Annotated in this window: 374 protein-coding genes, 4 tRNA genes, 1 other RNA gene and 3 riboswitches (1 of these 382 cut by a window edge); of the genes, 163 read left to right on the top strand and 216 right to left on the bottom strand. The window is 39.7% G+C overall.

From position 1 onward, the window contains the following. Window positions 1–74 precede the first annotated feature (74 nt). Both ACS5PU_RS06210 and ACS5PU_RS06205 read right to left on the bottom strand, forming a co-directional pair. Complete coding sequence (locus ACS5PU_RS06210; RefSeq protein ID WP_439458408.1) at window positions 75–446, bottom strand: hypothetical protein; 372 nt, start codon at window positions 444–446, stop codon at window positions 75–77. 328 nt (window positions 447–774) lie between these two features. Further along, window positions 775–2,511 carry a phospho-sugar mutase gene (locus ACS5PU_RS06205; protein WP_439458407.1) on the bottom strand — a complete coding sequence of 579 codons (1,737 nt, stop codon included), beginning with the start codon at window positions 2,509–2,511 and terminating at the stop codon, window positions 775–777. Between the two features lie 344 nt (window positions 2,512–2,855). On the opposite strand from ACS5PU_RS06205, the gene ACS5PU_RS06200 reads away from it, so the two are divergent. Together ACS5PU_RS06200 and lysA are read left to right on the top strand one after the other, a co-directional pair. Further along, entirely contained in the window at window positions 2,856–4,169 is a 1,314-nt protein-coding gene (locus ACS5PU_RS06200) for an aspartate kinase (RefSeq protein WP_439458406.1), read from the top strand. A gap of 318 nt (window positions 4,170–4,487) precedes the next feature. Then, window positions 4,488–5,660 carry a diaminopimelate decarboxylase gene (gene lysA, locus ACS5PU_RS06195; protein ID WP_439458405.1) on the top strand — a complete coding sequence of 391 codons (1,173 nt, stop codon included), beginning with the start codon at window positions 4,488–4,490 and terminating at the stop codon, window positions 5,658–5,660. A 65-nt stretch (window positions 5,661–5,725) separates the two neighbouring features. On the opposite strand, the gene ACS5PU_RS06190 is transcribed toward lysA, so the two are convergent. From ACS5PU_RS06190 to ACS5PU_RS06175, 4 genes are all read right to left on the bottom strand, one after another. Beyond that, a complete protein-coding gene (locus ACS5PU_RS06190; protein ID WP_439458404.1) occupies window positions 5,726–5,938 on the bottom strand; it encodes a hypothetical protein in 213 nt (70 codons plus the stop codon). A gap of 43 nt (window positions 5,939–5,981) precedes the next feature. After that, window positions 5,982–6,800: a hypothetical protein gene (locus ACS5PU_RS06185; protein WP_439458403.1), complete on the bottom strand. Its 819-nt coding sequence runs from the start codon at window positions 6,798–6,800 to the stop codon at window positions 5,982–5,984. A gap of 18 nt (window positions 6,801–6,818) precedes the next feature. After that, complete coding sequence (locus ACS5PU_RS06180) at window positions 6,819–7,196, bottom strand: SRPBCC domain-containing protein (RefSeq protein WP_439458402.1); 378 nt, start codon at window positions 7,194–7,196, stop codon at window positions 6,819–6,821. An 82-nt stretch (window positions 7,197–7,278) separates the two neighbouring features. After that, complete coding sequence (locus ACS5PU_RS06175) at window positions 7,279–8,469, bottom strand: acyl-CoA dehydrogenase family protein (RefSeq protein WP_439458401.1); 1,191 nt, start codon at window positions 8,467–8,469, stop codon at window positions 7,279–7,281. Between the two features lie 112 nt (window positions 8,470–8,581). Between ACS5PU_RS06175 and folB the strand changes: the two genes are divergently transcribed. Together folB and ACS5PU_RS06165 are read left to right on the top strand one after the other, a co-directional pair. Further along, on the top strand, window positions 8,582–8,950 hold the full coding sequence (gene folB, locus ACS5PU_RS06170; RefSeq protein ID WP_439458400.1) for a dihydroneopterin aldolase: 369 nt from the start codon (window positions 8,582–8,584) through the stop codon (window positions 8,948–8,950). A 1-nt stretch (window position 8,951) separates the two neighbouring features. Continuing rightward, complete coding sequence (locus ACS5PU_RS06165) at window positions 8,952–10,376, top strand: FAD-binding oxidoreductase (RefSeq protein ID WP_439458399.1); 1,425 nt, start codon at window positions 8,952–8,954, stop codon at window positions 10,374–10,376. A 28-nt stretch (window positions 10,377–10,404) separates the two neighbouring features. Here ACS5PU_RS06165 and ACS5PU_RS06160 read toward each other — a convergent pair whose 3' ends face one another. Next, a complete protein-coding gene (locus tag ACS5PU_RS06160) occupies window positions 10,405–10,893 on the bottom strand; it encodes an acyl-CoA thioesterase (RefSeq protein ID WP_439458398.1) in 489 nt (162 codons plus the stop codon). Between the two features lie 68 nt (window positions 10,894–10,961). On the opposite strand from ACS5PU_RS06160, the gene ACS5PU_RS06155 reads away from it, so the two are divergent. Further along, window positions 10,962–11,396 carry an Hsp20/alpha crystallin family protein gene (locus ACS5PU_RS06155; protein ID WP_439458397.1) on the top strand — a complete coding sequence of 145 codons (435 nt, stop codon included), beginning with the start codon at window positions 10,962–10,964 and terminating at the stop codon, window positions 11,394–11,396. Window positions 11,397–11,694: 298 nt separating this feature from the next. Continuing rightward, window positions 11,695–13,011, top strand: coding sequence for a nicotinamide mononucleotide adenylyltransferase (locus ACS5PU_RS06150; RefSeq protein ID WP_439458396.1), 1,317 nt, complete (start codon window positions 11,695–11,697; stop codon window positions 13,009–13,011). 192 nt (window positions 13,012–13,203) lie between these two features. Here the strand turns inward: ACS5PU_RS06150 and ACS5PU_RS06145 are convergent, their stop codons facing one another. The 3 genes from ACS5PU_RS06145 to ACS5PU_RS06135 form a co-directional block, all read right to left on the bottom strand. Further along, window positions 13,204–14,226: a S66 peptidase family protein gene (locus ACS5PU_RS06145; protein WP_439458395.1), complete on the bottom strand. Its 1,023-nt coding sequence runs from the start codon at window positions 14,224–14,226 to the stop codon at window positions 13,204–13,206. 531 nt (window positions 14,227–14,757) lie between these two features. Continuing rightward, window positions 14,758–14,828: transfer RNA gene (locus tag ACS5PU_RS06140), tRNA-Met, on the bottom strand. Between the two features lie 6 nt (window positions 14,829–14,834). After that, window positions 14,835–14,996: a hypothetical protein gene (locus ACS5PU_RS06135; RefSeq protein ID WP_439458394.1), complete on the bottom strand. Its 162-nt coding sequence runs from the start codon at window positions 14,994–14,996 to the stop codon at window positions 14,835–14,837. Window positions 14,997–15,334: 338 nt separating this feature from the next. Here ACS5PU_RS06135 and ACS5PU_RS06130 point away from each other — a divergent pair, with 338 nt between their 5' ends. Then, window positions 15,335–16,630 (top strand): DEAD/DEAH box helicase, encoded by a 1,296-nt coding sequence (locus ACS5PU_RS06130; RefSeq protein ID WP_439458393.1) that lies wholly within the window; start codon window positions 15,335–15,337, stop codon window positions 16,628–16,630. A gap of 134 nt (window positions 16,631–16,764) precedes the next feature. On the opposite strand, the gene ACS5PU_RS06125 is transcribed toward ACS5PU_RS06130, so the two are convergent. From ACS5PU_RS06125 to ACS5PU_RS06110, 4 genes are all read right to left on the bottom strand, one after another. Further along, on the bottom strand, window positions 16,765–18,045 hold the full coding sequence (locus tag ACS5PU_RS06125; RefSeq protein ID WP_439458392.1) for an OmpA family protein: 1,281 nt from the start codon (window positions 18,043–18,045) through the stop codon (window positions 16,765–16,767). A 235-nt stretch (window positions 18,046–18,280) separates the two neighbouring features. Next, the gene (locus ACS5PU_RS06120; protein ID WP_439458391.1) at window positions 18,281–18,943 is read right to left on the bottom strand and encodes a YdeI/OmpD-associated family protein; all 663 of its coding nucleotides are present in this window, start codon (window positions 18,941–18,943) and stop codon (window positions 18,281–18,283) included. A gap of 535 nt (window positions 18,944–19,478) precedes the next feature. Further along, window positions 19,479–20,009 (bottom strand): RNA methyltransferase, encoded by a 531-nt coding sequence (locus ACS5PU_RS06115; protein WP_439458390.1) that lies wholly within the window; start codon window positions 20,007–20,009, stop codon window positions 19,479–19,481. Between the two features lie 48 nt (window positions 20,010–20,057). Continuing rightward, window positions 20,058–21,224, bottom strand: a complete 1,167-nt coding sequence (locus ACS5PU_RS06110; protein ID WP_439458389.1) for a galactokinase — start codon at window positions 21,222–21,224, stop codon at window positions 20,058–20,060. Window positions 21,225–21,300: 76 nt separating this feature from the next. Here ACS5PU_RS06110 and ACS5PU_RS06105 point away from each other — a divergent pair, with 76 nt between their 5' ends. Beyond that, window positions 21,301–22,350, top strand: coding sequence for an aldose epimerase family protein (locus ACS5PU_RS06105; RefSeq protein ID WP_439458388.1), 1,050 nt, complete (start codon window positions 21,301–21,303; stop codon window positions 22,348–22,350). 3 nt (window positions 22,351–22,353) lie between these two features. Beyond that, a complete protein-coding gene (locus ACS5PU_RS06100) occupies window positions 22,354–22,749 on the top strand; it encodes a DUF1398 domain-containing protein (RefSeq protein ID WP_439458387.1) in 396 nt (131 codons plus the stop codon). A 104-nt stretch (window positions 22,750–22,853) separates the two neighbouring features. On the opposite strand, the gene ACS5PU_RS06095 is transcribed toward ACS5PU_RS06100, so the two are convergent. The 4 genes from ACS5PU_RS06095 to ribD form a co-directional block, all read right to left on the bottom strand. Further along, the gene (locus ACS5PU_RS06095; RefSeq protein ID WP_439458386.1) at window positions 22,854–23,714 is read right to left on the bottom strand and encodes a nucleoside phosphorylase; all 861 of its coding nucleotides are present in this window, start codon (window positions 23,712–23,714) and stop codon (window positions 22,854–22,856) included. Window positions 23,715–23,791: 77 nt separating this feature from the next. After that, window positions 23,792–24,406, bottom strand: a complete 615-nt coding sequence (locus ACS5PU_RS06090) for an IMPACT family protein (RefSeq protein WP_439458385.1) — start codon at window positions 24,404–24,406, stop codon at window positions 23,792–23,794. Next, window positions 24,393–25,259, bottom strand: a complete 867-nt coding sequence (locus tag ACS5PU_RS06085) for an EamA family transporter (RefSeq protein ID WP_439458384.1) — start codon at window positions 25,257–25,259, stop codon at window positions 24,393–24,395. The genes ACS5PU_RS06090 and ACS5PU_RS06085 overlap by 14 nt, the downstream gene beginning before the upstream one ends. Further along, complete coding sequence (gene ribD, locus ACS5PU_RS06080) at window positions 25,256–26,311, bottom strand: bifunctional diaminohydroxyphosphoribosylaminopyrimidine deaminase/5-amino-6-(5-phosphoribosylamino)uracil reductase RibD (RefSeq protein ID WP_439458383.1); 1,056 nt, start codon at window positions 26,309–26,311, stop codon at window positions 25,256–25,258. Before ribD ends, ACS5PU_RS06085 begins: the two co-directional genes overlap by 4 nt. Before the next feature lie 80 nt (window positions 26,312–26,391). Here ribD and prmC point away from each other — a divergent pair, with 80 nt between their 5' ends. Further along, window positions 26,392–27,252, top strand: a complete 861-nt coding sequence (gene prmC, locus ACS5PU_RS06075; RefSeq protein WP_439458382.1) for a peptide chain release factor N(5)-glutamine methyltransferase — start codon at window positions 26,392–26,394, stop codon at window positions 27,250–27,252. Between the two features lie 12 nt (window positions 27,253–27,264). On the opposite strand, the gene xerD is transcribed toward prmC, so the two are convergent. Beyond that, the gene (xerD, locus tag ACS5PU_RS06070; RefSeq protein WP_439458381.1) at window positions 27,265–28,164 is read right to left on the bottom strand and encodes a site-specific tyrosine recombinase XerD; all 900 of its coding nucleotides are present in this window, start codon (window positions 28,162–28,164) and stop codon (window positions 27,265–27,267) included. Window positions 28,165–28,224: 60 nt separating this feature from the next. Between xerD and aroQ the strand changes: the two genes are divergently transcribed. Both aroQ and ACS5PU_RS06060 read left to right on the top strand, forming a co-directional pair. Beyond that, the gene (aroQ, locus tag ACS5PU_RS06065; RefSeq protein WP_439458380.1) at window positions 28,225–28,641 is read left to right on the top strand and encodes a type II 3-dehydroquinate dehydratase; all 417 of its coding nucleotides are present in this window, start codon (window positions 28,225–28,227) and stop codon (window positions 28,639–28,641) included. 9 nt (window positions 28,642–28,650) lie between these two features. Continuing rightward, a complete protein-coding gene (locus ACS5PU_RS06060; protein ID WP_439458379.1) occupies window positions 28,651–29,364 on the top strand; it encodes a TlpA family protein disulfide reductase in 714 nt (237 codons plus the stop codon). A gap of 115 nt (window positions 29,365–29,479) precedes the next feature. Here ACS5PU_RS06060 and ACS5PU_RS06055 read toward each other — a convergent pair whose 3' ends face one another. Together ACS5PU_RS06055 and ACS5PU_RS06050 are read right to left on the bottom strand one after the other, a co-directional pair. Beyond that, complete coding sequence (locus tag ACS5PU_RS06055) at window positions 29,480–30,493, bottom strand: glycosyltransferase family 2 protein (RefSeq protein WP_439458378.1); 1,014 nt, start codon at window positions 30,491–30,493, stop codon at window positions 29,480–29,482. A 5-nt stretch (window positions 30,494–30,498) separates the two neighbouring features. Then, window positions 30,499–31,371, bottom strand: coding sequence for a lysophospholipid acyltransferase family protein (locus ACS5PU_RS06050; RefSeq protein ID WP_439458377.1), 873 nt, complete (start codon window positions 31,369–31,371; stop codon window positions 30,499–30,501). 39 nt (window positions 31,372–31,410) lie between these two features. Here ACS5PU_RS06050 and ACS5PU_RS06045 point away from each other — a divergent pair, with 39 nt between their 5' ends. From ACS5PU_RS06045 to bioB, 4 genes are all read left to right on the top strand, one after another. Beyond that, entirely contained in the window at window positions 31,411–32,022 is a 612-nt protein-coding gene (locus ACS5PU_RS06045) for a WbqC family protein (protein WP_439458376.1), read from the top strand. 3 nt (window positions 32,023–32,025) lie between these two features. Further along, window positions 32,026–33,147, top strand: coding sequence for a magnesium/cobalt transporter CorA (corA, locus tag ACS5PU_RS06040; RefSeq protein ID WP_439458375.1), 1,122 nt, complete (start codon window positions 32,026–32,028; stop codon window positions 33,145–33,147). A 63-nt stretch (window positions 33,148–33,210) separates the two neighbouring features. Next, window positions 33,211–34,560 (top strand): magnesium transporter, encoded by a 1,350-nt coding sequence (gene mgtE / locus ACS5PU_RS06035; RefSeq protein ID WP_439458374.1) that lies wholly within the window; start codon window positions 33,211–33,213, stop codon window positions 34,558–34,560. Window positions 34,561–34,671: 111 nt separating this feature from the next. Then, window positions 34,672–35,673: a biotin synthase BioB gene (gene bioB, locus ACS5PU_RS06030; protein WP_439458373.1), complete on the top strand. Its 1,002-nt coding sequence runs from the start codon at window positions 34,672–34,674 to the stop codon at window positions 35,671–35,673. A gap of 189 nt (window positions 35,674–35,862) precedes the next feature. Here bioB and ACS5PU_RS06025 read toward each other — a convergent pair whose 3' ends face one another. Beyond that, window positions 35,863–36,273, bottom strand: a complete 411-nt coding sequence (locus ACS5PU_RS06025) for an organic hydroperoxide resistance protein (protein WP_293742268.1) — start codon at window positions 36,271–36,273, stop codon at window positions 35,863–35,865. Window positions 36,274–36,691: 418 nt separating this feature from the next. On the opposite strand from ACS5PU_RS06025, the gene ACS5PU_RS06020 reads away from it, so the two are divergent. Genes ACS5PU_RS06020 through ACS5PU_RS06010 form a run of 3 tightly spaced genes read left to right on the top strand, consistent with a single transcriptional unit; the run spans window position 36,692 to window position 40,507 of the window. Continuing rightward, window positions 36,692–39,091, top strand: a complete 2,400-nt coding sequence (locus ACS5PU_RS06020) for a hypothetical protein (protein ID WP_439458372.1) — start codon at window positions 36,692–36,694, stop codon at window positions 39,089–39,091. Further along, window positions 39,091–40,086, top strand: a complete 996-nt coding sequence (locus tag ACS5PU_RS06015) for a PorP/SprF family type IX secretion system membrane protein (RefSeq protein ID WP_439458371.1) — start codon at window positions 39,091–39,093, stop codon at window positions 40,084–40,086. The genes ACS5PU_RS06020 and ACS5PU_RS06015 overlap by 1 nt, the downstream gene beginning before the upstream one ends. Window positions 40,087–40,090: 4 nt before the next feature. Beyond that, window positions 40,091–40,507: a hypothetical protein gene (locus tag ACS5PU_RS06010; RefSeq protein ID WP_439458370.1), complete on the top strand. Its 417-nt coding sequence runs from the start codon at window positions 40,091–40,093 to the stop codon at window positions 40,505–40,507. A gap of 3 nt (window positions 40,508–40,510) precedes the next feature. Here ACS5PU_RS06010 and ACS5PU_RS06005 read toward each other — a convergent pair whose 3' ends face one another. The 3 genes from ACS5PU_RS06005 to ACS5PU_RS05995 form a co-directional block, all read right to left on the bottom strand. Further along, window positions 40,511–42,670: an FUSC family membrane protein gene (locus ACS5PU_RS06005; protein WP_439458369.1), complete on the bottom strand. Its 2,160-nt coding sequence runs from the start codon at window positions 42,668–42,670 to the stop codon at window positions 40,511–40,513. A gap of 700 nt (window positions 42,671–43,370) precedes the next feature. Beyond that, window positions 43,371–45,545, bottom strand: a complete 2,175-nt coding sequence (locus ACS5PU_RS06000; protein WP_439458368.1) for a histidine kinase dimerization/phosphoacceptor domain -containing protein — start codon at window positions 45,543–45,545, stop codon at window positions 43,371–43,373. 321 nt (window positions 45,546–45,866) lie between these two features. Continuing rightward, the gene (locus ACS5PU_RS05995; protein WP_439458367.1) at window positions 45,867–46,595 is read right to left on the bottom strand and encodes a GntR family transcriptional regulator; all 729 of its coding nucleotides are present in this window, start codon (window positions 46,593–46,595) and stop codon (window positions 45,867–45,869) included. A 148-nt stretch (window positions 46,596–46,743) separates the two neighbouring features. Here ACS5PU_RS05995 and ACS5PU_RS05990 point away from each other — a divergent pair, with 148 nt between their 5' ends. The 3 genes from ACS5PU_RS05990 to ACS5PU_RS05980 are packed head-to-tail and all read left to right on the top strand — an operon-like array spanning window position 46,744 to window position 53,085. After that, a complete protein-coding gene (locus ACS5PU_RS05990) occupies window positions 46,744–48,594 on the top strand; it encodes a class I mannose-6-phosphate isomerase (protein WP_439458366.1) in 1,851 nt (616 codons plus the stop codon). 19 nt (window positions 48,595–48,613) lie between these two features. Beyond that, the gene (locus ACS5PU_RS05985) at window positions 48,614–49,891 is read left to right on the top strand and encodes an MFS transporter (RefSeq protein WP_439458365.1); all 1,278 of its coding nucleotides are present in this window, start codon (window positions 48,614–48,616) and stop codon (window positions 49,889–49,891) included. A gap of 38 nt (window positions 49,892–49,929) precedes the next feature. Next, window positions 49,930–53,085, top strand: coding sequence for a GH92 family glycosyl hydrolase (locus ACS5PU_RS05980; RefSeq protein WP_439458364.1), 3,156 nt, complete (start codon window positions 49,930–49,932; stop codon window positions 53,083–53,085). Between the two features lie 243 nt (window positions 53,086–53,328). Here the strand turns inward: ACS5PU_RS05980 and ACS5PU_RS05975 are convergent, their stop codons facing one another. Beyond that, window positions 53,329–53,835: a VOC family protein gene (locus tag ACS5PU_RS05975; protein ID WP_439458363.1), complete on the bottom strand. Its 507-nt coding sequence runs from the start codon at window positions 53,833–53,835 to the stop codon at window positions 53,329–53,331. A 413-nt stretch (window positions 53,836–54,248) separates the two neighbouring features. Here ACS5PU_RS05975 and ACS5PU_RS05970 point away from each other — a divergent pair, with 413 nt between their 5' ends. Next, window positions 54,249–56,189 (top strand): sigma 54-interacting transcriptional regulator, encoded by a 1,941-nt coding sequence (locus ACS5PU_RS05970; RefSeq protein ID WP_439458362.1) that lies wholly within the window; start codon window positions 54,249–54,251, stop codon window positions 56,187–56,189. Between the two features lie 214 nt (window positions 56,190–56,403). Here the strand turns inward: ACS5PU_RS05970 and ACS5PU_RS05965 are convergent, their stop codons facing one another. Then, window positions 56,404–58,317 carry a sigma 54-interacting transcriptional regulator gene (locus tag ACS5PU_RS05965; RefSeq protein WP_439458361.1) on the bottom strand — a complete coding sequence of 638 codons (1,914 nt, stop codon included), beginning with the start codon at window positions 58,315–58,317 and terminating at the stop codon, window positions 56,404–56,406. A 369-nt stretch (window positions 58,318–58,686) separates the two neighbouring features. Here ACS5PU_RS05965 and ACS5PU_RS05960 point away from each other — a divergent pair, with 369 nt between their 5' ends. The 5 genes from ACS5PU_RS05960 to ACS5PU_RS05940 all read left to right on the top strand — a co-directional run bounded on the left by ACS5PU_RS05960 (window position 58,687) and on the right by ACS5PU_RS05940 (window position 64,849). Continuing rightward, entirely contained in the window at window positions 58,687–59,469 is a 783-nt protein-coding gene (locus ACS5PU_RS05960; protein ID WP_439458360.1) for an alpha/beta hydrolase, read from the top strand. 24 nt (window positions 59,470–59,493) lie between these two features. Beyond that, on the top strand, window positions 59,494–61,326 hold the full coding sequence (locus ACS5PU_RS05955) for an amidohydrolase (RefSeq protein ID WP_439458359.1): 1,833 nt from the start codon (window positions 59,494–59,496) through the stop codon (window positions 61,324–61,326). A 28-nt stretch (window positions 61,327–61,354) separates the two neighbouring features. Next, a complete protein-coding gene (locus ACS5PU_RS05950) occupies window positions 61,355–62,359 on the top strand; it encodes a hypothetical protein (RefSeq protein ID WP_439458358.1) in 1,005 nt (334 codons plus the stop codon). Between the two features lie 18 nt (window positions 62,360–62,377). Beyond that, window positions 62,378–63,343 carry an alpha/beta fold hydrolase gene (locus ACS5PU_RS05945; protein ID WP_439458357.1) on the top strand — a complete coding sequence of 322 codons (966 nt, stop codon included), beginning with the start codon at window positions 62,378–62,380 and terminating at the stop codon, window positions 63,341–63,343. A 135-nt stretch (window positions 63,344–63,478) separates the two neighbouring features. After that, on the top strand, window positions 63,479–64,849 hold the full coding sequence (locus ACS5PU_RS05940; RefSeq protein ID WP_439458356.1) for an alginate export family protein: 1,371 nt from the start codon (window positions 63,479–63,481) through the stop codon (window positions 64,847–64,849). Between the two features lie 267 nt (window positions 64,850–65,116). On the opposite strand, the gene ACS5PU_RS05935 is transcribed toward ACS5PU_RS05940, so the two are convergent. After that, window positions 65,117–65,189: transfer RNA gene (locus tag ACS5PU_RS05935), tRNA-Lys, on the bottom strand. A gap of 183 nt (window positions 65,190–65,372) precedes the next feature. Between ACS5PU_RS05935 and ACS5PU_RS05930 the strand changes: the two genes are divergently transcribed. The 3 genes from ACS5PU_RS05930 (at window position 65,373) to ACS5PU_RS05920 (ending at window position 68,543) form a co-directional block, all read left to right on the top strand. Next, a complete protein-coding gene (locus tag ACS5PU_RS05930) occupies window positions 65,373–66,485 on the top strand; it encodes a formylglycine-generating enzyme family protein (protein ID WP_439458355.1) in 1,113 nt (370 codons plus the stop codon). Between the two features lie 103 nt (window positions 66,486–66,588). After that, window positions 66,589–67,875: a sugar MFS transporter gene (locus ACS5PU_RS05925; protein ID WP_439458354.1), complete on the top strand. Its 1,287-nt coding sequence runs from the start codon at window positions 66,589–66,591 to the stop codon at window positions 67,873–67,875. Between the two features lie 161 nt (window positions 67,876–68,036). Beyond that, window positions 68,037–68,543, top strand: coding sequence for a D-glycero-alpha-D-manno-heptose-1,7-bisphosphate 7-phosphatase (locus ACS5PU_RS05920; protein ID WP_439458353.1), 507 nt, complete (start codon window positions 68,037–68,039; stop codon window positions 68,541–68,543). Between the two features lie 244 nt (window positions 68,544–68,787). On the opposite strand, the gene fsa is transcribed toward ACS5PU_RS05920, so the two are convergent. Together fsa and ffs are read right to left on the bottom strand one after the other, a co-directional pair. Then, a complete protein-coding gene (fsa, locus tag ACS5PU_RS05915; RefSeq protein ID WP_439458352.1) occupies window positions 68,788–69,447 on the bottom strand; it encodes a fructose-6-phosphate aldolase in 660 nt (219 codons plus the stop codon). A gap of 90 nt (window positions 69,448–69,537) precedes the next feature. Beyond that, window positions 69,538–69,637, bottom strand: an RNA gene (gene ffs / locus ACS5PU_RS05910) — signal recognition particle sRNA small type. A gap of 420 nt (window positions 69,638–70,057) precedes the next feature. Between ffs and gltB the strand changes: the two genes are divergently transcribed. Both gltB and ACS5PU_RS05900 read left to right on the top strand, forming a co-directional pair. After that, window positions 70,058–74,557 carry a glutamate synthase large subunit gene (gene gltB / locus ACS5PU_RS05905; protein ID WP_439458351.1) on the top strand — a complete coding sequence of 1,500 codons (4,500 nt, stop codon included), beginning with the start codon at window positions 70,058–70,060 and terminating at the stop codon, window positions 74,555–74,557. 3 nt (window positions 74,558–74,560) lie between these two features. Then, entirely contained in the window at window positions 74,561–76,027 is a 1,467-nt protein-coding gene (locus tag ACS5PU_RS05900) for a glutamate synthase subunit beta (protein ID WP_439458350.1), read from the top strand. A 266-nt stretch (window positions 76,028–76,293) separates the two neighbouring features. Here ACS5PU_RS05900 and ACS5PU_RS05895 read toward each other — a convergent pair whose 3' ends face one another. Then, window positions 76,294–77,496, bottom strand: coding sequence for a DUF763 domain-containing protein (locus tag ACS5PU_RS05895; RefSeq protein WP_439458349.1), 1,203 nt, complete (start codon window positions 77,494–77,496; stop codon window positions 76,294–76,296). 162 nt (window positions 77,497–77,658) lie between these two features. On the opposite strand from ACS5PU_RS05895, the gene ACS5PU_RS05890 reads away from it, so the two are divergent. Next, window positions 77,659–78,762, top strand: coding sequence for a metallophosphoesterase (locus ACS5PU_RS05890; RefSeq protein WP_439458348.1), 1,104 nt, complete (start codon window positions 77,659–77,661; stop codon window positions 78,760–78,762). Here the strand turns inward: ACS5PU_RS05890 and ACS5PU_RS05885 are convergent. Then, window positions 78,748–79,881 (bottom strand): GAF domain-containing sensor histidine kinase, encoded by a 1,134-nt coding sequence (locus tag ACS5PU_RS05885; RefSeq protein ID WP_439458347.1) that lies wholly within the window; start codon window positions 79,879–79,881, stop codon window positions 78,748–78,750. The two genes, ACS5PU_RS05890 and ACS5PU_RS05885, sit on opposite strands and share 15 nt — an antisense overlap. Window positions 79,882–80,038: 157 nt before the next feature. On the opposite strand from ACS5PU_RS05885, the gene ACS5PU_RS05880 reads away from it, so the two are divergent. Continuing rightward, window positions 80,039–81,508 (top strand): glycoside hydrolase family 130 protein, encoded by a 1,470-nt coding sequence (locus ACS5PU_RS05880; protein WP_439458346.1) that lies wholly within the window; start codon window positions 80,039–80,041, stop codon window positions 81,506–81,508. 154 nt (window positions 81,509–81,662) lie between these two features. On the opposite strand, the gene ACS5PU_RS05875 is transcribed toward ACS5PU_RS05880, so the two are convergent. Further along, window positions 81,663–83,933: a glycosyltransferase gene (locus ACS5PU_RS05875; protein ID WP_439458345.1), complete on the bottom strand. Its 2,271-nt coding sequence runs from the start codon at window positions 83,931–83,933 to the stop codon at window positions 81,663–81,665. A gap of 130 nt (window positions 83,934–84,063) precedes the next feature. Here ACS5PU_RS05875 and ACS5PU_RS05870 point away from each other — a divergent pair, with 130 nt between their 5' ends. Continuing rightward, complete coding sequence (locus ACS5PU_RS05870) at window positions 84,064–84,834, top strand: Ku protein (protein ID WP_439458344.1); 771 nt, start codon at window positions 84,064–84,066, stop codon at window positions 84,832–84,834. Between the two features lie 95 nt (window positions 84,835–84,929). Here the strand turns inward: ACS5PU_RS05870 and ACS5PU_RS05865 are convergent, their stop codons facing one another. After that, a complete protein-coding gene (locus ACS5PU_RS05865; RefSeq protein WP_439458343.1) occupies window positions 84,930–86,048 on the bottom strand; it encodes an alpha/beta hydrolase in 1,119 nt (372 codons plus the stop codon). A 138-nt stretch (window positions 86,049–86,186) separates the two neighbouring features. Here ACS5PU_RS05865 and ACS5PU_RS05860 point away from each other — a divergent pair, with 138 nt between their 5' ends. From ACS5PU_RS05860 to ACS5PU_RS05850, 3 genes are read left to right on the top strand one after another with little or no spacing between them, the layout of a single operon-like run. Beyond that, complete coding sequence (locus tag ACS5PU_RS05860) at window positions 86,187–86,555, top strand: STAS/SEC14 domain-containing protein (RefSeq protein WP_439458342.1); 369 nt, start codon at window positions 86,187–86,189, stop codon at window positions 86,553–86,555. A gap of 17 nt (window positions 86,556–86,572) precedes the next feature. Continuing rightward, window positions 86,573–86,725 carry a hypothetical protein gene (locus tag ACS5PU_RS05855; RefSeq protein WP_439458341.1) on the top strand — a complete coding sequence of 51 codons (153 nt, stop codon included), beginning with the start codon at window positions 86,573–86,575 and terminating at the stop codon, window positions 86,723–86,725. A gap of 21 nt (window positions 86,726–86,746) precedes the next feature. Then, window positions 86,747–87,553: a mechanosensitive ion channel family protein gene (locus ACS5PU_RS05850; RefSeq protein WP_439458340.1), complete on the top strand. Its 807-nt coding sequence runs from the start codon at window positions 86,747–86,749 to the stop codon at window positions 87,551–87,553. Between the two features lie 3 nt (window positions 87,554–87,556). On the opposite strand, the gene ACS5PU_RS05845 is transcribed toward ACS5PU_RS05850, so the two are convergent. After that, window positions 87,557–87,925, bottom strand: a complete 369-nt coding sequence (locus ACS5PU_RS05845) for a response regulator transcription factor (protein ID WP_439458339.1) — start codon at window positions 87,923–87,925, stop codon at window positions 87,557–87,559. Between the two features lie 149 nt (window positions 87,926–88,074). On the opposite strand from ACS5PU_RS05845, the gene ACS5PU_RS05840 reads away from it, so the two are divergent. The 4 genes from ACS5PU_RS05840 to ACS5PU_RS05825 all read left to right on the top strand — a co-directional run bounded on the left by ACS5PU_RS05840 (window position 88,075) and on the right by ACS5PU_RS05825 (window position 91,737). Then, window positions 88,075–90,288 (top strand): ATP-binding protein, encoded by a 2,214-nt coding sequence (locus ACS5PU_RS05840; RefSeq protein ID WP_439458338.1) that lies wholly within the window; start codon window positions 88,075–88,077, stop codon window positions 90,286–90,288. A gap of 1 nt (window position 90,289) precedes the next feature. Continuing rightward, complete coding sequence (locus tag ACS5PU_RS05835) at window positions 90,290–90,709, top strand: response regulator (protein WP_439458337.1); 420 nt, start codon at window positions 90,290–90,292, stop codon at window positions 90,707–90,709. 80 nt (window positions 90,710–90,789) lie between these two features. Continuing rightward, window positions 90,790–91,374 (top strand): biliverdin-producing heme oxygenase, encoded by a 585-nt coding sequence (locus ACS5PU_RS05830; RefSeq protein ID WP_439458336.1) that lies wholly within the window; start codon window positions 90,790–90,792, stop codon window positions 91,372–91,374. Between the two features lie 183 nt (window positions 91,375–91,557). Continuing rightward, a complete protein-coding gene (locus tag ACS5PU_RS05825) occupies window positions 91,558–91,737 on the top strand; it encodes a hypothetical protein (protein ID WP_010602585.1) in 180 nt (59 codons plus the stop codon). Window positions 91,738–92,084: 347 nt separating this feature from the next. Here the strand turns inward: ACS5PU_RS05825 and ACS5PU_RS05820 are convergent, their stop codons facing one another. Both ACS5PU_RS05820 and ACS5PU_RS05815 read right to left on the bottom strand, forming a co-directional pair. Continuing rightward, complete coding sequence (locus tag ACS5PU_RS05820; RefSeq protein ID WP_439458335.1) at window positions 92,085–93,179, bottom strand: HmuY family protein; 1,095 nt, start codon at window positions 93,177–93,179, stop codon at window positions 92,085–92,087. 27 nt (window positions 93,180–93,206) lie between these two features. Continuing rightward, entirely contained in the window at window positions 93,207–95,276 is a 2,070-nt protein-coding gene (locus ACS5PU_RS05815) for a TonB-dependent receptor plug domain-containing protein (protein WP_439458334.1), read from the bottom strand. Window positions 95,277–95,378: 102 nt separating this feature from the next. Between ACS5PU_RS05815 and ACS5PU_RS05810 the strand changes: the two genes are divergently transcribed. Beyond that, window positions 95,379–96,308: a helix-turn-helix transcriptional regulator gene (locus ACS5PU_RS05810; protein WP_439458333.1), complete on the top strand. Its 930-nt coding sequence runs from the start codon at window positions 95,379–95,381 to the stop codon at window positions 96,306–96,308. A gap of 27 nt (window positions 96,309–96,335) precedes the next feature. Here ACS5PU_RS05810 and ACS5PU_RS05805 read toward each other — a convergent pair whose 3' ends face one another. Beyond that, window positions 96,336–97,352 (bottom strand): LacI family DNA-binding transcriptional regulator, encoded by a 1,017-nt coding sequence (locus ACS5PU_RS05805; RefSeq protein WP_439458332.1) that lies wholly within the window; start codon window positions 97,350–97,352, stop codon window positions 96,336–96,338. 631 nt (window positions 97,353–97,983) lie between these two features. On the opposite strand from ACS5PU_RS05805, the gene ACS5PU_RS05800 reads away from it, so the two are divergent. The 8 genes from ACS5PU_RS05800 to ACS5PU_RS05765 all read left to right on the top strand — a co-directional run bounded on the left by ACS5PU_RS05800 (window position 97,984) and on the right by ACS5PU_RS05765 (window position 104,641). After that, window positions 97,984–99,078 carry an MBL fold metallo-hydrolase gene (locus tag ACS5PU_RS05800; protein WP_439458331.1) on the top strand — a complete coding sequence of 365 codons (1,095 nt, stop codon included), beginning with the start codon at window positions 97,984–97,986 and terminating at the stop codon, window positions 99,076–99,078. 52 nt (window positions 99,079–99,130) lie between these two features. Continuing rightward, window positions 99,131–99,493, top strand: a complete 363-nt coding sequence (locus ACS5PU_RS05795) for a hypothetical protein (RefSeq protein WP_439458330.1) — start codon at window positions 99,131–99,133, stop codon at window positions 99,491–99,493. 51 nt (window positions 99,494–99,544) lie between these two features. Continuing rightward, window positions 99,545–100,333: a hypothetical protein gene (locus ACS5PU_RS05790; protein ID WP_439458329.1), complete on the top strand. Its 789-nt coding sequence runs from the start codon at window positions 99,545–99,547 to the stop codon at window positions 100,331–100,333. Beyond that, window positions 100,326–101,258, top strand: a complete 933-nt coding sequence (gene miaA, locus ACS5PU_RS05785; RefSeq protein ID WP_439458328.1) for a tRNA (adenosine(37)-N6)-dimethylallyltransferase MiaA — start codon at window positions 100,326–100,328, stop codon at window positions 101,256–101,258. Before ACS5PU_RS05790 ends, miaA begins: the two co-directional genes overlap by 8 nt. 115 nt (window positions 101,259–101,373) lie before the next feature. Then, the gene (locus ACS5PU_RS05780; protein ID WP_439458327.1) at window positions 101,374–101,892 is read left to right on the top strand and encodes an outer membrane beta-barrel protein; all 519 of its coding nucleotides are present in this window, start codon (window positions 101,374–101,376) and stop codon (window positions 101,890–101,892) included. Window positions 101,893–102,038: 146 nt separating this feature from the next. Further along, window positions 102,039–102,593, top strand: a complete 555-nt coding sequence (locus ACS5PU_RS05775) for a hypothetical protein (protein WP_439458326.1) — start codon at window positions 102,039–102,041, stop codon at window positions 102,591–102,593. Between the two features lie 97 nt (window positions 102,594–102,690). Continuing rightward, a complete protein-coding gene (locus ACS5PU_RS05770) occupies window positions 102,691–103,218 on the top strand; it encodes a DUF3347 domain-containing protein (RefSeq protein ID WP_439458325.1) in 528 nt (175 codons plus the stop codon). Window positions 103,219–103,351: 133 nt separating this feature from the next. Continuing rightward, window positions 103,352–104,641, top strand: coding sequence for a citrate synthase (locus ACS5PU_RS05765; RefSeq protein WP_439458324.1), 1,290 nt, complete (start codon window positions 103,352–103,354; stop codon window positions 104,639–104,641). A gap of 167 nt (window positions 104,642–104,808) precedes the next feature. Here ACS5PU_RS05765 and ACS5PU_RS05760 read toward each other — a convergent pair whose 3' ends face one another. The 5 genes from ACS5PU_RS05760 to ACS5PU_RS05740 form a co-directional block, all read right to left on the bottom strand. Next, window positions 104,809–105,939: a DUF3667 domain-containing protein gene (locus ACS5PU_RS05760; RefSeq protein ID WP_439458323.1), complete on the bottom strand. Its 1,131-nt coding sequence runs from the start codon at window positions 105,937–105,939 to the stop codon at window positions 104,809–104,811. A 17-nt stretch (window positions 105,940–105,956) separates the two neighbouring features. Further along, a complete protein-coding gene (locus ACS5PU_RS05755) occupies window positions 105,957–107,336 on the bottom strand; it encodes a nucleoside permease (RefSeq protein ID WP_439458322.1) in 1,380 nt (459 codons plus the stop codon). 183 nt (window positions 107,337–107,519) lie between these two features. Next, window positions 107,520–108,134, bottom strand: a complete 615-nt coding sequence (locus ACS5PU_RS05750) for a bifunctional nuclease domain-containing protein (RefSeq protein WP_439458321.1) — start codon at window positions 108,132–108,134, stop codon at window positions 107,520–107,522. A 73-nt stretch (window positions 108,135–108,207) separates the two neighbouring features. After that, on the bottom strand, window positions 108,208–109,176 hold the full coding sequence (locus ACS5PU_RS05745; RefSeq protein WP_439458320.1) for an electron transfer flavoprotein subunit alpha/FixB family protein: 969 nt from the start codon (window positions 109,174–109,176) through the stop codon (window positions 108,208–108,210). 101 nt (window positions 109,177–109,277) lie between these two features. After that, a complete protein-coding gene (locus tag ACS5PU_RS05740) occupies window positions 109,278–110,015 on the bottom strand; it encodes an electron transfer flavoprotein subunit beta/FixA family protein (RefSeq protein WP_439458319.1) in 738 nt (245 codons plus the stop codon). Window positions 110,016–110,077: 62 nt separating this feature from the next. Here ACS5PU_RS05740 and ACS5PU_RS05735 point away from each other — a divergent pair, with 62 nt between their 5' ends. Continuing rightward, on the top strand, window positions 110,078–110,413 hold the full coding sequence (locus tag ACS5PU_RS05735) for a tetratricopeptide repeat protein (protein WP_439458318.1): 336 nt from the start codon (window positions 110,078–110,080) through the stop codon (window positions 110,411–110,413). Window positions 110,414–110,463: 50 nt separating this feature from the next. Further along, window positions 110,464–111,681 (top strand): chromate efflux transporter, encoded by a 1,218-nt coding sequence (gene chrA / locus ACS5PU_RS05730; RefSeq protein WP_439458317.1) that lies wholly within the window; start codon window positions 110,464–110,466, stop codon window positions 111,679–111,681. 575 nt (window positions 111,682–112,256) lie between these two features. Here chrA and dnaB read toward each other — a convergent pair. After that, complete coding sequence (gene dnaB / locus ACS5PU_RS05725; RefSeq protein WP_439458316.1) at window positions 112,257–113,819, bottom strand: replicative DNA helicase; 1,563 nt, start codon at window positions 113,817–113,819, stop codon at window positions 112,257–112,259. A gap of 199 nt (window positions 113,820–114,018) precedes the next feature. Here dnaB and rlmB point away from each other — a divergent pair, with 199 nt between their 5' ends. Further along, entirely contained in the window at window positions 114,019–114,786 is a 768-nt protein-coding gene (rlmB, locus tag ACS5PU_RS05720) for a 23S rRNA (guanosine(2251)-2'-O)-methyltransferase RlmB (RefSeq protein ID WP_439458315.1), read from the top strand. A 114-nt stretch (window positions 114,787–114,900) separates the two neighbouring features. On the opposite strand, the gene ACS5PU_RS05715 is transcribed toward rlmB, so the two are convergent. After that, entirely contained in the window at window positions 114,901–115,992 is a 1,092-nt protein-coding gene (locus ACS5PU_RS05715; RefSeq protein WP_439458314.1) for a mannose-1-phosphate guanylyltransferase, read from the bottom strand. A 16-nt stretch (window positions 115,993–116,008) separates the two neighbouring features. Further along, window positions 116,009–116,977 (bottom strand): KpsF/GutQ family sugar-phosphate isomerase, encoded by a 969-nt coding sequence (locus tag ACS5PU_RS05710; RefSeq protein ID WP_439458313.1) that lies wholly within the window; start codon window positions 116,975–116,977, stop codon window positions 116,009–116,011. Between the two features lie 91 nt (window positions 116,978–117,068). Here ACS5PU_RS05710 and recQ point away from each other — a divergent pair, with 91 nt between their 5' ends. The 3 genes from recQ (at window position 117,069) to ACS5PU_RS05695 (ending at window position 120,887) form a co-directional block, all read left to right on the top strand. Then, complete coding sequence (recQ, locus tag ACS5PU_RS05705; RefSeq protein ID WP_439458602.1) at window positions 117,069–119,258, top strand: DNA helicase RecQ; 2,190 nt, start codon at window positions 117,069–117,071, stop codon at window positions 119,256–119,258. 97 nt (window positions 119,259–119,355) lie between these two features. Further along, complete coding sequence (gene kdsA / locus ACS5PU_RS05700; RefSeq protein WP_439458312.1) at window positions 119,356–120,168, top strand: 3-deoxy-8-phosphooctulonate synthase; 813 nt, start codon at window positions 119,356–119,358, stop codon at window positions 120,166–120,168. Further along, window positions 120,168–120,887, top strand: a complete 720-nt coding sequence (locus ACS5PU_RS05695) for a YqjF family protein (RefSeq protein ID WP_439458311.1) — start codon at window positions 120,168–120,170, stop codon at window positions 120,885–120,887. Before kdsA ends, ACS5PU_RS05695 begins: the two co-directional genes overlap by 1 nt. A gap of 88 nt (window positions 120,888–120,975) precedes the next feature. Here the strand turns inward: ACS5PU_RS05695 and ACS5PU_RS05690 are convergent, their stop codons facing one another. Together ACS5PU_RS05690 and ACS5PU_RS05685 are read right to left on the bottom strand one after the other, a co-directional pair. Further along, on the bottom strand, window positions 120,976–122,862 hold the full coding sequence (locus tag ACS5PU_RS05690) for an OmpA family protein (protein WP_439458310.1): 1,887 nt from the start codon (window positions 122,860–122,862) through the stop codon (window positions 120,976–120,978). Between the two features lie 37 nt (window positions 122,863–122,899). Continuing rightward, the gene (locus tag ACS5PU_RS05685) at window positions 122,900–123,523 is read right to left on the bottom strand and encodes a 7-carboxy-7-deazaguanine synthase QueE (RefSeq protein ID WP_439458309.1); all 624 of its coding nucleotides are present in this window, start codon (window positions 123,521–123,523) and stop codon (window positions 122,900–122,902) included. A gap of 107 nt (window positions 123,524–123,630) precedes the next feature. Here ACS5PU_RS05685 and ACS5PU_RS05680 point away from each other — a divergent pair, with 107 nt between their 5' ends. Further along, window positions 123,631–123,966, top strand: coding sequence for a Rieske (2Fe-2S) protein (locus tag ACS5PU_RS05680; protein ID WP_439458308.1), 336 nt, complete (start codon window positions 123,631–123,633; stop codon window positions 123,964–123,966). 452 nt (window positions 123,967–124,418) lie between these two features. Here ACS5PU_RS05680 and ACS5PU_RS05675 read toward each other — a convergent pair whose 3' ends face one another. The 4 genes from ACS5PU_RS05675 to ACS5PU_RS05660 form a co-directional block, all read right to left on the bottom strand. Further along, window positions 124,419–125,339 (bottom strand): bifunctional 5,10-methylenetetrahydrofolate dehydrogenase/5,10-methenyltetrahydrofolate cyclohydrolase, encoded by a 921-nt coding sequence (locus ACS5PU_RS05675; RefSeq protein WP_439458307.1) that lies wholly within the window; start codon window positions 125,337–125,339, stop codon window positions 124,419–124,421. An 80-nt stretch (window positions 125,340–125,419) separates the two neighbouring features. Continuing rightward, window positions 125,420–127,207 carry a translation elongation factor 4 gene (gene lepA, locus ACS5PU_RS05670; protein ID WP_439458306.1) on the bottom strand — a complete coding sequence of 596 codons (1,788 nt, stop codon included), beginning with the start codon at window positions 127,205–127,207 and terminating at the stop codon, window positions 125,420–125,422. Window positions 127,208–127,395: 188 nt separating this feature from the next. Then, window positions 127,396–128,820: an MATE family efflux transporter gene (locus tag ACS5PU_RS05665; RefSeq protein ID WP_439458305.1), complete on the bottom strand. Its 1,425-nt coding sequence runs from the start codon at window positions 128,818–128,820 to the stop codon at window positions 127,396–127,398. Between the two features lie 227 nt (window positions 128,821–129,047). Then, window positions 129,048–129,467 carry an acyl-CoA thioesterase gene (locus ACS5PU_RS05660; protein WP_439458304.1) on the bottom strand — a complete coding sequence of 140 codons (420 nt, stop codon included), beginning with the start codon at window positions 129,465–129,467 and terminating at the stop codon, window positions 129,048–129,050. Window positions 129,468–129,571: 104 nt separating this feature from the next. Between ACS5PU_RS05660 and ACS5PU_RS05655 the strand changes: the two genes are divergently transcribed. Beyond that, window positions 129,572–129,775: a hypothetical protein gene (locus ACS5PU_RS05655; protein ID WP_439458303.1), complete on the top strand. Its 204-nt coding sequence runs from the start codon at window positions 129,572–129,574 to the stop codon at window positions 129,773–129,775. A gap of 137 nt (window positions 129,776–129,912) precedes the next feature. Further along, on the top strand, window positions 129,913–130,260 hold the full coding sequence (locus ACS5PU_RS05650) for a hypothetical protein (RefSeq protein WP_439458302.1): 348 nt from the start codon (window positions 129,913–129,915) through the stop codon (window positions 130,258–130,260). A gap of 108 nt (window positions 130,261–130,368) precedes the next feature. On the opposite strand, the gene ACS5PU_RS05645 is transcribed toward ACS5PU_RS05650, so the two are convergent. Beyond that, the gene (locus ACS5PU_RS05645; RefSeq protein WP_439458301.1) at window positions 130,369–130,920 is read right to left on the bottom strand and encodes a hypothetical protein; all 552 of its coding nucleotides are present in this window, start codon (window positions 130,918–130,920) and stop codon (window positions 130,369–130,371) included. Window positions 130,921–131,101: 181 nt separating this feature from the next. Between ACS5PU_RS05645 and rpsO the strand changes: the two genes are divergently transcribed. The 7 genes from rpsO to ACS5PU_RS05610 all read left to right on the top strand — a co-directional run bounded on the left by rpsO (window position 131,102) and on the right by ACS5PU_RS05610 (window position 140,913). After that, window positions 131,102–131,386: a 30S ribosomal protein S15 gene (gene rpsO, locus ACS5PU_RS05640; RefSeq protein WP_047797868.1), complete on the top strand. Its 285-nt coding sequence runs from the start codon at window positions 131,102–131,104 to the stop codon at window positions 131,384–131,386. Window positions 131,387–131,562: 176 nt separating this feature from the next. Next, on the top strand, window positions 131,563–133,698 hold the full coding sequence (gene pnp, locus ACS5PU_RS05635) for a polyribonucleotide nucleotidyltransferase (protein ID WP_439458300.1): 2,136 nt from the start codon (window positions 131,563–131,565) through the stop codon (window positions 133,696–133,698). Between the two features lie 223 nt (window positions 133,699–133,921). Then, window positions 133,922–134,593 carry a ribulose-phosphate 3-epimerase gene (gene rpe / locus ACS5PU_RS05630; RefSeq protein ID WP_439458299.1) on the top strand — a complete coding sequence of 224 codons (672 nt, stop codon included), beginning with the start codon at window positions 133,922–133,924 and terminating at the stop codon, window positions 134,591–134,593. 130 nt (window positions 134,594–134,723) lie between these two features. Beyond that, window positions 134,724–137,150, top strand: coding sequence for a TonB-dependent receptor (locus ACS5PU_RS05625; RefSeq protein WP_439458298.1), 2,427 nt, complete (start codon window positions 134,724–134,726; stop codon window positions 137,148–137,150). Between the two features lie 249 nt (window positions 137,151–137,399). Further along, on the top strand, window positions 137,400–138,473 hold the full coding sequence (gene serC / locus ACS5PU_RS05620) for a 3-phosphoserine/phosphohydroxythreonine transaminase (protein ID WP_439458297.1): 1,074 nt from the start codon (window positions 137,400–137,402) through the stop codon (window positions 138,471–138,473). Between the two features lie 67 nt (window positions 138,474–138,540). Further along, on the top strand, window positions 138,541–139,491 hold the full coding sequence (locus ACS5PU_RS05615; protein ID WP_439458296.1) for a D-2-hydroxyacid dehydrogenase: 951 nt from the start codon (window positions 138,541–138,543) through the stop codon (window positions 139,489–139,491). A 186-nt stretch (window positions 139,492–139,677) separates the two neighbouring features. Beyond that, a complete protein-coding gene (locus ACS5PU_RS05610; RefSeq protein WP_439458295.1) occupies window positions 139,678–140,913 on the top strand; it encodes a DUF1015 domain-containing protein in 1,236 nt (411 codons plus the stop codon). Between the two features lies 1 nt (window position 140,914). Here ACS5PU_RS05610 and ACS5PU_RS05605 read toward each other — a convergent pair whose 3' ends face one another. The 3 genes from ACS5PU_RS05605 to ACS5PU_RS05595 form a co-directional block, all read right to left on the bottom strand. Then, window positions 140,915–141,061 carry a hypothetical protein gene (locus tag ACS5PU_RS05605; protein WP_439458294.1) on the bottom strand — a complete coding sequence of 49 codons (147 nt, stop codon included), beginning with the start codon at window positions 141,059–141,061 and terminating at the stop codon, window positions 140,915–140,917. 21 nt (window positions 141,062–141,082) lie between these two features. Then, entirely contained in the window at window positions 141,083–141,607 is a 525-nt protein-coding gene (locus tag ACS5PU_RS05600; RefSeq protein WP_439458293.1) for a hypothetical protein, read from the bottom strand. A gap of 122 nt (window positions 141,608–141,729) precedes the next feature. Next, entirely contained in the window at window positions 141,730–142,509 is a 780-nt protein-coding gene (locus tag ACS5PU_RS05595; RefSeq protein ID WP_439458292.1) for an SAM hydrolase/SAM-dependent halogenase family protein, read from the bottom strand. A 103-nt stretch (window positions 142,510–142,612) separates the two neighbouring features. Between ACS5PU_RS05595 and ACS5PU_RS05590 the strand changes: the two genes are divergently transcribed. The 4 genes from ACS5PU_RS05590 to ACS5PU_RS05575 all read left to right on the top strand — a co-directional run bounded on the left by ACS5PU_RS05590 (window position 142,613) and on the right by ACS5PU_RS05575 (window position 146,054). Beyond that, window positions 142,613–143,572 carry a PhoH family protein gene (locus ACS5PU_RS05590; RefSeq protein ID WP_439458291.1) on the top strand — a complete coding sequence of 320 codons (960 nt, stop codon included), beginning with the start codon at window positions 142,613–142,615 and terminating at the stop codon, window positions 143,570–143,572. A 136-nt stretch (window positions 143,573–143,708) separates the two neighbouring features. Next, window positions 143,709–144,653 (top strand): phosphoribosylaminoimidazolesuccinocarboxamide synthase, encoded by a 945-nt coding sequence (locus tag ACS5PU_RS05585; protein ID WP_439458290.1) that lies wholly within the window; start codon window positions 143,709–143,711, stop codon window positions 144,651–144,653. A 43-nt stretch (window positions 144,654–144,696) separates the two neighbouring features. After that, the gene (locus ACS5PU_RS05580; RefSeq protein WP_439458289.1) at window positions 144,697–145,074 is read left to right on the top strand and encodes an STAS domain-containing protein; all 378 of its coding nucleotides are present in this window, start codon (window positions 144,697–144,699) and stop codon (window positions 145,072–145,074) included. A gap of 74 nt (window positions 145,075–145,148) precedes the next feature. Beyond that, complete coding sequence (locus ACS5PU_RS05575) at window positions 145,149–146,054, top strand: ribonuclease Z (RefSeq protein WP_439458601.1); 906 nt, start codon at window positions 145,149–145,151, stop codon at window positions 146,052–146,054. 278 nt (window positions 146,055–146,332) lie between these two features. On the opposite strand, the gene ACS5PU_RS05570 is transcribed toward ACS5PU_RS05575, so the two are convergent. The 3 genes from ACS5PU_RS05570 to ACS5PU_RS05560 form a co-directional block, all read right to left on the bottom strand. Then, a complete protein-coding gene (locus ACS5PU_RS05570; protein WP_439458288.1) occupies window positions 146,333–147,286 on the bottom strand; it encodes an MlaD family protein in 954 nt (317 codons plus the stop codon). 172 nt (window positions 147,287–147,458) lie between these two features. Beyond that, window positions 147,459–148,235, bottom strand: coding sequence for an N-acetylmuramoyl-L-alanine amidase family protein (locus ACS5PU_RS05565; protein ID WP_439458287.1), 777 nt, complete (start codon window positions 148,233–148,235; stop codon window positions 147,459–147,461). Between the two features lie 10 nt (window positions 148,236–148,245). After that, entirely contained in the window at window positions 148,246–149,109 is an 864-nt protein-coding gene (locus ACS5PU_RS05560) for an N-acetylmuramoyl-L-alanine amidase family protein (protein WP_439458286.1), read from the bottom strand. Window positions 149,110–149,273: 164 nt separating this feature from the next. Between ACS5PU_RS05560 and ACS5PU_RS05555 the strand changes: the two genes are divergently transcribed. The 6 genes from ACS5PU_RS05555 (at window position 149,274) to trxA (ending at window position 156,089) form a co-directional block, all read left to right on the top strand. Beyond that, window positions 149,274–151,844 carry a putative LPS assembly protein LptD gene (locus ACS5PU_RS05555; RefSeq protein WP_439458285.1) on the top strand — a complete coding sequence of 857 codons (2,571 nt, stop codon included), beginning with the start codon at window positions 149,274–149,276 and terminating at the stop codon, window positions 151,842–151,844. 4 nt (window positions 151,845–151,848) lie between these two features. Next, the gene (locus tag ACS5PU_RS05550; protein WP_439458284.1) at window positions 151,849–153,093 is read left to right on the top strand and encodes a competence/damage-inducible protein A; all 1,245 of its coding nucleotides are present in this window, start codon (window positions 151,849–151,851) and stop codon (window positions 153,091–153,093) included. A gap of 56 nt (window positions 153,094–153,149) precedes the next feature. Then, window positions 153,150–154,502, top strand: coding sequence for a dihydrolipoamide acetyltransferase family protein (locus ACS5PU_RS05545; protein ID WP_439458283.1), 1,353 nt, complete (start codon window positions 153,150–153,152; stop codon window positions 154,500–154,502). 72 nt (window positions 154,503–154,574) lie between these two features. After that, the gene (locus ACS5PU_RS05540; protein WP_439458282.1) at window positions 154,575–155,189 is read left to right on the top strand and encodes a hypothetical protein; all 615 of its coding nucleotides are present in this window, start codon (window positions 154,575–154,577) and stop codon (window positions 155,187–155,189) included. Between the two features lie 21 nt (window positions 155,190–155,210). Continuing rightward, entirely contained in the window at window positions 155,211–155,750 is a 540-nt protein-coding gene (locus ACS5PU_RS05535; protein WP_439458281.1) for a hypothetical protein, read from the top strand. A 42-nt stretch (window positions 155,751–155,792) separates the two neighbouring features. Further along, on the top strand, window positions 155,793–156,089 hold the full coding sequence (trxA, locus tag ACS5PU_RS05530) for a thioredoxin (protein ID WP_439458280.1): 297 nt from the start codon (window positions 155,793–155,795) through the stop codon (window positions 156,087–156,089). Window position 156,090: 1 nt separating this feature from the next. Here trxA and pdeM read toward each other — a convergent pair whose 3' ends face one another. The 4 genes from pdeM to ACS5PU_RS05510 form a co-directional block, all read right to left on the bottom strand. Next, window positions 156,091–156,729: a ligase-associated DNA damage response endonuclease PdeM gene (gene pdeM, locus ACS5PU_RS05525; RefSeq protein WP_439458279.1), complete on the bottom strand. Its 639-nt coding sequence runs from the start codon at window positions 156,727–156,729 to the stop codon at window positions 156,091–156,093. A 68-nt stretch (window positions 156,730–156,797) separates the two neighbouring features. Further along, the gene (locus ACS5PU_RS05520) at window positions 156,798–159,275 is read right to left on the bottom strand and encodes a ligase-associated DNA damage response DEXH box helicase (protein ID WP_439458278.1); all 2,478 of its coding nucleotides are present in this window, start codon (window positions 159,273–159,275) and stop codon (window positions 156,798–156,800) included. Between the two features lie 122 nt (window positions 159,276–159,397). After that, window positions 159,398–160,987 (bottom strand): ATP-dependent DNA ligase, encoded by a 1,590-nt coding sequence (locus ACS5PU_RS05515; protein WP_439458277.1) that lies wholly within the window; start codon window positions 160,985–160,987, stop codon window positions 159,398–159,400. Beyond that, entirely contained in the window at window positions 160,984–162,018 is a 1,035-nt protein-coding gene (locus tag ACS5PU_RS05510; RefSeq protein ID WP_439458276.1) for a ligase-associated DNA damage response exonuclease, read from the bottom strand. Before ACS5PU_RS05510 ends, ACS5PU_RS05515 begins: the two co-directional genes overlap by 4 nt. Before the next feature lie 155 nt (window positions 162,019–162,173). Here ACS5PU_RS05510 and ACS5PU_RS05505 point away from each other — a divergent pair, with 155 nt between their 5' ends. Next, window positions 162,174–162,779, top strand: coding sequence for a SatD family protein (locus tag ACS5PU_RS05505; protein WP_439458275.1), 606 nt, complete (start codon window positions 162,174–162,176; stop codon window positions 162,777–162,779). 4 nt (window positions 162,780–162,783) lie between these two features. Beyond that, window positions 162,784–163,494 carry a DUF3307 domain-containing protein gene (locus ACS5PU_RS05500; RefSeq protein WP_439458274.1) on the top strand — a complete coding sequence of 237 codons (711 nt, stop codon included), beginning with the start codon at window positions 162,784–162,786 and terminating at the stop codon, window positions 163,492–163,494. A gap of 33 nt (window positions 163,495–163,527) precedes the next feature. On the opposite strand, the gene ACS5PU_RS05495 is transcribed toward ACS5PU_RS05500, so the two are convergent. From ACS5PU_RS05495 to ACS5PU_RS05465, 7 genes are all read right to left on the bottom strand, one after another. Then, window positions 163,528–165,696, bottom strand: coding sequence for a S9 family peptidase (locus tag ACS5PU_RS05495; protein ID WP_439458273.1), 2,169 nt, complete (start codon window positions 165,694–165,696; stop codon window positions 163,528–163,530). 96 nt (window positions 165,697–165,792) lie between these two features. After that, window positions 165,793–166,476, bottom strand: a complete 684-nt coding sequence (locus ACS5PU_RS05490; protein WP_439458272.1) for a hypothetical protein — start codon at window positions 166,474–166,476, stop codon at window positions 165,793–165,795. A gap of 22 nt (window positions 166,477–166,498) precedes the next feature. Further along, window positions 166,499–167,275, bottom strand: coding sequence for an enoyl-CoA hydratase/isomerase family protein (locus ACS5PU_RS05485; protein ID WP_439458271.1), 777 nt, complete (start codon window positions 167,273–167,275; stop codon window positions 166,499–166,501). Window position 167,276: 1 nt separating this feature from the next. Continuing rightward, complete coding sequence (locus tag ACS5PU_RS05480) at window positions 167,277–169,364, bottom strand: ComEC/Rec2 family competence protein (protein WP_439458270.1); 2,088 nt, start codon at window positions 169,362–169,364, stop codon at window positions 167,277–167,279. Between the two features lie 2 nt (window positions 169,365–169,366). Continuing rightward, window positions 169,367–171,364 (bottom strand): helix-hairpin-helix domain-containing protein, encoded by a 1,998-nt coding sequence (locus ACS5PU_RS05475; protein ID WP_439458269.1) that lies wholly within the window; start codon window positions 171,362–171,364, stop codon window positions 169,367–169,369. Between the two features lie 22 nt (window positions 171,365–171,386). Further along, entirely contained in the window at window positions 171,387–172,187 is an 801-nt protein-coding gene (locus tag ACS5PU_RS05470; protein WP_439458268.1) for a hypothetical protein, read from the bottom strand. A 160-nt stretch (window positions 172,188–172,347) separates the two neighbouring features. Beyond that, window positions 172,348–172,683, bottom strand: coding sequence for a MerR family transcriptional regulator (locus tag ACS5PU_RS05465; RefSeq protein ID WP_439458267.1), 336 nt, complete (start codon window positions 172,681–172,683; stop codon window positions 172,348–172,350). 116 nt (window positions 172,684–172,799) lie between these two features. On the opposite strand from ACS5PU_RS05465, the gene alaS reads away from it, so the two are divergent. Further along, window positions 172,800–175,466, top strand: coding sequence for an alanine--tRNA ligase (gene alaS / locus ACS5PU_RS05460; RefSeq protein ID WP_439458266.1), 2,667 nt, complete (start codon window positions 172,800–172,802; stop codon window positions 175,464–175,466). 93 nt (window positions 175,467–175,559) lie between these two features. On the opposite strand, the gene ACS5PU_RS05455 is transcribed toward alaS, so the two are convergent. The 3 genes from ACS5PU_RS05455 to ACS5PU_RS05445 all read right to left on the bottom strand — a co-directional run bounded on the left by ACS5PU_RS05455 (window position 175,560) and on the right by ACS5PU_RS05445 (window position 177,376). Continuing rightward, a complete protein-coding gene (locus tag ACS5PU_RS05455) occupies window positions 175,560–176,063 on the bottom strand; it encodes a hypothetical protein (RefSeq protein ID WP_439458265.1) in 504 nt (167 codons plus the stop codon). Between the two features lie 120 nt (window positions 176,064–176,183). After that, entirely contained in the window at window positions 176,184–176,681 is a 498-nt protein-coding gene (locus tag ACS5PU_RS05450; RefSeq protein WP_439458264.1) for a hypothetical protein, read from the bottom strand. 110 nt (window positions 176,682–176,791) lie between these two features. Further along, entirely contained in the window at window positions 176,792–177,376 is a 585-nt protein-coding gene (locus ACS5PU_RS05445) for a hypothetical protein (protein WP_439458263.1), read from the bottom strand. 166 nt (window positions 177,377–177,542) lie between these two features. Here ACS5PU_RS05445 and ACS5PU_RS05440 point away from each other — a divergent pair, with 166 nt between their 5' ends. From ACS5PU_RS05440 to ACS5PU_RS05415, 6 genes are all read left to right on the top strand, one after another. Continuing rightward, window positions 177,543–178,730, top strand: a complete 1,188-nt coding sequence (locus ACS5PU_RS05440; RefSeq protein WP_439458262.1) for an ATP-binding protein — start codon at window positions 177,543–177,545, stop codon at window positions 178,728–178,730. A gap of 55 nt (window positions 178,731–178,785) precedes the next feature. After that, window positions 178,786–180,249 (top strand): Asp-tRNA(Asn)/Glu-tRNA(Gln) amidotransferase subunit GatB, encoded by a 1,464-nt coding sequence (gatB, locus tag ACS5PU_RS05435; RefSeq protein WP_439458261.1) that lies wholly within the window; start codon window positions 178,786–178,788, stop codon window positions 180,247–180,249. Then, window positions 180,249–181,361, top strand: coding sequence for a redoxin domain-containing protein (locus ACS5PU_RS05430; RefSeq protein ID WP_439458260.1), 1,113 nt, complete (start codon window positions 180,249–180,251; stop codon window positions 181,359–181,361). Before gatB ends, ACS5PU_RS05430 begins: the two co-directional genes overlap by 1 nt. 103 nt (window positions 181,362–181,464) lie before the next feature. Then, window positions 181,465–182,154, top strand: coding sequence for a response regulator transcription factor (locus ACS5PU_RS05425; protein ID WP_439458259.1), 690 nt, complete (start codon window positions 181,465–181,467; stop codon window positions 182,152–182,154). 379 nt (window positions 182,155–182,533) lie between these two features. Further along, on the top strand, window positions 182,534–183,256 hold the full coding sequence (locus tag ACS5PU_RS05420; protein WP_439458258.1) for an RluA family pseudouridine synthase: 723 nt from the start codon (window positions 182,534–182,536) through the stop codon (window positions 183,254–183,256). A 74-nt stretch (window positions 183,257–183,330) separates the two neighbouring features. Further along, entirely contained in the window at window positions 183,331–185,121 is a 1,791-nt protein-coding gene (locus ACS5PU_RS05415; protein ID WP_439458257.1) for a chloride channel protein, read from the top strand. Window positions 185,122–185,255: 134 nt separating this feature from the next. On the opposite strand, the gene ACS5PU_RS05410 is transcribed toward ACS5PU_RS05415, so the two are convergent. Together ACS5PU_RS05410 and ACS5PU_RS05405 are read right to left on the bottom strand one after the other, a co-directional pair. After that, window positions 185,256–186,659, bottom strand: coding sequence for a sigma-54-dependent transcriptional regulator (locus tag ACS5PU_RS05410; RefSeq protein ID WP_439458256.1), 1,404 nt, complete (start codon window positions 186,657–186,659; stop codon window positions 185,256–185,258). 114 nt (window positions 186,660–186,773) lie between these two features. Next, window positions 186,774–188,021, bottom strand: coding sequence for a serine hydrolase (locus ACS5PU_RS05405; protein WP_439458255.1), 1,248 nt, complete (start codon window positions 188,019–188,021; stop codon window positions 186,774–186,776). An 82-nt stretch (window positions 188,022–188,103) separates the two neighbouring features. Further along, window positions 188,104–188,296, top strand: a riboswitch (cobalamin riboswitch). 92 nt (window positions 188,297–188,388) lie between these two features. Between ACS5PU_RS05405 and ACS5PU_RS05400 the strand changes: the two genes are divergently transcribed. The 13 genes from ACS5PU_RS05400 (at window position 188,389) to ACS5PU_RS05340 (ending at window position 202,828) form a co-directional block, all read left to right on the top strand. Beyond that, window positions 188,389–190,425, top strand: coding sequence for a TonB-dependent receptor plug domain-containing protein (locus tag ACS5PU_RS05400; RefSeq protein ID WP_439458254.1), 2,037 nt, complete (start codon window positions 188,389–188,391; stop codon window positions 190,423–190,425). After that, window positions 190,422–191,552, top strand: a complete 1,131-nt coding sequence (locus ACS5PU_RS05395) for a YncE family protein (RefSeq protein ID WP_439458253.1) — start codon at window positions 190,422–190,424, stop codon at window positions 191,550–191,552. The genes ACS5PU_RS05400 and ACS5PU_RS05395 overlap by 4 nt, the downstream gene beginning before the upstream one ends. Window positions 191,553–191,561: 9 nt before the next feature. Then, a complete protein-coding gene (locus ACS5PU_RS05390; RefSeq protein ID WP_439458252.1) occupies window positions 191,562–192,677 on the top strand; it encodes a YncE family protein in 1,116 nt (371 codons plus the stop codon). Between the two features lie 60 nt (window positions 192,678–192,737). After that, window positions 192,738–193,871 (top strand): PKD domain-containing protein, encoded by a 1,134-nt coding sequence (locus ACS5PU_RS05385; RefSeq protein WP_439458251.1) that lies wholly within the window; start codon window positions 192,738–192,740, stop codon window positions 193,869–193,871. Window positions 193,872–193,895: 24 nt separating this feature from the next. Continuing rightward, the gene (locus ACS5PU_RS05380) at window positions 193,896–194,828 is read left to right on the top strand and encodes a PKD domain-containing protein (RefSeq protein ID WP_439458250.1); all 933 of its coding nucleotides are present in this window, start codon (window positions 193,896–193,898) and stop codon (window positions 194,826–194,828) included. Between the two features lie 10 nt (window positions 194,829–194,838). After that, window positions 194,839–195,942, top strand: a complete 1,104-nt coding sequence (locus ACS5PU_RS05375) for a DUF5074 domain-containing protein (protein ID WP_439458249.1) — start codon at window positions 194,839–194,841, stop codon at window positions 195,940–195,942. A 377-nt stretch (window positions 195,943–196,319) separates the two neighbouring features. Next, a riboswitch (cobalamin riboswitch) is annotated at window positions 196,320–196,510 on the top strand. Window positions 196,511–196,608: 98 nt separating this feature from the next. Beyond that, on the top strand, window positions 196,609–198,474 hold the full coding sequence (locus ACS5PU_RS05370) for a TonB-dependent receptor plug domain-containing protein (protein WP_439458248.1): 1,866 nt from the start codon (window positions 196,609–196,611) through the stop codon (window positions 198,472–198,474). A gap of 38 nt (window positions 198,475–198,512) precedes the next feature. After that, a complete protein-coding gene (locus ACS5PU_RS05365; RefSeq protein WP_439458247.1) occupies window positions 198,513–199,103 on the top strand; it encodes a DUF6580 family putative transport protein in 591 nt (196 codons plus the stop codon). A 282-nt stretch (window positions 199,104–199,385) separates the two neighbouring features. Further along, entirely contained in the window at window positions 199,386–200,333 is a 948-nt protein-coding gene (locus tag ACS5PU_RS05360; protein WP_439458246.1) for an ABC transporter substrate-binding protein, read from the top strand. A 29-nt stretch (window positions 200,334–200,362) separates the two neighbouring features. Beyond that, the gene (locus ACS5PU_RS05355) at window positions 200,363–201,046 is read left to right on the top strand and encodes an SIR2 family NAD-dependent protein deacylase (protein WP_439458245.1); all 684 of its coding nucleotides are present in this window, start codon (window positions 200,363–200,365) and stop codon (window positions 201,044–201,046) included. Continuing rightward, window positions 201,039–201,764 carry a diphthine--ammonia ligase gene (locus ACS5PU_RS05350; protein ID WP_439458244.1) on the top strand — a complete coding sequence of 242 codons (726 nt, stop codon included), beginning with the start codon at window positions 201,039–201,041 and terminating at the stop codon, window positions 201,762–201,764. Before ACS5PU_RS05355 ends, ACS5PU_RS05350 begins: the two co-directional genes overlap by 8 nt. A 130-nt stretch (window positions 201,765–201,894) precedes the next feature. Next, window positions 201,895–202,392: a YMGG-like glycine zipper-containing protein gene (locus ACS5PU_RS05345; RefSeq protein WP_439458243.1), complete on the top strand. Its 498-nt coding sequence runs from the start codon at window positions 201,895–201,897 to the stop codon at window positions 202,390–202,392. 97 nt (window positions 202,393–202,489) lie between these two features. Beyond that, window positions 202,490–202,828 (top strand): Dabb family protein, encoded by a 339-nt coding sequence (locus ACS5PU_RS05340; protein WP_439458242.1) that lies wholly within the window; start codon window positions 202,490–202,492, stop codon window positions 202,826–202,828. Between the two features lie 475 nt (window positions 202,829–203,303). On the opposite strand, the gene ACS5PU_RS05335 is transcribed toward ACS5PU_RS05340, so the two are convergent. Together ACS5PU_RS05335 and ACS5PU_RS05330 are read right to left on the bottom strand one after the other, a co-directional pair. Then, complete coding sequence (locus tag ACS5PU_RS05335; protein WP_439458241.1) at window positions 203,304–203,555, bottom strand: hypothetical protein; 252 nt, start codon at window positions 203,553–203,555, stop codon at window positions 203,304–203,306. A gap of 25 nt (window positions 203,556–203,580) precedes the next feature. Further along, entirely contained in the window at window positions 203,581–204,285 is a 705-nt protein-coding gene (locus ACS5PU_RS05330; protein WP_439458240.1) for a DUF3291 domain-containing protein, read from the bottom strand. A gap of 129 nt (window positions 204,286–204,414) precedes the next feature. On the opposite strand from ACS5PU_RS05330, the gene ACS5PU_RS05325 reads away from it, so the two are divergent. The 8 genes from ACS5PU_RS05325 to ACS5PU_RS05290 all read left to right on the top strand — a co-directional run bounded on the left by ACS5PU_RS05325 (window position 204,415) and on the right by ACS5PU_RS05290 (window position 210,701). After that, window positions 204,415–204,903, top strand: a complete 489-nt coding sequence (locus ACS5PU_RS05325) for a GAF domain-containing protein (protein ID WP_439458239.1) — start codon at window positions 204,415–204,417, stop codon at window positions 204,901–204,903. Window positions 204,904–204,906: 3 nt separating this feature from the next. Next, complete coding sequence (locus ACS5PU_RS05320) at window positions 204,907–205,512, top strand: DNA-3-methyladenine glycosylase (RefSeq protein ID WP_439458238.1); 606 nt, start codon at window positions 204,907–204,909, stop codon at window positions 205,510–205,512. A gap of 51 nt (window positions 205,513–205,563) precedes the next feature. Continuing rightward, complete coding sequence (locus tag ACS5PU_RS05315) at window positions 205,564–206,052, top strand: pyridoxamine 5'-phosphate oxidase family protein (protein ID WP_439458237.1); 489 nt, start codon at window positions 205,564–205,566, stop codon at window positions 206,050–206,052. A 65-nt stretch (window positions 206,053–206,117) separates the two neighbouring features. Beyond that, window positions 206,118–207,404 carry a kynureninase gene (gene kynU, locus ACS5PU_RS05310; RefSeq protein ID WP_439458236.1) on the top strand — a complete coding sequence of 429 codons (1,287 nt, stop codon included), beginning with the start codon at window positions 206,118–206,120 and terminating at the stop codon, window positions 207,402–207,404. A gap of 35 nt (window positions 207,405–207,439) precedes the next feature. Then, a complete protein-coding gene (locus tag ACS5PU_RS05305; RefSeq protein WP_439458235.1) occupies window positions 207,440–208,300 on the top strand; it encodes a bestrophin family protein in 861 nt (286 codons plus the stop codon). Then, the gene (locus ACS5PU_RS05300; RefSeq protein WP_439458234.1) at window positions 208,300–209,202 is read left to right on the top strand and encodes a histone deacetylase family protein; all 903 of its coding nucleotides are present in this window, start codon (window positions 208,300–208,302) and stop codon (window positions 209,200–209,202) included. The genes ACS5PU_RS05305 and ACS5PU_RS05300 overlap by 1 nt, the downstream gene beginning before the upstream one ends. A gap of 42 nt (window positions 209,203–209,244) precedes the next feature. Beyond that, window positions 209,245–209,928 carry a pseudouridine synthase gene (locus ACS5PU_RS05295; protein ID WP_439458233.1) on the top strand — a complete coding sequence of 228 codons (684 nt, stop codon included), beginning with the start codon at window positions 209,245–209,247 and terminating at the stop codon, window positions 209,926–209,928. A 38-nt stretch (window positions 209,929–209,966) separates the two neighbouring features. Next, window positions 209,967–210,701 carry a hypothetical protein gene (locus ACS5PU_RS05290; RefSeq protein WP_439458232.1) on the top strand — a complete coding sequence of 245 codons (735 nt, stop codon included), beginning with the start codon at window positions 209,967–209,969 and terminating at the stop codon, window positions 210,699–210,701. Between the two features lie 130 nt (window positions 210,702–210,831). Here the strand turns inward: ACS5PU_RS05290 and ACS5PU_RS05285 are convergent, their stop codons facing one another. The 3 genes from ACS5PU_RS05285 to ACS5PU_RS05275 form a co-directional block, all read right to left on the bottom strand. After that, window positions 210,832–212,190, bottom strand: a complete 1,359-nt coding sequence (locus tag ACS5PU_RS05285) for an MATE family efflux transporter (protein WP_439458231.1) — start codon at window positions 212,188–212,190, stop codon at window positions 210,832–210,834. 199 nt (window positions 212,191–212,389) lie between these two features. Further along, a complete protein-coding gene (locus tag ACS5PU_RS05280; protein ID WP_439458230.1) occupies window positions 212,390–213,019 on the bottom strand; it encodes an AlbA family DNA-binding domain-containing protein in 630 nt (209 codons plus the stop codon). A gap of 10 nt (window positions 213,020–213,029) precedes the next feature. After that, on the bottom strand, window positions 213,030–213,515 hold the full coding sequence (locus ACS5PU_RS05275; RefSeq protein WP_439458229.1) for a PaaI family thioesterase: 486 nt from the start codon (window positions 213,513–213,515) through the stop codon (window positions 213,030–213,032). Between the two features lie 80 nt (window positions 213,516–213,595). On the opposite strand from ACS5PU_RS05275, the gene ACS5PU_RS05270 reads away from it, so the two are divergent. The 4 genes from ACS5PU_RS05270 to hemF all read left to right on the top strand — a co-directional run bounded on the left by ACS5PU_RS05270 (window position 213,596) and on the right by hemF (window position 216,605). Further along, on the top strand, window positions 213,596–213,904 hold the full coding sequence (locus ACS5PU_RS05270) for a phosphoribosylpyrophosphate synthetase (RefSeq protein WP_439458228.1): 309 nt from the start codon (window positions 213,596–213,598) through the stop codon (window positions 213,902–213,904). Between the two features lie 123 nt (window positions 213,905–214,027). After that, complete coding sequence (locus tag ACS5PU_RS05265; RefSeq protein ID WP_439458227.1) at window positions 214,028–214,249, top strand: coproporphyrinogen III oxidase; 222 nt, start codon at window positions 214,028–214,030, stop codon at window positions 214,247–214,249. A 102-nt stretch (window positions 214,250–214,351) separates the two neighbouring features. Continuing rightward, entirely contained in the window at window positions 214,352–215,584 is a 1,233-nt protein-coding gene (locus tag ACS5PU_RS05260; protein ID WP_439458226.1) for an MFS transporter, read from the top strand. 106 nt (window positions 215,585–215,690) lie between these two features. Then, the gene (gene hemF / locus ACS5PU_RS05255; protein WP_439458225.1) at window positions 215,691–216,605 is read left to right on the top strand and encodes an oxygen-dependent coproporphyrinogen oxidase; all 915 of its coding nucleotides are present in this window, start codon (window positions 215,691–215,693) and stop codon (window positions 216,603–216,605) included. A 149-nt stretch (window positions 216,606–216,754) separates the two neighbouring features. Here hemF and ACS5PU_RS05250 read toward each other — a convergent pair whose 3' ends face one another. From ACS5PU_RS05250 to gyrA, 4 genes are all read right to left on the bottom strand, one after another. After that, entirely contained in the window at window positions 216,755–217,456 is a 702-nt protein-coding gene (locus tag ACS5PU_RS05250; RefSeq protein WP_439458224.1) for an endonuclease V, read from the bottom strand. A gap of 157 nt (window positions 217,457–217,613) precedes the next feature. Next, a complete protein-coding gene (locus ACS5PU_RS05245; RefSeq protein ID WP_439458223.1) occupies window positions 217,614–218,759 on the bottom strand; it encodes a tetratricopeptide repeat protein in 1,146 nt (381 codons plus the stop codon). A gap of 98 nt (window positions 218,760–218,857) precedes the next feature. Beyond that, window positions 218,858–219,946 carry a tetratricopeptide repeat protein gene (locus ACS5PU_RS05240; RefSeq protein ID WP_439458222.1) on the bottom strand — a complete coding sequence of 363 codons (1,089 nt, stop codon included), beginning with the start codon at window positions 219,944–219,946 and terminating at the stop codon, window positions 218,858–218,860. A gap of 26 nt (window positions 219,947–219,972) precedes the next feature. After that, window positions 219,973–222,564 (bottom strand): DNA gyrase subunit A, encoded by a 2,592-nt coding sequence (gene gyrA / locus ACS5PU_RS05235; RefSeq protein WP_439458221.1) that lies wholly within the window; start codon window positions 222,562–222,564, stop codon window positions 219,973–219,975. A 343-nt stretch (window positions 222,565–222,907) separates the two neighbouring features. Between gyrA and ACS5PU_RS05230 the strand changes: the two genes are divergently transcribed. Further along, a complete protein-coding gene (locus tag ACS5PU_RS05230; protein ID WP_439458600.1) occupies window positions 222,908–224,134 on the top strand; it encodes a TCR/Tet family MFS transporter in 1,227 nt (408 codons plus the stop codon). Window positions 224,135–224,299: 165 nt separating this feature from the next. On the opposite strand, the gene ACS5PU_RS05225 is transcribed toward ACS5PU_RS05230, so the two are convergent. Continuing rightward, window positions 224,300–225,652, bottom strand: coding sequence for a PhoH family protein (locus ACS5PU_RS05225; RefSeq protein ID WP_439458220.1), 1,353 nt, complete (start codon window positions 225,650–225,652; stop codon window positions 224,300–224,302). A gap of 218 nt (window positions 225,653–225,870) precedes the next feature. Here ACS5PU_RS05225 and ACS5PU_RS05220 point away from each other — a divergent pair, with 218 nt between their 5' ends. From ACS5PU_RS05220 to araA, 3 genes are all read left to right on the top strand, one after another. Further along, window positions 225,871–227,571 carry a ribulokinase gene (locus tag ACS5PU_RS05220; protein ID WP_439458219.1) on the top strand — a complete coding sequence of 567 codons (1,701 nt, stop codon included), beginning with the start codon at window positions 225,871–225,873 and terminating at the stop codon, window positions 227,569–227,571. Further along, window positions 227,568–228,269 (top strand): L-ribulose-5-phosphate 4-epimerase, encoded by a 702-nt coding sequence (locus ACS5PU_RS05215; RefSeq protein ID WP_439458218.1) that lies wholly within the window; start codon window positions 227,568–227,570, stop codon window positions 228,267–228,269. Before ACS5PU_RS05220 ends, ACS5PU_RS05215 begins: the two co-directional genes overlap by 4 nt. A gap of 141 nt (window positions 228,270–228,410) precedes the next feature. Next, window positions 228,411–229,901: an L-arabinose isomerase gene (araA, locus tag ACS5PU_RS05210; protein WP_439458217.1), complete on the top strand. Its 1,491-nt coding sequence runs from the start codon at window positions 228,411–228,413 to the stop codon at window positions 229,899–229,901. A gap of 404 nt (window positions 229,902–230,305) precedes the next feature. On the opposite strand, the gene ACS5PU_RS05205 is transcribed toward araA, so the two are convergent. From ACS5PU_RS05205 to ACS5PU_RS05125, 17 genes are all read right to left on the bottom strand, one after another. After that, window positions 230,306–230,500, bottom strand: a complete 195-nt coding sequence (locus ACS5PU_RS05205; RefSeq protein ID WP_439458216.1) for a hypothetical protein — start codon at window positions 230,498–230,500, stop codon at window positions 230,306–230,308. Window positions 230,501–230,573: 73 nt separating this feature from the next. Continuing rightward, window positions 230,574–231,593, bottom strand: coding sequence for a zinc-binding alcohol dehydrogenase family protein (locus ACS5PU_RS05200; protein ID WP_439458215.1), 1,020 nt, complete (start codon window positions 231,591–231,593; stop codon window positions 230,574–230,576). 203 nt (window positions 231,594–231,796) lie between these two features. Further along, on the bottom strand, window positions 231,797–232,585 hold the full coding sequence (locus ACS5PU_RS05195; protein ID WP_439458214.1) for an SDR family oxidoreductase: 789 nt from the start codon (window positions 232,583–232,585) through the stop codon (window positions 231,797–231,799). A gap of 245 nt (window positions 232,586–232,830) precedes the next feature. Then, entirely contained in the window at window positions 232,831–235,125 is a 2,295-nt protein-coding gene (locus ACS5PU_RS05190; protein ID WP_439458213.1) for a DUF5703 domain-containing protein, read from the bottom strand. Window positions 235,126–235,253: 128 nt separating this feature from the next. After that, window positions 235,254–236,678 (bottom strand): sialate O-acetylesterase, encoded by a 1,425-nt coding sequence (locus ACS5PU_RS05185; protein ID WP_439458212.1) that lies wholly within the window; start codon window positions 236,676–236,678, stop codon window positions 235,254–235,256. Between the two features lie 141 nt (window positions 236,679–236,819). Further along, window positions 236,820–238,904 (bottom strand): aceric acid hydrolase, encoded by a 2,085-nt coding sequence (locus ACS5PU_RS05180; protein ID WP_439458211.1) that lies wholly within the window; start codon window positions 238,902–238,904, stop codon window positions 236,820–236,822. Continuing rightward, window positions 238,901–242,347 carry a glycosyl hydrolase gene (locus tag ACS5PU_RS05175; protein ID WP_439458210.1) on the bottom strand — a complete coding sequence of 1,149 codons (3,447 nt, stop codon included), beginning with the start codon at window positions 242,345–242,347 and terminating at the stop codon, window positions 238,901–238,903. Before ACS5PU_RS05175 ends, ACS5PU_RS05180 begins: the two co-directional genes overlap by 4 nt. Before the next feature lie 111 nt (window positions 242,348–242,458). After that, window positions 242,459–243,739: an L-fucose:H+ symporter permease gene (gene fucP / locus ACS5PU_RS05170; RefSeq protein ID WP_439458209.1), complete on the bottom strand. Its 1,281-nt coding sequence runs from the start codon at window positions 243,737–243,739 to the stop codon at window positions 242,459–242,461. A gap of 142 nt (window positions 243,740–243,881) precedes the next feature. Continuing rightward, complete coding sequence (locus ACS5PU_RS05165; protein ID WP_439458208.1) at window positions 243,882–244,325, bottom strand: MaoC/PaaZ C-terminal domain-containing protein; 444 nt, start codon at window positions 244,323–244,325, stop codon at window positions 243,882–243,884. Window positions 244,326–244,593: 268 nt separating this feature from the next. Then, on the bottom strand, window positions 244,594–245,676 hold the full coding sequence (locus ACS5PU_RS05160; protein ID WP_439458207.1) for a Gfo/Idh/MocA family protein: 1,083 nt from the start codon (window positions 245,674–245,676) through the stop codon (window positions 244,594–244,596). Then, window positions 245,677–246,912: an extracellular solute-binding protein gene (locus ACS5PU_RS05155; RefSeq protein WP_439458206.1), complete on the bottom strand. Its 1,236-nt coding sequence runs from the start codon at window positions 246,910–246,912 to the stop codon at window positions 245,677–245,679. Beyond that, window positions 246,905–248,068, bottom strand: coding sequence for a CaiB/BaiF CoA transferase family protein (locus ACS5PU_RS05150; RefSeq protein WP_439458205.1), 1,164 nt, complete (start codon window positions 248,066–248,068; stop codon window positions 246,905–246,907). Before ACS5PU_RS05150 ends, ACS5PU_RS05155 begins: the two co-directional genes overlap by 8 nt. A 645-nt stretch (window positions 248,069–248,713) precedes the next feature. Then, window positions 248,714–249,865 (bottom strand): CaiB/BaiF CoA transferase family protein, encoded by a 1,152-nt coding sequence (locus ACS5PU_RS05145; protein WP_439458204.1) that lies wholly within the window; start codon window positions 249,863–249,865, stop codon window positions 248,714–248,716. After that, complete coding sequence (locus ACS5PU_RS05140; protein ID WP_439458203.1) at window positions 249,862–251,022, bottom strand: ABC transporter substrate-binding protein; 1,161 nt, start codon at window positions 251,020–251,022, stop codon at window positions 249,862–249,864. Before ACS5PU_RS05140 ends, ACS5PU_RS05145 begins: the two co-directional genes overlap by 4 nt. Window positions 251,023–251,438: 416 nt before the next feature. After that, window positions 251,439–254,057 carry a beta-galactosidase GalB gene (gene galB / locus ACS5PU_RS05135; RefSeq protein ID WP_439458202.1) on the bottom strand — a complete coding sequence of 873 codons (2,619 nt, stop codon included), beginning with the start codon at window positions 254,055–254,057 and terminating at the stop codon, window positions 251,439–251,441. 12 nt (window positions 254,058–254,069) lie between these two features. Next, a complete protein-coding gene (locus tag ACS5PU_RS05130) occupies window positions 254,070–255,170 on the bottom strand; it encodes a glycosylase (RefSeq protein WP_439458201.1) in 1,101 nt (366 codons plus the stop codon). Continuing rightward, window positions 255,167–257,926: a family 78 glycoside hydrolase catalytic domain gene (locus tag ACS5PU_RS05125; RefSeq protein WP_439458200.1), complete on the bottom strand. Its 2,760-nt coding sequence runs from the start codon at window positions 257,924–257,926 to the stop codon at window positions 255,167–255,169. The genes ACS5PU_RS05130 and ACS5PU_RS05125 overlap by 4 nt, the downstream gene beginning before the upstream one ends. Before the next feature lie 276 nt (window positions 257,927–258,202). Here ACS5PU_RS05125 and ACS5PU_RS05120 point away from each other — a divergent pair, with 276 nt between their 5' ends. Beyond that, complete coding sequence (locus tag ACS5PU_RS05120) at window positions 258,203–258,976, top strand: IclR family transcriptional regulator (RefSeq protein ID WP_439458199.1); 774 nt, start codon at window positions 258,203–258,205, stop codon at window positions 258,974–258,976. Between the two features lie 48 nt (window positions 258,977–259,024). Here the strand turns inward: ACS5PU_RS05120 and ACS5PU_RS05115 are convergent, their stop codons facing one another. The 24 genes from ACS5PU_RS05115 to ACS5PU_RS05000 all read right to left on the bottom strand — a co-directional run bounded on the left by ACS5PU_RS05115 (window position 259,025) and on the right by ACS5PU_RS05000 (window position 305,103). Beyond that, a complete protein-coding gene (locus ACS5PU_RS05115; RefSeq protein WP_439458198.1) occupies window positions 259,025–261,193 on the bottom strand; it encodes an alpha-L-rhamnosidase-related protein in 2,169 nt (722 codons plus the stop codon). 119 nt (window positions 261,194–261,312) lie between these two features. After that, window positions 261,313–262,902 carry a sodium:solute symporter family transporter gene (locus ACS5PU_RS05110; RefSeq protein ID WP_439458197.1) on the bottom strand — a complete coding sequence of 530 codons (1,590 nt, stop codon included), beginning with the start codon at window positions 262,900–262,902 and terminating at the stop codon, window positions 261,313–261,315. A gap of 194 nt (window positions 262,903–263,096) precedes the next feature. Further along, the gene (locus tag ACS5PU_RS05105; protein ID WP_439458196.1) at window positions 263,097–264,182 is read right to left on the bottom strand and encodes a Gfo/Idh/MocA family protein; all 1,086 of its coding nucleotides are present in this window, start codon (window positions 264,180–264,182) and stop codon (window positions 263,097–263,099) included. Window positions 264,183–264,373: 191 nt separating this feature from the next. Further along, entirely contained in the window at window positions 264,374–266,857 is a 2,484-nt protein-coding gene (locus ACS5PU_RS05100; RefSeq protein WP_439458195.1) for an L-rhamnose mutarotase, read from the bottom strand. A 265-nt stretch (window positions 266,858–267,122) separates the two neighbouring features. Further along, a complete protein-coding gene (locus ACS5PU_RS05095) occupies window positions 267,123–268,022 on the bottom strand; it encodes a sugar phosphate isomerase/epimerase family protein (protein WP_439458194.1) in 900 nt (299 codons plus the stop codon). Window position 268,023: 1 nt separating this feature from the next. Next, entirely contained in the window at window positions 268,024–269,460 is a 1,437-nt protein-coding gene (locus ACS5PU_RS05090; RefSeq protein ID WP_439458193.1) for an acetylxylan esterase, read from the bottom strand. A 209-nt stretch (window positions 269,461–269,669) separates the two neighbouring features. Next, window positions 269,670–270,806: a sialidase family protein gene (locus ACS5PU_RS05085; protein ID WP_439458192.1), complete on the bottom strand. Its 1,137-nt coding sequence runs from the start codon at window positions 270,804–270,806 to the stop codon at window positions 269,670–269,672. Between the two features lie 136 nt (window positions 270,807–270,942). Then, the gene (locus ACS5PU_RS05080) at window positions 270,943–271,611 is read right to left on the bottom strand and encodes a DUF3826 domain-containing protein (RefSeq protein ID WP_439458191.1); all 669 of its coding nucleotides are present in this window, start codon (window positions 271,609–271,611) and stop codon (window positions 270,943–270,945) included. A 181-nt stretch (window positions 271,612–271,792) separates the two neighbouring features. Beyond that, complete coding sequence (locus ACS5PU_RS05075; RefSeq protein ID WP_439458190.1) at window positions 271,793–274,531, bottom strand: family 78 glycoside hydrolase catalytic domain; 2,739 nt, start codon at window positions 274,529–274,531, stop codon at window positions 271,793–271,795. A gap of 110 nt (window positions 274,532–274,641) precedes the next feature. Continuing rightward, entirely contained in the window at window positions 274,642–277,419 is a 2,778-nt protein-coding gene (locus tag ACS5PU_RS05070) for a glycoside hydrolase family 2 TIM barrel-domain containing protein (RefSeq protein ID WP_439458189.1), read from the bottom strand. Next, entirely contained in the window at window positions 277,419–278,849 is a 1,431-nt protein-coding gene (locus ACS5PU_RS05065) for a sialate O-acetylesterase (protein WP_439458188.1), read from the bottom strand. Before ACS5PU_RS05065 ends, ACS5PU_RS05070 begins: the two co-directional genes overlap by 1 nt. A 137-nt stretch (window positions 278,850–278,986) precedes the next feature. After that, window positions 278,987–280,819 carry a six-hairpin glycosidase gene (locus tag ACS5PU_RS05060; protein ID WP_439458187.1) on the bottom strand — a complete coding sequence of 611 codons (1,833 nt, stop codon included), beginning with the start codon at window positions 280,817–280,819 and terminating at the stop codon, window positions 278,987–278,989. Between the two features lie 100 nt (window positions 280,820–280,919). After that, a complete protein-coding gene (locus ACS5PU_RS05055; RefSeq protein ID WP_439458186.1) occupies window positions 280,920–281,852 on the bottom strand; it encodes a glycoside hydrolase family 43 protein in 933 nt (310 codons plus the stop codon). Window positions 281,853–281,959: 107 nt separating this feature from the next. After that, window positions 281,960–283,360, bottom strand: coding sequence for a glycoside hydrolase family 140 protein (locus ACS5PU_RS05050; RefSeq protein WP_439458185.1), 1,401 nt, complete (start codon window positions 283,358–283,360; stop codon window positions 281,960–281,962). 3 nt (window positions 283,361–283,363) lie between these two features. Next, complete coding sequence (locus ACS5PU_RS05045; protein WP_439458184.1) at window positions 283,364–286,525, bottom strand: DUF6298 domain-containing protein; 3,162 nt, start codon at window positions 286,523–286,525, stop codon at window positions 283,364–283,366. Between the two features lie 166 nt (window positions 286,526–286,691). Further along, window positions 286,692–288,332, bottom strand: coding sequence for a polysaccharide lyase (locus ACS5PU_RS05040; RefSeq protein ID WP_439458183.1), 1,641 nt, complete (start codon window positions 288,330–288,332; stop codon window positions 286,692–286,694). Window position 288,333: 1 nt separating this feature from the next. Next, window positions 288,334–289,989: a pectate lyase family protein gene (locus ACS5PU_RS05035; RefSeq protein WP_439458182.1), complete on the bottom strand. Its 1,656-nt coding sequence runs from the start codon at window positions 289,987–289,989 to the stop codon at window positions 288,334–288,336. 396 nt (window positions 289,990–290,385) lie between these two features. Next, window positions 290,386–292,212 (bottom strand): RagB/SusD family nutrient uptake outer membrane protein, encoded by a 1,827-nt coding sequence (locus ACS5PU_RS05030; protein ID WP_439458181.1) that lies wholly within the window; start codon window positions 292,210–292,212, stop codon window positions 290,386–290,388. Window positions 292,213–292,224: 12 nt separating this feature from the next. Further along, window positions 292,225–295,434: a SusC/RagA family TonB-linked outer membrane protein gene (locus tag ACS5PU_RS05025; protein WP_439458180.1), complete on the bottom strand. Its 3,210-nt coding sequence runs from the start codon at window positions 295,432–295,434 to the stop codon at window positions 292,225–292,227. 743 nt (window positions 295,435–296,177) lie between these two features. After that, window positions 296,178–297,164 carry a hypothetical protein gene (locus tag ACS5PU_RS05020; protein WP_439458179.1) on the bottom strand — a complete coding sequence of 329 codons (987 nt, stop codon included), beginning with the start codon at window positions 297,162–297,164 and terminating at the stop codon, window positions 296,178–296,180. Between the two features lie 48 nt (window positions 297,165–297,212). Then, entirely contained in the window at window positions 297,213–299,108 is a 1,896-nt protein-coding gene (locus tag ACS5PU_RS05015; protein ID WP_439458178.1) for a RagB/SusD family nutrient uptake outer membrane protein, read from the bottom strand. 10 nt (window positions 299,109–299,118) lie between these two features. Continuing rightward, entirely contained in the window at window positions 299,119–302,280 is a 3,162-nt protein-coding gene (locus tag ACS5PU_RS05010; protein WP_439458177.1) for a SusC/RagA family TonB-linked outer membrane protein, read from the bottom strand. A gap of 502 nt (window positions 302,281–302,782) precedes the next feature. Further along, window positions 302,783–303,454 carry a DUF3826 domain-containing protein gene (locus tag ACS5PU_RS05005; RefSeq protein ID WP_439458176.1) on the bottom strand — a complete coding sequence of 224 codons (672 nt, stop codon included), beginning with the start codon at window positions 303,452–303,454 and terminating at the stop codon, window positions 302,783–302,785. Window positions 303,455–303,465: 11 nt separating this feature from the next. Continuing rightward, window positions 303,466–305,103: a fucose isomerase gene (locus ACS5PU_RS05000; protein WP_439458175.1), complete on the bottom strand. Its 1,638-nt coding sequence runs from the start codon at window positions 305,101–305,103 to the stop codon at window positions 303,466–303,468. A 226-nt stretch (window positions 305,104–305,329) separates the two neighbouring features. On the opposite strand from ACS5PU_RS05000, the gene ACS5PU_RS04995 reads away from it, so the two are divergent. Continuing rightward, complete coding sequence (locus ACS5PU_RS04995) at window positions 305,330–306,199, top strand: AraC family transcriptional regulator (protein ID WP_439458174.1); 870 nt, start codon at window positions 305,330–305,332, stop codon at window positions 306,197–306,199. Between the two features lie 43 nt (window positions 306,200–306,242). Here the strand turns inward: ACS5PU_RS04995 and ACS5PU_RS04990 are convergent, their stop codons facing one another. From ACS5PU_RS04990 to ACS5PU_RS04960, 7 genes are all read right to left on the bottom strand, one after another. Then, window positions 306,243–307,175, bottom strand: coding sequence for a dihydrodipicolinate synthase family protein (locus ACS5PU_RS04990; RefSeq protein WP_439458173.1), 933 nt, complete (start codon window positions 307,173–307,175; stop codon window positions 306,243–306,245). Between the two features lie 58 nt (window positions 307,176–307,233). Next, window positions 307,234–308,802 carry a sodium:solute symporter gene (locus ACS5PU_RS04985; protein WP_439458172.1) on the bottom strand — a complete coding sequence of 523 codons (1,569 nt, stop codon included), beginning with the start codon at window positions 308,800–308,802 and terminating at the stop codon, window positions 307,234–307,236. 98 nt (window positions 308,803–308,900) lie between these two features. Next, window positions 308,901–312,476 carry a malectin domain-containing carbohydrate-binding protein gene (locus ACS5PU_RS04980; protein WP_439458171.1) on the bottom strand — a complete coding sequence of 1,192 codons (3,576 nt, stop codon included), beginning with the start codon at window positions 312,474–312,476 and terminating at the stop codon, window positions 308,901–308,903. Window positions 312,477–312,478: 2 nt separating this feature from the next. Continuing rightward, window positions 312,479–315,295, bottom strand: coding sequence for a glycosyl hydrolase family 95 catalytic domain-containing protein (locus tag ACS5PU_RS04975; protein WP_439458170.1), 2,817 nt, complete (start codon window positions 315,293–315,295; stop codon window positions 312,479–312,481). A gap of 1 nt (window position 315,296) precedes the next feature. Continuing rightward, complete coding sequence (locus ACS5PU_RS04970) at window positions 315,297–316,874, bottom strand: glycoside hydrolase family 28 protein (RefSeq protein ID WP_439458169.1); 1,578 nt, start codon at window positions 316,872–316,874, stop codon at window positions 315,297–315,299. Between the two features lie 562 nt (window positions 316,875–317,436). After that, window positions 317,437–318,990, bottom strand: coding sequence for an MGH1-like glycoside hydrolase domain-containing protein (locus tag ACS5PU_RS04965; RefSeq protein WP_439458168.1), 1,554 nt, complete (start codon window positions 318,988–318,990; stop codon window positions 317,437–317,439). Continuing rightward, window positions 318,990–321,725: an alpha-d-galacturonidase gene (locus ACS5PU_RS04960; protein ID WP_439458167.1), complete on the bottom strand. Its 2,736-nt coding sequence runs from the start codon at window positions 321,723–321,725 to the stop codon at window positions 318,990–318,992. The genes ACS5PU_RS04965 and ACS5PU_RS04960 overlap by 1 nt, the downstream gene beginning before the upstream one ends. Window positions 321,726–321,998: 273 nt before the next feature. Here ACS5PU_RS04960 and ACS5PU_RS04955 point away from each other — a divergent pair, with 273 nt between their 5' ends. From ACS5PU_RS04955 to ACS5PU_RS04935, 5 genes are all read left to right on the top strand, one after another. Next, window positions 321,999–322,763, top strand: coding sequence for an SDR family NAD(P)-dependent oxidoreductase (locus ACS5PU_RS04955; protein ID WP_439458166.1), 765 nt, complete (start codon window positions 321,999–322,001; stop codon window positions 322,761–322,763). A gap of 33 nt (window positions 322,764–322,796) precedes the next feature. Continuing rightward, complete coding sequence (locus tag ACS5PU_RS04950; protein ID WP_439458165.1) at window positions 322,797–323,651, top strand: fumarylacetoacetate hydrolase family protein; 855 nt, start codon at window positions 322,797–322,799, stop codon at window positions 323,649–323,651. A gap of 1 nt (window position 323,652) precedes the next feature. After that, window positions 323,653–323,982: an L-rhamnose mutarotase gene (locus tag ACS5PU_RS04945; protein ID WP_439458164.1), complete on the top strand. Its 330-nt coding sequence runs from the start codon at window positions 323,653–323,655 to the stop codon at window positions 323,980–323,982. A gap of 10 nt (window positions 323,983–323,992) precedes the next feature. After that, window positions 323,993–324,814: an amidohydrolase family protein gene (locus tag ACS5PU_RS04940; RefSeq protein WP_439458163.1), complete on the top strand. Its 822-nt coding sequence runs from the start codon at window positions 323,993–323,995 to the stop codon at window positions 324,812–324,814. Window positions 324,815–324,962: 148 nt separating this feature from the next. Next, window positions 324,963–326,132, top strand: a complete 1,170-nt coding sequence (locus tag ACS5PU_RS04935) for an alpha-hydroxy acid oxidase (RefSeq protein WP_439458162.1) — start codon at window positions 324,963–324,965, stop codon at window positions 326,130–326,132. Window positions 326,133–326,290: 158 nt separating this feature from the next. Here ACS5PU_RS04935 and ACS5PU_RS04930 read toward each other — a convergent pair whose 3' ends face one another. Further along, the gene (locus ACS5PU_RS04930) at window positions 326,291–327,442 is read right to left on the bottom strand and encodes an aldose epimerase family protein (protein ID WP_439458161.1); all 1,152 of its coding nucleotides are present in this window, start codon (window positions 327,440–327,442) and stop codon (window positions 326,291–326,293) included. 189 nt (window positions 327,443–327,631) lie between these two features. Between ACS5PU_RS04930 and ACS5PU_RS04925 the strand changes: the two genes are divergently transcribed. The 3 genes from ACS5PU_RS04925 (at window position 327,632) to ACS5PU_RS04915 (ending at window position 329,288) form a co-directional block, all read left to right on the top strand. Next, the gene (locus ACS5PU_RS04925) at window positions 327,632–328,303 is read left to right on the top strand and encodes an HAD family hydrolase (protein WP_439458160.1); all 672 of its coding nucleotides are present in this window, start codon (window positions 327,632–327,634) and stop codon (window positions 328,301–328,303) included. Window position 328,304: 1 nt separating this feature from the next. Then, window positions 328,305–329,003 (top strand): NUDIX hydrolase, encoded by a 699-nt coding sequence (locus ACS5PU_RS04920; protein WP_439458159.1) that lies wholly within the window; start codon window positions 328,305–328,307, stop codon window positions 329,001–329,003. 212 nt (window positions 329,004–329,215) lie between these two features. Further along, window positions 329,216–329,288: transfer RNA gene (locus ACS5PU_RS04915), tRNA-Lys, on the top strand. Between the two features lie 109 nt (window positions 329,289–329,397). Here the strand turns inward: ACS5PU_RS04915 and ACS5PU_RS04910 are convergent. Then, a complete protein-coding gene (locus ACS5PU_RS04910; RefSeq protein WP_439458158.1) occupies window positions 329,398–329,748 on the bottom strand; it encodes a nuclear transport factor 2 family protein in 351 nt (116 codons plus the stop codon). 234 nt (window positions 329,749–329,982) lie between these two features. Between ACS5PU_RS04910 and ACS5PU_RS04905 the strand changes: the two genes are divergently transcribed. Further along, window positions 329,983–331,206 (top strand): exo-beta-N-acetylmuramidase NamZ family protein, encoded by a 1,224-nt coding sequence (locus ACS5PU_RS04905; protein ID WP_439458157.1) that lies wholly within the window; start codon window positions 329,983–329,985, stop codon window positions 331,204–331,206. Between the two features lie 98 nt (window positions 331,207–331,304). Here ACS5PU_RS04905 and ACS5PU_RS04900 read toward each other — a convergent pair whose 3' ends face one another. After that, window positions 331,305–331,994, bottom strand: a complete 690-nt coding sequence (locus ACS5PU_RS04900) for a DUF92 domain-containing protein (protein ID WP_439458156.1) — start codon at window positions 331,992–331,994, stop codon at window positions 331,305–331,307. Between the two features lie 435 nt (window positions 331,995–332,429). Here ACS5PU_RS04900 and ACS5PU_RS04895 point away from each other — a divergent pair, with 435 nt between their 5' ends. Next, complete coding sequence (locus ACS5PU_RS04895) at window positions 332,430–334,250, top strand: M60 family metallopeptidase (protein WP_439458155.1); 1,821 nt, start codon at window positions 332,430–332,432, stop codon at window positions 334,248–334,250. A gap of 82 nt (window positions 334,251–334,332) precedes the next feature. Here ACS5PU_RS04895 and ACS5PU_RS04890 read toward each other — a convergent pair whose 3' ends face one another. From ACS5PU_RS04890 to ACS5PU_RS04855, 8 genes are all read right to left on the bottom strand, one after another. Further along, complete coding sequence (locus tag ACS5PU_RS04890; protein ID WP_439458154.1) at window positions 334,333–334,830, bottom strand: hypothetical protein; 498 nt, start codon at window positions 334,828–334,830, stop codon at window positions 334,333–334,335. 284 nt (window positions 334,831–335,114) lie between these two features. Continuing rightward, window positions 335,115–335,651, bottom strand: coding sequence for a DUF3347 domain-containing protein (locus ACS5PU_RS04885; RefSeq protein WP_439458153.1), 537 nt, complete (start codon window positions 335,649–335,651; stop codon window positions 335,115–335,117). Window positions 335,652–335,655: 4 nt separating this feature from the next. Continuing rightward, window positions 335,656–338,106: a zinc-dependent metalloprotease gene (locus tag ACS5PU_RS04880; RefSeq protein WP_439458152.1), complete on the bottom strand. Its 2,451-nt coding sequence runs from the start codon at window positions 338,104–338,106 to the stop codon at window positions 335,656–335,658. Between the two features lies 1 nt (window position 338,107). After that, window positions 338,108–339,535, bottom strand: coding sequence for a RagB/SusD family nutrient uptake outer membrane protein (locus ACS5PU_RS04875; RefSeq protein ID WP_439458151.1), 1,428 nt, complete (start codon window positions 339,533–339,535; stop codon window positions 338,108–338,110). A gap of 4 nt (window positions 339,536–339,539) precedes the next feature. After that, window positions 339,540–343,157 (bottom strand): SusC/RagA family TonB-linked outer membrane protein, encoded by a 3,618-nt coding sequence (locus ACS5PU_RS04870; protein WP_439458150.1) that lies wholly within the window; start codon window positions 343,155–343,157, stop codon window positions 339,540–339,542. A gap of 45 nt (window positions 343,158–343,202) precedes the next feature. After that, on the bottom strand, window positions 343,203–344,348 hold the full coding sequence (locus ACS5PU_RS04865; protein ID WP_439458149.1) for a FecR family protein: 1,146 nt from the start codon (window positions 344,346–344,348) through the stop codon (window positions 343,203–343,205). A gap of 74 nt (window positions 344,349–344,422) precedes the next feature. Then, on the bottom strand, window positions 344,423–345,025 hold the full coding sequence (locus tag ACS5PU_RS04860; RefSeq protein WP_439458148.1) for an RNA polymerase sigma factor: 603 nt from the start codon (window positions 345,023–345,025) through the stop codon (window positions 344,423–344,425). Between the two features lie 171 nt (window positions 345,026–345,196). Then, window positions 345,197–347,350, bottom strand: a complete 2,154-nt coding sequence (locus ACS5PU_RS04855) for a GH92 family glycosyl hydrolase (RefSeq protein ID WP_439458147.1) — start codon at window positions 347,348–347,350, stop codon at window positions 345,197–345,199. A gap of 330 nt (window positions 347,351–347,680) precedes the next feature. Between ACS5PU_RS04855 and ACS5PU_RS04850 the strand changes: the two genes are divergently transcribed. Beyond that, on the top strand, window positions 347,681–349,837 hold the full coding sequence (locus ACS5PU_RS04850; RefSeq protein ID WP_439458146.1) for a glycosyl hydrolase family 95 catalytic domain-containing protein: 2,157 nt from the start codon (window positions 347,681–347,683) through the stop codon (window positions 349,835–349,837). 247 nt (window positions 349,838–350,084) lie between these two features. Beyond that, window positions 350,085–350,438 carry a nuclear transport factor 2 family protein gene (locus tag ACS5PU_RS04845; RefSeq protein ID WP_439458145.1) on the top strand — a complete coding sequence of 118 codons (354 nt, stop codon included), beginning with the start codon at window positions 350,085–350,087 and terminating at the stop codon, window positions 350,436–350,438. Here ACS5PU_RS04845 and ACS5PU_RS04840 read toward each other — a convergent pair whose 3' ends face one another. The 3 genes from ACS5PU_RS04840 to ACS5PU_RS04830 form a co-directional block, all read right to left on the bottom strand. Continuing rightward, window positions 350,439–350,633, bottom strand: coding sequence for a hypothetical protein (locus ACS5PU_RS04840; protein WP_439458144.1), 195 nt, complete (start codon window positions 350,631–350,633; stop codon window positions 350,439–350,441). Then, window positions 350,630–351,817 (bottom strand): GAF domain-containing sensor histidine kinase, encoded by a 1,188-nt coding sequence (locus ACS5PU_RS04835; protein ID WP_439458143.1) that lies wholly within the window; start codon window positions 351,815–351,817, stop codon window positions 350,630–350,632. The genes ACS5PU_RS04840 and ACS5PU_RS04835 overlap by 4 nt, the downstream gene beginning before the upstream one ends. A gap of 235 nt (window positions 351,818–352,052) precedes the next feature. After that, on the bottom strand, window positions 352,053–353,477 hold the full coding sequence (locus tag ACS5PU_RS04830; RefSeq protein WP_439458142.1) for a glycoside hydrolase family 125 protein: 1,425 nt from the start codon (window positions 353,475–353,477) through the stop codon (window positions 352,053–352,055). 271 nt (window positions 353,478–353,748) lie between these two features. On the opposite strand from ACS5PU_RS04830, the gene ACS5PU_RS04825 reads away from it, so the two are divergent. Then, window positions 353,749–354,939, top strand: a complete 1,191-nt coding sequence (locus ACS5PU_RS04825) for a DUF1624 domain-containing protein (RefSeq protein ID WP_439458141.1) — start codon at window positions 353,749–353,751, stop codon at window positions 354,937–354,939. Window positions 354,940–355,056: 117 nt separating this feature from the next. Here the strand turns inward: ACS5PU_RS04825 and ACS5PU_RS04820 are convergent, their stop codons facing one another. The 4 genes from ACS5PU_RS04820 to mutS all read right to left on the bottom strand — a co-directional run bounded on the left by ACS5PU_RS04820 (window position 355,057) and on the right by mutS (window position 359,399). Next, entirely contained in the window at window positions 355,057–355,665 is a 609-nt protein-coding gene (locus tag ACS5PU_RS04820) for a thioredoxin family protein (RefSeq protein WP_439458140.1), read from the bottom strand. Window positions 355,666–355,668: 3 nt separating this feature from the next. Beyond that, entirely contained in the window at window positions 355,669–356,136 is a 468-nt protein-coding gene (locus ACS5PU_RS04815) for a TlpA disulfide reductase family protein (protein WP_439458139.1), read from the bottom strand. An 80-nt stretch (window positions 356,137–356,216) separates the two neighbouring features. Further along, window positions 356,217–356,744, bottom strand: a complete 528-nt coding sequence (locus ACS5PU_RS04810) for a C40 family peptidase (RefSeq protein WP_439458138.1) — start codon at window positions 356,742–356,744, stop codon at window positions 356,217–356,219. 75 nt (window positions 356,745–356,819) lie between these two features. Then, entirely contained in the window at window positions 356,820–359,399 is a 2,580-nt protein-coding gene (mutS, locus tag ACS5PU_RS04805) for a DNA mismatch repair protein MutS (protein WP_439458137.1), read from the bottom strand. A gap of 455 nt (window positions 359,400–359,854) precedes the next feature. Here mutS and ACS5PU_RS04800 point away from each other — a divergent pair, with 455 nt between their 5' ends. Beyond that, complete coding sequence (locus ACS5PU_RS04800) at window positions 359,855–360,172, top strand: HPF/RaiA family ribosome-associated protein (RefSeq protein ID WP_439458136.1); 318 nt, start codon at window positions 359,855–359,857, stop codon at window positions 360,170–360,172. 96 nt (window positions 360,173–360,268) lie between these two features. On the opposite strand, the gene ACS5PU_RS04795 is transcribed toward ACS5PU_RS04800, so the two are convergent. The 5 genes from ACS5PU_RS04795 to ACS5PU_RS04775 form a co-directional block, all read right to left on the bottom strand. Continuing rightward, window positions 360,269–360,874 (bottom strand): hypothetical protein, encoded by a 606-nt coding sequence (locus ACS5PU_RS04795; protein WP_439458135.1) that lies wholly within the window; start codon window positions 360,872–360,874, stop codon window positions 360,269–360,271. Between the two features lie 12 nt (window positions 360,875–360,886). Then, window positions 360,887–361,615, bottom strand: a complete 729-nt coding sequence (locus ACS5PU_RS04790; RefSeq protein WP_439458134.1) for a menaquinone biosynthetic enzyme MqnA/MqnD family protein — start codon at window positions 361,613–361,615, stop codon at window positions 360,887–360,889. Between the two features lie 93 nt (window positions 361,616–361,708). Continuing rightward, window positions 361,709–362,332 carry a histidine phosphatase family protein gene (locus ACS5PU_RS04785; protein ID WP_439458133.1) on the bottom strand — a complete coding sequence of 208 codons (624 nt, stop codon included), beginning with the start codon at window positions 362,330–362,332 and terminating at the stop codon, window positions 361,709–361,711. 126 nt (window positions 362,333–362,458) lie between these two features. Next, window positions 362,459–363,652, bottom strand: coding sequence for an aminofutalosine synthase MqnE (mqnE, locus tag ACS5PU_RS04780; protein ID WP_439458132.1), 1,194 nt, complete (start codon window positions 363,650–363,652; stop codon window positions 362,459–362,461). A gap of 323 nt (window positions 363,653–363,975) precedes the next feature. Then, complete coding sequence (locus ACS5PU_RS04775) at window positions 363,976–364,470, bottom strand: hypothetical protein (protein ID WP_439458131.1); 495 nt, start codon at window positions 364,468–364,470, stop codon at window positions 363,976–363,978. Between the two features lie 123 nt (window positions 364,471–364,593). Between ACS5PU_RS04775 and ACS5PU_RS04770 the strand changes: the two genes are divergently transcribed. Beyond that, window positions 364,594–365,709 carry a trans-sulfuration enzyme family protein gene (locus tag ACS5PU_RS04770; protein ID WP_439458130.1) on the top strand — a complete coding sequence of 372 codons (1,116 nt, stop codon included), beginning with the start codon at window positions 364,594–364,596 and terminating at the stop codon, window positions 365,707–365,709. Between the two features lie 188 nt (window positions 365,710–365,897). Here the strand turns inward: ACS5PU_RS04770 and ACS5PU_RS04765 are convergent, their stop codons facing one another. Next, window positions 365,898–366,911: a hypothetical protein gene (locus ACS5PU_RS04765; protein ID WP_439458129.1), complete on the bottom strand. Its 1,014-nt coding sequence runs from the start codon at window positions 366,909–366,911 to the stop codon at window positions 365,898–365,900. Window positions 366,912–367,123: 212 nt separating this feature from the next. Next, window positions 367,124–367,234, top strand: a riboswitch (SAM riboswitch). Between the two features lie 265 nt (window positions 367,235–367,499). Between ACS5PU_RS04765 and ACS5PU_RS04760 the strand changes: the two genes are divergently transcribed. The 3 genes from ACS5PU_RS04760 to ACS5PU_RS04750 all read left to right on the top strand — a co-directional run bounded on the left by ACS5PU_RS04760 (window position 367,500) and on the right by ACS5PU_RS04750 (window position 371,313). Next, the gene (locus ACS5PU_RS04760) at window positions 367,500–368,831 is read left to right on the top strand and encodes an O-acetylhomoserine aminocarboxypropyltransferase/cysteine synthase family protein (protein WP_439458128.1); all 1,332 of its coding nucleotides are present in this window, start codon (window positions 367,500–367,502) and stop codon (window positions 368,829–368,831) included. A 45-nt stretch (window positions 368,832–368,876) separates the two neighbouring features. Continuing rightward, entirely contained in the window at window positions 368,877–369,977 is a 1,101-nt protein-coding gene (locus tag ACS5PU_RS04755) for a homoserine O-acetyltransferase family protein (protein WP_439458127.1), read from the top strand. 91 nt (window positions 369,978–370,068) lie between these two features. Then, entirely contained in the window at window positions 370,069–371,313 is a 1,245-nt protein-coding gene (locus ACS5PU_RS04750) for a homoserine dehydrogenase (protein WP_439458126.1), read from the top strand. Between the two features lie 76 nt (window positions 371,314–371,389). Here the strand turns inward: ACS5PU_RS04750 and ACS5PU_RS04745 are convergent, their stop codons facing one another. The 4 genes from ACS5PU_RS04745 to ACS5PU_RS04730 all read right to left on the bottom strand — a co-directional run bounded on the left by ACS5PU_RS04745 (window position 371,390) and on the right by ACS5PU_RS04730 (window position 373,859). Then, window positions 371,390–371,698 (bottom strand): hypothetical protein, encoded by a 309-nt coding sequence (locus ACS5PU_RS04745; protein ID WP_439458125.1) that lies wholly within the window; start codon window positions 371,696–371,698, stop codon window positions 371,390–371,392. A gap of 39 nt (window positions 371,699–371,737) precedes the next feature. After that, window positions 371,738–372,535 carry a type II toxin-antitoxin system antitoxin SocA domain-containing protein gene (locus ACS5PU_RS04740; protein ID WP_439458124.1) on the bottom strand — a complete coding sequence of 266 codons (798 nt, stop codon included), beginning with the start codon at window positions 372,533–372,535 and terminating at the stop codon, window positions 371,738–371,740. Between the two features lie 87 nt (window positions 372,536–372,622). Continuing rightward, window positions 372,623–373,072 (bottom strand): hypothetical protein, encoded by a 450-nt coding sequence (locus ACS5PU_RS04735; protein WP_439458123.1) that lies wholly within the window; start codon window positions 373,070–373,072, stop codon window positions 372,623–372,625. Window positions 373,073–373,088: 16 nt separating this feature from the next. After that, window positions 373,089–373,859, bottom strand: coding sequence for a queuosine precursor transporter (locus ACS5PU_RS04730; protein ID WP_439458122.1), 771 nt, complete (start codon window positions 373,857–373,859; stop codon window positions 373,089–373,091). A 159-nt stretch (window positions 373,860–374,018) separates the two neighbouring features. Here ACS5PU_RS04730 and ACS5PU_RS04725 point away from each other — a divergent pair, with 159 nt between their 5' ends. Further along, entirely contained in the window at window positions 374,019–375,245 is a 1,227-nt protein-coding gene (locus tag ACS5PU_RS04725; RefSeq protein ID WP_439458121.1) for a multidrug effflux MFS transporter, read from the top strand. A 71-nt stretch (window positions 375,246–375,316) separates the two neighbouring features. On the opposite strand, the gene ACS5PU_RS04720 is transcribed toward ACS5PU_RS04725, so the two are convergent. Both ACS5PU_RS04720 and ACS5PU_RS04715 read right to left on the bottom strand, forming a co-directional pair. Continuing rightward, window positions 375,317–376,006 carry a PepSY-associated TM helix domain-containing protein gene (locus tag ACS5PU_RS04720; RefSeq protein ID WP_439458120.1) on the bottom strand — a complete coding sequence of 230 codons (690 nt, stop codon included), beginning with the start codon at window positions 376,004–376,006 and terminating at the stop codon, window positions 375,317–375,319. Next, window positions 375,972–377,504, bottom strand: coding sequence for a DUF2271 domain-containing protein (locus ACS5PU_RS04715; RefSeq protein WP_439458119.1), 1,533 nt, complete (start codon window positions 377,502–377,504; stop codon window positions 375,972–375,974). The genes ACS5PU_RS04720 and ACS5PU_RS04715 overlap by 35 nt, the downstream gene beginning before the upstream one ends. A gap of 290 nt (window positions 377,505–377,794) precedes the next feature. Here ACS5PU_RS04715 and ACS5PU_RS04710 point away from each other — a divergent pair, with 290 nt between their 5' ends. The 6 genes from ACS5PU_RS04710 to ACS5PU_RS04685 all read left to right on the top strand — a co-directional run bounded on the left by ACS5PU_RS04710 (window position 377,795) and on the right by ACS5PU_RS04685 (window position 383,270). After that, window positions 377,795–378,940, top strand: coding sequence for a methionine aminotransferase (locus ACS5PU_RS04710; RefSeq protein ID WP_439458118.1), 1,146 nt, complete (start codon window positions 377,795–377,797; stop codon window positions 378,938–378,940). Between the two features lie 21 nt (window positions 378,941–378,961). Next, a complete protein-coding gene (locus tag ACS5PU_RS04705) occupies window positions 378,962–379,768 on the top strand; it encodes a nitrilase family protein (RefSeq protein WP_439458117.1) in 807 nt (268 codons plus the stop codon). Window positions 379,769–379,907: 139 nt separating this feature from the next. Then, complete coding sequence (locus tag ACS5PU_RS04700) at window positions 379,908–380,942, top strand: N(4)-(beta-N-acetylglucosaminyl)-L-asparaginase (RefSeq protein ID WP_439458116.1); 1,035 nt, start codon at window positions 379,908–379,910, stop codon at window positions 380,940–380,942. Window positions 380,943–380,985: 43 nt separating this feature from the next. Beyond that, window positions 380,986–381,867, top strand: coding sequence for a YegJ family protein (locus ACS5PU_RS04695; RefSeq protein ID WP_439458115.1), 882 nt, complete (start codon window positions 380,986–380,988; stop codon window positions 381,865–381,867). A gap of 24 nt (window positions 381,868–381,891) precedes the next feature. Then, window positions 381,892–382,662 (top strand): copper homeostasis protein CutC, encoded by a 771-nt coding sequence (locus tag ACS5PU_RS04690; protein ID WP_439458114.1) that lies wholly within the window; start codon window positions 381,892–381,894, stop codon window positions 382,660–382,662. A gap of 77 nt (window positions 382,663–382,739) precedes the next feature. Then, window positions 382,740–383,270, top strand: coding sequence for a hypothetical protein (locus ACS5PU_RS04685; protein ID WP_439458113.1), 531 nt, complete (start codon window positions 382,740–382,742; stop codon window positions 383,268–383,270). 134 nt (window positions 383,271–383,404) lie between these two features. Here ACS5PU_RS04685 and ACS5PU_RS04680 read toward each other — a convergent pair whose 3' ends face one another. From ACS5PU_RS04680 to ACS5PU_RS04670, 3 genes are all read right to left on the bottom strand, one after another. Continuing rightward, entirely contained in the window at window positions 383,405–383,797 is a 393-nt protein-coding gene (locus ACS5PU_RS04680) for a DUF983 domain-containing protein (RefSeq protein WP_439458112.1), read from the bottom strand. 93 nt (window positions 383,798–383,890) lie between these two features. Further along, window positions 383,891–384,472: a Crp/Fnr family transcriptional regulator gene (locus tag ACS5PU_RS04675; RefSeq protein WP_439458111.1), complete on the bottom strand. Its 582-nt coding sequence runs from the start codon at window positions 384,470–384,472 to the stop codon at window positions 383,891–383,893. Between the two features lie 32 nt (window positions 384,473–384,504). After that, window positions 384,505–385,491 (bottom strand): D-alanine--D-alanine ligase, encoded by a 987-nt coding sequence (locus ACS5PU_RS04670; protein WP_439458110.1) that lies wholly within the window; start codon window positions 385,489–385,491, stop codon window positions 384,505–384,507. Window positions 385,492–385,750: 259 nt separating this feature from the next. On the opposite strand from ACS5PU_RS04670, the gene ACS5PU_RS04665 reads away from it, so the two are divergent. The 6 genes from ACS5PU_RS04665 (at window position 385,751) to ACS5PU_RS04640 (ending at window position 390,488) form a co-directional block, all read left to right on the top strand. Further along, a complete protein-coding gene (locus tag ACS5PU_RS04665) occupies window positions 385,751–386,521 on the top strand; it encodes a PASTA domain-containing protein (RefSeq protein ID WP_439458109.1) in 771 nt (256 codons plus the stop codon). Window positions 386,522–386,539: 18 nt separating this feature from the next. Beyond that, window positions 386,540–387,595, top strand: a complete 1,056-nt coding sequence (mltG, locus tag ACS5PU_RS04660) for an endolytic transglycosylase MltG (RefSeq protein ID WP_439458108.1) — start codon at window positions 386,540–386,542, stop codon at window positions 387,593–387,595. After that, window positions 387,595–388,002: an acyl-CoA thioesterase gene (locus ACS5PU_RS04655; protein ID WP_439458107.1), complete on the top strand. Its 408-nt coding sequence runs from the start codon at window positions 387,595–387,597 to the stop codon at window positions 388,000–388,002. The genes mltG and ACS5PU_RS04655 overlap by 1 nt, the downstream gene beginning before the upstream one ends. 8 nt (window positions 388,003–388,010) lie before the next feature. Further along, window positions 388,011–389,000, top strand: a complete 990-nt coding sequence (locus ACS5PU_RS04650; protein ID WP_439458106.1) for a YihY/virulence factor BrkB family protein — start codon at window positions 388,011–388,013, stop codon at window positions 388,998–389,000. 95 nt (window positions 389,001–389,095) lie between these two features. Continuing rightward, a tRNA-Ser gene (locus tag ACS5PU_RS04645) sits at window positions 389,096–389,183 on the top strand. A 291-nt stretch (window positions 389,184–389,474) separates the two neighbouring features. Continuing rightward, window positions 389,475–390,488 (top strand): zinc-binding alcohol dehydrogenase family protein, encoded by a 1,014-nt coding sequence (locus ACS5PU_RS04640; protein WP_439458105.1) that lies wholly within the window; start codon window positions 389,475–389,477, stop codon window positions 390,486–390,488. A 126-nt stretch (window positions 390,489–390,614) separates the two neighbouring features. On the opposite strand, the gene glmS is transcribed toward ACS5PU_RS04640, so the two are convergent. From glmS to ACS5PU_RS04500, 28 genes are all read right to left on the bottom strand, one after another. Next, window positions 390,615–392,453, bottom strand: coding sequence for a glutamine--fructose-6-phosphate transaminase (isomerizing) (gene glmS / locus ACS5PU_RS04635; RefSeq protein ID WP_439458104.1), 1,839 nt, complete (start codon window positions 392,451–392,453; stop codon window positions 390,615–390,617). Window positions 392,454–392,520: 67 nt separating this feature from the next. Beyond that, the gene (locus ACS5PU_RS04630) at window positions 392,521–392,820 is read right to left on the bottom strand and encodes a hypothetical protein (protein WP_439458103.1); all 300 of its coding nucleotides are present in this window, start codon (window positions 392,818–392,820) and stop codon (window positions 392,521–392,523) included. Between the two features lie 47 nt (window positions 392,821–392,867). Further along, on the bottom strand, window positions 392,868–393,425 hold the full coding sequence (locus ACS5PU_RS04625; RefSeq protein WP_439458102.1) for a hypothetical protein: 558 nt from the start codon (window positions 393,423–393,425) through the stop codon (window positions 392,868–392,870). Window positions 393,426–393,591: 166 nt separating this feature from the next. Beyond that, the gene (locus ACS5PU_RS04620) at window positions 393,592–394,005 is read right to left on the bottom strand and encodes a helix-turn-helix domain-containing protein (RefSeq protein ID WP_439458101.1); all 414 of its coding nucleotides are present in this window, start codon (window positions 394,003–394,005) and stop codon (window positions 393,592–393,594) included. A gap of 131 nt (window positions 394,006–394,136) precedes the next feature. Then, a complete protein-coding gene (locus ACS5PU_RS04615; RefSeq protein ID WP_439458100.1) occupies window positions 394,137–396,065 on the bottom strand; it encodes a polysaccharide biosynthesis protein in 1,929 nt (642 codons plus the stop codon). Between the two features lie 34 nt (window positions 396,066–396,099). Beyond that, window positions 396,100–397,155: a GNAT family N-acetyltransferase gene (locus ACS5PU_RS04610; protein WP_439458099.1), complete on the bottom strand. Its 1,056-nt coding sequence runs from the start codon at window positions 397,153–397,155 to the stop codon at window positions 396,100–396,102. Between the two features lie 31 nt (window positions 397,156–397,186). Continuing rightward, the gene (locus tag ACS5PU_RS04605; protein WP_439458098.1) at window positions 397,187–398,224 is read right to left on the bottom strand and encodes a GNAT family N-acetyltransferase; all 1,038 of its coding nucleotides are present in this window, start codon (window positions 398,222–398,224) and stop codon (window positions 397,187–397,189) included. 37 nt (window positions 398,225–398,261) lie between these two features. After that, window positions 398,262–398,756 carry a GNAT family N-acetyltransferase gene (locus ACS5PU_RS04600; RefSeq protein WP_439458097.1) on the bottom strand — a complete coding sequence of 165 codons (495 nt, stop codon included), beginning with the start codon at window positions 398,754–398,756 and terminating at the stop codon, window positions 398,262–398,264. Further along, on the bottom strand, window positions 398,753–399,724 hold the full coding sequence (locus ACS5PU_RS04595) for a hypothetical protein (RefSeq protein WP_439458096.1): 972 nt from the start codon (window positions 399,722–399,724) through the stop codon (window positions 398,753–398,755). Before ACS5PU_RS04595 ends, ACS5PU_RS04600 begins: the two co-directional genes overlap by 4 nt. A gap of 11 nt (window positions 399,725–399,735) precedes the next feature. Beyond that, window positions 399,736–400,539 (bottom strand): phytanoyl-CoA dioxygenase family protein, encoded by an 804-nt coding sequence (locus ACS5PU_RS04590; protein ID WP_439458095.1) that lies wholly within the window; start codon window positions 400,537–400,539, stop codon window positions 399,736–399,738. Between the two features lie 53 nt (window positions 400,540–400,592). Beyond that, complete coding sequence (locus tag ACS5PU_RS04585) at window positions 400,593–401,747, bottom strand: glycosyltransferase family 4 protein (protein WP_439458094.1); 1,155 nt, start codon at window positions 401,745–401,747, stop codon at window positions 400,593–400,595. 77 nt (window positions 401,748–401,824) lie between these two features. Beyond that, window positions 401,825–403,234, bottom strand: a complete 1,410-nt coding sequence (locus ACS5PU_RS04580; RefSeq protein WP_439458093.1) for a pectate lyase family protein — start codon at window positions 403,232–403,234, stop codon at window positions 401,825–401,827. A 212-nt stretch (window positions 403,235–403,446) separates the two neighbouring features. Further along, on the bottom strand, window positions 403,447–404,538 hold the full coding sequence (locus ACS5PU_RS04575; RefSeq protein ID WP_439458092.1) for an NAD-dependent epimerase: 1,092 nt from the start codon (window positions 404,536–404,538) through the stop codon (window positions 403,447–403,449). A 130-nt stretch (window positions 404,539–404,668) separates the two neighbouring features. Then, entirely contained in the window at window positions 404,669–405,742 is a 1,074-nt protein-coding gene (locus ACS5PU_RS04570; RefSeq protein ID WP_439458091.1) for a glycosyltransferase, read from the bottom strand. A 9-nt stretch (window positions 405,743–405,751) separates the two neighbouring features. Beyond that, window positions 405,752–406,645: a glucosamine inositolphosphorylceramide transferase family protein gene (locus ACS5PU_RS04565; RefSeq protein ID WP_439458090.1), complete on the bottom strand. Its 894-nt coding sequence runs from the start codon at window positions 406,643–406,645 to the stop codon at window positions 405,752–405,754. Window positions 406,646–406,649: 4 nt separating this feature from the next. Further along, on the bottom strand, window positions 406,650–408,491 hold the full coding sequence (gene asnB / locus ACS5PU_RS04560; protein WP_439458089.1) for an asparagine synthase (glutamine-hydrolyzing): 1,842 nt from the start codon (window positions 408,489–408,491) through the stop codon (window positions 406,650–406,652). 20 nt (window positions 408,492–408,511) lie between these two features. Further along, complete coding sequence (locus ACS5PU_RS04555) at window positions 408,512–409,612, bottom strand: glycosyltransferase (protein ID WP_439458088.1); 1,101 nt, start codon at window positions 409,610–409,612, stop codon at window positions 408,512–408,514. A gap of 6 nt (window positions 409,613–409,618) precedes the next feature. After that, window positions 409,619–410,221, bottom strand: a complete 603-nt coding sequence (locus ACS5PU_RS04550; RefSeq protein ID WP_439458087.1) for a sugar transferase — start codon at window positions 410,219–410,221, stop codon at window positions 409,619–409,621. Continuing rightward, a complete protein-coding gene (locus ACS5PU_RS04545) occupies window positions 410,218–411,489 on the bottom strand; it encodes a DegT/DnrJ/EryC1/StrS family aminotransferase (RefSeq protein ID WP_439458086.1) in 1,272 nt (423 codons plus the stop codon). The genes ACS5PU_RS04550 and ACS5PU_RS04545 overlap by 4 nt, the downstream gene beginning before the upstream one ends. 57 nt (window positions 411,490–411,546) lie before the next feature. Continuing rightward, window positions 411,547–412,764 (bottom strand): O-antigen ligase family protein, encoded by a 1,218-nt coding sequence (locus tag ACS5PU_RS04540; protein ID WP_439458085.1) that lies wholly within the window; start codon window positions 412,762–412,764, stop codon window positions 411,547–411,549. After that, window positions 412,761–413,855 (bottom strand): glycosyltransferase family 4 protein, encoded by a 1,095-nt coding sequence (locus ACS5PU_RS04535; RefSeq protein ID WP_439458084.1) that lies wholly within the window; start codon window positions 413,853–413,855, stop codon window positions 412,761–412,763. The genes ACS5PU_RS04540 and ACS5PU_RS04535 overlap by 4 nt, the downstream gene beginning before the upstream one ends. 6 nt (window positions 413,856–413,861) lie before the next feature. Then, a complete protein-coding gene (locus ACS5PU_RS04530) occupies window positions 413,862–414,731 on the bottom strand; it encodes a glycosyltransferase (RefSeq protein ID WP_439458083.1) in 870 nt (289 codons plus the stop codon). A 14-nt stretch (window positions 414,732–414,745) separates the two neighbouring features. Then, window positions 414,746–415,906, bottom strand: a complete 1,161-nt coding sequence (locus ACS5PU_RS04525) for a DegT/DnrJ/EryC1/StrS family aminotransferase (RefSeq protein ID WP_439458082.1) — start codon at window positions 415,904–415,906, stop codon at window positions 414,746–414,748. Next, window positions 415,903–417,345, bottom strand: coding sequence for a lipopolysaccharide biosynthesis protein (locus ACS5PU_RS04520; protein WP_439458081.1), 1,443 nt, complete (start codon window positions 417,343–417,345; stop codon window positions 415,903–415,905). The genes ACS5PU_RS04525 and ACS5PU_RS04520 overlap by 4 nt, the downstream gene beginning before the upstream one ends. A gap of 4 nt (window positions 417,346–417,349) precedes the next feature. Next, the gene (locus ACS5PU_RS04515) at window positions 417,350–418,648 is read right to left on the bottom strand and encodes a nucleotide sugar dehydrogenase (RefSeq protein ID WP_439458080.1); all 1,299 of its coding nucleotides are present in this window, start codon (window positions 418,646–418,648) and stop codon (window positions 417,350–417,352) included. Continuing rightward, on the bottom strand, window positions 418,641–419,189 hold the full coding sequence (locus ACS5PU_RS04510; protein WP_439458079.1) for a UpxY family transcription antiterminator: 549 nt from the start codon (window positions 419,187–419,189) through the stop codon (window positions 418,641–418,643). Before ACS5PU_RS04510 ends, ACS5PU_RS04515 begins: the two co-directional genes overlap by 8 nt. A 375-nt stretch (window positions 419,190–419,564) precedes the next feature. Further along, on the bottom strand, window positions 419,565–421,856 hold the full coding sequence (locus ACS5PU_RS04505) for a GumC family protein (protein ID WP_439458078.1): 2,292 nt from the start codon (window positions 421,854–421,856) through the stop codon (window positions 419,565–419,567). 20 nt (window positions 421,857–421,876) lie between these two features. Beyond that, window positions 421,877–422,638: a polysaccharide biosynthesis/export family protein gene (locus tag ACS5PU_RS04500; protein WP_439458077.1), complete on the bottom strand. Its 762-nt coding sequence runs from the start codon at window positions 422,636–422,638 to the stop codon at window positions 421,877–421,879. A 723-nt stretch (window positions 422,639–423,361) separates the two neighbouring features. Here ACS5PU_RS04500 and ACS5PU_RS04495 point away from each other — a divergent pair. Then, complete coding sequence (locus ACS5PU_RS04495; protein ID WP_439458076.1) at window positions 423,362–424,039, top strand: acetyltransferase; 678 nt, start codon at window positions 423,362–423,364, stop codon at window positions 424,037–424,039. 58 nt (window positions 424,040–424,097) lie between these two features. Here ACS5PU_RS04495 and ACS5PU_RS04490 read toward each other — a convergent pair whose 3' ends face one another. Beyond that, the gene (locus tag ACS5PU_RS04490) at window positions 424,098–424,487 is read right to left on the bottom strand and encodes a response regulator transcription factor (protein WP_439458075.1); all 390 of its coding nucleotides are present in this window, start codon (window positions 424,485–424,487) and stop codon (window positions 424,098–424,100) included. A gap of 44 nt (window positions 424,488–424,531) precedes the next feature. Continuing rightward, window positions 424,532–425,296, bottom strand: coding sequence for a DeoR/GlpR family DNA-binding transcription regulator (locus tag ACS5PU_RS04485; RefSeq protein ID WP_439458074.1), 765 nt, complete (start codon window positions 425,294–425,296; stop codon window positions 424,532–424,534). Window positions 425,297–425,458: 162 nt separating this feature from the next. Between ACS5PU_RS04485 and ACS5PU_RS04480 the strand changes: the two genes are divergently transcribed. From ACS5PU_RS04480 to ACS5PU_RS04470, 3 genes are read left to right on the top strand one after another with little or no spacing between them, the layout of a single operon-like run. Beyond that, window positions 425,459–427,054: a glycerol-3-phosphate dehydrogenase/oxidase gene (locus ACS5PU_RS04480; RefSeq protein ID WP_439458073.1), complete on the top strand. Its 1,596-nt coding sequence runs from the start codon at window positions 425,459–425,461 to the stop codon at window positions 427,052–427,054. Between the two features lie 14 nt (window positions 427,055–427,068). Continuing rightward, on the top strand, window positions 427,069–428,559 hold the full coding sequence (gene glpK / locus ACS5PU_RS04475; protein WP_439458072.1) for a glycerol kinase GlpK: 1,491 nt from the start codon (window positions 427,069–427,071) through the stop codon (window positions 428,557–428,559). Between the two features lie 35 nt (window positions 428,560–428,594). Beyond that, window positions 428,595–429,332, top strand: coding sequence for an MIP/aquaporin family protein (locus ACS5PU_RS04470; RefSeq protein ID WP_439458071.1), 738 nt, complete (start codon window positions 428,595–428,597; stop codon window positions 429,330–429,332). A 43-nt stretch (window positions 429,333–429,375) separates the two neighbouring features. Here the strand turns inward: ACS5PU_RS04470 and ACS5PU_RS04465 are convergent, their stop codons facing one another. Together ACS5PU_RS04465 and ACS5PU_RS04460 are read right to left on the bottom strand one after the other, a co-directional pair. Beyond that, window positions 429,376–430,662, bottom strand: a complete 1,287-nt coding sequence (locus ACS5PU_RS04465; RefSeq protein ID WP_439458070.1) for a M16 family metallopeptidase — start codon at window positions 430,660–430,662, stop codon at window positions 429,376–429,378. A 9-nt stretch (window positions 430,663–430,671) separates the two neighbouring features. Beyond that, window positions 430,672–432,042: a M16 family metallopeptidase gene (locus ACS5PU_RS04460; protein ID WP_439458069.1), complete on the bottom strand. Its 1,371-nt coding sequence runs from the start codon at window positions 432,040–432,042 to the stop codon at window positions 430,672–430,674. 185 nt (window positions 432,043–432,227) lie between these two features. On the opposite strand from ACS5PU_RS04460, the gene ACS5PU_RS04455 reads away from it, so the two are divergent. The 3 genes from ACS5PU_RS04455 to ACS5PU_RS04445 all read left to right on the top strand — a co-directional run bounded on the left by ACS5PU_RS04455 (window position 432,228) and on the right by ACS5PU_RS04445 (window position 434,852). Continuing rightward, window positions 432,228–432,902: a 3'-5' exonuclease gene (locus ACS5PU_RS04455; protein WP_439458068.1), complete on the top strand. Its 675-nt coding sequence runs from the start codon at window positions 432,228–432,230 to the stop codon at window positions 432,900–432,902. Continuing rightward, window positions 432,892–434,343 carry a DUF294 nucleotidyltransferase-like domain-containing protein gene (locus ACS5PU_RS04450; protein ID WP_439458067.1) on the top strand — a complete coding sequence of 484 codons (1,452 nt, stop codon included), beginning with the start codon at window positions 432,892–432,894 and terminating at the stop codon, window positions 434,341–434,343. The genes ACS5PU_RS04455 and ACS5PU_RS04450 overlap by 11 nt, the downstream gene beginning before the upstream one ends. A gap of 179 nt (window positions 434,344–434,522) precedes the next feature. Beyond that, the gene (locus tag ACS5PU_RS04445; RefSeq protein ID WP_439458066.1) at window positions 434,523–434,852 is read left to right on the top strand and encodes a YegP family protein; all 330 of its coding nucleotides are present in this window, start codon (window positions 434,523–434,525) and stop codon (window positions 434,850–434,852) included. A 69-nt stretch (window positions 434,853–434,921) separates the two neighbouring features. Here ACS5PU_RS04445 and rplT read toward each other — a convergent pair whose 3' ends face one another. The 9 genes from rplT to ACS5PU_RS04400 all read right to left on the bottom strand — a co-directional run bounded on the left by rplT (window position 434,922) and on the right by ACS5PU_RS04400 (window position 445,091). Further along, window positions 434,922–435,266: a 50S ribosomal protein L20 gene (gene rplT, locus ACS5PU_RS04440; RefSeq protein ID WP_025144714.1), complete on the bottom strand. Its 345-nt coding sequence runs from the start codon at window positions 435,264–435,266 to the stop codon at window positions 434,922–434,924. A gap of 74 nt (window positions 435,267–435,340) precedes the next feature. Beyond that, window positions 435,341–435,541 carry a 50S ribosomal protein L35 gene (gene rpmI / locus ACS5PU_RS04435; RefSeq protein WP_010600880.1) on the bottom strand — a complete coding sequence of 67 codons (201 nt, stop codon included), beginning with the start codon at window positions 435,539–435,541 and terminating at the stop codon, window positions 435,341–435,343. Window positions 435,542–435,570: 29 nt separating this feature from the next. Continuing rightward, on the bottom strand, window positions 435,571–436,140 hold the full coding sequence (gene infC / locus ACS5PU_RS04430) for a translation initiation factor IF-3 (RefSeq protein ID WP_056848841.1): 570 nt from the start codon (window positions 436,138–436,140) through the stop codon (window positions 435,571–435,573). A 17-nt stretch (window positions 436,141–436,157) separates the two neighbouring features. After that, window positions 436,158–438,083 (bottom strand): threonine--tRNA ligase, encoded by a 1,926-nt coding sequence (thrS, locus tag ACS5PU_RS04425; protein ID WP_439458065.1) that lies wholly within the window; start codon window positions 438,081–438,083, stop codon window positions 436,158–436,160. A gap of 260 nt (window positions 438,084–438,343) precedes the next feature. After that, window positions 438,344–439,429 (bottom strand): acyltransferase family protein, encoded by a 1,086-nt coding sequence (locus ACS5PU_RS04420; protein ID WP_439458064.1) that lies wholly within the window; start codon window positions 439,427–439,429, stop codon window positions 438,344–438,346. Window positions 439,430–439,877: 448 nt separating this feature from the next. Next, on the bottom strand, window positions 439,878–440,777 hold the full coding sequence (locus ACS5PU_RS04415; protein ID WP_439458063.1) for a hypothetical protein: 900 nt from the start codon (window positions 440,775–440,777) through the stop codon (window positions 439,878–439,880). 201 nt (window positions 440,778–440,978) lie between these two features. Further along, window positions 440,979–441,716, bottom strand: a complete 738-nt coding sequence (locus tag ACS5PU_RS04410) for a (Fe-S)-binding protein (RefSeq protein ID WP_439458599.1) — start codon at window positions 441,714–441,716, stop codon at window positions 440,979–440,981. A gap of 22 nt (window positions 441,717–441,738) precedes the next feature. After that, on the bottom strand, window positions 441,739–443,046 hold the full coding sequence (locus ACS5PU_RS04405; protein ID WP_439458062.1) for an MFS transporter: 1,308 nt from the start codon (window positions 443,044–443,046) through the stop codon (window positions 441,739–441,741). Window positions 443,047–443,198: 152 nt separating this feature from the next. Then, window positions 443,199–445,091 carry a RecQ family ATP-dependent DNA helicase gene (locus ACS5PU_RS04400; protein ID WP_439458061.1) on the bottom strand — a complete coding sequence of 631 codons (1,893 nt, stop codon included), beginning with the start codon at window positions 445,089–445,091 and terminating at the stop codon, window positions 443,199–443,201. A gap of 72 nt (window positions 445,092–445,163) precedes the next feature. On the opposite strand from ACS5PU_RS04400, the gene ACS5PU_RS04395 reads away from it, so the two are divergent. Beyond that, entirely contained in the window at window positions 445,164–448,391 is a 3,228-nt protein-coding gene (locus ACS5PU_RS04395) for an amidohydrolase family protein (protein WP_439458060.1), read from the top strand. A 212-nt stretch (window positions 448,392–448,603) separates the two neighbouring features. Here the strand turns inward: ACS5PU_RS04395 and ACS5PU_RS04390 are convergent, their stop codons facing one another. Next, window positions 448,604–448,762: a hypothetical protein gene (locus ACS5PU_RS04390; RefSeq protein ID WP_439458059.1), complete on the bottom strand. Its 159-nt coding sequence runs from the start codon at window positions 448,760–448,762 to the stop codon at window positions 448,604–448,606. Between the two features lie 55 nt (window positions 448,763–448,817). Then, window positions 448,818–451,022, bottom strand: a complete 2,205-nt coding sequence (locus tag ACS5PU_RS04385; RefSeq protein WP_439458058.1) for a B12-binding domain-containing radical SAM protein — start codon at window positions 451,020–451,022, stop codon at window positions 448,818–448,820. 210 nt (window positions 451,023–451,232) lie between these two features. Here ACS5PU_RS04385 and ACS5PU_RS04380 point away from each other — a divergent pair, with 210 nt between their 5' ends. Next, window positions 451,233–451,949, top strand: a complete 717-nt coding sequence (locus ACS5PU_RS04380) for a hypothetical protein (protein WP_439458057.1) — start codon at window positions 451,233–451,235, stop codon at window positions 451,947–451,949. On the opposite strand, the gene ACS5PU_RS04375 is transcribed toward ACS5PU_RS04380, so the two are convergent. From ACS5PU_RS04375 to ACS5PU_RS04365, 3 genes are read right to left on the bottom strand one after another with little or no spacing between them, the layout of a single operon-like run. Further along, on the bottom strand, window positions 451,940–452,266 hold the full coding sequence (locus ACS5PU_RS04375) for a DUF5615 family PIN-like protein (RefSeq protein WP_439458056.1): 327 nt from the start codon (window positions 452,264–452,266) through the stop codon (window positions 451,940–451,942). The genes ACS5PU_RS04380 and ACS5PU_RS04375 overlap by 10 nt on opposite strands. Next, window positions 452,250–452,492, bottom strand: a complete 243-nt coding sequence (locus ACS5PU_RS04370; protein WP_439458055.1) for a DUF433 domain-containing protein — start codon at window positions 452,490–452,492, stop codon at window positions 452,250–452,252. The genes ACS5PU_RS04375 and ACS5PU_RS04370 overlap by 17 nt, the downstream gene beginning before the upstream one ends. A 26-nt stretch (window positions 452,493–452,518) precedes the next feature. Then, the gene (locus tag ACS5PU_RS04365; RefSeq protein ID WP_439458054.1) at window positions 452,519–453,709 is read right to left on the bottom strand and encodes an NAD(P)/FAD-dependent oxidoreductase; all 1,191 of its coding nucleotides are present in this window, start codon (window positions 453,707–453,709) and stop codon (window positions 452,519–452,521) included. 56 nt (window positions 453,710–453,765) lie between these two features. On the opposite strand from ACS5PU_RS04365, the gene ACS5PU_RS04360 reads away from it, so the two are divergent. The 4 genes from ACS5PU_RS04360 (at window position 453,766) to ACS5PU_RS04345 (ending at window position 456,172) form a co-directional block, all read left to right on the top strand. Further along, window positions 453,766–454,905: a 5-(carboxyamino)imidazole ribonucleotide synthase gene (locus ACS5PU_RS04360; RefSeq protein WP_439458053.1), complete on the top strand. Its 1,140-nt coding sequence runs from the start codon at window positions 453,766–453,768 to the stop codon at window positions 454,903–454,905. 45 nt (window positions 454,906–454,950) lie between these two features. Beyond that, window positions 454,951–455,451 carry a 5-(carboxyamino)imidazole ribonucleotide mutase gene (gene purE / locus ACS5PU_RS04355; protein ID WP_439458052.1) on the top strand — a complete coding sequence of 167 codons (501 nt, stop codon included), beginning with the start codon at window positions 454,951–454,953 and terminating at the stop codon, window positions 455,449–455,451. A gap of 78 nt (window positions 455,452–455,529) precedes the next feature. After that, window positions 455,530–455,844, top strand: coding sequence for a nucleotidyltransferase family protein (locus tag ACS5PU_RS04350; protein ID WP_439458051.1), 315 nt, complete (start codon window positions 455,530–455,532; stop codon window positions 455,842–455,844). Beyond that, window positions 455,825–456,172, top strand: coding sequence for a HepT-like ribonuclease domain-containing protein (locus ACS5PU_RS04345; protein WP_439458050.1), 348 nt, complete (start codon window positions 455,825–455,827; stop codon window positions 456,170–456,172). Before ACS5PU_RS04350 ends, ACS5PU_RS04345 begins: the two co-directional genes overlap by 20 nt. A gap of 19 nt (window positions 456,173–456,191) precedes the next feature. Here the strand turns inward: ACS5PU_RS04345 and ACS5PU_RS04340 are convergent, their stop codons facing one another. Further along, on the bottom strand, window positions 456,192–456,755 hold the full coding sequence (locus tag ACS5PU_RS04340) for a YqgE/AlgH family protein (RefSeq protein WP_439458049.1): 564 nt from the start codon (window positions 456,753–456,755) through the stop codon (window positions 456,192–456,194). 46 nt (window positions 456,756–456,801) lie between these two features. Here ACS5PU_RS04340 and pdxH point away from each other — a divergent pair, with 46 nt between their 5' ends. Further along, on the top strand, window positions 456,802–457,452 hold the full coding sequence (gene pdxH / locus ACS5PU_RS04335) for a pyridoxamine 5'-phosphate oxidase (protein ID WP_439458048.1): 651 nt from the start codon (window positions 456,802–456,804) through the stop codon (window positions 457,450–457,452). Window positions 457,453–457,929: 477 nt separating this feature from the next. Here the strand turns inward: pdxH and ACS5PU_RS04330 are convergent, their stop codons facing one another. The 3 genes in view from ACS5PU_RS04330 to ACS5PU_RS04320 are tightly spaced (at most 22 nt apart) and all read right to left on the bottom strand, a layout consistent with a single transcriptional unit that may run on beyond the window. Beyond that, on the bottom strand, window positions 457,930–458,871 hold the full coding sequence (locus ACS5PU_RS04330; RefSeq protein ID WP_439458047.1) for a DUF1735 domain-containing protein: 942 nt from the start codon (window positions 458,869–458,871) through the stop codon (window positions 457,930–457,932). A gap of 22 nt (window positions 458,872–458,893) precedes the next feature. After that, entirely contained in the window at window positions 458,894–460,495 is a 1,602-nt protein-coding gene (locus ACS5PU_RS04325; RefSeq protein ID WP_439458046.1) for a SusD/RagB family nutrient-binding outer membrane lipoprotein, read from the bottom strand. A gap of 11 nt (window positions 460,496–460,506) precedes the next feature. After that, on the bottom strand, window positions 460,507–461,373 hold the end of the coding sequence (locus tag ACS5PU_RS04320; protein ID WP_439458045.1) for a SusC/RagA family TonB-linked outer membrane protein. 2,244 nt of this gene lie beyond the right edge of the window; the window shows 867 of its 3,111 coding nt (coding positions 2,245–3,111); the start codon falls outside the window, past its right edge — the gene reads right to left on this strand; it ends in the stop codon at window positions 460,507–460,509.

Below are 461,373 nucleotides of genomic sequence, written 5' to 3'. Positions count from 1 at the left end.
TCAGCATCTTTTGATGAAATACATAATAGACCCTGAAATAAATTCAGGGTGACGATCGCAAAGAAAAGATTTACTTAAACCGTTTTCGGTGGATGAAAAATAGAAATGGAAAGATCTTTAACCGGTTTTTCGATGTAAAGATTTTCGGAGGTGATAATAAAGTAAGGAAGATGGTGGTTAATGGCTACAGTCTGAAATCTGGGTTCAGCCTCTGTAACTCTTTTCAGGTTTTCTTGTGCCTGTTTGTTTTTACCATCCAGATCTTTAAGTTTTTTAGCCAAAAAGCACTGGCCATCACAATGCAGTTCTGGATGTTCTTTATTGATACAAAATACACTGGTAATGTATTCTTTGTTCATTTTATAGCCCGAATATATAACCAATTGCATTGCGCCATTAGAAACGGTACAAGTAATTAGCAGGTATATTAAGATTTTTTTGAACATGGTATTGCGCTGCAAAAGTATCAAAGAAATTGGTTGCAGCAAAGAAAAAACGGATTGAATTATTCTGTCGAAGATACACATTCTTTTTTTTGCCACAGATTCACAGAAAATCCTTCTGTCATTTTATCATTAATCCCTCCGTGTTAATCGGAGCTTCCCGGGGTAATAGGTGATTAACTAAAAGAGTTGTCAACTTTAATAGCCAATATGCTAGTAAAGTTGACAACTCTGAAATTTCCTTCCACAACTTGTCCCGAATGTCGGGAGGCTCAGGATGAAAATTATATGTTTATGAAACAGTCTCTTGTTTTTTAGCTGTGCTAAAAAACTATGCCTGCAAATCAGCCATTACTGCTTTTATTTTCTCGCCAAGCTGTTCGTTAACCGATTCAAAATCTTTTCTATCCGCTAAAGGTGCGTTTACACTGCAATAGAATTTAATTTTTGGCTCTGTACCACTCGGACGTGCAGAAACAATGCTTCCATCTGCTGTAATAAATTGTAGTACATCAGAAGTTGGATAATCCAATTTGGTTACTTTTCCTGTGGCTAAATCAGTTTCTTGGCTCAATTCGTAATCTTTCAATACCGAAACTTTCGATCCGCCCAACGTTGCAGGTGGATTTTCCCTGAACTTAACCATCATGGCTTTAATTTCTTCGGCACCTGATTTACCTTTCTTGGTAAGTGAAACCAGGTCTTCTTTATACAATCCGTACTCAACATACATATCTAACAGGGCATTGTATAAACTTGCGCCTTTATCTTTGTAGTAAGCTGTCATTTCTGATATAAAGGCAGCAGAAACCACTGCATCTTTATCGCGTACCAAATCACCGATCAGGTAGCCATAACTTTCTTCACCACCACCGATAAAATATTTTTTACCTTCTAACTCAGTCATTAACTGGCCAATATATTTAAAGCCCGTTAAGGTATTGTAGTAGGTTACATTTTTCTTTTTGGCAATTTCTTCGATTAAGTTCGAGGTTACGATGGTTTTAACAATAAACTGGTTGCCATCTAATTTTCCACTTTCTTCCCAAGCTGATAAAAGGTAATTGATTAATAAACTACCGGTTTGGTTACCATTTAACAATACCCACTCTCCATCATTATCTTTTACCGCAATACCTACACGGTCAGCATCAGGGTCGGTTGCCAGTACTAAATCTGCATCAATTTCTTTCGCCTTGTTCATGGCCAGGGTTAATGCATCCTTTTCTTCTGGGTTCGGATAAACTACTGTCGGGAAATTTCCGTCCGGTTTACTTTGTTCTTCTACAACAGTTACGTTGGTAAAACCAAATTGCTCAAGGGCCTTCGGTACCAAAGTAATTCCTGTACCGTGGATAGGCGAGTATACAATTTTTAAATCGTGCTGTCTTTTAATTGCCTCTGGAGAGATAGAAAGTGCTGTAATGCCATCTAAATAAAGTTTATCTACATTTTCGCCGATCAATTCGATGTTGGCATCAACGCGGTCAAATTTAACCTCATCAATGCTTTTGATTTTATTTACTTCATCAATTACCAGTTTATCATCCGGAGAAGTAAATTGGCCACCATCAGCTCCATAAGCTTTATAACCGTTATATTCTTTTGGATTGTGCGATGCAGTTAGCATTACACCACTTTTGCAACCAAAATGGCGCACAGCGAAAGATAATTCGGGTGTTGGCCTTAAAGCCTCGAAGAAATAAACATGAATCCCGTTGGCGGAGAAAACATCAGCTGTAATTTTAGCAAAATAATCAGAGTTGTTGCGGCTATCGTGCGCAATGGCCACTTTTATTTTTTCATTAGGGTATTTATTGTTCAGGTAATTCGCTAATCCCTGTGTAGCAGTTCCGATAGTGTATTTGTTGATCCGGTTAGAACCCGCACCCATAATTCCGCGTAAACCACCTGTTCCAAATTCTAAACTTTTATAAAATGCATCCGTTAATTCGGTGGTTGCATCTTTATCAACCAGGGCCTGGATTTCTGCCTTGGTATTTTCATCATAATTTCCACTTAGCCACTGATTGATTGTAGCTTGTGTTGATTGGTCAATTGCCTGCATTGAGCTGTTTTTTAAATTTAATATCTGGTGTTGAACAAAATTTAAGGAATGAAGTTTGGTAAAAACATAATTATTTCCATTCATCCAAATTTTATTTTGTTGAGGTTGTTGCTTTTAAGCTGCTTTTGCTTATTTTCACGCCCCGATACAATAATAAAGAAAATCCAGTATTAAAGTGGGGCGAATGTAACTTTTTTAAAATAGTTTTAAACCGAAAAAGTTATCCCTGCATTATCACAGGTAAAAAAACAATTAATTAAATGATGGAACCATCATGATTTTCTAAAACATAATGGATAAAAAATCTGGTAGCTTCATTGCAATTAAAAACAATAGGTAAAAAAATGAAAATATTAAAATTTGGGGGTACTTCTGTAGGTAGTCCTGAGCGCATGACGAAGTTATTGGATATCATTAATCCAAATGAAGAGCAGATTGTAGTATTATCAGCTGTGTCTGGTACTACAAACAGTTTAGTAGAAATTGCAAATCATTTTTTAGCTGGAGATAAGAAGAAGGGAAGCGACTGTGTTGAAAACCTTTACCAAAAATATAAAGCTTTTGTTATTGAATTATTGCCTGCTGCCGAATTTCAGGAACAGGGAAATGAAGTAATCGATTATCACTTCGGCTTTTTGGCTGGACTGGCAAACGATATTTTTACCCCGATTGAAGAAAAAGTAGTATTGGCTCAGGGCGAATTATTGTCTACAACCCTATATCATATTTATTTAAAATCTATCGGCGTACCATCGGTATTGTTGCCAGCTTTGGATTTTATGAAAACAGATGAAGACAATGAGCCGGATATTCCTTTTACCACAAAGCATTTAACACCTTTGTTGGAGCAGCATAAAGACAATAAATTATTTATTACACAAGGTTATATCTGCCGCAACAGCTTTGGTGAGGTAGATAACCTGCGCCGTGGTGGAAGCGATTATACAGCTTCTTTGCTGGGTGCCGCTATTTTGGCCGAGGAAGTTCAGATCTGGACGGATATTGATGGTATGCACAACAACGATCCGCGTATTGTTAAAGGCACCAAACCTATTGCCCAGTTATCTTTTGATGAAGCAGCCGAGCTGGCCTATTTTGGCGCGAAGATATTACACCCGCAATCGGTTTTCCCTGCACAGAAATATAAAATACCGGTTCGTTTGTTAAATACTATGGAGCCTACTGCGGCCGGTACCTTAATTACCCACGACAGCGAAAAAGGTAAAATTAAATCAATAGCAGCTAAAGATGGTATCACGGCAATCCGCATCCAGTCTAGCCGCATGTTGTTGGCTTATGGTTTTTTACGGAGGGTTTTCGAAGTTTTTGAACGTTATAAAACACCAATTGATATGATTACCACATCAGAGGTTGCGGTATCGTTAACCATTGATGAAACAGCTCATTTACCTCAGATTATTGAAGAACTGGAAAGTTTTGGAACTGTTGAAGTAGATACCGATCACAGTATTGTTTGTGTAGTGGGCGATTTCGGTTCAGAGAAACACGGTTTTGCAAGTAGGGTTTTAGAAGGCTTAAAACACATTCCTATCCGCATGATTTCTTACGGTGGAAGTAATTACAATGTTTCGCTTTTAATTTTAAGCGAATATAAGACTGAAGCACTAAGAAGCCTGCACAACAGGTTATTCGAATAAAAGGAAAAAAGCACCGGTTATTACCAGTAATCCGATCAGGAAGTGAAAAGCCAAAAAGCTTGCTGGTAATAATCCGTTTTTATATTTCCTGTAAGAATTAAATAATCCTGCAGAAAGAATAAGGACAATAAATATGGCTGCTGCTATCTTCATTTTTTGATAAATAAGAGAAACAGTACAATAAAAAGTAGCACGATAAAAAAGCGGACTTTCCCGTTGTATTGTTTTTGGGTAATTCTTCCATGCTTTAAATCCAGGTAGTTACCCAAATAAATTAGCCCAAAGAATAAAATTAAAATTATAATAAGGAATTTGAACATGTTCGCCGATAAAGATATATCAAAGTTTAACAATATAGAAACACCTTTTTACTATTATGATACGGAGCTATTGCAGAAAACTTTGCGCACCTGCGCAGATGCTGCTGCTCCATACCAGTTTCATATCCATTACGCGTTGAAGGCTAACTTCAATGCTGTTTTGCTTGAGCAGATTAAAGGTATTGGTTTCGGCGCCGATTGTGTGAGTGCAGGCGAAGTGAGAAGGGCTGTTGAAGTAGGCTTTGAAGCCGGTAAAATTGTTTTTGCCGGAGTGGGTAAATCAGATAAAGAAATAAATGAAGCACTTGATCTTGATATTTTTTGCTTCAATGTAGAGTCGATCCAGGAACTGGAAGTGTTAAATGAACTGGCGGCTAAAAAAGGTAAAACGGCTCAGGTAGCTATCCGGATTAATCCTAACGTAGATGCACATACGCACCACAACATTACAACCGGTTTGGATGAAAATAAATTTGGTATCAACTCTTGGGATTTACCAGAGTGTGCCGATACTTTAAAAGCTTCTGCTAACTTAAAATTCATTGGAATCCACTTCCATATTGGTTCGCAAATTACCAATTTAGATGTTTATAAAAACCTTTGCGTACGTGTAAACGAATTTGCGACCTGGTTTGAGGATAAAGGTTTTACTTTAAAAGTTTTAAACGTTGGTGGTGGTTTAGGTATTGATTATCACAATCCTAATAACCAGATTCCTGATTTTGAAGCTTACTTTAAAATTTTTAATGAATTTTTAGAAGTTAAAGCCGGTCAGGAAGTACATTTCGAACTGGGCAGGGCATTGGTTGGCCAATCGGCTTCGTTAATTACACGGGCGTTATACATTAAAAAAGGTAAGAAAAAGAACTTTGTGGTTTTGGATGCTGGTATGACCGAATTGATGCGCCCAGCTTTATATCAGGCTTATCACAAAATAGAGAACTTATCTCAAACTCCAAGCGCCAAGCCCCAAACTCCAGGCTTATTTAAATACGATATCGTTGGGCCTATCTGCGAAAGCACAGATTGTTTTGGTAAAGAGGTAGAACAACCAGAATCGTTCAGGGGAGATATTTTTGCTATCCGTAGTGCGGGCGCTTATGGCGAAGTGATGGCTTCAAAATACAACTTAAGAGATGCGATAAGATCAGTTTATAGCACTGAAATATAAAAAAAACATGTCAGTTTGAGCTTGTCGGAATACCTTAATATTATCGACAAGCTCAGTAAGACAAATTATTTTTTTCTGGAAGCCACCACCACAAATACCCCGGCTACCAAAATAATTCCGCCAACATATGGAGGCCAGTTAACAGATTTTTCTTTATCAGCAGAGATCTGAATTGGGCCAGCATCTACCAGTTTTTCTTTTTTGGTATAGGTAAAGCCTGTCCAAATGAGCATGGCAATACCAACAACAATTAATACAAGTCCTACGGTTCTGTTCATAACGATTAAGTTTATATCAGAACAGCATCAAATCAATTATGTTTTATTGGAATGCATAGCCTAAGCTGATTTTATTGCCGAAATTTACGTTATTGGCCAATTCGTAAGAAAGAGAAAAGCGCTTTACCGATAAGAAATAATTAAAAACCCAGCCTATAGAATTTTTTCCTTTAATATCTTCTGCTGCGCTGGTACCGTATCTAAAGCTATTTACAAAATTAGGCGTACCACCGATAAAAAGCCGAAATGCGTGTCTAATGTCATGAGCGCGCCTAGCCCTCCAAATTACCTCTGTCGATAATCCGGTAGTCCAAAGCACCTTTCTATTGGTAACGGCTACGTAATCAGGTATCTTGCTGCTGTAAACTTCTTGTCTAAATTTAGTGTAATCGCCTCCTTCAAAACTTAAAGCATTTTCAAGGTTAATAAACCTAAAATCGGTGTTCCCATTAATTGAAGTACTATGTAGGCCGGTAGAGAACCTTAAGCCAACACCACGTATAGATTTTCTAAAATAGGGAAGATCATCGCTTGAGTTTTCTAAAGCATTCTTATTGATATCTCCATAAGAAGAAGTACCGGTATAGGCGAAAACACCGTAGGATACATTAGATTTTTCGAAGGTTTTTGCACGGCTTATATTTACCATTCCCAGTTCGAAATCAATTCCGCCATCTGGCGACACAGAACCGGCATAACTTGCAGAAACATGGGTTAAGGTTTTAATACTATCTGCACCCATGGCCCGGGGTAGATAGCCCATATTGTTACCCATAATTGCTGGAGTAAGAAAAGTAGAGCAAGAACTGAATGATAATAAGAGGAGTAAGGAGTAAGCGAGAGCGGTAATTTTAGTTTTCATTTTTTTGGTTTATCTGATCTATTCGTCAAAGAAATCTACCAGTCCACCCAAAAAATATTCCTGGATCCCTTCGGTAAAATCTTTATAATCTTCATCTGGAATATTGGTTTGCTTAAATTCCAATGAAGTGCCTTTTTTATCTTCGTGAAGTTTTATGGTTACAATAGAAGGCTCGTTATCTTCGCCAAAATACCATTGCTGTACAATCTGCTTGCCGTAAATAAATTCAATATTTTTTCCTGTAATATCTCCATCCCAAAAAGAAAATTCAGTTTCTGGTACTTCTTCAAACTCAACTTCGGCACCAGTCCATAATTTAATACTGGTTTCTTTGGTAAGTGCTAAATAAACTTCTTCTGGTGGTGCGGATATATAGGTGTATTTTTTAAAATCCATAAAATATTTTAGACTATAAATTGTAAATTAAGGTGATTAATGTAAAGCTAAGATGTTGTAATTGTTATGATAAAAGTTTGTTTTATTTAAAGGCGTTTAATCCGGTTACATCCATTCCGGTAATCAGTAAGTGAATATCGTGTGTGCCTTCGTAGGTTACAACAGATTCTAAATTCATCATGTGGCGCATAATGGAGTACTCTCCGGTAATGCCCATTCCGCCAAGCATTTGGCGGGCGTTACGCGCAATATCCAGGGCAATTTCTACACTGTTTCTTTTGGCCATCGATATCTGTTCCGCAGTTGCACGGTTTTCGCTTTTTAAAGTTCCCAGGCGCCAAACCAAAAGCTGTCCTTTGGTAATTTCTGTGACCATTTCGGCCAGTTTTTTTTGCTGAAGCTGGAAACCGCCAATCGGCTTACCAAACTGCACACGCTCCTTCGAATAACGCAGCGCCGTATCATAACAATCCATGGCTGCGCCTAAAGCACCCCAGGCAATGCCGTAACGCGCTTGGTTTAAGCAGCCCAATGGTCCCTTTAAACCACTTATTTCGGGGAAAACATTTTCTTTTGGAATTTTCACGTGATCAAAAACCAATTCGCCTGTGGCCGAAGCACGTAGGCTCCATTTATTGTGTGTTTCGGGGGTAGAAAAACCTTCCATTCCACGCTCAACCACCAAGCCCCTTATTTTTCCCGATTCGTCTTTTGCCCAAACAACTGCAATATCTGCAAAAGGGGCATTGCTGATCCACATTTTCGCACCATTTAAAATATAATGGCTACCGGCATCTTTAATATTGGTAACCATTCCGCCCGGATTCGAACCATGATCGGGTTCGGTTAAGCCAAAACAGCCCATCATTTCGCCACTGGCCAGTTTAGGCAGGTATTTTTTACGCTGTTCTTCTGTGCCGTAAGCATAAATCGGGTACATAACTAAAGAGCCCTGAACAGATGCGGTAGAGCGGATACCCGAATCGCCACGCTCTATTTCCTGCATTAAAATGCCGTAGGCGGTATAATCTAAACCTGCGCCCCCATATTCAACCGGAATAGTCGGACCAAAAGCACCTATATCAGCCAATCCTTTTATTAAATGTTTTGGAAATTCGGCTCTTTGGGCATAATCTTCAATAATAGGGCTTACTTCTTTTTTTACCCATTCGCGCGCTGTTGCACGGATCAGTTTATGCTCATCGGTTAACAATTCGTCCAATAAATAATAGTCTGGCGCTTCGTATAAGTCTTTTTTTGCTGATTTGCTCATGGTTGTTTACTAATCTGGTTAAGCAATTGGGTTCATTTCAAAGGTAACAATTTACGGCAAGGGGCATTATATTCATGAATAAAAATTTAATTTTGCAGCTTACAAAACATAAATGAGCCACTTTAAACAAACCGTAGCTTTAAAAGATGTAAAATGCTTTGCACTGCACGGTTATTATCCGGAAGAACAGTTAACCGGAAACCATTTTGTTATAGATCTGGTAACCGAATTTACACCTGCAGGTTTTGATGATGAACTTGCCCAAACGGTAAATTATGAAGACCTGAACGCCATTATCCTCGAGGAGATGAAACACACACAAAAACTACTGGAAACCGTTTTGAATAACATCATCTCTAAAGTGATCGAAATTTATCCTTTTGTAGAAAAGATAGAGGTAAGCATGAAAAAGCTCAATCCGCCAATGCCTGGGCAAATAGGGCATTCTTTTGTTAAACTAACTTACTCATCCGCTAAATAAAATGAACTTTACGAAGATAAATCCTGAAATTTTAGAAGAAATCAGATCTGTGTTAGGCGCAGATAAAGTTTTTACCGATGATGAAAGTTTGCATAATTACAGTCACGATGAAACCGAGGATCTCCGTTACCAGCCAGAAGTGGTGGTTAAGCCAACTACGCCTGAGGAAGTTTCTGCTTTGTTGAAAATCTGTAACACACACCACGTTCCGGTAACCCCTAGGGGCGGCGGTACTGGTTTAAGCGGTGCAGCACTGCCTATTTACGGTGGTGTTTCTTTATCGATGGAAAAATTTAAAGCCATTTTAGATATTGATACCGAAAACCTGCAGGCTACGGTTGAGCCAGGTGTAATTACCGAAGAATTTATCAATGCTGTTGCCGAAAAAGGCTTGCTGTATCCGGTTGATCCGAGCAGTAAAGGATCTTGTTTTATTGGTGGTAACGTAGCGCATGGTTCGGGCGGACCGCGTGTAGTAAAATACGGTACCATTCGCGAATATATTTTAAACCTGGAGGTTGTTTTGCCAAATGGCGATATTATCTGGACTGGGGCCAATACGTTAAAATATGCTTCAGGTTATAATTTAACGCAATTAATGATCGGATCGGAAGGGACTTTGGCCGTGGTAACTAAAATTGTGACCAAGCTATTGCCCAAACCTAGCCAATCGGTGTTAATGATGGGCTCGTTCAGTACCAATGAAGATGCCTGTGCCGCAGTTTCTGCTATTTTTAGGGCAGGGGTTACGCCATCGGCCCTTGAGTTTATGGAACGAAAAGGCGTAGAGTGGGTAATTAAATTTGATGATATTAAATTTGATTTAAAGGATGATGTTGCATCCTTATTGATGATTGAATTTGATGGCGATGATTTAGATGATATTTTTAAAAACTGCGAAAAAACCAACATCGTTTTAGAAGAACATCACTGTACCGAAGTTTTATTTGCAGATACAGCTGCTCAAAAAGAAGAGCTTTGGCGTATGCGCAGAACCATGGCCGAGTCGGTAAAATCGAATTCGGTTTATAAAGAAGAAGATACCGTTGTGCCACGAGCAGCTTTGCCTAAACTGGTAAACGGTATTAAAGAAATTGGCGCCAAATATGGTTTCGAAAGCGTTTGTTATGGCCATGCCGGAGATGGAAATCTGCACGTAAACATTATAAAAGCGGGGATGAGCGATGAAGACTGGAAAAATAGGCTCAAATTTGGTATTGCCGAAATATTCGAACTCACCACTGCCTTGGGCGGAACCTTATCGGGCGAACATGGCATCGGTTTGGTACAAAAAGAATTTATGCCCATTAAGTATTCCAATATCCATTTAAATTTAATGCGGGGGATTAAACAGGTTTTCGATCCTACTGGTATTCTCAATCCAGGAAAAATTATGCCTGAACCCTTAAGCCCTAAAGGGGAGTAGCATGGTATGCAATTCCCCCTTCAGGGGGTTAGGGGGCTAGTTGCTCAAATCCTAGCATCTTTTGTTTTTCGGCTTCTGGTATAGCTGTAGGTTTTCCTGTTGCATAATCTACAGCTATGCAAACCGTTTTTCCCTTGCTGCAGATGATTTCTTCAGTACCTTTTATTTTTACAATCTGATACTCCAGGTCAAAACTCGTATTGCCTATTCTTGCTGTTTTTACGTGAATTGCAATTTTATCGTGCATTACAATTGGTAAGATATAATCAAGCTCTGCATGGGCAATCACAATTCCTGTTTTTTTCCAGTCCCACTTTATAATTTCTTCCCAATACTTGGTGCGGGCTATTTCCAGATAGGTAAAATAAATGGAATTGTTAACATGGCCCATCATATCGAAATCGATAAAGCGTAAATGGATATTGGTTTTATAGTTGAATTTGTCGGAAAAAGACTTCTCGACTGTCAATTTGTCTTTTGTTTTAAAGGTTTTTTGCCAAAATGTCTTAAATATCATAAATATTTGGTTTGGTATGTAAGTTGAATAAGCTGTAGTATCAATTAAAAAAATAAAAAATTAGAGATATGACACTTGTAAATTTTAACAACAGAACCCGCAACACAGCACCTTACTTTAACAATGTTTTTGATTCATTGTTTAGCGATGCAGTAACTAAAAACAAAATGGTTGATAAATCGCCAAATGTGAACATTTACGAAAATGAAACAGCTTATGTTATAGAATTGGCTGCACCAGGTTTAAAGAAAGAAGATTTTCAGATCAATTTAAAAAAAGATACCCTTTCTGTTTGGGCAGAAGTTAAAAAAGACGAAACCCAGGTAGCTAAAGATTTTACCCGTAAAGAGTTTGATTACAGCTCGTTTGCAAGATCATTCAATTTACCAGATACTGCTGATGGAGATAAAATTACCGCCGAATATAAAGATGGTATTTTGACTATCAATATCAGTAAAAAAGACGATGCTAAATTACAGCACAAAGAAATTGTAGTATCGTAATAAAAATATTCTCGAAAGAGGATTTTTCATAATAGTTTAGGTTTTTCAAAGGTTATGAATCTTGCATCATCTGATTGGGAAGTAGATGGGAGTGATAATGATGCAGGTTTCATAGTAGTTTAAGTTTAGGTTTTATAAGGTTAATGCTGGATGGCATTAACCTTATTTTTTTACGGTATCCGTCATGCTGATCCGATGGCTATCGGATCAGCATGACGAATTCAATTGAGCGTATTTAGATTGATTTTAAGTTGCATTCTTAAAATTGCCTTAATTTCATTTTTAGTATTTTTGCGCTATGGAGAGAGAAATTCTGGATACGAAACGCAAAGCACTTAAAATAAACCTAGATCCGCGCATTTACGGCACTTTTGCCGAGATTGGTGCAGGACAGGAAGTTTCGCGGAATTTTTTTAATGCTGGTGCGGCATCTGGAACAGTAGCCAAAACCATGTCGGCCTATGATATGACCTTTAGCGATGCCATTTATGGAGCTGAAGCGAATGGCCGATACGTAAGTCAGAATAGGCTTTTGCAAATGCTCAACCATGAGTTTGGCTTGCTTACCGAACGTTTATCAGGAGAAAAGTATGAAAGCCGTACTTTTTTTGCCTTTGCCGATACCGTAACTACTTTAAATTACAAACGTACTAACGAACCGCATGGTTGGGTTGGCATCTGTTTTCAAAATGAACCAGGTGGCCTGCCGAACGAAATATTTTTCCATGTTCGCTTACTGGATACTGATGTAAACATGCAACAGCGTGTTTTGGGTATTATTGGTGTTAACCTGGTTTATGCTGCCTTTTATCATTGCCAGGATCCAAAGCTGATGGTAGAATCGCTGGCGGATAATTTAACCATCGATTCGGTAGAAATTGATCTGATTTCAGTTAAAGGACCGGCATTTGAAGGTGTTGATAATATTCTGCTTAATCTGTATATGATTATGAAGGATTTTTCTGCTGCCGCCATTTTTGATGCTGAAGCCCATCCACGTCAGGCCAAAGATCTGTTGTACAAAAAAGACATCATGATCTTAAGGACCAAGTACGGCCAGAAATCATTGCCCAATTTTAGTTTGTTCAACAAGGCTACCGATCAGTTTAAACGTACCAATAAGGTAGAAGAGGGAAACCTAGCCGTAATGATTGAGGTTTTGTTGACCAATGTTTTAACCGGTGGAGACGAAACACCTGATGATATTGATTTAGAATCGGTAGCTAAACGGACCCAGGAAATGTGCGATACCGGCAATATTGTAATCGTTTCTAACTTTACACGCCACAACCGCCTTGCAAAATACCTGGCCAGGTGCAAACCCAAAAGTGTTGGTTTGGCCACAAACATCAATAACTTAAAATTCGTATTCAACTCATCAAACTTTAATGGCGAAAACTATGCTGGGCAGTTGTTGAGTTATGTAAATGATATGTTTAATACCAACGTGCGTTTATTTGCTTACCCATTTTTAGATAAGAAGACAAATCAGGTAATTACCACAGCAAATATGCCGGTAACAGCTGAGGCCAAACCACTCTTTGATTTCCTTTTAATAAACGGTTATATTACGGATATTGAGGATTATGCAGAGGATGAGGTGAAAACAGTTTAGGAGATCAAAAGAAGTTTTTATATAAAATTCTATCATAGTTAACGTCATTTCGAGCGAAGTGAAACGAAGTCGAGAACCACGAAGTGCTCAGCGAAGCTAAATCTATTTCCAGGTAGATCTCTCCACTCCGCAATGCTCCGGTCGAGATGACGTTTTTTGATTTAGTTCTTCTATGATGAAGTAATAAAAAAACTAAAACGATTGTAATACCGAACCTGTTTCGCTTACGGTAAGCGTGTGATTTGCACCGCATTTTAAGGCAAAATTATTTCGCTGGTGGCCTACGGGGAAATCAAAAGCAACAGGGTAGTTATACTCTTTTACTTTTTCTGATACAATATCGTAAATGGTTTTGCCAAATTCCTCGCCGGCATCATCAGGTTTAACCTTAAAACCACCAATAATTAATCCTTTCAGGTTTTTGAGCTTGCCACTGCGTTTTAAGTTCCACAGCATTCTATCTACACTATAAAGGTATTCGCCAGTATCTTCAATAAACAAAATTTTATTTTTGGTCGTTAAATCAGAATCACTTCCGGCCAGGGTTTCTATAATGCTGAGGTTTCCGCCAACCAAAATACCATCTGCCTTACCTTGCCGGTTATTCGGGTGGGCAGGCGCGGTGTAGCCCATCCGTTCGCCTATCAGCGCATTTTTTATCGATAAAATGGTTTCAATCTGTACCAGTTCTGCTTTGCTCCAGTCATCGGGGAAACTGTTGCACATTTTGGAATGGATAGATGCAATACCGTAATTTTTAGCCAAATGACAGTGCAGCACTGTAATATCGCTAAAACCGATAATCCATTTTGGGTTTTTCTGAAATGTAGAGAAATCCAGTCGATCGATAATGCGCACAAAGCCATAACCTCCGCGGGCACACATAATGGCCTTGATATTTGGATCATCAAGCATTTTTTGGAAATCAGTCAACCGCTCTTCATCCGTTCCGCCGTAGGTAAAATCGCGTTTGCCTATGGTATCGCCAATTTTTATGGCAAATCCCCAGCTCTGCATCTGCAAAACAGCCGGTTGGATCTGCTCCAGGGTAATGTATCCCGCCGGACTTGTAATTCCAATGGTATCGCCCTGCTTTAAATATGGAGGTATTTTAAAAGAAGAACTTTCGCTTTCTACAGTATTGGCTAAAGTTTTAAAGGTGGGCAATACCGTTGCTGCGGCAATAAATGAAGAAAGGAAATGTTTTCTGTTCATCTAAACTATAGAATGTTATTGGATGGGGACTAATATATGATTTAAAAATTTAGGCTTAAAAGAAAAGGGATTTATATCCATAAATCCCTTTTTAAACCAAACAAATTAATCTGTAAAAGATTAGTATAATGTGAATTATATAAATAACCATGTTTGAAATAAAATGTTTTTGAATTATGAAAAAAAATAGTTCTATTGCTTTAAACCAATTAAATAATAGGATGTTTTTATAAAAACCGTCACCCTGTCCAGATTATCCCATCGGGATCAGGGTCTATTTTGGAGGGAAGATGCTGAAATAAATCCGATAGTTATCGGATCAGCACCACAATATAGGAAGATATGAAACTTCAAAAGTTAAAGCTGCAAATAAATATCGTATAGTTCGAAGATTTGCATCACAGTGAGTCAGGATAAAAGTTAAAGGCTACCCATCCGGATAGCCTTTGCTAACAACAAAACAAATATAAGATAACCAAATCTTGCCTGATTTGAGCAGAATCAGGATAAAGTGCTATGAACTACACTTTGAGGCCTAGTAATGGATTCGAACCATCGTAAAAAGTTTATGAAACTCCTACCTTCCAATCGGTCAACTGGCCAGGTTGTTAAACAGGTTTTAACGCCAAGAAATCTTTCAATTCTATAATCTGTTCAGGGTTAATGCTATCTTCGTTTTTATTTTCCTGCAAACGCTGCTGTTTTTCCTGTAGGGGGTAAACCACATTGGGATATTCATCAATGGCCGGAAATTGAAAATAGATTGACATAATTTCTGCGTTTTAATTGTTTAACATGTTATTCTTGTTGATTAATGTTGAGCAAATATATAAATAAGTATATAATATCTATAGATTTAGTAGTATTTAATTTAGAATATTTTTTAACTTATTAATTATCAGTAAATTATTTTTTGTGCCCGGCTTAAAATAAGCACAGAAACTACCCTCAGGAATCATTTATAACGCTATTTTAATTTGTTAATGCCTGATCAGCGTAGAGATAACCAACTGTTTACGGTATCCATTTTTAAAGCTTTAAGATCCAATTCCTCAAAAAGCTAATTATTTTAAGGATATTTGCAGTTCGAAACATTAAAATAGTAATTGTGTCTTTAGATAAATTAAAACTTAGCAAACCACTTGTAGCGGCGATGACTGATGCCGGATTTTTGACCCCAAAGGAAATCCAAACCAGAACCATGTCGCGGATACTGGGTGGCCAGGATGTTATAGCGGTAGGGCCAGAAGGCTCGGGAAAAACCACAACCTACGTTTTAGCTACTTTGATGAAGTTGAAATATGCTTTCGAAGAAGCACCTAGGGCCTTAATTTTGGTGCCAGATGCCGAACATGTAGATCATGTATTGGAAAAATTTAAACTGTTAAACCGCAACAGTACTTTTAGGATTTTAGGCATTGATAGCCGAGGCGTTGTTGAAACCCAGATGAACGAGATTACGGATGGCTGCGATATTATTGTGGCAGTGCCCGACCGCGCCCGCGCTTTATATTTGAAATTGGCCTTAAATACCAATAAAATACAATTGTTTATTGTAGATAATGCCGAACTTATTGTTAAAAAAGGTTTACAGCTGCCTGTGGTAGAATTGGCCAACAGTGCATACAAATCTCAGCATGTGGTGTTTACCGAGGTACTGCACGAGAAATTAAACCACATGATTTCGCCTTTCATGAAAGATTCTACGGCTACGGTAGAAGTGGATGAGATTGGAGAACAACATGCTGAAGTTTATCAGCAGATGCTTTATCAGGTACCTAATTTCCGGACAAAGCTTAATCTTTTAACCTTATTGTTAAACGATGCCGAAGTTTTTGATAAAGTGGTGGTTTTTGTAAATACCCGCTTAACGGCGCAAACTGTGTATAAAAACTTTAATCATGCCAAGGAGGGAGAAATATCCATTTACCGCTCGTTGTTTTTTGATGATAAAGGTTATGATGACATCGAAGATTTTAAAGCGAACGCGGATGCACGGGTTTTAATTGTTGCAAATGAAAACCTTGGCGATTTAGATATTACCGGAATTCCATTCATTCTGCATTTAGAATTACCTGAGCAAAAGGAAACGCTAATACAGCGTATTGTTAAACATGGCGATGATGATGTGGTGGCGATCACTTTTTCTACGGATATTGAATTGATTGAAGTTAAAAAAATTGAGCAGGCCATTGGTCAGAAACTGGAGTTAATGGAACTGCCTGAAGATTTAAAGATTGCAGATACTGCACCGAAAGCTAAGAAAAAGAAAGATGCAGCAGATGAAGAGCCTGAACGGGGCGCTGCTTTTCACGAAAAGAAAGCCAGTAACCTGAAAAATTATAATTATAGTGCCGGCACAAAAGCCAAAATGACTTATAAAAACAAAAAAGGATTGTCGTAAACATCGTTTTCGTCATGCTGAACTTGTTTCAGCAGCTCCTGAATCAAGATATGATTCAAATGTTAATATTTAAAACAAAAAGCTCCCCGGAAAACTAATCCGGGGAGCTTTTTTGTTGCCATTATCATTAATGACTAGTATAAAGTAAACTCTACACGACGGTTTTGCTGACGGCCTGTTGCAGTTTTGTTGGTTGCAATTGGTTGGTCAGGTCCGTAACCTGTAGCTTCAACTCTTGATGCATTTACACCTTGAGATACTAAATAAGCTTTAACAGATTCTGCTCTATCTTTAGATAAACGCAAGTTTAATTCTCTACCACCAGTGTTATCAGTATGGCCAGCTAATTTTAAACTGAAATTTTTCTCGATTAATAATGAAGCCACACGGTTTAAAGTAGCGAATGATTTAGAACGGATGGTTGATTTACCTAAATCGAATTCTAAGTTAGAAATGGCATCTTTAACCACTTTACGGTCAGCTTCAGTAATTACTGTTGTTTCTTTGATAATTGTTTTAGGAGCGGCTAAAGGACAACCTGAACCATCTACAACAGTTCCTGTAGGCGTTCCTGGGCATTTATCAAATTTGTTTGCTACACCGTCACTGTCATCATCACCCAAATCTTTGGCATATTGCTCTCTATCACGTTGTGCATTTTGTTCTGCTGTAGATAATGCTCTTCTCAGTTCAGCACTTTCTTCTGCACTTTGTTTACGTAAATCAGCTATTGCACTATAGTTTTGCAATTGTGAATTTTCTTTGTTTCCTAAAGCAAACTCTAAACCTACGTGCGAATAAGAGAATCTACTTTCATTATAGGCATTTTTAACTGTTGGAGATGATTTGATAAAGTTAATGTCGTAACCAAAATCAATATTGATACCCTTTGATACGCCCAACTTAAATCCAACACCTGTTGGGATAAACCAACCTTCTCTACCAGAAAAAGTTTCTACTGCTCCTAGTTGCGAATCTGAAGACATGTAACCAGCACCTGCTTTTACGTAAGGAATTAAAACTGCATTCTCTGTATTTAAGCTGAAGTTAGCAATATTTAATACCGCAGTTAATGATCCAGACCATTGGATGCTGTTTTTTTGTTCAACATTTGCGACGTAATTTGCAGTTTTGATATCACCTCTTAAAAAGTCGGCCTGTAAGCCCAAAGCAGGTAAAATTTGCTTTTTAATAAATCCACCGTAACCAATGCTTTTAAATTCGCGGGCATCAACACTTCCACCTCCTAAAAATGTATTTTGACTTAAAATACCTCCATGTGCACCAACACTCCATGTTCTTAGTGATTGTTTACCAAATCTACCCGAAGTAGTTGGTGTTTCTTGTGCAAATAATTGTGATGATAATCCTAATAAGGCAATCAACATTGTTGATTTAGTAATTTTCGTATTCATGTTTTTCTATTTTGTAATATTAGTCACTTAACAGTTTTTATATCATACTGTTTTGCATCGACTAAGAAAAAATCCTGCCAAAAACAAAATTTTATACACAAATAGCCTATTATCAGAAACTTAGCAATAGAAAATTATTCCACAAAAAAGTTACTCAAGGATTGAAATCTTCACTTTTTTTGTATATTTTACTATACAAAGTGGATTTTTGATTTTAAGGTTCGGCTGGATTTTTTTATTTATCGGCTGGATTTTTCTTTCGATTTAACAACATTTCTACTGTTTTTTCAATCCTGCTTGCACGTGTTTTCTCTTGTTTAGCAGATAGCACCCAAAGTACATATTCCTTTTTATGTGAGTAGGCGAGCTGATGAAAGTAAGCATGTGCCTGTGGATGATCTTTCATTGCTAAGCTTAAATCATCGGGAAGTTTAACGGTTTTATTAACAGGATCTACATATTCACCAAATTGATTGGTTTTAATGTGGTCGTTTCTCAAGCCAGACGGTTTTACTTCGCTGATAAATTTTAACCTGAGGGCAGTCCAAGTTTCGTTAACAGCGGCCGAAGCGCAAGGAGTCAAGCCAAATGTGCTAAGCTCCTCCCAGCTTTTCATCATATCGAGGTCAGAATTGATTTTAGCTGATTTTTTTGGATAAAATACCCAGAATATCGTTTTTTGATCTATTCTTTTCAGATAACTTTCTATTTGCTTTTTAAGCTGATCTTTAGTTGTTGTAAAGGTTAGGAGTATGTTGAAATTGCTGTTGTTGTCATATTGAACAGAAACACCATCTGGAATGTTGCCCAAAATCGAAGCGGCATGCTCGGGTGCATCAACAACCTGTATGGTATGGCCTGGTTTTACCTGAAGTTTCTTTAGTAATACGTTTTCCATTTTATGTTTATCGTTGTTTGGAGTTTTTCTTTGTGTTCTTTGCTATTCATATTAACTATAAGCCACGGATTCACCGAAAGCACGGATAATTTTCAACATAATTATTTCTATTTACGATCGTTTTCTTTGTGGTTAAAAACCGCCACAGGCTAAGTTGATAATATAAAAAGATTGCTTCGCTCCACCACAATACCCTGTGCTTCAGTTCGCAATTACGCTAGGGTTGGGTGTAAAATGGCAACTTATTAAATCTGCGTAATTAGCGTAATCTGTGGGAAAATGAAGTCCCGCCGATAACACAGATTACCGCAGACTTGCTTATGCGACTCCGTGCCTTTTCTTTGTGTTATCAGCGGTTAAACATAAGCCGCAGATTCACTGAAAACACAGATAATTTTCTTGATCATTAAAATTTCCATTTACGCCGCGTGCGCTGTGTCTGTTTCTTTGTGCCCTCCGTGGTTAAAAAATGAAGATAGTTTATTAAGAGAATTCTGAAACAAAGCTCGGCGGTTGTCGGCTCGAAATGACGAATTTATAACCTTAATTTGGCAAAAAAATCCCAAAACACAATGCCGGCAGAAATTACAATGTTGAATGAATGTTTAGTGCCGAACTGGGGAATTTCAATACATTCGTCGATTTTAGCCATTACTTCATCACTTACACCATCTACCTCGTTACCAAAAATCAGTGCATATTTTTTACTCGGATCAGGTTGAAAGGTATTTAGCATGGTGCTGTTTTCAGCCTGTTCAATAGCGATTATTTCATAGCCTAAAGCCCTTAAGGCCTCAACGGCTTCGACGGTTTCGGTATAGTGTATCCAATCTACCGATTGCGTGGCGCCCAAAGCTGTTTTTTCAATTTCGCGGTGTGGTGGCTGGGCCGTAATACCGCAAAGAATAACTTTTTCCAGTGCAAATCCATCAGCGGTACGGAATATCGAACCTACATTGTGCATACTGCGCACATTATCCAAAACCACAACAACAGGTAATTTTTCCTGTTCCTTAAACGTTTCAATATCCGGACGGTTTAACTCGTCTAACTTTAATTTTCTCATTATTTTGTATTGATCACACTGATTGGTAATTAAACCCAAAATCTGTGTTTATCTATGTTCATCCGTGACTAAATACGGTCCACTGCCAATTTCACTGATATATATTGCGGCGGGGTAGCCAATTTTATCTACGTAATAGGTTGTTAAATGCGTTGCAAAATCTTCCTCAAAACCCTTTTCCAATAAAGCGATGGCGCAACCACCAAAGCCAGCACCCGTCATACGGGCGCCAATTACGTGTTCGTAATCAGAACAGAAATCTACCACGGCATCCAGCTCTTTTCCACTTACTTCGTAAAGTGTGCGTAAGGATTGATGCGAAGCGTACATCAAACGGCCAAACTCTTCAAGGTTTCCTGAATTTAATGCTTTTGCCGCTAAATGTACACGGTCGTTTTCTTTAACCACATGTGTTGCACGGTTTAAAATGGTTTCATCTTCAATCAAATGACTGTGTAAGGCCAGTTTTTCGGCAGTAAGTTCGCAAAGGTATTGAAGGGTGATTTCGCCATTCAGCAGTTTTAATGCGGTTTGACATTCTGCTACGCGTTCATTGTATTTCGAATCGGCAAGCTCGCGCGGTTTATTCGTATTGATAATAGCGAGCACATAGTTTTTGAGCTCTACGTCAACCATTTTGTATTTTAAGGTTTCGCAGTCTAAAACTATGGCTTTGTTTTTCTCACCAAAAGCTACAGCAAATTGATCCATAATGCCTGAGTTTAAACCGATAAAATCGTTTTCAACCCGCTTGGCTATTTTAACCATTTCGAGTTTATCGTAGCCCAGTTTAAAATGATCATTTAAAGCAAAAGCAGTCGCAATTTCTATAGAAGCTGATGAAGAAAGGCCAGATCCGATAGGGATGTTTCCGAAAAACAGAAAATCCAGTCCGGTAATTTCTTTGCCGTCCTGTATAAATTCATTAATTACACCGATAGGGTAGTTCGACCATGCATTACCATCCTTTTGGTTCAGCGTATTGGCTTCGAGTACGGTAGTTGCATCAAAATTTAAACTTTTAAACCTGAATTTATTGTCGCTGTTAGGCGCAATGGCCACCCAAGTTCCCAGTGTAATGGCGCAGGGCATAACCAAACCCCCATTATAATCGATATGCTCGCCAATTAGGTTAACCCTGCCCGGTGTAAAATAAACGGCGTGTGCTTTTTGATGGTAATGTGAGGCGAATTTTTCCTCCAGGTTAATGTTCATTTGGCCAAAATATATTTATAAAAAGCATTAATAATAGTATGTTTGTTTACGAAACAAAAGTACTAAGTTACAATTTATGAGCGTTAAGCAAATACCTACCGGAAAAAATATTGATGGCGAAGAAGTTATCGCAATCGAACTCACCAACAGCAAAGGCACTTATGTTAAAATATTCAATTATGGTGCTATTATCAACAAGTTTGTAGTTAAAAATGCCAAGGGCGAAATGCAGGATATTGTGCTGGGCTTCGATACCTTTGAAGAATATCTTGATCCAGCTTACTTAACTGCTTACCCTTACTTAGGTACCATTGTTGGCCGTTATGCCAACCGGATAAAAAACGGCAGTTTTACTATTGATGACGAAACCTATCAGCTTGCACAAAATGCAGGCACGGATACGCTACATGGTGGAATCGTAGGATTTGACAAAAAAGTTTGGGATGTAATTGAGCTTGGCGACGATTCGCAATCGTTTGTTACCCTACAGTATGAAAGTGTAGATGGAGAAGAAAATTTTCCGGGCAATCTGATTATCGACCTCAGTTTTGAACTTACTGAGAACGACGAGCTGATTTTAAGCTATGAAGCCGAAACAGACCAGGCCACAGCAATTAATTTAACACACCATGGTTATTTTAACCTGGCGCCTAATGGAGGGAGCATTAAAGACCATAAACAACAGATTTTTGCCTCAAATTATTTAGAACAGGATGATAATTATTCGGTAACTGGTAAACTGATCCCAGTAGCTGGTACGCCACTTGATTTTACAAAACCTAAAGCAATAGGTCACGATTGGAATGAGGATGAAGGTTACGACCAGACTTTTGTGCTGGATAAAATCTACGGAGATTTATCGCTGGCCACTAAAACAATTGAAGAGGAAAGCGGTTTAACGTTAAGCGTTTATACTACAGAGCCAGTAGCACACCTATATACTGCAAAGTATTTAAGTGTAAAAAATGGTAAGGGAGGAAAAGATTATAGTAGTTATGGTGCTTTTTGCGTTGAAACCCAGCACCATCCAAATGCGGTTAATGTCCCAGCATTTCCAAGCACCATACTAAGGCCTGAAGATTTATACACGCAAACCACAATTTACAAAGTTTCATTAAACAAATAATATATGTTCACGATAGAAGACATCCAGGCAGCAGGAGCAAAAGTTAAAACTGGTGCAGATTTTCCGCAGTTTATTAAAGAAATTAAGGAATTGGGTGTTAAGCGGAACGATGTATATGTAAGCAATGGTTTGTCTATTTATTTTGATGATGAAGACAATGCCCAACAGGTGGGTTTAGATGGTTATCCGGCTTTGATTATCAATGAAGAATCTTCTGCCGGAAAACTGGAACATGCTTTAAGTATACATCAGAAAGGTGAAACAGATTATTTTACTTTTTGTAAGCAGGCAGCCGATGCCGGTGTAGAAAAATGGGTAACAGACCTTGAAGAAATGACCTGTACCTATTTAGATACTGAAGGCAATGAACTCGTTAAAGAAAAAATACCGGCCGTTTAAGCAGCTAAGCTATCATTAATTGCATAAATTAAGCCAGTACTCCAAGTCCCGATGTCTGTGTTATAAAACTAGATATCGGGATTTTTTATTCTGCATGGTGGCGATTAAATCCGCTCCAAAACCATGGTTATGGCCTGCTCAACAATTTTATTGGGCTCATGGCTAAATTCGAACTTTACCCTGCTCGCTAAAATTGCATTAACAGACAGGGCTTTATGGCCAAGTACTTTTGCCAATGCATAAATACCAGCGGTTTCCATTTCTAAATTGGTTATGCGGTGCTGGTTGCTGTTAAAGCTATTTATTAAACTGATAAAATCGGGAACTGAATTTTTGGCCCTCACCAATCTTCCCTGTGGTGCGTAAAAGCCTGGTGCAGTAATGGTTATACCTTTAGGCATATCTTTACCAATGGTGTTCAATAAATCGCTGCTTGCGGCGGTTAAGTACGGATTTATGTTTTTTAAATGTCCAAAATGGCTTTTCAGGTCATCCATTAAGCTCCGTTCATCACCTGTAAGTTCGTGTACATAGTAATTCATCAGTGCATCCATACCCAAACCATAAGATGAAGCCAGTATGGTGCCCATCGGGATATCGGGCTGAACCGCGCCTGATGTGCCGATACGGATAATATTTAAAGATGTAAGGTGTTTTTTAACCTCCCGGGCTTCAAAATCGATGTTAACGAGGGCATCGAGTTCATTAAAAACAATGTCGATATTATCTGTTCCAATACCTGTTGAAAGTACGGTAACCCGTTTTTTGCCCACATATCCGGTATGGGTAATAAACTCACGTTTACCTTTCTTCAATTCAATCCTGTCGAAAAATTTACTTACTTCGCCTACGCGGTCGGGGTCGCCAACTGTGATTACCGTTTCGGCCACATCGCCGGGTAAAAGATTTAAATGATAAATGCTACCATCTGGATTGATGATTAAATCGCTTTCAGCTATTTTCATACTTGTTTTTTTTGTTCCGCAGATTTCTCTGATCACCGCAGACCAGGTTTTTGCCCAATCTTGTTAATCTGATTAATCTAAATGGTGTTTAGGTATTTAAGTTTAACCCCTTCAATTTTATCAAATTTACTCAAAACCTGATTGAGTTGCGCTTTTCTGACTTCAAATTTTAATATACAACTGGTGTCGAACTGTTGTGCGAGGATTTGCAGATTCTCCTCTTTGCTCAATTTCATAACATCGTTCATCTGCAGGTAATCGAAATATGCTTCATAAATGTCGTTAACGGTTTTGCTTACAACTGTTGAGGCTTTAATGGCTTCCATACTAGCACTTTTGTAGGCATTAATTAAACCAGGTACGCCCAATAATGTTCCTCCAAAATAACGCACAACTACCATTAATACATTGGTAATATCTTCTGAGAGCAAGCAGTTTAAAATTGGCCGGCCGGCTGTGCCTGATGGTTCTCCATCATCGTTTACCCTAAATACCGAACGGTTTGGTGTTAATCGGTAAGCATAACAAAAGTGCCTTGCTTTAGCATGTTCTGCTCTTAAGCCAGCAATAATGGGCTTAACTTCTTCTTCTGAACGGATGGGGTAGGCATAGGCTATAAATTTGCTTCCTTTATCCCGAAACATGCCTTCTGAGGCACTTTCTATGGTTTTATAAGTATCATCGAACAGCATTTTGCGATAGGGTAATGAAAATAACTGCTGCGATTGCAAAAATTATTCCTGCGTAATTGAGTCTGGTAAGCTTCTCTTTAAATATAATGATGCCTATTAGGCTCCCTACAATAATTACCCCCAAATTCATTGCAGCAAAAACAGTAGATGGGTTTTCTGCCAATGCCTTGTGCGCTTTAAGGTAGAAAAGGATATTTCCGAAATTGAAAAAGCCTAAAATAATTCCACATGCTACATTTACGAGCTGCACTTTTGTTTTTCCCGAAATGATCATCGTAATTACAATGATCAACGAAACGATAAATGCCAGGCAAAAAACGGTAAAGAGTGAAGTGGTATAAGGCAGTTCTTTGTATAGGGCAATCTGTTTAAAAAGTACATCGATAAGTCCGAAGCCAACAAAAACCATTATTGGGTAAAGTAAATTGCCTTTGCTGTCATCAGGTGCCGATTTACGTAAAAAAGTTAAAAAAATAGCTAAAAAGCCAATGCATAAACCGGCTATTTTTAAAATGTTAAAATCTTCTTTAAATACAAAATAGGCTGCTAGCACCGGGATGAATAACGATAAACGCTGCGCAATGTCGGTTTTAACGATGCCTAAATTTTTAACAGATGCGGCTAAAAACAAAAAGATAGTGGGTAGCAATATAGCCAGACCAATATAAATGGGCCAGGGTGCAGTGTGGGTGACCAGCTTAATATCTGGCTTGAAGAAGAAAAAGCATAAGGTTAAAGCGGCAAAATAATTTACGGTAACGGCTTGGATAATGCTGATCTGGTAACGTTTGGCCAATTTTAATAAAATGGCAACGGTAACCGAACAGCAGATGCTTAATATAATGTATATCATTTGTTTATGTTGTTTATATAGATAGAGAGTTTATCTTTTTCAATCTCGATCTGCTCTTTTAAACTGCCATTAATATTTGGCGAGGCAATTCCATCTGTCCAGCTATTGGCCGATGTAAAAATACGGGCTTCATCCCATAGGCCGGCATCTAAAAACTGTTTCAATAGGTTAGCGCCACCTTCGATAATTACCGATTGTATATCCATTAAATAAAGTTGGAATGCAATTTTTTGGGGCAGATAGAAGTGCATATCTTCCATCTGGATGTAATGGATATTGCCCTCCACATCGGTTTTTATCTCATTAAAAATAATGGTTTTTGCCTCTGCGTTATAAATGTGGTTGGATTGTGGCACCTGAAGATGTTTATCAATAACCAAGCGTATGGGGTTTTTGCCAGGCCAGTTTCTGGCCGTTAACTCAGGATTGTCGATGATGGCGGTCTGCTTGCCGATCAGGATAGCATCTTCTTCAGTTCGCCATTGGTGTGCAAGCCTTTTGGCCAAGGCCCCGCTGATCCATTTTTGATGCCCGTCATTCGTAGCAAAATAGCCGTTTGCAGTTTCGGCCCATTTCAATATAATATACGGCCTCTGCTGCTTAATCCTGGTGAAAAATCTTCTATTAAAGTGCCTGCATTCTTCGTCTAAAATACCGCTTTCAACTCCAATTCCTGCGGCTTTCAGCTTTTCAATGCCTTTTCCATCTACGCCACTAAATGGATCACGATTACCAATAACCACCTTTTTCAATTGATGTTTTACCAATAAATCGGCACATGGCGGTGTTTTGCCAAAATGGGCACAAGGCTCTAGGTTAACATATGCAGTAGCCTGTTTTAAAAGGTTTTCTGCTTCATCGCCATATTTATCCAGCACCGCTTTAACCGCATTTGGTTCTGCGTGCGCCTGGCCATATTGCTGATGGTAGCCTTCGCCAATAATTTCGCCATTGGCCACAATTACACAGCCAACCATAGGGTTCGGACTTACATTTCCAATACCCAGGGCAGCTAATTCTAAACAGCGTTTTATGTAAAATTCATCGCTCATTAGCGCAAAAGTAGTAAAAAATGAGTCACGGAATATGTAAAAGCCAATTCATATCATCGCAAATAAGTAATTTTGCTGTAATGAAAATCGGAGCGTTAGAGGAACATTATGAACTAGAGCTGGAGCAGCTGTATGATAGGGATGAAGCACGTGCTTTATTTAGTATTGCAGCAGAACAGGTTTTGGGCTTAACGGCAAATAAACTGAGGATGGCAAAGGAAGAAGAGGTTTCTTTCATCAATATGCAGAAGCTTTTGAGTATCCTCAATGATCTGCAGATAGGAAAACCGATTCAGCACATTTTAGGCGAAGCCCATTTTTATGGGATGGTGTTTCATGTAAATCCGCATGTACTTATCCCCAGGCCCGAAACGGAAGAACTGGTTGATTGGATTATTTCCGAACACCAGGCCGGTCAGGGTGAAGGGTTGAAAATTTTGGATATTGGCACTGGCTCCGGCTGTATCCCGGTTTCATTAAAAAAGCATTTGCCCAAGGCAACAGTTTTTTCTCTTGATGTTTCTGCCGAAGCCATAGCGGTAGCCCGGCAAAATGCAGATAAGATGGGTGTACAGGTTAATTTTATTGAGGCTGATGTACTAACGTTTTCCAGCGATCTAAAATTTGATGTAATCGTTAGTAATCCACCTTACATCAGGGATCTGGAAAAAGTAGATATGCACGAAAATGTATTGGTGCACGAGCCGCATTTAGCCCTCTTTGTAAGTGATGAAAACCCATTGGTGTTTTATAATGCAGTAGCCGATTTTGCCAAAACGAACATGCACAGTATGGGAAAATTGTATTTCGAGATTAACGAGTATTTAGGTGAAGAAACCATTGATATACTAAGAGATAAATATTTTATAGATATTGAGTTAAGAAAAGATATGCAGGGTAAAGATAGGATGATACAGTGTGGACCTCCGGCGTACCATTAACATCAAATACCACTAAGATCTTGGATGGAACTGCGTAATCACTTCCCGCAAATAATCTCTGTCTATATGGGTGTAAATTTCTGTTGTGGTAATGCTGGAATGCCCTAACATTTCCTGCACCGCCCTCAAATCTGCACCGCCTTCAATTAAATGGGTGGCAAAAGAATGCCGTAGCGTATGCGGACTGATCGTTTTCTGTAACCCGGTAGAAACAGCTAAACTTTTAATTAAATTGAATATTGAAATGCGGGAGAGCTTAGCGCCAAAACGGTTCAAAAAGATAAAATCTTCATTTCCTTTCTTGATATTAGCTTGTACACGAACTTCATTGATGTAAATTTCGATCAGCTTTAAGGCTACTGTACCAATGGGTACCAAACGCTCTTTATTTCCTTTCCCAATTACTTTGATAAATTCAATCTGGGGGAATATGTTCGATATTTTTAAATCAGTTAACTCACTAACGCGCAGTCCACAACCATATAATACTTCAATTATTGCTTTATTCCTCATGCCTTCAGGTTTAGAAGCATCTATTGCTGCAATTAAATCATTAATTTCGTGGATATTTAAAGTGTCGGGAAGTTTTCTGTTAATTTTCGGTGCCTCAATTAGTGCTGTTGGATCGTGAGTAATCAGGTCTTCTATCATGAGGTAGGCAAAAAATGCTTTTAAGCCCGATATTACCCTGGCCTGTGTGCTGGCCAGCATACCAAGCGCATTGAGCCATGATATAAATGACCTTAAATCGGCTATCTTAATGTCGGCAAGCTGTGGTGTTTCGTTAAGCGATTGGTAATATTGGCCCAGCTTCTCAATGTCGCTCAGGTAAGCAGTTATGGAATGTGCAGATAAAGAGCGCTCCAGTTTTAAATAAGCTTTAAATCCTTTAATATATGATTGCCAAAGCATGATTTTATTTAAGATTTTTTATAACATTGCAACGTTACACATTTAGCGTTACAACATATCATGAAAATACAAATTATTAACGGTCCAAATTTAAATCTCTTAGGCGTTCGCGAGCCATCTATTTATGGCAATACCAGTATTGAAGATTACATAAAAGAACTCAAAACAGTTTATCCAGCCATTGAAATCCATTATTTTCAAAGCAATGTTGAAGGAGAGCTGATCAATAAGCTGCACGAAATCGGATTTACTTATGATGGGATTATTTTAAATGCAGGCGGTTATACCCACACTTCAGTTGCTTTGGCTGATGCAATTGCGGCCATTAAAACCCCAGTTGTGGAAGTGCACATTTCTAATATTTATGCACGTGAAGAGTATCGCCATGTTTCATTAACCGGTAAAAATTGTCAGGGCGTTTTAACTGGTTTTGGTATGAAAGGTTACCGTTTGGCCATAGAAAGTTTAATTATTTAACACAATATCATGCTTAAAAATCTAATATTAATCTCGCTGTTATTTGCTTTTTTAATGGGTAAAGCCCAGGAAAGCACAGTCAAAAAAAATGTACTGAACGAACAATCTGTTGTGCGTGGTGAAGATGGGATGGTTTATCCTTACAACACCTGGAAAAAACTGATGCTTTCGGGCAAGTACGGTTTGAAAAACAGAAAAACCTTCACGGATAGTGGACAACCCGAATACCTGATTTATGAGTTGTCGGCCGAGCAGAAAGCGGCAAATATGAGCAAAATGCCAAGGCCTATGGCAAGTGAATCTTTTAAGGAGGGCGAGCTGTTTAATGGCTTTAAAGTTAGCGATATAAACGGGAATAAATACAATTTAAAAGACAGTATTGGCAAGGTTTATGTGCTTAACTTTTGGTTTATCAACTGTCCGCCATGTAAAAGCGAAATTCCCCACCTTAACGATATTGTAGCCAAATACAAAGATAAAAAAGAGGTTGTTTTTCTGGCCATTGCCTTGGATGAAAAATTTGACCTGAAACCTTTTCTAAAAACAATTCCTTTTGACTATAATATTGTAGCTGCCGGCCGTTCAATAGCCAACAGATATGGGGTAAAAGGCTATCCTACACATGTGGTGATTGACAAGAAAGGTTATATCAAATTTAGTGCACTAGGTTTGGGATCGAGTACAATTAGCTGGCTTGAAAAATCGATTGAAGAATCTTTGTAATACGTTTAATGTGGCCTAGAAGATGGCATCTAGGCTACCTATCTACGCGTTAATGACGATTGGTTTTAAAACCTGTCAATCTTCAGCGATTTTACTGATCACCGTGCTGGAATATTTATTTCAGTTCAGAAAAATGCCTGATTTTTTTGATGAAAAACGCCCAAACCACACTTTTGTTAAATACACCTGAGTGTTTGGTGTATGGCTTCTGAACCTGCTGACGCTTTTTGTTGGTTTTTGATAATGATTTAAGAAAATGCCAATGGCCCTTGCTTACCGCCATGGTAAATTTAGGCTTCCCACTGAGCAAGAAATGCCACCAGGCAATAAAATCAATGCACATCCTGATTAAAATCCTGAAAACGGCATCACCAGCAGGAAGGTTTTTCTGCATGATAATGAGGTTATTCCTAAAGTTCAGGTATGTTTTAAAAGGATTTTCGGTTTGTAAAGTGCCGCCGCCAACATGATACACTTCTGCATCAGGGCAATACACAACCTTGTAATTTAAGTTTTTTAAGCGCCAGCATAGGTCTATTTCTTCCATATGGGCAAAAAGATCGGCGTCAAGACCGCCAGCTTCTTTCCAGCATTTGCTTTTGATGAAAAATGCGGCACCACTGGCCCAAAAAATTTCTTTTGTGGTATTGTATTGGCCGTTGTCGAACTCATAAACGTTAAATATCCGTCCGCGGCAGAAGGGGTAGGCGTAAATATCCAGGAAACCTCCGGCAGCTCCGGCATATTCAAACTGTTTTTTATCGTGCTGCCATTTAATTTTCGGTTGTGCTGCAGCAATCTGTGCATCACTTTCCATTAAATCAATTACCGGTTTAATCCAGTTTGGAACAACTTCTACATCAGAGTTGAGCAAGATAAAGTAATCGGCTTCAACACGTTCTAGAACTTTGTTGTATCCTCCCGCAAAACCATAATTAATATCGTTCTGGATAATTTTTACCGTAGGATAATTTTCTTCTAAAAAGGCAACCGAATCATCTGTAGATGCATTATCGCCTACAACAATTTGCAGGTTATCGTATTCAGAAAGCAAAATTCCGGGCAAAAACTGCTGTAAAAATGCTTTTCCATTCCAGTTTAAAATTACAACGGCTACTGATGGGTTCATTCTTTTTATTCGGGTTTAAATTTCCAGCGTTTATGGCTCCAGAGCCAATATTGAGGCTGTTCTTTAATAATATCTTCTAAAAACTTAAAATGCAGGTTGGTGATTTCAAATTCACCCATTATTGCAGGATCGATGCACATGGGCAGAACTTCAACATGGTAGTAACCTGGTTTAAGCACATTAACCTTAAAATAATAAATGGGCCTGTTTGTCGATTTTGCAATCTTTTCTACACCCAATAATGCTGCGGTTGGCTGTTCCAGAAAATCAACAAAGTATTTGCTTTCTTCCCTGGTAGGCGATTGGTCGCTGGCAAAGCACAATAAAGTAGCCTCCTTTTTGTAAGCGGCAATTCCACGCAGTGTTTGCCGCATGGCAATAAAAATGTTGCCATACCTGGTACGGGCGCAATCAAACCAACTTTCGAAAATCTTGTTTTTAATGGGTTTATAAATGACCATTGTTTTGGCCGAAATACTTAAGCCCAGGGCTAAAGTGCCCAGTTCCCAGTTGCCGTAATGACCGGTGCAGGCCAAAACACTTGCGCCCGTTTTAAAATGTTTTTCCAGTTGCTCTAAGCCGGTAAAGCTTACCCTTTTCAATATTTCTTTTTCCGAAAGACTGGTCATTTTTATGATTTCGAAAATAAGCTGTGCCAGGTAAACAAAGAATTTTTTCTCTATTTTTCTAAGCTCAGCAGTTGATTTCTCGGGAAAGGAACACTTTAAATTTTGCCTGACAACTTTTTTTCTATAGCCTATTACGTAATAAAGCAGATAATATAGTAATCTTGCAAAAAAAAACAGCAATGGCAGGGGAAGCAGCGACAGTAGGTATAAAAAAAATACGCCTAGGTGCGCAATCCCTCTTTTAATCATTATTTTTAAAACGTTTCAGCTACAAACATAAATTTTCAAATGCAGAATACAGCTATACTTCCATTATTTTATCTACCACCAGTTGGTTATTTCAGTTTATTGCAAAAACTGGGTGCAGATTTTTTAATCGAAAAACACGAGCATCTGGCTAAGCAGACCTACCGTAACAGGGCCAGTATTTATTCGCCAAACGGTAAACTGGATATTACTGTTCCGGTGGTTAAGGGGGCTAAAACGCATACTAAAATGAAAGATGTACGCATTAGCTATGATTTTAAATGGCAGCGCTTACACTGGCTGAGTTTAGAAAGCTGCTACAGAAGTTCGGCTTATTTCGAATTTTATGAAGATGAACTTTCACGTTTTTACAACCAAAAATTTGAATTTCTGTTTGATTATAACCTCGAACTATTATCGTGGTTAAACAAAAAGTTGAAATTAAATGCACCCATTAATGTAACTGCCGATTATGTGGATGAAATAGTGCCTGAACTTGATTTTAGGGGCATGATGAACCCTAAAAAGGAGGGTGATATTGTAAAAAATAAACCATATTATCAGGTTTTTGAAGATCGGCATCAATTTTTGCCCAACTTAAGTGTAGTTGATTTGTTATTTAATCAAGGCCCACAGGCCCGGTTATATTTATAAGTTATGGCTAAAAACAAACCACGTAACAGGCATAAGCACTATAAGGTGCCGGCCCCGGGTACCAGTCCGGGTTTATACGCAATTGATGAAGATGCACTAAAGCCGGTTATCGTTTTGCATACCTATAACGATAAAACCTATAAAAAGGAAGAGCTGAAAAATATCAACGACATTGCTAAACTCGTTGAAAATAAGAGCTTTAATTACTGGTTTGATATCAAGGGATTGGGTGATCCGAACATTTTTGAAACACTATATGCTAAATTCGATATCAGCCGGTTGGTATTAGAAGATATTACCAGTTCTTACCAAAGGCCCAAACTCGATGAATACGATAACGACAAGTATATTTTTTCAGTTAGCCGCCATCTTTATCTTGGTGATGATGGTATTTTAAATAACGATCAGATTTCATTTATCCTTTCAGAGCGTACCTTAATTACCTTTCAGGAAACCTATGCCGATTGTTTTGAGCCTGTTAGAAAGCGTTTAGAGCTGGGTAAAGGCAATATCAGGATAGGCGGGAGCAGTTACCTGATGTACGCCATCATGGATGTGATCGTAGATAATTACTTTGCGCTTTTAAATTTTTGGGGCGAGGAACTGGATGCCATTGAAGACCGTTTGTTTGATAATCCGGATAGAAGGATTATGTATGATACGCAGGGAATCAAAAGGTCATTGATTACCATCCGAAAAGTGACCTGGCCGGAAAGAGATAAATTGAATGATATAATCCGTACAGATAGCCCTTTGATATCTGATTTGACCAAAACCTATATGAAAGATGCTTACGATCACTGCATCCAGATTATAGATTTTATCGAATCGTTAAAGGAAATTGCCTCGGCCAATATTGATATGAATCTATCCATCATTAGCAACAGGATGAATGAAATTATGAAAGTGTTGACCATCATTTCTTCTATTTTTATTCCGTTAACCTTTATTGCCGGTATTTATGGCATGAATTTTAGCCGCGAAGATCCCGTTACTGGAAAGGTGATGCCCGATAATATGCCCGAGCTGTATAGTCCACATGGATACTTCTGGACCTGGATTGTGATGGGTGTAATTGCGGTGCTTCAGGTCATTTATTTTTGGCGTAAAGGCTGGTTTAAATAGGTGATCACTTGCTTTTCATAAGTTAATATTAGTAGCTTTATACGTTTTTTGGTTAGGTTATAGATGCAGTCATTCGAAATAGATAAAAGCGACGTACTCAAAGTTAAAAATGCAATTTTAGCTGGCGATGAAACTTTAAAAGAAGTTTTAGGGGAATATCATGCCTCAGAAATTGCGATTTTGTTTGAACGTTTGGATAAATCCGAACAGCAGCACATTATCAACCTGCTTCCTGCAGAAACCGCTTCCGAAATTATTTCGGAAATGGACGAAGAGTCCCATCCCGAGGACTTACTGTTTCAGTTACATCCTGATAAACGGACCGAAATTGTTGAAGAGCTGGATTATGATGATGCAACGGACATTATTTCTCAACTGGAAGATCACGAGCAAAAAGAGATTCTAGAAGATTTACAGGATGAACATGCCTCTGAAATCCGTAACCTTTTAACTTACGACGAAAAAACAGCAGGGGGACTGATGAACACAGAGTTGATCTGTGTAAACATTAACCTTACAAAAAAAGATGCCATTGATGAAATTATCCGTCAGAGCGAAGAAATGGAAGAGTTTTATACCATTTACGTTGTGGATGATGAGGAGATTTTTAAAGGGATCGTTTCACTAAAAGATATCATTAAAGCCAGGCACAATGCCAAAATAACCGAGCTGGTTAAAGTAGATGCCGTTTATGTGCACCCTGATACCGACCAGGAAGAGGTGGCCAATTTAATTTCGCAGTATAATTTAACCAGTATACCTGTAATTGATGATCACCAGAAATTGCTTGGGCGGGTAACATTTGATGATGTGATCGATGTAATGGAGGCCGAAAGTACTGAAGATATCCTTAAAATTTCAGGGGTATCAGAAGATGAGGAACTGAGCGGTAACTGGGTAGAAGCGGTAAAATCGCGTTTACCTTGGTTAATTATCAATTTGGGCACGGCGTTTTTGGCTTCTTCGGTAGTGCGTTATTTTGATCCGACCATTAAATTAATTCCTTCTTTGGCAGCCTATATGACCATTATTGCCGGTATGGGTGGTAATGCTGCCACACAAGCACTTGCTGTAACCGTAAGGCGTATTTCACTTTACGATTTAACAGATAAACAGGCCTACAGAACGGTTTTAAAGGAATTTACCGTTGGTTTGATCAATGGCGCTTCGAACGGGTTAATCGTATTTATTTTTGCTTTCTTTTTTGATGGAAATCCTATGCTCGGTTTGGTTATCTTCCTGGCTATGACGGGTAATCTGGTTATTGCAGGCATTACCGGAGCAGGCATTCCGCTTATTTTGAAAAGGGTAGGTATCGATCCTGCCATTGCATCATCTATAATTATTACTACTTTTACCGACGTTTTTGGTTTCCTATTAATTTTAGGACTGGCCAGTAAACTTTTACTATAATCAGGATTGATCTGATTTAAGCTTTCGGGATTCGATGCCTGAAATTTTAAATCGGGATTCTGTTAATTAACTAATACGACATAAAAATTAAATCTGTAAAATCTGATCCACATGCAAACGACAAGACACGATTGGACAAAAGAAGAAATATACGAAATTTATAATAGGCCATTTTTGGATCTGGTTTATGAAGCTGCAACCATACACAGGGAGAATAAAGATTACAATGAAGTTCAGGTAAGTTCATTAATTTCGATTAAAACCGGAGGCTGTAAAGAAGATTGTTCATATTGCCCACAGGCTGCCCGTTACCATACCGATGTAGAAGTACAGCCGATGATGCAGGTAAGCCAAGTGGTAAGTGCGGCCGTTAAAGCCAAAGAAGGTGGCGCATCGCGCTTATGTATGGGTGCTGCCTGGCGCGAAGTTCGCGATAATAGAGATTTTGACCGTGTAATTGACATGGTTAAAGCCGTAAACGATATGGATATGGAGGTTTGCTGTACCTTAGGTATGCTTACTGAAGATCAGGCGCAACGTTTAGCTGATGCGGGTTTATATGCGTATAACCACAATATTGATACTTCAGAAGATGATTATAAGCGTATCATTTCTACCAGAACTTACGATGACCGTTTAAATACCATTAAAAACGTTCGTAAAGCTAAGTTAACCGTTTGTAGCGGGGGTATTATTGGATTAGGTGAAACTGTTGAAGACCGCGTTTCGATGTTGCAAACACTTTCTAATATGGAAAAACATCCTGAATCTGTGCCTGTGAATGCTTTGGTTCCGGTAAAAGGTACACCGCTCGAAAACCAGCCACGCGTTCCAATCTGGGATATGGTAAGGATGATTGCCACGGCGCGCATCGTGATGCCAAATTCGGTTGTACGTTTATCTGCCGGAAGAAATGAAATGAGCACTTTAGAACAAGCTTTCTGCTTTATGGCAGGTGCCAGCTCTATTTTTGCTGGTGATAAATTGTTAACAACTCCAAACCCGGCTTTTATTGATGATATGGCCATGTTTGAATTATTGGGCTTAAAAACACGCGATGCTTTTAAAAACGGTAGACCGGCAAATACTTTAGTTAACGAAGAAGCAATATAATTTAAGCTAGCAAGTGGCTGACTTTGATATAAATGAGGAAGGTCCTGGTTTTTAACCGGGACCTTTCTCATTTAAAGTAAATTTTTCTCGAAGAAATACATGCTTAATGTTGATCGTCATTTCGCTGCGCTCCATCCGATAGCTATCGGATCTAGATGACGGACAGTCATATAAGTTTGTATAAAAAACCTAAACCGCAGTTACCCTAACTTCTATATTGCCTTTGGTTGCTTTAGAGTAAGGGCAGGCCCTGTGCGCTTTATCTGCTAATGATTGTGCTTCCTCATGCGAAATGCCTGGAATATGCACATCCAGATCGGCAGAGAGTGCAAATGCATTCCCATCCTTGTTAAACGAAACCAGCACTTTTACATTGGCTTCACTTACATCAACACCCTCGCGTTCGGCTATAGAACCTAAAGCACCCAAATAACATGGACCCCATGCTGCGGCAAATAATTCTTCGGGGTTGGTTGCGCCGCCCTGTCCGCCCAGTTCTTTTGGCTTTCTTAAATCCAGATCTAAAATACCATCGCCCGATTTAATGTGACCGTCTCTTCCTCCAGTAGCTGTAACCTCAGCTGTATATAGCTTTTCCATAATAATTTCTTAATTGATATAGTTTAACAAATTATAGTTGTCTTTGTTTTTAGCTGATTTAAGACTGCTTAAACATACTGTAAAGCGCATAAATGACGATAGTATGAATAATTTAAAGGCATTTCATGTAAAAAAACTAAAGGTTTATCTGCTTAATTAATCTCAAAAATCGAAACGAAAATGATTTCTAAAGTTATGGAATTATTAAGCATAGTTTTAATCTGCTTAAAAATCAAGCGATTATAAGGGCAGTTCTTCCAGATTTGAAGAATGTAATATTTACCTATACTCATTTATCAGTATCCGGTTTCGTGTAAAAAACCATGACTTTATCTTGACACAAAATCGCTGAATATACTAAAACGATATTTTTATATCATAACTATATAAATCGTCCCCGTTGATTAATAGATTGTTTTTGATGTTGCTTATAGCATGTTTTGCTACGCCATCTAAATTGTATGCGCAATCCTGCCCGGAAAATATCGGTTTTGAGAATGGAAATTTTCAGAACTGGAAGATATTTACCGGTGCAATCAGCATTGAAAACAATCAGAATACAATTACAATGAACGAAGTTGCCAAACCCATCCCGGGCAGGCATAGCATTATCAGCAACAAAAAATTGGTTGATGCTTACGGAGGTTTTAGCCTGATACCGCCAACAGGTGGTAATTTTTCGGTAAAGCTTGGCGATAATGGTACCGGAGGGCAGGTTGATGGAATATCTTATCTGCTAACCGTTCCCGCCGACCGACCTGAATTTGCCTTAACCTACCAATATGCGGTGGTTTTGGAAGATCCAGATCATCAGCCATTTGAACAGCCACGTTTTATTGCCAGGGTAAAAGATGTTGCTAAAAATGAATACATATCCTGTGCATCTTTCGAATATGTGGCTACTTCATCGCTGCCCGGCTTTAAAAAATCAGAATTATATGAAACCGTGATCTATAAAGACTGGTCGCCTGTTACGATTAATTTATCGGGCTACCAGGGCAAGCAGGTAGAGATCGAATTTATCAGTACCGATTGTTCAAGAGGTGGGCATTTTGGCTATGCTTATGTGGATGTAAATAATGTATGTAGCGATTTAATTGCCGGAACCACCTATTGCAAAAGTGCCGAGGCCATTACTATGTCGGGACCAAGTGGTTATCAGAGTTACAATTGGTATAATGAAGACCGTTCTGTAAACTATGGCTCTGGGCAATCTATTACCATAAAACCAAAGCCTGCAGAGGGCTCGAAAGTGGTTTTAGATCTCATTCCTTACGCGGGCTTCGGTTGTCCGAGTTCTATTAGCACCGTTATAAAAGGGGTAGATTATCAATTACAGGTTTTGCCTGAGGATGTGGTGTGTGAAAACACAGAGGTTGATTTATTAAGTGCCAAATACATCCTTAACCGCACTGATGATTTTACTTATCTTGTATACGAGGATAAAGATTTAACAAAGCTTATTGGCAGCACGGTTAAGATTACGGCCGATAAAACTTTTTATATAAAGGCTACCAATTACAAAGGCTGCGAAAGTGTTGTGCCCATTGCTATTTCGGTTTATCAAGTAGCCAGCATTACGATAAATAATCCAACGGCAGTGTGTTATTCCGAAAGTGTAGATATTACCAAAAAAGAATGGTGCACCGGAGCGCTGGATGGGGTAACCAAAACCTATTACAGCGATGAAGCCGCAAGCCAGGTATTAACCCATCCGGAGCAAATTAAACTATCGGGCACTTATTTTATTAAATTTTCGAATGCCTTTGGCTGCAGTAAAGTGCTTCCAATCCTGGTGAGCATTAAAGATAAGCCTGTGCTTAAAATCAATAATCCTAAGCGAGTTTGTTATCCAGAGCAGGTAGACCTTACAGCCATTAAAAACTATTTGGGAAGCGATGACAGTTTTAAATATAATTTTTATCAGGACGAGGCGCTTACAAAACCTGTAGAAAATCCATCTCAGGTTAATCTATCTGGCACTTATTACGTATCGGCTACTAATGCAGAAGGCTGTACGGTGAGCGATAAAATAGAAGTAGTGATCTATAATCTCCCGGTGTTAAACATTATCCAGCCGGCAGCATCCTGCTATCCTGATAAGGTTGATTTAACTAATCCGGCACTGTACAGCTCGAACAGCAGCGATTTAACCTATAGCTATTTTTACGATGAAGCATTAAGTAATCCTATTGCATATCCAAAAGCTATCGCCAAGGCCGGAACGTATTATGTTAAAGCCACCAACAATGGGGGCTGTTTTACTTCGGCAAAAATAAATGTAACCTATAATACATTGCCTAAACTAGTGTTAAACAGGCCAAAAGCCATTTTCGATAACAGTTTTGTTGATTTAACGGCTGCCGAAATTACCAAAGGCAGCAGCGGCTTTGTAAAAACAAGCTATTTTGAAGATGCTGACCTGAAAAGGCCGGTATCTAACCCTACACAAGTAAACAGGGCTGGCATTTATTACGTGGCTATACAGAACGAACAGGGGTGTAGGGTAAGCGGGCCGGTTGAACTGACCGTTTTGCCACAGCCTAAAATTATTGTGCCAACCGCATTTACCCCACAAAAAGAAACCAACAACAGGCTTTATCCATTTTTGGTAAGTGTACAAAAGCTAACCAGTTTTAGGGTTTACAACAAATGGGGCATTTTGGTTTACGAAAGCGAAGCATTGGTTAATGGCGGCTGGGACGGACAGTTTAAAAGCAAAATGCAGCCGTTAGAAACATTTTCGTGGTTCGCCGAAGGGGTAGATACTTTTGGCGGCAAAATTCAATCAAAAGGAAAAACTATTTTAATATTATAATGTACAGAACGCTACTCGTATCATTTTTGTGCCTCGCTTCGGTATGTTGTTCGGCACAGGACCCAAGGTTTTCGCAATACTTTGCGGCTCCTTTATCGCTTAATCCGGCATTTACAGGTTTTTTTGATGGCGAATATAGAATTGCCGCAAACACCCGGCAACAATGGGGCAACCTCGGCGATCCGTACAATACCTACAGTGTTTCGGGCGATGTGAAGCTGGTTGAAGACGAAAATTTTACCAATAATTATTTTAGCGTCGGATTGAGTGGCTTATTCGACGAATCGTTAAACAAAGCTTTAAAATCGCAGTACATCAGTGCAAGTGTTTCCTATTACCAGTATTTTGATGAAGAGCACCGCTTTAAATTTGGTCTGGCGCCGCAGGTTACTTATGTTTCTAAATATCTGGATTACAATAAACTAACCTTTGCATCGCAGTATAATGATGGTGGCTTCGACAATTCTATGCCCAATTACCTCGATTTAAAGAATGATAAAACTTCTTATTTTGATTTAAATATAGGTGTAAACTTTGCCGCCAGTTTCGATTACCTGAGTTTCGCAGTCGGTTATGCCCAATACCATTTAACCAAACCACAGGAAGCCCTGCTCAACAGCAGCAAAGACATTGTATCCAGCCGCAAAACAATCAACTTTGGCATGTTGTACCTGTTAAACAATTATGTTGATTTAAACCTAACAGGGGTTTATAACGCACAAAAAAACAATAAAGACACCATATTTGGCACTGTGCTTGGGCTAAAACCGAGCGATGAGACCCGGATGAAGCTTAATTTTGGTGTTTGGTATAAATTTAACGAGTCTTCATTTTATCCCTATGTTGGCGTTTCTATGGGTAACATAAGTGCTGGCATGAACTATACAGTTTACGGGAGCAAATTGCTGAGCGCTACACCGCGTACCTACGAGCTCTCTTTTATTTACAGGCATAACAATTTTAAAGGATTTAAGGTGCCTTGTCCTAAATTTTAATCAAATGAAAACCTTTGTAACTTTATTTGCGCTTGTTGTTTTAGCTAACCTGGCATACGGGCAGAAAAAAAATATTGATTACCAGTTCTTCAGAGATACAAAACAGTATTATGCTTTTGAGCTGTTTAAAAATGCCGACAGTGAAAAAACAGGAGAACTGATGTTGAATTTTACGACAAATGATAGCTTTACTAAAATAGAAAAAATTTTGATCAAAGCTGGCGCGGTAGAGGTTAAACTGAAATTCAAACAAAGGGCTGAAGCCGTTAAGTCTGATAACCCAGAGCAAAAGTTTTATCCCGTCATTTTTAGCGAAAAAGAAATTACCGATAAAAACCTGGGTTGCGAAGCGCAGATTGTGTTTAAATTGGATAACGGACTATCGTATACTTTGCCTTTTAATGCCTGTTTACTTAAATAGGCGCTAAATTTTAATCTTCACCGAAAGTTTATAAATATCGTAAGCCACTTTTTGGATCAGATCGAACTGTTCTGGGATCAAATCTTCCCCTTTTGTAATAAGTAGCCCATTATCATTCAGCCTGATCAGCGGTACATTATCGATGGTGCTTGTACCTTTTACCAAATTATCAATAGAGGTATCGAGCAGATAGTTGGTATTGTTGGCGATGGGTTTCAGGCCATCAAAACTTTCAAAAATAAACTCGTGTTCCTTATTATAAAGCGAAAGGGTAGCTACATAAGAAGACAAAAGGTGGTTCAGTGCCGTAAACTGGTGTACTTCTTTAATAAAAAGCTGCTTACTCTTAGGTTCAGAGAACATTCTTTGAAACAGCGAAGCCAGGTTGGCCGTACTTACATAAACTTCTTTTCGGGCTAATTTATATTCTGTCCGGTTATAACTTTTATCAAAATACAATTTAATAACCTGCTCGTAATACGCTTTATTTGCCTTTAAAATATCCAGCATGGCCTCTTTAAGCTTTTCGTGCTCCCAAGTAGGAAATAGCGAATAGCTGGCCAGCAGTGCAATGCCCGAACCTATAAAAGTATCGTAAATCCTTTCGCGTGCCAGGGCGATAGAACCCATGCCCAAAAAATCGAATAGGATGAGAATGTAAGGGGTCATAAAAAGCACGCTTACTACATAATTTTTCCGCTGAAAACTGTAACAGCCTACCATGCAGATGAGCAGGATGACAAATAGGGTATCTCTATCGTGGATATAGGTAAGCACAGCCATCCCCACAAAAGCACCGATGGTAGTACCAATTAAACGCTGATAATTGCGTTCTTTGGTTAAACTAAAACCAGGTTTGGATATTACCAGTATCGTTAACAAAATCCAGTAGCTATGCGAGAAATTAAGCAGTTGCGCAACCACAAAACCTAAAAGCATAACCACGGTAACCCTAAGCGAGTGCCTAAAAGTAGAAGAAGTATAGGTTAGGTTTTCGGTAAACAATTTAAAATCGAATTTTTGCCTTGTGATAAATTTCTCTGTATCTACCTCGGCCTGTCTGATATCTTTGCTGTTTCTGACCTTAAAATAGCTGAATATGGTTTTAACCCTCGACAGTATATTTTCGATGTTCACTTCGATATTCTTCAAGGCAATAATGCCCAGTGTATTGTATTCCTGATTCTGGTTCTTGCTTTCTAGATGGTTGATTTTGATTTTCAGCCGTTCAACCTCAATTAAGAGGCGTTTAGATAGGACAGGTTTGCCGCCACTTTTTAATGCAAAAGCAATATCATCCAAAGCATACGAAATCCTTTTAATGGCCATTTCATAATCCGACAGTATCCCTGCTTTATCAAACTGATCGTGAAGCTGCTGGTAATTGTAATAGGTAGACATTACCTGCTCGAACAGATCAACCATATCTACAAATACCAGTAACAGAAAGCGGCCTTCTGGACTAGAATCCCTTATAATTTCGCGTGTTTTAAAAAGCAGTTCCCTAACCGCATCCTGCTTTTCGTGTACAGATACCTGGAGTTGCAATAAATCTGAATAGGTTTTATCGTAATTGTTGTTTTGGTGATAAAACTTGGCTTTTTCCCTTAAAAATTCGGCTACTTCTAAAATAGAATCGCTTAGCGATTGCTGAACCAGCCTGAAAGGGCGCAAGCGGTACACAAAATAGCTTAAGCCGGTATACCAAAGGCTACCAGCCAAAACCATTGCCGAATGCGCCAGTACCTCTTGCCATGGGCGAACATCATCAATGCTCAGTACCATAATTAGCAGAACTGCTGTACCAACCGATGCGGCCCTTAAGCCATATATATAAAACATGGAAAAGATAAAACTCGATACAGCCAGCAAAAAGGCAATAAAATAGTGGTTCTTATTGGTTAATCCGGTAATGATAGAAAAGGTAAAAATAAGTGCTGTGGTAATCAGCATGGCATTACGGCGGTGAACCATTGGCCCTGGGCTATCTACTACGCTTACGCACAAGGCGCCTAATGATAAAGTCATGCCGTATTTTAGCATACCGAACTGGGCAAATATTAAAGAGGGAAGGAGTACGCCAATGGTAATGCGCAGGCCGTCGGCAAAATACGTACTCAATAAAAAATCTTGTATGTTTCTGATGGGTTGCCTAATCTGCATGTACAAAAATAACATAATAGCGAATGTTTTTAATGTGTTTTGAGTTAAGTTTTTTTGTTTTTTATGCGTATTGGGCAGAAATTGGCTAACGTGCTGACCTTTAATTTGATAAGCTTTGTTTATAAGCAGCGAAAGGCTTATTGTTGATAACATCAGCAAAAATGGGATTAGATAGCTAAAAAAGCTGTTTTTAAATATTTAAGATGTTGGTAACCAGTGTTTTTAGGTTGATAACTTTGTTTAAAAAAACAACCACTTTTTTCTTGACAAATAAGCGTTTTGATGCTAAATTAGATCATATCAAATACGAAGTACTTTGAATTCTGATAAAACAATCCAAAAGAAATAAGGAACCGAAAGGGGAAAAATTTCGGAGAGTTTACAGGGAAAACGATTAGTTTCAGAAAGGGTTAAACCGAGTAAGAATATACATAACCATCGAGAGATTGGATCATAAGAAAATCGAACAGGCCCAAACAGAGATTATTGAAAACTTGGAAGTCTAAGGACGGAGGAGTTGGAAATAAATTTTCACGGATCGCAAAAGTTGCAAAACCTAACGAGAACGGAAAAATCAAAGTAACAAGAATTAGATGCTTTAAAAACCAACTAAGGTTGTTTTTAAGGTTAAAACGGGGAACTGAATCGAAAGAAGAAGAACCCCGTTTTTGTTTATACCACTATTTCCCATTCAAATACCTTAGTGCGAAGTGTACGTTTTTTTGAAGTGCAATAAATTCACCTCAACACCATGGGCTGATTGGATGGAGAAACTGGCACCAATCTGTTTGCTCAGCCCTTTCATCAGATTTAAACCCAGTGAATTGATTTTATCAAGATCAATACCGCTTGAAAAACCTTTCCCATCATCTTTAATCATTAATGAAAGGTGCTTATCGTCCTCTTTTTTTAGTGCAATGTACACATCCCCGCATTGCCCTTCATCAAAGGCATATTTGAAGGTATTGGTGATCGCCTCGTTCAATATCAGGCCCAGGGGAACGGCAAGCGAAACATCAAGCTCACAGTTATCAATATCCTTATTAAAATTAATCTGAGGACCGATATCGTAACTATCCTTTAAATAAGAAATCAGCTCGTTGATGTAATCAGACATGTTAATCTGCGATATGTTATCGTTCTGATACAGTTTTTGATGTATCAAAGCAATCGAATGCATCCGGTGTTCGCTGTTTTTTATAGCCGTGTAAGCCTTCTCATTATCAATGTACGATGATTGTGATTGTAGTAGCCCCATCACAATCTGCAGGTTGTTTTTAACACGATGGTGTACTTCTTTGATGAGCCACTCTTTTTCGTTTAAAAGTTCGTTAAGGTGGATGTTCTTGGATTGGATTTTAACATTATTGATCTGTTTTTGCCTGTAATTGTAATACAGTAGCACCAGGAACAGAATGAGTACAATAATTCCCAAAAACGTAATGTTGCGGATAAACGTAGCCTCCTTAACTTTGGAAAGCTGTATAATGTTGGCCTGCTTTAACAAACGGATGGCCTGGCTGCTCTGCTGCATTTCATATTTAACCTGAAGCTCCTGGATTTGCTTACTCTTAGACTGGTTGAAAATAGAATCTTTTAAAGCGATATAGTTATTCAGCTTCTGTATGGCCGAGTTATACTGGCCTTTGGCCGAATCTATTTTAAACTGCATAAAATAAATATCTTTTTTTCTGCCAAGTGTATAATCGCTTGTTAGCTGCTTCAGTATAGGCTCTGCTTTTGCGAACTGTTTGGTTGCCACATAGAACTTCATAAAATCATATTTTGCATTGCTAACCGCTTCGGGTTCATCCTGCTCAGTAAAAAGGCCAAGCATTTTTAAAAAATACCTTTCTGCCATTGCGCTGTTACCCAATGCAACATAGCAGTTTGCTTTAATCTGGGCAATGGTGGCATTATCAGAGGCAGTGCGGTCGGGGTGGCGTTTCTCCAGCCTGATAATTTCCTTTAATGCTTCTTTCGGTTTTTGAAGCTCGATAAGCTGCTGTACTATGAAACCCGCTGTAACGAAAATATGTTTTAAGGGTATGTTCAGGTGCTCGCGTAACTGGATTGTTTCGCGGTAATAGGCAATGCTTTTTTCCCTTTGTCCAAGTTCCTGATAAATCTGTCCCATTTCTCCGAGGTATTTACTTCGGTGCAGGGTATCAGTAGCCGGTTGTATGGCCTTTATGCTTTCCAGTCCGTAATAGAGCGATTTGTTAAGGTTGCCCCAATAACGGTGTGTCTTAGCGATTAAATAATAACAATCGGCGAGGAAAAGGGCTTTAGTGTTACCGAATTTTTGTACCACCTCCTGGCAGTCGGCCTCACCATCACTTAAATAGCTAAGATAATGATTGGTTTCGGCAATAAGGTAGCGGTAGCGGATCTGTGCTTCTAAAGGGCGCAGCTGTTTGGCAATTTTGAGGGCACGAATTATAAATGGCTGGGCTTCACCTCTATGCTGAGGGAAATTTTGCTTTAATGTGCCTGCAAAGGCAATGATGCTGTTGATTTCACCTTCGCTATTATTGGCTGCCCGTTGGAGTGCAATAGCCTGTTTAAAATATTCAACACCAAGCTGTTTTTGTCCGTGGGTGAGATCCCATCGTCCTGCATTTTCCAGTGCTGCGATTTTTTCTTTTAAAGCAAGATCTGATGGAGTAGAAAAAAGCTTATCGAATGCCGAATAATATCTGGGGCTAATGGCTAAGCCAACGCCTGTTCCTATCTCCGGTGCGTATAACATGGCCCTGTTTTTGGTCCTGGTTTCCGTATTAGCCTTTGCTGCCGCATCTGGGGCTGTTTTTTGTTGAGCGCACAAGCCCAAAGAGAACAGTAGACCGGTAACAGTGTATAAAAGCCTTAACATTGACCATATGCATTAAAGCGGAATAGCATGCCAAAAAGGGATTTTAAATTACTAGATTTCCTATTCCGGATAGCTTCGGTATTCATGCATAAATATACAAATAATAAATTATTCCTCTCAGTGGTTTTCTTTGCCCAGAGGCGCAAAAGGTTTTGGTTAAATAGGATTTATCTTTATAGTTAATTACTGCCCAGACTGAGTTTCTAAGCTAAAATTAGGCTTAGCCTATAGTTGAAACACTCATCGCCAAGCAAAAGGATTAAGCGGATTAACGATGAAAAAAAATGTGAGTTTGATTTTAACAGGTTGTAGAAAGCAAATTTACCTCTTGCTTTCTACTATGTATTTAAATTTATCAGAACGGTAATAGCCCACATTGTATTCCATAGGCCGGTCGCCCTGATCGAAAACAAATCTTTTACGGAGCAGGACAGGCTCACTAATACCAATTTCCAATTTCTTAGAAATAAATTTATCTGCAGCCTGGGCCGTTATTTCTTCCTTTGATAGGGTAGCAACCGCCGAGTAATCCTGCTCAAGTATTTCGTACAGCGGCCGCATAAAATCTTCTTCACCCGAAAGGCCTATACGGGGGTGGAAATAAGAAACAAAGTATACAATTGGTCCTTGCTCACTGCCTCTAACACGTTCCAGTTTAAGTATTTTTCTATCTGTTTTAATTTCGAAAAAATTGGCTATAATTTCGCTCGGCAGCTCCCACGATATATGCAGCTCAAAATTTTTGATCGGAATGCCCCGCGCTTTCATTTCCTGCGAAAAACTCAGCCAGTTCATCGATTTGGAATCTATTATCTGCTCTGCAACCTTAGTGCCAACGCCTTTTTTACGCACTAAAAGGCCTTCGTAAACCAGTTTATTCAGCGATTGGCGAAGGGTAGACCTAGAAATGGCAAGCTGATTGGCCAGATCTACTTCTTTTGGTAGAAACTTTCCATTAATGTATTCCTCTTTTGAAATAAGGCTGCGCAAGAGCTGCTCTGCCTGAACATGGAGTGGTACAGCACTTTTATGATCTATTTTAAGTTTCATTGTCGGCTTTAGCTTGATTACAATAATGCGCAAGATAATATATATTGAACACATATGTAGCTACAAAATATGGCCTGACTAAAAAATATTATGAAATATGATGTTATGTAAGTATGTTTGTACATATACTTTAAATCTTTGTTTTTTAATGAATATTATTACCCATTCAGATACCGATCAATCCATCAGGCACTCGCAACAAAAGGTTTTGCCTATTCATATGTGCAGCACCCATTCAGATAAATACGATCAGTACCCTTTGCAGGAAATACATTCGGGCGGGATTTTTACGGGCTATGAAAGTTTTTGCAACTACATCTCTGGATACAATTCGGTTAGGATAGATGGTTTTTCGGGCGTATTGTGGAACGAAATCATTGTGGATCTGGATAAATACCTGAAAACAAGAGGGCGCCAGGTAAGGTGGACCTTTACCGAAGATTTTTATAAAGAGCACTTAACATTGGAGCAATTAAGGGCTCCCTTTTTAGGTGAAGCGGAAGATGTTTGGGGGCGTCAGGCCGATATAAGCCTTGCTGATTTTTTTAAGCTGGACGAAGTGGACAACTGCCAGCCGCTGGCCGACGGTGCACTGGATATCTGTATTGGCTGCGGAGCGGCCTTATTTGACTGGGATGGACCACTTATCTTTTTGGAAGTGCCCAAAAATGAAATACAGTACAGAATGCGGGCAGGGGCAGTACAAAACCTGGGTTCGAAAGCTAAAGTACCCTATCAACAGATGTATAAGAGCCTTTATTTTATAGATTGGGTTGTACTTAAAAAGCACCGTGAACATTACTTCAACGCCATTTCGGTAATTGCCGATACCCAATGGCTGGGAGATATTTCTTGGATGTATACCGCAGATCTTAAACAGGCAGCCCACGATCTCACCGGCGCACCTTTGCGTGCAAGGCCATGGTTTGAAAAAGGCGTTTGGGGAGGACAGTTTTTGAAAGAATTTGTTCCCGGAATCAGTCAGGACGAAAGCAATTATGCCTGGTCTTTTGAACTTATTGTACCTGAAAACGGCATCGTTTTGCATAAAGATGGTAACAATTTCGAAATCCCCTTCGATCTGTTGATGCATTTGGAAAGCGAAAGGATTTTGGGCAGCCATCAAAAAATATTCGGCACTGAGTTTCCGATTCGATTCGATTTTTTGGATACCATACAAGGGGGGGACCTTTCTGTGCAAGTGCATCCTGAGCCAGCATACATTAGGACAAATTTTGGTGAAAACTTTACCCAAGATGAAACGTATTATATTTTGGAAGCGGAAGCTGATGCTTCGGTTTATCTCGGACTTCAAGATGGCGTGGAGAAAGATGATTTTAAAAAGGCTGCACAGCAAAGCTACAGCAATAATAGCCCATTGGATGTTGAAGCTTATGTACAGCGCTTTCCGGCTAAAAAACACGATCTTTTCTTAATTCCCCATGGTACGGTGCATAGCGCAGGACAGGGCAACCTGGTTTTGGAAATCAGCGCTACACCTTACATTTTTACCTTTAAAATTTATGATTGGCTACGTCCGGACCTAGATGGAAAACCAAGGCCTATATCGATCGATCATGCATTCGAGAATATCGACTTTTCTGCAGCTGGGGATCGGGTGGAGCAAGAATATATTGCTAAACCGAAGGTTAGCCGATCAGGGCAGGATTGGGAAATTGTTAATTTCCCTACACACGATAAACATTTTTATGAGATAAACCAGCTTAGCATTGCTTCTGAACTGGCATTTGCTGCAACCAATGTATGCAAGATTATGATGGTGGTAGAGGGGAATGGCGTTACTGTTGTTAGTGAAGATGGTTTATGCCGCGAATTTAGCTACGCAGAAACTTTCATACTGCCATCGGCTATGGGCAGTTATAAATTGATTGCAACAGATAAAAAACCGATCAAAGTAATCGAAGCCTATTTAAAGGCCGAACATATTGTATTTGATTTATTGCTAACCGATAAGAAAAAACAATATGGAGACCAATAGCAGAAAAATTAATTTATTTATGGTCACACTGATCGCATCTTTGGGAGGGGTACTCTTCGGATTCGATATGGCTGTTGTATCAGGCGTACTTCCGCTGCTGCATAAGCAATACAGTTTTAACTCTGCAATGGAAGGATGGATTGTTTCCTGCGCTTTAATTGGCTGTATTTCTGGTGTATTGTTTTCGGGCATATTAAGCGATAGGCTTGGCAGAAAAAAAATGCTGACCATTTCGGCAGCTTTATTTTTGGTTTCGGCAATAGGCTGTTCAATTGCCATCGATCTTAAAATGCTCATCATCTTCCGAATTATTGGAGGGATGGGCGTTGGCATTGCATCCAACATAGTGCCTTTGTATATCTCAGAAATTGCGCCTATTAATAAGCGTGGAAAACTGGTAAGTGCTTATCAGCTAGCCATAACCATGGGTATTTTGTTGGCTTATTGCTGCAATGCTGCCCTTCTTAAACTGGTGCCCCTAAACACAAGCAATGGAACAAGTGGCTGGTTGGGCCTTATTTTTAGCAAGGAGGTTTGGCGTGGTATGTTTTTTATTGGCAGCATACCGGCAGCGCTTTACCTGCTGGGTTCGCTCATAATACCAGAAAGCCTTAGATGGACGGCCAATACCGGTGGAGACAAGTACAATACCACAAGCAACATGTCAAAAAGCCTGTTCTGGGCAAAAGAAATGAGAAAACCGCTTCTTTTAGGTGTTTTACTGCCCTTATTTTCTCAGCTGAGCGGCATCAATGCCATCATTTACTATGGTCCGAGCATATTATCAAGTGCAGGTATCGATCTCAATAATGCATTGCATGCCCAGATTTTTTTCGGTCTGGCAAATGTTTTATTTACATTTATTGCCATATGGAAAGTAGATAGCCTGGGGCGTAGGCCATTGTATCTAATTGGTTCAGCAGGTGCAGCACTGAGCCTGTTTATTATTGCCATACTATTTTCAACCGGTCATCAAACAGGGCTATTTTTAGGCATTATGGTAATTTTCTTCCTGTTGTGCTTTGCCTGTTCTATGGGGCCGCTCAAGTTTGTAATCGTGTCTGAAATATTTCCTGATGCCATTCGCGGAAAGGCGGTTGCCATTAGTATTATGGTGATGTGGGTTAGCGATGCACTGATAGGCCAGTTAACACCCATACTTTTGGCAAAGGGCACAGCTTTAACTTTCGGAATTTTCGCTTTTTGCTGCCTATGTGCTTTTTATGTGGTATATAAAATATATCCCGAAACCAAGGGGAAAACCTTTGATCAGATCCAGTCCCTTTGGAAAAAATAAAATGAACTCAACTTATTAAACCTAATGATTATTCTCAAATGAAACTAAAAACACCTGTCTTATTAGTCGCCTTTATCTCGCTGTTACTGTTTCCGGCAATTTCCCGGTCGCAGCAATCAGCCATATGGGAGATTGGCAAAAAAGACAATTCAGCTTTTGATATGGCACTGGCACCTGGAGATTATAAAAGATTTCTGGAAAAGGATTTTGGTTGGGAAGACCGGTATTTTATTGTGGGTGGCTCTGATATCAAAACGGAGTGGCCTTACGTTCTTCCGGGGCCCGACGATAGCTGGGGAGGTACTGGGCCAACTTCAGGCCTGCGTTCTCATCAAATCAATGCGCTTTTCACTCTTAAAGCACTGGATAAAAAACAGCCTTTTAAACTTACGCTCAACATCCTCGACCACAACAGCGGCAAACCAGCCTTGTTAAAAATTTCAGTCAATGGAAAAGCATTTAAATACAGGCTTACAGGAAAGGGCAATAATAAGGGAATTGAAGGTGATTTATCAAATACATCGGCCATGCAGATCGCTATCCCCTTAACTGGCAACGACTTTGTAAGTGGTGGCAATACCATTCAGTTTACCATTTTGGAAGGCTCTTGGTTGGTATTTGATAATGTTAAGCTAGAGGGCAAGGCTATTCTTGAAGAGCAGCATGGCAGAAACGTCTACATCCGGGGTATTAAATCGGCCACTTATACCTTGAAGGAAGAAACTAAAAAAATACAGCCACTGCTTATTGATATTGAAAGGCTAAAAGGTCATTCAAAACTTTCAGTTGAGCTTGATGGCAAAGCTATTTTTAATACCCAAATTGATACTGGCAGATACAATCTTGAAGTGCCCATGCCTTCGGTAAATAAGCCACGCAACAGTATGTATAAGGTATTTGCAGATGGTAAACTCATTAGCAGTGGAAATGTAGCCAGAAACGCTTACCCCTTAAAAACACCAGCCGATTATGTTGACACCAGCATAGGTACTGCCCATTCTCGGTGGATGATTGCCCCAGGACCATGGATGCCTTTTAGTATGGTTAAATTGAGTCCTGATAACCAGAATCCAGGATGGATGGCGGGCTACGATCCTACGATTGAGAGTATTGGTACGTTTAGCCATATCCACGAATGGACCATGGCTGGCCTGGGCATGATGCCAGTAAATGGTCCACTGAAACTAAAAATTGGCGATGAATACAATGGCAGTGATGGTTACCGTTCTAAAATTGATAAAAATTCAGTCGAATCGCCGGCAGGTTATTACAAAGTGGTGCTAAAGGATTATGGCATTAAAGCCGAGCTGACAGCGAATACCAGAACTGGTTTTCAACGTTACAGTTTTCCAAAAAACAAACTGGGCCGCGTAATGGTCGACCTTAGGGTGCCTGCAGAATATGACTATGATATTTTAGGCTTCGAGATTAAAAAAGTAAGCGCTACCCGTTTAGAAGGATTTAGCAAACAGCATACCCCCGATGCCTGGTCTGGTGGGGTTGATCAGGATTATACCCTTCATTTTGTAATCGAATTCGACAGGCCGATAGCGAAATTCGGTAGCTGGATAAATGGTAAAGAACAAGCTGCCTCAAACCTGGTTAAGGGAAATAAAGTTAAGGATGCCGGGGTTTATGTAGAATTTAATATCGATAAAGAAAATGTGGTACAGGCACGTTCTGCAATTTCTCTGGTAAGTATACAGGCCGCATCAAATAACCTTGATAAGGAAATTGCTGCACCTTTTGGCTGGGACTTTGAAAAAGTAAGGAAAAACCAAAGCGATACCTGGAACAAACTGTTTAGCAGGCTTGCCGTGAGCAGCGACGATGCCCGCGAAAAAACCAGGTTTTACAACAACATGTACAGGGGGCTGGCCAGTAGGAATATTTGGAGCGATGCCGATGGTGGCTGGATAGATGCCAGCGAAAAGCTACAGCATTTTGCCAACCCCAACGATGTTGCACTGGGCTGCGATGCCTTTTGGAACACCTTCTGGAACCTTAACCAATACTGGAATCTGGTTACGCCAGAGTGGTCTTCAAAATGGGTAAAATCGCAATTGGCCATGTACGATTCCAACGGATGGCTTGCTAAGGGGCCAGCGGGAATGGAATATATCCCGGTTATGGTTGCAGAACACGAAATTCCTTTAATTGTGGGCGCTTACCAGATGGGTATCAGGGATTACGATGTGCAAAAAGCCTTTGCGGCAACCTACAAAATGCAAACTACACTGCCCGATACGGTAGGCAAAGGTATGGCAGGTAACGATGATCTGGCCACTTACCTGCAACATAAGTTTGTACCTTATGATAAGGGGAGGTTTAGCAATAGCCTTGAATATTCGTATGATGATTGGACCGTTGGTCAGTTCGCCAAAGCATTGGGAAAAGAAAAAGAATATAAAGAATTTAATGATAGGGGAAGCTGGTGGAAGAATTCGATTGATCCAGAAATTGGGTATGCCAGGATGAGAAAATCAGACGGCAGCTGGCAGAAAAACTTCGATCCCTTCAAATCAGGCGCAAATAAACACTACGTTGAGGGCAATGCCTGGCAGCTAACCTTTTTTGTACCTCAGGATGTGCGTGGCCTTGCCGGACTTATTGGCGAGAAAAAATTTACCGAAAGGTTGGAGTGGGGATTTAACGAAAGTTACAAATGGCGCTTCAACGCACCAAATGATGCGTATTGGGATTACCCGATTATGCAGGGAAATCAACAATCTATGCATTTTGCCTTTCTTTTTAACTGGGTTGGAAAACCTTGGCTTACACAAAATTGGAGCCGATCAATTATCGACCGGTATTATGGTTATGAAGAAGCCAATGCCTACCTGGGTGATGAAGATCAGGGACAGATGAGTGCCTGGTTTATCATGGCATCATTAGGCCTGTTTCAAACCGATGGCGGTACAGCAGCAGAACCTATTTATGAACTGGGCAGTCCTATTTTTCCAAAAGTGGTCATCAATCTGGGCAAACAGTACGGCCGTGGCGAAAAGTTCGTGATCGAAGCCCGCAATACTTCGCGCACTAACCGTTATATCCAATCGGCAGTACTCAACGGCAAAAAACTCGATCAATTTTGGTTTAAGAGTGCTGAGCTATTAAAAGGTGGAACATTGGTGCTAGAAATGGGCGACAAGCCAAACACAGCTTGGGGCACAGCCGGATATCCATCCAAATAATTTTAAATGATCAAATGGCCGGTAAAGTAACCCCGGCCACTCATCATTCAGTTTTTCAATACCTAAAATCCTCTTCCGGATTTAAACTGGTTGAGCCGGCCAAGTATTGCTATTGATTCTTAAAATTAAGTATTTTGGATATGAATATTGTTTTGGCTGCTGATATTGGGGGTACATCCTTGCATTTCGCAAAAAGGGCAGCTCCATGTTAATGGATCAGCAACCGGTTTGGACCAACTCAAATTATCTCTCCTTTATTTTTATCATGCCCTGTTTGCCAAAAATGCTGATGAAATTTCCATCAGGATCGCGTATAATTGTGCTTTTAAGTCCTTTATCATTTAAGATGATCTCTTTAAATGCAAAAACTACTTTCTTTTTTTCGAGCGATCTGGTAACTGCTGGCAAATCATCTACATATAAAATGAGCGCCTTGTTGCCTATCGGTTTCATGTGGTTTGGCGGATCAGCAAAAAGCTCGCCCAAACGGATAGGATTTTCAACCTGTAACAGTTCCAAGCGGATACCAGCCCCCTCAATAAAGGCCGTTTTGGCATGTATTACCGGAAACTCAGAACGCTGTAGCACCTTAAAACCTAAAATATCGCCGTACCATTTAATAGTGGTATCGAGGTTCGATACGCTCATGGCCATTCCAAAGAGTTTGTATTTGCTGTTTTCTTGGGCAGTAATTGTACTGCTATAGCTAATCATTAGCAGCAGAAATAAGAAAGATCTTGTTTTCATCATTTTTTGAGTTAAAAGCTGAATTTTAATTTAAGATTGATCATCTGCTACATGCCAATTTTAATGCCTTTTAATTAACTTGCTGTTTTTTAGTTGATTATCTTTTTGAATGCTTTTTGTTTTACGTTATATCGCTGAAAACCAATTTTTAGGATGCAGTATATGGTTCCTTGACACGTTGGATTAATATGGCTGCACGGAAAAATAATGACAACTTTATTTCGAGGTGCCGTTCAAAAAATACCGAAATAAAGTTGTTTCCGTTTTAAGGATAGATTTTCAAATTGCCAATGGAAAAAAAATTTTAGCTAAAACAGAGATGGGAAGACACTCATCGTACAAAATTGCTTCGAAATAAGCCACCAGTGAATAGCTTGGCAGGTTTTTGGCAATTATCGGTGTTCATCATTTAATATATGGCCGAAAAAATACTTATTGTAGAAGATGAGTTTATCGTAGCGAATAACTTATCCATTACGCTTGAAAAAGCTGGTTACAAAGTATGCGGTGTAGCAGGTACCGTAGAAGAAGCCAGAGAGATTATCAAGCAGAATAAACCCCATTTGGTAATATTGGATATATACCTGAACGGCGAACTTACCGGAATTGACCTAGCGGGTGAGCTGAGTGAAGAGAATATTGCATTTGTTTATCTTTCGGCCAACTCCAACCAATCTATACTGGAACAGGCTAAAACAACAAATCCTTACGGTTTTATGGTTAAACCATTCCGCGAAAAGGATGTTATTGTTAGCTTGCAGATTGCGCATTACCTGCACCAACAGCAAACTGAGGTCCGTAGGCAGAGCTATATTGCACTAGAAATGACCATGAAAGATGCCATTTCGCAGGATATTTCGTGGGAGGAGAAATTTCTTAGGATTGCCAAAACCATACAACCGCACATTCCATTTGATTTTTTGGCCATAGGCATGAAAAACCTCGAAAAACTGCCCTACGAAGGTATGAGCTTTTTGCGGCTGAGTTTTAACGAATACCAGAAAATTGGCAGGCAGGAATTAATGAATATTACCGGGCTAAAACCTGCCGATCTGCCTCGTTTTCAGGTGCCCGGAGCAGAAGATTTTGTCTCGCAGATTTACAACGGGAAAGATTTTGAGGCGATCTGTAAAATAAACCCATCCAAAAAACTGGTGGCCAAAACCTTTAGCATGGGGTCTAACCTGGTAATGTATGTTCCCATTGCGGGTAAGGCCGGTTTTACCTTTTCATTTTATAGCCGCAATACAGATATTTACAATAAGAAGCACCTTGGTTTGGTAAAACAGCTCGAAAAGGCTTTGGCCATGACTTTTGAGGGCATTATTGCTACCGCAGAAAAATCTAAGGCCCAGCGCATTCATCCTGTTCCGCCTTTGCCAGTGCGCATGGTAGCAGCAAAGCCAGAATATAATGGCATTGTAGGGAGCAGCCATCTGCTGTTAACAGCGCTCGATCACCTTACCATGGTTGCACCTTCCGAAACCTCGGTACTGATTTTAGGGGAGAGCGGAACCGGGAAGGAAAGATTTGCCAAATGCCTGCACGACCATTCCTTGCGGAAAAACAAGCAGATTGTAGTGGTAAACTGTGCTGCATTGCCATCCAATCTGATCGAATCAGAACTGTTCGGACATGAAAAAGGTGCTTTTACCGGGGCAGCCGAGCGGCGGATCGGTAAGTTTGAGCAGGCCAATGGGGGAACAATTTTTCTCGATGAGATGGGGGAGCTGCCCCTCGAATCGCAGGCAAAACTATTAAGAGTGCTTCAGGAAAAGGAAATTGAAAGACTTGGTGGGCGCGAAACACTAAAAGTTGATGTAAGAATAATAGCAGCAACCAATAACAACCTCGAAAAAGCAGTAGCGGCGGGAAAGTTTAGGCTCGATTTATACTACCGCTTAAATGTTTTCCCAATTTTGCTGCCACCGCTGCGTGATAGGATTGGCGATCTGCCCATATTGACAGCACATTTTTTGAAAAAATACAGTGAAATGGCTGGAAAACCAGATATAAGCATAGCTGATGATGCCATGGAAGATTTAACCGCTTACCACTGGCCCGGAAATATCCGCGAACTCGAACACATTATTGAAAGGCATGTGCTTTTATGCCGTGGCGCTGTAATAGAAAGGTTTACTTTACCAAATAGGACAGAAGAAACGAAAGCTGTAGAAGATATCAAAAGAATCAAATCCATCGAAGAAAATGAACGCGATTATATCCTCACCGTACTTAAAAAATGTGGTGGCCGAATATCGGGAAAAGGTGGTGCTGCAGAGCTGCTCGAAGTACCGGCCACTACACTCAATTCTAAAATGAAAAGATTGGGTATTGTGAGGAAACATGCCAGTTAAACCTTAAGGCGTATAAATAATGGCAATTGATGGCTTTTATCAGGCAACGACTTGTAAATTTCCAGATCGAAAAACTCGCTGCTGCGGTCAGCATTTTTATTTGATTATAGAAATGATTTTTGTCGTATTTCCTTCTATTTTCATGATACTTTTCCTTTTCCTGCATATCATTGTTAAAATATTCAATACTGTATGCAAACTTTTAGCTTATAGTTCAGTAAAAACCCGAATCTTTGCTGATACCGAGCTTTTTCATCTTTGAGTTTAGCGTAGTCGGTGGAAGCTGTAAAAGCTCGGCAGCCCCACCAATGCCCCAAATTTTACCCTTGCATTTCTTTAGGGCTGCAATAATATGTTTTTTTTCTCCTTCCGACATGGAACTTACCTCATTAAAGGCAGGCTGCTCCTGTTTTTTGGTTTGGCTGAAAGGAAATTCAATATCGTGTATATAGCCGTCTTTGCTTAACAGCACATTTCTTTCCATCAAATTTTCCAGCTCGCGGATATTGCCAGGCCACTCATATTGTTTCATCTGGTTAATAACCCCTTGCGAAACAGCCTTTACCTCGCGTCCGGTCCGTTTATTCGAAACCTGCAAAAAGTAATCTACCAAAGCTGGTATATCTTCGTTTCTGTCGCGCAGTGGCGGCATTATTATCGGAAAAACATTTAATCGGTAATAAAGGTCAAGCCTGAATCTTCCTTCTGCAACTTCCGTTTCGAGGTTGCGGTTGGTAGCGGCTACAATCCTAACATCGGTTTTAATAGTTGTTCGGCCGCCAACCCTTTCAATTTCTTTCTCTTGGAGCACCCTGAGCAGCTTAACCTGAATATCTACCGGTATTTCACCTATTTCATCCAAAAATATGGTTCCGGTATGGGCCCGTTCAAACTTGCCAATAGCACGTTCGAAAGCGCCGGTAAAAGCGCCTTTTTCATGCCCAAAAAGCTCCGATTCCACTAAACTCGAAGAAAGTGCCGCGCAATTTACCTTCACAAAGGGCTTATCCCTACGCGAAGACAGCTCGTGTATTTTATAGGCAATTTTTTCTTTCCCTGTTCCACTTTCACCAAGTATCAGTACCGAAGAATCTGCAGGGGCAACCTGGCTTACCTCGTCAAAAACTTTTAAAAGCAGGTGCGAACTTCCGATAATGTCGTTAAACGGATTTGGCCTGTGAACATTTGCTAATTCTACCTTGCCTGGGTTAAACGAAGTATTCGTGTAAACGGCCTCGTGGGGCAGAACTTTTAAAATAAAGTCGGTGAGTAGTGCCTGATGTGTTTCGAAAACAGCAACATGGTGTTGGCTGTAAGCATTTTTTAATTTACTAAAAAAACTGAAGTGAAATGCCCCTTTGCCTGGAACTTCCAAAGCAAAATCCAGATCTGACTGCATGTTAAAAATATCACTGATCATTTTTTTGTTCCGAGTACCAAAAAGCCTTAGAGCCGTTGTATCCAAATTTTCAGGTTCTGTTGCCTGTTTCGAAAAAGCAAGAGGCGTATTGCCACCAATTGTAGCCAGTTCTTCGCCACCGATAATTTGGTATTCATTGAAAGCAATCCTCAAAAAACCGAGATCCACATCTGGGTTTCCTTTTGATTCAAAGCATACCGACATCAGTTCGAAAGGTATAAAAGGCTGTAGTGCCTGTCCCAGATCGCAGATTTTTTGCTTCCAGTCTTTTTTGGAGCCGATAATCTGATCCGTTTTTTTGAGCAAAGCCGTATTTTGCCGCTGTCCGCTTTCTATGTTCTTCTGATGGCGGTAAAGGGCAATTTCGAGTGCAACAAGCACATCTTTTTCACGGAAAGGCTTAATTACAAAACCGTATGGATTCGTTTTTTTTGCTGCGGTAAGTACTTTGTGATTGGAGTTGGCAGAAATATAAATAAATGGGATGTTGAGCTCAGAAAGCCTATTGGCCAAATCTATGCCCGAAAGTTCCCCGATAAGAAAGATATCGACAAGAACAAAATCGGGATGATGGGTTTGAACTGCTTCCATGGCCTCGGCTACCGTATCAGCTATTCCACATACTTGGTAGCCAGCACGTTTAAGAATGCCCCTCAATGTATCGGCAATGATGAATTCGTCTTCTACGATTAAAATTTTCTTTGGCATTGGTTTGTTTCGCTTCTGCGTTTGGATGGTGCGGATGGTAGCCAGCAGTTACAGCCCGTTTTCGGTAATTATAAAGAAGTGGGATGAACGGCTCACAGCTTTTAAACTTAAGAAAAATTAGCCAATTGTTCAAATAGGCAGGATTCACAATTTTACTGCCTGCTCCAAATTAAGCCCTTTGTTTTTGGCAATATGGTAAGGTGCACTTTCATTTTCTGGGTATTGCCCACTTTATTTCGTGCTAAATAGTATGCAATTGACGAGATAACGTGATTATAATAAGGTGATGTTTTTTAAAGTATTGATTAACAGTTAATTGTATTAAAGGAGTCGATCTTGCTATGAAGTTGGCATAACAAATCATTCATCATGGAACAAACATCATCGAAAACAATCTTATTCATCACTGGGGCATTTGTAAGCAGCGATTGCTGGGATGAATGGCAATCTTTTTTTCAGCAAAAGGGATATACTACGCTCGCGCCAGGTTGGCCCAGTAAAAACGATACCGCTGATGCGTTACGGCGGAGACAGCCCGATGCTAAAATAGCAAGCCAGCGTTTGGCAGACCTTACTGAACATTACGCCAATATTGCTGCAGCATTGCCCGAAAAACCCATTATAATTGGGCACTCCATGGGCGGTTTAATTGCGCAGTTGTTGGTTCAGCGCGATTTGGCCGCTGCAGCAGTACAGGTGCATTCGCTTCAACCTAAAGGTGTAATAACATTTAAGTTTTCTTTTTACAAAGCAGGCTGGGGGCCACTGGGCTTTTTTACCTCTACCAAATTATCCTATTTAATGTCTTTCCGCGAGTGGCAGTACGCTTTTACCAATGATATGCCTTTTGATGAGCAAAAAGAAGCTTACTATAAGTTTCTCACGCCAGAATCTAAACTGGTGGTTAGAGATGCCATTACCGATGCCGCGAAGATAGATTTTAAACGGCCACATGTGCCGCTACTGTTTATAGCCGGCAGTATAGATCATTTTATTCCCGCATCGCTTAACCTGAGCAACTATAATAAATATTCAGATAGGTTCTCCAAAAAATCTTTTAAGGAATTTGAGGGCAGGAACCACTTTGTACTTGGCCAGCCCAATTGGGAAGAAATTGCAACCTACATCTTAAACTGGGTGGAGAAACTGTAAACACATAGCTTAAAAATTAAAAAGATGAAACATTTTAACCAATATTTTGCCATTGTAGCCACTGTAATCATGCTGGCCGGATGCAAAGGCGGAGGAAACGACAAGGCAGATATAATCTTATTCAATGCCAAAATCGCAACAATGACCAAGCCTGGAAATTTTGCAGCCGCCGTGGCCATTAAGGATGGGATTATCCAAGATACAGGAAATTCAGAAGCGATTATCAAAGCATATGGTGGCGATAAAACCACGGTGGTTGATGGTGGCGGCAGAACAGTTGTTCCTGGATTGAACGATAGCCATATCCACATCATTAGAGAAGGCCTTAACTACAATAGCGAGCTGCGCTGGGATGGCGTTAAAACCTTAAAAAGAGCCATGGAAATGCTGAAAGAGCAGGCACAGCGCACACCAGAAGGCGTATGGGTAAAAGTGGTGGGCGGGTGGAACGAGTTTCAGTTTGATGAAAAAAGGCAGCCAACCCTGGCTGAAATTAATGCAGCTGTTCCCGATAGACCAGTTTTTATCAGCTATTTGTATGGCAAGGCCTTCCTTAATAAAAAGGGAATCGAAGTGCTGAAATACGACAAGAATACCCAATACGAAGGTAGCTTGGTAGAACTTGATCAAAATGGAGTGCCCACAGGGATGCTTTTCGCCAAAGAAACACCAAAGGCCATTTACACCACTCTGGGGCTTACCACAAAATTATCGCACGAAGAAAGACTGAATAGCACCCAGCAGTTTTACCGCGAACTGAACAGGTTTGGACTTACCAGTGCTGTAGATGCAGCAGGGGGAGGGCAGAATTACGACAGTGATTATGCTGTTGCCCTCGAACTGGCCAAGAACGGGAAGCTTAACCTGAGAACTTCCTATTATCTATTTGCCCAACAAAAGGGAAGAGAGCTACAGGATTACGAAAAATGGGTAGCAAGTGCCAAACCGGGTAAAAATGACAATATGCTTGTGCCCAATGGATATTCGCTTGAGGGTGCAGGAGAAAACCTTGTGGCTACAGCGGCAGATTTTGAGAATTTCCTGGAACCCAGAACCATCCTCTCCGACAAAATGGAAGCCGATCTTGAGCCTGTGATCCGCCTATTGGTCAAAAACAGATGGCCGTTCCGCTTGCACGCTACCTACGGCGAATCTATAGAAAGGATGCTCAATGTATTTGAAAGGGTTAACAACGAAACACCTTTTAACGGCTTGAGGTGGTGCTTTGACCATGCAGAAACCATAACGCCGACACAATTGGCAAGGGTTAAGCAATTGGGAGGGGGCATTGCCGTACAGTTTAGAATGTATTTTCAGGGGGAGCTCTACAATAAAATGTACGGCGCTCCTCGCACGCAGCTTCCGCCAATTAAAGAAATGCTTAAGCAGGGTATTCCGGTAGGTATGGGTACCGATGCCACCAGGATATCAACCTACAATCCATGGATGGCTTTGCACTGGTTAATTACCGGGCAAACCATTGGAGGCATGCAGTTTTGGCCTAAAGATCAGGTATTGGACCGTTTTACCGCCTTGACATTGTACACCACAGGCAGCGCATGGTTTTCGGGAGAAGAAAAGCTGAAAGGACAGATCAAAAAAGGACAATACGCCGATATGGCCATACTATCCAAAGATTTTTTCAGCATCGGTACACAGGAAGTGAAGAACATCGAATCGTTACTGACTATCGTTAATGGCAAAGTGGTGTATGCAGCTGGTCCATATGCCAAAAATGATCCTGGCGCCTTGCCGGTCATCCCTATTTGGTCGCCTATTAAATATTATGGCGGCTATCAACGGCAGTTCGGTAATCCTATCACATCGGTAGCTAAAAATGCCGATACGGCCAAATAATCGGATATCAACATATAAAACAAAGAAAATGAAAATCTCAATCACCAATATCGCAATTATGGTGCTTTGTTGCATCAACCTATCGGTCATGGCACAAATGCCCGCACATGTTCCCATCTGGGATGGAAATAAGGTTCAGCTCAAACTGCACAAGCTTGCTGATGATATTTATGCCATTACACCTACAACAGTGGAGGAGGAAACCGCAAAAGGGATTCCACAAGCTACTACCGGAGGATTTATCGTCGGCGAAAAAGGTATTTTAATGATTGAAGTCATGCTCAATAAGCGCTTGTACGATCAGCAGATTAAACTGATCCGCTCCGTGTCTGATAAACCTATCCTGTATGCCGTTAATACTTCCGATCACGGAGACCACTGTTTTTCCAATTACCTTTTGCCCAAGAATACGCTGATTATCCAGAATGAATTTGCCAAAGAGAACCTGGCCAAGAATTTCGAAAATATTAAACAGTTTATGGTGGCACTTTTTGGGAAAGATAGAGGTATTGAAGATGCCGTTTACAGGCCTGCCGAAATTACAATCCCGCTAAACAGCAACCTGAAAATAGATCTTGGCGGCGGTAAGCTCATCGAACTGATGAACATCGGTACAGCGCAATCCAAGGCTGATCTTTTTGTTTGGATGCCCTCGCAGAAAATTTTCTGGGCCGGAAATCCTTTCATAGCAGAAAGTCCGGCAATTCCATGGTTGTTTGATGGTTTCTTCCTTGAACCGGCGGCAAACCTGAAAAAACTATACGATTTCCTTCCTGAAGATGCTGTGGTAATTCCAGGCCATGGAAGGATTACCAATAAAGCCGGTATCAAATATACAATCGACTATGTAGAAGCACTCCGCTCAAATGTAGAAAGTGCGGTGAAAGACAACCTTACACTGGAGCAAACAGTGGCCAAACTAAAAATGCCCGAATTTAATAAAGGATATGTGCTTTTTGATTGGCTGCATTACAACTTTAATATCCCCAATGCTTACAAGGATATCAGTTCGAAAAGAAAAAACAACAATTAATCTTAAAAAACCATAATCATGAAAAAAACAGTAAAATTACTACTCGCAGTCTTATTCGTCTATTGTCTGATGATGCTGTCTTCAAAAATCACATTTGGAGCGGAAACAGCCAACACGTCTTCTCCAGCGGTAAAAGCAGCAAATCCACCGGCTGGGTTTAGCCATCACTATGCAACCGTTAATGGTGTAAAAATACATTATGTAACTGGTGGTAAAGGTGCGCCTTTATTGCTTGTACATGGCTTTGGGCAAAATTGGTACATGTGGAACAGGTTATTGCCCGAGTTATCCAAACACTTTACCGTTATCGCACCTGATCTTCGAGGAGTAGGCGAATCGGGTAAACCTAAAGGCGGTTACGATAAAAAAACAATGGCAGTTGATCTGCACGAGCTGATGAAAAAGCTTGGTTACAGCAATATTAACCTCGCCGGGCACGATATAGGCCTTATGGTGGCTTATGCTTATGCCGCACAGTTTCCAAATGATGTAAAAAAATTGGCTTTAATGGATGCCTTACTTCCGGGTGTTGAGCCGGTTTGGTCGAGCGTAAAAGCAGGTGCCTGGTGGTTCGGCTTTTTTGGCATGCCTCAATCTGGCGAAATCGTATCAGGTAAAGCAGGTCTTTTCCTTACCAACTTTTGGCCGCTAGTGGGCTACGTTAAAAATCCCTTTACCGATGCAGAGAAAAAAGAGTTTATCAGGGCTTACTCAGTTCCGGGTGGCACAACAGGTGCTTTTGCTTGGTTCGGTGCCTTTCCGAAAGATGCTGAAGATAACGTTAAACTGATGCAGACCAAATTAACCATGCCGCTCCTTGCCATGGGATCGCAACATTTTGCAGCCCCATTCCTTGCAGACCATTCTAAATTGGTAGCTACTAATGTTACCGAATCCGTTATTAAAAATTCAGGTCACTGGATAGTGCAGGAAAATACAGCTCAGGTGCAAAAGGATCTGCTCGATTTCTTTTTAAATAAGTAACCCAAAAAACCAGTTGATTGCGCCCAATCTGAATGGCAGCTACCGTGCAACGGCATTTCGTTGTGCGGTTTGCTTGTAACAAGATAGCGTAAAATAAAATCCATTATTGACAAATGATTACCCGATAACTTGGTCATGAAAAAGATTATACCCATATGCTTAATTCTTTTATCCCATTTTGCTTTTGGTCAAACCGTTGCGTTTAAATCGCTCAGGTTTGATGAGGATTATAGCCTATATGCAAAAGATACCACGAAGAATGCATATCGAGCATTAAAATTTACTCCTTTATCAAAAGATGGAGCACAGTTTATCAGCTTTGGTGGCGAGTTAAGGAGCCAATACTTTAAATATCAAAATCCCGACTGGGGGGATGGTACCAAAGATCCCGATGGATTTGTGCTTTCTAGGTATCTGTTGCACGCCGATCTGCACCTGGGTAAATATTTTAGAACTTTTGCACAATTGCAGAGCAGCTTAAGCAGTGGAGAAGCCGATCAGGCCTCGCCGGTGAACGAAAACCCGCTTGAATTGCACCAGGTATTTGCCGATGGTTTACTGCCATTGCGTGCCGGTAGCAGTATTGCATTAAGGGTGGGCAGGCAAGAGCTTTCTTACGGTTCTCAAAGACTGGTATCTGTAAGGGATGCGCCAAACAACCGCCAATCGTTTGATGGTGTTAAAATACTGTTGCGGACAAAAAAGATCAAAACAGACCTCTTTTATAGCCATTACGTACAGGCTAAAACCGGCATTTTCGATGATAGATATTCGAGCGGAACAAAATTTTGGGGTGCATATTTCTCTACCGCAAAAATTCCGTTGCTCGATCAGCTAGATGTATATTACTTGGGATTTGAACGGGCCGAATCCAAATTTGATGATGTAAAAGGAAAAGAAAAACGCCATTCGGTAGGTGTAAGGATTTCTGGTATCAAATCGATGTTTGAATACGATATAGAAAGCCTTTATCAATTTGGAGATGTTGCAGCTCTAAACATCAGTGCCTGGACGCTTTCTGCCCACCTTTCCTTAAAGTTATCTGAACACGGGCTTCAACCTAAAGTGGGTATAAAAAGCGAAATGATCAGCGGAGATAAACAATATGGCGATGGAAGACTGAATTCTTTTAACCCGCTTTTCCCAAGGGGAGGATATTTTGGTCTTGCTGCGCTTATTGGCCCATCCAACTTATTTGATGTGCATCCTTACATAGAAATTTTGCTGGCCAAAAACCTAGTATTAACACAGGATTACGATATTTTTAGGCGCATGGAAACAACAGACGGGATATATGCGGTTAATGGCAGGTTACTTTATTCCGGAAAAACCAGTGATAGTAAAGATATTGGAACCCAGCTTGGAACAGCTTTAGAATACAATCCATCACGGTTTTTGTATCTGAGGGGAGAGTTTACCTGGTTTAATACAGGTAACTACCTTAAGCAGGTGAGTGGCGGTAAAGATATTTTAATGTACGGACTTACCGCAACTTTCAAGTTCTGATTTTCAAAAGAACAATTGAAGTTTACATCTTGGTACAGCGCTAAGTTTCGTTTTATCATTTCATTAGTTAAGGGGGCATGCGTTCGCGTAAAGCAATTGATAATTTTACGATTAGCTATAAAGGTCATCTGTAAACAGCTGTATCCTTTTATTGATCAATTAGTTGTGTGTAATACTGGTTGTTGAATTAAAAGAGCTGTCAACTTTAATAGCTAGTCAACTCTGAAAAAAAAACAAAAAAGCCTCAGATTTCTCTGAGGCTTTCTGTGATCCCGCTGGGATTCGAACCCAGGACCACTACATTAAAAGTGTAATGCTCTACCAGCTGAGCTACGGAATCTACTTTGCTTAAAACGTTATCCGTTTCCTTTAAAGTGGTGCAAATATAGGGTTCTAATGTGTTTCCTGCAAATAAAAAATCATCAATTGAGCTAGTGTATTGATTTATAGGTAAATTAATTATTTACCTTCTCTTTTTTAAATAGATTTGATATTTTTATCGCTCATCATTTAATATCAGCCCATGTGCAAGTCTTTTTCCTTATTGCTTCTTTTGCCGCTTCTCTTTTTATTTTCATGTCAGTCCAATAACGTTAAGAACGAAGAAAAGGCCAAAAAGGATTCTCTGGCTTCTTGCGAGAAAAATATGCCCAGCCGTTTTGGTGCGGTAAAAGATACCTCAAGTTTTGCGGGCAATAAGGTAAGTCATGAGGGGATGGTTTTAATCCCAGCTGGCCAGTTTGCCATGGGGGCATCAGATAAAGAGGGGCGTGATGACGAATATCCGCAACACCAGGTTAAACTAGCTTCCTTCTGGATTGATGTAACCGAGGTAACCAATGCCAGTTTTAAAAAGTTTGTAGACGCTACTGGTTATGTTACCACTGCCGAGCGTAAGCCCGATTGGGAAGAAATGAAAAAACAGCTTCCTCCCGGAACGCCAAAACCGCCCGATAGTGTTTTTGTAGCTGCATCATTGGTTTTTTACCAGCCCAAAAGCATTACCACTTTAAACGATGCATCGCAATGGTGGAGGTGGGTTAAAGGTGCCGATTGGAAGCATCCGAACGGACCAAAAAGCAGTATCAAAGGCAAAGAAAACTATCCTGTAGTTCACGTATCCTGGGATGATGCCATGGCTTATTGCAAGTGGGCCGGAAAAAGGTTGCCTACCGAAGCTGAATGGGAGTACGCTGCCCGTGGCGCATTAAAAAATGAAAAATACCCCTGGGGAAATGAAGATATTGAAAAAGGCAAGGTAAAGGCCAATACCTGGCAGGGCAATTTCCCGATTAAAAACACCAATTGGGATGGCTTTAATGGCCTGGCAGCCGTAAAACAGTTTAAAGCCAATGGTTATGGCCTTTATGATATGGCGGGTAATGTTTGGGAATGGTGCAGCGATTGGTACCGGCCAGATTATTATGCAACACTTTCTGGTGTGGCAAACAGCCCAAAAGGACCATCTGATAGTTACGATCCGATGGAGCCTACCGTGCCGAAACACGTGGTTAGGGGAGGTTCTTTTATGTGCAACGCATCATATTGCAAAGGTTACCGGGTAACTTCGCGGATGAAAACCTCATCCGATACAGGCTTGGAACATACAGGTTTTAGATGCGTAAGTTCCAATTAGGCCGGCAAAAATAAAATTTAAAATCACGCAAACGTTTGATCCAAAATTTCTTGAAATAATTGTTTAGTTTGGCCTTAACAAATTAAACCGAACCAAACTTTATATGCAACAATCAGCAAAACAGGGCCAAACGCAAGGGCCAAAACCACTTATTATTATTTGTGCCCTATTCTTTATTTTTGGCTTTGTAACCTGGGCAAACGGCACTTTAATCCCGTTTTTTAAATTGTCTTTTGGCCTCTCCAACCTACAGGCCTTCTTTGTAACCTTTGCCTCTTACATGGCTTATTTCTTTTTAGCGCTGCCATCATCGTGGATACTTAAAAAAGTAGGCTTTAAAAATGGAATTGTTTTAGGACTTGTGATTTTAGGCTTAGGCTCTTTAATATTTATACCAGCTGCCCAAACCAGAACCTTTGGTTTGTTCTTAACCGGTATTTTTGTTCAGGGTGCTGCACTGGCTTTGTTGCAAACAGCTTCAAACCCATACTTAACTATTATTGGCCCGATAGAAAGTGCGGCAAAAAGGATCAGTATTGCCGGGATCTGTAATAAATTTGCCGGAATGATTGTGCCTTTGATTATGGGCAGCCTGTTCCTTAAAAATGCTTCAGAAGTTGAAAAACAGATTCAAGCCGCCACTGGTGCAGTACACGAGCAATTGTTGAACGATGTTTTAGGCCGTGTAAACATGCCGTATATTGTACTGGCAATTGTTTTCTGTCTTTTTGCCGTTTTTATTAAATTCACCGATTTGCCCGAAGTAGAAGTTGAAGAAGATATTGTAGACGAAAGCAAAGGCGGGGTGGTAAAACACAACAGCATATTCCAGTTTCCGCATTTATTTTTGGGTGCACTTTGTATTTTTGTATATGTAGGTGCCGAGGTTATGGCCGGAGATATTATCGGTATTTATGGCCGCGAATTGGGTATTAGTCCTGAGATTAGCGGTAAATTAACCTCCATTACATTGTTTAGTATGTTAATAGGTTATATTATTGGCATTGTAACCATTCCAAAATACATTTCGCAGCAAAAGGCCCTACGGATCTGTGCTATTTTAGGCATCATATTTACTGTACTGTCGTTCGCCATTTCTAGCTGGTTTGCCGTAATCTTTGTAGCCCTATTGGGTTTAGCCAATTCATTGATGTGGCCGGCTATTTTCCCACTGGGTATAAGCCATTTAGGTAAATTCACAAAAATAGGTTCAGCCATTATGATTATGGGTATTGCAGGTGGTGCTTTAATGCCATTGTTGTACGCTTTCTTAAACGAAAAATTACATGTTAATTTCCAATTGGCTTATTTGTTAACCGTATTGCCATGTTACCTGTATATCCTATATTTTGCTATAAAAGGGCATAAAGTTGGCTTAAAATTGAAATAACCAAAACCAAATAAATTTTATGATTAAGCCCGGTCTTATAAAAGATTGGGCTTTCTTTTGTCCTTAATTTTCAGTTAATTTGCCCAAATTAAAACAATGATAGATCTCAGGTCTTGATTCTCAAATCTTGATTCTAACATCTCAATACTCATATCTCAAAAATGAACAAAGCTATTTTTCTCGACCGCGATGGTGTACTTAATCACGAAATACACGATTACATCTGCCGTGTAGAAGATTTCAAAATATTAGATTACCAGATTCCGGTATTAAAAAAACTGTTTGATGAAGGCTATCTGCTGATTGTAATTACCAATCAGGGCGGTATTGCCCTAAAGCGTTATTCCGAGCAGGAATTAGCTATAATGCACCAGATGTTGCGGAATGCTTTTGTTGCTAAAGGAGCTGATATTGCCGGTTTTTACTATTGTCCGCACCACCCAACCGTTGGCGGCGAGTGTAAATGCAGAAAGCCTGCTTCTGGAATGATTTTAGATGCCATTGATATGTACGATATTGACCCGGCACAGTCTGTTATGATCGGCGATAAACCGAGAGATGTAGAAGCTGCAAATGGGGCAGGGGTAAAAGGAATCTTGATTGAACCCGATGAGCAGATCAGCTATGAGTTGGTTAAAGAAGTACTAAAAAGAGAATCTTTAGTTTAGTTGGGAGTTTGGAGTCACCCAATTGCCTAAAACAAACAGAGCGGTTAATATCCTTGAACATACTGTTTGTAATTTGGGCGTTTTAACACGCTGTACACTGAAGCTTTACAATTATGGAAAATGTAAGATGGAAGGTATAATCTGCAATTTGCCCGTCATCCATGTTCCATCTCACACATACATGAAATAAAAAAGACTTAAGTTATCTCAACTTAAGTCTTTTTTATTTCATGTGGACTCCAAACTATTTACCTGCTGCTTTAGCGTGGTCTGCCAAGAAAGTAGCTAAACCGCTATCAGTTAGTGGGTGTTTTAACAGTCCAACAATTGCCGCCAAAGGAGCAGTAATTACATCAGCGCCTAATTTTGCACAGTTTACAATGTGTAATGGTCCGCGGATTGATGCTGCTAAAATTTGAGTTTCGTAACCGTAGTTGTCAAAAATGGTTCTGATATCTTCGATTAAAACTAAACCATCGCTAGAAATATCATCTAAACGGCCTAAGAATGGAGATACATAAGTTGCCCCAGCTTTTGCAGCCAATAAAGCTTGTCCGGCAGAGAAAATTAAAGTACAGTTGGTTTTGATTCCTTTTGATGAGAAATATTTAATGGCTTTCACACCATCTTTAATCATCGGTACCTTAACCACAATTTTAGGGTTTAATGCAGCCAAAGCTTCACCTTCCTTAATAATTTCTTCAAAGGTTGTAGAAATTACCTCAGCACTTACGTTATCATCAACGATATCGCAGATAGCTTTGTAATGGTTGATTACATTTTGTTCGCCAGTAATACCTTCTTTAGCCATTAAGCTAGGGTTGGTGGTTACGCCATCTAAAATGCCAAGATCTTGCGCTTCTTTGATTTGATCAAGATTTGCGGTGTCAATAAAAAATTTCATGCTTATAAATTCTTAAAATGATTATTAGGTTCTGCTGTTAGAACCCCTGAAGAATTTAATATCCCCCCTTCAGGGGGTTGGGGGTAAAAAAAAGGGCAAGCACCTTCTATCGCACCGCTACAACCTTCTACCCTTGCTATGTTCCCATCCTGGGGGAGTTCAAAGGGAGCTGGTCGTAAAAGACTTGCCCGCCACAAAGGTAGAAAAAGAAGTTGTTTCACAAAATTGATTTTTCTAATTTTTTAGTCATTAACGCTATGTAGCTGATTAGTAAATTAATAAAGTTTAATTGTGTATTTTTAAAATAGGAAAAGAATGGTCAGATGACCTGTAATCCACCATTTTATTTATTTGTGAATATATAATTTATATATAAATTGTTAAATAAATCGTTTTAGGGTGCGTTTTAGCGAAAAAACCGAAATTATTGTACAATATTACCATTACGAATTTTGTAAATAATTGTCTTAATATTTAAAAAATTTCTAAAATAGAAGCTTTAAATTATGTAAGGGCTAAAATTTTTCTAAAAAGCATGTCAACTCTGTAATTTAAAAAATCTTTTTCGTATCTTAGTGTTTCCTATACACTAACAACTAACGAGCAAAGAATGGAACCAAACAGTGGATTGTACGATGCGCAATTTGAACACGATGCCTGCGGTATTGGGTTCGTTGCGCATGTGAAAGGGCGAAAATCGCATCAAATCATCTCCGATGCACTTACTATTTTAGAGAATCTAGACCATAGAGGGGCAAGTGGAGCAGAACCGAATACAGGCGATGGTGCCGGTATCATGATTCAGATTCCTCACGAATTTTTTTATGATGAATGTTTAAAAGCTGGCTTTAGCCTACCGGAAACCAATAACTATGGTGTAGGTATGCTTTTTATGCCAAAAGATATTAGATCAAGAGAAGAGTGCCGCGAGCTGATTTACCGTGCCGCAGAAAAACTTGGTCTTGAAATTTTAGGTTTCAGAAAAGTTGATGTAAATACTACAGATATAGGTAGCATGGCACTTTCGGTTGAGCCGGAAATTGAGCAGGTGTTTATCGCCCGTCCATATGCTGTTGCACCTGGTGCTGATTTTGAGCGCAAGCTTTATATTTTTAAAAATTACCTGATTAAGCTTATCGTTAATACCGTACATGGCGGTAAAGATTTTTATATTGTTTCGCTTTCTGCGCAAACCATTATATATAAAGGTCAGTTAACTTCTTTACAGGTTCGTACCTATTTTACCGATCTAAGCGATAAACGACTGGTTTCTGCCTTAGGTTTGGTTCACTCACGTTTTGCTACCAATACCTTTCCGTCATGGAGATTGGCCCAGCCTTTCCGCTTTATTGCACACAATGGAGAGATTAATACCCTTCAGGGAAATTTAAACTGGTTCAGGGCCGGTGTTAAATCTTTTGCCTCGGCTTATTTTACACCCGAAGAATTGGATATGCTACTGCCTGTGATCGATGAGACCAACTCTGATTCGGGCTGTTTGGATAATGTGATCGAATTATTGCTGCACTCAGGAAGAACTTTGCCACATGTACTGATGATGTTGGTGCCTGAAGCCTGGGATGGCAATGAAGATATGGATCCGGTTAAAAAAGCATTTTACGAGTTCCATGCTACTTTAATGGAGCCTTGGGATGGACCGGCAGCCATTGCATTTACCGATGGTAAATTAATTGGCGCTACCTTAGACCGTAATGGTTTACGTCCTTCGCGCTATGCCATCACTTCTGATGACCGCGTAATTATGGGTTCTGAGGCCGGTGCTTTAGCTATCGATCAGAGTACAATTATCGAAAAAGGCCGTTTAACACCTGGTAAAATGTTCGTTGTGGACATGGAGCAGGGCAGGATCATCAGTGATGATGAAATTAAAACACACATTTGCGGTAAAAGCCCCTATGGCGATTGGATTAACCAATATCAGATCCGTTTAGAGGAGCTTCCAGAGCCGCGTGTAATGTTTACGGGCCTATCTACCGAATCTATTTTTAAATATCAGCAGGTTTTTGGCTATAGCAGAGAAGATATCGATCTTTTGTTAAAACCAATGGCCATCGAAGCCAAAGAACCAATCGGTTCAATGGGTACCGATACGCCACTGGCCATTTTATCTCAGCGTCCTCAACACCTGTCTTCATATTTTAAACAGTTGTTTGCACAGGTTACTAACCCGCCTATCGATCCAATCCGCGAGAAAGTGGTAATGAGTTTGGCCAGTTTTATGGGCAGCATGGGTAACCTGCTTGAAGAAACCCCTAAACAGGCACACTGTGTAGCCATTAAACATCCTATTTTAACTAATCAAGAGTTAGAAAAACTAAGAAGTATCGATACTGGCGTTTTCCAGGCTAAAACCTTACAAACTTATTTTAGGGCCGATGGCAAACCCGGCGCTATGGCCAAAGCTTTAGACCGTCTTTGCCGTTATGCTGTTGATGCTGTAGAAGATGGTTTCCAGGTAATTGTACTTACCGATAGGGCTATCGATTCAGAGCACGCGGCTATGCCATCTTTATTGGCGGTTTCTGCAGTACACCACCACTTAATCCGCAAAGGCTACCGTGGTGCGGTAGGTATTGTTATAGAAGCGGGCGATATTTGGGAAGTACATCATTTTGCTACTTTATTGGGCTTTGGTGTTACGGCGATTAACCCTTATCTGGCTTTAGAAACCATTAACGGTTTCCAGGAAGAGTCTGGTTTATCAGCAGAGCAGCTGACCAAAAACTATATTTATGCGGTAAACAGCGGTTTGCTTAAAATATTCTCTAAAATGGGTATCTCTACCTTGCAATCATACCAAGGTGCACAGATTTTCGAAATTTTAGGTTTAAACAAGCAAGTGGTAAATACGTACTTTACCGGTGCAGTTTCGCGTATCGGTGGTTTAGGTTTAGATGAAATTGCGAAAGAAACCTTGATTAAACATCACCGCAGTTTTGGTCCGCTAACCGAAACAGAAAACCTATTGCCTGCAGGTGGAACCTATAAATTCCGCCGCAAAGGTGAAGCGCATTTGTTTAACCCGCAAACCATCCACTTATTGCAGAATGCAACCCGTAAAAACGATTACAATATTTTCAAACAATATTCTAAATTGGTTAATGAGCAAACACAACAGGCTTATACCATCCGTGGATTGTTCGAATTTAACTATAGTCGTCCTTCTGTTCCGTTAAACGAAGTAGAATCTACTGAGGCAATTTTAAAAAGATTTGCTACAGGTGCTATGTCTTTCGGTTCAATTTCGCACGAGGCACACTCTACATTGGCCATTGCCATGAACCGCATTGGCGGGAAAAGCAATACCGGAGAGGGTGGTGAAGATGAAATGCGCTATACTAAATTGCCAAATGGCGATAGTATGCGTTCGGCTATTAAACAAGTGGCATCAGCACGTTTTGGGGTAACCAGTTATTATTTAACCAATGCCGATGAGCTGCAGATTAAAATGGCCCAAGGTGCTAAACCTGGAGAGGGTGGACAGTTACCTGGACATAAGGTAGATGATTGGATTGCAAAAGTTCGTCACTCTACACCGGGGGTTGGTTTAATTTCGCCACCACCACACCACGATATTTATTCAATTGAAGATTTGGCCCAGCTGATCTTTGACCTGAAAAATGCCAACCGTGCTTCTAGGATCAATGTTAAATTGGTTTCGAAGGCTGGTGTTGGAACCATTGCGGCGGGTGTAGCTAAAGCGCATGCCGATGTAATTTTGGTATCGGGTTTTGATGGAGGTACAGGTGCTTCGCCTTTAACTTCTATTCAGCATGCGGGTTTACCTTGGGAGCTTGGCTTAGCAGAGGCGCACCAAACCTTGGTAAAAAACAAGCTGCGTAACCGTATCGTATTACAAACAGATGGTCAGTTAAAAACAGGTAGGGATATTGCTATTGCAGCATTATTGGGTGCCGAAGAATGGGGTGTAGCAACTGCTGCCCTGGTTACTTCGGGCTGTATCATGATGCGTAAATGCCACTTAAATACCTGCCCGGTTGGTGTGGCCACACAAGATCCTGAACTAAGAAAATTGTTTACAGGTGATGCTGATCACGTAGTAAACCTGTTTTATTTCTTGGCAGAAGAGTTGCGTGAAATTATGGCTGAACTTGGTTTCAGAACCATCCACGAAATGATCGGTCAGGCAGATATATTAAAAGTACGCGAACTACCTGCACAGGATTGGAAACTGAAACACCTTGATTTATCGGCAATTTTATATAAAGCCGAAGATAATGGCTTGCCTTTATTCAATACCGAGAGTCAGGATCATGGTTTAGATCACGTTTTAGATCATAAATTAATTGCTGCAGCACAATCTGCAATTGATAATAATGAGCCTGTTTTTGCAAGTTTCGAGGTTAAAAATACCGATCGTGCAATTGGTACCATGTTATCAAACGAAATTTCTAAAGTTCACCTGAGCGCAGGCTTACCTCCAGATACCATTAACTTTAAGTTTGTGGGTTCTGCCGGACAAAGTTTCGGAGCTTTTAATACCCGCGGGGTAACCTTATCGTTAGAAGGTGAAGCAAATGATTATGTAGGTAAAGGATTATCTGGTGCAAGATTGGCGATCTATCCTTTTGCAAATTCGACTTTTGTACCTGAGCAGAACATCATTATCGGAAACGTTGCACTTTATGGTGCTACTTCTGGCGAGTTGTTTGCACGTGGTAAAGCTGGCGAGCGTTTTGCGGTTCGTAACTCAGGCGCAACAGCAGTTGTTGAAGGTGTGGGCGATCACGGTTGCGAGTACATGACTGGTGGTGAAGTGCTGATCCTAGGCGATACCGGAAGCAATTTTGCAGCAGGTATGAGCGGTGGTGTAGCATGGATTTATGATGCAAATGGAACTTTTGCCCGTAAGTGTAATAAAGAAATGGTTGATTTAGATCCATTACAAGCTGAAGATGAAGAGCGTATTTTAGCTTTACTTAAAACCCATATCCGTTTAACAGACAGTAGGGTAGCAGAGTTTATCTTAAGCGATTGGAAAACACAATCTGCTCATTTTGTAAAAGTATTCCCTAAAGAGTACAAAGCAGTATTAGCAAAACGTAATCAACAAGTAAAAACACACTAAGCCATGGGAAAAGTAACAGGATTTCAAGAATATGATAGAGTTGCGCCCACAAGAGAAGAGGCTGCAACACGTGTAAAACACTACGGTGAATTTTTAAATGATTTACCCGCAAAAGAATTAAATAACCAAGCTGCCCGCTGTATGGATTGCGGTGTACCTTTCTGCCAATCAGGATGCCCATTGGGTAATGTGATTCCAGAATTTAACGATGCCGTTTATCAGGGTAAATGGGAGCAGGCAGCCAATATTTTATTAAGTACAAACAATTTCCCTGAATTTACAGGTAGGATTTGTCCTGCGCCTTGCGAATCAGCTTGCGTACTGGGTATTAACCGCCCACCTGTTTCTATCGAAGAAATTGAGAAACACATTATCGAAATTGCTTTCGAAAAAGGATTTATCAAAGCAAAAGCACCTTTAATCAGAACAGGTAAAAAAGTGGCTGTTATTGGTTCAGGTCCGGCAGGTTTAGCCGCTGCTGCTCAGTTAAATAAAGTAGGACATGAAGTTACCGTTTTCGAACGTGACGATGCGCCAGGTGGTTTGTTGAGATATGGTATTCCTGATTTTAAGCTGCAAAAAAATGTAGTAGACCGCCGCATCGATTTGATGAAAGAAGAAGGTATTATTTTTAAATGTAATGCCAATGTGGGCGAGAATGTGGAGATTGGAACTTTGTTGAGAGATTTCAATGCCATTGTACTGGCTGGTGGTTCTACCATTCCGCGCGATTTGCCAATTGATGGCCGTTCGGCTAAAGGTGTTCATTATGCAATGGATTTCTTAAAGCAACAGAACAAACGTGTTGCAAACAGAGCTGTTGAGGTGGAAGACATTATGGCTACCGGAAAAAATGTAATTGTTATTGGCGGTGGGGATACGGGTTCTGATTGTATTGGTACCTCAAACCGTCATGGTGCAAAATCGGTTACACAGTTCGAAATTATGCCGATGCCGCCTCAGGCACGTAACGAACACATGCCTTGGCCAAACTACCCAATGCTGTTGAAAAACACTTCATCTCACGAAGAAGGTGCACAACGCGCATGGTCGGTAAATACAAAAAAGTTTATTGCTGATGACAAGGGTAATTTAAAGGCATTACAAGTGGTAGATGTAGAGTGGGAAATTGATGCCAATGGCCGTCCGGTTACTTTTAAAGAGGTTGCGGGCAGCGAAAGAGATCTTCCTTGCGAGTTAGTGTTACTGGCCATGGGTTTCTTACATCCTCAAAAAGAAGGATTGATTGAGAAATTAGGTGTAGAGCTTGATAACCGCGGTAATGTGAAGGCTTCTGAGCACAGTTATCAAACCAATATTACCAAGATTTTTGCAGCTGGCGACGTTCGCCGTGGTCAATCTCTAGTAGTTTGGGCCATCTCTGAAGGTAGAGAAGCAGCCCGTAAAGTAGATGAATATTTAATGGGATCTACTAAATTGGCATCTAAGGATGCTATTGCATATGCCTAATTAAAGGTTTGAATTTATATTTTTAGGGCCGCGGTGTAAACCGTGGCCTTTTTTTTAGGTTGTTATTAAGCTAATCTATCAAGACTGTCACTCTGAGCCTGTCGAAGACCTTTGGTTAAGTTTTTGTACAATTACATTGGAATGCCTTATCAGAGCTTAAATAGCATTAAAATTCCCGCATGCGCGAGAATAACGGTTTTTCTAAGACTGTCAGTCTGAGCCTGTCGAAGACCTTTGAAATAAATGACAGGAAGATTTTTGCTTCCTCAAAACAATTTTAATTGCTCATTTACCGGCGGTTTCTCCTTTCCAAATACCGTTCGGCCACCATATCTCCAGCTTTCTGCTCTTTCTTTCTCGATTACTTTTTCGAAATCCATATTGGGAATAAAATCTGCTTCAGCATGCCGTGCAATCTGATGCAACGATTTGATCGCTTGTTGCTTATCCGTATTTCCAATCTTAGCTTTTTCAATTGATTTTTGCAGAACGCTTATCGTTTCATCAAAAACATTTACCGGAACAGGAAAAGGGTGCCCATCTTTGCCGCCATGTGCAAAAGAGTAGCGCGCCGGATCGCTAAACCTGGATGGCGTTCCATAAATTACCTCGCTTACCAAAGCCATTGATTGTAGCGTTCTTGGCCCCATACCTTCCAGCAATAAAAGTGCTTCAAAATCTTGAGGGTTTTTCTCCTGTGCGAGCCATAAAATACTTCCTAATCTTTTTAAATCCACATCTTTTGCCCTAACATCATGGTGATTGGGCAAAACCAGTTTCTGTACTTCCGCAATCATCCTTATGGGCGATTCAGCAGTCATATCCATCATTATTTTTCTGGTCATATCGGCCTCTTTCGAGGTGAGGTTTAATATTTTGCCCTGGTTAATGCCGCATATGCCCGAATGTGGCTCTTCTACAAAAGATGTTAAGTTTTCCGAATGCCAGTGGTAACGGCGCGCAGTTGAACTGGCATCGCTCATGCCTTGTTGAACCACAGCCCAATCGCCTTCGTTACTCAAAATAAAACTGTGCAGGTAGAGTTGAAAACCATCTTGAATGGCGGTATTATCTACTTTAGCACTCAATTTACTTGCCCTAATCAGTTCAGTGCCATTTAGCCCTGTCTGATCGGCTATTTTTAAAAGTTCGTTTGGGGTTTCGCGGCTAAATTTTCCTTTACCACCACAAATATAAATCCCCAGTTCTTTTGATAGTGGGTTGATGGCCTTTTTTAGCGCACCCATTACAGAAGTGGTAATGCCTGATGAATGCCAGTCCATGCCCATAACCGCACCCAAGCTTTGAAACCAGAATGGACTGCTCAACCTACGGATCACTTCTGCTTTTCCATACTCAATTAAAATGGCTTCGGTTATGGCCAGGCCCAATTTGGCCATGCGCTGGGCCAGCCATGGCGGTACTTGGCCATAATGTAAAGGTAAATCTGCGCTTCCTGATCTTTTCAATACTAACAAATTTAGTAAAAAATAAACTTAAAAATTATAAACTGCTAATAAAATGCATCATTTTTCGAGTTATCGGAAGGCGTGTTTCCTCAAATAAAAAACGATTAATGAATATTTTTGTTATTTTGAGTAAAGATTCTGGCTCCGAAGCTTGTTCAATATATGCGAAAATTCTTACAACGTTTACTCAATGCCTGGATCATCAAAATGTCGAACAAATTTGGTTCAAGGCCTAAGTTAAAACGTGTACACGATGCTTTAAGTAAACTGTTTAAAACCATCATCAACGAACCTGGTAAACGCGGACTGATTTTTGAAATTTCGGAAAACGATAAATTTATCATTCTTTCCGATCAGCATAAGGGCGCCCGCGATTATGCCGACGATTTTAGCCTGGCTGAGAAAAACTACCTAAAAGCACTTGAATTTTACCATCTGGAGGGATTTCATTATATCAATTTGGGCGATAGTGAAGAGCTTTGGGAAAACCTGATGGAAAGTGTAATTAAGCACAATAAACAGACTTTCGAAGCGGAAAAGGCATTTGTAGATAGCAATAGGTTTACCAAAATATTTGGCAACCACGATTTGTACTGGGACAACGATCCACTGGCTGGATTTAACCTCAATCGAATTTATGGAAAAAAAGTACCTATTTATGAAGGCGCCATACTCCGCATGCCTTTTGGAGCCCATAAACTGGATATTTTTTTAACGCATGGCCATCAGGGCGATATGCAAAGCGATGGCAACTGGTTTAGTAAATGGTTTGTGAGCACCATTTGGGCACCTTTGCAGGCCTATCTTCAAATTAACCCGAATACGCCTGCATACGATAACCAACTTAAAACAGTGCACAATGCGATGATGTATGGTTGGGTAGCCAAACAGGTTAACAAGGTATTGATTACTGGACATACCCATCAACCGGTTTTTGCTTCTTTAACCCATTTGGAGCGGATATATGTGAAACTAAAACAGGCCAGAAAAGATAATAATCAAGCAGAAATCGATTTGTTGGAGGCAGAATTAAGTAAACGTATAAAGGAAGGGGATAAAGGCCCGCGTTTTCGAAAATACAAACCCGGTTATTTTAACAGCGGCTGCTGTTGTTTTAATGATGGGGATATGACGGGTATAGAGCTCGAAAATGGGCTAATCCGTTTAATTAAATGGTCGTACCATAAAAATGCCGTACCCGAAAGGATTATCCTCGAAGAAATGAAACTCGCAGATTTGGTAGAGATGAATTTACTTAATAGGTAATGTTACGTAGAAGCTTGTACCTTGATTTTTTCCTTTACTTTCTGCCCATAATTTTCCCTTGTGCATCTCTACAAATGCATTTGCCGTAATTAAACCCAGTCCATTTCCACTTTCTTGATGGGTGGGCTGTGCGCTTAAATTGGCAAATTTCAAAAACAACCTGTCCAGATCTTCAGCAGTTAAGCCTACGCCGTTATCGGTTATAATTATGGTTATTTCATGGTCGGTTGCCTGTTGCGTAATATTAATCTCTTGATTTAAGTGCGAAAATTTGATGGCGTTGCCGATCAGTTCGTTAAAAACCACTTGGAGCTTTTCAGCATCTCCAAAAACAGCAGCTGTAGGATCAATATTTAGCTGTATAGTTTGATTTTTACGTGTGCTTACTAAATTTAAGCTGTTTTTTACCTCCTCTAACAACACTTTGAGCTCAACCCTTGCTTTTTGGGGTTTAAAAGATCTGGATTCTTTTTTGGCTGAGCTTAAAATGTTATTTAGGTTATCCACCATTCTTTTCGATTGCGCATTGATTTTACCCGCAATTAATACCGCTTTCTCATCAATTCCCTGTATTCTGCCCACCAGTTCCGATTGTAATGAAATGGTGGTCATCGGATTTTTAAGGTCGTGTACCAGCACATGCAGGCGGTCATCGTATGCTTTAAAGGTTCTTCTTAAAGCCGCTCTCACTTCCAGTTTGTCCATTACCATCTCTGCAAGCAGGTTTAGCATATTTATTTCCTTATGGCTAGCTTGATGCGGCACGGTATCGTAAACATAAATTAGGCCTATGTTGTATCCTTCTGGCGTACAAATTGGGGCAGAAGCAAAAAAAGCAATATGCTGTCCAATAATCGGCTGAATATCATTTACAGTTACTGTATTTGGTAAAGGCAATTTAAAGTCGGCCACTTTACCCACAACAGCTTTGTGAAATATGTTACTGTTACCCTCAAAAATTATCCCTGCATGAGGCAAATCGAAAATGTTGGCTGCCAGCTGTGCAATATTGTCAAAAGCCTGCTCTGCCGGGGTATCTAAAATATCATACTGCATCAATTTATGTAAACGTAATGTTCCATCGGGCAAAAGGGTATTTCCTACTTTTTCATTGTGCATCCTTGGATATGATTTAGGTATTAAAAGATCGATAAATAAAGGAAAAGATTATCAATTATCCATAAATAATGTAAACAATTATGTGGTAAATTTAGTTAATATAAAGTTGTAGCTGCTGGAGGGCAAAGAGTTTAATTACCACCAAATAACTTTAATAATGAGATTATATATTGAACGTAAACCTGTTAAGGTTAATCCTGATACGAAGAGAGTTATTGCCCGGTTTTTTTTTAATGGCGAAGAGCGCGCCTTGGAAGTAATTAGAAAAGTTTTAGAGTTTTCTGATGAAAGAGTATTCTCCCTGGTATCGCCGATATTACAGGAATACTCTAAAAGACACAGGAACATTACCAAAATTTTAATGCGCCACTGTAAAAAACTGAAGAAACAGTTTACTGCACTCGGTACCACTTTCGAAGATATAGATGAGTATACCCGGTTATTGATCGGTGCTTATTTTACGCATGAATATTCTATTGAGTCTGCCGCTTTTTTTAACCCGAGTATTGTCGATGATCCTGATCAGACCGATTTGGTTGAGGGAGAGAAAAGGGTAATTATCAGCTTCAGGGCAGTTGGCGAAGGGCATATTTCATCCATTGTTTTCAGAAGGGCGCTCATTGATAAAAACAACAACATACAGGTTTTACCGGTTGGCAATTATGTAGATGAAGCTGAGGTGGTTAAAAATGCCATTTATGTTAAAAAACTGTTTTTGAAAAAGGCTGCTTATGCGCAGATCGATCCTTCGGTATTGGAAGAAATAGAATCTAAGCTGGATGATAAGTTTGAATATACGAGCCTGAGCAATATCATTAAAGATTCTAAAAGCCTGCACAAAGAAAACCCCGACCGTTTAATTGAATATGATAAAGTTCTTTGGCTTTCGGATACATACCACACCATCAGTTTTTCTAAAGATACCGATATATCCGACCGGGTAATTTTTCCGATCTCTGAATTTGAACGGAAGGGAATTGAAGATGCCCGCTTTGTTAAATTTATCAAAGATGATGGAAAAGTGCTCTATTATGCCACATACACCGCTTTTGATGGCTCGTTGATAATACCTAAACTGGTGCAGACGGAAGATTTTTATGAATTTAAGGTTATTCCGCTTTATGGCGATGGCGCACAGAACAAAAACCTGGCTTTATTTCCACGGAAAATTAAGGGTAAATATGTAATGATGAGTAGGATAGATGGCTGGAACAATTACCTGATGTTTTCGGATAAGGTTAATGTTTGGGAAAATCCGATTTTATTAAAACAGCCCCGTTACGATTGGGAACTGGTACAGATCGGCAATTGCGGTTCGCCCATTGAAACCGATAAAGGCTGGTTGGTCATTACACACGGCGTAGGCCCGATGCGGAGATATTGTATTGGGGTGAGCTTGCTCGATCTGGATGATCCCAGCAAGGAAATTGGCCATTTAAAAGAACCATTAATTATTCCCAACAATGATGAACGCGAAGGTTATGTACCCAATGTGGTTTACTCTTGTGGATCGATTATCAGCAATGGCGAACTGATTATTCCATATGGCTTATCCGATTACAGTTCATCATTTGCAACGGTAAATTTAGAATTACTGCTAAATAAGTTGTTGGAGAATCAGGATTAACGTTACAGGCATTGATAATTAGGCAAGCCATAAACGCGAATGTGGTTGTTTATGTGTTGTAAAAATCCGCATTAATTCTTTGAGTTTTATATTAGAAAAAAAAAGGCCCGTTCAGAAATGAACGGGCCTTAATATTTCCAAGACAATTAAATCATCAAATGCACTTATCGGCCTCTACCAATGGCGAAGCCAAGGTTTCGTATTCTGCTTCTGCAGCTTTTAAGATGGCCAAATGCGAAATAAAGTAAGCTAAAGTACTCTCTGCACCCTGATTTCTATTTACGCTGTTAAACTGTAAGCCATCGGCGCAACCATGTGTTTCAAAATCGTACAGCGGGATGTGAAGGCTATTTTTACCTAAAAACCATTCGTAACTGGTATGCATTAAACTGAGGTACTGCGTATCTTTGGTTATCTCGAAAGTTTTGGCATAAAGTAAAACCATGGCCATGGTTTCTATCGCCTGTTGATCATAAATTGGGTTTTTGCCATGTTTTTTCATCCAGCCCGCATTACCCACAGGGTTTAAATATCCATTTTCGAAAGAAAAGCTGTTTAAAAAGCTGATGCTTTCCATGGCAATTTTGTAAGAAGTCAAATTTCCGGTAGCTTCGTAATGATGCAACAGTGCCAATGGCAGTATCGCATTGTCGTAGGTTAAAATATCTTCGAACCAATGCCATTCTCCATCTTTATTTTCCTGATAGGCTGTTGTTAACGCTTTAGCCAGTAGGTTAATTTCTGTGGTAATTACTTCATCACCGGGATGTGCACACAGATAATAAGATAAACCGATTATGGTATTGGCTTTTCCACGGATATATTTCAGTTCCTTAAAATGAGTTATGGCATGCGAGAAAAGCTCGCGGCCAAATTCGCGGTAAGAATTGTTCGGCGCACTACTGATTAAATAACCCAAAGACCAAATGGTTCGGCCAAATGAATCTTCAGAACCTACTTCATCCAGGTAATTCCGGTTGAAACTTAAAAAATTTCTAAAATTACCATTATCGGCCTGCATGTATTGGATAAAACTAAGGTAAACCGGCATAAATTTTAAGGCCTTGGGGTTTTTATCCTGTTCGCTGGCCATTAAGGTCATAATCAAAGCCCTTGCATTGTCATCAATGCAATAACCTTCTTTCAGATTCGGGATTCCGAAACGTGCATGCTGGATTATTCCAGTATCATCCGTTAATAAGGAAATATGGTCGAGGTTTAGCGCCGGCATGCTTTCTACATCAATAATTGGAGGGGTAATTCTTTCCGGTTTTTTACCTGCAGCCAGTGCATCTTCCAATACCTGTAAATAAACGCCTCCAATGGCTGGCCAACGTAAATTTAATCCATATTGGTAAGCGTTTTCCCTAAGCTTTTGATATTTACGGTCATCGCCTAAAAGTTCGTTCACAATAATGGCCAACTGCTTATCATCTTTAAAATCAAAGAGTTTACCTCGGTTGTCGGCCAACAGTTCTTGCGCATGCCAATATGGGGTAGAAACCACGGCTGCACCTGCACCAATTGCATACGATAATGTGCCGCTGGTAATCTGCGCTTCGTTTAAATATGGGGTAATGTAAATGCTGCTGGCAGTTAAGTACTGGTGCAGTTCGTTTTCGGATACAAACTTATTAACGAAGGCAATGTTGTTTTCTACACCCAACTCTTTTGCCAGTGCTTTCAAGCTATCGCGGTATTCCTCGCCGTTGTGTTTCACTACTCCTGGATGGGTATTTCCTAAAATCACATACAGTACATCAGGGTTTTGGGCCACAATTTCGGGCAAAGCCTTGATTACAGTTTCCAAACCCTTATTGCGGCTAATTAAACCGAAGGTGAAAAGTACCTTCCTGCCTTTAAACAGGCTGCTCTGCGAAATTTCATTATTGATAATCGGTTCCAGATCGGGTACACCATGCTCTATCAATTGTATAGAGGATTTAGGGATCTGATAAATGCTGGTTAAAAACAGAACAGCTTTTTTGCTCATCACCACTATTTTGGCAGATTTGAGCGCTATTTCTTTGATAATGGTCTGCTGCATAAAATTCGGTTCTTTTAAAACCGTATGTAGAATGCTGATAAATGGTTTTTTTAACCTATTAATCAATGATAACAGAAACACACCGCTATTACCGCCGTAGATGCCAAACTCATGTTCAATAATGCAGGTATCTACATCACTGTTATTGATAAAATCTGCCGCTTCAATATAATCTTGTTGGTTTTGCTGGCGGATTACAAACTTAACCTCCTTTGGATAATCGTGTTCGTTGAGGTCATCAGATTCGTTCAAAGCTACAACAAAGCTCTTTTGCGGTTGATAAGCTTTATTTAAGCTCAAAGCGTTTACCAAATTTTGATTAAAGGTAGCTAAACCGCATTCGCGTGGTGGGTAGGTTGAAATATAAGCTATTTTCATAAGTATTTCAATAGGGGTTGATACTTATACAACATTATATAAGTTAAATAGTTTGTTGCGCAGCACATTTAGGCCAATTAATCGCAAAACAATCTTGTTTAAGAACTTGTTAGTAGGTAAATATTTCGCTATGAGATCAATATGGAAGGGTTCAATCGGATTTGGTTTGGTAAACATCCCTGTTAAACTGTTTTCCGGTGTCCAAAACAGTAACCTCGATCTGGATATGCTTGATGAGCGTGACCATGCAAAAATTAAGTTTTTGAGGGTAAACGAAAATACCCACAAAGAAGTGCATTTCGAAAAGATTGTAAAAGGCTATTTCTTAAAAGATAAATATGTGGTGTTGGATAAGCATGATTTTGAAGAGGCTGCTCCCGAAAAAACAAAAATTATAGAGCTCGAAAATTTTGTTGATATCAAAGAAATCAACCCAGTTTATTATGAAACCTCTTATTATACCGAGCCTGAGAAACAGGGAAAAAAAGCCTATGCTTTATTGCTCAAAGCCTTAGAAAAATCAGGAAAAGCGGGCGTGGCCAGGTTCGTGCTACGCAATACCGAAAACCTGTGTGTAATACATCCCATGCAACATGTAATCGTAATTACCAAGATCAGGTTCGAACAGGAAATCAGAAGTTTATCCGAAATTACCAAAGCCGATGATATTACCATTACCAAGAAAGAAATGGATGTGGGCCTGGCACTGATTAAACAATACAGCTCTAAATTTGATTTAAGCGCTTTTAAAGATGACTATAGCAATGAGCTGTTAAAAATTATTAAAGCCAAAGCCAAGGGAAAACGGGCTACCGTTAAAAAGATGAAACCTCAAAAAGCCACGAGTGATGATCTTTACGATCAACTGATGCAGAGTTTAGGATCTAAGAAAGGGGCTTAGCTTATTTTTGGTTGCTTATCTATACAAAATAAGATCACATCTAAGTGAATTTCCCTGGGGCGGATTTTTAAGCGCTCACCCCAGGGAAATTTATGTTATTTAAATGCTGCTTTTAACTGTTCAGCAGCATATGCCTGTGCGGCTTTGGCTTCGGGTACCAAAATGGCCATACCAAAGAATTCGTGTGTTACGCCTTCATAATTTTTGCTATCTACCTTTACACCGGCTGCTTTAAGTTTATCGGCCAGCATAACACCATCATCGTGCAGCGGGTCAATTTCTGCTGTGATTATTGTTGTAGATGGCAATCCTTTCAAATTGGCATTCACCAATGATATTTTCGGATCTTGTGCTTCAATCATGGTATTTAAATACTTTTCTGTAAACCAGCCCATCATCGCTTTGTTCAAGGGTTTTGCTTTTTCGTAGTTTTTGTACGATTCGGTATCCATATTCGCTTGTGCTATCGGATAAACCAACACTTGGTGTACCGGTACCATAATGTGCTTATCGCGCGCCATGATGGATACATTTGCCGCTAAATTTCCACCAGCACTTTCGCCCACTACAGCAATTTTCGCCGGATCGGCTTTTAAGTCGACAGCATTTTTAATGGCCCATTCGTAGGCTGCAAAAGCATCGTTATGTGCTGTAGGAAATTTGTTTTCGGGTGCCAGGCGGTAAGCTACCGAGATTACAATTGCACCAACCTGCTCGGCCAGCGCCTGCGCAGAAGCATTGTATACATCAAGGTTAGCAATAACAAAACCTCCACCATGGTAATAAACAATAAGCGGTAAAGCACCATTGCTTGCCTTTGGGGTATAAATCCGAAGGTGTATATTGCCGCCTTTTACAGCTATATCTTTACCCATGGTATCCACTTTTGCTGCTGGTACAGTAATGTTGTTCTGTTTAACCAGATCCATAACTGCGTCAGTTGGTGTATGGTTTTTTCGTGCATCAACTGCACTGAGTGTTTCTAAAGGTTTATCCCCATAACTGCTTAATTTCTCAATAACGGTCTGCATTTCGGGCTTAATTGTTTTGCCCCATTCAGGTGCCGGACCGGTAGGTTTTAAGCCTGCATTAATGGTAGAATCTTTTACAGTAGAATCGGTTGTGGTTGTGGTTTTTGTACCGCTAGTGCAGGAATATAGCGAAACTGCAACGGTTAGCAACAATGCCGATGTTTTTAACGGATTGATTTTCATAAGTTTAATTTTATTAATGTTTTTTTTCTATTAACATGAGCAATCGATAAGAGTTTTTATTCGTTCACAACTTTTTAGAATCTGATCAAATTCCAAACATCTTTATCCTTTTGGCTGTTCTAATCTTAAACTAAATTTATGTTAACAGAAATAACCGGATTACCAGATCAAGTTTTTGGCGTAAGGGCCACTGGCGAAGTAACCAGCGAAGATTTGAAAAATGTTTTGCTGCCTGGCCTAAAAAGAACAGCCGAAAGGTTTGATGAGATCAGATATTTGTTGGTATTGGAAACCAGCGTTAAAAACTTTACCGCAGGTGCCTGGGTACAGGATGCGAAAGCCGGCCTTCAGAATTTTACCAAATGGAAAAAAATTGCAGTGGTAAGTCCTGAAAAGGAAGTAGAGTGGTTTACCGATATTTTTACCGTGCTTACACCGGGCTCCTCAAAAGGTTTTAAACCAGATGAAATTGAAGCTGCCAAAACCTGGTTGCTTACTGATGACTAATTTTAATTTAACAAGGTATGAAAAATACAAAAACATCGGCAGAAAGTAGCAAGGCTACAGCCCCGAAAAATGCAAAAGCAAAAGGAGCCGAAGAAAAAGTGACTTCGGCTAAAGATGCAAAAAAAGTAAGCGTAACCAAAGATTCTTCTGTTAAACATAAGAAGCCCTAAGTATAACATCATTCCGTTTTTATGAAGCTAGATGCCCCAGATACAGACCGTTTTTATAATAAAGCATACGATTGGATAATTGATAAAGGACCTTCATTTCTTTTCGGTATTATATTGCTCTTTGTTGGGCTTTGGCTCATTAAGCTTCTGGGCAGGTGGATACAGAACGGCATGCACAGGAAAGATATCAATCCATCATTAAGGCCATTTTTAACCAGCTTGCTCTTAATTACACTGCGTATTTTGCTGGTGCTCTCGGTAATGCAGATTATCGGTATCGAGCTTACATTTTTAACGGTATTAATTGGAGGTATTGGTGTTGCAGCAGGTTTGGCGCTTTCCGGAACGCTGCAGAACTTTGCCAGCGGCGTACTTATTTTATTGCTAAAGCCATTTGTTGTGGGCGATAATATTATTGCTCAGAGTCAGGAAGGAACAGTAACCTCTATACAGATATTTTATACCATTGTTAAAACTTTTGATAACCGTACAGTTGTAATCCCCAATGGGAAGTTATCCAACGAGGTAATTATTAATATTAGCCGGGAGGGAAGCAGGCGCCTGGATATAGAAATGAAATTTAGTTATGGCATAGATTACGAGCAGGTGGTAACCATTTTTAATAAAACCGTTGATGAGTTTAAAGACTGTTTAAAAACACCTGAAAGACGGATAGGAGTGTCTGCTTTAGAAGATAGTGGTTTCAAGGTGCTGCTCAATCTTTGGGTAAAAGCACACGGTTTTACCGATACTAAGCTATCTTTTCAGGAAGTTTTGATGAAAAACCTAAAACTTGGCGGAATAAAATTACCTGGAATGACCGACTAAAAATTACTTTCTTAGCAGCGCATAGATCTTGTCCATTAAATCATCTATGTTAAAAGGCTTGGCCATAAAATCATCCGCTTCAAAACCATCGAGTGTATAATTGGCTGCATTGTAACGGGCAGAAATCATTAAAACCGGAATATGCTTGGTGGTTTGCGTATGCTTTAATTCTTTCAAAAGTTCCCTTCCATCTGCATCTGGAAGCATGATATCCATAATAATTACATCTGGACTAAACTGATGCACGTGTTGAATAAAATCAGCTCCTTTGTTTAACCCATCAACATTAAAAGCTTCGCTTTCTAAAATAAGTGTAATAACATCTAGGATTGCATGGTTATCTTCTATAACCAAAATATTCTTCTTTGCCAAAATTAGGGACTGTTGTTTAAAGTTTGAACAAATATATAATAAAAATCAAAGTGTAAAACTGATTGTACTAAATTAGAATTAATTTAAAAATAGGCTTAATATTTGTTAATTCGTAAAATCTAACGATTTTGCGTGACCTAAAAACTTATATGAATAAATTTTCTGTAGACTTAACCAATTGTGACAAAGAACCCATTCATATTCCGGGTAAAATCCAGTCGCATGGCTTCTTGATAGCTGTTAGTAAAATCGACTTTTCAATTACCTATATCAGTGAAAACATCAGCGATTTTCTTAAGGAGGACGGCAAGAACTTACTAGACAAACAGCTCGCTGTAATCAATGATTATATTACACGGCAAGATACTGGTTTTAATATTGAAGATCTGCTGAAACTGGGTATAATCAGGAAAAACTTTGATGGTATTATTCCGCACCCTATAGAAATAAATGCCAGTCTTTTCTATTTGATCATATCTGCCTCAGAAAACGATTGGTTGTTAGAATTCGAGCCTGTTACTTTACAATATGATATCCAGAGTTCAATTGGTCGTTCTGCTTCATCTATGCTTCAGGGTAAAAGTGTTGCCGCCTTATTGAGCAGTGCCGCACAGGAAGTTAAAAAGTTGATTGATTATGATCGGGTAATGATTTATAAATTCTTGGACGATGGCCATGGAGAAGTTGTGGCCGAAGAAAAGAACGAGAATCTTGAGGCATTTTTCGGGCTGCATTACCCAGCCTCCGATATTCCGAAGCAGGCACGTGAGCTATACAAGCTTAACCTCACACGGCTAATTGCAGATGTTAACAAAGCAGATTCGCCAATAATTACCTTTAAAGAAGACGTACCACTTAATTTAACCAATGGGGGTTTAAGGGCGGTATCACCAATACACATCCAATATTTAAAAAATATGGGTGTACAATCGAGTTTCAGTATTTCTTTAATCGCACACGGCGAGTTATGGGGCTTAATTGCCTGCCATAACTACAGCCCTAAGTTTATTGATTACAGGGCGCGCGAGGGATCTAAATTAATTGGGCAGATTCTTTCTTCGGCTCTAGAGTACCGCGAAGAAGAAGAAGATGCAGAGGTTGTAAAGAAGTTTAAAGATACTGCTACTATACTTACCGATTACCTGGCCCGAGATAAATACCTGATTGAAGCCATTACAGGCCACCAAGAAACAATTTTAGACATTACCAAAGCATCTGGCGTAGCCATTATTTTCGAAAATGAGCTTAAAACAATAGGTGATGTACCCACTGATGATCAGATTTGGGAACTTGCCGGTTGGTTAAAGAAAACAAGTGATGAATCTATTTATTACACCCATAGGCTATCCGAAATCCATTCGCCTGCCAAAAAGTATAAATCCAACGCCTCTGGTATTCTAGCCTGTACATTAAATAAAGAGCTGGGCGAAATGATTATCTGGTTTAAGCCCGAAATGATTACTACGGTAAATTGGGCCGGTAATCCGGAGAAACCCGCAACCCCTTCTGAAAATGGATTGTTGAACCTATCGCCAAGAACTTCTTTCGAAACCTGGTCGCAGGTGGTAAACAATACTTCAGAGAAATGGCTTGCCGAAGAAATTTCTTCAGTGCTGCGCATCCGCGAGATTATCATTACTGATATCAATAAAAAGGCCAATGAAATTAGGTTGTTAAACGAGAAACTCCAGGCTGCGTACGAAGAGCTCGACACCTTTAGTTATACCATATCACACGATTTAAGAACGCCTCTAACATCGATTAAAACCTATGCAGAGCTGATGCTCAAAAACAAGAGCTTGGATGATAACGGTAGGCGGATGCTGGACAGGATATTGCACGGTGCCGAAAAAATGAATTTCCTGATCAAAGAAATCTTAAATTTGGCAAGAGTAGGCCGTTCAGATATAATTTTTGAAACAGTTGACATGCAATTGTTGTTAAGTGAGATAAGAAATGAAGTTTGGGCTGCCTTTAAAGCAGACCAATCTGAATTAATTTTAGGTCAATTAACTGATTTAAAAGGAGATAAGACGATGATTGCCCAGGTATTTACCAACCTGATCGGTAATGCTGTAAAATACTCTTCAACAGCAGAAAAACCGAAGATCGAGGTTTGGTCGTACATAGATGGTGGAGAAACAGTTTATGCCATTAAAGATAATGGTATAGGAATTGATAACCGTTATTATGACAGGGTTTTTGAACTGTTTAAACGAATGGATAACGTTAAGGACATAGAAGGTACAGGTGTAGGACTGGCCATTGTTAAAAGGATTGTAGAGCGGCACAATGGAAGGGTTTGGTTTGATAGTAAGTTAAATATGGGTTCGACCTTTTATGTAGCATTTAAGAATAGATAAGATGAAAATACCAGATATATTTTACGTAGAAGATGATGTAGATTATGCATTTTTCATGCAAAGTGCAATACAGGAGGTTAGGGAGACTTTAAACCTGACCATAGTAGAGGATGGGAGCGAAGCTTTAACCAGATTGCAGAGTTTTGCAGATAGCAAGGTTAAGCCAAAACTGATTTTGCTTGATTTAAATCTCCCTGGTTTATCAGGTCTGGATTTATTGAAATTTATTAGGGATATCCCTTATCTGAAATCTATACCGGTAATCTTATTTTCAACCTCTGATAATCCTGAAGATGTAAAAGCATCGATTGAGTTTGGGGCCAATGCATATTTAACAAAGCCTGATGGCTATGATAACCTTGTGAAATGCGTACACTCGTTGCACGATTTCTGGTTTAACCAGCATCTTAGATTAAACTAAGCGCTACAGTTATAAAGATTCGGATTGCTAATCCGGATCTTTTCTTTTTAATTACCTTTTATAAAAACTAATCCACTGATATGATTGCCAATTTATTGAGAACAGAAACGGCCGAAAACCACAAAGCGCTAGAATCATTAATGTTCGTAAATGAAATTATGAACAATTCTTTAAGCGTAGATCAATATAAAAAGTTATTGACCATAAACTACATCATCCACCAGAAACTGGAAAACCAGCTGGCCAATATGCTCGATGCCGATATTGCAGATGAGCTCGAAATGAACAGCAGGCTTAAATTGGCAGCGTTGGAAAAAGATTTAGCTTACTGGCAAATAGATAGCTTAACGTTGCCGGGCTTAAACTTTGAACTGTTTGTGCCCCAGAAAAATACTGCTGAGGTTTTAGGCGCATTGTATGTATTGGAAGGGGCTACATTGGGCGGAAACGTGATTAAAAGGCATATTTTGGCCAATCCTGAGTTTAAAGGTCATGAAGAAGGATTAAATTACTACGGCGTTTACGGCGAAGAACTCAGTTCAAAATGGAAAACTTTTGTTTCTGTAATAAATGAGCGGGTAGGAGAAGCCGATTACGAACGCTGTGTAAATAGTGCTAACCAAACCTTTAACAACCTGATTAATTTGGCCAGGCAACTAAACTAAGTTGTTGTATTTTAATTGCAAAAATCGAAAAAATAGGTCTGTTATAGTGCTAGGGCATTTTTTTGATTGTGTAAATGTGCAAAACTTATTTCAAATTAATATTTGCTTTCTGTTGTTAATTCAGTGTAAATATGTATTATTGAAAAAAATAAATTTTTTAAACCTTAAAAACATCAATTAGCGATGGAAAAATTCTCAAAAGTTAAAGCTGCTGTTGCTGCTATTGAAGCAGATGTAGAAAAATTTTATAATGCTGGCAATGCAGCTGCTGGTACTCGTGTGCGTAAAGCAATGCAAGATCTTAAAGTTTTAGCACAAGAAATCCGTGCAGAAGTAACTGACAAGAAAAACTCTGGCAAATAATATTTCGCGAGTAAGAAACAAAAAGGGTTCTGGTATGCCAGGGCCCTTTTTGCGTTTAAGGCAGGTTTGTCATTGTCATCCTGAACGCCAGTGAAGGATCTACAGCAAATGAAATACTGGTTTTGTACTACTTATGGCTAGGGTTATTGTCTTATTGTTGTGCAGTGCTAGTAGGTTAAGGATGCTTCATCGCATTCAGCATGACAACTGCGCAACCCAAACCCCTCTAAAAAGATAAAGCTCCCCATCGCGGAGAGCCTATATCCAACTAACAAAACATATTTTTTAATCTAGGTTTCAAATTGTACTAGGTCCTGCCATTTCACAATTTGATGCCTTTTGAGAAATTATCCTTTTTTAACCAATTTATATTCGATTACCGGTTTACCACGGGTACCGCCATCATTAGAAATGAAGCTGTTAAATTTAAGTTTGTAAATGTTACCTGATGCATCTTTAACCAAAAAGAAAGTATCTGCCTTAACACCAATTGGAGTAGTAACACCATTAGTGGTAACAGGTTGTGTAAGTCTCCAGTTTGAACCGATTACATCCCGTGCAGAAGAGAAGGTAATGGTTGATAAATCGGCTTCGGCAAATGCCGCGTAAGATTTGGTACTTGTAGAAACTGTAGCTGCGGTAACACCAGCAAGTTTGTTAACGAATACCAAATCAGAAAAATTATACGGAACAAGATCGCTGCCAAAAGTTGTCTGATAAACAGAATATGTCCATACCAAATCCCAGTTTGCTTTTTCTGGCTCCACACTTACCACAGCACCATTATTAAGTGATACAAATTTGAAGTTAAAGTTGCCGTCTTTTGGAATATCAACCGTTGTGAAATTGGTCGTTTCTTTAATTTTACCGTATTGTAAAGTATAACCTCCAGAAGCATTTCTGGTTACTTTCAGTTTGATCCATGATTTTGCAGCAATACCGCCACCTGTACCGCGGTTTAAAATAATTACTTTATTATCTGCAGCTGTAGCTGAAACTGCCGGAATTACGGTGTTAGAAAGATTGCCATCAATTGCATCAAAAAATGCAAAGTGTGCAGGTATTGGATTTGCCTGACTAACAGCAAGGGTTAAGCCTAATGTATCCGCTTCGCCAACCGTTGCAAGACTCGCATTTGCCGTAGTAATTACTTTTGCACCAGCACTTGTAGTGTTGTTTAAAATTACCCTAAAATCAGCTCCGCTGTAAAAGCCTAAATCCCATGCCGCTCTTGCAACAGCTGTTTGTTTATCTTTGCTAAAATCCACATAAACGCTATTACCAGCTGCACTTCCAAGTTCAGCGCCGATTAAACCATTGAGGGTTAAAGTGCTGCCATCTGATGGCGGAACAACCACAATAGGTTCATCCGAATCTTTTTTACAGGCTGTAAAGGTTATTGCTACAAGGGCAATAGCGATCATTGAGTTAAATTTGTTCATGTTTATTGTAATTATGTTGTTTTAATACTATAGTTTATCCCAGTTATAAGTTAGGCCCAGTACATAAGAACGGCCGTAACTGTATGGCACGGTTGCACCACCAGTGCTATGTGCACCGCCCGAAGCTGTTGAGCTGTTGGTTAATTGTGTAACATTAAACAGGTTTTTAACACCTGCGTTGATGGTTAGAGAACGGAACAGGATCTTATTGAGCATTAGATCTGCAAAACTGAAACCTGAAATGGTGGTCGCTTTATATTGTTCCTGGGTAACAACCTTTTGAAAGCCTGGTTTTTCGCCCGTATATTTAAAGAAAAAACTGATGTTTGCAGCTATTTTTGGAAATCCATAAATTAAATTCGCAGTGATTTCTGGCGACCATAATATTTTTTTACCTGCAAAATCCTGGCTCTCCGAGTAATCGTGGTAGGTTCCGATGTAGGAAATGCCAATATTAGTCTGTAAATCTTTGAAATTGAATGTATTGTCTAAGGTTCCTCCAACTGTTTTGAAATTCTCAATATTTAGAAGCGTGGTAACGGTCTGATCGGTAGGATCAATGCCGAAAATTATCCTGTTCTTAAATTTATTATAAAATCCCGCCAGTGTTGATTTAAAGCGTATATCTTGTGATGATATTCCTGCCCATGCAATAGAGGCATTGAAACTGTCGGATTTTTCGGCTTTTAAATTGGGGTTCCCAAAAATGGTATGGCTTGCATCAACAAAATCATAGTATAATTCTCTGAGTGCAGGCGATCTAAAACCTCTTGCATAAGCCAATCTAAGATCGAACTGATCTGTTAATTTAAACTTTGTATTTAGCGATGGAATTACAGGAGGTGCATCGTAAACGGAGTTTTTGATAAATCTTAAGCCCGGTCGGATATTCACCCCATCTCCAAACTTAATTTCTGATGAAATAAAGGCCGCATAATCGATAATTACCGGCGAACCGTTTATCCTTTGCCCACTAGCTGCATCTCGGTTATACTCGAAACCTGGCTGAAAAGATACTGTTTTATCCAGCACATAAACAGCCGTAGCCCTAAAAATAGCCGAATTAAACTTAGCTACATCCTGTTCACCGGCACCAGTTGATAATACTTCTGTATTATTGGTGAAATCGTGGATAACCGTTTTTGTTGCACGCTCAAGGTTGGTAAATCCGGCAATGGCCGATAATTGCAGGTTATTGTTGATTTTATATTCTGATTGAAGCTGTTGGGTGTACCTGTGGGTGGTATAGGTTTGCAGAAGACCTTTGTAGGTATTCGGATTTAAACCATAACGTACGTCGATATCCTCCTTTAATCCATCTAAACGGTACCAGATGTTGAAATTATTATTGTGGTAGCCTATTTTGGTATTACCAAGATATTGTTCTTTGGGCTTCCAGCGGTTAGTTACAGCGCTAACTTGGGTGGTTGAAGCCGTTTTCGAAGCCAGGTTCCAGCCACCAAAACCGGTGTGTGTAAAACCTGCCAATACGCTCCAGTTATCGTTTCTCCAGTTGCCACTGATATTCTGGATGTGGTTACCCTTGCCCGATAAAGCTTCGTATTCGTTACCGGCGGTTTCTTCCTGTACTCTGGCCGATAAGTTTAACAGCGATTTACCGGTACCACGCCTGGTAATGATGTTAATTACACCTGCCAAGGCATCGGTACCATATACTACCGACATAGGCCCTTCAACAATTTCAATCCGGTCGATGGTATTGATATCGATCTGATTTAAACTTTCCCTGGCATCCGAGCGATCAACAAGGGGCACACCATCAAGCAAAATCTTGATATTTCTGCCCGTCATACCCATTAAGGAAACATCGGTTGTACCCAAAGTTAAATCATTACTAAAACGGAAACCCAGCTCGGTATTTAAAACCTGTTGCACACTAGTTGCTGCACGCAGCTTAATCCGCTCAGCGCTGATGGTTCTGACATTGTAAACAGAATTGCGTAACGATTGCGGCCCGTACTGCCCGGTTACGACCACATCTTTCAAATCATTTGCCTTTGTAGTATCAACTTTAATTTCTTGAGCCACAGTAACAAATCCACAAAGCGATAAAGCAATTGATAAATATATTCTCATTTATTTAGACTAATTATAAATAATTGTGCAAATTTGTACATAATCACAAAAAGGAGATAACGTTAAACGGATAATTAATGCCGTTAAACGGATTAAATCAATATGGAAATTAAGCTCTCAGTATACGCCGAAGAAGAAAATATTTATAGAAACCGTTATGCAGCCAACTTTGAAACCCTTGGCGATGTACAGGAAGCTGAAGTCGAAATCAACACAGCATACTTTAGGCTGCACTTCATAGAAAAATGGTTTAATGGGGTACACATCAGTATCGTTGAGGTTGAACCGGATGGGCCTGCAGCATTTGTTTTTGAGTTTTCGCAACAGCATATTGCTTTCCTGTTTTGTCTTAGTGGTGGTTTAAGCTATCAATGTAACGCCAATGGTGAAGATTTTTTGTCGCTTGCTAAAAACGAACAGCACCTTAACTTAGGCAAGGTTAATCGGTTTGCATGGAATGTTAATGAAAAAACCAGGTACGTTTATGTTCAGCTTACGGAAGCTTATTTCCATCAGGTGATGAACCAGGATTTTAGCACTAGTGTTAAACCTGCAAAAGAATCGATCAGTGCCGAGGTTGCTTTAACTTTGCAGCACATGATTAACCATAAGTATGAGGGGCGGGTAAAACGCCTATTTTTAGCGGCCAGGGTTTTCGATCTTATTGTACATATCATCCAGAAAGCGGATAAACCCGCGGTTATTTTAAAAGAAGATGATGTAAATAAGATTATTTTGGCCAGACAATTGGTTGAGCGCGATCTGCAAAAGCCAAATTCGCTTATAGAGTTGTCGCGCAAGGCCGGAATTAACGATTATAAACTTAAAAAGGGCTTTAAAGAATTAACCGGGCATACTGTATTCGGCTATTTGTATAAAATCAGGATGGAAAAAGCCCATTACTTTCTTTCCAAAGAAAAGAAATCGGTTAACGAAGTTGCTTTTTTGGTGGGTTACAAAAATGCACAGCATTTTATTGCGGCATTTAAAAAACAGTACCAGATTTTGCCCGGCAGCTTAAACAAAAGCTAAAAAACTCTACGCAAACGTTTGAGTTTTCTACTCTTTAACTTCGTTAACAATTAAATCAGACTCTACAATGGTGTTGTAATAGGCTTGGTTTTCGGGATTAGGGCTGTGAATAAGATCCAATAATATATTTGCTGCTTTTTGTCCCTGTAGGTAAGGATATTGCTCCACTGATGCTACAGGAGAGTTGTCCAAATAACTGATAATAGGCAGGTTGGCATAACTTACCACATCAAAATCGTTGATTACATTCAGCTTTTTGAAATATTTGATCAGAAACAGGGCTACATAATCGTTAAAAGCAACAATTGCAGTCGGCTTCCTTTTATGGTTCAAAAACTGATCGGCAGCTTCTATGGTTCCCTGTTCTGTTAAATCGCAATTCACTACCAAAGATGGATCGAACTTTAACCGGTTAAAGGTAATGGCCTGCATGTAGCCATCTTTACGCTCTTCACTCGCATATAAGGTATTGGGGCCATTAATCATCCCAATGCTTCTGTGCCCTTTCTTTAGCAGGTAATTTACGGCCTTAATAGTGGCACTTTCAAGACTGCAGGCTACGTAATGTACGTTTTTAAAAGGCGGTATCCTGTCGAAAAATACTACGGGGATATTAAATGAGTTTAGTTTTTCGAAATGGTCGAACTTGGAAGTATCCTTACTGATAGATACCAATAAGCCATCCACGCGCTGGTTTTTCATTTTTTCTACCAGTTTTACCTCTTGCTCATAATTATCGTGCGACTGCGCAAAGATTACCGTGTAGTTTTTCTTTATCGCTTCATCTTCAATAGCAGAGATGGCGATAGAGAAGAAGTGTTCTGACAGCTCTGGTAAAATTACGCCAATAGTGTAGGTTTTACCTTTCTGAAAAAGAATGGCTGCATTATTTGGCTCATAGTTTAGAGACTTTGCCAACTGTTTAATCTTTTCCCTTGTAACTGCTCCAATGCTCGGATGATCGTGTAATCCCCTGGAAACACTAGAAGGAGAAATATTTAAAATTCTGGCTATTTCTTTTATTGTTGTTGGTTTCGATTGCATTCTAACTGCTAAACTACATTAAATTTCTTCAATATATAATAATACAAAATTAATCAAACGTTTGCGCTATTTTTTTATGCTATTTCTTTTCTCTGCTCTGTAAATATCAATACATTCGGGTTGACTAAACGACTGAGCGTTATAAAAATTAATAATATAAAATTTATCGGTACAAAGCAATTTTGAAAAGCTAAAAAATGATTTTAACACATTTTATCCCATAAAACTGAAAAGAACAAGCCCCATGATTAACATTAATGCCCCTTGTAATGAGGGGTATTTAAAAAGAAACGAGAAGTGTTCGTACCACTCCTCGTTAAATTGGGTTCATTCCTGCATGCAGGAAAACAATAAGTTATCTAAGCTATATGTTAACCCTTTTCAAAGATATAAAATTTACGCCTTTATTTTTAACGTAATTTGTTAATCAAATTGTTCCAATCATTGTAAAAACGCCTCGGTTAAGAGGCGTTTTTAGTTTTTTGAAGATTAGGCGAATATTAAAATCAAGTCCTAGTTCTTCGGCTTTTCGATGATTATCCCTTCAAAGAAGTAATCCATACGTCATTTATCTCAACAGTAAAGCATTTATAAAAGCATATTCATACTTTGGTTTTATTTTATGAGCAGTATGATCACTTTATATATTTTACTTGTATTGGTTGCAGTGTTTTTTATTATCACCAATCTTCCTGTTTTCGGCCGTTTACCCAAAGGTGAACGACTGGCAAAAATCCGTCAATTGGCCAATTACCGTGATGGTGCATTGCAAAATTTATCGGTAACCTTAATGCAGCCAGAAGGGGTAAGTTTTTTTAAGGTTTTAAAAGCATTTCTTTTCGAAAAACAGCCCAACAAAATACCAGCTAAAGCATTGCCTTTCAATGTTCCCAATTTATCAGCAGCTGCCAACAGTAACCTGCCCGAAATTATCTGGTTTGGTCATTCATCTTATCTGATAAAAGTAGATGGGTTCAGGATTTTGGTTGATCCCGTTTTTAGTCAAACGCCATCACCGTTTTCGTTTATTGGCAGCAAGGCTTTTCCCGGTACCGATTTAATCAATGCGGCCGATTTTAAAGATATCGACCTGCTGGTAATTACGCACGACCATTACGATCATCTCGATTACAATAGTATTTTAACCATTGTACCGCATACCAAAGCTATTGTCACCTCATTGGGCGTGGGGTCACACCTAGAAAAATGGGGTATTCCTTCTGAAAAGATAAATGAGTTGTGCTGGAACCAATCAGTTACCCTATTTAATAAACTGCAGTTCTGTGCTGTTCCGGCAAGGCATTTTACAGGCCGGAAGTTTAAAAGAAATCAAACCCTTTGGTCGGCCTTTGTATTGCAAACAACCAATTACAAGCTGTTTCTGGGTGGCGATTCTGGCTACGATACACATTTTGCCCAGATAGGCGAAGAACACGGACCGTTTGATCTGGCAATTTTAGAATGTGGACAGTACAATGCCTATTGGCCGTATATACACATGTTCCCTGAACAAACCGTTCAGGCCGCGGTCGATTTAAAAGCAAAGGTTTTAATGCCCGTACATTGGGGCAAATTTAGTTTGGCCATGCACCCTTGGAACGAGCCCATTAAAAGGGTAGTGCAGGCAGCAGCAGAAAAGGAATTTCCTTTGGTTACCCCAAGAATGGGAGAAACCGTAGTTTTAGGCGGATATATGCCTACTGAAAATTGGTGGACGGCAGAATAAAAATTAAACAATAACGGTAATACAGTGTTTATTCCTAAACTTAAATACCATTATGAAAACGGATCTTGTAGAAATTTTTCAAACCATTAGGGCCGGAATGCAGCCTTATGCCACCCGTGGTTATACCGTGCACGAAAATTCTGAAACAGGTTATGATCTGTACAGCGAGAAAAATATTGTTTCGGATGGAGAAAAGACAACCGAACGCTTTTTTTCTGGCGTATATATCAACGGTACTGAGGTAGAAGTAAAACTAAATACCGAAGAATTTTCAATTTCCAACCAGCAGTTAAGCAACTTTGGTAAAAATGTGGCAGGCTTGAAAATTACCGAGCTTGATGATGCCAAATTAAAGGAAATAGAAAATCTTATAGAAATTATCCATACCAACTTTAAAGAAAAAGAGTGGATTTAATTATTTGATGTTAAATTTGCCCAGATTTTTTTCTCAACTAAATTCTGGTGATTGAATATTTTAACTTCCGATAACGATTGGCATAACCAATTGATTTTAGCCTTAACCAAGGCTGAAATAACACATGTATTTTTTCGCGGAGGTCAGTTTCAGCTTTTAAAGGTAGATAACCGTTTAATCATTAACCTGTTGAGTTTAAAAAATGGCTATCTGCCCGAAGATCTGATCCAGCTTCAAGAGCAATATGCTGACCAACAGTTAAAGCTTATTCAGCTTTGGGAAGATGTTTGGCTTTTAAAACCCGATCAGGTGATGGCCAGGTTAGCCTCTATATTGGGCAAAAATGTCCGTATTCATGGTAGAAAAACGAAAGCCCACAAAATTACCAAACCTGTTTCAGATTCTTTTTTAAGCGAAAATCATTTGCAGGGTTCAGTAAGCAGCAGGTATAAAATTGGTTTGTTCGAAAAAGACCAGCTGGTAGCAGTAGCTACTTTTTCTGCCTTACGTAAAATGAACCATACCGAAAATTATAAATCGGCAGAATTGATCAGGTTTGCTGTTAAAGCAGGTTATTCTATAACCGGTGGGCTGAGTAAGCTGATTGCCTATTTTGCAGATCTTTATCAGCCAAACGATATTATGACCTATGCCGATAGGGATTGGTCGGCAGGAGAGGCCTATATTAAACTGGGTTTCATCCAAACTGCAATTGTTGCACCTCAAACCTACATCCTCGACGAAAACCTGAACCGCCAGCTGAAAAAAAATAGTGATACGGCCGGAACGAAAGTATTTAACACCGGAAGTATAAAGTTCATTCTTAAATTTAATGGATAAGCATAATCTCTTGATCATTTTAGGCGCCACGGCATCTGGTAAAACCAAACTCGCAGTGCAGTTGGCCAATGCTTTAAACGGAGAAATTATTAGTGCCGATAGCCGCCAGGTGTTTAAACGGATGGATATAGGTACCGGTAAAGATTTAAATGAATATGCTATAGATGGTAAAGCCATCCCTTATCACTTAATCGATATTTTAGAACCTGGCGAACGTTACCATGTAGATGCCTTTAAAAATGATTTTTATGAGGCTTTTGATTTAATAAGGCATAGAAATAAGGTTCCGATTCTTTGCGGAGGTACAGGCATGTACATACATAGTCTTTTACAGAACCAATCTTTTACCGCCGTACCTGTAAATACCGAACTGCGCAGCCAACTGGAGAATTTATCAAAAGAGGAACTGATTGCACAATTACAGCATCAACAGTACCAATATGTAGATCATGTTGATTTTTCATCAAAAAAAAGGCTGATCAGGGCGTTGGAGATTTGTGCGTTTTTAGCTGGTAATAAACTTGATGTTGTTGAACGGACTGAAATCAGACCTATCATTTTTGGATTAAAAAATGAAGTAGCAGTAACAAGGGCCAAAATCTTAAACCGCCTGAATGAAAGATTGGAAGCCGGCTTAATTGAAGAAGTAGCGCAATTGCTTAAAGATGGGGTAAGTAAAGAAATATTGATATTTTATGGATTGGAATATAAATTTATCTGTAGCTATCTGGATAGCGAGCTTACTTACGAAGAATTAAAATTAAAACTGGGCATAGCCATATGTCAATATGCCAAGCGCCAAAATACATTTTTTAGAAAGATGGAAAAGGATGGGGTGGAAATCAACTGGATCGATGCTTCAGTAGATGCCGATCTGATAAAACAGCATATTCTTCAAAAAGTTTCAGCTATATCCAAATATTAGTAATTAGACAATTTGGGCTTGCTTTATCGCTTAAAATTGCCCAAAAAAGCCCTTTTGGCACAACCTTTGTATTCGTAGAAGCATATTAGTTTAACTCAAAAACAATATCTTAAAAATGAAAACAATTACTAAAATCATTGCTACATCAGCAGCTGTTGTGGCTTTATTCTTTACCACAAATGCCAATGCACAATCAAGTCAAAAATTAGGAGTAGGAATTACTGCAGGTATACCAACCAGTGATGCCTATAGTGTTGCACTTGGTGCTGATTTACGCTATCAATTCGACATCGATAAACAATTATCTATTCCAGTAACTGCTGGTTATACCCGTTTATTAGGTAAAGAGATTGGTAATACAGGTGTAGATTTTGCCGATTATGGATATATTCCTGTTAAAGCCGGTGTTAAATATTTCTTTAATACAACTGGTTCAGGAATTTATGGTTTAGCAGAACTTGGTGCAGGTTTTGGAACTGCTAGTGGTAGCGGAACATCTTTCGTGTATTCACCTGCTGTAGGTTATGCATGGAGCAATGGCTTGGATTTAGGTGTTAAATATGAAGGTTTAGCACAAAATGGAACAAGTACCGGATTTTTCGGTCTTCGTTTAGCTTACGGATTCAGTTTGTAAGTTAAACAGCTTAAATATTGGAAGCCTCCATTTATGGGGGCTTTTTTTTTTCATAATATTCTGAAAAAAATGAAAATTAAAAATCCATGTTAGTCATTTTAACGTAAGTATCGCTAAACCTTAATTATTAAATTAAAATATCTAACATGAAAACAATTACCAAACTTTTTGCAACATCGTTAACCGCTCTTGCAATTTTAACCACAAGCAACTTAAAAGCACAAACAATGGGAACTACCGAAAGTTCTATGACTACTGGTAGCGGTATGGCCTTTAAAATAGGGGTTGGTGTAAATGGTGGCTTATTTCCTGATCGTTCTGAAATGGATTATGGATACGGTGCAGACGTAAAACTTCAATATGATTTAACGCCTTTTGTTGCTGTTACGGCTTCGGGTGGTTATACCAGATTAAAATGGAAAGGCAGTCCGCTAAAGTTCGAATTTATCCCGGTAATGGGTGGAGTAAGGGTTTTCCCGATAGAGCGCATGTACCTGGCTACAGAACTTGGTAGCGGTTTGGCCATAAAAGATGGCGCCAATATGAACTTCATTTACTCTGGCGGTTTGGGTTACGAATGGAAAAACGGATTGGACCTTGGTGTAAAGTATGAAGGTTATGTAAACAATAGCGCTTCCGATCTTTACTTTATGAAAACAGGTCAGTTTAACCTGAGATTGGGTTATAATTTTAAATTATAATTAAAACATCATAATATTTTAAAAGCCTTCGAAATTTCGAGGGCTTTTTTATTTATTTAATATTTAAATTGCTATTTTGAGCCGAAAACCAAATACAATGAAAAGAATATTCGGATTAGCCATTTTAACCGCTTTAATGGCCTGTAACCAAACAGAGAAAAAATCTACAGAAGTTGCAGATTCGGCAAAAACAGCAGCCATTACTAAAAACGAGGTAAATATAAAGGATGCAAAGAAATCTGAAATATTTGCCCAGTACGTTAATTTAAAAAATGCGCTGGTAAAATCGGATGCTACCCAAGCTCAAAAATCTGCAGGTGCGTTAAAAAGCAGTTTGGCTGCTTACGAGGGATGTGAACCTACAGCTCAGGTTGCAGCAAAAATTGCGGCAAGTAATAACCTTTCTTCGCAAAGAAAAGATTTTACCGTGCTCAGTGCAGATGTAATTGCCCTGCTTAAAAATGCGGAGATACAAAAAGGCACCATTTATGTGCAGCATTGTCCAATGGCAAATAAAGGCGATGGAGGTGACTGGTTATCAACAGAAAAGGAAATCAGAAACCCTTATTACGGAAATGAAATGCTGGAGTGCGGTAGGATAGCGGAGGAGATTAAAGCCAAATAAGATTTAAAAACTTGTTTTATTAAGCATGATTGTTACGTCGTTCTGACTAATATTTCATATTAATTTAACAGATTTGTTATGCATGTATATTAATTTTATATAATTTAGAAAGCTATAAACACAATACAATAATATGTCAGATATTGCAGAGATTAAAGTTGATGGTAAGACAATAGAATTGCCAGTAATTACAGGAACAGAAGAGGAGAAGGCCATTGATATTTCAAAATTAAGAGATCTTACAGGTTTTGTAACTTTAGATACTGGTTTTAAAAATACAGGTTCTACAAAAAGTAAAATCACTTTTTTAGATGGAGAAAAAGGCATCTTAAAATACAGGGGTTATTCAATTGAACAACTTGCCGAAAAATCAAGCTTTTTAGAAGTTTCTTATCTGATTATTTACGGCGAACTGCCAACTCAAGCGCAATTGGATAGTTTTCAGGCTGAAATCAGCAAACATACCTTGATCCACGAGGATATGAAGAAGTTTTTTGATGGCTATCCGTCTAGATCTCATCCAATGGGTCAGTTAGGTTCTTTAATATTCTCATTATCTACATTTTATCCAGAGTGTTTAAAGCCAAATCAAACGGCTGAAGAGCAAAACCTAACAATTATTAAGTTATTGGCTAAGCTGCCAACCATCGTTTCTTTTATTTATAAAAAATCGTTGGGCCATCCACTTATTTATCCAAAAAATAAATATGATTATGTAACCAATTTCCTTTGGATGACATTTGGTCAACGTACTGAAGATTATGATGTAAACCCGATTGTGGTAAATGCCATGAATAAGTTGCTTATTTTACACGCAGACCATGAGCAAAACTGCTCGGCATCTACCGTTCGTATTGTAGGCTCTTCTGATTGTAACCTTTACGCTTCTATTTCGGCAGGTATTGCTGCTCTATGGGGCCCACTGCATGGTGGTGCCAACCAGGCTGTAATTGATATGTTGGAACTGATTAAAGCTGATGGTGGGGATACAGAGAAATGGATTAACAAGGCTAAAGATAAAAACGATCCTTTCCGCATGATGGGCTTTGGACACAGGGTTTATAAAAACTTCGATCCAAGAGCTAAAATAATTAAAAAGGCTTGTGATGATATTTTAGAGAATTTAGGTATTGATGATCCGATTTTAGCAATTGCCAAAAAACTGGAAGAAGCCGCTTTAACAGATCAGTACTTCATTGATCGTAAATTATATCCAAACGTAGATTTTTATTCAGGTATTATTTACCGTGCATTAGGTTTCCCATCAGAAATGTTTACTGTTCTTTTTGCTTTAGGACGTTTACCGGGATGGATTGCCCAATGGAAAGAAATGCACGAAAACAAAGAACCGATCGGTCGTCCACGTCAGATTTATGTTGGCGAAACTGATAGGGAATTTGTAGAGATTAAAAACAGAAAATAGTTTAATTGAACATAAAAAAACCACTCGAAAATCCGGGTGGTTTTTTTGTGGGGTTAATTTTAACGGGCGTCAGCCTGATGAACTTATTGTAAGATCGTCATCCTGAGTTTAGCTCAGGATCTTCCCTCCATGATAGATGCTGAAACAAGTTCAGCATGACGATCTAGTTATGTAGCTACGTAATAAATTAAATTAATCATAATAAATTCTGATACCTTAAAAGCAATCCAGAAGAGTACAAAGATCCAGAACATTTTAAAGATAATGCTTCCGGTTTTACGCTGGTAAAATACTTTTAAAGCATTAAACATATACCAACAGATCCAAACCAGCACGGCCAATTCGATGATTTTGGTTAAAACCCCGCTGCCTCCCAATACGTGTTTAATGATTGGTTTGGTGAAAATTTCAACAATAAAATAGGCTGTCATGCCATGGATGGTAAAAATCAGGTGATTTAAATAGTAAATGTGATTTTTCCTGAAATTCCACATGATAAAGAGCGCCAGTAAGGGCATCAATAAAAAGTATTGTTTTGGCCTGTTATGCTCCAGGGTTTCATTAATCACTTCCGATTTTTCACCCAGGCTGATCGCCCTTTTTTTGATGAGCTTTTCGTACCAGCTATCCTGATCGGCTGAAGGAAGTTTTTGCTGGCGTGCCAAATATGCCGAATAGGTACTGTCGTTCCTTTCGATATGGATATCACTGTACTCATCAATAATTTCTTCAATCGAATCCGATTTAAGCGTAACGTTTTCAGCTTTTATGCGGTTCAGCTCAGTTTCCTGAGCTTTAAAGCCCAGCTTTTTAAATTCTTTAATCTTTATCGCATTGTCTAAAGATTTTACGGTCTTTTTAATAATGGCATTATCCGCAGGCATTCCTGCAAGTTTAAGCGCTTTGCTTACACTATCGGTTACCCGCTCGTTTTTTTTCTTTTCGATAGTAATGCCATCCTCGCCATGCTTCTCCTTTGCTACATGCTTGGGCGAATAGACCACAAGGAAATATACAATTGAAACGAAAATATACATGCTCACCGGATTGATATATCTTGCCCTTTTACCGGCGAGATAATCGAGCGTAACCTGCCCAGGCTTTGTTAAGAGCGGAACAAGGGTTTGGAAAAATTTATTGTCAAAATGAAAATAGTGGGCAATGCTATGGCTTATAAAAGCCCAAAAGCTTTCTTTTAATTCTAAATTGGGTTGACCACAATCGCTACAATAGTGTTTCTCAACATGAGCGCCGCAGTTTAAGCAGTTGTGTTCTTTTCTATATTTACCAGCTGACATAAGAGGTTAATCGGAAATTATAAATGGTTAATGGCTTCTACTTCTGCACGGGTATGTTTGTGTTTGAAAATAAAGACAAATACAATGGCAATTACTAAAACATAAATGGTAAAGGCAAGCCAGATATTGTGCCAGTCTTTAACATCCAAAGCCCTGCTTAAATCACCATTCTGTAAAACACTGATGCCTTTGTTCTGTAAGAATTTAAGTAAGTGTGTGTTATCGGCTTCACTTTTTACATATTTTGCTAATGGGCCAATGTTGGTATAATAGGTTGTAAAATACTGGTTAATCATCCAGCCCGATATCAAACTTCCAAATACTGCACCAAAACCATTGGTCATCATCATAAACAGACCCTGTGCCGAAGAGCGTGTTTTTGGCGTAGTGGAAGTTTCTACAAACAATGATCCCGAAATATTGAAGAAATCGAAAGCCATGCCGTATACGATACATGAAGTAATGATCATCCATAAATTGGTTGCCGGATCGCCAAAGGCAAATAAACCGAAGCGCAATACCCAGGCAAACATGGCAATTGCAATTACCCATTTAATACCAAACCTTTTTAAAAAGAATGGAATGGCAAGGATGAAAAGTGTTTCTGATATCTGTGATATGGATAAAATAATGGTTGAATAACGGATAACAAACGATTCTGCAAAAACGGGGAATAGTTTAAATTCATCCAAGAAAACATCACCGTATGCATTGGTCAACTGTAAAGCAGCACCCAAAAACATTGAAAAAATAAAGAACAGTGCCATTTTATAATCGGCAAAAAGTTTAAATGATTCTAAACCAAGTTTCTGTACAAAAGTTTTCTTCTCGCTGATTAAGTTTAAAGGTTTACAGGCCGGCAGGGTAAATGAGTAAACGCCCAAGAACAATGCACTGATGCCCGCAATATAAAATTGGTTTGCGCTGGCTTTATTTCCTGTTAAATTGGTGATCCACATGGCCACAATAAAACCAACAGTTCCCCAAACGCGTATGGGAGGGAAGTTTTTAACGACATCAAAATTGCCGTTTTTTAAGGTGGTATAACTGATGGAGTTGCTTAAGGCAATGGTTGGCATATAAAAACTCATGGCCACCAATATTACCCAAAAGAACGTATGCGGATCTTGTACCTGCGGCAGGTAAAACATGGTAGCGGCGTAAAGGATGTGTAAAATGGCATATAGCTTTTCTGCATTGATCCATTTATCGGCAAGGATACCTGTAATGGTTGGCATAAAAAGAGATGCAATACCCATGGTTGAGAAAATAACCCCAAAATTTGCACCGTCCCACTGTTTGGTACCGAACCAATAATTTGCAATCGTAATTAACCAGGCAGCCCATACAAAGAATTGCATGAAACTCATTACAGTTAAGCGAAACTTAACGTTCATAATAATAGTTTAGTTTGATTATTGAAAGTAAAGGCTGAATATAGAACTATTTTAAATGATAATCCAAAATGAGCACGAATTATTTTACACAATATGGCCCATTTTGGTATTTAGCTTTTTATATGCCGATTTTTTAGAAAAATCTGATAGAATTTGTTTTGTTTGATGTTTTTTAAGTTATAATTAAGAGGTTCCGCGTTTATTTAGCTCATCTCTTAATCTAGCAGCCTTTTCATAAGCTTCTTCAGCTATGGCTTCTTGCAGTTTTTGCTGGAGTTCTTCTAAGGTAAGATCGCCAAAACCCTGTTGTTTTGTTGATGTTGGCAAGCTATCTGCCTCTGGCTCTTTGGCAATGGAATCCATGTTTTCGAGAAAAAGGAAATCATTTCCTTCTATCACAATTCCTGCTGAAGCCAATATAAACTCGTAGGTGTAAATCATGGCATTAAAACGGACAGCCAATGCAATGGCATCCGAAGTACGCGCATCAACTTCGTGTGTGTTTTTACCGTCGCTACAGATCAGTTTTGCATAAAAAACACCATCAACCAAGTTATAAATAATGATTTCCTGGATATTGATATGAAAAGTATCAGCCATCGATTTAAATAAATCGTGCGTTAATGGCCTACTAGGAGTCATTTTCTCAATTTCAATGGCGATGGCCTGCGCTTCAAATGCACCAATAATAATCGGCAAGCGCCTCCGGCCATTTACTTCTCCTAAAACCAGGGCGTAAGCACCAGATTGGGTTTGGCTGTAAGATAAACCTACAATATCTAATTTTACTTTTTTCATATTTGCTGATGTCATGTTGAGCTTGTCGAAACATTATAATTTAATCCTTCGACAGGCTCAGGATGACAAAAAATTATCCTTTATGCGCTTTTAAAGCTTCAATTAATTTTGGAACCACTTCAAAAGCATCGCCAACTATACCATAATCAGCCACTTTAAAGAATGGAGCTTCTGGATCTTTGTTAATTACAACAATTACCTTCGACGAGCTTACACCAGCTAAATGCTGAATAGCACCAGAAATACCGATGGCAATATATAAGTTGGGACTGATGGCAATACCTGTTTGGCCAACGTGTTCTGAATGCGGCCTCCAATCGGCATCAGATACGGGTTTAGAGCAGGCCGTAGCAGCGCCCAATAAACCTGCCAGTTCTTCAATCATGCCCCAGTTTTCGGGTCCTTTAAGCCCTCTGCCGGCAGAAACAACCAGTTCAGCATCAGGTAAAGAAACTTTATCAGTAGCCCTTACAATATCTTTAATAACAGTACCTAAGTCTGATTGTTTAACGTCAGCAGTAAAGTTTTCGATAACAGCATCTACAGCATTTTCTTTAACACCAAATGCGTTGGGATTTAATGCAATTACCTTGTTGGCAGAAGTGAGTTCGGTAATGGCAAATGCTTTACCAGAAAAAGCAGTTTTCTTTACAGCAAACTTTCCATCGGTACTTGGCAATTCAACCGCACCATCGGCCAAACCTGCCTTTAACTTAACTGCAATACGGGGAGCTAAACCTTTTCCTGAGAAAGAGTTCGACAATACCACGATTGATGCGCCTTCTTGCTCAGCAGCGGCTGCAATAACGCTGGCATAAGCCTGGTTAACAAAAGTTTTTAACTGATCGGTACTTACATTTAAAACTTTCGATGCACCGTATTTTCCAAGCTCTTTTAATTCGCTTTCGGCAACATCGCCAATAGAAATTGCGGTTAAATTAGTGGATTGTTGATCGGCAATGGCTTTGGCATAAGAAACGGCTTCGAATACCGATTTCTTAAATTTACCCTCAGCTTGTTCTACATAAACTAATACTGACATTTATCTTTACCTCTAAATTCCCCAGAGGGGATTTTAATTTTATATTGAATTTATTCTATTAATTATCTCTTGGTTTAACAACTGAAACTTTTGGTTGCCAACTAAATTACTTTAGCTTCGCTGTGTAACAAGCTGATCAGCTGCTCTGTTTGATCGGCAGGGATTAACTTAACCGTTCCGCGTGGGGCAGGGGTTTCATATTTGGTTACTTTGGTTACTTCTTCGATGGCAACCGCTTCTACAACATTTAATGGCTTGGTACGCGCACTCATGATGCCGCGCATGTTCGGGATTTTCGGCTCAGCCACACCTTCGGCACAGCTTGCTACAAATTTGCCCGAAACTGTTAATACTTCTTTACCACCTTCAATTTCTCTTTCAATGGTAGCTGTATCACCATCAACATCTAATTTTTTTATGATGGATATAGACGGGATATCTAAAAACTCGCCCACCATTGCAGCAACCTGGTTACCATTGTAATCGATCGATTCGCGACCTGTTAAAATAATATTAAAATCTTTGTCTTTTGCGTATTCTGCTATTTGTTTAGCCACAAAATAAGCATCTCTCGGAGCGGCATTAACCCGAACGGCATCATCGGCACCAATTGCAAGGGCTTTTCTGATGGTTGGATCGTTACCTGCTTCGCCAACATTGATTACCGTTACCGTACCTTTACCGCCTTCGGTTAATTCAATCGCTCTTGCTAATGCAATCTCGTCGTAAGGATTAACAATATATTGTACTCCTGCAGTATTGAATTCGGTATTATCGTTAGTAAAAGTTATTTTTGTGGTTGTGTCTGGCACGTTACTGATACAAACTAATATTTTCATATGTTATATGTTTATTATATAAGGTCTTTCTGCAAATTTAATTAAAAAAGCAAGGAAATAAAATGTCATCTACCCGTTTAAGCAAGTTATTAGAATTTTTAGAAAGTGATCCGAACGATCCGTTTATACTATATGCCTTAGCCACAGAGTATAACGCGCAAAATGATAAAGAAAAGGCCTATTCTTTTTACCTCCAGTTAACGGATAAACATCCGGATTATGTGGGTACGTATTACCATTTGGGTAAATTACTCGAAAAAGATGATCAGAAGGAAAAAGCTATTGAAGTTTATCAAAAAGGAATGCTCGTTGCCCGTAATAAAAGAGATATGCATGCTTTTTCTGAACTGCAGGGCGCATACAATACTGCGGCAGGCCTTGATTATGAAGATGATTAGGTCAGTTTACAATTGTCAGTTATCAGTTAACACTTATCAGTTTTGAATTAATGCAACCCAAACCCATCGCTGCAAAAAGGCAGTGGCTGTTTATCCGTAATGTTATTTTCTTTACGTTCACCTCTTTTGGGGGGGCTCAGGCACATTTGGCCCTACTGCTCAAATATTTTGTTCAAAGCACCAAGTTTATTTCGGAGGAAGAATTATTAGAGTTAAATGCATTGGCGCAGGTACTGCCCGGCCCGGCTTCTACGCAAACATTAGTAGGTATAGCCTGGAAAGTTGGGAAACTGAAACTGGCTATCATTACTTTTTTAATCTGGATTATGCCCACTGCAGCTGTAATGACCTTTGCAGCCATAAGTTATGCACTGCTCGATCAGAAACAGAAGTTTAACGACATTCTGGAATACATTCAGCCAATTGCACTCGGTATTGTGGCTTATGGTGCATGGAAATTGGGGAAGAAAGTGCTATCCTCGCAGGTTTCTGTATTTTTGGCCATTGCTTCAGTTATTGCTACCTTGGTTTTAAGAAATGCTTACGTTTTCCCTTTGTCTATTTTGGTAGGAGGTATTATTTCATCAGCCATAGAAACACCAAAGGAAGAAACAGAGCTCCGGGTTAAGCTTTTCTCCAATATCAATCCCCGAAAAATGATTTACTTTTTGGGCGCATTATTGGTGTTTGCCTTGGTTGGTGCCATCATTAACAGAACATCGCCCTTTAGTTTACCCATCCGTTTACTCGAAAATTTTTACCGTAACGGAATTCTGGTATTTGGCGGCGGACAGGTATTGGTGCCGCTCATGTTTACTGAGTTTGTAGAAATGAAACACTACCTGCCATCATCTGGTTTCTTATCTGGCTTTGCACTGCAACAGGCTTTACCAGGACCTACATTTTCTTTTACCAGTTACCTGGGGGCTCTGAGCATGAAAAATTTTGGTTATGGCCTATGGGGGCAGATTTTAGGTGGATTGATTGGTGTAATTGGTATTAATCTGCCCGGATTAATTTTGGTGTTGTTTATCGTTCCCTTTTGGGATGACCTAAAAAAAATCTCGAGGATTAGGCACAGTCTATCCGGGATTAATGCCGTAAGTGTGGGGTTTATCATCGCCGCTTTTATATTGCTGTTAATTCCAATGGGCTTTAACTGGCTATTTTTGGGTATTATGGTTGCCACCTTTTTACTACTTAATTTTACGAAGGTAAGTCCACCGGTTATTGTATTGGCGGGGATTCTGTTGGCTTATATTTTTTAAGATGTTTCGGGATGGAAAATGTAAGTTGGATAATGGAATTTAATCAACTAATATGTTTTTACCATTAAGGAATTAAGGAATTAAGGACATTAAGTGCTATTATAAAAGTTATTTCTTAATCAGCTTAGCTTCTTAATGGTGATATTTTTGACCATTAAGGCAGTAAGGACATTAAGTTTGGAGGTTATTTCTTAATCAACTTAACTTCTTAATGGTGATATTTTTGACCATTAAGGGTATTAAGGGCATTAAGTTTGGAGGTTATTTCTTAATCATCTTAACTTCTTAATAGTGATATTTTTGACCATTAAGGGTATTAAGGGCATTAAGTTTGGAGGTTATTTCTTAATCATCTTAACTTCTTAATAGTGATATTTTTGACCATTAAGGCATTAAGAACATTAAGTTTGGAGGTTTTCTTAATCAACTTAACTTCTTAATGGTGATATTTTTGACCATTAAGGCATTAATGACATTAAGTTGGATCTTATTTCTTAATTATCTTAACTTCTTAATGGTGAATTAATACATAGTTTTGATTATCAAGTGTTAAATTTTGGAGGATGAAGTTATATTTAAAACGGTGGATCGTCGTCGTTATAATCATCCATTTTTGATGGGCGGATAATTACATTACTTTGTTTCTCAAAATCCTGCGATGGATACATTCCCGCTGATGGATCAGCTGCAAATGAATTTGGAGGTGCATTGAAATCATCTTCCAGATCCTGGAATTTAACAAATTTACCAACGAATTTAAGTGGTACAATACCGGTTTCACCATTACGGTGTTTTGCAATAATTACCTCACCAATACCCGCTTGCGATCTTCCTTGCTCATCTTCGGTTATACCATAGTATTCAGGACGGTATAAGAACAGTACCATATCCGCATCCTGCTCAATAGATCCAGATTCACGTAAATCGGATAGCATTGGCCTCTTTCCCTGTAAACCTGGTCTGCTCTCTACAGCACGACTTAACTGCGATAGGGCCAATACAGGAACATCAAGTTCTTTCGCAACGGATTTTAGTGCCCTCGAAATACTACCAATTTCCTGCTCACGGTTACCTCCGCCTTTTCCTTCGCCTTTACCATGCATTAACTGCAAGTAATCGACAATTACCAGTTGGATATCGTACTGCGATTTTAACCTTCGACATTTCGCCCTAAATTCAAAAATATTTAGTGCTGGGGTATCATCAATTAATAGGGGAGCTTCGGTTAAACGGCCAATTTTACTGTGGAGCTGTTGCCATTCCCATTCCTGTAAATTCCCTTTTCTGATTTTCTCCTGTTCAATTTCTGCCTCTCCTGAAATTAAACGATTAACCAACTGAACAGATGACATCTCTAGTGAGAATACTACGGTTGGTTTGGCAAAATCGACAGTGGCATTCCTTGCGCAGGTAAGTACGAAGGCCGTTTTACCCATCGCCGGACGTGCTGCAATAATAACCAAATCCTGTTTCTGCCATCCACCAGTAATTCGGTCCAGACCGGTAAATCCTGTTGGTACTCCCGTTAAACCATCAGTTTTGGTGCGCAATTCTTCCAGGGTAGCTAAAGATTGTTTAATGATATCGTCCATTTTCTGTGTATCTCTACGCAAGTTGTTCTGGGCAATTTCAAAAAGTCCTTTTTCTGCCTGATCCAATAAATCGAAAATATCGGTTGTATCTTCGTAAGCATTGGTAATAATTTCTGTCGATATCCTGATCAGTTCGCGCTGAATATATTTCTGGGAAATGATACGGGCGTGAAATTCGATATTTGCCGCAGAAGCAACCCTATTGGTAAGGCTGGTTATGTAATAAGCTCCACCCACAATCTCTAGCGAACCCAGTGTACGAAGTTCGGAGGTAACGGTTAAAATATCAACAGGTTTTGATTTTTGGAATAAAATATGAATCGCTTCAAAGATTTTTTGGTGAGCGATATGGTAAAAAACTTCGGGTTTTAAAACATCGATTACGGCAGAAAGCGCGTCTTTTTCAAGCATTAATGCACCTAATACCGCTTCCTCTAAATCCAGTGCCTGAGGAGGGATTTTTCCCTGTGAACTAATTGTATTACTCAGCTTGCTTTTTCTTGCAGCGAAGCTATTCTTTCCGCCTTGTTCGTTATCGATACTCATTCAACAAAAGTAGTTAAATTTTAACGCGATTGTTTTAATAAGTTACTAGCTCTTTGTTAACAAATTGAAGCATAATCAAATTAATTTTTTGAGTATTTTATGGATGATAAAAATTTTTAAACAATTAAATGTTAATAAGGAGGAGATAGATTAGGGCTAAAACATTTATTTGAATACTTTTGCCTAACAATTTCAAAACATGGATAATTTTAGAAAACTGCAACGTGCAAAAGAAAATAATGAGTTTGTATTTGGTATAAGGGCCGTAATAGAAGCTGTAAAGGCTGGCAGGGATATCGAAACCATTTATCAGCAGCGGGGTTTGGGCGGCGAATTGTTCTTGGAACTTAAAGCACTTTTAAAAGATACCTTAATTCCCTTAAACTCGGTGCCTGTAGAGAAATTGAACAGGATGTCGCAAAAGAACCACCAAGGTGTTATTGCTGTAATATCGCCAATAACCTATCAAAATATTGAGGATATTATACCTGCGGTTTTTGAAAAAGGAGAGGTGCCTTTAATTTTGGTTTTAGATAGCGTAACCGATGTGCGCAATATGGGTGCAATAGCGCGTACAGCCGCTTGTGTTGGCGTTCATGCCATTGTAGTGCCGTTAAAAAATGCAGCCCAGATTAATGCTGATGCGATTAAAACTTCGGCTGGTGCTTTGTTCAGTATTCCGATATGCAGGCATGCCAATCTTCATAAAACCTGTTTGTTTTTACAGGAAAGTGGCCTTCAGGTAGTAGCTTGTACCGAAAAAACCAACGATTTTATTTACGCTCCTGATTATACAATGCCCACTGCTATTGTAATGGGATCGGAAGATGAAGGAATTTCTAACGAGCTTTTGCGTGTAGCCGATCACCTGGCTAAAATCCCAATGGCCGGTAAAATCGAATCTTTGAATGTTTCGGTGGCTGCCGGTGTAATTTTATACGAAGCGATTAGACAGAGAAGTGTGTAAGGGGTAAGATGTAAAATGTAAAATGGATGATGGGAAATGTAAATAGAAAAATGTAAGATGGATCATTTAGTATAGCTACACATCACCCATCTTACATCTCACATTATCCATCTGTTATATAAATTTGTTGCCGAAACGTGATTTAACTTCCGCAACGAACTCTTTTACTCTTTGTTCTTCGTTTCTAGGGCATACCATAAGCATGTTGTTGTTTTCTACCACAATATAATCATGCAGTCCCTGTAGAATAACCAATTTATCTTTTGGAACATTTACCATGCAGTTCGACGAATCGAACATCAATACCTGTTCTGATGGGATTACGGCATTACCAACATAATCTTTCTCTGCCATTTCATAAATAGAGGCCCAGGTACCTAAATCCGACCAGCCAAATTCAGAAGGAAGTACATAAACATTTTCTGCTTTTTCCATGATACCAAAATCAATTGAGATATTGGTGCACTGGAAATAGGCATTATTTATAAATTCCTTTTCGCTCGAAGTGTTAAGATCGGTACGTCCTGTATTGAATATTTCGTACATATCTGGCAAGTGCTTTTCAAAGGCGCTTAAAATAGCCTTGGCCGACCAGATAAAGATACCGGCATTCCAAAGAAAATCGCCGCTCTGTAAAAAGGACTTGGCCAGTTCAAGATTTGGTTTTTCTGTAAAGGTTTTAACCTTGTGCAAATCTGTATCGGTATTGAGCACGTAATCAGTATGCTGGATATACCCATAGCCTGTATCCGGGCGGTTTGGTTTAATACCCAAAGTAATCAAGCAATCATTTTTTGATGCTGCATCTAATGATTGTTCAATAGATTTTACAAAACCATCAATATTGGCAATCGTATGATCGGATGGCGCAACTACAATTGTAGCATTTGGGTTTAATTCTGCAATTTTTAAACTTCCATAAGCAATACAGGGTGCTGTATTTCTCATTAAAGGTTCGGCCAGAATCTGGTTGTCCGTTAATTGCGGTAATTGTTCCTTAATAAGATCTGAATAGATCTCATTGGTAACAATAAAAATATTTTCTGGAGGGCAGATATTTAGAAACCTTTCATATGTACTTTGGATCAGCGTTTTTCCAACGCCAAAAAAATCAATAAACTGTTTAGGATATTCGGTTCTGCTTACCGGCCAAAAGCGGCTTCCAACGCCACCGGCCATAATTAATGCATAATAATCTTTGTTCATTTTGTAGTTTAAAAATTTACACAATGCCTTCGTTCAGCAAATCGTGCAAATGGATGATGCCAAAGTAAGTATTTTGTTCTAGAACTAACAACTGTGTGATGTTATTTTGTTTAATAATTGCCAGGGCATCTACAGCCAAAGCGTCCGATTGTATGGTTTTTGGCGTTTTGCCCATGATATCTTCAGCTTTTAAATGTTCAATTGTGCTGTTATTTTCCAGCATCCTCCTGATATCGCCATCTGTAATTATTCCGAGTACATTATTGTTTTCATCAACAACAGCAACTGCACCCAAACGGTTTTTACTAATTTCGATCAGTACATCTTTAACTGAAGCCGATGGGGATATGGCAGGTTTTTCGTTGGATAAAGCTATGTCTCTTGATTTCAGATATAACTTTTTACCCAATGATCCACCTGGATGGTATTTAGCGAAATCAGCTTCATTAAAATCCCTGCACTCCAATAAACAGATGGCCAGCGCATCTCCCAGTGCCAATTGAGCAGTTGTACTGGTAGTTGGTGCTAAATTGTGCGGACAAGCTTCTTTTTCGAAAGAGGTATTCAAGATCAGATCTGCCTGTTCGGCAAGGTACGAATCCAATTCGCCCACCATTCCAATCAATAAATTTCCTGAAGTTTTGAGCAGGGGCGTCAGCACTTTAATTTCGGGGGTATTTCCGCTTTTTGATAGGCAAATAATAATATCATCAACCTGGATCATGCCTAAATCACCATGAATGGCGTCTGCAGCATGCATGAAAATGGCGGGTGTACCGGTAGAATTAAATGTAGCCACAATTTTTTGCGCGATAATGGCACTTTTACCTATCCCAGTTACAATTACCCTTCCCTGGCAGTGCAAAATGCTGGTTACAGCTTTTTCAAAATCGCCATTAATATGTTGTGCAACATTTAATATTGCCGCTGCCTCAAGCTCTAATGTGCTTACAGCCGATTGTATAATTGATTTTTTACTTTTCAAAGAGAAAATAATTGTATGTTAATACTTGAAATTCTTGTAAAATTATGTTATTTTGGATACAAAAATAGCATCGCATATTTTATTACACAAAATGGACGTGAAAAAGTCGTTATTTGATAACCTACAAAATTTCTTCGGGTTTGATAATTTCAAAGGTGATCAGGAGTCGATCATTACAAATATTTTAGAAGGCAACAATACTTTTGTTATTATGCCAACGGGCGGAGGGAAGTCTATTTGCTACCAGTTGCCTGCTTTAATGAGCGAGGGAACAGCAATTGTTATTTCTCCACTTATTGCATTGATGAAAAACCAAGTAGACCAATTAAGGGCATTTGGTGGGAATGACAGTATTGCTCATTTTCTTAACTCATCGCTAAACAAATCTGAAATTACTCAAGTTAAATCTGATCTTTTAAGTGGTCAGACCAAATTATTGTATGTTGCGCCCGAATCGCTGGCGAAACAGGATAATATTGAATTTTTAAATCTGATTAAAATCTCTTTCGTTGCGGTGGATGAAGCTCACTGTATTTCTGAATGGGGACATGATTTTAGACCGGAATACCGTAAAATAAAACAGGTAATTGCAGGTTTGGGGAATAATATCCCAATTATTGCGCTTACTGCAACTGCTACGCCAAAGGTGCAGCAGGATATTATGAAGAATTTGGGCATGACAGAAGCCACCCTGTTCAAATCTTCGTTTAACAGGCCAAACCTGTTTTATGAAATCCGCCCCAAGCGTGATATTACCAAAGAAATTATTAAATACATCAAATCTAACCCCGGTAAATCGGGTATTATCTATTGCCTCAGCCGTAAAAAGGTAGAAGAGGTTGCAGAAGCCTTAAACCTGAACGGGATTAGTGCATTGCCTTACCATGCTGGCTTAGATCCGAAGGTGAGGGCAGAAACGCAGGATAAATTTTTGATGGAAGATGCCGAGGTTATTGTTGCCACCATTGCTTTTGGTATGGGTATCGATAAACCTGATGTGCGTTTTGTGATTCACCACGATGTGCCAAAAAGTATGGAAGGTTACTACCAGGAAACCGGTAGGGCTGGCCGCGATGGGGGAGAAGGGGTTTGTATTGCTTTCTACTCTCAAAAAGATGTGGATAAGCTGGCCAAGTTTATGAAAGATAAACCGGTTTCTGAAAGGGAAATTGGTACACAGATACTTAAAGAAGTAATTGATTATGCAGAATCTGGCGTTTGCCGCAGAAAGCAGATTCTACATTACTTTGGCGAAAACTTTAATGAAACCGGCTGTAACTGCATGTGCGACAATTGTAAAAAACCTAAAAAACAATTTGATGCCGAAAACCAGTTATCTACGCTATTAAAGTTTATTGAAAAATCGGGCGAGAAATTTGATGATGCCCATTTACTAAACGTTTTCTTGGGCCTTGAAACCGCTCAAACCATTGCCTACGAGCACAGTAAGGTTCCTGAATTCGGAATTGGTAAAGAAGATGGCGAACTGATGTGGAAGTCTATTGTACGCCAGGCCGTTTTAAATAATTTCCTGTTTAAGGATATTGATAATTATGGCCTCTTAAAATTGACTAAGCAGGGAAAAGATTTTATCATCAATCCTTACAGCCTTAAGTTTCTTTTAAACGAACCGATAGAAAGCGGTGCCGATGATGACGATGATGATGTAAAGCAGGGCACAGGAGCGTTGGATACGCATCTTTTATCTTTACTTAAAGATTTGCGGAAAAAGATTGCCAAACAGAAAAGTGTTCCGCCATTTGTTGTTTTTCAAGATCCATCATTGGAAGAAATGTGCACGCATTACCCGATTACGATGGAAGAACTCCGTCAGATTTCGGGTGTGGGTTCGGGCAAGGCCATGAAATTCGGAACGCCGTTTATCGAACTGATCAAAAAATATGTAGAGGATAATGATATTGAGCGGCCAATTGACCTGATTATCAAGACACAGGCCAATAAATCGCAGATGAAGGTATCTATTATCCAAAATATCGACAGGCAGATCGGTTTAGAAGATATTGCAGACTCAAAGGGGATTACTTACGAAGAAATTCTGAAAGAAGTAGAATCTATTGTAAACTCCGGCACCAAGCTAAATCTGAATTACTTTATCGATGAGGTAATTGATGACGATAGGCAGGATGAAGTTTTTGATTACTTCAGGGCAGCAGAAAGCGATTCTATTGACGAGGCACTAAATGAGCTCGGCGAAACTGATTACACCCGGGACGAAATCCAATTGATGCGGATTAAATTCATGTCAGAACTAGGGAATTAATGTAGGATGGGAGAGGTAATATGGATGACGTATCCAGTTATTTTTCCCGTTTTCTTTCTTCTATTATCCATCATACATCTTCCATAATACATTTTACATGCTTAACTACTTAGATAAATTAAAAAATACAGATTCAGGTAATTTCTTTTTAATGGCTGGCCCATGCGCTATAGAAGGTGAAGATATTGCCTTGCGCATTGCAGAAAAAATTATTGGGATTACTGATAAACTTCAAATTCCTTACATTTTTAAGGGCTCTTACCGCAAAGCCAACAGAAGCAAAGGAAGTTCTTTTACCGGCATTGGTGATGAAAAGGCCTTACGCATTTTAGAACGTGTAGGCAGGGAGTTTGGGGTGCCAACGGTAACCGATATTCACGAAAGTGATGAAGCCGCTATGGCTGCTGCTTATGTAGATGTACTGCAGATTCCTGCATTTTTATGCCGTCAAACCGATCTGTTAATTGCTGCAGCGCAGACAGGTAAAGTGGTTAATGTTAAAAAAGGGCAGTTTCTATCGGCTGGTTCAATGAAATTTGCTGTTGAGAAAATTAAGGAAGCTGGTAACGATAAGGTGATTTTAACCGATAGGGGAAATACCTTCGGTTATCAGGATCTGATTGTTGATTATCGCGGATTACCAGAAATGCAAGGTTTTGGTGTACCGGTTGTGATGGATTGTACACACAGTTTGCAACAACCTAATCAGAGTAGCGGTGTAACTGGTGGTAAACCCGAATTAATTTCGACCATTGCCAAAGCGGCGATTGCTGTTGGTGCAGATGGACTATTTATAGAAACCCATCCCGATCCGGCTAACGCTAAATCAGATGGTGCTAACATGTTGCATTTAGATTTATTGGAAGAAACATTAACCAAGCTGATCCGCATTAGACAGGCAATTTTATAATGGCATTAAATAAAGGCGTTTTCTTAACTGCAGCCTGGCGCAAACTTGCGCTGGCCCAATACGCTGTAGATAAGGAAATTCTTTTAAAATATCTTCCACCGCATACCGAACTCGATAGCTGGCAGGGTAAGTACTATGTAAGTTTGGTTGGTTTCCTTTTTCAAGATGTGAAGCTGCTCGGGTTTAACATTCCTTATCATACCACTTTTGAAGAAGTAAACCTCAGGTTTTATGTTAGGTTTAACGATGCCGGTACCTGGAAAAGGGGCGTAGTGTTTATTAAGGAAATTGTGCCTAAGCCGGCAATTACCTTGGTTGCCAATACCATTTATAAAGAAAACTATCAAACTTTGCCCATGAACCATGTTTGGATCGAGCAGGAACATCAGCTGGAAGTAGCCTATTTCTGGAAGAATAATGGCTGGAATAAGTTTTCAGTTTCTGCGGCTCCAAAAACCACAGAAATTTTAGCTGGCAGCGAAGAAGAGTTTATTACTGAACATTACTGGGGCTATACTAAAATAGACGATAACCGAACCTCTGAGTATGGTGTAGAACATCCGCGCTGGGAGGTGTATCCCGTTAAAGATTATCAAATCGAAGTTGATTTCGGGCTTAATTATGGGCAAGAGTTCGCTTTTTTAAGTAATGCCAAGCCAGATTCTGTAATGTTGGCCGAGGGTTCACCAATTAGGGTATTAAAAGGGAAGAGGTTTTAAGTAGTTATTATTTCAAAACGATTATTATAGCATGTAGGATCCTGAGACAAGTTCAGGATGACGGATTGCATTAATGATTGGTGCACAACTAAACCTTCGTAATCACAAAAGAAGTTCTTCTGTTGTTTTTTCTGCCCAGTTCAGTTTTATTATCTGCAATAGGCCTGCTCGCCCCAAAACCTTTAAATGTTAACCTTTTAGCATCGATTTCATTCTTGATCAGATAATTGTAAACCGCATTCGCTCGGTTAAACGATAGCTTTTCATTCAGTTTATCATCTCCAACATTATCGGTATGGCCCTGAATTTCGATATTTACAGATTCGTTCTGGTGCAGGAAATCGATTAACAGATCCAGCTCACGTATAGAGGCAGGCAAAAGATTATACTTATTCGTATCAAAAAAGATATTTTTTAAGGTTACGTTACCACCCTGTTTTATTTTTTCGATATACACTTCAATTTGATAAGGTTTATTGATATCAGCCTGTTTTAATTCAAAGTTCTCCGAATAAAATAAGTAGCCTTCGGCATTTACATTAAATAAATAATCACTGCCAATGGGCATAACGGCTAAAAATTGCCCTGTTTCTGGGTCGGTAAAATCATCAAAAACAGTTCGGTTTGTTTTTAAATCAACTACCTGAACATTGCTTTCTATTGTTTTTTTAGTGTCTTTATCCCTTACAATTCCCTTAACGTAGGTTATTTTTAATGGCTTAGCCTGCTCTGGAATACCAAAGCTGTAAATATCCTGTGCGCCAAAACCATTTTTTAAGTTGGAAGAAAATAGGCCAAAATTACCGTCCGCACTCACTACCAAGCCACTCTCATCGTCGAAAGAATTAATTGGATAACCAATGTTTACTGGTTTTTGCCATTTGCCGGCATCATCCATCCTGCTGTAATAGATATCTTTGTTGCCAAACCCTGGCCAGCCATCAGAAGAAAAATAGAGGGTTTTGCCGTCTGCATGTAAAAAGGGGGTGTTTTCATCATAGGCCGTGTTAATATCCGGACCAAGGTTAACCGCAGGTCCCCATTTGGCATCATCGGTAATGGTGCTTTTCCAAATGTCATAGCCACCAGAACCACCTGGACGGTTGCTTATAAAATAAAGTGTTCTGCCATCCGGACTAATTGCGGGCTGCGATTCCCAATATTCAGAATTTACCGGTTGCCCTACATTGTAAGGTTCGCCCCAATCTTTTCCTTCACGGTGCGAAACATAGATATCACATCTTCCCAATCCATCGGGGCGGTTACAGCCTGTAAAAAACAGGTATTTTCCATCCGGCGAAATGGTTTGCGCACCTTCATTATATTTTGCCGTATTGATCTTGCTTGATAGCGGTGTTGCCTCGGTCCATGAATTGTTTTTGAACTGCGAGGTCCAGAAATCTTCGTTCCCATTAATCTGCCTGGTGAATATCAATGTTTCGCCATCAGCGGTAAGTGCAGGAAAGTATTCTGCATTGCTTGTGTTTACACCCGCGCCTAAGTTTGCCGGCGTATATTTTACAGGTTTTTTAATGGCTAAATTGGCAAAATCACAATCTATAAGATATTTTTTTGCTTTTTTCGTCCGATCTGATGATGGATCGAGCATTAAAAATGCTTCGAAATCCTGTTTCGCTTTGATATAATCTTGTGTTGCAAATTCGGTTTCTGCCAATCCAAAAATAACTTCTGGCTGTACGCTTTTATTAATCAGGATCGCTTTTTGGTATGCACCCTTCGCTTCGGGATATTTCCGCTGAATTTTATACACACCAGCTAAAACGATATACGCATTCTGAAATAGGGGATCGCTCTCTATAGCATTTTTCAGTAATTGCTCAGCACCTGCAAAATCCTGCTTTTGAATGGAAGCTCCGGCATTTTCGAATGAATTTTGCGCTTTTTTATTGCCCGAGCTTTGCGCTAATGCACAAGAGCACAAAAAAGTAAATAATAGGGATAAACGAAACCTCATTACATTAACATTTGGTTATTAAGCTAATGTATTGTTTTTAAGGAATATTTAAAAATTTATGCGTTTGTAAAGAAATTTCCCATTTTGGATTGGCCATAACATAATCTATAATCAAAGGTGTAATTTCTTTTGATTTAGACCATTCGGGCTGTAAATACAATTTGCAGGTAGGCGAAACCATTGCAGCATATTCTTCGGCCCATTTAAAATCGCTTTTGTTAAAAACAATTACCTTAAGCTCGTTAGCGAAGGGTGTAATATCAGGCCGTGGTGCTTTAAATTTCTTTGGAGATAAACAGATCCAGTCCCAGTTACCCGATAGCGGATAAGCACCAGACGTTTCAATAAAAGTAAGGATACCCCGTTCTTTTAACTTATTGGTTAAATAATCCAGGTTATAGATCAGCGGTTCACCTCCGGTAATGACTACAGCTTTACCTGGAAATTGATCAGCGTTTTCTACAATTACATCGGCCGGGGTTAGGGGGTGCATTTCTGCATCCCAGCTCTCTTTCACGTCGCACCAGTGGCAACCTACATCACAACCACCCAAGCGGATAAAATATGCTGCTTTACCGGTATTAAATCCTTCGCCCTGTATGGTGTAAAATTCTTCCATTAAAGGAAGTAATGTGCCGTCTTCTGGTATGTCTTGTTTCATTTTTGAGGATGCAAATATCCTAAAAAAATATGGTGATGCTGTTCCTCTTTTAAAATTTAATGCAAAGATGAAATAATACTGATATTTATTTGCTGTATTTTAGCTTTATGAAGTGGTTTAAGGCGCTAAATAATAATCAGGTTCCTCGAAAAGACAATATCATAACGGTTACGGTGGCCGGAAAACAGTTGTGCATTATTAATAATGACGATAAAATTATAGCTACCCAATCTCATTGCCCGCATGCTGGAGGCCATTTTAGTGGTGGCTGGTGTAAAAACGGCAACCTGGTTTGCCCATTACACCGTTACGAATACAGCTTGACCACAGGGAGAGGCGCAGAAGGCCAGGGAGATTATATCGATATCTATCCAACAGAATTGCGTGAGGATGGCTTATATATCGGTTTTGAGGAAAGCTGGTGGAGCAAATTATGGGGGTGATTTAGTTCATTGGTTCACTTGTCATTTGTTCATTGGTTACTGCAAATTGCCTACTGTAAAGTGGTTATTTTGGTTAACTGTTTTGATCGGTTAATTGTATTTTTTAATTGTTGTAATCCGTACCCTAAACTGTGAATTGGAAACTGCAAAATGGTTAACTGTTTTCAAACGCTCAACAGAAACGTTATCTCGACCGGAGCACCGCGGAGTGGAGAGATCTATTTATTTATCTTCCATAATCCATTTTACATCTTCCATCATTAAAGATCCTTCACTGCATTTAGGATGACAGACGAGAAGCTAAGCTATTCTTTGTGTCTTCGTGCCTTTGTGGTTTAAAATAGAAACTTGGTCTTCACCAAAGAAAAAAGCGATCCAATAATGAACCGCTTTGTAATTATTTTCAGGCTTTGGGTTTTACCTTCAACCTTCCACCTTTTCACCTTCTACCTTTAAGAATATATTTCTTTTCGGGCCGATGCCAATGTATTTTTCAATAAACCAACAATGGTCATCAAGCCAACACCGCCCGGAACAGGAGTAATGTAAGATGCTTTTGGCGCTACGTTTTCGAAATCTACGTCGCCATATAATTTAAAGCCCGATTTGGTTTCGGTAGAATTTTCGCGGTTAATGCCCACATCGATAATAATCGCACCTGGTTTAACCATATCTGCTGTAACAAAGTTCTTTTTACCAATTGCTGCTATTACGATATCAGCCTGAAGAACCTGCTCTTTTAAATCTTTTGTTTTAGAGTGCGTAAGTGTTACCGTACAGTTGCCTGGATTGGCGTTGCGGGCCATTAAAATACTCATCGGACTACCCACAATATTACTGCGGCCAACCACAACACAATGCATGCCAGTGGTATCAATACCATATTCTTGCAGCATCAATAAAATGCCATATGGTGTAGCTGGGATAAAACAAGGCAGATTGCGCATCATCCTACCTAGGTTTACGGGATGGAATCCATCTACATCTTTGCGGTGATCGATTTTTTCCGTAACTTTTTCTGGATCAATGTGTTTTGGTAAAGGCAATTGAACAATTAAGCCATCTACATCATCATCCTGATTAATTTCTTCTATTTTTGCCAGTAATTCTGCTTCAGTTACCGAGTTATCGTAGCGGTGAAGCGAAGATTTAAAACCTACTTTTTCACAGTTTTTCATCTTGCTGGCTACATAAGTTTCGCTACCACCATCGTTACCTACCAAAATGGCAACTAAATGTGGCTTGCGCCCTGTTTTATTCAAAAACTCAGCTGCTTCTTCAGCAATTTGAACTTTAACTTTTTCTGATACGTATTTACCGTCTAATAATATCCCCAAATCCCCTGAAGGGGACTTTGAATTTCCTTCGCTCATATAACTGCTCTGTTATAATTATATAATTTAAGATTTAATCTAATAAACCGCCAGTATTCCCCCTTCAGGAGGCTAGGGGGTTAGTCTAATTTCAAAACTGCCATAAATGCCGTCTGCGGAATCTCTACGTTACCTACCTGACGCATACGTTTTTTACCTTTTTTCTGTTTTTCCAATAGCTTACGCTTACGTGAAATATCACCGCCGTAACATTTAGCGGTTACATCTTTACGCAAGGCACTAAGCGTTTCGCGGGCAATAACTTTAGCACCGATAGAAGCCTGTATTTTAATTTCAAACTGTTGGCGAGGGATCAGTTCCCTTAATTTCTCGCAGATTTTCTTTCCGAAATCGTACGCATTGCTACGGTGGATCAATGATGATAAAGCATCAACTGGTTCATCGTTAATTAACATATCTAAACGAACCAAATCCGATTTGCGGTAACCAACCTGATGATAATCGAAGGATGCATAACCTTTAGAAATTGTTTTCAGTTTATCATAAAAATCGAATACAATTTCGCCCATAGGCATTTCGAAAACCAATTCTACACGATCGGACGTTAAGTAGGATTGATTTACAATTGTTCCTCTTTTCTGAATACAAAGTGACATTACCGGGCCAACAAAATCAGATTTAGTGATGATGTTCGCTTTGATATAAGGTTCTTCAACTGAATCCAATTTACTTGGATCGGGCAGATCGGATGGGTTATTTACAAAAATTTCGGCGCCTTTGGTCGTGTGCGCAACGTAAGATACGTTGGGAACGGTTGTAATTACCGTCATGTCGAATTCACGTTCCAATCGCTCCTGGATAATCTCCATATGCAACATACCCAAGAAACCGCAACGGAAACCAAAGCCCAAAGCTGCTGAACTTTCTGGTTCGAAAACGATTGAAGCATCGTTAAGCTGCAATTTGTGCATGGCCTCACGAAGTTCTTCAAATTCATCGGTATCAACTGGATAAATACCAGCAAAAACCATTGGTTTTACCTCTTCAAATCCTTGAATGGCATCTAATGATGGTCTTGCGGTAGTCGTAATCGTATCACCAACCTTTACCTCTCTGGCTTCTTTAATTCCAGAAATAATGTAGCCTACATCACCGGTTTTAACCACATTACGTGGCGCCATATCCAGTTTCAGGATACCAACCTCATCAGCTAGGTATTCTTTGCCAGTATTGATAAACTTTACTTTATCGCCTTTTTTAATTTCTCCGTTTACAACTTTGTAGTAAGCAATAATTCCCCTGAATGAGTTGAAAACAGAGTCGAAGATCAAAGCCTGTAAAGGTGCTTCCGGATCGCCAACTGGCGCTGGAACACGATCAACAATGGCTTGGATAATGTCAGGAATCCCCATTCCGGTTTTACCCGATGCAGGAATAATATCTTCACGTTTACAGCCAATCAGATCAATAATCTGATCCTTAACTTCCTCAGGCATGGCGCCCGGTAAGTCCATTTTATTTAAAATCGGAATAATTTCCAGATCATGCTCTAAAGCAAGATATAAGTTAGATATAGTTTGGGCCTGTATACCTTGCGATGCATCTACAATCAGTAGGGCGCCTTCGCAGGCAGCAATAGAACGCGAAACTTCGTACGAAAAATCTACGTGTCCAGGTGTATCGATAAGGTTGAAATTGTATTCAATATCACCAACTTTATAGTTCATTTGTATGGCATGACTTTTAATGGTGATGCCTCTCTCACGCTCTAAATCCATATTATCGAGCAATTGCGCCTGCGCTTCACGCTGCGAAATCGTCGCGGTATATTCTAATAACCTATCAGCCAATGTACTCTTACCATGGTCGATATGTGCAATAATGCAAAAATTACGTATATGCTTCATCTTTGCGCAAAGATATGCTTTTTAATGGAAATTGTAAGTGGGAAAATGGAAGATAGGGGAGCTTATAAAATGAGCACTAAATTGAATCCTATTATGTGATATTGAGCCTGTTGAAACGCTTTAAAGTTTATTCAACAGGCTCATTAATAAAGATATATCAAATTGTAATTTAGTTACTCAATAGCTGTTTAAACCACTGTTTTCTTCCACTTTCCTTTTTTGAATAATATAAATGCTGCTATGGCAATACCTACTTCGGCAGTTGGGATGGCAATAAATACGCCTTTTGGACCCATTTCGAAATGTTTGGCCAGTAAATATGCAAATGGGATCTGGAAAAGCCAGAAAGCAACCACATTGATTTTTGTGGGTGTCCAGGTGTCGCCCGCACCATTAAAGGCGCTGGTTAATACCATTCCCATTCCGTAAATAATAAAGCCTACGCTTAAAATTTTCAATGCCTCGCTTGCTATCTCGATCACCTTTTTATCAGAAGTGAAAAATGCAGCAAAAAAATGACCGCAGGTTAAAAACAAAACACAAACTATTGCCATAAATACAATGGTATATTTCATGGTCTGGAATACCGATTTTTCCGCGCGATCGATATGCCCTGCGCCTAAATTTTGGCCAACCAGTGTTGCGGCAGCATTGCTTAAGCCCCATGCAGGAAGCAGAAAAAACATCATTAGCCTTAATGCCGTTTGGTAACCTGCTGATCCTTTGTCGCCACCAGTTGTCGCCACCAATTCAGATAGGAATACCCAGCTACAACTCGCAATTACAAATTGAAAAATGGCCGGAGCAGCAATTTTGATAATGGCTTTTATCTGTTCAAAATCTGGAATAAAATAACTGACCCGGATTTTTAATGCATTTTTTCCATTAAACAGGTTGTATATCTGATAGCTAACGCCTAAACCACGGCCAATAGTTGTGGCAATGGCAGCGCCTGTTAAACCGAAGGCCGGGATAGGGCCAAGGCCATTAATAAATATTGGGCAAAAAATGATGTTGGCAATATTGGCGATCCATAAACTGCGCATCGCAATTGCAGCATTACCAGCTCCCCTAAAAATACCGTTTATTAAAAAAAGCAATACGATAATTATGCTTCCGCCCATCATTATGCGTACGAAATTTGTTCCATGGTCGGCTGTTTCGGTAGTTGCGCCCATTAACAACAGGATGTCTCTTGCATACACTAATCCTAAAATACTAATAATTAGGTTAATGCTTACTGCTATTACAATGGTTTGCATGCCCGCTTTCGATGCAGCTTCGGGATTCTTTTCACCAATCCTCCTGGCTACAACGGCTGTGGCAGCCATACTTAAGCCAATGGCAAGGGAATAAATAATTGTTAAGACCGATTCGGTTAAGCCAACGGTTTGAATGGCGTTGCTGCTGTTTTCGAGGTGGCCAACAAAATATAAATCAACCAGTGCAAAAACAGATTCCATAGCCATTTCCAGCATCATGGGGATAGCCAATAAAATAATTGCCCTTTTTATTGTGATTGAGGTTAAGTCGACCTCGTGACCTTTTAAAGATTGTAGCAATACATCAAAAAAAGAAGATAGTTTGCCCTGTGCCTTTGTGGACTGTGACATATATAAAAGATAAAAATGTGTAAATAACCAAATGATACGCTTTGCAGCGTAAAAACCTAAAATTTAAAAACGGAGGGAATCCTCGGTTTGTTTAGAACCTCAAACGGATTGCAGATACTATCATGGCTCTGGTCTTTTTGATAAATCAAAGATAAAGAAAAATTCTAGACGTCAAATTTTGAGGGCGATTATTTTAGTTGATTGTTAATTTTGCCACGGAGGCGCTCTTAAATACTATAAGCTTCAATCATCTCTTCGGTAACTTTTGTTCCCCGGTTGGTTGTTAAATCGATCAGTACGTAGTCAAAAATCCCATCCGAAGCTACCTTGCCGGTTTTTTTGTTAATGATTTCGAACTGAACAGAACAACCTTTTTCGTGCATGGTTAAAATTCCGGTCCTGATCAACATAAGATCATTCATCAATAAAGGGCGTTTGAAATTGATATCAACACGGCTTACTACCCAGCCTAAACCCAGCTTGGTGAAATGTTCCCAGGGCATGCCGTAAAACTTCTCCATTTGTTCGTAACGCGCAGCCAATACATAATCCAGGTATTTGCTGTTGTGTACGTGGTTAAACATATCGATATCATCCGGACGGACACGTAACTCGCTTTCGAAAATGCTATATTGATTCTTTTCCAAGGATAAATGTTTTGTGCAAAAGTATAAATAAGGTTTTGATATCTTGACATAATGATGTATTGATGTAATGATGTCTCATCTATTTTTCGTATTTTTGATATGAAATGGGAAGACTTAAATTATACGACATTACAATTCCGCGCGAAACCATAGTTGAGGAGCGTGAAATTGTTTATTTGAGCCGTACTCCCGAGCAGCGCTTCTTCGGCGTGCTACAACTTAATTATATTTCGGTTACCATGAACGGCGGCAGGCCTTTAAAATCCCCTCAGGGTAAGGGGCTCATTATCCGTAAACCGGTCATATAATCTTCTTTTATGTCTTTTGATAAAGAAAACCCTGAAATGCTTTTGTTATTGGAAACATTTGAGCAGTTTATGTTGATTATCTGATTGTTGGTGGTTTTGCTGTTAATCGGTATGGCTATAACCGCACTACTGGCGATTTGGATATTTATCTGAAAGATACCCGCAATAACAGGCAAAATCTGATTTATGCCTTAGATAAAATGGGCTATGGCAGGTATGATATGTTATTGGATGTTCCAATTATTGCCGGTTATTGTGAAGTTTTAATGGATGATGGCATGTATGCTGATTTAATGACTGATATTCCTGGGCTTGATAAACAAAAGTTTGACGAATATTTTGAAGTAGCTACTGTAGATATAATTAATGGGATTAAAGCCAGATTTTTGCATTATAACCATCTTTTGGATAATAAACGGGCTACCAATAGACCGAAGGATCAGCTTGATGTTTTGGAATTAGAGCGAATTAACAAGAAAGATTAGGCTGTTACAGCGATCAATTTTCCTCAAGTTAAACTAAGTACTCTACAAAAGCCTGTTGCTAAGACATGGTTGAAGCAATCAGCAAAAGAAGATTTATGAATCAAAATATTAATCAATCTCCCGGGGTTCCGATTTGTCGCTGGTAAATCGCCATTCTTGCCCGTATAAAGATTTATACCGAACCATAATCTTAATATCAGACTTTTCGACCAATGGACCTAGGCGTACATCATCTATTTTAATTAAGCTTAATTTTTCGCCAACCGGCAGTACCTCATTTATCCATAAATTGGTAAGCATTACCGCTTTGGTTGAATCTAATTTATTGTCGGTTTTGATGAGTTTAAGAATTTCGGATATGTTTTTATAAGGCTTTGATTTATAATAAAAGGAATAATCAGATACAATTGCTGGGCCTAAGCCTTGATTTGCAATCAGAAGTTCGTAGTGGTAAGATTGGTCGTTAACGCTTGTTTTATCAGAAAAACTATTTGAATAACTTATCAACAGCGGTTTTACGGATGCATATTGCTGGATTCTTTGTAATCTGGTTTGATATAGTGTTATAATGATTGCGCAAATACTGGTTACTATAGCGCATACGCCAACAATGGCGTTCAATGATAATTTTGGTTCTTTGCTAATTTTCGGTTTCTGCATCGCTTTGCATTAATGGTATTTAAGTTCTAAAAATAAAAAAAACTTCAGGTAACTAGCTACGCTAATAATCAAGATCTTAAGCGCTTAAGATTGTATGTGAGATCATTTGCTTTTAATCAAAAATAGCCTTATCTTTGCGGCACAATTAATTAATTTTTATTGCTTTAATATTATTCAAGAAATGTATTTAAGTCCAGAAAAGAAAGCCGAAATCTTTAAACAACACGGCGAAGTAGAAACCAATACTGGTTCTGCAGAAGGTCAAGTAGCGTTATTTACATACCGTATTGCGCACTTAACAGAACACTTAAAGAAAAACCGTAAAGATTTTTCTACACAGTTGTCACTTCAAAAATTGGTAGGTAAACGCCGCGGTATTTTGGCTTACCTATACAAAAAAGATATTGAGCGCTACCGTGCTATCATCAAAACTCTTCAGTTGCGTGATATCATTAAACAAAAATAAGCGTAAGTTTATCAGAAAAGCCATTCTTTAGGGAATGGCTTTTTACTTTCCAGCGAAAAAATTTAACGGTGGATTATCATAGATAGATTTTTTAATTCTATCTTCGTTTGCAAAAACAAAAACATATATAAACAACGGTGTGTAGAAAGAGGAAAACACATCATAATTCTATTTAAATGAATGTAATAAAAAAATCGTTCGATTTGGGCGATGGCAGAACAATCGAAATTGAAACTGGTAAATTGGCTAAACAAGCTGATGGTTCGGTTGTAGTAAAAATGGGCGATACTATGTTGTTGGCAACAGTTGTATCAACAGTAGGTGCTAAACCAGGTACCGATTTTTTACCTTTATCGGTTGATTATCAAGAAAAATACGCGGCTACTGGCCGTATACCGGGTGGATTTTTACGTCGTGAAGCAAGATTATCTGATTACGAGGTTTTAATTTCGCGTTTAGTAGATAGAGCTTTACGCCCAATGTTCCCTTCAGATTATCACTCTGATACGCAGGTGATGATTTCATTAATTTCTGCTGATAAAAATATCATGCCTGATTGTTTAGCTGGTTTAGCTGCATCGGCTGCATTATCAGTTTCTGATATTCCTTTCAACGGTCCGATTTCTGAAGTACGTGTAGCTAAAATTGATGGTAAATTGGTAATCAATCCATATGCCAGCGATTTAGAGCGTGCTACTTTGGAGTTTATGGTTGCTGGTTCGGCTAATGATATTGGCATGGTTGAGGGTGAGTGCGATGAGATTCAGGAAGACGAAATGGTTGAGGCTTTAAAATTTGCACACGATGCAATTAAAGTTCAATGTGCTATTCAGGTTGAATTAACAGAAGCTACAGGTAAAACGGTAAAACGCGAATACAGCCACGAAGACCACGATGCTGATTTAAAAGCAAAGGTTTATGCTGATACTTACGATAAAGTTTATGCAGTAGCAAAATCTGGATCGAACAAAGACGAGCGTAAAGTTGGTTTCACTAACATCATCAACGAATTTTTCGAAGCAATGCCAGAAGATACAGCAGATTTAACTAAGGCAATGGCTAAACATTATTACCATGATGTTCAGTATGATGCCATTAGAAATCTGTTGTTGGATGAAGGTATCCGTTTAGATGGCCGTAAAACTACCGAAATCCGTCCGATATGGAGCGAAGTTGGTTATTTACCTGCTGCTCACGGTTCGGCTGTATTTACACGTGGCGAAACCCAATCTTTAACTTCGGTTACTTTGGGTAGCAAAGACGATGAGCAGATGATTGATGGTGCTTTCTTTAATGGTTACCAAAAATTCTTATTGCACTATAACTTCCCTGGTTTTTCAACTGGTGAGGTAAGACCGAACAGAGGTGCTGGCCGCCGCGAAATTGGTCACGGTGCATTGGCACAGCGTTCATTGAAAAAAGTATTGCCACAAGGTGAAGCAAATCCTTACACCATCCGTGTTGTTTCTGATATTTTAGAATCTAACGGTTCATCATCAATGGCAACAGTTTGTGCTGGTACATTGGCATTAATGGATGCCGGTATTAAAATTAAATCTCCGGTTTCAGGTATCGCAATGGGTTTAATTACCGACGAGAAAACTGGTAAATATGCTATCCTTTCTGATATCTTAGGTGATGAAGATCACTTAGGTGATATGGACTTTAAAGTAACTGGTACCGAAAATGGTATTGTTGCTTGTCAAATGGACTTAAAAATCAATGGTTTATCGTACGAAGTTTTAACTAAAGCTTTATTGCAGGCTAAAGAAGGTCGTTTACACATCTTAAACGAGATGAAGAAAACCATCAGCCAGCCGAATGAGGATTACAAACCACATGCTCCACGTATTGTTTCTTTAACTATTGATAAAGAATTTATTGGTGCAATTATCGGCCCTGGTGGTAAAATCATTCAGGAAATGCAACGCGAAACCGGTGCATCGATCTCTATCGAAGAAGTTGATGGTAAAGGTATTGTTGAAGTATTTGCAGATAATAAAGCATCAATTGATGCAGCAGTTACCCGTATCCGTAACATTGTAGCTAAGCCAGAAATTGGCGAAATTTACCAGGGTAAAGTAAAATCAATTATGCCTTTCGGAGCATTTGTTGAAGTAATGCCAGGTAAAGATGGTTTATTACACATCTCTGAAATTTCGTGGGAGCGTTTAGAAACCATGGATGGTGTGTTAAAAGAAGGTGATAAAATCGAGGTTAAATTGTTAGACATCGATAAACAAGGTAAAATGAAACTTTCACGTAAAGTTTTATTACCAAGACCTGAAAAACCAGCTGCACCAAAAGCTTAATTAGGTAAATGTCATGCTGAACTTGTTTCAGCATCTCAATAACGAAAACCCTTTCAGTTAGCTGAAAGGGTTTTTTGTTGTTGACTATTTTGTTTAACAATGATTTTGTAACTTGCCCTTGATAGAAATATCATCATTGCAGGGGAACAAAGCATTATTAGTGATAATATTGCTCTTATATTAGGTTTAATTCCTGTCTTGCAATGATGAAACACATAAAAATATGAAATACATTATTGCCCCATCCATACTTTCGGCCGATTTTGGCAACCTACAGCGCGATATAGAAATGATTAACCAAAGTGAAGCCGATTGGTTTCATGTGGATGTAATGGATGGCGTTTTTGTTCCGAATATTTCTTTTGGTTTCCCGGTAATGGCTGTAGTTAAAAAACATGCTACAAAACTTTTAGATGTACATTTGATGATTGTTGAGCCCGATAAATATATTGAGGATTTTGCCAAGGCAGGGGCCGATCGCATCACGGTTCATTACGAAGCCTGTACGCACTTGCACCGCACCATTCAGCTGATCAAATCTTTTGGCTGTAAAGCTGGGGTGGCTTTAAATCCGCATACACCGGTAACATTACTGCAGGATGTAATTGAAGACCTGGATCTGGTACTGATCATGTCTGTTAATCCGGGGTTTGGCGGTCAGGCTTTTATTCACAACACCTATAAAAAAATACAGGATCTGAAGGCATTGATTAAAGGCATTAATGACGATTTAATAATTGAGGTAGATGGTGGCGTTGGTTTGCAAAATATTGCTACATTAGTATCAGCAGGTGCCAACGCTTTTGTGGCCGGAAATGCAATTTTTGCAACAGAAAGCCCGACTGAAACCATTGCTAAAATGAAGCAACTAACCAATAAAAGCGTAAATGTTTAAATTGTTTTTATTGCTAAATTGTTTTGTTGAAACCAAGTGGGAGTTAAGATAGCTTGTACTTGTTATTAACGTCTTGATGCTAGTATTTTGATACTCAACCTTGATACCCAATTTATCTTGCTACTAAAAAATGCTCAAATTTCGGCTAATCCTATTTCTTTTAATTGCTGGCTGTAGTTTAGCTGTTGCCCAGCCATTAGTTAGGGTTTCGGGGATAGTTTATAGCCAAGAAAAATTACCCTTGGCGCAGGTTACCGTAATTGTTTTAGGACAGGCACAATCTACCGTTACAGATGAATTTGGGATGTATACGATCTATTCAAAATCGAAAGCATTTAGCATTAAATATACACTATTGGGTTATCAGCCTCAAACCATCAAATTTAACGAACGTTCGGGTGCAAGAATAACCCAACAGGTAAATTTGGTGGCCAATATTAATGAACTGGAGCAGGTAAATATCACCAATAAGCAGAACCAACTGAGCAATACCACAACCATTAATATTGCCGATGTTTCATTTATGCCCTTGGTATCAGGCAATTTTGAAACCATGCTCAAAACCCTGCCCGGCGTATCTACAAATAACGAATTAAGTGCGCAGTATAGCGTTAGAGGAGGTAATTTTGATGAAAATTTAATTTACATCAACGATGTGGAAATAAACCGGCCCGTACTGATCCGCAACGGGCAGCAGGAGGGCTTAAGCTTTATCAATTCTGATCTGGTAAGTAAGGCAAAATTCTCTGCCGGTGGCTTCGAAGCTAAATATGGTGATAAGTTATCCTCTATTTTGGATATTAAATACGATAAGCCTGACAGTAACCAGACCATTCTAAGCACAAGTTTGCTGAATACTTCGTTAACAGCAAAGCGGATATTTAAAAAGAGCTTTTTGCTTAGCGGTTTGCGTTACAAAAACAATTCGAATATTTTAATCAAACAGGATGAAAAAGGGAGCTACAGCCCCAATTATGCCGATGGTCAGATCCTGTACCAATACGATTTTTCCCCTAAATTTAACCTCAGCTTTTTGGGTAATTTTAATATTGGCCAGTTTAAACTGATCCCTACCAACAGGGAAACCCAGTTTGGCACGTTAAGTACTACACTAAGGCTAAATGTAGATTACACCGGACAGGAAATAGATGATTATCAAACCTTTGGAAGTGCCGTAACAGCAACTTATTCGCCAAGGGCAAACCTTGTGGTTAAATTTATTAACAGCTATTTTAATACCATTGAAAGAGAACGTTTCGATATCAACGGAAGCTATATTTTTGATGAAGTGGATAACAGCTTCGCAGCTGAAAATTTTGGGCCAATTGTTAAAAATAGGGGTATAGGCAGTTACTATAACTACGGAAGAAACAGCTTAAATACACAGGTTTTCGCTTCAGAAATTAAGGTAGATCAGAACTTTAACAACCACGTTTTTTCTTGGGGGCTTAAGTTCGATAAATCTAAATACGACGATCAGTTAAATGAATATAACTATACTGATTCTGCGGGGTTTATCTTGCCAAATCGCAATAAAAATATTGTGCTGCAAAATGTAATCAACGTTAATAATAATATTGATATTAAAAATTACAGCGCTTATATCCAGGACAGTTATTCGCTTTCCAATTCTGCCGAGCTGCAATTGGGAGCCCGCACAACTTACAGTTCTTTAAGTAGGCAGCTGCTCATTAGTCCGAGGATGTTGATTGCCTACCGGCCTAATTCCAATAACAAAATTTTAAGGTTTACCGCAGGGGTTTACAAACAGCCACCATCGTATAGAACAATCCGCGATTTTTCTGGTGTTTTAAATATCAATCAGAAAGCCCAAAGTTCTTATAATACCTCTTTAGGTTACGAATATGCCTTTGATGCTTTTGGAACGCGTTTGAAATTTACTTCAGAAGCTTATTTTAAATACTCAGACCGGTTAATCCCGTACAAGATTGATAATCTGCGGATTAAATATCTCGCAAATGAGGTTTCGCATGGCTACGCCTACGGTGCTGATTTTAGTATTGGCGGTGAGTTTGTTAAAGATCTGGTTTCGTATTTCAGGATGTCGGTAATGCATGCAAATGAGGATATTGTTGGCGATAGTTATGTGCAAAATGGCGTAGTTATTTATCCTGGATACTTAAAACGGCCTACTGATCAACGTTTAAATTTTTCAATTTTTTTTCAAGATAGATTGTTGAACAGTCCAACCTATAAAGTGCACTTAAACGCCTTATATGGCGCTAGATTGCCGATTGGTCCTTCAGAAAGCCCAAGGTACCTGGATAAGTTTTTTATCCCCTCATATAAACGGGTAGACATCGGTTTCTCTAAGGATTTTCTGGATGATGCTGCACTGCATAAGCCTAAATTTTTAGATCAGAATTTCAGTGCAGTGATCTTGTTTTTCGAGGTTTTCAATATGCTCAACATCAATAATACCGTTTCCTATCTCTGGCTAAAGGATGTAGACAATGTACAGTATGCCATTCCGAACTATTTAACCGGGAGGCAGTTTAATTTAAAGCTCATTGTTAGGCTTAAAAACAAACCCTAACGCGTTAATCCGCAAATATACCATTCCAACGAACCAAACTGTATACTGGGTTCGGCTTGGCCCAAGTGTGGGGCAAATGAGGTACAGAAAACCGTCAATTCCAGTTAAACGTTTTAATTGTAAAAACTGCAATAAACCAACGTATTTTAGGCTTTTTTTTAACAAAATTTAATTTTTTATGATACGATTTTATAGGCATAACTGCTTTAAAAATTTTACATTTACGGCCATAAAACATTATATAATAAGATGAAGCATAATTTTGGCGCAGGCCCTTGTATTTTACCTCAAGAAGTGTTTAAACAAGCAGCTCAGGCTGTTTTAGATTTTAACGATGGATTATCAATTTTAGAAATTTCGCACAGAACAACCGAATTTGAGGCAGTTGTTGCTGAAGCTGATAAGTTGGTAAAAGAATTATTAAATGTGCCATCGGGTTATTCCGTTTTATTTTTACAGGGCGGTGCAAGTTTGCAGTTTGCAATGGTGCCAATGAACTTATTGGGCGATGGACAAACAGCTAGCTATTTAGATTCAGGCGTTTGGGCTACCAAAGCTTTAAAAGAAGCTAAATTTGTAGGCAACGTAAATGTAGTGGCTTCTTCAAAAGATGCCAACTATACTTTTATACCTAAGGGTTTTGAAATTCCTGCAGATAGTGCTTATTTCCACTATACCTCGAACAATACCATTTACGGTACAGAGCTTTTCGATGCGCCTAAAACAAGCGTTCCTGTAGTTTGCGATATGTCTTCTGATATTATGAGCCGTGTGATTGATGTTTCTCAGTTCGACCTGATTTATGCGGGTGCACAGAAAAACGTTGGTCCTGCAGGTTTAACCATCGTAATTGTTAAAGATGAAATTTTAGGTAAAATAGACCGTAAAATTCCTTCGATGTTAAATTATCAATCGCACATCGATAATGGTTCAATGTACAATACGCCACCGGTTTTCTCTATTTATGTGGCCTTATTAAACCTCCGTTGGTTAAAATCAAAAGGTGGTGTGGCCGAAATTGAAAAAGAAAACAAACAAAAGGCTGAGGCAATTTACAGAGAGATTGACCGTAATCCTTTATTTAAAGGTACCTGCGCATTAGAAGACCGTTCAAGAATGAATGTTTGTTTCGTAATGGAAAATGCTGAACTGGAAAAACCTTTCCTGAAATATGCAGAAGAACAAGGTATTGTAGGTATTAAAGGCCACAGAAGTGTTGGCGGTTTCCGTGCATCAATGTATAATGCACTACCGATTACAAGTGTTCATGCTTTAATTGATGCCATGCAGTCATTTGAAGAAAAACAGGCAAAAGCAAATTAATATCAAATTATAACCACGGCTTAATCGGTTCATCAGTAACCGTTAAGCTGTGCAATCATATGTAACAATGTTTAAAATATTAGCGAACGACGGGATTGATCCTATCGGAAAAGAATTATTGGAAAAAGCAGGTTTTCAGGTTGATACAGAAACTGTAGCACAGGATAAACTGGCAGAAGCTTTAAAAAACTATGATGCAATTACCGTTCGTAGTGCAACAAAAGTTAGAAAAGAATTAATCGATGCTGTACCAAACATTAAATTAATTGGTAGAGGCGGTGTAGGTATGGATAATATTGATGTGGAATATGCCCGTAGCCAGGGTATTGCTGTGGTAAATACACCAGCTGCATCTTCATTATCAGTAGCCGAACTGGTATTTTCACATTTGTTTACTGGTATAAGGTTTTTACAGGATGCCAACCGTAAAATGCCTATAGAAGGTGCCAGCCAGTTTAACAACCTAAAGAAAGCTTATGCTAAAGGAACCGAATTAAGCGGCAAAACCATTGGTATTATTGGTTTCGGCCGTATTGGTCGTGCAACAGCAAAAGTAGCACTGGGCTTGGGCATGAATGTTTTAGCTTATGATTTATATCCTTCAGAAACTGAAATTACTTTAGAATTTCAAGGCGGACAATCGGTAAGCATTCCGATCAAAACCGTTTCTTTAGACGAGGTAATTAAGGGAAGTGATTTCTTCAGTTTGCACACACCATTTGCGGATAAGCCTATTTTAGGAGCCGAAGAATTTGCTAAAATGAAAAACGGCGTAGGTATTGTTAACTGCTCGCGCGGAGGAACAATAGATGAACCGGCTTTAATCGAAGCATTAAACTCGGGCAAAGTAGCTTTTGCAGGTTTAGACGTTTTTGATAATGAGCCTACACCATTGGCAGAAATTTTAACCCACCCAAAAATTTCTTTAACACCGCATATCGGCGCATCAACCAATGAAGCTCAAGAACGTATCGGAACAGAATTGGCTACTTTGATTATTGAACACTTTAAGAAATAAGAAGTTTACATATTCTTTTAAAACCTTCGGCATTGCGCTGAAGGTTTTTTTTTGCTAAAATGTGGCTAAAATTGTATAACTATTTGAGCATTTTTGGTCAATCTATTGCGGAGAACTTGTAGTATATTGTGACAAGCTTATGATTAACTATTTTAAGTGCTAACCTATTGATTAAAAGTATTTTAAATGCCATTAATTAAACCTTTTTGTGCCTTAAAAGCTGATGCTGCCTTGCTTAGCCACGTTGTAACCAGGCCTATAGAAAATTATGCACAAGAAGAAGCCAAACAAATGGTGGCAGAAAACGATATTAGCTTTTTACACCTAACCAATCCCGAGCTCAGTAACCCCAATTTAACTGTTTGCAAACCTGAACTACTTTATAAAACCATTAGCGATAACCTAGATAGTTTTTTGGACAATAAAGTGCTCATTACCGAAGAAAAAGCGGCAATTTATATATACCAGCTTATAGATGGGGGTGTGGTGCAAACAGGTATATGGACCTTAACGCACATTAGCGATTATTTAAACGGGAACATCAAGCGGCATGAGTTAACACTGCCTTCGAGGGAAAAACTACTGGCCGATTATTTACAGGAAACAGGTTTAGATGCAAATCCTGTGCTTATCACTTACCCGCCCAACGTAACCATTAAGTCGGTTATAGCTAAATATTTGGAGGATAAACCCATCATTGATTTCACCTATGCCGATCATACCCAGCATAAAGTTTGGGCAATTGATCAAGATGAAGATTTGGAAATTCTGGTGAGCGCTTTTGCCGAAATCGGCACGGTTTACATTGCCGATGGGCATCACCGGCTGGCTTCAATGGCGAAAATGAGTTCGAACCGGAAAAAGGAGGGAGACGACAAAAAATTATCCTCAGACTTTTTTACAACGGTTTATATGGATAATGAGCAGTTACAGATATTGGAATACAACCGGGTAATTAACGATTTGGCAGGTTTAACCGACCAAGCTTTCCTCGAAAAAATAAAAGCTGATTTTGATATCAGAGAAACTGAAAAAATGGAGCGGCCTAAGCAACTCCATCAGTTTGCCTTGTACCTTAAATCGGGATGGTACAGTTTAACGGCTAAAAAACATACCTACCATAACAATCCGGTAAGTGTATTGGATGTGAAAATTCTGCAGGATTTTATATTGGTACCTGTTTTAAACATTCAAGATCCAAGAACAGACCCAAGAATAAGATTTGAAGGCGGAAAAGCATGCGTAAAAGCCATGCAAGAACGTGTTGACCAAGAGTTGGATGCAGCTGTTTTCATCCTCAATCCGATTTCGATAAACCAATTAATCGATGTTGCAGATGCAGGAGAGGTGATGCCGCCCAAATCGACATGGGTTGAACCGAAGTTTTTGGTCGGGCTTCTAACACACCGTTTTGGTAAATAATTTAGGGTAAAGATTGCGTTAATACCCAATATCGGTAACCTAAAATAGCCTTTTGAATGGTGCTGAGTTTATTGGGGTCTTTTTTATACAGACTTGGTAAAATCGCATTATTAATTTTAAGCAGTACTTTAAACAACGCTTTTTTCATGGTGTTTTTTAAATGGTTTCATTAAATTTTTGCTCTGGCAGCTTCATACTTCTTTAATTTTTTACTGAAGAAATAAAAACCACCTGCCATAATCAATAGCAAAAAGACAATAATGTAGGTTGATAAATTCCCTTCGTTTCTTTTATCCGATTCCGCTTTGAGCTGTTCATTCTGATCTTGCAACCGTTTAATTGTCTGCATGTACTTTTCTATCCGTTCTTGCGAATGATCGGCCACAGCTACCTTTTGTTGGTTCTGTAGATCTTTATAATCCATTAATACCTTTAATTCCTTAAAAATATTATTGTCTGTTAACACCACCTGCCGTAGAATTTCATTGGAATTTTTAATATCTCGCTTCGTTTGCCAGCCAAAAATTCCGGTACGTTGGTTTAAACTTTCATCATATTGGCCAAACTTTGCGCTTCGTTCTGCCAGTAAGGTGTTTATTTTAGCCCGTTGTGCAGTATATGCGCTGGTATCTTGTTGCGAAAAAGCCTGATAACTGAATAGTAGGATTGAAAATAGATAGAAATATTTCTTCATGTGCAATAAACATCAATCAGGTAGAAGTTGTTTGCCATACTTCCAATAAATACTTGGTGCTGAATTAAACTATGAACTTCAGTCTTTCAGCTTTCAGCCTTGGTCTTTCAGCTTTTAGTTCCCTATGGATGAAACTCAACCCGCACGATATCGCCGAGGTGCAGGCCCAATAAGCCACTGGCCTTACCTTTGTTAATGGCAATTTCGAGGTGGTTACTGATGCCGAATAAACACAGTTTTTCTCCTTCCTGCACTTCGTTATAATGCCAGCTCAGTTGGGTAATGGTTTCGCTTTTTCTAAAGTATAAAGTAAAATCCCTGTTCTTTTGGATTCGGGTAAATAAATCTTTGGTAATATTGGTAATTACGTTGCAAAAAGTATCAATGTAAACTACGCTGCCGCGGATCACGTCTTTTTCTATAACCGGGTGCAAAAGCATTTTCTGCTCAATCTCGGCAACCGGCAAACCTATTTCTTTGAGTTTTCCGCCTTTAGCCAAATGTGTTGCTGCTTTAACAAAAATATCGACCAACGGGAAGTGGAGGTATTTTAAATCCTGCATAATATTTAACTCCACCACATCTTCCGGGGTATCATCAAAAAGAAGCGAGAAAATACCATTATCAGCTCCTACAAAATAGTGGTCGCGGTGTTTTACGGCAATATATTTCGTGTTTTCGCTATATACAGAATCAATACCGATTAAGTGTACCGTGTTTTTAGGAAAATAAGGATAGGCATTCTTTAAAACAAAGGCTGCATACGAAATATTAAAAGATGGAACCTCATGGGTAATATCAACTAAATTAACATTAGGCATAAGGCTCAGCAGACTACCTTTGAGCGCGCTCTGGTAAAAATCTTTTGAACCTAAATCTGTTGTTAAAGTAATTATCCCCATTAAAAATTCATTATTATTGCTTATTCTTGTGTACAGGCCTAAGCGTCTGCAAATATTCAAATTTTAATTAATATACCCCGATAACTTTTTAAAATACTACAGTTTGAACGAATTAAAATTAACTCTGGATACCGTAAATCCTGCTCACTTTTGGGGGCCGAATAACGAGAATTACGAAATGATTAAAGGTGCTTTCGCGAAGTTGAAACTGGTAGCGAGAGGAAGTGATGTTAAGGTTCTCGGTGATGAACAGGAACTTAAAGCTTTTGAAGAGAAGTTTAACCAGCTGATTGCCCATCTCGAAAAGTATAGCTCACTAACCAATAACGATGTCGAATCTATACTGGGCGCAAAGGCTGCTGGTGTGGCAAAAAAAGATGTAGAACAACCAACCGGGGGCGGTGGCGAGGTGATTGTTTTCGGTACAAACGGCTTATTGGTTAAAGCAAGAACGGCAAATCAGCGTAAAATGGTGAGCAGTATTGCCAAAAATGATATATTATTTGCCATCGGTCCGGCCGGAACAGGTAAAACATATACAGCTGTAGCCTTAGCGGTAAGGGCATTGAAGAATAAAGAAATTAAGCGGATTATTTTAACCCGTCCGGCTGTTGAGGCAGGGGAGAACCTTGGCTTTTTACCTGGCGATTTAAAAGAGAAAATCGATCCGTATCTACGCCCGCTTTACGATGCGCTGGATGATATGATCCCTGCAGAGAAATTAAAGTTTTACATCGAAAACCGCACCATAGAGATTGCTCCTTTGGCATTTATGCGTGGACGTACGCTGGATAACTGCTTTGTGATTTTAGATGAGGCACAAAATGCGACGGACATGCAGTTAAAAATGTTTTTGACCCGTATGGGCCCAACCGCAAAATTTATCGTTACCGGTGATGTAACACAGGTAGATTTACCTAAGAAACAAATGTCGGGCCTGTTTAATGGACTAAGGATTTTAGAAGACATTAAAGGCATTGATATTATTTACCTGAGTGGAGAAGATGTTGTTCGTCATAAACTGGTGAAAGATATCTTGAAAGCTTACGGGGATATCCAATAAGACGGAAGTCAGAGAGCCAGAGGTCCGAAGTTTAAGTCTTTACAACAGAACTACTTCGGACTTTTGCTTTTTATAACTTTTATCATCCGACTCCGGTCTTCGGACTTTCGGACTTTTTCCCTATTTTTACGGCCTCATGAAAGCACTAAAAGAAACCCACTTTAATTTTCCAAACCAGAGCAATTTTTACAAAGGTAAAGTTCGCGATGTGTATACCGTAGCCGATCAATTTATGGTAATGGTCGTATCAGATCGTATTTCTGCATTTGACGTTGTATTACCAGAGGCCATTCCATTTAAGGGCCAGGTATTGAATCAGATTGCAGCAAAATTTTTATCTGCTACACAGGATATCGTCCCTAACTGGGTTTTAGATGTGCCAGATCCAATGGTTACCATTGGCCGTATCTGCGAGCCGTTTAAAGTAGAAATGGTAATTAGGGGCTACTTGGCTGGCCATGCATGGCGCGAGTACAGTGCCGGTAAACGTTCAGTTTGCGGCGTGGCTTTACCTGAGGGTTTAAAAGAAAATGATAAACTTCTCCAGCCGATTATTACGCCAACAACCAAAGCTTCAGTTGGGCACGATGAAGATATTTCGAGAGAAGATATATTGGCTAAAGGAATTGTTTCTTTAACAGATTACGAGAAACTGGAACAATATACTTATGCCCTATATCAACGTGGAACTGAAATCGCGGCAAAAAGCGGATTAATTTTAGTAGATACCAAATACGAATTTGGTGCTGCCGATGGCGTAATTTACCTGATTGATGAAATCCACACGCCAGATTCTTCACGTTATTTTTATGCAGAAGGATACCAGGAACGCCAAGACAACAATGAGGCGCAAAAACAGCTATCAAAAGAATTTGTTCGAAAATGGCTAATTGAAAATGGTTTTCAGGGTAAAGATGGACAGGTTGTACCAGAAATGACCCCTGAAATTGTAAATTCAATATCAGAGCGTTACATCGAACTTTATGAGCAGATTGTTGGCGAAACATTTGTAAAAGCCGATGCAGATGCCATTTCGAGCCGCATTGAGGCTAATGTTTTAAACGCTTTAGAAAAACTTTAAATTCGAAAGAAATTTATACATTAGTAGAATAAAGATTAGAGAGATGAAATTTTCAGTAGATAAACACGATAAATATGTAACCTTAAAGTTAAAGGAACCTAAGTTTACAAACGATAATGCTCCAGGTTTAAAATCAGAATTGTATTTACTTAATGCAGAAGGATTTAAGAATATTATTGTTGATTTGAGCTATGTGAAAGAATGCAATGATGCACAGGATTTAAGCTGCCTTTTGGTTGGCGACAGGCTTTGTAAATCGGCAGGTGGATTGTTTATCGTTACTGGAATCAATGATGAATTGGCACCAATTATCGAATTGTCAAACATATTTCAATCTGTAACGTTTGTTAATACATTGGAAGAAGCAACCGATTTCATCTTCATGGATGAATTGGAAAAAGAATTCAGAGGCGCTAAATAAAAAAAATATTATAAATCGTATTTCGGCCTCGTAGTTTCTAAAAAATCTACGAGGCTTTTTATATCTTAATCATGATGAAATTTGAAGTTACAATTTTAGGAAGCAGTTCTGCAACTCCCGTTTTTAACAGGAATCCATCAGCACAGCTTTTAAATTGTAATGAAAAATACTATTTAATCGATTGCGGTGAGGGCACACAACAACAGTTAATCAAATACAACCTTAAAGCCGCAAGGATCGATTATATTTTTATCAGTCACTTACATGGCGACCATTATTTTGGCTTAATCGGATTATTGTCCAGCCTGCATTTAAACGGCCGGATAAAACCCATGCAGATTTTCGGCCCTGCACCCTTGTTGGAAATTCTCGAAATCCAGTTTAAATATTCGGATACGGTGTTGAGATACCCGATTGTTTTTGTGCCCATTGAGGCCGACGAATCCTGTCAGATTTTCGAAAACAGCGACTTGGTGGTTAAAACCATAATTTTAAATCACCGCATTCCTACAACAGGATTTATTTTTCAGCAGAAAAAAAGACAGCGTAAATTGATCAAAGAAAAGACAGACGATGTTCCGATGGCTTATTACACGGTTTTAAAAAAGGGAATGGATGTAGAATTGCCGAATGGTGATATTTTACGGAGCGAAGATTATACTGTTGAAGCGGATCCACCAAGATCGTATGCTTATTGTTCGGATACGCTCTTTGATGAAAGGTATTTTGCTACTATAAAAGGCTGTAATACACTTTACCATGAAGCTACTTTTATGCACGACCTGTTAGATCGGGCCAAAGAAACCCATCATACTACTGCATTACAGGCTGCTGAAGTGGCCAAAATAAACGGGGCAAATAAGTTATTGATTGGACATTTTTCTTCGCGTTACAAAACACTCCAAATGCTTTTTGAAGAAGCACAGTCCGTTTTCGAAAATACTGAACTGGCAGTAGAGGGAAGAACTTTTCAGCTTTAAACTTTTAAAAAAAATAGTCCAGTAAGACCCTTCGACTACGCTCAGGATGACAATCCTGAAGGAGTTTTGCCATTTAAGTTTGTGGTTTCCGTGCAAATCTGTGTTTCCGCGGCAAATAATGAATCATCGAAAGAAAGATCCTTTGACTGCGCTCAGGATGACAATTTTGGAAGGAGTTTTGCCATTTTGCTTCATAGATCCCATTGCTAGCTAACAATCCACCAATAAAAAAAGCCTTACAGTAAACTGCAAGGCTTTCAAATTATAAAAAAAATTAATTACTTGTCTTTTTTGCTTCCGCCGCCAAATACCGAGAAGTGTACATAACGTTTAGGATTAGCTTTTAAATCGATCATCAGCTCATCCAGGTTTTTAGAAGCATTGTTTAAGTTCTGATACATTTTATCATCATTCAACAATAAACCTAAACTGCCTTTTCCGTCTTTAATTCCCGAAATTACACTTTGTAAATCAGCAATGGCGTTATTCGCATTATCCAAGGTTTGCTTAAAGTTAGCTGCTGCAAACTTATCGGTAACGGTATTGATGTTGGTTAAAATGTCGCTAATTTTCTGGTTGTTGTTGTTCAGGTTTGCGGTAATCCCTTCAACATTTCTAAAAATAGCTTCAATCCTGGCGCTTTCAGATCCTACCAATCCATCAACTTTTTTAGAGGTTGTTTCTAAAGAAGCCAATGTTCCAGCAATACTGTTAAAACTACGGTCAACATTTTTTTGGAAGTTTGGATTCAAAATAGAATTTACACTACTTAAAATAGAATCCATTTTGCCGATAATCAGTTCAGCTTTTTTCTGTACCGGTTGCACCTGCTCCATTAAACCTTTTTCTACATTGGCATTTAGGGTATAACCATCTTCAGCCATTTTTTTTGAGTTACCCAACGACATGACGATGGCTTTGCTGCCCAATAAATCTGTTCCTTCTAAACGTGCAATACTGTTTTCAGGAATCTCGTATTTACTGTTAATGCTTAACGTGGCAATAATGGTACCATCTGTTTGGAGTTCCAGTTTAGCCACACGGCCAATCTGATAACCGTTAATCAGGATGGGTTTTGATACCGTTAAACCATCAACATGGGTATATTTTGCAAATAGTGTGGTTTCGTTGGAGAAAATTGAATTTCCTTTCAAAAAATTATATCCAATTATTAATAAAGCAATGGCAAACGCAGCTAAAATACCTACTTTGGTTTCGTTCTTAATCTTCATGAGTGTTTTCTTTAATGGCTACAGGCGCTGATTCTTACATCTTAACCCGTTAGAGCGTAATTTATTTTTTATGCTAAACTTTATAAATACACAAAGCCCGCATCAATTGTTTTGTTTGGAACCTGTTTTATATTTTTTGTAAAGTTAAAATAACTATCATTTATAATGCCACTTATTTAACTTCAATATTCTTTTTATACGTTTTTATTGCATCAAAAATAGAATTGGCGATTTCACTTTGGCCTTTTTGCGAATTAATATATTTTTCTTCATCAGTATTGGAAATAAAACCAACCTCTGTTAACACTGCAGGCATGCCACAACGTTGCAGTACGAGCACGCCCTGTTCTTTCACACCTCTGCTGAACCGCTCATCTCTGTTGATATAGCTGTTCTGTATCAATTTTGCAAATTTAATGCTTTTATCACGAAAGGTGTTTTTGAGCAATGATAACAGTATAAAACTACTGGGATTGTTCGGATCGTAACCATCATATTTGGTTTTGTAGTTTTTCTCTAGCTTAATATCGGCATTTTCACGGATAGCGGCATCCTGTTCTTTCAATCTGTGTGAGCCTGCAACCAATGTTTCGACGCCTTTAATGTGTTTATTGCCCGGGGGCATAGAGTTACAGTGAACTGAGATAAAAAGATCGGCATTGGCTTCGTTTGCAATTTCTGCACGCCTATACAGGTCCACATCGATATCGGTTCTGCGCGTAAAGATTATTTTTATATCTGGCAGTTCTTCCTTTAAGATTTCGCCCAGCTTAAGTGCAATTTTTAAAGAAACGTCTTTCTCTTTGGAAAAGCTCCCTGATGCGCCTGGTTTTCTACCGCCATGGCCCGGATCAATAACAATTGTTTTGATTTTATACCCCTGGGCAAATGCAAATTGAGTAGTTAGTGTTAAAATAAAAAGTAACGTTACCAGAAGTTTAATCTTCATTTAATTGCTGTTAAAATGATGTTTCAGCTATACGCCTGTAATTTTTGATTGCTTTGATGATACCGTTCACAATTTCACTTTGCCCTTCGGGCGAGTTCATGTAATCTTCTTCTTCCGGATTGCTCACAAAACCAATCTCTGTTAAAACTGCCGGCATAGCTGCGCGGGCCAATACGGCCAGGCTTTTTTCCTGCACACCACGGTTAATGCGCCCTGCGTTAACATATTCCTGTTGAAGCATGGAAGCAAACTTTAAACTCCTATCTCTATTGGTTTGTTTCATTAAAGATAACATAATGTCGCTTTCAGGTGTATTGGCAATAAAACCCTCGTAGTTTTTCTGGTAGTTATCTTCTAAGAACATCGAAGCATTTTCACGTTTAATTACCTCGTCCTGTTCACCCAAACGGCCAGTTCCCGATACAAACGTTTCGGTTCCTCTTGTCGAAGTACTTTTAGACGTTACCGTTCTGTACACCGGCACTTTTTTGCCCCTAACTTTTTTGTAATAATCAACCACCCGCGAAACGCGAACAGGCATATCGTTTAAGTGGATAGAGATAAATAAATCTGCTTTCGCATTGTTTGCTATATTTATCCTTTCGTAAAGCGGAATAAATACATCCGATTCTCTGGTGTAAATTACTTTAATGTCTTTCAGGCTATCTTGAAGTGCACGGCCAAGGTTCAGTGCTGTTTTAAGTGCAACATCTTTTTCTTTGGAATATACCCCATGCGTGGCGCCGTCTTTACCACCATGACCGGCATCGATCACAATTGTTTTTATTTTATATTCTTGTGCAATAGCTTGATTATCAATTGCATTCGACAATGCAAAACAAATAATAAATGTTAAAATGGATTTAAGATACATCAATGGTATATTTTTCACTAATTTTGAACGTTTTTGATTAAACATTTGTGCAAAAATAACATTCAAATACGAATTTGAAACTTCTTAAGAGCTCTATTTTACTAATTTCTGTCATTTTATTAACACTTGTTGTTAGTAAAGCTAACGCATTTTCTCATTTTTCATTGCAGCAAATCATTAAGCAAGACACAACCAAAAAGGATACGACCAAGGCCAAGGGCAAAAATAACAGTAGTATCGATCAAAAAGTTGAGTACAAAGCCAAAGACTCGGTAAAAATGAGTGCCGACAAAAGTATTGTTTATTTATATGGCAATGCAAGGGTTATCTATGGTGATTTTGAGCTAGATGCAAGTTATATCAAATATGATAAAAAGCAGAACACCATTTTTGCAAGCGGTTTAAAGGACCCCAAAACGGGCAGGTATACCGGCCGTCCGATTTTTAAATCGGGAGCAGATGGAACAGCCATTGCCGATTCTATTTTTTACAATTCGGAAACAACCCGCGCCAAGGTTTATGGAGTTTTCTCTGAACAGGAGGGCGGTTATTTCTCCGGCGGACAAAGTAAAAAGCAGATTGATGACGAGCTCCACATTAAAAATGTAATGTACAGTACCTGTAATCTGCCGCACCCACACTTTGGTTTAATGATTTCTAAAGGAGTGGTAACCGAGAAGCAGATTATTACGGGGCCGGTTTATATGATTATTGAAGATGTACCAACCATATTAGGTTTGCCCTTCGCATTTTTCCCGAAGCCGAACAAACGAACGTCTGGCGTAATTTTACCTACACCGGGAGAGGACGCTACGCGTGGGTTTTTCTTACAGAATGGTGGTTATTATTTGGGGCTGAATGATTATTGGGATGCCAAATTAATGGGATCTATTTACACCAACGGTTCTTACGAAACCAGTTTATTAAGTAATTATACCAAACGTTACAAATATAACGGTAATATTAATTTAGCCTATTCTAGTTTTAAAGATGGTTTGGAAGGTACCGAAGCCTTTAAAAACCCAACCAAAAACTTTAGCATTAACTGGAGCCATAGTCAAAATGCCAATGCCAAACCCGGAACTACTTTTAGCGCCAGTGTAAGGTTGGTATCAACAGGGAAAAGGGGTTATTATAAAAATACAGCCGCAGGTACTACTTACGATATTAATGCCATTGCAACCAATTCTACCAGTAGTAGTGTGAGTTATGCGAAAACATTTTCAAACAACATGAACTTGTCTTTAGCGGCTTCAAGTGACCAGACTTTAAGTACAAGGGCCATTTCACTCCGTTTACCTGAGCTTACCTTTAACGTGCCTACATTTAACCCTTTTAGTCCTAAAAATGCGGTTGGCGAGCAAAAATGGTATCAAAAATTAACGGTGGGCTACAGTTTACAAGGAACCAACAGGATTGATACTTTCGATAGTTTATTGTTTCAAAACGATGGTTTAAAACGGTTGAGAAGTGGTTTTTCGCACAGCATTCCAGTAAATATGTCTTTTTCTGCCTTTAAATCATATTTAAATATCAGTTTGGGCGGTACCTACAACGAGGTTTGGAATTTCCAGAGTGTGAATAGAAGATATACGGAGTTTGCCGATAATACTTATTCTTTCAGAGAGGATACCGTTAGCGGATTTAAAAGGGCAGGAAGCTATAGCTTTTCTACCAGTATGTCGACCAAAATATATGGTAGGAGAGATTTTAACCCGGCCGGTAAAATACAGGCCCTGAGGCACGTAATGACCCCGAATGTTTCTTTCTCATACTCCCCTGATTTTACCAAAGCCGGTTCAGGACCTTACAGGTCAGCTCAAACTGCTGCAGGAGATACAATTTATGTTAGTGGACAGCCTTTAAAGTATTCAATTTTTGATGGGATGGCACAACCGGGATCTTTTGGTGGGCCAAATGCCTCGATCGGCTTCGGTATAGACAATACGGTAGAACTGAAGGTTAGGAATAAAAATGATACAACAGGGACCGGATCAAAAAAAATCCCGATTATTCAGGGTTTAAGCTTTAGTGGTTCGTATAACTTTTTGGCAAAATCTTACAAACTATCTACCATCGGTTTCAGTGGCCGCTCGCAGTTTACCGATAAATTAGGTATTAACTATAACGGAACTTTGGATCCTTATGCGCTAGGACCAGATACTTTGGGTACAGGCTTGTTAATCAGACGCGACCGGTATTTTTTCCAAGAAGGTAAAATACTTCCCCGTTTAACCAACTTTGGTTTCTCTTTTGATTATAGCTTAAATCCAGATGCTTTAAAGCGTAAAAACGAGGCAAATGATAAGATGGGTGATGCGGCCAATAAAAAAGGCTTAAACGATATCCAATCCGCGCAGTTAGCAGCCATAAGCCGCGATCCTAATGCTTTTGTGGATTTTAACATTCCATGGAATTTTTCATTCTCATATAGTTTCCAATATTCCAATGATGGAAACGTCAGTACAATTTCAAATACCTTAAATTTTAACGGAGACCTTAACTTAACACCGAAATGGAAGGTTACTTTTAACTCTGGTTACGATTTTAAGAACAATGGTTTAACGCCAATGAACCTGGCCATTTACCGCGATTTACATTGTTGGGACATGAGTGTAAACTGGGTACCTTATGGCGCTTATAAGAGTTATTCGGTAACCATTAAGGTAAAAGCATCGATATTGCAGGATTTGAAGTTGAGCAAAAGACAAGGTTTTTACAGCACATACCAATAAATTTATGTTAGCCGAAATTATTACCATTGGCGATGAGATACTGATCGGTCAGATCGTTGATACCAATTCAGCCTGGATGGCTAAACAGCTAAATCTGACTGGCGTTTCTGTTAAACAGATTACTTCAGTGTCTGATGATGAGCAACATATCCTGGGAGCTTTGGCGCAGGCAGAGAAACGCGCTGATATTATCCTGATTACGGGCGGTTTAGGGCCAACTAAAGATGATATTACCAAAAAAACGCTGGCCAAATACTTTAACATGGGTTTTAGGAGGGATGAAGGCGCTTTGGAAATGGTCCGTCAGATCTTCGAAAAATACAATCGCCCCTTACTCGATATCAATATCCAACAGGCCGATGTGCCCGATGGCTGCGAGGTAATTGTAAACAAAAATGGAACTGCACCGTGTATGTGGTTTGAGCAGCACGATAAAATTTTTGTTTCCATGCCGGGTGTGCCTTTCGAAATGATGTATTTAATGGATGATGAAATTCTTCCAAGGATAAAAAGCCGCTTCGAACTACCAGCTATTGTTCATAAAACCATTCTTACCGCAAATATTGGCGAATCTTTTTTGGCTAAAGAAATTGAAGAGATAGAAGATGCCTTACCTGCACACATTAAACTGGCCTATCTGCCCAAACTAGGGCAGGTACGTTTGCGTTTATCGGCTACGGGGAATGATGAATCCAGCTTAAAATCAGAGGTTGAAACTTATGCCAGGCAGATCATTTCGAAAGTTGAAAAATTTGTGGTAATTGATGAAGATATTCCATTGGAACAGGCCGTTCTGAATATCATGAAGGTGCGTGGACTCACATTATCTACTGCAGAGAGCTGCACCGGCGGGTATATTGCACATTTAATTACACAGCACCCAGGCTGTTCGTCGGTTTACTGGGGCGGAGCGGTAGCTTATGCCTATTCGCTCAAAGAATCGGTACTTGGTGTAAAAGAGAATACTTTAACTACATTTGGTGCGGTTAGCGAGCAAACGGTTACCGAAATGGCCGAAGGAGCCATTAAACACTTTAAAACAGATTACGCTATAGCCGTAAGTGGCATTGCAGGTCCTGATGGCGGAACAGCAGATAAGCCTGTTGGCACAGTATGGATTGCAATTTCTTCGAAGAACAAAACTGTAGCTAAGGTGTTTAATTTCAGTAACAAACGCATTCAAAACATAGAACGTTCGGCTGCCTCGGCCTTAACCATGTTATTAAATCTACTTAAAGAAACAGTTTAGAAACAATAAAAACTGTATTTTTGTGGCGTTACCAATATAAAATACTGTAATTTAATATGGCTCAATACGAACTATTGTTACCAAAAATGGGTGAAAGTGTTGCAGAAGCAACGGTGATTAAATGGGTAAAGCAACCGGGTGATGTTATCGAATTAGACGATACCATTTTGGAAATCGCTACAGATAAGGTAGACTCAGAAGTTCCTTCGCCTGTTGCCGGAAAATTGGTAAAGCAATTATTTGCAGAAGATGAAGTGGCCCAGGTTGGCGATATAATTGCCATTATCGAAACGGAAGGCGGAGCTGCCGCTCCAGTTGAAGAAACAGTTGCCCCGGCAGCGCCAGTTGTACAAGAAAAAGAGGAAGCAATTCCGGGGATTGAACAATTGCCAACAGAAAATGCAGCACCCCAGACTGATTTTAATACTTCTGACCGTTTCTATTCTCCTCTGGTAAAAAGTATTGCCGCACAAGAAAATATCTCACTTGCAGAATTAGATGCTATTAAAGGATCTGGTGCTGATGGACGTTTAAATAAAGATGATTTATTAAACTACATTTCAAGTAAAAATGGTGGACAGTTATTGAAAACACAAACAGTGATCATGACTCCGCCGCCTCCTGTTGAAAATAAAAGTCAGGCTGTAGCTGAGAAACCGGCTGTTGCAGTAAATAAAACTTCTACAACATCGGTTAGCGGTGGTGATGAGATTATTGAAATGGACAGAATGCGTAAGCTGATTGCCGATCATATGGTGATGAGTAAAAGCACTTCGCCCCATGTAACTTCTTTTGTTGAGGCCGATGTAACCAATATGGTTTTATGGCGCAATAAAGTGAAAAATAGCTTCGAGAAAAGGGAAAATGAAAAAATAACCTTTACCCCAATATTTGTAGAAGCTGTTGCGAAGGCTATCAAAGATTTTCCGATGATCAATGTTTCTGTAAACGGAACACAGATTATAAAGAAACGCGATATCAATATCGGTATGGCAGCTGCCTTGCCTAGTGGTAACTTGATTGTTCCTGTAATCAGAAATGCCGATCAGCTTAATCTGGTTGGTTTAACAAAAGCTGTTAACGATTTGGCCATAAGGGCAAGAAACTCAAAATTAAAACCCGATGAAACACAGGGCGGAACTTTTACCTTAACCAACGTAGGTAGTTTTGGCAATGTAATGGGAACACCAATTATTAATCAGCCACAGGTAGCTATTTTAGCTGTTGGGGCCATTAAAAAGAAACCAGCAGTGCTAGAAACCGAACATGGCGATGTAATTGCCATTCGCCACATGATGTTCCTTTCTTTATCCTACGATCATAGGGTAGTAGATGGTTCTTTAGGCGGTATGTTTGTACGCAGGGTGGCCGATTATTTGGAAAGCTGGGACTTGAACAGGGAAATCTAATCAGCTTTCAGTTAACAGTTTTTAGTTGGTAAAATGCCAATAATTAAACAATTTACCGTTTAACAATCAAAAATGTTAGATTCAAATTTAAAAAAGATAGTTGCTGATAACGTGCTGCATGCCAAATGGTTAAATACGTTATCGTATATGGAAAATGCAGGTGCAAAGAAGATTTCGGCTTCAGAGCATAAAGAAAACGTAAACCTGATTATCCTTAAGCATGCTGCAGAAGAGCACCGCCATGCTTATTATTTAAAAAAGCAGATTTCGAAAATTGACGATGCCCTGTGTAAAACCTATACAAACGCAGAGCTGCTATCGCCAAACCATACCAAATATTATTTACATGCTTTGGATATTGCGGTTTGCCGTTATCTTAAAGCTGTTTTTAACCTTTCTGGTTACGAACTGAAGTTTGCCGCTTATTTATTTGTTACCTACGCCATTGAGGTACGCGCCGATGAACTTTATCCTATTTACCAATCGGCATTGGATGAAGCGAAAAGTAAGGTAAACGTAAAATCGATTATTTTAGAAGAAGAAGGTCATCTGGAAGAAATGATGAACCAATTGGTGGGTTTTTCTGATGATTGGGAAAATCATGCTGCAGAAGTAATCAAGATAGAAAAATCACTGTTCGAAGATTGGACTGCTGCCTTAAGCGCAGAGTTGCCGGTAAGTGCTTAGTTGGTTTAAACTAAGAAGCCAATGCAAAGGATCAGATTTGTTGAGGATAACGATAGAAAAGTTATTGTAATCCCATCGACTAAAAACTGGTTCTTTATTATCTTTTTTTTTCCGTTTTTATTGGTTTGGTTGGCAGTTGAGCTCTTTATTCCTGTCTTGATTATTATCAATTTAAAAGCTATACTGTCATTTGGTGCTTGGATTGTAGGTTGGACGGGAATAGGATTGCTGATCACCAAAATATGGATTTGGGAAGCATTTGGTAAGACTGTTTTATACCTCAAAGAAGATGAACTCATTATTAAAAAGAGGTTCGATTTAATTTCATCAACTAAATATTTTAAGTTAATTGGTATAACTGATTTATCAATATTAAATAAGGACATAGAGACTACCAGATATTTTACGCGTCCGAATTACCTGTTTTCGTCTAAAACAAAATCCATTATTTTTAATTATGGTTTTTTAAAAGTTAATGTTGTTGATTGGATTAATCAGGAAGAAGCTGAGTTAATTATAGATGTGTTGAATAAATCAATAGCAAGTTTTAAATCCCGTTAAAACTAAAATAAGTAACACTTGTTTCTAAACAAAAATACGATCATGGCTAAATTTTCAGAATTAATTAATGGCGACAAACCTGTTTTGGTTGATTTTTTTGCCGAGTGGTGCGGTCCATGTAAAATGATGAAGCCGATTTTGGAGCAGTTAAAATCGCAGGTTGGAGATACTGCATCTATCATTAAAGTAGATATTGATAAAAACCAACAGGCAGCAGCAGCTTTTAGCGTACAAAGTGTACCCACATTAATCCTGTTTAAAAAAGGAACAGCAGTTTGGCGGCAAAGTGGTGTGGTACAGGCCGCCCAACTAAAGCAGATTATAGATACACACGCATAAATTATACTTCTACCACACTTTTAGGGGTTACGGCGAAGATACGCTCACTCACTTTGGGGTAAATGTTATAAAGCCCGGTAAAGAGGCTAAAAGCTGGTAAAACAGCGTATTTGCTTCCAAAATAAAAGCAGGGAAATTTTAAGCGCTGTTTGGCTTTGCCTACAATCGTTACGCCAGGATGGATGTGCCCACTGATTGGATATAACTCTTCATCGGTATAATTGGGTGCATCATGGATAAAGCAAAACGGACCTAAACAAAAACTGGGCTCATGTATTTCAATGCCCAATTCTGCATAATTTGCTTCCGAAAGCTGATCGTGGTTGCCTTTAACCAATAAAAAACTCAGCTGTTCATACTGTTTTTTCCACTGCGAAAACTCGTCAATATCAGTATTTAAGCCATGATGAAACATATCGCCGTTAATCAATAGTGTTTTAGGATTGTATTGTTTAATCAATAAGCTTAAACGCTGTAAATCGGTTTGGGCAATGGTTGATGGCACTTGCAGGCCTGCCTTTCGGAAATGGGCAGATTTACCTAAATGCAGATCGCTTATGGCTAAAAGTTGATGCTTGGGTAGAAATAAAGCCCGCTCTTTGTCTAAAATCAGTTCTTCACCCTGGCTTGTAATGGTCATTTGTTCGCTTTATTTTCACTTTGGACCAGTCGGGAGATTTTTTTACCTCCCTGACATGATCCAATCATTTATTTAATTTTTTCTGATTCGGCTTTCATTCTGGCAATGCGTTGTTCGAGTTCTTCCGAGCTCATGTTTTCCCTCAGGCTATCCACTTTAATTGGGAAAGACAGCGGCGTAAAACTTTTCGGATTGGTAATTACAATTGCTGCATGCTGAATCCGCTCTAATGCTGCTGCCAATCGGGGTTCTTCCAATTGCTGGTAAAACACCTCATCGTAAGCCTGTCGCAAAAGTAAATTATGTTTGTCATAATCACTAAAAACATTAAAAAACAAACCTGCAGATGATTGTAAATGTTTATTTGCCACATATTTTCCTGGGTATCCCTGAAAAACCAATCCTGAAATACAGGCAATATCCCTAAATTTTCTGCGCGCCATTTCGGTTGAATTAATGCTTAACGTAATATGTTCGGTTAAGTTTTTGGGCGAAAAAACCTCATATGCAATAGATTCATCCATCGGTATTTCAGTTTCACTCAACAGCTCAAAACCATAATCATTCATGGCAATAGAAAAACTGATAGGCAATAATTTGCTCAAGCGGTAAGCCACGAGCGCTGCTAAAACCTCGTGCACCAATCTTCCCTCAAAAGGATAGGCGAAAAGATGAAACCCTTCCTTATTGTTGATCAGTTCGATGAGTAATTCGTCGTTGCGCGGTACATGAGAACGCTTTTCCTGCAGCAAGAACAAGGGATAAACAGAATCAAGCTCTTCATCCTGATGTGTTTTATCAAGTGCCTCATTGTATTTTTTGCGCAATACGGATCCCAGATTGGATGATAGCGGGAGCCGTCCGCCATTCCAGCTGGGCGATATGGCATTTTTCTGTTTGCTGTTGCGTACGATAACGGTCATATCTTTTACATGGACGAATTCTAGAACCCTTCCGGCCAAACGGAAATTATCGCCCGCTTTTAAACGGGTAACAAAATATTCCTCCACCATACCGAGATAACCGCCTGAAAGAAATTTAACCTTCAACATGGCATCGCTTACAATGGTGCCAATGTGCAAACGATGGCGCATGGCGAGTTGCCTGCTTTTTACTTTCCAAAGGCCGTCCTCATCTTTTGTAACCTTTTTAAATTCGTTATAGGCACTTAAACTGTCACCACCTGAGGTGATAAACTGCATTACCCAGCTCCATTCTTCGGGAAGGATGAGTTTAAAGGCATGTGTGTTCTTAATTTCATTGTAGATCACCTTATCATCAAAGCCATCACCAATAGCAAGTGTAACCAGGTACTGGATCAGCGTATCAAAAACCATGATAAAAGGCTCTCTGCTTTCAATATTGTTTGTTTTGGCAGCCTCTTTAATTGCAGCGGCTTCAACCAGTTCCAGTGCATGGGTGGGAAGAAAATATATTTTGGAGGTTTCGTGTGGCGAGTGCCCCGAGCGTCCGGCACGCTGTAAAAAACGGGCCACACCCTTTGGCGAACCCACCTGTACAACGGTATCTACAGGTTTAAAATCTACGCCCAAATCTAATGATGAAGTGGCAATAACGGCTTTTAACTGCCCAGTGTGCAACGCATCTTCAATCCAATTGCGGAGCTCAAAATCTATCGATCCATGGTGTATGGCAATCCGCCCGGCCAGTTCAGGTTCGATATTGAGCAGGTGCTGATACCACATTTCTGATTGACCGCGCGTGTTGATGAAGATTAGCGTAGTTTTACTCTTTTCGATGATGGGCAGCAGTTTGTAGGCTAGCTTTAAACCCAAATGACCAGCCCAGGGAAGTGTTTCAATATCATCAGGCAAAATTGATTTGATCAGAATTTTCTTTTCAAGATCTGCCTTTACAATAATGCGTTTATCTGTTAAATCGGGAGCTAAAACATCAAGTGCTTCTTCAATATTACCTATGGTGGCAGAAATTCCCCATATCCTTAAAAACTGGTTTTTTTCCAGCTTCTGCAGTCCCTTGATCCGTGATACCGCCAGTTCTACCAGTACACCGCGCTTGCTGCCCAACAGCTCGTGCCATTCGTCGGCAACGATACATTTGAGGTTTTTAAACAGTGTTGATGATCCTTTTTGTGCCAATAATAGATGCAGGCTCTCGGGGGTGATCAATAAAATTTCGGGCATCGATTTTTTTTGCTGCAGTTTTTCTGCCTGGGAAGTGTCTCCATTGCGTACGCCAACATGCCAATCGAGCTCCAGCTCCAATAAAGTTTCGCGCATGGCCCTGGCAATATCTTTGGCCAGAGAGCGGAGTGGTGTGATCCAGATTAACTGTAAGCGGTCTTTCGCTTTTTTATTGCTTAATGCAGATGCATTTAGTGCTTCAATAACAACGGCTAAAAATAGCGAAAAGGTTTTTCCAAAGCCCGTAGGTGCATTAACCAAACCACTATAGCCATTAAGATAGTACTGCCAGGCATCTTCCTGAAACTGAAAAGGCTTGCGTTTATTCGTTTTTAGCCAAGCTTTTATCTTTTTATAACCTTTGGTTTTGGTTTGATCCATTGTTTAGTTTCTTAATTATAAACCTTACAGGTTTGCAGCAAAATCTATTTCTCGTTCTGTGTACTCATAGCCCGAATTTTTAAATCATTAATGGTCTGTGGAGACACATACCATGGACTACATTATAAAGTAGATTGCAGCAGCTGTCTCAGATCTTCTAAAGTATTAATTTCATCGGCTTTTTTATCTTTTCGCCACCGCAATATACGTGGAAAACGCAAGGCTAATCCTGCTTTGTGCCGTTTACTTTCCGCAATCCCTTCAAATGCGATTTCGAAAACCAGTTCGGGTTTTACTGTACGTACCGGCCCAAATTTCTCTATTGCATTTCGGGTTACAAACGAATTTACTTCTTTAATTTCTTTATCTGTTAAGCCCGAATAGGCTTTGGCAATGGTTACCAAGTTTTCTCCATCACGTACGGCAAAGGTATAATCGGTAAAAAAGTTTGCTCTTCTGCCGCTTCCTTTTTGTGCGTAAATCATCACTGCATCAACCGTATATGGATTAATTTTCCATTTCCACCAATCGCCGCGTTTTCTTTCGCTATGGTACTGCGAGCTTAGTTTTTTAAGCATAATCCCCTCACTGTTGATCGATCGTGAGGTTTGCCTCAATTCGGCGAGCTCTTCCCATGAGGCGCAATTGATTACCGGCGAAATGATTACGTTGCTTTCATCCAGGCCACCAATCAACTCCTCCAGTATTTTCCGCCTTATGCTTAAGGGTTCCGTTCTAAAATCTTTGGCCTCATACTCTAATATATCGTATACAAAAAAGCCGATAGGAGCATCTTCAAGCTGTTTTTTACTTATAGTTTTACGGTTTAACCGCTGTTGTAAAGTGCTAAAAGATAAAACCTGTTTATCCTGCACAGCCAGTATTTCTCCATCCAGAACAACGCCATCAGGCAAAATATCCATTAAAAAATGTAATTCTGGAAACTGTTCTGTAACCAGTTCTTCCCCGCGGCTCCAGATAAAAAGTTCGCCATTTCGTTTTACAATCTGTCCGCGTATACCATCCCATTTCCATTCTGCCTGCCACTCCGAAATGTCGCCAAGGTTTTCGGGCTCCTGTTCAAGTGCATAAGCCAAGCAAAAAGGGTAGGGCCAAGAGTTATCGGTATTTACGTGAATCCCGTTAATCAGTTCGTTAAAGGTAATCTCGTAAGGGTTCCACTTGCCCATCATGCTGTGCATAATCTGTGCACTATCCAAACTGCTCTGCTTGGCTAAGGCATTAACGAGTATCTTGTTTGATACACCAATTCTGAAATTACCGGAAATAAGCTTATTGAAAATAAAACGTTCCTGGGTTTCCAAATGGTTCCAGGCATTTAAAATAAAGCTTTTCTTCGTTTCGTCGTCTTTTCCCTCTAGGTCATGCAGATCTTCAATCCACTTATGCAGTTGAAAATCGGAAGTGTTTTCTGCAGGCGGCAGGAGCAGGGCAATGGTTTCGCTTAAATCGCCCACATTCGAATAACTTTCAGAAAACAGCCATTCGGGCGTTTGGGTAATTTCGATAGCCCAATATTTAAGCAAGGCCGATTTTATGGGGCGCTTAGGCTTCTTGCCTGTAAACAGTGCAATCACCCAAACCTTGTCTTTATCATCGGCATAGTTAAAATAATTAACCAGTGCCGCAATTTTGTCGTTGGTTTTGTTGCTGAGTTCGAGCTGTTGTATAAGTTGGGCAAAACGTTTCATGATGGGTTGTTTTCAATTTGTTCGGCCAAATCAACTTTATTTTCTTCCTCGTCTTCCTGTCCAAATTTGGTAAGTACTTCACTGGCTTCAATACCTTCATCGTTTAAAAAACGGGTAAATGCAGCTGTAAAACCATGGGTTACATATACTTTTTCGGCGCCGGTTGCGGTAATGGCTTCCATTAGGCCGGTCCAATCGGCATGATCGCTCAGTGCAAAACCTGCGTCGACACTTTGCCAGCGGCGGTGCGCCCTAACCTGCATCCAGCCAGAACAAACACCTGTAACAGGGTGTGATAAGTTCTTGATCCAACGGCTATCGCGCATGGCGGGGGGGACAATAACAATCCCCTTTTGCAGTTCATCTTTGGATATTTCGGGCGTAATGCGGATGGTTTTGGGCAGGTTTACGCCAGCATGTACAATTACCTCATTTAAATTTGCAATGCTGTTATGTACATATATTGGAATATCTCCCGCAAGGTTTTTAATTAAGCGCTGTGCTTTGCCGAGGCTGTAAGCAATCAATATGCTGGTTTTTTGCTGATCAATGTTGTCGCCTATCCAGTTTTTAATTCCGTTAAAAACAACTTCCTGTTTTTGCCATTTGTAAACGGGCAACCCAAAGGTGCTTTCAGAAACAAATGAATGGCATTTTACAGGTTCGAATGGGGTGGTTAGGCCATCATCTTCAATTTTATAATCGCCAGATACAACACATATTTCGCCTTTATATTCCAATCTAACCTGCGCAGAACCAATAATATGGCCTGCCGGAAAAAATGAAATGCTTACACCGTTCCGCACTAAACGCTCGCCATATTCCAACGTTTCTACATTTAAATCTTCGCTTATCCTGCGTTTAATTATCGGTTTGGTTAAGGTATGGCACAAATAATACTTATTGCCAAACCTTACATGGTCGCTATGTCCGTGTGTGGTTACGGCATAATCTACAGGCCACCAAGGGTCTATATAGAAATCGCCCTGTTTGCAGTAAATGCCTCTTGTGGTAAATTCGATTAATGCCATGCTTTATTAACAATAAATGTACCGATTGGTTTTGGCATGATATCGGGTAAATAGCCGATAAATTAAAATATCGGGTAATTAGCCGATAAATCGAAATATCGGGTAATTAGCCGATATTATTTTTGAAATATGAATAATAAGTTCGATATTGTAATATGATTTGCATTATAACAGGTGATATTGTAGGCTCAAGGAAGATTAAGGATAGCTGGTTATTAAGCTTAAAAAATGCTTTGAAAACAGTTTCAGGGCAAAGTAATAAGTGGGAAATATACCGTGGAGATAGTTTTCAGGTAGAGGTTGAACCGGAAAATGCAATCAGGGCAGCGGCCTATTTAAAGGCCTGTATCAGGATAAACAAGCCTGCAGATGTAAGAATGGGAATTGGTATTGGAGATATCAAAACCAAAAGGAAAAAACTTTCAGAATCAAGCGGAGATGCTTTTATAAACTCAGGCGCTGCATTTGACGGACTGAAACAGGCCAAACTGAACCTCGCCATTAAAACCGGTTCTGCAGATTTCGACGAGGAAATTAATGTACTGATTAAGCTTGCCCTTATTACCATGGACAGTTGGGGGGTAGTAGCTGCCGAAATGGTAAAATACACCTTAGAAAACGAAAACGTACTGCAAAGTGAGCTGGCCGCTATTTCTGGCAGAACACAGTCTTCGGTAAGCGAAGCCCTCAAACGGGCGCATTTTACCGAAATCATGGAAATGGATAAGCTATACCGTAAAAAATTGAATCAAACGTTTTAAAATAATGGATATCTACCTAATCAAGCTAATTGTTGCCCATTTAATTGGAGATTTCTTTTTGCAGCCCAATGCCTGGGTTAAAGAGAAAGAAGCAAAAAAACTCAGCTCGCCAAAGCTTTACCTTCATGTGGCGATACATATTGTGCTGATATTTGTTATTTTTTTAAGCTTCGATGTTTGGAAAACGGCTTTATTGATAGGGGTATTTCATTTGATAATTGATGCGTTAAAGCTGTTGTTCCAGAACAGAAAGAATGCGCGATTATTGTTTTTTATAGATCAGGGGCTTCATTTTATATCCATAGTGGGGGTGTGGCATCTTTTTTATAAAGGAAATTTAGATATCAGTTTTTTAAGTGAAACGAAAACCTGGTTTTTAATTTCGGGAGTACTTTTTTTAACCATGCCCACCTCAATTACCATGCGCGTAATTATAGCTAAATGGCTTCCGGATAACCAGCCAGATAGTCCTAAATCTTTGCAGAATGCTGGAAAATACATTGGCATATTAGAACGGGTATTGATTTTTGTATTTATACTAACCAACCATTTTGAAGCCGTTGGGTTTTTACTCGCAGCTAAATCGATATTCAGGTTTGGCGATTTAAAGGAGGCCCACGACCTTAAACTCACAGAATATGTATTGATAGGAACCCTGTTAAGTTTTGGGATAGCCATTGTAACGGCTATGCTCGTGCAAATGTTTATCGTATAAAAAAAGCAGCCCTAGAGCTGCTTTTCAAATTTTCTATCTTGCTCCCGGAGGGCAGTTTTCTTTTAAGAATTTGGTATAAGTTAAGGATAGGTGCTCGCTGGTTCCTTCACCTTCAGATATACTGTGTGTACGGTTTGGATAGCTCATTAACTGGAAAACCTTTTTGTTCTTGATTAATTCGTTAATCAGCATTTCAGCATTCTGGTAATGCACATTATCATCGCCGGTGCCATGAATGTACAACAGGTTACCTTTTAAGTTTTTGGCATGGGTAACAGGCGATCCTTTAACGTAAGCCTCTTTGCTTGGAAATGGGGTGCCCATATAACGTTCCTGATAAATGTTATCGTAGGTTAATTGATTGCCAACCGCTGCAATGGCAATGCCGGTTTTATAAATTTCAGGGTATTGGAACATTAAATTCAGGGTAGATGAACCACCACCGCTCCAGCCCCAAACAGCAACACGGTCTTTATCCATAAAAGCGTTGGTAGCCAATAGTTTTTTGGCCGCCATGGCCTGATCGCGGATATTGAGTACACCAATATTTTTATAAATGCTTTTGCGCCAGGCACTTCCTTTTGGTACTGGTGCACCTCTGTTATCCATCGAAATGTAGATATAGCCATCTTTAGCCATATCGCCGGCATATAAGAAGTTTCTCCCGGCACCATAGGTATCCGAAGCGGTAGGAGAGGCAGGCTCGCCGTAAACATAAAAAACAACAGGATATTTTTTAGAAGGATTGAAGTTATCCGGTTTTTTCATCCAGCCATCCATTTCAATACCATCTTCGGTAGTTACCTTAAAAAATTCTACCTTATTTTTCTGTGCTTCCTGCTTAGAAAGCTGTGTGGTGATACTGCCGTCCATCGTAAACGGGTTACCGGTTGTGAAGTTCATCCACTCAGAAATTGGCCTAACAATAGAACTGTTGTAAGAATGGCGTGCAAAAGCCGCGTTTGGAGAAATATCGTAGCTATGCGTGCCCGGCAGTACAGATGGCGTTACCTGCTCTAATTTGCCCTTACCATCTAACTTGGTTTTAAAAAGATATTTCTGGGTAGCATTGGTAGGTGAAGCGAGAAAGTAAACTACGTTGTTTTTCACATCGATCAACTTCACATCAATCACATCATAATTGCCTTTGGTAACCAAGGTTTCTTTTTTTCCATCTCTGCTGATCCTGTAAATATGGTTCCAGCCATCTTTATCAGATACAATGGTGAATTCTTTGTTGTCATTTAACCATTTCCACTCATCCTGAGCATCAATCCAGGCCTTTGCTTTTTCGGTATAAATTGCTTTTGCAGTGCCTGTGCTAGCGTCGCAGATAAATACGATACTTTCGTTTTGCTCGCGGTTAAGCTGCTGCAAAATAATTTCGTTGCTGTTTGGTACCCATTGCATACGTGGAATATAGTGCTGTATGTTATCTCCAGGTACATTTAACCAGTTTGTTTTTGCAGTATTTACATCAACAACCCCAACTTTGCAGGCCGATGGATTTTCGCCAACTTTAGGATATTCAACAGGGATAGTATAAGGGTAAATCGAATCGGTATTGTTGATCATTAAAAAGTTTTTGATCTTAGTGGCATCAATTTGCCAGTAAGCGATAGATTTTCCATCAGGACTCCATCTAAAACCGTCGCGGCAATCGAATTCTTCTTCATATACCCAGTCAAAAGTACCATTAATCATCCTGTCAGTACCATCGGTAGTTAATGCTTTACTGCCGGTTCCGTCGATGTTTTCTACATACAGGTTGTGTTTGCTTACATAAGCTACTTTACTGCCATCGGGCGAAAGTTTGGCAAACATTAAAGAGGAAACAGGTTTGTCTTTCCCGATCTGGGTGATCTTGTTGGCCGTTAAATCTGCCAACCAATAATCGCCACGGGTATCGTAGCGCCAAACTTTTTTGCTATTGGTATAAATCAGTGCCTTGGTACCATCATCTGATAACTGGAAGCTTCTTACGGCTATGGCATCGCTTTGCCCAGCAGGGGTTAAAAGCGCTCTTGAAATAATGGTTTTGCGTTCGTTTTTAGGAAGTGTTATCGAAACAATTTCGCCGCTAGCATTCTGGTAATAGGAGTTTCCATCCTTTGCCCAGTTGATCCCTTGGGCATTTGCATCAATTAATGCACATAAGGTAAGGCATGTAACTGATAATCTTAGTAATAGTTTTTTAATCATATAAAGTTAGGTCATAAAAAAAGCTTTTTAACTTTCGGGCTAATTTAAATAAAAAGCCGGCAGTTAAAAAGCCATTAATTATCAGAAATAGGTTAATTATTCACCACCGCCCTGCATCTTGGCTAAATCTTCCATAGTAACCACTTCATATCCAGTTGGTACTTCTTTAGAAATTACACCCACTTTGCCTTCAACAACTGATTTTAATGTTGTAGTAGTTTCAATACCTCTTTGAACCAAGGTATATTTTACAGGGAAAGCAGTTAAGCCTGGGAAATAATTTTGCGAACCTACGTTAGGCAGCTCTACATCTTTTGTAGCCCAAAGCTCGTGTGCTGCACCTTTATCATCTTTAAAAGTATATTTCTCAGCGCTAAATCCACCAATGGTCTGTTTTTCGCCGCTTGCTTTGAAATCAGAATATTTAGGAATAGCACCCATTGCTTTTTCGATGTCTTCTTTTGATTGTTTTACGGCAAACTGTTTTTGGGCAATTGGCACATCAATTAAAAGTAAACCGGTTTTTTCATTGTTGTCAGATACAATCCCGATTAAAGCAGGGCCTTGTTCAATTTCAATTTTGGTTAAACCATTGTTAAATTTAACTTTCAGCTCTGCAGGTGGTTCTTGTCCGGCCATTGCAGATTTTTGCTCTTCAGTTAATTTGTACTCCAAGCCATAGGTAAGTGTACCTTCGGCAATTTTCTTTTGTGCATGAGCAATTACAGCACTACTTACTAAGATTAAAGCTACAACGCTTGTTTTGATTGATTTGAACATGTTTTTATTTCAGTTTAGTTTATTACCATTTAATTTTTTCTTTTTTCAAAAATGAAGCAATCCCCTTTTTAAAGTCTTCGCTTTCCCTAACCCTTGCATTGATCTGTACAGCAGTTTCCAGGCTTTTCTCTAATAGGGGGTTATTTGTTTGGGTAATGAGCTGCTTGGTAATCATTAATGAATTTCCTGAACTGCCGTTACACAAACTTAATGCAAATTCTTGTACTTTTTGATGGATATCTGATGAATTTGTTACAAAATTTATCAAATTATATTTCAGTGCCTGCTCTGCCGGAAAGGTTTTACCGGTCAATAAAATTTCTTTGGCAACGGTTTCACTAACCTTCTGTTTTAAAAAGCAGGAAACAATGGCCGGAACGAAGCCTATTTTAACCTCGGTATAGCCAAAACTGCTTTCAGGTGTAGCAAAAACGATATCGCATATGGTAGCCAAACCACAGCCGCCTGCAATGGCGTGTCCTTCTACCTGCGCAATAACAACTTTAGGCAGGTAATAAATGGTAGTAAAAAGCTTTTTAAGGTTATTGGAGTCAGCAATATTTTCTTCAAAACTATTATATTGTAGCTGTTGGAGATAGGCTAAATCCGCACCGGCACTAAATGAACTGCCGTTGGCCTTTAATACAACTACTTTAACCAGGTCATCTTCAGATGCTTTTATGAACGTAGCAGTTAACTCAGCAATGAGATCGGGGTTTAAGGCATTGCTTTTTTCAGGTCGGTTGATGGTTATCGTTGCAATTCTTTCGGCAACATCATATAAAACCAGATTTTCCATATTACGGGCTTAGTTGTACCAAATATGCTTTATTTTTCTTTAAAACATATACAGCTTTACCATTATTATGTGCAGTTTCTTTTAAAATCTTGGTCTTATAAGCTTTATTGGTCGCGTCTATCAATACAGTTTTATATTTAATTGTTGGCTGTATATGATTTAAATCAAATCTGGTATGGCCTGTAATCCAAATCGTTTCAAAATCTCCTTTTCCTTTCAGCCTTTTATAATTTAGAGAACTGTCGATCAGAAAAATATTATAACCGCAAAAAACGATCTGATGGTCCTTTTGAATGAAATTTCCGATCAAGGTATCATTTCTTAGGGCTATAATGTGGGTTTTATCAATCTGCATTTGCATCAGCGCCGGTTTGATAAAGAAACCGTAACTTTTATCAGTAACATTTAAATCGGTAACAAGAATGGCTTCTTTACCATCGATAAAAGCTGTTGCATAATTCTTTCTCAACGAAAAAAAAATAATACGGCGTTGGTGGTGTGCAGAAAGGTCATCGCAAAGCACAAAAATCTGGTACACAATAAAAAGTAAGATAGATGAAAATATAAATCGTTTACTCCAATTGGCCAATCCATAAATACATGTGGCCAGTGCCAAACTTAGCAGTATAAATTCGGGCAGATTGATCCAAATGGCCGAAAAAGTTGCATATGGAAGATGGGCAATCCATTTTAAAACAGCATTGGTGAAATTGATTACCCATTCGAAAATTGATGCTAAAAAATAGAACGGCGGAAACAGTACCGCAATCCCCAAATACATCATCAATATTAAGGGTATCGAAATAAACAGGTTGGCCAGCAAGAAATAAAGGGGAAATTGATGAAAATAATAAATACTTAAAGGAAAAGTAACTACCTGTGCGGCTAAAGACATGGCGATGAAATTCCACAGTTTGTCCAACCATTTGTGCTCCATGTAGAGCAGGTTGTAAATTTTTGGCTGAAGATAAATTAAGCCAAAAACAGCAAGATAGGAGAGTTGGAACCCCACATCCCAGATCATAAATGGATTATAAATCAGCTGACAAAAAGCCGAGAAGGCGAGGATATTGTAATTATTGGTGTTTTTGGATAAGGTTTTGGCAATAATAAAAACGCTGATCATGATCACTGCACGTACCACCGATGGCGATAAGCCGGTTATCAGTGCATAGCCCCAAACTAAGGTGCAGATCAGAACCAGTTTAATCACCTTTAGCCTCAGTCTTCTGTTTAGAAAAATGAATAGAAAATCTAAAACTACGTATACAATGGCTACGTGCGCTCCCGAAACAGATAGCGCATGCAATGTTCCTGTATCGGCATATGCAGATAAAGTTTCTGTACTTAAATCGGCCCTGTAACCCAATATCAATGTTGCAGCCACTGCAAAGGCTTCATCATTTTTAATCAGTTTTCTAAACTTTTTTACCTGCTTTTCCCTTTGCAGTAATGCCTGTTTAACTAGCCAGTTGCCATTGTTGGTGTGGGTTGCAATAATATGCTGCTGATCTGTAAAGGCTTGCTGATAAATATTCTGGTTGGACAGCCATGACTTAAAATTAAATTCGCCCGGATTATACGGTGGTTCTATTTCATTGTATTGAGCTGGTATAATAAGCTCGTCGCCATATTTCAGCTTTATTGGATTTAAGCTGTCCAGCACTAAGGAAATTAACAATTGCCCTGATGACTTAAACTGAAGCTGTTTTTTATATCCTGAAATTACTTTTGCCTTGAAACGTAATATTTTGTGTGTTTGCTGGGGTTCGTCGTTTATCGAAACTTTTAAATGCGTATACTGGCTGTTGCAAAAATAGCTTTGGTTTATATTTTCGAAATTTAATAGGCATATAAAGGCCCCGAAATTGAAAAAAAGGAATATGAGTAATGCACCAGTGCAGCCTTTGTAGCGGTATAGGTTAAATTTTTTATAGCTGATGTTGATCAATATCACCAGTAGAACCGTTAAAATCAAGATTGATCCAACCAGCTGCCTGCATCCTGTTGAAGGAAAGAAATAAGCGAGCCCAATACCTGTCAAGAACGGAAACAAAATCCTTACAAAAACATATTCTGCCTTAAACATGCTTAAAATTGATAGCGGATCTGGATTTTAGCATCCGATTTTTTATTACCCTTAATTTCATCCAGATAGGTTCCAACAGTTTCTGTATCCCGGTAAACAAACATGGCATACCTTAGCCAGATATTCAACTTTTTGGCCAGGTTATATTTTAGATTCAAGTAGGTTCTAAAGCCTTTTCCGCTGTACATACCAAAGGCAAAACTGTATAGAACGTCATCCTCATAGGCGTAAATCCGGCTGTTATAACTGGCGGTATTAAAATAGGCTAAACGTACATTACCCGTAATTTTAGAGAACATTGGCGAATAATTGATATCCTGATAAACCAGATAACCAAATTCTTGGTTGGCATTACCTTTTTGATAACGTGATATTTCTGCCCGGTTTTGGAAGTCCCAATTTTTGTTTAACTGCCAGCGGAGCTCCACCCGAAAACCATCTTTTTGTACATCTTCTAAAAAGTTAATGGGAACATCAAGATCTGTATTCTGTTGTTTGTTTTCAGTTTTAAAACGGGCTAAGATTTTGAAGGTTTTGGTTGGAGAATATACTGCCTGACCTAAAATTTCATAGCCCTTTGATGGCGCATCTACACGGAACTTTAACCATGGAAAACGAAAATAGTCGCCATAAAAAGAAAAGGACCAGGTTTTGTTGGGGTTGATATTTAAACCAGCATACAATCCTTTTTCATTTACAGCCTCGGTAGATTCTGCTATTGATTGGTTAAAAAAATTATGGTAGTTTTTACTGTAGTTTCGATAGGTAATGGCGGCAGAAACTGTGGGCAATAAACTAATCAACATGCCATTAATGAAAGCCGAACCACTATTTATGCTTTTGCCTGCCTCTCCATAAAAATAGGTGTTTTTAAAGGTATAATTATAAAACAGTCCTAAGTTGGTCAGTTTGCGGCCAGCAAAACTGAATTGATCGTAAGCGGGTGCCTGGGGGACAAAATCACGACCATAATTACTTTGATAGGCAATAGCGCCTACTCCCAGTTCGTTTTTGGAATATTGAATGGTTGCGCCATAAACCCTTTGGCTCAATGCATTTTTATTCCTAATTTCTGAGGGCGTTCTGTGCAAGCCGGTTTGATTGATGGTGCTTTGAACCAAATCACCCGCTGCATTTAGTTCTTGACTGGCATCGAGTTTCCTAAAAGATATAAATGGGGTAATATCGATGTGTTTGTAAATATTGATTGTAGCCGATGCACCCCTAAAAAAAGAGTACTCATTGGTTGAGGTATAAGGCCTTAAGCCGAGATCTTTTTTGGCAACACTGGTTACATCAGGACCTTTGCCAAATGAAAATCCGGACCATAAGGTTAAGCCCTGTCCAAATTGTAAGGTATAATCGCCAACAACCAGTTTTTTAACCCTGCCTAATTTTAAAAGGGCAATGTTGCCAGAATAGAAATCGAATGGTTTGCCTATAAATTTTTCCCCTGCATCTTTATCAAATGTTATGGCTGCCGACAAAATCTGATCATACTGATACCTATAACGCATCTGAAACCGTTCTGGTGAGCCTAAATAACGGTTGCCTGGCAAATCTGTAAAGCCTTTCTGCTTTTCTATGGTTTGGCCATAGCGCATTAATAAATCATTTTCGCCCAGTTTGAAGGTGTTGCGAAGCTTAAATTTTTGATAAGCAGTTGTTGTATTTACGGCAACAAAATACATTAGGTTTTGAATAGTCTTCGCATCAAACCCGTCAATACTTTGCAACTCGAGTACATCAATCAGCTCGCCATTTTCTTTGGTATAGGCAAAAAAATTGCTGATCTGCAATGGCGATAGAAAGACCAGGCTCTTCAGTTCTTCTACGGTGGTATTGTTCAAATTAATCGGATGTTTGCGGTAACGGACCAGTACATCAATTAATTCGGTTACATCATAATCGTCAGGAAGGTTTTCGGCCACACTTTCCAAAATATCCCTGATATCTGGCTCTTGCTCGGTTGACTGTGCATTTGCAATGAATCCCATCATTACAAAAAGCAATATTAAAGCACTAAAACGCATAACCAATTGCAATTTGTGGTGCATAACCCAGATTGGCATCGAAGCTGGTGGCCATATCTAGTATAAATTTTTTATAATTCAACCCAAAACCAGCATATTGTTTAAAGGGTACAGCACTTAAACCACCTCTTATGCTCAATAAATTGACTATTTTATAATCGACACCCAAGCTAACATCAAAGGCTTGATGTAGTGTTTTTCTAACCGATGTAGCCAGCAGCAGTTTATTTGATGGCTGGTAACTTAGTCCTGCGTTAAAAGACGTAGCAATTTGCACCAGTGCGGCTGTATGATCGAATTTTTGTTTGGATGGATTGCCAACAAAAGCCCCACATGTAAACTGATCGTTTAAACGGTACATTAAACCTACATCAATAGAAAAACCTGTAGAAGCCCCGTAATCGGAAATTTTTAGCTGGTGGTAATTCGCATTAATGGCTGCAGAAAGCTTGTTTCCGAACTTTTTGGCATAGGCGAATCCTATTTTACTTTCGCTGTATTCGCTAAACCCATAACGTTGAAAACTTGCGCCTAAATAATTCCTGCTCAACGGTACAACTGCTGCAAATGCCTGCGTACTAAGCTCATTGCTAAATAGATGTTTAATGTAATTTAACGAAAATGTTGGCCGTTCAATGCCAGTTATCCCTGATGGATTTGCCTGTAAAGCCCAGAGATCGGGTACAGCTGCACCATTGTTTCCAATAGCACTTAAACGAGGCCCCAAGCTGTTTTGGGCCAATGCGTAATAAGGAAAAAACACAATCAATAATAAATACCATATTTTCATAAGCAAGCGTTAACCAGTTAAAAAAAATAGGGTGATTGTATTTGTTGAGACGAATATATAAATATTTCCCGATAAAACTACTTATAATGTAATTTTAATTCTACTCGAAGGTAGTTTGCCTGAAGAGGTATTGTATTTTGACTATAAAAATTAGAATGAACTACAGTTCCTGGGCGAGATTTACCAAAAAACCTTTTAACTTTTCTAAAGAATCGATAATCTTTTGATTCTCTTTAACACCTGTTTTATTGTTCTTTAGGTAATCTTTGGCACCTTTTAAAGTAAAGCCTTTCTCATCTACCAGGTTGAAAATAATTTTTAGGTTTTCTATATCTTCTGGCGTGAAAAGACGGTTGCCTTTTTTGTTTTTCTTAGGTTGAAGGATATCGAATTCTTTTTCGTAAAAACGGATCTGTGATGCGTTTACATTAAACATTTCAGTCACTTCGCCCATAGTATAATACATTTTATTAATGTCTCTTTCTTTATACGGCATATTTTGTGCTTGATTATGAGTGTATTATATCGATTAATTAAAGTCTTCAAATGTAGGGCGATTTTTCCTTAATAACGCAATAAAATTTTAATTTTGTTCCCTCCAATAATATTGAAATGACAGCAAAAGAGATTAGACAGGCATTCCTTAGTTTTTTTGAATCGAAACAACATCATGTTGTTCCTTCCGCACCGATCGTAGTTAAAAACGACCCAACTTTAATGTTTACCAATGCGGGTATGAACCAATTTAAAGATCTGTTTTTAGGAGAGGCCGCAATCAAATATACCCGTGTTGCGGATACGCAGCGCTGTTTGCGCGTTTCTGGAAAACACAACGATCTGGAAGAGGTTGGTATCGATACTTATCACCATACCATGTTCGAAATGCTGGGCAATTGGAGTTTTGGTGATTATTTTAAAAAAGAAGCTATTGCCTGGAGCTGGGAGCTGCTAACCGAGGTGTATAAAATCCCTAAAGAGAAATTATATGTTACCTATTTTGAAGGTGATGAAAAAGAAGGTTTAGAGAAAGACCAGGAAGCTTACGACCTTTGGAAGCAATATGTAGACGAAAGCCATATTTTACCAGGAAATAAAAAAGATAATTTTTGGGAAATGGGCGATACCGGACCGTGTGGACCCTGTTCCGAAATACATGTAGATTGCCGTACCGACGAAGAAAAAGCATTAGTTGACGGGGCTACACTGGTAAACGCCGATCATCCGCAGGTTATTGAAATCTGGAACAATGTATTTATGCAGTTTAACCGCTTAAAAGATGGTTCATTGCAAAGTTTACCTGCCAAACATGTGGATACCGGAATGGGATTTGAGCGTTTGGTACGTGTTTTACAAGAAAAAACTTCAAACTACGATACAGATGTTTTTCAGCCGATGATTCAGTTTATAGCTGAAAAAGCAGGAGTTGAATACGGTACAGATGAAAAAACAGATATCGCCATGCGCGTAATGGCCGATCATATCCGTGCCATTTCTTTTGTAATTGCCGATGGTCAGTTGCCATCAAACAATAAAGCAGGTTATGTGATCCGTAGAATCTTACGCCGCGCAGTCCGTTATGCTTATACCTTCTTAAACTTTAAAGAACCGTTTTTAAATCAGCTGGTTCCTTTATTGGCCGAGCAGTTTAAAGGTGTTTTCGATGAACTGATTTCGCAGCAGGATTTTGTTCAGAAAGTAGTTTTAGAAGAGGAAGTTTCGTTTTTGAGAACGTTAGCTAATGGAATTCAAAAATTAGACAAATATATTTTCGATTTAAAAACAGATATTGAAGGCGCTAAAGATGAGGATGGTTTTTACAAAACGAAACTACCTGGCTATTTTGCTTTTTTATTACATGATACTGATGGTTTTCCAATCGATTTAACTGAACTAATTGTTCGAGAAAATAAACTTCAAGGTGTTGAAATTGAAGGTTTCAATAAAGCTCTCGAAGAACAAAAAAATCGTTCACGTGCTGCAACTGCCATTGATACAGGAGATTGGATCGTGGTAAATGCTGATGATCAAAGTGAATTTGTAGGCTATGATGATTTAGAAGTTGAAACTGAAATTTTAAAATACCGTAAAGTTAAGGCCAAAGGCAAGGAGCAATACCAAATTGTGCTGCGTCAAACCCCATTTTATGCAGAAAGTGGTGGTCAGGTAGGAGATACGGGGCGTTTAGAAGACCATAGCCGCCAGTTTTGGGTTGATATTACCGATACTAAAAAAGAAAACGGCCTCACGGTTCATTTTACCGATATATTGCCAGATAATCTGGAAGGTAAATTTTGGGCTGTTGTAGATGAAGATAAACGTATTTTAACCGAAGATAACCACTCGGCAACGCATTTATTGCACGCTGCGCTTAAACAGGTGTTGGGTCAGCATGTAAACCAAAAAGGCTCTTTGGTAAATGCTGATTATTTACGTTTTGATTTTTCGCATTTTGCCAAAGTAACCGACGACGAACTGGCGCAGATTGAAGTGATTGTGAATCAAAAAATCCGTCAGAATATTAAATTAAAAGAACAGAGAAATGTTCCTTATCAAGATGCTATTGAAAGTGGTGTAACTGCTTTATTTGGCGAAAAATATGGCGATTTTGTACGCATGATTACCTTTGATGATCATTTTTCTAAAGAGCTTTGTGGCGGTACGCACGTAAAAGCTACAGGCCAGATCGGTTCTTTTAAAATTGTTTCGGAAAGCGCTGTTGCAGCAGGTGTTAGGCGTATTGAAGCCATAACGGCAGATAAAGCTGAGCAGTATTTTTTAGATCAAAGAAAAGAACTTGGCCATTTAAAAACATTATTAAATGGAAGCAAAGATCTTTCTGCTGCTGTACAGGCCTTGCTGGATGAAAATGCTAAGTTGAAAAAAGAAATCGAAAAATCGACTCTAGAACGCGTAAGCACTTTAAAACATGAGATCGTTCATCACGTTAGGGGCATAAACGGCATTAATTTAATTGCTAAACATATCGACCTGCCAAGTGCAGAAGCGGTTAAAAACCTGGCTTTCTCGTTGAAGGACATGATAGATAACCTATTTTTGGTTTTCACTACAGAAATTGATGGCAAACCTGGAATTACGGTAATGCTTGCCGATCACCTGGTTAAAAAAGGATTAAATGCATCGAACATTGTTCGCGAACTAGGTAAAGAAATCCAGGGTGGCGGAGGTGGTCAGCCTTTTTATGCTACAGCAGGAGGTAAAAATCCGGCAGGCTTAAAGGTTGTGTTAGAAAAAGCAGAAAGCTTTATTCCGCATCACTAAATCATTTCTAAAATGGAATCCGCTCCAATATGAAAAAGGAGAGGATAAAAATTATATAAATAAAAAAGAGGCCCTAAAGCCTCTTTTTTATTTTTAATGTCTACCATGTTTTTCTCTGTGACCGCGAGAAAATAAACTCGCATTTACATTTCTATCATGGTGCCTGCTATCTCCTCTATAAACCCTATAGTTGTTTCTTGGTGCATTGTATCTTATTCTGTTTCCGCCTCCATATGAGGTGCGGTAATAATTGCTGTGATTTGAATATCTTACCCTGTGTGTATTGTAACTGCGGTATGGGCTGTTTCCATAAACTACAACTTTTCGGCCGTGGTGTAAATTATAGCCTCTATATCTTGCGGGTAAATACCTCGATCTGGTCCATCTGTTTCCACTTAGATAAACAAATTGCCTTTGCGGAACATAATAATACGATTGAACTTCTGGTAGGTAGTAGTAATTAACGTTTTGATATCCTACCGGAACCCAAGCTGGCTGCGCGCCAATGTTTACATTAATACTTACTTGAGCGTTAGATTGATTAGAGGTTAAAGCCACGATACCTAAAATCGCGGAAATGATAAATAACTTTTTCATAATAATCTATTTATTTGTGTGTACTTCGCTAATTCAAACGCTGTGCCAAAAAAACTATTGTAACAGAGATATAAAAAAAGGAGCTCCTTCCGAAACTCCTTTTTTAAATTACCGTATAAATTAGTGCTTTCCTTTACCATTTCCATGGCCTTTTCCGTTATTTCCCTTTCCGTAAATCTTCTTGGCCTGTCCTGGAGGCATACCATGTGGATGTCCTTTCACTACATAATATTTGCTGTCGCGGCTATCCCTAATAATTACCTGGCCTTTGTTGCCTTTAAATTTTGCATATTTTACTTTATCGTTCTTGAAATTCAAATAGGGCTTGGGCGAATTGATCACAACTTTATAACCGTTGTATAAATCATAATTGCCATATCGGCTGGGTAAGTTATTGGCAAACACCCAATCATTTCCGTTTAGGTAAACAAATTGCCTTTGAGGTACGTAATAGTAGCTTTCTACATCCGGGAGGTAATAATAATCTACATGGTCGTAACCTACCGGGCCCCACAGTGGCTGCGAACCGATATTCACATTTACATTTAACTGTGCCTTGGCCGGCATGCTTAGCAATGAAACCATCATTACTGCAGCAATTAAAAATAATCTTTTCATAGTTGTTAATTTGTATGTTTACGGCCTAGTTTCAAACCACGTGCCAAAAGGTATTTAAAACAAAAAGGAGTACTTTTCAGCACTCCCTCTTTCACTAAAAAATATTCGTTTTAATGACGGCCATTGCCTCGGTTTTGTCCGTTATCTCTTTCTGGGCGGTTATTTCCTCCTTTATTATTTTGAACCTGTCTATTTGTATTCACTTGTATTCTTGTTGGTCTATTGTTGGTTTGATTATGCACCACTACCACTTTTTTTGTACTTTTTTGGTTATAATTGGGATGCCCTTTTACTACATAATATTTAGTGTCGCGGCTATCCCTAATAATGGTTTGACGGCCATTGTAGTTTTTGTACCTGCTGTATTTGGTAACATAGATGTTGTTTCTCAAATAAGGTCTTGGCTCGTTTATCACAACTTTATATGCGCTGTATAAATCAAAATTGCGATACTGGGCTGGCAGGCTACTAACCCAAACCCAACGGCCACCATTGGCGTAAATATATTGGCCAGTTGGAACATAATAGTACGCGTCAATGTCGGGGAAATAATAATAATCTACATGGTCATAGCCTGTAGGACCCCAAACCGGTTGAGATCCGATATTGATATTTAGGTTAACCTGGGCTTTCGCATGGTCGATGCTGAATAATGAAACCATCAGAACTGCAGCAAATAAAACTAACTTTTTCATAATGTTTTTAATTAAAGGTTTCTTGTGTGTGTGTAATTACTGAGATAGACCATGGCCTGCATACAGCGTTTAATTTGAATTACTGCATTTAACATTCTTTAACTAAAATTTCTATTACTCATTTTATTGAGTAAATTTACTCAGATAATTGAGTAAATTGTAAATTATGTATGAAAGATCTGAATTACAGAAGGTTATATCTGTTATAAATGAGCCAAAAAGGTTTATTCAGGTACTTGTTGGGCCGAGGCAGATTGGTAAGACTACGTTAATTGGCCAGCTGGTACAAAAAGTTACCATACCTTATGTATTCGAATCAGCTGATGCTGTAGCTGCATCGGATAGGGTTTGGATTGAACAGGTTTGGAACAATACCCGATGGCTGCTGAACGAAATGAAGGTAGATGAATACCTTTTGGTGATAGATGAAATTCAGAAAATTGATAATTGGAGTGAAATCGTTAAACGTTTGTGGGATGAAGACAATCGTAATGGTGTAAACATAAAGGTTATCTTATTGGGTTCCTACAGGTTATTAATCCAACAGGGTTTAACCGAATCGTTAGCTGGCCGTTTTGAATTAACCTATTTAGGGCATTGGAGTTTTACAGAGATGGAAGATGCTTTCGGCCTTACCGCAGAGCAATATGTGTGGTTTGGTGGTTATCCCGGTTCAGCAAGTTTAATTAATGATGAAGAACGCTGGAAAAACTATGTTTCGAATGCTTTGATAGAAACCAGTATTTCAAAAGATATTTTAATGCTTACCCGTGTAGATAAGCCTGCACTGATGAAACGTTTATTCGAGTTAGGCTGTTTGTATTCGGGGCAGATCCTCTCTTTTAACAAGATATTAGGTCAGCTCTCTGATGCCGGTAACACTACGACATTATCTCATTACCTAGAACTTTTGAATACAGCAGGATTATTGGGAGGAATAGAAAAATTTGCTGCAGATGTGATCCGTAAACGTTCATCCAGTCCAAAATTCCAGGTACACAACAATGCGCTGGTAAGTGCTCAGCGAAATGAGTTTTTTGAAGAGATAAAAAGGCAACCGGCAGAATGGGGCAGAATGGTCGAATCTTCAATTGGCGCACATCTGTTAAATTCATCTTTTGTAGAGGGCTACAAAGTATTTTACTGGCGACATAGAAATGATGAGGTCGATTTTATTTTAGAAAAAAGGGGCAAAATAATCGGTTTGGAAGTTAAAAGCACAGGCTCGGTTAGCAGAACATCGGGCATGGCTGCTTTTAGCAAGATGTACAAGCCAGACAAGGTACTTTTGGTAGGCGCAGGAGGATTGCCATGGCAGGAATTTTTAAAAATTTCTCCATCAAGCCTTTTTTAACGAAAGACTAAATAATAACTATATTTGCGTACAATTTTAACACACAAAGTTTTAAATGCCTTTACAAGAAAAAAGCCCCCAATCATCGTTCGAACTCGTTTCAGGACTGGAAATACACGTTCAGTTAAATACAAACACTAAAATATTTTCAGCTGATAGTGCATCTTTCGGGGCTTTGCCTAATCAAAATATATCTGCCGTTTCGTTGGCTTTACCGGGTGCTTTGCCCAAGTTAAACAAAGAAGTGGTAGCAAAAGCAATCCGCATAGGGCTTGCTTTAAACTGTAGCATCAACCAGATTAACCATTTTGATCGCAAAAATTATTTTTATGCCGATCTACCCAAAGGATATCAGATTACGCAGGATAATCAGCCTATCTGTGTAAATGGATATTTGGAAATTCAGCTTAGTAACGGTTCTACAAAGAAAATCGGCATCAACCGCATCCATTTAGAGGAAGACGCAGGTAAAAGTATCCACGATCAGGATGATAACTATTCGCTGGTTGATTTAAACCGGGCGGGTGTTCCTTTGATTGAAATTGTAACCGAACCAGATATCCGTAGTTCAGAAGAAGCATCAGTTTTATTGAGCGAAATCAGAAAGCTGGTTAGGCATTTAAATGTAAGCGACGGGAACATGGAAGAGGGGAGTTTGCGTTGTGATGCGAACATATCTATCCGCCCGCAGGGTACATCCGAGTTTGGAACAAGGTGCGAGGTTAAAAATCTAAACTCTATGCGCAATGTGCGCAGGGCAATGGACTTTGAATTTGGTCGACAAGTTGAGGTAATTACAGGCGGAGGAAAAATTATTCAGAGCACCCTTAATTTCGATGCAGATAAAGGTACCACATCACCAATGCGTACCAAAGAAGAAGCAAACGATTACCGTTATTTTGCAGATCCTGATCTGCAGCCTATACAGATTTCTGATAGCTGGCTGGCCAAGATAAAATCAGCAATGCCTGCCTTGCCGAATGAAATCTCTAAACAAATGATCACTGAATTTGGGATCAGCAAAGCTGACGCTGCGCTATTTGCCGAAGATCTGGACCTGTTGGCTTATTTTAATCAGGCACTGCCAGTCGTAAATACGAAAAAGAGTTTAATCAATTGGCTAATTGGTCCGGTGAGGGCTATTTTAAACGAAAAGGGAATTGCGATAGCCGATTATAAGATTACTCCAGCCCACCTGGCTGAGGCCATTAATCTGGTAGATGATAAAAAAATTACCCAGCAAATTGCCACACAGCAATTGTTGCCGGCTGCCGAAACCGAAAAAAGCAAAAGTATTGCTGAGCTTGCCCAAGCTTTAAATCTTTTAATTACCGATAATGGAGCAGAGTTGGGTGGTTTTATTGATGAAGTGTTAAATAAATACCCTCAACAGGTAGATGCATATAAAAAAGGTAAAAAAGGCGTTTTAGGCTTATTTGTTGGCGATGTAATGAAACTGGCCAAAGGTAAAGCCGATGCAAAAAAATTAAATGAATTAATCCTTGAAAAACTGAAATAATGAGAATAAAACAACTGAGCATAATCGTGCTGATTGCAATGGCTTTCACCGCATGTAAACCAAAAGATAGCTTTACGATAGACGGAACTTTCAAAAACCCTGGAACAGAGAAGAAAGTGTTTTTGTATGGCATGCAGAGCAGCAATATGGTGGCTATCGATTCTACCAATCTATCAGAAAAAGGTGAATTTAAATTTGTGCGTAAAACACCATCGGTTGATTTCTTTAGGGTTTCTGTTGGAAACCATGAATTTATGCTGATTGCAAAAAATGGTGATGAAATAAAACTGGAGGCAGATTTGGCCGATAAAACCATGGCTTATAAAATTTCTGGTGCAAACGAGGTTGATAAGTTATCGGAGTTAAATGCCATCAGGAATAATTTTGCCAAACAGGCAGAAAAACTACAGGCTGAGCTAGAAGCCAAGGTAGAAAAACAGCCTCAGGATAGATCGGCTATTTTAGAATCACTTAGGCCACAGTACGAATCGTACATTAACCAGTTAAACAGCCAGATTATAAAATTTGCAAAGGATAATAAAGGAACGCTTGCCAGTTTCTATGCAATGAATACGTTAAGTCCGCAGGAATTTGAATCAGAACTGGTAAAGTTTGCGGATGAAGTTAAAGAAGAAATTAAAGGTAATGCCACTGTCGATACCTTTGTAAAGCAGATGGCACTTTTAAAAGCTGTACAGGTTGGCCAGATAGCACCAGAATTTACAATTAATACTTCCGATGGAAAACCTGTAAGTTTAGCCAGTTATAAAGGAAAATATGTACTGGTTGATTTTTGGGCCTCATGGTGTCAGCCCTGCCGTCAGGAAAACCCAAATGTAGTTAAGGTATATAACAAGTATAAAACTAAGAACTTTGATATTATCGGCATTTCTTTAGACACGGATAAAGCGGCATGGCTGGGCGCAGTTAAAGCGGATGGATTAATGTGGACACATGTTTCTGAATTGAAAGATTTTAATGGCGAAACGGTCAGAAAATATCAGGTGCAGGCTATTCCAACATCGTACCTGATCGATCCAACGGGTAAAATTGCAGCTAAAAACCTGCGTGGCGACGAGCTTGACGCCTTTTTAGCTAAAACGTTACGTTAAAACAAATTCCATGTTAAACTAATTTAAGTAATTAACAATTTCTTAACTTAGGCTTAACTAAATATTGCATCATAGACAGTACTTTCGTAACAAATATTTAACTATGAACAACGCAGGTCAGAAAATATTAATTGTTGATGATGAACCAGATATTCTGGAACTGATTGAATATAACTTAAAAAAAGAAGGCTATCAGGTTTTTACAGCCAACAATGGCCAGGAAGGAATTACTGTTGCAAAAAAGGTTCATCCAGATTTAATTATCCTGGATATTATGATGCCTAAAATGGATGGAATTGAGGCGTGCCGTTTAATGCGTGCCATACCTGAATTTAAAAATACTTTTATGGTATTCTTAACCGCTAGAAGTGAAGAATATTCAGAAATTGCAGGTTTTAATGTTGGTGCTGATGATTATATCGCCAAACCGATCAAACCTAGGGCACTTGTAAGCCGTATTAATGCCATTTTAAGAAGAAATGCAGGTACTGAAGAAGTATCAGAGAACAAATTAGAAATTGGAGATTTAGTAATAGACCGCGAAGCTTATCTGGTTTTTCAGGCCGGTAGCAAAGTGGTGCTGGCTAAAAAAGAATTCGAGCTGTTGTATTTATTGGCTTCAAAACCGGGAAAGGTTTATACCCGCGAATCAATTCTTAAAAATATCTGGGAAGATTCGGTAGTGGTAACCAATAGAACTATTGACGTTCACATCCGTAAACTGCGCGAAAAATTAGGCGAAACTTATGTTTCTACCGTAAAAGGAGTGGGCTATAAATTCGAGCTTTCTTAAATTAATTAAAATAAAATAGTAGCCGTCCAAATGTAAATTTGGGCGGCTTTTTTTATACCCGTCATCTCGAGCGAAACGCAACTTGTACCGATTTTATATCGGTAGTGCAGCGGAGAGATCTATCTTGAGACAGATTTCTCGACTTCGCTGCGCTCTGCTCGAAATGACGTTAAATTAGGAGAGTTTGAGAGGGAAACCTTTTTGTCAATAATATTTTTTATATCATAAATAACCGCTCATGATGACAAAATGCGTGGAATACTTTAGTTTAAAGTAGGCTTACTCGAACTGTTCATTAGACCCCTGAAATAAATTTAGGGTGACGACTGCCTTAAAAAAATAAAATCGTATTTTTGCACTTCATTAATTACAGCGCAGTTTGAAGTTTCCAAATTTTAAAGACCTTATTCTTTTCGAAGACAACGATTTTATCGTAATCAACAAACCACCATTTCTGGCCTCACTCGATGAACGTGGCGGATCTGGTGAAACCAATGTGTTACGCCTTGCTAAACAGTATAGCGATGATGCGCAGGTTTGTCACCGTTTAGATAAGGAAACTTCGGGTGCTTTAATTATTGCGAAAAACCCTGAGGGTTACCGTCATGCTTCAATGCAGTTTGAGAGGCGTAAAGTAAATAAAACTTACCATGCGGTGGTGGATGGGCATGTTATTTTCGATCAGCTGATGGTCGATTTACCGATCCTGAACGATGGCAATAAAAATGTAACCATTGATAGGGCCGAGGGCAAAAGAGCTGAAACGATTTTCGATTCCTTAAAATACTACAAACATTATACTTTGGTAGAGTGTAAACCGATAACGGGGCGCATGCACCAAATCCGTATCCACCTGGCTACACAAAGAGCAGCCATTGTTGGCGATGAAATGTACAAAGGAAAACCCGTTTTTCTTTCTTCAATTAAGAGAGGTTATAAATTAACCAAAGGAGAAGAAGAACAGCCTATTATGAAACGTTTTGCACTCCACGCCAGACACTTGGTTTTTAAGGGTTTAGATGATAAAGACATTGTGATTGATGCGCCATATCCGAAAGATTTTGCAACACTGATTAAGTTATTGGATAAATTTGATGCTTAATTAAGTCATTTGGTTGGCTGCTACTGTTGTTTTTACTACTTTTGGCTTAACGCCCTCTATTAAAAAACAATAGAATGTACATCAGATTTGTAAATTACCTTGATCAAATTAACCAATACCGAAAATCTAAAATATCAAACCGTAATTTCTTAATTATCCTTGCCGTTATAGTAGGGGTTTTGGCCGGGCTGGCTGCAGCAGCTTTAAAAAGTTTAACCCACCACATCGAAGAATTTCTTCAATCAGACTGGCACTGGAAATATAAATACTACCTGTATTTTGTTTTTCCGATGATCGGGATCTTTTTAACGGTTTTGTACATCAAATACTTTATCCGAAAAACTAAGTTCGAAACCGGCCTAACACCATTGCTTTATGCCATTTCTAAAAAATCGAGCAAGGTAGAAGCACATAATATTTATTCGCAGATAATTACCGCAGCCATTACGGTAGGCTTTGGCGGATCTACGGGATTAGAAGCGCCAATTGTAACCAGCGGTTCATCAATCGGTTCTAACCTGGGGCGCATTTTAGGTTTATCATACCGAGAAATTACCATGCTGGTGGCCTGTGGTGCCGCAGCAGGTATTGCCGGTGCATTTAATAGCCCGGTAGCGGGTATTGTTTTCGCTATCGAAATCCTGTTGCCCGAGTTTACCATACCGGCATTTATTCCACTTTTGCTATCAGCAGCAACCGCAGCTGTAGTGGCCAGGTTGTTCTATACACAACAGCTTTTCTTTCTGGTTACAGAAGGATGGAAGGTAAATGCGCTTTTTTACTATGTAATTTTAGCCTGTTTTATTGGCTTATTCTCCATATACTTCACCAAAGCCAATTATGCAATTAAAGGCTTATTTTATAAAATAAAACACCCTTACACTAAAGTTGTTATTGGTGGTTTAATGCTTGGTTTACTGGTTTTTCTGTTTCCAACATTGTACGGAGAAGGTTACATAACCATAAAAGGCTTATTAAAAGGCAATTATAATGCCGTAATCAATAACAGTATTTTCGCCGACTACAATAGCATCCCCGCGTTGGTGGTTTTATTTACTGTGGTTACCATTTTTATGAAATCAATAGCCACGTTGGTTACCTTGGGGGCGGGCGGAAATGGCGGAACTTTTGCACCCAGTTTAATTATGGGTGGATTAATTGGATTTATTTTTGCCTATGTGGTCAATCTATCCGGCATTGCACAATTAAATGTATCTAATTTTATTGTGGCCGGCATGGCTGCTGCGCTAGGCGCAATTATGCACGCACCACTCACGGGAATTTTCCTGATTGCTGAAATTACAGGTGGATATATTTTGATGGTTCCGCTGATGATTACCACTGCAATTTCTTATGCGATTAACCGAAACTCTCAAAAACATTCTATTTACACCAAAGCACTGGCCGATAAAGGGGAGTTACTATCTCATGAGGATAAGGATACGACGGTGCTGAACCAGATGAAGCTAAAATACCTCATCGAAAAAAGCTATCCGCAATTGAATATGGATGACCTGATTTCAGTTAAAATGGCTGAAATTGTGAAATCGCAAAAGAATATATGCGCCGTAATTGATGAAACTGGCGATTTTAAGGGGATTATTTATATTGAGGAGCTGTTTAGCGAAATGATGAACAGTCCTGATAAAGAAAACCTGCGGGCTGCACATTTGGTTAAACCTGCACCCAATACCATTACCGAAAAAGACGATTTAAAAACAGTTTTAGCCAAAATGGAGCAGGATAATGTTTGGGTTTTACCAGTTTTAAATGCGCAGAACCAATATTTAGGCTTTGTTTCTAAAACGGCAATTTTTAATAAATACCGCGCATTGCTGATGCGGCAAAATGATTACATGGGATAATCTATTCATCATTTCGACCGTAGTGGAGAAATCTATGAAATTATCTGTCCATAGATCTCTCCATTTCGCTGCACTTCATCCGATAGCTATCGGACCGAGATGACGATTTGTTATTAAAACTGTCAGATGTAGTTTTATTCGGCTCTCTTTAAGCCAAATTTCTCAATTTTACTGTATAAATGGCTTCTTTGGATATCAATTTCATCAGCTGTTTTTGAAACATTCCAATTGTTTTTTTCCAGTTTGAACTTAATAAACTCGCGTTCTGCATGGTCTTTGTAATCCTGGAAATTATTAAACGAGTCAAATGAAGAGCTTAAGCCTGAACCGCCCGAACCGGCAATCTGCGCGCTGGTTGCTGCGCCAATGTTTGTACCACCACCTGGATTTGCAAAGGCGCGCACATCATTTTCGGTAATAATCTTATCGCTCAGAATAATTAAACGTTCAATCATATTGTGCAGTTCGCGTACATTACCTGTCCAAGGTAAAGCCTGCAGTGCAGACATGCCACCATCGTTTATTTTCTTAACCGGCATGCCGTAATCGCTACAGATACTTTCTAAAAAGTTTTGTGCAATTACAGGAATATCATCAGTACGCTCAGTTAAATGGGGCACATGGATATTGATTACGTTTAAACGGTGGTACAAATCCATACGGAAGTTGCCATCTTCAATTTCCTTTAACAAATCTTTATTGGTTGCTGCCAAAACCCGCACGTTCACTTCAATTTCCTTCTCTCCACCCACACGCGAAATTTTATGCTCTTGTAATGCACGCAACACTTTTGCCTGTGCAGACAAGCTCATATCGCCAATTTCATCCAAAAATAAAGTTCCGCCGTTGGCCAATTCAAATTTACCAATACGCTGTTTAACGGCTGAAGTAAATGAACCTTTTTCGTGGCCAAACAATTCACTTTCAATTAGTTCGGATGGGATAGCGGCGCAGTTTACTTCAATTAGCGGACTATCGGCACGGTTCGATTTTTCGTGTAACCAGCGGGCTACCAATTCTTTACCACTACCATTTGCACCGGTAATCAATACACGGGCTTCTGTAGGGGCTACACGTTCTATGGTTTCTTTAATTTTAGAAATACTTTCTGATTCGCCTAAAATTTCGCGCGTTTTACTGGCTTTGCGTTTTAAAACTTTGGTTTCGGTAACAAGGTTGCCTCGGTCTAAACCATTTCTAACGGTAATTAATAAACGGTTTAAATCTGGTGGTTTAGAAATAAAATCGAATGCGCCTTTTTTGCTGGCTTCGATAGCTGTTTCAACCGTACCATGACCGGATATCATAATAAAAGGTAAGTCGGGTTTGATGAGCTGTGCCTGTTCAAGCACTTCCATACCATCCATCTTATTCATCTTGATATCGCACAGCACTAGATCGTAGTTGCCTTTTTTAATCATTTCGAGGCCATCAATACCATTATCGATATCTTCAACATCGTAATTTTCGTATTCCAGAATTTCGCGTAGAGTACTTCTTATCGCTCGTTCATCGTCAATTATTAATAGTTTAGCCATTAGCGCTTTATTCTTATGATTTGAAATGCGAATATATTATTTTTTAATTAATGTATAGTTTTTTGTACAATTAATACCCTATAAACTATTAAACAGCATAAAGGTTTTAACTAATTAATAAGTATAATCCAGTTTAAACTTACTCAAATCAGGCTTGTGCTTTTTGTTGCGGTTTAGCTCCAGTTCGTAAATGGTTTTGCCTAAATTTTTCATAAATGGGAAACACACCGTATCATACTCGTATTTATTGTCGTTAAAAATTCCATCTTCATTGCTCTGTACAACAGCAGTTAAGAAATACTCAATGCCGTTCTTAAAATCCACAAAATAACTGTTATCAATGATGTATCCATAGCTGTCGCCATATTTATTAAAGATTCTGATATTGGCCTCGGGCGTAATATTTTCCCTTCCGTAATACAGCATTTTAGCATAGGTTGGCCAAAATTCTTTAGCGTCGTAATGGGGGAAACTGCATTCTGTAGGGTATTTGCTCATGTAGGTATAAATCAATTTATAATCATCCGCGCTAAGGTTAAACCTTTCTGTAGCCGGAAAAGCTTCAGGGAATATGAGTTTCTGCATCAGCTTCTGCTGATCATTTATGGCAAATGCATTTTTATCTGCTAGGCTAAAAGGTTTGTTTACCAGTTTATCGGTACTATCCATATAACCTCTGCCCATGCTTAGGTTGGTTAAACTTAGGGGGTAATCTTTTGGATCATATTGGGCTGGCTGACTGTAAACCAAGCTTTGGTCATTATAAAATTTAACCGGGTTGGTATACCTTGCCGATTCTCCTGCATCGCCAATGGCCAAACGGTTTAAAATCCGGCTATCGTTTAATCCATTTGCTTTTAGCTTTTCGTTTATTTCTGCCCGGCCAATAAATTCGAACAAGCGGTTAAAGGCATCGTTATCGCTAGTAAGCAAAATCTTTTTAATGTAATGCGCTATAGATGGTAGCCCGTTTTGGGCAGTGGGGTCTTTTAAAACTTTAGTCTGTCCTTTAAACGCACTATCCGTAACCATGGTACTGTTAACAGTTAAACCGGTACTTTTTAACTGGTTTACTTTTTCTAAAGCAAAAATTACCGCGGCAAGTTTAACCGTGCTGGCGGGATAAAAATAGTGGTGCGGATCTAAGTTGTAACTGAAAGTTTTAAAAGAAGGCCTGTTCTTGGCATCGCGGTTAACTTGGGTATAAAGAATCTGTACCTGGTTTTTATCGGGATGGTTTAATATGGATGAAAACAGCCCGGGTTTAGCTTCCAATAATTTTTTCAGAAAAACGGTATCGGTTTTTTGGGCCATAGCGGATAAGCTGACTAAGGGTAACGCAAAAAATAGAATTCTTCTCATGTGTGAAATTTGATCCCTAATTTAGCTTTTTCTGGTATATGCAGCCTTTTCAATCATCCATTTTACATATTGCTTAATTTTACTACTTTTGCATCGCTTTTGGTTCCCGGTGAAAATCGGGATTAAAAGGGAATACAGTGTAAATCTGTAACTGTCCCGCAGCTGTAAGCTCCTTAACGGATTTCCAATCAATCTGCCACTGTTCCGATTAGTCGGGATGGGAAGGCCGGAAACCGGGAGTAAGTCAGAAGACCTGCCTCAGCATTATATTTCATAGCTTTCGTGGATTGAAGCTAGGGGTGATTTATTGCGTATTTGTATTTCATTTCTTTTCCATCTGTTGGCTGTGGGTTAAACTCACAATCAAATGACTCAAAAACATTCTGCCTATGCGGGCACAATGCAGTTTTTTCTATTTTTATCCATTTTGTGGACTGGGTTTATATTGCCCTTAAATGCAGGTGCACAAACCGATAGCACCAAGAAAAGTACGCAGCTTAAAGAGGTTCAAATTAGGGAGTACCGATTAACCGAACAGAGCAAATCGCCAACGCCACTCCAAATCCTGACTGCTGATGACCTCAAAAGGATCAACAGCTTATCTGTTGCTGATGCCATCCGTTATTTTTCGGGGGTGCAGTTAAAAGATTATGGTGGAATTGGTGGATTAAAAACAGTAAATGTGCGCAGTTTGGGCACCAACCATACCGCAGTATTTTTAGATGGCATTCAAGTTGGAAATGCGCAGAACGGTCAGGTAGATTTAGGTAAATTCTCATTAAATAACCTTGAAGAAATTGCTTTATACAGCGGTCAGAAACCCGAATTGCTTGTTCCGGCAAGGGCTTTTGCCTCTGCCAGTAGCATTTACTTAAAAACCAAAGCGCCCGACTTTGAAAAAGATCAGCATCAGCAGTTTGCGTTGGGCTTAAAGAGTGGATCGTTCGGTTTAATCAATCCTTCTTTGGTTTATCAATATAAGATTAACGAAAACCTGCAGGCCAGTATCAATACCGAATATATACGTGCCGATGGTAAATATAAATTCAGGTATACCAATGGCGTTTTTGATACCACAGCCGTAAGAAATAATGGCGATGTGGAGCGTTTCCGTTTGCAGGCGGCACTGTTTGGGAAAATTAAAAATGGAAAGTGGCATGCCCAGGCTTATTCTTTTTTATCAGATAGGGGATTGCCCGGTGCCATTGTAGCCAACAGGTTTGATTTTACACAAAGAATCTGGGACCGTGATTTCTTTGTTCAGGGAAGTTTAGAAAAGCAATTGTCGAATAAATTAACGGTTTTGATCAACGGAAAATACGGTTACGCCTATCAGCGTTACCTTGATCCCGATTACGTAACCACCACCGGGCTTTTGGATAACCGTTTTAAAGAGCAGGAAGCCTATCTATCCGTCTCTGCAAAATATAAAATCAATACTGCTTGGGAAGCCGCCTATGCATCCGATTATAGCTACCAAACTTTGGCTGCCAATATTTACATGTTCCCTTACCCCGATAGGAATACAATATTAAATGTTTTAAGCTCTTCTTTAACCTTTAAACAGTTCAATATACAGGTAAATCTATTGAGCACTACGGTGGTCGATCAGGTAAAATTGTATACTTCTTCTGGCAACAAACAGGTTTTTAGCCCAACAGTAATGTTATCGTGGAAACTGTTCAAAGCGCAGGATTTAAGGCTGCGTGCATTTTATAAGGATATATTCAGGATGCCTACGTTTAACGATCTGTATTACACGTTTATCGGTAATACGCTGTTAAATCCGGAGTATACCAAACAGTACAATGTTGGGCTAACCTATTTCAAAAACTTTAAAAACAGCAAACTCAAATTTATCGATATCCAATCTGATGTGTATTACAACCGCGTTAAAGATAAGATTGTGGCCCAGCCTGGTGCAAACTTGTTCAGGTGGATTATGTACAATGTGGGTTTGGTTGATATACGGGGCTTAGAGCTTAACGCAAAAACAGCATTTGAACCACTTACCGATTTTGTAATGAATATCGGCATCAATTATACCTTTCAAAAAGCTGTAGATGTTACCTCGACAGCGGACGAAACCTATAAGGACCAGATTCCCTACATTCCTAAAAACAGTGGCTCTTTTCTAACGCGCCTTGATTATCACAACTGGCATGCAAATTACAGTTTCATTTACACTGGGTTCCGCTATAACCAAAAGGCAAACAACATTTACAACTACATGGAACCATGGTATACGCACGATGCTGCCATTGGATATGAATTTAAACTTAAAAAAGGGAGTATAAACCTAAACGGGGAAGTAAATAACCTGCTTAACCAATATTACGACCTGATTCCAAATTTCCCAATGCCCGGTAGAAACTACAGGCTAACCCTAAATTATAAGCTATGAGGCCTTTAAAGTATATATCCATTTTGGCTGTAGTGGTGATAATCTTTAGCGCCTGCAGAAAAGACCCACAGCCTTTACCTTCTGAAATTACCAAAGTTGAGCCAGAGCCTACCTCAGCCATAAAGGGGTTTTATCTGATTAACGAAGGCAACATGAATATGAATAAGGCCTCATTGGATTATATGGACCTGGTAAACGGAATTTATACCCGCAATTTATATAACCAGGTAAACCCCGAAGTAACCAAAGGCTTGGGCGATGTAGCCAATGATATTGGACGGTACGGGAGCAAACTTTATGTGGTGGTAAACGTATCGAACAAGGTTGAGGTACTCAACATCAAAACGGGCAAAAAAATAGGGCAAATCAATATTATCAATTGCCGCTACATTACATTTAATAATGGAAAAGCTTACGTAAGTGCCTATTTAGGCAAAGTTGGCGATCCAAAATCACCAAATGGTGCCGTTGCCGAAATTGATACTACAACTTTAACCATAAACCGCAGTATTGAAGTTGGCAGGCAGCCAGAAGAAATGGCCGTAGTTGGCCATAAACTTTATGTAGCCAATTCTGGAGGTTATAGTCCGCCAGATTACGAGCACACCGTTTCTGTAATCGACCTGCGAAGTTTTAAAGAAATTAAACGCATCGAGGTGGCCATTAATCTCCACCGCATCAAAGCCGACCGTTATGGCGACCTGTATGTTACCTCCCGTGGCGATTACTATACCATTGCCTCAAAGCTTTTCGTAATTGATACACAAACTGATCAGATCAAAAAGGTATTCAACATAGCCGCAAGTAACCTCGCTATCGACGATGATTACGCTTATATCTATGCTACAGCATGGAATTACATCGCAGGTAAAAATGAGATTACCTATCATATGATCAACACCAAAGATGAAACATTGATGGACCGTAAGTTTATAAATGATGGCACCGAAAAGAACATTAAAATCCCTTATGGCATTGCCATTAATCCAGCCAGTAAAGATGTTTACGTAACTGATGCAAAAGATTACGTTACACCTGGTAAGCTGCACTGCTACAGCGCCGAAGGCCGGTTAAAATGGTCGGTTACCACTGGCGATATCCCTGCCCATGTTGCATTCACAAACTAAATATATATCATGATAAATTTCTACAAAAAACACACCTTACTTATTCTGGCAACAGCGCTTGTAGCCGTTTCATCTTGTAAAAAAGACAAGATAGAAGAAGCAGAGAAGAAACAGGTTATTACTGGTACACAAGGCGTTTATATGCTTTGCGAAGGGCTAATGGGCAGTAACAACAGTGCTCTTTCCTATTACGATATTTCTACCAAAGTTACCGTTGCCGATTACTACAAACAGGTAAACGGAGCATCAGTTGGAGAAACAGCAAACGACCTGCAGCAGTATGGCAGCAAAATGTATTGCGTTGTAGCCGGTATTCAGGGTACTAAACAATCATTTTTGGATATCATCGATATTAAAACATGCAAATCGTTAAAAAGGATTTCATTTAACTCAGCAAGCGATGGTTATATACCAAGGTTTGTAGCTTTTTATAAAAACAAGGCTTATGTATCGCGCTATGATGGAAAAGTAAGCCGTATCGATACCGCAACAATGGCCATTGACGGTGAAATTATGCTATCAGAAGGGCTTGAGCAGCTGGCTGTAGCAAATGGAAAATTGTATGTGTGTAATTCATCACATCCTTTTTATCAAAACGGAGCAAAAAACAAAGTTTCGGTAATCGACCTGGCCACCTTTACCAAAACCAAAGATATTGCGGTAAACAATAATCCCGTTAGAATCCAGGCAGCCGATAATGGCGACTTGTTTGTAGTAACCTGGAATGATTATATCGTTAATAACAATCCTTCGCTTGATCGGATCAGTAGTGTTAGCGATACCAAAATCGCTTCTTATGATTATGATCTGGGCGCTTTGGCAGTAAATGGTTCAACTGCCTATGTAGCTAAAGATATTTACAAAAGCCCTGAAATTAAAGCCCTAAATACAACCAGTGGAGCACTTGGTGCCAATTTAATTACCGATAAACAAACGATAAATACCATTTATGGACTTACCATCAACCCATTCAATAAAGAAGTTATGGTTGCCGATGCCAATAACTACAGCAGCAGCAAGGGCTTTGCTTATTGCGTTGGAACAGATGGAAAGATAAAATTCAGTTTCGAAACCGCTGGCCTTCCTCAGCATGCTGTATTTAACTACACTTATAAATATGAATAAACAAATATTAGCTCTGTATACATTTTCAAATACCCAAATCATAATAAAGAACAGTCATACATGAAAAAAACTTACCTATTGTTAATGCTCGGCCTTGCCACACTGATTTATAGCTGCAAAAAAGATAACGAAGCTGCCCCAGATGTTAATCTGAGCATCAAAGGCGAAACAATGACCTCGAAGGTAAATACCAAAATTGCTTTTGCCGTAGGAACAAATAATGGAAAAGGATTTAATCACCAATGGAAATTGGACGGTACCGTAGTCAGCAGCGTTTACAATTACGATTTTACGCCTTTAAAGGCCGGTACTTATGTTATAGAATATACAGCAAGCAATAATGTAGGCTCATTTTCGCACAAATACACGATAACGGTGCCTGTGCCAGTTGTAGAAATTACGCCCGCCAGTAGCAAATTTATTACCACCGTTTTTGAATACTTATCGGCTCCGGGCCAGTTTATAAACGAAAGCTTAGGAAGCCCTGCCGGTGCACAGAAAATTATTGGAGATGTGAGCAAAACCAGTATGGTTACCCTGGGTGGTTTTGGTGGTTATATTGTTTTTGGGTTCGATTACTCGGTGTTAAACAATACCGGTGCCGATCTGGCCATTTATGGTAATCCTATTGGTGGCACAACGCCATTTGCCGAACCTGGAATTGTAATGGTTAGTCAGGATGTGAACGGAAATGGTAAACCGGACGATGAGTGGTATGAGCTTGCAGGTAGCGAATACAACAACCCACTTACCATTAAAAATTACGAAATAACCTATACCAACCCAAAAGGTTTCGCCAATGTAAGCTGGACAGACAATCAGGGCGGCAGCGGAACATATGATGTAAACAGTTTCCATAAGCATAATTTCTATCCTGAATTTGCTCCAAACCAAGAAAAACTAACACTTAAAGGAACATTGCTTCCATCTACCTGGGGTAAAAACGGAAGTATTTTTATCAATAATGCATTTCCTTGGGGCTATACCGATAGCTGGTCGTTAGATGATGATTATGCCACTAAAAGGTATAACAGCTTCGATATTGATTGGGCTGTAGATCAGAATGGGAAAAAAGTTGCTTTAAAAACCATCGATTTTGTAAAGGTTTACACCGGGCAAAGAGAAAAAGGAAATACGCTTTTGGGAGAAGTATCTACCGAAGTAAAAGGCGCAGCCGATCTGGGGATTAAATAGGTAAGACAAGAAAACTTTTTAAACATGAAAATTAAATCAATAGCACTGGCCCTTCTTTCATCCGCTGTACTGCTTTCCTGTAAGAAAGAAAATGCGGGCGAAAAAGAAGGAGCGGGTGAAAAACCGGTGGCGGGCACATCGCCGTATGTAAATAAAATTTACGAGTTTAAGCAGGCGCCCGGACAATTTGCCAACGATCTGGTTAAAACAGATGTGCTGCTTGGTAACGCCGGAAACGGTCTGGTATCGTTAGGCGGCTATGGCGGTTACATAGTTTTTGGCTTTGATCACAGCATCAGCAATTCTGCTGGGGCCGACCTCGGCATTTATGGCAATCCGCTTATTGGTGTAGGGATGGAATTCTCCGAACCGGGCATTGTAAGCGTAATGCAGGATGCGAATAAAAACGGCCTGCCCGATGATGTTTGGTATGAACTTGCCGGAAGTGATTACAATGATGCAGCTACGCTTAAAAATTATAAAATAACGTATTACAGGCCAGCCAAATTGAGTGATGATATCCGCTGGACCGACAATCAGGGAAGAGAAGGGCTGATACTCCGAAACCAGTTCCATGCGCAGGATTATTTCCCAGCATGGGCAACAGCAAACGAAATTTCCTTTACCGGCACTTTGTTGAAAAACACTTTAATGCCCGGTGAAATCATAAGCAACAAGCCATTCAGTTTTGGGTATGCCGACAATGGATCGGGCGAGTATGTTAGCGTGCAAGAGCAACTGGGCAGGGGATACAACACCTTCGATATCGATTGGGCTGTAGATGCCACCGGGAAAAAGGTAAGCTTGGCAGCCATCGATTTTGTAAAGGTTTACACTGGCCAGAACAGCAATGGAAACCCTTTCCACCCTGATAACAATAACGACCGTTCACGCTACATTGGCGAAATCTCGACCGAATTTGGTGGAGCAGTAGATCTTAAACTTTTAAAAAAATAAACAGTACAAAATGAACAAAAACAACTTTAAGCCATTATTAATAAGTGCAATACTTTTAACAACAGCGCTTTATTCATGCAAAAAAGATAATGTAGAATCATTGCAGGTTGATCCCGTTGCTGGTAAATATGAAAATGGCTTCTTTGTAATAGGTGAAGGCTCTTACGGACAGAATGCGGGTAGTGTGAGCTTTTACCGTTATGGTGATGATACTCTTAATACCAGGGCTTACGAGAAAGAAAATCCGGGCAGAATATTATCAAATACAGCAAAAACCAGTACACTACAGTTTGCTTCTATTATTAACGGCAGTATTTATTTATTGAGTAAGATTAATGGCCCGATTGTTAAAATAAATGAATATACACTAAAAGAAGAGGCGAGGTATGTGCAGGAAACCAGTAACTGGAGAAGTATTGTACAGGTAGAAGGAAACCGAGGTCTTTTAAGTGCCAACGATGGTGTTTACCAGATCGACCTTAATACCCTTACCGTTCAAAACAAATTAACCACTGTAGGCGCTGTGAATACGGGCGATATGTGGAAAAAAGGCGATTACGTTTATTTGCTGCAGAGCAATGGCGCAAAGATCATTTCGGCAAGCAATTACTCTTTGGCAAAAACCTTCTCGAACATTAACCGTGGCTTTGCACAAACACCAAATGGAAAAGTTTGGGCTTCAACGGGCAGCCGGTTAATTGCAATCGACAATAATTTGGATACAGCAGGTGTAGCTTTAAATGTGGCCATTGGAACTTTCGGGCTCGATGCGCCAACGCGTATCACGGCTTCAACAAAAGAGAATGCTATTTTTTATCATTCAGGTAAAGCAATTTACAAATATGTTGATGGTAATGCCGCATCAATATTGCAGCCATTTATAACCATTACCGAAGATCCTTTTATGGTTTATGGAGCAATCCGTTACGATAGGAACAAAGATTACCTGGTGGTAAACGGAATTCAAGGTTACGGTGCAGCTTCTACAGTGAATTACTTATTGATCTATAATGCATCTACCGGGGTATTAGTGAAAAAAATCAAATACGGTGGCGATGGTGTAACGACAGATTTTTCGAAGATCTTTTTTAATGATTTAGCCATTTTCCATTAAAATATAATAAATAACCTCTCTTATGTTTAGGGCCTGCATTTTGCGGGCCTTTTTCTTTGTGGTTTCCTACTGCAAAATCTTTTACAGTATTAATAAAGACCAAATCATACAACGGAAGCTTCAAGACCTATCGGATTAGATACCATTCCTATTTAGAGACATTCAAAACATATCTAATTAAATATATTTTGAGTCAATTAAGACTGAAATCATATCTAATTAGACACTAATTATATCCCGAAAGACTGAATGGGTATCTAAATATAATGAAATAGTATCTCGCAAGGCTCAAATCGTATCTAATTATACAAAAATCATATTTTACAGTGCTTAATTAATGTAATGCAACGATACTTTCGGCTATTCACTCTTTTTGTTACATTTGCGCTGCTTTTGGTTTCCGGTGTAATAATCGGAATTAAAAGGGAATACAGTGTAAATCTGTAACTGTCCCGCAGCTGTAAGCTCTATAACGGTTTTCTACAAACGTCACTGTTCCATTATACCGGAGCGGGAAGGCAGAAAACCGGGAGCAAGTCAGAAGACCTGCCTTAAGCATTTAATTTCATAGCTTTCGAGGATTGAAGCTAGGATTGAGGTACTTAACGTTTTTCGTATTTTCATTTCCGTTCCAATCTGTTGGCTGTGGGCAAAACTCACAATCAAATGAACAAAACAAGAATTTTAGCTGTAGCCGGCCTGGGCCTTGCACAGTTATTGCTTAGCCACTTGGCTAATGCACAAAATCAAGACAGCTTACAGCTTAAAGATGTGGTTATTTCTGCCACCAAAAACAATCAGAAACAATCGCAAACCGGTAAAGTAGTTACCATCATCAGTCGCGAAGTATTGGAGCGCAGTAATGGCAAATCGTTGCCCGATCTGCTTACCGAACAGGCGGGCATTGTAATCAGCGGGGGCAATAGCAGTCAGGGGAAAGATAAAAGTATCTTTTTTAGGGGCGCTTTAGGCGGTTATACCTTGGTGCTTATTGATGGTATTGTACAGAACGATCCGGCCAGTATTAGCGGAACCTTCGATCTACGTTTGTTCTCTATCGATCAGATAGACCATATTGAAATTTTAAAGGGCGGTCAGTCTACCATTTATGGATCAGATGCCGTTGCGGGTGTAATCAATATTGTAACCAAAAAAGGCGGACCTAAAGGTAATACCATTTATGGCGTAGCGAGTGCAGGTAGTTTCGAAACCTATAAAGGCACAATTGGCTTAAATGGCGGTGTAGAAGGCTTTACTTACAACATTAACTACACACATTTTAAAACTGATGGGATTTCTGAAGCAGCTACCCCGGTAGGAAGCACAGCTGTATTTGATAAAGATGGTTTTAAAACCGATGGTGTAAACGCCAATTTCGGTATTAAACTGGATAAAAATTTCTCCGTTAATCCGTTTTTACGCTATTTCTATGGTAATTATAAAATAGATGAAGATGGTTTTAAAGATGGTTTACCAACCAATAATTCAGTTTTAAAACAGTTTAGCGCAGGTTTTAATGCCGAGTACAAGTTAAACAGCGGAAAAATCACTTTAAACTATAGCCATCAAAGTAACTCAAACGATGTTAATTCGAGCTTTATGGGTTTTGCCAGTAATTTCTTGAACTATGGTAAACTCAATACAGTTGATTTATTCTACAACCAAAAGCTTAGCAACAAACTGGATTTATTGGTAGGTATCGACAACAGAAAGATGAAACTGATTACCGATACGCAAAATCCAACCACTAATATCTTTGCGGCTTACGGATCATTGTTCCTGCATGATTTAAGTGTGTTTAATCTGGAAGTAGGTGGCCGTTACAATAAACATGATCAATATGGCGAAAATTATACCTATTCAGTTACCCCAAGTATCAACATCATCAAAGAAATAAAATTATTCGGAACAGTATCTACTGCGTTCAAAATCCCTACGTTGAATATGTTGTTTGGACAGTATGGAGCTAATTTGGATTTAAAACCGGAAAAATCTCAAAATTATGAAGCCGGTGTGAATTTTAGCCTTGCCGATGAGCTGTTTACCTTGCGTGTTGCAGGTTTTAAACGCGATTTAACCGATGCCATTGTATATACCACCGGTTATTTTAATCAGGGCAACCAAAAATATAAAGGTTTTGAAGTAGAGCCAGCAGTAAAGTTCAGTATTTTTAATGTAAACGGCTATTATGCATATGTAGAAGGAAATACCGGAACAGTAGATTATTTGATCCGCAGGCCCAAACATACCTTTGGCATTAATGCAGGCGCGCAGGCCACAAGCAATTTATATGTAAGTGCCAATTTCCGTTATTTTGGTAAGCGTTACGATACCAATTTTATCTCTTATACTACTGAGGAACTGCCATCGTATAAATTGTTAAATGCATATGTAGAATATGCATTGGCTAAAAAACGGGTAAAATTATTTTTTGATGCAAAAAATATCCTGAACCAGAAATACAACGAAATTATCGGATACAATACACCTGGCTTTAACTTTAATGCAGGGGTAAGTTTTAATATCCGCTAATAAACTTTAACTTTGCAGTAAATAATAACCAAAATAAAATGTCTCATTTAAAATTCAATCCACGCACTTTAATTTTGTTGTTGATGATCTTGGCCATTACGGCTTTCCGTTTGTTAGTCACTTTCAACTCAGATGAATTAAAATTTGCCAACTTCTCATCAATAGGAGCAGTAGCTTTATTCGGTGGGGCATACTTTAAAGATCACCTTAAAGCCTTTGCTTTTCCATTATTGAGTTTGTTTTTAAGCGACTTTATTTTGGCAACTACCATATTTAGCAAATACAGTAGCGGTTTTCTTTACGAAGGCTGGTATTATACCTACCTTGCGTTTGCTTTGATGGTTTTGGTAGGCAGGGTATTGCTTAAAAAGGTAAACGTGGTAAACCTATTGGCCTCAACACTGGTAATTGTATTTATCCACTGGATTGTTACCGATTTTGGTGTTTGGTTTCAAAACCCATCGTACACACAAGATTTAGCTGGTTTTTGGTTGTGTTTAGAAAGAGCTATTCCTTTCGAGATTAGATTTTTAGAAGGAACGGTAATTTATGGTGCACTATTGTTTGGCGCTTTCGAGATTTTAAAGGCAAAATATCCGGTATTAAAATTGCAAACACAAGAGTTGTAATCCATACTCACTTAGATATTAAATCCTCTTTTGATTCGGTTCAAAAGAGGATTTTTTTTAACTTAGTACTCCGCGTCATACTATCCAAAGTTATCGGGATCAGTATCTGATAAGGGGAGTTAGAGGAGCCGTTGTAGAAGTAGAATTGTCATCCTGACCCTGTAAAAGGACATGACCGAAGACCTTTTAAAGCATTTCGACTACTTGTCCCGAAAATCCGGAAGCTCAATGTGACAAATCATATGTGTATGATAGGCCATTAACACAAAACTAGATATTATAATGAAAGTCGTTTCCTTTTTGCCTGCTGCAACCAAAATGATCTACGATATGGGCCTACAAGAATATTTGTACGGTGTAACCTTCGAATGCCCTGTAGAAGCAGCCGCGCAACCAAAAGTTGTCCGCTGCATACTGGAAGGTAAAAATTATACCAGTATCGAGATCGACCGCATTTTTTCAGCATCAAAAGCACAGGGCAAAAGTTTGTATTGGGTGGATGATGAATTATTGGAAAGCATTGCACCTGATATTGTTTTTACACAGGATATCTGCGAAGTGTGCAACATTGATACCGTTTGTACAGAAACCGCGGTAATGAAATTGAGCAAGCAGCCTACTTTGGTGCCATTATCGCCAAATAACCTGCAAGATGTTTTTGAGTGCGCCATTACCATTGCCAAAGCTTTAGGTAAGGAAGAAGTGGCACTAAATTATTTAGCCGGACTGCAAAAGCGGACCGATTATATCTTAGATCAGCTTAGGCTAAACCGTGCGCCATTAAAAAGGATTATGCTAATGGAATGGATTGAACCGATCTACAATTGTGGCCATTGGATTCCCTTTCAGATTGCAGCGGCCGGTGGGGTAGATATGCTTTCTAATCCTGCCGGAGATTCTATTGTTACCCCTTGGGATAAAATATTGAGGTACAATCCAGAGGTGCTGGTTATTGCGCCCTGTGGTTTTGACAAAACCAGAACCACAACAGAAATGGATTTACTCACCGCAAAAACAGGTTGGAATAACCTCGAGGCTGTAAAAAACAACCAGGTTTACATAGCCGATTTCGATATGTTTACCCAACCCAGTATAGGTACGCTTGTAGCAGGTATTGAGGCGTTGGCCTGTATGTTCCATCCCAATATCTTTAAGGCAGAAGAGAAAATCGCTAAAAAGTTTATTCATTACAATCAAGCTATTGAATCACATCAACCTGTGAAATCATAATATCTTTAAAATCAGTGTAATCATACTATATGAAAGTAGTCATTTTAACAGGGGCAGGGATCAGTGCCGAAAGTGGGTTAAAAACATTTAGAGATTCTGATGGATTATGGGAAGGCTACAATGTATATGATGTGGCCACGCCCGAAGCCTGGGAAAGAAACCCCGAATTGGTTCAGGAATTTTATAACGAAAGAAGAAGACAGGTTTTAGCCGCTCAGCCCAATCTGGCGCATCAGATACTGGCCGAACTCGAAAGCCACTTTGATGTTGAAATTATTACCCAAAACATTGACGATCTGCATGAGCGGGCCGGTTCTACAAAAGTAACCCATCTTCATGGCATCATTACCCGGTCGCAATCAGATAAAAGATCGGGCTTAACCTACCCAATTGTTGGCAGTGAAATTAAAATGGGTGAGTGCTGCGAGCTGGGTTCTCAGCTAAGGCCGCATGTGGTTTGGTTTGGCGAAGCGGTGCCGATGATCGAAGTGGCGGCCAAAATCTGTAAACAGGCCGATCTATTTGTGCTAATCGGTACATCATTAGCCGTTTACCCTGCTGCCGGATTAATCGATTTTGTGCCATCAGCAATAACAAAATACATTATCGATCCACGTACACCCAACGTAAAACGCTATAAAAACGTTGTCAATATTGAGCAAAATGCCGTTGAAGGTGTAGCCGAACTGAAAAAAATATTGGTCAATGCCTGAAAAGAAATCCTGTATATTTAACTGGAGCGGCGGTAAAGACAGTACACTTGCCCTGCATTATGCGCTACAAGACCCTACAATTGAAATCCGTTATCTCGTAACAACCCTTACCGATAAATATAACCGCGTTTCTATGCACGGCGTAAGAGAGGCTTTGCTCATTAAACAGGCAGAAAGTATTGGTATTCCGCTTTATCAGATCAGGTTGGGCGAAATGCCCGATATGGAGACCTATGATGAGGCAATGAAGATGCATCTTTCTAAATTTAAAGCTGAAGGCATCACGCATTCTATTTTTGGCGATATCTTTTTAGAAGACCTGCGGGCCTATCGCGAAAATAAACTAGCAGAAATTGGTATGGAAGCTATTTTCCCCTTATGGAAGAAAGATACCAAGCTTTTGATTGATGAATTTTTAAACCTGAACTATAAAACCATCATTGTTTGCACCCAGCAAAATTTGGAAAGTATTTGTGGAGAACTAATTACACGCAGTTTAATAGATAAACTACCTGTTGAAATAGATCCCTGTGGTGAAAATGGGGAGTTCCACACTTTCGCTTTTGAAGGACCAGTTTTTAAGCAAAATATAGACTTTACGCCCGGTGAAAAGGTCTTTCGCACGTATAATGCGCCTGCCAAAACAACATCAGATAGTGATTCGCCCTGTTCACATTCAACGCTTTCTGGCTTTTGGTATTGTGATCTGATAGAATAAATTTTAATCGGTTAAAACATTTTGGCATCATTTTTTCTTTAGTATCTGTAATTAACTAAAATCGCACATTGTAATGAAACCTGTTTGGTGAGTTAGGTTGCCAAACAAGCATCATTTAAAATCAAAAGTTATGAAAAAGATATTCATGGTAATCGCACTTAGTTCTGTAATGTTTGCCTGTAACAATAAGGCCAAAGAAGAAGCGGCATTAAAACAACAACAGGCAGAAAAACAGTTGGCCCTTAAAGCTGTAAAAGACAGTTTAAGGTTAGATAGCTTTAAAAAGGCAGAAGTTGCTAAAGTAGAACAAGAGAAAGAAGCCCAGCGCCAGGCCGAATTAGCGGCAGCTAGAAGGGCAGGAGCCAATTCTTCAAGATCATATGCAAGCTCTGGCGGTAGTTCAAGTGGAGCGTATGGTGGTACGCAACCAACAGCTAAGAAAAAAGGCTGGAGTGATGCAGCTAAAGGTGCCGTAATTGGTGGTGCAGCAGGTGCAGTTGGTGGAGCCTTAATCGATAAGAAAAAAGGTAGAGGTGCCATTATTGGTGGTTTGGTTGGAGCCGGTGGCGGTTATTTGATCGGTAGAGGTGAAGACAGAAAATCAGGCAGGGTACAGCCTAAAAACTAAAAAAGATTTTTAAATTATATTAAAATCCCGATTTACGTCGGGATTTTTTTTTGCCCTCAAAATGATTTATATCTTTAAAAAAAAATAAAATAAAACAATGATTGAAACCCAAACTGCAGATAAAGGCCAGATTCAACATTTTGTAATGTTCTGGTTAAAGCCACAATTAACCAAAAATGAAATTGCAGAATTCGCTAATTTCTTCGAAAGTTTAAAGCCAATTAAATATATTAAAACCCTGAGTTATGGTTTGGCGGCCAATACACCAGTGCGTCCGGTTACGGATAATTCTTTTACTTATTCACTCACCATTACCTTTGCCAATATCGCCGATCATAATGCTTATCAAGAAGATAAAACGCATTTAGATGCAGTAGAAAAATTTTCTAAAAACTGGTATAGGGTAGTGGTTCACGATACTGTTATTTCAGTTTAGAAACGGAGCCTTTACTGTTAGGTCTTTTCTTTGAGTAAGCTCCTAAATTATGTAGGCATATAATTGATAATATTGAGTTCGGCTGCTTTGTCATTCCGAATGCAATGAAGAATCTTATTGTATTAAATTATCATATTTCAGTATAAATCCGTGCTTCCGTGGCTAAAAATATAATTGTTTGACAGTGATCTTTCTTAATGTCCAGGATGACACTGAAAGTGAAATTTCCTTTTATAAAACGTCACTTATCGGCCAAATCAGCCAAACTTCCGATTTATTTGGTAAAATATAAAATCAAAATTATATTTTGTTAATGTGTTTAATTATCAATATATCAATAAGTTACGTTTTTATACTTAAATAATCTGTTTTATTGCAGCTCATTTATAAGTCTTAAAAAGAGCTTAAATACAGAATATAATTCCGTTATGGTATTTATGTAGTTGTAAATCAATTAGTTAATTGATTTGTTTGCCTAGTATTGATGCCTGCTGTATGCTGCAGAAAAATCTGATCTCATCAGCTTAAATCTCTCGATAACGGTTTGGATAAATTCTTCATCAAGTATTTCGAATACATCATTCACTCCACCTCCACTGAGGTCCAGTTCAGCCAATTTGTAACTTTGTTCAAAAGTTCCCTGCTCAAATTTTACAATGTATTTCTGGTTCATTGAAAAAATGGTGATCTTACATGCTGGGTGTGGAAGTTCTGCTATTACTCTCATTTTAATTTATTGAATGGTTTGTTGCTTAAATCAATGGTTTTGGATATTCTACTTTTAGGCCGTTTAATGATCCATGGCTTTCAATTATTTCGAAGCGTGCAAACAGCTCTTCGCTGTACCACTTCCGTTCTCTGGTGAGTTTAATTACATCGGCATGGTCAAAGGTTTTGTAGGCATAGTTTTTCATGCTTTCCGCATCAGTCCAGATGGAAAATGTAGCCTGATCAAAAAATGGGTTTTCTCCAATACCTGCCGAAAGGATAAATCCCGGAGCGGTTCGCATAGCTTCTGCAGCTCTTTTAATATTGCTCTTAAATTCCTTTTGTTTGCCAAACCTGATGGCTGCCCGGGTAATAACTGCAATTGGCCCAGTAGGATTTTCATAATTTTTATCAGCCTTAAATGGTTCTTTTTTAGACCATTGCCCATGACTGCTTAAAGGGTTTAATAAAATGGTAAACTGCTCTGTTCCGAAAAATTTAAACCATTTAATTACTGTTGAATCCGAATAGAACATATCGCAATCCGCTCTATTTTCCCAAGTGGTGAGTACTGCCCAGTGCTTAAAATCCGGCGCCAAGTCTACCTGTGCATTTTTGCCGCTCCCCATCAGTTTCCAAAAGTTACATTTTTTGTTTAACCATAAGGGAAGCCGTAAAACAGCCATCCCAACAAAAGCAAAAGGAACAGTGTACCAACGGAATTTAGTAATGGTTAAAGCTGTGATCATGCAAATCAAGGTTAATTGCCAAAACTAAGGAATTTAAGGATAGGTTATCGTTCAAAATTTCGTCATTAAATGGATCGCCATCTCTGCATCTGGTAAATCATGATTAACTTTGGCTAAATAGAAATTAATATGGCAGAAGATTTAACCATAACCAGAAACGCTTCAAAAGAAGAACAATATCAGTCTATCATTCCTCAAATTGACGCTTTGCTTAGTGGCGAAACAGACTTTGTTGCTAATCTGGCCAATGTAGCTGCCGCCTTAAAAGAGCAGTTTAACTGGTTTTGGGTTGGTTTTTACCTGGTTAAAAACGATGAACTGGTTTTAGGTCCATTCCAAGGACCAGTAGCTTGTACCCGTATTAAAAAAGGGAAGGGCGTTTGCGGTACATCTTGGGCACAGGCCGAAACCATTATTGTTCCGGATGTTGATGCGTTTCCCGGTCATATTGCCTGTGCATCTGCTTCAAGGTCAGAAATTGTTTTGCCTTTGATTGTGAATGATCAAGTGATTGGTGTTTTAGATGTAGATAGTGAAGTGTTGAATAAATTTGATGATACAGATCAACTTTATTTAGAGAAGGTTATCTCAGTTATATTAAACAATTCATCGATATAAGTATTGAAGTTACGACCGGAATATTACCGAAATGAGGATGTGGTTTCGCTTGCCAAAGATCTGCTCGGCAAGGTTTTGTACACCAAAATCAATAACCAAATAACCGCAGGTATCATTGTAGAAACCGAAGCGTATTTTGGTGTGAAAGATAAAGCCTCTCATGCCTATGGTGGTCGCAGGACCAGTCGAACCGAAACCATGTACTCACCCGGAGGAATTGCCTACGTGTATTTGTGCTATGGTATGCATCATTTGTTCAACATCGTGAGTTCGCTTGAGGATGATCCGCATGCTGTGCTGATTAGGGGTGTGCAGCCTTTAGTGGGCATTGATATTATAGAAAGCCGTAGGAATATGCCTTATACCAAAGGCGCCATTGCTGCCGGACCAGGCTCTGCTGCCAAAGCATTGGGCATTGACAAGAGCTTTAATGCTAAAGATTTGAATGGCGATGAGATTTGGATAGAAGATCATCAGATCAGCTATAAAGAAGATGAAATTGCCGCTTCGCCAAGGGTGGGCATTGCGTATGCCAAAGAACACGCGCTATTGCCATGGCGGTTCTTCGTAAAAGGCAACAAATACGTAAGTAAGCCCAATAAGGTGTAAATAACGCAAACTTTTTAAGGTGTTTCCTGTTTTTCTTTTATATATCTGATTATGAAAAACGAGAAAAATATAGCAATCCTTAAAGAAATGGCCGAAAGTGTGCGGACCTGTATGTTTACCACATTTTCCTCTGGCGATGAGTTCGGAAGCAGACCAATGGGTACTGCGAAAATTGAAGACGATGGCAGTTTGTGGTTTTTTACCAATGAATATTCGCTAAAATCAAAAGAAATTTCGAAAGAAAATAATGTGCTGCTGGCCTACAGCGATCCTGCTCATAACACTTATTTAACAGTAAAGGGCAAAGCTGAGCTTGTTGATGATAAAGTACGTAAAAAAGCCTATTTCTCTCCCTTTATCAAAGCTTGGTTTCCGGACGGCATTGAAGATCCGAGGTTGATATTGATAAAAGTTACACCCAACGAAGCTGAATATTGGGATGCATCAGCATCAAAAATTGTGGTACTGTTCAGTATGTTAAAGGCAGTGGTAACCGGAGATACACCTGATTTGGGTAAGCACGATACAATGAAATTTTAACAAAATAATACAAATTGAAAAGCAGGATTGGGAACAATACCTGCTTTTTTTGTAATATTGGCGCAATGAATTTCGAAAATACCCTATCCTTTGCCAAAACGCAAGATGAGGCAGATCAGCTGCATCATTTCAGAGACCAATTTTTATTTCCAAACCACAACGGGAAAGAGTTTATCTATCTCTGTGGTAATTCATTAGGTTTGCAGCCTAAAGTTGCACATGAAGTATTAAAAGGTCAACTCGATAACTGGGCAAACTACGCGGTTGAAGGCTGGTTTGATGGGGATGAACCTTGGATGTTTTACCATAAGGCCTTAAAAAAACTGATGGCACCTATTGTTGGTGCTTTACCAAGTGAGGTTTGTCCGATGAATACTTTAACGGTTAACCTGCACTTGCTGATGGTTAGCTTTTATCAGCCCAAGGGCAAACGCTTTAAGATTATTATGGAAGGCGGTGCATTTCCTTCCGATCAATATGCGATAGAGAGCCAGGTGCGCTTCCATGGTTTCGAGCCAAATGAGGCGATTATAGAGGTTTTCCCAAGGGAAGGTGAAGAAATACTCCGCACAGAGGATATTGTCGCTAAAATCAAAGAAAATGCAGACGAGATTGCTTTGGTGCTTTTCGGTGGGATTAACTATTATACCGGGCAATGGTATGATATGGAAACGGTTACCAGGGTCGGCCACGAAATTGGCGCCATTGTAGGCTGGGATTTAGCCCATGCAGCAGGTAATGTGCCGGTAAAGCTGCACGATTGGGATGTAGATTTTGCTTGTTGGTGTTCGTACAAATATCAAAACGCTGGTCCCGGAGGTATAAGCGGAATTTTTGTGCACGAAAAACATTTCAACAATACTGCTTTAAACCGTTTTTCAGGCTGGTGGGGTTATCAGGAAAACCAACGTTTTAAAATGGAGAAGGGTTTTGTGCCCGAAGCTGGAGCCGATGGCTGGCAGGTAAGCTGTACCCAGGTAATGCCTATGGCTTTGTATTATGCTTCTCTTCAGATTTTTGAGCAGGCAGGTTTTATTGAACCTTTAAGGAATAAAAGTATTACTTTAACTAATTATCTTCAATTTATTATAAATGAAGTAAATAAAGAATTAGGTTTTGAACAGTATAAAATCATAACGCCTACTGAGGCTAAAGATAGAGGCGCGCAACTATCTATCATTGCAAAAAGTAAAGGAAAGCAGATTTTTGATGGCTTGATGGCAAATTATGTACTGGGCGATTGGCGCGAGCCCGATGTAATCCGTTTGAGTGCCGTACCACTGTACAATTCTCTCGAAGATGTTTATTTGGCCGGACAGGCCTTGCTAAAAGTTAGCCAGAGCATATTGTAGCTTAAATTTGATTGACCGGTTAAAGAAGTTTAAATATGATTAATTACAACCCTAAAGATTGGAGTACTTTTATTTTTCATATCCATAAAAGCGATACTTTTAGGAAACTCTGGCCATTAATGCTCGGGGTGGCTGCTTTCTCAGGTTCGGTGGCTTATGCTGAATTAAACTTCTTTCAATTATCCAAAAGCAGTTATGTGACCAATATCGGCATGATGCACAGCTTGTTGGGCTTTGTATTGTCGTTATTGTTGGTATTCAGGACTAATACTGCATACGACAGGTGGTGGGAAGGCCGGAAATTACTAGGTGCATTAACCAATGTGAGCCGTAACCTGGCAATAAAGATAAAAGCACTTAAATTACCAGATGAAGAAATGCGTTTCTTTGAATACGGAATTCCAAAATATGCATTTGCATTAAAAGAACATCTGCGCGAAAGGATGTATTTCGGCAAAAACAGCTTGTTAATCGAGGTTGAAGAAGGTAAGCACATTCCCAATCAGATTGCCGGCAGCATGATAAACAGGTTTTACGATCTTTTGGATAAAGGTTTAATTTCGCAGGAGCAGTTTATTGTGCTTTCGGGCGACTTTAACCAATTTACCGATATTTGCGGTGCCTGCGAGCGCATCAAAAATACACCCATTCCTTTTTCTTACAGTGCTTTTATTAAAAAATTCATATTCATTTACGTCATTACGCTTCCGGTAGGCTGGGTATTCAGTTTAGGTTATTTTGTGGTTCCTGTAGTTCCCTTTATCCTCTATGTATTAGCGAGTTTGGAGCTGATAGCTGAAGAGATAGAGAACCCATTTGGCGAAGATGCTAACGACCTTCCGGTAGATCAGATCTGTATTAATATAGAAAAACATGTAGAGGAGATTTTAGGCTGATGATCAAAATTGCCTGGCACCCTCTATACGCACATCCTTTGCCAGAAGGCCACCGTTTTCCGATGTTGAAATACGAGCTGATACCCGAACAGCTTTTGCACGAAGGGACTATTGAGGAGGTAAATCTATTTAACCCTGCGCCTGTTAGCGAAGCTATTGTACTGCTCAGCCATCAAAAGGAATATTGGGAACAGTTAAGGGATTTAACCCTTTCAGGTAAGGATCAACGGCGTATTGGCTTTCCTTTAAATGCCCAACTTTTGGAACGCGAATTAAGGATAGCGCAGGGGACAATAGATGGGGCACATTACGCGATTGATAATGGCATTGCCTTTAATGTAGCTGGCGGTACACATCACGCAGGCAGTACCTGGGGCGAGGGATTTTGCCTACTTAATGATCAGGCAATTGCAGCTAACTATCTGTTAAAAAATAATTTAGCTAATCGTATCTTAATTATTGATTTAGATGTGCACCAAGGTAATGGTACCGCCGAAATTTTTAAGAACGAGCCAAGGGTGTTTACTTTTTCAATGCATGGCGACAAAAATTTTCCCTTTAGAAAAGAACAGTCTGATTTAGATGTTCCTCTTGAAGATGGGCTGGAAGATGAAGCATATTTGTCGCTGTTAAATACAAACCTTAAAAAGGCTTTCGAGCTGCGCAAACCAGATTTTGTTTTTTATCTTTCAGGGGTTGATGTGCTGGCTACCGATAAACTGGGTAAACTATCTCTAAGTAAATCGGCCTGTAAAGAACGCGACCGGATGGTTTTACAAGCTTGCAAGGAAAGAAACCTGCCTATACAGGTGAGCATGGGCGGGGGTTACTCTGCCGATATTAAAGATATTGTAGATGCACATTGCAATACTTACCGCCTGGCTTTTGATTTATTTACCTAAGCCATTACGCCCAAACCATAATATCCTTATCTTCGCGGCCATATGTTGGAAATTATTTACCAGGATGAAAACCTAATTGCCATCAATAAACCGCATGGGCTGTTGGTGCATCAATCATCGATTGCGCGCGATGCCACTGAATTTGCCTTACAGCTGCTTAGAGACCAGGTGGGTAAGCATGTAAGCCCTGTACACCGCCTGGATCGGAAAACAAGCGGAATATTACTTTTTGCTTTTGATAAGGAATCTGAAATTGCTATGCATCAGCAGTTTATGAATGGTGAAACGGATAAAAAATATTTGGCTATTCTTCGTGGTTTTACTCCTGATGCGATGGATATCGATTATCCATTAGCTAAAGAAAACGGTACCATGCAAGAGGCTTTTACTTCATTTAAAACACTTCAACGGGCTGAGGTTGACGTGGCCTTTGGCAAGCATCCAACTTCAAGATACTCTTTGGTAGAGGCTACCCCTAAAACAGGGCGGATGCATCAGTTAAGAAGGCATTTCAGCCATATTCTGCATCCCATTATTGGTGACCGTACGCATGGCTGTAATAAACAGAATAAATTTTTCAAAGCACAATGGGAAATGACTACCATGTTGCTCCATGCCTCTGAACTGGGCTTTGTTCATCCGGTTACAAAAGAGCAGATCCATTTGACGGCCAATTTGCACGATGAATTTAAAAGGGTGATGGATTTCATGAAAATGGAAGGTTAGCACAATTTTTGCATTTAAAATCTGTTTATATAGCATCTATGATTAAATACTTACGTTTTACACTCCCGATTTTAGCACTTTTTGCGGCCAGCTGTTCTTCTGTTTATATGCCAAATGTTCCCAATACGCCTATGTTGAGCAAACAGGGAGAATTTAGCGGAGGTGGCCACATTTCTTTAAAAGGCAACGCCAGTATCAATGGCGCTTATGCCGTTTCTGATCATATTGGTGTACTTTTTAGCGGTTCGAGCATGAACAGCGAGCGGAGAAGCAAGGATTTCGGACATAAGCTGATTGAAATTGACGGTGGTTATTTCGATACATTTGGTCCTGATAATAACCGGATTATTGAAATTTATGGAGGAGTGGGGAAAGGCTGGAGCGATATTACCTTCAGGGATTATAAAGATGATGTGCTGGTGGGCAGTGAACTGCAGGAGGTTGATTACCGCAAGGCGTTTTTGCAGGTAAACTACAGTTCGAAAAAGAAAAACAACCTGCGTTTATTCGGAACCGATTTCCCGATCAATTACGGGACTGCTTTGAGGATTAGCCATGTAAAAATGGATCGATTCTTTTTAAACGGTGTTGTACAGCCCAAAGAAGATAATATTTTCTTTGAACCTATTTTCTTTACGCGTATGGCGCTCAGCAAAACTTTTCAGTTACAGTATACCACCAGTAGCAATATTGGATTAAAAAACCGTAAATACATGTCTGCAGGCAATTCAATATTTACCATCGGTGTGGTGGTAAATGTGGGTGGGAAATAATAGCTCCAATTATGGATATGCTAATCAATAATTTATCTTAAAAACTAAGGCATCATTCCCGCGCCTTGTGGAACCATAATGCAATGCGCTTTAACGCCGTAAAGGGTCTGCATTGACTTTGATAATCCAATTAACCAGCCTTAAGTGCCTTGGTTTTGTTTTGAAAACGCAAAAACAATAGGATAGAGGCCGTTAACAGACCAAGCGTTAAGCCATACCAGATGCCGTTAACGCCCAAGCCGAAATGAAAGCCCAATAAATAACCTACAGGTATGCCAACCACCCAATAAGCTAAAAAGGTAATTAATGTTGGGAGGTTAACATCGCCCAGGCCTCTTAAAACCCCTAATCCAACTACCTGCGTTCCATCAAAAAGCTGAAAAAATCCGGCAATGATTAACAGTTGCGCTGCGATGCCCACTACCGATAAATCTTCGGTATAAATAAATGGCATAATGTTGTTGGCCAGCACAAAAATTACCGCTGTACAGCACATAAACAATAAGATAACGTGGTAGCTGGCAATGGCCGATTTACGGAGATCGTCGAAATTGTTTTTACCAAAATTTGTTCCGGTCTTGATGGTAGCGGCCGATGCTACGCCACTGGCAATCATATAGGTCATGGCTGCCAAACTGATGGCAATTTGGTGCGCCGCCTGCTCTACAGCGCCAATTGTACCAATTAATACTGCTGCACCACTAAATGCGCTGATTTCAAAAGAATACTGCATGGCCACCGGAGCACCAATTTTGATAATTTTTAAAGCACGTACTTTATCTATAAACGTAGCCTTAAAGCTTACCAGGTATTTTTTAAAATGTTGCGAGCGCAAAACATAAAAACACATTACCGATGCCATTAAAAGCCTATCAATCAAAGTACTTAAGCCTACGCCGCTAACACCCATCGCTTTAATGCCAAACATCCCTTTCACAAAAATAATCCCCAGAATAATGTTTAAGGCATTGCCCCAAATGGATACAAACATGGCCTGCTTGGTAAAGCCCAATCCCTCGGCAAACTGCTTAAAAGTTTGAAAAATAAGCAGTGGAATAATGGAAATTGATAGCAAGTTGAGATATGGTTTGGCATAATAAACCACTTCTGGCGTCTGTTCAAGATGATCGATAATAAAAAGGATACCCAATTGTACAAAACCGTATAAAAATATGCCTATAAATGCATTGATAATCAAGCTGTTCGATAAAAGCTTGCCGCACTCTTCGAAATTCTGCCGACCGTTTTCTTGTGCAATTAATGGTGTTAAGCCATACGAAATACCCAATCCAATTACCAGGATAAGCATAAAAATGCTGTTAACCAATGATACAGCCGCGAGCTGAATGGTATCGGTAAAGTGGCCAACAATAATACTATCGGCCATATGTACCAAGGTATGTCCCACCTGCGAGCCCACAATTGGTAAGGCCAAATGTAGATTTTCTTTATAGTACGGCTTATATTTGGTGTAGATTTTAGAAAACATAGGTTTACAAAGGTCGGATTTTTAAACCTCAAAAAATAGGGATGTAGAAAAGTTAATGTTAGGTTTTAATAAATGCAATCTTCAGGCTGATCCAATAGCTATCGGATTTATTTCAGTACCTATTACGTAAAAAATCGGTTTGTTAGGCCCTGAAACAAGTTCAGGGTGACGGCTTCCAAGAAAAGGGTTGCAAGAATAACTACCTTACCGCAGTAAAATATTCTTCCTTTTCTGAGGTATGCGATTTAATCACGTTCGTTAAAATCAGATTGACCAATACCTTTTGAGCCTTGCGATAAGAGCTGCGCAATAATTTGCTAAACTCTTTTAGGGTTATCTTTTCGTTCTGGTCGAGGTATTCAAGCAGTTTTTTCTCATTTTCAGAATAAGAAATCAGAACACCTTTGTCTTTATGGTCGTTTTTTAATACTTCAACAATAATTTTACTGGCCAAAACACTTTTATCATCTATACGGATGTAGGCCCACCATTTTTTCTGGTCATCCAGTGCATAATGCGGTTTAGTGTCACTTTCGGGAATATTGACCACCAGAACCAACTTGTCATCCACATAAATTTCTTCGAAATAAGGTTCAATGGCCGGTTTACAGCACTGGTGCGCCGAAGTAAGGATCATATATTTTTCTTCTTCTTCCGATTTAACACCTTTTATTGAGCCATCATCGGCCACACCAACCAATAATTTGCCACCCTTATTATTGGCAAAGGCAACCAGACTTTTGGCTATTTTCTCTGTATTGTTGATGGTTTTTTTAAAATCGAGCATCACACCTTCGCCCTGCAAAATTAAACTCTTAATACTCGGCATAAGCTAAAAATTAGTACGCAACTCTAGGCGTTTCGCCCTGATGCAGGTTTCGGATATACACTTCATTCATTACTGTAGCACATAGTTCGCCATTTTTATTGGTAATTTCCATAGGGTAGGCCTTTACAAACTTTCCAACGGTTTTGAGTGCATGTACAGCTTCCGCAAGCATTTCATCGGTTATGGTAATGGTAAAATATAAAGTAGAACGTCCGGGTTTCAAATATTGTATAGAGGCGCTTTTAAGCCAAACGCGCACCTTAAAACCTTGGCGTTGCATTAACTGGTCAAACAATAAGGCATAAAATGGATCTGTTGCTGCATAAATGGTTCCTCCAAAAATAGAGCCATTGTAATTTTTATTCAGAAAGCTTTTACTCAGCTTAACCGTGCAGCTCCTAAATTCATTTTCAAATTTCTGGACCCAAATGCGCTGAAAAAATAAGGGTGGGTACAAGCGCATCACCCATTTAAGGGTATTTTGAGAAATTATCATAATGACTAATATCGAAAAGTTTTGCCACCTTTTAAAGTTTTATGAATGATGTTTTGGTAATATTTCCGTAAATTAGGTTTATGCATGTTTACGATACCATTACTTCGGCTTTAGCAGATCTGGATAGCCGTGGTTACAACCTTGATTTTAATTTAACTGCCGATGGATTGGAATGTAAATCCATTGATCTTTTTCTGATGCCAGAAGAATTTGAAATTGAAGAAGTTTACCGTTTTGAAGGTATGACCGATCCTGCCGATAGCGCTGTGGTGTATGCTATATCCTCTAGCCTTGGCAGCTTAAAAGGGGTTTTGGTTGATGGTTATGGTGTTTATGCCGAAAACGTATCTCCAGAACTATTGGATAAACTCAAAATCCATCACGAATAAGATTTACCGCTACTTATAGGTTGATAATGAACATGGTAGAGTGCATTCGCTCTTGCGAAACGTAAAAAAAATAAAACCAAATGATTATAAGGTTGTTAGGATTATAGATAACAATAAAAAACTATGAAAAAAATAATCTTAAGTCTTGCTTTTGCAGGCTCTCTTATGATAGCCACATCAGCATGCAATTCGTCTAAAAACATGGCTGGTTCTTCAGATAGTACCGCGACGGATTCTACCACAATTACTGATACCACTAAAAAAATGCCGGATACAATGTCGAAAAAAGTACCCGACACTACCAAAATGCCACCTGATACGACTAGAAAAGGAATTCAAATGTAGTATTAAAAGCCGCTCTAAACCTAGGGCGGCTTTTATTTTTAAAAATCTATTTTATTTATTTGTGTTATTGCGTACTTTCAGCGTTCAAACCCAAATATTTTAATGGACCAGCAAACCCAAACCAACAAACGTAATGTAGTTTTCTTAGTTATAGTAGCCGCTTTGGGCTATTTCGTAGATATTTACGATCTTGTTCTATTCTCTGTTGTACGTATTAAAAGTTTCACCGATATCGGTATTTCTGCCGAGCATATGCGCACGGAAGGCGAGTATGTAATCAATATGCAGATGTTTGGTTTATTGCTTGGTGGCTTGCTATGGGGTATCATCGGCGATAAATTTGGCCGGATCAAAGTGTTGTTCGGTTCCATTTTAATGTATTCTTTGGCCAATATTGCTAATGGCTTCGCCAGCGACGTACATACTTATGCCATTATCCGTTTTATAGCGGGCATCGGTTTAGCAGGAGAGCTTGGCGCAGGTATTACCCTGGTTACCGAAACCATGGACAAAGAAAAACGTGGCTATGGAACGATGGTTGTGGCCGGTATAGGCTTATTGGGCGCAGCAGCGGCAGCTACCATTGGCAAGCATTTTACCTGGCAAACCTCTTATTTCGTTGGCGGTGGAATGGGCCTTTTACTTCTGCTTTTGCGCGTGGGCACATTTGAATCTGGCATGTTTAAACAGGCCGAACAGAGCAAAGATGTTTCAAAAGGTAATTTCTTTATGCTTTTTTCGGATAGGAAACGCTTCTTAAAATATCTGGCCTGCATTTGCTTAGGATTACCACTTTGGTTTATTGTTGGCATTTTGGTAACGCAATCGCCCGAAATCGGTAAAGCATTAGGAGCCAAGGACCTGTTAAACCCGGGAACCGGCATTATGTATACCTATTTTGGTATTGCCATTGGCGATGTGGTGTGCGGTATTTTGGCTCAGGTTTTAAAATCGCGTAAAAAAACTGTACTGATATTTCAGGGCTTATCCGTTATCACAGTAATTATCTATCTAACCAGTAGCGGTTTAACTGAAAGCAATTTTATTTTAATCTGTTTGTTTATGGGCTTTGCAGTGGGCTATTGGGCTACTTTTGTCACCATTGCTGCCGAGCAGTTTGGTACCAATATCCGTTCTACTGTAACCACCACGGCACCCAACTTTGTACGTGGCGCGTTAATTCCAATTACATTTGTTTTTGAAATTTTTGTACACCGCTACAATATCGTTTCGGCGGCATTCATTGTAATGGGAATTTTAACGGTAATTGCCATGGTTTCAGTAGCTTCACTAAAAGAAAGCTTCAATAAAGACCTTAATTACTTAGAAGAGTAGTTTTGCACCTAGGTAAATGCCAAATAAGCGGTATTTAGGGCAATGTCAATAAAATGTACTATCTAAACATAAATCAGTTTGGCTATTTTATTAGCCCTAAATTTGTATGGAAATAGAAAAAGCCATCATGTTCAAAGAAGAAGTAGCAGCGCGTTATAAACAGATTCAGGATGAAATTTGTAGGGGATTGGAAATTGCCGATGGCAAAGGAAAATTTGAAGAGGAACTTTGGGAAAGAAACGGTGGGGGAGGCGGACGCACCAGGATTATGCAAAACGGTGCAATTATCGAAAAAGGCGGTGTAAATTTTTCGGCAGTACATGGTAAACTACCAGAAGCGGTAAAAAAAGCATTTAACGTAACCGAAGATGATTTTTTTGCAACCGGCGTTTCAATTGTTATCCACCCAAATCATCCATTGGTTCCAATTATCCACATGAATATCCGCTATTTTGAGCTGAACGAAGAAACACGTTGGTTTGGTGGCGGTATTGATTTAACCCCGCATTACGTATTTGAAAACGATGCGCGTTTTTTTCACCACAAGCTGAAACAGACCTGCGATGATTTTAGCGCAGAATTTTATCCGAAATTTAAAACACATGCGGATGATTATTTCTTTATCAAACACCGTGAAGAAACCCGGGGTGTTGGCGGTATTTTTTACGACCGCTTAAAGCCAGAAAACACCAATTTATCGTGGGATGAAATCTTAAACTTTTCTGCGCATGTTGGTGAAACATTTTTACCCATTTACACTGAGCTGATTGATAGAAACCGCGATAAAGAGTTTACCGAAGCTCAAAAGCAATGGCAGTTTCAGCGCCGTAGCCGTTATGTAGAATTTAACCTGGTTTACGATTCGGGAACAAAATTCGGATTGGAAACTAACGGTAGAATTGAATCTATTTTGATGAGCTTACCACCACAGGCCAACTGGGGTTATAATGTTCAGCCTGAAGTGGATTCGGAGGAATATAAAACCCTGCAGCTGCTTAAAAAGGGAATTAACTGGATTTAGTTTTAAGCGATATAATCACTTTTCTCAGCCATCCACGTTACAAACGTGGACATATCAGCCGTCATTCTCGCGTAAGCGGGAATCTTAATGCGATAGGTTTAATATTCTCTGTATTGCATATATGGTTTTGGTAATGAGTGTTTTATAGTTTAAAACAAAGTTAGTGGTGCGGCTACCTCATGAAAACCAGCTTTTAATTTGCCAATCCTAAAATCGTTTACAACATGATGGGCTATGCGTGTAGGTTCAGGAATGCGGTAATTTCCTATGCATTTTTTCATGATTTCAAGCGTCTGATCCTGGGTAATTAAATGTCCAGCAGAAATGTACACAGATTCGCAGTTTATTTTTGTTTTTAAGGCAAAGCCGAGCATATCACCAGCGTTATTTTTGATTTCTGCACTGCTGTATTTTGTATTTTCTGGCTGATGGTTTTTTCCGTGAAGCAAGCTCTTAGCGCAGCCAATGGTAGCTTGATTGGCGAGAATCCCAAAATGTGAAGCAACACCCATGCGTCTGGGATGCAAGATTCCATTTCCGTCCAGCACCACAATATCTGGTTTAATTTTAATCAGATCCCAAACTTTTAGCAAAGCTGGCACTTCTTTAAAACCCAAAAATCCAGCTTCGTAAGGAAAATTTGTTTCAAAAGTTTCTAGAGCGTAAGCCTGCAAAATCATTTCCGGATAACTTAATATTACAATTCCGGCATACATTGTAGAGCTGTTTTTATTGAAAGAAATATCTGCACCGGCAATGGTATGGATTTTATCAACCGTACTGAATTTTAATTGCTTGGCCAGTTCAATTTGATAGGCGGCCGCTTCGTCGAGATTATAATGATCGTACATGATATTGATACAAAATGAGTCGAATAATTGTTTTAAAGTATTTGTCTTATAATTAATATTATGTTAAGTTGAGTATTTCGAAAACTCTCCCATTTTCTCTTATTGAGCTTAGAAATTATTAAAATATATGGATGTATGTGAACGCTGTGATAAACAATTACAGCTCCTGAAGTTTACGGTTTAATTCCTGAACTTTATCGGTAGCATTTTTACGCGTGTAGATATCGATCAGCAACTGCACAGTTTTTTTATCGTTCGGATTAATTTCATTTGCACGCTGTAAAGCAAATTGTGCGCGGTTTATCAATCCATTATATTTGGCTGCTTTATCAGCCTCGTTTTTCTTCAAGGTTTCGTTAGCTGTATTCAGATAAGCCAAACTGAGCTGGTACAAAGCGTCAAAATAATTCTGATCTGTGGCTAAAGCTCTGTCGTAAGCTAAAATTGCTGTAGCGTTGTTTCCGCCAACCTGTTGTAGATAACCGTAAAGAAAATACAATAGTTTACTGCCTTTTTCTACTTTGAGGTTGTTTTCTATCAAGCCCTGTGCCTTTGAATAATTTTCGGTATCCAGCAAAAGATTAATGTAATCGTTTGTTAAAAAACGGTTAAACGGATTTAAAGCTAGCCCATCCTCTAAAGTTTTAATGGCGGTTTCGTTTTCTGACTTGACCACGTACATTTGCGCCATTTTTTGAAAAACCGATGGATTTTTGATCCCGTTTTCCTTTGCACGTTTAAAATAAGTTAAAGATTCATCGTACGATTGAATATTCAGTGCGCAAATAGCTGTGTTTAAAGCTAATGTGGTATCTGCCGGGAAATTGTCTGAAACTTCCTTTAAATCAGTAAAAGCTTCTTTAAAATCATTGTTGAAATAAGCTTCGTTGCCTTTATCCTGCTTTTTGATCAGGATATTGTGGTTTGAAGCCTTAATCAAGCCTGCGTTATCGTTATACCGATCTAATGATTTTGCTTTTGCTACAGCCTCAACAGCGGTATCATAAAATTTATTGGCGTTATTCGGGTCGGTATCAATGATGGAAGCAAAAGAAGTTAAGTATGATTTGATTGACCAGGTTTCGGTCCAGTTTTTGGTTTTGTTGTCCTTCTCTGCCGATTCGATTGATTTTAAGCCATCATTAATTATGCTAAGCTGTTTCTTCTCATCTTCTTTATTGGCTATAGAGGCCTGTAGCTTACCAACAGCATTTCTGGCAATAAGAATTTGGCTTTTTTGGGCTACAGCATTAAAAGAGACGAAAATTAAAGCGGTTAATGATAATTTAAAGCAATTCTGCATAGGATAAATAATGTGGTAAAACCATATAAACCATAAAAATAAACATAAAAAAAAGAGCCCCGAAATTTCAGGGCTCTTTTTTTTAGCTTGCGCATGAATTATTGTTTAGGCAAAGCATCTAAACGTTTCTTAATTTCATCGTAGTTTTTAGTGTCGTTTCTGAAAGCATAGATGGTTTTCAATGTTTCTAAAGCACCTTGGTTTTTAGCATCAACCTCTAAAGCTTTTTTGTAGAAAGGAAGCGATTTATCTAATAAAGCATTCATTTTACCGGTTACTTCGTTAAATTCTTTCACTTTTTTTGGATCGATTTTATTTCTATCGTTCTGCAATTTTAAAGCCTGACTGAAATAAATGTTACCCAATAAAACCTGATAGTTAGGGTTGTTTGGCTCTTTCGCTGCTAAAGCCACCAACATCTGCTCAGATTTTGCAGCATCACCCCTATCAATATAAATCTGGGTTTCAGTTTTGATCCAATCTGTATTTTCCGGGAATTTTGCAGTAGCTTCTTTAATTGATGCCAAGGCTGCTGTAGTATCCTTTTGTTTAGTTAATTGGGTAGAAATAATTTCTCCATACAAATCTTTCGCTTGCGGAGAATTCATCGAGATTACTTTTCTAAACTGTGTAATCATGTTTGGATAATCCTCTGTAAGTCTGGCCGCAATACCAGCATTTAAGTACATGGCTGTATCGTTAGGATTGATTACAGTTGCTGCAACAAATTTTTGATAAGCAGTTTTGTAATCTTTTTTGTTGTAAGCAATTACACCGCCGTTTCTTACAGCATTGCTAATGTTGGTTTCAGCTAAATTGATATTGTCTTTTTCACTGCCTTTGGTATCAAGTTTTTTAGCTTCCACAACAGCATCTTGAGCAATTTTTAAGTTTGCATCGGCATTAGCTGTGCTTGTAGAATCAAGAATAGCTACAGATGATGCAAATAGAGCGCGGTAAGACCATGCTTCTGGCAAAACTTTAGATTTTTCATCAGCGATGGCTTTATCGGTATGAGCCAATCCTTTTGCAAGCGACTCAAGCTTTTTTGCCAATGGTGTTGATGCATTTGAAGAAGTTAGCTGGAATAAACCCCAGTCATTTCTTGCTGCAGTTACTTCACTTTTCTGAGCAAATGCAGAGCTTACTGCACCTGCTAGGAATATACTTAGAAATACTCTTTTCATAATTTTTATTCTAATCTTAATTTTAGTTAATTTTCTTCTTCCGTTTCGTTATCTGATTCGCCTTCTTCATCTGGTTCATCTGCTTCAGGAGTTGTATCGGCTTCTACTTCTTCCCCATCAACTACAAGAACATCATCCAGGTTAACTGTTTCTTCTTCATCCTCCTCGTGATCGATTTTGGTTACCGAAGCAATCTCATCATCACCTTTTAACGATATTAAACGTACACCCTGTGTTGCACGCCCCATTACCCTTAATGCCGATACCGGAATCCTGATTACAATCCCCGAACGGTTAATGATCATCAAATCTTCGCTATCAGTAACGTCTTTAATTGAAACTAATTGTCCGGTTTTCTCCGTAACGTTAATTGTTTTTACACCTTTACCGCCACGGTTGGTTACGCGGTAATCTTCAATATCGGTGCGTTTTCCGTAACCTTTTTCTGATACTACTAACACCGTAACTTCAGGATTGTTTACAGCAATCATGCCAACAACTTCATCCTGATCGTGCGCAAGCCTAACACCACGTACACCTGTAGCAGTTCTACCCATCGGACGAACAGTTTTTTCGTTGAAACGGATTGCCCTGCCTGAACGTAAAGCCATTACCACTTCGCTTTCGCCGTTGGTTAAACATGCTTCTAACAATACATCGCCTTCGTTAATGTTGATGGCATTGATACCATTTACACGTGGACGTGAGTAAGCCTCAAGAGAAGTTTTCTTAATGGTACCTTTTTTAGTACACATGATGATGAAGTTGTTCTCTAAATATTCCTGGTCTTTCAGGTTTTTAACCTTGATATAGGCTTTGATTTTTTCTTCTTTCGGAATATTGATGATATTCTGTATGGCCCTTCCCTTACTTGTTCTTGAACCTTCAGGAATTTCGTAAACCCTCAGCCAGAAACATCTTCCCGCTTCGGTAAAGAACAGCATATAGTTGTGAGCGGTAGCCACCAGCATGTGCTCAATAAAATCTTCATTTCTTGAGGTACTGCCTTTCGAACCTTTACCACCTCTACCCTGTGCCTTAAATTCGGTTGCCGGCGTACGTTTTACATAGCCTTCGTGCGAAATTGTGATTACTACTTCTTCATCATCGATGAAATCTTCCATGCTCATATCTTCGGCCGAGTGAACAATAGTTGTTCTGCGCTCATCGCCAAATTTCTGCTTAATTTCCTCTAGCTCATCTTTAATAATCTGCATACGCAAACCTTCATCAGCCAAGATAGATTTTAAGTATTCTATGGTTTTCATCAATTCTGCATATTCTTCTTTAATCTTATCACGTTCTAGTCCTGTTAAACGGCGCAGCGTCATATCCAGGATTGCACGTGCCTGAAGATCGCTCAAGCCGAATTTTTCCATCAAGCCTACACGGGCTTCTTCTGGGGTTTCGGAAGCACGGATCAATTTAATTACTTCATCTAAATGATCTAAAGCAATTAAATAACCCTCTAAAATGTGTGCACGTTTTTCGGCTTCTGCCAACTCATATTTGGTACGGCGAACAATTACATCATGGCGGTGATCTACAAAATGTACAATCAAATCTTTCAGATTTAACATTTGTGGACGTCCTTTAACCAAGGCAATGTTGTTTACACTGAAAGAAGTTTGTAGTGCAGTGTACTTATATAAATTGTTTAAAACGATAGAGGCATTGGCGTCGCGTTTAATTTCGTAAACGATACGGATACCATCTTTGTTAGATTCGTCTTTGATGTTCGAAATACCTTCTAGTTTTTTCTCGCCAACCAATTCAGCAGTACGCTCAATCATCTGTGCTTTGTTAACCTGGTAAGGAATTTCGGTAACAATAATTACCTCGCGGTCTTTAATGTTTTCGATTTCGGCTTTTGCGCGCATTACAATACGGCCACGGCCGGTTTCGAAAGCTTCTTTAACACCGGTATAACCATAAATGATACCACCTGTAGGAAAATCAGGAGCTTTTACAAACTTCATCAGTTCTTCTATGGTAATATCGCGGTTATCAATATAGTTAACTACACCGTCAATAACTTCGGTTAAGTTGTGTGGAGCCATGTTGGTGGCCATACCTACCGCAATACCTGAAGATCCGTTAACCAATAAGTTAGGGATTTTAGCCGGTAAAACCGTTGGCTCCTGTAAGGTATCATCAAAGTTTAACTGGAAATCGACCGTATCTTTGTTGATATCTGCAAGCATTTCTTCGGCAATTTTCGAAAAACGTGCCTCAGTATAACGCATCGCAGCTGGAGAGTCACCATCTATGTGACCAAAGTTTCCCTGTCCATCTACCATTGGATAACGTAAACTCCAATCCTGAGCCATACGTACCATGGTAAAATACACAGATGCATCACCATGCGGGTGATACTTACCTAAAACCTCACCCACAATACGGGCAGATTTTTTATGTGGTTTATTACTGGTTACACCGAGATCGAGCATACCATATAAAACACGGCGGTGTACCGGTTTTAATCCATCGCGTACGTCAGGCAAAGCCCTTGATACAATTACCGACATTGAATAATCAATGTAGGCCGATTTCATCTGCTCTTCTATGTTAATTTGAATGATTTTGTCGTTCTGCTGATTTTCTAAATCTTCTGCCATAAATTATTATTCTCGTTACTTAAAACGATATTTAAAAAAGGTATTATTATAACCTTGCGAATTTAGCAAAATTATGCCGAAATAAGGCATTGTGGAAAAGTTTTAGCCTATTATAAGGCATTTTAGATGTCACATTTTTTTTATGTTCTTACAGTGGTGTTTAAAAGGTTTTTTACTGATCGGTCATTCGCTCGTTAATTGGTTGGTTATCATGCTCCAGCTTGGTTATCAGGCACTAGGGAATTTGATCTGAACTCTTAAAATAATAAATCTTTTCCGAAATAGTGGTTATCATATATTAAATAGGCAGAGCGAATTAAACGATTAATTATATTTTTGCAGCATAACCCAATATAATATGGCTAAGGAAAAGAAATCGGCAATGATATTTATCATGGTAACGCTCTTGATAGATTTTACTGGATTTGGAATTATTATTCCGGTACTTCCCAAATTGATTCAGGAGTTTACCGGCGGGAGCGTAAGTGTTGCTGCAGATTACGGCGGGTATTTAATGGTGGCTTTTGCCTTGGCGCAATTTATTTTCTCGCCCATTATGGGAGGATTGAGCGACCAATACGGTAGAAGGCCTATCCTATTATTCTCCTTGTTCGGTCTCGGTATTGATTATATTTTTCTATCCTTCGCCCCTTCTATATTCTGGCTGTTTATCGGGCGGATAATTGCTGGGATAACCGGGGCCAGCTTTACAACGGCTATGGCTTACATTGCCGACATTTCTACACCTGAAAAGAAAGCACAGAATTTTGGTATGGTAGGCGCCGCTTTTGGTATCGGTTTTATCCTTGGTCCTGTAATTGGTGGGCTGTTCAGTAATTTTGGATTAAGGGTACCTTTTATGATTTCGGCTGGATTGGCCTTGGTAAACTGGTTGTATGGTTACTTTATATTGCCCGAATCGCTATCCAAAGAGAAACGCAGAAGTTTTTCGTGGAAACGCGCTAACCCGGTTGGCTCGTTCATTAACGCATCTAAATATCCTGCTATTTTAGGCTTGTTGGCTACTTTGCTACTGCTGTATATTGCCAGCCATTCGGTACAGTCTAACTGGTCTTATTATGTAATAGAAAAATTTAACTGGGATTCGACCATGATCGGTTATTCGCTGGGGGTTGTAGGTTTGGTAATTGCCATTGTGCAGGGAGGGTTAATCCGGTACATTATCCCTAAAATCGGTAACCGCAAGGCCATTTACTTTGGTTTAATGTTGTATGTAGTCGGTTTTGTGTGCTTTGCTTTTGCAACTACGGGGTTAATGATGATGTTGTTTATTGTTCCTTATTGCCTGGCTGGAATTGGCGGACCTGCCATGCAGAGTATTATTTCTAATCAGGTACCAGAAAATGCCCAGGGCGAGATACAGGGAATAACCACCAGCTTGCAGAGCTTAGCTGCCATTATTGGTCCTTGGGTAGCTAGCCATATTTTTGTTTATTTTATACAAGATGGTACGCCGCTGTACTTTCCAGGCGCACCTTTTATTTTCAGTGCTTTTTTAACGCTTATCGGTTTGTTTATTGCGATTAGGGCTCTGCGGAAGTATCATTAATTTGTGATGATGTTTTATCTTTTTCCCGCAGATTTAAACGGATAAAAGCCGCAGATGGCGCTGATTTATAGTGATTACATGTTTATTCTTTTAAATCTGCGTGTAGATCAGCGGAAATCAGCGGAAATCAGCGGAAAACTAAAGAAAAAGAAACAAAACAGCCGCTTACAACAGTTCGTTAGCTAAATTGGCCAGCTCACTTCTCTCTCCCTTGTGCAATGTAATATGCGCATACAGCGGATGGTTTTTCGCGTTCTCTATCAGGTAGGATAAGCCATTACTTTCCGAATCGAGGTAAGGTGTATCAATCTGGTAAATATCTCCGGTGAAAACAATTTTGGTGTGTTCGCCGGCTCTCGAAATGATGGTTTTTACTTCGTGTGGTGTTAAATTCTGCGCTTCATCTATAATAAAGAAAATTTTGGTCAGTGTTCTACCCCTAATGAATGCCAGTGGTGCAATGGCTATTTTCTCTGTCGAAATCAGTTCGTCTATTTTCTCGAGCATTTTATGGTCGCCAATAAACTGCTCCTTAATAAATCGTAAATTATCCCAAATGGGTGCCATAAAAGGATCGGTTTTGGATTTAGCATCGCCCGGAAGAAAACCAATATCCTTATTGCTTAATGAAACGATGGGCCGGGTTACATAAATCTGCCTAAAGTTTTTACGCTGCTCTAACGCACTGGCCAGAGCCAATAACGTTTTGCCTGTACCCGCGTTCCCTTGTATGCTTACCAATTTAATGTTGGGATCTAGTAAGGCGTGGATGGCGAAGGCCTGTTCTATATTTTTTGGTTTAATTTTAAATATGGCGTCGGTAGACACCGTCGAGATTGTTTTTAAACTGTTGTTGTAAAATACATTGGCAGTTTTTCTTTTATTCTTTAACACATAAAAGTGGTTGCCGTTTTTAGGCGGCAGTTCAATTTCAGCAGCATCAATAAAAGGTTGTTTTTTGAGTTCATCGATTAAGGCGACGGGGAAATCGTGGATTTCGGTTTTACCGGCATATAGCTCATCTACATTTTTGATCTTTCCGGTTTCGTAATCTTCGGCATTTAAATTTAACGCTTTGGCTTTTAGGCGCAGGCAGATATCTTTCGATACCAGTACCACCCTTTTATCCGGATATTCTTCTTTTAAACTGAGTGCGGCATTTAAAATTTTATGGTCGGTTTTGCCCTTTCCATAAACTTCTTCGGCATTTGTACTCAGCGGGTTTTCGTTTAAAACCACTTTAAATTTACCTGCATTCGTTTTTTTTAAGGCTATCCAGTCGCTGATGAGTTTTTGTTTGGAAGTTTCGTCTATCAAACGGATAAAGCTCCTCGCTTCAAAGTTACGGGTATCGTTACCGCTTTTAAAATTATCCAATTCTTCGAGCACCTGGATGGGAATGGCTACATCATGCTCATGAAAGTTGTTTATCGCATCATGATCGTAAAGGATAACCGATGTATCTAAAACGAAAATTTTCTTTGTTAAACTGGGATCTGCTTTACCTTTTTTGGCCATAAAGTAAATTTAACATTTCTTGGGCTAATCTGCACTAAATTTTTCTGTTAGCTGTTGGATAAATATTCTGAAATTTAAGGTAATGACCGGGGTCTTTATTGCTTAAAGGTTGTGTTGAACCTTTTGTTGGTTCCCCCAATCATTAAAAAACAGATAAAAATTTTTATAAATTTTTTAATTCAGAAAAATAAACGTTAATTAGACGATTATTTATTGTTATGAGCACAGCAAACTATGTAATTGGTGTTGATTACGGGACGGATTCTGTTCGGTCTGTTTTAGTCGATACCGCAAATGGAAAAGAACTTTCATCTTCCGTTTTTCTTTATCCAAGATGGCAGAAAGGTTTATATTGTAAGCCTTCCATCAATCAATTCAGACAGCATCCTTTAGATTACATTGAGGGTTTAACCTTTACCATTAAACAGTGCATTGAAAAGGCAGGTGGCCCGGAAATAGCAAAATTGGTGAAGGGGATTTCGGTGGATACTACAGGATCTAGCCCAGTGGCCGTTGATGCGAGTGGTACTCCCCTTGCTTTAACCCCTGGTTTTGAGGAAAACCCGAATGCCATGTTTGTACTTTGGAAAGACCATACCGCGGTTAAGGAAGCAGCTGAAATTAATGAGCACGCCACTAAATTTAAAATCAATTATCTGAAATATGTAGGCGGAATTTATTCGTCAGAATGGTTTTGGTCTAAGTTGCTGCGCATTTTTAGGGTGGATGAGACTATAAAGAACAGCGCACAATCGTGGGTTGAACATTGCGACTGGGTACCGTTTTTACTTTGCGGTGGCAAAGATGTAGCTACCATGAAACGTAGCCGTTGCGCTGCCGGACATAAAGCGTTATGGGCCGAAGAATTTAATGGATTGCCCCCTGAAGATTTCTTTAGCAGCCTTGATCCGCTGTTAGCAGGATTTAAGGATAAATTATTTCAGGATACTTATACATCTGATGTTGCTGCTGGTACTTTAAGCGAAGAATGGGCAGATAAACTGGGTTTAACTACCGATGTGGTGGTAGGTGTTGGTGCATTTGATGCACATATGGGTGCCGTTGGAGGTCAGATAGAACCTTATTACCTCAGTAAAGTAATGGGAACAAGTACCTGCGATATTTTGGTAGCACCTAATGAAGACTTGCACGGTAAACTGATTAACGGTATCTGCGGACAGGTAAATGGATCGGTAATACCGGGTATGGCAGGTTTAGAAGCCGGTCAATCGGCTTTTGGCGATGTATATGCCTGGTTTAAGAACCTGATCAGCTGGCCATTGAATACTCTTTTAACTACATCGGCCTTAATTGATGAAGCAACAGCAATTGCCTTAAAAGAAGAGCTGGAAAGTAAAATAATTGCTAATTTGAGTAAACAGGCTGAAGATTTGGAGGATGATGATTATGCAGAATTGGCGATAGATTGGTTAAATGGCCGTAGAACACCAGATGCCAATCAGGAACTGAAAGGTGCCATTACCGGATTAGGTTTAGGTACTGATGCACCAAGGTTTTTCCGTGCACTGGCTGCTGCAACCTGTTTTGGGGCTAAGGCTATTGTAGATAGATTTATAGAACAAGGTGTTCCGGTTAAAGGTATTATTGGCATTGGTGGAGTGGCGAAAAAATCGCCTTATATTATGCAGATGATGGCTGATGTACTGGAAATGCCAATCAGGATTCACCGTTTTGAGCATACCTGTGCTTTAGGTGCGGCCATGTTTGCTGCTGTAGCGGCAGGCGTTTATCCAAATATCGAAGCGGCAATGGCTGCAATGGGAACAGGTTTTGAAAAAGAATACAAGCCCAATGCAAAAAAACAAAAACTTTACCGTCAGCACTACCAGCAATACCTGGGCTTAGGCAGGTATTTAGAAAAATACAATAAGAAAGACGTAAAACCTTACTTATCATGAGCAACTATCAGGATATAAAAGAACAGGCTTACCAAGCCAATATGCAGCTGCCGAAACTGGGCCTGGTGCTCTTTACTTTCGGTAATGTGAGTGCTGCAGATCGATCGAAAGGTGTTTTTGCCATCAAACCAAGCGGTGTTCCTTACGAGGAGCTAACGGTTGATAAAATGGTAATTGTAGATTTTGACGGCAATACTGTGGAAGGCGATTTAAGACCATCATCTGATACCAAAACACATGCTGTTTTATATAAGCACTGGGAAAATATTGGTGGCATTGTACATACACACTCTACCTACGGTACGGCTTGGGCACAGGCACAAAGGGCCATTCCAATTTACGGCACTACCCATGCAGACCATTTAACGGTTGATATCCCTTGCGCTCCCCCGATGGATGATGCCATGATAAAGGGAAATTATGAGTATGAAACTGGATTTCAGATCATGAACCATTTTGAAAGTTTGGGTTTAAGCTACAAAGAAGTTGAAATGATTTTAGTAGGTAACCACGCTCCTTTTACCTGGGGAAAAACAGCGGAAAAAGCCGTTTATAACAGTGCGGTTTTAGAAACCGTAGCACAAATGGCCCAGTTAACACAACAGATTAATCCGCAGGCACCGAAATTAAAAGACTCCTTGATTGAGAAGCATTACGAGCGTAAGCATGGAGCGGGTGCTTATTACGGACAGAAATAGTTGGTTGGGGGTTCTGAGTCATTAAAGGAATGATTTTGGCTGTGAATACACAGACCGAGGAAATAAATAAGTAAAAAAACCTCGCAGGTTTTTAAAACCTGCGAGGTTTAACCGAATAAATTAAAAATAACATAAACAGTAATGATTGATTTAAAAAAATTACAGGTTTGGTTTATCACCGGTACGCAGCATTTGTACGGAGAAGAAACCTTAAAACAAGTGGCAGATCATGCACAGCAGGTAGCAGATTCGTTAAACCAGAATGGAAATATTTCGGTTTCGGTGGTGTACAAGCCAATTGTGAAAACCACAGAAGAGATTTTCGAAACCTTGCAACAGGCCAATATTGACGAGAACTGTATTGGTGTAATTACCTGGATGCACACCTTCTCTCCTGCTAAAATGTGGATTAGGGGCTTAAATGTTTTGCAGAAACCTTTATTGCACTTACACACGCAGTTTAACCGCGATATTCCATGGAATACCATTGATATGGATTTTATGAACCTAAACCAGAGCGCCCATGGCGACCGTGAATTTGGTTTTATGGTTACGCGTATGCGCAAAGACCGCAAAGTAGTTGTTGGCCATTGGCAAGACGAAGAAGTGGCCAAACAGATAGATACCTGGTGCAGGGCCGCTGCAGGCTGGCACGATTGGCAAGGTGCTAAATTTGCCCGTTTTGGCGATAACATGCGTTATGTAGCAGTAACCGACGGCGATAAAGTAGAAGCCGAAATGAAGTTTGGTTTCGCTGTAAATACTTATGGTATAGGTGATTTAGTTGCTGTAATTAACGGCATAAGTGAAGAGTCGATCCAAGCTTTATTGAAAGAATACGAAGAAACATATGAAATGGCTGCCGATTTAAAAGCTGGTGGTGCCCGTCATTCTTCTGTTTACGAGGCTGCTAAGATTGAGTTAGGTTTAAGAAAATTCTTAACCGATGGTGGTTTTAAAGGTTTCTCAGATACTTTTGAAGATCTGCATGGCATGATACAATTGCCGGGAATTGCTGCGCAACGTTTAATGGCCGATGGTTATGGCTTTGCTGGCGAAGGCGATTGGAAAACTGCAGCTTTGGTTCGTGCCTGTAAGGTAATGGGCGCTGGCTTAGCTGGTGGTAATGCTTTTATGGAAGATTATACTTACCACTTTGATCCGGCAAATTCGATGGTTTTAGGTTCGCATATGCTGGAAGTTGATGCAAGTTTGGCTTCTGGAAAAGCTAGCCTTGAAGTTCATCCTTTGGGTATTGGCGGAAAAGCAGATCCGGCACGTTTGGTATTTAACGTTGCTGGAGGCGATGCGTTAAATGCTTCGTTAATTGATATGGGTAACCGTTTCCGTTTGCTGGTAAATGAAGTAAAAGCTGTTGAAGCCGAACATGATTTGCCAAACCTACCAGTGGCCCGTGTACTTTGGAAACCGCTGCCTGATATGAAAACAGGTTGTGCAGCATGGATTTACGCAGGTGGTGCACACCATACTGCTTATAGCCAAAATTTAACCACCGAACATTTATCTGATTTTGCAAATATTGCAGGTTTGGAATATGTAAATATTGGTGCTGATACCAAAATCAATCAGTTCAGAAGCGAACTGCATTGGAACGAGGTCTTTTATAAATAGTAAGAGATACAACCTCTCAATTATATTAAAGCCGATAATTTTCTAAGTTATCGGCTTTTTAATGCTTATGGTTCGGCAGCGATACAATCGCTGTTCTCCTGCATCCGCGTTTGTATCGCGGATAGTATATTGTAAATAAATCAAGACTTAACAATGGACGTAAAATCTGAGAAATCTTCAACTTTAAATGCTCTGATATCCCTTACTGATTTACTGAACCACTCTATTTTGGAGAGGATATTAATCGCTTGATAAACTGCTGTCAGATTACCTTCTGTTACGTAGGTACTTCCCTGAATCCAATAAAAGCCACTACTATTCAAATGGTTTTTTATTTCCGAATAAGCACTGTGGTATTTTTCTCCATATTCTTTTTTTAAGATCAGATATGGTCATGTCAAAACTTAATGCGTACATGTCTCCTCACCTAAAAATCTAAAAAGATCTTCTTTTTCAAAGAAGATCTCGCCATCATCTGATTTGGCAGTGATAACAACTCCAGCAAAAGGATTCTCTTCTATTTCTATAATCACACCGTCAATCCAATCGTTCCTATCAGTTACCTGTGGAGAGATTGAAACTTTATCACCTATTTTCATAATACATTCTTATTGTTGATCTTAACTATTACAAATATAATTATTTTTAATATAGCTGTATTAAATGTGCTTATTAATCCTCCATTCTAACCATCGCTTTAATAACCCCGTTTTTTGGATCTAACCAACTTTCAAATTCATCTTTTACTTCTTCAAATTTAACCTGGTGTGTAATGTAATTGGTTGGATTTACCAGGCCAGCTTTCATCGATTTGATTACATGTTCAAAATCTTCGATGGTAGCATTTCTGCTGCTCATCAGCGTCGATTCTCTTTTATGGAATTCGGGGTGGTTAAAAATTAAATCGCCTTTTTGAAGTCCGATCAATACAAATCTGGCGCCATGTGCCATGTAGTTTATGGCGTTGTTTATGGCTTTTTGGTTTCCGGTAGCATCTATTACCACAGTAGGCATATCTCCGTTGGTAATCTGGCTCAATTGATCGGCAACATCGGGTGATAGTGCGTTAACCACATGGGCAACCTTTAGTTTCTCTTTACAGAATGCTAAACGGTCTTCATTGATATCAAGGGCAATTACATTTGCGCCGGCAATACGGGCAAATTCCATGGTGCCCAAACCAATGGGTCCTGCACCGATAACCAGTACAAATTCGCCCTGCTGAACCTCTGCTCTGCGTACACCATGCGCACCGATGGCTAAGGGCTCTACCAAAGCAAGTTCATCATAACTTAATCCTTCGCCGTGTAAAAGCGTTCGGGATGGAACGGATAGATATTCGCGCATACCGCCATCTACGTGTACTCCGCAAACTTGCATTTTTACACAACAATTTGGCTTGTTCATCCGGCAGGCAATACATTCGCCACAATTGAAATATGGAATAAATGTAACTGCCTCTCCTATTTCAAAACCTTCTGCCCCATCAACTGCTATAAGTTCGCCAGAAAGTTCATGACCCAATACCCGGGGGTAATTAAAAAATGGCTGAGTACCTTCAAAAGCATGCAAATCGGTTCCGCAGATACCGATTCTTTTTATTTTGATTATGGCATGGTCTTTTTTAAGTTCAGGTTTTTCAGTTTCCGAATATTCAAAAGTTCCTGGTGTGGTGCAGGTAAGGGTTTTCATTTATTGTTGGTTAATTGTATAAATTAGTTAATCGGTTAACTGTGTTAGCTTGTTTCAAACTACTGATTAATGATTGGATGAGTGCATTATTGAACGACTCAATTAATGAGTGAGTGATTAATGTAAAATTAAGGAATGATGAGGTTTTGCCTATTGGGCTAATGGCTCACCATTCCATCCATCAATCATTCAATCACTAAAATTTACGCGTTGGCTAATGCCCTGTCTAAATGTACATAGCCACCATCCACATGGATAATCTGCCCAGTGGTATGGCTAGATTTATCCGACATTAAAAAGGCTGTCATGTTTGCGATTTCTTCAGCTGTAGTCATTCTGTTCTCTAAAGGAATTTTAGCGGTAATTTCTTTTAGCTTGGCTTCGGCATCTGAAAGGGTTTCAATCCAGGTTTCGTAAGCAGGTGTCCAGCACTCGGCTACAACTACAGCATTTACGCGGATTCCGTATTTTAAAAGTTCTACAGCCCATTCGCGGGTTAGTGCATTCCTACCACCGTTTGCAGCAGCGTAAGCCGAAGTATTTCCTTGTCCGGTTTCTGCTGTTTTTGAAGTGATATTCACAATTGCACCTTTGCTTTTAATAAGCTCTGGCAAGGCATGATGTGCCATTAAATAGTAATGCACCACATTTTTGTGCAGTGAGGCCATAAAATCTTTATAGTTACCACTTTCTAAACCTACGCCATCGTTAACACCGGCGTTGTTTACCAAACCATCTATTTTACCAAATTGTGCTACAATGTTTTTAACTACCGCTTCGCAATCGTCTGGATTGGATAATTCAGCCACAAACTGTGCTGCCTGGCCACCTTCAGCCACAATTGCATCGACAACTTTTTGATTATCTTCTGCTCTTCTGCCAACAATTACGGCAATGGCATTTTCCTTCGCAAATACTTCTGCAATGCTTCTACCGATGCCTTTTGCGGCGCCAGTGATTACGATAACTTTTTCTTTTAATTTTAAATCCATATTTTTTTAATTATTGAATGATTGAATTTTGAATGAGTGAATGTTCAGCGCAATCGCTATGTAATTTCTACCATTCTATCTATCATTTATTTGGTTATTGAAGGTTTGAATTTTGAATGATTGAATGTTAAGCACAATTGCTATTTAAATTCTATCATTCCATCAATTAATCATTTTATCTATTAATTTTCCAACGAAATCAACCTTCATTCAAAACTGCATTATTCTATTTTCTTATTATTCAGCTATTTTGTCATTTTATTAACCACATCTAACCTCCTGGATTCGGGCAGCACTTTCAAATCGGTTAGTTTGCCATCTTTTAAAACTCCCTCTACAGTAGTTTGATAAGGAGCATACAGTTTAAAATGTACATCCCAATCTTTTGGCCAGGCTGGAAAGAGATAAATTTTTTTTCCATCTGTTTGCATCAGCATTTCCTGTAAACCAATCATGCCCGATCCTCCCCAGTTGTGATCTGGTGTCCAATCAAAACCTGGTCCCCAGAAAGCTGGAAACCTCCTTCCTGAATCTTTTAATTTTGCAGTGGTTAACTGGGCGGCCTCATCAGTTAAACCTAGCCTTGCGGCAAAAATGTTATCCTGCTTCCAACCCACGTAACTGCGGAACTTCAAAACATCTGTATCGTATTTATAGGTATTAATTGCAGTATCTAAACCGGGTTTGCCAATACCATAAATACCCCATGGATAAACCGGATAAAGCTGCGGACTCTCGGTATTGTTAACACGTTCCCAAAGTTTGGCCGGCGCTAGGGTTACATGTTCATTAAACGTTCTAAAACTGATTGGTGGTATCGTTTTTAGCATGGCTGTCCATTGGTTTTTCTTTTCTTCTGGCAGTGCCGGTAGCTTAATTAACCTAGTAAGCACTGTTTTTAAAGCTGCAATGGTAGAAGTCGAATTGTAGGCCATTTTATACGTTTCGGCACCAGAGCCTGGATACAAAACCAAATGACCATCGGCATCCAAGGCTTTTGCGCCCCTCTGTTTGGCCAGATAGGTGTAATGCTCGTTAAAAAAGGTGAGCGTACTCTCTATCAACGGAAGATATTTTTCGATGTTTTTACCTGCATATCTTTCTGTTTCCAAAATCATCATGCAAAACTCCAATGCGGTATCCCATTCGTACTCGAGCCAGGCATTATATTCCATTCCTTTATTAAAATCGCTAGGGCGTTTCCAGCCATACTCGGCAGGATTGGGTAAGCCAAAATTCTCTAACTGTTCAGTAAAACTTGCTCCTTTATGCCCCCATGCAGCAGCTGTTCTGATTTCTGCATTTTTTTGTAGGTTTAGATAGAAATCGAACTGGGGTTTCATCAGATCAAAATCGCCACTTTTTAGCATTGGCCAATACACCAGGCGCTGGTTTTGGGCAGTATGTGTTCCACCGCCCCAGTTTCTAAAATCGGGTGTATATTTTAAGGTGCTATCAGTTAACTCTGGATCGAAAGTAAATAAACCACCATTAAACTTGGTTGGGTATTTGCCAAAGGCATTGCAGCCCAACATGTACCTAAACAATTGATAGTTTTTGGCAGCCTGATTTGCGGTTTCATCTTTTGAATGGATGTAAATAAAGCTTCTCTGCCAGAAATCGTTCCACCACTTGATACTGTTTTGCTGCGAGTTGTTGAGTTTAGTTTTAACAGTAGCTAAATTCTGTTCCCAAGCTGGTAAAGAACCCGTTATGGTGTTTAATGCAATTGTGATGTTTGCAAGGGTTGAGGGTTTTCTGCTCTTTAATGACCAAGCTTTAAATGGGGTGCTCAAATAGGTTCCAGTGTAATTTCCAGCGGCTATCATATCATCTCCCTGTAGCGAACCACCAAAAATCAGGTCTTTAAGCGGATTATAGAGCTCTGCTTTGTTGGCCGCTAAGCCTTGCTGGTTTACTGCTACATCGAATACGGTTTCTGCTTTGTTCTGATGCAAAAACTGTATGCTATTCTGCTTAAAATCTATTTCATCTTTAAGGGTTTTTACAATGCCTTGGGGTGCCCACTTATACGAATTCTGATTGTTCTCTTTGCCTTTTATAACCCGGTCTTCAAAGCGCCAGCTCTCGTAACTGGCTGTTGTCATGATTTTTTGATTTGATTTGAGCTCTAAATGGATTATGGGATTGAAAACATCTACCCAAACTTTTATTTGCGCGTTTAAATTGCCATTTGAGCCCGAAATATTGGCATAGCCATCTTTTAAAATCAATTCTTGCTTAAAGGTAGTACCCTCGAAAGGGTTAGGACTTAATTTTAGTTTAACGCGGCCTAGTTTCAGTAAGGTATTGTTCTCATCAAAAGTTCCGCTGCGGGAAAGGTAAAGGTAAACCTCCCCTTTTTCTACCCAAACGTTTAAACCAATATCGCCACCACCTACAGGCATAGATTCGGCCGAATTGATACTTTGGGTTGTCCATACCACGTTATTAGTTTCTTTTTCTTGTGAGTAGGCCAAGGTTGTAGTGAACCACAAAGGCACAAAGAACACAAAGACAAAGGGTTGTTTAATTTTCAAGTGCAACGTATTTGACCACCTGCGATATTTAAAATTCAAAAATATGGACCATATAAGGCATTTAAGTACATTTAAGTGCATTATTAAAATACTTTGTAGCCTTTGTTTCTTTGTGGTTAAAATCATTGTTATTGCTCCCAATTGTCGGTACGGAAAGATGAAACCGGTAGGCCATCATTGCCAAATAAATCGCCGGTTACAAAATCTTTAAAAGCATAGCGCACAGCTACGGGTGTTTTTACTTCATCGGCCGAAACTAAAACACTACTTCCTTTGATCGCTGCTTTGGCCGGATAAAATTTCCGATCAGCACCAGCAATTTCAAATAAAGATAATGCTTTACCGAATGATGTAATACCATTGGGAACATTTTGGAATTTAATTGTGGCCGTATTTTTCTCTATCGTTACCGATTCGTATGCGGGACTAAGTGCACCAAAACCCTTTATGCCATATGTATTGGCCAATGCAAGATAAGCCAAACGCTGTCCGCCTTGCTTTTTATTGGCCGGATGGATGGAATTTTCTTCTCCGATATCCATTAAAACAGCCATTCCGGAATTTGGAATTTTAGCCAAAGATTTGCGCTGAGCATCTCTTAAAAATGCTGAATTGAATTTGCCTCCTAGATGGTAAGGTGGCAGCTGCGCGTAGTTATATGGCGCAATTTGTGCATAATAGAAAGGGAAATCGCCGTTTTCCCAATTTTTGCGCCAGGAAGAAACCATGGCTGGAAATAAATCTTCGTAGCGGTCGGGCAGTTCATAATTCGATTCGCCCTGGTACCAGATTGCACCTTTAATGCCATAACTGATAACAGGATAAAGCATTCCGTTGTAAAGCGTAGTTGGAGTTCTGCTTACCTCTTTTATACTATCTCCTTTTGCTGGGATTTTAATTTCGGCAAAAGACTTTAAATCATCGGGCGACATCCAGGCTTCGATGGTTGAACCGCCATAGCTATCGTTAATTATCCCAACCGGAACGTTAAGCATTTCGTGAAGCAACGAACCAAAATAGTAAGCGGTAGCACTAAAATTTGAAACGGTTTCTGGTGCCGCCAGTTTCCACACTGATGGTTTACTGTTCTCCTGCCTTTCTGTTATAGATGAGCGCGGAACGGTATACAACCTAATGTTTTTATTCGAAGATTTCAAAATCACTTCATTAGAGCCTATTATGGGCTGACTTTTAAAACCTTTCATGGGCATTTCCATATTGGATTGACCGCCACAGAACCAAACTTCGCCAATTAGAATATCGGTTAAAACCAGTTTATCCCCATCATTAAATTCAATCTCGAATGGTCCGCCTGCTGTTGGCGTCGAAACTTTTACTTTCCACTTTCCATTTACATCGGAAGTAACGGAATAGTTCTGTTTGTTCCAAGAAGTATTGATTTTTACTTTGCTTGATGGCTTGGCCCAGCCCCATATGGCTACATTGCTTTGCTGCTGCAGCACCATATGATCGGTAAAAACCGATGCTGGTTTAACAGTGGCAGAGGCGATACTGCAGCAAAGGCTTAGAAAATATATAAGTTTTAATTTCATTGTTGTGTTATTTTGTTAGCGATTACCGTGGTCGTCATTTCGAGCAAACCCGATAGCTATCGGGTGCAACGTAGTCGAGAAATCTATTATAGATCTCTCCATTCCGCTTTGCTTCAGCCGACATGACGATCATAGGGCCTCTTATCTACTCACCGGCAACCATACCAACATTTCTGAATGGCCCCGGTTTCCCCAGGCAAAGTACGGTACCAGTTTTAATGTTGTTTCGGTGTTTTTATTATCTATTGGCCTGTACAGCACATTTTTCCAGTTATTGGGCTCTACAATTTTTGCGCGGCCAACCAAGCTCATCATTTCAGCACCATCGATATTGATTGCCTGGGGTTCAAACTTTGTTGATGTGGGCACAAACGCGTTGAAAATACTTTTACCGGGTAAATCTGTCGATTCGAGGCAATAAACAATCGGTCCACGTTTTACGGCAATTTGATTTCTGTTTTCTTCAACCAATGGATTGGCTTCAATCAAAGTGGCTTCCATCGGAAGATTTAAACTAATCACGTCGCCTTTTTTCCAAATGCGTTTTATCTCTGCATAAGTGCCAGAAAGGACGTTAAGCGGTTCCACTTTTCCGTTAATACTGATTTTTGCATCATGCGTCCACGAGGGGATTCTTAAAAAAATGGAAAAAGCCTTTCCACCTGTTTCTTTAATACTGATTTTGATCTGGCCACTCCATGGATAATTGGTTTCTTCTGTTAAGGAAACCGGAGTACCATCGGCGAGTTTTGTGTTTAAGTTATTTCCTCCATAGAGGTTAAACCACAAGCCTTTATCCGAAACACTGTAAGCGTAATTGCTAACCTCGGCAATAGTACGTACTACATTGGGCGGACAACAATTGGATAATCCGATATAAGGCACCCTATCTTTAGACCACCGCTGCTTGAAAGGCAAATCATCCGATTGCGCCAAAGGATTGGTGTATAAAAAGTTCTTTCCATCTAAACTAATGCCCGATAAAACGCTGTTGTGCAAAGCCAGTTCCATAACATCGGCATATTTTGCATCGCCGGTAATCTGCAGCATACGCCAGTTCCAAAGTACGTTACCAATATTGGCGCAAGTTTCGTTATGTGCCGTAAAATTGGGTAATTGATAATCGCGGCCAAATGCCTGATGGATTTTCTGCACCTCTAAAGGGTTGTACGAAGTACCATCGGGCGAAGTACCGTCGTATAACGAGCCACAGCCGCCAGTAATGTACATTTTATGCTGGTTTACATCATTCCACATTAAATTGAGTGTGTGCAATAAAGAATCTTTCCCTGTTTCGGCATATAAATCGGCTACACCGGCATACAAATAATTGGCCCTTACGGCATGGCCCATGGCTTTGGTTTGCTGCAAAAATGGGATACGGTCCTGATTATCGTCCGTGCCATCGTCAATTTTACCTTTAATAGCAATTAAATGTTGGGCGAGCGCTAAATAACGGGGATCTTTGGTGGTGCGGTACATTTCTACAACGCCCATGTAATGTGATGGGCAAATGGCGTTACGGGCCAAGGTTGGCGAAGCTGATTTATAGAAATTATATAGATAGTCAGTTGCTTTTTTAGCAATATTGAGCAAAGTGGTTTTTCCTGTGGCGCGGTAATGGATGCAGCCAGCTGTCATTAAATGCCCGATATTGTACGATTCGAAGCTTAACCTATCCTGAAACTGATTTTTTGAACCTGTTTTACGCTGTTCTATCATGGCTTTGGTATAGATGTAACCATCTTCGCGCTGCGATTTACCGATTACCACAATGGCTTTATCCATCATTTCGTTCAACTTCGGGTTTTTGGTCGAAGCATATAAACTTGCAACGGCTTCTAAGGTTTTGTAATAATCGCCGTCGTGGAAAGATGGTCCCGCATGCGATCCGGTATCCAATCCTGCAGCAATCTCAAAATTTTTAAAGGCATGGCTAATTTTTGCATCATTGTAAATGGCCCACATGTTTGGTACCATGGTTTCGGTTGCCACCTTAAAGCGATCGGCCCAAAAACCTTTTGTCCAGGTTACATCAGTCATGTTAATGCTGTGCAGTTTGGCGTATGGCGAATTGGCGGTATTCACCAAAGCTTTATCCTGTGCATTTGAAACGGAAGCTAAAGCTACAAGGCTAAAGATTAAAGCTGATGAAGCCATGATCGACCGACGACGGTTCGCCATGTAATTTAAAAACCAGCTGCTATACCATTTTTTTTCTATCATTTTTCTTCAGTTTGAATCGTAACCGGCCCCAATAAACCCGCTGGATTTAAAGGCTTTCCTTCCAAACGGAAAGGTGCCGTTGTTTTGGTAATTCTTTTATTTTCAGGTAATTTACTGTCGCCAATTAAACGGTTGGCCCAGGTGTTGGTTACTTCGATAGCAATCTGATTTTCACCGTGTTTAATGGCTTTAGAAATTTCCAAACGGTGCGGTGCAGTCCATAAGGTACCGCAGTTGATGCCATTGATCTTCACTTCCGCAATGCTGGAGAATGCACCCAGGTCAATCCAGATTTTGCCCTTAGCGCTTCCATTAAAATTGAATTTTTTGGTATAAATAGCCGTTCCTGAATAGTATTTTACCAAACTATCGGTACTTTGCGTCCAATCGGTTAAATCATTACAGATTATAGGTTTAGCCGGGCCTCCGTAATTAGGGTCGAACTGTATTTCCCAATTTTTAGAGATGTTTTCAATATCCTTAAAAATGTTCTCTTTCCGGGGTTTTAAAAGATTTGAATTAGTGGAACTAAAATAATATACCCCTGGTGTATCTAATATCACAAAAAGGGATTGATTGGGGTAAAAAGTTAGATCTAAATTTGTTTCAGGCAATCCATAACCGCTGTTGATAACTGGGGGTTGATAAGAGGTATCGGCAACAGCATCGTAAACCTTCAACGATTTAGCCTCAACCCTAAGTGTAAGATTGATTTTTCTCTTTCTGTTCTCCTGATTGGAAATAAAGAAAATCTCTTTGTCCCCATCAATCCTGTGGGTGTAGGCAATACCGGGTGCGTAGGCAGTGTTTAAGCGATCATTCACCACCTCTTTAACAGTCAAATCTCTTTTTACGCCGATAACATCAAAGGTGTCGCCATAGAAAGGTGCTTGATATACTTTTCCTAGTCCTAATTTCTTTTCATAAACTGGCTTTCCATTATTTTTATAGGATTCGAAATTTCCGCCCCAAATCGCCTCAATAATTTGTTCGAATTCAACCTTACTCACCTGCTTTAAGCCATTTTGATACAGAGGTTTATCTGCAACAATTACTTTGGCCCCAGCCTTGATTAACGCCAAAAGTTTTTTAACGGTTGCGTAACTGATATACTCATAATTTGGGTTGAGCTTTAGTTTTCCGGTAAAGACCAAGATCTTATAGGTGGCTCCGCTTTCGAAGACAACATTTCCATTTTTGACCGTGGCTGTGCTTAATACATCAGGATTAAAACTATCGTAGGCGTAACCTCTCAACGGGTTCACCCAATTTTCGGGATCGGCCATGTTAGCCGAATGGGTTACGCCCGCTGGAATTTGCCTCAGTGGTTCTCCAATATTGGCTAAGCGCGTTTTTTCCGATTCAACCACATCTGAACCAAAAATACCGGGCAGCGTTTCAACCAGCCGATCAGGTAAAACCGACCGGCGTGGCAATTCCTCGCCTGTGAAAACCGCAATATCAACCACTGGTTTGCCCTGTTGTAATAAATTTTGAGTGCGCTCTGCATATTCTACCCAGGCTTTACCTGCTTTCCACCAGGTTTGATCGCGCTGAAAGTACAAACCAACGCCATCCAACGTCATCCCGGGTTTTCTATCCGTCCAGGGGTTGTGCGTAAACACATGGTAGCTGAGTTTGTTAATGCCAAGCGCATAATTCCGATCCTGTAAGGTTTTCATATTTGCGGGGCTTTCGTTCCAATCCATCCTTACGGTGGTAAAAGCTTCGGCCTGAACAATATTCTTTCCGTAAATGTGTGCGCCCGAAATGGCATCCAGCATATCGTTTGGTTTATCATGTGTTGGACTATTAAGCCAAAATTCGCCCATAGGTACATCAACAGTTTTATAATGCATTAGGCCATCGCTCATCATAGTTGGGGCGATGCTTTCGGTAGTAAACGTTACGCCTTTGGTTTTGGCCAATTTTGCCAGTGTTTTATAAAACTGATCTACCACCAGCTCTGAAATCGTTTTTCGGATATCGTAAAGAAAGTTTTCGGATACAGTAACATTTTCTACCGGCAAGCCCGTCATGATGGGCAAATAAGGCGTTAAATCGTATCCCCTGCGCTTCATAAACTCATCTTTAAATACCGGCGACCAATTTTGGCTACCGCATTCCCAGCTATCTACATGAAAGACGCTTAAAACTTTTTGGGCAATTTCTGGCCCACCGTGTTTTAAAGCTTCGCCATACCAGCTATCGAACTGAAGTTTTACGGCCTGTGGATTAAACTTATCACATTCTAAGCCCATTCCACCCCCGGCGGTAGCATTGGTATGGCCTGTAGAGGTATGACCGATTCTTAAGATTGTCCAGTTACCTTTTGGTGCTTTCCAGTTTAAGGTTCCATCTGGATTTAACTTGGCCGTTAGGTTCACGATTTTATTTAAGGGCACGCATAAACTTTTAGCTACCTGCATTTCGCTACTTCTTTTGCTCACCCGCCAAACCGATCCGTTTTTACCCTCAAACTGGTTAAGCTGTGCTTCTGCTGAAAGTTCGAGGTTAACGAGTTTTAATGATGGTTTCCATTTGGCCGCATCCAGATCTTCTGAACCAGGTTCTGAACCTTTTTTATCATAAATAAACCTAAAAAATTTAGCCGTGGTGGGCAAAATGGAATGTGTAACATCCTCGTCGGTATCCTGCCAACCATGCCGCGGTGGTTCCAACCGGCCAATGGCACGGAAAGTTTTACCATCATTGCTCACTTCAATAGCCAAGCGTTGTGCCTGGTAATTGTTTCCGCTGATTTTAATGGTTACGGTACGGCAGGTAAAAGGTTTTTCAAATTCGTACTGGATGTAGCAGGGTTCGTTTGAACCGAAGTTTTTCTTATTTCCGGGCTGAATTAAACCTGTGGCATCAGCACCATTGCTAGCGGTAATTTTTGGAATAACGTTTCTGGTCGAAATGCCTTCACCAATGGGCGATGGATAGGCATAAACGGCAATATCGCGATAGTAATTTTCTTTCTTTTCTGGTTGAGGTAAAATTATTTTAGTGTTTGTATTACTGATGTTTATCTTCGACCAAACAACTTTTTGCATAGAAAGCTCGGGTGTTATCCATGGCCCACCAGCCAAGGCAAATCCATCACTTACGTGCATGCCCAACTTCAGGTTTAACCGCTTTGCTTCATTCATGGCAAAGGTTACCATTTGCCACCACTCTGGGCTAAGCTGAACAGCAGGAGGCGAATACACAGGACTTTTATCAGGGCCTTGGATGCTCATTAAATAGGCTCCAGCAATGCCATTTGCTTTCATGGCTTCTAAATCGGCAGTGATGCCCGCTTTGGAAACGGCTCCTTTAACCCAGTACCAAAATACCCAGGGTTTAGCATTTTCATTTTGCTGCGCGAAAATGGCTGAAGAAAAGCATACGCTTACCAATAAAATAATGGACAGTATGTTGATAAGCCTAATTTTCATTTTTCAATTTATTATCTGTTTAAGATTCTCTTGGGGAATAAGTAGGTAGTAATCTCCAAGATAAATTCCAATTTAGATTGCCATGTCGTTCCTCCTCGCAATGACGGCTATTTATTTGTGTGCAATTTTATAACCCCTAATACCGAAGTATAGAATAACCAAGAAACAAACCAATGGAATGCTATAACCAATCTGTACATTATCATTATATGAATCTATAATGGCGCCCATAGTTAATGGTACAACCGAGCCACCAATAATCGACATAATCAACCAGGAAGAACCAGGCTTGGTATCATCTCCAATACCTTCAATACCCAATGCAAAAATGGTAGGAAACATAATCGACATGAAAAAGCCCAAACCGCCTAATGCATAAACCATGATTGGTCCGGAAGCGGTAATGGCTATAAGGCAAAGAAAAACACAAACCACCGAATAGATAGATAAGAGTTTTGATGATTTGATAAATTGTAAAAGTGCTGTTCCGGCAAAGCGGCCAACGGTAAACAGGATGCCATAAACGGCTAGGTAGATACCGGCTGTTTTTTCGGAGAAACCACCACCCTGCTGTGCTGCGCGGATAAAAGAACTGGTAACACAAACCTGGGCGCCTACGTAAAAAAATTGAGCCACAACTGCCCAGCGCAAGTGTTTGTGCTTTAAAGCGCCTAAAAAACTGCCTTTCGCTTCGCCATCAATACTTTTGGTTTTAATTTCTGGGAACTTGATAAAGCAAAAAGCAATGGCAATGAACACCAAAACAGTGCCCAAAATAATATAAGGCGTTTTAACTGAGGAAGCCTCCACCAATCGAACGGCTTCCGTCATATTGTCTAACTCTGCTTTGGTATAGGTTTTTCCGGATAATATGTAATGCGAACCCACATAACCAGCTACAGCAGCTGCCAAACCATTAAAGGAAGCAGCCAAATTTAAACGCGTTGCTGCTTTAGCCGGATCGCCCAAAACTGCAGCATATGGGTTTGCCGATGTTTCTAGCGTAGCTAAACCACAGCCAATAATGAACAATGCAATTAAAAAAGTAAGGTACGATAGGTTGTTTGCCGCAGGTATAAAAAGAAATGCCCCGAATGCAAATACAAGCAGTCCGGTAATCATGGTTGTTTTATAGCCCCATTTTTTAAGGATGATACCTGCAGGGATAGCCATAATGAAATAGGCAAAGAATATAGAGGTATCGATAAGCATCGACTCCAGGTTGCTCAGATTGAAGGCTTTGCGCAAGTGCGGTATTAAACTCGAATCGAGATTATGTGCCATTCCCCAAAGAAAAAAGAGACTGATTACGAATATAAACGGCAATAAATACTTTTTCCCTGTGGCCGGATCGCCCTCTGTTACAATTTCTGGCTGTGTGTTGTGGTTCATTATATTTGGTTTTTTATTGGTTCAATGGTTCATTGGTCAATTGTTTATTGGGCATTACGTTTTGCTTAGCGATGGTTAAATTCATTAGGCTGATTTAAGTAGAAATTTCGACTAATGAACGAGTTAACTAATAACTAATGAACTAATGACTTTTCTTTACCACCAAAAGATGGTCGCATACCAATACGGTTTCTCCGTGTTGGTTAATGATTGCTACATGCTCGGTTACGGTTCCATATTCGGGCCTTTTGCTCTCTCCTTTTTCAGAGATGGTAATTTCTGAATGGATGGTATCGCCAATAAAAACAGGCTTCACAAAACGCAGTTTATCATATCCTTTGGACATGGCTTCGGGATTGATTTCGGAAGCTGTTAAGCCAATACCGATGCTGAAAATCATGGTTCCGTGGGCAATACGTTGTTTAAATGGCTGTGTGGCACACCATTCGGCATCCATATGGTGCGGGAAAAAGTCGCCTGTGTGGCCGGCATGAACTACGAAATCCGTTTCGGTTATGGTACGGCCCAAGGTTATGCGTTTATCCTGTAATTGATAATCTTCAAAAAAAGTTGATTTGAAATACATAATTTAATTGTTTTAAAGCGATACAATCGCTATTCTCGTGCATCCTCGTTACCAACGAGGACGATGGTGTTGTTTTTTATTTTGCCTTAAGCGATACAATCGCTTTTCTCATCCATCCTCGTTACAAGCGAGGAGTATAAATGGTTCGTCATTTCGGGCGAAGTATAACGGAGTCGAGAAATCTATTATATAGATCTCTCCATTTCGCTTCGCTTCATCCGATAGCTATCGGATCGAGATGACGATCTTTCGCTAGGGACTGAATATACTATTTACCCAATTGTTCCCTAACCTTTACCCCTCCAATATCGCTCGATTGGTACGCGCTTTCTACTACCGCCATGGTTTGAATTACATCCTCGACACTGGTATGTAAAACATCAGTTGAACCTTCGTTGTAGCGCATTAAATTGGCCATGGTTCCAATAAAGGCTTCTGGAAACCAAGAACCATCCAGTTTAACGGTTTGCCATTCCGGCGATTTTCCATCTTCAACCAGACAATATTCAAACACATCGGGTACGCCGTGCGGATAATCCATCAATAAACCCATCTTCGCTTTAATGGCCCCTTTGGTTCCCTCCCATTTGATATAGCTCTCTTGGTGATTGGGTCCAAAATCGTGATCGTGGTTGGTGTTGATTACCGCATGCATGGTATCGCCATAATCGAATAAAATGGTGGAGCGCGATGAGGATAAACTCTTGGCCGGATGTTTTAAGGTTTTGGCTAAAATACTCTCAGGATTGCCCAAAAACGAACGGATCAGATCTACATAATGAATGCTGTGGTACTGGATTTCTAACCTTGGGTGGATAATTACATGCGGAAAAATTTCCCAGGGCGTTTTAACGGTAACACGCACTTCCATATCATACATTTCGCCAATTAAACCCTGATCAATTAAATACCTTGCGGCGCTTACAAAAGGTGCAAAACGCAACTGGAAATTAATGGCTGCTTTAAAATGCTTTGCCCGGCATAACTCCAAAATTTCTTTGGCCTGCGTAAAATCATCTCCCATCGGTTTTTGGATCAGTACGGCACTTCCATCAGGCAATTGTTGTAAGGTTTCCAAGTACTGCTCAGGCATAATGGTCAAATCGTAAACCGTATTTTCTGGAGCGGAATTTACTGCCTCGGCAACAGAGTTGAACACATTTGGGATCTCAAAGCGGTCTGCTAATTTCTGTGCACGTTCTTTCGTTCTATTTACAATTCCATAAACCTCAAAACCAGCCATTTTATAAGCCGGAAGGTGTGCATCGGCAACAATCCCTCCTGCTCCTATAATGATAATGGGCTGTTTGGTTTCAGGTAATGCTGGTTTATATTTAATATCGATACTCATTTAATTTAATTTGCTAATTTGGTGCTGTGCCTGTTCAATCAGTGTTGTAGTGCGCTCTGCAGTGTTTATGGCTTTTAAAACCATTTCATCAATTATTTTGGCTATTTCTGTCCAGTTTTTATGCTGAGGCAATGTATTCGCCACGGCATGTATCTGCTCCAATTTATGGTAGTAAGGGATAATCTGGTTAATTTCCTCATCTTTCCAGGTCGATATCCGACAGCCAATGCCACCTTCCAGTGTAAGTGCCTTATCTTGATCGGCATGGGTTGCGAACCGTAAAAAATCGTAAGCCAGGGCTTTATTTTTACTGCCTTTGGCAATGGTATATAGCCAGTATACGTTTAGTGATGCCGATTCTTTTCCTGTTGCTGCGGGAATGAGATCTACATTGGTTTTGCCTTTTACTTTCGAATTGGCATCTACCTCGCACATGGCCGCGAAACCAAACCAATTGATCATCATGGCGGCTTCTCCATTGGCAAAAGCCATTCCAGCGGCTACCGATTCAAAATCTGCGGATTTGGGGTGTATAGCTGTTTTATCCTTAACAATAGTTCTGTAAAATTCCAGTCCATCAATAGCGGACTGCGAATGGATGTGGATGTTTCCTGCTTTATCAACCAATGTTCCGCCCCTCGTCCATAATTGTAAGCAGAAATCGAAAACTGTATTGTGTCCATCGGGATAGCAGGCAAATATGCTTCCATACAGGTTTTCTGCAGGGCGGTTAAAAAAGCGTGCAATCTGATGAAAATCTTCCCAGGTTTGCGGTACGGTAAGTGCTTTACCATATGCTTTAAAATAGTTGGCTTTTTCGGTTTCATTATCAAATAGATCTTTCCGGTAAATCAAACATTCCGGGCCATCATGAAAGGGCAAACCAACCACTTCCCATCCGAAACGTTGCAAACACAAGAGCGATTTGCTCCAGCCCTGCGGAAAACCGGCGGGTTTGTTGGCATTGATGTAAGGGTTTAGCAATTCGAAAGCATTGTTTAAATAACCCTCATAAACCCAATCGGTATTGATGTGGGCAATGTCAAATTCGCCATTCTCCAAGCCCTTATCGGTAATGCTGCGCTGGTAAAGTTCGTGCAGATCCATGATTACCATTTCCAACTTTAGTGTACAGCCTGAAAGTGCACAGTATTTATCCCAAAAATTCTGCATGGCAGATTCAAATGGGCCAAATTTGCGTACGGCTATTCTAAAAGTTTCGGTTGGGTTATGCATTTGCAGTGGTATGCTGTGTTATAAATTCTTTAATAATATTTTCATTATCCTGTCCCAATTTGGGAGAGCCTTTTGGTGAAGTTAGCAATTCGCCATCAATACGGATTGGGCATCTGGTGGTTTCGTAGCTGTACCCATCTACCATTTGAACTTCCTGTATCATATTTAATACTTTGAAACCATCATGTTGCATTAAGGCGTTCCAGTTGAGTACGTCGGCACACCAAATATCGGCAGGTTCGAGTACGGAGAGCCATTTTTCGGTTGTTGCCGCTAAAAGATGTTCAGCCAAAATGCCTTTAATTTCATCACGTTTATCAAAAGCTTCACTCAAATCCGGATAATCTTCTAGTTTTTCGCAACCGAGCAGCTTTCCCAGTTGTGGAATAGAACCCATTGCTAAGGCTAAATATCCGTTTTCTGTTTGATAAATACCATATGGAGCGCCCAAATAAGCATTTGCATTGTTCTTTTGAGAACGCTCTGGCAAACATCCGCCATCGTTCATAAAGGTGGTTATGGTTTCAAACTGAAAATCGTAAGCCGATTCCATCATGCTAACCTGTACAAAACCACCTTCATTTTTTATGGCCCTACGGTATAAACAGGCCAAAAGGCCTTGCGCCAAATGTGCACCAGCCAACATATCTACAATGGATAAACCCATGGCCACCGGACCGCTATCGGCATTTCCGGTTAAGGAAGTTAAGCCGGTAACGGATTGCAGAAGCAGATCCTGACCGGGTTTGTTTTTCCATTCGCCTTCGGTTCCATAACCCGAAATTTCGCCATAAACAATGGTTGGATTGATTGCGTGTACCGATTGATAATCGAAACCTAAACGTTCCATTACACCTGGGCGGAAATTATGGATCATCACATCTGCTTTTTTTAGCAGTTCGCGGACCATTTCGCCATCTTCTTCACTTTTTAAATCAACTTCAAAACTTTCTTTATTTCTGTTAATGGCATGGAAAACCGACGATTCGCCATTCATAATCAGGTTGGAAGTATATAGTGTACGGCAGATATCGCCCACACCTAAACGCTCAATTTTGATTACGCGCGCGCCCATATCGGCCAAACGCAAACTTGCCGATGGCCCAGAAAGAAACTGGCTGAAATCGATAACTAAATAATCTTCAAGCGGTCTCATAAACTTATTTTTTTAAAATCGTCATTTCAATTGTTGTTTAGGTAGGCCCTTCGACAGGCTACCCTTGACAGCTCTAGATAGAACAATCGTCATTTCGACTGAAGCCAACAGGTTTTTCACCTGTGGCGGAATGGAGAAATCTAATTAAACAGATTTCTCCGTTGCGTTGCACTCCAGTCGAAATGACGACCTCAGTAGAGATGTCGTTTTATTATTTTTATATCGTCATTGCGACGAAGGCTTTTTCAGCCGACAGCCTGCCCCGATTTTCGGGGAAGCAATCTTTCAAGTAATGATCGCTTAGCATAAAAAGATTGCTTCGTCGTTCCTACTCGCAATGACGGGCATGCTATTGGATTCTGTCATTCTGAGTGTAACGAAGAATCTTCAAATTATTCCATTCCTTTAAGATTCTTCACTGCGTTCAGAATGACAATTGTGCTTAACTCAATTCAAATTCTTTTGAAGGTCCGTGAAAACACGTACCTTGGCCGAACGCCTTGGTTCCGTATCTCCACGAACCACCGGGCAACGGTTTCATTATTTTTTATTCTCTATATAACTGTCATTCTGAGTGTAACGAAGAATCTTCAAATTATTCCATTCCTTTAAGATTCTTCACTGCGTTCAGAATGACAATTGTGCTTAACTCAATTCAAATTCTGTATTAATATTTTCTGTTCCAGACCCTAGTTTGGGTGCTGGTTTAGGTGCAAATAATTTCTCTCTATCCAAGCGGATCGGACTAACAGTGGTCTTTATTTTTTTGCCTTCGCCTAAATCCAAATCCTGCTCAATATTTAAGTTTTTATAGGTACTTAAAGCCGTAGCCGTTTTATAATTCAGCACTTCAGCGCACCAAACACCATGGCTTTCCAATAGCGCCACCCAGGTTGTGGTATTTTCTTTTTTAAAGGTTTCGGCTAAGCGTACAATCAGTTTATCGCGGTTTTCGAATGCAGAGCCTGCCTCAACGTATAAATCGGAGATATCGCATTTAATGATGGCACAGATGTTCGGAAGATTACCCATGGCCATAGCAATATAGCCGTCTTTGGTTTCGTACATACCATAAGGCGCACTCAAATAAGCATGTGCACTGCCTTTGGCCCCACTTCTATCCGGTAATTTACCTCCATCATTCAAATAAGTGGTAAGCACTTCAAACTGCACATCTAGAATGGATTCGAGCAAACTCACCTCAACCAAAACACTTTTATCGGTTTTGGCCCGCTTGATCAGTGCGGCCATAATGCCCTGGGCCAAATGGTTTCCGCACATGATATCAGAAACAGAGAGTCCGAAAGGCACGGGCCCATCAATATCCACGCCGGATAAGAAGGTTAAACCAGAAACTGCCTGAACCAATAAATCCTGGCCAGGTTTGTTTTTCCATGGTCCTTCGTTTCCATAACCGGTAACCACGCCATAAACAATTTTAGGATTGATTTTTTGAACGTTTTCATAATCCAAACCAATTTTTTCCATTACTCCCGGACGGAAATTATGGGTCATTACATCGGCTTTGGCAATCAGCTTCTTTAATCTTTCCAAATCATCTGGATTTTTTAAATCGGCAGCGTAGCTTTCTTTATTGCGGTTGATGGTATGGAAAAGCAAGCTATCTTCATCCACGAAAAGGTTTTTAATGGATAAAGCGCGGCAGGCATCACCGGTATTTGGCCGCTCGATTTTGATTACGCGCGCACCTAAATCGGCTAATTTTAAGCCAGCCGATGGTCCGGCCAGAAACTGGCAGAACTCCAAAACCAAAAGTCCTTCTAGTGGTCTGTTCATGATAATACCAAGGTTTTAGATTGCTGATATAACCCGTTTAAGTTTGATAAAACCTGAGTTTCATCTCCACCGTTCATTAAATAATCGCGAACTACATCGCCAGCATGGTCTTGAAAATACATGGAGCCATAATACCGTGGGCGTAAAAAGGCCCTTTGAAGTGCGGGTAACGTGTTTAAGAAATAGTTATGGCTCTGGCGGTTTACCTCTTCATTTTTCCATGCGGCTAAATGCCCTGGCTGACCACCACTTTCAAAATATAAAGTGGATTGACAGGCAGGTGAGCCCACAAACTCCACATAAGCTGCAGCGGTATCCATTTCTTCACATTTAGCAGAAATGGCCAAACCCGTACCGCCCAACGTGCTTCTTAGGTTTGTTTTTCCATTTAAAGAAATCATATCGTGAAAGTGTAATGCTTTGCGCGCATAGCCATTTCTTGAATAATTGGAATAACCATAGGCAAAAGGGCAATAAGCAATTTCATCGGTTTGGGTCATAGCCTCATATACCTGAATCGGGTTTCTGTTGAAATTGGCAGGATCTATTTTTGAGGCGAGTTCGCGGTACATTTTCAATGCTTTTACGCCCACTTCGGTAGAAACTACGGCATCATCATTTTGACATGGATCTTCGCCTAAAGAACAGCAAAGTGTATAAAAATTCATTAAAACATCGATCGGGATACCTGCAAAAGCGACCAGGCCTTTATTGGCCAATGCCAATAAATCGTCAAAAGATTTAGGCAATTGCAGTCCCTTTTCAGCAAGCAAATCCGGTCTTGAAGCTGCCACAGGTGTTGCTGCATCAATGGGTAAAGCCCATAAATGACCATCATAAGTATAACTCTCGTATGATTGGCCAACCGTATTTTCTTCCTGATCTTTTAAGTATGCATCAGAGAGGTAACGATCTAAAGGTACAATAGATTTGGTTTTAGCCGCAAACCCGGCCCAAGGGTGGTCGATAACCAACAGATCGAAACGCTCTGCCAGTTCCTGGATGGAGAAATCGGCAAATTGCTGCAAACTTCTTTTCTCCCAGGTAATGTGAACATTGGGGTGCAATTCAGTAAATCGTTGCGCCGTTGCTATCATGGGCAACAGGCCACGACTGTGGTTCCAGGTTATTCCTTTTAAGTTAATTGTCTTGTCCACTTATCTTAATTTTATATTTTATTGGTGTTTCGCACTAACACGAGCCACGGTATTTTCACTTTATGTTTCTTGTGATTGGTTTCTCACCAACCGAAATGTTATTTTTTATTGTCATTCTGAGCATAGCGAAGAATCTCTAGCTATTTAAGCAGGTAAAGTATCAGCAACTAAATTATTATAACTGCTGTTCTACCGCTGTAGATTCTTCACTGCGTTCAGAATGACAAAACCTATTGGTCGGTGTCTCACCGACCTGTTCGGAACTCCGTCGATGCCGTTCGGAACATCGCCATAGTTGGGCTGAGCTTCACCACCTAATTTATAGTTGTTCGTGCGGACACGAACCACGGCTTTTAGAAATAAATTTAAAAAGCTTTGTGTCCTTAGTGACTTGCTGGTTAAAAACTTACATTCCATCATTTACCTGTATTAATTGTAATTGCTGAAGCAGACAAGCCTTTAGCACTTGCTGTTAATTTAATTGTTCCGGCTTTTTCTGTGGCTTGTAAAATGGCCAAGCATAAACCATGGAAAGCCTTGCGGTAACTGGCTTTAAAAGGCTCAACGCTGGCTTGAAAACCATTATCAACGCCAGCAATAAAACCTGCACCCTCCACTTTAAAATTAACCAGGTTATCGGCATTGGGCACTACATTACCGGCAGCATCTAAAATGCGTACGGTGATAAATGATAAATCTTTACCGTCTGCTTTAATGTGCTTTCTATCGGCAATTAATTCGATTTTCGCAGGCGCTCCGGCTGTTTTAACTTCACGGATTAATACCGTTTTACCATTTTTCTTGGAAACCGCTTTTAGTGTTCCCGGTTCAAAATGAACCTGCCAAAGCACATGCAAATCTTCGCCCTGTTTTGATTTTTTACCTAAAGATTTTCCGTTCAGGTATAATTCTACTTCATCGGCATTATTGTAATAGGCCCAAACTTCTACTGCTTTGCCTTGCTCCCAGTTCCAATGTGGTAAAATATGCAGCACCGGTTTGTTTGTCCATTCGCTTTGATATAGGTAATAGGCGTCTTTAGGGAAACCTGCTAAATCCACAATACCGAAATAAGAGCTTCTGGCAGGCCATGGATAAGGCAATGGTTCGCCGAGATAATCAAAACCCGTCCATACAAACAGACCAGAAACATGGGCGTACTTTTTAGCTGCAGCCCAGGTTTCCTCATGCGTAGAGCCCCAGTAGGCCGATACATTATCGTAAGCAGAAGCCGACCATTCCTTATTTCCCTCCGTAAATTTTGTTTTTCCATCTTTTGGCCAGCGGCGGATGGTATCGGCAGTATCGTAAAAACCCCGTGTAGCTAAAGCTGAAGTAGTTTCTGTGGCCAAGAACTTAACATTTGGATAGTTCTTCGGGAAATCTGCGTATTTTTTATGGTTATAATTTAAGCCATAAATATCAAGCGCTTTGGCCTGATAAATGAAATTTTTGGCCGAATCTGTTTCTGTTAAGGCTGAAATTACCGGGCGCGTTTGATCAAGGTTTTTTACAATGCCTACCAATTCTTTTGTTAGGGCAACACCAGTGCTGTCAAACTGCTCGCGGATTTCGTTACCAATACTCCACAAAATAATGGATGGATGGTTACGGTCGCGTTTAATCATATCTTCTAAATCCCTTTTATGCCATTCAGGGAAATTGAGGTGGTAATCGTTTTTGGTTTTCTTCTTGGCCCACATGTCGAATGCCTCGTCCATAACCAAAAAGCCCATTTGATCGCATAAATCTAAAAACTCGGGCGCTGGTGGATTGTGCGCTGTACGGATAGCATTTACTCCCATGGCTTTCATTATTTCGAGCTGACGTTCCATGGCGCGCACATTTACGGCAGCACCTAGGGCACCCAGATCGTGGTGTAGGCAAACGCCAAGAATTTTGGTTGTTGTTCCATTTAATGAAAAACCTTTAGCGGCATCGAAATTAAAAGTGCGGAACCCGAATTTGGTTTCGTAGCTGTCGGTTAAAGTATTGTTTTGAAATAGCTGTGTAACCAGCTTATATTGAACGGGTTTAGCTGGCGACCAAAGCTCAGGGTCTTTAACTTGACTATCGCTATTGATAATGGTACCCGAAGTATCAATTTTAAAGCTTTGTGCCTTTGTTTTTAAGATCAGTTTGCCATTGCTATCATAAATGGCCTGAACCAAAACAACAGATTGCTGCTGCTTTGTTTGATTTTGAATCTGTGTTTTAACTATAACCTTGCCTGTTTGATCGGCAGTTACAAAAGTTCCCCATTTGGCCACCGCAATTTTAGCAGTTGAGCTTAGCCACACGTTCCTGTAAATTCCTGAGCCAGAATACCAGCGCGAATCGGGCTGAGCTGAATTATCAACCTTCACTGCGATGATATTTTTCCCTGATTTCAAAAATTGACCGATCTCGTAAGAAAATGAGCTGTAACCATACGGCCTTTTTCCTAAATATCGACCATTAACCCAAACTTCACTGTTTTTATAAACGCCATCAAATTCGATGGTAATTAACCTGTTTTTGAAATTGGCTGGAGCAATAAACTCTTTCCGGTACCAACCAATCCCCGTAGGCAAACCGCCGCCTTCTGGCTTGGCAGGGTTTTTCTCGTCAAATTTACCTTCAATACTCCAATCGTGGGGCAATGTTAGTTTACGCCATTTCAGGTCGTTGTATTGGGCAGCTTTCGCCTGAGGTTGATCTCCCAAATAGAATTTCCAGCCTTTGTTGAAACTGGTTCTTGAGCGAGGTTCAGAGGTGGCCGTCCTTTCGACCGTAGTGGAGAAATCTGCAGGTAATAGTGGCTTATAGATTTCTCCATTGTGCTGCGCTTCAGTCGAAATGACGATTAGGCTATTGGTTGGTGTCCCACCGACCGAAAATTGTTTACCATGGCTGGTGAGACACCAGCCATTGGGATAAAATAAGGAGTTGGCTGTCGGACCTCCTCGCAATGACGTAAAAACGTTTGCAGCGCAACAATACGATACCAGCAAACTTGCTGTTAAAAAAAATAAAACCTTATAGTTGCCAAGCATTCTCATTTTTATTTATTGAACAAAATCCACTTTACTTTTACCCAGATCTTTCGAAGTTGCAACTGCAATTCCGCGTTGATCTTGCTTATTAACCGCACAATAAAAGTGGTAAACCACACCTTTGTATTTCAGTACGAAAGATTTATGTGCGTACAGCTCGTCGTACTTTTCTGATGATTCAATTAAATTATCACCGGTCCAATCGGTCCAGTTTACCAGGTCATTCGAGGCCGCAAAGCGGTTAAAAGAACCTTTTCTATCTTGCCAAAAAGCACCAAAATAGAACATTACCCAAGTTCCATTTATTTTTTGAAGCACCGCATCGCCGGTAATGCCCACAGGGTGATGAACTGCCGGATTGCGGTTAAAGCGTTGCCAATGAAGCATATCATCAGAAACCGCCATGCCAATGCGCTCGTACCAACGTGTTTTTTTGTTGTTTGCCAAAGAATCGCCAACGGCGTTATAGTACATCACAAAACGATGACCGGTTAACCTGTTTTGATCTTCAATAACGGTACTCTTAAAAAGCTTGTTGCGGTTTTCCCACCAACGTACATCTGCATCCGACGAACTTAAAACCGGTTTTGCTAATCGGCTCCACTCCTGTACAACCGATGGATGTTTGCTGGTAAAGGCCATACCGATGGATAAAGGTTCTACCTCATAACCTTTTTCTTTGCCACCGAAATACGACATCCAATATTTTCCGTTAAAGGACTTTACACCGTAATTACCGTCCCATTTGGTGTCAATTAAAGCATTGTAACCTGCTTTTTGGTTATCGTCCCACTTACCGGCATCCTCAAACGACATCAATTTGCCCTGATTTTCCCAGTGAAGCAAATCTTTACTTTTGGACAACCAGGTTTCATATCCCCGACCGCTAAAAATCAGGTAAGTCATGTACCAGTATTTACCTTTTTTAAATACCGTAGGGCAATCCATTTTATGGTCCTTATCACCTGGAACCATTACCAGTCCATATTTGTAAGGTGTCTTTACTTCCTGATAAATTTTTTCCATCGTTTCTGCAGAAACCGGATGGGCAGTTTGGGCATTTGTGGTTAAAGCCCAAGCGAAAAGGATAATAATGGCGGCTATCTTTCTCATTGGTACTTTAAATTAAATTTATAATGCCCCGAACCAATTGAAATTTTGGTTTTTCCACGTTCAACCCCTGCATTGGTAAAAGCTGAATGGTTGGTTTCAGAAATCGTTGCTTTTGGCAAAGCCGGAAAGTAAACCGTTGCTGTTGTATTTGCCGGAATATTGACTTCCAAAGTAAAATTTTGCGCTGTTTTAACCCATTTGGTGGTAATTTCGCCATATGGCGAATTGTAGCTTACATTGGCCGATGTTAAATCGCCAACAACTTCGGGTTCAATTATAATGTGTTTAAACGCAATTGAATGCGCTGCCTGACGGATTCCACCTACGCCACTATACAGCCATTCCATTAAATGGCCGAGCATAAAATGATTATTGGAAACCGTTGGCAGTGCAGCCCACGATTCGGTTAAGGCTGTAGCGCCCTTGGCTATCTGCATGCCATAACCAGGCACATCAGCGCGGCTGTTCATGTCGAAAATTACATCCGAGCGGCCTGCATCTTCCAAAGCCCTCAGCACATAACGATAGCCAATATCGCCAGCGGTTAAACTGTTATTGCGGTCTCTGATATCCTTAACCAAAGCCGCTATTACTGCATTTTTGTCTTTATCCTCAACTAAACCCATGTAAACCGCCATGGCATTTGCCGCTTGCGAACCTGTAGCATATTGTTGGGTTGTGGCATTGAAAAATTTATTGTTAAAAGATTTTCTCACTTCGGCGGCAAGCTTTTCGTAGGCCATGGCATCGGCTTTTTTGCCCAACAGCGTTGCTGTTTTCTCTAAGATCTTTAAATCGTAATAATAAATTGCCGTTCCGGTAACCCCCATTGGTGTTAATTGTGAAACTCCTGGGGGATTAGGCCCTAAGTCGTACCAATCGCCCAAGCCTTGTGATAAGATATGCTTATCGGCCTTTGTGCCTAAGTAATTGATGTAGCGCTGCATCATCGGATAATAATCAACCATTGCCTGCTTATCACCGTACCATTGGTAGAGGTACCAGGGCATTAAAATTCCGCTGCTGCCCCACTCTGGCGAATCGCGGAACATATCTCCGCCCCATTCAAATTTTACATACTCGGGCGATATTTCGGGAATTAAACCATTGGCAAGCTGAGAGTTTTTCATATCCTGCAGGGCCTTCTTAAATAAAGGTGCTGCATTATAGTTGTACCTCACCGAACTGCCCATTAAATGCAGTTCTTCTAACCAGCCCAGTTTTTCGCGGTGCGGACAATCGGTAAAAATACTAACCATATTGCTCTTAATGGCCCAATCGATCAGACTGAAAGTTTGGTTGAACAAAGTATTGGATGAAGAAAACTGCCCTACCTGGGCTGCTGCATTTCTGACATGTAAGGCCTTTAAATTTTCGATAATGGCTTTGTTGCCGCGGTTTTCCTTTCCAGCAGGTGTACCGCCCTTTACCTGTAAATAGCGGAAACCAGTATAGAAAAATTTAGGTTTCCAGGTTTCTAAACCATCTCCCCTTAAAATGTAAGTGAAATAGGCAGGGCCACCAATATTTTTCTGGGTAACTGAACCATCATCCTTTAACAATTCGGCAGGCGTTATTTTAACGGTATCGCCTTTCTTGCCTTTAACTTTTAACTCAATTATGGCCGAAGCATTCTGCCCCATATCATAAACCCATTCGCCATTGGCTAACGGCGTAATTTTTTGAGGAGTAAAATTTTCGAAAACCTTTACCGGTTCTTCTTTTTGGGCATTCAATTTAGGTCCATCAACCACTATGGCTGTTTTCCAGCCGGTATAATTAAAGCCTGCCTGATCCCATCCTTTTTGCCATAAATTGGCATTGTAATCTTCCCCGCCATAAATACTCGAAAAAGTAATTGGCGATGGAGCGGTTTTCCAGCTTTCGTTGCTCACCACGTCGGAAGTGGTACCATCTGTATAGGTAATGGTTATGCGGCAGATCATTTTCGGGTATCCGTAAGCTACTTTCAGTTTCCTGTAGCGTTCTTTAACCGGTGGGATATAATAAAACCCATTGCCCAACATCACACCTATTGCGTTATTGCCATTTTTTATCTGCTTGGTAATGTCGTAAGTAACATAAAGTGCCTGTTTGTCGTATTTGGTCCAACCTGGGGCTAAAAAATCGTCTCCTACTTGCTTTCCGTTTAAGCTCAGTTCGAAATGGCCCAAGCCTGAGATATATGCCGTAGCTTTCTTTACCGTTTTGGTGGTTTTAAATTCTTTCCTAAAAATGGGTAAAACATTATTTGCGGTAAATTTATCCTTCTTTCCATCGGTAGGCAGCGCATTTACATTCGAATCTGCCAATTTTTCATAAGCAATCCATTTGGCCGATTTCCAGTCTGAAACACTTAAAATACCCATTTCAAAGCTGGCAGGCTCACTCCAGGCTGATGAATGACTGTTGTTATCCCAAACTTTAACTTTCCAGTAATATTTTTTAGTGGCCAGTAGTTTTGATCCTGTATATTTTATTTGGATAGATTGATCCGAATTTATTTTTTTCGAATCCCACACATCGCCTATATCCTTGTTTAATTGTGCTAAACTGCCCGAAACCAATAGCTGATAGGCATTTTGCATCACATTGTGTTTGGCCGAAGTTAGTTTCCAGCTGAAATTAGGAGCCGCTACATCAATACCAATGGGATTTTTGCGGTATTCGCAACTTAACTGCGCTACCTGAATATCCTGTCCAAAAACCGGCAGGGTTAAAAGCAAAATCCATGAAAAGAGTACAAGTTTGCTCATTGGTTAATACAGCTCCAAATTGGAATGCTTGATTTAGGTTTATATATGGTTATCGTTGTTAAATTTAGTCAGAAATAAATTCTCGATTCTTTTAGATTAAGCCTCAGAATTTCCTTAACTTTAAATTTTACAAGTAATTCAAATATAAATCTTTTTTTTAAATATGAAAAGATATATTATTGTAATAATTATATAAATTCATTCTAAATGATAAATATGAAAGCATTTTGTATGTTTGAATTTGTAAAAAATACGCTACAACCAAAATAAACCTTTATGAAAGAAAACGAATCGAAATATCAGGCGCCTGCTTTAGATAAAGGACTTGATATCTTAGAGTACCTATCTGCCCAATCCATCCCCCTATCCCAAACTGAAATTGCCATTGGTATAGAAAAAACACCGAATGAAATTTACCGGATGTTGATGAGCCTGGAAAGCCGTGGGTATATTTTACGCGATGAAGTTTCTGGAAAATACCGTTTATCTTTAAAACTTTTTTACCTATCGCATAGGCACTCGCCGATTGATGAACTTAGAAAGGCTGCGCAGTTTCCGCTGGAAGAACTGGCTAACTCGATACGCCAATCGTGCCATTTAAGTATTTTATACATGAACCAGGTGATGGTTATTATCCATGCCAAAAGTCCTGGACCAATTGCACTTTCTATTGAAGAGGGCAATTTATTCCCGCTTCCTTTAACGGCATCGGGCAAGGTTTTGTTGGCTTACATGCCCGAAAGTGAACGAAACACGATTTTAAAGAACAATAGCATTTATAAAAAATACGCCAAGCCACAGCAAGAAGATTTTTTAAGCTCTTTACAGGATATTCAGCAAACGGGTGCTTACCTCAAAAACAGTGACGCGGTTTCGGGTGTAACCGATATTTCGGTACCGATTGGCGTGGCCAGCAATAATGGGATTATTGCCTGTTTAACCATCTCGATGTTAAATGCACTCAATATTGATAAGGAAATTGAGCATGATGTGATTTTGGCCGAGGCCAATAAATGCGTTAAAAAGATAGAGCAAAGAATTGGGGTTTAGTTCATTATAAACCTCGCAGGTTTTTAGAACCTGCGAGGGCTTGCCTTTTTATCCTGAATACTTTACCCGGTAATCTCTTCCTTTTTCTATCGTTACTTCATACAGGCCTTTCGATATTTCTTTAATCTCTGCGCCATTGGCCACTGGCTTCGATCTGCTTTTGAGTACCAGTTTCCCTGTACCCACCGCCGAATTAACCTTGATTTCTTGCTTATTTACATAAACAGCAATATCGCCATTTGCAGTAGGAATTTTACCTTCCATCCAATCCAAACCGCCTAAATCGGGTTGAATGGTATAGGTTTCGTAACCTGGAGAGCTGGGGCTAACACCTAAATAATATTTGCCCAATAAGTAAATCGGACTTGCACCCCAGGCGTGGCAAAGGCTCTTTCCAAATGGCCGGCCATACATGGCTAAATGCTCAGTTCCCTGCTTATCCGGATTGTATTCTTCCCAAAAAGAAGTGGCCCCAAGTTTAAGCATGCCTCCCCAATAGTTTTTCATTTCTTTTAATACATAGGCTTGTTCACCCATGGCGCATAATGCTTCCAGCTCATAAAAACGCATATAAGGTGTAGTAATTTTTGCGATCTGATCATTCAAAAGCACATTCTTTTTAACCGCAAGCTTTTGCTCGGGCGTAAAATAATCGAAGAAAATACCAAACATATTGGCATAGCGTGTTATGTTTTCGGTTGGTTGATTATTAATCCGGCTGTGTACCAGTGCATTTTTGTTCTGGTTCCAATACAGGTCAAAAATTTTGCTTTTCAGCGCCTTTGCCTGCTCATCATATTTAGAAAAACCTTCTGCATCATTAGCCAGTTTAGCACATAGGGCCATGGTTTCCAAACTTCGGGCATAAAGCAGCTGTTCAAAACTTACTTCGCCATCTTTGCTTAGTTTATCGGCCCAATCAATAAAAATCCAATCGCCTGGCATCCACTCCAATAAACCATTTTTATTTTTACGGCCATCTATATAGGCCATTAATGATTGCATTCTGGGATAAATATCCTGTACAAATTTTTTATCACCTGTGTATTTGTAGTAATCGTAAATACCTAAAAACCAATAAAAAGAATAATCCATTATGGTGTTAATGTGTGCGGTTACAGGATCTTTACCGCGCTGGGCCAATAATGTACGTTTAACCGTTGATGCATCAAAAAAGGAATAATAGTTCATCAGGTAGCTTTGGTAAGCATCGCCACTCCATACCCAGCGGTCGCGTTTTATCCCATCAATAAAAAACTCACGCGTATTTAAATGGAAGGTATATTTGGCTACATCGTAAATTTTGTTCAATGCTGGATCAGATGATTTAAAGCTGCCCCGCTCGGCAACAGGAGCATACTCGTAGAGCATAGAAACAGAATCCAGTTTTACGGTAGGATCAGTTTCGAAATGCACATACCTGAAAGCTTTTGACAGTGGCAGTATTGAATCTTGTTGCTTTGCGATATCTACCGTTAAAAAATCTAAAGTTTCGCATTTTTCGGTTGAAAGTGCCTCTTCTTTTGATTCGCCGTAATAAATGTTCACCTTACCGGTTCCTTTTAATCCGTGCAGTTTAATAAATCCGAAAGTTTCTTTTCCGAAATCTAAAATTCCGTCCTGATTGCCAATTTTTTCCTTATTTACCGCATACATCGGTAAAACAGGTAACTTAAATTGAGAAGGCAGCACTTTCGGATCGGTTAAATCCCATGATCCTGCAGAAACAAAGGTAGTCCCCGATTTATCAGATGTTTTCCCGCTGGCATCAATCCACTCCTTATCTTCGAAGGTGGTTAACCAGCTGTCATCAGAAACCACTGTTTTACCCTGTACAAAAATTGCCGGCACATGGCTTTGGTTATAAACCTTCAGGCTTAATTTATGCTTCCCTGCAGGAATCTGTATGCTTTTTGGGAAGCCGGTAACTGCTTGCCCATCGATTTTGACATTATAGGTGCCTTCAACATAAAGCTTCACTTCTTCAGGCGCAGTAAGCGTAAATTCTTTGTGAAAATCGACAAGTACGTAATGACTGTCCATTTTCCAAAATACTGGAAAAAATGAGCCGCGTTCTGTTCTGCGGTTCTGCATTACGTTGCTCATGTAAATGTCCAAATCGCCGGGATACCAGATCCATGAGGCTTTTTGAGCGAAAAGTTGTGCTGCCGAACAGATCAGGATGCCAAGCAGGATTATTTTTTTTAGATTTTTCATATCTTTTTTAGTGTTTTTACCGTCATTTCGACTGGAACGAAGTGAAATGGAGAAATCTGTTAAGCGGATCAAAGATTAGCTTCGCTGAACCTTCGGGTCTGCTCGGGAGGACGAGATTTCTAATGTCCGTTAAAGAAAATATATAGTGCAATCATTATAATGGCCAGAGCAATCCACGAAATCCAAACGGTTCGGTCGGGTTTTTCGATATTGGCCTGGTGTGTTTCGTTAACTGTATAAATGCTGGGCGATTTATCCAGCAAGGAAATTAGGATGGCGATAATAAGCAGGCCCGTAAAAATCAGGAAAGAAAGGATCAGGTAATGCGGCCAAAATTGATATTTATCAGGCGGCAAAATCCATAAATAAGTAATTCCTGTTCCCAAACTTAAAATGGAGCCTATAGATAAGGTAAAGTTTACTGCTTTTCTGGTTGTTCTTTTCCAAAAAACGGTTAATAAAAACACTACCGAAAGTGGCGGTGCAATAAAACCCAAAACCGATTGAAAAACATCAAATAGGTTTAAGCCCTTAATATTATCAATAGCGAGCACCACAATTACAGCGAAAATGCAACCCGCTACCACAGTTAAGCGGCCAACGTTGATAATCTGTTTATTGCTGGCCTCGGGATTGATTTTTTTAACATAAACATCCATAGTAAAAACGGTACTGAGCGAATTTAAGGAAGAACCAATGGTGCCGACCAGAACGGCTATGAGCACTACTATGACCAAGCCATTCATGCCCGGGGGAAACAAGTGGGTTACCATGGTCATATAAGCCTCGTTCGGATCTTTTAGGTTTGGGAACAACACATAACAGAGTATTCCGGTACCAATAAATAAGGGTAAGGAAAGGATTTTTAACCATCCGATAAAGCTGACCCCAAGTTGGCCCTGTTTTAGGTTTTTTGCCCCCAAAACAGATTGAACCATTGATTGATCGGTACAGAAAAAGGCCACAGCCGCTACCGGATAGCCGAGTAAAATGGCATACCAAGGGTATTTTGGATCGCTGGCAGGTTGAATTAAGTTCCAGAAATGGTGCGGGGTTTTTGCATATAAGGCCGAAATTCCGCCTACTTTGTTCAGTCCCAAAAGCATAAGTGATAGGGATACCGCAATCAATAAAATCATTTGGAAAACATTTACCTTGGCAATGGCTTTTAAACCACCGAAAAAGGTAAACAAACCTGCAAAGGCCACTAAAACCGTTACCGATTGCCACATAGGGATGCCTAAAATCTGGCGTACCAAGAAACCTCCGGCAAATAAACCCAACGATAACCACGAAATTAAAATCTTTAACAGCGCATACCAGGCTAAAATATTTTGGGTAGAATCGCCGTAACGGTTGCCCATAAATTCGGGCATGGTGCTTACTTTGGCTGCCAGGTATTTAGGTGCAAAAACAATGGCCAGTAAGAACAAGAAAATAAAGGCATACCAATCGAAATTTACGGCTACAATACCTGTGCTGTAACCAATACTGGCAAATGCCAATAACATGGATGGCCCTACATTTGTGCCCCACATATTAAAGCCGATACTGCTCCAGTTCAGCGATTTATTGGCCAGGAATAATGTTTCATCCTCGCTTTTCTTCTTCGAAAAACTGGCCCTGTACCCAATAATAATCAGGATGATGAGGTAGCCGATTACGATGCAATAATCTAAACTGGTTAAGCGTTCTACAATGTTTTCCATTGGATTTGGTTAGTTTGGTTTTTTATTTTTTGCCACGGAAACACGGATTGGCACGGAATTACTTCTTTATCCGCCTGTGGTACGTGCCCTTTAATTTGTCGTCATTGCGAGGCACGAAGCAATCTTAATGCGGTTATCTGAATAGCCTAAGTAGTAAGATTGCTTCGTCGTTTCTCCTCGCAATGACGAAGTTTTTACAAGCCTATCGATTCCCTCGTAATCGCATTGACTTTTAAGATGTCATCCACCTTAACAGGTAAACCTGATTCCAGCGATTTATCCATGGCCTGCAAAAGCGCTACAGTACCTATCCCTTCTTTTAAATCGGGGTAAGCTGTAAAATTGTTGTTGATGCTATCGGCAAAGTAATCGAGGTAATTCTGATACTCACCAGCATGGTGGCTTTGCCCTTCGAAACGGAAATAGTGTTTTAAGGTAGCATCGCCCCAGGTAATTATTTTCTCCTCGCCGGTATTGGTGGTTACCGAGTAACGTAACTCATGGTAATCGGCCTGACTGGCGCCTTCTGTTCCGCGTAGAATACAGCTCATTCCGCTATCGCGGCTAGCCGGTTGTGTGGGGCCGGTGTAGGCGCCGCTTACCCTTGCAATGCGGCCATCTTTAGCTTTAAAAATAAAATGCATGGTATCCTGGTTTTTTAAACCGGCTTTTAAACCATTGCTGCTCAGCATGCCATAACCCATCACTTCTTCAATTTCGGGCAAATACCAGCGTATAAAATCAACAGGATGGCTTAAACCGCCGTAAAGCCATTTAAACGATTGTTTAAGCGACCAACCTTTTTCTAAGAACCAGCGGTGATCGGCATGGTAGTGGCTTTCGATGGTAATCAGTTCGCCGATCAAGCCTTCGTCGAAATCCTTTTTTTGCCGCATGGCTGGCTCGAAAAAGCGAGAACTCTGTCCAACAAAAACTTTCTTTCTTGATTTTTTGCTGATCGCTAAAAGTTCATTCGCCTGACTTAGGTCATCGATAAAAGGTTTGGTACAAACTACGTGTTTTCCATGCTCCAGCGCCAGTTTAATGTGCTCAAAGTGTAAATGATCTGGTGTATAAATGGCAATCATGTCAATTTTATCGCTTTTTAGCATGTCTTCGTAATTGGTTGTCCAATTTTGAAAATCGAATTCTAAAGCGCGTTCCTCACAAAGTTTTTTATTGGCATCGCAAATTTGTATGAGCTTAAATTTTTTGCTCGATAATGATGCAGAAATGGTGCTTCTGCCCTCTCCTAAACCTAAAATCCCTAATCTTAACATGTTATTAATTTTTATGCTTTATTTATTTGTTTTCCATTACAATGCTGTCATCCTGAGGCACGAAGGATCTCTATCCCTTTAGCACGGATACGAACTTGGACTTTCTCTTTCGTTTGTGCCATTTGGTGATGGTAAACCATCTTACAGAGATTCTTCACTACGTTCAGAATGACAAAACCAATGTGAAATGTCTACTCAATCGGTTTAAAAAATACCCAAACCTCATTGGCCTTTGTTCCTTCAATACCTTCCTGGTATTTCTTCATCAGGCTGTTCCACTCATCAACTTTTGGATTATTCAGCGTTGTTTTTGGATTCAGCTCATCTAAACTTTTCCCTTTCGGAATACTGATGATCAACATCAACTGGCGGCCGTTTTTAAAAATCACAAGCTGCTGAAATTCAGCCTTACAGAAACCTTTAGCAATTTCTGGCCATTTTTCGAACTGCGTTTTATGATAGTCCAGATACTCTTTTTGTAATTTTTCATCCCTAACCAAATTGGCCGATAAAATGATATTGTCCCATTCTTGTACTGGTGCTGTTCCGCAGTTCCTTTTACTGTTAAAATTGTAAAACAGGTCATCGTAAAGCTTAAGCTGCTTGGCGTCAAATTTTTTAAGCGTTTGCTGTAAACTTTCTACTTTTAAACTGGAGGTATAAATCACCAAGCGGTTTTCCCATTTATACATGGAAGCGGCCAAGAGGTTGTTTTCGCGGGCAAATGTTTTTAGAGCTTTATCATCAGGAACGGCTCCTTTGTTAAATATCAGCTCAAAAACAACGGGTTTATCTTCTGCCTGATTAATATTATGACTGGTAGAAAACTTAGCCCGGAATTTTAAAAGCGAACGGTATTCTTTTTGAAGTCCAGCATCCAGCTTAATCTTTTCAGAAACTTTTGGCCCGTTATTTTCCCATGAATTATCTGGTCCGTTGGCATTTTGCAGGTATTTTTCTGTCGGTGTCCAGTTATCTTTGATTGTAAAATATGAGGAACCTTCATCGGTATACAAATAAAACCAATGATCGGGCAGATGGGCGTATTTTGCTTTGTAAATGCTATCGACCACATTTTCCGTTATAAACGATCCTGGTTGAGCCGATAAAGTATAAATTCCGGCAACATCGTACATGTGTTTCCCGTAATGGTGGATTTTATTTTTGCTGATGATATTATTTTTCATGGCATTGCTGCTTTTGGTCCAGCCCCAGCCTACACTGATTCCGGAATAAGAAACATCGCTGATTTCGTTGTGCAGAATTTTTAAGCCGCGTACATAGCCCGCACCAATACCAACTGCGCCCCAATCTTCATTGGTAACATCGGTTATTAAATTGTTTTCGATGAGGTTATTGCTGGCTATTTCTCGCTCATCAGAAGGGTTGTAAGGTAAATGAACTTCGGTGGCCTCATCAGAAAAAGTGCCCATTAAAATACCTGAGCCGCCTATATCTTTGAAAAGATTTCCTTTAATGGTATTGTCATGCGTGCCTTTTTTGTAATCTAATCCTGTTGAGGCATGGTGCTCGAAGCTGCAGGATTCAAAATCGATATGGTTGGCATAGCTGATGTCTACTGCCGATGCTGGTCTTCCCACCCAAGCCTGGTTTTCCAAGCTTTGTTTATCAGCAGTGCCCGGTTTATCCAATTTGTAAGCATCGAGCATGTACATACCAGCCTGATGTGGTACATGGCCTTGCTTTGATGGCAACAACCAAGAAGCATGCTGAAACGATATGCCTTTAAAAGAAAGGTACGCTACAGGGCGGTCTATTGTACCCTCTATTTTTAGCAAGGTTTCCAATACTGGCGCTACCACATCGGCATTGTTCATATCGACCTGATGATTGGGCCAATAATAGATTTTATGGTTTTGAAGATCTTCGAACCATTCTCCAGGCTGATTTAAAAACTGAATGGCATTGGTTAAATAGTAAGCCGAATTACCTGTTTTGTCAGAAATCCATGGTGCAGGCCATGGATGTTCAGATTGAATCCTGCTTTCGGGCTGCATAAAAGCAAGTTCGGCTGTGCTGCCGGTAATTTTTACCGATTTAACACGAAGGTTAGCAATGGCCCACCATTGGTGGATAACCATTTCCATGCCTTTAATATGTGTGAGCGATATATTTTTGGGTATTGGGATTTTACAGGTTTGGTTTTGGGCATCCCATGATAAAATCCTGTTCATTTCATCGCCTTGAGTATCTTTTGCGCGGATAGCCTTGCTTCCATTCACCCAAAGTTGTCTAAAAGCTAAAGTCTGATCGCCAAATACGGGTGCATCGGCCACCCAGATGTGGCCATGGGCATTTCGTGGCAAACCGGAGATATTTCCGGTAGCTTTTTTCCAGTTCCTAATTTTTACGCCACCACTAAAAACGACATTAGAACTGTTGGTGGCAGCAATTATTTGCGTTGGACTATCTTTTGTTCCTGAATCTTCAGGGCGGAGCACAATCGGCTCATTTAATTGGTAATATCCATCAGTAATTATGATTTTAATGCCACCTTGGATGGAAGGGTCGTTTAAACGGCGCAATTCTCTTGCTTTTCTGATCGCGAAGTGCACAGAGGCCAAAGGTTGTGCTTTTGTTCCCAAATTACGGTCAGAACCCCTTGGTGATACGTAAATATCAGCTGCACTTGCTTTCAGACTTAATATATTCAAAGTCAGTAGTAGGGTAATGATTGAAAGACTCAATAGATTAGATATATTGGTTCGTGGAGACACGAACCATGGCGTTTTTAAAGCTAATGGTACTGGGATGATTGAAAGACTGGATAGATTAGATTTATTGGTTCGTGGAGACGTGAACCAAGGCATCGGCAGTGCGCTTAAACTATGTTTCATCAAGCTATGGTACGTGTCTCCACATAACATTCGCATACAAAAACTATAAATTACCCTTAAAAAGTTTCTCATCGCACCTATTCTATTTCTCCTGAAAAATTGATTTTAAATATTTGGTATTTGCGCTAAAATTATATTTTACATTGGTGGGCTGACTGGCATCACGGCTGCGTTCTATGACCAGCCAACCGCTCCATCCCATTTCATCGAGCGTTTGTTTTACTTTTTTAAGATCGATTTTTGGATCGTTTTGCAGCCAAACACCGTCTTCGTTTGTAGCATGGATCTGAATGATGTTTTTACTGCCTAAAATTCTCAGCTCCTCGTGTAAATCCCTTCCGTTTTTTATCGGATTAGAGAAATTGAAATAACTTTTTATGTACTTTGAGCCTATATCTTTTAACAATTGCAGTTCGCCCCTGGCATCCAAAGCGGTTTCAATTCCGATGACGATACCAGCTTTCGAAGCCATTTTACCCACTACTTTTAGCCTTTCTACAATTGGTGCTATCAATTCTGGATATTTAACCAGATCGCCTTGAATGCCCAGCGGCAGGAACACCACTTTTACATTCATTGCTTTCGCCGTATCCAGGCAATCTTGTACCATTTTTTGATAAGTAGGCCGTTTGGCGAATGATTGAGCATAAAAGCCCGTCATGGCCAACGAACAAAATGTTAAATCTAGCTCCTTTGCTTTGTCCAGATAGGCCTGCCGGGTTTTAGGATCGGCCAGTTTATTATCAAAGGTTTCCCGATCACCTAAACCGCCCATATCAATTTCTAAGCCATCGGCACCAATTTCGCTTGCCAACGGCAGGGCACTAATTTTTTGCCTTTTCAGGATCATGAGGTCAATTACAGCCACCTGATACCTTTTTTTCTTTTCAGCAGCGTAAAGGAGCTGATCTGGAATGATCAGCGCAGCGCTAAGCAAGGCAGCGTTAGTAATAAAAGCTCTTCTATCTTGTTTTTGCATCATCTTATGGGTTTGCGCTTAAAGGAAACAGCTTTTGTAAATTCTCAAATCCGATGATGGCATTTTTAGGTAGTTTTTCACCTTTATCGCCGAAAACATACATGGCATTTTCTTTTTCAATAGTAACCTTGCTCTCGTCGTATTTGCCTGTTTTATCTTTAACGGCATTGCCATTCAACTTAAAGTTTTTGATCAGAAAATCGTATAGCGCAATGCGTTTGTTCACACCAAAATCGTGCTTTTCATCAGGAAGATGCACGTTTTCTACTTTATCTTTAACGCCATAATAGGCATACATTTTTTGCAGGTAAGGGAAATCGTGCTGTGGCGTATGTGCCGTCCAGTCGCTGCCATCTGATACCAATAGCTGTGGTCTTGGTGCAGCCATGGCGGCAAGCTCTACATTATCCGTTCCTCCGGCACATTGGTGGATTGGCATACCGCTTTCGCATGGGCAGCCTCCATAAAAGTAGGAAGACATGGCCACTACCGGCGCGCTCAGCTTAATCCGGTCGTCCATTGCGGTCATTAAAATGGAGTGGCTTCCTGCGCCTGAACCTCCACTAATGCCTATTCTGCTGGTATCGGTTTCTTTTAAAGCGCTGAAATAGTCTAAAATTCTGATTCCGCCCAAGGTTTGAACGGTTTGCGCCAAACTTTTGCGGTGATCTTCGTATTTGAACTGTAGCATTGATTCACCCCAGGCAAATAGATCGTAGCTGAAGGCCATAGCACCCATCCGTGCAATTGTAGCACAGCGGATCTGACAATCGGCGCGGTAACGTTGTTTTTCCCAATGTCCATCAGGACTTAATATAACGGGTATTTTTCCTTTGACATTTAAGGGTTTATATAAAGAACCATTAATCCAAACCCCCGGCAGAATTTCTAAGGCAATGTTTTCTACCGTGTAGCCATCGAAAATTCTTTTGGCCGTAATAATCGGCTTTGAAATTGGTTTTGCCGGCAATGGCGATAATAATAAAGCTTGGTACAGTTCTGGCTTTATTTCTGCCTTGCGTTTTTCCCAGCTCGCCTTATCGTGATATTTTGTAGCCAAACTGTCAAGATAAGCCCAGCCATCAGCCACTTCCCAACGGTAATACTCGTACTCTTTAAGTTTGTAAACACCTGGTTTTTCTTTGTTAACCTTCATATCCAAAGGCGTGAGTACATTGCTTAATGTTTCATCAACATTGGCTCTAAAACGCCATTCGGCATAGTTTACCCATTTATCTTTTACCTGTGGCTCGGCATATTTAATCTGCACATTAAACCTTGTCTGGATTTCTTTTAATACCTCTACAAGTGGTTTTTTATATAAATTATCGGTGTTTTGGCTTTGTGCAGAGAGGTTTGTAAAGGCAAATAAAAGGAGGAAAAAAATGAAAAACTTAACTTTTTTTGTCGGTGTTATGAATACTTCCTTAATAGTAATCATATTAATAGAATTAGGGGTTATACATGAACGATCGTCACCCTGAACTTGTTTCAGGGTCTTAATGGCAAGGCGGATATGCATGAAAGATGCTGAAATAAATTCAGCATGACGAATGCCAAATTCATGGCCAGTAAATAGCTTATTAGCGAAGAAATTATACCATTTTTCAAGAAGAAACCGATCTCTTGCAATGGTGATTTTTAAATTTCTCATGGTTCCTCGTTTTTGGTTTCAGTAATTACCGGAGCTGTGTAACCGTTCAGTTTTGGCCAAATACCGTTTTTAATCTTTTTTAATTTAAGTTTCGACGGATCGACAACCACATGTTTAATTTTTTCCCTTCTCCAGGTATAAATAAAATGTAGCATACCATCAGCGGTTTGAATAACGGCCGGATAAGAATATTGGCTAATCGGCGAATCTTCGAGTATTAATGCCGCATACCATTCTTTACCATCTTTAGAAACAGAAACATTTAAAGGTGTTCTTGCTCCTTTTGCCAAATCGCCCGGAGGCAAAACGTGGTTATACACCAAAACGTGGCGGCCATCTTTCATGGTTACGGCATCGGTACCCGAATTGTTATTGGGCAATGCAGTTTTAGTCATAGGTGTCCAGGTTTCTCCATTGTCTGTAGACCACGATTCGGCAATGGCACGGTTAGCTGTTCTGGCCAAAATTTGTAGTTTGCCGTTTCCGTGCTGCAATATGCTGGGCTGAATGGCTTTAATCCCGTTTTCGGTTAATGGACCAACAGTACGCCAGGTTTGTCCATTATCATTGGTTACTTCAAAATGGATTTTCCAGCCATCTCCTTCTCTGCTCGATGAAGCAAAAAGGTTTCCGTTGCTCAATAAAACAGGTTTGTTTTTAACCGGGCCAATATTTACGTTCGGCAATTTGCTAGCTTCCGACCATGTTTTGCCTCCATCTTTTGAGGTTTTCATCATTCCCCACCATTCGGAAGGTTTAGGTCCAATTTTATAAAACAACAATAAATCTCCTCCCGGAACCTGATACAACACAGGGTTCCATGTCGGCAATCTTTTGCCATCTGGCTGAATGCCGTTGGCTGCCGATACAGGCGCTAGCCACTTCCCATCAACAAAACGGCTAATGTAAATTTCTACATCGGGGTTACGTTCTTTAGTTCCGCCAAAAAATGAAGCCACTAAGCCGGTAGGTGTTTCGGCAATAGTTGCTGAATGGCATGATGGAAAAGGAGCTTTATCGTAAAGAAACTCTTGCTTTACAATTCCGGTTTGCCACTTTTCTACCTGGGCATTAGCGCTGAGGCTTAGTGCTATGATGAGGTTGAAGGCAATGTATATTTTTCTTTTTAGCATGGTTATTATTTGTCAATTTCAATAGGTCTCTAGAACGTCATTCTCAGGTCGACTGAGAATCTTAATACAAAGGGAATATCTACCGCTTTAAAATTCCCGCCTGCGCGGGAATGATGATGAGGCGATGCAGCTTTTCTTACTGTTTGGCTTTTGCGGCTTTTTCGTCTTTAATTTTCTTGGTATATGCGCTATACAGGGCTCTCCAACTGCGGCCATTGTTGTTCAGCAGCTGCTCAGATTTGGTTTTGTAAATTTCAAAAATGGCCGAGATCTGTTTCATGCTTTTATAATCTACCGCCTGCTCGCGCGCCTGTTTTAAAAAAGTCAAAATTTTGGCTTCTTCATCGGCTGTTAAATCGGTAACAATGGCTTTGTAACCTTTCATCGTAAACGCTATCTTGCCAATGGTGTATTTATCCAAAATGGTTTCTACTTGCTCGGGGCTTAGGTTTTTATTTAATCCATCCATTAAAGATTGATGAACGGAGGCAGGAATAGCCGAGTCAGCGATGATCTGCTTATCCAGATCGCTCAATTTGTTTCCGGTAACAGGGTTTATCCCATCAGGGACAGTTGATGCAGGATGGGCATTGTGCCAGTCGCGAATACTTGTTAAATGCACGGCGATTACATTTTCCACTGCCGATTTTTTTGCTGCATCGGTTAAATTTAACGCAGTAACCCATTCTTTTGCTTTGGTGGTAATTTCCTCGGGCGCAGCAAAATCTTTCGTTTGGCTGAATGTATTTACTGAAATCATCAGTAAGCTGATCAGTATAAATGGTTTTAAAATCTTTCTCATCATATTATTTTATATTGGTTTTGTATAATTTGGTATAGTGTGCAAAGGTGCGTTATCTCGGCTGTGTAGCATTTACACATTTAAAATTCGCGTCATTCCCGCGCAGGCGGGAATCTTAATGCAATCTGCAACCCTACTCAAGCATTACGATTCCCAATCTAGTTGGGAAGGACGATAAGCAACCTTATTTCCCTTTCACAACAAAATCATAATCACCTGAGCCAACCTCATAAATCGCTCTGTTATCCTCCATTTTTATAAATTTTAAATCCTTTATTGAGCCCAATTGCTCGCTAACCTCATTTTTGTTATTTGCTGGTATATAAACCGTCGCCCTCGTATTTGGTGGAACAGCTATTTTCCAATTAAACTGCCTTGGTGTTTTGGTGTAACTGCTTTTAATTAAACCATAAACAGATTGATAAGTGGCAGTTACAGCATTTAACTCATTAATCATTTCAGGTTTCATGGTGATGTTCTTAAACGCAGGACTTTCTGCCTTAATCCCTGCCAGGTTTTCGTAATACCAGATCAATAAATCGCCAAGCATCATCACATGGTTTTGCGAATTCATTTTTGGGTCGGAAGTATTGCCGTTCCACAATTCCCATATGGTTGTGGCTCCATTATCAACCATGTAGCCCCAGCTCGGGTAAGTTTTTTGCGTAGCAATGGTGTAAGCCAAATCAGGTCGGCCATAATCGTTTAAACAGCGCATCAGCCATTGCACCCCCACTAAACCGTTACTCAAATGGCCTTTATTGGTTACTTCTACAGTATACACAATGTTTTTAAAAACCAATTCAACATTTTCTTTAGGTACCATGCCGAAATAAAGCGGAATTATGTTGTTGGTTAGATTATTGTCTGCATAAAAGCCCTTTTCATGGTAGTATTTCTTATTGAATGCAGCTTTAATCTGACCGGCCAATTGCTCGAATTCCTTATAATCGGTTTCGTTGCCCAGCACCCGGCTAAATTTCATCATCAATTCCATAAAATGATAATAGTAAGCGGTAGAAATTAACTCAGATGGATATTTTTTATCAGCGCTTTTGCCTCTTCCGGCTTCAATGGTTATGGGCGGCATGCACCAGTCGCCATAGCTATCTTTGGTAAGAATATAATCATTCATATACCGATCCTGCATGTAAGCCAACCACTTTTTCATCGCAGGATAATTATCGCGTACAGCATTAACATTACCGGTTTGGTTGTAAAGCATTTCGGAAATTAGAACAATAGTGCCCGGCCAGCTCATATTGTCGCTGTAATAACGCCAAAACGCAGGGGCAACATCGGGGATGGCACCATCTTCTTTTTGGGCATTCCGGATATCTTCCAACCATTTGGCATAAAACCTACCATTATCAAACAAAAAGCTCTCACCGTGCGCAACAGCGCCTCTATCGCCCAGCCAGGGCATGCGCTCATTGCGCTGAGGACAATCAATCGGGATGCCTTTATAGTTGCCCGCAATGCCCCACCAGGCGTTTTTAAAAATCTGGTTGGTTAAAGGATTCGAGGTTTCAAAGGTTCCGATGGTTTGCATGTTATCGTAAATTAGCTTACCTGTAAAGTCTTGTGTGCTTGGCGCATAGGTATAGCCCGAAAGTTCAACATACCTGAAACCACGGTACACAAATGTGGGTTCCCAGGTTTCCTGTTCGCCGCCTTTTAAGGTGTACAGATCAGTGCATTTTGCATCGCGCAGATTGGCTGTAAAAAGCTCGCCATTGCTTTGCAAAGATTCGGCAAAGCGCAATTTGATCTGTTTTCCCTTAATTCCTTTTACTTTAATCTGCAGCCAGCCCACCATATTCTGGCCCATATCGAGTATGTACCTTCCGCCTGCCAGTTTGGTAATGGAAACAGGTGTAAGGGTATTCATCACCTTCATGTTCTCGTTCATTTGGGCTTCAATAACTCCGGTTGGCTCTTGTACAAACTCTGCTTTTAGCCATTTGCTATCGTCAAAGCCAACTTTGTTCCAGCCAGCCGCTTCTTTGGTGGCATCATACTCTTCGCCATCATATTCGTTGTTGGTGCGTATTGGCCCATCGGCAGTGCCTTTCCAGCTATCGTCTGTATCAATATTTGCTGTTGTGCCATCCGTATAAACAATATTGATATTCATCAGCATTTTCGGGAAGCCAAATGTTTTAATTTTATAGGGCTTACTGTGCTGCCTCATGGCAAAAAAGCGTCCGTTTCCTAAAATGGTTCCCACAGCATTTTTCCCATCCTGGATGTAAGCGGTTACATCGAAAGTGTTGTATTTTACGTTTTTGGTATAATCGGTTGCTGTGGGTGCCAAAACATCGTTTCCAACCTTTTTGCCATTGATATACAGTTCGTACAAGCCTAAACCAATAATGGAAGCCGTAGCATATTTGATTTTTTTGCCAACTTGAAACTCCTTTCTAAAATACCTTGCTGATAAGCGCGAATCTGTTTTGATATTATCCCATGGGAATGCTCTGTCGAAACCGATCCAGCCTTTTGGCCAATCTTTGTAGTACAATAAGCCCATGGTGAAATAGTTATCGGCCGACCATTCACTTTGGCCCACGTTGGTCCATACTTTAACCTTCCAATAGGCTTTTGTGCGACTTTTGAGCGGTTTGCCGTTATAAATGACCTGAATAGATTCCTGCCCGTTAACTTTTCCTGAATCCCATAAATCGCCTTCATTAGCTTGCAGTTTTTCGGGTGTTGATGAAACCAGAACCTGATAAGCTGTTTGCATTACATTGCGCTGATTAGAAATCAGCTGCCAGGCCAAGCGTGGCTTTAAAACATCAATGCCTAAAGGATTCTCCAGCATTTCGCAGGTGGTATGCTGCAGGCTAACCTGTGCCACCGATTTTGATAATGGTAGTAGCCAAATGCTGATGATCGCTATGTATATTTTAATGTTCATTATTTTTAAGTGATTACCCCGATTTATGGATTTCACCGATTGTTTTTGCCAATTACGCACATATTTCGATTACATGTGTTTTTATCTGTGTCTATCTTATCCATCTGTGGTTAATTATTGATAGAAAAATCAAAGTATAAAGTCATATTCAATGCCCTGCTTGGTTCTTTATCAAAATCATAAAATACGTGTCTCATGCCCATTGGGCCGGTTGTTTCTGGCTTTTGGGTTTTTGTGCCTATGGCCGAAATTCCGTTCATAAAAGAAATATCGCCATTAGGAAATGTCGGACTCATATTATCATACTCGGTATCTTTCGATTTCTTTGGGGTAAATAACCTTAAAAACACGTCTTCCTGATCGGTTACTACTTTAAAAGATTGTTGCTTGCCCACAAATTCGCACCAGTACATATTCGAATAATAGCCTTTAAATTCGGGGTACTGCCAAGGTGCTTCGCCTGTGGCCGAATTGTTATAAGCCTTGTTCCAGATCCCAAACTGCGTTCCTTTCATCCTGTTTTTCCAAACCCTGTAGGGGCCGTTTCCTTTGTATGCTACCGATTTAATTTCTGATTCGGGGTAAGAAAAATTTAAGCCAACAAAAGTGGTAAAGTAAGCTGAAGGAAAATATTTCACTTCCATTTTTAGCCAGCCTGATGGATAAATGGTCCATTGCAATGTGTTATAACTCTCCTTTTTATCAAACTTTGAAGAAATGATCAGGTTATCGCCGTCCATTTTGGCAGTGAAATTCTTGAAATTATTAACGCCTTCCTGTAAAATAGGGCCGTTTGAAAATGGAATTAGTCCTTTGCTATTTTTGGCCTCTTGCAGTAAACCGGTAGTTTTATCAAGGCTGAAATCGATTCCATTTGCCTTAACCTCGAAAGCCGTTGCTGTTTCTTTTAAAATTATTTTAGAAGCGCCCGTTTTTACCACAATCTTCGCTGCATCATCTTTAGGTAATGCAATTGGGAAACTCCAGGTAAACAATTCTTTGCCATCAGGTCCATTTGCGGTGAGGTATAAGGCATCAAAAGTTCTCCAGTCGGTTGGTAAGATGAACTGCAGTTTACCTTTTTCAAAAGGTTTTACATTTGGCGCATCAATTTTGCCCGCTTTAAATTGTGCATCTTCTCCTGCCTTCAGTTTTTTCAATTTCCAGCTGAAAGTGCATTGATTGAGGTTGGTAAAGGCATAACGGTTCTCTAATAAAAATGAACCGTCAAACCCGGCAGTCATTTCTCTTTTCTCTACAAAAACCGGACTCCAAACTTCTTTAATGGTATAAAAACTGCCCTCCTTTTCATGGTATGGCCCTACAATTCCATCTGGACCATGATTTCCGTCGGTATCCAGCTCACCATTTTTATCGGTACGTACTACCGCCTGATCTGCAAAATCCCAAAGAAAACCACCTGCAGAAAGTGGATTGGTCCACATGGCATTCCAATAATCTTCAATACCAGCGCCATGTCCACCATCCCACATCCCGTGAAGGAACTCGGTAGGCATTAAAATGTTATGGCCATGATCGTAGTTTCCAATGCCGTAGTTAAATTCGCGGTAATGTGTGGTTTCGAAACCGCTAAAAACTTCCCAGGGATGGATTAACGGCCTTTTTTGGATATCGTTCTCCGAGAAAAGGTGATCTAGTTCGCGGTTATGGCCGCCTTCATTGCCATTTGCCCAAAATATAATAGATGGATGGTTTTCGTCGTTGGCCATCATTTGTTTAAATAATTTGGTGCCGGTTGGGGTGTTGTATGTTCCGTGCCATCCTGCCAGTTCATCCATTACAAATAAGCCAAGCGAATCGCAAACGTCTAAAAAGTGACCATCAGGTGGGTAATGCGACATGCGCACGGCATTCATATTCATTTCCTTCATCAATAAAACATCTGCAATACTGATTTTTTTACTGGTTGTTCTACCTGAAGATGGATAGAAAGAATGGCGGTTTACCCCTTTAAATTTCATTTTTACACCGTTCACATACACACCGTCACGTTCTTTAACTTCCACCGTTCTGAAACCGATTTTCTTGGTGAGCTGATGGATTTCTTTCCCGTTCTTGATTAAGGTAAAAAATGCTGTGTAAAGATTCGGAAATTCAGACGACCATAATGCTGGGTTAGTAAACTGATGGCTCAACTGTAAGTTCTGGCTTCCTTTTTTAATCGATGTGCTAAACCTTTCGCCAAACCGCTTGCCATCTTTTCCCAAAAGTTCAACCTCGATTTTATCGGCATCGCCGGTGTAGAAAAGGTTGGCATTTAAACTTCCATTAGCTTTCGCGTCAATCTGAACCCTATCAATATGGGTTTGTGGACATGATTCGAGATAAACTGGTCTAAAAATACCACCGAAAATCCAAAAATCGGCCTTACGTTCGGCGTTATTAACCGATTCATTGGCAGAATGTTTAGCTACTTTTACTTCAAGTAAATTATCGGCACCAAATTTAATCAGTTTAGAAATGTTGTATTTAAAAACATAAAATGAACCCTGGTGGATCTCTCCCGCCAGCTTACCGTTAATTTTGACTTCAGTATCGGTCATTGAGCCTTCAAAAACGATATTGATTTCCTTATTTTTCCAGGCAGTGGGAACATTGAATGTGTATTTGTAAAGGCCTTGTTCCTTGCCTTTGTTTTCTTCTTTATTGAAACCGTAATTGTATTTACCAAAGCCTTGCAGCTCCCAGTTAGAAGGAACAGGAATGGTTGTCCATTTGCCCGAATTCATGCCTTCGGTACAAAAGAAGTCCCAATTTACTGTATTATCGTTACCCGTACCCGATAGATATAATTTCTCCGTTTGCTGTGCTTTAACTGAGCAGAACATGGTTATCAAATACAGGAAAAGTATAAATCTAAGTTTCATTAATTGGGTTTAAATGTGCTGGTTAATGGATTGTCGGTTCTAAATGGCAAGGCTGGCAGGCCATTGCCGTAAAAATTTCCTGATGGATTTTCTGTCCAATTGTAGCGTACTGATTTTGGTCTGGTGATTTCTTTAGAAAAAACGATTACTTCTGTTCCTTTTCTAAAAGCTTGTGCCTTAATAAATTTACCATCCTTACCTGCAATTTCAAAACCTGTAAATTCATCCATGTTGTGAGAAACATAGTACTTTAAGTAATCGAAACTTAAGATAACATATTGCAAATAGATTCTTTTTTTCTTTAGGATCGGCCCTGAAAAATCTATTTTTTGATTGTAGGTTTTCCCTAAAGCTAAAAGTGCCAAACGTCTGCCTACCTCCCATTTATAGGTTGGGTGTAAATCGCCACCATTGTCTTTTAAGTCGGAAGTTGAAATCATTCCGGTATTGGGCAAGCGTAAAATCTGTTCCTGTGCTTCCCAAAAAGCAGGCTCTGTATCAGCGGTTAATACTACTTTATCACTTTTTTGCTTACTATAATCGAAAGGCGCAATCTGCACATAATAAAAAGGCAAATTGTTTTCACCCCAGGCTTTGCGCCAAAGGTTAATCATCGTTTTCATCTTATAAGCATAGCTGATGTTTTCGTTCAAAAAGCAATTGGTTTCACCCTGATACCATAAAAAGCCATTGATCTTAAATTTGGTAAGCGGCTCAATCATCGGGATATAAAATTTGCCTGGATCGTTGCCTACCTTTTCGTTTTTGAAATAGCGCTCTGTAGCAAATGCCTCTTGGCTAATCCAAGGTTCAATAGCACTGCCGGGTACTGCCGAAGAAATTACCCCTACCGGAACACCCAGTTTTTGCTGTAATTCTTTGGCAAAGAAATAACCTACAGCTGAAAAAGCCTTTAAGGCCGAATCTTGTGCCACACTCCAGCTTTTATGCACTGAATCCGGTTTGCCCAAGGTTTTACGGTTAACGAGAAAAATCCTGATCTGGCTGTTATTGGCTTTTGCTACTTCATCGGCCGGAAAGCCCAGTTTGTCATTTTTAGGCTTCGGAATTTTAGCAAGCTTGCGCATGGCATATTCCATATTGGATTGACCTGAGCATAACCAAACCTCTCCTACCAAAATATTGGTCAATTCGATTTTATTAGAACCAGAAATAGTCATGGTTTGTGGCATGGCCGATGTTTTTAAAGGATTAAGCGCAACCGCCCAATTTCCATTTTTATCAGTTACTGTCTGCTTTTTCTGACCGGCAAAGCTTACTTCAATTTTTTCGCCTTCAGCAGCAAAACCCCAAATGTTGATGGGTTTATCGCGTTGCAGCACCATATTGCTGGATAAAATTTGCGGCAACAGGATTTTGGCGTTGGCGGTAAGCGAAAAAAAAGATAAAAGCGCAATGATTATCGTCATTTCGAGCGAAGTGCAACGTGGCCGAGAAATCTTAATAGTTTGCTTAAAAGATTCCTCCGCTACGGTCGGAATGACGAATCCAAAGAAACGCAATGAGCGAAAAACTGCAAACTCAGAACTGTAAACTGTCAACTTTCTCAAAATTCCTCCGTTTTTAAGTATTTGATTGAATAAACAGCTTCCTTTGGCTCAGATTCACCAGCATTCTTTAAATCGTAGGTCTGATCTGCAGGGGTATCTACATCAGGAAAGCGGCGTACATCACCTGTTCGGAAAACAATACGCGAAACCTCGGCAACAGGTTGGAAAGCCAAACTGGTTAAAACCTCTTTTCCGTTAACGGTAATGGTGTAAAAGCGGGTAAAAGCATCTAATTTCAGTTTAATATCGTAGGTTTTACCTGATTCGTACTTCATGAAATTTTTATAGCGTGCCCCGGCTTTAGCGCTCAACGTGCCAGCAGTATCGAAGGTTAGCCGTACTGTAGCCATTCCTTTGTTATCTTGCAATTCAATTTCCAGCAGACCGAAATCGCTTTGCTTTGGCGTAACAGAAAATGAGGTGATTATTTTTCTTGTTGCTGGGAATAAACGTTCGGCTTTGGCATAATCGAAAGGATCTTTATCTTTTAATATCAAGGCCCCACCTTCTATTTTAACGGGTGCCCAAAGCGGGCTGTAAATATTCCAAAAGGCTAATGCCTTATCGGCTGGCATTTTACCAAAATCATCATTAATGTGTTTATCAACCTTGGTTGCAACTGGTACAGGAATGGCCGATACCCAAATATCTTCTTTATTCATGCTGTAAGTAACCCACAGTTTGCCATCAGCCGGTTTTCCATTTCCTTCTTCAATACCGCGTACGTACTGCGGACCATACGATTTATAGTTGCCGCCATAACGCATAGGCGTGATTTCGCCGTTAACCAAAGATAGATCGGTGTAATCTAAACCATTTTTACTGGTAGATATAGCCAAAGGCCACCTGTACTCTGAAGGGTTATAAACAGTTGCATAGTTCCCATCGGCAGTTTTTTGACCCCAGATTTTGGCATTACTGTTTACAAAACCGGGCGCACGCGATGCATTTTCGGGCCAACTTTTACCGTTATCGTTACTAATGGCAGTTAAGGCATTCTTCCACAGGCCAACCACTCGTCCATCAGGTAAATGATAATAGCTAAAGGCTTTATACTGTTTTTGAAGCGTAATTAATGGGTCTTTGCTATCAGCCTCTTCATTCCATTGTTGGGTCATTAATTTATTAGCCAACAACTCGTTACAGGCTTCAATAAAAGCTTTGCTTTTGCTTTTGGTATAATAAGGATACTTCGTGTTTTTTTCTGAATAACCTGGATTGTAGTGGATAAAATAAATTGGACCATATTTACCATCGGCCTGAATTTCCCTAACCGCGCGGCCAATTCCATGTCCATCGTTCGGATCGTCTTTGGCATCGAAACTAATGGCGTAAAAACCCAGCACCAGGAAAACATTCTTGGTAGAAACATAAAAGCCCATTCTTTGGTGCATTACGGCATCCAAATCTTTGGCAACATCGGTTCTACCCGCTTTGGTAGTTCCATCGGGAATACGGTAAACCGGAAAAACCACATCGGGTTTAGTCCAGGTATACCCATCTTTTGATGATTGCAATAAGGTTTGCCCCGGCGGAATGCTTTCTCCAACCTTATCACTTAAATATTCTACATAAAATTTGTTGTTCCAATAAGCCAGCATGGGCGCATGGTTGTAAGTCCAGCCAAAATTTTCGGCCAGTTCGGGATGTTCTCTGTTTGCCCTAAAGGTTTGGATATTGTGCACACCAACCACTGGTGCTAGCTGCCCGTGGTGATAATCGGCATTAACCAGCGTTTTACCAGTGTAGCGCACGGTATCTTGCGCCAGCGCGCTGGATACGGCTAGTGTAAATGGTAGGGCTAAACTAATTATGTTAAATATTTTCATTTATTATTTTAAAATTTATCGTCATGCTGAACTTGTTTCAGCATCTATATTAGTGGCTGGAGATGCTGAAATGAATTCAGCATGACGGCCATTTCAGAGATTATCTATTATTCAATAAATCCTCAATCACTTTCTTTTTCACTTTTATAATCGTTCCATGTTTGTGTCCTTCAGGTATGGAAACTTCCGAAGTAACATCTTTAAAAGATTTAAAATCAGCAGTTTTATAAGCTGAGTAAATCTTTTGGCCGTAAGCATCAAAATAGATTAACCAGTTATTGCCTGTTTTTACAACAGTGGGACCTTCGGTTAATTTCGGACTAAATGTTTCCGAAACCTTTTCGTAAGGGCCTAAGGCATTTTTTGAAAAAGCCACTTTTAAATTTCTGTTGGGGCGCGTATTATCTTTCAAAACCAATACATAATCTTTGCTGGCCCGCTTTACAATTACGGCATCGATAACACTAAAACCTGGATCCAAAAACAGTTCCGGTTTGGAAAAGCTTACAAAATCCTTTGTGGTAATGCTGTACATGCGGTGGTTATTGTCTTCATCTTCAATGCCTTTTGCAAAACGGAAAGGAATGGTTGATGCCCAAATAATTACAAACTCTTTTTTTTCATCATTGTAAAAAATTTCGGGTGCCCAAACATTTACCGTTTTTGGCTCACTTTCCATTACGGGCAGAAATTTCTGTTCGGTCCAGTTAATCAGATCTTTGGAGCTTGCATAACCAAACCCTTTATCTCCTTTCCAGCTGCATGTCCAAACCAGATGGAAAGTGCCATCGGGGCCTTGAACAATTGATGGATCTCGCAATACTTTCTGCGTGCCAATGGCAGGCTTTAGAAAGGTTTGGTTTAAATCCGTCCAATGGTAGGCATCATAGCTGTATAGCAATCTTAAACCATCAGTAGCAGGCTCGTGGAATGAGGTGAATAAGTAGCCTTGTTTTGAGCAGGAGGCTAATCCACACAAAAACAGGCCAATAATGGCTAAACGAAGTGATGATATGATGTTGTTTTTAAACACTTTTTTTATTTTTTAATTGATCGTCATTTCGACCGTAGTGGAGAAATCTATTGATCAATTCTATAGATTTCTACATTCCGTTTCACTCCAGTCGAAATGACGATTATCTATAGTTCATCCAATACTAAAACCCAATCATTACCATTTGCAGGCTCTCCTGGAGGGTTAAACTCTTTTATTCCTTTATTTTCAAATTCACCAATAGGCGTAATTTTTCCGTTTCTGGGGTCAAACCACGAAGCCTTTACTTCATCGCCATCTATTTTGCCTAACTGTACGCTAAAATTTCTGCCTGTGTAGGTATAAAACATGGCATATTCTTCGCCACGGGTAGCCAGAACACGGTCGTATTTCTCGCCATTTTTTCCTGCAACTAAAGTTTGATCGGGCACACGGTCGAAATAGGTACGCGAGAGCATTAAATCCTTTAAATACTGCATCTGTTTTGCTCCGGGAGCATTAATGGCTGTTATCCATTGATCTTTAGGACCATAGGCAGGCTTTTTATCGGTAAATTTATACATCTGCATTACCGAATTATGGCCATAGGTATAGCCAAATGCTCCAGCAAAAACCGACCAATATCCATATCTTCTTACGTCGGCATCGGTCCAGCGTGGTTGTGTGGTATCGTGCAAACCTTGCGGAATATCTTCGTAAGATGGTTCTCCATCGATGGTTGGTTTTATAGGTTTGAGCTTATAATCGGCTTCGATGTATTTCCAGTTGTCTTCGCCATAATGTAATTTCTCATTCTTGGATGTGTCCTGGTCGTAACGCCGGTGGCCCGATTGAACCATATCGAAATCAGACCAATTGGCATTGTGGAACCATTGCGATGAAGCCGTTCTGCCCCTTGGGTGGAAAGTAATTAAATGATTTGGATCATTAGCCCTTAACGTTTGGCCAATGGCATTCCAAACTTTTAGGCCATCGCTTCCTTTAATATCTCCACCGTTTAGCCAGATAATGTTCCATTTATCGCGGTATCTTTTTGCCAAAAATTCAGCATAAACTTTTGCCTGTGCTTCTTTAACCTTTCCAGTTTTCACGTTCGTTCCCCAAACCGGTACTAAAGCCATGTAAAGACCCTTTTCGGCCGCTTTGTCTACAATATAATCTACATGGTCCCAATAATCGTAAGCTACAGAATCTTTGTAATTGCTGCCTGGGGTAATAGCGGGTTTGGATACATCGGCATGTACTACTGAAGAATCCAGGTACACATTGCGCGAGGGTACATCGTGCAGTACCATAACCTGTATTACATTAAAACCTTTCTGTTTTCTATCTTCCAGATAGGTGTTGGCTTCTTCGCGGTTTAACCTGCCAAACAATAGCCAGCCGGTATCTGCCAGCCAAAAGAAAGGTTTGCCATCTCCCGTGGTTAAATAGCGTCCGTTTTCGGAAACCAACAAGCTTTTATCGCCGAACTTAGGTTTCTTTTTACAGCCTAGTGCAAATAGGCACATGATTGATAGTAGATATATGTTGGTTTTAAGCGTCATAGTCTAAATTTTATTGATGAGGATTACTTCATCTGCCGATGCAGTTTTATTGATTTTAACAACAGCACCTCCATTTATTTTCTCTTCTTTAAGTATTTTTCCGGTTTTGGTGCTCCATATTTTTACATTGAATTTTCCGGAGCTTTGGCTTAAATCTAAGCTTGCAGGTTCAGTTGATGCATTGTATAAAAGATAAGCTTTACCCTTATTTTCAAGGCCGTACAGTTTTTTATTATTTCCTGCTGGAACAAATGTTTTCATGCCCGAAACTGCATTAAGCACAGCTTTATCGAGATATTGAACGTTGGATAGCGAGCCTCCGGCCATGAGAATGGCCCAGCCAAAACTATCGTAACTATCGCCTGAGTAGATTACCGCTTTTTCGGGAAACTTGTTTTTGTACTCTGAAACTGCATGGTAAACTTCTTCGAAAGATGTTTTCTTGGGCTTTAACAAACGGGCATGCTGCCTTGGGGCCAAACTTAACCCGCCCTGTGGTGCATAAGCCGTTCCATCTGCTTGGTAATGCCAGTACCTGATATCGATTACATCGACAATTCCTGCACGTTTGGGATCAGCTAAAATGGCATCCTGAACATCTTTGGTAACACTTAGACCAATAATGGGGTGCTTACCGGTTTCTTTTTCCCATTCTTTAATGGTATCGATCCAGAATTGAACAAAATGCAGCGGCCCGGTAAATTCGGCACCGATTAATTGGATTACACCTGTATTGCCATCAAAGTTTTCGAGGCATTTTCTGATGTAAGCTTTGTGGATGGCTTTGCGGTGTTCGTTGCTAATATCGTAAAACTGCTCTGCCATAAAAATACGTTTGTCGCCAGCATAAGGAACAGGTTCTGGAAAGCCGGTGTTGTTGATGTTGTTGGCCGTACGCCATGGGAAATCGGCATAGTGTGCGCCCGCTTCGATAATGTTGTGCTGAAAATAATTTTCGTGGATCAGTACAAGGCCTTTTTGATCGGCGAGGTTGGCAAATTGCTTTAGCCTGTCCCAGTACCAAAGGTTGTATTTGGTAATGTCGTATTTGCTCAGACCATCCCAGGCTTTATCCTGACCGCTCCGGGCAAAAGGCAGTTCGTAAAAAGGCGCCCAAACTTCTCCATCCATACGGCGGATGCGTTCGTGGTCGTCTCTCCTCCTATCATACCAAAGGCCATAATTGTGGTCGAGAATTTTAACAGTACCATTTTTCATGGAGTCGGTAATTTCGTCCAGATCATCAGTTAAACCATTGCCTGCTCGGCCAGGTACAAAACGGGTAATATGGAATTTGGTGTTTTTTAATCCATAAGGACGGGCACTGCCATTCCACCAAGGTACGTCCTGGCGGTTGCCTGTAACCATTTCATTGCCCCGGGTTAGCCAGCCGTTTTTGATCTGCATTGCAGCAGCAAGAAGTGGCTGCTTGGCATTATCCAAACCAATTTTATCTATGCTCTTTGCCTGGCCTGCATCGGTAGGTATTTTATTCCGGTATAATGCCGAATCGATATATTCGGAAACTGTTAAAGCGGGTTTGTAGGCCAGTTTGGTTAATTTCAGAGCAACATCAACCGGAGGGCTGCTTGATGCTTCTGTTTCGACGGGAAGCACAAAATTTCTGGCTTCAGCATCATTGCCAATCCTATCTTTTAACTGCGCATAATATAAGCTCCGGGGTTGGATCTGCTCGTTCGACATGTCCCAATAGCCATTGCCCGAAAATTGCGCCCAAGTACCAAAAGCCCAGTTTTGTGCAGTTGGCGGCTGATAATTATCTACCCTAGCTGCACTGCATTGCCAAAAAACACTGTTGGCAGCACTCCAGCCTGCTCCCTGTCCATCCTGTCCGCGGTTTAAATAACTTAAAGCTTGCCCATCAATATTTACGATATCGAACAGAACGCCCGATGCCCAGCTATCAATTGTACCGCTAAAGCTAAATGGAAGGTAAGATTGGCATTGAACAAAAACATTTGGGCCTACAGCACAAAAACCTACAGCAAAATCATGGTAGCCATATTCGGAATACAATCTTTGGAAAAGGGTTTGCTGTCCGGTGGTTAAAAAAGTAAAACGTCTTTCGCCACCAATTTCCGAAATAGGAGCAAGCGACTTACAATCTTCTACAGTAATTCTTTTGGCTGTTTCCAAAACATTAACGGCAGAACCTGCAAAATGTTCAAAAACAACCTGACGTACCCAAGCATCTGCTACGTTTTCTAAACAGATGGCCGTCCAACGGTGGTATTCATCTTTATTGTTTTCTTTGTGGTAATCGGATTCAATTTTTAGGTTTTCGACACCAGATTGTGTAATTCTTCCATCCCATTTATATTTGGTAACGGTTGCCGAACCAAATTTCGAATCTAGCGCTGTTGTAAGCGGTGCATCGAAAGTAATCGTGTTTCCGTTTATGGCAGTTATTTTTCTATCCCAATGGAGGTCTCTGGTGCCGGGTTTCCAGCCAAGGGCACTTTCGCCACCACCAAATTCTACTGTTTTAAGGGTTTCTATCCACTCTTTGGTAGATGGCCTGTTGATATTGATCTGATCGCCAACTTTAAAGCCGGTAATGTTAGCCAAGGTAAGCTTATTGGCATTAACAGGTACATATGTATCTGTTATGGAAACGGGCTGTTCATCTACCCGGTTCTTTTTACCTAAAATTCTGATTACCCCAATGCGGTCTAAACCGGTTGCAAAAATCCTGGTGCCATTTTCGCCCATGCCACTACCACGCAGTACAATACCTGAAGCTGATATTTTTAAGGTTCCTGCAACTTCATAAGTGCCTTTTTCTAGTAAAACGGTACCCCGCAAACCATCTTTGCCAAGGGGCAATTTGGCTACATAGTTAATGGCCGATTGTATCCTTAAAGTAGCATCACCTTTTGAAAGCGGCACGAATACTTTAACCTCAGCATTGGGGATCGGTTTTTCGCCCGCCATGTAGCCCGCGTACGAAAAATCAGGAATCCTGTTTCCCTCCGCATCAGAAGTATAAGCCATTTTACCATCCTTGCCCTTAAAAATTGGTTTTGGTGGCTCTACTGGTTTTGTTTTCTGTGCAGTGGATATATTCGCAACCAAAAGTACAATGACCAAAATCGGTAAGGCTTTTAGTTGTGCGGTTTTTAATATGTGGTTAGTTTTTGGCATTAATGTTTGTTTTTGTCTTGCAGAGGCTTTAATAACTACGCTCTCGTTACCGTCATTTCGAGCGGAGTGCAACGCAGTCGAGAAATCTATCTTTCTTGATAGATCTCTCCATTTCGCTGCGCTTCAGTCGAGATGACGGGCCGTTGATGGAGGGTAGAGTTGATCTTTAACCTTTCCCAGGCCTTACTTTATTCACATCAACCAGGCTATTCAAAAATACTTCAATATTAGCATATCCCGATTTTGTAATTCTGGCCGCATCTTTTGCATCTTTAGGGTTTAAGCCGTGCTTGTTTTCCCATGCATCAGGAATGCCGTCGTTATCGCTATCTATATAAGGTTTCCCATTGTATTCAGGGTATCCGCCCACTTGAGCAATGTCGGAAATAATGCCCTGTTTATACGAATCGGCTGGTAAACGGCGTTTCACATAACTCTGTTTTGCGGGCAGCTTTCCATCTTCAACATGTTCAATTTTACCTGTAGCCACCTGTTTTACAATTCGTTGGTCAACAGCATCACGCAGCGGTAAACTGGCTCCGGCATTGGCTAAAACATAATCGTATGCTTTTTTGGTATCAATGATGGAGATTTTAGCCATAGGCAAAGGTTTATCTACGCGAATTGAATCTAATAATTTTTGTTTATCTCTTTTGCTTTCTGGCTGAACACCGCCATCCCAGTTATTTTTGGTTACTTTTTCATTCCCTTCAATAATATTTCCGGTTATATAGGCTTTACCAAATTCGTTGGCAAATTTTTTATCCCTGCCTGATTCTGGCTTCAAGATACGGTAAGAAATTGGCTCTCCGGCAGGTGTAATGGGCCCCGGTTTGTAATAATTGTTTACGAAACTGTAAAATGATGCATTGTCGCCGCCATCTGCACTGCGGTTCCACCAGTTGAAAATTACATTATTGGCGAAACCAAAATCGCCATACATGCCTACTGAAGGATTGCGGCTAATGTTCGATGCCCACAGGTTGCGCATAAACGTAGAGTTTAAGCCACCAATGGTACTGCCAAAGGCATGGTTATAAGTATCCAAAGCTTCAGAAAATATCGAATTTTGAATGGTTACATTAACTGTTGGCAGTTTTTCGGGTTTAGAACCATCTTTTTTATCGTATACATGGCGGTAAATAGACATGTTTTCATCTAATCCCCAACTTGCTGAAACGTGATCAATAATGATGTTGCCTACCGGATTACCGCCAATGGCATCATCCCTGCGGGTAACATCGGTTTGGCCACGGCGGAAACGCATGTAGCGGATTACCACATCGTGTGTATTGATCCATACTGATTCGCCAGCAACACAGATTCCGTCGCCAGGTGCACTTTGACCTGCAATTGTAATATAAGGTGCACGGATAATTAATGGTGTTTTTAATCTGATAATCCCAGCAACATTAAAAACAATGATACGGGCCCCTCCTTGTTCGCAGGCTTCGCGTAAACTTCCCGTGCCTGAATCGTTAAGATTGGTTACCACGAAAACTTTGCCTCCACGGCCACCAAATGAATAAGCTCCACCACCTTCCGCACCTGGAAAGGCCGCTAATTTAGCCTGTGGCAAATCACCCGGTTTTGCTGCCCATGGAATATAGGGCTTGCCATGTTTGGCTTCTTCATCTACTATGGGTTTTACCTTTAAAAACTGCAGTTCCGACTTTTCCTCAATGCTTTTTAACAAAGAATCGGCCTTTTTTTCCATGGCCTCTGGAATAACTGGATACTGGGCAAAAGCCACATTTCCTAATCCACAAATCGCAATTAGGCTAAAAATTGAGTTCCAGGTACGCATGTTAGTTTGGTTTAACGATTGAAACTGGAACTACACTGTTTAAATATACCTCGATGTTTGAATAACCGCTTTTGGTAATTTTTACCGCATCGGAAGCATCTTTCGGATTTAAACCATTTTTGATTTCGTAAGTATCAGGCATGCCATCATCGTCCGAATCTTTGTAAGGCGTGCCTATGTATTCAGGATAGCCACCAACCTGCGAAATTTCGGTTATAATACCTTGTTTATAAGAATCTTTAGCTAAACGGCGGTGCTCAAACTGAAAAGCAGATGGCTTGGCATCTGGATGTACTTCGATTTTTCCTGTTGCAACCTGCTTCACTACACGTGTATCAACCGGATCTCTTTTAGGCAAAGTGGCGCCCGCATTGGCCAGCACGTAATCTTTAGCCTTTAAGGTTGGGATAATGGTAATTTTAGGCATAGGGAAAGGACTTTTAGCCCGCATGGCAGGGAAATATTTGCTCGCAGTTTCAAACGACATCAAATTTCCTTTCTTGTCTTCCATCTGTACGCCCCCGCTCCAGTTATCTTTGGTGATTTTTTCATTGCCATCGATAATATTGCCAGCCACATAAGCCCTGCCAAACACCACATAAGGTAATTTACTACGGCCCGACTCTGGTTTTAAGATGCGGTAACTGATCGGATCGCCAAGCTCGGTAACCGGTCCGGGTTTATAAAAGTTATTGATGATATTGTATTGAGCAGTATAATCGCCGCCATCTGTAGAGCGGTTGTTCCAGTTAAATACCACATTATTGGCGAAGTTGAAAATACCGTTCCAGCCGATTGAAGGGTTACGCGCACCGTTATCGGCCCAAAGGTTACGAACAAAGGCACAGTTTTCGCCGCCTAAAGTGCTACCAAAAGCATGGTTCCAATAATCTAATGCTTCGGAGAAGATGGAGTTTTGAATGGTGATATTTACCGTACCCAATTTTTCTTCGGTTTTACCAGTACTATCGTTATACATGTGGCGGTACATCGACATGTTCTCGTCTAAACCCCAGCTGGCCGAAACGTGGTCGATCATGATGTTGCCCACCGGGTTGCCGCCTATGGCATCATCGCGACGGCCCACAAAGGTTTCACCTCTTCTAAAGCGCATAAAACGTACAATCACATCGTGTGTATTTAACCAAACCGATTCGCCGGCCACACAAACACCATCGCCTGGTGCGGTTTGACCAGCAATGGTAATATATGGTGCGCGAATGATCAATGGTGTTTTTAACCTGATAATACCGGCCACGTTGAAAACAACAATCCTTGCACCACCTTGCTCGCAGGCATCGCGCAAAGAACCGGGACCGCTATCGTTTAAATTTTTTACCACAATAACCCTTCCGCCATGGCCACCAAAACTATGCGCGCCACCACCTTCTGCTCCTGGGAATGCCAAAAGTTCTGATTGCGGTAAATCTGTCGGTCTGCCCGCCCAAGGAATATAAGGTTTGCCCTGCGCTGCTTCTCTGGCCATGATGGGCTTTGCTTTTTCCCAAGCAATATCAGATTGGTGATAGGCTTCTTTCATCATCGAATCAGATGATTTTTTAATATCAGCCGGAATGTTTGGATATTGCGCAAACGTATAATTTGCCGAGAGGATTAATGCCGTTGAGAACAACAGATTTAAAAAGTTCTTTTTCATTTGTGTTTCGCTCGTTTGGGAAGCAAAAGAAATTACGAAAATATTTTTGATTAGTGTGAATAGTTAAAAGATTCAATCAAAAAAGTTCATTTATTTCTTTGTTTATCCCTAGTGATTAATTTGGTTAGAAAGTATATTATCTTTCAAATTTGCATGCAAATTCGGGGTGTTTCCTGTATAATTTTGGCTAGGTATTATACCATATTATCATTTGGCAAAATTACCTGTAACAAATTAAATTCATTCTCTCAACCCTGTTACAAGATACATATAAAATTCATATATAAATGTAACATTCTTAAATAAAAAAAAAGGAAACAATTTAATGTTCCCTTTTTCAAACCAATCATAAAAAAACTGGGGCGGAGAGCAAGCCGCCCCAAAAGAGATCTGCCTTTACTTCAATGGGTCGAAAGCACCGCCCCATGTATTGTTTTGCTGCAGGTTAATGTTGTTGTTCAGCGATACGGTAGGAATACCAAAAAAGTATACGCCCGGTTGATAAGCAATATTGTAGGTATCAAGCTGTTTTGTGGTTACTGTAAAGCTGGCTGTGTATAGTGCATCCAGGTTGGTATTGGCCGAAGCATCTCTGGTACCTGTAATGTAATCTGTTTTGGTGCCGGTATTTTTAAGTACTACGGTTACTCCCAATCTTCTTTTTCCATTTAGGGTACTTTCCAATAATTTCCTTCTTCTTAAATCCCAGAAACGTTTACCTTCAAATGCCAGTTCAATCTGCCTTTCTTTCATTATGGCAGTAACCAGATTGGTTCCACTTAAACCTGCTGTTAGTCCGTAAAGTCCATCAGCCCCGGCTTCTATGCCTGCCCTTTTTCTAATGTTCACTAAATTGGTGTAGGCTTCTTGGCTTTGGCCTGTTTCTGCGGCACACTCGGCCAGGTTCAGCATTACTTCTGCATACCTAATTTCTATCCAGTCTGTTCCGGCATTTTGAAATGTAGCCAGTGTTAATGATGGATCAATCCCCTTTCTCAGGTACAAACCTGATGATGTAGCACCCGATGGCTCTGTAGTGGCCAGTACATTTTTATCGTTGGTATAATAATAGGTCCACAAGCGGTAGTTAGAATTGCCAGCCAACGGCCAGTTACAGCCATTGTATGCTATAGTTTGGTCAAATCTAGGATCGCGGTCTTTATAAAACTTGGCCAAATCGTACACATATTTCGTAGATGCGCCAATATCTTTGCCATCTTTCATCGGGAAAGCTAAAGCCATATCCCACGTTGGTAGATTAGAACCTCCAGTACTGCCGATATATTTTGGAACTGTTGAATTCGGGTATGAATTGTTGTTCTGGCCAATATCAGTTGTTCCGGTGTTGTAAAGTGTTGCAAAAACAGCTTCAGGGTTACGTGGTGTACTTCCGCCTGCACTACCTTCGGTGGTCCACATGCTGGCGTCAAATTTCGAATAAAGACCAAATCCATTGGTAGATAGTGTGGCTATTGCCTGTGTATTCGCAGCATAAGCATCCTGCCATCTTGATGCCAGATTTCCCGGATTAAATTCGGGCGAAGCAAAAGTTAACAGTACGCGACCTTTAAAAGCCTGTGCTGCACCTTTTGTGATGCGGCCGTAGTCATCATTTTTTGGCCACTTTGCCGGAATATATTTGATGCACGAATCAAGGTCCCTAGCTATTTGAGCAAACGTTTCGGAAGTACTACTGCGGGGCAAAAGTGCTGCTTTTTTAGCTTCTTCGCCTACAGCATCCAATGGTATTAAAACCACAGGAACTCCCCCATATAGTTTAACCAATTCGAAATACCTAAAAGCCCTCCAAAAATAGGCCTGCGCAATAAATCTTTTCTTCACAGCCGGATCTAAAGTACCTGCATTTACATCTCTGATGAACATGTTTATGGTTCTGATTTTAACATAGTTACCTGCTGTGTTGATGTTGCCTAAATCGGTAACTGATTCGATGGTAGCCGTTCCCTTTACAAAAACATTATCGCCATATTGCTCATCAGAAAGCGAACTTACCGATGCGCTTAAACCACCAACGTTGCCAAACCACGAAGGTTGGTTCTGGCTGTAAATATAATCGATACTTAATTTGGTTGTGGTAGAATCGTTGTAAACCTGATCTGCGGTAAAACTGCCTAAATCTTGTTTCTCTAGCACTTTTTTACAGCTGCTGAACATCAGCGATGCTGAACAGGCTGCTACTATAAGGATATATATCTTTTTCATGATCATTAATGATTAAAGTCCAACATTTAAACCGAAAGAATATGTTTTAAGGGTTGGATAAGTTCCAACTGGACTGGCAAAATCCCTGTATTTACCTGGGAATGGGTTAATAAACTGAACAGGATTTGTGGCCTGTGCAAATAGCCTTATGCTTGCAATACCGATTTTTTCTGTAAACCTTGTTGGTATGGTGTAAGCTAGGTTAGCATTGGTAATACTAAGCTGCGTGGCCGATACCAACCAGAAATCGGTTGTTTCGTAAACGCTTGAAAAATATGGGTTTGGATATGCTGCACCCTGGTTCGTTGGTGTCCAGTGATCGGCCCAATAAGAAGCCCTGTTGCCGTACACGGAAGGATTGGTTCCGCTAGGTTTTAAGCCACCGATACTTGTTTTTCCTCCCCACGATAAGCCCATAACCACATTTAAGCTTAGGCCACTATAGCCCAGATTAAAGTTTAAACCTAAGTTGTTGTGGTTGTTCTGACGTGATGTAACAAACTGTCTATCTTTTGTATCGATAACACCGTCGCCGTTTACATCTTCATAATTGATCATACCTGGTTGCAGGATATCGTTTAATATTTTAACTTTTTTAGGATCGTTCTGTACTGCCGATCCGTTAATCCGCTGTGCGATAATGGCATCAGCCTCTGCCTGGTTACGGATAATACCCAACGATTTATAACCGATAACGCCTCTATCGCTAGAGTAACCGGTGTTATCATCAATAGTGCCCAGCTGGGCTGCCGATACATCATACTTGATGTTTTTATTGTCGCTCCAGGTGTAAAAAGGTGTAAAGCCATACGATAACTTACCTACCTGATCGCGGTATGATACGCTAAATTCGTATCCGAACATATTGGCCTTGGCAAAATTTTCGGTTGGTACAGCTGCGCCAATGGTAGCAGGTACCGATGAAGTTAAGGTAGATAATAAATTGTAGCCATGGGTCCAGAAATACTCTCCAGAAATGGTCAGCTTGTTTTTAAGTAAACCTAAATCAAAGCCATAATTGGTTTTTAGATATTTGTCCCAAACCACAAACTCATTTGGAATGGCAATATTGGTTTTAATGGCGATACTTCTATCAATTTCATTAAAAACTGCTCCGCCGCTGCTTCCTGTACCTAAATTGTACGAAGCCAGGTATTGGTAAGCTTTGGTAGCATCGGTACCTGTTAAACCTACAGAAGCCCTTAATTTAAACAGATCAATGAATTTGAAATTATCTTTAAAGAACTTTTCCTGAGATACTACCCATCCAGCCGAAGCTGCCGGAAAGCCACCCCAGTTATGCCCTGGCGCAAACCTCGAACTACCATCTCTACGGTATACCAGTTGCAACAGGTATTTGTTGTCGTAATCGTAATTTAAGCGGGTAATAATTGATTGAAAACCTGTTTCACTTACCTGACCTGATTGATTGGAAGTCTGCGTACCCACCGTGAAATTTTGGTATGGTAAACCACCGCTTACAATGCCTTCGGCCTGAGCGGCAACCCCTTCAGAGGAAAGCTCGCGCTGCTCGAAAAGGGCTAATGCTGATATGTTGTGTTTACCGAACGACCTGTTGTAGTTTAAGCCTGCATTAAGTTGATAATTATCGCCGAAAACTGGGTTAAGCCTAATTCTATCTCCATTTTTAATTGGGAAAACACCTTGAAGCGTGCCGCCCGGAATATGATTGTTAGCGCCTAAACCAGAATATTTGTAATAGTTAAATGTTGTACCGTACTGTTTACCGTTAGAACTGTTGATGTTTTTATTTAGTGTTGCCGTAGCGGTTAAGCCTTTCACACCGGGTATTTCGTAAGTAACTTTACCCAGCATATTCATTACATAAGATTTTGAACTGGTAAAGTTGTCTGAATTCTGGATCAGGAAAAAGTTGATGTTCTCTAAACCTCCTGTATTGCTCGCACCTAATATTACCGGATTTCCGTTGATAAAGTATTCCGACCAAGGATTAACATTTTGCAAGGTAGCCACATCGTTGTCCAAACTTTCTGAAGTACTGTTCAGTTTGTAGTAATAACTGCGTGAGGAAGATACATCGGCACTTACTGAAGCTGAAACCGTTAACCTCTTTGATAATTTAGCATCGATACTGGCCCTTAAACCATATTTGCTTGAATTAACCCCTTTAAAATTGGAGTTTTGGGTAACATAATCGCCACCCACAAAGTAAGTAACCTTATCTGTACCGCCACTGATGTTTAACGATTGGCGATAAAGGTTAGAGGTTTGAAATGCTTCTTTTAGCCAATTGTGGTTGTTCTGGGCATAATAATCAAGCTCGTCGGGTGTATTCCACTGTGTTATGGTTCTGGTAAGCTCCGGAACACCTGCAGTTTCGATATAACCATTGGCGTTTACCATTTTGTTGGTAAGCACACCTGCGCTGGTTTGCTGGTAAACCTGTGCGTTTAAGTAATCGTTTACAAAATTGCCCAGTTCAAGTCCCGACATCATGTTGGGTAGTTTCGTTGCATCAGAAAAACCTACTGAACTGCTGAAATTGATGCGCGGTGCACCGGTTTTTCCTCTTTTGGTTCTTACAATTACCACACCATTGGCACCCGAAACCCCGTAAATAGCAGCTTCTGCATCTTTTAATATGGAAACGCTTTCTACCATGTTCTGATCTAAAAGGTCGAAATCGGCCTGTGTTCTGATCACGTCATCAATTACAAATATGGGGTTTGTACCTTGCTGACTATCTTTAGAGTATACCACAGGGTTACGCACCGTAATGGTTGTGCCTTGGCCTGGGCGCTGTGTACCGCCAGAAACCGTTAGGCCTGGGGCCGTACCGCGCAAAGCTGCACTGAGTGACAGTGCTGGCACATCTTCGATGGTTTTCATGTTAACCGTTGAAACTGCACCTGTTAAGGTAACTTTTTTCTGGGTACCGTAACCTACTACTACCACATCATCTAAATTTTGGTTATCAGAAACCAGTTTTACATTAATGGAAGTTTGGGTACCTACCGGAATGGTTTGCCTGGTGTAGCCAATGTAAGAGAAAACCAGCACATCGGTGTTTGATTTTACCTGTATGGTGTACACACCGTCGGCATTGGTACTTACATTGCTTGGGATGCCTTTTAAACTCACATTTACCCCAGGTATGCCCTTCCCATCTGCCTGATCTACCACTTTACCGGTAATCTTTCGATCTTGGGCAAAGAGCATTGTACTTGCAAATAACATCATAAGCAAGGACAAAGAAATTTTGCTTAAAAAATTTAAGTTCATCTTATTATTTGGTTAGTTTTTAATTCTACTACTAGATTTTTTTGCACGGGCTTCTCAGCTGGTACTTATGTTACAGTCGTTTAATAATTGCTTGTTTTTTTGGAGTGCGTTAATCTGAGATGGAGAAAGTAGTTTTGCTTTTCTTATTATTTTTGATTTGAACAAACAGGCAAAAAAAAGCATCAGATTTTATCTCTCAGTAAAAAACCTAGAAAATAGAATTTGATGATTTGGCTCATGTTGTTTAGATCTCAGTATTTATATTTTGTGGTTAGAATGTATATTATAATTCAAAATTGCATGGAGATTAAGCTGTTTTTTGCTATTATATTGGCTAGTTATTGTATCATATTATCCAAGATAATCAGCTATACTTTACTCCAAAATGCAGTATTAAATACTAAGTACAAGGTAAGTATTAAATTCATATATAAATTAAATATTTAAATAAAAAATATTTAAAACCTGAATATTTAACATTTTGAACGTTAAAAACGTTGTTTTAACGTTTATTTTGAGGCTTTGGTAAAAGAATATTTACAAAAGAAAAGGGGCATTAAAATGCCCCTTTTACAAAAACTTATTGAAATTGTGCGGATGTATTTCGTTTTTGGTTTACATCTAAAAAAAAGAGAGCACTCGCTGCTCCCTTTTTTTGACTAACCAAATATTTGGCGGTGCTAGCCGCCGGATACAGCATTTTATCGCTGCACTTTTATACTAACATTAATGAAAGGCCTTTTCTGGAGATCGGATGTAACTGCATTAATATACAGCATGCCATATTTGCCCTCGGGCGTTAGAAAATACACGGCATTACCCGCTGCCAAACCATTGGCCGGAAGTGTTTGCGTAGTTTCGTTAAATGTAATAGCTCTTGCCTTAGCCAAAGTTTCTATAGATGAGCCCGAAATTGCCGTGGTCAGAAATGCATTGGCCTGTCCGGTAACCGGCTGACTAAATTTAGTCGTTCTTTTTGGGCTAAAGCCACTCAGATCGTAAACCGTTAAAGGATTGGTAGCTACGCTTGGCGAGTATAAATTAACTACCCAAGTTGGTGTTTGAACTGTTGAGTTGGAACCTGCTTTTCTATAAATTCCAAAATCTATCTTCGCAGCATTAGCCAATGCACTGGTGTAATTATAACCCGTTGCATCGGTAAGTGATAAAAAGCTTGGCAGCGATTTCGCTACAGTATCTGGCAAATAAATATCCCTGTTGGCGTAAATCATAAAACTTGGATTTACATCAACCGTTACTTTTTTGTATCCATCGCCAATGTAAATGCCTTTTTCGTTCAGCGCGCAAATGCGGTAGCTCTGTTTACCATCTCGAAGTGCGGCTGCCGGAAAGGTTGTGTTTGGCAGTTTAATAATTGCCGAAAAATTTCTGCGCTGGGCAGGATCGGTAATTGCAACTGTATAACGGGTTGCCTGTGCTGTACCTGCAGAAACCTCAAATATGTAAGAGTACATATCTTCTTTGGCAGAGTTAATGGTAAAATCTATCCATACCTCTTCTTTGTCGTTAATTACCTTATAATCGGTAACACAACGGGGGTCGCTATTGTTGAAAGTTACGGTTACATCTTCGAACATGTTAAATATGTTCGCCGACTCTTTTTTGCAGGATGCGAAAAGAATCAAGCATAACCCGATGAGTAACTTATTGATATATTTAGTTTTCATTATTTTAATTTTTTAATCAGATCAACTGAACATTTACACTTTAAAACACTAATCAAGCGGGTCAAAAGTACCACCGGCCCATCCAACTGTTGGCAGAATTTTGTTACCAAAACTCACAAAATCATTGTGGAAGGTATAGAAGTAATGAAACTCTGGTATGTTGTACGGCAAGTAGGTCGTGTTGGTAATAATCACATTTTTAAAGTACTTGGTGTAAGTTGCTTTATCGTTGATGTTTAAAGTTTCCCTAAATGCGGTTGTACCTCCAACAACTGTTGGATCTTCTAATACTTTTTTATCTTTTTGATCTGCTCCTACCGGAGGGTTCACTAACTGAACTTCCAATTTGGACATATTGCCAGTTAACAGGTGCATGGTGCGCGACCGTCTTAAATCTGAATTGCGTTTGTTCTCGAAAGCGAATTCAACCTGTCTTTCGTTAAGGATTAAATTACGCAATTGCGGTGTACTTCCTGCCAATGCAAGTCCATAATCCGCATCGCCCGCTACTATGCCTGCTCTTACGCGGATCTGTCTAACTAAATCCTTTGCACCTGCTATATTTCCAGTTTCATTCAAACAATCGGCATAATTCAACATTACTTCTGCAAGCCTAAGTTCAATCCAGTCCATACCGCTACCGCCACCAACAGAACTGTTGTACACAGAAGCACTCGCGGTTAAAGTAGGCGTAGAAAAACGCTTTACATATACTGCAACTCCACTGCTTTCTCCAACAGCAAGATTGTAAGTCCATTGTTTTCTGCTTGCATTTCCGCTCAAAGGATAAACTGATCCATTTGTGGCGAAGGTAGCTTCGAACCTTGGATCTCTGTTTTGCCAGAACATGGTTACATCATATGGAAAAGCGGTGGATGTATTTAATGGTTTTCCATCTTTCATTGGGTAAGCATCCAACATTTTGGTTGTAGGCATAAAGTAGGTATTTGGAAAGCCGGTATTTCCACCTTCAGATGTTGGTCTAACACGGACTTCTGTATTGTTTCCTCTATTGGGTACTGTATTTGAATAAGTTCTAACCAGTATTGCCTCTGTATTGGCTGTTCCTTCTACACGGAAAATATCCAAATAATTTGGCATTAATTTTTTGCCTGCCGCGATACACATATCGTAAGCTTCTTTGTTGGCATTTAAAGCGTCTGTCCATCTCGATGCCTGATAAGGATGTTTGGCGTCATTGGTAGGGTTAAACTGCGGACTAGCCCAATAAAATAATACTTTTGCCCTTAAACAGGTAGCAATCAGTTTGGTTATTTTGCCTCTTCCGTCAGCGTCACCCGGATTAAAGCCATCTAAAAGGATTATTGCGTTATTAAGATCGCTCAATATTGCGGCAAAACACTCTCTGGCCGGTCTTCTACCTTCATCATAAATGGTATCGGCTCCCTGAGGTGTTAGTGGTAGTGGAACGCCGCCATAAACTTTAACCAGTTCAAAGTAGGTGATGGCCCTTAGCGCATAATACTGTCCAAGTAACTCATTTTTTTTAGGGGTAAGCATGGTACTGTTAGGCAGATTCAGAATCGCATCATTACACCTGGCAATATCCCAATATTTATTATTACCTGGGTTACCGCCATAAGTATTACCGGTATACCTTACATCGTTATTTCCAAGCACACCTTGTAATCCGAGTGCTGCTTTTGCATTCGCATCACCATCAGGGAAATAGTTCTCATCGCTAGCATAATGTACACCATAACGATCGGGTGTTAACTGCAACGGAAACTGATACATGGCTACATCGTACACGCGGTTAAGGTGTAGCTGTACCGAACCTTCATTATCCCAAATGGCCTGATCGATACCGCCTGTATCTGGTAATAAGAAAAACTCATCTTTATTTACACAGGCAGGCAAAAGTGCCGCTATACTTAAAATAGCTACAGCCTTTTTTATATTGTTTTTTAATTGATTAATCATTGCTCAAAAATTATAGGTTAACACTTAATCCTAAAGATATTGTTCTTAACATCGGGTAATCCCATGCACTCGAAGTGTAAGGATCTTTGTAAGGTAAAGGGTTTACAATGGTCCAAAGGTTATTTCCTGTTAGTAGGATTCGGGCTCCGCCGATACCAAGCTTGTTGGCAAAAGCAGTTGGCGCTTTATAGCTCAAAGTCATGGTGTTGATGCGGATCATTGTTCCATCAACAGCCCAAAAATCTGAATTTATGCCTAATGATGGATCATCAAATCTAGGATATTTACCATTCATTGGATTTTCTAAGGTCCAACGGTCTGTCCAAATTGCCAAGGTATTCCTAGTTCTTGATGGAGCTGTTCTCGCTCTGCTGTCGTAGAAAATTTTACCACCAAACCGTGCATTGATATTCGTATTCAGACTAAAGTTTTTATAGGTTAAATTTAGTGTGATACCAGAAGACAAAAATGCGTTGGTATTGTTGTATAAAGGAGCTAAATCACTATCAGATATTACCCCGTCAGCATTGGTGTCTTCGTAATATAACCAGCCTGGTTGAGGAATTTTATCATAAATCCGGTAGTTAGGATATTTGGCCATCCAGGCATCTACTTCTCCTTGGGTTCTGAACATGCCCAGGTTAGTTAAACCATAATTGCTGGTATTATATTTACGTGGGTCGGTACCAAATAATTGTAAGTTGGGAAATGTATTGTTGATCAAGTTTCCTGGAGTATATAGAATCCTGTCTGTAACAGAGTTACCATAAGAGAAATTCATGCTGGCACTCAGGTTCCAATCTGTAGCAAGTTTGGCTTTATAGCCAATGCTGAACTCAGACCCCCAGTTATACAGCTGTCTGTAGTTTAATACCGGTGCCTGCGTACCAAAATATTGTGGATATTGATTGTTGGCGCCTAATTCGAAACCATCATAAACATAATTTTGGAAAGCTTCAATACTGATATCCAGCTTATTGTTAAACATAGAAGTTTCTAAACCAACGTTAATGGTTCTTTTTTTCTCCCAAGTGATATCGGGATTAGCCAGACGCGAACGGTTCAAACTATTCCCGTTTGAAGTTCCATAGATATATCCGTTGGTTACATCAATCTGAAATCTATCTTGCCATAACCGAACCCCAACCCTATCATCGCCAGTAATACCAACATTTGCTTTTAATTTTAAGAAATTGATAAAGCTAAGTGCATTACTGTTTTTAAAGAATTTTTCCTGACTCACTACCCATCCAATTCCGATATTTGGTGATACACCCCAACGGTTACCTAAAGCGAAGTTAGATGAGGCATCAATACGGGCAATACCTTCAACCAGGTATCTTTTATCAAAATCATAACTAAAACGGGCAAAACCAGAACGTTTTGAAACTGCTGTTTGATCTAAGTTTGATGCTACTAAAGTATTGATATCGTAAGCAAAAAATTGATCTACACCAGGTATCAACTGATTGGTGTAACGAACGGTCGAATTTTGTGAATTGCCTTCGCTCTGCTCGGCACCTGCCAAAACACTAAAAGTGTGTTTCGCAATGGTTTTATTGTATTGCAGCGTTAGAAAAAACTGATAGCTATTGTTATCTGTTAAACCAGGCGTGAAAGTTGAACTTGCAGCACTGGTTGGCTGAAAAGTAGGTGAAGTAGCAGTTGGTAATTGAGTGGTGAACAATTCTTGGTTATTCCCTCTTTTTACAAAATTGTACAGTGTAAAAGGCGGTACATATTGTGTGTTTTTTGAAGATCCGCTTGATTGCGAAACCTGACCACGAATGACAAGGCCTTTCAAGAACGTTGGCTCATAAGTTAATGAGGCGTTAATGCGGTATGATTTATTTGAACCATTATTATAATAGCCAGATTCAGAAATGGCTAATGGATTTATGTTAGCAGAATTTACACCGTTAACATTATAGTTGACAAATTTTCCATCAATACTAATTGGAACCCATCTTGGAACCGTTATAAGCCTTTCAAAAAAGGCTGCATCGTTATCTTGGGCGTTGTGGTGTAATTCTTTTGTGCCATAATCAACATTAAAGTTTACATCGGCCTTTAAACCGTTAGCAACAGTTGCTACTACACCACTTCTGAAAGAATACTTGTTAAATTTCATTCCTGCATAGTTTCCATTTTCACCTTGATAACTACCTCCGGCAAAAAAGGTAATCCTATCACTCCCGCCAGAAATACCAATGTTATGTCTTTGTGTGGTAGCTGCCTGCCAAACTTCGTCGTACCAGCTCTTATAGTCCAGTGTTTTGATATATTCCAAATCTTCTGGCGCAAAATATTCTGATGCAGCAGCGCCCTGAGAACGGAAGGTATCATTTAATAATAATGCATGCTCATATCCAGATAACATTTTAGGCACTTTAATCGCGTCAGAAACACCCAGATAACCATTATATGTGATGCTAGGTTTGCCTATTCTGCCTTTTTTTGTAGTAACTAAAATAACACCTTTAGCACCGGCAGCACCATAAATTGCAGCAGAGGCATCTTTTAAGAAGGTCAAATTTTCAATCATAGAGGCATCTATATTATCGAAAGCTTCTCTGGTTACCGTAATATTATCTACCACATAAAGCGGTTCATCTGTGGTACCCGCTGCAGCTGTGGTAGTAGTAGAATTTCTAATATTTAAAGTAATTGGCGAACCTGGCCGACCTGATGATTGACTTACGCCAACACCCGCAATCCTATTTCTTAGTGCACCTGCTAAATTCGGAGCTGGAACATCCTGGATTTCTGCACCGCTTATTGTTGCTACGGCACCAAGAATTTCTGATTTTTTCTTGGTTCCATAACCAATAACCACAACCGCATCTTCATCTAAGTTTTGTGCATCTTCTACAAAACTTACTGTAATATTGGTTTTACCGGCCAATGGAATAACCTGGCGCACATAGCCCACATAAGAAAAAACAAGTGCATCGGTTGAAGGATCGGCTACGAGGGCAAATTCACCTTTATTGTTGGTGCTCACGTTGTTGGTTTTGCCGCGTATGCCCACCGTTACACCCGGAACGGGCTGGCCATCCTTTTTATCAACAACCTTACCAGTAATTTGCCGCTGCTGTGCAAACAGCGAAGTACTGATAATTGTCATGAGTGCCAAAACCCAAGATAATTTGCGTAGAAATTTTAAGTTCATATTTAATTTGGTTAGTTTTTTAGTATTAATTATATCAGTTTGAATAGAGCTGACGCTGCGCCAGTGCATATTCATATATGTACGCTGCATAAAACTCAACATAAGCGGGCTTTATACAGATTAATTAATAATGTTTTCCGGTTAGGGATGGTGTTTGTTTATTTGCTTTACAGCTTGCTAGTTAGGCAAAAGAGTTAAGTAGCGTTAATTTTTGTTCTACCTAATATAATTTTTTGTTTAGGTGGCTCATATTTTTGTTTTTATGTAAGAAAATAATGTTGGTTAGAAAATATACTTTATTACTAAAGTTGTGCTTAAAATATAACTAAGGAGCTAAAAGGTAGTGAAATGTTATACCATCTTATCATGAAGGAATAACGCGCTAAACTAGAGCTACTTAATTATTTTATTCACATTACAATATAAGAATAAATTCATATATAAATGAAATATTCTTAAATAAAAAATGACAAAAAAAATTACAGTCATTTTTCAGGGCATATTAATTGCCCTGAGCCTTTGCTTTTCTACGTTTTTCCCACTCAATGCCTTCTTTTTTAAGGTCGTAGCCTGCAGCCGATAAATAATTATTGATCCGGCCTTTGTATTTCCCGAACCAGGCATGTTTCTTATCTGATGATTCGGCATCCATGGCATGTTCCCTGGCTTCGGTTAACCAAACCAAAATCTGTTTTTTCTGATCATCGGTTAAGGTTAAAATTTCTTCCTGGTAAGCTTTATAAGTAAGTGGTAGCACGCCATAGGTCATCCCGTTTTTAACACCTTCAATCTGCTCGCTGTTCAGCTGTGCGGCTAGTTTGTTCAGGTATTTTTTATGCAGTTTAGCCAATGCTGTTTCTACCGCACGGTTCTGTTTAGCTAAAGCCGAATCGCGGAGCATTTTATTGTCTTTGTTCTTTTCTTTGATTTCTTTTGCCTCAAGGTCCCTTGCGGTATAAATATCGTTAAGGTTGCTATATTGGTCTCTAATGATAACAGTTACCTTTTCTGCTTTTTTGTTATCTGTAATGCCAAGGTTAGCCACAATTTTAGCAGCACGCTCGGTAATGGTTTTGGTATAAGCCTCTTTATCGGCAACAGCATTGTTGTTTTGTGCAAATGCTGCTGTAATGGCTGAGCAGGTTAAGAGCAGGGCTAAAATCTGTGATTTCATTTTTTTATCTTTTAAATTGAATTTCTTTTTTTACTCAGGTTTACATCTCCACAGAAATGTACTTTAAGGCCAAGTTCATCCATAGCAGCCGCTTTAATGCGACAAGCCTCATGTGCGGCAGCTTCGTAATTGGTGTATACAACCTGTATGTGGTTGGCTTTGTGTCTGGCCATCAGCTGGTCGCGGCTTACTCCTTTTAAAATGGCATGCATAATTGGCCATTCGGGTGTTGTTCCTTCCCAGCGCCTTTTTGTTTCATCTGCTGGCAAAGCTACAACTTCTCCAACACCTAAATCGCAGTGTAGTTCATTGTCTGCTACAAATACCCGGCTCCAAACAATGAAACCAGGTTTGCTGATGCCTTTTAAAGAGCCTCCCCCCAACCGAAAATACATGGCAGGTTGCCTCTCGCTACTTGCGCCGGCATAGCCGTTTATAAAGTGTGCAGCCGGTGCAGCTCCCGAAATTAAAAACAGCCAAACAAAGCCGTCTATATCTACACCTTTATAGTATTCGCCCCAACGGATATCGTGCAGGGTGTTCTCCCCTGTCATGCCCAGTTCGTTCCATAAGTTGTAGGTAAGCAGGGCATCCAGTCCGGCACATTCATCTACTTCATTAAAATGCGGTAATGCTTTTTTGGCGTAAAGTTCTTTTCCGTCCAAAGCGTAAACCGGTGGGCGGTCTTCGTTATTCAGCAGGCCTTCTACTAAATCGCTGGCCACGGTTAAATCTTTTAATCCCTGTTGGTATTGTATGCCAATCGTATCGCAGGCAAATTCATCAGCAATGCGAAGGGCTGCGATATACATTTTGCACTGGGCCAAAGTTTGGTTTTTGGTTAGTTCCGTTGCCTCATCTGTTCCCCAGTTAAAAGTCATTCCTTTTTGTAACAGCCAGTTTAAAATGGCTTCTGCCTCTTGGTCGGTAACCTGCAGCATGGCGGCATAAAGCGCCGATTGACTGAGCCGTTCTTTGAAAAAACCGGTCTGATGCAGAAGTTCATCAGGTATGATAGCATTGTACATACCCATGCAGCCCTCATCAAACACGCCCATGATCACTTTTCGTGCTTTTAGCTTTTTAGCGAAAGCCCGGCCCCGTTTATCATCGGCCAAGGGTATTTTAGTTAAGTCAAAACTTTTTACATGGCTTTGGTCGTAACTTATTTTGCCCGTAGCGAGCCATTCTGCTAAGCCATCGGTAAAGAAATCATCGGTAAAATTTTCGCTCCACAAAGTGCTGTAGCTTACTTTTGCTTTTGTTAAGCAACCATTTAGGTTTAACATCCCTACCAGGCCTGGCCATTGACCACTCCAGTTGGCTACAGTTAATATTGGACCGCGGTGTGTAAAAAGCCCTGCCAGCACATGGTGCGAGTATTGCCAAACACTTTCGGCAACAATTAAAGGTTGGTTTGGATCGATATTGTTAAAGATATCCATCCCCATTCTCTGCGAGTCGATGAAGCCGTGTTTTTTGATTGGATTATAAGCATGGGCACGTTTAACCGTCCAGCCAAACTGCTCAATTGCGGTTGTTAATTTCTGCTCCATTTCGAGTTGGGCAGCCCAGCAGTTCTGGTTTGCCGAAAGCCGTAAATCGCCGCTCGAAACCAATAGAATTTCCCCCTGTTTAGCTTGTCTCATAATTTATTAATGAACAAATAATTTATATAAAAATAATTTGTCAGTTTGTAATTTGGTCAGGCCTTTGCGGCTATATACAAAACTCAACAATGAAAAACACAATTTTTTGATGGTTTTTATCAAATTAATATAGGATATTATCATTATACTGCCTAAATTAGGCCTGTTGTACACAGGCTTTTGCAAAACGGCGTGTGGCAACACTAACCAAATATTAAGCATCCCAATGAAACCTCATTTTCATAAAGTTCCCGTTACGTTACAGAGTTCTTTCAGTATCCGTCATGATATTAAGCCCGATTTTGGTAACATTTGGCATTACCATCCTGAGCTCGAATTGCATTATGTTATTAAAGGTGAAGGTGTACGGTTTATAGGCGATAACATCAGTAATTTTGTGCCAGATGAGATGGTGCTTTTGGGCGAAAACCTGCCCCATACCTGGCGCTGTAAAGACGAATATTTTCAGGGTAATCCTGATCTTACCACCGAAGCAATGGTGATCCATTTCCTGCCCGATTGTTTGGGTAAATTCATGCTTACACTACCAGAGGCCTACCTGATTCCGAAGTTGTTTGAAAAGGCCAAAAGCGGTATGGTGATTAAAGGTAAGGCGAAAGATAAATTGGTTGATTTGATGCGCGAAGCGATCGATGCAACTAATTTGGATAGGATTATTATTCTGCTTTCTATATTGAAAACACTGGCAGAAACAGATGAGTATACCACCATTGTAACAAGTAAAAACACCTTTTACCAGAGCAATGAATCTGAAACACTCCGCATCAATAAAATCTGCAATTATACTTTAAGTAATTATAAAAAGGATATTACCCTTGAGGAAGTGGCTTCGTTAAGTAATTTAAGCGTGACCTCTTTTTGCAGGTATTTTAAACTGATGACCAAAAAAACCTTTTACGATTTCCTGATTGAGATTAGGGTAAGCCATGCCTGTCGTTTTCTGATAGAAAATAAACTGCCTACTGAAATGATCTGTTTCGATTGCGGTTTTAATAACGTATCCAATTTTTACAGACACTTTAAAAAGGTGACGGGTATGACGCCTTTGGATTATAAGCGTAAGTATTTGAATTAATAGACCTCGCAGGTTTTTAAAACCTGCGAGGTCTAAAACAGAACTATATAAACACCTCAATATTTAAGTCGCTTCTTAAAGCGCTGTAATCATCAAACAGCTTTTCCACTTCTTTAACAACAGTTGGCGTAAAAGAACCTACGTTCCTACGCGTAAAAGTTGAAATTTTTAATCCTCTTTTTTGTAGGAAATATTTAGATACCACCGGATAAACGTTGTGCATCACGTCCATATTATCGATTAAAAACTGTTGTACAACCTGTACTTCGTCTTTTAACGCGTTGTCATTGTAATGGTCGCAAAGCCAAACAATCAGCTCTGGGAAATAATTGCCCTGAATGCAGGATAAACCGGATGATCCGGCCTTTAACGATTCTACCGCATGAACAATATAGGCATCGTACAGTCCAAAAGCCTGACCTGCGGTAAGCTTCAGTTTTTCTTTGATCTGGGGCAGATCCAGGCAGGTATCTTTATGGTAAATTACCCTTCCCGTAGCTACAAAATCAGCTAGCTGCTGTGGTTTTAAAACTTTTTTATAAGGTACCGGGCACTCATAAAAGCCGATTGGGATGTTGCTAGTTTGATTAAACAGATCGAATACCCGATCGTTAAAAACCTCATCAGATTCGCTTTCATCAGCCAATAAACTGGTAATCGCAATTACTGCTTCCACGCCTGCATCGCTCACTGCTTTTACAAAATCGGCCTGTTTGGCAATCGGTCCGCCAAAGGTACCCGTAGCTACCACTGGCACAGCACCATCTACCACTTTAATCACGTGTTTTATGGCGGCTATCCGTTCCTTATCGCTCAGTTCGAACATTTCGCTCGAAAGGCAATTGGCAAATAAACCCGATGAACCAGCCTGCAGGTAAATTTCTGTAAGTTGTGTAAGCGCTGGATAATCAATATTTCCGTCGCTTAAAAAAGGCGTGAGCATAACCGGGATGAACCCTTTTTGTGAGTTTTCCATTTTATCTGATATGGTAAATTGTTCTTTAAATTTTTGCCTGGATAAGACCTGGCTGATCTTAATATGCTGTTTTAATCTTATTGTTTTTAATTTTGGTCAGGATAAGTCCTGCTAAAAAAATGGTTAAAGTACCGATCACAATGACCATGTTTTTATGCAATGGATTTCTAAAAACTTCATATTCTGGAGGAAGAAGTGAAGAAAATGTCATCCATATAATTACGGCAATGCCAATTATTGTTGCGGTTATGGCTTCGTGGTTTTTGGTTTGCCTGCTAATTAGTCCCAGCAAAAACAAGCCCAGCATTCCGGCTGCAAAAATGCCAGATAGCTCCCACCATACATCTAAAATACTTTTTACCCCGATCATGGCAATTCCGGTAATCATCCCTAACAAACCAAAGCCTACCGTAGCCAGGTGCAAAAGTGATAAATTCTGTTTTTCGGTTACATTGGGTTTGAAATACCTTTTGTAAATATCTACCGAAAACACCGTTGCAGAAGCATTCATTCCGGAGCTTATGGTGCTCATGGCTGCAGATAAAATAGCCGAAACAATTAATCCCACCAAACCCACCGGAATTTTGGTTACCATAAAATGAGGCATAATTTTATCCCCATAATCGGATGGCAATAATGCATTCTGTAAGCGTAAAACCTCGGCTGCCGAAGCATGCAAAGGCAAACGCTCTACTGCCACCTGGTGCTTTATCGATTCTACCAGTTCGGGGTTAATTTCATAATAGGCATATAAGCAAGATCCTATAATAAAAAAGAGCAACGATGCCGGAATATATAACCAAACACACAACCAGATCGATTTTGAAGCGGCTTTACTTGATGAGGCCGTATGGTAGCGCTGGATGTAATTCTGATCCATACCGAAATTGTTCAGGTTAATGAAAAAACCATAAAGCAACACTACCCAAAACGACGAAGTAATAAATTCAGGTTTGAAACTGCCCAGGCTAAATTTATCAGCTGTTTTTCCAATCTCTACTATTTTGGCCACACCACCTGGCATATTGCTGATAATGAGGTATAAGATGAGCAACGCACCGAAGGTTTTTACAATGGCCTGTACTACTTCTGTCCATATTACCGCTTCAATTCCTCCTAAAACAGTATAAATGATGATACAGATGCCCATAACAATCATAATCATTTGCATGGAATAGCCTGTAAGCGCCTGTAAGCTCAAGGCAATGCCAAAAAATATTGATCCCATTCTGGCCAGCTGTGTTAGCAGGAAACATACTACTGCATAAACTCTTGCCCATGCCCCAAAACGTTTTTCTAAGTGGGTATAGGCAGAAATCTCACCGGTGTTGCGGTAAAATGGCACAAAATATTTAGATGCTACCCATGCTGCCAAAGGCATAGAAATGCTGAATACAAAAGCATTCCAGTTTCCACCAAATGCCTTACCGGGCACGCCCAAAAAGGTATTGCTGCTTAAAAATGTTGCATAAATTGATAAACCTATCGCCCATCCGGGTATTAGGCCCGAAGCTTTTGTAAACTGCTCGGAGTTTTTATTTTTCCTCGAAAAATAAACCCCAACTAATATCATCCCAACAAGATAAATGAAGATTATCGCAAGATCGATTACAGGAAGACCTTTCATTATTTGTTGGCTCGTTTATTAATTTGGTTAAAACAAATATGCATGACTAAATTTCACTATTAATATAAGATTTTGGCCACATATTGTATCATCTTATCCTATTGAACATCTAAAGCATCAATAGCTAATCCCTTTGTTTCTGTGGCTATTAACCTCAGTTTATAGCTGCCGGCATTAATCATACTTCCGGTATTGGTACTAAGGTAGTTCCATTTGCCCGCCTTTGTTGGAGCAAACTCAACTGTTTCTGTCTTCATTAACGTGCCATCGGCCGATAAAAACTCCAGTTTTCCCTGCATGGACTTTTCTGATGGATTGTGGTACTTAATGGTGAGCGAATAGGTATCTGCCACACCAACTCCAATCGTCCAGGTTAAAATACCTTCTTCTGATGAGGTGAAAACTACACGTTGTTTATCCATTAAATCTGCTTTTATAATGCCTTTTCCTGCTAAAATGCCATCTGTAGCCTTATAAGTAGTTGTGGTTTTTAGGTCGTAAGCAGGTTGCAGATGGGTAATAGGCAATACAAAAACAGTGGCCGCTCTACCGTCGAATATCATTCGTTCGTTAGGGACCAGTCTTTTGCGGTAAACGCTAAAGGTTTCTTCTTTGCTATTGCTTAAAGTTGTTTTGGTATCTTCAAATCCCTGTGGGATGCTGCTGTTATTGTTCAGTGCAATAAAGGCGTCGACACTATCGGTTGAGGTAAATTCGATGCCCTCTTGTCCGCGTGATGCTTTTAGCCATTCAGCACCGTATAAGTTTGAGGGTAAATCGGTGAAAGTTGAATTTTCGCCTTTAAACTGCTCTTCTCCAATATCCAGCCAGTTGTGCAATTCTGCGTTTTTTATGTTAGTTAATAGTGATTTGCTTGCAGGTGCGGCTTTGATATTTTGTTTTAAGCTTGCAATGGCAATAGCCGAAATAACAGCTTGGCCTGCTTTAACTTCTGGAAAATCGATATTCAAGAAACCAGCTTTAACCGTCGCTTTTACTGTTTTCTTCAATAAAGTATTGCTTCCTGCTTCGTTCCAGATATCTAAATCCTTAATTGCGGTTTGGCCATTAAATGCAACATCAAACAAACGCATGGCTTTAGCATTAAAACCGCCCCCAATGCCTAGCCAGGGCTCTATAAAATAAAGCTCTACCAAATATTCGCCATTTGGCAATGGAAAATGATATTGCAACTGATTTCGGCCATACCTGAAAGATTGGAAAAGCTTCCAGTCTTTAGTGCCCTCGATGGGTTGAAAGGTGCGGCGCTGACTGGCAAAAAAAGTGGGTACGCCAGGAAAAGCTGCTGTCCATGAGGTAGAACCAAATGTATCAGACGAGGATAAATTCCTATCTGCCAACCACCTATTGCCATGGGTATCGATATAATCGCCGCCACCACAGTTTACACGGTAAACATAATTATAGCCTTTTGCAGCAAGCGTGAGCTGCTTATCGTTTATTAATGCCTTAAAATTTGGGCTTTGCGGTAAATTCTGCAATACTATTTTATCCCAAGCCACGGCTTTTCCTGCTACATAGCCAACAGCATAGAGCACATTGTATTGAATGTTGGGCTTATTCCATTGGAAATGCGTGCCAATTGCTCCACGTTTTCTTCTTCCTAAAGATTGGCCATTAATATCGTTAAAGAGTTCTACTTCATCGCAGTTGGCATATACCACAACGCTATCTTTTATGCCCGGTTTAACCCAACGGTTGGGCCAGGTATGCGAAACGATATACACCATCGGTTCAGTTGTTTTTGGTGCATAATTGGCCCTGAACATGTAAAACACATCTGTTGGCTCTTCCCATGGGGTAAACATTCCTTTGTAGTTAACGGGGCCTACCCGATCCAGATCGCGTAAACCTTCGCCGCCCTGAACCCTGCCCGGGTTATCGTGTGAGCTGTATAACCAGAAAAAATGACCTGCCGTTTTATCTTTAGCCACTTCGGCCAAACGTACTTTGGTTTCCATTAAATCGGTCATTTTGTTTTCAGTATAACCTTTTCCGTTCGCGTCGGTATCGTGGAGGTCGATGGTCCTCCAGGCACCGTATTCGCCTACCAAAACCTGACGCTGTAAATCTTCGCCATAGGCCAATGGGTTGCCGCCGTAGGTGCCTGTCCAGTTTTGGGGTACATCCCAGTCGGTGCCTTTACCGCCGTTACAGGTGGTTACCTTTCGCTGTGATGATGCTGTAGGATCTAATTTCCTGATCAGTTCGGTACATTCTTTTGCAAAATCTTCAGGCAATGTACTTTCGTTTTCCAGCCCCCATAAAACAACCGCCGGACTGTTACGGCGTTCTTTTACCCAATCGGTTAAAAGTGCTTTAAAATTCTTTTTAAAGGCCGGTGTATCGTACCAGATATGGGCGGCCATTTGTGTCCAGCATAAAATTCCTTCTTTATCCCAATAGTCGCCATACAATAAATTATGTGGTTGGTGTGCATCTCGGAAGGCATTAAAACCGGCAGCTTTAATCTGCATTACCCTCGATCTGATCTGTTCGTTGCTAAAGGCATGGCTTTGCCCTATTAAATGCTCGTATTCGGCAATACCGTTGATGAAAACAGGCTTACCGTTTAATTTAAATACTTTTTGACCGGCTTGCTCGCCGATGGGCCAACTGATCCACCTGATGCCGTAAGGGGTTTTAAGCTCATCTACAATTTTTCCATCCGCTATTAGGGTAGTTTGCAAAGTGTAGCGGTAGGGATTTTCTAAAGACCAAAGCTTGGGGTTTATAATCGGGTCTGTTTGCTGATCGAGCTGTATTTCTTTCCCGAATGGAACCACGATTATCTTTTTGAGTACTTTAACCAGCTTTCCTTCGCCACTTAGTAAACGGTTTACAACAGTAATGTTTTTAGTTTGGGTTCCGTAATTTTTAATAGTGGTACTAAGGTTTAAAACAGCCGATTTTTCGGAGATCTTGTTGTCGTTCCAAATGTGGATGCCAAAAGGTTCAATCCTCACTTCGTTGGTAACCATTAAATGCACCGGACGGAAAATTCCCATCGGCTGTGATCCTTCAGAAAAGCCGCGTTCGGTAGAACAACCTCCATCCACCCAGGGCAGATCCTGGATATTGGCTGGATGATCTGCCCTAACGGCCAAAATATTTTCTTGGTTATTCAGTTTGATGGCAGCTGTAACGTCCAAGGTGAACGTAGTCCTACCCCCTGCATGATAACCCACTTTTTTCCCGTTAAGCCAAACAGTAGCATAGGAGCCCACACCTTCAAAATACAGAAAAAAGCGTTTGCCCAATTTCACTTCGTTGGTTTTAAAGCTTTTGCGGTACCACGCATAGCCATGTTTATTGCCATGAAGCTTGCGCTGATAACCTTCGTACTGATCCCAGTTATGTGGGACATTAACTTTTGTCCAGTTTTTGGTTTGATAAGCAACCGCCTGGAACCCTTCAAAAGCACTGCTGTTTTTCTCATCGGCAACTGTAAGCCAATTAGTGTTTAAGGAAATATCTTGGCGGATTTGAGCTTTAGCAAAGTTTATACTCCATAAAGCCAGCAACAATAAAATGAAGAAATGCTTCGACATATTGATTTTAGGTTCGTGTAGACATGAACCAAGGCCTCGGAAGTATCTGTTACAGGAGATTGCTTCGTCGTTCCTCCTCGCAATGACGATTTTATTATTCATGTTTACAGCAATTTTAAATCTCCGGCCAGTTTATAGCTTTGGCCAGCTTTAGTTTCAAAACTCACCTTGTTATTTTTGTAGCGGATTTTACAATTTTCACCTGTTTTTGATTTAACGGTAAGCGAAGCTAATAATCCGTTGCTCCAGGTTAAATCTAGCTCAAAGCCTCCCCTGGCCAACAATCCTTTAATTTCTCCGTTCGGTATTGCCGTTGGCAGTGCGGGTAAAATATCCAGATAGCCTTGGTGGCTCTGCACAATCATTTCGGCAATACCTGCAGCACCGCCAAAGTTCCCGTCAATTTGGAAAGGTGGATGTGCATCAAAAAGATTTACATAAGAACCTGCCCCGTTACTGGCCGGTTTCATCAGCATTTTTACCAGCTTCATGGCATGGTCGCCATCTTTAAACCTTGCCCAAAAATTAATTTTCCAAGCTAGGCTCCAGCCGGTAGCATCATCACCTCTGTAAAGCAAAGATTGTTTAGCGGCCTGCATGGTTTTTTCATTGCCATCCCAGGTAATGTCGTTACCCGGATAAACGCCCCAAAGATGCGAAACATGGCGGTGTTTGTTGGTGGTATCGTCTTTATCTTCCAGCCACTCCTGTAATTGTCCGTATTTACCAATCTGATTTGGTGCAATCTGGCTGATATTTTCTGTCAGCGATTTTCTAAATTCAGCATCTACGTTTAGTACCTCGGCTGCTGATACACAGTTTTTAAACAGCGATCGGATAATCTGGTGATCCATGGTTGGGCCAGCAACCAAACCTCCATTTTCTGGCGAATTAGATGGACTGCTGATTAACCATCCGGTTTTGGGATCTTTTACCAAAAAATCTTCAAAAAACAGGGCAGCCTGTTTCATTAAAGGGTAAGCTTCGGTTTCCAGAAATTTGCGGTCTTTGCTAAATTGGTAGTGCTCCCACAAGTGATCGCTCAACCACCCGGCACCGCTAGCCCAAATACCATGGTTGGAAGCATTTATAGGAGCCGTGCCGTTCCAGATGTCGGTATTGTGGTGTAAAACCCAGCCACGGGCATTATAATAGGTTTTGGCGGTTTCAGCACCGGTTTTGGCCAATCCTTTGATTTTGCTGAAAAGTGGTTCGTTTAGCGCTGAAAGATTAAGCATTTCGGTAGGCCAATAATTCATTTCGAGGTTGATATTGGTGGTGTACTTGCTGCCCCACGGTGGCATGAGCAAATCGTTCCAGATTCCCTGTAGGTTAGCGGGTTGCGTGCCCGGACGAGAGCTGGAAATTAGCAGGTACCTGCCATACTGCATGTATAAAGCCGCAAAGGCTGGATCATTAGCACTGGCAAATCTGGTCAATCTTTCGTCAGTAGGTAGATTTTCGCTATCCGACCGACCGAAATTAACACTGAAAGTATTGTAATAACCCTGGTATTCTTTAATGTGGTTTTGCTTTATCTCGTTATAAGATTTACCTTTTAATCCGTTCAGTGCTTTAGTGTTTGCCGTGGCCGGATTGCCAGAAACATCCTGAGCGTTAATGAAATTGGTTCCACCAGTTAAATAGAGCGTTACCTCATCGGCCTGATTAATGCTGATTTTACCGTTAAGCACCTTAACCGATCCTTTTTTAACCAAAGCTGTTAAGCGGCTTTCGCCTTTCATGGCCCCATCTTTTACCTGTACAGTTAGCGCCACTACATTGTTGCCCAAGGCTTTTACTGACGATTTTCGGTGTGGACTGGAAAGTGCTGCGTCGAAAGTAATAGCAGCGCTTTTATCGGCGGTTAAATGAATTACAATAGCCTGATCGGGCTGACTGGCAAAATACTCGCGCCGAAAGTTGATCCCGTTTTGCGTATAGCTTGTTTTGGCAATGGCAGTACTTAAATCAAGCGAGCGCTTGTAATTACTAACCATCGATCTGTTCTCTTTGAAATATAGGTTCAGATCGCCAAAAGGCTGGTAGCTGCCCTGATATTGGGACACGGCTGGCGGATCTTCATCCTGGATTTTATATTTCCATTCTTTAACCAGTGAAATCCCCTGTTCAATAGCCGAACCAACCGGATAAATGCCGATCTTCTTGCTGGTGTCTTTGTAGCCCGCTAAACCACCTTTATCAAAATAGTTGAGCACCTGTATGGCAATTACATTCTTACCCTTTTTGATCAGCTTTGTAGGTATGGTGTATTTTCGGGGTTCCGTGTTGTCGGTATTACCCACTAATTTCCCATTTATGTAAGTAAAATCCTGATCCTTGATCCGGTTAAGATCCAGTACGAGGTCTTTCCCTACCCAGTTTTCTGGCACATCAAAAGTTGTTCTAAACCAAACTGCTCCATCTAAATTGGCCAGACCTACCGCTTCCCATCCTTCGTAAGCGGGCACTTTGATGGTTTTCCAAAGTTTATCATCAAAATTACTCAGTGCTGGGTTGCCCTGAATGCCTTTTCCGGCTTTCATTTCATTTACCCAAACTTTACGGTCGCCAGAAGTGCTCTGCAATCCCATAAACTGCTCTTGGGCCAATGCCTCAGCCTCTTTTTGCTTACCTTCGAAAAGCAGCTTTCTAATTTCTGGAAGATATTTATAGGCGCCCTGCCTGTTGTAATCCCTAGGTTTGCCCGTCCATAAGGTTTCTTCGTTAAACTGGATATGATCAACAGCGGTTCCGGCAAAAATCATTGCACCCAATCTACCATTGCCTATAGGTAAGGCGTCAGTCCATTTTTCTGCTGCTTTATTGTACCATAAAGTATGGTTGTTTTCTTGTGCCAAACTGCTAAAATGGGCAGTTATTATTAAAAATGATGTACTTAATAAAAGTTTAAACCTCATATTATTGTCCTTTATCGCCTGAAATAACTTCAACACTGCCGCTCACTTCCTTTTCTTTTTTAACGGCTTCTTTTACATTCCTGAAATTATTATTTCCAAGGTATATATTTTTAGTTTCAGCACCATTCAGTTTCAGGTAAGTAACAGTTTCTTTGCCTGGAAAGGCATTGTACAAGAACAGCTCAGATACGTTGGTAAGATCGATTACTGCGGCATTGGCATGGGGTTTATTGCTTTTTAAGCCATCCACAATCAAATTATTAACTTTTACAGCCTTTATAGATGCTCCTAACTCGGTATTCACCGTTACATTGTGGAATTCGATATTATTGGCATTGTTTACCGAAAAACCTGTTTTGGCATCCATATTAATATCGTTGAAACTAATGTTATCAATGGGCATTTCTGCTAATCCATTTAAATAGCCAGCCTGATTAACCTGACCGGTGATGTTGCTGAAATGGATGTTTCTAAAAATGGGGGTACGTTCAGATACAGGCTCTACATCGGTTTTCGCATATTGCATATCCAATACAATGGCCTGATCTTTTATGTTTTTCATGATGATATTGCTCACCCTGATCTCTTCTACCACACCACCTCTGCCCCTTGCTGTTTTAATGCGGATACCACGGTCTGTTCCATCGAAAATACAATTTGAAATGGCTATTTTGCGCACATCGCCCGACATTTCGCTGCCAATAACCACACCACCATGACCAGATAACATGGTACAATTGGTAATTACGTAATTCTCTGCCGGAACAGCCATTTTTCTGCCTGGCGCATCCTTGCCTGATTTAATGGTGATGCAATCGTCGCCTACGCTGATGTGGCAATCAGAAATGTGCACGTTTTTGCACGATTCGGGATTGATACCATCCGTATTGGGCGAATGCGGGTTGTTGATGGTAACCGCATGAACTTTTACGTTTTCGCAAAACTCAGGATTGACGGTCCAAAACGGCGAATTGCGGATGGTAATGCCATCAATTAATACATTTTTGCAGAACATGGGCTGTATAAAAGGCGGACGGAGAAAGCCACGTTTCATCTGTTTGGGATCATCTGGCAAAACAATATCTTTATTTAAGCCATCAAAAGTGGTCTGCCATTTCGATCGGGGCTGGCCTTCTTTATAACCTTCAACAAAATCCCACCATTTTTTACCATGGCCATCAATAATTCCACGGCCAATAATTGCAATGTTCTCGGCTTTGTAGGCATAGAATAAGGGCGAAAAACTGGTAACATCTACACCTTCGTAACGGCTTTTTACCATGGGTAAATAATCGTCGAAATTATCGCTGAAATGCAGCTCTGCACCGGCATCTATCAGTATGGTGATGTTGCTTTTTAAATGGATTGCGCCTGTTAAATATTTACCAGTAGGAAAATAAATAGTGCCACCACCCGCTTTGGATGCTGCTTCAATCGCATTTTTGATGGCAGTAGTCGCCAGTTTGCTGCTATCGTTCTTGGCACCGTATTTAATTACGTTGTAATACGATTGGGCATTAACGGTTAGGCCAGTGCTTATTGTAAGTAAAAAAAATAAAGTCTTTAAAATGTATTTCATTTGGTTTTATTATTTTAATTGTTGTGCTTCGTGTCCACTCGAATTAATAAGTGTTAATTTCGATCTGTGAGGACACAGACCAAGGGGTTTGCATCTGTTATGCATAATAGACCCTGAAATAAATTCAGGGTGACTACCGAATATGTATCATGCTTGCGCTCGTTTCTGGACAAGTGCAAATAGTATTACAATTTTATCACTATCTATTTATCATGTTTATTCGTTCTTATCTGCCTTGGTTCGTGTCTTCACAAACTAATAATTTAAATTTCTTTCTAAAAGATTGCTTCAATATGTGTTCGTAGAGTTCCGGAAGGGCTGTACAGATTTCAGAATAGAAATGAGTCTCTGACTCCCTTTCGTATTGTGTTTCAAACTCAATCTTATTCTCTAATCCGTAGTGAAGCTTTGCTTAACAAAACGGATAAACTGTTAATTTCGGTCTGTGATGACGCAGACCTAGGTTTTTTGTATTAGATGGAGGCTTTTGCATTAATCACGTGCTATCGTCCTCGTTTGTAACGAGGATGTACGAGAATAGCGATTAAAACGCCCCATTTGCCTAACCCATCTTCACTTTGAAAGGCTTTAAATCTTTGCCTTTATAAATCTCTTTCCCATCTGCAAACACCAACAATCCTTTGCCCTTATTGTATTTTTTACCTGTTTTATCCCATAAAATGGTTAATGTTTTATTGTGATAAGATACATTGTCTAACATAAACCAATCCCACTGATTATTGGGAATTAATGGTGAAATTTCCAGCACATCATCTTGACGGGGTTTTATGCCGACCAAATCGTTAATAATTAAATCATTAAAGGTAGAATGGTTATAAAAACTGCTCCGCGGATTATCGCCTTTTAACCACTCGCCGTTTTTCTCGTCCTGATATTCGCCGATGTAAGGTTTGCCGTTTTTAGTATGGGAAACAGCATACTGATGTAGCTCCCGATAAAAAACTTCGGCGGTCATTTTACCATGCTTTTTATAATTGGTTAACAGATTAGCCAAGCCTTTAAGTGTCTGTGAGCTTGCAAATGGCCAGAGCGCTCCATCCCACTCGCAGCTATGTCCTGTTCCCCTGGTTCTAAAAGTAGGGTTTCTTCTTTCGGCAGTAGTTAAGCCCCATGGCGCTTTAAAACCAGCGGTATCTAACAATTGATCCCAGGCTTGGGCATATTTAGCTTGATCATCGGGCAGGTTAAAATCCCAAGGTGTAAAACCAATGGCTTCTCTTACTGCCGCCAATCCTCCTTTGGCTTTTCGGGTTTCGAAAAATAGTGAAGAAGCATTCCACAAGCTATCCTGAACCAGTTTTTTAAGTACTGTTGCTTTGTCTTTATATTTTGCAGCCAAGGTTGCGTCACCTAAAAGCGTAGCCATTTTGGTCAAAGCCATGGCATTGCCGTACATGTAGCTATTTATGGTTGGGCGTTGGTTCTGATCCTTCCGCGATCCACTTATGGATTCTTCCATCCCATCTTTTACATCATGCTGCCAGAACAAACCGTTTTTAAGCTGCCTTTCTGATTCCCATTTGCCATAATCTTTATCTAGGGCAGGTAGAATATCCTTCAAAAAGCCTTGATCTGGTTTTACAAGATGATTCTGATAAACGGCATCATCTACCCAGCTGCTAAATTGATGAAAACGTTGTTTCGTTTGCCCCACATCAGCATGGTAAAGCCAAAATTTGATGTAATCTTTTAAATAGCTATTGTCTTTTAACCACCTGCCTTCGTAAATATGGTGGCCTAGCGCACAGCTAATGGAATTGTATTTGCCTGCATGTTTAACAGGTTCAATAAACTCGGTAAAAATAAAACCTTCGGGTGTTTTTACCAGGTGCTTGCGGTAAGTCCACCAACGGTAATAATAATTTTGTTCCAGCACCGAATCAGGGCATTCAAATAATGGGGCCTGTTCGGCCAGCCAGCTAAAAGCTTCGGCGTTGGGTACATAATTTTTTACTGCTTCTGTGTCAATCGAATTAAAATACGTGATGTACTTTTTCAGTTTTTCTGTTCCCAGCATCGATTTCTGCTGTGCAAAGCCTGCAATTGCCCATACCGACAATGCTGCCGTAGCTAATATTTTTCTTGTATTTACCATTATTCAAATAACCAATCTATGTCTTTTCCCCTGCCATCTAAACCAGCGTTAAATATGCGCAGTTCCTGTTTGTCATCAATAAAACCCAAAACCAGGCAAGCGCCTTTACCTAAGGTTAAAGTATGTGTGCCTGCCGCAAAGGCATAAGCGTGAACATTTACCGGAGGCAAGCCATAAGGCACCAATGCATTCGATATTTTAATTTCCGATTGCCCGTAATTATTTGCGCTTGCATCTGTTTCCAACTGCGGTGGGGCAAGGTATTGTGGATTTTTCTCATTGAAATAACCTACCAGTAATTTAACAGGTGTTTTTGTGCTGAACTGGATTTCGGTACCGGTTTTAATCTGTTTCGCTTTATTGAGTTTAATGCCCTGCAAACCTGTTAACTGAACAGCTACTTCTTTTATTCTAACCGCTGTATCTGCGAAAAGCTGAGCATCTTTGGTTACCATATAGTTTTCGCTTTGGTTCAATAGGTTTACAGTTGCGCTTTTGTAAGGAACAATTGGAGCAACAGCGCCCGGTTTAATGGATTTTAAAGAATCTATACTTCTTTTAAAATGATCGAGTTCCTTGGTAAAAACTGGCAGCATCTCTTTCCAGTGGATGTAGGTTTTATCGACCCCACGCATAGGTATTTTACGTTGCTTGGTTTGCATGCTATTGGCATACAGGTAATTATCATCAGTTAATTTAACCAAAGCTGCATAATGATTTACACTGTTCTGTAAAAATGGAAGCGCCTGCTCTAAATCGCTTACCTGGTTCGAGTACTTATATCTCAATATCCAAAGTGCTGCCTTAACCTTTTCTGCATAAAAATTGGCCATGGCATCATAGCAATAAATATCGGTTTTAAGCCGCTTAAATTCAGCGGTATCTTTGGTGATGTTTGCTGCAGCAACGTTGATAGCAAGGATTGCTTTTTTACCATGCTCAACTACTTCGCGGGCCACCTGCACTGGCGTTTCTCCAATATGCCCCTGTTTCTTCCATTCCTTCTCTGCATATTCGATAATCATCTCTCCTTCTGGCGCTTCTGATTCGTACATTAAAGTAAAGAGCCCATAACGATAAGGGTTAATCAATTGCGTCATCAGCATGCCCAAGGTTAGGGTTTGCCTGTTGCCATCCGTAATGCCGTACCTGCGCAAAAGTTTGGGCGATATTTCTCCCGATTCTTCATAGGCATTTAAAATGGCCTTGCCTCCGGCTAAATCAGCACCGTATTTATCGGCCAATTGTTTGCCCCAATAATTGATTTCCTGAGCGCGGTCACGCTCCGATTTCCACGAATACCTGGCCCATTCTTTATACCAGATCCAATCGCGGTCTACTTCCAATAAGCGGCCTTTCACTGCATCGGCAGCATAAGGCCAGTCCCAATAGCTGGCCTGCGGATACAGGTGCAGGCCTTTTGCTCCATAAATTTTGTTCATCGCCTGAACTGATTTCTGGATAAAATCTGCCGAACCATATCTAAAGGGCTCCAAATTGGCCAAAATATGGACGTTGGATATGTTTATGGTACCAATGGCCGCTAATTTCCGGTTCAGCTCGGCCCAGGCACCGCGGGGTGTGTAGGTAGTTAAAGCTTCGCCGTTAAATTTGTTTTCGGTATACAGGTTTTTGTAAAGTGGCAAGGCAGCCTTCATCACACTCGGGGCATCAGTATCGTGTGCACGCAGTACAATTGGCGGTTCATCTTTAATCCCTGCTGCTTTTAAGCCTTCTTTAACCCCAGGGATGATGGTTTTGGTAAACCAATCGATATCATCCTGTCCAACGCCTTCCATCGCCTCGCCCAATGCAACCATTAAACCTACATTTGGGTATTTCTGTACAAAAGCAGCAATCGATTTCTTCGTATAATCGGCAATTATCGGAACAATCGGACGGTTCCTGTCCTGTGTTTTTAGGCCATGTTTATCCGCAAAAGGCTTCGGTATAATAATGTTATAAAACATCTGTATTACCCAGATCCCACGTTTATCAGCCTCTTTGGTTAAAAACTGAAATATTTCTTCATTCTTTTTTAAAGTAGCATCATCAACTTCAACGGCGTAAGGATAGTCTTTTAACCTTAACAACGATGAAAATGGATGTCCGTTCCACAGGTAAAGCGAATTGTACCTGTTTTCGACCATCATATCCAGATATTTAATCCACAAGGCCTTATCATATAGCCAAGGGAAGGTTTCGGGAGTGTATGGATATTCGTAAACATCGTGCCCGGGCAGGTAATCGGGTTTTTGTAAACCGATGCAGGTGCCCCTCAATACCATTTCTGGTTGATCGGAAAAGGCCAATTGATCTGGTACTTTACCTGAACTGGTAATCCTATCGGCCAATTCTATGCACCCGTATAATGCGCCCGATGCATCATTTCCGATCACGTAAAGCAATCCATTTTTACTACTATAAATATGAAATCCTTCTTTTTTACTTGTGCTGATCTTATTTTTAATGTCGGCCGGAAGGTTATTTACAAAAATTTTATCTGAAAATATACCGATTACAATAGCATTGCGCGTACTGCCCAATTTGTCTTTTTGCTCGATTTTGGCCGAATAGTTGAGTTTAGCCAAGGCCTCCGAAATTCTTTCAGCGCCAAAGCTAACCCGTGCATGATGAGCTGTTGAAATTACAATCGTTTTTTGAAAGCGATTGGCAGCGATGGAAGATGTTACGGATACAAACAAGCAGGAAATAAAAATTAGAAATCTTTTCATTCAATTTGGCTCTAATAACAAAACCTTTGATAAATAGGTTTTTGTGCGATATTTGGTTAAAATATTATTTAAATATAAAAATAATATTCAAATATAAGTAATGTAGCTTTAAGGTTTTGTAAAATTTATGCAAGGTAAGGCCACTTGCAGCAGTAGAATGGCCTATGACAATATCTGTTAATATTTAGATAAGAAGATAAAATTTTTAATCAACATTATTTATTTTATTTGTATCCAATATTCTAATCAATTATAATTTTATAACCATAAGACATGTTTTCACTAAAAAACAAAAAAGCTGTAGTTACAGGCGGGGGAAGCGGAATTGGAAGAGCTATTGCAACTATTTTAGCCAAACAGGGTGCTGAGGTTCACATTATCGAACTGGGTACCGAACAAGCTCAGGCAACCATAGATGAAATTAAGGATAACGGAGGTGTAGGATTTGGCTACGGCTGCGATGTATCCGATCATCAGGCTGTTGCAGCGGTTTTCAGTCAGATCGGGCCAATCAACATTCTGATCAACAATGCAGGTATTGCCCATATTGGTAAGGCGGACACTACCGAAGAGGCTGATTTTGACCGTGTAATGCGTGTAAATGTTAAAGGCGTTTACAACTGTTTACATGCGGCAATTCCGCAGTTGCGCCTAGCGGGGGGTGGTGTAATTATCAATATGGCGTCTATTGCGGCTTTAATCGGTTTGCCAGATCGTTTTGTATATAGTGCGGCTAAGGGTGCTGTTAAAGCGATAACCATGAGTGTGGCCAAAGATTATATAGGTGAAAACATCAGGTGTAATTCAATTTCGCCAGCAAGGGTGCATACGCCTTTTGTAGATGGCTTTTTACAGAAAAACTATCCGGATAATATTCCAGAGATGTTCGAAAAATTATCTAAAACCCAGCCAATAGGACGCATGGCCAAGCCAGAAGAAGTAGGCGCTTTGGCATTATACCTGTGCAGTGACGAAGCTTCGTTTATAACCGGTTGCGATTATCCAATTGATGGCGGATTTACTACCTTGAACAATTAATACAATTATTTAATACGATAAATAACCTTTAAAATGAAATTAATACGATTTGGCGAAGCGGGAGCTGAAAAACCAGGAGTAATTATTAACGATAACTATTTCGATGTTTCGGCATTGGTTAAAGATTATAACGAAGAATTTTTTGGTGGAGATGGTTTAGAGAAACTGAAAAAAGATATCGAATCTGCTGATTTACCACAGGTTGATAAAAATGTACGCTTGGGTGCAGCTTTGGCCCGCCCATCAAAAATTATCTGTGTAGGATTAAATTATAAAGACCATGCTGCAGAAACCAACGCCCCTATTCCGGCAGAACCAATTTTATTCTTCAAGGCTACTTCGGCCATTGTTGGTCCGAATGATGACTTGGTGATTCCAAAAAACAGTAAAAAAACAGATTGGGAAGTGGAACTGGCTATCGTTATCGGTAAAAAAGCGAGTTACGTATCAGAAGAAAACGCCTTAGATCATATTGCAGGTTATGTTTTGCACAACGATTACAGCGAACGCGAATTTCAATTGGAAAGAAACGGACAATGGGTTAAGGGAAAAAGCTGCGATACTTTCGCGCCAATCGGGCCATTTATTGCCACTCAGGATGAAATTGCCGATGTACACAACCTTCGCCTTTGGCTAACGGTAAATGGAAAAACCTTACAGGATGGAAATACTTCAAACCTGATTTTTAATGTTCCATTCATGATTTCCTACATCAGTCAGTTTATGACACTTTTGCCGGGTGATGTAATTACAACAGGTACCCCTGCAGGTGTAGGTTTAGGTCAAAAACCTGAGCCATGGTACCTAAAAGCTGGCGATGTGGTAGAATTGGGCATTGATGGTTTAGGAACCAGCAAGCAAACAGTTAAAGCCTATAGCGGAAATTAAGATGAAAAGGTACTGCTTGGCGCTCGATCTTGTAAATGATGAAAAGCTTATAGAAGCGTATAAGCAGTATCATCAATCGGTTTGGCCTGAAATTAAAGAAAGCATTATAGCATCTGGTATCCAAAACCTGGATATATATTTAACTGGTAACCGGTTGTTTATGATCATGGAGGTTAATGAAAGCTTTTCTTTTGAAGAAAAATCGAAAGCTGATTTGGCCAACCCTAAAGTGCAGGAATGGGAAACCTTAATGTGGAAATACCAGCAGGCATTGCCAGGTGCCAAACCAGGCGAAAAATGGATCTTAATGGACCAGATATTTAAACTTTAAATGCTTTTTTATGATTGATACACATGTACATTTTTGGAATTTTGATCCGGTTAGGGATAGTTGGATAAATGAAGATATGATGGCCATCCGGAAAGACTTTTCTCCAAAAAATCTTTCGAGGGTATTCAGCGATCTTCAGATTACAGGATGTATTGCCGTTCAGGCCAATCAATCGGAAGAAGAAAATCATTTTTTGTTAAACCTTGCTGAGCAAAATGAACTGATAAAAGGGATTGTTGGCTGGGTTGATCTTTTGGATGCAAATCTGGAGGATCGATTAACTTATTGGAGCAATTTTAAAACCATTAAAGGCTGGCGCCATATCTTACAAGCCGAAAATACCGAATTTATACTCAATAAAAAGTTTATTGCAGGTGTACAGCTTTTAAAAAAATACAATTATACCTACGATTTGTTGTGCTACCACAATCAATTGGAGACCATTATACAAATGGTTGATCAAATACCCGATCAGCCGTTTGTACTGGACCACTGTGGCAAGCCCGATGTTAAAAGCCAGGATTTAAAGTTATGGACTGAAAATATCAAACTTTTGGCTTCAAATACGAATGTGCATTGTAAAGTATCTGGACTTTTGGCCGAGGCAGACTGGAAAAACTGGAAAGAAATAGAGCTGTTCAATTGCTTTGATAGCATATTTGAGTACTTTGGTACCGAAAGGGTTATGTATGGCAGTGATTGGCCGGTAATGCTGATCAGTAGACCTTATCCAGATTGGTTTAACCTGGTTAATAAGTATGCCGAGCGGTTTTCGGAAGCTGAACAAAAATTGATATTTACAGATAATGCAAAGGCTTTTTATAGCCTCTAAAAGCTGTTTGAGTATGCCGTGGTGATTACCTGGCGCTTAAATTCTTCAAAAAAACCAAATATGGCCGATAGTGCAGGACGGAGATTACATTATATTGTGTTAGTTTTCGATTTTTAAAACGCCTAGCGCCAAGACAATTAATTAAATAATGAGCAAAAAAATTACCTTTCCTTACCACTCTCAATATCCTTCGGTAGCTGACCTTAGACGTAAAGCAAAAAGCAGAATACCAAAATTTGCATTCGATTATTTAGAAGGTGGCTGTAACGAAGGGCTAAATCTGGTCCGCAACGAAACAGATTTCGATAACATATACCTAAAGCCTAACTATTTACGCGTAGGTGGAGATATTGATATGTCGGTAGAGCTTTTCGGCCGTAAATACAGTGCGCCTTTTGGCATTTCCCCTATTGGTTTACAAGGCTTAATGTGGCCAAATGCGCCTGAAATTTTAGCCAAGGCAGCAGCCAAACACGATATTCCCTATACGCTGAGTACGGTATCTACCAGCAGTATCGAACGCATTGCTGAAGTTTCGGAAGGAAAAGCCTGGTTTCAGCTTTATCACCCTACCGAAAATAAACTGAGGGATGATATTTTATCGCGTTTGAAAGCGGTTGAATGCCCGGTTTTAGTTGTATTGGTAGATGTTCCGGCTTTTGGATTAAGGTACAAAGAAATTAAAAGTGGTCTTTCCATACCACCTAAAATGTCGATAAATAATATTCTACAGGCCTTCGCAAGGCCATTGTGGGGCATTAAAACGTTGCAGCATGGCATCCCTTCGTTTGTCACCTTAAAACCATATATGGAAAAAGGAATGGATATGTCGCAGCTGGGGCAGTTTATGAACAGGACGTTTACCGGGAAAGTTGATATCGAAAAGGTTTCTGCCATACGCGAAATCTGGAAAGGGCCATTGGTATTAAAAGGCATAGCAACCGATGAAGATATGCAGGCAGCTATACAGATTGGTGTGGATGGGGTTATTGTTTCCAATCATGGAGGCCGGCAGATTGATGCGGGGGAATCATCGATCAACTCTTTAATTAAATTGGCCGGAAATGATGCCTATAAATCAAAGCTGAAGATTATGCTGGATGGAGGAATTCGTTCGGGTGTAGATTTGGCCAGGGCACATGCAGTAGGTTCTGAATTCAACTTTATGGGCCGCCCGTTTATGTATGGTGTTGGGGCATTGGGCAATGAAGGCGGATATCATACCATCAATATGTTTAAAACCCATCTGTACCAAATTATGCAACAGCTTACAATAGAAAAAATTTCGCAATTCCCTGAAAGATTATTGGAGGTATAATTTAAATCGAATGGTCTGATACCGAAATCAGGCTTATGATCCAGTCGGTTAGGTACCAACCTAGATGTTCCAATAAAAAAGACCCCGCAGTTTTTTAAAACCTGCGGGGTCTTTCGTAAAATTAGAATTAACCGCTTTAAACAACTAACCAGTTAACCCTATTTCGAAAATTTATAAGTTGTACTGGTTTTATACGTTTCGCCCGGTTTAAGCACTGTCGACGCAAAATTCGCATGGTTTGGTGCATCAGGGAAATGCTGTGTTTCTAAGCAAAATGCAGAGCGGTGAGGATATGATTTTAAACCTTTACCATCTTTATCCACGCCAGTTAAAAAGTTACCGCTGTAAAACTGCAGGCCAGGTTCAACGGTGTAAACTTCTAAAATAATTCCAGTAACAGGGCTTTTTACTGTGGCTACAGGTGTTTTGCCGTCATGATGTGTGAGTGCAAAGTTGTGGTCGTAACCTTTTCCAAATTTCAATTGCTCATCCTGCTCATCAATTGATTTGCCAATGGTTTTGGCTTTGTTAAAATCAAAGGCAGTTCCTGCAACAGGCTCTAATTTACCGGTTGGAATCAAGGTAGAATCAACTGGAGTATAGGCATTGGCATCAATGGTTAATTCATGATCCAATATGGTTTTGTTGCCTTCACCATTCAGGTTAAAATACGCATGGTTGGTTAAGTTTACAATCGTAGCTTTATCGGTTGTGGCTAAATAATCAATCTGCAGGGCATTATCCTCAGTTAATGTATAAGTTACCTTTACATCCAGCTTGCCCGGATAGCCTGCTTCACCATCTTTAGAAACATAGGTTAATTCCAGTTTCTCACCATCCAGCTGTTTTGCATCCCAAACTTTGGAGAAAAAACCATCAGTACCGCCATGCAGTGTGTTTACGCCATCGTTAAGCTGTAAATCATATGTTTTGCCAGCTAAAGTAAATTTGCCTTTGCCAATCCGGTTTCCGTACCTGCCAATTAATGCGCCGAAAAATGGCTCCCCTTTTTTACGGTAGGCACCAATGCTATCGTAACCCAATACCACATCAGTTAATTTGTTGTCTTTATCGGGCACCAAGAGCGAAACTACCCTACCGCCATAATTGGAAATCGTTACTGTAGCGCCCGATTTGTTTTTCAGGGTATAAAGTTTAACGGCCTTACCATCAATAGTGGTATTGTATTTTAAAGTGTCGGTTTGTTCGGTGCTTTGCGCGCCTTTATCTGTTTTTGGGTTACAAGAGCTAAAAGCAATAGCTAAGCATAATGTAGTGAAGGGCAAAGCCTTAAGGAATGTTTTTTTCATCTGTTTAATTTTGATGAAGCGCCCTATTTTTAAGATATATAAAACAGTTGGCCCCATATCGATTTATCTTTGGTTAAAGCTAAAGTATGAAAAAATAATTAACGTTACTATAACGATTATACTTATTATTTTTGTTATTATGGTAGATGATTGCCAACATCAAAAAAAATCACATATTTTAGCGGCATTATGCACAATTTGAATTTTAAGCCAAAGGCTTTTCTGTTCGATTTAAATGGAACCATGATTAACGATATGGAATACCATACTTTGGCCTGGTACAGCATTATGACGGAAGATTTAGGCGCTAAACTGGATTACCAAAGTGTTAAGAAAGAAATGTATGGCAAAAACAAAGAAGTTTTAGCACGCGTTTTTGGTGAGCATAAATTTAGCCCTGAAGAGGTAGAACAGCTTTCGGTGGCCAAAGAAAAACGTTACCAAAAGGGCTATATGCCGCATTTAGCACTAATTGATGGATTGGATGCCTTTTTAGAGCGTGCGAAACAGGCCGGCATACCAATGGCCATCGGCTCTGCAGCGATACCTTTTAATATTGATTTTGTTGTGGATGGTTTAACCATACGGCATTACCTTAAAGCGATAATCAGTGCAGATGATGTGGCCTTAAGCAAACCCGATCCAGAAACTTTTTTAAAATCGGCAGCTGCCCTTGGTATTGCGCCGGCCGATTGCCTGGTATTTGAAGATGCGCCAAAAGGGGTAGAATCGGCACTTAATGCAGGCATGCCATGTGTGGTGTTGACTACAACACATACCGTTGAAGAGTTTGAGGGCTACCCCAATATACTTGGCTATATTACAGATTATAATGATGCTAAATTAAATACGCTTTTTTAACATGGGAAAATATTTAAATCAAAAACCAGTACTCGTTGCGGTAGACTGCATTATTTTTGGATACGATGGGGATCAGCTGAAACTGTTGGTTATCAGGAGGGCTATTGAGCCTGTAAAAGATAAATGGAGCTTAATGGGCGGTTTTATTGGAGAAAATGAAGACCTGGATGGTGCTGCTAAAAGGATTTTGTTAGAATTAACCGGTCTGCACGATGTTTATCTGGAACAACTGCATGCTTATGGTAGTCCTGAGCGCGACCCTATTGAGCGTACCGTTTCTGTGGTATATTTTGCCCTGATCGATATTAATAAATACAGCAAACAGATCAATGATCAATACCACGCCGAATGGTTTAAGTTAAAGGAAGTGCCCGAATTGATTTTTGACCATGATGTGATGGTTAAAGCAGCTATGGATAAAATCCGTTATCAAGCAGCGCTGCACCCAATTTTGTTCGAGCTCTTGCCTAAACGCTTTACCATACCGCAGTTGCAGGCCTTATACGAGCAGGTTTATGATGCACCTATTGATAACCGGAACTTTATACGGAAAATTACAGCCAGTGGATTATTGATTAAACAGACCGAAAAAGATAAATCGAGTTCGAGGCGAGGTGCATTTTATTTTAAACTAGATAAGAACAAACATAAGGCACAGTTTCAATCGTTCTTAAATTTCATACCCAAAGCCAGCAAATAATTGCTAATGGATTAAATAAATGCTCCTGATTTGAAAATAATGAAGCTTCAATCAAAGAATATTATTTTTATGTTAAGCAGATATGAAATTTAAAATCAGTTAGTTACCCTCTAAGGCCTGAAATAAATCAAATAATAGCATAATATTTTTAAAAAATGTTTGCGAAAAAAAGATAAATATCTATATTTGCACCTCCTTAAACAAAGGGAAATGATTCCGTAGCTCAGCTGGTAGAGCATTACACTTTTAATGTAGTGGTCCTGGGTTCGAATCCCAGCGGGATCACAGAAAGCCTCAGAGAAATCTGAGGCTTTTTTGTTTGATTTGCTATTTTTACCCAAGTTTGCCTTGAACGAAAAAAGGATGTAAAAAAGCACACCCTCATCTACTATTTCTAGTTTTTTAAGATTACAAAAGCCCGTAAGGAGGCCATTTTACCATCTTTAAAGCGCCAAACATCACAATAATCATAATTCAGCCAGCTTCCGTCCTTTTCTTTCAGCTCAATCTCTCCTATTGCACTCACAAATTCGCCCTCGGCAATCAAGTCCTTCACGTTAAATTTAGGCGGTTCGATATAGGTTTCATTCAAATATTTTCTAACAGCTTGCTTACCGCTTATGGTTCGATCGCCTATAAATTCCCACACCGTATCTTCGGTACACAGCGCAAGGAAACCTTCGTTATTGCCGGCACTAATGGCCGCATTTCCCTGTATCAATATTGATTTGTTTTTTTCCGACATTTTGTTTGTTTTATCATTCCTTTTGTAAATAACCCATCCAGAGGGAGATGGTTTGTAATTAGGAGCAAATTCGAATAATGTGCTCAATTCCTGATGATTCGTGAGACGTTGCCGTTCTTCAAGAATAGCTTCAACACGATAAAAATCTTTGAAGAAATATTAGTTATCTTTAACCATTAGCAGCTATTAAAATATCCTGACCCAATAATTGTAGAAAACCAACCCTAGTAACGTATGATCAGATTTACTGCTTTATTTCCGCTAACACTTTTGGTGATCAGTAGCCTTAAGTGTAGCGTAATGGAAACGCCCAATCAAAAAACATCCGTTGAGCCGGATATTATCACTGGTGCCGACCAAACAACAAAATATCTGCCCTATCTTAAAGGAAAGCGGATCGGCATGGTTGCTAATCAGAGTTCTATCATCGGCAAGGCGAGTAGTGTTGATAGTTTACTGAGCATTGGGATCAAAATTGTAAAAGTTTTTGGTCCTGAGCATGGCTTTAGGGGCAATGCCAGTAACGGGGCTGTGGTAGCCGATGAGAAAGATCCCAAAACGGGTATTCCAATCGTTTCCTTATATGGCAGAAATGAAAAACCGACAAAGGAGCAATTAATGGGTATTGACCTGATGGTTTTTGATATCCAGGATGTAGGATGCCGCTACTATACCAACATCAATACGCTTGAACATGTGATGCAGGCCTGCAGCGAAAACAATATAGAATTGCTTATTCTTGACAGGCCAAATCCTAACGGCTATGTAGTAGATGGCCCGGTAATGACTGAGGATCGTTTTAAATCGGCCATAGGAATACATTATACACCTATGACCCACGGCATGACTATTGGTGAATTTGCACAGTACCTAAATGGTGAAGGCTACCTTAAAAAGCCCTGTAAGCTTAAAATCATCAAAGTTGGCAATTACAACCATGACATGCCTTATGTACTGCCCGTAAATCCCTCACCGAATTTAAATACACAACAGGCGGTGATGCTTTTTCCTAGCTTATGCATGTTTGAGGGAACAGCTATCAACGAAGGCCGCGGAACCCGTATGCCCTTCACAATCTTGGGAGCACCGGCACTGAAGGGTAAATATCCATTTTCATACAAGCCAGTCAGTATTCCCGGCATGAGCGAAAGGCCCAATCATAAAGATACGGTGTGCTATGGTCTAGATCTCCGCAATTACGATATTAACAAACTTCGCAGAAGCCGCCAGATTGATCTTTCCCTGTTGATTGAATTGTACAATGCCTATCCAGATAAAGCGAATTTCTTTAATCCGGAAAGAGCTAACGGCATATCTCCATTCGATCTGCGTATCGGTACCGATCAGTTGAGAAAACAGATCATTGCAGGTGTACCGGAGGCAGATATCAGAAAAAGCTGGGAACCTGGCTTAAAACGCTTCAAGGCGATCCGGTCGAAATACCTGCTTTATCCTTGATACAGAAAGAACGCTCCGATCTGAACGGTTTAATCTTTCAACTTAATGTCTGCATTACCTGTGCAGTAGCAACGGCATACTTTTGCAAAGAAAAATATTTACAGAAGAAGTAACACCAACATTATTCCTGCTGCCACCACAGTATTTAAAAAATTGACTACATCGTTTCCGATTATTCCTTTCCGCTCCAACACAGCACCCAATACAGAATCAGTTAGGTTTCCTATTGTTCCCGCTACAACAATAAACAAAAAATTGATGTTCCATCCCCATCCCAGTGCGTAGATACCAGCTATGATACCGCTCCCTATAATACCGATTAGTGTGCCTTCCAAACTTACGACCCCATCCATTCCGCAAAGCTCTGTTTTAAAGGAAATCACATTAAAAAATCTTTTCCCATATACCATGCCCAGCTCTGACGAAAGGGTATCTGCAGTAGCTGAGGCAAAAGCCGCTGCCATTGCCGGAAGCATCAAAAAGGCTAAATTGGGGTAAAATACCAGCACCAAACCTGCTAGCGCAGCAGCTCCGGCATTGGCCAGCACCTGCATGGCATTACGGCCTTTCTTGGTTTCTACTTTGCTAACAAAAGCCTCCTTTTTTTGCCGCTGCCAAGAGGTAGCTGCTGAACCCAGGATAAAAAATGTAGTCATCATTATCAAGCCTGTAAAACCGGCTGCACTAAAGATAATCAATGCCAGTACCGCGCCCATAAGGGCGGCTATCACGGTCAGCTTTTTTGCCATGATACTATAGGCCATACCAGCAATAATAATGATGGGCATAAAAATGTCGCTATTGAACATAGCACAAATATATCTGAATTATGCTTAGGCAAAAATATTTCAGCGGTATCGAATCTGGTCGAAATATTCGCGTATGGCATCAGAAGGTTGGTCTTACATCACAAACAAAAAGTCTACTTATTATTTCGGTAAATTGAAAATTGACTGAGACCAAAGGCCATACTTGGTGCATAAATAATATGCGCTTATGAATTGGCAGAGCTGTTCGTTTTTACATATGGGCATCCCGCTATAAATCAAACGTTTGCGCAGTCTTTTTTCTTTTATCAACATGTAATTATAAATATATTCGATTAAGACTTAAACAGACATACTCCGTTTGTATCCCATGTTTAGGCTTAACAACAGGCATAACCAAATATAATGCGATGAGGCATTGTATTACCTAATAATCAAATACCTAAACCAAAAAAAATGAAAAAAAAATCGTTACTCTTTATCGCTATGGCGATAGCGGGCCTTACTGCGTGTAAAAAAGCTGCTGTATTGCCAGAAGAACAACTAAGTAGCCAAGTAAAAAGCAAGGCAACTGTAGAATCAGTTACACAGACCAATGTATTTAATGTAACTGAAAAAATAAACGCATCGGTTGAAAGAGACCGGCTTAAAAATGGTTATTACTTAACCGACTTTACCTCAACAGGTTTGTACATGGCTGCCGGTGCTACTTTAAACATTACGGTAGAGCAAACTGCAGGTACCCGGCTACCAAAACTGCTTATTGGCACTTATTCAAGGTACGGTACCTGGAATACCCAACCAACAGTAGTACAACTAACTGCAGGTACCAATACCATTACTAATGCAGTTGGTGGTTTATTGTGGTTAAGGTATACCAATGCTACAACAGGGTCTACCGCTAAAATAACCTTTAACAGCGGTTATGACTTTGCGCCATATTACAAACTTGGTTTAACCACAAACTCGGATTGGATTAACCAATTGCAAACCTATACCACCCCTGATGTTGTAATAGAGGGTACTAACTGTGTGATTGTGGTTTCGCGTGCAAAGGCTATACAATACCAAAATGAAGACCAGGCAGCGATACTCAATAAAATTACGCAGATAATTGCTCTAGAAGATGATTTAAATGGTTTGGACAATTCATTGCCCGTGCATGCAAAAAATGTACATACTTATCTGTTAACGCAGCATGAAGATCCGAACTATTATTTTTTCGCTTACGATTACCGCACCGCCTATATCACATCAGATGTGAATGCAATTTTAACTTTAAGCAGTGTTGGTACTAATGGTTGGGGGCTTTGGCACGAGCTTGGGCACCAGCACCAAATGATGTGGCGTTGGGGTACTTTAGGCGAGGTAACCGTAAATCTTTACAGTTTATATGTACAACGTACGCTTACGCCATCAATAAACAGGCTGGTAAACGATGGTGTTTGGGCAAAAGCCTTTACCTATTTAGATAAACCAGCAGGAACTAAAGATTACAATGGTGCTACTAGTTATGCAAACCCGCTGAGCGATCTTTTTATCAGGCTATGTATGTTCCAACAATTAACTTTAGCTTATGGCGATAATTTTTATAGAACATTGGCAAAAGATATGCGGGTAGAAAACCCAACATTAGCTAATGATGATGCTAGGATGCGCTATTTCATGCTAAAGGCCTGCAGCATATCGGGCAAAAACCTGAGTAATTTCTTCCAAAAATGGGGTTTAAATTTATCAAGCTCTGCAGCTACAACACAGATTTATGCTGATATGGCTGCACTGGGTTTGCCTGCACCAACTACCGATCCTTCTACCCTGCAGGATAATGTGGCACCGCTAAACGAACTGAGCAAATCAGGCTGGAGCATCAATTCTTTCAGCTCGGAAGAAACCAGTGGTGAAGGAGCTGTAAACGGTAGGGCTGCAACCTTAATTGATGGTAGCCAGAGTACTTATTGGCACTCACGGTGGACCAGCACAGCCACCAGCTACCCACATCAGATCGTAATTGATTTAGGGGCCAATAAATCGGCCAAAGGACTTAGTTTGGTGCAAAGAAGTAGCTTAAGCCGCGCAGTTAAAAACTTCCAGGTTTTAACCAGTACGGATAATGTGAATTTTACCGCAGTAAATAATTATGTAGCACAGAATGCCGCTGGCGTACAATATTTTGCCTTCGGAAGTACACTAACGCTGCGTTACTTGAAAGTAATTGCGAATTCTGCACACGATGGCCTTCAGTTTGCTTCTTTGGCAGAACTGGGTTTGTATAATTAACTGTTTTAAATCAGAGTTGTCAAATCCTAGCAAAAGGCTATTAAAGTTGGCAACTCTGATTTATCGATAAAGCCCATATTTACTAATTACTTAACTTTTTTACCGTTTTAACGTATGCCCTGGCATTTTGCTCTTCATTACCAAAGAAGCTGATTCCAGTGGTGTTCTTATCACTAGAGATGAGGAATGTGTAACCGATCCGGGTTTGATTCCCCGATCTTCTTTTGTGCTTAGATTCAATAAACCTAAAGTTTTTAATACTATCCATTCTCGAACCGACGAAAAAGGTAGAATTATTCACCTCCGGTGTGCTGCTCGATTTCTTTCTTTCATCATCAATAAGCAGGTATAGCGTAAGGGTATCTATCTTTGTGTATGGTACCTGATCTTGAATCATCATATACCTATTGGGCTTAAGTGTATCAATAAGGAATATGAGTTTAGGTTTTGTCAGTGATTGGTTCAAGAGCTCATTCTTAAACCCTTCATCTTGTTTTTCAGGTAATACCCTATCCAACCTCTCCTTATTAACCAGTTGGTAACTGGCCGGAATGCTAATTGTTGCCTTGAGGTTTTTCAACCTATAGTTTAAAAAAACATCCTTTTGCTTACAGCTTTGTAAAAGCATAAAAACTATGAGGTAAAAATATGGCTTCATCAATCAGATTATCTTGTTTTTATAACGCGCTATAAATTAGAGGCATTCGGCATAAAGCTAAGTAAGATGAACTAAAATATTCAATTTTTGTGATTTATGCTTGCCTTGGTAAGGAGATTCCTGTGGATACCAGCATAAAAAAGCGGTTTCTATCCAGAAAACCGCTTTAATCATTAACTATTATTTATGTATGATGTGCTTGACTATTAAATGCTTGCCTTTACCTCTCCGCAGGTAAGCATGTTTTTAGGATAATAGGGATTTTGGATGGCCTTATCATCGCTGATCCATGTGGTGCCCGTCATCGGGCATACCTGTTTGTAAAGTGTGGTTTTCTCAGGCTTGAACCTTTCAATTACCGACCACATTTTTACCGATAGCTTATCCATTTCGCTGCGCTGCTTATTGATGGATTTTGTACCGGCAATAGCCAAAGCCAGTTTTTTCATTTCTTCGCGGGTTATTGTGGCCTCGTTCATCTGCTCTAGAGATAGCTTTTTAAACTTAAACTGGCTCAATAACGAAACAAATTCGGTAGCAAACTTAACCGCGCCAAGCGAATCTGATTTAACCAGACTGTTTTTAACACCCAGGTAATTTAAAATAATACCTTCTTTTAAGGCCTCTCTTTTCTGGGCCAGCTCTGGAGTAGCTACTTCTTGCGCCGAGGTTTTTACCTGGGCCTTTGTATTAAAGCTTAAAGCCGTTAGTGCCATAACAATGGCCAATGCATAGTTCTTCATTCTTTTATGGGTTTATCGTTGTCTTTTTAAGGATCTTATCAATTTCTGTTTTAATATCAGCCAGATGAAGCGCATTTATACCCGTGGTTTGTGGCAGAAGTTCGTCTACCTTTTTTCTGATGGCCTTTATGTGTGTTATCGCTTCTAATCTTACATCGCTGCGTTGCGCACTGTTCATTGCCTTACCGTCGGCCATATCTTTTGGATTGATTAACATACCTACTTTTTCCAGGTAAGAACGCTGTAAGCTTCTCAGGTAAGCGTCTTTAAGCGGATCGAGCGATGGCTTTTTCCATACCGTTGGCAGTACATCATTTAAGAATTCGCTAACTGGATATGGATCGGTAGAATTCAAAGCTTTCTGACTGAGGTTAAATAATAAACCCGAACTCAGGAACATATTTAAAATCTGCGTTTGCTGATCAGAAATCTCTTCCATTGGCTTTAAATCCACATACTGGGCTATTTCTTTAGGGTACATCCATAAAGGCGCATCAAATAACTGGCGGCCCACGTAGCCCACTACGCTTTTAACCTTCTGTTTCGGAATTTCGACATAAATTGCCCCCTTTTCGTCGACACTTCTTTTGGTAATATGCCTATTGCCGATGTTTTTCATTACATGGTAAAGGTACCTGCCATATTGCCTAACCACTGCTTTGTGCATTTGCTCCAGGTTGTCGTATTGATCGCCAGGTTCAGTTGTCCAAGGGATTAAGTTGGCCACTACCCTTTTCAGGTTTTTAATGCCATAATCGCTGGCTGCAATGGCGTCGTCGCCCAAATCTTCTGCCTGACTTCTTGGGTCTTCATCTTTACCTTCTCCTCCGAACCACAAACGCGGGTTTTTGGTCAGCGTATCGGTAGTTATTTTATTTAAGATCTTTTCTTCGGCATATTCATCTTTTTCGCCATCAAAATAACGGTAGCCCCAGTTAATGGCCCATTCATCATAAGCGCCAATTCTGGCATAAATACCTTTAGGCGAGATATGATCTTCTGGTTGTGCCACATAGTTGAAACGTGCATAATCCATAATCGAAATGGTATGGCCATTTTTTTCTACCCAAGCCTTATCCCTCAATTTCTCTACAGGCGTTTGGCTGCTGGCGCCCATATTGTGCTTTAAACCAAGCGTGTGGCCAAGCTCGTGCGAAGAAACAAAGCGGATTAACTGCCCCATTAGTTCATCGTCAAATTGCATTTTCCTGGCGCGTGGATCAAGTGGGCCGGCCTGTACCATATACCAATCGTGCACCAGTTTCATTACATTGTGGTACCAACCTACGTGGCTTTCCATAATTTCTCCACTGCGCGGATCGCTGATTCTTGGTCCATAAGCATTTGGCGTTTCGGAAGCATAATATCTGATTACCGAAAACCTTGCATCTTCAAGGCTCATGGTTGTATCGGCCTCAGGCCATTCTTTACCGATGATGGCATTTTTAAACCCTGCTTTTTCAAATGCTTTTTGCCAATCGTTTATCCCCTGAATAAGATATGGGCGCCATTTTTTTGGCGTTGCCGGATCGATATAATAAACAATCTGCTTTTTGGGTTCTACCAGTTTACCTTTTTTATATTTCTCTAAATCTTCCTTTTTTGGCTCCAGTCGGTAACGTTGAATCAAATATTTGGTCTGCGTTCTTTGCTGGCCTTCATCAAAAAGGATGTATTTGTTGTTAAAATAACCAACTCTTTCATCGGCTATACGTTTACGCATGGGCACTTTTGGCAACAACAATAAAGAGGTATTGAGCCTTAATGTAATGGCGCCGGTTAATGCTCCTGCCGGAATGCCCAATCCTGAGCTCGAAAAGGTTTTGGTGGTTTTCACCTCTACATTAATCGGGTAACCACTTATCTTTTCGATAAAAGAGCGGTCATCTGCCAGACTTCCCAATTTTTTCTCGCTCTTTTCTTCCGAAGCAATCGAAACAACAGCTACATCTTTCTTAAAAAAATCGGTTACATCAATTACATAATTGCCTGTAAGTGGATTACGGGCCTTAATTTCGAAACTGCTAATAATCGGGCTTTCCTGCGATTGCATTACGGCCTGGTACAAAGCTTCTGATGTATTTTTGGTTTCTTGGCGATAAATAACCCCTTTTAGAAAAAGGTTATTGTTATTCCCCTTCTCAAAGTAAATGGTCTGTTCGTTTACCTTTTCTCCACCAAAACTGCCAAAACTCTGCGGGGTAGTTACATAACGTGTAACAGCAAGTAAGTAGCGGCCAAGTAGGCTGTCTGGAATTTCGAAAAACCATTTTTGATCCACCTGTCTGATATTGAATAGCCCATTCTGGCCAATTGCATTGGCAGGTATTACTTTTTGATAATCAACCGGAGTTTTCTTTGCAGTACTATCGGGTTTTGCTACTGGTATTTTTTGTGCAAAAGCTGATAAGGAGAGTGCGCAGGCAATCGGCAGTATAATCTGTTTAATATTCATCTTAAAACGGTAGCTTTTCGTCGGTATTTAATGTAAGTCTTGGATTTTTTTTGAGTACGTTAAGCGGGAATGGAATAATATACAAGCGCGATGTTGGCAGCAAGGTATAAGTTTGCTGTGGCACGGTTTTATTCACCAAAGGGAACTTGCGCACCACTGTTTTTGCATATTCGGGCTCGGTATTTAACCTTTTAAGATCCATAAACCTGTTGAAACCAAGAAACAGCTCTTTGCGGCGCTCGTTGATAATGATTTCCATGGTTTCTTTTTTGGTGGCCGGAACAGGGAGCGTAATGGTGCCTGAAAGGATCCGTTTTTCGCGAAGTTTGTTTACCACAGCCATTGCACCAGCTAAATCGCCTTCTCTTGCCAAACACTCGGCCTGCATTAAGTACACCTCGGTGGTTTTTAAACCTACTGTTGGGTAAAAGAACCGGGTATAAAATACACTGTAGTACGCCGAATTTGAACCAATATCCAAAAAGCTTGCACTGGTGGTATTGAAAAACATGTTAAAACGTGCGTCATTGGTACCGAACAATTCTCTCAGCTCAGGACTGATTAACCAGGTATAGCCAAAATTGGTTTCGTTATAACCCTGGATGTACATATAGCTCAAAACCTCTGGATTGTTTGGTGCGATAATCGGCGTAACCGATGGTCCACCTTGCTTAGTGGTATAGTTTACCAGATCAAAAATCTGGTTATTGTATGAAAGTGATTTTTCGCAAGCCTGTTTAGCCTGTGCAATTTCTTTTTTAAACAAATGCACTTTAGCTTTTAATGCCCATGCAAAGGCTAAAGATGGGTGGTACGGATCTGCAGGTTGAGCCTGTAAATACGGAAGAGCCTCGTCCAGATCTTTTTGAATAAAATCGTACACCTGGGCAACAGTCGATTTTACAGGCTGAGCTTCCAGGTCGTATTTATCCATAATACAGATACCGCCATCGGTAGCCGCCGTAGCTGCATTATATGCTTTGGCATAAACATTTACCAATAAAAAATGATCAAAAGCCCTCAAAGCTTTAGCTTCTGCTTTTGCCAGTGCTTTTACATTATCATCGCCCTTGCTGCCATCAACCAAAGAGATAATGGTATTCCAACGGTTAATGTATACATAGGCGCGTTCGTAAAAATTAGAAGAACTGATCATCGAAACACGGTCGATATTCTCGTTAAAGCTAAAATGTACGGTGTTGATATTAGGCGTTACCCCTATAAAGTTCGATTCTTTGATCCACATATCATCAACCAGGTACTGGAAATTGCTGATCAGATAAGCTCTGTTCGGGTAAGAAACCAATTCGTAATAATCTTGCGCATTTTCTACAAGTAATGAACCGGTTGGGGTTAAATCTGTATATTTTTTACATCCACCCAATAAAATAAGGGTAAGGAATGCTATAAATGTGATATTTCTTTTCATTTTGTTAAAAGGTTAGGTTTAAGCCAAATACAAATGATTTGGGGTTTTCAAGCGTTCTGGTGCCTGAAAGGCCTGAGTACGACTCTGGATCGATATCATCTCCTGCGGCACTTGCATACCATAAATTGTTTACCTGCGCAGTGAATCTTGCAGAAGGAAGCTTGAATTTGCCAATCATTCCTTTAGGCAGGTTGTACGATAGCGAAACGTTTCTAAGCTTGATATAATCGCCCTTAACGACATTTACATCGGCAGCTTGCCACATGGTATTAATCGTGCTGGCACTATTCACTAAGTTTTCTGGATAATCTACCAATAAGCGCGGTACATTAGGGATATTTCCGTTTTTGAACCTTTGCGTAATATTCTCGTCGGTTACGTCGTAAGCACTGATATTGGTTACATCCCTTCTGATTACATTGCCTCCAGAAAAGATCAGTAAAGCACCCAGTTCGAAGTTTTTATAAGAAATGCGTTGAGAAAACGAACCGTTATACGTTGGGGTTAAAGTGCCCATTTTTACCAAACTGGCGAAATTGTTAAAAGATTTGATGCTGGATACGATCGGATTCCCGCTAGCATCAAAATCAATGCTGGCTTTGCCATTCTCATCCAAAAAGTACGGATAACCATTTACCATGCCACCATAGCGATAAGCATATACGGTATTGTATGCAGTACCTTCCATATAATAAAATGATGGAGATGAAACATAGTTGCCGGCTGGAGAAATTGCGCTGTTTACCTTACCGATACGGCTCCGGTTGAAACCAAGAATAAAGGTTGAGCTTAAGGTTAGATCGCCCGATTTTAACCAATCGCCACCTAACGAAAATTCTATACCACGGTTAATCAAGGTACCGTTGTTGATAGCCCTCGAAGCCACGCCAACAGTCGGGTCTAATTCTGTATTCACAATTAAATCAGTACTCTTTTTATAGTACACATCTATACTTCCCCTTAAACGGTTTGATAAAACGGCATAATCTAAACCTCCATTGTAGGTCTCTGTTTTCTCCCAACGCAATTTTGGATTAGGCAATGCTGTAATATCAATATATTGTAGAGATGGAAACAGGTTATCACTTCTTCTTCTTGCAGTTAAATATTTAGAACTCTCCGTGTTCTGGTTTCCGTTTACACCATAAGTAGCACGCAGTTTTAAGAGGCTTATCCATTTTTGTGCCTGGATAAACTCTTCGTTGCTGGCATTCCAGCTGGCACCCACCGACCAAAGTGGCCTGTTTTTATATTCAGGGTCTACACCGAAAAAGTCGGCCTGATCTACCCTTACACTACCCGTAACGTTGTATTTGTTCAAATAGGTATAACCTGCATTGGCATAGGTAGAAAGGTTTCGGTGTTTAATTTCCGTTTGGGTTCTGCCTAAAACTGATAATGTTTTATTGCCACCATAAATATAACTTGGCAGGCCGGTTTGACTGATTGATTGGGTATTGATTAAAGTTGAAGTAAGCGTAATGGGATCGTAACCATATCTTAAATCTTCAACCCCTCTTGGGGTAAAGGTTTGACGCATTTCAAAACCTGCAATAGCAGAAATAGCGTGTTTTCCCCCATCAAAAGTACGGTCGAAACTCAACTGGTTTCTAAAGGTATAACTGTTGCTGCCCTTATCTGTTTGCGCATATCGCCCACCCGTTGGAAGTCCGTAGGTATATGCGTTAGTGGCTGGTGTATAGCCAATAAATGCATTATATGCCGAACGCATCTTATACGAGTTTACATCGTAATACTGATCTGATTTGATGGCTGTATTTTCAAACTGTAACTGACTTGAAAGGCTAAGTCCTTCCATTAACTTGGCCTGTATGTTGGCAAAACCCCTCAAAGCAATACTGGTAGAATTCACCTGTCCCTCGTTTAACGATTCGAGGATATTGAAACGGTAAGAACGGAACTGCGCATTGTTTTTTAAAGCTGCAACCACGGCACCGTTAACACTCCCGCCAGCAATACCATCGGGCAAATTCACATAGTCGGCGTATACCAAACTACCATCAGGGTTAACAATCGAAGCATAGCGGGGCTGTATTCCGTTGTAGGCATCGTACGATTCGTCTGTTGAAACAGATTTGGTATAACTTCCATTAAAACCAAGGGTAGTGGTTAACCATTTATTTACGTTGTATGTGTTTTTAAAATAGATATTTAACTTCTGATCGTTATTATGAATTACTTTCTGTGCAGAGTTGTCGAGGTTTACAGAGGCGTATGTATTCGACTTTGCACTTGAAGAACTTAAAGAAAGGTTGTAACGCTGGCGGAATGCATTTTGCCAAACATTATCGCGGTATTGCTCATAATAATCGGCATTTCTCCAAGCCTCTAACTGTTGGTTTACCTGATCGGCAGTAACCTTACCGGCATCACGATCGCGGTATAATTGATATAACGGACTGTAATATTTGATGCTTCCGTTTGCGGCAGTTCCGTAAGCGGCAAACATCGATTCGGTTGTGGTATAACGGGCACGCTCTTTATTGTAAACATCAGTTTCCAAATCCAGAATATCGCCTGTAGATGCATAATGCAAAGAATTAAACTTCGGTTTAGCATCTATAAAGAAATCGGTATTTAAAGAGATTTTAACTGGGCCAGTTCCTTTTTTGGTAGTGAGTACAATTACACCATTGGCAGATCTGGATCCGTAAATAGAAGAGGCTGCCGCATCTTTTAAAACCGTTACCGATTCAATATCATAAGGGTTAATTTCTTCGATAGGCGTTTCGGAAGGTAAACCATCAATTACAATCAATGGATCTGTTCTGATCGCTTTCTCGGATAGTGAGAAGGTTCCCCTACCACGGATAATCTGTTTATCGGCACCTAGTCCAAAGGGATTTTTATCGTATGCTAAACCTGCCACGCGGCCTTCAAGCGCAGCTAGTATGCTCGGATTAATTTGTTCATTCAGTTTTTTGCCATCAACAACAGAAAATGCACCCGCGTTTCTTTCTAAAGGAAGTGATTGAAAACCGTTTACTACAACCTCTGCCAATAATGATGCATTGGCATTTAGCCTTACGGTAACCACTTTTAGTGCCGCAGTACGATCAAAACGCTGTGTGTGAGAAAGATAACCTATGTAACTGATATCAAGTGTATTGTATTGATCGGTTAGATTAAGGTTAAAATGTCCGTTACCATCCGTCAAAATATACTTATTGGTTCCTTTTATTTTTACCGAAGCACCTGGTAACGGCGATCCCAAACTGTCGGTAACCATTCCGTGTAAAATGTACTCATCCTGGATATCGGGCTTCAGCTCTTTTAATATAATTGTACGGTTATTGCTAATTTCGTAACTAAAATTCTGCCCTTTAACTACTGCCTCCATAATGGTTTTAAGGTCGGTAGTGGTTAAGCTGAAAGTAATTGGCTTCGCTTTTTTAACCAAAGCTGCATCGTACACAAACTCGTAAGCTGTTTTCGACGAGATTTGTGAGATAACCGTATTTAATGGCGCCTGGTTAAAATTATATTGGTTGTTCTGTGCCTTGGCTTCTACAGCTAAAAATGCTACGAAGCAAAAAACAACTGGCCAGTTCAATAAATACCTGCATCCAGATCGGACGAGGCGAAAGTAATGGTTTGTCATAAAAAAAATAGTTTGGTTGGTTAATTGATCGACGATGGAGAAACCTTAAACTTTAAATACTATCTTATTCTCTTTGATTTTAAAATTACAGTCTGTAGCTTTCGAAATGATCTCGAGTACCTCATCAATATCAGCCTTACGCGATATTTTGATATAGAGGTTCTTTTGCGGAATAGATTTCACATCTGCTTCTACATTGTACCAGCGGGCAATTTTCTGCATCACTACGCTCAATGGTACATCATTAAACAAAAACTCTCCCTTTGTCCACGCATTAAAATCTTCGGCCGAAACATCCTGAAGATCCAACTTACCATGGTGGCTAATTACCTGTTGATTTGGTTTTAACACCACCTGCCCGCCGTTTGCATTTGCAAATTGTACACTACCTTCTAGCAGGGTAGTTAATGTTCCTTCATCTTCCGGATAACTGCTTACGTTAAACTCGGTACCAAGAACCTTAATCTCATTGCCCTCTACATTTACAATAAATGGTTTAAGCGGGTTTTTGGCCACTTTAAAGAAAGCTTCTCCCGAAACGGTAACTTTTCTTTCTGCCCCACGAAAATCTGTCGGGAAGATAAGTTTAGAACCTGCGTTAAGCATTACCACCGAGCCGTCGCTCAAGGTAACACGGTATTCGCCACCATTTGGGGTAGTTAAGGTGTTCAGTTTAGAGGCTTCTGCAGAATCAGCATCATTGGCCATAAAAACCATCGTTCCATCAGCCTGGGTGCGTACTGTTACCCCCCTGCTTTTGTAAACTACCTCTGCCGTGCCCCCGCTTAAAGGTGTAATTCTTCCGCCTAAGCTTAACATGGCCTTGGCCGAACCGGGTACAATTGAGTTACCGCTGAAATAAAACCTGCCCATAAGTAAGCAAACCGAAACCAATACCAAAATGGCTGCAGCCACGCGGATAAAATTGTTCGATTTGAATACCTTTAAGAAGCTGCTTTCTTTTTTTGCAAAAAGTTTTGCCGATAAGCCTGCGTGGATTACCGCTAGCCGTTCTTCTTCACCAGCATTAAAAGATTCGGAATCTTTTTCAAATTCCGAACGGATCAGACTTTCCAGTTCCTGGGCTGTTGCATTTTCAAAATGCCCGAATAAGCGCTCAAGCTCTTTCGCATTGCTTTGATTGGCAATAAATTTTTCGAATAATTTGGGATTTAAAGGTGTTTTTTCCATCGTTGTCAATATATAATATGCACGAGATGGACAAACACACTATCGTACCTTGATTTTTTTTTGAAAATATTTTTTTAGTGCTTCAAATAGGCTGCAATACAGAAAACAATAAATTCTTGAGCGTGAAAAAAGACGTAACGTTTAATGTATTTGGTAGCGCTAACCAATTGATTACTTACAGTAGATGGACTTAAAGATAAAATTTCTGCAGCTTCCTGATAGCTTTTTCCCTCTATCCTGCACAATTTAAAAATCTCTTTCCGCTGTGGTGGGAGTTTTTCGATGGCTTGGTTCAGGAGTTCGACTCTTTCTTTATTAAAAATGTAGGCTTCTGTCTGATCGTAGAATTCGGCAAAAGTTTCCAATAAATGGCGCTGCATTTTAACATCAAGGGCCAATTTACGGTAATAAGCGTATACTGTATTTTGCGCAATGGTAAAAATCCAGGCCTTAAACGATTTGTTTACATCTATTTCAGCCCTGTTCAACCAAACTTTAACAAACACATCCTGAAGCAGTTCATCTACAACCTCATTCAATTTAATCATGCGCTGCATTTTAGGTAAAAGCATTTTGCTATACCTGGCGTAAATAAAGTCAAAAGCATATTGTTGACCATCTTTCAGGTCTTCCAAATACTTTAATTCTTCCTTATCGTGCAGATTGTCAGGGGACATTTTGTCAAATCTACAAAATACGCAGAATTATTGATCAATTTGTACTCATATTTAACAATATAAAGAGAAGTTGTCGTGATAATAAGACGGATAAAAACAGAGAGGCCCAGCAATTTTCATCAAATGGCAGGGCCTATAATTTAACCATCAGGATTTAGAAACTATAAAAAACTACTTCGTATCAATTTCTACCTTACCACCGTTTTTAAACAGATCGTGCGAAATAAAATATCCGTTATTCGTTTTGCCATCTACTTTAATGCTGGTAATTCCCCTTCCCTTGCCAGGTTTAGTAATGGTTAACAATTTCCCGGTGCTGGTTTTCCATTTCACCTCATCAAACAATGGTGCAGTAACAATGTATTCGGCATCTGTAGCCGAAAACGGGTATAACCCCAGCGCACTGAATACATACCAGGCCGACATTTCACCGGCATCATCCATCCCTGAAAGCGCTAAGCCCTCACTTCCTATTCCATACAGTTCATTTAGAATTTTATCGATTATTTTTTGCGATTTTTCTGGCTTGCTAATAAAAGTGTAAGCGAAGGGTGCTTCATGATCGGGCTGGTTGCCCTGGCAATACTGACCGATCATCGTTTCTACGTTTCTGGCAATGTATTTAGGGTTCCAAGGTAAGGTAAACAACGAATCCAGTTTCGACTCAAATCCTTTTGCGCCGCCATACAGCGCTATCAATCCTTTCATATCGTGCGGAGCATAAAAAGATACCTGCCAGGCGTTGGCCTCGCGGTACATGTATTCGTAGTATGGGTACTCTGGATTAAAAGGTTTAATCCAATCGCCATTTTCCAGTCTGCCCCTCATAAACCGCGTACCTGGGTCGAACATGTTTTTATAGTTTTGAGACCTCGCCATTAAAATGCGGTAATTGCTGCTATCGCCCAGCTTTTTTGCCAACTGCGCTAAAGAGTAATCATCATACGCGTATTCCAATGTTTTAGAAACACCTGCTTTAGCCTTCGTTTCTACATGTGGGTTTTTAACATCAGGATCAGAAATGTAGCCCTTTTCAATGTACTCTTTTATAAAGGGACGCGCACCGCCCTCTACATTGGCATTGCGCAACAGGGTTTGGTAGGCACCTTTGATATCAAAATCATCTATGCCCCTTAAATAAGCCCCGGCAATAGAAGATGCGCCATGATCGCCGTGGAAAAAAGTTGGGATAAAGCCGGTTTTATCGCCTACATCTTTCATCGATTTAATTACATCGAGTGTAACCTTTGGCGTAATCAGGCCCAGCAGCACATCCTTGTTTCGATAGGTATCCCACAATGATGGCTCGGTGTAATAGTTAAAATTGCTCTTTACCACATTGTGTTTGGCATCTTTAAATTCTCCATTTACATCGCTGCGTAAAGCTGGCCATAAAAAAGAGCGGTATAAGCACGAATACAGCATCTGCTTTTGCTTTTCGGTGCCACCTTTTACCTGAATATTGGATAATAGCGCTTCCCATTTGGCTGTAGCTTCATTACGGATCTCGGTAAAAGTTTTATTGCCTATTTCCTGTTCCAGGTTTTCTTTGGCGTTGGCGATACTTACAAAAGACAAGCCTATTTTTAATTCAACGGGTTTATTACCTTTATCGGCCAGGTGGATAATGGCATAACCAGAACGTTTTCCTTCATCGGTGATGTCGAGTTTGTCGATTTTACCGTTTACCGTGGCATAAAAATAGATGTTTTCGCCACCTTGAAAACCTTGGATTGCAGATGAACCATCCTGTGTAATATTCCAGGTAGAAACCCTGCTGTTGGCTTTTCCCATATCAAACAGGATCTGCCTGTTGCTGTTGTTTTTATATTCGTATTGATGAAATCCGCAACGTAAAGTCGAAGTGAGTTTCACGTTCACTTTATAATCATCAAGATAAACCTGATAAAAACCTGGTGCTGCACTTTCTTTTTGATGAGAAAACTTAGAACCAAACTTGGCAGAAGGATTGGAAAGCGGTAAAATTGGAATGTTGCAAAGGTTCCAGTGCCCTTTGTTGGTGTGCGCAAAGCCATAAATTACATCGTCTTCATATTCGTAGCCGGCACCCGATCCAAATTCGGTTATCGGGCTCAGCTGAACCATGGCATTGGGCAATGAGCTGCCCGGAAAAGTTAAACCTGCCCACGATCTCCAGCCCTGGGGCAGTTCGTAACCCAAAATTTTCGGATCTGTTAATGGATAGGTCCCAATAAATGTGTTTACGTACCTGGTTAAAGCTGTTTTAGTCTGACTTTGAGCCACATTTGTCATGCAGACGCTAAAAAATAAAATTAAGAATAGAAATTTGGTTAGGGATTTCATTTTACATAAAACGTTTTAGTGTGTTATATCAAATATAGAAAATCTATTAAAGCCCTGCTTAAAATATCACAATAGTTACCAATTAAAATCCAAACATTCAACTGTGGGCATGCTTAAATGGTTTAATGATATGCCAAATATCGTGATGCTTTCAGCGCTAGAAATAATGCTACGCTCAGTGTATTTCTATATATTTGAAACTACACTAATCAAATATTTCTTATGCTTTATAATTGTAGGCTTATTACAAAAAGTTCGTTGTTATTATGCTTATCGCTATTGTTTTTCAGCCGCTTATCTGCTCAGAATAAAGAAAACACTTCTTTAACGATGTGGGATAATAAACCTGCAGCTAGCTGGATGACCGAAGCCTACCCTATCGGCAACGGCCGAATTGGCGGGATGATTTTTGGTGGTGTAAACCAGGAGCATATCCAGTTTAACGATAATACGCTTTGGACCGGCGATGAAAATGACAGAGGCATGTACCAGGCTTTTGGTGATATATTTATCGATTTCGACCAAAAAGATCAGCAGTTTACAGGTTATACCCGAAAACTGAATTTGGCCAATGCTGTACATACCATTAATTATACCCAGAACGGCACACATTATAAGCGCGAATATTTTTGCAGTTTCCCTGATAAAGTAATGGTGCTGAGGCTCACCTCCGATCAGAAAAAATCCTATTCGGCAGCTATCCGGCTCAAAAATGCGCACAATGGAGCGATAACAGTTAACGGAAATACTATTCAATTTGTAGGAAAACTAGCTAACGGAATGCCGTACCAGGCTACAGCTCAGGTTAAAATAGAAAACGGTAAAAGTTATGCCGTTAAGGATGATGATGGCGAAAAATTAAAAATAGATCAGGCTGATGCTATTACCATCATTTTTACGGCAGCAACCAACTACAGCAATAAAAGAGAGCAGAATTGGAAAGGCGAAGAGCCAGCACTTAAAATAGCGCGTGTACTCCAACTTGCTGCTCCAAAATCATATCCATCATTGCTGAGTGCACATGTTAACGATTATCAAAAGTTATTTAACCGTTTAACGCTTCAACTTGGGGCTGATAAAGCAGAAAATAATACGGTACCCACCTATCAAAGACTGATCAATTATAAAAAAAATGCAGATCCGGCACTGGAAACTTTGATTTTCCAATATGGACGGTACTTGTTGATCAGTTCTTCGAGGCCTGGTGGTTTGCCAGCTAATCTTCAAGGCCTATGGAACGAAAGCAATACGCCGCCTTGGGGCAGTGATTACCATTCGAACATCAACATCCAGATGAATTATTGGCTTGCCGAACCTACCAATCTTTCCGATTGCCAAATCCCCTACCTGGATTACATCAACAGCATGCGCGAAGTGAGCGCAGTGGCCACGCGCAAGCAATACCCAAACACACGCGGCTGGACGGTTAAAACCGAAAATAATATTTTTGGTGGCATGAGCTTTTTGTGGAACACACCCGGAAGTGCTTGGTATGCGCAGGCGCTTTGGGAGCACTATGCCTTTACTAAAGATAAAACCTATTTAAAGAATTTTGCCTACCCGATTATAAAAGAGATTTCTGAATTTTGGGATGACCATTTAAAAAGAAGGTCAGATGGAACTTTGGTTTCTCCGTTGGGCTGGTCGCCAGAACATGGGCCAACCGAAGATGGTGTAACGCACGATCAGCAGATTGTTTACGATCTTTTTACCAATTACATCGAATCTGCCGATATCTTAGGGATAGATATTGCCTATAGAAACCACATTGCCGACCTTAAAGCCCATTTATTAAAACCAAAAATCGGTAAATGGGGCCAGCTGCAAGAGTGGGAAACTGATCGCGACGACCCTAAAGATCAGCATAGGCATATTTCCCATCTTTTCGGTCTTCATCCGGGCAGGGAAATCAGCACCATTAAAACCCCCGAACTGGCCAAAGCTGCGCGGGTTACTTTAACTGCACGGGGCGATGAATCAACAGGTTGGTCTATGGCCTGGAAAATGAACTTTTGGGCGCGCTTGCAGGATGGAAACCATGCTTATAAAATATTACAGAATTTTATTACGCCAGTTGGCGGTTCGGGCACTGATTACAATAAAGGGGGTGGAATTTATGCTAACCTGTTATGTGCACATCCGCCTTTTCAGATCGATGGCAATTTTGGATATACCGCCGGCGTTTCAGAAATGCTCTTGCAAAGTCAGGCCGGAGAGTTACAGTTTTTGCCAGCACTCCCCGATCAATGGTCGGATGGAAATATACAAGGTTTAAGGGCCAGAGGGAATTTCGAAATTACGAACCTACAATGGAAAGAAGGTAAAATTGTTAAATTGTCGATCAAATCATTATCTGGTGAAGATTGTGTGGTAAGAAGCCCGAATGCTTTAAAAACAACTGTTAAAGGATTACAAATTGAAAAATCCGGAAACGATGTAAAATATAGTTTTAAAACACAAGTTGGGAAAGTTTATAATTTTGAATGAGTGAAGGACTGAAGTATTGATTAATTGAATGAGTGATTGACGGAATGAGTGATTGACAGAATGATTAAATGCATGAGGAATTGAAGGAAGAATTTGAATCTTAGATACTAATCTCATTCAGTCATTCAAAATTCTATTATTCAACCATTTGCATCCCATTCTATCATTCAAAATTCATTCATTCAATCCCTGTATCCCATTCAAACCATAAGTGTTTACATTTGTTTAATCAGAAAAATAATTCAGGATGGGTACTACAGAAAATTTGCTATTGGCACACAACACTAAAGTAGTGGTATTGGATTTTATCAAGGCTTTAAATGCAGAAGATTTCGATTTGGCAAGGCAACAGCTCCACGACGATATGACCTTTAAAGGCGTAATGGGCGAGCGCCATGGCGCCGAAACTTACATTGGCGATATGGAAAAGATGAAGTTTAAGTACGATATTAAAAAGGTATTTGTAGATGGAGAAGAAGTTTCGCTGTGGTACGACATTAAAATGGGGCAAAAAACCATTTTTGCAGCTGGCTGGTATAAGGTTGAGGCCGAAAAAATTAAATCTTTTCAGGTAATATTCGATCCGAGGCCTATTTTATAGCTAACAAACCTGTTTGAGTTTTTTAACTTCAATTTGGTTGTTTTCCAACTGAAAAATAAACAGCAAGAACTCATCGGTTTCGCTGATTTCTATACTTTTAATCGTGCCAGATAGGTCATTACTATTCGAAATCATATCGCCAACCTTTAATTCTAAAAGTGTCGATGTGGGTAAACTATTATTTACAGTGATCATTTTGTATAAGGTAAGCTAAGGGTAAAACATGTTTTTTCAGCAGTGGATGTTACATCTAATGTTCCACCATGGGCTTTGGCAATTTCTGATGCAATGTATAAGCCCAAACCCAGTCCTTTTTGATTGGGTTCTACTTCTCCCCTCGAAAAAGGCTGAAATAAACGCTCCATTACAGCATCTGGTATCTGTTTGCCCGCATTGGCCACACATAGGTTAAATTCTTCATTATTAACTAGCGCAGTAACTTCTACAGTAGAATCGGCTGGAGAGTAGTTTAAAGCATTGGCCAAGAGATTGGAAAAGAGTTGGGCCAGGCGCTTTCCATCAGCATCAATGGGCTGATCTAACTTAAAATCAATCTTAAAATTGCGCGATGGCCAAATGGCCTGTAGTTCCTCAATCACCTGGAGCAATAATTTTTCCAGGTCTTCATCGGGTGTGGGGTTTACGGTAATGCCACCGCCCAGGCGCCCGCTTGCAAAATCGAGCATATTCTCAATTAAGCCGTTCATCCTAAAAGCAGAATCCTTAATAATTTTGGTAATCCGGCTTCCACGTTCATCCATGCTTAACCGCGATAATAACTGGGCACTGTTTGATATGGCATTCAGCGGGTTCCTTAAATCATGGCCCAGTATAGCAATAAACTGATCTCTTAAAATTGCAATTTCCTGTTCTTTTTTTAACTCTTTTTCGGCTACAGCAACTTGCTCCAAGGCATCTAAATGGAACGCAATCAAATCAGCAAACATGGTAAACGTGCCAATTATTGTCGGATTTTTTAACTTGGCCGGTTTTGGATCAATAGCGCAGAGCGTACCAAAAAAATCTCCGTTCTTTAGCGTAATAGGCACCGAAATATAACTTTGAAAGCCATACATTAATGGTGTATGGTGTCCAGCAAAATCGGGATCTTCAGCAACATGGTCAATTACCACAGCCTGCTTATGCTGCCTGATTTCGTTACAGATGGTCGTTTCCAGTTTAAGTTCGCCACCTACAGGAAGTCCAAAATTAATTTCATCCTGAACTGCGCAGGCTATCCAGCTATCAGAAGTTACACATGCAACTGCAGAGAAACCCATGCCTGTGGTTCTGCATACAATTTCCAGAATATGTGCAATTGCTGGAATTTTATTTATTGCCTCAATATCGGCAAGGATGTTATTTTTAGAATTTTGCAATGCCAGAATGAATAATTGCAGCAATTTACAAATATTTATGATGTAAAAAGCAGCACGTTATTGTCTAACAAATATTTTGCACAGATTGATCAGTTTATGCTTATAAGACGTATCAATACCGTGTAAATAACGGGTTTTTTCTGTGTTTTTTGTAAAGCGTAACGGCGCTGGCTGTAAAAATAAAAACCGTATTTATTTGCTGGTTGTGTTGGCAAATAAATACGGTTGGTTATAATTAAGCTTTTAATAAGGCTGGTTTTTCGTGGTAAGTTTTCCAAAGAAGCTCACCAAATAATGTGTTCGACCATGCGAACCAGGCACGGCTGAAGTTTGTTGGATCGTCTTTATGGAAAGATTCGTGCATAAAACCTTTACCTGCATGGGTTTTGCACAAAGTATCAATACAATATTTTATTTCTGCATCATCTTTCGAAGTTAAAGCACGCATGGTTATACTCATTGGCCAGATCATATCCTGCCCTACATGCGGTCCGCCGATACCCTCGGCAGCTGTACCTTTAAAGAAATAAGGATTATCTTTAGAAAGGGCAAACTTCCGCGTATTCTGATAAATTGGATCTTCGATTTTCATGGCGCCTAAATAAGGCAATCCCAATAAACTTGGTACATTCGAATCGTCCATTAAATAAGAGCTTCCAAAACCATCAATTTCAAAGGCATAAATTTTGCCATATTTTGGATGGTTTACCACCGCATGTTTCTGCAGGGCTGCACTTACTTCATCAGCTAGGTTTAACAAACTGCTCTCTAAATCTTTATCACTCTGCATTGCTTTAATCATTTCTGCAGCTTGCTTAAGGCTCGATACGGCAAAGAAATTTGAGGGCACTAAAAAAGGAAAAATAGTAGCATCATCGCTCGGGCGGAATGCCGAACAGATTAAACCCACTGGATTTACCGGAAAACCATAACCTGCCATCGGTAATGAATCTGTTGGCTGCGTAGTTTCTCTCTGGAAATGATAAGGACCTTTGTTGGCTTTGCGCTGCTGCTCTTTAAAAGTTTTTAAGGTAGCCTCAATCCCTTTTTTCCATTCGGCATCGAAAGGTGTTTTATCGCCCGTTTTTTTCCAGTAATGATAGGCTAAGCGGATAGGATAACACAATGAATCTATTTCCCATTTACGCTCGTGCACGCCCGGCTGCATAGCTGTTTTATCTGTTTTCCATTCGCCTACTTTAGTGGCATCGCCATAAAAAGCATTGGCATATGGGTCTTTTAATATGCATTGGGTTTGGTGTATAATTACCCCGGCAATCAGCTTTTTTAAAGGCTCGTCTTCATTTACAAACTGAAGGTAAGGCCAAACCTGTGCCGAGCTATCGCGCAGCCACATGGCATCAATATCGCCCGTAATTACATAAGTATCCGGTCTGCCCCCTTTTTCACTATAATAAACTGTGGTATCTAAGGTATTTGGGAAACAGTTTTCGAACAACCAGGCCAATTCGGGATTTTTAACGTTTGCCTGAAAAGTTTTAATCGCTGCATCTACAGCCTTACTTTGAAAATGTCTTTTTGCTGCAGCTACGCGTACCACAGGAAATTCGGGTGCCAATTGGGCCGCGAAAGAAAATTTCGATGCCACAACCCCAGCGCCTAACAAGCCTGTGTTTTGTATAAATGTTCTTCTTTTCATTATGTTGTGTTATGATATTTTGTTTAAATTTCTGCTAAGCAAAACTTATCTGTACACGATCGGTGATCTAGGTTATGGTAAGATATTATTCGGTTAGCACTAAACAAATATTATTATAATTTTTCGAACATCAAAATCATAATGAGCAATTAAGCCATTCCTAAATCGATTTTCTTTACCAAAAAGCGCCTGTTTACCGTAAAGGTACCATAGCAGTCAATAAAGCATTTGCGAAACAAATTGAATTAGTATATTTAGTAAACCAAATCTTATGATGAACGCTGATCGAACCACCCTGTCAAAGCGCATTTTATCTATTGATATATTGCGGGGACTCGTAATGATAATTATGGCGCTAGACCACACCCGCGATTTCTTCCACGTTGGGGCTATGACGGGAGATCCATTAAATCCAGACACCACAACAGGAATGTTGTTTTTTACCAGATGGATTACCCATTTCTGTGCGCCAACCTTTGTTTTCCTTTCCGGTTTATCGGCTTATCTTTCCGCACAGAACAAAACACCTTCAGCAGTAAGTGCCTTTTTGTTGAAACGTGGCTTATGGCTCGTATTTATCGAAATTGTAATCATATCATTAGGTTTAACCTTTAACCCCATGTATAACTTTATCATTCTTCAGGTAATTTGGGCCATTGGCTGCAGCATGATCCTTTTGGGATTGGCAAGCCGACTATCCCACAAAAGCGTACTGATTATAGGGCTGGTATTAGTTTTTGGGCATAACCTTTTCAATCTATTTCCAGCACCAAGTAATGAAACAGGCGGATTGATTTTGAAAATATTTTTTACCGCATCGGGAACAGTTGTTCCTTTATCAAACAATCATTTTGTTGGCGTTTTTTACGCCATTTTACCCTGGACAGGCGTAATGTTTGTGGGTTACGGCATTGGCGCCTGGTATAAAAAAGGGTATATCGAAGTACAGCGGAAGCGCAATCTGCTTATTCTTGGCTCATTAACGGTTTTGTTGTTTGTGGCTTTAAGGCTGATCAACGTTTATGGCGATCCTGTACCCAGAAAAGAATACCATGATGTATTTAAAAACCTGCTATCTTTTTTCAATGTAAACAAATACCCACCTTCGCTTCAGTATGTTTCCATGACGCTTGGTCCGGCGATATTGATTTTAGCCTTTACAGAAAACATCAGCAACTGGTTTACCAAAATCACTTCGTTATATGGTGCAGTTCCTTTTTTTTATTATGTACTTCATTTTTACCTGTTGCACACCATTCTTGTGGTGGTGTTTTTCGCTACAGGACATAGTACCAAAGAAATTGTACAGATACCTTTTTTATTTAGGCCTCCCACATTTGGTTTTAGTTTACCTATAGTTTATTTGATATGGCTATTTGTGGTGGCTTCCTTGTATTTGCCCTGCCGCTGGTTTAAAAAATATAAGGAAACACATCAGCAATGGTGGTTAAGGTATGTTTAAATTAAATCAGTCGTCATTATCGAGTATGCGGGAATCTTAATGCAAAGTGCTTTAAGATTCCCAATCAAGTTGGGAATGACGATGCGTACTACATCACCTTAGCAGGTAAGAAACAAATTAGCCTTTTTTCCACTTAATGCTGCATCCTACAGCTTTAGTAGAGGCTATTACCGGTTTTTTGCCTGCAGATAACTCATTCAGAGCATTTTTAACATAATCTGTTTTACTTCCGTTCGCTTCTTCGGGGTCGTTATCTATTGCGCCGATATATTCCACCACATTTCCATTAGCTGTTTTGGACAGGATAAAAACGTGAGGTGTTCTGGTTGCACCAAACTGGCGGGTTACTACATGATCGGGATCCAGTAAATAAGGAAATTTAAAGTTTTTCTCTTTTGCCAATGCTTGCATTTGTGCAAAGCCTTCTGCCGGCACAACTCCAGCATCGTTTGGGTTAATTGCAATAACCGGATAACCTTTTGAAGCATAAGCCTTATTCAGGTCTGAAATGCGGTCTTGATAAGCTTTAGCCACCGGGCAGGTATTGCAGGTAAATACCACCACAAAACCTTTGGCATCCTTGTAATCGGCCAGTGAAACCATTTTGTTGTTTACGTTCTTTAAAGAAAAATCTTTAACTGCATCGCCTATCTGATAACCGGTTGTTTGCCCAAAAGCAAGAGTCGAAACAAGCATTAAACCCATTAAAAATAAATTTTTCATCATCTTTTATTTTAAGTTTAACAAAGTATTTTTCAGTTCGGTTTCGGTAAATTCTTTCTCGTAAAAACGCCTTGTTTTTTTATTTACAAAAAGCGTAGCTGGAATAGCACCCGACCATTTCTGATCAATCCTTTCAATATATTGCTGTTGATCTGGCTCGTTTAAAAGAAATACCTCAGCATTAATTTGGTTGTTTTTTACAAAGGGGATTACTTCTCTTTGGAGCTTAGATTTAAAATCTAAACTTACCAAAAGCACTTTAACCGGCTTTTTCAGGTTATCTACACGCAGTTTCTCAAAATTTGGCAACTCTGCCACACATGGTGTACACCAGGTAGCCCAAAAATTGATGACATAGGTTGTATCTTTCCCGTTTGCAATGCGTTTATCCAAATCATCTAGCTTAAGCAGTTTCACCTGTGCACTAGCCGAATAAGTAATTACAGATAAGCAGATTATGAGGAATATACGCATAATTTGATAACGCAAATAATGGACAATTAGTTTTGTTGAGCAAATGTTTGTTGCTTTGGGTTTAAACCCAAAGCAACAAATTAGTTAACCGAGCCCGATTTAACCAGCACCCTTTGGTATGCTGGTAAGGTTAAATCATCAACAATTACACCTCTGGTGGTACTGGCATGAACAAAAAAACCACTGTTGAGGTAAACTCCAACATGATCCACATCATTACCGCCAAACGAGAAAAACACCAAGTCTCCCTCTTTTAAATTATCCAGCTCTTTCCGTTTCACCACATTGGCCTGATCGCGCGAAATACGCGGGAGTGTAACGCCATAAATTTCTTTCTCCAGCAAAAAAGCAAATCCTGAACAATCGATACCTGCCTTATCCAAACCACCAAAACGGTATTTTACACCTGTCCAATCGGTAATAAAGCGATAAAGCTGTTTGCTTTTTAAATTAGACATCGCATCTGCTGCTTTCGATGCTTTGGTATCGCTTTTAACCGTGTATTTCCGCGTACCGCAGGATGAAAGGAATAGCATAAGCGCTACTAAATAAAAAATATTTTTTTTGAGGCCTAAGGTATAAGGTGGAAGCTTTAAGGTTATTTCCATTTTTTCAATATTAATAGTGTTGGGGTATTGGAACATTAAGACCTTATGCCTTAAACCTCACACCCCACACCTTTCCTAATTCTTAATCAACCGTTGTATTTCATCCAGTTTCAGTAAAGCTTCAACTGGTGTTAAGGCATTTACATCCAGGTTATTCAGGGTATCTCGTATTTTAACGAGCACAGGATCATCAATAGCGAACATCTGCAGCTGATAGGCCTGGTTCTGCACTTTTTTGATACTGTCTTTTATGCTCTGCCCTTCTGTTCGGTCTATTTCCAGTTTCTTTAATATTTCGTTCGCACGGCCGATTAATTTTGCTGGCATACCCGCCATTTTTGCTACATGAATACCAAAGCTATGCTCGCTGCCCCCGGGAATAAGTTTTCTTAAAAAGATAACTTTATTGGTCATTTCCTTTACCGAAACATTAAAATTCTTAATGCGCGGCATGGTATTGGCCAACTCGTTTAGTTCGTGGTAGTGCGTAGCAAATAAGGTTTTTGGCCGCGAAGTAGGGTGCTGGTGTAAAAACTCGGCAATGGCCCAGGCAATGGATATACCATCGTACGTACTGGTGCCGCGTCCAATTTCATCCAGTAAAATCAAACTGTTATCAGAAATGTTGTTTAAGATACTCGCTGTTTCATTCATTTCGACCATGAATGTACTTTCTCCTGATGAAATATTATCAGAAGCCCCTACACGGGTAAAAATCTTATCTACAATACCCACTTCCGCATCTTTGGCAGGCACAAAAGAGCCCATCTGCGCCATTAATACAATCAATGCGGTTTGCCTTAAAATAGCCGATTTACCCGCCATGTTGGGACCGGTAATCATGATAATCTGCTGGCTATCTGTATCCAGGTACACATCATTTGTAATGTACTCCTGCCCCACCGGCAACTGCTTTTCGATAACCGGGTGCCGGCCTCCTTTTATATCGAGCACCTTATTTTCGGTAACTTTAGGCTTATTGTAATGGTTTTTAGCCGCCAATTGCGCAAAACACAGCAAACAATCCAGCTGTGCAATTAAAAATGAATCGAGCTGTATCGGTTTAATATAACTGGCTGTTTCATACATCAGTTCATTGTAAAGCCTCACCTCAATGGCCTGTATTTTTTCTTCAGCTCCTAAAATCTGGTCTTCGTACTCCTTTAACTCGGGCGTAATGTAGCGTTCGGCGTTTACCAGCGTTTGCTTGCGGATCCAACCCTCAGGCACCTTATCTTTGTGCGTATGCGTAACTTCCAAATAATAGCCAAAAACATTGTTAAAGGCTATTTTTAAAGATGGAATGCCAGTGGCTTCTGCTTCGCGTTTCTGTATCTGAACCAGATAATCTTTGCCACCAAAAGCAATTTTACGGAGGCGGTCTAAATCCTCGTCAATGCCATCGGCAATAACATTTCCTTTAATCAGTAAAGCTGGTGGTTCGGGCTGTAACTCTCTTTCAATCCGGTCTCTAATCGCCAAACATGGATTCAGCTGATCGGCTATTTTGATCAGAAACTGGTTTTTTGAGTTGGCCGCAAGTTTTTTAACCTCTTCGATATGGTAAAGCGCACGCTTTAAAGCAACCAACTCCCTCGGACCAACCCGTTGCAATCCAACTTTGGAAATCAGCCTTTCTAAATCGCCAATCTGCTTAATATTGTTTAAAAATTCGCCCTGAAGTTCCTCGTGTTTCACAAAGTACTCTACCATGCCCAAGCGTTCCTGGATAGGTTTAAGTTCCTTTAATGGCATAATAATCCATTTTTGCAACAAACGTGCACCCATTGGCGTACAGGTATGATCCAGAATATCGAAGAGGGTTACGGCATTGTCGTTCGGCGAATTAACGAGTTCAAGGTTGCGGATGGTAAAGCGGTCCAGCCACATATAACGGTCTTCCTCAATGCGGCTTATTGAACTGATGTGCTGCAGGTTGCGGTGCTCTGTTTCGCCCAGATAGTGCAAAATAACACCCGCTGCTACAATACCACTTTGCAAACGCTCAATACCAAAACCTTTTAATGAGGTAACCTCAAAGTGTTTCATTAAGGTTTCATTCCCAAAATCGGTGGTAAAAGGCCATTCGTCCAAACCAAAAGTGTAAAAACGGTCGCCGAAATTTTCGGTAAAAGCTTGCCTTTTCGATTTTTGAAAAATTACCTCTGTGGGCTTAAAACCCTGCAAAAGTTTATCTATATAATCGCTGTTTCCCTGCGCAATTAAGAATTCGCCGGTTGAAATATCTAAAAATGAAACGCCCAATTGTGTTTTATCAAAGAAAACACTGGCCAAAAAATTGTTCGACTTTTGGTTAACAATATTATCACCATAAGCAACACCAGGCGTAACCAGTTCAGTTACACCGCGCTTAACGATGGTTTTTGTGGTTTTAGGATCTTCTAACTGATCGCAAATAGCCACCCGTTGACCCGCCCTAACCAATTTAGAGAGGTAATTGTCTAAAGAGTGATGCGGAAAACCGGCCAATTCTAAAGCGCCTCCATTTGGCCCTGTACCCCTTCTGGTTAATACAATTCCTAAAATCTGTGCCGTTTTAATGGCATCTTCGCCAAAGGTTTCATAAAAATCGCCTACTCTAAATAGTAAAAGTGCACCCGGATACTTCGCTTTAATTGCGTTGTACTGCTGCATTAACGGGGTTTCTTTATTCGTGTCTTTAGCCAAAACTGAAATTAATTTACAAAAGCCATAAAGATAACACGATTAAACATTCTAGAGCTGTTTTGTTGAAAAGTTAAAAAAAATTGACTGTTTAATCGGTTAATTGTTGAAAATGGTTAATTGAGAAATATTGTTGTTTGCCAGCTTGTATGGCTTCAACAGTTAACCAGTTTATACGATTAACCCGTTAACCCTTTGAAAACGAAAGGTTCTGAGTATTTCGGCGGCTGCAGTCCTGCTATCCGCTTTACTCCGTTGCACTCGTGTTCGCTATTATCAGGTTTATAAACAAAGGCCTGATTCAAACTGGACGCAAAATCAAGATTGCCTCCACAGTTAACCGTTTTATATGATCAACTACTTAACCTACATAAACAATTACACATTTCGGGTGTTAAACTATTATAAATTTAACCCAATATAATATGATGACGATCCAACTGAATACCGACAAAAACTTAACAATACACCAAGAATACGAGGAAAAGATCCAAAGCCAATTGAATGAAGGCTTAAGCAGGTTTAGCGATATCATTACACGGCTTGAAGTTCACCTTTCGGATGAAAATGGCAGCAAAGATGGTTTAGAAGACAAAAGATGCTTGTTAGAAGCCAGAATTTCAGGAAAAGAACCACTGGCGGTTTCTAACCTAGGCAATACATATGATTTAGCCATTACTGGCGCCTTAAGCAAATTGAAAAGTGCACTTGAAAAAGTAGCGGGCAAAATGAAGAGCCATTAAGCTTATTCATCACCTAGTCCTGATTCTGTATTGGAAGAGATGTAGTAATAAACCTAAATTCAACAAAAAGCAATCCTTTCAGATTGCTTTTTGTTTTTAAGACAATTTTGGTTTTCTTCCATTAATATCAAACTGGGGATAGCACGCTCCTGTCAAAAAATTAAATTTTGTAGCGGATACTGCGTGCATAAATAAGTTATCGCTTACGCTATCAACAGTAGTGATGTGAATATTCCCATCTTTGCATATTGAACCTACTATATGTTGAGATTCATCTGTAAAATGTACGTATGGTATAATGCCGTTCACCGATATTAGTACTGTAAGATGTTTAACGAATTGGACCATATCACCCTCCCCAACTATTAAACCACCAGCAAAAGTCTTTTTTATACCTTCACTGGCGAGGTACTCCATTCCCTTTTTAAAGTTTTTGTATTTTCCTTCGCGGAACCGCCAGGCTAACTTTTCATCACCCAAAAAAATAAACTTACTGGATTTTAATGCTGTACAAAGTAAAAGAAGCTCTTTTCCCAGGTTTTTAAGGTGTTTTTTATAGGTTTCGGATTTTAGTGCTAAAACATAATTGGAAAAACGATCGGGATAGAGATAGTCGTAATCTTCTGTATCTTTGTTAAAATTTCTTTGGGGAAATATGGGATACTTTTTAAGACATTCTTTCCTTTTGATCTGTTTAATCAACTTATGATGAGATTAGTCTAGTTGCTTAATATACCCCAAAAACAGATTTAAAGCTTTTGTCCTATCATCTGTAACTTCAAACTGCAGTTTTTGATAGAGATAATCTTCAAGATCGAAGTTTGGCGATTCTGGCAATTCCTGCAATACTTCTTTTCTATGATCCAGACCAAATTTTAAAGCTTTATTAAATTCAGCTTTAAATGCTGCTGAAATTTCTTTATTGGCTACCCATGCAGCATACATAAAAGGTAAACCAGTGAAGTTTTTCCATTCAGCACCCATATCGTAGGCGTAAGCAAAATCATCTTTCTTGCCGAAAGTTCTATCGCCAATTAAAACAATAGCGTCGGTTTTAGCGTCGGCAACTGTAGTAAATGCTACATCCTGTTTCCAGTAGAATTTTAGCAGTACTTTAGCCAGATTATTCGAAGTGCGGGAATGCGAATCTAACCTCAGCGTTTTAATTTGATTAATGGGAACTTCGCTAAAAATGAAGACAGAATTTACTGCTCCATCGCTACCAATGCAATAATCGGCAACAATATTTGCATTAGGTACCATCGGAATGGCAGCTACAGGCATTAAACCAATATCAGCTTGGCCGTTGATTACTTTGGCCGCGCAATCTGAAGGGATATCTAAACTTAAATCAATTTTATTTATAATGTCCGAATGTGTTAATCCGTATATAAATGCTTTGGTGTTGGTGTAAGCAACAGCCGATATTTTTGTCTTATTCAAGGTATTATTTTTTTATTGCCGTCATGCTGAATTTATTTCAGCATCTATTTTAACAGATCCTGAAAAAAGTTCAGGATGACGGGGTATGCGGGTTTACCCAATCACTAAACCGTCTAAATGAACAGCACTATTAAATTCAAGAACTGCAAACTTTCCATCCTCGAAACCCATTTTATAGAGCACGGTATTCTGATGCGGAAATTCTGTCATCTCGCTCAAAGGTTTTCCTAGCAATAAGCACAGAAAAACCCTCATGGCCCTACCATGCATACAAAGCAGTACTGTTTTTTCTTCAGGCCTGGTCATTAAAATTTCCATGGGCTGTTTCAAACGGTCGTACACATCCTGCACGCTTTCTCCCCCCTCAAAATGAGCAGTATAATTTCCATCCTGCCAGCATTGTAACATCTCCCGAAATGCATCACGGGCTTCTTCGGTATTGGGTTTTCCTTCCCACACTCCCCAAGCCAGCTCATCCAAGCCAGAAAGTTTTTCCCAGGGCAATTCCGAATCAATAAACTTTTGAACGGTTTGCCAGGTTCTTTTTAAATCTGAAGTATAAATTTTATCAAAAGGAATGTCTTTGTAGGTTTGATAAAAAGCCTCTGCCTGCGCTCTTCCTAAATCATTTAAGTCAGAATTTATACCTCTGCCCTGTACTATGCCTTGTCTGTTAAGTTCCGTTTCGCCGTGGCGTATGATGTATATTTCCTTCATTTATAATTATTGAGTGATTGAGTTTTGAATGATTGAGTTTTGAATGATTGAGTTTTGAATGATTGAATTTTGAATGATTGAATGGATAATCTGTTAATCACATTCAATCATTCTCTCCTTCAATCCTTAATTTACTACCGGTAGCTTATAATATTGCGGTTTCTTTTCTTCTTCAAAAACTACATGTTCAAAATCAGTAACCACATTGTACAGCGTATCGCGTTCAATCGCCTTTCTGCCCACCTGTTTAATCAGGTTAACCAGTTCTTTGGTACTCATTGCAGGCGTTTGCTCTTCAGCTCCAGCCATTGAATATATTTTGGTGGTATCATCTAAAGTACCATCAATATCATCCACACCATAATTTAAAGATAGCTGCGCTGTTTCGCGGCTGATCATTGCCCAATAAGCTTTAATATGATCGAAATTATCCATATAAATACGGGCAATGGCATAGTTCCTTAAATCTTCGATAACGGAAGATTCAGGCACATGGCTCATCTGGTTGTGCTGATTCCGGAATTTTAAAGGAATAAAAGTTTGGAAACCACCTGTTCTGTCCTGAAGTTCGCGGAGTTTCTCCATGTGATCTACCCGGTGCCAATATTTTTCGATATGTCCATAAAGCATAGTAGCATTGCTGCGCATACCCAGTTTGTGCCATTCTTCATGTATATCAAGCCATTGTTGCCCGGTACATTTATCTTTGGCAATCTGTTCCCTAATTTCAGGATGAAAAATCTCGGCGCCTCCACCAGGTATCGATTCTAATCCGGCTTCTTTCATCAAACGCATACCTGTTGCGTAATCGATCTTCGCTTTCTTGAATATGTAGTGATATTCAACTGGGGTTAAAGCTTTTACATGCAGATCAGGACGGTGCTGTTTAATAGCGGTAAACAGGGCCGAATAAAAAGCCACGTCGTACTGAGGAAGAACCCCGCCCACAATATGAACTTCGGTAACAGGTTCGCCATCGTATTTTTTAACGATATCGAGCATCTGCTCCATGGTTAGCGCCCAGCCTTCTTCCTTTTGTTTAAGCAAACGTGAATAAGAGCAAAATTTGCAGTCGTAAACGCAAAGGTTTGTAGGCTCTAAATGGAAATTGCGGTTAAAATAAGTCTTATCACCATGTTTTTTCTCGCGGATAAAATTGGCCAGGATACCTAAATACCCCAATTCGGCATGTTCATAGAGGTAAACTCCCTCATCAAATGTAATCCGCTCTCCGTGAAGAACTTTATGTGCTATGTTTTGTAATTCAGTTGATAAATTGGTATCAGCTAATATTTTTTCAACTTGCTCAGTTGTACTCATTCCTGATTTATTTTGAACAAAAATACAATAATGAGCCGATTTGAAAATCATTTTCTTGTAACAAACCGCGATTTCTGAACACTAGCTAGCGTAATTGTCAACAGATGAGCACTCATAACAATAGATATGATCTTTTTTATATAAAATATTTGGCCACGGAGACACGGACAGGGATCTTATTTTGCATACATACAATAGCAACTGAACCATATAAATAAATTAATTCCGTGTAAATCTGTGCATCCGTCGCAAAAAAAATTGAAACAAAAAAAGCACCTCTTTTCAGAAGTGCTTTACATTATGTTTTTCGTAGGTAAATTAAATTATCTTGCAGCAGGCACAAAGGTTAACACGATGTTAGCTGTTTTGCCACCAAACTCGATAGGTGATTTCAAAATCATTTGGGTACTCGATAAATCGGTTAAAACCAAACGGTAACCCTCTGTTACGTTTTTAGCTTTATCACCTTCATAAATTTTCTTAAACTGGAAAGTTTGGTCTTTAGGTGCAGCCGACCAGAAAATGGTTTGCATTACCGAACCACAAGCGCTCGATGCCGGTAAAGTATACGATCCGTTACCGCTATTGGTTAAATTCCATGTACTGCCCTGAAAACATTTGTAAGATTTCTCTCCAAACAATCCCTGTACAGCGCCATCAGGTAATCCTTCTAAAGCTACATTACTCACTACCCATTCGCGCACTACTGTACCTCTGCTACCGGTTACACCTGCAGTTACTCTTTTTGCAGTATTACAGCTTTGTAACATTACTAGGGTAGAACATGCTATTGCGATAGCTATAAATAATCTTTTCATTTTTGTTTAATTTAAATTTCATCAAACCTGTTACATAAATCTTGCCAAAACCAATACGAAGCTTAAATTAGCGCCAAATTATTAAATTGCATCGCAATATTATTTCCATCAAAATAAATCATCATGAAACCCGAAACCCTTGCTATTCACGCTTCTAATCTTGTAAAAAGCACAACTGGCGATGTTACCCCACCAATTAATCTCTCCACAACTTTTTTTCGCGATGAACATGGTGGGTACCCGGGTGGGCATATGTATAGCAGGGTAAGCAATCCTAACCGGTCTGCTTTAGAAAACACTGTAGCCAAATTAGAATACGGTGAAGATGCAGCAGCCTTCTCTTCAGGTAATACAGCGGGCATGTCGTTATTTCAAGCTTTAAAAGCCGGAAGCCACATTATTGCGCCTGATGATATGTACTGGGGCTTTAAAAAACAGCTGCTTACTATATTTGCCGATGTATTGGAATTTGATTTTATCGATCAAACAGATCTGGAGCTGGTGAAAGCTTCTATAAAACCCAACACCAGGTTAATCTGGATTGAAACGCCTTCCAATCCTTTATTAAAGGTTACGGATATAACCGAAATTGGTAAAATTGCCAAAGCTGCTAACATTACTTTTGCCTGCGATAGCACTTTCGCCTCACCAATTTTACAGAATCCTATTTTATTGGGTGCCGATCTTGTAATGCACAGCAGTACGAAATATTTAGGCGGGCATAGTGATATTTTAGGCGGCATTCTGGTTACCGCAAAAAAAGATGAGCTGTGGGAGAAAATTAAAAATGTACAACAAACTGGTGGTGCCGTGCCCTCTCCTTTCGATTGCTTTTTACTAACCAGAAGTATCAAAACCTTAGCCTACCGCATTAAAGGGCATTGCGAAAACGGAAAAAAAATAGCAGATTATTTAAATGATCACCCAAATGTGGAGGCAGTTTTTTATCCTGGACTGGAAAGCCACCCACAACATCTAATTGCCAAGAAACAAATGAAAGATTTTGGTGGCATGATGTCCTTTTTGGTAAAAGGCGATGTGGAGACAGCAAGCAAGGTGGTTAATAAAGTGAAGCTATTTGCGCAGGCCACGAGCTTAGGTGGTGTAGAGAGCTTAATTGAACACCGTTATTCGGTTGAAGGGCCAGATAGTAAAACCCCAAAAAACCTGCTCCGTATTTCTGTCGGATTGGAGCATGTAGATGATATTATTGCCGACTTAGCGCAAGCGTTAGGCTAAAAGAAATTACGATGCATAATAATCGTTTTTAATCTGGATGCATTTGAAAAGCGATTTTATCGCTGTATGTATCTCTATCCAATGTACATTAAAAATGCACTTCTCGGTAATCCTCGTTTGTAATGAGGATTACAGCGCATAAATTAAGTATAGCCCCGCAGGTTTTAAAAATCTGCGGGGCTTAAAATTTATTTAGGATTACAAATAGTAGTCAGTTTAAGTGAATAATTAGCCTCCAGTGGCTCATTCGTTTGCGCCAAGCGCTGCGAACCGGTATTGGCCGGACAGGCGATATCGCCTGCGGCATCATAAATCAGTTTATTTCCGTTTGCCAATAATTCTTTGGGCACATACACCTGAACTTTGGTTATTGAGTAGCCTGAAGGAAAATAACGTACATAGTAACCATCAGGGTGTTTAGTCCAGATACCGCTTGGCACATCACTTCTTGGTGGCGCCATACCCGCAATAATTGCATATTTTTCCATATCGGCATAAGTATAATTGCCGGAAGCTACCAATTGGCGGATGTTATTTTCAGCCTCAAAAACTGCCCTTACACCAGAAGGCAACTGTTCTTTTGCTTTCTCCATTACATCGAATGGCAGAACGCCCAAAGCACCGCCTTCTAATTGCGTAAGCTGTGTTGGTGTAAGCAATTTAATGGCTGTTAATTTTACCTGTCCGTTAAAATCGGCAAATTTTGTTCGTGCAATAATGGTCCATAAGAGCGCCTGTATGTCATGTTGCTCTACATCGGGGTGCTTTTCTGCACTTTTTAATATCGAAACCACAATTTCTTCTTTGGGCCCTAAAACCGGCGCAAACATATAGCCATCGCCTTTCGAAGGGGCAAAAGTTCCGGCCTTTAAGCAATAGCTTTTATTGGTCATTTCATACAAACCTTCGCAGAGTATAAAACCTCCATCAGCTGCTTTAGGCAACAGATATAAGGGCTGCGCCTTCAAATTTAATGAAGTAATAAAATCAGGCAGTTTCTCGCCTTCACGGTTAACATCTTCAAAACTGGTTGTAATGGCCGCAGGCTGTTTTAAAAATTTATCTACCCCTAAGGCTTTAGCACCCTGAGCAGTGCCCACTTTTAACAGTTTATCTTTTAAGCCGCCAAATTGGGCGTTAACATTTTGTAAACTGGCTACGGTAAATAACACTCCTAGGCAAAGTGTTTTGGTATTTTTCATAAGATATAGATTTAGATAGGTTAAGCAAACATAAAATTTTAAGCGTTAACTTCATATTAAAAGTTTAGACAGTTGTTAAACTATAAAATTACTCAATTCATTTTCAATAAGTTAATGCAAATTCGAAATTTTATTTTGTGGATTAAAATTAAATTCAGACATTTGAAATATTATTTGGCGGAAAGCTAAATAAAAGTCAATCTTCACGGGTTGATTTATAAAGAAGTGGCGAGAGACTGGCTCCATGACCCACTGGCAACCCTCAGAAAGAGAAGGTGCCAATTCCTGACCGGATAACATGGTGTTATTTGGAGATATAAATTAGAACTGATGAAAACATTAAATCTTCAATCGCTTAGCGAACCCAGTCTAAACCTTAAAACAGTAGAACAGGTTTCTATTTCTTTTATTTGTTGCGATATGCCTGCGGTTACTTGTATGTGCTGTTGCATACAGTAATTTAAAAATCTTCCTTTTTTGTTTCTTTCAAACTGGAAGGTCCCGAGAAATCGGGATACGCCCTGCTAGGTTTTAGGATTATCCCAAACCACAATAGGTATCTAATCAACAACAATTAAAACGAAAAACATGTCTACATCATATAAATTTGAAACTTTACAACTGCACGCCGGCCAAGAAATAGATCCAACAACAGGCTCAAGGGCGGTGCCGATTTATCAAACCACCTCTTACGGATTTAAAAATGCCGAACACGGTGCCAATTTATTTGCACTAAAGGAGTTTGGAAACATCTACACCAGGATCATGAATCCAACCAACGATGTTTTTGAAAAAAGAATTGCCGCATTAGAAGGCGGTGTGGCAGCTTTGGCAGTAGCATCTGGACAGGCAGCTCAGTTTATCGCTTTAAACAATATATTAGAAGCAGGCGATAGCATTGTTTCTTCAACACACATTTACGGAGGCACTTACAATCAGTTTAAAGTAGCTTTTAAACGTTTGGGCATACACGTCGATTTTGCAAATCCTGATGTTCCAGAAGAATTTGAGGCGAAGATTACCGATAAAACCAAAGCCATATATCTAGAAACTATTGGCAATCCTGCATTTAGTGTTCCTGATTTTGAAAAAATTGCCGCTATAGCTAAAAAATACGATCTCCCATTAGTAGTTGATAATACATTTGGTGCTGCAGGTTACCTGTTTAAACCATTAGAGCATGGTGCAAACATTGTAGTAGAATCGGCTACAAAATGGATTGGCGGTCACGGAACAAGCATTGGCGGTGTTATTGTGGATGGAGGAAATTACAACTGGGGAAATGGAAAATTCCCGCAATTTTCTGAACCATCCGAAGGTTATCACGGCTTGGTTTTCAGCGATGTTTTTGGCATCGGCGGACCATTTGGCAATATCCAGTTTATTATCCGCGCCCGTGTAGAGGGTTTGAGAGATTTAGGACCTGCCCTATCTCCTTTTAATTCTTTTCTTTTATTACAAGGACTGGAAACCTTATCGCTGCGCGTTCAACGCCATGTAGATAATGCTTTAGCGCTAGCCGCCTGGTTAGAAAACCATCCTTTGGTAAAAGATGTACAGTATCCGGGCTTGGCCAGCAGCAAATACAATAACCTGGCTAAAAAATATTTAAACAATGGTTTTGGTGCGGTATTATCTTTTGAATTAGCAGGAAGTAAGGAAAATGCAACACAGGTAATTGATAGCTTAAAATTGGTTTCGCACTTAGCCAATGTTGGCGATGCGAAAACACTCATTATACAGCCATCGGCTACTACACACCAACAATTAAGTGAAACAGAACAACTTGCGGCCGGCGTTAAGCCAAATGCACTAAGGGTATCGGTCGGTATTGAACATATTGATGATATTATAGCCGATTTTGAACAGGCTTTTGCAGCTATAAATGCTAAAGTACCTACAGAAAGCTTACAGGCCTAAACCCATTAAGCCTTAATCGGCCATTAACAACAACAACATTACAAAATGCATAACAGTAAAAATAACAATACTTCAAAAACTGCTTCAAGCAATTTTGGAGCAACATATAATTACAATAAACAATTTAAGTTAGAGAGTGGTAAAAAGATCCGCAACCTACAGATTGCTTATCAAACTTATGGCAAATTAAATGCAAAGAAAGATAATGTAATATGGGTATGCCATGCACTTACGGCCAACGCCGATGTTTTTGAATGGTGGGAAGGTTTGTTTGGGCAAAATGCACTGTTTAACCCTAACGATCATTATATTATCTGTGCAAATGTTTTGGGTTCTAACTACGGAACTACCAATCCATTAAGTACAAATCCGGTTAATGGATTGCCTTACTATCTTTCTTTTCCGCAGTTTACCATCCGCGATTTTGTTTCGGCGCACCAGCTTTTGGCTACACATTTGGAGGTAGATAATATCAAACTTTTAATAGGGGGCTCTTTAGGCGGGCAACAAGCTGTTGAATGGGCAATTTCTGAACCCAACAAGATTGAAAACCTGATTTTGGTGGCTACCAATGCAGTTCACTCACCTTGGGGAATTGCCTTTAACGAAAGTCAGCGCCTTGCCATTACAACCGATAGAACATTCTATGCAAATCAACCGAACGGTGGTAGTAAAGGCTTAAAAACAGCCAGAAGTATTGCGCTTTTAAGTTACAGGACCTACACCGCCTACGGCAGTACGCAGGTAGAAAGCGTTAATGATAAAACCGACAATTTCAGGGCTTCTTCTTATCAGAACTATCAGGGCGAAAAATTAATCAACCGCTTTAATGCCTACAGTTACTATTATTTAACCAAGGCAATGGATAGCCATAACGTTGGCCGTAACCGTAAAAGCATTGCTGATGCCTTAAAGCTGATCAAGGCCAATACGCTGGTTATCGGAATTGAAAACGACTTCTTGTTCCCGATCTCTGAACAGAAATACCTGGCCGACCATATCACCAATGCCGAATTTGCAGCCATTCATTCAGAATACGGCCACGATGGCTTTTTGATTGAAACCAATGCTTTAACCAACATCATTGGCACCTTTATAAAAGAAAGCAGGGATAAGAAAATAATCAAGCTACAGCATACTGCTTAAGGGTAAAATACCAGCGCTAAACACTAAATAATTAACATAAAAACAAGCCATAGCTGAATATATAAACACCTATGGCAACACAAAAATAACAATGAGTAAGAATTTAAAAATCGGTTTATTTGGTTTCGGAGTAGTGGGACAAGGCTTATTGGATATCATCCAAAGTCAGAACCTAAATTTGGAGATCATTAAAATTGCAATAAAAGACCCAAGAAAGAAGCGTACCCTTAATAAAGATCTGTTTACGACCAATCGTGATGAAATTCTAAACAATACAGAAATAAACACCATTGTAGAGCTGATCAATGATGCTGATGCAGCTTACGAAATTGTAACCACTGCTTTAAAAAATGGTAAGAATGTAGTTTCGGCCAACAAAAAAATGATCGCTACGCATTTAAAAGAACTGGTTGATTTACAGCAGCAGTACGGTACCTCACTTTTGTACGAAGGAGCCGTATGCGGAAGTATTCCTATTATCCGTAACCTGGAAGAATATTATGACAACGAGTTGTTCCATGCTTTAAGCGGTATTTTTAACGGATCGTCTAATTACATCCTGTCGAAAATATTCAACGAAAACCAAAGTTACGATTCGGCACTAAAGGAAGCACAGGATTTAGGTTTCGCAGAAACTGACCCGATTTTAGACGTGGGCGGTTACGATCCAAAATACAAACTGGCTATTGCCACGGCCCATGCTTACGGATTATTTGTGAATCCCGATGCTATTTTAAATATTGGTATCCAGAACCTTTCTCAGTACGACATTAAATATGCCCGTGAGAAAAACTTTAAAATTAAGCTGGTACCAACAGCTAGAAAAGTGAATACAAAAGATATTGTTACTTACGTATTGCCTAAACTGGTTGCCAAAGATGATTTCTTGTACAACGTAGAAAACGAATACAATGCCGTTGCCGTTCAGGCAGCTTTTGCAGATAAGCAGTTTTTCTACGGCAAAGGAGCTGGAGGCCACCCTACCGGTGCAGCTGTACTATCGGATATTGCAGCCTTGCGTTACGATTACCGCTACGAGTATAAAAAATACCATTCAGAAAACGGCGTAAAGCATACTGAAGAAATTTTATTGGAAATTTATCTGCGCTATGCCGATGAAGATCTGATCAGCTTATTAGATTTTGACAATATCAGCGAACGCTATGCAGCAAGCAGTTATAAATATGTGGTTGGAACAGTTAAATTGGAAAGTTTAATTAAAAACCGCGATCTGCTTTTGGATGAATCTGTTTTTGTAGCCTACACGGGCAGGCAGATTTACAAGCAAGAGCAACTGAGTGAAAATGTTTTTGCCGAGGAACTGGCATCCCTATAAATTTATTTTTAAGGTTAATTTTTTTATTTGTTTTGTTGTTAAGCATAAAGGTCGGAGCGAGTCCGACCTTTTGCGTTTACTTAAAATGTGCTAAGATCCGGTCCCTATCTTCACTTGCCTTATCGTTTTTATGATAAAGTTCAATAAATACGATTTTTTGTGCTTCAGGAAAATAGGCATAAATTAACCTTAACCCTGTGTTAACTCCTCGCCCTTTTAGCGATTTACAAGCAATTTTTTTTACTTTAATAACGCAAGTAGATAATCCTAAATTATCGATACTAAAACTGAAAGGAGCTTGTTGATTTGGGCGTGAACTCAAAATCCCCTTAACAATTTCGAGATCGTCATTTAATGTTCTGTATTTTTTTAATAGAAATTTCAAATCCCTATTAAACTCTATCAACGAATCAAAATGCATAGGCTAGTTATCATCTTCATCGTACACTCTTACCGAATAAGGTATTTCGCGGTAGAATGCCAATTCATAACTGATATCCTTGCCTTCCTCTGTTACTTCCCAAGGTAAATCCTTATGAGAATAATCGCTTATGGCGTTGGCAGACCAATCGCTCATCTGTTCAATCACTTTATCGATAACATCTTTTTCGCTTGCTTTAAGTTTGGTTAAATCGGCTTTTTCTAGTGGTAAAAAACGTTTTTGGGGATAACCTTTATAAGTTGTCTTAATTTTTTCGAGCTGCTTCGATTCGATCATCTGATCAATAACCGCATCCAGCTTTTGGGGAACCGGACCATAAGGTAGCTTTTTGTAATTTGCACCTGTTAAATGCTCCTCATATAATTCGTAATAATTAAAATCAGAAAAATAAAGTAATTTATAGAGTACTGTTTCGCCAACATTAGGCTTACCTGCACAACGCTCTAATAGGTAAAGCAGAACGTTTTTAAACTTGCTTATATTTAACGTAGGCACAGATATGCGCTCCTCGGATGTAGTTTCTTCTATCTCATTAGCTAATGCTACGTTTTGATCCTGTATAAAATCGGCAGTCATAAAATTATCTAAAGAAAAATTCAAAACAACAGCAAGCTTTTGCATTTCGTTTAAGCTAACTCCCCTGTTACCTAGTTCTATTTGAGTTAAAGACGGCCTTGAAATTGATATACTTTTAGCTAGATCTTCTTGCGAAAAGCCTTTTTTTAAACGCAGTTTAGTAATCCGTTCGCCGATTTCTTTTTTAGAAAGTTCGTATCCCATAAAACAAAGATACAATATGTTTTAAATTAAAACAACACAATGATTTAATTTAAAACAACCAACTTGCCTTATAGTATTTTTGAAAGCTTAAGGTCCAACCTTGATATATTTTTCGATAATGGTACGGTCTACGCCAGCGGCTTCTACTTTTTCTACTCCCTTTTGGATCAGGGTATCTTGATGAATAGCTAATGTAAAATTAAAGGTTTTGCCTTCCCAGCTTTTGTTTTTATAATACTCCAGGTGTTCGGTATAATTATCCCCTTTTAGAACAAAAGTCCCCCCACCTGCATCAAAACTTGCTGTATCTTTTGGATCAAGGCTGTGTTTTAAGAAGGCAAAGTGGGTATCGTTAAACATTTTAATCATTTTCAGTTTCCCCGAATAATCAGTGGTTTCGCTTTTGCCTTTATCAATTGTGGTTGCCGAAACCAGCTGCCAGGTACCCTGGATATTCAGATCTTTATGATTCTCACTTTTGCTAGTGCATGATAATATGCAAAACACACCTAGAAGCGCTAAAATGTTCAGTTTCATATTTTTGATTATTTGGTTATCCCCTGCCTGCCATTTTCATCAGTTTGTGTGCCAAATCTTTACCAAGATAGCTATCAATAATTTTGTGCACCAGATATAAGATCGGCGTCATTAAAATGGCCACAATAAATTTATAGGTATAGCCCACCAAGCCTATTGCAAATACTTTTTGCCAACTGTAATGGTACTGAGGGTTAAGATAAAAAGCAATAAATATAACCACAAAGCTATCTACAAACTGCGAAACGAGTGTTGAGCCCGTAGCCCTTAACCATAAAGCCCGTTCGCCGGTAATTTTTTTAATGCGGTGAAAGATTAAAACATCAACCAATTGACCGATGATAAACGCGATGATAGAAGCTACAATAATCCACATGCCCTGGCCAAATATACCTGCAAATGCATTGTTCATATTTAGGTCTTCGCCGTTAATTTTTTGATGTACCCAAAAGTCGGCAGCACTTAAATGCATGGAGCCCCAAACCACCAGAAAGGCAAAAGCAATTAAAATGGAGGTAAGAATAGATAAAAACCGTACTTGTTTTACGCCAAAATACTCGTTTATAATATCTGTCATGATGAAAATGATCGGCCAGGTTAACACACCTGCCGACATCACAAATGATAAATTTGGAACGCCCAATAGGTTAATATCAAACTTTTTAAAACCGAGGGTCTCTTCAACACTGAATAATTTAACACCGATAAACTCTGATAATATAGCATTTGCCACAAAAAAACTACCCAGAACAAGTAGTAAACGGCTTTCTTTCGTCTTAAAAGTCATAGAGCATAAATCTAAAAATAATAAGGCAATTAACCGCAGGGAAATGGCGTTTTTAACAGATAAGTTGCGTGGCTGTGATTTTTACAATCATTCGACCTTAAAAATAGGTTAACAAATTAAATCTCCCAATCTTTGCGCCATCAAAATCCGGTAATCTACATGGCAAAAAAACAACACTTTTATTTAATCCTTATTTTAGGTTCATTGGCTGCACTAGGGCCATTTTCTATTGATATGTACCTGCCAGGTTTTGTAGATATTGCCAAAGATTTAAAAAGTACAGAATCAACCGTTGCGCTCTCTTTGTCAAGCTTTTTTATCGGGATTTCCGCAGGACAGTTATTGTATGGCCCATTATTAGATAAATTCGGGCGGAAAAAACCACTTTATTTTGGTTTAGCACTTTATATTCTTTCTTCTTTTTTGTGCCTGGCCGTAACTGATGTAAACCAGTTAATTGTATTGCGTTTTGTACAGGCCATAGGCAGCTGCGCTACGGCTGTGGCATCGGTAGCGATGGTAAGAGATCTTTTTTCTGTAGAAGAAAGTCCAAAGGTATTTGCATCTTTAATGCTTGTTATTGCGGTTTCACCAATGCTAGCGCCAACCGCTGGTGGTTACCTCATTTCGGCCCTGGGTTGGAAATATGTATTTGTATTTTTAGGTTTAATGGCTGTATTAATGCTCTTAGCCACTATTTTTAAACTTCCGGAGAGTTATAAGCCAGATCCAAATTACTCCTTAAAACCGAAACCGATTTTAACCAATTTCTTTACGGTTTTGAAGGAACCTCAATTTTATACCTATGCTTTAATCAGCTCCATTACTTTTTCAGGTTTGTTTGCCTACGTATCCTCTTCTCCTACTGTATTTATGAAAATATACGAAGTGAGTAAAACAGGCTACGGATGGATTTTTGCCTTATTATCAGTGTCTTTTATTGGTTCAAGTCAGGTAAACAGCCTTATTCTTAAATGGTTCACAAGTAAAAAGATCGTAACTTATGCTTTAATTGCACAATGCATTTTTAGTTTAATATTTTTAGTTTTCGCTTTAAATAATTGGTTAAGCTTATACACTACCATTGGCTTTATTGCACTGTTTCTGGCCTGTTTGGGCTTAATCAATCCAAACGCTGCTGCATTATCCCTCGCTCCATTTACCAAAAATGCGGGCAGTGCATCGGCCTTAATGGGGGCTTTGCAAATGGGATTAGGTGCACTGGCTTCGGTAATGGTAAGTTTATTCAGCGAGCATTCGGTAGTGCCTATGCCTTTGGTTATGACGGCGGCAGCGCTAATAGCTTTATGCTGTTTACTTATCGGAAGAAGGTTTATCACAACGGAAGTAGAAGCATCTGCTGATTCGGCGGTTGTAGCGCATTAATTTCACAGCAAAACCTTGTGCTTTTGCGTTTTGGAGTGAACCAAGCGACCTTAGCAGTTGGTGTTAAAATATTAAGGTACAAACAGCCTGTAAATTAAATAGCATACAATTGTTCCGACACCGGCTATAATAAAGCCGCTCAATCGTTTCTTTTTGATAAAGCAGATAAGGATAATGCCTGAAATGGAAACCAAAGTCATTAAGATAGCAGAAATATCGATAATCCACGACCAGGCTTTGCCCGAATCTCGGCCTTTATGTAAATCGTTTATTACTGCCACCACTCCCATCCTGGTAACCGAAAGTTCGTATTTCCCGGTTTCCCGGTCGATAAATGAATCCGCTACGTAACCTGGTCCATTAAAGGTAATACTCAGTTCCCTATCGTCTATCCTAAAATCGCTGAGCGTCCCTTTTACCTGATGTTTATCCCTTAAGAATTCTACCAGCTGTAATTTATTGATTTTTGAGGTATCTGCCTGATTTACCCATTTAAGGTTTACTGAACCAGAATCTTTGGTAACCAGTTCTTTGCCCGAGGTTAACCAATCGGCATGGTTTAAGGTTAATCCGGTAACGGCAAAAAACAGCAGAATGGTAAAACTGACCATCGATAAATAAATATGCAGCCAACGCGATAGGCCGGCCAAACGTTTCTTGCCTTTACCTTTTCCAATATCGTTTTTAACTATCTTTTTGCCCAATCCTGCGGGTGCAGAAATGGTACTATTTTTTTGTGCCTGCAATTTTTCTGTATTCAAGTGATGCTGATGCTAATTCAGTATTTGGTGTTAACTCGGCTTTTTGGGCTGAGCCTGCAAACTTCATTTCTTTTGAGACCATCTGATAGGTTCCATGCTCACGGGCAACTTCGATGTATACGGTATAAGTGCCTGCTTTTACCAGCTTTCCTCTGTCGTCCTTCCCATCCCACACCAAACTGTATTTACCTGGGCCCCTTGTTGCCGAACTGGTAGAACTCAACTGGCCTTCGGCACCTTTTTTAAATTCCTCACCGTTAGATCGGTTCCACGATTTTAAATCGGGCAGCCAGCGTGGTTTATTGTACCAAATGGCCAGGTTGCGTACAGGTGTTTTTGCTGCATCTTCTACCCAAACGGCTACGAAAGGCCTGCGGGCGCGTCTACCATCGGTCGATTCTATATTGGCGATTTCTAAATTGACCAGTAATTCAAATTTAGTATTCCAAAGTTTGTCTGCTTTGTTGTTTGCCAAATCAATAGTAGCAGCTTTAGCTGTTTTCACTTCGTATTTGTCCCAGTTATCGCTTTTAATGGTAAGTCCTGTTTTGGTAACCAATAAATAGGCAAGATCTTTTCTTTTTGCGGCTAGTTTTGCAATTTCGTCAACAGAAAGCACATTGAAAGCGGTTGCCAATGCACCAGCTTCGCTAGCATCGGGAGCAATAACCGTAGCGCTGATGATTTCTGAAACCGGCTCGCCATTACGCGGATCGACAATATGAGAATACCATTTGCCTTTAACGCTAAAGCCTCTCCGATAGTTGCCGCTGGTAGCTAAAGCCATATTGGCTACATTTACAGTAGTTAATGGCGCATTATTTTCTGCATCGGCCTTTGGATCAACAATAGCAATATTTTCTGATTGATTTCCCTTGATCACGATATCGCCACCGATATTAACTATTGCATTTTCAATACCCGGGCTCATAATGGCCTGTTCTACTGCTTTATTGATGATGTAACTCTTAGCGAAAGAATTTAGTGCCAGTGGCGCGTTATCCAATCTAGTCGCCGTGCCATCCTGCTCATTTAAAGTATAATGTTGCTGTTTAACCTGTTTAACGGCATTTTGAAGTTCGGTATGCGATGGTAAGCGGTTTTCTGTAGCTGCCTTTTTCCAAACCTTGCTAATTACCTCTGCAGAAGCATCGAGGGCACCACCAGTTAAGTTTTTATAAGCTTCAAACTGTTTTAAAACCTCAAAAAGTTCGCTTGATATTTTGGTTGCCTTATTTCCATTGGCCATCCACTTGCTAAACTCACTATCCGTTTTGTAAGTACTTAAAATATGATCCAAACGGTCAATTTCATTCAAAACACGTTCTTCTGCTACAACTGCATCTGCCTGGTTTGCCGCTTTAATTTTTAATTCTAATGATGTTCCCAGTACATTTTCGTAATTGGATACAAATGTGTGCATGGATTTATTAGAACTTACAAATGCGGATGAAATAATCACGAATAAAAAAGCAGTAATTACATGTTTAAGTTTCATATTTTAAGGTTTAAACTGCAAAGAAAACGGTTTATTTGGAATAATTTTAAATAAGATAAAATATATTTAAAATAATACATTATTACTGCTACAAGAGCAGGCTTTATTTAAATAACGCGTAATGTTTGGTATGGACAACTGTTCAACGCCAGGGTTTAAACGTCAGCGAAAAAAAATATACCCTTAATGAAAGATTGTAGATTTTGACATTGAACTTAGCGCTACATCGCGTGCCTTTTAGCACTAAAGCTTTACGCTTTAAGGTTTTTTTTCCTATTTTCGCTTATACGATGCTGAATATACAATCTAAACTTCCGGGTGTAAGCACTACCATTTTTACGGTGATGAGTAAACTTGCGGCCGAACATCAAGCGATTAACCTATCACAGGGATTTCCTGATTACGCATGCGATCCAAAACTTATTGAACTGGTAAATAAGGCGATGGTAGATGGGTATAACCAGTATGCGCCCATGCCGGGATCGATGGTTTTAAAAGAAACCATTGCGGCCAAAGTTGAGCATTTATACCAGATAAAATACAATCCAGATACGGAAATAACCATTACCGCGGGAGGCACTCAGGCTATTTTTACTGCTCTGGCCGCAATCATCAATCCGGGTGATGAGGTTATTATTTTTGAGCCTGCTTATGATAGCTATGCCCCTACCATTAAACTGTTGGGTGGATTGGTGAAAACCTACGAATTGGCACCGCCAGCTTATGGCATAGATTGGGATATGGTAAAAAAGCTGTTTACGGCCAATACCAGAATGATCATTTTAAATTCGCCACAAAATCCAACAGGCAGTATCCTCAGTGAAAGCGATATGGAAGCACTGATTAAGCTTATTAGCGGTACGGATATCCTGATCCTGAGCGATGAAGTGTACGAGCATTTGATTTATGATGGCCAAAAGCACCAAAGTGTAATGCTTTATCCTGAATTAAAAAAACGCAGTTTTGTGGTTGCCTCTTTCGGAAAACTCTTACATGCAACGGGTTGGAAACTGGGTTACTGTTTGGCGCCCGAAAGGTTAACCAAAGAATTTAGGAAGGTACACCAATTTAATGTTTTCAGCGTTAATAGTGCTATGCAGCAAGCCATTGCCGATTATCTTAAAACACCTGAACACTACCTCGGAATTGCAGGCTTTTTTCAACAAAAACGCGATTACTTTAGGAAATTACTGTCAGAAAGCCGTTTCGAACTCCTGCCTTGCAAAGGCTCTTATTTTCAGTGTGTAAGTTATGGCCATATCAGCGACGAAAAGGATGTTGATTTTAGCATGAGGTTAATCAAAGAATTTGGCGTGGCCACCATCCCTGTTTCGGCATTTTATCAAAAGGGAACAGACCATAAAATTATCAGGTTCTGTTTTGCCAAAGAAGATCAAACCTTAGCCCTTGCCGCAGAGAAATTAAAGAATATTTAATCGCCCCAAAACCGAAAAGAAATGGAAGCACCTGTTTACACTCAAATCGAAAATCTGAAAGTAACCGTATTTCAGGCTTATCTTTTTTGGGAGAACATAGATAAAAACCTCTTAAACCTTGCCCTTCGCTTATCAATGGGCGTTAGGGAAAAAACAGATCTGATTGTTTTGCCCGAAATGTTCAACAGCGGCTTTAGCATGAACTCAGAAGCCTTGGCCGAAGAAATGGGCGGAAAAACCATGCAATGGATGCAAAAAATGGCACACCTTTACAATTGTGTGGTTACAGGAAGTTTAATTATCAAAGAAGACAATCAATATTATAACCGCTTAATCTGGATGGAGCCCGATGGCAAGCACCAGCATTATGATAAACGCCATTTATTTGGCATGGGCGATGAAGATCAGCACTTTAGTCCGGGAAAAGACAAGCTTGTGGTAGAATTAAAAGGCTGGAAAATCAGGTTGGCCATCTGCTACGACCTCAGGTTTCCGGTATGGTTGCGCAATGTAGATCAGGAATACGATATTTTATTATTGGTAGCCAATTGGCCTGATAAACGTTCGGCACATTGGAAAGCCCTGATCCCGGCCCGCGCCATCGAAAACCAGAGTTATGTTATTGCGGTAAACCGTGTAGGTCATGATGGAAACCAGATTTATCACAGCGGCTTATCCATGTGCCTCGATCCATACGGAAATACTGTTTATTACAAGCCTGAAGACGAAGATTTATATACTTTTAGCATTAATTACGAAGAGTTGGTTAAAATAAGGCGGCAGTTTCCATTTTTAAAAGATGCCGATAAATTTACCATCACCAATTAGCGTAACACAAACCAAACATAAAAACGCACAGCCAGTTAAACGATTAACTAACTTTGTAAAATGCCAATACTGTTGCTTTGTTTAACAATTAACCTATTGAACATTTAAACCATTAACCCATTTAACCATTACCACCAAAATGTTTAACCGCCGTAAATTTATAAAGGCCTCTGCTCTTTCTGCTGGAATGCTGGCTATTGACAAAAGCAGTATCGCTACCGCAATTGCGCAGAAAGAACCAAAAACAGCAAATTTTCCAATCGTAATTTCTACATGGGATTTTGGAATAGCAGCAAATGCCGATGCCTGGAAAGTACTTTCGAAGGGTGGACGCGCATTAGATGCTGTAGAGCAAGGGGTTTGGGTACCCGAGGCCGATGAAAAAAATCAATCGGTAGGTTACGGCGGCTTGCCTGATAGAGATGGGCGTGTTACCCTTGATGCCTGCATTATGGATGAACTGGGAAATTGCGGGGCAGTTTTAGCCCTAGAGCACATCAAACACCCTATTTCTGTTGCGCGTAAGGTGATGGAAAAAACGCCGCACGTTATGCTGGCTGGCGATGGTGCTTTGCAGTTTGCTTTAGAACAGGGCTTTAAAAAAGAAAACCTCCTTACCCCATCAAGCGAAAAAGCATGGAAAGAATGGTTAAAAACGGCTAAATATGCACCGGTAATGAACATCGAAAATAAACTTTACGAAAAAGCTGCCCCACAAAAACTACCGGGCAACCAATATAACCACGATACGATTGGCATGTTGGCGATTGATGCCAAAGGCAATATTTCTGGTGCCTGTACCACCAGCGGCATGGCTTATAAACTGCATGGAAGAATTGGCGATAGCCCGATCATCGGCGCTGGTTTGTACGTAGATAATGAAGTTGGTGGCGCTACTTCAACAGGTGTTGGAGAAGAGGTTGTAAGAAATGTAGGCTCGTTTTTAGTGGTTGAGCTGATGCGTCAGGGCTATGCACCTGAGGCTGCCTGCAAAGAAGCGGTAATGCGCATTATCAAAAAGAAACCCGAAACCGCAAAAAACATCCAGGTTGGCTTTTTGGCCATCAATAAAAAAGGCGAATATGGAGCATACGCCATTCAACAGGGCTTTAGTTATGCAGTTTGTAATGCAGAAAAGCAAGATCTGTTAATAAAAGGAAAAAGTTATTATTAACTTAAATAAATCATCCCAACATTAACCATCTAATAACGCAAAAATGGGATTATTATCTAGGATATTTGGTAAAAAGAGTGTAGAGGAACGTAAAGGGGAGCCGGATGTGGTTTTACTCCCAAAAGATGATGCTAAAATGGAATGGGCTATTCAAAAGGCCGGTTTAACGCTATGGCGATTTGAAGAGAGCCTAAAAAATCCCTTGCCTTACCAGCAATACTTTTCCATCAAAGTACTGATTATGGATGGCGATGAAGGTGAGCACATTTGGCTAACAGATCCGCATTTTGATGAGGAAGGCAATTTATTTGGTACCGTAGGCAATACACCTGTGAATGTACGATCCGTTAAACTCAATCAGAAGATTGGCATTAAACGCGATTCGATTTCAGATTGGATGATTATAGAACATGGCCGTTTAATCGGAGGATATACGATAAGGGCTATACGTGATGAAATTCCCGATCAGGATAAAGCCGCCTTTGATAAGCAGATAAACCTACACATTGATGAGGGGGTTGATTATTTTAAGTGCAATTTAGAAACGCCTGAAGGCGCCATTTTATCGCTGGAGAAGGCTTACAATTACAAAGATATTAATGCCGCTATGGATTGTAAGGACTTTTATGAGGAAGCTAAGTCCCTGCTCTCGGTAATGAACATGGATTTGGATAAACATATCATCAGCGAAACAGCCGAAGTACTTAAGTTATCTTTCCTTAAGAATATCGAAGAACATGGATTTCCTGATTTTTCGGGCGTTAAAAATGCTTTTCCAGTGCGTAACAAGATCAGTGAAACACATTGGGTAATTACAGAGGTTTGCTGGCATCCTGATGGAAAAAAATCGGTTCAGCTGATCAATACTTATAAATCTCCGAGAGGATGGGTTGTTCTGGGACCAGCGGCAGAGCCACTCAAATAATAAAAACACTAAAACATTAATAAGATGAACAGTAGCGGTTCTAATCAGTTAGCTGGTCTAGAGGTATGTGCAAACTCTTACGCATCTGCATTGGCAGCACAAAATGGCGGTGCAATAAGGGTAGAACTCTGCGATAATTTAGCCGAAGGCGGAACAACCCCAAGCTATGCGCAGATAGCCTTGGCCAAGAAAAACCTAACCATCCAAATCTGGCCCATTATCCGTCCACGGGGTGGCGATTTTTTATATACCGACATTGAGTTTGAATTAATGAAAGAAGATATAAAAATCTGTAAATCATTAAATTGTGATGGTATAGTTACAGGCATACTTAAAGATGATGGAAGTATTGATACAGAAAGATGTGCAACGTTGATCGAGTTGGCAAAACCCATGTCAGTTGCTTTTCACCGCGCATTTGATATGAGCAATGATATGGATAAGGCATTGGAAGATTTAATCGCGCTCAACATTAAAAGAGTACTCACTTCTGGTGCGGCATCATCAGCCATTTTAGGAGCAGAAAAATTAGCCGATCTGGTAAAAAAAGCAAATGGTAGGATTTCGATTATGCCTGGGGCTGGGGTAAATAAAGCTAACATCCAGGAGCTGATTGAAAAAACCGGGGCAAAGCAATTCCATGCTTCAGCAAAAGAATTTGTAGCAAGTAAAATGGAATACAGAAATACAGGTGCGAAAATGGGAAGTATTGAAGATGAGTACCAATACGAGTTAACATCTGTTGAGAAAGTTAAAGCGCTAACTGAAATTATCGATAAACATTTTGTTAAATAATACTTTTTAATTATCCGATACTAAGTAAATAATATTCAGACAATTAGTATATTTATTAACCATTAACTATACTAATTATGATAAAAAAACTGACCACCATTTTTGCGGTGACCTTGCTTTTCGCGGCATGCCAAAGTAAGGATGCAAAAACAACAGATTCGGCAATGGCCGATACCACCAAATATCCTTATACACCTAAAAAGGTACATAACTGGGAAATGAACCCCGACAGTAAAAACATGGTGGCTGCCATGAGTGCGCTAAAAGGTTTTGCCAATTTAGATACCATAGCCGTTAAGCCATTTATTGGGGATAGCATTTGGCTTGTGGTTGATCAATACGAATTTAAGGGTACAAAGTCACAGTTCTTGGGGGTAGCTAAACATGAAATGGACCGCTTTAACCACATTGAAATCGATATGGAAGATATGGAGTCGGTTATCAGCAAAGATAAATCAGAAGAATGGGTGAGCTTATGGTACAAACAAATATCTACCATGAAAGATGGTAAGGTGGATACGGTAAACTGTTTTAACGATTTTAAGCTGAAAGATGGGAAGGTTGTGGGCTGGTCGGAGTATATCCAGCATCCTATGAAGGGTAAGTAATGCTGTAATAATTCAAATCTGTCGCGAAGAGCTTGTCGAAATGCTTTACAATTTTATCATAAAGTCCTTCGACAGGCTCAGGATGACAGTCTTCTACTATGAAATTAAAATACCAAGCCCAGCTTCATTTATAATTAATCTCCACTTCCAGGCACATAATGCAAGCCAGGCGTAAGATAATGCAATAAAATAACCCTCGAGTAACGGTAATTTATCGGCGATAATAGAAATACGCCCGACAAAATTAACGCTACATAGTACCAAAGGTTTTCGTAAACCAGTGGTAAACCTAAAATATAGGAGGCCACGCCTATCGTGATAATTTCGGCTACATTCATCGCGTAGCTCACGAACATGGCTACGTAGAAAAATCCCGGCTCACGCTCAAATTTTAAGTTACAGTGCGGGCAATTGATATTTGTTTTCTGCAGTTTAAAAGAATATGCACTTCCTGTAAATATATCGCCTTTACGGCAACGTGGACATTTGCATTTTAAAAAAGCTTGAAATTTAGATAACTCGGCCATAATCTTATTCTTTATTACGACAAAGGTAAATTTAAATAAACTATCAAATTATGATCTGCATCATGTTTATGATGCTAGCACCAGAAAATGCCATTAAACCTTAAATATTTTACCCTTTTTAGTTAAGATAACACCTTTTTCGCTTAACGTTTTAATGCCTCTAATTACTGTTTCAACCCTCAGCCCGGTCATATCAGCCAGTTCTTGCCGTGTTACTTTTAGGTGCTCACCAAGAGCAATATCACTCAACAGATAATTAATGATGGTCAATAACCGGTGCTCTGCCTTTTCATTGGCAAGTTCTTCCAACATCATCGATTTATAGAATAAGCGGCTGCTCAGCGTTTGGATCAGCTCCATACTAAATTCGGGCTCATGCTGTATCAAATTGAAGAAACTTTCTTTATTTACCGCAATAAGCTGAGTATCTTTATTGGCAATCGTAAAAGCCAAATATGGCCTGTCGATTAGTAAAGCTGGTTCGCCAAAGTACTGGCCGGTTTTAAAAACCCCCTGTATAAACTCTCTTCCCTCATCACTTACGGTAACCATCCTTACCTCGCCCAATTTTATAAAATAAACATAGCGAGGCTGCATACCCGGCTCATAAATAATTGAGTTTCTCGGATAATTCTTAATTTTAAACCCAATATCGATCAGTTTTTGGATATTCATGATGCGCAGCCGATTTTAAACCTGAGCGAAGATTAACCCAGTGTTTCTTTCATCAAACGGGTATAAAATTCTTTCAGCGTAATGCCCATGGCTGCTACCTGCTGTGGAATAAAGCTGGTTGCTGTTTGCCCGGGAATGGTATTGATTTCGATAAAATAGAATTTTCCGGTTTCGTGTTCCAGAAAATAATCTATTCTAACCACCCCCCTGCAGTTCAATTTCCGGTAAACATCGGTTACAATCTGCTGTACCCTTCCCAGCTCCTCTTCGTTCATATTGCCAGGGGTAATTTCTTCGGTTGCACCGGGGGTATATTTGGCTTCAAAATCAAAAAATTCGTTCTGAGGAATAACTTCAGTAGTTGGTAAAACGATAATTTTCCCTTCAGCGCCAAACACACCAATAGAAAACTCCCTACCGCTTACAAATTCTTCAATCAACACCTGCTCATCTTCTTTAAATGCTTTTTCAATTGCACTTTCCAGATCATCGGCATGTTTTACCTTCGTCATGCCAATACTGCTACCACCGCTGTTCGGTTTTACAAAATAAGGCAAGCGCAGCTCTTGTTTGATCTGGCCAATATTGTGGTTTCCACCTTTAAAAATCTGAATAGATTTAGCTGTATTTAAGTGATCTATACCTTCCACAATGGCTTTGGTATAACCTTTATTCATGGTGATGGATGAGGTTAACGCATCGCAGGTGGTGTAAGGGATGCCCAACATATCGAAGTAGCCCTGCAATTTGCCATCTTCACCGGGCGAACCGTGTATCGCAATAAAAACACCATCAAATTTAATTTTCCGTCCTTCTAAGGTTAAAGAAAAATCGTTCTTATCTATTTCAATTTTAACTGAATCTGCAGGCTCGTAAAACCAGCCTTTTTCGTTAAGCATAATTTTATATACATCGTACAGCTCGGGATCGATATTCTGGGCAATTGTGGCTGCGCTTTTTACCGAAACTACCCATTCGCCTGTGGTACCGCCAGTTAACAATGCTATAATTTTCTTCATGTCAGAAATCCTTAGTTATAAATAGAAATTGATTATAAATATATCGTCAAAAATATAAATATCTTTGTGCTTTGGCTACATAAACGGAACAATTATTGAAGACCGGTTGATCAAATTAATGAAGGATGGACTGATTGAATATCCGGATATAAATAGCTTGCTGATCATTCATAAATGCGATCAATCTATCATTCGATATTCAATCAATAATTAAAATAGTTACATTTGAGCTTGTACGCATAAACCCAATTTAAGATACATGTCTAAATTTATAGATTACTTAAAAACCAAATCGTTTAGAAACAACATTTTAGCTGCCGTAATCACCGTTATTGCATTGCTCCTGATCGCTTTTTTCAGTTTAAGATATTACACCAAACACGGCCAGGGTTTAAATGTGCCCATGGTAAAAGGCCTATCTTTTGAGCAGGCTGTAAAAAAACTAGAAGATGCAGGTTTAAAATATGAAGTAGATTCTGTTTTTATCTTAGATCAGCCAGCTGGGATTGTAATTGACCAGGATCCCGATCCGAATACCTTTGTTAAAGATAACCGGACCATATATTTAACCATTAACGCAGGCAAAACACCAAATACAAAATTCCCTGATATTGCGTTTAAGACCTTGCGTGAGGCGCAGGCCATTATTGAAAGTTCGAGGTTGAAACTTGGCGATACTACCTATAAGCCTGATGTAAGCCGCGATGTGGTACTGGAAGCTTCTTTTGGCGGTCAGCCGATTACAGCAGGACAAATTGTTCCGGTAGGTTCGAGAATTAACCTGGTTTTAGGCGATGGACGTGGAAACGAAGAAGTAGATATTCCACAGTTAATGGGCTTAACCATGGATGAGGCCAAATTTAGTTTAAGAGGCTCAAACCTAAGCTTGGGCACCATTATTTACGATGGCCCAATAACCGATAGTACCACAGCTGTAATTGTTAAACAAGACCCGATGATTGTTGACTCGTTAACAAAAGTGGCCATAGGTACCAAAATAAACATAACGCTATCCAATAAACAACAATAAAATACGCATATAATACAGATGACTGAAGTAGAAAAAAAGAACATGGGTACAGGCAAAAAAGTGGCAATGGTTATTGCGCTTATTGTTATTTTAATTGCTGGTTACTTTGCCCTGAACATTTACAGGCTTTACTTTGCCCCTAACGTTACCGATAATCAAAAATATTTATACATTAAAACAGGTAGCAGCGACAATGACCTTGTAACTGAAATCAAAAACAAAGATCTGGTTAAAAGCATTTCATCATTTACTGCAGCAGCCGGAAAAATGAATCTTGCAGCTAATGTTAAGCCAGGCCGTTACCTTTTAAAAAAGGGAATGACCAACAGAACATTAATTAACCTGATTAAAGCTGGTAACCAGGATCCGGTTAAGTTAAAATTTCATAATATCCGTAAAAAGGAAAATTTCGCTGCTTATCTGGCCAGTAATTTAGAGGCAGATTCTTTGAGTTTTATCCATGTACTGGATTCGGCTGCGCTGATCAGCAAGTACGGTTTTAATGAAGATAATGTGTATGCCATGTTTATTCCAAATACCTACGAAATGTATTGGAATGTATCGCCAGTTGATTTCTTTGAGCGCATGCATAAAGAATATGATCAGTTTTGGAATGCTGAACGCAAACAAAAAGCGGCCAGTTTAAACCTTACACCGGCGCAGGTTTACACGCTTGCATCCATAGTAGATGCTGAAGCGCTTTACGATAAAGAAATGCCCATTATTGCAGGTTTATACCTTAATAGACTGAACAAAGGCATTTTATTACAGGCTGATCCTACCGTGATTTTTGCAAATAATGATTTTACGGTTAAAAGGGTAACCGGAAAATTATTGCAGGTACAATCGCTTTACAACACCTATAAATACGCAGGTTTGCCTCCGGGACCAATTATGATGCCTAGCATTAACGCCATAGATGCTGTACTAAACCGGGATAACAACAACTACATTTACATGTGTGCCAAAGAAGATTTTTCTGGATACCACAATTTTGCCGAAACCAAAGCTGAGCACGAAATTAATGCAAAAAAATACCGTGAAGCCTTAAACAAAAGAAACATTTTTAAATAATGTATAGCCACAGTACGAAAATTAGGGTAAGATATGGCGAAACCGACCAAATGGGTTACATGTATTATGGCAATTATGCACAGTATTACGAAGTTGGCCGGGTAGAAATGTTGCGGAGCCTGGGCATGAGCTACAGCTCGATGGAAGCCGATGGAATTATGATGCCCGTACTTGAACTTAAATGCAAATACATTAAACCTGCACTTTACGATCAGGAAATTACGGTAAAAACAATTATTAAAACACTACCGGGGATCAGGATCTTTTTTGAATACGAACTGTACAACGAAAAAGAAGAACTGATAAACATTGGTGCCACTACGCTTGTTTTTGTGGACATGAAGAAAAATAAACCCACAAACCCGCCTGCTAACTTTATGGAAAAATTAGCTGTATTTTTTAACTAGTATTTACAATGGAATGGCTACATAGGCAATTGTTACACCTCAAATTCTATTCGAAATTTATTGAATGGACTAAGGGATGTATTTTGCCCGGTTTTAGCCCTCTTCCATTATATACTGTAGCTACATTTTTCTTCCGCGAAATCGGGAAAGATTCGCTGGTAAACAAATCATCATCCCTGGCCTACAGTTTTATGCTGGCTATTTTTCCGGGTATCATTTTTCTTTTTACTTTAATTCCCTTTATCCCGATAAATGGTTTCCAGGACCAACTGTTAAATTTAATCCAGTTGGTACTGCCCCACAACGCATTTGATGCCTTTGAAGCAACATTAAAAGACATTATCAAAAACCAGAACAAAGGGTTACTTTCCTTTGGTTTTTTATCAGCCATATTTTTTGCAACCAATGGTGTTAAAAACCTGATGAAAGCCTTTAACAAATCGTCATTGATTATCGAAACCAGGGGCTGGCTTAAACAAAGGTTAATTGCACTGATACTTACCACAATAATCTGCTTTTCTATTATTATCTGCATCAGTGCAATGGCCTTGGGCGAAGTATTGCTTACTTACATCAAGAACGAACTCCACATTAAAGATAGCTTGGTAGTTTACACCATTAAGCTTACGCGCTGGGCATTGCTGGCCATTTTATATTTCATTACCATTTCGATTTTGTACCGTTATGGTCCATCGCACACCAAAAAATGGAAACTTTTTAGTGCTGGTTCATGGTTGGCTACTATCCTTGCTTTTTTTACGATATGGGGTTTCTCGTTTTACATCAATCATTTTGCCTCTTACAATAAAGTATACGGTTCTATCGGTACGCTGATTGTGGTGATGATCTGGCTTTATCTAAATTCGTTGATCTTATTGATCGGTTTTGAACTCAATGCCAGTGTTGATGTAAGCAAAAGAAGTGTGAAAATTATCCGCCCAACCTTTAATCTGTTCAAAAAATCGGAGCCAATTGAAGAAAATATTCAGAAAAAATAATTTTTTCTCCCTCTGTGTTAAGTAATTATCAATTTTATATAAAAAAAAGCATTTTCTAGTTTGCAGATTTAGCCGGAGTTTGTACTTTTGCCTCCGGAAAGCTGGCAGAGTGGTCGAATGCGGCAGTCTTGAAAACTGTTGACTGTAACAGGTCCGGGGGTTCGAATCCCTCGCTTTCCGCCAAAAAGATGAAACCCGACGTATTGTCGGGTTTTTGTTTTCTGCACTTTCTGCAAATTACGGTACCATTAATCCCACCCACACCGTAAGCTACATTCAAAAATATTGTTTTTAATAGCTAATTTTTCTATTATTCATTTTGCTGATGGCATAAACATACCTAAATAAGGAAAATTTATACCATTAAATCTATTTATTTCAGTTTATTTTTGCTAAAACAAAAGAAAATAGCACATTTAAATGTGTGATTAATTAAAAATTAGCAAATTGTAATTAAACATAAACCGAGTAAAAATGAAAGCAATAGGTTTTAAAACATCACTTCCAATTTCAGAACAAGAAAGTTTTATCGAATTTGAGACTGCTATTGAGCAGCCTAAAGGTCGGGATATCTTGGTAAAAATAAAAGCGATCAGTGTGAATCCAGTCGATTTTAAGATCCGCCAGAACAGTGCCAAAGATACGGTGCTGGAAACCCCCAAAGTAATTGGTTGGGACGCGGTTGGCACCGTAGAGGCTGTTGGAGATGCTGTAAGCCTTTTTAAGGTTGGAGATGAAGTTTATTACGCCGGAGATTTAACCCGAACTGGCAGCAATGCCGAGTACCAATTGGTAGATGAACGCATTGTTGGCACAAAACCAGCTTCGCTAACTGATGCAGAGGCTGCTGCAATGCCACTAACCGGACTTACGGCATGGGAATCGCTTTACGACCGTATACGTATTAATGCGGATAAAGATAAAGGGAAAAGTATTTTAATTATTGGAGGTGCTGGAGGTGTAGGCTCGATGGCCATACAACTGGCCAAAAAGATAAGCGGATTAACTGTTATTACAACCGCTTCGAGGCCAGAAACAAAAGAATGGTGTTTAGCCATGGGTGCAGATGTGGTAGTGAACCACAATAACCTAATTGATGAGGTACGTGCCGCCGGTTATAAGGAAGTAGATTTTATTTTGGATTTTGTAGATACCAATGGCTATTGGAATGCCATGGCCGAACTGGTTAAACCCCAAGGGCATATTGTATCGATAACAGGTTCTGCTGCTCCTATTGAGCTAAATAAGCTGAAAAATAAGAGCGTTAGTTTTTCTTGGGAACTGATGTATACCCGCTCGATGTTCCAAACGGAGGATATGATTGAGCAACACCACATTTTAAACAAACTGGCTAAACTTTTTGATGAAGGGGTTCTGAAAACAACACTTCATACCACACTTAATGGCTTAACAGCAGAAAATTTAAAAAAGGCCCACAGCTTGTTAGAAAGCGGAAAAACAATTGGAAAAATTGTAATAACCTATTAAAAATGGCAGGTAATATGGCAATGATATGTTTGCCATATTACGCTATTTATTTTCCATTTAGGTTACAAACAAGAAAAGGCCACCCCTTGCGGAGCAACCTTCCCGTTGTTAGATTTTTGTAATACCTTATTCTACTGTTACCGATTTTGCCAGATTCCGTGGTTGATCTACATTGCAACCGCGGAGTACAGCGATGTGGTAGGCCATTAACTGCAAAGGTATGGTGGCCAATAACGGCAAGAAAGCTTCGTCGGCATCGGGTATTTCGATAAAATAATCGACCATATCCCTCACTTTTTGATCGCCTTTGGTTACAATGGCTATTACAATGCCTTTACGCGCCTTAACCTCTTGGATATTACTGATTACCTTTTCATACGATGAGTTATGCGTAGCAATCACAATTACAGGCATCTGCTCATCTATCAGGGCAATAGGTCCGTGCTTCATTTCAGCAGCCGGATAACCCTCTGCATGGATATAAGATATTTCTTTCAGTTTCAATGCACCTTCTAAAGCTACAGGAAAACCACTTCCACGGCCTAAAAACAAACAGTTACTGGCATCTTTAATTTCTGCAGAGATGTATTTTACCAACTCGTTGCTTTCTAAAGCCTGTTGCACTTTGTTCGGAATATCTTCCAGCTCGGTAAGCAGCTGTATAAGTTTGCCTTTGCTAATGGTTCCCTTTTGTTGCGCCATGTAAAAGGCCATTAACGTTAAAACGGTTACCTGTGCGGTAAAGGCCTTGGTTGAGGCCACCCCTATTTCAGGGCCTGCATGTGTGTATACGCCTGCGTGGGTTAAGCGCGGTATTGATGCTCCTGTTACGTTACAGATGCCAAATATGGTAGCTCCTTTTTCTTTGGCCATTTCAATGGCTGCCATGGTATCGGCCGTTTCGCCAGATTGGGAAATGGCAATAACTACGTCTTTTTCGGTTATGATTGGGTTGCGGTACCTAAATTCTGAGGCATATTCTACCTCAACCGGAATGCGGGCATACTCTTCAATTAAATACTCGCCCACCAAACCTGCATGCCAAGAGGTACCACAGGCCACAATGATAATGCGGTCGATGTTTTTAAGCTTTTCGGCAAACTCTTTTATCCCGCCCAATTGCACTTGGCCCGATTGAGGATAAATGCGGCCACGCATACAATCCAATATTGAACGTGGCTGTTCAAATATCTCTTTGAGCATAAAATGATCGTACCCTCCTTTTTCCAGCATTTCGAGCTTCATGTTAAGCTCTTGTATCATTGGGGTTTGTATTACATTGTCTAAGCGCTTAATTAAAAGCTCGCTTTTTGTAATTACAGCAATTTCGTTGTCGTTCAGGTAGATTACATTTTTGGTATATTCGATTATCGGAGTAGCATCCGACGCAATAAAGTATTCGCCGCTGCCCACACCAATTACCATAGGACTTCCTTTTCTGGCTACGATTAACCGATCGGGGTTTGCCTGATCCATAATTACGATGGCATAGGCGCCCGCAACCTCATTTAAGGCTAAACGTACAGATTCTAATAAATCGGTACCTTCTATATTCTGGATTTCTTCTACCAGGTGTATCAGTACTTCGGTATCTGTATCACTGCTAAAATGATGTCCCCTGGTTAAAAGTTCTTCCTTTAGGGTGGCATAGTTTTCAATTATACCGTTATGGATAATGGATAACTGTCCATTATTGGAGGTATGGGGATGCGAATTCCTGTCGGATGGTTGCCCGTGAGTGGCCCATCGGGTATGCCCCATGGCTATATTCCCACTGCAATCGAAGTCTTTGGCATAATCTTCCAAAACAGAAACCTTTCCTGCTTTTTTGTAGGTACTTTGTTTTTCGCCGTTCAATACCGCAATACCTGCACTATCGTAACCGCGGTATTCCAATCTTTTTAAGCCTTTTAATACCACAGGCCAAGCTTCCCTGAAACCGATATATCCTATTATTCCGCACATGATGTTATTGATTAATTTGAGTGAATTCCTGTTACACAGGACGTTAATTCTTAATTGTTAAGCAAGTTTATTTCTTGCCGTTCATATCCATAAAAATGGATTTTATCCCTTCCAGCAGCTCTTTTCTTTCGCTGGCCAGTACCAGTGGGAACCACTCATCGGTGTGCAGTTCTACCACATGCTCGTGGATGAGGTAATGCCTTCCGGTTCTAACCCTGCGTCTGTTGCCGGGTATAATTGTGCCAGATAACATTTTGATTATAATTTTGGTAATCATCCTAATATACTTGGGCGAATCTTCATACTTACAATCAATAAAAAGAATCCACAGTCCGTTCATTGTGTTATACTGTATACTTGCTTTCATTTATAAAGCTTATTAAAAGATGATCACTTAATTAGGCTAGATGGTGTTTACAGGCTAAATCCCCAGGCAATTCTGAACCCAACAAAGTTGTTGTTGTGGTCGCAGTGGTAAAATTTACCATTGCTCTCCCAGCGTAATCCTGCATCGATATAGTTGTTGTTGTGCAGATAAAAGATCATACCTGCCTGTGGCGCATACACAAATGCTGCTTTTTTTCCTTCCACACAATTGGTTTTGTTTAAAAGGAAAGAAAATCCGATTTCAGACTGCAGGTATAAATTACTTCTGTAGAAATATTTTAATCCTGCTTTAAATGGCACAAGCTGTAAATCATCAACCAGTGGTGAATAGCTTCCTGAAACAAAAATGTTGTTAAAGCCAGCGTTAAGTGATGCATATAGAATGCTTTCGGTAATCGGGAATTCTGCTTGGACCGAAACCCCTAACGGAGCCTCGTATTTTTTGGCCAGATAGCCTGTAGCCAGTCCTGTTTCAATACCTACGGTGTAACGGATACCGGTGCCACCATAAACCTGCGATTGTGCCTGGGCACCTTTAAAAATAAATAATGATAGAAGTAGAGTTAATGCGTTAATTGCTTTCATGATTTCAAAATTTTAGTGAATAGAAATCCATTACCACAAATAAATTTTTGTGGCAAATTATTTTAGAGAGATAAAAATTGATATTTAAGGCCTTTGCAGAACTGCAAAGCCTATGGATATGTTAACGTTAAAAAATAGTAAGGAATGAAAATAGAAGCGCAAAAGATCAGGAAACCGATCGGTTGTTTCTGGGCATGGTGTGGTGCCCAACAGTTTCCGAAACATTTTTATCCATGTTGGTATGGCTTAATATTTCATTGTATTTTTCGAGCAGCTTGATGTATTTGTTCATCCAGAAATAAACCGAATTGGCATCACCTTTGGTCAGATCTTCTGTATGCGTATCAAAAGCTTCGCGGATGGTGTTGCTGTTTTTGGCAAAAGTTTCGGGTAATTCTACTGAAAAATCGTGACCGATAACGGTGCCTACTTTCCAAATAATTTCTGGGTTAAGGCTTTTCTGATCGAACCAATTGTAAATAGTTCTTCTACTTACGTTTAATTTACGGGATAATTCACTTATTCCCATTCTGTCCCGGCGCACAACACGCTCAAGAACCTGGCCTACATTTAAACTCATAGCAGTTAATTTAATTTAAAATATCATTTAAAATCAATCAACAATTTGGGACGACTATGACTAATACTGCAATTTAATAAATTTTCTGTTAAGAAAAGCAAAATAAAACCAATGATTTTACATCAACTTAATCAGTTGGCAACCAAAAGATCAAGCTCTTCGTAACGCGAATTATTACTGATATAATCTGGTATAATTTCTTTCATTTTCTTTACCATGTTCAAATCGTTGCCATCATTATTCAGCACAATCAGATCTTTGATAATCTGGTTCACATATAAATAATTGTAGGCAACTTTCTGTGAAATTTTAATTTTTGGATGGTGTGTGGCCATAATTTCTTCTTCCATCAACAACAGCTCTTCGTATAGCTTCTCTCCCGGCCTTAAACCTGTAAATACGATATCAATATCGGTATAGGGCGCTAAGCCCGCCAGCTTGATCATATTGATTGCTAAATCGACAATTTTAACCGGTTTGCCCATATCAAACAAAAATATCTCACCGCCCTTGCCCATTGCGCCTGCTTCCATAACCAATTGTACGGCTTCGGGGATCGTCATAAAATAACGTGTTATTTCCGGATCGGTAACCGTAATCGGCCCCCTGCGTTCTATCTGGCTTTTAAACCTTGGGATAACTGATCCATTTGAACCCAATACGTTGCCGAAACGGGTGGTAACAAAGCGTGTACGAGAAGCCTGCGTAGTAATTTCGCCACTTGGCAATATTTCAGGACTGTTTAACGATTGGATATAAATTTCGGCCAGGCGTTTAGAGGCGCCCATTACATTGGTAGGTTTAACCGCTTTATCGGTACTGATCATTACAAATTTTTCTACCCCGAATTCCATCGCCACATCGGCCATGTTCTTGGTACCTAAAACATTGGTCAACACTGCCTCTGCCGGATTATCTTCCATCATGGGCACATGTTTATAGGCCGCAGCGTGAAATACAATTTCTGGTTTGTACAGCTCAAATAAAGTTCTGATCCGGTTTACGTTCTGTACGTTGGCCATAAAAATTTTCACATTGGCCGACTGGAAATTATCTTCAAGTTCCAGTTTCAGATCGTGTAAAGGGGTTTCTGCCTGATCGCAAAGGATAACCGTTTTGGGGCTGTACTGTAAAGCCTGTCTCACAATTTCTGATCCTATTGAGCCTGCCGCTCCGGTAATCAATATACATTTACCGCTCAGTTCTTTCAATATGTTCTTTTTGTTGAGCTTAATCGGTTCGCGTTCCAACAGATCTTCAATTTTAAGATCCCTCAACTGGTGCGAATCGAGCTTTCCGTATAACCATTTATCCGATGGTGGCACCATAATTACCTTAATGCCCTGGTTAACACAGATATCGATAATTTTCTTTTTGTTCAAAGTATTGAGTGCATCTTCGGCAAAAAGTATTTTTTTAATGTTGTGTTTTTCTTTTAGCAACTCTACCGAGCAAGAGTGGTACACTTTTTTCTGTTCGAGGTATTTATCTACGCGGTCTCTGTTATCGTCAATAAAACCAACAATATTCAGGTTGGAATCTTCGTTTTGCTCGATGGCTTTTTTAATCAGGATGGCTTTTTTTTCAGAACCGTAGATCAGCACGTTTTCTTTGGTTTCTGACTTAAGTTCTTTAAAGAAGAAAAATACACCTTTTACCAAAATACGCATTAAAATAAGCAGCGATGAGGAGATGAAGAAATTTAATATTAAAGCCTTATCCATTTGGCTCCAAAGCAATTGAAACCGTTGGGAAAGTATTTTATTTACACTGATAAAAAGTAAGCTGGTTACAAATACAGCCAAAAACACCCTTAAAATATCTTCGGTATTGGAGTACCTGATAATACCGGTATGTATACGGAAAGATATAAAAACACCGGCTGCAATTGCGCAGTACAGTGTTACATAAATAGAGTTGCTTGAACTAAAAACATCCACATAACTTAAGGTATTGGTAAGTACGATGGATATAAACAGGGTCCATACAACAATCATCTGATCGATTAATAATATTAACCATCTTGAGTGTGCTTTATCTGGAAAAAAGATCTTTTTCATAATTGAGAATCATCAAATAGGGTGAGCATTTTAGTTAAGGTTTCATTCGGTAAAGGGGAAAAAAATCTGGGGTATCGCTGTTATCGAAACCCGATTTTTCTACCAGTTGGTTGTAAACTGGTTCGTTTGCAATGTATCGCCAGCTGTAATAATCGAGTGCCAGATTGGAAAAGCCCAGCTTCCATTCCAGAAGCGAGTCTTCTTTAAAGCCCAGTCCGCCGCCCAAGTGGTAATATTTCATTCCCCACTTTCTGCCCAGTATACTCACTTCATCAATGAGGAACTTGGCCGGAGAATTTTTAAGGTGACTGGCGTTGGAGGCAATCAAATGCCCCTGGATAATGCCATTGGTACACATAATAATGCTTCCGCAGGCCAATTCGTTATCCAGGTAAACCAATATGAGCTTGCAATCGAACGCTGTTGAACGGATCAGTTGGGTAAAGTAATCTTCATCAAAAAGGTAAAAATCTTTCGCACTAATGCGGTTCATATTGGATTGATAGAGATTGGTAAACGTGGCAATATCAGCCTGCGATTCACTTTCCCGTGCAGTATAGCCCAGTCTACGGCATCTTTTTATGCTTTCTTTGGTACTTTGCCTGTATTGTTTATACTGTGCTTCTACACTCTGTTGCAGGTCGATGGCTATTGTTTTACCGTTCCGGTGCAAGCCATCGGTTTCTTTTAATAATTTATTCTGATTGAAAAACGGATGCAGTTTTGAGAAAACAGAAACGAATTTACCCTGATGCAAAAAAATATGGAAGGCCTTTAAAAAGTTATCCTTTAAATTGTCGGCTACATTTTCGAACCTCAAATTGGAAATAGGCCCCGAATACCCGTACACACAATGCAGATCTTTATAAATTGTACCTTCAATTGTGCGTGAAAGCAAAGGGATGGCTATAAAATTGCCGGCCTCGCTGTAAACGAATAAAACCGGCTCGCCATTTGCAGCCATTGCGTGGTATTGCCAGGTATGATAAAAATCATGATCAGCAGCAAGTTCCACATACTTTATCCAATCGTCTTTTTGATCTAAAGTTAATTGTAAAGTTGTACCAGTAGCATTTTTTTCAATCAGCATAATAATTCGTTAAAAAAGATGACTTAATTAATTATGAGGCAATGACGGGACTACGGTAAAGTGGGAAAAAATCGATATTTGAATAAGGATCCAGCGATCTTTCGGTTAAAAGTGTGTTGTATAATTCGTTGTTTGCAATATATCTCCAACTGTTAAATTCGAAGCATAGATTAGAGAAACCCATTTTCCAGCCAAATAGGGTATCTTCTTTAAAATTAACCCCTCCGCCAAGGTTAAAATACCTAAATCCCAGCTGGCGGCCTATAACCGTAATTTCATCAGTTAACAGTTTGGCCGGCGATTCGAACAAATGGGTGGTACGCGTAGCGAGTAAATGTACCTGCATAATTTCTTTGGTACACACTACAATGGCGCCCGATATGGCTATGCCATCTTTATACACCAAGAACAGCTTGCTATCAAATTCATCAGAAGTAAGCAAGGCTACAAAATAAGCATGGTTAAAGAGGTAATAATCTTTGGCCCCTATACGCTTCATATTTTCGGTGTATATTTCAGAGAAAACCAGTGCGTCGTTTATATCTGTAGAAATTTTCACAATATAATCGCGCTTTCTTAACCGCCTTATTTTCTCCTTAACACTCTTTCGGTAACCGGCACGTTGGCTCTCTATGGTGGTGGTTAAATCAATAGCTACGGTTTTGCCATTTGCGTGTACGCCCGAAAATTTCTCCATTAAGCGCTCCTGATCGAAAAAAGGATGCAGCCTGGAGAAAACAGTTACATTTTGTCCGGTTTGCAGGTATCCGATAAACGAGGTTTTAAACCGTTCCATGAACTCATCTTCGAGTGATTTGAAATCCATGTTCGAAATTGGGCCTGTATATCCATAAACGGATGTAAAATCGAAAAAATCAGATCCGGGTATATTCCGTTTTAAAAGTGGGAAGGCAATAAAATTCTCGTCTTCTTCATACACAAATAAAATTGGTAAACCGCTTTTATCTAAAGAATGGTAATACCATGTATGGTAAAAATCGTAGTGAAGGGACTTTTTTACATAATCAGTCCAGTCTTGCTTATCATTTATTGTAACAATCTTTCTCATTTTTGAGGCTGTTAATATGGTAGAATATGATTTATTTTTAATTTATGGCAAGCAGAACCGATGAGTTGATTACCATTTTAATAAAATCGTGTTCCTGGGATACTTGTTCGAAACCTACTTTTCTATAAATGGAGTAGGCTGCTAAATTTTCCGCATGAACTTCTAAAAAAACGTATTTAAGGTTGAGGTTGTAAAAAGCATATTTAAGTAGCATTAGCGATGCTGCGTAGCCTATCCCCTTTCCCCAATATTTTTTTTCTCCAATGAAGAGGTGAAATTCTGCTTTTTCGTTTTCGATATCAAGTAGCTGAATGTTCCCGATGTACTCGTTTGTATTTTTAACGCAGATGGCAAACCGTTTTTCGTTGGCCTGGTTTAACTTGTTCAGCAACCATTGTTTTTCTACCTCGGGGGTTATGGGCTGTTGAAGCACAAACTTGGTATACGACCAAATTTCGGGATCGTTTCTCCACTTATACGATACATCTGCGTCTTTTAATTCGAGTGGCCTTAAATAAATCTGGGTGTTCATAAGAGCGGTTTTAAAGCTTTAACCATGGTTTGCATATCGGCCAGGTTGTAACGGTGATCGATGGGCAGCGCAACCAGGTTTTTAGCAAGAAAATATTCATAACTATCTGTATTGGCCCATTCGTAAACATTTGGCCAGTAAGTGGCTACAAATATTTTTTGATTGATGAGCTGCTGTTTTACCGTTGGGTCATCAAGCAATAACGGATAAACCATTGGAACATCGTCGGCCGTAAAGTTCAGTTTCAGAATGTTTTTATCGCCAAGGTAACTTTGCAGGTAGGCAAAATTATTTCTTCTGATCTCTGCACATTTCTGATAATCGATGCCGGCAAGGATGGTCTCTGTAAGCGCCGACATCTTTTTGATCTCATTGTTGCAGAGCCCCCTGTTGTTCTCTATATAATCTCCATAACCTTCTTCAATATTGATATCGATACTTTTAATGAGATGCGAAAAACGATCGGTTGATTGATCCTGTTTTAAGCTTATGCCCAATGGTGCCGAGGTGTTGAGGTAAGCGCCATCTGGCACGCCAAAAAACTTACGGCACGAATAAAAGGTATCGATATGTGCAATAGGTTTGCAAAAAAAAGCCTGTGCATTATCTACAACGAGGTTTTTAATTGTTGTGCTCAGTTTTTGAACAGTTTCTGTTTTCAGCCCAAAATAATTGGTGTATAAAAAACAGCTGCGTTCTGCAATTTCAAAATCTATAATCGGATCGAGGTCTTCATCAATCCGGTAGAAATGATAGGCAACATTAAGTTTCTTTAAAGGTTCGAGCAAAACCTCGCAGGTAAAATACGGGAGGTAAATGCTGGTATATTTCCGTACACGGAGAATATATTCGAGTGCGTTTCTTCCGGTGTTTAAACTGATCAGATCGGGATGATAAGCTGTTCCTTTGGGGAGTTGAAGCTCTATATAACCTCCAATCGTTTTTGCCGGGTATGTTTGGGTTTCCATGGTTTAAGCATTTATCCTTGATCTGATTTGTACATGCGCCGTTCAAAAGGCATATAATACTCCTGCAAACTGGCAGGCACCCTGGCGTTGTAGCCAATAATCTGTCTTAAATCACTATCAATCTTTTCGCCGAACTCGTATCCCAAAAATCTAGGATAATCAAATTGCTGTTTAATGTAAGGCTTGGTAAAGCCCAGGGTTAAGGCCCTGCGCTGTTTGCGGGTAAAGTTTGTACCGCCGGCATGCCAGATATTGGAATCGAAAAGTATAATGCTGCCTTTCTTAGCCACGGCCTGTTTTGAAAATGCCTTGAAGTGCTTTTCTTCCGGGCGGATATCCAATTTATGAGAGCCGGATAAGAAATGCGTGGCCCCATTAAATATGGTAAAGTCATCCAGTGCAATAATCATCTGGATCATAAATTTATTTTCGGATGAAAAGGTGCGTACATCGCGGTGGATATTTTGCACGTATGATTTGCTTTTTTTGGTATTAATTACACCATTAATGCCGTTTAAGATATAATTTCCACCCAAAAAATCGCGTATTTCGCGGTGGCAGTATAATTTGCCCAAAAGCTCCATGGCAAAGTTATCTTTCTCCAGCAAGTGGTGCAGGGTTCCCTCCATGTTGACATCAATTCCGTTTAAAACCTGTATTTCTCTTCTTAGCAGATATGAGGTTTCAAAGCTTGTGGTAATTTCGGAAATTAATTTCTGATTGATTGCCTTTTCATACACAACCCATCCATACTCATCTATAGCTTCTCTAAAGTCGGCTAAGGTGGCCCGTTTGTAAATAAATGTATTGTTCACAGTTTAAGGTTTAGTTGATTAAATTTGGTTAGTTTAAGGAAACAGCAGGTAGGTTAAGCCTGAAGTTGCATAATTTTGAAGAGTTCGGTGTTAACTAGATTTACATCAAACTTTGAACGGGCAAATGCGTGCCCTTGGTTTCCAAAGCTGATAATATCATCGCTATTATTGATAAAGTGTTCCATTTTGTTGGCCAGTGCCTTGGCATCTTTAACGGGTATCAGAAACCCATTTGCGCGTTCAGGATCTGGATTAACCGTTTCTCTGCAGCCTACCGAATCGCTGGTAATCAGTGCCCTGCCCATGGCCATGCCTTCCAGCATGCAGCGCGGAACGCCTTCGCCATAATAAGATGGCAGAACCATTACCGAAGCATTTTCAATATCAGGACGCACATCATCAACCTGCCCAATGTAATGGATCACATCTCCTTTGGCTATTTCGCTGTAAAGATCGGGGTGAATGGCATCTATGTTGCTATCATACGGTCCAATAAGCTTAAAAACAGTTTGTGGAAACCGCGCACGGATCAATTTTGCAGCATCGTAATATTCTTTAATGCCTTTTGCATTGATTAACCTCGATACCATTAAAAATGTAATGGGCGATGTGGCTGGTTTGGTGTAGTTGTAATGCGTTAAATCTACACCAGATCCGTTAACAACGTATACCTGATGTTTTTTACTCAGGATTTTTAGTTCGATCAGGCGCTCAGAATCGTCTTTGTTCTGAAAAATAATGTTTAAGCGCGGATTTGGTTTTAAACTTAGCTTAAGCAGCAGCCTGGTTATTTTAACAATGAGTTTGTTACTTGTGCTGTTGTTGGTAAAATTATAACCCAGCCCGGTAAGCATGGGGGCAATTAATTTAACCTTGCATATTTTGGCTAAAAAGGAGCCGTAAATAACAGGTTTAAAGGTATAGGGAAAGAAAATATCGGGTTTTATCTTTCTAATGAGTTTGTAAAGCGAAAAGATAAATTTTAAATCTGACAGGATAGATACATTACTACCGTTGAGCTCGCTTTCGTAAGTAATTACCCCTAATTCCTTTAAACGGCTGCGTACAGATTCTTGTTCAATTTTTGGTGTAAACACATACACCTGGTTGTATTGCTGCATCTTTTCGATCAACCTGCCCCTAAAGTCGAGCAATGATCTGGAAGAATCGCAGACTATAAAAATCTTTTTCTTAATAATGTTCATCATGTCAAGTTTTGTAATTTAAACTGCAAAGCCACCCATCCAGGTGGCTTCACAGAAAAAATATGAAGATTTTGCTTTACCTATTTGGCACCAGCATTCGCCATAACGATTGAAGGCACACTTGCCGCATCGTTCAGGAACGATTTGTAATCATACTCTGGTACCCAGGTAGAAACTGCAGTGGTGATATTGTTTGCACCGCATTTATCATAAATATTTGTCGTAATACCGCTAAAATATCCTTCAGGATCAGAAGCTACTTTGGTAGTTAAAGGTTTAGCACAGTTAGAGAAATACTCGTTATCTGTTCTTACAATACCGCCTGCTCTGGTACCGATTGAGTAACCCACATTGTTTAAGTGATAGTTGTTAAACATGTGTACACTACCATAGTTCATTGATGGCTCTCTTTCTGAAACATTGTACCACATGTTATGGTGCATGGTTACGTGAAGTTTTCCTTTATCCGCTTCGTGCCCTTCAATACCACCGCTAATCAATACTGATAAGTTGGTATCGTGGAATTTGCTCCATGAAACGGTTACATAATCAGATTCTCTGGTAATGGTAATGTCTTTACCCCAATAGTCCCATCCGTGTGTACGGTCAGTAGAAAAATCGCAATGATCTACCCAGATGTGGTGTGCAGCTTCTTTAATCTGTACAGCTGCCGATTCTACATAGTTTTTAAAGGTTATATTCTGAATGATAATGTTGCTTACTGTATAAATATATAAGTTAACACCTTCTATAACTGCTCCAGATCTACCAATGATTGATTTATTTGATTTTACATAGACAGGATCAATTCCGGCGCCTTTAATTGTACCGCTGATATATACCGTACGGGTTACGTTATCGCCAAGGGCAGCTTTTAACTGAGCCAGTGTAGTTACCGTAGTTTCTACACCTCCCTGGCCACCGGTTGTTTTACCATTTACCAAAGCATAACCTACCAAGGCTGTATTTACAACAGGAGTAGTAGGAACGGTTACGCTTTCATTTGGCGTTTCAGCCGGAGGTAACGCGGTGCTTGCGCCCATTACATAGGTATAACTACGGCCGTTTGTTCTTGGATCTGTATTATCAGAAGCCGAGAATATTACTGTAGTACCCCAATGGCTAAACCTACCTTTACCTATATTTCTTATATCATCGTGTACAGCGTGGGCGGGCCCTAACTCTACACCATCTTCAAATAACCTTAAAATTGATTGCTCTTTTGCACTTGAATTATCACCACCAGCAATAGATTGTGAAATTTTGAAAGCGTAACCACCTTCTGACTTTACACCAGATAAGCTTAATTTACCTGTACTTCCGCTTGTTGCAGCTAGTACGGCTGAAGAATCGCCTGAAAACAGTTCAGTACTATCAGCCTGTACATCATCTGCTTGCACACTTTTTTTACAATTACTAAAAAAAATAATTGCCGTTAACATTAAACCAATTAGACTCACTTTTTTAAACAAATTTGTTTTTCTCTGCATTTTGTATTTTTTTTAAATTTACAACTTAACGCTATATGCGATAAATGAGTATATCTAAAAAATTGCAGCTAAAACACTGATAATTAAATAATAGGCTTAATATTCACAATTATTTCTACTGTAAACCAATTGCTTACAGATAGTAAAATGACAACTTTATAATTCACAATATGTAAACTAATAATACAACTACTTTACAATCAAATGACAAACTAAACAGCCACAGTAATGGTTTTAGGGGTTAACTGTAAATTTGGGTGGTAAAAAGTTGTAAACCAGTTTACAAAATTCTTTACACCTGTGTGTACAGAAACGGCTGGTTCATAGTTTAAAAGGTTCTTTAAATCATCCACATCTGCCGAGGTTTCTGCCACATCGCCATCCTGCATAGGCATAAATATCTTTTGTGCGGTAATACCTGTTTCTTTTTCAATTTCTTCTACAAAATCCAATAATTTAACCGGTGCCCCCCTGCCAATGTTAAATACGGCAAATGGTGCTGCAGAAGTGGCCGGATCTGGATTAAGGCCGTTCCAGTTCGGGTTCGATTTAGCCGGTTGATCGAAAATCCGCACTATGCCTTCTATAATATCATCTACATAGGTAAAGTCGCGTTTCATTTCGCCATTGTTAAAAACTTCGATCGGTTTGCCCTCTATAATGGCTTTGGTAAATAGGAATAGAGCCATATCCGGACGGCCCCAAGGACCATAAACTGTAAAGAACCTTAATGCTGTGGTTGGCAGATTAAAAAGATGGCTGTAGGCATGGGCCATTAATTCGTTGCTTTTTTTCGAAGCGGCATATAAAGAAACCGGATGATCTACGTTATCATGAGCAGAAAAAGGCATTTTTTTATTCATGCCGTATACGCTAGATGAACTGGCGTAAAGCAAGTGCCCAATTTTGAAATGACGGCTACACTCCAATATGTTTAAAAAACCTTTAATGTTGGCTTCTATATAGGCATCTGGATTGGTTAGGCTATAACGCACACCTGCCTGGGCTGCCAAATTACAAACTGCATCAAACTGATAGGTTTTAAAGCAGTTTTCCAAACTTTCTTTATCGCAGATATCTAATTTTATAAAGGTATAATTTTCGTATTTGGCACTTACCTGAGGAACGCCATAAACCAGCTCTTTGTGTGCAATACCGGTTTGTTCTAAACGGGCATGTTTAAGGTTTACATCGTAGTAATCGTTAATATTATCAATACCAACAACAACATCTCCTCTTTCCAGTAAGCGTTTTGCCAGGTGGAAGCCAATAAAGCCGGCTGTACCGGTAATTAAAATTTTCATAAAATTAGGTTTTGAGAAACAGTTAAGGATAGCCCCTTTAAGAGGCATGGATTTTTAGTTATTTCTTTACACAGCAAAGCTTGCCGTAGTGGTACGGCACAATAAATTTTGCTATGGCTTTGGGTTTAAATTAGTTTAAGGCGCTTAAAATCGACTGGGCAAATATTTCTGGCCTGCGGTTATACAAATACTGCTGTGCAATTGCTGTATCGCTGTTTGTTTTGTTGTTGAGTGTCTGGTGCATTGCCGCTGCAAGGGCTTTTGCGTTGTTTACTTCTACTTTTGCAATGGCAGGTATGTCGGCTATCCCGCCTGCGCAGAGGGTTGATACAACCGCGCTGTTTACCGACATCATTTCGAGCAGCACATTTGGGAAGCCTTCTTTTATTGATGAAACCACACACAACTTTGCCTGTTTAAAGTAAGGTGCCGGATTATCTATCTGGCCTTTCAAAAAAACAGAATCAGTTAAATTGTTGGCCGCTATCATAGTGGTTAACTGTCCGCGCTCTTTCCCCTCGCCCAACAGCAGCAATTTAAGCTGTGGATGATCCTGTTTGATCATTTTAAAAGCTTCAATCAGGATTGGAAAACCCTTTTCTGGGATCAATCTTCCTGCAGAGCAGATAAAATCGAGTTTTGCATCGCCATTAACCAAAGGTTTAACCGATTGACTGATAATATGGTTAATATCAACTGGGTTAGGTTGAACCAATACATTCATTTTAGCAAGGAAAGCATTGTGCTCCAGCAGTTGCTGTTTCATTAAAGCTGTTTGGCAAACTACCAGGTTAACGCCTGGGTACCCCATTCTGTAAATCAGGCTGTAAATGCGTTTCTTCATCCCGGTAAAACGGGTAAAAACAGAAGTACATTCCCTTACAATCAATTTAGATCTTACATAACCCATCCTTTTTAAAAAACCTAAAAAAGCGTTTAGGTATGGATGGGTGCTCATTACAATATCGCCACGCTTGTAGTTGCGCAGCAAGGGAACCAGTTTTACAAAGCCCCAAAAGATGCTTTTTCTGGATAAATATCTCTTGGTGATGTTTTCTGAAACTTTTAATCCTGAAAATCGCTGTTTCTTTAAAAAAACCATTTCGCCATTAACGGCCTTGGCCATCATGAACAGTACATTTTCTGCGCCGTTAGGGGCATCTGTTAACGAAATGAAAATAATTTTTTGTTGAGGCGTGTTCATTCCGATCTACTATCTGTTTTTAAAATTTCTGATCAACTTTTTAAGCGGCATAATGGCGCTCAGTACTTTCCGTTTGCCATCTATTACAATCATGTTATCGGCAAAACTGATATTGTGAAGTCCTTTGTTATATGCTTTATCAGGCAATATTTCGAATTTGTGGCTTGCCCTAAACTCTTTTTCGTTCAGCAGCTCAATTTCATTGATAATGATAGAGCCACCGTAGTTTTTAACCGGGTTTTGTGTTGGCCGGTATAACGACTCGCCCACCTTAAATAAATTACCTGCGGCCCTGCAAAATTCCTTTTCTACAGGAATGGGGTTTTGGTAATGCCCGGTATACTGCCCATCTATGGTAGCAGCATGGTAAATATAAAGATGGTCAAGATCGCCAGATACACTGGTAAACAACCAGTATTTATGGTTATGGTAAATGAGCGAGCTATCTACGAAAGCTTTTCCGCTAACCAAAACCTTTATTTGATTCAACTGATCTGGGTGATCTTGATCAACTTTATAAAGCCTTATTTCCTTAGTTTCAGAAGTTTCGGGTATGCAGTACAAACCGTCTTTTTCTTCAATGAGATAGGGATATGATAAATGGATCTTATCGGGTTTAATACCGGATACTTTTCTTTTGTTCTTAAAATCCAGTCCATCTATCATCATAATTTCGCCCTTACCTTTCCAAAAATCGAGTTCTTCGTAGTAAATTCTGGGGGCATTATCTATATTCACCACAAAAGGATCAGCAGCATAATCTATGCTATCTTCATCGAGCCAGTTAATGGCCGGGGCTAATTTTTGGTTTTTGATCAGCTCCTCAGGTGTTTGATGGATAAAACCAATGTTCCATTTATCGGCAGTGAAGATTTTATTGAAGAGGTTAACCGTTGCGTTCATGGCTTTAGGCTACTAATGAAACTTTCTGTGCTGTTGATTTATTTTTGATGAGCCATTGAGAAAGCACCAAGAGTTTCCATATCTGCGGATACCTGTTCCACTTTCCGCTCATGTGCTCGTCGATGATTTCCTGGGTTCTTTTTACGTGAATGCCCGGGATATTTTTCAAGTTATCTGCTGATAAATTATCCATCACATATTCCTTTAATTCATTTCTGAACCAGTTTTCGAAAGGCATGGTAAATCCTGCTTTTGGCCTATCAAACAAATTGGCTGGAACACGTTCGAAAAGCAAATCTTTTAATATGCGTTTTTGGTTGCCACTGCTGTATTTAAAGGCGGTAGGCAATGTTCTCGAGAATTCCATCACCCGGTAATCCATTAGTGGAGAGCGCGATTCTAATGAGAAAGCCATCGAAGCCCGGTCTACCTTGGTATTGATATCGCCGTTTAAATAAGTTTTGATATCAAAATCGGATACACGTTCTAACAGCGGTTTGGCCGGATTGGTCAGGATATGCATCAGTGGGTTAAACTTCGCCAGATCTGGTTGCTGTACCCAGGAGTTTTCCATATTGCCAAACATCTTTACATAAAGCTTTTCTACATCTTCCATAGAAATACCCATGGCAATTAGTTTGTGCCTGTAGCTGGATGATTGCTGAATTAAACCGGCCAAAACTTTGCGTACACCCAGCGGTGCATAAAACAAACTGTTTACCTGTTTAATCCATTTGTAGCGGTGGTAACCTAAAAAGGCTTCATCGCCTGCATCGCCACTTAGTGCAACGGTTACATGTGCCCTGGTGTTTTTGCTCAGCAACATGGTTGGTATGGCGCTCGAATCGGCAAATGGTTCGTCGTAATACCGGCTAAAGTTTTCTATCAGCTGAATACCATCATTGTAATTGCATTCAATGGTATGGTGATCGGTACCTAAATGTTTTGCTACCTGCGTAGCGTATGCGCTTTCGTCAAAACCTTTCTCGTTAAATTTGATTGAGAACGTTTTAACATGGTCAATTTCCTTTGTGGCCAGTGCTGCAATTAACGATGAATCAATTCCGCCGGATAAGAACACACCAAGCGGCACATCTGCATTCATCCTAATTTTAACGGCATCTGTCAGAATCAATTCTAAAGCTTCTTTAGCTTCATCGTAGCTTCCGGCAAATTTGTTTTTCCAGCCGTAATCTAAAGCCCAGTATTCGGTAATTTTAATTTTATGGGCTTTTAAATCGTATTTAAAGTAGTTGGCTGCAGGCAGTTGTTTTACTTCTGCGTAAATAGACTGTGGTTCCGGCACATAGCCCCATATTAAATATTGGCTAATGGCTTCATCATTTACACTTAAGCCCCTATCAATACTGATCTGCGATGGCTGACTGGCAAACTCGAACGATGCATGATCGTGTGCGTAGTAAAAAGGCTTTTTACCAAAACGGTCTCTGGCGCCAAACAGTTCGTTATTCCTCGAATCGTAGATCACGAAAGCAAACATCCCATTAAAACGGGTTAAACATGCTGCGCCGTAAGCCAGGTAAGCAGCACAGATTACTTCGGTATCAGAACTGGTGCTAAACTGGTAACCTTTAGCCTCAAGTTCTTTTCTAATATCCTTGTAATTGTATATCTCGCCATTAAAAACGATGTGTAAATGCTGATAAGAAAATGGCTGATTAGAACGTGCATCTAAATCGATAATCGCCAATCGGTTATGCGCAAAAACTACCTGATCATAACGTTGTATACCGGTATAATCTGGTCCACGAAAACTGATTCTTGCCATTTTTTCACGTATAACCTCTTCTGGATAAGGTATAGTTGAGCCGTATATTCCGCACATAGCTTTATTTTTTTGAGTTGTTAATTGATTAATTCTTCATATTCAGCGCTGATCTTATCGAGCGCACATTTTTCGTATACATTTTGTCTGATCTCTGCCCGGTTCCATTTGGTTTGGGTGCAGGCCTCGATAATTCTTGCCCTAAAACCAGTTAAATCGTCCTGTTCGAGCACATAACCGTTAAAACCATCTATAATTAATCCCGGTATGCCGCTTACTTTAAAGGTTACCACTGGCAGGCCAACAGTGAGTGCCTCTAAAACCACATTCGGAAAACCCTCTGTATAAGAGCTGAGCACCATTAAATCGTGCTGCACCATTACTTCGTGGATGTTTTTTATTTCCCCGATTATCTTAAGCCTGTTATCAAGCTGGAGATTGCTGATTTTCTGTCTGATTTTGTCTTTCAACACACCGGTACCCACAAAATCGAGATGGTAATTTTCAGGTAGGCCAGCCATAATATCAACCAGCCTTTCCAATCCTTTTTCTAAGGCGAAACGGGCTACTACCAGTAATTTGTAAACTTTAACCGGAGTGGTATCTACTTTAAGCTTATCGGTTCGAAGTACTGGATTGGCAATTACTTTGATCAGCTTTTGGTTAACATTATAAGTATCCATCAGCGATTGTTTCATCTCCTCCGACTGGCAGATAATCTGCCTATACCCGCTGTAGCTTAAACGGGTAAAGAGTTCGTAAAATCTCGATTTAAAACCTTCAAACAGCCGCTGTTCGTGCGGGATGTTGGAAGCCCGCGCAATGAGCATCGGGATTTTTAAAAACCTGCCTACCAGCGAAACCAGGATATTGATATGATCGGTAGTAGAAAAAACGGCATATGGTGCTTCTTTTTTCAAAACAGCATATAACGAAAAGAATGATTTCGAAGCTTTTTTTGTTTTCAGGTCGATAAAGCGGACACCGGCCAGATCCATCGAAAAGCAATTTACTGTCGAGTCGAGAATTACAATGGTAATATCGAACTTATCTTTGTTGAAGCCTTGGGCCAGGTTCCAAAAAACCCTTTCCGAACCTCCTGAAGTTAATGAACTCAGTATAAAGAAAACTTTTTTCTTTGCACCAATTTCTTCTGTAATCGTTTGTTTGAGCGCGCACATGTTCTTTTAGTTGATGACAATCCTATTAATCGTTAACCAAATGATTTTAAAATCGGTAAGCATATCGTTCTTTCTGATGTACCGCATATTCTGCTTAATTTTTGCAGGGATAATGCGTTCGATGTAGTACGCTTCGGGATTTTCGGCATGCTTTAACAGTTCGTTCTCGTTACAGAACTCAACCGAAGCCCAATCGGTAATGCCAGGCTTTACTGATAAGACATAACGCTGTTCTTCGTTATAGAGGTTAACATATTTTCTAACTTCAGGCCGTGGCCCCACGCAGCTCATCTGCCCTTTTAATACATTGAGCAACTGCGGCAGCTCATCGAGCTTATATTTTCTTAGCCAGTAGCCTACTTTGGTTATGCGGTCGTCGCGGTTGCCAATGGTTAATAAGCTATTGTTGCTCTGTACCATTTTCATGGTGCGGAATTTTACCAGATGGAAATCTTTCATGTTCTTTCCTACCCTGATCTGCTTGAAAAAAATAGGACCTTTTGAATCGAGCTTGATTAAAATCGCAATCAGGATCAAAACCGGACTGAACAAGATTAAGCTCAAGACTGAAAAAACAATATCGAATGCTCTTTTTTTATCTATTTTCATGATGCTACTGCCATTGGTTTATGTACTATAAAATTTTCATCGTCAGCACTGATGCTGTTTAACTGAATGTTTACACAACTGATTACGGAATGGATAATGAATTCTAATTCAACATCAGTTAACTGTGGATAGATTGGAAGTGAAATTTCGTGGGCATAATTTTGATAGGCCGTCGGATAATCTTCTATTTTATATCCCAGATCTTTAAACAGGGTAAGCATGGGCATCGGAATAAAATGTACATTGGTTGCAATACCCAAGGAGGCCAGATCATCAATAACCTGATCGCGCTGTGCCTCTGTTAATCCCTTAACCCGCAATGGGAAAAGATGATAGCAGGATTCTCTTTGTGTGCTTACCAAAGGTGGTGCAATAAACCAATCTTCGTGTTCAAAGCCTTCGCAGTACTTTTGGGCAATTTCTTTGCGTTTGGGCAAAAGATCTTGATTGTATTTTCTGATCTGGGCCAACCCAATGGCTGCGCAGATATCGGGCATATTGATTTTTAGGCCCTGAAACAGAATATCGTAACGCCAACCAGCACCTTTTGATTTGGAGAGGGCATCTTTATTCTGCCCATTAAGCGTATACATTTTTAAGTAACTATATTCCGCTCCATGATCAAAAGCCTTAGGCAGGTTTAAACAGATGGCCCCACCCTCTGCAGTAGTAATATTCTTTACCGCGTGGAAAGAAAATATCGTAACGTCGCATTGTTTTGCAGCTGGTTTATTGTGGTACAAACTGCCAATGGAATGTGCGGCATCAGAAATTAACAGTATCCTTTTTAGCAACAGCTGTTTTTCCGATTCGCATTTAAACTTTTTCTGTACTTTATCGCTGGTAATGATCTTGCTTATAGATGTATAATCGCAGGGCCATCCAGCAATATCAACAGCTATAATGGCTTTTGTTTTTGAGGTAATGGCTGCTTTTATTTTATCAGGGTCGATATTAAAATCGTCTGAAACATCAACCATCACCGGGGTTGCGCCGCAATGCAGCACTGCCAATGCAGTAGCGCTGTAAGTATAGGCTGGCACAATCACTTCATCGCCAGCTTTAATGCCGAACCATTTCAACATTAAAATGGCGCCCGATGTCCATGAGTTTACACATATCACTTCATCAGTTTCTGTAATGCTCTTAATTTCCTGTTCAAGGGCTTTAACTTTAGGCCCAGTGGTAATCCATTTATCGTTTAGGGTTTCTAAAACCTGATCAACCACTGATTGATCAATAAATGGTGGTGAGAATGGGATATTCATATTCGTTAATTTAATGGTGTTAATTTCAACCTATCGGGATTGGGAAAAACAGAACTGTTATTTGTATTCAACCAAAATGGGATCTTCCATTTTAATTTTCGAAAGCTGTAAAATGGCAAAGTAGAGAAACAGCGTTGGACCACTGGTAGCCAAAAGCCACTCGTTATGAAAAAATGAATTGATGGATATGGCAATGAAAGAGCAACTTAAACAAACCAGCAGCGCATTCTTCTTATCTTTAATGTGCAGAAAAGCATAAAAAATTACCTTACCTACTTTTTGATACAGTAAAATGAGCAAAATAAACCCGAGCAAGGGCCCGAGGTAGGTAATGAACATGAGATAAGCATTGTGCGAGGTGATAACGATAGGGCCTTTTTTGTACACAAAGTTGTGCTGTACCACATCGTTCCAGGTTTTTCCGTAAAAGAGCAAACCAAATGGATAATCGGCAATGATCTGTATGTTTTCGCCCATCAAATCGCCGCGTTCTTCTTTCCCTTTTGCATTTTCGGCACTTTTATTTAAAATGTTCTGTTGCTTTTTATCGCCAGAAAATTGATCCAATGAACTTTGTGCCACAAATAATATGGCAAACAAGGCGCCAAATATCAATATGGATCTGGCTTTGTAATAGCTTAGAAAAAACAGGCCCAGCACAGCGGCAAAAGCCACTAAAACCGACCTTTGCATACCAAAGAAAATAAGAGAGAGCGATAATCCAAATAAGAGAAGGTTAATTATCCAGCTTTTCTTAAATAGTATTGCATTAACGACTAAAAATGGAGTCAACGCTGCCATTTGATAGCCAAAGGTGAAAATAGTTGTTGATATGCCTGCGGGTGCCTGTAGTACTTCTTCCTGTACCAAAAGCGACCGTATAGGCGCCATGTTGTACTGGTGATCGACAAACATGATGAGGCCCGATAACAATAAAACGCCGAAAAAGAAACCCACCGCAATGTTCATCCGTTGTAAATCGCTGCCAATAACATAATTAAACAGCAAGGCGAAACAAACCGCCACGATTAACAAGGCAAAAAAGCCCGTTACATCTGCCTGGCCTATCAGGTAAAAGAATAAGGCTGCTATAAAAAACACCAGTAACTCTTTACCGTAAGAAAAGTAGGTAACATCTGTTCTGTAGAAATAAATTAATGGTGCCAGAAAAACCATTGGTGCAGGAATTCTAAAAATCCCGGTCATGAAGATGTTGAATGTTGTGGCATACACGTAGGCAAACAACAAAAAGAGAAACATAATTTTTTTGGTCATGACAGTATTAATTCTTCCCAATTAGCTGAGATTTTTTCTATAGAATTGGTTTCGTTAATCAGTTTGGCTTTTGCAGAAAATCTATCCCTCAATTTACTGTTACTTAATAGTTTACCTATAGCATCTGAAAGTGATTGTATATCATTGTTTTTGATTAAAAAGCCGTTAACTCCATGGTCGATAATTTCTGATGGACCAAACTCACAATCCATTGCCACACAGGCACATCCCATACCCATAGCTTCTACCAGTACATTGGGGTATCCTTCATTTCTGGATGAGAGTACAAAAACATCAGCCTGTGCATAATAATCCTGTAGGTTAGATTTAAAGCCAATTAGCTTAACCTTATCCGTTAAGTTTAGCTCAGCGATCTGCTTTTCTAAGTTTTCCCGTTCCTGCCCTTCGCCCGAAATCAAGAGATCTACATCTGATAAAGCTAAACGCTGGTAAGCATCAATGAGCAAATCGAAGCCTTTTTCGTGGCTTAACCTACCTACTGATAATATAAACGGCTTGTTGTTAACCGCGTTTAGGTTTGGTTTTACAAATTGATGGATCGGATTGTATATCGTTTTAAAATTATGCAGCTTTTCAAACTGTTTAATCCGCTTAAACCCGCTAAACATGCCAAATGCCGGCAGCACAATTGCTTTTGATTTTCTATAGATATGGAATACAAACCATTGTAATAATTTATTGTACTGATCTAAAGTGGTATTTAAAGCTGTTCTTTCAGAAACCAGATACGGCAAACCTAAAATCATGCAGCTTAAACCTGCCCAGATATTTGCCGATGTCATAAAACAGATGGTACAGTTCGGCTTTTCTTTCTTTAATAAAACAAGTAGCCTGTAAAAGGTTAAAAAGCCGTACCTAATTCTGTTTAGGAAATTTTGATTGTCTTTTCTGTCGAGTAGGTTTACAATTTTAACCTGTTCATTGATATGGTATTTAACCTGAGCGGTATTAAGGCAGATCATGGTAACACTGCAATCTTTATTGCTAAAATGATTGGCCAGGTTGCTAATTACCCGCTCAGCTCCACCACCCTCTAAACTGTTGATTACGAAGCATAATTTAGTAGCCATTTCGAATTAATTTACAATCGTTTTTATCGTTTGGAAAGCGTTTCCGAATGTTTTGTGTTTCACTTCGAAAAGGAAATATTTTTTTAAGTAGAAATGCAAAAGCTTAATTTTCTGCAAACCTGTGTAAGTGAAAATCTTTGCAATCATATTAAAATCGCTTAACTGCATTTTCTTTAACGGAACATAAGATACCGGGCTCCATATCCCTCCTGGATGACGCCTGTAACAGCTCATTACCTCTGGTAGTACATAAACTTTTTTACCGGTTACCCATGTACAATAAAGTTTTAAAAACTTATCGCAGGCATGGCATTTTAAAAACCAATCGTTTTTATACAGGTTTCTGATGGCATCTATATTGCGGTATACAATGGTAGCGGTACATGTTTCTACCTGTTTATTTACAATTAAATCGCTAAAGCTATACGTTAGTGGCCTAGGGTTAAAGTCCATGTAAAACAGCTCGGTATCATCAAAATTAATTTCGCGGGTGTAGTGGCAGCACATGATGTAGTCAGGGTTGTTTTCTAAAAAATCAACCTGTTTCTGCAGTTTGTGGGGGTCAGTCCAATAATCATCCCCATCGCAGGTGGCTACGTACTTTCCTTTGGTTTCTAAAGCTACCCGGATAACATTTTGAGTGGCGCCAATGTTTTTCGGCGCCTTTAACCGTTTAATTTTATCGGGATACTTGGCTACATATTCATCAATAATTTCGGTAGTACCATCTGTAGAGCAGTCGTCGCCAATAATAATTTCTGTATTAAAATTGCATTGCTGCATTAAAAAGCCATCGAGCGCCTTGGCAATAAATTTATTATGGTTGTAGGTTATGCAAAAGATGCTAACCATAATTTCTGCGTTATCTTTTTTCATAATAAATATTGCTGTTAACGACCATTAACCGCTACCCCTACGTTGTTGTTATTAACCAAGCTACCATAGTCTGCAAGTTTGATAACTTGTTTTTTGCGGTAATTTTGTGTTCTTAAAATGATCCTTACCACCAAATCCTGATCAGAGCTGGTTAAGGTATGGTACAGTGGAAGGCACATAATGCGTTTTGAAATAGAATCGCAGATTGGCATGTTTATTTTATCAATGTATGGCAGGGCCGATAATGATGGATAGAAATACCTTCTACAGTACACCTGTACCAGTTCTAACTGTTTCATACAATCGAGCATCACATCTTCCGATCTAAAGATTACCGGAAAGTAGGCGTAATTAAAATCGGTATCTGGTTGAATGACCTGAAACTGTGCGTCAATTTTATTCAGCCGCATGTAGTAATGTTTGGAAAGCTCTTCACGTTTACTCAATATCTGATCGATGTGCTTTAAATTACAAAGCCCCATTGCGGCGTGGAATTCTGAGTTTTTGGCATTGGTGCCTACTTCCGAAAAAGTATCGACCCCGCTATAACCAAAATTGCGCATCAGTGCCATCCGTTTTAAGATATCGGGGTCTTGCGTAAATACTGCGCCTCCCTCAATGGTGTGGAACAATTTGGTAGCGTGGAAACTTGTGGTGCTCACATCGCCGTAGGAAAAAATAGATTTGCCTTTGTATTTTGTTCCGAAGCAATGTGCTGCATCGTAAATTACTTTTAGGTTATGTTTCTTCGCAATGCGGTCAATAGCTTCAATATCGCAAGGGTTACCGAATACATGTGTAGCTAAAATGGCCGATGTATTCGGGGTAATGGCGGCCTCAATTTTTGCAGGATCTATGTTAAGCGTTTGTTCGTCAATATCAACAAAAACCGGCGTACAGCCCTGCCAAACAATGCTGCTGGTAGTGGCTACAAAAGAAAACGGTGTGGTAATAATTTCACCTTTAACATCTAAAGCCTGTATGGCCAGCTGCAGGGCTATTGTTCCGTTGGTAACAAACAATAAATGTGGCAGTTCTAAATACTGCTGCAACTTTAACTCCAGTTCATTTACCAAGGGACCATTGTTGGTGAGCCACTGTCTGGCCCAAATGCTACTTACATAGCTTTTAAAATCTGCCTGTTTAGGCAAAAAGGGTTTAGTTACAGGTATCATTGTTTGAGGATTAATTGTTTAAAATCTACTAGTGCGGCCAATCTGATACTGCTGCTTATACCTAGATAAAAGCCACCGTATATGATACTTAAGCCGATTATTCGGAGAAAATTATTGATGTTGTAATGTGCCATGCACCAACTATCCAAACAATAACAGGCTAAACCTAAAAGACTTGACAGCATTAAAATAGGTGCTATATCCTGAAGTTGTTCTTTAAGTGGGTAATTGATTAACCGGCCACTGTAAATGGAATTAATGTAATAGGCAAAAACAGTAAAAAAGAGTTGGAAGTAAAGCAGGCCCATTATACCAAATGGGATTACACAGATAATTCCAATTACACTTAAAACTTTTTTTACAATTTCGAGCTTTAAAAACTGTCCGCTGTGGCCTTTAACCTTTAAGATATTTAAGTTATAAGCGTGCAGCGGGTAAAGAATCCCGGCTATGCATAAAATCTGGAAATAGGGTACTGCTGGCAACCATTTATCGGTTAAAAGCAGCGAGATTAAAGGTTGGGCCACCAGTGCCAAAAAAATCAGTATGGGCGCGTTCCAGAATAAAACCTGTTGCATTAACCTGCTGTATATCATTTTCAGCTTTAGGTCATCATTGCTGATGTTGGCAAACATTGGATAGGTAACCTTATTAATTGCGGTCGAAATAATACCGATGGGCAACTGGCTTAAACTATCAGCCCTGGCATAAAACCCAAGCTGTGCCGCGGCATAAAACCGACCGATAATTACCGTATAAACATTTTGATAAACGGTATCGAGCAGGCCCGAAAGCGTCATTTTATAACCAAAATGGAAGTGTTTTTTAAAACTTCTCTTGCTAAAGATCAAACGTGGCCGCCAATCTGAATATATCCAGTGTAAAATGGTAGAAATACCTGCGCTGAGTAAGCTCATCCATACCAAACTCCAGGTGCCGTAACCATTTTTTGCCAGATAAATGCCCAAACACCCGCCCATTACCACTGCAGGTATCTGAATTACCGTTTGCAGCTTAAACTTCATCTCCTTGGTAAGCAATGTATTTTGGATACTAAAAAATGCATTGATCAAAAAGGTTAGCCCATAAATACGGACAATGCTGGTTAACTGTGGCTGCCTGTAAAAATCGGCTATCAATGGTGCTGCAAAGAACAAAACACCGTAAACTACGATGCTGCCAAAGAGGTTAAAAAAAAATATGGTCGAAAAATCTTTCTGGCCGGCCGTTCGCGTTCTGATCAAAGATGAAGTAAGGCCACTGTCCATCAACGAATTGCCAATGGCTATAAAAATGGAGAGCATTGCGATTAAGCCAAATTCGGCTGGGCTTAATAAGCGGGCTAAAATAATGGTGATGAACAGGTTGATGAATTTAACACTAAACTGCTGTCCAATCGACCATATAATGCCCGACCGCGCTTTATATGTTAAACTCATGGCTTTACAAACGAACCGTTTCCATTGATTGTGGCAGTACCGATTTAATATCGTATACCACACATTCTGGTTTGCGCAGCTCAGTAATATTTAAACCATTGAAAGCTTCGTGCGCTACTGCCAACACAATGCCATCGTATTTTCTGGTTTTAGAAGAGCCATTTTCGCAGATGATGCCGTAATTGTGGTTGGCCTGCTCGGCATTGGCCCATGGATCGTGAATGGTGACCTTTACCCTGTACTCTTCCAGTCTCCTTACAATATCAATTACTTTGGTATTGCGTACATCAGGGCAGTTTTCTTTAAAGGTAAAACCCAAAACAAGTACCTCTGCCCCAACAATATGAATGTTTCTGGCGATCATTTTTTTAATCATCTGATCGGCCACATACTTGCCCATGCCATCGTTTACGCGCCTGCCGGCTAAAATAATTTCAGGATGATAGCCAGCCTCCTGTGCTTTTTGCGCTAAATAATACGGATCTACACCAATGCAGTGCCCGCCAACCAAACCTGGTTTAAAATTTAAAAAGTTCCATTTGGTTCCCGCTGCAGCCAATACTTCAGAAGTATCGATACCGATCTGGTTAAAAATCATGGCCAGCTCATTTACAAAAGCAATATTGATATCGCGCTGTGCATTTTCGATTACCTTTGCCGCCTCGGCCACTTTAATTGATGAGGCTTTATAGGTACCGGCATTAATTACCGAACGGTATAGGCTATCAATTTTCTCGGCAGCCTCTGGCGTAGAGCCCGAAGTGATTTTTAATATATTGGCTACCGTGTGCTGTTTATCGCCCGGATTGATCCGCTCAGGAGAATAACCTGCAAAAAAGTCTTTATTGAAAACAAGGCCTGATCCTTTTTCTAAAATCGGCACACATTCATCTTCAGTTACACCAGGGTAAACAGTTGATTCGTAAACCACTATATCGCCTTTTTTTAGCACTTTGGCTACAACAGCACTGGCTTTCAATAAAGGGGTTAAATCTGGTCGGTTGTTTTTATCAACCGGTGTTGGAACCGTTACGATATAAACGGATGATGTACGCAGTTTTTCTATTTCATTGGTGCAGTATAAGCCTTTTAGTGTAGTGCAATCGAAAGTAAGCACATTGTTTAAATCCGTTTCCGAAACTTCTAATGTACTATCCTGACCTGCTTTTAATTCATCTATCCTGGTCTGATTAATATCAAAACCGAATACTTTATATTTTTTAGCAAATTCGACTGCCAATGGTAAACCAACATACCCAAGGCCGATTACCGTCATCTTTAAATGATTTTCAGAATTATACATAGTGTTGTTGTGGTTTTGCGGTGAATGTAAGGTTGCTTAAAGGTACTCTGGTTACTACGGCACAGTCTAAATGATCGAACGACATGAGTACATGTTTGCCCTGGATCTGGATAACTTCCCCTTCCTGATTGTGGAAAAGACCATTGCTGATCCTTACACGGTCGCCTTTAGAAACGCCGGATAAGCTTACCACATCTACATCGTTATAGGCATCCATAATCTGCTTAAGCCGGTCTATTTCGCCATCTCTTACCACAGCAGGTTTACCCATATAATTGATAAAATTTAAAACCCCTTGTACGAACTTCACTTTAAAACCATCGCGCTCATCAATCCGAACAAATACATAGCCGGTAAAAAGCGGCAGGCTAACTACTTTCTTCCTGTCGGCCCATTGGTTTTCTACATTTCTTACAGGACAAAAAGATTCAAAACCCTGCTCTTGCAGCAGTTTATCAACTTTTTTCTCCCAACGGGGGCGGGTGTAAATCACAAACCATTTTTTTGCGAAAGAGGGTCTGAAGTTAATTTTAGATTCCATTTTTTTCTATAGGGTTATTTATTTTGAGCTGATTTGATAAAGCTTCGCTATATCACTTACATGAAGTAGGTAATAATGATGGTAAACCTGTTAGTTTAGCCCGTTGGATACAGCTTCGCTATATCACTTACATGACTATTTTTTGTTATTGTTGTAATGAGTTGAACTGACTAATGGTTCAAATTGTAAGAATTGGTTAATTGTAACCTTTTGCATCATAAATGGCTAGCATCCTTGCGTTTGCTAAACAATTACATTTGCTATTACAGCTCACCAATTAACCTGTTTAACCAGTTAATCAATTAAGCAGTAAATTAAACCGTTGGGGACGTTTATTTGGTACTAGGTATTGGTATTCACAAAAGCAGGGTAGTTTTAGTTTGCCATAGCATAACCGTAGCCACCGTAGCTGTATTTTTGATTTTTTTCTCTTTTGGCATCGTTAAAAACAACCATCGGATTTTTAAGCTTGTTATTTTCGCAGATATCTTTCAGTATGGCCAATTGATATTTGTTGGTGTAATTGTATCTTACCAGATAAATACTCACATCGGCATATTCGGCAAGACTAAAGGCATCGGCCACCTGCCCAACCGGCGAGGTATCGATAATCACATAATCAAAGCGCTCTTTCAGCTCATCAAACAATAGCCCCATTTTTGGGCTCATCATAATCTCAGCAGGGTTTTCAGGCGATTTGCCACAACCGATAACCGATACATGATCTGATACGCTGGTTGGTTTGATAATATCTTCTAAAAAAACATTATCATTAATTAAGTAATCGGTTAAGCCAACCGTTTGTTTCATGCCCACTTTGTTCAGTAGGTCAGGTTTTCTGAGGTCGAACTCCAGCACCACCACTTTTTTATCCAGCATGCCCAATGTGGTAGCCAGGTTTACACTGAAAAATGTTTTGCCCTCTCCTTTCATGCTCGACGTAACCAGCATTACCTTGTTTTCGGCATTGTTGGACATGAGCCCTAAATTCATCCTGATGTACCTAAACAGTTCAGAAATGGTAGAGCGGTTATCTTTTTGAAACACAATGGTGCTTTTATCCAGGTTATGAGAAAGCTCACCCAGCATTTTGGCGCCGGTTAATTCAATTGTACTCGCATCCTGAACTTTGTTGTTAAAGAACCCTCTGATGTAAATAGCGCCTGCCGGAACAAAACAGCCAAAAATAAAGCCACACAGATACAAGAGCGGTTGTTTTGGGCTATCCGGAATGGTATTATAGGCCGGTTTATCTACCACCTGCGAAGTTGGAACGGTAGCTGATAATGATAAAGCTGTTTCTTCCCGTTTTTGCAACAGATATTTATATAAACCTGATTTTACACTTTGCTCGCGGCTTCTTTCTAATAAACCCCGCTCAATTGTTGGAACAGATTTGATTTTACTGTCAAACTGCGAATAGTTGGCCCTTAAATTATTCCTTTCGATAACAAAGCCCTGTTTAATGCTGGTCAAGTTTTCCAGGATATTGTTTTTTAAAGTGGCCAATTGCTCGTTCAGGTTCAGTACCAATGGATTTTCTGCATTGGCCGTGCGCAACATCCTGTTACGCTCTAACTGAAGATCATTAAACCGGGAGATAAGCGAGTTTAAAATAGGATCTTTTAGCCCCATTGCGCTTGGGGCCAGGTTAAATTGGCTTTGTTTACCTCTAAAATACCCTTCAATAGAAGATAGTATGCGCAATTGTACCGACGAGGTTTCTAAAAGCTGATTGTATTCTCCAGAGCGTGCAGCATTCATCTGTGCATCCATATTGATATCGGTAACACGGTTTTGCTGCTTATAATTTTCAACATCCTCTTCTGTTCCAGAAAGATCGTGTACCAGGTATTTTAACCGGTTATCGATAAACTTAATGGTGTTTCGGGCTATTGTGTTTTTATTGTTAACGTTATTGATGTTATAGGTTTCAATCAAGTCGTTCAAAATATCGATACCCCTTTGAGGAACAGCGTCGTTAAGGCTGATGGTAATGGTATTCGCATCTTTAACAACCGGAACTATCTTTAGTGAAACCAGGCTATAAGCCTCAGTCATTTTATACAGGTTTTTAAACTGGATTTTAATCTTGCCATATTCTTTTTTATAGGCTAGGCCCTTATCCACCCTAATGGCGTAATTTTTATTGTGTATGGTATCTCCATACTTTACAATATTGGTATTTAAACTGTCCTGAATGATGTAGGAAATCTCATCAAGATAAGAAATATTGATTTTACGGGCATAAGCACCATTTTTTAAGCTAACAGCAGTAACTACCAGCGGAGCTGTTTTACCGTATAGTTCTTTATACCTGAAGCCCTGCTTCTTGAAATAAGAAGTTTCCAGGTTCAGTTTTTTCAGTACTTTAAAAATCAGATCCCTTGACCTTAGTATTTCAATTTCGTTATCTACTGTTTTAACCGTTTGAAACATGTTCAGATCGGTAAAGGCTGTGCTGTTCGACATGGCAGCCCCATTTTTATCATCAGAGATTAAAAGCGTGCTGCTTACTTTATACTTTGGAGGGGTAATGTACAAGAAGGCATAAACTGCTCCCATGGATATGATCATACTCAATACAAAGTATGGCCAGTTTCTGGCAAACCTTGTCATAGTTTCTGCAAAATCCCTTGCGCCACCGTTTACAATTTGTTTAGACATGATTTAGTTTTTAAGAGACGTTATCGGTTTAAAACAGCTGTTATTAATACTGCTACAGCAGATATTGATGCAATTACAATAGGCATGATCCTGGTATTGGGACTATACTCTATAGCTTTAGATTTATCAGGCTCTACATACACCACATCGTTTTGTTTAAGGTAGAAGAACGGAGAGTTCATTACATCCTGATTGTTGAGGTTAAGCCTTTTCATTATGCGCTGCCCATCCTGCTGTCTGATAACCAGTACGTTTTCGCGTTTACCATAAACAGTCATATCGCCAGCCATACCTAAGGCTTCCAAAAGGTTAATATTATCGCCCTGTACCGTAAAACTCGAAGGCCTGTTTACCTCTCCTATTACCGTAACCTTGAAATTGATCAGTTGAACATCAACAACAGGTTTTTTTACATATTTATCGAGCTCTCTTGATATAGAGGCCTGAGCCTGTTCTATGGTTAATCCTTCTAATCTTACATTTCCAACTACCGGCAGGTTAATCATTCCTTCTTTGTTAACCCTGTAACCTTCTACCTTATAGTTGTTATCGGCATTTGGGTTTCGGGTGTTTAATGCAAACAGTACATTCGATTCTTGATTTAAACTGTTAACACTAATACTAAGTAGATCGTTCTGTTGAATTTTTACTTCCTGACTCTGTACTTTCTCTTCACTGGTTTGTTTAGCCAGGTTACTGAAATATACCAGGTCTCTTCTTGGGGCGCATCCTGTAATAATGCATGTATATATTATTGCGATAAATAAAATTACTTTCTTCATAGCCTAAGTAATGATTTAGTTTGTGGTTCGATTTATTGAGAACTAATCTATGCAATTAAGCCCCAATGTTTTATAGCCCTTCCTAGGTTGTATTTAAATTGTATAATTTAGAAACAGCATGCACACTATTTGAAATAATGCACTGATATATTATACATGATCTGTAAATTTTATGGAGCAGAAGATGTAAAAATTCCCCGCCAGATTTTTGGCCAAAAAAGCCAGTTTTCGAGGAAAATTTTAGCCCGAAAATTCAAAAAACGTCAGAAATTGATTTAACATTTGAAAAAGCTGCTTAATACTACAATATTCTGGGGCAAATTTTGTGTTTTTTAGTGAGCTAACTAAAATCTGGTCTATATCGAGTATACATTTTCATCATTTTATTCTGCCAGACATTTATTTTTCAAGCAAGAAGAAGCCGATATTTCGTATTTATTCATTTTTGTGCAATCAATTTTACAGATTAATTTACCCCTAGCAATAGATCAACTGCAGCACCGCGGTAGCGGCATAAAATGATCAAAAAGATACAATACCTGCTTGCGTGCATATAAAACGTTTAACATCTAAAAAACATGGTCTAAAAACTTGACCTTGATACGGTTGGATTGCGCAATTGTGAAACTGTAAAGCCAGCTAATCAATAAGTGTACAGTATACGCTCAGGAGGTTTTAAAGCCTATTTAATGTATAAATTAGTGGCTTATCAAAATTTAAATTATGAAAGTTATTATCTATGGAACTGGGAAAATGGCTGAGTTCATTTGTTACTCATTTATGAATGATAGCAACTACAACGTTCTTGCTTTTTGTGTTGACGATGCTTATGTACCGCCGGCTGGCAGTACATTGTTGGGCTTACCTATCCTGAGCTTTGCCCAGGTGCAGAAAGATTATCCTCCCGATGCCCATAAAATGCATATTGCAATAGGAAGAAACAGCGCAAGAGAAAGCGTATACAATAAGTTAAGTGATGCCGGCTACAGCTTTGCCAATTACGTTTCATCAAAAGCCAATGTATGGCCCGATCTTGTCATCGGCGAAAATACTTTTATAGATCAATGCTGCGATATACAGCCTTTTGTAACCATAGGCAACAACTGCATGCTTATTGGCAGCAGAATAGGCCACCACTCTACCATCAACAATAACGTGCTGCTCTCGGGCAACATTTTGGCCGGAAATGTAACCATAGGTCAGAATTCTTTTTTGGGCATTAATTCGGCCGTAAAAGAAGATGTGGTTATTGGTAGCTACAACATCATCGGTGCAGGTGTTTTCATTAATAAAAACACTGAAGATTATGCCATTGTATCAAACGCCTCCGTTCCTCAGCGGATTGGTGATTCCAAGCGGTTTGTTATGTTTAACAAAGGGCAGGATGTTAAACAATCCTAAGGAAATAAAAAAGGGAAACTAAACAGCTTCCCTTTTTTATGTAATGTATAATACCTGTTTATACTTTTGTTCTGTTTTCTACACTGCGCTTTAACTGTGCATTAATACGCTCCAAAACATCGTAAATATCAAATGGTTTGCTAATGTAATCATCAGCAAATGCATCAATAGCTTTTTGTTCGCTATTGTTCTGTGCAGACATTACAATAATTGGGATGTGTTTGGTAAAAATATCAGTTTTTAAATCCTCGCAGATTTCTGCTCCGTTCCCATCAGGCAACATCACGTCAAGTAAGAAAAGATCAGGCATGGCATCCTGGATATTCTTTTTCAATTCTGCAAAAGATGATGAAAGCTGTAACTCAAAGCCTTCTTCTTTCAATAAAATTTCAATAACGTTTCTGATCTCCTGATCGTCTTCTAAGATGTGTATTCGTTTTTTCTCCATGTTCAAATTATAATGTTTTGGTTCTATCGCAAGCGTGGATATCACTATACGATAGTAACAGTAACACCTAAACTCTCTAAATGTTTAACAATTTGTTCAGAAATTCCTTTATCTGTAATAATATGATCAATTTCTTCCAATCCGCATATCTTGCCGAAGCCTCTTTTGCCAAATTTGGTCGAATCGGCAAGCACAATTGTTTTTTGTGATACACCGATCATTTTACGGTTTAAATGTGCTTCCATGGCGTTTGTGGTGGTTAAGCCAAAATCCAGATCAATACCATCCACACCTAAAAACAGCTTGTTGAAGTAAAAATCCTGCAAAACCTGTTCAGCATAGGCGCCCATTACAGATGATGAACTTTTCCTCAGTAAACCGCCCAACTGTATTACTTCAATGCTGGGTTCGCGCATTAATTCAAGTGCTACATTTAAAGCCGAAGTTACAACAGTTAAATTGGTAGCCGGTGCAATATTCTTGGCAAAGTACAGTACTGTTGTGCCCGATGCAATTACAATAGAATCGTTATCGTTCAGTAAAGCAGCTGCAGCTATCCCTATTTTGTTCTTTTCGGTCGATTGTATTTTTTCCTTCTCATTAACTGGCCTGTCAACTGTATACGGATTGTTTACAGTTGCCCCACCATGTGTTCTAAAAAGAAGGCTTTTATCTTCAAGTAGTTTTAGGTCCTTTCTTATTGTTACGGACGACACTTTCAATTCCTTACATAAATCTACCACATTTATGTATTGATCACGTTGCAGGCGACTTAAAATAAACTGGTGCCTCTCAGCCAAATTCATCATAGTATATTAAATTAGCGTGCTGCAAAATAGCAATAAAAACATTCTTTAAAATATTTTAAAGAAATATTTAATAAATTTTTAACACCTATATTATATTATTTCGATTATCATTTCTTATAATTGCGTATTGTTTCGTTTTATTATTTTTCTTTACAGATACGAATGAAAAGGCTGCATCAAAACATTACTGCTGAAAACGTAAATTACGACTTGATTATTATAGGTGGCGGGGCCACTGGCCTTGGTACTGCACTAGATGCCGCCAGCCGAGGTTACAAAACCCTTCTGGTAGAACAATCAGATTTTGCCAAGGGTACATCAAGCCGAAGTACCAAACTGGTGCACGGTGGCGTACGCTATTTGGCCCAGGGCGACATTGCTTTGGTGCGCCATGCTTTAAAAGAACGGGGTTTGCTGCAGCAAAATGCCAACCACCTGGTAAATAAAGAAGCTTTTCTTATCCCATGCTACGATTGGTTTTCTGTATTAAAATATTTAGCCGGACTTAGCGTTTACGACTGGCTTGCCGGTAAATACAGTTTTGGTAAATCTAAATATTTTTCAAAAAGAGAAACTTTATCCATGATGCCAGGCATTAAGGCAGAGGGATTGAAAGGCAGCATTAGATATTATGATGGAAAATTTGACGATGCACGTTTGGCGATAAACATAGCGCAAACCGCCACAGAAAAAGGTGCGATTTTATTAAACTACACAAAAGTTACGGCCTTGCTGAAAGATGAAAAAGGTGCCGTTACAGGTGTTGAAACCCAGGATGCACTTACTGGATCGAGAGCTAGTTATTCGGCTAGGGTGGTAATCAATGCAACGGGCGTTTTTGTCGATGATATCTTGCAGATGAACAACCCCAATTCCAAAAAAATGGTTCGTCCCAGTCAGGGTGTGCATGTAGTGCTCGAGAAAAGCTTTCTAAACAGCGAATCGGCATTAATGATCCCAAAAACATCTGATGGACGCGTTTTATTTGCTGTACCCTGGCACAACCACCTGCTGGTGGGCACAACCGATACACCTTTAAATGAGCATAGCTTAGAGCCAAGGGCCTTAAAAGAAGAGGTAGATTTTATTATGAACACCGCTTCCTCCTATTTTACCCGTAAACCGCTAGAAAGTGACATTTTGAGTGTTTTTTCAGGATTGAGACCCCTTGCTGCACCCACAAATGGCGATGGTAACAGTACTAAAGAAATCAGCCGAGATCATAAACTAATTGTTTCTGCTAAAGGCTTAATCACCATTACTGGCGGAAAATGGACAACCTATCGCCGCATGGCCGAAGAAACCGTTAACCTCGCCATTACGCATGCAGATTTAGAACCGAAAGCATGTGTAACCCAAAATTTAACCATACACGGTAGCCTGAACCATAAAGGAACACACCATTTGGATATTTATGGCACCGACCGCGATAAAATTGAGGCATTAATGCAACAAACTCCTCACCTGCGCCAAAAATTAAACCCAGCCTTTCCTTATACCGAGGCAGAAGTGGTATGGGCGGCCAGATATGAAATGGCAGAAACGGTAGAGGATATTTTAAGCAGAAGGTTAAGAATATTGTTTATTGATGCGCAGGCTGCAAAAGATATGGCACCAAAAGTGGCCACCCTCCTGGCCAGGGAATTATCGGCCGATGAAAATTGGGAATCTGATCAAATCGAAACTTTTAATAAATTAGCCGACGGTTATATTTATCATTCATCACCTAAAACAACCAATCCGGCTTTAGCCAACTAACCAAAATTTGAATTATGAGTAAGTACATCCTGTCTCTCGATCAGGGAACCACAAGTTCGAGAGCAATTATTTTTAATCACAATGGCGATATAGTAGCCATCGCCCAACGCGAATTTACACAGATTTACCCCAATGCCGGCTGGGTAGAGCACGATCCGATGGAAATCTGGTCGACACAATTGGCTGTTGTTACCGAGGTGATTGTTAAAGCAGGCCTAGCCGTTAGCGATATAGATTCGATCGGTATTACCAACCAGCGCGAAACCACTGTAGTTTGGGATAAAGCAACCGGACAGCCCATTTACAACGCCATAGTATGGCAAGATAGGCGTACCTCATCTTACTGCGATGAAATTAAGGCCCAGGGGCTGGCAAAAAAAATACAGGATAAAACTGGCTTAATTATAGATTCGTACTTTTCGGCTACCAAAATAAGGTGGATCCTCGAAAATGTGGAAGGCGCCAGACAAAAAGCCGAAGCAGGCGAACTGGCATTTGGAACAATCGATTCTTGGCTAATCTGGAAACTAACTGCACGTGCAAAACATGTTACAGATATAACCAATGCTTCGCGCACCATGATTTACAACATCCACACATTGGCTTGGGATGAAGAACTGCTTGAACTGTTTTCTATTCCAAAACAGATGCTGCCCGAAGTAAAATCATCGAGCGAGGTTTACGGCGAAACGGCAGGCCGGATATTGGCGGCTAAAATTCCGATTGCGGGTATCGCTGGCGATCAGCAATCGGCCTTGTTCGGCCAGATGTGCACCGAGCCCGGCATGGTCAAAAACACTTACGGAACGGGCTGTTTCATGTTGATGAATATCGGTTCCAAACCAAAAATATCAGAGAACAATCTGCTAACCACCATTGCCTGGCAGATTAACGGTGAAGTGAATTACGCATTAGAAGGTAGTATTTTTATTGGAGGGGCCGTAGTGCAATGGTTAAGGGACGAAATGGGACTGATCTCTAAATCGGCTGATGTAGAGACCCTTGCGTTAAAGGTAAAAGATACCGATGGTGTATACGTGGTACCTGCATTTGCAGGCTTGGGTGCCCCACACTGGGATCAACATGCACGCGGAACCATTACCGGCTTAACCCGCGGAACAAACAAATCTCACATTGCACGAGCCGCTTTAGAAAGTATAGCCTATCAAACCATGGATGTTTTAAAAGCCATGCAGGCAGATGCAGGTGTAAACATTGCCGAACTCCGTGTAGATGGCGGAGCAACAGCAAATAATTTGCTGATGCAGTTTCAGGCTGATTTACTGAACTGTAAAGTAATCAGGCCAAAGGTTACAGAAGTTACCGCCATCGGCGCAGCTTACCTGGCAGGATTAGCTACCGGTTTTTGGGAAAGCATAGATCAGATCCGCTCGCAATGGAAAATAGATACCACTTTTGTTGCTGCAGAAGGTATAGACAATACCACACGCATAAAAGGATGGAACAGAGCGGTTAAAGCGGCAAGAGTTAATGCTGAAGACTAAAATAAAAATTGTAAAGCTGTAAAGAATTTAAATATATGAACGTATATCTCGCAGAATTTATTGGAACCGCATTAATGATCCTTTTAGGAAATGGTGTAGTGGCCAATGTAGTACTTCAGGGTACTAAAGGTAATAACGGTGGCTGGATAACCATTACCACAGCCTGGGCATTGGCCGTATTTGTTGGTGTGGTAGTTGCGGGCCCATACAGCGGTGCCCATTTAAACCCAATAGTTACTTTAGGCTTAGCCATTGGTAAAGGTTTTGATTGGTCGCTCGTGCCTTTTTACATCCTGTCGCAATTGGCGGGCGCCATGACAGGTGCATTGCTGGTTTGGCTCATGTATAAAGATCATTTCGATGCCACAGCCGATCAGGGTTTAAAGGCCGCTCCTTTTGCTACAGCTCCGGCCATCCGTAATAATGTATCCAATCTGGTTTCCGAAATTATCGGAACTTTTGTACTGATATTTGTGATTTTCTACTTTACAGATGCCAGTATGGGAACCAAAGAAAACGTTACCCCTATCGGCTTGGGCTCTATGGGTGCTATTCCTGTGGCATTTCTGGTGTGGGTAATCGGCTTGGCGCTTGGCGGAACAACGGGCTACGCCATTAATCCCACAAGAGATTTAGGTCCACGGATTATACATGCTATAATTCCAATGAAAGGTAAAGGAAGTAGCGGCTGGGACTATGCCTGGATTCCTATTGTAGGTCCGATTATCGGATCGGTATTGGCCGCAGTTATCTTTTTATTGATCAGTAAATAGCAAGGATCAAAGCCCGCAGATTTCGAAAACCTGCGGGCTTTATTTATTGTTGAAAAGCAGCTTTCCCCACTTGCTCATCGCCCAAATACACCCAAATTGCACCTTTCATATATTTAGTAAAAGCATCTTTCATATCCTGTAAGGTAACTTTGTTAAAATTAGCCACCATATTTTCAATAATTGTATAACTTCCAAGCACTTCGGCTTCGCCCAAATCTTCTACAATTGAACTTGCACTTTCCTGGTGCCTATAATAACCGTCGCGATGGTCTTTTTTCAATGCTTCGATATAGCGCTCACTGTATTTGCCTTCTTTAATGCCGTTGTAAACTGCTATCATGGCCTGGTAAGCCTTTTTTGGTTGAGTAGTGCTTACATACATGGCGGTGTAAGGAATCTGCTGCACTTTAATGGTTGCGCCCGGAGCGTATGATAAGCCCAGTTTGGTTCTGATCTCATAATTCATACCACCGCTCAACGCATTGATAGTCAACACAAAAGCATGGTAATCTGCGCTGTTCATGGTTGGGGCGTTCATAATACAGCTCATGTAATTGGTAGCAATATCTCTTTGTTCGAATACCAGCTTTTCGCCGGTTAACATTTCGCGCTTGTATACCGGTGCCGTATATGGCTTCTCTTTAAGTCCTTTAAAAGAACCCTGTATTTTCTTCTCGAGTTCTTCTTTAGTGATTTTACCCGCCACAACCAAAAACATTTTGTTCTTGTTCAGCAGTTCATTGTGATAATAAGCACTAACCTGCTCTGCCGTTAAAGCGCCAACTGTTTTGCTCCTACCCAATGGATTAATGCTGTACCTCGAATCTTTAAACATATTTTCCATCGTCATCTGTTCCACCCTGGTTTCGGGGTCTGATTGGCTATGGTAAATAGCAGATATCATGCGCTCTTTAGTGGTCTTAAATTCTGCCCTATCAAATGCCGGGTTAATAACCGCATCCGAAAACAGTTTCCAGCCCTGATCCCAATATTTGGAAATGCAATCCATACTAATTGTTCCGTAATCAGTTTTAGATGAACCAGCAATATCAATCCCATACTCATCGGCCAGTTCCTGATAATCAACAACGCTATAATTTTTGGTACCACAGGTTGCAGCAGCGGCCAGTGCTAAATTTTCAATTCCGGCGTGTGCGGCATCGTAATTCATTACACCGCCCTTAAAAAACATGCTTATACTAACCGTTTCCTTCTCAGTGGGTTTTAAAATCACTTTTAGCCCATTAACATCAAATGAAATGGCCTTGGTTTGCGCCTGCGTTTCACTAAAAAACAGGGCACAAGCTATAAAAAATATAATTCTTTTCATGATGTCGGATTAATGGGTCGATTTAAAAAAAGTTTCTGGTTTCACTTCAGCCATGGCGGCTTTATCCATCATTAATCCGGCACAATAGGGCTTACCTTTAATGTACTTGCGCACATAATCAAGCAAATCTTTTCTGGTTACCTTGTTTACATTTTCTTCATAATGCGTATAATAATCAATTGATGCCGAGGCCCACCAAAAAGACAGCAGATGCGCATAATCGGAAGTTACTTCCCTGCGTTGCACCTGTTCGATAGATAACAGTCTTTTCGCCCTTTCTATCTGAAGGTCGGATAAATAATCTTCATTGGCCCAAAGCGAAATCTGTTTCAACACTTCCTGATAACATTCGTTTATTTTTGCAGGATTTGGACTTACCATCAAGCTAATCGGACCGGTATATTTCTGGGTATAATAATTTACATCTGCTTCTTGTGCTAAACCCGAATTAATCAGTGCCTGTTTCATTTTTGAGCCATTCTGGTTTACAATAAACGAAAACACATCAGCAGCATAGGTGGCCGGTACATCATTTCTGGTATCTGGTCCGTGCCAGCTAAAAAGCATGTACGGAACCGGGCTTTTGTTCGATTCTACCAAATAATAATCGTTTTTAACCAAAGGTTTAAATTCAGGGATCGGCCATTTTTCGAATGGATCTACTTTTGATGGTTTCCAACCGTTAAAAATATAATTCACATACCCGAATGCTTCATCAACCTTCACATCGCCCGCAATAACCAAAACACTGTTGTTAGGCCAGTAATATTTGTTTTTTATAGAATCCATTTTGGATGGCGTGGCCGAAAGAATAACCTCGTGACTGCCAATAACATTTTTACGCGAATAATTTGCACCCCACATATGCCTTGAGTTGGCTTCCATCAATGCAAAAACCGGACTCGATTCGTGCCTGGTAAATTCGGCGTTTACAACTTCATTCTCCAATGCCATATCCTCCTTGATAAATTTGGGATAACGGATAGAAGAATTCATTAAGCTCAGTCCAGCTTTTAAATTTGCAGAAGGCAGCGTAAAAAAGTAATTCACCACTTCTTCCCTGGTGGTGGCATTCGAGTTGATATCCAGATCGTTCATCCTGTTGTTAAGGCTTTCAAAATCAGGATAATCTTTATTGGCTTTAAAAAACAGGTGTTCGTATAAATGGCTTAGGCCGTTAAACTCATCCGTTTCGGTAAAGGAACCATTTCTACAGGCCATTTCTATGGTAACCAATGGTACCGTACGGTCTACAACAACCAAAACTTCCAAACCATTGGGCAGTTTTTTGAAATGCATGTTTTCGGCCAGTTTTTCTTGCGCAAAAACAGCATTTATACACAGCAAGCATGCAAAGGCACACCAAAATCGTGAGAGCATAAATATTTTTTTTTTGGCAGCAAATAAACGTAAATCTTTCACTTAAACAAAAATATCGTTAGATATTTAAATAAATATTTTCTAGCCTATTTTGTTGCCCTGCACGCGTTCAATAAATATTATCGTTTATAATTAATTATCTTTGAGATAAGAAAATCTTTAACACACCATCTAACCAGCAAAAATTGCAAGAATATTTCCTCGTTGTAGATACAGAAACCTCAGGCCTGCCCAAAAGCTGGTCTGCACCATACTCAAAAGAAAAAAACTGGCCACATATTGTACAGATTGCCTGGATTATTTATGACAAAAACCATCAAGAGGTTAAAAGAGAAAATCATTATATCAAAAACACAGACTTTACGATCGATAAAGCTGCGCAAAAAATCCATAAAATAACACCTGAATACCTTCAGCAGCATGGTGAAAGCAAGGAAAAAGTATTGCTACAGTTTTACAGCGATGTTAAAAATTATCAGCCATTGATTATTGGGCATTTTATTGAGCTCGATTACCACATGGTTAATGTTGAGCTGTATAGGATTGGAAAAGAACATCTTTTTAAAGATCTGCCTTTTTTCTGTACCATGAAAGCAAGTGCCGATTACATCACCAACTCCGTAATCAGCCACCTAAAACTCGATAAATTTTATACCATTTTGTTTAATGAAGTTCCTGAAAACATGCACAATGCGCTAGCTGATGCCTTAAATGCCGCAAAGATATTTTTTCACCTCTTAGATACCGAAAAAATAAGCTTAACTTCAGCTTACCATCAAGAACATACTTTTAACCAGGAGAAACAGAAAAAAGTATTTTCATTCAAAAGAATTTTACAAGGATTGTTTAATGGAAGATAAATTAACCGATCGGATTTATACGGCCAGGATTGGGGATATAACTTTTAAAAAAATATTTAGCTGTAGTCCTGATACCCCCATTTTCGAGGCTGCTATTAAAATGGCAGAGCAGAAAACAAGTTGTCTTTTTATCAAAAACGACCAGGAAACCTATCTGGGCTTTGTAACCGATATTACCCTGCGTGATAGGGTAATTGCGCAGCAACTGGATAGTAGCCTGCCCATTGAGGCGGTAATGGATAAAAACATCGTGACCATATCGCCCGATGCCTATGTGTACGAAGCGATACTGATGATGTTCAGTAAAAAATCGCGGTATCTTTTGGTAAATGACGAAACCAGCTACGTTGGTTTTTTAAGCCGGAACAGACTTTTGAGCGAGCAGGCCGAATCGCCCTTGGTTTTTATCCAATCGGTTAAATCGGCCGTAAACACCAGCGACCTTAAATCGAAATGGCAAAAAGTACCGCATATTGTAGCGCAGCTATTGGAAAGAGGTGTGCACGCTAAAATTGTAAATGAGGTAGTAACCACCATTGCAGATACCATTTCGTTTAAAATTATTGAAGAGGTAATTGCCAAGCTTGGTCCGCCACCTGCAAAATTTGTATTTATGGTTTTGGGCAGCGAAGGCCGTAAAGAGCTCAGCCTTAAAACCGACCAGGATAATGCCATTATTTACGAAGATACCACCGAAGAAAAAAGAGCTGAAGTACGCTCCTACTTTCTCGATTTTGCCACACAGGTTTCAGATAAATTAAACTACACTGGTTTTGTATACTGCGATGGAGATTACATGGCCACAAACCCAAACTGGACGCATTCTCTTTCGCACTGGAAATACAATTATAAAAACTGGATTGAAGAAGCCTTGCCCGAAGCTGCTGTAAAATTTGCTGCCTTTTTTGATTGTAGGGCAATTTATGGCGATTTAAGCATCATGGAAAGCCTACGCACCTTTGTTGATGAAGAGCTGCAGAAACCGATAGAAAAATTTTACGTGTATTTAGCTAAAAATGCGCTGTTATACGAACCTCCCCTTACTTATTTCAGAAATATAAGAACACAGAAAATACAGAAAAAAGAAGTGTTTGATATTAAGACTGCTATGACGCCAATAGTAGATCTGGCCAGGGTTTACGCCCTTCAGAATAGGATATTCCAGAAAGAAAATACCGGTGAGCGGTTAAAAGCATTAAAAGAACTTGGTGTTTTTAGTGAAGAGCAGTTTAACGAACTTTCACAATCTTATTATTATTTGATGGGTTTGCGCTTAAAACATCAGGCCAATCTGATCATTAACGACCAGGCTGCTCCCAATAATTTTATAGAAATAGATTCGCTGACCAAAATCGAAAAAGTAACCTTGATAGAAATATTTAAGATTATCCAGAATTTTCAGAGCGGTATTAGAATGAGGTTTACGAATAGTTTAGGCTAAAAATTAAAGCTAAAAAGCAAGTTCGTAAAGCTTACTTCTGGCCCATATGAGATAGTGTGCTGAGTTAAAATTTAAACAAAAATTAATATATATTCCATATAGTTTTAAAGAAATATTCCCTATTTTTAGATTAATCAGTATAGTAACACTAACCAAAGCACTAACAATTATCATTAATTATGGGAAAATTTGTAATTAGTAAAAGATCAAACGGCGAGTTTCAATTTAATCTTAAAGCTGGCAATGGCCAGGTTATTTTAACCAGTGAAGGTTATGCAGCAAAGTCAAGCTGTGAAAACGGAATCGCATCTGTTAAAAACAATGCGCAGGATGATTCGAAATTTGAAAAGAAAACTTCGAGCAACGGTAAATATCATTTTAGTTTAAAAGCCACCAACGGACAGATTATTGGCTCGAGCGAAATGTACGAAAGTGCAGCTGCCAGAGATAATGGTATCGAATCGGTAAAAAATAATGCACCTGAAGCTGATATAGAAGATCAGAGTTAAAGACAAAAAAAGGTCCTGATATAAAACCAGGACCTTTTCTAAATATGATTATCGCCTAAGCGAAAATTTCTATTTTACTGCATCAATTACAGCTTTGAAAGCTTCAGGATGATTCATTGCTAAATCAGCTAATACTTTACGGTTTAAACCGATTTCTTTTGAAGCTAGTTTACCGATTAATTGAGAGTAAGAAATACCGTGTTGACGTGCACCAGCGTTGATACGTTGGATCCACAATCCGCGGAATTCTCTTTTCTTAACTTTACGGTCACGGTATGCATATTGCAAACCTTTTTCTACTGTGTTTTTAGCAACAGTATAAACCTTACTTCTTGCTCCCCAATAGCCTTTGGCTAGATTAAGGATTTTTTTTCTTCTTCTTCTCGAAGCTACTGCGTTTACCGAACGTGGCATGTTGTTGTTGTTTTTTGGTAAGCGGCGTCCAAATTAAGGAACTTTAATGCCTGATACCTGGTGAAATTAATGAATTACTTTCCGATGCAAAGCATACGTTTTACGTTACCTGAATCTGCATCTGTTACAATTCCTGCATTTCCAAGAGCACGTTTACGTTTAGTACTCATCTTGGTTAAGATGTGACTTTTGTATGCTTTGTTTCTTTTGATTTTACCTGTTCCAGTAAGCGAAAAACGCTTTTTAGCACTGGAATTGGTTTTCATTTTTGGCATAACCTGTTATTTAATTTATAAAATTGTTTTTATTTTTTTACTACTTTAGGCGCAACAGTCAAGAACATACGCTTACCTTCTAACTTAGGTAATAATTCTACTTTTCCTACATCTTCTAAAGCCTGGGCAAATTTCAACAATAAAATCTCTCCCTGCTCTTTGTAAACAATTGCTCTACCTTTAAAATGCACGTAAGCCCTAACTTTCTCACCGTTCTCCAAAAAGCTTACTGCATGCTTCAATTTAAACTGGAAATCGTGGTCGTTGGTATTCGGACCGAAACGGATCTCCTTAATTACAGTTTGTTTAGCATTGGCTTTAATTTCCTTTTGCTTTTTCTTTTGTTCGTAAACAAATTTACTGTAATCTATAATCCTACAAACTGGTGGTACAGCATTTGGCGAAATTTCCACCAAATCTAATTCCAGTTCATCAGCAAGTGCCAAAGCTTTAGCCAAAGGATAAATCCCCGGTTCAACATTATCGCCAGCCAAACGCACTTCAGGCGATTTAATGTACTGATTAATGTTATGCTCTGCTTCTTTTTTCTTAAAAGGCGGACGTGGTCCCCTATTAAATCCTGGTCTTCCTAATGCCAAATTTGTATTATTTTAATTTAAACTGTTATTTCTTTTCTTAATAAATTGTTGAACTCTTCCAACGTCATTTCACCTAAATCCCCTTCACCATGCTTACGGACAGAAACTTTTCCTTCTGCCATTTCTTTATCGCCGATAATGAGCATGTATGGGATCTTTTTAACTTCCGAATCGCGTATTTTGCGTCCGATTTTCTCATCTCGAAAGTCAATCAGCCCGCGAATATCGGAATTATTTAGTTCATCTAAAACTTTTTTTGCATAATCTTCATATTTTTCTGAAATAGGAAGAATGATAAACTGCTCGGGACTTAACCATAAAGGGAAATTTCCGGCACAATGTTCAATCAAAACAGCAATAAATCTTTCTAACGAACCAAATGGCGCACGGTGGATCATTACCGGTCTATGTTTCTGGTTATCGCTACCAGTATACTCCAGTTCAAAACGCTCTGGCAAGTTATAATCTACCTGAATGGTACCCAACTGCCATTTTCTGCCCAAAGCATCTTTCACCATAAAATCTAGCTTAGGACCATAGAAAGCCGCCTCGCCATATTCTACAACGGTATTTAAACCTTTTTCAGCCGCTGCTTCGATAATTGCGTTCTCTGATAACCTCCAATTTTCATCAGAACCGATGTATTTGGCCTTATTATCAGGATCTCTTAACGAAATCTGCGCAGTATAGTTTTCAAAACCTAACGATTTGAATACATAAAGTACCAGATCAATTACTTTTTTAAACTCATCTTTCACTTGTTCTGGCATACAGAATAAGTGTGCATCATCTTGAGTAAAGCCACGTACGCGGGTTAAACCATGCAATTCGCCACTTTGTTCGTAACGGTATACTGTACCAAACTCAGCAAAACGAACCGGAAGATCTTTATACGAACGCGGTTTAGTTTTGTAAATCTCACAGTGGTGAGGGCAGTTCATTGGTTTTAAGAAAAACTCCTCTCCTTCTTGTGGTGTTTTAATCGGTTGGAACGAATCCTTACCGTATTTCTCCCAGTGACCAGAAGTTACATATAAGTTTTTATGGCCAATATGTGGTGTAACCACTTGCTCGTAACCGGCTTTAGCCTGTGCTTTGGTTAAAAAGTTAACCAAACGTTCGCGCAATGCAGTACCTTTAGGCAACCATAATGGTAAGCCCATGCCCACTTTTTCTGAGAAAGCGAACAGTTCAAGCTCTTTTCCTAATTTACGGTGATCGCGTTTTTTAGCTTCCTCAATCATTAAAAGATATTCGGTAAGCTCGCTCGCCTTCGGAAAAGTTACGCCATATATACGGGTTAACTGTTTTTTAGTTTCATCGCCACGCCAGTAAGCGCCAGCCACGTTCATCAGTTTTACTGCTTTTACAAAACCAGTATTTGGAATATGTGGACCGCGGCACAGATCGGTAAATGAACCTTGGGTATAGAAAGTAATTTTTCCATCCTCTAAGCCATCAATCAGATCCAGTTTATACTCATCGCCTTTATCGGTAAAATATTTTACAGCATCGGCTTTGCTCACGCTTTCGCGCACAAAAGTTTCCTTTTGTTTGGCCAATTCGATCATTTTGGTTTCAATCGCTTTAAAATCGTCCGAAGAAAATTCGCGGTCGCCAAAATCTACATCATAATAAAAACCGGTTTCAATTGCTGGTCCAATACCAAATTTGGTGCCTGGATAAAGCGCTTCTAAGGCCTCGGCCATTAAGTGGGCAGATGAATGCCAAAATGTCGATTTTCCAGCGGCATCATTCCAGGTTAACAATTTTACCGATGAATCAGATTCGATTGGTCTGGTTGAATCCCAAACTTCGCCATTAACCTCTGCGGCTAATACGTTACGGGCTAAGCCCTCAGAAATTGACAATGCAATTTGATGGGCAGAAGTGCCCTTTTCATACTGACGGACAGAGCCATCAGGTAAAGTAATGTTAATCATCTACAACTATGATTTAATGTTTAAATAAAAAAGTTTTAAAGATCACTTACACTGTGATACTAATTTGCTGCAAATATACGGATTTTTTGGTCAAAAAGCAAGGTTTTTCGGTTCATCTGTTTTGAAGTTTGCCTAAAACCGGCTACTAATCAAAGCGCAAATGCTAATGCTTAATCACTATAACAGCGGATCAAAATGCCATAGACGCACGGATTATCACTGAACTTTAAAAGCTTATATGTTTTATATGGTTAAACATCCTAAGTCCTTAAAAACTTATCCTTCAAATATTTGCGCAGAGGTGTATCCACAAACCGCATAATGACGTAGGCCAAAATAATGAGTGCCAATACCGAAATAGGAATTACACCAAAAAGCATCATTCCGGTTGGTTTCACTACCGCAACATAAGTAAGATAAATCCATAGAAACGGATAGTGGGTCATGTACAAGGGATAAGATAGATCTCCAGAAAATTTGCAAAGGTTTTTTAGGGAAGAACTTAGCTCCGCTCCAGCGCCCAATGATACCAATAAAGGAAAATAAAACAGCACTACAATTGGTTCGGTAATCCAGTTATAATCGTTATGAAAAGGGAATAAAAATGCAATCAACAATAAAGCAGTTATGCCTAAAAAGCCCAATTTGTTTTCAATAATGAGATTAAAACGGTAAACCAGCATACCCGCCGAGAACGAATAGAGTACCCTTGCACCCCCATCCCAGAAATTTTGTCCACCCCAGCCCCCACCTACAGTGGTTGATTTAACAGCTACATAACAAAGCACCACTGCACCAACAGAAACCAATGCAATAAGTGCTTTTTTATTGATTTTATAAAGCAGCAGGATATAAAATATATTGGCTACATATTCCCAAAATAAAGACCATGCCGGTGCATTTAAGCAGAACAGGTTGGTGTAACGCTCAGGCATAAGCGGATAAGGAACCAGAAAAGCTGAGGTTAGAAACAATAAAGCTGTTTTCCCGAATCCGTAAATCGCGTATAAATCGCTAAAAGGATCAAACAGATAAGTTAAGAGGCCCAGAACAGAACCAATTACCACCAGGGGATGCAAGCGGATAAGCCGCAATTTAAAAAACTGTGTAATCCCGATATGTGGTGCGCGGTTATCGTAAGCATAAGCGATTACAAAGCCTGATAGGCAGAAAAAGAAATCGACAGCCAGGTAGCCATGCCCTATAAAGTTTTTGCTGTAGTCTGTGATGGCTATTTCCATAAAGTGGAAAATTACAACCGCAATGGCGGCAATTCCCCTTAATCCATCTAAAATTTCAAAATGTTGCTTCGTTTCGAGCAGGTTAGTCTTTTCTGTAGTAATCACTGTATTTTCATTGGTATGTAACCCAATAATAGTTATTATCGAATAACCTGCCAAGGCGAAAAATGAAATTTAGCCGATGTATTCAAAAATGATACAGAAAAATACCCTCTCAACAGTATAAAATTGTCATCCTAATTTATTTTATAAAAGTAAATATGAATGACAGTCACTCAGTAGTCGTCATTTCGAGCGGAGTGCAACGTAGTCGAGAAATCTCTCTATGGATTTCTCCATTACGCTGCCGGTGAAAAACCGGATAGCTCCAGTCGAAATGACGATTCTTCTACTGGGTCTGTCAAAGCTAGTCAAATACATGTTAAGGAATTTATACTACTTGTTACGATTGATCTGGAAGAGAAATGTGACAAACTCAAATTTATTTAAATTTATAATAAAAAAAGCCTGCTCAAAATAATGAGCAGGCCATATTCCTTATACTGTAAATATATTAGTTCGTTCCAAACACCCTTACCTGGCCGGCACCGCCACCAGGTCTGTTCTGTCTAAAACGTTTCATCATATTATCCATTTTGGTTTTATACTCTTCAGCGGTAATCAATTTTGCTTTTTTAGGAGCTGTTACATCTTTTGAGCTTACATTTCTATATTCAATGCTTTTTGCAATCGAACTGTTTCCCCTGCCTTCTATTGCCAAAACTGCACCTTCTGTCCACATATTAGGGTTTGGCGAAAAATCGAAGCCCAAATCTTTTGTATACCAGATTTTGGTTTCTTCTACTACGTTTTTATCCATATCCAATATTTTGATGGCTCTTGTAGATTTTACAATTGCCTGGTGGCAGGTAAAGCCCAATATCTGTTTGGTAGAATCTGTTTTAACCACTTCGATGGTTGGTGCAGGCGCAGGTTTTGCCTTTGTGGTATCGTTTGGATTCCCACCGCCCATTCTAAAAGAACCAATAGGGCCCGAAGTTGATAAAGTTAATTTGCTGGGCATATAATAAGTGGTATCATTCAGATCGAACACTTCTGTTAAGCTTTTATCGGCAAAAACATAATAATATTCACGGTTTCCGCCGCCACCACCAAAACGCATCATCATACGGCCCATACCTCCGCCACCGCCACCTGCACCATTGCTATCTTCAGTTTCTTCAACCGGCATGTAGCTAGCGTTGGTAGCCGTAAACAATAACTCGAAGTTGGTTTTGCTTGATGAAGGCATCCGGGCTTTCATCTGATCGGACAATTGAATACCACTTGCCGACGCCATGGCAGCAGGATCGATCGTGTTTTCGAACTGTATAGCTCCCGAAGTTTTTTTCTGTGCATTTGCAACCGACGCAATTGACATAACTCCCAATAAAGCGATGAATAATCTTTTCATTTTATGATTTTGTTTTGTTTGTTAGATAGGGAAACCATTAAAAGGTTTAACAAAGGTATTCTGGATTATAACGTAAAGCTTGTTAAATTGTGTTAAAATCAAAGGTTAGATTGACCAATTAACCTATTTAAAGGCAGATGTAATTCATTTTTTACAATACAAATCTTTTTTGAACAAAAACCTATGACGTTTGGCACTCGATTAATATTCTGTACTTTCCAGCCAGCCGTTGCAAAGTACATCGGCAATGTGCATGGTTTTAATGGCCAGGTTATTCTTATCAATATAGCCCTGAAGATGCAGCAAACAAGATAAATCAGTTGATATGATAAAATCGGCCTGCTGTGCAAGCGCGTGATTTACCTTTTGTTCGGCCATTGCCGATGAAATACCATCGAATTTAACGGCAAAAGTACCGCCAAAGCCACAGCACATATCGGTGTCTTCCATTTCAATCATTTCTAGGCCATGTACTTTGGATAATAATTGGCGGGGTTCATCTTTGATTTTACACTCGCGCAATGCGCTACAAGAATCGTGGTAAACAGCTTTGCCTTCTAACTCTGCCCCGAAATAATCCTTTTTGGCTACATTAACCAGAAAATCAGAAAGCTCCCAGATGTTAGATTGAAGGCTCCGGCATTTATTGTGCACAATGGTATTGGTAAACAGATCGTTAAACCCACCTTTTACCATGCCCACGCAAGATGCAGATGGTGCCACCACATAGGTGTTTTCTGTAAAATCGTTCAGAAACTTTGTGCCTACCTCCTTGGCTTCATCCCAATAGCCCGCATTGTAGGCAGGCTGTCCGCAACAGGTTTGTTTTGAGTTATAAGCTACATCGCAGCCCGATTTTTCTAATAACCTTAAGGTATTAAAAGCGGTTTCAGGATAGAGCTGATCTACAAAACAAGGCACAAATAATTCTACTTTCATCATATTCTTTAGCGGTACAAACTTACAATTTTAGCGCTTCTTTCTGCTCGGTTTTTCTTAAAAGCACCAAAAGTACCAACCCAACTATAAAAAATGATGCCAAAGCAATAATCGAGTAACGGATGTTCCCGGTTAAATCTTCGATGTATGCAAAGCTGAAAAGCCCGATTACAATGGCCAATTTTTCGGTAACATCATAAAAGCTGAAGAATGAGGTAGTGTCCTGTGTATCAACCGGTAGGTATTTAGAATAAGTTGAACGGGATAAGGATTGAATTCCGCCCATAATTAAGCCTACAATTGCCGCTAGCGAATAAAATTGATACTCGTTTGTAATGTAATACCCATAAACACAACAGCCTATCCACACCAGAACAACCATAATCAATACGTTAATATTGCCTATTTTTTTGGCCAGGTACGACATGAGCATTGCCCCCGGGATGGCCACCAGCTGAATAATCAATATCACTGCAATTAATTTAGCCGTACCAAGCTTTAATGTTTTCTCGGCAAAGCCGGCAGCGGCCAGCATAATGGTCTGCACACCCATAGAGTAGAAAAAGAACGAAATCAAAAATCCTTTCAGTTTTTTAATCTGTTTTAGTTGCTTCCAAACTTTGCTCAATTCGCTAAAGCCATCTTTAATAATGTTGGTTTTAATTTTATCCGTTTGAGGCTTGCCGTTTGGAAGTACGGAGAAGGGAATCTGCGAAAAAGCTATCCACCAAACACCCACCAGTAAAAACGACAATCTTGGTGGAAACGAGGCATCAATGATCCCAAACCACTCGGGTTTAAGCACAAATAAAAAGCAGATTAACTGCAGCAAAACCGAGCCGATATAGCCATACGAAAAACCCTGCGCACTTACACGGTCCTGGTGTTCTTCTGTTGCTATTTCTGGAAGGTATGAATTACTGAACAGCACACCACCAATATAACCCATAGCCGCCATGGCAAACAAGATAATACTCATTTCGAGTGTGTCTAATTTAAAGAAATATAAACCCATACAGGCCAAACCGCCCATATAAGTAAAGAATTTCATAAACGACTTCTTATTTCCTCTTCTATCGGCAATTGAAGATAAAATAGGCAGCGCAAAAGCCATAATCAGGTAGGCAAAAGAGAGGGCATAATTGGAAAGAGAAGTGTTTACATAGGTTCTGCCCAAAAACGTTACCTTATCGCCATGTTCTTTTGTTGTGGTAATAATGGTATAATAAGCCGGAAAAATTGTGGAAGTAATAACCAGGTTATAGGCAGAGTTTGCCCAATCGAAGAAAGCCCATGAGCGGATGGTTTTCTTATTGTTTTTTTCTATCATTTAGTTTTAAAGGAGCTTAACTGGTTAATCGGTTAACTGATTAATGGTTTAGACGGTTAAATAGTTCATTACAAAACTAATATTTTATTGCTAATTTGACGGGCATTTTTATCACATCTCACATCTCACATCTCACATCTCACATCTCACATCTAAATATAATATTTCTTCCCATCTGTTTTAATCTTGCCTGCATCCAATAATTCGCGTATGGCATCAATTCTTTCATTTTCGGTACCGTTTTTCATATTACTTACCAGATCATCCAAGGTCAACGCCTGTTGTTGAAGCAAAGAAACAAGCTCAAATTCGATTTCCGCACCTAGCTGGCTTTGGTTTTCGGCTCTTTTCTCTGCCAGGCAAACATCGCATACACCGCACTTTGCCGGGTTTTGTTCGTCGAAGTAATCCAAAAGCTGAATATTCCGGCACAGATGAGTAGAGGCATATTTTACTACTGCATTTACCTGCTTGTATAAAATCTCTTTCCTTAAACCTAAATATTTTACATCCAGATCGAAATGATCCATATCAACCCTGGCACGGATATATTGCAGTTGGGGCTGATCGGTTTGCTGAATATAGGTTAATAGCTCTATGGCCTGCAGCTTGTTGAGCAGTGCAATAATTTCTCTGTAAGATAGCCCTGTTTTTTTAGCCAGATCTGCTTCGTTAATCTTAACAAAACCATCAAAAGCACCGCCATGGGAACGGAGTATCGTTTTGATGATACCATCGTAGGCCCTATTTTCGATCTGGAAGCGGTAAATATCTTCGTGACTGGCTATAAACATCATTCTTGATGGCAAGAAAACACTTTCAGAGAGCGTAAGGTAGCCATCGTGTTCCAGGAATTTTAGTGCAGAAATGGTTTTAAGTACACTGATGTTAAACCGCTTGCAAAAATCAGCTAAATCGAAAGAAAAGGTCAAACCCTCTCCTGCGCCAAATGCCAGTTGAAAATAATTGCCAAGGTAATGGTACGTTTTCCTGATTTCTTCTGGTGTAGGAAAACTATCTAAATACCTTGATTCTAAGCTTAAAACATCTGCGTTATTGGCCAAAAGAACGGCATAACTTCTTCTTTCATCCCGTCCGGCCCGGCCCGCCTCCTGATAATAGGCTTCTAAACTCTCAGGCAGATCCAAATGTATTACAAAGCGGACATCGGCTTTATCTATCCCCATACCAAAGGCATTGGTAGCCACCATAACCCTGGTTTTATTCAGTTTCCAATCTTCCTGTTTTTGAAAACGGACATCCCTTTCCAGTCCGGCATGGTAGTAATCTGCCTTAATCTGGTTCCGGTTTAAAAAATTAGCCACTTCGGCGGTTTCCCTTCGGTTACGCACATAAACCAGGCCTGTACCCTTTACATTGCGACAAACATCAATCAGTTTTTTGTATTTATCTTCATTGCCGAAAACCACATAGCTCAAATTATCCCTTGCAAAACTCTTAACAAAAACCTGTGGGTCTTTCATTTCCAGTTTCGCTACAATATCTTGCCTTACAAAAGCTGTAGCCGTTGCCGTAAGTGCCAAAACAGGAACCGTGGGATGAATTTCGCGGAGCTTGGCCAATTGTTGGTATGGAGGCCTGAAATCGTAGCCCCACTGCGAAATACAATGTGCCTCATCTACTGCTATTAAATTCACATTCATATACGAAATGCGAACACGCACTAAATCAGACAATAAGCGTTCGGGCGATAGATATAGAAACTTAATTTTACCATAAATACAGTTGTCCAGTAAAATATCAATTTCGCGTTTGCCCATTCCGGCGTAAATGGCAATGGCTTCGATTCCTTTTGATTTTAGGTTTTCGACCTGATCCTTCATCAGGGCAATGAGTGGTGAAACAACAATACAGATACCATCTTTTAGCAACGCGGGAACCTGAAAGCAGATCGATTTGCCACCACCTGTAGGCAACAGGGCCAAACTGTCTTTTCCTTCCAATACTGAAGAAATAATATCCTGTTGAAGTGGTCTAAAAGCCTGGTGTCCCCAATATTTTTGTAAAATCTCTATTGCTGTCATAAATCGGCGGTATCAAAACTATAAAAAAGCTGTTGATATTGCTAAATTGCGGCACAATTAATCAAAAATTTGATGAAACACCTCTATTTTCTATCCGCCCTCACCCTATTATTTTTTAGTTCAAATGCCCAGGAAAAAAAATGGGACATTGAAAAATACCAGGGAACCACAAAAAACTTCACTTTAAATACAGATGAAGGCACTTGGATGAATCTCGACGTTAGTGCTGATGGACAGGAAATTGTTTTCGATTTATTGGGAGATATTTACGTGATGCCCATTACCGGCGGGGTAGCCAAACTCATCAGTGGCGGTATTGCCTTCGATGTGCAACCAAGATTTAGTCCGAATGGAAAATACATTTCTTACACCAGCGATAAAAGTGGTGCAGATAACATCTGGATCATGAACCGCGATGGTTCTGGCAAAAAACAGATTACTAAAGAAAATTTCAGGTTGCTGAACAATGCTACTTGGATGCCCAACAGCGAATATGTTGTGGCGCGTAAGCATTTTACAGCAGGCCGTTCTTTAGGAGCTGGCGAAATGTGGATGTACAGCATCAACGGTGGCGACGGTGTTCAGTTAACCAAACGCAAAAATGATCAGCAGGATGCTGGCGAACCCAATGTTTCGCCTGATGGAAGGTATGTTTATTTTAGTGAAGATGTGAGTCCTGGACCGAATTTCGAATACAGCAAAGACCCCAATGGTACGATTTACGCCATCCGCCAGTTAGATTTAAATACCGGCAAACTCAATACTTTAATTAGTGAACAAGGCGGTGCCTGCAGACCTCAGGTTTCGCCTGATGGGAATTTAATTGCTTTCGTAAAACGCGTAAGGTTAAAATCTACCTTGTACGTGCAGAACATTAAAACTGGTGAAGAATGGCCTGTAAATGAAGAACTATCTCATGATCAGCAGGAAACTTGGGCTATTTTTGGTGTTTATCCAAACTTTGCCTGGACTCCAGATAGCAAAAGCCTTGTTTATTATGCCAAAGGAAAAATCAGAAAAACAGAAGTTGGCACCTTGATTAACAGCACTATTCCTTTCCAGGCGAATACCATACAAACGGTTCAAAAGGCTTTACATTTTGAGCAGCAGGTTTTTAGCAATGAGTTTTCGGCCAAAATGCTTAGACAGCTCACCACTTCGCCTGATGGAAAAATAATTATTTTTAATGCTGCCGGTTATTTATACAAACAGGAATTACCTGCCGGAACGCCTGAAAGGTTAAGCAACGGATTGGATTTTGAATTCGAACCTGCATTTAGTCCCGATGGAAAATATGTGGTTTACACCACCTGGAGCGATGAACTTAGGGGCGCAATAAAACGGACTGATGTCAAATCGGGAAAAACCATTACGCTGAGCGATGAAAAAGGCTTTTATTATTCGCCACAATATTCAACCAAAGGCGATAAAATTGTTTTCAGAAAAGGAAGTGGGAACGATGTTTTGGGCTATAATTACGGCAGAGGCACCGGTATTTTTACCATGGCAGCCAATGGTGGCGCAAAAACACTGATTTTGGATAACGGAATCCGTCCACAGTTTAACAATACCGATAACCGTATTTATTTCCAAAGTTACGCGGATGGCAAAAAGGCGCTGAAAAGTATCGATTTAAACGGGGCAAACGAAAGAACTCATTTTACCTCGCAATATGCCAACCAGTTTGTAATCAGTCCTGATAATAAATGGCTAGCTTTTAACGAGTTGTTTAACGTTTACATTACCCCGATGATTAATGTAGGAACTGCACAGGATGCTTCTGCAGGGAATAAGGCCATTCCGGTTGCCAAGGTAACTACTGATGGTGGAACCTACATGCAATGGAGCGCAGATAGTAAGGCTTTGCATTGGACATTGGGACCGAAATACTACACCATTGATGTAAACAGTGCTTTTAACTTTGACGGCAGCACGCCTAAAACAGAAGCATCTGCCATTGATATTAACCTGGTTTTAAAATCAGATCTGCCAACCGGAATTGTAGCTTTAAAGGGAGCCCGCATTATTTCGATGAAAGGCGATGAAGTAATTGAAAACGGAACGATATTAACCGACGGCAATAAAATTACTGTAATAGGAAAATCAGACGCCGTAACGATACCTGCAAATGCCAAAGTGATTGATGTTAACGGCAAAACCATTATGCCGGGAATGGTAGATGTGCATGCGCATTTGCGTACCAGCCCAGATGGTATTACACCGCAGAGCGATTGGAGCTATATGGCCAACCTTGCCTTTGGTGTAACCACTTCCCACGATCCATCAAGCAACACGGAAATGGTTTTTAGCCAGAGCGAAATGCTTAAAGCTGGCCGCATGGTTGGACCAAGGGTTTACTCTACAGGTTCAATTCTTTATGGGGCCGATGGTGATTTTAAAGTGGTGATTAACAGTTTAGATGATGCTTTGGCACATTTAAGAAGATTAAAAGCCGTTGGTGCATTCTCCGTAAAATCGTACAACCAACCACGCCGTGAGCAACGCCAGCAGGTTTTAGAAGCAGCTAGGCAGTTAAAAATGGAAGTTGTGCCCGAAGGAGGCTCTACTTTTTTTACCAATATGAACATGGTTGCCGATGGTCATACCGGTATTGAGCACAGTATACCCGTTTTACCTGTTTATAAAGATGTAACAACGCTTTGGAACAATACCGACGTTGCTTATACGCCAACCTTAATTGTGGCTTATGGCGGCCAATGGGGTGAAAATTATTGGTATGACAGAACCAATGTTTGGGAAAACGAAAAGTTAATGACTTATACTCCACGGTCAATAATCGATTCGAGGGCCAGACGCAGAACAACTTCTGAATATAGCGATTACAACCATATCGATATTGCCAAGGCTACCAAACAGATTGCCGATGGAGGCACTAAGGTTAATTTGGGCGCACACGGACAAATTCAGGGTTTAGGCGCACATTGGGAATTATGGATGTTGGTACAGGGTGGTTTTTCACCTTTACAGGCCATTAAGGCTGCAACCTTGAACGGCGCAAGTTATCTTGGAATGGATAAAGAAATAGGTTCCCTAGAAGTGGGTAAATTGGCCGACATGGTCATTATGGATGCCAATCCGCTGGATGATATCCGTAACTCCGAAAAAATTAAATATGTAATGATTAATGGTAGGCTTTATGATAGTGCAACCTTAAATGAAGTTGGTACCAGAGAAAAGCTAAGGGGTAAATTGTGGTTCGAAAATGTACGCGGAAATGGCTTTATTATTCCAAGCGGAGATTCAGAAACCTGGACTTTTACTGTGCCACATTGCGATTAATTTTTTAAAGGCATAAAATATTTTTACCATCACCCTTTCCCAAATCTCTCATCAGGATCAGGGTAACTCTTGCAGGAAAGATGCTGAAACAAGTTCAGCATGACGATCGTATAAGTCAGAAACTAAATCAAAATGAAAGCCAATAAGCTTTACACCATTATTTCAGCTGTATGCTTGGTGTTAAGCCTATTGGTTTTCTCGTACAGTGAGTATTATATTTTAGGTATCCAAACCGTAAATTTATTCATGGCCTTAGTGGCAATGAGCGGCATCAGTTCATTTTTTGCCGTAATAAAAGATAAGAAAGCAGTATTTTCTTGGTTTTTGTTAATCCTAAATTCATTCTTGCTCCTATTGATTATCCTTTTCATTGCTAATTTTAAGATGAAAATGTAGCAGAATAATCCGTTAAACAATTTTAAGTGCTTATAGAACCAACAAACCGTAGGTTCTCAAAGTATTTATGGGTTTGGCATACCAAAAGAGTTCAAAATTTTCCAGCTCATTTTCATAATCAGCCTTAACTTCCTGAAAAGTATAAACCTTTTCGTTGGCAATCGAAATTTTATTTAAGATGGAAGAAAGCCATTCACCTTCTTTTTTACTGGTTTGAACGGTAAAGGTTTCTTTTTTATCGTGGAAAGTTAGAGATGCCATCTCCCAGGTATTCCCTTTTTTAGATTTGGTAAAGTATTCAACCGAAGCCTTTCCTCCTATCCAAACTACTTTTGCTGTAGGCTTCGTATTAAAGTTATTGTCGTCATTTAGCGCTCTTTCTATAAAGTCTGAAGGTATTTTTGTTCTGGGTATTTTAAAATCGAACCAATCCTGCAGTTCATAATCGAAGCAGATGCCATGCATAAAATTGAAAAGTGATTTTTTCAGCCCGAAGCTAAATTTGTTGTGATCGATACCTGTTTTATCTGTATAATTAATATCATTGTTGGCGAAGGTCCCAATTGCTTCCGTTTCTTTAACCACACCAAATTTTTCGGGGTACATGCCTACAGGACTGTGTGCTGTCATGGCAAATTGATGCCAAAACCCCGATTGTAATATACCTACTTCAAATAACTGGCGTACCATTTCCAAACTATCAACGGTTTCTTGAACGGTTTGGGTCGGATAGCCATACATTAAATACGCATGCACCATAATGCCAGCTTCGGTAAAGTTACGGGTAACTTTGGCCACCTGTTCTACCGTTACACCTTTATCAATCAGTTTTAACAACCTATCTGATGCCACTTCCAATCCGCCAGACACAGCAATACACCCTGAAGCTTTTAACAACAGACAAAGATCTTGTGTAAAGCTTTTTTCAAAACGGATATTTGTCCACCAGGTAACTGCTAATTTTCTTCTGATAATTTCTAGTGCCACTTCGCGCATTAAGGCCGGTGGCGCAGCTTCGTCGACAAAATGAAAACCATTCTGACCGGTTTTTTCATATAGATCTTCAATCCGATCTACAATCAATTTCGCGGCAACAGGTTCGTAAACTTTGATATAATCCAAAGAAATATCGCAGAAAGTACACTTGCCCCAATAACAGCCATGCGCCATGGTAAGCTTGTTCCACCGTCCATCGCTCCACATGCGGTGCATTGGATTTACAATTTCTATTACCGAAATATATTTATCCAACAACAGTCCGGTATAATCTGGTGTACCTACATCGGCCTGTTTATAATCACTTCTTAATGCATCGTTGCGGTACACTACTTTATCGTTTTCAAGCAAGAATGTTCTTTTATAAAAATGGGCTTCTACCGGAACGGGCTGCGTAATATTGCGGTATAATAGCTCTATCGGGAGCTCCCCATCATCCAAAGTAATGTAATCGAAAAATTCAAAAACCCTTTCATCAGAAAGCGAACGCAGTTCGGTATTAGGGAAACCGCCCCCCATAGAAATCTTAATTTCAGGATAATTTTCTTTTACCCATTGTGCACAGCGAAAAGCGCTGTATAAGTTTCCTGGGAAGGGTACTGAGATTAGAAACAGTTTGGGCTGAATGCTTTCTATTTTGACTTTTAATACCGAAATCAGAATCTGATCGATGTAAGTTGGTGCTTGAATTAAAGCTCCATATAGTTCATCAAACGAATTTGCGCTTCTACCCAAACGTTCTGCATAACGGCTGAAGCCGAAATTATCATCTACACAGGCTACAATATAATCAGATATATCTTCCAGATAAAGTGTAGCCAAGTGCTTCGCCTTATCCTGCGTGCCCATGGCACCGAAGGCCCAATCCAGTTCTTCCAGCTGCGAAAAGCGCGAAGCTTGTGGCAAAAAATCATCGCTACAGATCTGCAGCGCCAAGGTTGGGTTTTTACCTTGTAGAAATGCAATTACCGCATCGATCGTTTTTAGATATTCATCCTGTAGCGCAAAAATCCTTTTGGAGTTATCATCTTGGATAACACTTTGATTCTGTGCTGTGTGGTTAAATAAATCCTGTAATCCTTTTTTGGAGAACAGCTCCAAAATGACTTCAATGCCAAGATCGGCCTGTGCAGAACTGATATTTTTAGTGTTCAGAAAACCTTTTATATACGCCGTTGCTGGATATGGGGTATTCAGTTGGGTAAACGGCGGCGTAATGGCAAATATATCGGTTTTCAAATGGAATTGTTTTTCTGCAAAAGTAAGGGAATTTTTATTCAGTCGCTGCCCCGTGCCGGTCAAAAATCGTCATCGGAGGCTATTTTGTTAGAAAGATGCAAATCCACAGATTAAAATCACGACAGGACGACGAGCCGTAGGATACCATTCAGTTAAACTAAAATAGCAATCCAAACGTTTTAACAGTACATCAACACGTTTTCTGCCCGAATGAAAGTATTTTGTTTTTACCTGCTTATGCTCTGCGCGCCATTTGGTTTTGCGCAAAAACCGTTTGTATTTCCAAAAGTTAAAGCACAAGGTTCTTCCATAGAACAGGTTACGCCAGCAAACTGGACAGTTATTGATCAGGTATATGGTGACTTAAACAATGATGCAACAACCGATTTAGCTGTGGTTTTCGAGTTTAACAGATCAATTGATGAAACCCGGGTATACGGAGATAATCATACGGATATTATTAAGGAAACACAAAAACCGCGCATATTGGCCATCTTTTTTAAAGATAAATCAAGTGGTGTCTACCAGTTATCTACACAGAACAACGATTTTATTTTACGTTCGGAAGAAGGTGGAAAAATGGGTGATCCTTTACAGCAGATTGCCATTAAAGACCAACAATTATACCTTCGTTTTCAAGGTGGTTCAGAATGGCGTTGGGAACTGGGTTATACTTTTAAATTCGAAAACAAAGATTGGTTTTTAACCAGCGCGGTTAACCTGTATTACAACCAAACCAATGGCGATATGACCGAAAGGATATATGATTTTAACACACGCCAGTTATTTACTACCTACGGTAACCTGCACCGTCGGGATATTGCCAACCGTAAAACAAGTGAGGTATTGTTTTTTAATCAACTTAGAACTTTCAAAACCTTTAAAAAACCATGGGCCTGGGAAATAATGCCAAATGTTTATTTGTAAGTGATGATATTAGCGCCAGCCTTAAGATTGGATTTTAACAACAATAATATTTGAGGGACAAATTCTACCAAAGTTAAATAAGTATTATCAAAGGCATTTAAAACAATTATGGGTAGTGTGTATTTTGCAAAATTCTGTTGAAACTGAAGATTCTTGTCAAAAGTAATCAATACGTGAAATTCGTCAGCAATCATTAACTTAAGTAATTCGCCATTCTTAACACCATTCCACCCCATATCGCGAACAGTGTAAACCTCATGCTTCTCCAAGTGCTGTTTTAATCTTTTTGGAAGATTTTCATCAAGAAGCAATTTCATATATCTTATCTATATGATCGGAGGTTATTAATTTATTTGCAACTTCTAGTACACTTATTACCTGTTTTTTAGATACACTTGGGAAATCTTCTAAAAACTCATCAATGGTAATTCCTTTTTCTACGTGGAAAAATAGGGTTTCAACTGGAACTCTAGTCCCTGAAAAAACAGGTAAACCGCCCAAAATGTCGGCATTTGTCGAGATAATATCTTTTAAAGATTCCATAGTAACCCAAATTTACTAAATTTTCTCTACAAATTTTGCGAAATTACAAAACCACTGGCCCAGGCCCACTGAAAATTATAACCGCCCAACCAGCCTGTTACATCCAAGCATTCGCCACCAAAAAACAGGTTTGGAATCTTCTTACATTCGAGCGTTTTGGAAGATACTTCGTTGGTATCAATCCCACCGCGCATCACTTCTGCCTTATCATAGCCTTTATCGCCCGCAGGCTTAACTTTAAAGTGGTGAATGGTCTGATCAATCAAATCGATTTCTGCTTTGGTTAAGGCGGCAACCGGCTTGGTTAAAGGCAAAAACTTCCCTAAAGCATCGGTAAACTTTTTGGTATAAATCCGGTTTAACAGGGTAGATAATAATGTTTTGCCATTTGTTTTCCGCTCTTCGTCCAAAACTGAAACAATATCTTGATGGGGCAACAAGTTGAGGTTCACTGTTTCGCCCCTTCTCCAAAAAGACGAGATCTGCAAAATAGCAGGCCCACTTAAGCCCCAATGTGTAAAAAGAATATTTTCTTCGAAAGAAATTTCATCATTGCTCACTTCGCAAAAAACAGAATTGCCCGAAAGCTGTGCAAACCACTCCTCATCCTTGCCCGTAATGGTTAATGGTACTAATGCAGGTGCAGTTTCTACAATTTTTAATTGGTGTTTTCTGGCAAAGCGCAGTGCAAAATCGGTAGCACCCATTTTAGGTATTGGAAGTCCGCCGGTGGCAATAACAAGCTTTTCGGCCCTTAATACAACTGTTTTGCCATTTTTCTCGTAGCTTACTTTAAAGCCTTCTGTTAACAATTCAATGTCTTTAACATCGGTATTACACCTAATTTCCTGACCAAAATCGCTACATATCGAGGTAAAAACTTCAACTACATCTTTGGCATTTTTATCATCTGGGAATAACTGTCCTAATGTTTTTTCCTTGCCCTGAATGCCATAGGTTTCAAAAAAACTGATGGTGTCATCAACGGTCCATTGGGTAAAAGCAGATTTTATAAAATGTGGATTTGCCGATATAAATTGCTCAGCTGATGCGAATTGATTGGTGAAATTACAGCGTCCACCGCCCGAAATCAGGATCTTGGCGCCCGGTTTTTCGTTTTTTTCGAGTACGATTACTTTCTTGCCCAAATAGCCAGCTTGTACTGCGCACATCAACCCACAGGCACCCGCCCCAATAATTATCGCATCTGCATCCATCAATAAATCTAAATATTGTTACTTTTGTGCAAAATTAGCATAATTTTCAACCCCTCATGGCAAAACAGATAAGCGAATTAAAATTAGGTATTTTAGGCGGCGGACAATTGGGCAGAATGCTCATCCAACAAGCCATTAACTACAATGTTACTTCATTAGTTTTAGATCCTGATCCAGATGCTCCATGTAAACATATTGCAAATTACTTTGAAAATGGTTCTATAACTGATTTTGATACGGTTTATAACTTTGGAAAGAAAGCCGATATCATAACCATAGAAATTGAAAAAGTAAATATTGATGCACTTGAGCAGCTCGAAAAAGAAGGTAAAAAGGTATTTCCACAATCGAGGGTAATCCGATTGATACAGGATAAGGGTGTACAAAAACAGTTTTTTAAAGAGAACGATATCCCTACCTCTCCTTTCCAGATTGTAAATACCAAAGAGGATATGGTAAACAGTCATTTCCACTTTCCATACATTTTAAAACTGAGAAAAGATGGTTACGACGGCAAGGGCGTAATGAAAATAAACAGTGCTGCCGATTTAGACAAAGCTTTTGATGCGCCATGCATTATCGAGAAACTAGTTGATTTTGATAAGGAAGTTGCCGTAATTGTGGCGCGCAATGCCAATGGAGATGTGAAAACTTTTCCGATGGTGGAAATGGAATTCAACCCGGAAGCCAATTTGGTAGAATTCTTGATTTCTCCTTCAACTTTTGCCGAAAGCCTGCAACAGAAAGCCGAAAACATTGCCAAAAATATTGCTTCGGCCATGAACATTACCGGTATTTTAGCCGTTGAAATGTTTGTTTGCAAAGATGGCGAACTGTTGGTAAACGAGGTAGCACCACGTCCGCATAACAGTGGCCACCAAACTATTGAGGGCAATTACGTTTCGCAGTTTGAGCAGCATTTGCGTTCTATTTATAATTTACCACTTGGCGATACCAGCAGCATAACCAATGCCATTATGATTAACTTACTCGGCGAAAAAGGTTACGAAGGTATTGCGAAGTACGAGAATTTAGAAAAAACACTGGCCATTGATGGTGTTTTTGTTCACCTTTATGGCAAAAAATACACCAAGCCCTTCCGCAAAATGGGCCACGTTACCATTGTGGATATTGATAGGGAAAAAGCCATTGAAAAAGCACGTTACGTACAAAAAACATTAAAAGTAATTGCATAAGCATCCGTTTAGCACATCATTATAAAAAAATAAACAGAATAAAATATGAGTCAAGAAAATTCAGGTTCGGCATTGGTTGGGATTATCATGGGAAGCAAATCAGATTTGCCTGTTATGCAGGATGCTGCCGATGTGTTAAAAGAATTTGGAATCGCTTACGAAATTACGGTAGTTTCTGCCCACAGAACACCTGAACGTATGTTCAATTATGCTAAAGAAGCACAAGGCCGCGGCTTAAAGGTAATTATTGCCGGTGCCGGTGGTGCTGCCCACTTACCAGGCATGGTGGCTTCTATTACTACTTTGCCGGTAATCGGCGTTCCTGTAAAATCGTCAAACTCTATTGATGGCTGGGACAGTATTTTATCTATTTTACAGATGCCAAATGGCATTCCTGTAGCTACGGTAGCTTTAAATGCGGCAAAAAACGCAGGTTTATTGGCTACACAGATTTTAGCTACAGCTGATGAAGCTTTAACGGTTAAAATGCAGGCCTATAAAGATGAGTTGAGAAGAAAAGTTGAGGAAAGTGCTGCTGAGATGTAAATCTTAGTTACATTCAAAGAAATAAGCACAGGAAATCTAACCATAAATAATTTAATTTTATTTACTTATTTTTATTGAATGGAAAAGCTGATTACAAAAAACGAAATTATCCAGCAACTTCAATCTAATCAAAAAGATTTATTGCGTTTTGGCGTTAAGGAAATTGGGCTTTTCGGTTCTTTCTTATCAAATAACGCAAATTCAAATAGCGACATAGATTTACTTGTAGACCTTAAAAAGGAAAACAAAACCTTTAAAAATTTTATGTCGCTAAATTATTTCCTAGAAAGCCTATTTAATAGAAAGGTTGATTTAATAACCAAACAATCTTTAAGCCCCTTCATTGGACCGCATATTTTAAAATCTGTTGAATATGTTTCTTTCTCAAGTTGAGTTTTTAAAACATATCCTACAAGAGTGCGAGTACCTGCTTAAAGAGCGCAATGCGAATACTTACGAAGACTTTATTAATGACGAAAGATTATCAAAAGCTATTTGTAGGAGCTTAGAAATCATTGGTGAAGCAAGCTCGAAAATAGATCCTGATATAAAAACAAATTACCCTTTAGTGCCTTGGAGAGAAATGTCCGATTTGAGAAATAGGATTATTCATCATTATTTTGGTATTGATTATGATATTGTTTGGGATGTTATCGTTACTGATATTCCTGAATTAGCTGTACAAATTAAATTGATTATTGATGAACTAGAGATTAAATAGATTCACATCTCTGAACTGATCAGTTCAAACTCGGATCAGCAGGGAAATTACTAATATGCGCATATTTAGGCCCTAAGTTTACAATCACATCCCGCCAGAGTTTTTCATCATCGTTGCCAAAAATTAAATCTGGGTTAAAGTTATCGCTCACCATCCAGGCATTCTGCTCTATTTCGCGGTCGAGCTGTCCATTATCCCAACCAGAATACCCCATAAAGAACTTAACTTCATCTGCATTTATCGCATTTGTATTTAAAAGGATTTTAAGTGTTTCAAAATTCCCTCCCCAATACAATCCGTTTCCAATGGGTTCGCCACTTTGCAGTTTATCATAACAACGGTGAATAAAGTGCAGCGTATCGGCCGCTACTGGTCCACCAAAATAAATGTAGTTCTTTGCTTCCCATAAATCCTGTATCACATCGTTCAGGATAAGATTGCCTACTTGGTTCAATATATAACCTACAGTTCCGTCTTCGCCATGTTCGGTTAACAATACCACAGATCTTTTAAAGTTTGGATCGGCCATAAAAGGTTCTGAGATGAGCAATCGGCCTGTTTTTGGTTTTATATTGTTCAGCATGATGATAATCGTTTGTTACACCGTAAAAGATGCCTATTTTTGTTAAATGCAAGTTACAAATGAATTTCTACAAAACCTGCGCCAAGATTACAAAAGTGCATCACTAGACGAATCTGACGTTGATAATGACCCGATAAACCAGTTCAAAAAATGGTTTGAACACGCCGTCGAAGCTAAAATATACGAGCCAAATGTAATGACTCTGGCTACGGCAGATAAATCGGGAAGGCCTGATGCCCGGATAGTTTTACTTAAAGGAGTAGATGAAGAAGGCTTTAGGTTTTATACCAATTATTTAAGCGCCAAAGGCAAAGAGTTAAAAAGAAATCCTTTTGCCTGCCTTGTTTTTCACTGGCCAGAGCTTGAAAGACAGGTGCGGATTGAGGGTACGGTAGAAAAATTAGATAAAGAAACTTCTGAAGCTTATTTTAATACCCGTCCGGTTGAAAGCCAGATTGGTGCCATTGCTTCGCCACAAAGCCAGATTATACCAAACAGGGAATTTTTAGAACAAAAAGTAGAAGAATTTAAATCGAAAAACCAGGATAAAGCTATTGCCAAGCCTGCACATTGGGGCGGTTATTTGGTAAAGCCTACCCGGATAGAATTTTGGCAAGGAAGAACCAGCAGGTTGCACGATAGAATTAACTTTGAAAAGGTTAAAGGCAGCTGGATTAAAAACAGATTGGCACCTTAGTAAGTGTAAAGCCAACAGTCCGTAATCGGAAGTGAGATACCATTAAAACACAAATAGAGATCGGCTATCCAGCAAGATCTCTATTTTAACTAATCATTAACTAACCTAAATTTACTAGGAAGTACCTTTATTTAAACGTCTTCATTTTTCAAATGCAGACGGAAATTTTCATCTTTTTATAAGCAATCCAATTGCTATTTTGTTTTTCTGATACATCAAAAGTCTTTAAAAAATGGCTCAAAATAAAACATGTACCGACGAATAATTGCTTTGTATCGATCAAAAAACAGCGTCTAAAATTTAACATTTCATTTAACAAAATTTAACTATATATTTTTGTTAATCAGCATTTTAAATAGCAATAAAGCAACTAAAAATTCAATATAAATGATTAGCATAAACACAAAAACGCCATTCTCAATTTAGTTTGAGAATGGCGAAAATTTATGGCAATAATTTACTTGTATTTAAAAGCTTTTATCTTGCTTTCGTATAGGTCCATTTTTCATAAAAGAATGTCCTATCCCCACCAGATTGTGTCATGATGTAGCTTACTTCCAAAACTTTCGTGGTACCCGAAACCGTAAATTTGTTAACGCCTGCCGGGTTAAGCTTCGCAGCCCTTACCGATGAGTTGGTGCCCTGACCGTAATAATTGGTAACGCTGGTTACATTTCCATTTGCATCCATCGTAAAAATTGGCGCAAAATTTCCGTATGCAGAGGTTGATGTTCCGCTTTTTATCGGATGGTAATAATTATTGGCGTATAAATAACCATCGTATTCTACAACCGAAGTTGCGCCAGTTGTTCTCAGCTCCTGTGTCATCGGGTAATAACCTGTTAAAGTGCTTGATGTTGCATCAACCATAGCGCTTGTAGAAGTTACTGTATACACCCCATCGTATTTATTCTTGGCCACAATTACAAATACACCGGTACCATAATTGCTGCTGATTGTGCCTGCCGATGAAGATTTGATTTTAATGCCCAAGGCATAGGTTTTGCTGAAATGAAAAGCAGCAGTATTTAAGGTTATGTGGAATGTGGCTGTTTTTGATCCTTTCGGAATGGTTACCGTATAGTTTGGCACAGTATATAACGTGGATGGCAATACCGTATAAGTGCTGCTCATGGTGCTTACTGCAACATCATCGAAAGCTAAAACCACACTTACATCTTCTGGTGCACCATCTACCCCTGTGTAGTTTACCGTAACAGGAAAATCGATAGATGCCGCCGCATCAAATGATTTGGTTACAACGGAATAGGCCGTTGAGCTCGTTCTCGAAGGCAAATCTGCCAGTTCGACGATGCCTGTTGAGCCATTTTCGGTATAAATTCCATTCTCTTTGGTGCAGGATGAAAATCCTATACTGAATGCCAACAGTGCGAAATATATTTTTCTATAATTTTTCATATTCATTTTCTTTATCTAAAACTTAGTTGGTGTTAACATCCCAAAAAACCTTCGAAGTGTACACGTTCAAACCTGTAGGTACATTTGGATTTAAATTATATTCAGTTGTTGGGTAAAGGTTACGTACAGGTAAGCGATCGGTCGTTGTAGCCGACGATTGTAAGGATGCGAATGTTGTTGTTGCAGCCGTACCGCTAATGGCCGGGTAACCAGTCCTTTTATATTCCTGCCAGGCCTCGTAGCCATTAACAAAGTTTAAGGCGATGTATTTCTGTGTGATAATGGCTTCCAACCGTTGCGCTGCCGTTGTAGTTAAACCATAATTCACCAGATAACTGGTGGCATTTGCAGCTTTATAGGTGTTTAGGTAAGCATCTAAAACCGCAGGGGTTGCAGCTGTTGTTGTGGTACCCGATTTCTGCAGATAATTGTATGAAGCCTTGATTCCGTTGTCGAAATTGGTGGCTGCATCGCCAGCTAAAGCATGACCCTTTAATGCCGCTTCGGCAAGTAGAAAATAGGTTTCGGCCGCTGGCATAATTAATTGGCCCATTACACGGCTTTTCAGGATACCTTGAACAGTTGGCGCATTTAAACCCGTTGCATTACCAATATACCAAGCTGGATAGCCCGAAATCCACGATGAAACATTGGTTTCGTTACCCAACTGATTGATTGGTGTGGTACCGGCTGCGTAATTTTTGTAGATCAAAGCCCCACGGGTACCATCGGTTAACTTTGTGCCATTATAAAATGAAAATATCCACCTGGTTGGGATCTGCTGAGCTGCATAGCTTCCGTTACTACCGGTATAGGTTGAGTGGTACGTGTTCCAAAGTGGATTTTGACGCGCGCTTGTACTTACATATCCTGGATTAATGAGTACATCTTCGGTTAAAAACCCTTCAGAAGAGAAAGTGCCAAATGCTGTTGTAGCAAAAGAAGCTAAAGGACCATCTTGCGCCCTTGTTAAAATGCGCAGTTTAATGTTGTTGGCAAACTGGATCCATTTGGTTACATCGCCACCAAATACCACATCAGCCGAACCTAAAGCAGTTACAACAGTGCTGGTTCCGTTGGCTTTAAGCTGCACAATGGCAGCATCTATTTCGCTTACAAGCGATTTGTAAACCGTAGCAGCATCATCATAATGTGGTGTAAGATTATCAACACCTGCCAATCCTTCGGTATAAGGAACATTTCCATACTCATCTACCAAAATCTGATAGTAATAAGATTTCATAATCCTGGCTACAGCATTAAACAGAACGTATTTATTTACACTGGCCGTTGAGGTAATGATATACTGATAGCTTCTTAAGTCAGAAAACGCACTGTTAAACAAACCGTTATTTGTTCCCGAATTCCAGTTGTAGGTAAAATAGGTAGAACCCGAGAAAGAATAACCGCCCGCATTGGCCTGATAGCCGGCCAACCATGCCCCGTAATTGAAATAAGTAATAAAGTTTGAAGCCGTATTGTTTAAAACAGCAGGCAAAACCAGTTCGGGCGAAGAAGAAGTGGCTGCATTGGTATTTTCGTTGATATCCAGATAACCTTTTTTACAGCTTGGCGCGGCAAAAACAATGGTTAAAAGGACCATTAATTTTAAAAATCTTTTCATGTGTATGGGCATTAAAAAGTTAATGATATAGTTCCACCATAGTATCTAGTAGGCGGTGTTTGCGATAGCGAGGTAATACCAACGGCATTGCTATCAGATCCGTTATTGCTATAATCCGGGTCGGCATATTCGTTCGATTTTGGCATCCAGATAAACAGGTTACGGCCCTGGGCGCTAATGGTAGCCGATTTAATAAATTTCACGTTACGCAGTACGGATGATGGAAGCTTGTAGGCCAAGGCCAGCTCCCTTAATTTCCAGTAATTGCCCGAGTAAACATAGTTACTGGTTACGCCAGAATACAAACTGCTGCTGGTCCAGAAACCTGCGCCACCATCTGATACGGTAACACTGTTGTTGGCCACATAACTGCCACTTGCCGCATCGTAATAAGAGGAGTTTGGAAAGATAAATTTCTCTCTATTGTAGTATGCGCTCCTTGCCGATGATCCGGAGAAATCGTAAGTAGAACCAGCGGTACTGTATTGCACATAATTGGATCTGTATTCGAACAAACCAGAGAAGGTTAGGCCTTTATAAGAAAGCTGAAAATCTAAGCCCAATCGGTTTTTAGGGATGGTATTACCCAAAATATTACCTGTGGTGGTACCTACCGGATAGCCTGTATTTTTATCAACCACTACCCTTCCTTCAGCATCGCGGATGTAATCAGAACCTATGATCACCGGGTACACCGCACCCACCTGACCAAAAATAGTTGAACTGTTGCTCACCCCAATACGTGTTAAATCGTTGGATAGGGAAACCAGTTTATTGTCGTTATAAGTATAATTACCACCTACGGTTAGTTTCCAATCTCCTTTTCTGATCGGTGTAAAGTGCAAAGCAGTTTCCCAGCCCTTATTGGTTAATTCTCC

The sequence above is a fragment of the Pedobacter sp. GSP4 genome, from assembly GCF_051857575.1.
Classification (GTDB): domain Bacteria; phylum Bacteroidota; class Bacteroidia; order Sphingobacteriales; family Sphingobacteriaceae; genus Pedobacter.
The sequence above is the reverse complement of the archived record's forward strand: the minus strand, read 5'-3'. Positions and strand labels throughout refer to the sequence as shown.

Coding starts and splice junctions, on each gene's coding strand:
- ACS5PU_RS05175 (WP_439458210.1), bottom strand. CDS start 242,347: ATGAAAATTAGGCTTATCAACATACTGTCCATTATTTTATTGGTAAGC.
- ACS5PU_RS05260 (WP_439458226.1), top strand. CDS start 214,352: ATGGACCAGCAAACCCAAACCAACAAACGTAATGTAGTTTTCTTAGTT.
- ACS5PU_RS04595 (WP_439458096.1), bottom strand. CDS start 399,724: ATGGAAACCCAAACATACCCGGCAAAAACGATTGGAGGTTATATAGAG.
- ACS5PU_RS05775 (WP_439458326.1), top strand. CDS start 102,039: ATGAAAACAATTACCAAACTTTTTGCAACATCGTTAACCGCTCTTGCA.
- ACS5PU_RS05485 (WP_439458271.1), bottom strand. CDS start 167,275: ATGGAAAATCTGGTTTTATATGATGTTGCCGAAAGAATTGCAACGATA.
- bioB (WP_439458373.1), top strand. CDS start 34,672: ATGCAAACGACAAGACACGATTGGACAAAAGAAGAAATATACGAAATT.
- ACS5PU_RS04370 (WP_439458055.1), bottom strand. CDS start 452,492: ATGGAATCTTTAAAAGATATTATCTCGACAAATGCCGACATTTTGGGC.
- ACS5PU_RS04870 (WP_439458150.1), bottom strand. CDS start 343,157: ATGACAAACCATTACTTTCGCCTCGTCCGATCTGGATGCAGGTATTTA.
- ACS5PU_RS04450 (WP_439458067.1), top strand. CDS start 432,892: ATGGAAGATAAATTAACCGATCGGATTTATACGGCCAGGATTGGGGAT.
- ACS5PU_RS05195 (WP_439458214.1), bottom strand. CDS start 232,585: ATGGATTTAAAATTAAAAGAAAAAGTTATCGTAATCACTGGCGCCGCA.
- ACS5PU_RS05565 (WP_439458287.1), bottom strand. CDS start 148,235: ATGAAGATTAAACTTCTGGTAACGTTACTTTTTATTTTAACACTAACT.
- ACS5PU_RS05205 (WP_439458216.1), bottom strand. CDS start 230,500: ATGAAAATAGGTGATAAAGTTTCAATCTCTCCACAGGTAACTGATAGG.
- ACS5PU_RS05825 (WP_010602585.1), top strand. CDS start 91,558: ATGGAAAAATTCTCAAAAGTTAAAGCTGCTGTTGCTGCTATTGAAGCA.
- ACS5PU_RS05375 (WP_439458249.1), top strand. CDS start 194,839: ATGAACAAAAACAACTTTAAGCCATTATTAATAAGTGCAATACTTTTA.
- ACS5PU_RS05415 (WP_439458257.1), top strand. CDS start 183,331: ATGTACATCAGATTTGTAAATTACCTTGATCAAATTAACCAATACCGA.
- aroQ (WP_439458380.1), top strand. CDS start 28,225: ATGAAAATACAAATTATTAACGGTCCAAATTTAAATCTCTTAGGCGTT.
- ACS5PU_RS05450 (WP_439458264.1), bottom strand. CDS start 176,681: ATGAAAAGATTATTTTTAATTGCTGCAGTAATGATGGTTTCATTGCTA.
- ACS5PU_RS05520 (WP_439458278.1), bottom strand. CDS start 159,275: ATGGATCAAACCAAAACCAAAGGTTATAAAAAGATAAAAGCTTGGCTA.
- ACS5PU_RS05370 (WP_439458248.1), top strand. CDS start 196,609: ATGAACAAAACAAGAATTTTAGCTGTAGCCGGCCTGGGCCTTGCACAG.
- ACS5PU_RS05405 (WP_439458255.1), bottom strand. CDS start 188,021: ATGAGAAGAATTCTATTTTTTGCGTTACCCTTAGTCAGCTTATCCGCT.
- ACS5PU_RS04800 (WP_439458136.1), top strand. CDS start 359,855: ATGATGACGATCCAACTGAATACCGACAAAAACTTAACAATACACCAA.
- ACS5PU_RS05875 (WP_439458345.1), bottom strand. CDS start 83,933: ATGAAAATAGCTTATATTTCAACCTACCCACCACGCGAATGCGGTTTA.
- ACS5PU_RS05085 (WP_439458192.1), bottom strand. CDS start 270,806: ATGCTAAAAAGAAAAATATACATTGCCTTCAACCTCATCATAGCACTA.
- ACS5PU_RS06125 (WP_439458392.1), bottom strand. CDS start 18,045: ATGAATACGAAAATTACTAAATCAACAATGTTGATTGCCTTATTAGGA.
- ACS5PU_RS05065 (WP_439458188.1), bottom strand. CDS start 278,849: ATGACGATAATCATTGCGCTTTTATCTTTTTTTTCGCTTACCGCCAAC.
- ACS5PU_RS04540 (WP_439458085.1), bottom strand. CDS start 412,764: ATGACCAAAAAAATTATGTTTCTCTTTTTGTTGTTTGCCTACGTGTAT.
- ACS5PU_RS04850 (WP_439458146.1), top strand. CDS start 347,681: ATGTGGGATAATAAACCTGCAGCTAGCTGGATGACCGAAGCCTACCCT.
- ACS5PU_RS06025 (WP_293742268.1), bottom strand. CDS start 36,273: ATGGAAAAGCTATATACAGCTGAGGTTACAGCTACTGGAGGAAGAGAC.
- ACS5PU_RS06185 (WP_439458403.1), bottom strand. CDS start 6,800: ATGAAAACTAAAATTACCGCTCTCGCTTACTCCTTACTCCTCTTATTA.
- ACS5PU_RS05985 (WP_439458365.1), top strand. CDS start 48,614: ATGGTCACACTGATCGCATCTTTGGGAGGGGTACTCTTCGGATTCGAT.
- ACS5PU_RS05945 (WP_439458357.1), top strand. CDS start 62,378: ATGAAAAAAACAGTAAAATTACTACTCGCAGTCTTATTCGTCTATTGT.
- ACS5PU_RS05560 (WP_439458286.1), bottom strand. CDS start 149,109: ATGTATCTTAAATCCATTTTAACATTTATTATTTGTTTTGCATTGTCG.
- ACS5PU_RS05830 (WP_439458336.1), top strand. CDS start 90,790: ATGATTGCCAATTTATTGAGAACAGAAACGGCCGAAAACCACAAAGCG.
- ACS5PU_RS04810 (WP_439458138.1), bottom strand. CDS start 356,744: ATGGAAATAACCTTAAAGCTTCCACCTTATACCTTAGGCCTCAAAAAA.
- mgtE (WP_439458374.1), top strand. CDS start 33,211: ATGCAGTCATTCGAAATAGATAAAAGCGACGTACTCAAAGTTAAAAAT.
- ACS5PU_RS04550 (WP_439458087.1), bottom strand. CDS start 410,221: ATGAAAATAGATAAAAAAAGAGCATTCGATATTGTTTTTTCAGTCTTG.
- ACS5PU_RS05030 (WP_439458181.1), bottom strand. CDS start 292,212: ATGAAAAAGATATATATCCTTATAGTAGCAGCCTGTTCAGCATCGCTG.
- ACS5PU_RS04615 (WP_439458100.1), bottom strand. CDS start 396,065: ATGAAAAAGATCTTTTTTCCAGATAAAGCACACTCAAGATGGTTAATA.
- ACS5PU_RS05270 (WP_439458228.1), top strand. CDS start 213,596: ATGCATGTTTACGATACCATTACTTCGGCTTTAGCAGATCTGGATAGC.
- ACS5PU_RS04575 (WP_439458092.1), bottom strand. CDS start 404,538: ATGAAAATTTTAATTACCGGTACAGCCGGCTTTATTGGCTTCCACCTG.
- ribD (WP_439458383.1), bottom strand. CDS start 26,311: ATGAGCGATGAATTTTACATAAAACGCTGTTTAGAATTAGCTGCCCTG.
- ACS5PU_RS05360 (WP_439458246.1), top strand. CDS start 199,386: ATGAAAGTCGTTTCCTTTTTGCCTGCTGCAACCAAAATGATCTACGAT.
- fucP (WP_439458209.1), bottom strand. CDS start 243,739: ATGAACCACAACACACAGCCAGAAATTGTAACAGAGGGCGATCCGGCC.
- ACS5PU_RS04665 (WP_439458109.1), top strand. CDS start 385,751: ATGTCTAAATTTATAGATTACTTAAAAACCAAATCGTTTAGAAACAAC.
- dnaB (WP_439458316.1), bottom strand. CDS start 113,819: ATGAGTATCGATAACGAACAAGGCGGAAAGAATAGCTTCGCTGCAAGA.
- ACS5PU_RS05795 (WP_439458330.1), top strand. CDS start 99,131: ATGAAAACGGATCTTGTAGAAATTTTTCAAACCATTAGGGCCGGAATG.
- ACS5PU_RS04650 (WP_439458106.1), top strand. CDS start 388,011: ATGGAATGGCTACATAGGCAATTGTTACACCTCAAATTCTATTCGAAA.
- ACS5PU_RS04605 (WP_439458098.1), bottom strand. CDS start 398,224: ATGAGAAAGATTGTTACAATAAATGATAAGCAAGACTGGACTGATTAT.
- ACS5PU_RS05180 (WP_439458211.1), bottom strand. CDS start 238,904: ATGATAGAAAAAAAATGGTATAGCAGCTGGTTTTTAAATTACATGGCG.
- ACS5PU_RS04965 (WP_439458168.1), bottom strand. CDS start 318,990: ATGGTAAATACAAGAAAAATATTAGCTACGGCAGCATTGTCGGTATGG.
- serC (WP_439458297.1), top strand. CDS start 137,400: ATGAAGCATAATTTTGGCGCAGGCCCTTGTATTTTACCTCAAGAAGTG.
- ACS5PU_RS05240 (WP_439458222.1), bottom strand. CDS start 219,946: ATGAAAAGAGTATTTCTAAGTATATTCCTAGCAGGTGCAGTAAGCTCT.
- ACS5PU_RS04400 (WP_439458061.1), bottom strand. CDS start 445,091: ATGACAGCAATAGAGATTTTACAAAAATATTGGGGACACCAGGCTTTT.
- ACS5PU_RS05280 (WP_439458230.1), bottom strand. CDS start 213,019: ATGCCGAGTATTAAGAGTTTAATTTTGCAGGGCGAAGGTGTGATGCTC.
- asnB (WP_439458089.1), bottom strand. CDS start 408,491: ATGTGCGGAATATACGGCTCAACTATACCTTATCCAGAAGAGGTTATA.
- ACS5PU_RS06115 (WP_439458390.1), bottom strand. CDS start 20,009: ATGAGAAAATTAAAGTTAGACGAGTTAAACCGTCCGGATATTGAAACG.
- ACS5PU_RS05580 (WP_439458289.1), top strand. CDS start 144,697: ATGAAATTTTCAGTAGATAAACACGATAAATATGTAACCTTAAAGTTA.
- ACS5PU_RS05225 (WP_439458220.1), bottom strand. CDS start 225,652: ATGGCCAAAAAAGGTAAAGCAGATCCCAGTTTAACAAAGAAAATTTTC.
- kdsA (WP_439458312.1), top strand. CDS start 119,356: ATGCTTAACTACTTAGATAAATTAAAAAATACAGATTCAGGTAATTTC.
- ACS5PU_RS04980 (WP_439458171.1), bottom strand. CDS start 312,476: ATGAATAATAAAATCGTCATTGCGAGGAGGAACGACGAAGCAATCTCC.
- ACS5PU_RS04620 (WP_439458101.1), bottom strand. CDS start 394,005: ATGAGTTTAAATGTAGGCCAGGTTCTTGAGCGTGTTGTGCGCCGGGAC.
- ACS5PU_RS04460 (WP_439458069.1), bottom strand. CDS start 432,042: ATGCTCTCACGATTTTGGTGTGCCTTTGCATGCTTGCTGTGTATAAAT.
- ACS5PU_RS04655 (WP_439458107.1), top strand. CDS start 387,595: ATGTATAGCCACAGTACGAAAATTAGGGTAAGATATGGCGAAACCGAC.
- ACS5PU_RS04445 (WP_439458066.1), top strand. CDS start 434,523: ATGGGAAAATTTGTAATTAGTAAAAGATCAAACGGCGAGTTTCAATTT.
- ACS5PU_RS05325 (WP_439458239.1), top strand. CDS start 204,415: ATGGCAGAAGATTTAACCATAACCAGAAACGCTTCAAAAGAAGAACAA.
- ACS5PU_RS05745 (WP_439458320.1), bottom strand. CDS start 109,176: ATGTCAGTATTAGTTTATGTAGAACAAGCTGAGGGTAAATTTAAGAAA.
- ACS5PU_RS06190 (WP_439458404.1), bottom strand. CDS start 5,938: ATGAACAGAACCGTAGGACTTGTATTAATTGTTGTTGGTATTGCCATG.
- ACS5PU_RS04920 (WP_439458159.1), top strand. CDS start 328,305: ATGGGAAAATATTTAAATCAAAAACCAGTACTCGTTGCGGTAGACTGC.
- ACS5PU_RS04885 (WP_439458153.1), bottom strand. CDS start 335,651: ATGAAGAACTATGCATTGGCCATTGTTATGGCACTAACGGCTTTAAGC.
- ACS5PU_RS05770 (WP_439458325.1), top strand. CDS start 102,691: ATGAAAAGAATATTCGGATTAGCCATTTTAACCGCTTTAATGGCCTGT.
- ACS5PU_RS04950 (WP_439458165.1), top strand. CDS start 322,797: ATGAAATTAATACGATTTGGCGAAGCGGGAGCTGAAAAACCAGGAGTA.
- ACS5PU_RS04955 (WP_439458166.1), top strand. CDS start 321,999: ATGTTTTCACTAAAAAACAAAAAAGCTGTAGTTACAGGCGGGGGAAGC.
- ACS5PU_RS04750 (WP_439458126.1), top strand. CDS start 370,069: ATGAGTAAGAATTTAAAAATCGGTTTATTTGGTTTCGGAGTAGTGGGA.
- ACS5PU_RS05145 (WP_439458204.1), bottom strand. CDS start 249,865: ATGAACAGACCACTAGAAGGACTTTTGGTTTTGGAGTTCTGCCAGTTT.
- ACS5PU_RS06145 (WP_439458395.1), bottom strand. CDS start 14,226: ATGAACAGAAAACATTTCCTTTCTTCATTTATTGCCGCAGCAACGGTA.
- ACS5PU_RS05855 (WP_439458341.1), top strand. CDS start 86,573: ATGAAAAATACAAAAACATCGGCAGAAAGTAGCAAGGCTACAGCCCCG.
- ACS5PU_RS04600 (WP_439458097.1), bottom strand. CDS start 398,756: ATGAACACCCAGATTTATTTAAGGCCACTCGAATTAAAAGACGCAGAT.
- ACS5PU_RS05385 (WP_439458251.1), top strand. CDS start 192,738: ATGAAAAAAACTTACCTATTGTTAATGCTCGGCCTTGCCACACTGATT.
- ACS5PU_RS06200 (WP_439458406.1), top strand. CDS start 2,856: ATGAAAATATTAAAATTTGGGGGTACTTCTGTAGGTAGTCCTGAGCGC.
- ACS5PU_RS05740 (WP_439458319.1), bottom strand. CDS start 110,015: ATGAAAATATTAGTTTGTATCAGTAACGTGCCAGACACAACCACAAAA.
- ACS5PU_RS04925 (WP_439458160.1), top strand. CDS start 327,632: ATGCACAATTTGAATTTTAAGCCAAAGGCTTTTCTGTTCGATTTAAAT.
- ACS5PU_RS04970 (WP_439458169.1), bottom strand. CDS start 316,874: ATGAAATACATTTTAAAGACTTTATTTTTTTTACTTACAATAAGCACT.
- ACS5PU_RS05495 (WP_439458273.1), bottom strand. CDS start 165,696: ATGATTAAAAAACTATTACTAAGATTATCAGTTACATGCCTTACCTTA.
- ACS5PU_RS06055 (WP_439458378.1), bottom strand. CDS start 30,493: ATGAACCCATCAGTAGCCGTTGTAATTTTAAACTGGAATGGAAAAGCA.
- ACS5PU_RS04325 (WP_439458046.1), bottom strand. CDS start 460,495: ATGAAAAGATTTTTAAAATTAATGGTCCTTTTAACCATTGTTTTTGCC.
- ACS5PU_RS05045 (WP_439458184.1), bottom strand. CDS start 286,525: ATGCCAAAAACTAACCACATATTAAAAACCGCACAACTAAAAGCCTTA.
- ACS5PU_RS06110 (WP_439458389.1), bottom strand. CDS start 21,224: ATGAACATTAACCTGGAGGAAAAATTCGCCTCACATTACCATCAAAAA.
- ACS5PU_RS05765 (WP_439458324.1), top strand. CDS start 103,352: ATGTCAGATATTGCAGAGATTAAAGTTGATGGTAAGACAATAGAATTG.
- ACS5PU_RS04410 (WP_439458599.1), bottom strand. CDS start 441,716: ATGAAAGTAGAATTATTTGTGCCTTGTTTTGTAGATCAGCTCTATCCT.
- ACS5PU_RS04670 (WP_439458110.1), bottom strand. CDS start 385,491: ATGAAGAAAATTATAGCATTGTTAACTGGCGGTACCACAGGCGAATGG.
- ACS5PU_RS05470 (WP_439458268.1), bottom strand. CDS start 172,187: ATGAAAATATGGTATTTATTATTGATTGTGTTTTTTCCTTATTACGCA.
- ACS5PU_RS05250 (WP_439458224.1), bottom strand. CDS start 217,456: ATGTACGATCATTATAATCTCGACGAAGCGGCCGCCTATCAAATTGAA.
- ACS5PU_RS04330 (WP_439458047.1), bottom strand. CDS start 458,871: ATGAAAAATTATAGAAAAATATATTTCGCACTGTTGGCATTCAGTATA.
- ACS5PU_RS04495 (WP_439458076.1), top strand. CDS start 423,362: ATGAAAGTTATTATCTATGGAACTGGGAAAATGGCTGAGTTCATTTGT.
- ACS5PU_RS04380 (WP_439458057.1), top strand. CDS start 451,233: ATGAAAGTATTTTGTTTTTACCTGCTTATGCTCTGCGCGCCATTTGGT.
- ACS5PU_RS05880 (WP_439458346.1), top strand. CDS start 80,039: ATGAGATTATATATTGAACGTAAACCTGTTAAGGTTAATCCTGATACG.
- rpsO (WP_047797868.1), top strand. CDS start 131,102: ATGTATTTAAGTCCAGAAAAGAAAGCCGAAATCTTTAAACAACACGGC.
- ACS5PU_RS05050 (WP_439458185.1), bottom strand. CDS start 283,360: ATGACGCTTAAAACCAACATATATCTACTATCAATCATGTGCCTATTT.
- ACS5PU_RS04570 (WP_439458091.1), bottom strand. CDS start 405,742: ATGAACACGCCTCAACAAAAAATTATTTTCATTTCGTTAACAGATGCC.
- ACS5PU_RS04695 (WP_439458115.1), top strand. CDS start 380,986: ATGGGATTATTATCTAGGATATTTGGTAAAAAGAGTGTAGAGGAACGT.
- ACS5PU_RS05395 (WP_439458253.1), top strand. CDS start 190,422: ATGAGGCCTTTAAAGTATATATCCATTTTGGCTGTAGTGGTGATAATC.
- miaA (WP_439458328.1), top strand. CDS start 100,326: ATGGATAAGCATAATCTCTTGATCATTTTAGGCGCCACGGCATCTGGT.
- ACS5PU_RS05625 (WP_439458298.1), top strand. CDS start 134,724: ATGCTCAAATTTCGGCTAATCCTATTTCTTTTAATTGCTGGCTGTAGT.
- ACS5PU_RS05315 (WP_439458237.1), top strand. CDS start 205,564: ATGAAAAACGAGAAAAATATAGCAATCCTTAAAGAAATGGCCGAAAGT.
- ACS5PU_RS06180 (WP_439458402.1), bottom strand. CDS start 7,196: ATGGATTTTAAAAAATACACCTATATATCCGCACCACCAGAAGAAGTT.
- lepA (WP_439458306.1), bottom strand. CDS start 127,207: ATGAAGCATATACGTAATTTTTGCATTATTGCACATATCGACCATGGT.
- ACS5PU_RS05365 (WP_439458247.1), top strand. CDS start 198,513: ATGTCTCATTTAAAATTCAATCCACGCACTTTAATTTTGTTGTTGATG.
- ACS5PU_RS05980 (WP_439458364.1), top strand. CDS start 49,930: ATGAAACTAAAAACACCTGTCTTATTAGTCGCCTTTATCTCGCTGTTA.
- ACS5PU_RS04690 (WP_439458114.1), top strand. CDS start 381,892: ATGAACAGTAGCGGTTCTAATCAGTTAGCTGGTCTAGAGGTATGTGCA.
- ACS5PU_RS04520 (WP_439458081.1), bottom strand. CDS start 417,345: ATGAGTTTAACATATAAAGCGCGGTCGGGCATTATATGGTCGATTGGA.
- thrS (WP_439458065.1), bottom strand. CDS start 438,083: ATGATTAACATTACTTTACCTGATGGCTCTGTCCGTCAGTATGAAAAG.
- ACS5PU_RS05330 (WP_439458240.1), bottom strand. CDS start 204,285: ATGATCACAGCTTTAACCATTACTAAATTCCGTTGGTACACTGTTCCT.
- ACS5PU_RS06210 (WP_439458408.1), bottom strand. CDS start 446: ATGTTCAAAAAAATCTTAATATACCTGCTAATTACTTGTACCGTTTCT.
- ACS5PU_RS06175 (WP_439458401.1), bottom strand. CDS start 8,469: ATGAGCAAATCAGCAAAAAAAGACTTATACGAAGCGCCAGACTATTAT.
- ACS5PU_RS05585 (WP_439458290.1), top strand. CDS start 143,709: ATGAAAGCACTAAAAGAAACCCACTTTAATTTTCCAAACCAGAGCAAT.
- ACS5PU_RS05220 (WP_439458219.1), top strand. CDS start 225,871: ATGAGCACAGCAAACTATGTAATTGGTGTTGATTACGGGACGGATTCT.
- ACS5PU_RS04930 (WP_439458161.1), bottom strand. CDS start 327,442: ATGAAAAAAACATTCCTTAAGGCTTTGCCCTTCACTACATTATGCTTA.
- pnp (WP_439458300.1), top strand. CDS start 131,563: ATGAATGTAATAAAAAAATCGTTCGATTTGGGCGATGGCAGAACAATC.
- ACS5PU_RS05840 (WP_439458338.1), top strand. CDS start 88,075: ATGAATAAATTTTCTGTAGACTTAACCAATTGTGACAAAGAACCCATT.
- hemF (WP_439458225.1), top strand. CDS start 215,691: ATGGAAATAGAAAAAGCCATCATGTTCAAAGAAGAAGTAGCAGCGCGT.
- ACS5PU_RS05005 (WP_439458176.1), bottom strand. CDS start 303,454: ATGAAATCACAGATTTTAGCCCTGCTCTTAACCTGCTCAGCCATTACA.
- ACS5PU_RS05545 (WP_439458283.1), top strand. CDS start 153,150: ATGGCTCAATACGAACTATTGTTACCAAAAATGGGTGAAAGTGTTGCA.
- fsa (WP_439458352.1), bottom strand. CDS start 69,447: ATGAAATTTTTTATTGACACCGCAAATCTTGATCAAATCAAAGAAGCG.
- ACS5PU_RS05285 (WP_439458231.1), bottom strand. CDS start 212,190: ATGTTTTCTAAAATCTACACCAAATATAAGCCGTACTATAAAGAAAAT.
- ACS5PU_RS05965 (WP_439458361.1), bottom strand. CDS start 58,317: ATGCCAAAGAAAATTTTAATCGTAGAAGACGAATTCATCATTGCCGAT.
- ACS5PU_RS04470 (WP_439458071.1), top strand. CDS start 428,595: ATGAACGTATATCTCGCAGAATTTATTGGAACCGCATTAATGATCCTT.
- ACS5PU_RS04685 (WP_439458113.1), top strand. CDS start 382,740: ATGATAAAAAAACTGACCACCATTTTTGCGGTGACCTTGCTTTTCGCG.
- ACS5PU_RS04625 (WP_439458102.1), bottom strand. CDS start 393,425: ATGAAAGCAATTAACGCATTAACTCTACTTCTATCATTATTTATTTTT.
- ACS5PU_RS04535 (WP_439458084.1), bottom strand. CDS start 413,855: ATGGCTACTAAATTATGCTTCGTAATCAACAGTTTAGAGGGTGGTGGA.
- ACS5PU_RS04900 (WP_439458156.1), bottom strand. CDS start 331,994: ATGCCCATCATTATTATTGCTGGTATGGCCTATAGTATCATGGCAAAA.
- ACS5PU_RS05080 (WP_439458191.1), bottom strand. CDS start 271,611: ATGATGAGAAAGATTTTAAAACCATTTATACTGATCAGCTTACTGATG.
- ACS5PU_RS05400 (WP_439458254.1), top strand. CDS start 188,389: ATGACTCAAAAACATTCTGCCTATGCGGGCACAATGCAGTTTTTTCTA.
- ACS5PU_RS05425 (WP_439458259.1), top strand. CDS start 181,465: ATGAACAACGCAGGTCAGAAAATATTAATTGTTGATGATGAACCAGAT.
- ACS5PU_RS04830 (WP_439458142.1), bottom strand. CDS start 353,477: ATGAAAAGAAGAACATTTATACAAAACACAGGCTTGTTAGGCGCTGGG.
- trxA (WP_439458280.1), top strand. CDS start 155,793: ATGGCTAAATTTTCAGAATTAATTAATGGCGACAAACCTGTTTTGGTT.
- ACS5PU_RS06165 (WP_439458399.1), top strand. CDS start 8,952: ATGAACTTTACGAAGATAAATCCTGAAATTTTAGAAGAAATCAGATCT.
- ACS5PU_RS05245 (WP_439458223.1), bottom strand. CDS start 218,759: ATGCAGAATTGCTTTAAATTATCATTAACCGCTTTAATTTTCGTCTCT.
- ACS5PU_RS04545 (WP_439458086.1), bottom strand. CDS start 411,489: ATGAATATCCCATTCTCACCACCATTTATTGATCAATCAGTGGTTGAT.
- ACS5PU_RS05490 (WP_439458272.1), bottom strand. CDS start 166,476: ATGTTCAAATCAATCAAAACAAGCGTTGTAGCTTTAATCTTAGTAAGT.
- ACS5PU_RS04490 (WP_439458075.1), bottom strand. CDS start 424,487: ATGGAGAAAAAACGAATACACATCTTAGAAGACGATCAGGAGATCAGA.
- ACS5PU_RS04530 (WP_439458083.1), bottom strand. CDS start 414,731: ATGAAAAAAGATAACGCAGAAATTATGGTTAGCATCTTTTGCATAACC.
- ACS5PU_RS04365 (WP_439458054.1), bottom strand. CDS start 453,709: ATGGATGCAGATGCGATAATTATTGGGGCGGGTGCCTGTGGGTTGATG.
- ACS5PU_RS05125 (WP_439458200.1), bottom strand. CDS start 257,926: ATGAGCAAACTTGTACTCTTTTCATGGATTTTGCTTTTAACCCTGCCG.
- ACS5PU_RS05075 (WP_439458190.1), bottom strand. CDS start 274,531: ATGAACATTAAAATATACATAGCGATCATCAGCATTTGGCTACTACCA.
- ACS5PU_RS05390 (WP_439458252.1), top strand. CDS start 191,562: ATGATAAATTTCTACAAAAAACACACCTTACTTATTCTGGCAACAGCG.
- ACS5PU_RS04350 (WP_439458051.1), top strand. CDS start 455,530: ATGGAAAAGCTGATTACAAAAAACGAAATTATCCAGCAACTTCAATCT.
- ACS5PU_RS04840 (WP_439458144.1), bottom strand. CDS start 350,633: ATGATCACTGTAAATAATAGTTTACCCACATCGACACTTTTAGAATTA.
- ACS5PU_RS04960 (WP_439458167.1), bottom strand. CDS start 321,725: ATGAAAAGATTTCTAATTTTTATTTCCTGCTTGTTTGTATCCGTAACA.
- ACS5PU_RS05035 (WP_439458182.1), bottom strand. CDS start 289,989: ATGAAAAAGAACTTTTTAAATCTGTTGTTCTCAACGGCATTAATCCTC.
- xerD (WP_439458381.1), bottom strand. CDS start 28,164: ATGCTTTGGCAATCATATATTAAAGGATTTAAAGCTTATTTAAAACTG.
- ACS5PU_RS05995 (WP_439458367.1), bottom strand. CDS start 46,595: ATGAAACTTAAAATAGATCATAAAAGTGCTGTACCACTCCATGTTCAG.
- ACS5PU_RS05465 (WP_439458267.1), bottom strand. CDS start 172,683: ATGCCGTATAAAGAAAGAGACATTAATAAAATGTATTATACTATGGGC.
- folB (WP_439458400.1), top strand. CDS start 8,582: ATGAGCCACTTTAAACAAACCGTAGCTTTAAAAGATGTAAAATGCTTT.
- ACS5PU_RS05940 (WP_439458356.1), top strand. CDS start 63,479: ATGAAAAAGATTATACCCATATGCTTAATTCTTTTATCCCATTTTGCT.
- ACS5PU_RS05265 (WP_439458227.1), top strand. CDS start 214,028: ATGAAAAAAATAATCTTAAGTCTTGCTTTTGCAGGCTCTCTTATGATA.
- ACS5PU_RS04995 (WP_439458174.1), top strand. CDS start 305,330: ATGAAACCTCATTTTCATAAAGTTCCCGTTACGTTACAGAGTTCTTTC.
- ACS5PU_RS05680 (WP_439458308.1), top strand. CDS start 123,631: ATGAAGTGGTTTAAGGCGCTAAATAATAATCAGGTTCCTCGAAAAGAC.
- ACS5PU_RS05440 (WP_439458262.1), top strand. CDS start 177,543: ATGTATGAAAGATCTGAATTACAGAAGGTTATATCTGTTATAAATGAG.
- ACS5PU_RS04975 (WP_439458170.1), bottom strand. CDS start 315,295: ATGAGGTTTAAACTTTTATTAAGTACATCATTTTTAATAATAACTGCC.
- glmS (WP_439458104.1), bottom strand. CDS start 392,453: ATGTGCGGAATAATAGGATATATCGGTTTCAGGGAAGCTTGGCCTGTG.
- ACS5PU_RS04945 (WP_439458164.1), top strand. CDS start 323,653: ATGAAAAGGTACTGCTTGGCGCTCGATCTTGTAAATGATGAAAAGCTT.
- ACS5PU_RS05115 (WP_439458198.1), bottom strand. CDS start 261,193: ATGAAAAATCTAAAAAAAATAATCCTGCTTGGCATCCTGATCTGTTCG.
- ACS5PU_RS05120 (WP_439458199.1), top strand. CDS start 258,203: ATGAAAGAAAACGAATCGAAATATCAGGCGCCTGCTTTAGATAAAGGA.
- ACS5PU_RS05820 (WP_439458335.1), bottom strand. CDS start 93,179: ATGAACAAATTTAACTCAATGATCGCTATTGCCCTTGTAGCAATAACC.
- ACS5PU_RS05540 (WP_439458282.1), top strand. CDS start 154,575: ATGTTAGATTCAAATTTAAAAAAGATAGTTGCTGATAACGTGCTGCAT.
- ACS5PU_RS04755 (WP_439458127.1), top strand. CDS start 368,877: ATGCATAACAGTAAAAATAACAATACTTCAAAAACTGCTTCAAGCAAT.
- ACS5PU_RS05675 (WP_439458307.1), bottom strand. CDS start 125,339: ATGAGCGAAGGAAATTCAAAGTCCCCTTCAGGGGATTTGGGGATATTA.
- ACS5PU_RS04465 (WP_439458070.1), bottom strand. CDS start 430,662: ATGAAAAGAATTATATTTTTTATAGCTTGTGCCCTGTTTTTTAGTGAA.
- lysA (WP_439458405.1), top strand. CDS start 4,488: ATGTTCGCCGATAAAGATATATCAAAGTTTAACAATATAGAAACACCT.
- mltG (WP_439458108.1), top strand. CDS start 386,540: ATGACTGAAGTAGAAAAAAAGAACATGGGTACAGGCAAAAAAGTGGCA.
- ACS5PU_RS05095 (WP_439458194.1), bottom strand. CDS start 268,022: ATGATGCAAAAACAAGATAGAAGAGCTTTTATTACTAACGCTGCCTTG.
- ACS5PU_RS05020 (WP_439458179.1), bottom strand. CDS start 297,164: ATGAAAACTAAATATATCAATAAGTTACTCATCGGGTTATGCTTGATT.
- ACS5PU_RS05215 (WP_439458218.1), top strand. CDS start 227,568: ATGAGCAACTATCAGGATATAAAAGAACAGGCTTACCAAGCCAATATG.
- ACS5PU_RS04340 (WP_439458049.1), bottom strand. CDS start 456,755: ATGCTGAACAATATAAAACCAAAAACAGGCCGATTGCTCATCTCAGAA.
- ACS5PU_RS04630 (WP_439458103.1), bottom strand. CDS start 392,820: ATGAAAGCAAGTATACAGTATAACACAATGAACGGACTGTGGATTCTT.
- ACS5PU_RS05610 (WP_439458295.1), top strand. CDS start 139,678: ATGCCATTAATTAAACCTTTTTGTGCCTTAAAAGCTGATGCTGCCTTG.
- ACS5PU_RS04775 (WP_439458131.1), bottom strand. CDS start 364,470: ATGAAAAGATTATTTATAGCTATCGCAATAGCATGTTCTACCCTAGTA.
- ACS5PU_RS05275 (WP_439458229.1), bottom strand. CDS start 213,515: ATGATAATTTCTCAAAATACCCTTAAATGGGTGATGCGCTTGTACCCA.
- ACS5PU_RS04910 (WP_439458158.1), bottom strand. CDS start 329,748: ATGTCGGAAAAAAACAAATCAATATTGATACAGGGAAATGCGGCCATT.
- ACS5PU_RS05860 (WP_439458342.1), top strand. CDS start 86,187: ATGTTAACAGAAATAACCGGATTACCAGATCAAGTTTTTGGCGTAAGG.
- galB (WP_439458202.1), bottom strand. CDS start 254,057: ATGCTTGGCAACTATAAGGTTTTATTTTTTTTAACAGCAAGTTTGCTG.
- ACS5PU_RS05295 (WP_439458233.1), top strand. CDS start 209,245: ATGTTGGAAATTATTTACCAGGATGAAAACCTAATTGCCATCAATAAA.
- ACS5PU_RS04675 (WP_439458111.1), bottom strand. CDS start 384,472: ATGAATATCCAAAAACTGATCGATATTGGGTTTAAAATTAAGAATTAT.
- ACS5PU_RS05160 (WP_439458207.1), bottom strand. CDS start 245,676: ATGAGTATCGATATTAAATATAAACCAGCATTACCTGAAACCAAACAG.
- ACS5PU_RS04375 (WP_439458056.1), bottom strand. CDS start 452,266: ATGAAATTGCTTCTTGATGAAAATCTTCCAAAAAGATTAAAACAGCAC.
- gyrA (WP_439458221.1), bottom strand. CDS start 222,564: ATGGCAGAAGATTTAGAAAATCAGCAGAACGACAAAATCATTCAAATT.
- gltB (WP_439458351.1), top strand. CDS start 70,058: ATGGAACCAAACAGTGGATTGTACGATGCGCAATTTGAACACGATGCC.
- ACS5PU_RS06045 (WP_439458376.1), top strand. CDS start 31,411: ATGCAGAATACAGCTATACTTCCATTATTTTATCTACCACCAGTTGGT.
- araA (WP_439458217.1), top strand. CDS start 228,411: ATGATTGATTTAAAAAAATTACAGGTTTGGTTTATCACCGGTACGCAG.
- rlmB (WP_439458315.1), top strand. CDS start 114,019: ATGGATAATTTTAGAAAACTGCAACGTGCAAAAGAAAATAATGAGTTT.
- ACS5PU_RS04610 (WP_439458099.1), bottom strand. CDS start 397,155: ATGCTGATTGAAAAAAATGCTACTGGTACAACTTTACAATTAACTTTA.
- ACS5PU_RS05735 (WP_439458318.1), top strand. CDS start 110,078: ATGTCATCTACCCGTTTAAGCAAGTTATTAGAATTTTTAGAAAGTGAT.
- ACS5PU_RS05975 (WP_439458363.1), bottom strand. CDS start 53,835: ATGATGAAAACAAGATCTTTCTTATTTCTGCTGCTAATGATTAGCTAT.
- ACS5PU_RS04985 (WP_439458172.1), bottom strand. CDS start 308,802: ATGAAAGGTCTTCCTGTAATCGATCTTGCGATAATCTTCATTTATCTT.
- ACS5PU_RS05550 (WP_439458284.1), top strand. CDS start 151,849: ATGTTAGCCGAAATTATTACCATTGGCGATGAGATACTGATCGGTCAG.
- rpe (WP_439458299.1), top strand. CDS start 133,922: ATGAAATACATTATTGCCCCATCCATACTTTCGGCCGATTTTGGCAAC.
- ACS5PU_RS05040 (WP_439458183.1), bottom strand. CDS start 288,332: ATGCGTACCTGGAACTCAATTTTTAGCCTAATTGCGATTTGTGGATTA.
- ACS5PU_RS04895 (WP_439458155.1), top strand. CDS start 332,430: ATGAAAAAAAAATCGTTACTCTTTATCGCTATGGCGATAGCGGGCCTT.
- rpmI (WP_010600880.1), bottom strand. CDS start 435,541: ATGCCAAAAATGAAAACCAATTCCAGTGCTAAAAAGCGTTTTTCGCTT.
- ACS5PU_RS05570 (WP_439458288.1), bottom strand. CDS start 147,286: ATGAAGATTAAGAACGAAACCAAAGTAGGTATTTTAGCTGCGTTTGCC.
- ACS5PU_RS06205 (WP_439458407.1), bottom strand. CDS start 2,511: ATGCAGGCAATTGACCAATCAACACAAGCTACAATCAATCAGTGGCTA.
- ACS5PU_RS05885 (WP_439458347.1), bottom strand. CDS start 79,881: ATGCACAATGAAAAAGTAGGAAATACCCTTTTGCCCGATGGAACATTA.
- ACS5PU_RS06155 (WP_439458397.1), top strand. CDS start 10,962: ATGACACTTGTAAATTTTAACAACAGAACCCGCAACACAGCACCTTAC.
- chrA (WP_439458317.1), top strand. CDS start 110,464: ATGCAACCCAAACCCATCGCTGCAAAAAGGCAGTGGCTGTTTATCCGT.
- ACS5PU_RS05890 (WP_439458348.1), top strand. CDS start 77,659: ATGCGAAAATTCTTACAACGTTTACTCAATGCCTGGATCATCAAAATG.
- ACS5PU_RS04860 (WP_439458148.1), bottom strand. CDS start 345,025: ATGTCCCCTGACAATCTGCACGATAAGGAAGAATTAAAGTATTTGGAA.
- ACS5PU_RS05290 (WP_439458232.1), top strand. CDS start 209,967: ATGATTAAATACTTACGTTTTACACTCCCGATTTTAGCACTTTTTGCG.
- ACS5PU_RS04705 (WP_439458117.1), top strand. CDS start 378,962: ATGGAAGCACCTGTTTACACTCAAATCGAAAATCTGAAAGTAACCGTA.
- ACS5PU_RS05070 (WP_439458189.1), bottom strand. CDS start 277,419: ATGAAACTTAGATTTATACTTTTCCTGTATTTGATAACCATGTTCTGC.
- ACS5PU_RS06010 (WP_439458370.1), top strand. CDS start 40,091: ATGAAAACCTTTGTAACTTTATTTGCGCTTGTTGTTTTAGCTAACCTG.
- ACS5PU_RS06100 (WP_439458387.1), top strand. CDS start 22,354: ATGTTCACGATAGAAGACATCCAGGCAGCAGGAGCAAAAGTTAAAACT.
- ACS5PU_RS06095 (WP_439458386.1), bottom strand. CDS start 23,714: ATGAAAATAGCTGAAAGCGATTTAATCATCAATCCAGATGGTAGCATT.
- ACS5PU_RS05805 (WP_439458332.1), bottom strand. CDS start 97,352: ATGCAATCGAAACCAACAACAATAAAAGAAATAGCCAGAATTTTAAAT.
- ACS5PU_RS05575 (WP_439458601.1), top strand. CDS start 145,149: ATGAAATTTGAAGTTACAATTTTAGGAAGCAGTTCTGCAACTCCCGTT.
- ACS5PU_RS05850 (WP_439458340.1), top strand. CDS start 86,747: ATGAAGCTAGATGCCCCAGATACAGACCGTTTTTATAATAAAGCATAC.
- corA (WP_439458375.1), top strand. CDS start 32,026: ATGGCTAAAAACAAACCACGTAACAGGCATAAGCACTATAAGGTGCCG.
- ACS5PU_RS04735 (WP_439458123.1), bottom strand. CDS start 373,072: ATGAAACTGAACATTTTAGCGCTTCTAGGTGTGTTTTGCATATTATCA.
- ACS5PU_RS05645 (WP_439458301.1), bottom strand. CDS start 130,920: ATGCAGAAACCGAAAATTAGCAAAGAACCAAAATTATCATTGAACGCC.
- ACS5PU_RS05925 (WP_439458354.1), top strand. CDS start 66,589: ATGCAACAATCAGCAAAACAGGGCCAAACGCAAGGGCCAAAACCACTT.
- rplT (WP_025144714.1), bottom strand. CDS start 435,266: ATGCCACGTTCGGTAAACGCAGTAGCTTCGAGAAGAAGAAGAAAAAAA.
- ACS5PU_RS06120 (WP_439458391.1), bottom strand. CDS start 18,943: ATGGAAAACGTATTACTAAAGAAACTTCAGGTAAAACCAGGCCATACC.
- ACS5PU_RS04680 (WP_439458112.1), bottom strand. CDS start 383,797: ATGGCCGAGTTATCTAAATTTCAAGCTTTTTTAAAATGCAAATGTCCA.
- ACS5PU_RS05920 (WP_439458353.1), top strand. CDS start 68,037: ATGAACAAAGCTATTTTTCTCGACCGCGATGGTGTACTTAATCACGAA.
- ACS5PU_RS05755 (WP_439458322.1), bottom strand. CDS start 107,336: ATGAACGTTAAGTTTCGCTTAACTGTAATGAGTTTCATGCAATTCTTT.
- ACS5PU_RS05930 (WP_439458355.1), top strand. CDS start 65,373: ATGTGCAAGTCTTTTTCCTTATTGCTTCTTTTGCCGCTTCTCTTTTTA.
- ACS5PU_RS06150 (WP_439458396.1), top strand. CDS start 11,695: ATGGAGAGAGAAATTCTGGATACGAAACGCAAAGCACTTAAAATAAAC.
- ACS5PU_RS05595 (WP_439458292.1), bottom strand. CDS start 142,509: ATGGGGATAATTACTTTAACAACAGATTTAGGTTCAAAAGATTTTTAC.
- ACS5PU_RS05355 (WP_439458245.1), top strand. CDS start 200,363: ATGAAAGTAGTCATTTTAACAGGGGCAGGGATCAGTGCCGAAAGTGGG.
- ACS5PU_RS05480 (WP_439458270.1), bottom strand. CDS start 169,364: ATGTTTAAGGCAGAATATGTTTTTGTAAGGATTTTGTTTCCGTTCTTG.
- ACS5PU_RS05695 (WP_439458311.1), top strand. CDS start 120,168: ATGGCATTAAATAAAGGCGTTTTCTTAACTGCAGCCTGGCGCAAACTT.
- ACS5PU_RS04580 (WP_439458093.1), bottom strand. CDS start 403,234: ATGCAGAGAAAAACAAATTTGTTTAAAAAAGTGAGTCTAATTGGTTTA.
- ACS5PU_RS05780 (WP_439458327.1), top strand. CDS start 101,374: ATGAAAACAATTACTAAAATCATTGCTACATCAGCAGCTGTTGTGGCT.
- ACS5PU_RS05380 (WP_439458250.1), top strand. CDS start 193,896: ATGAAAATTAAATCAATAGCACTGGCCCTTCTTTCATCCGCTGTACTG.
- ACS5PU_RS05200 (WP_439458215.1), bottom strand. CDS start 231,593: ATGAAAACCCTTACCTGCACCACACCAGGAACTTTTGAATATTCGGAA.
- ACS5PU_RS04845 (WP_439458145.1), top strand. CDS start 350,085: ATGGGTACTACAGAAAATTTGCTATTGGCACACAACACTAAAGTAGTG.
- ACS5PU_RS04515 (WP_439458080.1), bottom strand. CDS start 418,648: ATGTATAATTCTGAAAATCATTTAAAGATGACGGTAATCGGCCTTGGG.
- ACS5PU_RS04480 (WP_439458073.1), top strand. CDS start 425,459: ATGAAAAGGCTGCATCAAAACATTACTGCTGAAAACGTAAATTACGAC.
- ACS5PU_RS05515 (WP_439458277.1), bottom strand. CDS start 160,987: ATGAAACGTTTTGCCCAACTTATACAACAGCTCGAACTCAGCAACAAA.
- ACS5PU_RS04505 (WP_439458078.1), bottom strand. CDS start 421,856: ATGTCTAAACAAATTGTAAACGGTGGCGCAAGGGATTTTGCAGAAACT.
- mqnE (WP_439458132.1), bottom strand. CDS start 363,652: ATGAGTACAACTGAGCAAGTTGAAAAAATATTAGCTGATACCAATTTA.
- ACS5PU_RS05430 (WP_439458260.1), top strand. CDS start 180,249: ATGAGAATAAAACAACTGAGCATAATCGTGCTGATTGCAATGGCTTTC.
- ACS5PU_RS04815 (WP_439458139.1), bottom strand. CDS start 356,136: ATGCGTATATTCCTCATAATCTGCTTATCTGTAATTACTTATTCGGCT.
- recQ (WP_439458602.1), top strand. CDS start 117,069: ATGGACGTGAAAAAGTCGTTATTTGATAACCTACAAAATTTCTTCGGG.
- ACS5PU_RS05815 (WP_439458334.1), bottom strand. CDS start 95,276: ATGAGAATATATTTATCAATTGCTTTATCGCTTTGTGGATTTGTTACT.
- ACS5PU_RS05960 (WP_439458360.1), top strand. CDS start 58,687: ATGGAACAAACATCATCGAAAACAATCTTATTCATCACTGGGGCATTT.
- ACS5PU_RS05665 (WP_439458305.1), bottom strand. CDS start 128,820: ATGTCACAGTCCACAAAGGCACAGGGCAAACTATCTTCTTTTTTTGAT.
- alaS (WP_439458266.1), top strand. CDS start 172,800: ATGACAGCAAAAGAGATTAGACAGGCATTCCTTAGTTTTTTTGAATCG.
- ACS5PU_RS04905 (WP_439458157.1), top strand. CDS start 329,983: ATGATCAGATTTACTGCTTTATTTCCGCTAACACTTTTGGTGATCAGT.
- ACS5PU_RS04760 (WP_439458128.1), top strand. CDS start 367,500: ATGTCTACATCATATAAATTTGAAACTTTACAACTGCACGCCGGCCAA.
- ACS5PU_RS04785 (WP_439458133.1), bottom strand. CDS start 362,332: ATGAAGGAAATATACATCATACGCCACGGCGAAACGGAACTTAACAGA.
- ACS5PU_RS05505 (WP_439458275.1), top strand. CDS start 162,174: ATGATTTGCATTATAACAGGTGATATTGTAGGCTCAAGGAAGATTAAG.
- ACS5PU_RS04640 (WP_439458105.1), top strand. CDS start 389,475: ATGAAAGCAATAGGTTTTAAAACATCACTTCCAATTTCAGAACAAGAA.
- ACS5PU_RS04990 (WP_439458173.1), bottom strand. CDS start 307,175: ATGGAAAACTCACAAAAAGGGTTCATCCCGGTTATGCTCACGCCTTTT.
- ACS5PU_RS05025 (WP_439458180.1), bottom strand. CDS start 295,434: ATGATGTTATTTGCAAGTACAATGCTCTTTGCCCAAGATCGAAAGATT.
- ACS5PU_RS05090 (WP_439458193.1), bottom strand. CDS start 269,460: ATGATTACTATTAAGGAAGTATTCATAACACCGACAAAAAAAGTTAAG.
- ACS5PU_RS04825 (WP_439458141.1), top strand. CDS start 353,749: ATGATGAACGCTGATCGAACCACCCTGTCAAAGCGCATTTTATCTATT.
- ACS5PU_RS04855 (WP_439458147.1), bottom strand. CDS start 347,350: ATGAAATCCCTAACCAAATTTCTATTCTTAATTTTATTTTTTAGCGTC.
- ACS5PU_RS05900 (WP_439458350.1), top strand. CDS start 74,561: ATGGGAAAAGTAACAGGATTTCAAGAATATGATAGAGTTGCGCCCACA.
- ACS5PU_RS06060 (WP_439458379.1), top strand. CDS start 28,651: ATGCTTAAAAATCTAATATTAATCTCGCTGTTATTTGCTTTTTTAATG.
- ACS5PU_RS04715 (WP_439458119.1), bottom strand. CDS start 377,504: ATGAAACTTAAACATGTAATTACTGCTTTTTTATTCGTGATTATTTCA.
- ACS5PU_RS05715 (WP_439458314.1), bottom strand. CDS start 115,992: ATGAACAAAGATTATTATGCATTAATTATGGCCGGTGGCGTTGGAAGC.
- ACS5PU_RS05000 (WP_439458175.1), bottom strand. CDS start 305,103: ATGAGACAAGCTAAACAGGGGGAAATTCTATTGGTTTCGAGCGGCGAT.
- ACS5PU_RS05655 (WP_439458303.1), top strand. CDS start 129,572: ATGGGAAGACTTAAATTATACGACATTACAATTCCGCGCGAAACCATA.
- ACS5PU_RS06135 (WP_439458394.1), bottom strand. CDS start 14,996: ATGTCAATCTATTTTCAATTTCCGGCCATTGATGAATATCCCAATGTG.
- gatB (WP_439458261.1), top strand. CDS start 178,786: ATGCCTTTACAAGAAAAAAGCCCCCAATCATCGTTCGAACTCGTTTCA.
- ACS5PU_RS06015 (WP_439458371.1), top strand. CDS start 39,091: ATGTACAGAACGCTACTCGTATCATTTTTGTGCCTCGCTTCGGTATGT.
- pdxH (WP_439458048.1), top strand. CDS start 456,802: ATGCAAGTTACAAATGAATTTCTACAAAACCTGCGCCAAGATTACAAA.
- ACS5PU_RS05970 (WP_439458362.1), top strand. CDS start 54,249: ATGGCCGAAAAAATACTTATTGTAGAAGATGAGTTTATCGTAGCGAAT.
- ACS5PU_RS04740 (WP_439458124.1), bottom strand. CDS start 372,535: ATGGGATACGAACTTTCTAAAAAAGAAATCGGCGAACGGATTACTAAA.
- ACS5PU_RS05010 (WP_439458177.1), bottom strand. CDS start 302,280: ATGAACTTAAAATTTCTACGCAAATTATCTTGGGTTTTGGCACTCATG.
- ACS5PU_RS04875 (WP_439458151.1), bottom strand. CDS start 339,535: ATGAAAAGAAATATCACATTTATAGCATTCCTTACCCTTATTTTATTG.
- ACS5PU_RS04730 (WP_439458122.1), bottom strand. CDS start 373,859: ATGACTTTTAAGACGAAAGAAAGCCGTTTACTACTTGTTCTGGGTAGT.
- ACS5PU_RS04940 (WP_439458163.1), top strand. CDS start 323,993: ATGATTGATACACATGTACATTTTTGGAATTTTGATCCGGTTAGGGAT.
- ACS5PU_RS05475 (WP_439458269.1), bottom strand. CDS start 171,364: ATGATGGGATTCATTGCAAATGCACAGTCAACCGAGCAAGAGCCAGAT.
- ACS5PU_RS04345 (WP_439458050.1), top strand. CDS start 455,825: ATGTTTCTTTCTCAAGTTGAGTTTTTAAAACATATCCTACAAGAGTGC.
- purE (WP_439458052.1), top strand. CDS start 454,951: ATGAGTCAAGAAAATTCAGGTTCGGCATTGGTTGGGATTATCATGGGA.
- glpK (WP_439458072.1), top strand. CDS start 427,069: ATGAGTAAGTACATCCTGTCTCTCGATCAGGGAACCACAAGTTCGAGA.
- ACS5PU_RS05615 (WP_439458296.1), top strand. CDS start 138,541: ATGTTTAAAATATTAGCGAACGACGGGATTGATCCTATCGGAAAAGAA.
- ACS5PU_RS05015 (WP_439458178.1), bottom strand. CDS start 299,108: ATGATTAATCAATTAAAAAACAATATAAAAAAGGCTGTAGCTATTTTA.
- ACS5PU_RS06105 (WP_439458388.1), top strand. CDS start 21,301: ATGAGCGTTAAGCAAATACCTACCGGAAAAAATATTGATGGCGAAGAA.
- ACS5PU_RS06000 (WP_439458368.1), bottom strand. CDS start 45,545: ATGTTAAGGCTTTTATACACTGTTACCGGTCTACTGTTCTCTTTGGGC.
- ACS5PU_RS04770 (WP_439458130.1), top strand. CDS start 364,594: ATGAAACCCGAAACCCTTGCTATTCACGCTTCTAATCTTGTAAAAAGC.
- ACS5PU_RS04415 (WP_439458063.1), bottom strand. CDS start 440,777: ATGAAAAGATTATTCATCGCTTTATTGGGAGTTATGTCAATTGCGTCG.
- ACS5PU_RS05500 (WP_439458274.1), top strand. CDS start 162,784: ATGGATATCTACCTAATCAAGCTAATTGTTGCCCATTTAATTGGAGAT.
- ACS5PU_RS05955 (WP_439458359.1), top strand. CDS start 59,494: ATGAAACATTTTAACCAATATTTTGCCATTGTAGCCACTGTAATCATG.
- ACS5PU_RS04485 (WP_439458074.1), bottom strand. CDS start 425,296: ATGATGAATTTGGCTGAGAGGCACCAGTTTATTTTAAGTCGCCTGCAA.
- ACS5PU_RS06005 (WP_439458369.1), bottom strand. CDS start 42,670: ATGCAGATTAGGCAACCCATCAGAAACATACAAGATTTTTTATTGAGT.
- ACS5PU_RS04500 (WP_439458077.1), bottom strand. CDS start 422,638: ATGAAGAAAGTAATTTTATTTATCGCAATAATATATACATGCATTATT.
- ACS5PU_RS05350 (WP_439458244.1), top strand. CDS start 201,039: ATGCCTGAAAAGAAATCCTGTATATTTAACTGGAGCGGCGGTAAAGAC.
- ACS5PU_RS05685 (WP_439458309.1), bottom strand. CDS start 123,523: ATGAAACAAGACATACCAGAAGACGGCACATTACTTCCTTTAATGGAA.
- ACS5PU_RS05445 (WP_439458263.1), bottom strand. CDS start 177,376: ATGAAAAAGTTAGTTTTATTTGCTGCAGTTCTGATGGTTTCATTATTC.
- ACS5PU_RS05110 (WP_439458197.1), bottom strand. CDS start 262,902: ATGGAAAACATTGTAGAACGCTTAACCAGTTTAGATTATTGCATCGTA.
- ACS5PU_RS04865 (WP_439458149.1), bottom strand. CDS start 344,348: ATGGAAAAAACACCTTTAAATCCCAAATTATTCGAAAAATTTATTGCC.
- ACS5PU_RS06050 (WP_439458377.1), bottom strand. CDS start 31,371: ATGATTAAAAGAGGGATTGCGCACCTAGGCGTATTTTTTTTATACCTA.
- ACS5PU_RS05810 (WP_439458333.1), top strand. CDS start 95,379: ATGGAAATTAAGCTCTCAGTATACGCCGAAGAAGAAAATATTTATAGA.
- ACS5PU_RS05130 (WP_439458201.1), bottom strand. CDS start 255,170: ATGAGAAAGATAGCCGCCATTATTATCCTTTTCGCTTGGGCTTTAACC.
- ACS5PU_RS05060 (WP_439458187.1), bottom strand. CDS start 280,819: ATGAAAATATTTAACATAATTAGTTTAGCCCTACCATTTACACTAGCC.
- ACS5PU_RS05870 (WP_439458344.1), top strand. CDS start 84,064: ATGAGATCAATATGGAAGGGTTCAATCGGATTTGGTTTGGTAAACATC.
- ACS5PU_RS05510 (WP_439458276.1), bottom strand. CDS start 162,018: ATGGCATTAATCGAATTTACCACAAGAGGCATTTACTGCAAACAGGGC.
- ACS5PU_RS04390 (WP_439458059.1), bottom strand. CDS start 448,762: ATGAAAAGGATAATCAATAGGAGCAAGAATGAATTTAGGATTAACAAA.
- ACS5PU_RS04880 (WP_439458152.1), bottom strand. CDS start 338,106: ATGAATATTAAACAGATTATACTGCCGATTGCCTGCGCACTCTCCTTA.
- ACS5PU_RS04395 (WP_439458060.1), top strand. CDS start 445,164: ATGAAACACCTCTATTTTCTATCCGCCCTCACCCTATTATTTTTTAGT.
- ACS5PU_RS05600 (WP_439458293.1), bottom strand. CDS start 141,607: ATGAAGAAATATTTCTATCTATTTTCAATCCTACTATTCAGTTATCAG.
- ACS5PU_RS05165 (WP_439458208.1), bottom strand. CDS start 244,325: ATGTATTTCAAATCAACTTTTTTTGAAGATTATCAATTACAGGATAAA.
- ACS5PU_RS05835 (WP_439458337.1), top strand. CDS start 90,290: ATGAAAATACCAGATATATTTTACGTAGAAGATGATGTAGATTATGCA.
- pdeM (WP_439458279.1), bottom strand. CDS start 156,729: ATGACCATTACAAGCCAGGGTGAAGAACTGATTTTAGACAAAGAGCGG.
- ACS5PU_RS05990 (WP_439458366.1), top strand. CDS start 46,744: ATGAATATTATTACCCATTCAGATACCGATCAATCCATCAGGCACTCG.
- ACS5PU_RS05865 (WP_439458343.1), bottom strand. CDS start 86,048: ATGAAAATCAATCCGTTAAAAACATCGGCATTGTTGCTAACCGTTGCA.
- ACS5PU_RS05345 (WP_439458243.1), top strand. CDS start 201,895: ATGAAAAAGATATTCATGGTAATCGCACTTAGTTCTGTAATGTTTGCC.
- ACS5PU_RS05340 (WP_439458242.1), top strand. CDS start 202,490: ATGATTGAAACCCAAACTGCAGATAAAGGCCAGATTCAACATTTTGTA.
- ACS5PU_RS04700 (WP_439458116.1), top strand. CDS start 379,908: ATGTTTAACCGCCGTAAATTTATAAAGGCCTCTGCTCTTTCTGCTGGA.
- ACS5PU_RS04360 (WP_439458053.1), top strand. CDS start 453,766: ATGGCAAAACAGATAAGCGAATTAAAATTAGGTATTTTAGGCGGCGGA.
- prmC (WP_439458382.1), top strand. CDS start 26,392: ATGAAAATCGGAGCGTTAGAGGAACATTATGAACTAGAGCTGGAGCAG.
- ACS5PU_RS05800 (WP_439458331.1), top strand. CDS start 97,984: ATGATCACTTTATATATTTTACTTGTATTGGTTGCAGTGTTTTTTATT.
- ACS5PU_RS04585 (WP_439458094.1), bottom strand. CDS start 401,747: ATGATGAACATTATTAAGAAAAAGATTTTTATAGTCTGCGATTCTTCC.
- ACS5PU_RS04510 (WP_439458079.1), bottom strand. CDS start 419,189: ATGGAATCTAAAATTAACTTCAGACCCTCTTTCGCAAAAAAATGGTTT.
- ACS5PU_RS05150 (WP_439458205.1), bottom strand. CDS start 248,068: ATGAGACCGCTTGAAGATTATTTAGTTATCGATTTCAGCCAGTTTCTT.
- ACS5PU_RS04820 (WP_439458140.1), bottom strand. CDS start 355,665: ATGATGAAAAATTTATTTTTAATGGGTTTAATGCTTGTTTCGACTCTT.
- ACS5PU_RS06160 (WP_439458398.1), bottom strand. CDS start 10,893: ATGATATTTAAGACATTTTGGCAAAAAACCTTTAAAACAAAAGACAAA.
- ACS5PU_RS04710 (WP_439458118.1), top strand. CDS start 377,795: ATGCTGAATATACAATCTAAACTTCCGGGTGTAAGCACTACCATTTTT.
- ACS5PU_RS04525 (WP_439458082.1), bottom strand. CDS start 415,906: ATGATACCTGTAACTAAACCCTTTTTGCCTAAACAGGCAGATTTTAAA.
- ACS5PU_RS05750 (WP_439458321.1), bottom strand. CDS start 108,134: ATGAAAAAAGTAAAATTAGATATTGTAGGTTTATCTTACAGCCAAACC.
- ACS5PU_RS05335 (WP_439458241.1), bottom strand. CDS start 203,555: ATGAGAGTAATAGCAGAACTTCCACACCCAGCATGTAAGATCACCATT.
- ACS5PU_RS05300 (WP_439458234.1), top strand. CDS start 208,300: ATGATCAAAATTGCCTGGCACCCTCTATACGCACATCCTTTGCCAGAA.
- ACS5PU_RS04555 (WP_439458088.1), bottom strand. CDS start 409,612: ATGTGCGCGCTCAAACAAACGATTACAGAAGAAATTGGTGCAAAGAAA.
- ACS5PU_RS05690 (WP_439458310.1), bottom strand. CDS start 122,862: ATGAGGTTTCGTTTATCCCTATTATTTACTTTTTTGTGCTCTTGTGCA.
- mutS (WP_439458137.1), bottom strand. CDS start 359,399: ATGCAGCAGTACAACGCAATTAAAGCGAAGTATCCGGGTGCACTTTTA.
- ACS5PU_RS06085 (WP_439458384.1), bottom strand. CDS start 25,259: ATGATATACATTATATTAAGCATCTGCTGTTCGGTTACCGTTGCCATT.
- ACS5PU_RS05185 (WP_439458212.1), bottom strand. CDS start 236,678: ATGAAATTAAAACTTATATATTTTCTAAGCCTTTGCTGCAGTATCGCC.
- ACS5PU_RS04935 (WP_439458162.1), top strand. CDS start 324,963: ATGAGCAAAAAAATTACCTTTCCTTACCACTCTCAATATCCTTCGGTA.
- ACS5PU_RS05155 (WP_439458206.1), bottom strand. CDS start 246,912: ATGCATAACCCAACCGAAACTTTTAGAATAGCCGTACGCAAATTTGGC.
- ACS5PU_RS04405 (WP_439458062.1), bottom strand. CDS start 443,046: ATGATAGAAAAAAACAATAAGAAAACCATCCGCTCATGGGCTTTCTTC.
- ACS5PU_RS04725 (WP_439458121.1), top strand. CDS start 374,019: ATGGCAAAAAAACAACACTTTTATTTAATCCTTATTTTAGGTTCATTG.
- ACS5PU_RS05455 (WP_439458265.1), bottom strand. CDS start 176,063: ATGAAAAAGTTATTTATCATTTCCGCGATTTTAGGTATCGTGGCTTTA.
- ACS5PU_RS04565 (WP_439458090.1), bottom strand. CDS start 406,645: ATGAACGCAACGGTTAACCTCTTCAATAAAATCTTCACTGCCGATAAA.
- ACS5PU_RS05535 (WP_439458281.1), top strand. CDS start 155,211: ATGCAAAGGATCAGATTTGTTGAGGATAACGATAGAAAAGTTATTGTA.
- ACS5PU_RS05760 (WP_439458323.1), bottom strand. CDS start 105,939: ATGTCAGCTGGTAAATATAGAAAAGAACACAACTGCTTAAACTGCGGC.
- ACS5PU_RS06090 (WP_439458385.1), bottom strand. CDS start 24,406: ATGCTGTTCGATGATACTTATAAAACCATAGAAAGTGCCTCAGAAGGC.
- kynU (WP_439458236.1), top strand. CDS start 206,118: ATGAATTTCGAAAATACCCTATCCTTTGCCAAAACGCAAGATGAGGCA.
- ACS5PU_RS05305 (WP_439458235.1), top strand. CDS start 207,440: ATGATTAATTACAACCCTAAAGATTGGAGTACTTTTATTTTTCATATC.
- ACS5PU_RS05410 (WP_439458256.1), bottom strand. CDS start 186,659: ATGGCTAAACTATTAATAATTGACGATGAACGAGCGATAAGAAGTACT.
- ACS5PU_RS04765 (WP_439458129.1), bottom strand. CDS start 366,911: ATGAAAAATACCAAAACACTTTGCCTAGGAGTGTTATTTACCGTAGCC.
- ACS5PU_RS05605 (WP_439458294.1), bottom strand. CDS start 141,061: ATGAAAAAAGCGTTGTTTAAAGTACTGCTTAAAATTAATAATGCGATT.
- ACS5PU_RS05105 (WP_439458196.1), bottom strand. CDS start 264,182: ATGTTAAGATTAGGGATTTTAGGTTTAGGAGAGGGCAGAAGCACCATT.
- ACS5PU_RS05950 (WP_439458358.1), top strand. CDS start 61,355: ATGAAAATCTCAATCACCAATATCGCAATTATGGTGCTTTGTTGCATC.